A 458087-nucleotide genomic window follows, 5' to 3' on the forward strand; every position below is an offset into this window, starting at 1 on the left:
CGGCCGTCGGAGCGCCGAGGTCGACCGCGAGCCAGCTGTCGGCGCGGGGCCGGTCGGCGCGCGACACGGCCCAGCGCGTCGAGGAGTCCGCGTCGGTGGCGAAGGCCGCGCCCCGGCCGGTGTCGGCCGACGACGCCGTGGTGGGGTGCCGGGCCGCGAGGTCGGCGCCACCCGCGGCCGTGCGCACCTCGAAGGAGATGACCGAGTAGCCGTACGTCGGGTCGGGCGTGACGCCGAGCATCCGGACGTACCGCGCGGTGACCGAGCCGGGGACGTCGACGACGTCACGACGCGCGACCCCGCTCGGCAGGCCGCCCTGGGCGTCGGCGGCCTTCGCCTCGAGCGTGCCGTCGGCGGTGACGAAGGTGCGGCTGCCGTCGAGCCCGCGCACGCCCGGCATCGTCAGGTTGTGCAGGCCGAAGGTGCCCTCGCGGTCGGCGACGCCCGAGCTCGTCATGACGACCTCGCCGCCGGGGAGCGTCGCCAGCGCGACGCGACCGGCGGAGCCGAGCGTCAGCACGGTGACCGACGCGTCGTAGCCGTCGCGCGCGGCGACGTACGTGCGGGCGCTGCGGGCGGTGACGCCGAGGTCGGTGCGCGGGAGGTACATCGGCGAGGTGCCGCCGAGGTTGAAGAACCAGTCGTCGTGGTCGGGCTGCCACGCGAGCTTGACGAAGCCGGGCTTGCTGACGGCGCCGGCCCACGCCTTCGGGCTCTGGTGCGACACGATGCCCGGCCCCTCGCCGAGGTCGACCGCGCCGGTGCCGGCGGCGTACAGCTCGGCGGACGTCAGCGGCTCGGGAGCCCCGCCGCGGGCGGCGCGCCACTCGTGCAGCAGGAAGCTGATCGCGACCTCGGCCCGGGCCTCGGGCTCGTACTTCGGCTCACCGGAGAACTTCGTCAGCCGGTACTGCGGCGCGTAGTCGAGGTAGGGCAGCAGCCGGTCGGCGAGGTCGGCCTCGGACCGGGCCGCCGCGCGGTCGCCGAGGACCTGGGCGAGGAAGGCGAGCGGGATGACGTCGCGGCCGTAGAGGTGCTCGCGGTCGTCGACGAGCGGCATGAGCGGCTCGCCCGAGTCGCTCATGAAGCCGACGAGCCGGCTCCACAGGGCGTCGCCGTTCGGCTGCGCGGTGAGCACCTCGGGCAGCGGGCGGCCGGCCACGAGGAAGTGGACCGAGTTGCGGCCCGACGTGCGCCACATCTCCGACTGGTAGTGCGGGCCGAAGGAGCCGTGGTTCTCGACGACGAACGTGTCGTAGACGTTGTGGGCGGTGTTCATGAGCACCGGGATGCCGTCGACGACCGCGGGGTTGGCGGCGTCGGCCTGCGGCAGGCTGCCCTCGTTGCGGCTCCAGCGACCGTACGCCGCGAACCAGTCGTCCCAGCGGGCGTCGTCGGACGCCCACGCGAGACCGGGCGCGATCGACTGGGCGTACACGCCCATCTCCTCGAGCTTCGTGTCGCCGACCCAGCCGCCCTTGAGGCCATTGGGGGTCCACGAGCCCGAGGCCGGGTCGTTGCCGGTGCCGAGCGAGGTCGTGTACGCAGCCTGCCCGACCGCGATGGTCTGGTACGTGTCACGGGTCTGCTCGTCGAGCTCGTCCCAGAGCAGGCGTGCGGCCAGCTGGACGTAGAGCTGGAAGGTCGTGTCGAAGAACAGCGTCTTGCCCCATGCGGTCCCGCCGACGACGCGGTTGGCGCCGGCGAAGTACTTGAGGCTGGCGATCGTGCGGGAGCGGAGGGTGGCCTCGTCGATGCCGGCCTCGTCGGCGTCGAAGCCGCCCCGGGTCAGCAGGACCGCGTGCCCGAGCACGACGGCGAACCCGAAGTCGGTGGTGCGGTAGTGGCCGGCCGTCGCGTCCCACTGTGTCTCGGACCAACGGGTGTGGCGCAGCAGGGCGCGGTGGTAGGTCTGCGCCACGGCGTCGGCGTCGAGCCAGCCGGCGGGCGCGGCGAGGGGCGTGGGTGCGCCGAGGGCCGACGCGGGGGAGGCCTCGGCGAGGGGCAGGCAGACCGCGACACCTCCCGCTCCGAGGAGCCCGAGGAACCGGCGACGAGAGGTGACGACCGTTGTCATGGCGCGATCCTTCGGTCGTGTCCGACAGGCTGTCAACGGTCCGCCGCAGGGCTGTCCGGAGCGGACAACGATGCAGGACAACGCCGGACGAGACGGGATCAGTAGCCTCCGGCCGGCTCCGGTCGGCTCCGGCCGGCTCCGGCCGGCTCCGGCCGATGGCCCGGCCGAGGCCGAGGGCTTGTCTTCGGCGCACGGCTCCCGGAGCATTGCTGCATGGAGCGCGACGCCGAACACCGGGCCCTGGCCGAGGTGCAGGCACGCCTCGAGCAGCGGTTCCCCCACCTGCACCCTGACGTCGTCGCGGCAGCCGTCACCGTCGCGCACCAGAGCCTCGACGGACCGGTGCGCGACTTCGTGCCCGTGCTCGTCGAGCACGTCGCCCGCGACCGCCTCGCCTTCGCCGACCCCGAGGCGCCCGACCCCGCCCCGGCAGGCGGCGAGGACGGCGCGGACGGCCCGTCGGGCCCCGCCGACGCGTGAGCGCTGACGCCGCGGCCGAGGTCGTCCGGGCGGCCGTCGGCATCTGGTCGGTGGCGGTTCCCGCCGACGTGACCGCCTTGGGCGCGCACCTGGCGGCCCTCGACGCGGCCGAGCGTCGACGCGTGTCGGAGACGACGGTCGCGTCGGTGGCCGCGAGCCGTGCGGCCGGGTACCTGCTCGTGCGGCGGGTGGTCGGCGAGGTGCTCGGCGTGCCGCCCGCCGGCGTCGCGCTCGACCGCACCTGCCCGCGGTGCGGCGAGCCGCACGGCCGGGTGCGCGTGGCCACCGACACCGGTCTGCACGTCTCGGTCACCCACGTCGGACGCGCCGGGTGGCCCGAGGCGCCCGACGCGCCCGACGCGCCCGACGCGGTCCGGTCCCGGCCCCGTGTGGTCGCCGTGGCCGTGACGCGGCTCGCGCCGGTCGGCATCGACCTCGTCCGGACCGGGGAGGCCGACTTCCCCGGGTTCGACGCCGTGGCGCTGCACCCCGACGACGAGCCGGCCGGCGACGCGGTGGCCCGGGCCCGCGCGTGGGCCCGCAAGGAGGCGGCGCTCAAGGCCGTCGGCACCGGACTCGACGTCGACCCGGCGTCGTTCGCCGCGCCCCTGCCCGGTGTGCCGACGCCGGTGGGCCCGGACCGCGTCCCGGTCGCCGTCGCGGACCTCGACGACCTGCACGAGCCTGCCGTCCTGTCGGACCCGCCCGGGCTCGTCGGGGCCGTGGCACTGGCGCGGGCCGACGCGTCGGTGCCGGTCGTCGTGCTCGGCGGCTCCGCCAGCCTGGTGTGGCGGCCGTCAGGGCAGGCCGGGCGGCTCGCGTCGCCGGCGCAGTCTGGACAGCCCGGGCGGCCCTAGGGGCGCTGGCGGCTCGGGCAGCTCGGGCAGCTCGAGCAGCTCGGGCAGGGGTCGCTCGTCGAGCCAGGCGACGAGCAGCCCACGCACCGTTGACGATCCGGCCGTCTGGCCGCCGCTGCGAACCGCGTGCTCGACCGCGAGGTCGACGAACGCGTCGGTGCTGACGGTGCCGTCGGCATGGGTCGCGGTCCAGTCGCGGAGCAGGTCGAAGAACGTCGGGTCGCCGAGGTGGGTGCGCAGCGCGTGCAGGGCGAGGGCCCCTCTCTTGTAGACCCGGTCGTCGAAGAGGTCGCGCGGCCCGGGGTCGGAGAGGACGAGGTCCTGGGGCAGTGCCGCGAGCCGCGCGTGGTGCGCGCGGGCGTTGACCGAGGCCGGGACGCCGTCGGCGGCCTCGGCCCAGAGCCACTCGGCGTAGCAGGCGAACCCCTCGTGCAGCCAGATGTCGCTCCACGTGCCGAGGGTCAGGCTGTTGCCGAACCACTGGTGCGCCAGCTCGTGGGCGACCAGCCGCTCGTGGCGTCGGTCGCCGGGCAGCCAGTTGGCCCCGAAGGTCGCCATCCCCTGGGCCTCGAGCGGGATGTCGAGGTCGTCGGCGGTGACGACGACGGTGTAGTCGGGGAACGGGTAGGGCCCGAACCGCTCGGCCAGCACGGCCATCATCTGGGGCAGCCGGTCGAGGTCGTGCCGGGCCGCGGCGCCGTTGCCGACGGGCACGAGAAGGCGCACGTGCAGCGGCACGTCGGCGAGGACGTGCTCGGTGTAGCGGCCGACGTGCACGGCGGCGAGGTAGGTGGCCATCGGGTGCGTCTGCTCGAAGACGCGACGGGTGCGGCTGCCGCGTACCCGCATCTCGACGAGCACGCCGGTTGCGGTCACGGCGAAGGGGGAGTCGCACTCGATGGCGATGCGGTAGGTCGCCTTGCCGCTCGGGTGGTCGTTGCACGGGAACCACGTCGGCGCGCCCGTCGGCTGCGAGGCGACGAGCACCCCCTCGGCGAGCTCCTCCCAGCCGAGCGTGCCCCACCGGGTGCGGGTCGGGCCGGGGGTGCCGGAGTAGGTGATGGTGAGCTCGGCGGTCGTGCCGGCCTCGAGCGGACGCACCGGGCGGACCGTGACGGCGTTGCCGCGGTGGGTCCACTTGGCCGGTGAACCGTCGACCGTGACCTTGCCCGCACGCAGCCCCACCAGGTCGACCTTGAGCGCCTCGAGGTGCGCGAGCGCGCGGACCGTCAGCGTGGCCCGACCGGACAGCCGGTTGCTCGAGACGCGGTAGTCGAGGTCGAGGTCGTAGTGCTCGACGCGGTAGCCGGGGTCGCCGCGCTCGGGCGTGTACGCATCCAGCACGGGGTGGTCGGTGCGTCGGGTGCGGCGGGTGCGGTCGGGAACGCTCACCGTTCAGGCGCTCGGCTTCTCGTGCCAGGGGGCGATGGGGTTGCCGGTCCACCGGCTGCCGGCGGGCACGCTCTCCCCGCGGAGCACGAGCGAGCCGGGTCCGACCGTGGCCGTGCGGGCGATCGAGGCCGCCGGCAGGATGACCCCGTGCGGCCCGAGAGTGGCGCCCTCGTCGAGGGTGACGCTGTCCATGCTCATGATCCGATCATGGAACAGGTGGGTCTGCAGCACACAGCCCCGGTTGACCGTGGCGCCGTCGCCGAGGCTGACGAGGTCGGCCTCGGGCAGCCAGTACGTCTCGCACCACACGCCGTGGCCGATGCGGGCGCCCAGCGTGCGCAGCCAGACGTTGATCGCGGGTGTGCCGGTGGCGGTCCAGGCGAACCACGGGCCGGCGACCATCTCGACGAACGCGTCGACCACCTCGTTGCGCCACACGAACGAGCTCCAGAGCGGGTGCTCGACCGCCCTGATGCGACCGACGATGACCCACTTCGCCAGCGTCGTGACGGCGGCGGCCACGGCCCCGGTGGCGGCGAGGACGACCCCGCCGAGCAGGGCCGCGACGACCCACCCCCAGCGCAGCGCGAGGGCCTCGACGGCCATGAGCACGCCGAACCCGAGGGCGACGGTGACCATGACCGGCACGATACGGCACAGCTCCACGAGGCCGCGGAAGACCTTGAGCCGCAACGGAGGTCGGAAGGTCCGCTCGTCGTCGCTGCCCTGCGGTGGGCGTCGGAGCCGGACCGGCGGGCTGCCGAGCCAGCTCGACCCGGCCTTCGACTTCGGCGGTGCCGCCGAGAGCACCGCGACGAGCCCGAACTTCGGGACGCGTCGGCCCGGGGCTGTCATGCCGCTGTTGCCGAGGAAGGCGCGCTTGCCGATCTTGACCGGCGCGATGTGCACCCAGCCGTGCGCCAGCTCGTAGCTGCCGACCATGGTGTCGTCGGCGAGGAAAGCGCCGCTCGCGACGGTCGTCATCGACGGCAGCAGCAGCACCGTCGAGGCCTCGACGTCGCTGCCGACACGGGCCCCGAGCAGCCGGAGCCACACGGGGGTGAAGAGGCTGGCGTACAGGGGGAAGAGGTAGGTGCGGGCCTGGTCGAGGAGCCGCTCGGTGAGCCACACCTGCCAGCCGATGCGGCTGCGCACCGGGTGGAAGCCCTCACCGAGCCCCAGGGCGAGCAGCCGCACGAGCACGACGGTCAGCAGCGCCAGCCCGACCATCCCGATGACGGTGACGACGGGCACCCACGCGAGGACGGTCAGCGCGGCGTCGCCGGTGCCGGTGGTGCCCCGGAGCGCGCGGGCGAGCACGAGCAGCGCGGGTGTGAGCGCGACGAACGGCAGCAGCGACACCAAGGCGCCGGAGGCGCCGTAGGCCGCGACCCATGCCGGGCGCCGAGGCGGCCGCTCGGCGGGATGGCCGAGCTCCGCCGGGTCGTGGACGCGCGTGGCGGGCGAGCCCGCGACGACGCGTCCGGCGGGCACCGACGTCAGCACCGTCGAGCCGGCCTGGACGACGGCGCCGCGGCCGATGTGGACGTCCGGGCCGATGGTGCTACGGGCCCCGACGACGGCCTCGCGCCCGATGTGGACGGTGCCGACGTGGACGACGTCGCCGTCCATCCAGTAGCCCGACAGGTCGACCTCGGGCTCGATGCTGGCGCCCCCGCCGATGGTCAGCAGCCCGGTCACCGGCGGCACGGTGTGGAGGTCGACACCGGGGCCGATCGTCGCACCCAGCAGTCGCGCGTAGTGGACGATCCAGGGCGCGCCGGCCATGGTCACCGCGCCCATGGCGTCGGCGAACCGCTCGGCCGCCCAGAGGCGCATCTGCACCGACCCACCGCGGGTGTAGGAGCCGGGCTTGAGCCCGCGCAGCAGCAACCGGCAGGCGAGAGCGGTGATCCCCATGCGCCCGACGGGCGTCACGAACGCAAGGAGGCCGATGCCGAGCGCCCACCACGACACCGGTCGCGGCCACGTGGCGACGCCGGAGGCACGCAGCAGCTCGGTGACGATGCCGAGGCCGACGAGCCACTGGAGGCCCTTGATCGTCAGCAGCACGACCGACACCAGCGTCTGGAGCAGCTGCGTGCGCCGGGGGATGCGGTGCACGGTGCGCTCCGGTCCGCCGCCGGACGGGTCGACCGGCGCGAACGACTCGAGCAGCTCGACCTGGGCGCCGAGGCGCGGGTGCGCGTGGATGTCGGCGACCGTGACGGTCGGATAGCGCTCGCGGAGCAGCGACACGAGCCGGGCCGAGGACAGGCTGCCCCCGCCGAGGGCGAAGAAGTCGGCGTGGGGCGAGCCGACCGACGCGCCGAGAACGGCCGACCAGTGCCCGGCGACCCACGCCGCGGTGCCCTCGAGGTCCGACGCGTCCGCGTCCGCCCCGGCGCCGGGCAGCGGCCACGGCAGCGCGGCCCGGTCGACCTTGCCCGAGGTGCGCGTCGGGATCAACTCGACGATGGCGAGGATCGGCACGAGCGCGGCGGGCAGCTCCTCGCGCAGGCGCTCGCGCGAGGCGTCGAGGTCGAGGTACTCGGACGCGGGGACGAGGTAGCCGACGAGCAGCTGGCTGCCGACCGGGGTGGTCTGCACCGCGGCCGCGGCAGCGGTCACGTGGGGCAGCGCCTGGAGGGCGGCGTCGACCTCGCCGAGCTCGATCCGGCGGCCGCCGAGCTTGACCTGCTCGTCCGCGCGGCCGACGAAGAGCAGCCCCTCGGCATCGTTGACGACGAGATCGCCCGAGCGGTAGGCGCGCTCCCACCCGAGCGTCGGCATCGGCGCGTACTTCTCGGCGTCCTTGGCCGGGTCGAGGTAGCGGGCCAGCCCGACGCCGCCGATGATGAGCTGGCCGGTCTCACCCTCACCGACGGGCTGCTCGTCGGGTCCGACGACGGCGAGGTCCCAGCCGTCGAGCGGCAGGCCGATGCGCACCGGCCCCACGCCGTCGAGCGGGGCCGCGCACGCGACGACGGTCGCCTCGGTGGGGCCGTAGGTGTTCCACACCTCGCGGTCCGGCGTCGCGAGCCGCGCCGCGAGGTCGGGCGGGCACGCCTCGCCGCCGAAGATGAGCAGCCGCACGGGCTCGAGCGCCTCCGCGGGCCACAGGGCCGCGAGCGTCGGGACGGTCGAGACGATCGTGATGTCCTGCGCGACGAGCCACGGACCGAGGTCCTGGCCGGTGCGCACGAGCGAGCGTGGCGCCGGCACGAGGCATGCACCGTACCGCCACGCGAGCCACATCTCCTCGCACGACGCGTCGAACGCCACCGACAGGCCGGCGAGGACCCGGTCGCCGGGCCCGACCGGCCGCTCCTGCAAGAAGATCCGGGCCTCGGCGTCGACGAACGCCGCTGCCGAGCGGTGCGACACGGCCACGCCCTTCGGCACGCCGGTGGAGCCCGAGGTGAAGATGACCCACGCGTCGTGCTCGGTGGTGACCGTGACGGGTTCGGGCGGCGTCGGGTGCGCCTTGCTGGCCTTCGGGCCCCGCGGGGGTGGGGCCGCCCGGCCCACCGGGCGGATCCGGCGGCGCGGCCCGACGATCGCCGTGACCGCGGCCTCGCCGAAGACGAGATCGGCACGCTCCTGTGGGTCGTCGGCGTCGACGGGGACGTACGCGGCCCCCGCATGGAGGATGCCGAGCACCGCGACGTAGAGGTCGACGGTGCCCGACGGCGCACGGACCCCGACGCGGTCGCCGGGACGGACACCGGCGCGGGCCAGGTCGCGGGCGAGGGCGACCGCCGCGGCAGTCAGCTCGGCGTAGGTGAGCACGGTGGCCGTGTCGTCGACCGCCGGCACGTCGGGGTGGGCCGCCGTCGTCGCCGCGAGGACGTCGACGAGTGTCCGCGGTTCGGGGGCGCGTGCGGCCGCGCGGAGCCGGTCGGTCACCGGGCCAGCCTCCTGTCAGGGTTCGTCACCTCCGACGCTAGAGCCCCGAGGTGAACGGGAGGGGTCGTTCGACGGGGTCGGTCCCGGGCGAGGTGTAACGCCGGGGCGTCCGCAACGGATTCAGGGGGTAGGGAGGCGTCGTCGACCCCCGAGCGCCGGCGCCTCCCGCTCTCGCACCGTGTCCTTGACCGCTCGCGACCCCCCACCGGGGCCGCAGTCGTCGGCCCCGGTCGCGCCGGCCTCCGCCTGCCGCCGGCTACCACGGCCCCGCGGCCGCGCCCGCGTCGCGCCCACGGCCACGACGCCCGCACGCCTGCACGTCACGGCGTGTGACGTACGCCTCGGCGTGCCCTCGTCACAACGGCCTCGCCCGGGGTAGGGGGCACCCGTCGCCGGACCACCTGCCCCTCGGGTGCCCCTGCACCTGGCCCCTGGGGCTCACGGACGAGGTGCCGAGGAGGACGAATGACGCAGGTCGTGGCCATCACGGGAGCAAGCGGAGGTATCGGACGGGCCACCGCCCGCGAGTTCGCGCGGCGTGGGAACGACGTCGCGCTCCTCGCCCGCGGGGAGCGGGGGCTCGAGGCCGCGGCTGCCGAGGTCCGGGCGCAGGGGCGGCGCGCGCTGGTCGTGCCGCTCGACGTGTCCGACCCCGACGCCGTCGAGGCCGCGGTCGAGCGCGTCGAGAGCGAGCTCGGCCCGATCGCGGTGTGGGTCAACGACGCCTTCACCTCGGTCTTCGCGAGGTTCGAGGACATCACCCCGGAGGAGTTCAGGCGCGTCACCGAGGTCAGCTACCTCGGCTACGTCTACGCGACCCGCGCTGTGCTCCGGCGCATGCGGCAGCGGGACGCCGGCACGATCGTCCAGGTCGGGTCGGCCCTGGCCTACCGCGGCATCCCGCTCCAGAGCGCGTACTGCGGCGCCAAGCACGCGATCCAGGGCTTCCACGAGGCACTGAGAGTCGAGCTGCTCCACGAGAAGAGCGGCGTCCACGTGACGATGGTGCAGATGCCGGCGCTCAACACGCCACAGTTCTCGTGGGTGCTGTCCCGCCTGCCCCGGCAGGCCCAGCCGGTGCCCCCGATCTACCAGCCGGAGGTCGCGGCCCGCGCGATCGCGTTCGCCGCCGAGCACCCGAAGCGTCGTGAGTACTGGGTCGGGGCCACGACCACGGCGACGCTGATGGCCAACGCCGTCGTGCCCGGCCTGCTCGACCGCTACCTGGCGAGAACGGGGTTCGACTCACAGCAGACCGACCAGCGACGCCCCGACGACCAGCCGGCCAACCTCTGGGACCCGGCCGACGGCGACGACGGCCGCGACTTCGGGGCCCATGGCGCGTTCGACGGGAAGTCGAAGCCGACGAGCCGCCAGCAGTGGCTCGCGCACCGGTACCCGCAGCTGGCCGGCGCGGCAGGCGTCGCGGTGGCGGGCCTGGCGCTAGCGGTCGTGGGGCGGCGTCGTTGAGCGGCAACGGCAACGGCAACGGCAGCGGCAACGGCAGTGCGCGGGTCGCGGGTGCGGCCGGGACCGCCTGGGGCGCAGTGCTGTTCACCTGTCCCGACGAGGTGTGGCAGCGGGTGACGGGCCGCGGGTGCACCGCCGACGAACAGCTCGTCACCCAGCTGCTGGGCCTCCGTCACCTGGCCCAGGGGATCGCCGAGCTCGTGGCCCCCGGCGTGGTCCGGCGCCCGGCTGCCCTCGTCGACGTCTCCCACGCGCTGTCGATGGTGGGCCTGGCGGCGTGGCGACGCGAGTACGCGCGTCCGGCGCTCGCGTCGGCGGGCGTCGCCCTGGCCGGTGCCGCGCTCTCCCGCGGGGGACGGAGGCGGCGATGAAGCCGTCGCGCCCGTCGGTCACAGCCGACACGAGCCGGTCCACCGGACAGCCCTTCCACGTGCTGCGCGAGTACTCGTTCGTGGCCGATGGCCACCGCGGTGCGCTCATCGGGCCGCGCGGCGACGTCGTGTGGATGTGTGTGCCCCGCTGGGACTCGCCGGCCACGTTCGCGAGCCTCGTCGGCGGACGCGGCGGCTACACCGTGACGCCGGTCGAGCCCTACGTCTGGGGCGGGACCTACGAGCCCGGCAGCCTGGTCTGGCGCAGCCACTGGGTCACCAACGACACGACCGTCGAGTGTCGCGAGGCGCTCGCCGCTCCGGCGGACCCCCACCGGGCCGTGCTCCTGCGCCGCATCGAGATGCCCGACTCCGACGGGGCCCGCGTGGCCGTATCGCTCGACCTGCGCGGCGACTTCGGCAGCACACCGGCCGACGCGCGTCGCGACGACGCGGGCCGCTGGGTGCTCGACTGCGGCGACCTGCGGGCCCGGTGGAGCGGGCTGCCCGAGGCATCGCGGGGCGACGACGGCGTGCTGCGCGCCGAGCTGTACCTCGCTGCCGGGGAGCACCGCGACCTCGTGCTCGAGGTGTCCGACCGCCCCCTCGGCCCTCCGGTCGAGGCGCCCGACGCCTGGCGGGCGACCGAACGCTGGTGGAGCGAGCAGGTGCCGGCCTTCGAGGACGTCGTCGGGAGGCGCGATGCCCGGATGGCCTACGCCGTGCTGCGTGGCCTGACGACGTCGGGCGGTGGCATGGTCGCCGCGCCGACTCTGGGGCTGCCCGAGCGTGCCGAGGCCGGACGCAACTTCGACTACCGCTACGTGTGGCTGCGCGACCAGGCGTACGCCGGCCTCGCGGTCTCGGTCCACGAGCCGTTGCCGCTGCTGCCGGAGCTGGTCGACGTGACGACGGCCCGCATCCTCGAGCACGGCCACGACCTCGCGCCCGCCTACTCGGTGACCGGGGCCCTCCCTCCCGAGGAGTCGACCCTCGACCTACCCGCCTACCCCGGTGGCGCCGATGTCGTCGGCAACTGGGTGCGGGGGCAGTTCCAGCTCGACACCCCGGGCGAGCTGCTCCAGCTGTACGCGTCGGCCGCTCGGCACGACCTGCTCACCGCGGAGGACGCCACGGCCGCGGAGACCCTCGTCGATGTCATCGCCGCACGGTGGACGCAGCCCGACGCCGGCATCTGGGAGCTGGACCCGGACTGGTGGACGCACTCGCGCCTGGCCTGCGTCGGTGGCCTGCGCCGCATCGCGCAGCACGGCCCGGGCGCCCTCTCCGATCGCGCCGACAGCCTCGCCGACGCCGTCCTCGCCGAGACGAGCCGGCGCTGCCTGTCGCCCGGCGGGGCGTGGCTGCGCCGGCCGGGCCGCCCCGAGCTCGACGCGTCGCTGCTGCTTCCGGGTGTCCGCGGTGCCCTCGCACCCACCGACCCCCGCAGCCTGGCGACGATCGCCGCCGTCGAGAAGGACCTCTCCGCGGACGGCTACCTCTATCGCAACCGTCCCGACGACCGCCCGCTCGGCGAGGCCGAGGGCGCGTTCCTGCTGTGCGGCTTCGCGATGTGCCTGGCGCACTGGGGAGCCGGGCACGAGGTCGAGGCGTTCCGCTGGTTCGAGAGGCAGCGTGCGGCGGCCGGGCCGGCGGGCCTGTTCGCCGAGGAGTTCGACGTCGAGCAGCACCAGCTGCGCGGCAACCTGCCGCAGGGATTCGTGCACGCGCTCCTGCTCGAGTGCGCCCAGCGACTCGGCGGCGAGCCGGACCGCGACCCGTGCGGTGAGTCGAGCGGCGACCCGCGACACGCCGGAACTGATGGGAGAACGAGACAGCGATGACGACGACCGACCACTCACCCGCGCCCACCCCCGCGACCACCACGTCGACCGGTCCGGCGCGCCCCGGCACCGCCACGCCGACGCCGGAGGCACGCCTCGTCACCGCCTTGCGCGCCCGCGTGCGGGGCGAGGTGCGACCCGACCTCGGCAGCCGGGGCGCCTACGCGGTGGACTCCTCCAACTACCGGTACGTGCCCACGGTCGTGGTCAACCCCCTCGACCCGGACGACGCCGCCGCGGCCGTGGCCGTCTGCCGTGAGCACGACGCGTCGATCGTGTCGCGCGGTGGCGGTACGAGCCTCGCCGGCCAGACCACCGGGACCGGCGTCGTCATCGACTGGTCACGCCACTGCACGCGTGTGGAGTCCGTCGACGTGGAGCGACGCCGCTGCGTCGTCGAGCCCGGCATCGCCCTCGACGACCTGAACCGGGAGCTCGCCCCGCACGGGCTGATGTACGGGCCCAAGCCCTCGACGCACCGCACGTGCACCCTCGGCGGGATGATCGGCAACAACTCGTGCGGGTCGACGGCGCAGGCCTACGGCAAGGTCGTCGACAACGTCCACCGGCTCGAGGTGCTCACCTACGACGGCGAGCGGATGTGGGTCGGCCCGACGGGCGAGGACGAGTACGTGGAGGTCGTCGAGGCCGGCGGCCGGTGGGCCGAGATCTACCGGGCGCTGCGTGGCCTGCGCGACGACAACCTCGAGCTGCTGCGGACCCGCTACCCGAAGATCCCGCGTCGGGTCTCCGGCTACAACCTCGACTCCCTGCTGCCCGAGGCCCACTTCGACCTCGCCAAGGCGCTCGTCGGCTCCGAGAGCACCCTCGTGACCGTGCTGCGGGCCGAGCTCGCGCTCGTCGAGGTGCCCAGGGCCACCGCAATGGTCGTGCTCGGCTACCCCGACATCGCCGAGGCGGGCGACGCCGTGCCGCAGGTCGTCTCCCACGACCCGTCGATGCTCGAGGGTCTGGACGACGTGCTCATCGACCTCGAGCGCGAGATCGAGGCGGCCGGCGACGCCGTCGACGACCTGCCCAAGGGCCGCGGCTGGCTCGTCGTCCAGTTCTCCGCCGACACCCAGGAGGAGGCGGACGAGCGCGCCAAGGGCCTGCTGCGCGACGTCGAGGGCAACGAGCACCCGCCGACGACACGGTTCTACGACGACTCCGCCCACATCGAGGAGCTCGTCCGGGTGCGCGAGGCAGGCCTCGGCGCCACCGCCCACCCGTCGGCGCGGCACGACACGTGGCCGGGCTGGGAGGACTCCGCCGTCCCGCCGGGGCGGCTCGGCGACTACCTGCGCGACCTGCGCGAACTCTTCGACGAGTTCGGCTACCGCGAGGACGAGACGTCGATCTACGGCCACTTCGGCCAGGGCTGCGTGCACTGCAGCATCCCCTTCGAGCTGCGCACCGCCGACGGGATCGCCCACTACCACGAGTTCACCTCTCGGGCAGCGCACCTCGTCGTCCGGTACGGCGGTTCCCTCTCGGGCGAGCACGGCGACGGGCAGGCCCGCGGCGACCTGCTGCGGATCATGTTCGGCGACGAGGTCGTCGCGCTCTTCGAGCAGGTCAAGGACCTCTTCGACCCGGACGACCGGATGAACCCGGGCAAGGTCGTGCGCCCCAACCCGCGCGACGCCAACCTGCGCCTCGGCACCGAGTACGCGCACCCCGAGCCGCGCACCGAGTTCGGCTTCCCCAACGACGACGGACGCTTCTCGCAGGCGGTGCTGCGCTGCGCCGGGATCGGCAACTGCCGCACCTCCTCGAGCGAGGAGCAGGTGATGTGCCCGTCGTACATGGTGACCCGCGACGAGGTCCACTCGACGCGTGGCCGGTCCCGTCTGCTCTTCGAGATGATGCGCGGCGACGCCATCACCGACGGCTGGCGTTCCGCCGAGGTGCGCGACGCCCTCGACCTGTGCCTCGCGTGCAAGGGCTGCAAGTCGGACTGCCCGGTCGGCGTCGACATGGCCACCTACAAGGTCGAGTTCCTGTCGCACCACTACGAGCACCGGGTGCGACCGGCCGCCCACTACTCGATGGGCTGGCTGCCGTTGACGGCCCGAGCGGCGGCGCGGGCACCCCGTGCGGTCAACCGGCTGACGCAGTCGCGTCTCACCGCCCCGCTGCTCAAGCGGCTCGGCGGGATCGCGCCGGAACGCAGCCTCCCGGTCTTCGCCGAGGAGCCGTTCACGGCGTCGGACGGGGCCCGCTCGCGCGCACGTGCCCGTTCGGGAAGTGCTGCGGCCCAGACGAACCCGGGCGGACCGGGCCGCGTGATCCTCTGGCCCGACACCTTCTCCAACTACTTCCACCCGACGGTGCTGGCCTCCGCGGTCGCCGTGCTCGAGGACGCCGGCTTCACCGTGGTCGTGCCCAGCGAGCCGGTGTGCTGCGGGCTGACGTGGATCTCCACCGGCCAGCTGCGCACGGCCAAGCGCGTCCTGCGGCACACCGTGTCGCTGCTGCGCGACGACCTGCGCGCCGGCACCCCGGTCGTCGGCCTCGAGCCGTCGTGCACGGCGGTGTTCCGGTCCGACGCCCCCGAGCTGCTCACGGGCGACGAGGACGTCCGGCGCCTCGCCCACCAGACGACGACCCTCGCCGAGCTGCTGCGCGACCGGGCGCCCGACTGGCAGCCGCCGCGGCTCGACGTCGACGCGATCGTGCAAACCCACTGCCACCAGCACGCCGTGATGGGGACCAAGCCCGACGACGAGCTGATGAAGGCCGCCGGCATCGACGCCGACCGGCTCGGCTCGGGCTGCTGCGGCCTCGCCGGCAACTTCGGCTTCGAGCGCGGCCACTACGAGGTGTCCGTGGGCGCGGGCGAACGCGTGCTGCTCCCGCGGGTACGGGAGGCGGACGCGTCGACCGTCGTGCTCGCAGACGGCTTCTCCTGCCGCACGCAGGTGGAGCAGCAGACGGGACGCCACGCCGTGCACCTCGCCGAGCTGCTCGCAGGCGGCCTCCGGGACCGCCCGGCACCCACCGACCAGACCGACCAGACCGACCAGCCCCGATCCGAGGAGGACCAGAGATGACGACCACGACTGTCGGAGACCATGTCCTGGAGCGACTGCGCGAATGGGGCGTCGAGCAGGTGTTCGGCTACGCCGGCGACGGCATCAACGGTCTGTTGGCCTCGTGGGAGCGCGCCGAGGACAGGCCGCGCTTCATCCAGGCCCGCCACGAGGAGATGGCCGCCTTCCAAGCCTGCGGCTACGCCAAGCTGAGCGGCCGCGTCGGCGTCTGCACCGCCACGAGCGGGCCGGGCGCGATCCACCTGCTCAACGGCCTCTACGACGCCAAGCTCGACCACGTGCCGGTCGTCGCGATCGTCGGCCAGACGGCCCGGTCGGCGATGGGTGGCAACTACCAGCAGGAGGTCGACCTGCTCAGCCTCTTCAAGGACGTCGCGGGCGAGTACTGCCAGATGGTGACGGTCCCCGAGCAGCTGCCCAACGTCCTCGACCGGGCGATGCGCATCGCCGCCTCCCGGCGCACCGTCACCGCGGTCATCATCCCCAGCGACGTGCAGGAGCTCGAGTACGTACCGCCGCAGCACGCGTTCAAGATGGTGCCCTCGAGCCTCGACCAGACCTTCGCCTTGCCGGTGCCCTCCGACGCCGACCTGCAGCGGGCGGCCGACGTGCTCGACGCCGGGGAGAAGGTCGCCATGCTCGTCGGCCAGGGCGCCCGAGCCGCGGTCGTCGAGGTCACCGAGATGGCCGATGTCCTCGGGGCCGGCGTCGCCAAGGCACTCCTCGGCAAGGACGTCCTGTCCGACGAGCTGCCGTGGGTCACCGGCTCGATCGGGCTGCTCGGCACGCGGCCGTCCTACGAGCTGATGACCGACTGCGACACACTGCTCGTCGTCGGCTCGAATTTCCCGTACACGCAGTTCCTGCCCGGTTTCGAGGGCGGCGAGCCGAAGGTGCGGGCCGTGCAGATCGACGCCGATCCCACCATGGTCGGGCTGCGCTATCCCTTCGAGGTCAACCTCGTCGGCGACGCCGCCCGCACCCTCCGCGCGCTGCTGCCGCTCGTCACCGCGAAGGTCGACCGTTCCTGGCGCGAGACGGTGGAGTCGAACGTCGCTCGCTGGTGGGACGTCATGGCGGCCCGCGGCAAGGTCGAGGCCGACCCGATCAACCCCGAGCACGTCTTCGAGGAGCTGTCACCGCTGCTGCCCGACGACGCGATCATCACCGCCGACTCCGGCTCGGGTACCAACTGGTACGCCCGGCACGTCAAGATGCGCGGCACGATGCGCGGCACCCTTTCGGGCACCCTCGCGACGATGGGCTGCGGCGTGCCGTACGCCATCGGGGCGAAGTTCGCCCACCCCCATCGGCCGGTGCTCGCGACGGTCGGCGACGGCGCCATGCAGATGAACGGCATGGGCGAGCTGGTGACGATCGCCAAGTACTGGAAGGACTGGGCCGACCCGCGGCTCGTCGTCATGGTCCTGCAGAACGGCGACCTCAACCAGGTCACGTGGGAGCTGCGCGCCATGGGCGGCTCACCGCAGTTCCTGCCCTCCCAGCACCTGCCGACCGTCGACTACGCCGGGTTCGCGAGAAGCCTCGGGCTCGAGGGCATCCACGTCTCCGACCCCGGCGAGGTCAGCGCCTCGTGGATGCGGGCGCTCGCCTGCGACCGACCTGCCGTCATCGTCTTCGAGACCGACCCGGCCGTGCCGCCCATCCCGCCGCACGCCACGTGGGACCAGATGAAGAAGGCGGCCGAGTCCGTGCTTCGTGGCGACCCGGACCGCGTCGACGTCGTCAAGGAGGGCATCCGCAGCAAGCTCGCCGAGGTCCTCCCGGGCCGCGGGGACTGAGGCGAGCCGTGTACGAGGCGGACCCGACGACTCCCTCGCGGCTCGCCCACCGCACGCCCCGGGACTCCGGAGCCGGTCGCGGCACGGTCGAGCTGGTGCGGGCCACCGCGTTCACTGTGCCGACCGACGCGCCCGAGGCCGACGGCACCATCGCCTGGGACTCGACGACGTGCGTCGTCGTCGAGGTCGGGTGCGACGGGCTGACCGGCACTGGCTGGACCTACGGCGCCCCGGCCGTCGCGGAGCTCGTCCGTGAGCTGCTCGCGCCGGTCGTCGAGGGCCGTGATGCCCTCGCCGTGGCCGACCTGTGGAGCGACCAGGTGCGGGCGATGCGCAACGTCGGCACCCGAGGGCCCGGCGCGATGGCCGTGTCCGCCCTCGACACGGCGCTGTGGGACCTGCGCGCGCGCCTGCTCGGCGTGCCGCTGCACCAGCTGCTCGGGTCCGATCGCGTCTCCGTACCGGTCTACGGCTCAGGGGGATTCACCACCTACAGCCAGGAGCGCACGGTCGAGCAGCTGACCGGCTGGGCCGCGCTCGGCGCGCACTGGGTCAAGCTCAAGATCGGTGAGTCGTGGGGTACGTGCGTGGACCGCGACCTCGAGCGGACCGCGGCGGTCGTCGGCGCCGTCGGTCGCGGGGTCGAGGTGTTCGTCGACGCGAACGGGGGCTTCTCCGTCGGCCAGGCGGTCCGCGTCGGGCGGCGCCTCGACGAGCTGGGTGTGACGTGGTTCGAGGAGCCGGTGAGCAGCGACGATCCGGCCGGGCTGCGGCACGTTCGGGAGCGCGTCGTCGCCGACGTCGCTGCGGGGGAGTACGCCGACTCGCTCGACGCCGTGCGTGTCCTCTGCGCGTCGGGCGCCGTCGACTGCCTGCAGCTGGACGTCACCCGCATCGGGGGCATCACGGCGCTCTACCGGGCGGCGGCGATCGCGCAGGCACACCACCTCGACGTGTCGGCGCACTGCGCGCCGCACCTCAGCGCGGTCGCCTTCTCGGCCGTCCCGGGGCTTCGCCACCTCGAGTACTTCCACGACCACGTGCGCGTGGAGGAGCTGCTCTTCGACGGCGTCCCGAGGCTCGTGGCCGGGTGCCTGCCGCTCGACGCGGACGCGTCGGGCCACGGCATGCGACTGCGCCCCGATGCGTCCCGCTGGCTCGCGGGGCCTGCCTGAGCCGGCCGCCAGGGTCACCACGGACGACCGTTGGGCACCGAGCGGCCCGACGTACCGCAGCGACACGCCGGCTCGGGCGCCCGGGGCGCGACCAACGGTCGTCGGTCGGCGGGGCGTGCCGGCGGCCCGGGCGCCGAGGCCGTGCCGGCCCGGGCACCGACGCGTCAGGCCGGGTTGAGCGGCCCCGTCGGCGACGGCGGGTCAGCCGGGTCGGCAGACGCGCGGGGGACCGGGGCAGGACCGCCAGCCGGGTCGTCGTCGGACGACTCGGGCTCGAGGTCGGACATCGATGGGGCGTCCGCGGCTGCGGGCCGGACGTCCCGGCCCTCCGCCGAGCGAGTGGAGGGCCGGGACCTCGGGGCCTGCTCGCGGGACGGGCTCACGACGAGGCGCTGTCGCGGCGCCAGTCGCCGTACCGCGCGTCATGGCCGGCGATGGTGTGCGCCCCGGGGCGACGGCCGAGGACGACGCCGAGAGCGACCATGCCGAGGCCGAGGACGAGGTGCAGCCAGTCGTCGGCGCGGTTGAGCGGCACGAAGTTGGCCGCCGACGTCTTCTCGACGAACAGGCCGTACAGCCACAGGACGAGGTAGAGCGCGCCACCGCCGATGAGGTAGACCCGGGAGGCGGTCCAGCGTCGGGCGGCGAGGATCCCGACGACGCCGTAGAGCAGGTGGACGACGTTGTGCAGCACCGACACCTGGAAGACTCCGAGAAGCATGGCGCCCGAGTGGTGCCCGGCCATGCCGAGGTTCGAGTAATCGGCCGTGACGCCGGGGACGAAGCCGGCGATGCCGACGGCGAGGAACGCGAGGCCGACCACGAGCGCGGCGCCCTGGACCGCCGTCCGGCGCTCCGTCATTGACCGGTTGGTCGCGCCGCGAGTCGCAGGTTCTGGACGAGTGGTCATGGTGCTCCTCTCCGCCCGGGGATTCGCGGGCTGCGTGTACGACCCCGTGCCCACCGCCCGAGACTTCAAACCCGGCCGGGCCTTCCGGTTCCGGGTCGCCACGGAGAACGCATCACTGCCTCCGCGGCGGCGCGACCGACAAGGGAGGCCGCGCCCGGCCGCGCCGGCTCGCCTTGTGCCCGAGACGTTTCGGCGCGGCACCGCCGGGTAGTCGAAGCCCAACCGCCGGGGTCAAACGCCGTCGTCCGACCGGCCGACGCGCACCCCTCGACCATTGGAGAGCGGACGATGACGCAACCAACACACAACCCAGGGTTCGGTGAGGTGCCGCAGGAGCGGGAGGGCCCCGGCACGGGGTCGGGCGGCGCACGGGACGCCGGGTCGCCCTACAGCGACACCAGCGAGGTGCGCCTTTCCACGGCCGCCGACGCCGTCCCCTACGACACGACGCCCACGCCCACGCCCGGCGCGTCCGGTCCGTCCAGCACGTCCGGCTCATCGTCGGACGGCGGCCTGACCGACACCGCCAAGGACACGGCCAAGGAGGCGGCCGACCGCGGCCGCGACGTGGCCGGAACAGCGGCCGATGAGGCGAAAGCCATTGGCGCCGAGGCGAAGTCGCAGCTGACGGCCCTCCTCGAGCAGCTGCGGGGCGAGCTCGGCACGCAGGCCTCGGACCAGGGCCAGCGCGCCGCGCGTGGGCTCGGCTCGCTCGGTGACGAGCTGCGCCAGATGGCCGACGCGGCGCCCCAGGACGGTGTCGCCGGTGACCTCGTGCGCCGCATCGAGCAGCAGGTCCGCAGCGCCTCCCAGTGGTTGGAGAACCGTGAGCCCGGCGAGCTTCTGGAGGACGTCCGCAGCGTCGCTCGGCGGCGCCCGGGCGCGTTCCTCGCCGGCGCGGCCCTGCTCGGGCTCCTCGGCGGACGGCTGACGCGAGGCCTCACCGACAGCCCGACCTCGACGTCGGGCGGAGGCGAGGCGACGGGGTCCCCGACCACCGGCACGTACGGCGTCACCGGCGCAACCTACGGCACCACGGGCGGCACCGCCGGCACCACCAACGGCGCCGAGAGCGCCTACGGCAGCACCCGCGGACCGGCCACCGTCGTACCGACCGGCTCGACGCCTGCGACGGTGCCCGACGCCGGGGTCGGAGGCCTCGACACGGGCGAGGGCCTGCGATGAGCACGCCCTTCGACGCGACGACCCCGGCCCGCGCCGAGACCTTCGCCATTCCCACCACGACGAGTGCCGAGACGAAGGCGGAGAGCTCCTCCCTCGGCGAGATCATCGCCGACATCGGCGAGGACCTCTCGACGCTGCTGCGCCAGGAGGTCGAGCTGGCCAAGGCCGAGGTGAAGGAGTCGGCCCAGAAGGCCGGCCGCGGCGCCGGCATGTTCGGCGGTGCCGCCACCGCCGGCTGGTTCGCGCTGCTGTTCCTGTCCCTCGCGGTCTGGGAATGGCTCTCCGGCGCCATCGACAACCGCGGCTGGGCTGCCGTGATCGTCATGGCGGTGTGGGCCGTCGTCGCGGCGGTGCTGGCCGCCGCCGGCCGCAGCTCCTTCCGCAAGATCGACGGCCTGCCCCGCACGGTCGACACGAGCAAGAAGATCCCCGACGCGCTCAAGGGACACGAGGAGACACGATGAGCACCTACGAAACCGGCGCCCAGGGCGCCACGAACGACCCTGACCTCCAGTCGTACTCGCGGGCCGGCGCCAACGAGGCCTCGCGCCCCGAGCCCGGCAGCCCGGACGAGATCCGGCGCGACATCGAGCGGACGCGGGCGGGTCTGAGCCGCGACGTCAACGCGCTCGGTGACGCCGTCACCCCCAGCCACCTGGCGCGACGCGGCGCCGACCGGGCGAAGCAGCGTGCGGTCGGCCTGCGCGAGCGGGTCATGGGATCGGCCTCCCACGCGGCGCACTCCACGTCGAGCTCGACGCACTCGGCAGTGAGCAGCGCCGGAGACGCCGTGGGCGACACGCTGGGCACCGTCGGTGACAAAGCCGGGGACGCCGCGCACGCCGTCAGGCAGCAGGCCACCGGGTCGCCGTTGACAGCGGGCCTCGTCGCCCTCGGCGTCGGCTGGCTCGTCGGCTCCCTCCTGCCGGCCAGCCAGAAGGAGCAGCAGCTGGCCCAGACGGTGCAGGAGAAGGCGCAGCCCGTCGTCGAGGAGGCGAAGTCCACGGCCACGGACGTGGCCAAGGAGTCGGCCGAGCACCTCAAGGAGCCGGCTCGCCAGGCCGCCGAGTCGGTGAAGGACCAGGCTCAGTCCTCGGTCGAGCACGTCAAGGACGAGGGCAAGGACGCGGCGGCATCCGTGCAGGACACCGCACAGTCCGGCGCCTCCGGCTCGTCCCCCGGTTCCTCGGGGGGCATGGGCTGACCCGCGTCGAACACGTCCGGGGCGGGCGACCAGCCGCCCCGGACGTGCTGCTCCCGGCCGGTGGCTGCCCGACCGCGGCGCACCATCCATCGCACGGACAACGGAAGGACCTGACCATGAGGAGCTCGGCCAAGGCGCGTCGCGAGGCGGCGAAGCTGGACGAGGGTGACGTCATCGCGGTGCTCCTGCGCCAGCACGCCCGCGTCCGCGACCTGTTCGACGACGTCGCGAGCGCGGACGGTGGGCACAAGCAGCGGGCGTTCGACGAGCTGCGGGCCCTGCTCGCGGTGCACGAGACCGCCGAGGAGATGGTGCTGCGGCCGATCTCCGAGCGCCTGGCCGGCAGGGCCGTCGTCGATGCCCGCAACGCCGAGGAGGCCCGGGCCAACGAGGTGCTCGCCGCCCTCGAGGACCTCGACGTGGCCTCGCCCGACTTCGACGAACAGCTCGAGCAGTTCCGACAGGCCGTCGTCGCGCATGCCGAGGCCGAGGAGAGCGAGGAGTTCCCGGCCGTGCTCGAGGGGTGCGACGACACCGAGCGGCTCCAGCTCGGCCGGGCGCTGCAGGCGGCAGAGGCGGTCGCCCCGACGCACCCGCACCCGTCCACCGCGGGCTCGACGGTCAAGCAGTGGGCTGTCGGGCCCGCGGCCTCCCTCGTGGACCGCACCCGCGACGCCATCCGCTCCGCGCTGGGCTAGGCCGGCAACGCCCTGAACCCGTCCCGGGCCGTTCGTGACCCGCCTCCGCGGGTAGAACCCAGATGACCACGGGTGCACGACGACACGGAGGGCAGAGCATGATCCCGAACGAGGCGCCGCTCGTCCCGAGGACGAGGCGGAGCGGCCCCAGCGTCCACCGGAGTCCGGCCGTGGCCGGGCCCGGCCTCGGAAGAGTCGTGGCCGCGGGCCTGGCGCCGGCCGTCCTGCTCCTCGCCGCGTGCTCGGGCCAGGGCGGCGCCGAGCGCGAGAACGCCGTGGACGCCGCCCTGCGCTTCAGTGCCGCGGTCAGCGACCACGCGACGGTCGCGTGCGGGCTGCTCGCGCCCGCGACGCGTCAGCAGGTCGAGGACCAGGACGGACCCTGTGCCACCGCACTTCCCGACCAGAACCTCCCGAAGGCGTCGGGCCCGGGCACGGCGGAGGTGTACGGCAAGGACGCCATCGTCCGGTTGCGCGGCGACACCCTCTTCCTCGCCCGCTTCGATGACGGCTGGCACGTCACCGCCGCCGGTTGCCTCTTCACCGGTCAGGACAAGCCGTACACCTGCACCGTGAAGGGAGCCTGACTGTGCGCACCGTCTTCGTCGGCCTGCTGCTCTTCGTGGCGGCAGGCCTCGCCTACTGCATCAGCGTCGGGGTGATGAGCCGGTGAGGCGCTTCGGACGCGAGAGCTCGCTGACGCTCGTCTTCTTCGGGTTGCTCCTCGCCGCCCTGGTCGGGCAGGCCTTGACCGGCCAAGCGTTTTACAACGAGTCCGCCACCGCCGCAAGCCTGCCCACCCTGAGCATCGGCGAGTACGTCACGTCGTCGCAGTTCACCGTCGACGTGGCCGAGAACTGGCAGTCGGAGTACATGCAGTTCCTCCTGTTCATCCTGCTCACCGTGTGGCTCGTGCAGAGGGGGTCGCCGGAGTCCAAACCCCTCGACCGCGTCGGCCGCGAGAGCGACGTCGACCAGAAGGTCGGCCGCTACGCCACCGACGAGTCCCCGTCGTGGGCGAAGGCCGGTGGCTGGCGCACGGCTCTCTACTCCCGCTCCCTGGGACTGGTCATGGGCCTCATCTTCCTGCTGTCGTGGCTGGCCCAGCTCATCGCCGGTCGCAGCGCGTACGACGCCGACCAGCTGCAGAACCTCCAGGAGCCGCTCAGCCTCGGCGAGTACCTGGGGGCGCCGGACTTCTGGAACCGGACCTTCCAGAACTGGCAGTCCGAGCTGCTCGCCGTCGCCAGCATGGTGGTCCTGAGCATCTACCTGCGCGAGCGCGGGTCGCCCGAGTCCAAACCCGTGGGCGAGTCGCACGAGTCGACAGGGGTCGAGAACTGAGGCGCCGAGGCGTCGAGTGCGCGCCGGGTCTTCGACGCGCGCGGGGGTACGTTGATCGACGGCCGCGCCCGCCCCGTCGAACACCCCAGGGCCAGGCGCCGCCCCGACCGCTGCGAAATTCGCAGGGTGCCTCCGGTGACGTGGTGCCCTGCGGTGCGGGACGATGTGCAGGTGAGCACCTCGGCTGACGCGTCGGCCAGCGAGTTTGCGCGGGTGGCGCGTGACCTCGCGGAGACCCACGGGGTGCTCCCGACGGTGGAGGCGGTCGTGCACCGAGCCGTCGAGGTCGTACCCTGCGACTGGGCCGCGGTCGCCGTCACCGACCATCTGACGTGGCGACCGGCGCGGCTATCGGCGTCGAACGACCCCGCGCTGGCCGACGTCATCGCGAAGATCGCTGGTGGGTGCGGGGCGAGCCCGGGGATCGCGGCCTTCGAGTCGGGCGACGCGGTCGTCGTGCACGACCTCGCCGAGGACGGACGCTTCCCCGAGTACGCCGCGCAGATGCTCACCCGCACCGGGGTGCGGTCGGTGGTCTCGCACGGACTGCGGCTCGCGGGCGCGACCGTCGGCGTCATGACGTGCTACGCCCGGTGCCCCGAGCTGTTCGACGCGGCCGCTGTCGAACGGGCCCACCTGCTCGCGCAGCACGCAGTCATCGCCATCGAGGCGTCCCTCGCCGACGACCGCGCCGACAACCTCGAGGCCGCGCTCGCGCGCAGTCGTACGATCGGGGCCGCCGTCGGCATCCTCGTCGAGCGCTACCGGCTCACCGCCGACGGTGCGTTCGCGGTGCTGGCCCGCCTGAGCCAGAACCACAACCGCAAGGTCGCCGACGTCGCGGCCGAGCTGCTCGAGACTGGCACCGTCCCCGGGCTCGAACCGCTCGTCGGCTGACGGGGGCCCATCCCCGGTGAGGGGAGGGTGACGCACGTCGCGGGCGTCGACCGCTCCGGGCGGTCCCGCGTGGGTAGGGGCAGGGCGACAACGGGTCAGCGACCCACCACTCTGCCGCACGCCGACGGCCCCGCCTGCGAGGAGGACGGCCATGCCCACCCAGGACCGCATCGAGGACGTGTGGGGCGAGCGAACGCCGTACGCCCGGGGAACCCGGTGGCCCGAGCGCGTCGACACGCATCTCGCTGACGGGGTCCACGAGGACGACGTGGAGCGCTGGGTGCGCACGGCATCGACGCTGCACTCCAACGGCGACGCCTTCGACCTCGGCGTGCGCGACGGGAGCATCGTCGGCGTGCGTGGCCGGCCGGAGGACCGCGTCAACCACGGCCGACTCGGTCCCAAGGACCTCTTCGGCTGGCAGGCGATCGGCTCACCGGACCGGCTGACCCGCCCCCTGGTGCGTCGGGACGGACGGCTCGTCGAGTGCTCGTGGGACGAGGCGATGGAGCTGCTCGTCGGGCGGACGAAGCAGCTGCTCGACGAGCAGGGCCCGAGCGCCATCGGCTTCTACACGACCGGCCAGCTGTTCCTCGAGGAGTACTACACGCTGGCGCTCGTCGCCCACGGCGGCATCCGCACCAACCATGTCGACGGCAACACCCGCCTGTGCACCGCGACGTCGGCGGAGGCGCTCAAGGAGTCGTTCGGATCGGACGGCCAGCCCGGCTCCTACACCGACGTCGACCACGCCGACACCATCGCCCTGTTCGGGCACAACGTCGCCGAGACGCAGACGGTGCTGTGGATGCGGATCCTCGACCGGCTCGCGGGCGTGAACCCTCCGGCGCTCCTGTGCGTCGACCCGCGGCCGACGCCGGTGGCGAAGGCGGCCACCCTGCACCTCGCCCCGCGCCCCGGCACCAACGTCGCCCTCATGAACGCGCTGCTGCACGAGATGATCTCCCGCGGGCACGTCGACGACGCGTGGGTCGCGGCGAACACCGTCGGCTACGACGAGCTCGAGAAGACCGTCGGCCGGTACTCACCCGACGTCGTCAGCACGATCTGCGGCGTGCCGGCGGCCGACATCCGGGCTGCGGCGCGACTGCTCGGCGAGTCGAACGCGCTGCTGTCGACCGTGCTGCAGGGGTTCTACCAGTCGCACCAGGCCACGGCGGCCGCGGTGCAGGTCAACAACGTGCACCTGCTGCGAGGCATGATCGGGCGGCCCGGCTGCGGCATCCTCCAGATGAACGGCCAGCCCACCGCCCAGAACACCCGTGAGTGCGGCGCCGACGGTGACATGGCCGGGTTCCGCAACTGGAGCAACCCCGACCATGTCGCCGACCTGGCCCGGGTCTGGAACGTCGAGCCGAAGCAGATCCCGCACGCCACGCCGCCGACCCACGCCATGCAGATCATGCGCTACGTCGAGGACGGGTCGATCCGGATGCTGTGGGTGTCGGGCACCAACCCGGCGGTGTCGATGCCCGAGCTCGCACGCATCAGGTCGGTGCTCGCGCAGGACCGGCTGTTCCTCGTCGTCCAGGACATCTTCCTCAGCGAGACCGCGCAGCTGGCCGACCTGGTGCTGCCGGCCGCGACAGCGGGGGAGAAGACCGGCACCTTCACCAATGCCGACCGCACCGTGCACCTCTCCGAGAAGGCCGTTGAGCCGCCGGGTGAGGCTCGGCCGGACCTCGACATCTTCGTCGACTTCGCGACACGAATGGGCTTGCAGGACAAGGACGGCGAGCCGCTCGTCAAGTGGCAGACGCCGGAGCAGGCCTTCGATGCCTGGCGCGAGTGCAGCCGTGGCCGCCCGTGCGACTACAGCGGTCTCAGCTACGAGAAGCTGCGGGCCGGGGGCATCCAGTGGCCCTGCACGGACGACGCGCCCGACGGCACCGAGCGGCTCTACACCGACGGCATCTCCTGGGCCTCGCCCGAGCTGTGCGAGTCGTACGGGCGCGACCTCGAGACCGGGGCGCCGTTCGAGGCCACCGACTACCAGGCGATGAACCCGCACGGGCGCGCCGTCATCCGTGCCGCCGAGTACCGCGCGCCCCACGAGATGCCCGACGAGCAGCACCCGCTCCAGCTCATCACCGGCCGCACCGTCTACCACTTCCACACCCGCACGAGGACCGGCCGCGCGCCGGAGCTGCAGGCCGCCGCCCCGGAGGTGTGGGTGGAGGTCTCGACCGCCGACGCGGCGGCGTACGGCCTCGTCGAGGGTGACGTCGCCGAGATCGCGACGCCGCGTGGCGAGGTGCGGGCTCGCGTCCGCGTCTGCGACATCCGCCGTGGCGTCGTCTTCCTGCCGTTCCACTACGGCTACTGGGACACCGCGGGCGGCCACGCGCCCCAGGAGCACGGGCGCGCGGCCAACGAGCTGACGCTCACGGCCTGGGACCCCGTCTCCAAGCAACCGATCTTCAAGACGGCCGCGTGCGCGCTGCGCAAGGTGGCCGACGCGGCCGGGGTCGCGTCACCGGCCCCCGCCCTGCGCACGACAGCGGCCCACCTCACCGGGGGCGCCACAGGGGGCGCCACCGAAGGCGCCACCGAAGGCGCCACCGAAGGCGCCACCGAAGGCGCCACCGAGGAAGGAGCGGTCCGATGAGGATCGGGATCGTGCTGGCCGACCTGCACCACGACGAGAACGAGCTGGCGAGGGCGTTGCTGCGCCTGTCCGACGAGCATCGGGCCGACCACGAGGTGCACTACGTCGCGCGCGACCTGGCCGAGTGGTCGAGCGGTCACGTGCGCGAGATCGCCCGGATCGCAAGCCAGTTCGACCAACAGCTCGACCCTGTCCCGGACGAGTCGCCGACTCTCGTCGAGCACGCGCGGATGTGGATGTCCGAGCGCGCCGGGCGGTCCGACGCCACGGAGCTCGTCATGGTGCGGGCCCTGCGCGACGTGTACCTGCGCGCCTCGAGCGTGCTCGCCGACTGGGAGATGGTCGGGCAGGCCGCCCAGGCCATCGTCCACGACGAGCTCATGGACCTCGCCGCCCGGTGTGGCGGACAGGCCAAGCGGCAGGCGCACTGGGCCAACGCCAAGATCAAGGAGTCCTCGACCCAGGCGCTGGTCGTATGAGCAGCCCGGCCACCGACGGTGGCCGGGCGAGTGCTCGGCCGGGGCGGCGGACGTTTTCCGCCGGCCGCCACCGGGTAGTGGCGCTTCATACCCGTTGGCCTTCGACAGGAGGGAACACCGTGACGAGCCCCGACGCCGTCGTCATCGGCAGCGGCCCGAACGGCCTCGTGGCCGCCAACCTCCTCGCCGACGCCGGGTGGTCGGTCGTCGTCCTCGAGGAGCAGGACACCCCCGGCGGCGCTGTGCGCAGCGACGACGCGGTCCTGGCCGGCTACGTGCACGACACCTTCAGCTCGTTCTACCCCCTCGCGCTCGGTTCACCGACGATCCGCGACCTGCACCTCGAGGAGCACGGCCTGACGTGGGTGCACGCCCCGTCGGTCGTCGGGCACTCCTTCCCGGACGGTCGCTGGGCGGTGCTCCACCGGGACCGCGACGAGACCGCCGCGGGCCTCGAGGCCGACGCGCCGGGCGACGGCGAGGCCTGGCTGCGGCTGTGCAGCACGTGGGACCGCATCGGCGAGGACCTCGTGCGCTCGTTGCTGACGCCGTTCCCACCCGTGCGCGGCGGCCTCGGGCTCGGGGCCAAGGCCCTGCGCCACGGCGGCTTCGAGCTGCTGCGCCAGCTCGTCATGCCGGCCCGGGCGCTCACCGAGCAGCTGTTCCACGGCGACGCCGCGCGCCTGCTCGTCGCGGGCAACGCCACGCACGCCGACATCGGCATGGAGTCGCCGGGGTCGGCCGCGATGGGCCTGCTCCTCGTGCTCCTCGGCCAGACGGTGGGCTTCCCGGTGCCGGCGGGGGGCGCCGGGCAGCTGTCCGCGGCCATGGTCCGCCGGCTGGAGTCGCGGGGTGGCACCGTCTGTCTCGGCGAGCGCGCCGAGCGCATCCGCGTCGAGGGCGGGCGCGCCGTCGCCGTGCGGACCGCCTCGCGCGAGGTCGTCGCGCGCCGCGCCGTCGTCGCCGACGTGTCGGCGCCCGCGCTCTACGGCGGCCTCGTGCCCTGGGAGAACCTGCCCGGCAGGCTGCGCCACCGCATGGCCGGCTTCACGTGGGACCCCTCCACCGTCAAGGTCGACTGGGCCCTCGACGGCCCGGTGCCCTGGCTCGGCGCGCCCGAGACCGCGCCGGGCACCGTCCACGTCGCCGACTCCCTCGACGAGATCACGCTGACCGGGGCGCAGATCAGCGCCGGGCTCGTGCCCGACCGACCGTTCCTCCTCGTCGGCCAGATGGCGACGACCGACCCCTGCCGCGCTCCCGCCGGCGGGGAGTCACTGTGGGCGTACACCCATGTGCCGCAGCGGGTTCGGGCTGACGCGGCGGCGGAGGGGTCCGGCGTCCCCACCGTCCGGGGGACGTGGGACGCTGCCGACCTCGACGCGTTCGCCGACCGCGTCGAGTCACGCATGGAGGAGCGCGCGCCGGGGTTCCGCGAACGCATCCGCGCCCGACGCGTCCTCGGACCCCACGACCTCGAGTCCCGCGACCGCAACCTCGCCGGGGGCGCCCTCAACGGCGGCACCGCCTCGCTGCACCAGCAGCTCGTCTTCCGCCCCGTCGCCGGCTCGGGGCGCGCAGAGACCCCTGTCGCGGGTCTGTTCCTCGGATCCGCGTCTGCGCACCCCGGCGGCGGTGTCCACGGGGCCTGTGGTTCCAACGCCGCCCGGGCCGCGCTCTGGCACGACCGCATCCGGCGACCCGTCCGATCCCTCCGGAGGCAACCATGAGTACGACCACCCGCACCATCGACCGCCCGCCGGACGCCGTCTTCGACGTGCTCTCGCACGGGTGGAACTACAGCCAGTGGGTCGTCGGCGCGTCCCGCATCCGCGACGTCACCGAGTCGTGGCCCGAGGTGGGCTCGGAGATCCACCACTCGGTCGGTGCCTGGCCGCTGCTCATCGACGACGTCACCACCGTCCGGCGCTGCGAGCGACCGAACCTGCTCGAGCTGACGGTCCGGGCCTGGCCCACGGGGGAGGGCATCGTCCGGATCACCTGCGAGCCGGACGGCGACGGCACACTCGTCACGATGGAGGAGGACGCGACGCGCGGCATCGCCTCCTTCGTGCCCAAGCCCGTCCGCGACATCGCGCTCGACCTGCGCAACCGGGAGGCCCTGGACCGCCTTGCCCTGCTCGTCGAGAAGGCCAGGCAGAGCCCCTACGCCCGCTGACGTCGGTCCGCCGGACGCCTCCCGCCGTAACCGGCCGTCCTTCACCCCGGGTGGGTTCATCCGGCCGGCGCGGGGTAGTGGACCGCCGAGCGACCGAAAGGGACACCATGCGGTTCGACCAGACCATCGACCTCCTGCGGCGCGGCTACGTCTTCACCGCGTGGGCGCGGCGTCGAGGGGCCGCCATCGGCCAGCGGCACGCCCGCTACGGGACGGGGGTGCGCCTCCTCGGACGCCGCGCCACCGTCGTCGGCGGGGCGGCGGGGGTCCGCCTCTTCTACGACCAGTCCGTGATGCGGCGCAAGGGAGCGATGCCGGCAGCCGTCGCTCGTCCCCTCTTCGGCCGCGGCGCCGTCCACGGACTCGACGGCGAGGCGCACGAGCACCGCAAGGCGATGTTCGTCGGCCTGCTCATGGACCCGGCCCGCGTCGCCGAGCTGCACCGCATCGCCGACGACCTCCTCGTCGACGCGCTCGCCCGCTGGCGTGCCGCCGGCCGCGGCGTCGTCTACCCCGACCTCTCGCGCGTCTACGGCCGCGCCGTCGTCCGCTGGGCCGGCATCGAGGTGCCGGCCGAGGTCGAGGAACGGCGCGCCGACGACATGGCCACCATCGTCGAGGACTTCGCGACGCCGGTGCGCCCGTACCTGCGCGCCCGGCGGGCGCGGGTCGTCTGCGACCGCTGGGCGATGCGCCTGGTCCGTGAGGTCCGCGACGGGCGCCGACGCGTCGGTGAGGACAGCGTGCTCCACCGCATCGCGACGCACCGCGACGCGGACGGCAGGCTGCTCGATGCCCACACGGCCGCGGTCGAGCTGCTCAACGTGCTGCGTCCGACGGTGGCCGTGGCGCGCTTCGCCGCCTTCGCCGCCATCGCCCTCGACCTCAACCCGGCGTGGGCCGACCGCCTCGCCGAGGAGGTCGACGAGCGGGGGAGCGCGGTCGGCGGGCCCCTCGCGGTCGCCTTCGCCCAGGAGGTCCGGCGCCTCTACCCGTTCGTGCCGGCCCTGGCCGCGATCGCGACCCGCGACACGAGCTTCGAGGGACACACCATCCCGGCCGGCAGCCGGGTGCTGCTCGACATCATGGCCACCGACCACGACCCGGCCGAGTGGCCGGACCCCAACTCCTTCGACCCGGACCGGTTCGTCGACTCCGGTGCAGAGTGGAGCGACCCGTTCGTGCCGCAGGGCGGCGGACGGCCCGGGACCGGTCACCGCTGCCCGGGCGAGATGGTGGCCGTCGGGCTCCTCGCCCTGACGTGCGCCCGGCTGGCGTCGCAGGAGGCCTCGCTCGTTCCGGGGCAGGACGCCGGCTGGCGCTGGGGGCACGTGCCGGCCCGGCCGCGGTCCGGGCCGGTCGTCACGCTCGGTGCCGGCTCACGCCGGGTTCGGGCCGCTGTCCTCGCCGGGGGCCGCGACGACCGGGATGCCGACGAGGCCCAGGACCTGGTGGGCAACACTGCCGGCGTCGGCGTGCAACGTGACCGCGGCACCGGCGTCGACCGCTGCCCGGCACACGGTCTGCAGGACACGGACACCGGCGCTCGCCAGGTGGGTGACGCCGCTGAGATCGAGGGTGAGCGGGCGCGTCGCGGCGCGTGACCCGATCGCCAGGTTCGTCGCCAGCTGGTCGGCGGTCGCGGAGGTGACGGGTCCGACGACGGTCAGCGTGCCGGGCTGGTCCGGGGGCCCGTAGACGATGAGCTCGTCGACGAGGCTCGCGCCCGCCGGTCTGCCGCTCCCGCCACCGTTCCAGCCTGGCCCTCCGGTGAGCACGGCGGCTCGGCGGCTCAGCCTCCGGGTCGTCGTCACGGTCGTCCCCTCGGCAGCCTCGGCTCCCCCTCCCGTCGCGCTCACCCCGGTCGTGGCCAAGGGTGCCGTGGGGGCGCCGTGTGCGACTGTCACCGAGTCGGTCAGCTGGCCGACCAGGGCCAGACCCAGCCCTCGCAGCCGCATCCCGGCATCGAGCAGCGGGTGCTCCGGACGGGCGCCCGGTGCGACCTCCGGCTCACGCCACCGGCCGTCGTCGGCCACCGACACGGTCGCGACGCCGGACGCGTCGAGCCGCGCGGCGAGACGCACGGTGACGCCGCTGCCGTGGCTGCCGGGGCCGGCGTGCTCGACGCAGTTCGTGGCGAGCTCGAGGACGACGTGGCGAAGGTCGCTGCGGTCGTCGTCGCCGGCGCCGGTGTCTGCGAGCCACCGGTCGAGCCGGCCCGCGAGGGCGGTGACGTGCGGAAGGTCGGCGGGCACGGTGAGCGACAGGTCCTCGACCGCGTCGACCCGGCGCGCCGCGAGGACGGTGATGTCGTCGGTGAAGCCGGTCTCCCGGGTCATCATCTCGAGCGACTGCACGCAGACCCGATCGGCGCGGTTGGCCGGGGCGCGGGGCCGTAGCGGGCGCACGTTCACCGCGTCGGTGACCACCTGACCGAGCTCGACCGTGCTCTGTTCCCAGGACCGATCCGGTCGCTCGAGGATGCCGTCGCTGTAGAGCAGGAGCAGCGCCGAGTCGGCCAGCGAGGTGCGCGCCACGACGGACGGCGCCCCACCGCCGAGGGGGGTGGCTCCCGTGGGCGCCAGGTAGTGCCACTCCTCACCCGTCACGACGAGCGGGGGTGGGTGGCCGGCCGTGCAGTACTCGACCTCACCGGTGCGCGGGTCGAGGGCCGCCACGCACACGGTGGCGGCCACGGCGGCCGGGACGTGCGCCGCGACGGCCTCGAGAGCCGCGAGCGACGCGGCGACGCCGGCACCGGCACGGAGCCGCTCCTCCAGGACGGCGCGCAGCTGACCCATCGTCGCGGAGGCCACGACGCCGTGCCCGACCACGTCGCCGACGACGAGCGCCACCCGTCCGTCCTCGAGCGGCACCGCCCCGAACCAGTCGCCCCCCGCGGCCGTGTCGGACTCGGCCACGAGGTACCGGGCCCCGAGCTCGAGCCGGGGCAGCACCGGCACGCCCGTCGGCAGCATGGACTCCTGCAGCGCGGTCATCGCCTCACGGTTGCTGCGGAACCGTTCGTGCCAGTGCTCGGAGGTCCGCTCGGCCGCCTCGCGCCTCCGGACCTGCTCGGTGACCTCGGAGCCGACGGTCAGCACGCCCCGGACCGTGCCGTCGGGACCGCGGAGAGCGTCGAAGCGGAAGTTCCAGATCCGCTCCTCCAGCTCGCCGGACGGGCCGGGCAGGGTGAGTGGCCACTCGGTGCCGACGAACCCCTCGCCCGTCCTGAGCACCTCGAGGATCCGCTCCTCGATCCCGCTGCCACGCAGCCAGTCCGACCCGCGCAGCACCGACCCGAGCGGGCCGAAGGCCGGTTCGAGCACCTGGCGCGCCAGCGCGTTGAAGGCGACGACCCGCAGGTCGGGGCCCTCCATCGCCGATGCGGGCACACCGAGCTGGTCGAACGAGGCGACGACCGCCTCGAGGGAGGTCGCGATCGGGCCGAGCTCGATGGCGTCCCGCGGGTCCCGGCCCGGATGCCGCCGGGTCACCGGCCCAGCTCCTCACCACCGGCGGCGCTCGGCGGGACTCCTGCGGCGGCGGCCCCCTCGGCGGCCGCGGGCGCCGAAGGGAGCGAGCCGGTCTCCTCGACCTCGGCCGCGATGTCGCGCAGCTTGCGGTTGAGGTTCTGGCTCGCCTCGCGGAGCAGCTCGAACGCCTCCGAGGACGTGACGAGCCGCCGCGCCATGATGACGCCGATGGCCGTGCCGATCTGGCGGCTGCTCGTCAGCGCGGCATGGAGGTTGTCCGCGTCGTTGGCGCGGAGGCGCTGCTCGACGGCAAGGGCGGCGAAGGGCGCGATGACGGACGCGAGGTGGACGTCAGTCTCGGTGAAGGCGTCGGCCGCCGTGGAGTAGAAGTTGATGGCTGCCCGGTCCTCGCCCCCAAGGGCGAGCTGCACCGACAGCATGCTGCGCACGCCGGTCTCCTCGACGCACCGCGGTCCGAAGGCGGACCACCGCTCGTCGACCGCGAGATCTCCCGACGAGACGATGGAGTCTCCTTCCGAGGCATCGAGGCACGGGCCTTCACCCTCGGCGTACTGGAGGGCGTCGACGCGCTCGGGCAGCTCGTCGGTGGCACTCAGCGTGCGGGGCCGGGCGCCGGCCCGCAGGAGCGTCAGGGCGCAGTGGTGGGTGTGCGGCAGCGACCGCGCCGCGAAGCGCACGACACGGTCTGGGTCGAGGCCGGAGCCGTCGGCCGCCGTGAGCGCTGTGCCGAGGTCGCTGAACTGACGGCCCACCTGTGCGAGCCCGAGTTCGCTGTCGCCACTGGTCATCAGCACCGTCCGTCGACGTCTCCGGAGGCTCCGCGGGGTGGGCGCGGGATCCGGCCGTGGTCTCGACCCTAGTCGCGTCCCACCGCGGGTCAAGGTGGGCTGCCACGCGCGCGGCGGCCCGGTCACGGTCTCACTGCACGACCCAGACCCCGTCCGGCCGGCGTCGGGCCAGGCCGAGCCGGGCGAACTTCTCGAGCCACGACTCCATGGGCCACCACCCCCAGCGCCGGGCGAACCGGTTGGCGTTGGCGACGATGTCGGTGAGGTGCTGGGTGGGCGGGTCGGACGTCGGGTGGTGCTGGTGGTGGGCGCGAGCGCCGCCGACCCAGGTCAGCGTGCCCCCGGCGGCGGCCAGGCGCTGGCCGAAGTCCGTGTCCTCGGCGCCGTAGCCGACGTACGCGGGGTCGAAGCCCCCGATGGTCCGCCACGTGCGCACGGTGGTGGCGAACGACAGCGACCAGAAGAGCCGGACGTCGTCGGCGACGAGGGTCTCGTCGGCACCGAGGGTCGGGCGCCCCGGGTGCGGACTGCTCAGAGCGTCGAGGTCGAGCTCCCGGTAGTCGCGCCCGGTGGGCGGCGGTGGCAGGTAGGCGACCTCGCCGGCCAGCACCTGCAGCCGCGGCGCGTCCGGACGCGCGAGCAGCGTCGCGTAGCGCTCGACGAGGCCGGTGGAGGCGATGCAGTCGACGTCGAGGAGGACGAGGTGGGACGCCCCGGCCGCCTCGGCGGCGTGGACGCCGAGGTTGCGGGCGGCGGCGAGGGGCAGGCTCGAACCCACCCGGTCCATGGCGGGGACGAGCACCGGTGGCGTGCCGCCTCCGGCGGCCGGGCCGGGCCACCGGGCGCGCACGAGCTCTTCGATGTCCGGGTCGTCCATCGCCACGACGACGAGGAGGTCCGGGCGACGGGTCTGGCGGCGCAGGCCCCACAGGTGCCGCTCGAGGTGCTCGTGGCGTCGGTGCACGATGGTGACGACGGCGACCCGGTCACCGCCCACGGCCCGCCCCCACCGGCGTCCGTCCTGGTGGAGCCGCCCGGGTGGCGAGGGCGTCGAGGCGCGCGGCTGCCTCCGCGGCGCCGCCGCCGGCCGACCACCCGGACCACCCATGCCCACCGAGCTCCAGCGCGCGCCGCAGGATCGCGGGCCAGCGTGTTGCGTCACCCGGCCACGCGGACAGGCCCACGGCCGCGTGCAGCCGTTCGACCGCCTCCGCCGTGGCGACCTGCTCGCCGAAGGGCCGCTGCTGGGCCACGACGACCGCCGGACGGCGCAGCGCCGCGACGTCCGCGACCGCGTTCTGGCCGGCGTGCGTGACGACGACATCCGCTTCCGCGAGGTCGGCGGCGAGGTCGGGCGACGGGTTGAGCGGACTGCGCTCGACCCAGGTCCAGCCCGGTGTCACCGCCCGCGCAGCATCGAGCTGGGGCGCCCCGACGTCCGTGCCGCCCGCACCCCAAAGGACGAGGACGCGCCGCGGTCCGTCGGCGTCACGGGCCCGCATCCCGTCCGGCGCGGGGGCGACGCCGTCCCGGTGCGCCGCCGAGGCGTCGAGGCGCGTGATGCCGCCGACCGCCCAGAGCTTGCGCCGCCAGTGCTCCGGCCAGCCGGCGTCGTGCGTGCCCGCCGGCCACGGTGCGAGCAGCGCGTCCGCGAGGTCGTAGGCGAGCCGGTGCGCGCGGTCGCGACGCTGCCCGGGCATCGCCACGACCACGACCGGCACGCCCGCGAGGCGCGTCAGCACGGAGACCTCGACGGAGACGTCCACCACCACGAGCGACGGACGGGCCGTCGCGAGCCACGACGCCACCTGCGCCGTGCGGTCGGCCAGGCCGTCGTCGTGCAGGGGAGCCCAGTGCAGGACGCCGTTGCACGTCACGTCGAGCGCCGTGAGGTCGGCGTCCGCGGCGACGGCGGCGTCGTCCCGCTCGAGGCGCAGCCACGGGCCCTCCCAGCCGGCCGGCGCCGGCAGCGAGCTGAGCCCCGCGACGGGCGTCCGGAGGTGGGCAGCCACGGCCTGCAGCCGCGCCAGGTGGCCGTGTCCGTGGTGGTGGACGTACCAGCCGATCACGCGGCACCCACCCGTGGTTGCAGGCTCGCGTAGACCGTCAGGTACTCGTCCACCATGCGCTCGACCGAGCAGTGCGCCAGGCCATGGGCCCGGCAGCGCCCCCGGTCGAGGGCGGCGGCCCGCTCGACGGCGGCGGCAGCCGCGGCGTCGTCGGCCGCGGCCGGGAGCAGGACCCCGACGTCGGGGGCGACGAACTCGCCCAGGCCGCCGCGGTCGAGGGCGACCACAGGGGTGCCGCAGCTCAGCGACTCGGCGGCCACGAGGCCGTACGGCTCGTCCCAGTCGGGGGTGACGAGCGTGACCGCACTCGAACCGAACAGGGCCACGAGGCCGGGGCTGGCCAGGTGGCCGAGGTACTCGGCCCCGGGCCCGAGCAGCGGTCGTACCACGCTCTCGAAGTAGGTGCGGTCACCGATGGGCCCCGCCAGTCGCAGGCGCCGTCCGGCGGCCCGGGCCATCGCGACGGCCCGGTGCGGCGCCTTCTCCGGGACGATGCGACCGACCCACGCCAGGTCCGGACCGCCCGGTCCCGGCGTCCACCGCTGCGCATCGACGCCGTTGTGCACCACGCGCGCCGGGGTGACGTGCGACCACGCCCGCGCCGTGTGCCGGCTCACGGCCGCGAAGTGCGGGCGGCCGCCCTCGTGCCCGGTCGCGGAGGCGATGGCCACCGCGGGCTCGAGCCACGGGGTCGGGGGTGTGTGCAGGGTGGTGAGCACGGGTGCGGTCAGCAGGCCCGCCATCGCGACGGGCAGGTGGTGCAGGCTGTTGTTGTGCACCACGTCGACGTCCGTGCGCGCCCGCAGGGACAGCATGACCTGCAGGTAGGCGTGGTGGTCGCGCAACCAGGCCTCCGGCACCATGGCGACGTCCGCGCGCGCTGCGTCGCTGAGGCGGAGCGGGCTGACGTCGAGCTCGTGCACGTCGAGGGCCGGGTCGCTGCCCGGAGCCGCGAAGACCGTGACGTCGACACCTCGGGAGCGCAGCCCCCGCGCGAGGTGCCACGTCAGCGACTCGAGCCCGCCGGCGAACGGCTCGGCGATCGGGTAGGCCGACGCCGCGATGATCACGACGTGCATGCGGTCCTCGGATCATCCACAGCCGCAAGGACGTTGGCGTAGACCTGCTCGTGCAACGCGGCGATGCGCGCTCGCTCGCGCCGCCGCTCGAGAGGATCGGCGCGCCACCCGGGGCGGTCCCGGTGAGCCGCCCGCAGGACGTCGGCGAGGGGGAGCGCCCGCGAACCGGGCAGCCGGTCGGACGGCTGGGGCGCGGCGTAGGACAGGCAGGGCCGCTGCTCCGCGTAGTAGCCGCAGTCCGGGGCGGCGACGACGGTACCGAGGTCGTAGCACGCCTCGAGCCACCCGGAGTGGGTGCCGAACCTATACGGCAGCACCGACACGTCGAGCGACTGGAGGTAGTCCCAGAGCTGGTCGTCGGTGAAGTAGTCGTGCACGTGCAGCTCCACTGCGCCGCGACGCTCCAGGCAGCGTAGATGTCGCTCGACGTCGACGGCGTGGCGGTCGTACCCGGCGGTCATGACGTCGGTGTGGGCATCGACCCGTAGCCGCGCGTCGGGGAGGCCGGACAGGGCCTCGACTGCCGCGTCGATGACGGGCAACGGGTCCATCCCGGCACGCAGGCTCTTGGCGTGGACGCCGACGACGAAGCCGTCGTGGGTCGCCCGAGGTGCGCCGAGCCGCCCCTCGTCGACGACGTGCGGGTGCGGGACGACGAGCGCCTCACGGCCCCAACGGTGCCGGATCACCCCGGCCGCGCCCGGCGTCAGCGTGAGGACGGCGTCTGCCGCCTCCACCAGCACGCCGAGCTGTGCGTCGTGCAGAGCCGGGTCGAGGTGGTGCGGGTTGCGCAGGTCATGGACCGTGAGCACCAGCGGGCGCCCGTGCCGCCGCAGGGCCGCGACCAGCTCGGTCAGCGTCTGCGGGGAGACGGCGTCGAAGCCGAAGTGGACGTGCATGAGGTCGAACTCGTGCGCGTGCTGCTCGACCCATCCCGGCTCCAGCATCCGCGGCGGCCACCACTGGGCGTCGGGCACGTCGGCCCGTGGACGCGGGTCCGGCAGCCGTGTGACGGACGTGTCGCCGTCGGGGGCGGCGAGGTGGCGGACGTAGACGTGCCCGGAGGGGACGGAGGCGATGACGGGACTCAAGCTGGTGCCTTTCGCAGCAGGCACGCAGACGCACGGTGTGAGGGGGCGCCGGCGGGACGGGGGCCGCGTGGCTCGAGCTCCTGGTCGGGGTGTACCCACGGGCCGTGTTCTCACACGCTTCGCCCACCGTGACGGCGTCGGCACTGTCCGAGCCGGGCAAACCGCGGTGCCCGGGGGCGCTGGGACGGGCAGGCGCCGGGTACGCATCGGGCATGGCAACCAACGACCACGACACCGCACCCGTCGCAGAGCGCCGGGAACCCGAGGCGCCGACCGACCTGCCCAAGGAGTCGCTGCGGGCCGTCCTCGCTCGCGCCCGCAGGGAGTTCAAGCGCGACCGGCTCACCGACCTCGCGGCTGCCCTCACCTACTACGGGCTGCTCGCGCTCGCGCCGGCGCTCGTCGTCCTCGTCGCAGCCATGGGGCTGGCGGGGCCGGACGTCGCCGACCGTGTCGTGCAGCAGACGCAGTCGCTGGCCCCCGGCTCGAGCTCCCAGCTCGTCGCGCAGCTCGTGCACCAGGCGCAGTCGAACCGGACCGGCGCCGGCATCGGGGCCCTCGTCGGCATCCTCGTGGCCCTCTGGTCGGCGTCGGGCTACGTCTCCGCGTTCATGCGCGCCTCGAACGTCGTCTACGACGTCCCGGAGGGTCGGCCGATCTGGAAGACCGTGCCGATCCGCATCGGCGTGACGGTGCTGGCCGTCGTCGTGCTCGTCGTGGGCGCCGTGATCGTCGTCGTCTCCGGCCCGGTGGCCCACCAGGTCGGCGACCTCATCGGCGCCGGCGACACGACGGTGCTGGTGTGGAACATCGCCAAGTGGCCGGTGCTGCTCGTCCTGCTGTCGGTGCTGCTCGCTGTGCTCTTCTGGGCCAGCCCCAACGCCCGCCAGGGCGGCGTGCGCTGGGTGAGCCCGGGCGGTGTCATCGCCGTGATCGCGTGGCTCGTCGTCTCGGCGCTGTTCGCGCTCTACGTCACCTACTTCGCCTCGTACAACAAGACCTACGGCTCGCTGGCCGGGGTCGTGGTCTTCCTCGTCTGGTTGTGGCTGACGAACATCGCGCTCCTGCTCGGGGCCGAGGTCAACGCGGAGCTGGACCGCAGCCGGGCCATCGCCGGTGGCCTGCCCGAGCACGTCGAGCCCTTCGCCGAGCCGCGCGACACCCGCGCGATGGACGAGGACGAACGCGCCGCGGCCGAGCGCGCCGTCCGCTACCGCGAGGGTGGCCGGGCCGAGGACGGGACCGACCGGCGTGACGATTCCCGTGACGATTCCCGTGACGATTCCCGTGGCGATTCCCGTCGCGAGGGCCGTGGCGAGGCCCGTGGCGAGGCCCGTGACGAGGACCGCTACGGGGACCGCGTCGAGGGCCGGGGGTGACGGCGCGCGCGCCCGGGTCGGCAGACGCCCACGGCGCGCGGCTCATCGACACCCGGGTACCACGAGATCCGCAGGGCATCGCCCTGCTCCTGCACGGCGGCGGCAGCCGCCCCGGTGCGATGCGGGTCAGCCCGGCCCAGCTGTCGGTGCTGCGGCTCGTGCCGACCGCCTCGCGGATCGCTCGCTCGGCTCCACGCGTCGCGGTGCACCGGCTCCTCAACAGCTACCGCGGGTGGGACACCCGCCACACCCCCGTCCAGGACGTCGCGTGGGCGCTCGACGCGCTGCGGGCCCGGCACGGGAGCGTCCCGGTGTGCCTCGTGGGGCACTCGCTCGGCGGTCGCGCCGCCATCCTGTCGCTCGGCCACCGGGACGTGCGCAGTGTCGTGGCGCTCGCGCCCTGGGTGCACACGACCGACGCGCCGGGTGGCGACCTCGCGGACACGTCGCTGCTCGTCGTGCACGGCGACGACGACCGGGTCGCCAGCCCGGAGCGCGCCTTCCGGGTGGCGCGCGCTCTCGCCCCGCGGATGCCCGTCGGCTACATCGCGGTCCGCGGGGGCCGGCACTCGATGCTGCGGCGACACGAGGTCTTCGACGGCCTGGCCGCCGCGTTCGTGGCCGACACGCTCGGGCCCGGGCGCTCCCCGGACCCGCTGCGCCCCGTCGGTGGCGGGTACGCCGGTGTCGTCGCCCGGGCGCTGGCGGGCGAGGCGTTCATCGAGGTGTGAGGCCGTCTGCGTCCGGGCGACGAGGGTACGGAGCGGGCGACCCGCTGACCCTGGCAGCCGCGTCGGTGACGTGAGCAGCCCCATCCCCCAGGAGATCCCGTGCCTGATGTCGTCGACCTGATCCTGAGCGACCACCGCGAGGTGGAGCGGCTGTTCGCCCTGCTCCGTGACCCGGAGACCCGGGCGCAGAACGTGCCTGTCCTCGTCACCCTCCTCACCGCGCACAGCCGCGCCGAGGAGGCCGAGGTCTACCCTGCCGCCCGCGACGAGGCCGGCGCCGCCGACGACGTGGCCCACTCGCAGGCCGAGCATGCCGAGGCCGACGAGCTGCTCGCGCGGTTGCAGGCGTGCGACCCCGACTCGAGCGAGTTCGACGGCGTCCTGTCCGAGCTCGTCGACGCGGTGAGCCATCACGTCGAGGAGGAGGAGGAGACGGTGCTGCCGGCGATGCGCTCCGGTCTCGACGGGGCCCGACGTGTCGAGCTGGCGGAGGCGTTCCTCGCCAGCCGGGCCGAGCACCTGGGCGCCGGACCCGACGACATCACGCTCGAAGAGCGCCGCCAGCAGGCGGCCAACGCCGACATCGACGGTCGCGCGGGCATGGGCAAGGACGAGATCGAGAGCGAGCTCAAGGCCAAGGCCGAGGAGGAGGAGGAGTCCGAGGGCTGAGCCGTCGCCGGTCGGCACGAAGCGGAGCCGGTCGCGGACGCGCGGCCTCGCTCTCCGATCGAGGCGGCCCTGCGGGGGCGGCTCAGCCGAGGTCGACGACGGACTCCCAGGGTGTGGCCACTCGCAGCTCGCGCAGGTAGTGGGCGAAGCCCTCCGGGGCACGCCCGGTGTCGCGCGAGGAGGTGACGACGCGTCCGGCCGCAGTGGCCTCGACGCGCCCGCCGACCTGGCGCACCGCGTCCACCAAGGCGACGTCCTCGTGCGCGAGCAGCGAGCGGAAGCCTCCGGCGGCACGGTAGGTCGACAGGCGCACGCCGAGGTTGGCCCCGTGCACGTGCCGGTGGCCGTCGGCGAGGTCGTGGGCGCGCACCCAGCGCGCGAGAACGGCCGGCTCGAGCCCCTCGTCGGGCTCGACGGTGCCGACGACCGCGTCCGCGCCCGCCTCGGCCAGCCCCACGTGCACGGCCAGCCAGTCCTCGGGCACGCGGCTGTCCGCGTCGGTGCACGCCACCCAGACGCGATCGCCCGCCGCGGCGTCGCGGCAGCCGATGAGGCGGACCGCACCCTCGACGCCGGCGGCACGGGCAGGGCCGACACCGCCACTCGTCGTGACGACGCGGACCCAGGGGTAGCCCGCGGCCACCCGCGCCGACCGGTCGGTGCACGCGTCGAGCGCCACGACGACGGCGACCTCGAGGTCGGGGCGCTGCCGCTCCAACGCCGACGTCGCTCGGGCCAGGGCCGACAGGCAGGCGCCGAGGAGACGCTCCTCGTTCCGCGCCGGCACCACGACGGCGACGTGCGTCAGTGCCGTGGGGCGCGCGGTGGGGGCGGAGGTCCGCGTCACGAGCGGCTCCCTTCGGGGTCGGTGGCAGCAGCCGTGCCAAGGGTGCGGGCGGTGTCAGTGGGGGTCGCGCGGGTGAGGACGGTGAGGAGGAAGTCGGGCTCGACGTGCTCGACGAGCACGCTCAGGTCGGTGCTCGCCCGCCAGAGGTCGTGGACGGCGGAGCCGTCCAGGGGCCACCCGACGATCTCGTGCCGCCAGTGGCAGAGCACGACGGCGCCGTCGTCGGTCAGGCCGGCCGTCACGAGCCGGCACAGCTCACGCAACCGGTCGGGGCTGAGGAAGTAGCCGACCTCCGACACCACGACGAGGTCGAAGGGGCCCTCGGGGTGGTCGGTCACGGCGTCTGCGCGCCTCACCTTGACGTGGGGCAGGTGCCCGAGGCGGGCCCGGGCGTGCCCGACGGCGGCGGCGCTCGCGTCGATGGCGATGAGGGTCTCGCACCGGGGCGCGAGGTCGGCCGCGAGCGTCCCGACGGAACAGCCCACCTCGAGGGCGCGGGTGAAACGTCGACGCGGGAGCGCGGCGAGCGTCACGGCGCGCTTGCGCTCCTCGTACCAGTCGGTCTCGGTCCGCCACGGGTCGGCCTCGTCGCGGTGCAGCAGGTCCAGGGCCGCGTCGGGCTCGGCGGCTGGTTCCAGGAAGGTCTCGTGGTGGCGCAGGAAGTGCGAGACGAAGCCGGGCGAGAGGAGCTGCTCGTCACCGGGCTGGTCCGACAGGGGCGCGAGCTGGGTGCGATGGACGGCGAGCGCCTGGGACTTCGAACGGTGCGTCATCGTGTCGAGCGGCAGCACCAGGGCGTCGGCCCAGGGCGTTGCTTCGCGGGTTCCCCAGTGCCACAGCCAGATCGGATACTCCACGGCGCGCGCGTCGGTGCGTTGTGCGGCGATGCCGGCCGCGCGGCCGGCTGCCTCGTGGTCCGGGTGCCCGTCGCCGCGCCACGGTGCCGCCACGAGCGTCGCGGCACCCGCCGCGCCGATGGCGTCCACGACGGCGGCGACGATCGCGTCCAGGTGTTCGGCGAGGTGGCCGTCGGGGAGCCCGCAGGTGACGAGCCGCGCGTCCGCGGCGAGCATCCCCACCGCGGCGCGCGTCTCGGCCTCGCGCTGCACGGCCAGGGCCTCGGGCGTCCACGTCGGCGAGTTCGGATGGGACGCCTCGCCGTTGGACAGCAGCACCACCGTGACCGCCAGTCCCGACGCAGCCGCCAGGCGCAGCAGGCCCCCGGCGCCGAGCGTCTCGTCATCGGGGTGCGCGGCGACGACGACCAGCGCGTCGTGGGCTGACAGGTCGAGCTGGGGCAGGTCGCCCCACTCCGGGCAGGCGAGCCAGTTCTCCTCGCCGGTACCGGGCTCGTCGTGCCGGAACGTCACGGCATCCGCGCTCACGGGGTGACCCCCGACGCCTCGAGGAGGCTGCGTCCCAGCGCCGCGGCGTCGCGCTCGGCGTGCTCCTGGCGGACGTACAGGCGCAGGTCCGCGACCCGGGCCGCGTGCTCCTCCTCGAGGGCGAGGGGGCCCGGACCGAGCGCGTGGTCGACATGCCCGAGGACCTCGTCGACGGCGTCCGCGACGACACGTCGGACCCGGAGGGCGAGCCGGGCACCGTCGTCGCCGACCGCCTCGCCCGCGTCGACGGTCCGAGCCGCGTCGGCCAGCGTGGCCGAGGCGGCGTGGAGCGCGGCGTCGACGGCGCCGAGGTGCATGAGGGCGACCTGGTCCGGAGTCCGGCGCAGACACTGCTCGAAGAGCCGGGCCGCCACCGCGCAGGCGCCGCCGAACCACACCGCGGCCACGCCGATGCCGCCCCATGCGAAGCCGGGCCGTGCGAGGTACCAACCGGGTTCGCCGATCGGTACGGCCTCGGCCTCGTCGAAGGCCACAGGTCCGCTCGGGACGGCGGAGAGGCCCCGGGCGACCCACGGCACGGGTTCGACGTGGGTCGCGTCGGTGCGCAGGTCCACGGCGTAGAGGCGTCGGTGCTCGTCGTCGCACCACGCGGTGACGAGCGCGTGGCTCAGGGTGCCGGCCAGCGAGCACCACGGCTTGGTCCCGCTCAGCCGGGCCGGGCCGGGCTCTCCGGACGCGGGTGACGCCGCGGTGAGCCGGGTGCCAGGTCCCTCGGCCGCGAACACGCCCCACGTCTGGCCGTCGTGGACGCGAGGTACGTCGAGCCCCGACGCGCCCGCCTCGGCGAGGATGGCCGTGGCGTCGAGGTGCGGCTCCAGAGCGCGAGCCACGGTGAGGTCCCCCGCAGCGACGCTCGCCAGCGCCTCCCACAACATGGCCGTGGAGCCCGAGCCCGGGAGCGGGAACGCTTCGGGGACAAGGGATCCGATTTCGAGCCCGAAGTCGGGGTCGCCCGCCCGCTCGCGAGCGAGCCCGCGCAGGCGCACGGCCACGGGGCCGAGCGTCGAGCCGTGGATGGCCGGGGCGAAGGGTTCGGCGCGGTCGTCCGTGACGCCGTCGGAGCGGTGCGCCGCCCGGGATCCGCGCCGCTCTCCACGGGCGTGCGGCGCGGTCGCGGTCGGGGCCACGGCGTCCTCCATCGTCGGTGCAGAGGTCGACGACCCCCTGCGGTCGTGCCTCCCTTACCCGGGGGAGGCATGTTCGACGCGGCTGGTCGCGCGGGGGCGCGGCGCCTAGAGGACGACGCCGTCCCGACTGCGCTTCTGAATCTGGACGACGCCGCCGTTGTCGGCTTACCCCGGGCACCGGTGTCTGATTCATCCGGCGCAGATCATGGGCCGCGACGCGCGGGCGGGTGGTGGGCCCAGCGTGGGCACCACCGATGCGCCGGACGTCCCTGCTGCGACGACCCACGCAGGAGGTGCGCAGGAGGTACGCGCCGCGACGGCGACCCGCCGCGTCAGCGACGTGCCGACTGCTCGCCCCGGAGCGTCTCGTGCGGGGCCTCGCCGTACCGGCGGCGGTACGCGGACGCGAAGCGGCCCTGGTGGTAGAAGCCCCACCGCATGGCGACGTCGGTGACGGTGGTGCCGTCGTCGCGCTCGCCGGCGGCGAGGTCGTCGTGGGCCCGGTCGAGGCGCACCCGGCGCACGTACTCCGACGGCGTGGTCTCGAGGTACCGGCGGAACGCCTGCTGAAGGGCCCGTGGTGTCACACCGGCGGCGGCCGCGAGCTCGGGCAGCGTCAGGGGCTCGTCGGTGTGCGCCTCCACGAGGTCGAGCGCGCGCGACAGGGACGCCGAGGCCATGGCGTCGTCCCGGTCGGCCGAGGTCGGGCCCTGGTCGGCGGTCGTCGGGAACGTCCGCAGAACCGTCGCCGCGAGGTCACGGGCCGCAGCGTCGCGAGCCAGCGGCGTGACCCCCGGGGCCGACAAGGCCCGGGCCGCGTCGTCGATGGCGGTACGAAGCGCCTCCCCGCGGCGTCGGGTGACCGGCCGGTGGTCGAGCAGCCGCACGGGAATGGGGTTGTCCGACTGGCCGCCGGCGACCTCGGTGAGCAGGCCGGGGTCGAACATGGTGATGCTGTAGCGGGCCTCGTTGATGCGCCCGCGGTAGGCGCGGTCGGGTGGGGAGAAGCTGAACACCTCGCCCGGGCCGAACGAGGTCGCGTGACGCGAACCGGCGACGCGGTGGTCCTCGACCGAGCCGGACTCGATGCTGCAGAGGCAGATCTTGCCGAGCGCACTCACGTCGTAGAGCATCTCGAAGCCGAGGTCGATGTGGTCGACCGTCAGGTCGTCCGGGCCCTCGACGCGGTCGACGTGGGCGTGTGGTGAGGGGGCGGTGCTGCCGATACGCATCGGGGCGTACGCATCGCTGAGGAAGGTCTCGATGCGATCGAGGTCGGTGCTGTCGAAGACCACGGAGTCCATGGCTGGGTCCATTCGCTGCGGCCGTGTGGCCGGGAGGATCCCTCGAGGGAGGGGATGGGGCGGGCCGCGGTCTGACCCCACGCCATCTCCTCGACCGTACCGCTCCTCGCGGGCCCGGCGTGATTGCGAGGGCTGTGGATTGTCTGGGAGCACGACACGCGGCGCCGTGGGACGACACTCGTTTGCCTCGCTCGTCGGCCATCGTCTAGGTTCGGGCCGGGCGCACCCACCACGCGCCCAGTCAGTTCTGCCCGACCGCCTTGTGTCCGCGGTCCCGCTCCACGTGTCTGCGTGGTGCCCCGGATCGGAGACACACATGCCCAAGCGCGCCCTCGGTGCCCCTCGCAGCCTCACCGTGCGGTCGACCCGAGGATGAGCGCCCACGCCCAGCCGGTGGGTCTGCGGTGAGCGACGGCGTCAACTCCGCGGCCCTGGCCGCCAGCCTGCGACGCCTCGACCAGCGCGGAGACCCGAGTGCACTGCGGCCCTCGCTCCAGCGCGTCATCGAGGCGTGCGACCAGCTCTTCGACGTCGACGGCAGCGGCCTCATGCTCACCGACGAGCACGGTGACCTGCACTACACGGCGGCCTCCGACGGCCCGGGCACCCTGCTCGAGCAGGCGCAGATCGAGACCGGCCAGGGCCCGTGCATCGACACCTTCACCCACGAGATCGCCGTGGACACCCCCGACGTCACGAGGGACTCCCGCTGGCTCGACCTGGGTGGCCGGCTCCACGGGCTCGGGGTGGCAGCGGTGCTCGCCGTGCCGGTGCACCTGGCCGGAGTGTGCGTGGGCAGCCTCAACCTCTACCGGGCCCGTCCCGGAACGTGGGACCACGCCCAGCAGGCCGCGCTGGAGAAGTTCGCAGAGGTCGCCGAGACGATGATGTCGGCGGCGGTGGCCGCCGACCACGCGGGGGAGCTGGCGAGCCAGCTGTCCTACGCCCTCGACTACCGCGCGCCCATCGAGCGAGGCGTCGGTTACCTCATGGGCCGGGACGGGCTCTCGCAGCCCGCCGCGTTCAACCTGCTCCGTTCCACGGCGCGCAACAGCCGTCGCAAGATCGCCGACGTCGCCGAGCACCTGCTCGGCACCGGCCGGCTGCCCGGGGAGGAGAGGGCATGACCCCTGACGAACCGCCGGTGGCGGCGGGGTCCCTGCCCTCGGCCCCGTCGGCGCCGCCGACCGAGAAGGCAGCGTCCGGGCGGTACGTCGATCCGGCGGGCGCGTCGAGGCTGGGTCCGTCCCTCTCGCCGGCGGCGCTCGACGCCATCCAGCGCCTCGTGGACGCACTGGCTGCCGAGGAGCCAGACCCCCACGCCACCGCGGCGGGCCACGAGCCCCCGGCGGAGCTCGACGACGTGGTCCGGCACCTGCGCGACCCGGACCGGGCAGCCCGGCCCGTGGTCCGGCTCGCCCAGCTCGCCGTCCAGCTCCGACTGGAACGTGACAACCTGCACGTCGCCCTCGAGACCAACCGGACGATCGGCGTCGCCGTCGGGGTCCTGATGGCGCTCCGTCAGCTGACCCACGAGGACGCGTTCGAGCTGCTCGTGAGCATCAGCCAGAACCACAACCGCAAGCTGCGTGAGGTGGCTGAAGCGGTGGTGCGCACCGGCCTGCTGCCGGGGGCCGAGGACCTCGACTGAGGCGTCTGATCACTCCTTCGCTGGGTAGCGTCCCTGAGAACCCATCGACGAGCGAGGTCCCATGACGTCCCAGACCGAGCCCGCGCCACGCAGCGCGCCCGTCAACCCCGAGGCACTCGCGGCGCGGCTGTCCGTCCTCGGCACTGCCGACGGCGATGCGCTGCTGCAGTCCTCGCTGCGCAGCATCGCCGCGGCCTGCGACGACCTGCTCGTGGTGGACGGCACGGGCATCATGCTCGCCGACGAGTCGGGTGAGCTTCGCTACGTCGTCGCCACCGACGACGCCGGACGTCGCCTCGAGCACGCGCAGCTGCAGACCGCGGAGGGCCCGTGCATCGACGCGTACGTCCGCCGCGTACCGGTCACGGCTCGCGACGTCGCCGGCGACGGTCGGTGGCCCTGGCTGGCAGAAGCCCTGTCCGACAGCGGGATCCGGGGAGTGCTCGGGGTCCCGATCCAGCTCGACGGCGCGCCGGTCGGCACGTTGAACGTGTACCGGAAGGCCCCGATCGTCTGGGGTGACGACCTCGTCGGTGCCCTCACGCGCTTCGCCGACGTCGCCGAGCAGCTCATGCGAGCCGCCGTCGCGGCCGAGCGGGCCGGCGAGCTGGCGGCCCAGCTGACCTACGCGATCGAGCACCGTGCGCCCATCGAGCGCGCGGTCGGGTTCCTCATGGCACGCGCCGGGGTGGCCCAGGCGGACGCGTTCGAGCTGCTGCGGTCCACGGCGCGCAGCAGCCGCCGCCGCATCGGCGACGTCGCCGACGAGGTGCTCGCGTCGGGCGACAGGACGATGCCTGCCGTCGCGGCGCCTCTCCGCGCACCCGCTCGCCCGCGCCCTCCCGGCTCTGCCGGACGCCGCTGAGCCGCAGGCGCGCGGCACCGAGGGGTGTCCCCGGGGCCCGGCCTGGGGCCCCCCTTGAGCCCCGGGGACACGTTCGGGTCGCGACGTCAGCTCGCGAGGGGCTCCGGCTCGCCGAGATCGCCAACGAGCTCGGCGCGCAGCTGCCGGAAGGTCCGGCCGAGGAGCCGCGAGACCTGCATCTGGGTGGCGCCGAGCTCGTTGGCGATCTCGCGCTGGGTGCGCTCCTCGACGAAGCGCAGGTGCAGGACCCTGCGCGTCTGGGGTGGCAGCGTCTCCAGGGCGCGGCCGAGGTCGACGTGGTCGCACAGCCGCTCGAGGGCGGGGTCGTCCTCGTACACGGCGTCGGCGACGTGGTTCTGCTCGCCCGGCGTGGTCGGCAGGTCGATCGAGAGCGGGCGGAAGCTCGAGTCGGATCCTTCCGCCTCACCCATCGCGACGGTGTCGACTCCCAGGGCGTCGGCGAGCTCGTCGCGGGTCGGGGTGCGGCCCAGCTCGTGGGTGATGACCTCGCGCTTCTGGCGCAGGGTCAGACGCAGCTCCTGGACCCGGCGAGAGGGCCGCACCATCCACCCGTGGTCGCGGAAGTGGCGCTTGAGCTCGCCGGAGACCGTGGGCACGGCGAACCCGGCGAACGAGGCGCCGACGCGCGGGCGGTAGCGGTGGATCGCCTTGAGCAGGGCCAGGCGGGCCACCTGGAGCAGGTCGTCGCGCTCGATGCCGCGGTTGCAGTAGCGACGGGCGAGCCCGTCACAGAGGTCGGTGTGCAGGGCGAAGATCTGGTCGACGACACGGCGCCCGTCGGGGCTGTCGATGTCCTCGACGAGGTGCAGCTCGGCGAAGAGTGCGTCGGTGCGGGCGTCGCGCTCTGCGTGGACACGCGCGGACTCGCGCTGCAGGTCGTCGCGGGTGCGCACGGGGGTCCTCGCGCCCCGAGTCGGGGTGCGGGCGGGCGTGGGCGTACGGGTAGAAACGGTCATGCCGGTCCTCCGTCGTTTGCTACGACAAGAGTCGGCACGTGATTGGACCGCTCGGGTCTTCCTCGACCATCGCACCGCGCGGGACCGTGGAAAAGCCGAAATGCGAAGCCCTGGGCTCCTCCGCTCCGTTTGCGGCGCGTCTTCGCGGGTAGGTGCGGGGCGAGAGCACGTCGTGGGGGTCCACGCCGGCGCGCTGGTCCGGCCCTCGAGCAGCAGGAGGATGTCATGACGTCCGAGATCGGCGAGCGCGCCGCGGCCATGGTGCGCGACGACGCGAGCGGCGGCTTCCCGCCCCAGCAGCAGGACCCGCCCGGCCTCACGAGCCGGATGCAGCCGGTGCCCGACCACGGGGAGACGACCTACGTCGGGCACGGCCGCCTCACCGGCATGCGGGCGCTCGTCACGGGCGGCGACTCCGGCATCGGCCGCGCCGTGGCCATCGCCTTCGCCCGCGAGGGTGCCGACGTCGCGATCAGCTACCTCGAGCCGGAGCAGTCCGACGCCGAGGACACCCTGGAGTGGGTCCGTCGGGAGGGACGCAACGGCGTCCTGCTACCGGGAGACCTGACCCGGCGCCAGACCTGCCTGCAGGTCGTCGCCGACACGGTGCGCGACCTGGGGGGTCTCGACATCCTCGTCAACAACGCCGGCTTCCACTGGGACAAGGGCACCCAGGGACTCGAGGGCCTTCAGCCCGAGAACGTCCACCGCGTCCTCGGCACCAACCTCGAGGCGGTGCTCTGGCTCTGCCAGGCCGCCCTGCCGCACCTGGGGCCGGGCTCCTGCATCATCAACACCACCTCGATCCAGGCCTACGACCCGTCGCCGAGCCTGCTCGACTACGCCGCGACGAAGGCCGCCCTCAACAACCTCACCGTCAACCTCGCCGCGTCGCTCGGCCCGCGGGGCATCCGGGTCAACGCCGTGGCACCGGGGCCGATCTGGACGCCGCTCCAGCCCGCCACCCGGGAGGCGGACACGATCGAGACCTTCGGCGCGCAGACGCCGCTCGGCAGGGCCGGGCAGCCTGCCGAGGTGGCGCCGGCCTACGTCTTCCTCGCCTCCCCGCGCGACGCGAGCTACGTGTCGGGCACGGTGCTCGGCGTCACCGGTGGCGGCGCGGTGTTCTGATGCTTCGCCGGACGACTGGGGTCTCCCACGACGGGTAGGGACGGACGACCATCCCCGACCCGAAGGAGCACCATGCCGCTGCGCGCGACCGCCCTCAACTGCACGCTCAGTGCGTCACCGGCCCAGTCGAGCACCGAGCTGCTCGCCCAGCAGGTGCTCGACGAGCTGGCTCGGCACGACGTCACCGGCTCGGTCGTCCGCGTCGTCGACCACGACGTCCGCCCCGGCGTCGAGCTCGACATGGGCGACGGCGACGAGTGGCCCGGCATCAGGGAGACGATCATGGCCAGCGACATCCTCGTGCTCGCCACCCCGACGTGGCTCGGCCAGCACAGCAGCGTGTGCCAGCGCGTCCTCGAGCGCCTCGACGCCGAGCTGTCCGAGAAGGACGAGGAGGGCCGCCTGCGCACGTACGGCAAGGTGGCCGTCGGTGTCGTCGTCGGCAACGAGGACGGCGCGCACCACATCAGCGCGGTGCTCTTCCAGTCGCTCAACGACGTCGGCTTCACGATCCCCGCCGGCGGGGTGACGTACTGGAACGGCGAGGCCATGCACGGCACCGACTACAAGGACCTCGGCTCGACGCCGGACACCGTGGCGAGCACCACCGCCACCCTTGCGGCCAACGCGGCCCACCTGGCCAAGACCCTCGCGGCCGCGCCCTACCCGCCTTCGTGACCGCCGAGGTCCACGCGTCCGTGCACGAGTGAGCGCACGCTCTCGTCGTGGAGGCGCTCGAGGGTCTCGACGCGTCGGCGCGCCGACGCCACGAGCGCCGACAGGTCGAGGTCATCGGGCCGGGAGGTCAGGGGGCCGAGGCCCTCCAGCTGCTGCCAGGCGAGGAGCGTCTGCCAGAGGCGCAGCGTGCCGACTGCCGCGAGGCTCAGGGCCTCGAGCTCGACGACGTCGGTGAGCGGGGTCCGTCGCGACCACGAGCCGTTGGGCTTGAGCCGGCCGAGCCGCTCCGCGAGCAGCGTCGTCACCCGCTGCGCCCGGCTCGGCGGGATGCCGAGGGCAGCCATGAGCCGGCCGAGCGACGCGCGGTCGGCCTGCACCTCGTCCATGAGGTCGCCCAGGACGTGCCGCGCCGAGGCGTACAGGTGGCTGCGGGCCGTGAGCCCGAGCCGCTCGGCACCGGCCGCGAGGGCCGCGTCGTGGTTGCGCAGGTAGACGACCAGCTGGTCCCGGGTGGAGGGGCTCGTCGTCTCGGCGACCGAGGACGCGGGCGACGCGTGCGGGTCGGGGCTCGTCGGCGGGTTCACGGGTGCAGCACCACCTTGAGGCACTCGTCCTGCTTGTCGCGGAAGGTGCGGTAGAGGTCGGGGGCGTCCTCGAGGGCGCCGTGGTGGGTGGCGAACGACTCGAGCCCGAGGACGTCGTCGTCGGCATCGACGATGTCGAGCAGCTCGTCGGTCCACCGCCGCACGTGGCACTGCCCCATGCGGATCGTCAGCCCCTTGTCGAAGAGGTCCATCATCGGCATCGGGTCGGCGGTGCCGCCGTAGACGCCGCTGATGGACAGGGTCCCGCCACGCCGGACCGCGTCGACGGCCGTGTGCAGGGCCGCGAGCCGGTCGATGCCGCCGTGCTCGACGGCAGCGCGGGCGAGGGGCTTGGGCATCCGGGCGGCGGCCTTGATCGCCTTCTCGGACAAGGGGTTGCCGTGCGCCTCCATGCCGACGGCGTCGATGACGGCGTCGGGGCCGCGCCCGTCGGTGAGGTCGCGCAGCGCGCCCGCCACGTCGTCCACCGCGGAGAGATCGACCACCTCGGCGCCGCTGTCCCTCGCGAGGTCGAGCCGGTCACCGACGAGGTCGACGCCGATGACGCGTCCGACACCGCGGTGCACGGCGCTGCGTACCGCGAGCTGGCCGACCGGTCCGAGGCCGAGCACCGCCAGGGTGTCGTTGCCGTTGACGCCGCTGTACTCGACCGCCTGCCACGCCGTGGGCAGGATGTCGGACAGGAAGAGGTAGCGCTCGTCGGGCAGCCCGTGGCGCAGCTCGACGGGCCCGAAGTCGGCGTGCGGCACGCGCACGTACTCCGCCTGGCCGCCGGGCACCGACCCGTAGAGGCTCGTGTAGCCGAAGAGGCTCGCGCCCTTGCCCTGCTCGGTGTTCTGGGTCGTCTCGCACTGGGCGAAGAGCCCGCGCGCGCACATCCAGCAGCGCCCGCAGGAGATGTTGAACGGGACGACGACACGGTCGCCGGGCTGGAGCGTCCCCACGCCGGAGCCGACCTCCTCGACGATGCCCATGAACTCGTGGCCGAGCACGTCGCCCTGGCGCAGGTACGGCGCGAGCACGCCGTAGAGGTGCAGGTCGGAGCCACAGATGGCCGTCGAGGTGACGCGGACGATCGCGTCCGTCGTGTGTTCGATGGTCGGTTCGGGTACCTCGGCCACGCGGACGTCTTCCATGCCCCACCAGCAGACAGCCTTCATGGCGGGGACCTACCCGGCGTGTCGCGCTCGAAACAGCAGGTTGCCCGGACGGGGCACAGCCCTCCGGACGCCTCGAGAGGAGACTCATGGACACCGCACCGGCGACGACGGTGGAGAGCACGACCCAATTCGGCAGCACCGGAGCCCCGGTGGCGGTGGTGCTCGGTGCCTCCCGCGGCCTGGGCCTGCTCCTGGCTCGCGAGCTGCTCGGGCGCGGGCACCACGTCGTCATCGCCGCGCGGGACGAGGACGAGCTCGCCTCCGCCGTGGACCAGCTCGAACCCGAGGGTGAGGTCCAGGGCCGGGTGTGCGACGTCAGGGACGCGGCGGCCGTCGGCGCGCTCGTCGGTGACGTCGAGCAGGAGGTGGGTCCCATCGAGGTGCTCCTCACGGTGGCCGGGATCATCCAGGTCGGCCCGGCGCGGGCCATGGCCCTCGGCGACTTCGAGGACGCGATCGCGACGATGACGTGGGGCCCGATCCACGCCGCGATGTCGGTGCTGCCGCACATGCAGCGCCGTCGGCGGGGACACATCGGCACCGTGACCTCGATCGGCGGGATGGTGTCGCCACCGCACCTGCTGCCCTACGCCACGGCGAAGTTCGGCGCGGTGGGGTTCTCCGACGGACTGGCCGCGGCCCTGAGCGGGTCGGGCGTCACCGCCACGACCGTGGTGCCGGGGCTCATGCGCACCGGCTCGCACCAGCGCGCCTCCTTCTCCGGCGACGCTCCGGCGGAGTACGCGTGGTTCGCCCCCGCCGCGTCGCTGCCCCTGCTGTCGGTCGACGCCGAGCGCGCCGCCCGACGCATCGTCGACGGTGTCCTCGCCGGCCGACCGATGGTCGTGCTTACGCCGCTGGCCTGGGTCGGCATTCGCGTGCGCGGCCTTGCACCGGCCACGACGACGCGGGTGCTCGGGCTCGTCGGGCGGCTGCTGCCCGCGCGGCCCGAGCGGGGCAGCCGTCGCGCCGTCGCCGGCCTCGAGGCGGCTCGACGCCTGGCGTCCCCACTCGTCGACCGCCTCACGACCTTCGGAGACCGGGCGGCGACGCAGACGAACCAGTCGCAGCCGGCCCTGGAGTGACCGCGGCCCAGGTCCTCGGGTCGGCGCTCCTGTCGCGCGTTCAGGCTTCTCCCAGCGTCTCCTGACCGAGTCTTGACCCTCCCGGTCCGTAGCCCGCCCCGCCGCTCACTCGTTGTGCCGGGCGAGCGGGAGCCCGGTGCTCTCGCCCGATGGTGGTCAGTTCACACGCCTCGGGGGCGTCATCTCTTCGTGATCCAGGAGAACGCATGCTGTCAGCCTCGTCCCGCACGGTCCGCGCCCGCGGCCGTGTCCTGCCGCTCCTGGCGGCGGCCTCCCTCGTGGGTGGCCTCGTCGCCGCCGCACCAGCGCTCGCGGCGACGCCCGACTCCGGCTCGGTGTCCGACACGAGCACGAGCGTCCAGTGGACCGCCGGTCCGTTCGCCGCCCCCAACGTCACCGGCACCACGGGTGACGTGACGTGCGGGCCCCAGCTGTGCGACGACTTCGCCCTGCACGTGTCGACGCCGAGCACCTACGGCGACACCCACCAGCTGACGGTCAAGGTCGGCTGGGGCAACGCGGCCGCCGACTTCGACGTCTACCTGCTCGACCACAGCGGCGCGGTCGTCGCCTCCGCCGCGTCGAACTCGGACCCTGAGGTCGTCGTCGTGCCGCCGACGAGCGGCGACTACACGGTGCGTGTCGTGCCCTTCGCCCCGCTCGGCGAGTCGATCACCGGGACGGCGAGCCTGACCGATGTGCCGGCCAACCCCGCCCCCGGCACGGCCACGCCGCCGACCTTCAGCCAGTACGGCGCTCCCGAGTCGTTCGCGCGGGCGCACGACGCCGGTGAGCCGTCGATCGGCAGCAGCCACGGAACGACCTCGACCTTTTACCAGGCGCTCTACGACACGTACAAGGCCACGTGGGACGACAGCGTCTCCCCGTCGAAGGTCTCGTGGGCCGATGTCTCGGCCACGCCGGCCACGGGCTGCGCCACCGGCGGCTCCACGTCGCTCGACCCGATCGGGTTCACCGACCCGAAGACCGGTCGCGTCTTCGAGAGCCAGCTCGCCGGCAAGACCTCCCTCATGTGCTACTCCGACGACGAGGGCACGACGTGGTCGCCGAGCCAGGGCGGTGGCCTGAACTCCGGCGTCGACCACCAGACCGTCGGCGGAGGCCCCTACTCGCCGGGCGGGATCGGCGCGCTCCCGACGTCGACCTACCCGAACGCCGTCTACTACTGCAGCCAGGACATCGCCGACGCCAACTGTGCCTCGAGCCACGACGGCGGCGTGACCTTCGGGCCGGCCATCCCGATGTACTCGCTCCTCGACTGCGGTGGCCTGCACGGGCACGTCAAGGTCGCCCCGGACGACGGCACCGTCTACGTGCCGAACAAGTCGTGCGGCGGCAACCAGGCGGTCGCCGTCTCCGAGGACGGCGGCACGACGTGGTCGGTGCGCAAGGACCCGGCGAGCACCGCGGGCGACTCCGACCCGAGCGTCGGCATCGGCGCCAAGGGCACCGTCTACATGGGTTACCAGGCCGCCGACGGCACGCCCCGCGTCGCCGTGAGCCGCGACAAGGGCAAGACCTGGACCGACGACCAGAACGTCGGCGCGAGCGTCGGCGTCCACAACACCGTGTTCCCGGCCGTCGTCGCCGGTGACGACGACCGCGCCTCGTTCGCCTTCATCGGCAGCACGACGCCCGGCAACTACCAGGACGCGACGAACTTCAAGGGCGACTGGCACCTCTACGTGTCGACCACCTACGACGGCGGCAAGAGCTGGGTCACCGTCGACACGACACCGACCGACCCGGTGCAGCGCGGCTCGATCTGCACCGGCGGCACGACGTGCGGCAACGACCGCAACCTGCTCGACTTCATGGACGCCACGGTCGACCGCACCGGACGCGTCGAGGTGGGCTACGCCGACGGGTGCACCGGCGCGTGCGCCCAGCCCGGTGGTGCCCAGAACTTCGACGCGTACGCCACCATCGCCCGCCAGCAGGCCGGCAACACGCTCTACTCCGCCTACGACGCGCTGCCGAACCTGACGCCGACGGCGGTGTCCGTGGCCAAGGCCGGCGGTCTCTACGCGACGACCGCCACCGTGGCCAACACGGGCAAGGCGGCAGCCTCCGGCGTGACGACGCGCCTGTTCGTCGACGGCGTCAACGTCGCGACGTCGGCCCCGGCAGACCTCGCGGCAGGCCGGTCGACGGCCGTTGCCTTCCCGGGCGTGCGTCTGGCCAAGGGCACCCACGCGGTGGTCGTCGTCGCGGACCCCGACAACCGCATCCGCGAGTCGGACGAGGCCGACAACCGGCGCCAGACCCAGGTGAGCCGGTGACGAGGGCCGGCGTCGGCCTCGTCGTCGGCGCCCTCGCCGGCGCCCTGCTCCTGGCCGGGTGCGGTGACGAGATGGAGGACGCCATGGCCGCCACCGGCTCGGGCGCGACGCAGGCCGCGCTGGTCTGTGCCAAGGACGCCAAGCCGGTCGCACTGCCGGACGGGTTCCCCTCGCAGGCAACGCTGCCCGCGGGGTACGTCGTGACCGGAGTCGAGGCCCGCAGCGGCGGCCGCACCGTGGTGACGGCCGTCTCGCCGAAGGCGTTCGAGCAGACCCTCGCCGACATGCAAGGCGCCTACTCGGCGCGCGGCTGGACCCCGTCCGAGGGCGAGGTCGAGGAGCGCGACGCCGAGTCCAACTTCGACGGCAACGGGTTGCGTGGCCGCTGGGCGATCCGGCAGATCCCGGACTGCACCGGCAACACCTCGGTGAGCGTGCTCATCGGCAAGTGACCGCCCGGTGGCGGGGCGACCGACGCGCTCCGCCGCCGGGCTCACCTGCGCACCGGCCCACGGGCGGGCAACGTTTGCAGGACGCGGTGCCCGCCGCCGGAGCACGATGTGCACATGCGCGACGCGGCGTCCGGGGACGGCGGGCGGCGCCCGGCCCGCCACCGTCCGACGCCGGGCGATCTCGGCGTGCTCCTGGTGGTTGGGGCGGCGTACTACCTCGGCGCGCGCCTCGGGCTCGGACTCTCGCTGGTCGAGCACAACGTCACCCCGTTGTGGCCGCCGACGGGCATCGCCGTGGCCGCCTTCGTCCTGCTCGACCGCCGCCGTTGGGCCGCCGTCACGGTGGCCGTCGGCCTCGCGGCCCTGGCGGTCAACCTGCCGATCAGCACGGGACCGCTCGCGGCGGCCGTGACGGCGATGGGCAACGCCGCGGCTCCGCTCGTGGCGGCGTTGCTGCTGCGTCGGGTCGGGTTCCGCCGGCAGCTGGACCGGCTCCGCGACGCCCTCGCCATCGTCCTGCTTGGTGCCCTCGCGAGCATGACCGTCAGCGCGACCGTCGGCGCCTTCACCCTCGTGGCGTCGGGGGCGATCCCGATGAGCGAGCTGCCCACCGCGTGGGCGGTGTGGTGGACGGGTGATGCCATGGGCGTCCTCGTCGTGACGCCGTTCCTCCTCGCGCTGCCGCTGATCGCCGACGGCACGTGGGGCCCGCGGCAGTGGCTCGAGGGTGTCGCCGTGCTCGTCGCCACCGGGCTCGTCTCGGCGTGGGCGGCCTTCTCCACCATGGCGGTTCTCGTCCTCGTGCTGCCGGTCCTGGGGTGGGCGGCGTGGCGTCTGCAGCTGCGGGGGGCCGCTCCCGCCGCCCTCGTGGCGTCGGTCGTCACGACGTCGGCTGCGACCCACCAGAGTGGCCCCTTCGAGGGACTCACCCTCCTCGAGCAGATGGTGAGCCTGCAGGCGTTCAACGCGTGCGTCGCGCTGACCTCGTTCTTCCTGGCCTCCCTCGTCAGCGAGCGCCTCGACGCCGCAGCCGCCCTCGCGCGCTGGGCCGGCGAGCTCGAGGAGAGGGTGGAGCAGCGGACCGCCGACCTGTCCGCCGCGAACGAGCGGCTGCGCCGGGAGATCCGCTCGCGGTCGCGGGCGCAGCAGCAGCTGAGCCACGAGGAGGCCCGGGCCGAGCGCGAGCACGAGATCGCGGGGGTGCTGCAGCGCAGCATGCTGCCCGGCCGGCTCCCGGACCTGCCCGGCATCGCGGTGGCGGCCCGGTACGTGCCGGCCACGACCGACGTCCAGGTGGGCGGCGACTGGTACGACGTCATCCCGCTGGCGCACGGGCAGGTCGGCCTCGTCATCGGTGACGTCGCCGGCCACGGCGTGCGGGCCGCGGCGACGATGGGCCAGGTGCGGATGGCCGTGCGCGCGTACGCCGTCCAGGACCCGTCCCCGGTCCGGGTGCTGCGCCGCGTCCACCGGCTGCTGGCGCGCCTCACCAGCGACGAGATGGTCACGCTCGTGTACCTTCTCGCCGACCCGGCGGCAGGGACGGTGCGTCTGTCGAGCGCCGGACACCCGCCGCCCCTGCTCGTCCACGCCGGGGCGGTCCGGCAGCTCGACGGCGCGCTCTCCCCGCCCCTCGGGGTGACCCTGGACCGCAGCTACACCGAGGTCGTCCACGCCCTGCCGCCGGATGCCACCTTGCTGCTCTACACCGACGGCCTCGTCGAGCGACGCGGCGTCGCCATCACCGACGGGCTCGACCGGCTCGCGGCCAGTGCGGTCCGTCTCGTGAAGGAGGACGGCGGCGACCTCGGGGCCCTATGCGACGCCCTCCTGCTCGACGTCCTCGGCGACGCCGACCGCTCCGACGACGTCGCGCTCGTCGCTGTCCGTGCGACCCCCGCGCACGAGGGCCGGCCCTCGCCCGACGAGCCCACCGACGACGAGCCGGTGACGACGGAGCCCGTCGCGAGCGGGTCTCTGGCCCAGGCTCGTTCGAAGACCGCGACGCCGCGCGGAACTCGGCCGGGTCCCGGTCCGGCAGATCTAGACTGAAGACGCGTCGCTGCAGGGGATCGACAAGGGGTGGATGCTCATGCCGGCACGACGCACGACTCTCCTCGCGGCCTGTGCCGCAACTGCCCTCGCGGCGGCAGCCGCTCCCGGCCTCACGGCCCGAGCCGCGATGCCTGAGGCGTCAGCGGACACAGCGGCCATGGCCACCACGGTCCTGACCCCGGTCGACCAGGCGAGGGCCGTCCTCGCTCGGATGACGACGGCCCAGCGGGTCGGGCAGCTGTTCATGGTCGGCGGCCCCGCCACCGGGCTCGGCAGCGCGACCGAGTCGGCGATCACCCGCTACCACGTCGGCAACCTCGTGCTCACCGGTCGCACGACGAGCGGTACAGCCCCCGTGCGGGCCCTGACCGCCCACGCCGACGCGCTCACCACGTCGGCGGCCACGGCCGGCGTGCCGCTCTTCATCGCCGCCGACCAGGAGGGTGGCTACGTCCAGGTGCTCCAGGGGCCCGGCTTCTCGCGGATGCCCACGGCCCTGACCCAGGGCGGCTGGTCCGACGCCACCCTGACCGCGAACGCGACGACGTGGGGCTGGCAGGTGCTGCGGTCCGGCGTCGACCTCGACCTCGCCCCGGTCATGGACACCGTCGCGAAGAGCTTCGCCTCCGCCAACCTTCCGAACGGCTACTACCAGCGCGAGTACGGCTACACGCCCTCGGTGGTCGCCGACAAGGGCACGTCGTTCCAGCGCGGCCTGCAGGTCTCGGGCCTGGCGACGACGCCCAAGCACTTCCCGGGCCTGGGCCGCGTCACCGGCAACACCGACACGTCCGCGGGCGTCACCGACACGGTCACGACCCGCACCTCCGCCGACCTCGTCCCGTTCCGCGCGGCCCTGACGAACCACGCACGCGTCCTCATGGTGTCCTCCGCGTACTACCGACGCATCGACGCCGGGCACCCGGCCGTGTTCTCACCCACGGTCATCGGCGGGATGATCCGCCACGACCTCGGCTTCACCGGGATCGTCGTCAGCGACGACCTCGGCAACGCGCGTCAGGTCGCCGGATGGACGCCGGGGGCACGCGCGGTCGACTTCATCGGGGCCGGCGGCGACGTCGTGCTCACCGTGAACCCGACCGTGGTCCCGGCGATGGTCCAGGCCGTCATGTCGCGGGTCGCGACCGACAGCGCCTTCCGCGCCGAGGTCGACGCCGCGGCCCTCCGGGTGCTCACCGTCAAGGCGCAGGACGGGCTGCTCGCCCCGCGTCCGCCCGTGAACGGGGTGCTCGGCACCTCGACCGTCGTCGCGCTCCAGCGGTGGCTCGGGATCACCCGTTCGGGCGTCTTCGACACCGCGACGATCCGGGCGCTGCAGGCGCGCATCGGGATGTCCGTCGTTGGCGTCTGGGGCCCGCGCTCGACGGCGGCGATGCAGTCCTACCTCGGCATCTCGCGCGACGGCGCGACCTACTGGAACGCCCGCACGGTCGCCCAGCTCCAGCGCTATCTCGCCACCCAGCTCTGAGCGTCGCCGACGCGTCAGTCGATCGTCTCGCTCGGCACGTCGGTGCGCGGAGCCGGCACGTCGGTGACGCGTGCGGCGTGCGCGGACACGACGTAGGGGTTTCCCTGGGCGACCTCGTCGGCGACGGCCTCGACCCACGGGTCGGGCATCGGTCCGAGCCCCGCCGCGTCCACGGCCTCGGTGAGCGCCCGGACGACCTCCGGCTGGGTGCGGCTGCCCTCGCGGGCGAGGTCGTTGATGATCGTCTGCAGGCGCTCGTCGCGCCGGAGGGAGAGCTCCTCGCGCGCGGCGTCGTCCATCGGGTCCGTGGTCGGCTCCATGGCCGCCTCCTCGGGGCTGGGGGATCGGGTCCGTGAGCGCTCCTCCCGAGCGTGCCGTACCCGCTCGGTTCGACTCCTGCACGCGGTTTTCCTACACTCTCTGGGTCCATCTGCACGGATCCGGGCACAGGGGACCGGACGAAGACCGGAAGGCCGTCGTGGGTTCCCTCGTCCTCGAAGCCGTCCTATCGAGCGTGCTCGCCACGCTGGGATGCCTCCTCACCGCACCACGCCGCTCGTCGGGCCGCGTGCGTCGCGCCACCCCCGCCGCCTGGCCGGCGCGAGCGCTGTTCCCGCTCGTACCGCTCGGGCTCGTCGGAGCGGGCCTGCTCCCCGTCACCGACGCGCCGGACATCGCCCTCGCGGTCGGCGTGCTCTGGGTGGCCACGCTGCCCTGGCTCGGCAAGACGTCACGGTGGGGGGTGTGGGCCCACCCCGCCTGGTCGCTGACCGTCGCGGCAGGGCTGTCCTACGTCGTGGCGATGCTCTGGTGGACGCTGGACTCGGGCCTGAGCGGCGTGACCCTCGTCGGCGCCTGGCTGCTCCTCGGGCTCGAGGGCGCCGCCTACCTGCTGCTCCTCGCCCACGGCTGGGAGATCTTCGACGTGCTCGGCAGCCGGCAGTGGCGCCGCCGGGTCGCGCCCGGCACGACCGCCGTCGTCGCCACCCGCGCCGACGTCCCGTTCGTGTCGATCCACGTGCCGGCACACCACGAGCCGCCGGACATGCTCCTGGAGACCCTCCGCTCGCTCGCCGACCTCGACTACCCGGCGTACGAGGTGCTCGTCATCGACGAGAACACCGAGGACGACGCCCTCGTCGCCCCGGTGGCGGCCTTCTGCGCCGAGCACCCGGAGGTGTTCCGGTTCCACCGGCTCCTCGACTGGCCCGGCGACAAGGCGGGCGCGCTCAACTACGCCCTGACGGTCACCGACCCACGCGCGCTCGTCGTCGGTGTCGTCGACGCCGACTACCAGGTGGACGCGGACTGGCTGCGCCAGACCGTCGGCGCGTTCGACGACCCGCAGGTGGCCTTCGTCCAGAGCCCGCAGGACTATCGCGACTGGGAGGGGTCGGGCTACCTGCGGCGTCTGTACTTCAGCTACGGCTACTTCTTCTCCCTGTCCCAGCCCTCCCGTGACGAGCGTGGCGCGGCCGTCTTCGGCGGCACCATGGGCCTGCTCCGGCTCAAGGCGCTGCGCGACGTGGGCGGCTGGGACGAGCGGTGCGTCACGGAGGACGCCGAGCTGTCGCTGCGGCTGCTCGCGGCCGGCTTCAGCGGCCACCACCTCGACCGCTCCTACGGCCACGGCATCATGCCGCTGACCTTCGAGGCGCTCAAGAGCCAGCGGTTCCGGTGGTGCTTCGGCGGCATGCAGATCCTGCGCCGCCACTGGCGCACGCTGATGCCGTGGAGCCGGACGCCGATGGACCGCAGCCAGCGCCTCGCCTACGTCGTCGGCGGGCTCCAGTGGTTCGGCGACCTGCTCTCGCTCGTCTTCGCCGCGGTCGTCGTCGTCAGCCTCTTCGACGTGGCCGTCGGGAGCGGGCTCGTCGTGCAGCGTCTGAGCGGCCTCGTGCTCGTCGCGGTCCCGGCGGTCATCCTCTTCGGGATGCTGCGTGCCGTCGCCGTGGTCAAGGTCGTGACCCAGCGTGCGACGTGGCGGGACGCGCTCGGCGCCTTCGTCACGTGGCTCTCGCTCGGCTGGGTCGTGTCGCTCGCCGTGGTCCGAGGGCTCACGGCACCCGCGGGGGTCTCCCTCCGGACGCCGAAGGTCAGGGGCGACGCACCGCTGATGGACGCCGTCCGGTCCAACCGCGCCGAGCTCGCGTCGGCGGTCGTGGCCGGGGTCGCGATGCTCACGGCGGTGCTCGTGCGGCCCGGTCTGGTGACGCTCGGGCTGGCGGGGCTGCTCGTCGTGCCCGTCGTGGGGTGGCTCGCCGCTCCGGCCAGCACGCTCGCGGCGTTGCGGGCCGACCTGACGCCGGGCCTGCGGGCGCGGCGCGACTCCGAGCGCGCGCGTGCCCGTTGGGGACGCGCCGGGGGCGCCCGTGGCGCCTTCGCGACGGCGGCTGCGGTGGCGGCCGTGCTCGGTGCCGTCGTGCTCGTCGTCTCGCCCGCCTCCGAGCAGGCCCCGCGTGCCAGTGCGATGCCGGGGCTACCGCGGACGACGGTCTCCGTCCAGCCAGACCCGGCACTGGGCGACGGCGGCAGCACGTGGGCCCCGTCGTCGGGTGGCTCCGGCGGGACCGGCCCGGGGGACACCGGTACCCCGGCCCCGGGCTCGTCCGTCGCGAGCGGCGTCGGCTCGACGAGTGCGCCCGGTGCCACGAGCACCGCCGGTTCGACGAGCGCCGCTCGCGCGGTCCCGTCGACGGTGTCCCGGGGTTCCAGCCGCACGTCGGCGCCGCCGACGTCACCGCTCGCGGCGCAGCCGACGGGCACTACCGCGGCGTCACAGCCGTCGCAGCCGTCGCAGACCAAGACGGTCCCGGGCGCGACGAACAAGCCGACGAAGACCAAGACGCCGTCGTCGACCACGTCGTCGACGCCCTTCGCGACGCCCTTCTCGATCCCGCTGTCGGTCTCCGCGTCGGTCTCCGTGTCGTTGCCGGTCCCGTGACACACGTCGGCCCACCCAGCCGAGAGGCGGGTGGGCCGACGCGTGGCCGGACCGTGCCGCCGGACCGGCGGCCCTGCCCGTAGCAGGGGAGACGCGTCAGGGGCGGGGGCCGGTGACGGAGTCGAGCCAGGCGCCGAGAGCAGCGACGGCAGCCGGCGTCAGGCCGTGACCACCGGCGTCGAGGTGCGCCGTCAGGTCGGCGCCCGAATCCTCGTGCAGGTAGGCCCAGGTCCGGTCCAGCAGCTCATGGGGGATCACCGTGTCGGCGGCGCCCCGGGCCAGGAACACCGGCGTGCCCGCGAGGCGACCGGCGTGGAGCGGCACCCCGGCGTCGAAGGGGAGTGTTCCGTTGAGGACGGCAGCCCCGGCGTAGCGGTGCGGGTCGGACAGCACGAGACCGCCGGCGAACGCGGCCCCGCCGCTGAACCCGACGAGGACGACCGGCCGGCCCGCCGGCGCGGCAACGTCGAGCCAGTCGCGGAACCACGTCATCGTCGACTCGAGCGACTCGGCGACCGGGCGGCCGATCCCGCGGTTGGCGAACCACGCGTAGCCGCCGCCCTCGGAGATGGGGGCGCGGACGGCGGCGTAGGCCGGCCCGGCTGGCAGGTGCGGCACCAGCGAGAGGATCGAGCGCTCGTCGGCGCCGCGGCCGTGCAGGAGCACGACGAGCGGCGCGTCGGCGTCGGGGCGGGCGTCCGCCCCGGTCGTGAGCACGACCGGGGCGGCGAAGGTGTCGGAAGACATGTGTCGGTGGTCCGGCTCAGGCGACGACGCCGAAGCCGCCCGTCCAGGAGACCTTCTCGCCGGCGGCGAGGGAGATCTGGAGGAAGCCGAGGGCCTCGAGCTCGCGGGCACGGGCGAGCGAGCCGGCGTCGATGGCCTTGAGGCCACCGGCCGCGATCGCACCGGCGACCTCGGACTTCGCGTCGGCGTCGTCGCCGGCGAGCAGGACGGTCGTCGTGTTCGGTCCGACGCTGCCTGCGGCGAGCGTGCCCGCGAACGTCGTGTTGAAGCCCTTGACGAGGCGCGACTGCGGCAGGAGCTTGGCGATCTCGGCCGTGGCGGAGCTGTCCGCGGGCACGACGAGCGAGTCGAACGTCTCGAAGTTGACCGGGTTGGTGATGTCGACGACGACCTTGCCGGCGAGGCTGTCACCGCGCTCGGCGGCGATCGAGGAGACGGCGGCGTAGGGCACGGCCAGCACGACGATGTCGCCCGTCACGGCGGTCGCGGCGTCGGACTCGCCGAGCAGCTGCACCGAGTGCCCGCCCTTGCCGAAGACGCCGGCGATGGCCTGACCCATGTTGCCCGTGCCGATGATGCTGATGTGTGCCATGGTGACCTCCAGTAGAGTGGTTGATGCTTCAATCAATCTCTCATCGTTTACTTGATCTGTCAAGTAAGACGCTATGCTGATGCCATGGAACCCACGCCCCGCTGGCTCGACGCCGACGAGCTCGTCGCCTGGAAGCGGCTCGTCGCGGTCGTCGAGCTGCTCCCGGGAGTCCTCGACACGCAGCTGCGACGCGACTCCGGGCTGACCCACTTCGAGTACTTCGTCCTCGCGATGCTCTCCGAGGCCCCCGAGCGCACCCTGCGCATGACCTACCTCGCCCAGCGCACCAACGCCACCCTGACGCGGCTGTCCCACGTCGTCCGCCGCCTGGAGGACCGCTCCCTCGTCGAGCGGTTCCCCTGCCCCGAGGACGGCCGCGCGACCAACGCCCGCCTCACCGACGCGGGCCGGGACGCCGTCGTCGCGGCCGCGCCCGGCCACGTCGCCACCGTGCGTGCCGAGGTCATCGACGCGCTGACGCCCGAGCAGGTCGGCCATCTGTCGCAGATCACCGAGGCGCTCCTGCGCCGGCTCGACCCGCACGGCACCCTGCAGGTCCTCACCGACGTCGGCTGAGGCGTTCCCGACGCCCACGGGCCGACGACACCCGCGTCCGCTGGCAGGATGACGCCATGAGCTCGGACGTCCCCCTCAGCGTGCGCACCCCGTCCCCGCTCGGGGAGTTCCTCCGCGCCCGACGCAAGGCGCTCGCGCCCGAGGACGTCGGCATCAAGCGGGCCAAGGGGCGCCGACGCGTCGGCCTCAGCCGCACCGAGGTGGCCGAGCTCGCGAACATCTCGGTCGCCTACTACGACCTCATCGAGCGCGGCCGCGACCTGCGGCCCAGCGCGTCCGTCCTCGACGGCCTGGCCCGGGCCCTGCGCCTCGACGCCGACGGCCGCAGCCACCTGCACGACCTCGCCTCGGGCGGCCCCCGCCGGCGGCGCGTCGAGCCCGAGGAGCTGACCGACGAGCTCGCCGACCTGCTCGACGCCGTGCACCCGAACCCTGCCTACGTCGTCGGCGCCCGGTGGGACGTCATCGGCGCCAACCGGGCCGCGTGCCGCCTCTTCACCGACTGGGAGGGCCGCCGGGCCAAGCGCGAGCGCAACCTGCTGTGGTTCTACTGCTGCGACCCGGCCGCGCGCTCTCTCTTCGTCGACTGGCAGCAGGAGGCGGCCGACCAGCTCGCCCTGTTCCGCGAGGCCTACGCCCGACACCCCGACGACCCCGGCTACCAGCGCGTCCTCGACGAGGTGTTCCGCGGCAACCCCGACACCGTGGACTGGTGGGAGCGCCACGACAGCGACCCGACGCGCGGGCGCACCAAGCGCATCCGCCTCGACGACGGCCGGGTCGTGCGGCTGCGCCAGCTCGTGCTCCAGGTGCTCGACGAGCCCGACATCCGCGTCATCAGCTACTTCGCCGACACCGACGAGGACCTCGACGCCATCGACCTCGACGCCTGACCGGCAGGGGAGGGCGCCCCGACCCACGAACGGACGAGGCGCCCCCGGTCGGCGAGCCGGGGTGGGGTTAGCGCTTGCGGGTGCCGAAGATGCTGCGGGTGATCTCGCGGCCGATGACGGTGCCGGCCGAGCGGACCATGGACCGGAACGCCGAGGACTGCACCACCTGCTCGAGCACGTTCGGCTCCGGTTTCGGGGCCCGCGTCGATGCCGGGGCCGACGCCGGGGCAGATGCCGGGGCCGACGGTGCGGCCGGCGCAGGTGCGGCGGGCGTGGCGGGCGGAGCCGCCTGCAGGCGCTGGGCGAGCTTCTCGTAGGCGGACTCGCGGTCGAGCACCTCGGCGTACTTCGCCTTGAGCGGCGACGCGGCGACGGTGGCGTCGAGCGTCGCCTGGGGGGAGGGGTCCATGAGCGAGTTCGGCGCCTTCATCCGCGTCCACGCCACCGGCGTCGGTACCCCACGGTCCGACAGCACCGTGACGACGGCCTCGCCGATGCCGAGGCTCGTCAGGAGCTTCTCCATGTCGTAGGCCGTGTGCGGGTAGGTGGCGATCGCCTGCTTGAGCGCCTTGGCGTCGTCGGGGGTGAAGGCGCGCAGCGCGTGCTGGACGCGGTTGCCGAGCTGGGCCAGGACGCCCGACGGGACGTCCTTCGGCGACTGCGTCACGAAGAAGACGCCGACGCCCTTGGAGCGGATGAGCCGGACCGTCTGCTCGATGGCCTGCAGGAACGCCTTGCTTGCGTCCTGGAAGAGCAGGTGGGCCTCGTCGAAGAAGAAGACGAGCTTCGGCTTGTCGACGTCGCCCTCCTCCGGCAGGTCGTGGAAGAGGTCGGCGAGCAGCCACATGAGGAACGTCGAGAACAGCTGCGGCCGGTCCTGGACCTGGGGCAGCTCGAGGCACGACACGATGCCGCGGCCGTCGGAGCCGACGCGCAGCAGGTCGCTCGTGTCGAACTCGGGCTCGCCGAAGAAGTCGCCGGCGCCCTGGTCCTCGAAGGTGATGAGGTTGCGCAGGATGACCCCGGCCGTGGCGCTCGAGAGGCCGCCGAGGTCCTTGAGGTCGGCCTTGCCCTCGTCGGAGGTCAGGTGTGTGATGACCGCGCGCAGGTCCTTGAGGTCGAGCAGCGCCAGGCCGTTCTTGTCGGCGTAGTGGAAGATCAGCCCGAGGCTGCTCTCCTGGGTGTCGTTGAGGCCGAGGACCTTGCTCAGCAGGGTCGGGCCGAACCCGGTGATCGTGGCCCGGATGGGGATGCCGGTGCCCTTGCCGCCGAGCGTGTAGAACTCGCTCGGGTAGGCCCTCGGCTGCCACTCCATGCCGACGTCGGCGGCGCGCGCCGTGATCTTGTCGTTGCCCTCGCCGGGCGTCGCGATGCCGGACAGGTCACCCTTCATGTCGGCGAGGAACACCGGCACGCCGGCGTCGGACAGCTGCTCGGCCATGAGCTGGAGCGTCTTGGTCTTGCCGGTGCCGGTGGCGCCCGCGACCAGACCGTGCCGGTTGAGCACGCTGAGCGGGATCTGCACCGGCGCGTCCGCATGGGCCGTGCCGTCGACGACCGCGGCGCCGAGCTTGAGCACCCCGCCGTCGAACGCGTACCCCGCCCGGATCTCGTCGATCTGGGCGGTGTCGGGGGTGGCTTCGTCCGGTGCCTCGCTGGCTGACCCGCTCACGCGTCGAACTCTAGCCCGCGCGTCCACGGGTTCGCTGTCTATGCTGACCCGGTGATTTTCAAGGCCGTCGGCGACTCCCGCCCGTACCCGGACCACGGACTCGAGACGACGAAGGACTGGTCGAACGTCCCCCCGCGCGTCGTGCAGCTCGGTGAGCTCATCACGACGAAGAGCACGCTCGACCTGCGCGGGCTGCTCGCCGACGACTCGACGTTCTACGGGGACCTCTTCCCGCACTGCGTCGAGTGGAAGGGTGAGCTGTACCTCGAGGACGGACTGCACCGGGCCCTGCGCGCCGCGCTGCAGCAACGTCCTGTCCTTCACGCCCGAGTCCTCGTACTCTCCTGACACACGCGCACCACAGGGGGTGGTGCGGGCCGAGGAGGAGGAGACCCGATGTCGGACGTCGCAGGCGACGAGGGCGGCACCTACCGGGTGCGCCGCCAGCGTCGGTCGACCATCGTCATCGCGGTCGTGCTGCTGGCGCTCGCGGGGGCCTTCTACTACGCCTCGAGCTACTGGAACGCCTCGGAGCCCAAGCCGGGCCCGTGCAGCACCGAACCGGTCGTCGTGCCGCTCGAGCCGCGTGACGTCGCCCTCAACGTCTACAACGGCACGGACCGGCGCGGGCTGGCCAAGTCGGTGGCCCAGGAGGCGGGCAAGCGGGGCTTCACCGTGAAGGCCGTGGCCAACGACCCGTCCAAGGCCGCCGTCAAGGGCGTCGCCGTCATCCGGTTCGGCCCCGAGGGGGCGGAGTCGGCGGCCCTCGTGAAGAAGTACGTGCCGAAGGCGACGATGGTCAACGACAAGCGCAAGGGCGACGCCGTCGACCTCGTCATGGGCCCGTCCTGGAAGGCCTTCGGGCCCACCCCCGCCGCCCCCACCCCGACCTCGACGCTCCGGCCCTGCCCGACCGTGACGGTGACGGAGGGCTGACGCACTCCTGGCGGGACGCGTCGGGGACCTGCCCCGACGCGTCCGCGCCTCGTGCGTCGCCCGCTCAGGAGGCGTAGGGGATGCGCTCCCACGACAGGACGTGCTCGGCGCCCGGCCGCGTGACGGTGACCTTGAGGAAGTCCTTGTTGTTGTTCGAGCCGTCGACCGTGACCCGGGTCAGGTTGGGCGCCGAACCCTCGACGCCGTAGAAGTCGAGCCACTTCGAGCCGGCCGCGAGGGGCTTGTCGGAGTTGTAGACGTGGCTGTCGCCGTTGAAGAGGTAGACCTCCCCGTCGAAGTCGCGCGACTGGGCGACGAGCTCGCGCACGAGCGGTTGGAAGGCCGAGTCGTCGGCCCACGTGACGTCGTAGGTCGGGTCGAACATGTCGGCCTGCGTGAACAGGGCCACGGCGCGGTCATGGCGCTGGCGGGCCGACGCGAACGCCTGACGCACCTGGGCGACTGCGGCGTCCATGCGGGCCCGCTCCTCGGCGACCTGCTGAGGCGTCGGGCTGGTGAACCCGAGCTCGGGCCAGGGCAGCAGGCCGTTGTTGCTGCCGACGACGTGCAGCGTGGCGACCTCGACGCCCTGGCGGCGCAGTGACACGTTCTCCGGGAAGCCCTGTGCCGCCTGGGAGTCCACCGTCATCGGGTTGGCGCCGAGCGTCTGGCCGGCGGTCGGGAAGAACGTCTTGCGGACCGCGGCGAGGCGCTCGAGCGGGTCGTACGTGCCGTTGTTCGTGCGGTGACAGTCGGTCCACTCGTTGTCGCCCGGGGTGTAGACGAGCGGCAGGGTGAAGCGGTCGAACTGGGCGCGGATCATGTCGAAGTACTCGTTGGTGCACCTCGAGGAGCCGTTCTTGATGTCGCCGACGTGGATGGTGAACGACAGGCCCGGCGTGGCGTTGATCTGGTCGACCCAGCGCGGGAAGGCCGCGACCTGCGCGTCGCCGTAGGGAACGTCGCCGATGACTGCGAAGGAGAAGTGGCCGTCCTTCTGCTGGCCGGGCGGGACGTCCGGGCTCGAGGTGGACGCGGCGGGTTGGGCGGGCGCGGCGGCTGCGGCCACCGCGGGGATCGCGAGGAGGGCGGCGGCGACGGCCGCCACGACGGGGGTGCGGGAGATGTGCATGACAGCCGTTCTCCCGCAAGGCGGCCGGGGTGCACCACCAACCCCGCGTGAACGTCAGACGTCGAGACGGGCCAGCGTCGCCACCATGAGGGCCTTGATCGTGTGCATCCGGTTCTCGGCCTGGTCGAAGACGACCGACGCGGCGGACTCGAAGACGTCGTCGGTCACCTCGAGCTCCTTGAGCCCGAACTGCTCGTGGACGTCCTGGCCGACCTTCGTGTCGAGGTCGTGGAAGGCCGGAAGGCAGTGCATGAACCTGACCTGCGGGTTCCCTGTCGCCGCAAGCATCTCCGCGTTCACCTGGTACGGGCCCAGCTGCCCGATGCGCTCGGCCCACACCTCCTTCGGCTCACCCATCGACACCCACACGTCGGTGTGCACGAAGTCGACGCCGCGCACCCCCTCGGCGACGTCCTCGGTCAGTGTGACCCGGGCGCCGGTCTCCTCGGCGTACCGCCGGGCGATCGCGACGACGGCGTCCGAGGGCCACAGCGCCCTCGGTGCGACGATCCGCACGTCCATGCCGAGCATCGCGCCGGTGACGAGCAGCGAGTTGCCCATGTTGAACCGGGCGTCGCCGACGAACGCGAACGCGATCTCGCCGTCGGGCTTGCCGCCGCCGTGCTCGCGCATCGTCAGGGCGTCGCACAGCGACTGCGTCGGGTGCCAGTCGTCGGTGAGCCCGTTCCAGACCGGCACGCCCGCGTTGGCGGCGAGGGTCTCGACCACGTCGTGGCCGGCGCCCCGGTACTCGATGCCGTCGTAGAACCGGCCGAGGACGCGCGCGGTGTCCTTGGCCGACTCCTTGTGCCCGATCTGCGAGCCGCTCGGGTCGAGGTAGGTGGTGCTCGCGCCCTGGTCGGCGGCGGCGACCTCGAAGGCGCAACGGGTGCGCGTCGACGTCTTCTCGAAGACGAGCGCGATGTTGAGACCGGTGAGGTGGCGCGGCTCGCGTCGCTCGCGCTTGGCGGCCTTGAGGTTCGCCGCGAGGTCGAGCAGCGCCCGGAACTCGGCAGGCGTCAGGTCGGTCTCCTTGAGCAGGGAGCGTCCGTACAGGGCGTCGAGCGTCATGGACCGATGCTTCCAGCCCGAGGCCGCGCGCGGCAAAGCGGTCTCAGGTCAGCTGCCGAACGGCGTCGCGGACGCGCTCGATCGCGGCGCGCGCCAGGAGGGGGGCCGCGACACCCAGACCGCTGCCGACGCAGAGCACGACGTCGTCGAGCCGGTGCGTGCCCGGGCGGCCGGCGTGGGCCGCCCAGCCGTCGCGGACCCGGCGCAGCTGCTCGACCGTGAGGAACGGCGACGGCTCGTCCGGCTGGTAGCGCGCGCCGAGCGGGTAGTCGCGGCCGGGCCTGCGCGTCATCTCGACGTGGCAGCCGAGGACGTGCCGCACGTCGTGCTCCTCGGCGAAGGCGACGAGCCGGTCGAGCGAGGCCGCCATGGCCGCCGGGTCGTCGACGTAGAGCCGGCCCGGGTACACGGTGTCGCCGGTGTGCAGCAGCCCGGTCGCGCGGTCGTGGAAGGCGACCGACGCCGCGTGGTGGCCGGGAATGGCCAGCACGTCGACGACGCGTCCGCCGAGGTCGAAGGGCACCGACGCGTCAGGCGTGGGTGACGCGTCGGTGCTGGGTGCGTCGGGGGAAGGGGACGCGTCGGGCTGGGTCAGGCCGAAGAACGCGTGGACCGACGCGGCGTCGTGAGCGACGACGGTCGTGCGCGGCCGGTCGGCGAACGCGCCGTCACCCGCGACGTGGTCGCCGTGGGAGTGGCTGTGCGCGACGACGAGCTCGAGGCCGTCGAGACCCTCGGCCCGGGTCCATGCGTCGACCTGCTCGTCGACGACCGCGCGCAGGCCCTCGCCGGGGATCGCGCCGGTGTCGACGAGCAATGCCCGCTCACGCCCGAGGAGCAGCAGGACGAACGGCGCCTCGTAGGTGAGGTCCTTGGACTGGCGCACGAGAACCGTTCCGGCAGCGAGCTGCTCGACCTGGTGGTCGGGGTCGGTGCGGTGGCGGCGGGAGCGCGAGCCGTGGATCCAGCGGTGGCTCGTGTCGAGGGGGAGGGGTTCGGGCATGCGGCTGATTCTGGTGGGTGGCGCCGTGCTCGGCACGCCGATTTCGGCCCGGCTCTCAGGCTCGCGGGGTTGGGTCGGCGGTCCCGCGTGGTCGGGTTGGCAGACCTGTGTGGCTGGGTTCTCGGGCGCCTGAGGCCGCGTTCTCGAACCCGCGTGTCTGGGGACATTCTCGGCCGCGGGGATGGGGGAACCGTCGCCTCCGCTTCGCTCCGGCTCCTCCCAAATCCGGGAGACCTCCGCCAACGAGAACGGCCCCCATCGCGCTGGGCGCGATGGGGGCCGTTCTCGTTGGCGGAGGATGGGGGATTTGAACCCCCGAGGGTTTTATCCCAACACGATTTCCAATCGTGCGCACTAGGCCACTATGCGAATCCTCCGTGGGGGAGGCTACCGGAGGAGACCGGCCGGGATGAAATCGGCCGCCCGACCCGGCGTCCCGGCCGAAAACCGGGCGACCGCTGTCGGTGCCGGACGGCAGACTCGCGCGGTGACCACCCACGTGCCGACCGGCCGCCCGCGCCTGTCCTCGTTCTGGCACGACCTGCCGCGCGAGGGCCGCTGGCTCATCTCCACCGTCCTCGTCCAGTCGATCGGCACCGGGCTCGTCCTGCCGTTCCTCGTCGTCTACCTCCACGAGGTCCGCGGCTTCCCGCTCGAGACCGTCGGCCTCCTGCTCGCCTTCCAGGCCGTCGTCGGCATCGTCGTCGTCACGCCCGCCGGCGCGCTCATCGACCGCGTCGGGGCCCGCCTCGTCTACGCCAGCGCGCTGCTCGCCCTCCTCGTCGGCGATGTCTTCCTGGCCTTCGCCACGACGCTCCCGCAGGCCGTCCTCGCGCTGCTCTTCTTCGGCTACGGGTTCGGCGTCGTGTGGCCGGCCTCCAGCTCGCTCATCGGCTCGATCGTGCCGAGCGAGCAGCGCCAGCGGTACTTCGGCATCAACTTCACCCTCCTCAACCTCGGCATCGGCATCGGGGGCATCGTCGGCGGTCGCTTCGTCGACGTCGGGCGCCCCGGCACCTTCGTCACCATCTACCTGCTCGACGCCGTCAGCTACCTGCTGCCGCTCGCGATCCTCTTCGGCCCGCTGCGCCGCGCCGGCGGCCGGGCTCCCGCCTCGCCCGACCACGACTCCGAGGCTCGCGTCTCCTACCGGGCCCTGCTGCGCGACCCCCGGCTGCGGGCCCTGCTCGGACTCGGCGCCGTCGCCGCGATCGTCAGCTACCCGCAGCTCAACGTCGGCATGCCCGCGTACGCGCGTGCCGAGGGGCACGTGTCCACCGAGGCCCTCGGCTACGCCTTCGCCGCCAACACCGTCGTCATCGTGCTGCTCCAGCTGTTCGTCCTCCAGCGCATCGAGGGCAGGCGCCGCACCCGGGTCACCGTCGTCATGGCCATCACGTGGGCTGTTGCGTGGTCGCTGCTCGGGGCCACCTCGCTCGTGCCCGGAACCGTGGCGGCCACGGTGCTGCTGTGCGCCGTCGCGGGCATCTTCGGCCTCGGCGAGACGATGCTCCAGCCCACGAGCGCCGCCATGGTCAACGACCTCGCGCCCGACCACCTGCGCGGCCGGTACAACGCGCTCAGCTCGCTGATGTTCTCGCTCGCCTTCGCCGGCGGTCCGGTCGTGGCCTCGTTCCTCGTGGGCCGCGGCCTCGGCTGGGTCTACATCGGCTTCCTCGTCGGCGGCTGTGTCCTGCTCGCCGTCATGGCCCTGCGGGTCGAACGACGCATCCCGCCGCACGTCAACGGGGTTCGCGAGCCCGAACCGCTCGTCGCCGCGGCCACGTCGACGGGCACCCCGCCCGACCGGATTTCCGGCTGACCGACACCCCGGCATACACTGGCGCCCGGCACCCCGCGTGGTGGTACCTCTCCGAACTCCCCCAGGGCAGGAATGCAGCAAGGGTAGGAGAGCTCTTCCAGGTACGCGGGGTGTCCCTTTTCCCCCGCCGGCGCGCAAACCACGCCCGACGCCCCACGCTCTCCTGCCCGTCGAGTGAGCACTGCGTCCCACGCGTCACACGGGTTGCGTCCTCCTGCCCGTCGAGTGAGCACTGCGTCCCACGCGTCACACGGGTTGCGTCCTCCTGCCCGTCGAGTGAGCACTGCGTCCCACGCGTCACACGGGTTGCGTCCTCCTGCCCGTCGAGTGAGCACTGCGTCCCACGCGTCACACGGGTTGCGTCCTCCTGCCCGTCGAGTGAGCACTGCGTCCCACGCGTCACACGGGTTGCGTCCTCCTGCCCGTCGAGTGAGCACTGCGTCCCACGCGTCACACGGGTTGCGTCCTCCTGCCCGTCGAGTGAGCACTGCGTCCCACGCGTCACACGGGTTGCGTCCTCCTGCCCGTCGAGTGAGCACTGCGTCCCACGCGTCACACGGGTTGCGTCCTCCTGCCCGTCGAGTGAGCACTGCGTCCCACGCGTCACACGGGTTGCGTCCTCCTGCCCGTCGAGTGAGCACTGCGTCCCACGCGTCACACGGGTTGCGTCCTCCTGCCCGTCGAGTGAGCACTGCGTCCCACGCGTCACACGGGTTGCGTCCTCCTGCCCGTCGAGTGAGCACTGCGTCCCACGCGTCACACGGGTTGCGTCCTCCTGCCCGTCGAGTGAGCACTGCGTCCCACGCGTCACACGGGTTGCGTCCTCCTGCCCGTCGAGTGAGCACTGCGTCCCACGCGTCACACGGGTTGCGTCCTCCTGCCCGTCGAGTGAGCACTGCGTCCCACGCGTCACACGGGTTGCGTCCTCCTGCCCGTCGAGTGAGCACTGCGTCCCACGCGTCACGTGCGTGCGGCGGTCAGGGTGGGGGAGCGGTCGTCGTACCGATGCGGAGGGTCACCGGCTGCGTCACGTTGCGGACGCGTCGACCCTCGAGGCGTCGCCGGACGAGGTCGCCGAGCACCCGGCCCTTCTCGCGGCCCTGCTGGTCCATCGTCGTCAACCGGTGCGGGAGCCAGGGCAGGTCGACGCCGTCGAAGCCGGTCACCGACAGGTCGCCCGGCACGCTGAGATCGAGCTCCTCGGCCACGATGACGACGCCGGCGGCGATGACGTCGGACTGGCAGACGACGGCCGTCGGCCTGCTTCGCGCCGGCCGGTCGAGCAGCACCCGACCCATGGCGATGCCGCCCTCGACCGACGAGCCGTCACCGGTCTGGACGGCCTCGGCGCGGGGGCCGAACACGTCGCGGAACCCGATGAGCCGCCCCGTCGAAGGGATCGCGACGTCCCGTGGCGACACCTCGGCGTCGGGCACGGGACCGGCGACGCTACGGTGGGTCAACGGCATTGCGACGTGGGCGACGCGTCGGTGGCCGAGCTCGCGGACGTGCCGGGCCACCTCTGCCCCGGCCGCGCGCTCGTCGATGCGCACCTGGGTGACGCGCCGGTCGCCGGGAACACCGGTGCTGAACATCGGGATGCCGCGCGAGGCCAGATGCTCCACGGCGGGGTGCTCGCCGGGCCCGCAGAGAGAGAAGACGACGGCGTCGAGGGCCAGTCCCGACAGCTGCTGGACGACGGCCTCGAGGTCGTCGGTCGGCTGGCCCAGCAGCAGCATGCCGGTGGGGACGGACTCGAGGACCTCGGCGAGACCGTCGAGGACCGCGATGCCGAAGGGGTCGCGGAAGGCGGTGCGCAGCCGCCCCTCGACGAGGACCCCGACAGCGCCGGCCCGTCCCTGGCGGAGCGACGACGCGAGGGGGTTCGGCCCGGTGAAGCCCAGGCCGGCGGCGGCCTCGCGCACCCGGGCCGCGGTGGCCTCGGCGACCGGCCCCTTGCCGCTGAAGACGAGGGAGGCGGTGGAGACCGAGACGCCGGCGCGCTCGGCGACGTCGCGGAGCGTCGGGCGGGCTTGACCGGCGGGCGTCATGGGAGGCATGCTATCGAAACGATTCGAGTCGAATCGTTTCGACCATCACCACGACAGAGATGAGAGGCTGGGCCGATGGCCGGCGTCGCCACCCCCGAGCTGAGCGTCGTGCGCACCGCGCGCACCGCCGTGTTCACCGCCTTCGCGCTCAACGGCGCCGCCTTCGCCGCGTTCGCCTCACGCGTGCCCGACCTCAAGCACGAGCTCGGGCTGTCCGCGGGGCAGCTCGGCCTGACGCTGCTCGCGGCCTCGCTCGGGTCCGTCCTCGGCCTGCCGCTGTCCGGCTGGATCGTCCACCACCTCGGAGCCGCGCGGACCCTGTTCGGCGCGGCCCTCGTGCAGGCGGTCGGACTGGTCGGCGTCGGCCTCGGGGTCACGGTCTTCCACGAGCGGGCGGTCGTCATGGCCGGGCTCTTCCTCGTCGGCATCGGCACCGGCGTCTTCGACGTCAGCATGAACCTCGAGGGAGCCTCCGTGGAGCGGCTCCTCGGCCGGGCGATCATGCCGCACTTCCACGCGGCCTTCAGCGGCGGCACGGTCGTCAGCGCCCTCATCGGTGCCGGCCTGTCGGCACTGCACGTCTCGATCCTCGTGCACCTCGTCGGCATCGTCGTGCTCATGCTCGCCGTGACCCCGTGGTTCCTGCGCGCCTTCCTGCCCCGCTCGGTCGAGGTCGACGAGCACGGCGAGGAGGTCAAGGAGAAGGCCGGCATCGCCGCCGCCTGGCGCGAGCCGCGCACCCTGCTCATCGGCGTCGTCGTGCTCGCCGCCGCGTTCACCGAGGGGACCGCCAACGACTGGGTCGGCGTCGCACTCTCCGAGGGTTACGGCCTGCAGCGGTGGGTCGGCGTCATCGGCTTCGCCGTCTTCCTCAGCGCCATGACCGCCGGCCGGATCCTCGGCACGCGCTTCCTCGACTCCTACGGCCGGCTGCCCGTGCTCCGGGTCCTCTTCGTGTCGGCCGTCGTCGGCTGCGCCCTCGTCGTCTTCGGCGGCCCGGTGCTCGCCTTCGTCGGCGCCGCGATCTGGGGTGTCGGTGCGAGCCTCGGCTTCCCGGTCGGCATGAGCGCCGCCGCGGACGACCCGCGTCGCGCCGCGGCCCGGATGAGCGTCGTGTCGACGATCGGCTACACCGCGTTCCTCGCCGGCCCCCCGCTGCTCGGCTTCCTCGGCGACCACGTCGGGGTGCTGCACTCGCTGCTCGTCGTCGGGGTCCTGTGCGCGGTCGCGCTCCTCGCGCTGCCCGCCGTCCGCGAGCCCGGGACCGACGCCCGCACCTGACGCCTCGCACCCGACGCCCCGCACCTGACGCCACCGGCGCGGTCGAGGTATTCCGCCGCATCCTGCCGCGACGGAACACCTCGACTCGTGCTGAGTCCGGCTGGTTCGAGGTGATCCGTCGCGGACCCGCGCGAGAGATCACCTCGAACTGCCCTGCAGGTCAGAAGTACTCGGTGATGTACGGGGTCGAGGCGAAGACCGCGTCGAGGGCGGCGTCGGTGTCGGGGGAGCCACCCCGCAGCAGGCCGGCGAGCCGCAGCCGAGAGGCCGTCCACCCGCACCACAGCGCTGCGAGGCCGCGCGCGTCGACCGCGGGCACCGACGCGTCAGCCCCTGACGCGTCCGCTCCCGACGTGTCAGCCGGGCCTTCCGCGACGCGCGTGGCCGTGCCGGAGCCGCCGTCGACGGTGAGCCGCCAGCGGCCGGCGTTGGTCGGTGCGTCGGTGTCGGTGACGTCGAGCTCGACGGTCGTCGTCGTGTGCGGCGCGAAGCCGCGGCGGGCGAACGCGGCGGCGAGGTCGATGACGCGGGCCATCCACGGCACCTGGGCGACCTGCGCCTCGGGCAGGCCGGCGAGCGACAGGAGCACGGGGTCGCGCGGGTCGAGGTAGGTGTGCACGGTCGGGACGGCCGAGGAGCCGGAGCCGACGACGCCCCACAGCGCGGCGGCCGTGGCCGGGTCGGCGGCGACGAGGTGCTCGACGGTCGCGGCCTCACCGGACAGGTCGTAGACGACGAAGCCCGTCGGCTCGCCGGAGCCGGCGTCGTGACCGGCGACGTAGGTGATGAGCTCGCCCTGCTCGAGCATCCGGCGGAACACCTCGGCGCGCGGCACCATCGGCCCGCTCTGCGCGTGGCGTGCCTGGGCCGTGCGGGTGAGCGCGGTGAGCGCGTCGGCGTCCTCGGGCGTCGCGGGCCGGACGCGTCGGCCGTCGGCTGCCGAGCCGAGCGCGCGCACGAGGTGCGACGGGAAGGTCGTGCGCGACTGGACGCCGCCGATCTCGTAGCCGGAGCGTCGGTACAGGGTCGGCGCGGTGGGGAAGAGGCAGGACACGACGTCGCCGAGCTCGCCCATCCGGGTCACGAGGGCGCGGGTCAGGGTGGTCGCGACGCCACGGCCGCGCGCGCTCGGCTCGACGTAGACGCCGGCGACGCCGCCCATCTGCAGGTGCCGGCCGCCCCACGCCTGCTCGAACGGCCGGATGCGCCCGGAGCCGACGACGGTGCCGGCGTCGTCGGTGACGACGACCATCCGCCCGCCGAGCGTCTCTGCGGCCACGCGGTCCCACCAGTCGGCGCCGCCGCTGCCGAGCGGCCCGAAGGAGCGGCTGCGGATGCGGAGGATGGCCGGCAGGTCGTCGTGCATGGCGTCGCGGGTGCGCAGGTCGGTCATGCGCCCGAACCTAACGACTGGTCGCCGGCGCGGGCGACCGGGTTGTCGGGCACGAGGTAGGGGGAGGGCTCAGGCGCGATGTAGGTAGGTGAGACGCCGCACCTTCGAGACCGCCCAGGCGAGCACGATGTACACGAGCCAGCTGACGACCGAGAGCCACGTGTAGTTGCCGGCCTTGGTCAGCACGGCGATGAGCGAGCCGAGGAGGACGACCGTGAGCGCGGGCACGGCGTACCAGGCGAACACCATCTGCGGGCGCAGCACGAACGTCGGCGACCCGCGGAAGGCGGCCAAGACGTTCCCGGCCACGACGAGGACCAGCACCAGCCACAGCGACAGCACCGCGCTGGCCGGCAGCGAGCCGAACCCGGCCGCCACGGCGGCCCAGCCCCCGAGGACGAGGACCGTCAGCACCGTCGGGACGGTCACGTGCGCGACCGCCTCGGTGACCTCACCGGTGCCGAGCAGCGAAGGCGTGCCGACGTTGTCGGCCTGCAGGCGCAGGCCCTCGGCCCAGGCGCCGAACCCGAGGTAGAGCGGGAGCAGCCCGATCGTGGCGGCGATGCTCGGGGCGGCCGGCTGCGTGAAGGCCCACGTGACGATCGCCCCGCCGAGGAGCGTCAGGCCCAGGCCCGAGAGGAACGCGCCCGGCGTGCGGCGCAGCCCGAGCAGGTCACGGCGCACGAGCACCGTGAAAGGTCGTCCGGCGCGCAGCCGTGCCGTACGGCCGTGCCGCACCGGACGCGTCAGGGCAAGGCGCGCGGTGCGCAGGTTGCCGGTGAGGGCCGAGCCGGCCATCGTCGAGGTGTTGGCCGAGTGGACGCGCAGCGACTCGGCGTGCAGCTCGCGCAGGGCGTCGGGCACCCGCCACAGCAGGCTGAGGCCGCGGTCCGGGCCGGGCCAGGACGAGACCTGAGACCACAGCCACAGCCGCGAGGCGAGCACCCCGAGTGCGGTGCCCGCGAGGGTCGTGACGAGGATCGTCAGGGGCCCGGCGAGGTGGGCGAAGGCCAGGCCTCCGCCGACCGTGAGGCCGCTCAGGGCCCCGACGAACAGGCCACTGATCGCGGCGTAGCGCCACCAGCGGCGCAGCGCCAGGGCCCGGTCGAGCGGGGCCTGGAGCACGAGGTCGATCCACGGCATCGGCGGTACGACCGGTCCGCGGAACCGGCCCGCGAAGACGACCGCCCCGAGCAGCGCGGCCACCGACGCCACGAGCAGGCCGATGGCCTCCGGGGACCGCAGCTGCTGGCCGAGCGAGCTCGCGTCGGACGTGCGGAAGACCGTCTGGACGATCGGCAGACCGTAGACGAGCGCGCCGAGGAACAGGACGTAACCGGCGTAGAGCCCCTGCTGGCGCGCCTTGCGGGCGGCCTCGCCACCGATGACCCAGTCGGCCTGTCCGAGCAGGTCGTGGTCGTCGTAGTCGACCTCGGTGGGGGCCGGCTCCGGTGTCGTCGCGTCGGCGGCCGGTGGCGTGGCCCCGGAGGGATCGACGCCCGGGCGCGGCCCGTTCGGCGTCTCCGGCGTCTCCGGCGGCGCTGTCGTCGATGTCGGCTGCGGGGTCGACGCCGACGGGTGGGTCGAGCGTGTGGCGGCGCGCTTGCGCTTGCGTCTGCTCATCGATCCCTCCGTCAGCGGGCCGGGACGATGTCGACGACGCGGGTCGCGAGGGACTGCGTCAGCTCGGGGTCGTGGCAGGCCATGACGACGGTGGTGCCCGTGTCGATGCGGTCACGGATGAGGTCGGCGACGACCTGGCGCTTGGCCGTGTCGAGGCGCTGCTCGGGCTCGTCGAGCAGCACGATGCTCGACGGACGGGAGAACGTCAGTGCGAGCCGGAACAGCTGCTCCTGGCCGGACGACAGCTCGTGCGGGAACCGGTCGTCGAGGTGCGCGATGCCGAGGCGGTCGAGCAGGGCGAGGCTGCGCTCGTCGGAGGACGCGGGCTCGCCGCCCCACGTGGAGTCGATGAGGACGAGGTGGTCGATGAGGGTGAGGTCGCGGTAGGTCGTGGGGGCACCGAGGAGGGCGGCGACGGCGGCGCGCACGGCCCGGTCGCGCTCGTCGGCCTCGCGGCCGCCGATGGTCGCGGTGCCCGTGGTCGGCACGAGGAGCCCGCCGATGATCCGCAGCAGGGTCGTCTTGCCGGACCCGTTGGGCCCGCGCAGGACGATGCACTCGCCCGGGTCGGCGTGCACGTCGGTCGCCAGCAGGAGGGTCGTCTCGTCGATCGTCTTGCTGACACCCTCTGCCCGGACCTCGCCGGTCAGCACCGCGACCGCAGCCATCTGCACCCGTCCCTTCACCCGAACCTGTCGAGGCCACCGTATGCCGCCGCGCTGCGGACACGCTGGCCGGGCGGGCGCTGGAGGGGCGCCGGGTGGGCGCCGGGTGGGCGCCGTGTGGGCGCGGGCGGATGCTCCGGGCGTCCCGCTCAGCCCTGCTTCGGCACCGGCGGCCCCGCCACGAGCGCCACCGCGGTCAGGGCGACCACGGCGGCGATGCCGACCACGACGGCGACGGCCGGACGTGCGAGCAGCGTGGCGACGACGCGCTCGGCCGGCGTCACGGGCTTCTCGCCGTCACGGCCGAGGCGCCACCCGCCCTCGAGGCCTCCACGCCGCTCGAGGCGCCGCTCCCACCAGATCGTCAGGAACGGCGGCACCGCGCTGAGCAGGCCGAGGGCGGCCTCGCGCAGCGTCCAGCGCTGGTTGACCCAGAGCAGGAGGGTGACGAGGCAGAAGGCGATGAACACGACGCCATGGGCGAGGCCGAAGACGCGGACGCCGAGGTCGGTCGTGCGCGTCACGTACTTGAGGACCATGCCGAGCAGCAGCAGGGCCCACGTGACCACCTCCGCGGCGGCGATGCGTCGGTAGAGGGTGCGAGGGGTCATGCGGCGTCTCCTACGTCGTGTCGTACTCGAGCGCCCAGTGTCACAAACGACCGCCCGCGACCCGACGGCGACCCCCGTGACTCGCTCAGCCGGCGCGTCGGGCGAGGGTCAGTGCGAAGTCGCCTGCGGCGTCGGTCCACGTGCGCTCGACGTCGAAACCCGCGGCCCCGAGCTCGGCGGCGAGCCGCTCGGGCCGGAACTTCGTCGAGATCTCGACGCGGATCTCCTCGCCGTGCGCGAGGTCGAAGACGAGGTCGGCGCCCGGCACCGTGACCCGCTGCGGCATGTCGGCCCGCAGCCGCAGGTCCATGCGCTCCTGGCGTGGGTCCCAGAACGGGACGTAGGAGAACGCGTCGACGTCGAAGTCGGCGCCGAGCTCGCGGTTGAGCACGTGGAGGCAGTTGGTGACGAACGCCGCCGTGACGCCTTGGCTGTCGTCGTAGGCGGCGATGAGTCGGTCGGTGCTCTTGACGAGGTCGGTGCCCAGGAGGAACCAGTCGCCCGGCTCGAGGCTGTCGGCGAGGGCTCCGAGGAACGCGGCTCGCTCCTCGACGTAGAAGTTGCCGATGGTGCCGCCGAGGAACGCGACGAGGCGCCGCCCGCCGCGGGGCAGGTGGCCCAGGTGCAGCGTGAAGTCGCCGACGAGGGCCTCCACGCGCAGTCCCGGGTAGCGCTCGCTGAGCATCGCCGCGGCGTCACGGAGGGTCTGCTCGGACACGTCGACGGGCACGAACCGCTCGAGGTGCCCGACCGAGGTGAAGGCGTCGAGCAGGGTGCGCGTCTTGTCGCTGGTGCCGCTGCCGAGCTCGACGACGGTGGTGGCGTCGCAGGCCCGGACGATGTCGGCGGCGTGGTCGCGCAGGATCTCGCGCTCGCGCTCGGTGGGGTAGTACTCGGGCAGGCGCGTGATCTCGTCGAAGAGGTTCGACCCGGCGTCGTCGTAGAGCCACTTGGGCGGCAGGGTCCGCGGCTGCGAGCCGAGCCCGCGCCGCACGTCGGACACGAGCGAGCCGGCGGCCCAGTCGGGGTCGAGGGCCACGGTGACGACGGGCTCGTGCCCGCCCGACCCGTGCGGCGCGCTCACTGCACGCCCCCGTCGGCGAGCCGGACGCCGGACAGCGCCCAGCGCGACCCGGGCGGGAAGAAGTTGCGGTAGGTGGCGCGGGCATGGCCGGGTGGGGTCAGTGCGCAGCCACCGCGCAGCACCATCTGCCCGGACATGAACTTGCCGTTGTACTCGCCGATGGCCCCGGCCGGCGGGTGGTAGCCCGGGTAGGAGAGGTAGGCCGAGGACGTCCACTCCCAGCAGTCGCCGTACACCTGGCGCAGGTGTCCGGTGGCCGGGCCCGCCGGACGCGGGTGGAAGGTCACGATGTCGGCGAGGTTGGCGGACGCGTCGGCACCCGGTGCGTGCGCCTGGCCGTCGGCGACGACGGCGTGCTCCCACTCGACCTCGGTCGGCAGGCGCTTGCCCGCCCACGTGGCGTACGCGTCGGCCTCGTAGTGGCTGACGTGGCTGACCGGCAGGCCCGGGTTGACCGGCCACGTGCCGCTCAGGGTGTGCTCGAACCAGATGCCGTCGACCTCGGTCCAGTAGAACGGCGCCCGCCAGCCCTCGGCCCGCACCCGGCCCCAGCCGTCGGAGAGCCAGAGCTCGTGCCGGTCGTAACCGCCGTCGGCCATGAACCGCAGCCACTCGCCGTTGGTCACGAGGCGGTCGGCGAGCCGGTACGGCTCGAGCCAGGCCTGGTGCAGCGGGAGCTCGTTGTCGAAGGAGAAGCCGCCGCCGCGGTGGCCGATCTCGACGAGGCCGCCCTCGACGTCGACCCAGCCGAGCGCGTCGGGCTCGGACGGCGGGCTCGGGGTGCCGGCGTAGGCCGGCTGGAGCGGGTTGAGCGACAGGACGTGCTTGATGTCCATGAGGAGCAGCTCCTGGTGCTGCTGCTCGTGGTGGAACCCGAGCTCGATGGTGGAGGTGAGCTTCTCGAGGGCGCCGCCGTCGAGGGTCTGAACGAGGTCGCGCATGCGGGCGTCGACGTTGTCGCGGTAGAGGCCGACGTCGTGGGCTCCCGGGCGGCTGATGAGGCCGCGGTTCGGCCGCGCGTAGCGGGGGCCGACGCCCTCGTAGTAGCTGTTGAAGAGGAACCAGTAGCGGTCCTGGTAGGGCGTGAACGACGGCTCGTGGTCGGCGAGGACGAAGGTCTCGAAGAACCACGTGACGTGGGCCCGGTGCCACTTCGTCGGCGAGACGTCGGGCATGGACTGGACGGTCTGGTCCTCGGGGGACAGCGGAGCGGCCAGCGCCTCGGTGTGGGCGCGGACCTCGTCGTAGCGGGCGACGATCGTGTCGGCGTCCCACTCGTGCAGGGCTGTCGGGTCGGGTGTCGGATCGGACATCGTGACCTCCTCCAGCGGTCGCTGACGGCGCAGGTTGCACCCGGACCTGAGTGCCTTCGACCCTAGGTCGGCCCACCGACAGCCACCACCCCATCGGTGGGATGTCCGCGAGCCGTAAGGACCTGTTCACCGGGCAGACCGGCGTCGGTCCGGACGGTTAGGGTTCCGTGCATGGCCACCGCCCTGTACCGCCGCTACCGGCCCGAGAGCTTCGCCGACGTCATCGGCCAGGAGCACGTCACCGAGCCGCTCATGCAGGCGCTGCGCACGGGGCGGGTCAACCACGCCTACCTCTTCAGCGGCCCGCGCGGCTGCGGCAAGACGACGAGCGCCCGCATCCTCGCCCGCTGCCTCAACTGCGAGGAGGGCCCGACGCCGACCCCGTGCGGCACGTGCCAGTCGTGCGTGGCGCTCGCGCGCGGCGGCACCGGCAGCGTCGACGTCATCGAGATCGACGCGGCGAGCCACGGTGGTGTCGACGACGCCCGCGACCTGCGCGAGCGCGCCTCGTACGGTCCGGCGCAGAGCCGTTTCAAGATCTACATCATCGACGAGGCGCACATGGTGACGCCGCAGGGCTTCAACGCGCTGCTCAAGATCGTCGAGGAGCCGCCGGAGCACGTGAAGTTCGTCTTCGCGACGACCGAGCCCGAGAAGGTCATCGGCACGATCCGCTCGCGCACGCACCACTACCCGTTCCGGCTCGTGCCGCCCGCCAAGCTCACCGCCTACATGGAGAAACTGCTCGAGGCCGAGCACGTCGCGGCCCAGCCCGGCGTGCTCAGCTTCGTCACGCGGGCCGGTGGCGGCTCGGTCCGTGACTCGCTCTCGGTGCTCGACCAGCTCATCGCCGGCTCGGGCCCTGAGGGCCTGACCTACGACGGCGCGGTGTCGCTGCTCGGGTTCACCGACGGCGAGCTGCTCGACAGCACGATCGACGCGCTCGCTGCGGGCGACGGCGCGGCCACCTTCCGCCAGGTCGACAAGGTCATCGAGTCGGGCCACGACCCGCGGCGGTTCATCGAGGACCTCCTCGAGCGGCTGCGCGACCTCATCGTCGTGGCCGCGGTCCAGGAGGGCGCGGCCCAGGTCCTGCGCGGCGTTCCCGAGGACCAGCTCGAGCGGATGCGGGTGCAGCAGTCGGCCTTCGGCCCGGGCGCCCTGTCCCGCGCGGCCGACATCGTCAACGCCGGGCTCACCGAGATGACGGGCGCCACGGCGCCGCGCATGCAGCTCGAGCTCATCTGCGCGCGCATCCTGCTGCCGGCCTCGTCGGGCGAGCAGGGCTACGCCGCGCGGCTCGACCGCCTCGAGCGTCGCCTCGAGGTCGGTGGCGTGCCGACCGGCGCGCGTGGCGACGCCCCGGCCCCGCCTGCCCTTGCGGCCCCGCCGCGCACCGTCGCCGACTACACGCCCCCGTCGAGCGGCGCCCCGTCGGCCCCATCCCTCCCGGCCGGGGGGATGGGCGGTGGCGGGCGCAGCAGCGCCGTCGACCTCGGTGCCTCAGGTGCGGCCGCACCCGCGGGCCCCGGTGACGCCGGACGCGTCGACGCTGCCCGCGCCGAGGCCGGTGCGCCCCCGGTCATCGCGCCCACCGAGTCGGTAGGTGGGCCCTCGGCCGTCGAGGAGCCGCCCGTCGGTGCCGGGAGTGCCGCGTCGGGCTCACCGGGGTCGGGCGCGTCGGACGCGTCGGGCTCGTCGCGCTCGGAGGTCGTCCACGACGCGTCGCGTGGCGTCGCGCACGCCCACGCCGCGCAGGACCCGACCGGTCCGTCGTCGGCCGGTGACGCGTCCGGTGGTGACGCGTCGGGTGGCGGCGCCGCGCCGAGCGGCGGCATGGACACCGACGCGATCCGTCGCGCGTGGCCCAACGTCCTCGGTCGCATCTTCACGATGCGCCGCATCACGTGGACCTTCGTGTCCCAGAACGCCCAGGTGACGGCCTTCGACGGCCGCACCCTGACCCTCGGCATCGCCACCGCCGGCCTCACGACGACCTTCCGCGCGGGCAACCACGCCGAGATCGTCCGGCAGGCGCTCATCGACGAGCTCGGCGTCGACGCCCTCGTCGACGGCGTGCACGTGGCCGAGGTCTCTCAGCAGGCCCCGGTGGCCCCGCCCGCCGGCTCGGTCCCGCCGCCCGACGACGGCCCGGCGGGCGATGCTGGTGCAGGCCCCGACGGTCCGGGGGGTGCCGGCCCCGGCGGCTCCGGCGGCCACGACACCCCGGGCGGCGGGTCACGCGCGGGAGCGCCCGAAGCCGCTGCAGCGCAAGGCGGCCCGAGTGGGGGTCACGACTCCCCGTCCGGGCGCCCGTCGTGGGGCGACGCCGGTGCCGGGCACGACGCCGGAGGCGCGGGCGCTGCGTCGGGTGGGGGGCCGGGCGGCTCGTCCGGGGCCAGCGGTCCCGGAGCGAGTGGTCGTCTCGCCGATGCGGGGCTGAGCCCGGTGTCCGGGCGGTCCCTCGAGCAGAACGCCGGCTGGGGGAGCGCGTCGGGGCCTCCGCCGGACTGGGCCACGGGTCCGGCCGGTGAGCCGGCGCCGACCCCGTCAGGCGGAGGCGCATCTGCTGGTGCTGCCACGGCGGTGGCCGCGCCGCCGGCGACCCAGACCCAGGCCGCGGCGAACCCGTCGGCCGAGCCCGGCGTGGTCGCGCCGACGGCCACGGCCTTGCGGGGGGCCAGCGCGGCACGCGCCGCGTTCGCCGAGGCGAGGTCGGCCAGTGCCCGTCGGGCGACCAGCGGTACCGACGACGAGCCCGCTCCCGGGCCGGTCACCGACGACTCCGCGGTGAGCGACGACGACGAGGACATCGTCACCTCCGGTGACATCGGCCGGTCGGTCATCGAGAAGGTGCTCGGCGGCCGGGTCGTCCAGGAGATCGAGGACTAGCCCGACGCGTCGCGGCCTGCGGTCAGCGCGCCAGGCCCAGCTCCCGGGTGAGCCGGGGGACGACGGCGGCGATGGTCGGGTCGAGGGCGCCGCGCGAGATGAGCGACAGCCGCACCGGCAGGTCGATCCGTGCCGGGAGCACCCGGTCGCCCGCTCCCGCCGAGCGCCGGGCCGCGCTCGACGGCAGCACGGCGACCGTGCCGCGCTGCCTCGCCATGTCGACGGCCACCGGTGCCGTGGCCGCGTAGCGCGAGGTGCCTCCGAGCGAGGCGATCCGCTCGGCGATGAGGGGCCCGGAGCCGTCCCAGGCCGTGTACACGACGTCGAGGTCCCGGAACGGCCGAGCGCCGCGTCGGGGCCCGTCGACGTCGACCGGCACGAAGGTCGCCAGCCGGTCGGTGCCGAGGCGCGTAGCCACGACGTGTCGCGGCAGCTCCATCTGCTCGGCCACGCCCACGACGGCCACGTCGAGGCTGCCCTCGTCGACGTAGGCCACCATCTCGCGGCCGTGGTAGACGATCTGGCGCACCTGTACCTCGTCGCCGACGAGCGCGTCGATCAGCGGGAAGAGGTAGGCCGACAGACCGGCGAAGGTGCCGATGCGGAGTGTGCGGGCCCGTGCCGCCGACCGGACGTTCGCGAACACCTGCTCTAGGTGGCCGAGGATGTGCTCGGCCTGGTGCACCATCTCGATCCCGGCGGGTGTGGCCGTCGACCCGGTGGTGTCGCGTACGAAGAGCGCTGTGCCACAGCGTCGTTCGAGCCGTGAGAGCCGCTGCGACAGGGCTGGCTGGCTCACCAGCAGCTCACGGGCGGCGGAGCCGAGCGACCGTGTGCGGTGGAGCGTCACGACCAGGCGCAGGTCGTCGATGTCTGGAGTGCCAGCCAATGAGGCCATAGACGCACCTTATGACCCCTCCGGAACCGCGGCCGTCTACCGGCTCAGCGGAGTCCCCGGGAGGCTCGACGCATGGGTCCGAGACGTGCCATCGCCGTGGTCCTCGCCTCCAACGCGGTCGAGTACCTCGCCTTCCGGTTCACGCAGGTCGCCCTGCCGGTCGTCGTCGTCCAGCAGCTCGGGTCGGCGTCGACGGCGGGACTGGTCGCGGGCGCGTCCGGCGTGCCGGTGCTCCTGTCGCCGTGGTGGGCCCGGCGCCTGCGGCAGCGGGTGGGCGACGGGCGCGGCCTCGCCGTCGTGGCGCTCGGCCAGGCGGGTGCGCTCGCGGTCGTGCCGATCGCTGTGTGGCTGGGTCTGCTGCACCCGGTGCTGCTCGTCGCGGTCGGTCTCGTCGTCGGCGCCGGGGACGCCCTCGCAGCTCCGGGGCGCACCGCGCTGCTCGGCGACCTCGGTGACAAGCTGGGCGAAGCCACGGCGACGCGGGCCGTCACGTGGGACGACGCGTCGCGCCGGGCCACCATGGTCGCCGGTCCCGCACTGGCCGGTCTGGGCGTTCACGCCGGGCTCGTCGACGCGATGCTGTGGGTCGAGGCGGCCGGCCTCGTGGTCTCGGCCGTCGTCGTGCGTCGCGTCGTCCTCGACCACCCGGCGGACGCGCCGTCCCGACCCGTGGACCTCGCCCACGTGGCGCCAGGGACGGGCCGGGCGCCCGGCATCCTCGAGTCGGTGCGCGATCACCCCGACGTCGTCCGCGGCTGGGTGATGCGCGGCACGAGCTGTCTGCTGTGGTTCGCCTTCGTCCTCGGGCTCGCCGTCGCCGGTGAACGCTCCGGCGAGCCGGGCGTCCTCTACGCGTGGGGCCTGTCGGCGTACGGGATCGGCTCGCTCGTCACCACCGTCGTGCTCGCGCACCGCCCGCTCTCGGGGCGGCCGCTCCGGCTGGCGACGCTCGCGTGGGTCGGGCAGGGCGCCGCCTTCGCCGTCATGGGGCTGGTCCAGACGCCCCTCGGGGTGGCGGTCACCGCGGCGGCCGCCGGGCTCGTCACGGTGGTCGGCATCCGGGCCATCACCCAGGTGATCCTGACGCAGACCTCCGGGCCGGGTCGCCGCTCGGCGCTCGCCGGCCAGGCGGTCGTCGTCAACGCGGCGTCCGCGCTCGGGCTGCTCGTGGGAGGCGTCGTCATCGACCAGGCCGGCGTCGGCCCGACGCTCGTGGCAGCAGGTTTCGTCACGGCGCTCGCGGCCGTCGTGGCCGGCTCGTTCCGGGTGCGCGCGTCGGACACTTCGACGCATACGGGAGGAGCGGGATTCGGACGGCGCGGTGACCTGACCGGCGGTAGGTTCGGGGCGTGACCTTCGAGGTTGCGGCCGACGCCTACAACCGCTTCATGGGGCGCTACTCGGGGCCGCTCGCCACCCGCTTCGCGGACTGGGCCGGGGTCGGCACCGGGCCTGCCCGCGTCCTCGACGTCGGGTGTGGTCCGGGGGCGCTGACCCGGGTCCTCGTCGACCGTCTCGGCGTCGACGCCGTGTCCGCCGTCGACCCGTCGCAGCCCTTCCTCAGCTCGCTGCGCCAGCAGCTCCCGACCCTCGACGTGCAGCTCGGGGGCGCCGAGCACCTGCCCTACCCGGACGACCTGTTCGACGTCGTGCTCGCGCAGCTCGTCGTGCACTTCATGGCCGACCCGGTCGGCGGGCTGCGCGAGATGGCGCGGGTGACCCGCCCCGGCGGCACCGTGGCCGCCTGCGTCTGGGACCACGGCGGAGGTGGCGGACCACTGGCCCTGTTCTGGCAGGCGGTCGCCGACCTCGACCCGGGCGCCCACGGCGAGGGCGACCTGCCCGGCGCGTCCGAGGGCAGCCTCGCGCTCCTCTTCGACGCAGCGGGTCTCACCGGCATCGAGGACACCTCCCTCATGGTCCCGGTACGGCACGAGACGTTCGAGGAGTGGTGGGAGCCGTACACGCTCGGCGTCGGGCCGGCGGGCGACTACGTCCGCTCGCTGGCGCCCGACCGACGCGACGCCCTGCGCGAGCGGTGCCGTGAGCTCGCCCCCGCCGCGCCCTTCCACGTGCTCGCCAGCGCGTGGGCCGTGCGGGCCCGCGCCTGAGGCGTCCACGGGCTGGTCGCGCAGGGGTCGCGAGCGGTCGCAACCGACGGGTAGCCCTACAGTTGGCGCATGTTCTACAGCCTCGGGCGCAACCTGCTGTACCCGCTGTCCCACGCGCTGTACCGGCCCACCATCGAGGGCAAGGAGAACATCCCGCGCGAGGGCGGGGTCATCGTCGCGAGCAACCACCTGTCGTTCATCGACTCCTTCGCCATCCCGCTCGCCTCGCCCCGCCAGGTGCGCTTCCTCGCCAAGGAGGAGTACTGGACCGGGCCCGGTGTCGGCGGCTTCCTGCGCAAGGGCTTCTTCAGCGCTGTCGGCATGGTGCCGGTCAACCGGCACTCGCCCACGGCTGCGCAGGAGAGCCTCGACGCCGCCCTCGAGGTGCTCAAGAACGGCGACGCCTTCGGCATCTACCCCGAGGGCACCCGGTCGCGGGACGGCCGGCTCTACCGCGGGCGCACCGGCGTCGCCTGGCTCGCGCTGACGGCCCAGGTGCCGGTCGTGCCGGTCGGGCTCATCGGCACGGAGAACATCCAGCCCGTCGGGGCGAGCTTCCCGCGTCTGGCCAAGGTCACGGTGCGGTTCGGCGAGCCGATCCCGGTCGAGGAGTACCAGGGAATGCCGGCCGGCAAGGCCCGGCGCCTGCTCACCGACCGCGTCATGGAGGCGATCTCGGCGCTGTCCGGCCAGGAGCGCGCCGACACCTACAACGAGGTCCCGGGCGGCGAGCCGACCGTCTGAACGGGCCGGCCTGACCGGCGGGCCTCATGCAGGTGCTGTAGCCGGCCTACGGCATCTGCACGTTGCAGATGCGACCGAGTCGCATCTAGCGTGGCCCCGTGACCGCACCCACCACGACGCCCCGCCCCGTGCGCACCCGACTCGCCGCACGCATCGGGCCGCAGGAGCGTCGGAGCATCGCCGGCATGGCGATGTTCGTCGCCCTGCTGCACGTCGTCGGCTGGGGGCTGCTCGTCTTCCTCGTCGCGCCGGCCGAGTACCGCGTCGCCGGGCAGCTGTTCGGCGTCGGGCTCGGGGTCACCGCGTACACGCTGGGCATGCGGCACGCCTTCGACGCCGACCACATCGCCGCCATCGACAACACGACGCGCAAGCTCATGGCCGACGGCCAGCGCCCGGTGAGTGTCGGGTTCTGGTTCAGCCTCGGACACAGCTCGGTCGTCTTCGTCATGGTCATGCTGCTCGCGGCCGGCATCCGTGCCCTCGCCGGCGCCCTGACCGACGGCGGCTCGACGCTCCAGCAGGTCACCGGCATCTGGGGCACGACGGTGTCGGGCGTCTTCCTCGTGCTCATCGGCCTCGTCAACCTCGCCGCCCTCGTCGGGATCCTCAAGGTGTTCCGCCGGATGCGCGCCGGGCACTACGACGAGGCCGAGCTCGAGCGGCAGCTCGACAAGCGCGGCTTCCTCAACCGCGTCCTCGGCCGGGTGACGCGCACCGTGACCAAGCCGTGGCACATGTACCCGGTCGGGCTGCTCTTCGGCCTCGGCTTCGACACCGTCACCGAGGTGGGGCTGCTCGTCATCGCCGGTGGCGCCGCCGCGGCCGCCCTGCCCTGGTACGCGGTCCTCGTGCTGCCGGTGCTCTTCGCCGCCGGCATGTCGCTGCTCGACTCCGCCGACGGCACGTTCATGAACGTCGCCTACGGGTGGGCCTTCAGCCGCCCGGTCCGCAAGATCTACTACAACATCACCGTCACGGCGCTGTCGGTCGCGGTGGCCCTCGTCATCGGCGTCATCGAGCTCGTCGGGCTGCTCGCCGACAAGCTCGGCATCACCGAAGGACCGCTCGCCTGGGTGGCCTCGATCGACCTCGGCGACGTCGGCTTCTGGATCGTCGGCCTCTTCGTCGTCACGTGGCTCGTGGCGGTCGCGGTGTGGCGCTACGGACGCATCGAGGAGCGGTGGGAGGCCTCGCTCGCCGACTGACGCGTCTGCCCCGACACCCGCCCGACGCGCCAACTCAGCCCGGGCGCAGCTGGCGGGCGGCGGGGCCCCGGTTCCGACGCGCCAACTCAGCCGGGGCGCAGCTCGCGGGCGGCGGGGCCCCGGTTCCGACGCGCCAACTCAGCCCGGGTGCAGCTGGCGGGCGGCGGGGCCCCTGTTCCGACGCGCCAACTCAGCCCGGGCGCAGCTGGCGGGCGGCGAGGACCCGGTTCCGGCGTGCCAACTCAGCCCGGGCGCAGCTGGCGGGCGGCGCGGAGGTGGGGGAGGGCGGCCTCGAGGGAGTCGGCGGTCGCGGTGAGGCAGATGCGGAACCATCCCGGCGTCTCGAAGATCGCCCCCGGCATGACGAGGACGCCGCGCTCGGCCAGGCCCGCGACGAACGCCTCGTCGTCGGGCACGGGCGAGCGCACCCAGAGGTAGAAGGTGCCCTCCGGCGTCGCGACCTCGTACCCGGCCTCCCGGAGCCCCGTGAGGGTGCGGTCGCGCTTGGCTTCGAGGCCGGCCATGTCGTGCGACAGCTGCTCGAGCCGCGGCGTCGCGTGCTGCATGACGGCGTTCGGGAACAGCCACCCGGCGGCGATCTGCATCATGTCGACCGCCTCGAGCAGCTCGTCGCGGCCCGCGACCCCCGGCGGCACGGCGAGGTAGCCGAGGCGTTGGCCGGGCGCGAGCAGCGTCTTGCCGTACGAGTAGCAGATCAGTGTCTGCTCGTAGAACTCCGCCGGGCTGTGGAACTCGTTGCCGGAGAACACGATCCGGTTGTACGGCTCGTCCGACACGATCCAGATCCGGCGGCCGTGCCGCGCCGACGCCTCGTCGAGCAGACGCGCCAGGGCGCGCAGCGTGGCGGGGGAGTAGATGCGTCCGGTCGGGTTGTTCGGCGAGTTGACGATGACGATGCGGGTGCGCTCGGTGACGGCCGACGCGATGGCGTCGAGGTCGAGGTCGAAGGTGGGTTGCAGCGCCGCCACCTTGACCGGCACGAGCCCGGCCTCGAGGGCGAGCGGCTCGTAGAGGAACCACGGCGGCAGGGTGTAGACGACCTCCTCGCCCGCGTCGGCGAGCACCTTCATGGCCACGGTGATCGCGCCGAACCCGCCGGTCGTCATGCGCAGGTCGCCGGTGGTCCAGCCGAGTGGCACGACCCGTTCGAGCGAGGCCGCTGCCGCTTCCTGGGCGCCGGCCTCGCTCTGCTTGTAGGCGAACCACAGCTCGTCGCGGGGCACGGTCGCCTCGCGCAGCGCCTCGACGAACTCCGGTCTCTGGATCTCGTGCGGGTCGCCGAAGGTGAGGTCGACGACGCCGTTCTCGAGGCGTCGCTCGGCGTAGCCGGAGCGCATCCGGAAGTCGAACATCGCGCGGAACGGCACCGCGGCCTGCACCCGTGCGGCGCGTGCCGACGTCGTCGCCGGCGTGACCTGCCCGGTCCCCGGAGCGGGCCCGGCGGGGGTCGGTCCGGCGTCCACCACGTGCTCGTCCATCGCCCCTCCCGCTGACGTTCGATCGACGCGCCGATCGACGCGTCCACGCTACGCGCCCACCACGTCGCGCGTCCGCGGTTCGGTACCGGGGCTGACACCGGTCGGGCTTAGGGTTGCGGTGTGTACGAAGGCGCGGTTCAGGACCTCATCGACGAGCTCGGACGGCTCCCCGGCGTGGGGCCCAAGAGTGCCCAGCGCATCGCCTTCCACCTGCTCCAGGCCGACTCCGAGGACGTCACGCGACTCGTCACGGCGCTGACCGAGGTCAAGGCGCGCGTCCGGTTCTGCGAGGTGTGCGGCAACGTCGCGCAGGCCGAGCGCTGCCGCATCTGCGCCGACCCCCGCCGCGACCAGACCGCCATCTGCGTCGTCGAGGAGCCCAAGGACGTCGTCGCCATCGAGCGCACCCGCGAGTTCCGCGGCACCTACCACGTGCTCGGCGGCGCGATCAGTCCCATCGACGGCATCGGCCCCGACGACCTGCGCGTCCGCGAGCTCATGACCCGTCTCGCCTCGGGGGAGGTCGAGGAGGTCATCATCGCCACCGACCCCAACCTCGAGGGCGAGGCCACGGCCACCTACCTGTCCCGGCTGCTGCGCGACGTCGGCGTCACGGTCACCCGCCTCGCGTCCGGCCTGCCGGTCGGTGGCGATCTCGAGTACGCCGACGAGGTCACCCTCGGGCGGGCCTTCGAGGGTCGCCGACGCGTCGACGCGTGAGCGCCCGACGCGTCGACGCCTGACGCTGCCCCCGCCGCCCCCCGAAGCCCCGGTCCCGGGCCCCGACGCCGTGAGCGCATGCGGCATGCTGGTCCCCATGAGCACGGAGCCGGGGACCGACGCCACCGCCGACCAGCAGGAGATCGACGACCTCTCCGGCCTCGCCGACCTCACGGCGGCCGAGGCCAGCGCCTTCCTCACCTCGGTCACCGAGGTGGCCTCGGGCAGCTCGCCCGACACCGCCCTGCCGATCCTGACGCTGGCCCTGTCGCAGGTGCTCGTCGCGGGAGCGCGGCTCGGCGCGATCCAGGACGTCGTGCCCGAGGAGCGCTTCGAACCGGACGCCGGCGAGGACGACGCCGATCCGCTGCGCACCGGCCTGGCCAACGTCTTCGCGGGCATCGACGACTACGTCTACGTCATCGACCCCATCACGTCGTCCGAGCGGGCCGACGGCTCGATCACCAACGACCTCGTCGACATCGCGGTGGCGCTGAGCCACGGGCTCAAGCACTACGCGTCGGGGCGTCGCGTCGAGGCGCTGTGGTGGTGGCAGTTCAGCTACCTGTCCGAGTGGGGCGACCGCGCCATGGTGGCGCTGCGCGCGCTCCAGTCGATCCTGTCGCACCTGCGGCTCGACGTCGACGACGAGACCGTCGGCGAGGCCGAGTTCGACGCGCTGCACCCCTGACGCGTCCGCCACCGCACTCGGGACGAGCCCCGGAAAGCCGCAGATCCTCCGGCCGTCCGAGGCCGGCGACGGACGTCTCACCATGATGACCGGCCGGTCGCCGGACGGGGCCTCCCGCCTAGACTCGGGGTGCCCAGCCAGGGGCAGATCCCGAGCAGATCCGGAGCAACGAGTGAGCATCGTCGTCCAGAAGTACGGCGGGTCGTCCGTGTCCGACGCCGAGGCCATCAAGCGCGTGGCCCGCCGCATCGTCGAGACGCAGAAGGCCGGCCACTCGGTCTGCGTCGTCGTCTCGGCCATGGGCGACACGACGGACGAGCTCATGGACCTCGCCGAGCAGGTGACGCCGACGCCGCCGGCCCGCGAGCTCGACATGCTGCTCACCTCGGGCGAGCGCATCTCGATGGCCCTCGTCGCGATGGCCATCGCCCAGCTCGGCGCGGAGGCCCGTTCCTTCACCGGCAGCCAGGCCGGCGTCATCACCGACGACGCGCACGGCGCCGCCCGCATCATCGATGTGACGCCGGGCCGCATCCAGAGCGCCCTCGAGGCGGGCCACATCGCGATCGTCGCCGGCTTCCAGGGCGTCAGCCAGACGACGAAGGACATCACGACGCTCGGCCGTGGCGGCTCCGACACCACCGCCGTCGCGCTCGCCGCAGCCCTCGGCGCCGACGTCTGCGAGATCTACACCGACGTCGACGGCGTCTTCACCGCCGACCCGCGCATCCTGCCGAGTGCCCGCAAGCTCGACGTGCTGTCGATGGAGGAGATGCTCGACCTCGCCGCCAACGGCAGCAAGATCCTGCACCTGCGCTGCGTCGAGTACGCCCGCCGCTACGGCATCCCGATCCACGTCCGTTCCTCGTGGTCCCAGCGCGCAGGCACGTGGGTCAAGGACAACCCCTACGAAGGAGAAGGCGCTGTGGAAGCTCCGATCATCGCCGGCATCGCCCACGACCGCAGCGAGGCCAAGATCACCATCGTCGGGGTGCCCGACCGGGTCGGCGTCGCCGCCAAGATCTTCGGCGCGATCGCCGAGGCCGGCATCAACATCGACATGATCGTGCAGAACGTGTCGGCGGCCGAGACGGCCAAGACCGACATCTCCTTCACCCTGCCCCAGGCCGACGGCGCGCGGGGCATGCAGGTGCTCCAGTCGATCAAGCACGAGGTCGAGTACGAGGACCTGCGCCTCGACGACAAGATCGGCAAGATCGCCCTCGTCGGCGCCGGCATGAAGAGCCACCCGGGCGTCTCGGCGAAGTTCTTCGGCGCGCTCGCCGAGGCCGGCATCAACATCGAGATGATCTCGACCTCCGAGATCCGCGTCTCGGCGGTGACCCGCGCCGAGCAGCTCGACGACGCCGTCCGCGCCGTCCACACGGCCTTCGGCCTCGACTCGTCCGAGGACGCCATCGTCTACGGCGGCACCGGCCGCTGAGGTCTCCCACCCGGTCGAGGTGACCGGTCGCGCTCCGGCGCGCCGAACCACCTCGACCTGCGAGGTCTGTGCCGGGTCGAGGTGACCGGTCGCGCTCCGGCGCGCCGAACCACCTCGACCGGACTACGTTCGGCGGGTATGACCAGATCTGCGCGACTCGTCCTCGCGGCCCTCGCCGCGTCCGCCCTCCTCACGGGGACCGCCATGACCTCCTCCGCCGGATCCGCCCCGACGCCCGACGCCTCCCGCACAGCCCCGGACGCCGCCCGGCAGCAGGGCGCCGACGCGTCCGACTGGGCGTGGACCGCGACGCCGACCGGCACGACGGAGCGGTTCCGCGGCCTCGCGCCCGTCTCGCGCGACGTCGCCTGGGTCAGCGGCACGAACGGCACGGTGCTGCGCACGACCGACGGCGGCGCGTCGTGGCGTGACGTCAGCCCGGCCGGGCTCGGCACCGACGCGCTGCAGTTCCGCGACATCGAGGCCTTCGACGCCCGGCACGCCGTCGTGCTGTCGATCGGCGAGGGGACCGACTCGCGGATCCTCACCACCGCCGACGGGGGCGCGAGCTGGACCGAGACGTTCCGCAACACCGACCCGGCCGCCTTCTACGACTGCATGGCGTTCAGCTCGCCGCGCCGTGGCCTGGCCATGAGCGACCCCGTCGACGGGAGGTTCCGCCTCGTCGAGACACGCGACGGCGGACGCTCGTGGTCGCTCGTCGACCCCGCCGGGATGCCGGCGGCGCAGGCCGGCGAGTTCGGCTTCGCCGCCTCCGGCACGTGCCTGACCACCGGCGTCGGCGGCCGCACGTACCTCGCGAGCGGCGGCGTCGACCCGGCGCGCCTGTTCACCTCGACCGACCACGGTCACACGTGGACCGTCGCCGACACCCCCGTCGCGGGTGGCCCCTCGGCCGGCATCTTCTCGGTCACCTTCCGCGACGCCCGCCGCGGCGTCCTGCTCGGCGGCGACTTCGCCACCCCCACCGGCGCGACCCGCAACGCGGCGTGGACCGACGACGGTGGCCGCACCTGGCACGCCTCGACGTCCAACCCGTCCGGCTACCGGTCCGGTTCGGCCTGGGTGCCCCACACCGCGCGGACGGTGCTCGCGGTCGGCCCGACCGGCTCGGACGTCTCGACGGACGGCGGCCGCTCGTGGGCGACGTTCGACACCGGCAGCTTCGACTCGGTCGAGTGCACCAGCGACGGCGCCTGCTGGGCGTCCGGCGAGCAGGGCCGCGTCGGCGTCCTGCACCGCTGACCGGTGCCTCGCTCCCGACGCGTCGGTCCCGACGCGTCAGCGGGCGGCCGCTGGGACGGCCCGGGCAACGACCTCGGCGAGCTCGCCACGTGTCGGGCCCGGGTCGAAGGGGTGCCGCCAGCCCGTCGCGTACACGGCGCGGGCGCGGTCCTCGGCCGCCCGCAGGCTCGTGGGCAGGGCGGCCATCGCGGCGTACGGCCCGATGGCCTCGCCGATGGAGGGATCGCGGTCGGCGGCCATCATGATGACGTCGGAGGGCAGTGGCCCCGACAGGTCGACGTCGTCGCCGGCCCACCGCCGGGCCTGCGCGGAGTCCATCTGCACGTGGTCCTCCACCCAGGGCCGCATGCGCTCCTCGCCGAACGCGTCGAGCCCGCCCGCCACGGCCTCGACGTCGGTGCGGTGCTCGTCGACGAGCCGGAGCAGCTCGGCGACCTGGAGCAGGGAGGTGGTGATGCCGCGCCCGAAGTTCGGGGTCGTCGTGCACACGGAGTCGCCGACGAAGACGAGCCCGGGCAGCGCCGGCCGGCCGTCGGGGCCCTGCTGCCCCCGGTAGACGTTGAGCAGCGGACCGCCGGGCAGCACGTCGGTGAGGGGCGTCGCCACGGACGGGTCGGTCCACGCGGCGAGGCCCGGTACGGCGGCCGCGGCCGCCTCGAACGCAGCCGTGTGGCGCAGGTCGACGAGCGAGCGGTCGGACGTGTTGCGGATGAGCAGGGCCGAGAAGATGCCCTGCTCGTGGACGAAGACGAGCACGCCGAAGCCGTCGTAGCTGCCCTGCCAGGCGATGGGGTTGGTCAGCGGCGGCTGCTCCCCGGGCCGCAGCCGGTACTGGCGGTCGACGTAGGCGATGCCGCACTCGCCGCCGACGCCGGGCGCGCGCAGGTGCCGGTTGACCCGACCGGAGCGGCCCGACGCATCGACGACGAGGTCGGCGGGGAGGTCGTGGCCGTCGACGCTGATGCCGCCGACGCGTCCGCGCCGGGTCGTGAGGCCGTCGACGTGCCCGGTCTCGAGGGTGAGCCCGGGCTGCCGGGCGGCGGTCGACCGCACGGCGCGCTCGAAGGTCTCTCGGCGTGACCGCATGCCGCCGAGCACCTCGGTGCCGTCGGGCGTGGTCATCGTCACCGGTTCGGCGCCGGCGGCGAGCCACGCGTCCCAGGCGTCGGGCGCGATCTCGCGCAGCGTCTGTCCGACCTGCGGGCGGAAGGCGTGGGCGTGGTGGAACTGCATGACGCCGCGGCGGTCCCAGCGCCCGTTGGCGGGCGGCCCGGCGTCACGGTCGACGGCGACGACCTCGTGGCCACGACGGGCCAGGCCGATGCCGGTGACCAGCCCCGCTGGTCCGGCCCCGATGATCGCGACCCTCACGATCATCACCCCCATTGGTGTTACTGTCGGTGTATTGACTTAACCCAGAGTGAAAGCATGTGGCGATGACGTCAAGCGGTTTCCGGGAACCTCGGTGAGCTCGGGTCCGAAACGGGCCTATGTGTCCGGTTTGCGGGAGGCGCAGGCCCGCCGCACCCGCCGCGCCGTCGTCGAGGCAGCCAGTGAGCTCTTCGTCCAGCACGGCTACGCCGCGACGACGATCGACGCCGTGGCCGCGCGGGCCGGGGTCAGTCGCAAGACGGTCTTCGACGCCGTCGGCGGCAAGGTGGCCCTCCTCAAGGAGGCGTACGACTGGGCGATCGTCGGCGACGACGAGCCGGTCGCGTTCGCCGATCGCCCCGCCGTCCGCGCCCTGCAGGCCACGACCGACCCGGCGGACGCCCTCGACCGGTGGGTGCGGATCGTGCGCGACATCGCCCGCCGCGTCGCGCCCATCGGCACGGTCCTCGTGCTCGCCTCCGACACCGACGCGGAGGCCGCGGCTCTCAAGGGCGTCGCCGACGCCAACCGCCTCTTCGGCGCCCAGCAGTTCGTCCGGCACCTGGCGGCCGTCGGCGGTCTGCGACGGGGAGTCACGCGCGCGGCCGCCGCCGACGTGTGCTGGCTGTACATGGACCCGATGCTCTACAACCGGCTCGTCGTCGAGCGGAGATGGTCGGTGTCCCGTTATGAGGCCTTCCTCCGAAATGCCCTGGCCGCAGCGTTGCTCGCGTGACCGCCGGCCGCGACGTCGCCCGGACCGGGCGGGCCCCCCGGCCGATCCCGGCCCATGTTTTCGATCTGGCCACGCGGGTATGGTCGAAGAGGTAACCACCTGTCCGCATCCTCGGGGGATGAAGGCGATAACCGTGACCCCTCACGAATCCCACCTCAACAGCGACGGAACGGTCTTCCCGCCGGTCACGCCCGACCCGCCACTGCCGCCGGGGATGGAGGACATCCCGGTGCCGGACATCGTCCCGGTCCGCGCGCCCGACGGCCCCGACCGGGTGGCCGACACTCGTGATGCCTCGCGCAGTGCGCCTGTCCCGGAGAGCGACACCGCCTCCGCCTGAGCGGATCCCGCCGCTGCGTGGTGGGCCCGAGCGCCCCTCGCCGACGCCTGCCGACGCCTGACGCCCGCCGACCGACGCGTGCTGATGCGTGCCCCTCGGGGTACGTGTGGCCCATGAGACTGCGGCGCAGCACCATCGACGGCCCCGGCGTGCGCCGCGTCCGCCGTGGCACGGGCTTCGGATACGTCGACGCCGACGGCAGGGCGGTCGACGCCGACACCCGCGAGCGGGCCAAGGCGCTCGTCATCCCGCCGGCGTGGCAGGACGTCTGGATCAGCCCGCACCCCCACGGGCACATCCAGGCCGTCGGCACCGACGACGCCGGTCGGCGCCAGTACCTCTACCACGAGAAGTGGCACGAGGCCCGCGACCGCGAGAAGCACGACCGCGTGCTCACCCTCGCCAAGCGGCTGCCCGAGGCGCGCAAGCAGGTCGCCTCCGAGCTGCGCGCCACCGGACTGGGTCGCCGACGCGTCACCGCTGCGGCCCTTCGCATGCTCGACGCGGGCCTGTTCCGCACCGGCGGCGACGAGTACGAGGCCGAGCACGGCTCCCACGGTGTCGCGACGCTGCTGCGCCAGCACGTGTCGGTGAGCGGTGAGGACATCACCTTCGAGTTTCCGGCCAAGTCCGGGGTGCTGCGCGAGGCCGTCATGACCGACCAGCTCCTGGCGCGAACCGTGCTGTCGCTCAAGCGAAGCGGCTACCCGGGGGAGCGGCTGCTCGCCCACCGCGACCGCGACGGCTGGCACGAGCTGCACTCCGCCGACCTCAACGTCGCGTTCAAGGAGCTCGTCGGCGACGAGTACACGGTCAAGGACCTGCGCACGTGGGCCGCCACCGTCACGGCCGCCGTCACACTGGCCCGGACGGGCCCTGCGGAGACCGAACGTGAGCAGAAGCGCGCCGAGAAGGACGCCATGAAGGTCGTGTCGGAGCACCTCGGCAACACGCCCGCGGTGGCCCGGCGGTCCTACGTCGACCCGCGCGTCCTCGACGAGTACGCGGTCGGTCGCACCGTCGCCCGAAGCCTGGGCCGACTGACGAAGGCCGACCGGGCACGCCTGGAGGGCGGCGAGCTCGTCCGGGTGCGAGACCGCGACGCGCTCGAACGCGCCGTCATCCGCCTGGTCAAGGGCGCCGAGTAGCCCCGGCCACGAAATCCCCGCCGCGGCCGGGAGACGGTGGCAGCCCGTGCCCGACCACCACCACGGTCCAGCCACGGCGGGACGGCAGCAGGGCTCCACGCCCGGACGGCTGCCCGGCTCAGGCGGTGGCTTCCTCCGGCTCCCGGTCGGTGGCGGACGCCGCCTGCAGGTCGTCGGCGCGGGTGGCCGGCATGAGCAGCCCGGCCAGGACGCTGACCGCCGCCGCCACGAGCACCGCGAGGAACACCGCGCTCGAGCCCGCCCCGACGGCGTCGGGCGACGCGTCGCCGCCCGACCGCGCGATGACGGCGTTGGCGATGGCCCCGAAGACGGCGACGCCGACGGCGCTGCCGACCGAGCGCATGAACATGTTCGAGCCGGTCACGACGCCCCGTTCGTGCCACGGCACCGACGCCTGGGCCGCCACGAGCGTCGGGGTGGCGACGAGGCCGAGCCCGAGGCCGACGACGAAGCACGACAGCGCCGTGGTCCACACGTTCGGGTGGGCGCTGACGAGCCAGAGCACGAGCGTCCCGACCCCGGCGAGGACGAGGCCGATGAGGGCGGTCGGCCGGAACCCGATGCGCAGGTAGAGGCGGCCGGACTGGGCCGCGGAGATCGGCCAGCCGAGCGTCAGGGCGGCAACGGCGAGCCCGGCCACGAGCGGCGTCGCGCCCGTCGTGCGCTCGAGGAAGGTCGGGACGTAGGAGGTGAGTCCGATGAGGACGCTGCCCACGCCGATGGAGATGAGCGAGGTGGCCAGGATGAGGCGCCGGCCGAAGAGGTGCAGCGGCAGGACCGGCTCGGCGGCGCGGCGTTCGATGAGCACGAACGCGGCGAGCAGCAGGCCGCCGACGACGAACGCGCCGATGCTCTGCCACGAGGTCCACGCCCACGCCTGCCCGCCCTCGAGCACGGCGAGGATGAGCAGCGTCACGGACACGGTGAGGACGCTCGCCCCCGCGTAGTCGATGCGGTGCCGGCGCCGCTCGACCGACTCGTGGTAGCTGCGCCACAGCATCCAGGCGGCGAGGAGACAGAAGGGGATGTTGACGAGGAAGATCCAGCGCCACGAGACGAACTGGGAGAAGACGCCGCCGAGCGTCGGGCCGACGACCGAGGACATCGCCCAGACCGACGCGATGTAGCCCTGCGCCTTGGCGCGCTCGGCGACCGTGTAGATGTCGCCGGCGATGGTGATCGTCAGCGGCAGCACCGCACCGGCGCCGAGGCCCTGAACGGCGCGCATGACGATGAGCGAGCCCATGTCCCAGGCAAGTCCGCACATGACCGAGCCGAGCAGGAACAACCCGATGCCGAAGAGGATGACCGGCTTGCGGCCGAGGGTGTCGGCGAGCTTGGCGTACACCGGCACCGACACCGCCTGCGCGAGCAGGTAGACGGAGAAGAGCCACGGGAACTGCGCGAGGCCGCCGAGGTCGTCGACGATCGAGGGCACGGCCGTGGCGATGATCGTGGAGTCGAGGGCGATGAGGGCCGTCGAGAGCATGAGCGCGACGAGGATGGGCCCGCGCTCCGATCGGAACCCCACGCCGTCGCGTCGGTTCGCTGCGGCGTCGGTGCTGGTGGCCTGGGTCATGGCGCTCCTCGGGTCTCGTGGCGACACTGGAGGGACAAGCGGCTCGGCGGCCCGTGCATTCCCGTGCGGGCGGCGCTCGGTCGGCTCCAGACTGGTACGGGCCCGGCAGCAGTCGCGGGCCCCCGTCCCGTCCCCGGTGGCGCGGAAGGAACCCGATGGTCCGGACTCTCGGCATCGAGGAGGAGATGCTCCTCGTGGACGTCCGCAACGGTCGTCCCCGCCCCCTGTCGAGCCTGTTGCTCGTCCGTGCCGCGCACGACCCGCCCGAGGTGGCCGGTGTCGGGGTCCACGGGGCCGTCGAGGGCGAGTTCCAGCAGCAGCAGATCGAGACGCACACGGCTCCGGCCGCCGCGTTGCCGGCGCTGCGCGCGGAGGTGCGGCGATGGCGCGCCGAGGCGATCCGGGCCGCCGACGGCACGGGCTCCGGGGTCGCGGCGCTCGCGACCTCACCGCTGCCGGTGAACCCGGTCGTCGCCCAGTCGACGCGCTACGCGTGGATGGCGGACCGCTACGGGCTGCTCGCCCGCGAGCACCTCATCTGCGGGTGTCACGTGCACGTGTCGGTCGACGGCGACGAGGAGGGCGTGGGTGTCATCGACCGGATCCGCGTCTGGCTGCCGACCCTGCTCGCCATCAGCGCCAACTCGCCGTTCTGGCGCGGCGAGAGCACCGGGTACGCCAGCTTCCGTTCGCAGATGCTGGCCCGCTGGCCGTCGTGGGGGCCGCCCGACGTCTTCGGATCGGCCGAGGCCTACCACCGGCGGGTGCGCGAGATGGTGCTCAGCTCGGTCATCCTCGATGCGGGGATGGTGTACATGGACGCACGGCTGTCCGAGCACTATCCGACCGTCGAGGTGCGGGCCGCCGACGTCTGCGCCACCGTCGAGGAGGCCGTCGTGCTCGCGGCCCTGTGCCGGGGTCTCGTCGAGACGGCCGCGCAGGAGTGGCGGCGGGGGCAGAGCCCGCCGGACGTGCCGACGCAGCTGCTGCGGTTCGCGTCGTGGCAGGCCGGGCGTGACGGCGTCGAGGGCCAGCTCATCGACTGGCAGAGCGGGCTTCCGCGTCCGTGCTGGTTCGTCATCGCCTCGCTCCTCGACTACGTCGGACCGGCGCTGGAGTCCGCCGGCGACCTCGCGGCGGTGACAGCGGGCCTGGACCGGCTGCGCGAGGAGGGCAACGGCGCGGTGCGTCAGCGGGCCGTGCTGGCCCGGACCGGCCGGCTCTCCGACGTCGTGGCCGAGGCGGTGCGCGTCACCGCCTGCCAGGTCGACGCCTGAGGTGTCGGGCGGTCACCCGGCGCCGGTGGGGAAGCGCACGTCACGCTCGGTCGTGAAGGTGCGCCGGCCCATCTCGAGCTGGCTGAGGGCGTAGAGCAGGGCGGTGACGACGCCGACGACGACGGTGAGCGCTGTCCCGGCGCCCGACGCGTCGGCGACCAGCGCGCCCAGCGTGCCCGCGACGAGCGTGTTGACGGCCATGAGGAAGACGCCGGTGCTGCCGACGACGTGCAGCGCCGTGTTACGGCGGCGCCCCAGCGCATAGGTGTGCATGAGGCCGGCGTCGTCGTCGTGGGTCCCGGCGGTGAGATAGGGCGCGAGCTCCGGGACGAGGTCGACGTAGGCGTGCCTGATGCGGTTCATCGAGCGGACGAGGTCGGCGTCCTCGAGGCTCGCCGCGTTGACGCGGACCGCCGTGAGGGTCCCCATGACGAGGGCGGCCGACGCGAAACCGATCGCGAGCACCCGGAAGGGCGTGCCGAAGCCGGTGGCCTGCGCGGTCAGGGCGAGGACGACGAGGAACGCCGACAGCACGGTCAGGTGGATCTGGATGCGGCTCATGACCTCCGACCACGTCATCGACCGGGTGCCGAGCAGGCTCCAGTGCTCCGTCGAGAGGAACACCGGCAGCGCCGACGCGGCGGGTGCGGAGGCGGGGGAGGGTGCCGGGGGTGCGGGAGCCGGGACGGCAGGGGCGGTGCGAGCGGAACCGTCGGCACCGGGGAGGGGGTCAGGGCCGCTCGTCATGTCGACGCTCCTTCGGACGGACGTTGGCCTCCAGTGTGCGGCGCGGGACGTCCCGACGCGGCAGGTTCGGTGGCAGGGGGATGGGAGAGTGGGGCCATGCGTGAGCTGCCGGTGACCCTCGACCTGCCCCGTCCGTGGACCGCGCGGGTCCCCGACGCCGACGACGCGCCCGCGGTGGCCGCGCTGCTCGCCGACCACCAGCGTGCCGCGAAGGGGTCGTCGAGCGTCGACCCGGACGCCCTGCTCGGCCAGCTGGCCGGCATCGGGTCGTGGACGCGTCGGCAGGCCCTCGTGCACGACCCCGACGGGGCTCTCGTCGCGTGGCTGTCGGTGCACGACCGCGCGGCCGGACGCACCGTCGTCGAGGTGACGGTGACGCCCACGCTGCCCGACGCCGACGCGGCGGCGCTCGCCGGTGCGCTCTTCGCGTCGGGGCGCCGGCACGCCCTCGACATCGCCGCGATGCGCGGCCTGCGCTCGACGCTGCTCGACTCGGGCGCGTACGCCGACGACCCCCGTCAGCAGGGGTGGCTCGCGGCCGCCGGGTACGAGTGCACGCGCACGTGGCTGCAGATGACCCGACGCGTCGCGCCCGAGGAGGCCACGAGCCTCCCCGGTCCGCGCGAGGGCGTCACGGTGCGCCCGGTCGAGCAGCACGACGACGGTTTGCCGGTCGCCGCCGACCTGCAGGCCGTGCACCGCGTGCTCGAGGAGTCGTTCCAGGACCACTTCAGCAGCTACCGCGAGAGCTTCCCCGAGTTCGTCATGCGCCTGCGCGAGGACCCCGGCCACCGTTGGGACCACTGGTGGCTCGCGACGGTGCAGACCGACGACGGCGAGCTGCCCGCCGGCGCCGTCGTCTCCACGGTGCTGCCGCCCGACGCCGACGGTGTCGAGGGCAGCTACATCGACTACATCGGCGTGCACCGCCGGGCGCGCGGGCGCGGCGTCGCCAAGGCGCTGCTGAACCGGGTCATCGCCGAGGCAGCCGCGCAGGGGCGGGGCCGCGTCGGCCTCGAGGTGGACGCCGACTCCCCGACCGGCGCCGACGGGCTCTACACCGCGATGGGCTGGGTCACCGACTACCGCACCCAGTCCTGGCACCAGCACGTCGACGTCGAGCGCTGACCTCGAGCGCTGACCTCGAGCGCTGACCTCGAGCGCTGACCTCGAGCGCCGAGTCACGCCGCGTCGGCGCAGGCCCGACGCGTCTCGGCGACGAGCGCCTCCGCCTCCCGCAGCGTCGTGGCCAGGGCCTCCGGCGTCGTGCCGAGGGCGCCGAGGAGGCGCTGGGCTCGGGCGGCGAAGTCCGTCGGAGCGACCTCGAGGTCGCCCGCCTCGGCCACGACCCCCTTCTCGTTGACCACCCACTGCCCGGCCCGGGCGTGCAGGCCGTGGGCGCACAGCGTCACGGCGCGGAAGAGGCACCCGGCGACGTACGTGGCGTCGACGCGGCCGACCGCCTTCCGGGCACCCGCGAGCAGGAGCTCGGCCTCCCAGAGTCCGCCGACCACGGCCTCGGCCAGGGCCGGCGGGTACTCCCGCACCTGCTGCTGCAGGGCCGTGAGGGCGCCCGACGGGTCGGCGAGCACGACGCCGAGCGCCAGCTCACCGGCGTAGGCGAAGTCGGGCACGCCCAGCGGGTGGCCGGCCTGCGGGTGGAAGTCGAACCGGCCCTCCTGCGCGTCGGCCCACGAGCGGCGCACGCGGGCCACGTCGCGGTAGATCCAGTCGACGGCCGTGCCATCGAGGTGCAGCCAAGCGCCGCCGTCGACCCACGGGCCCCAGCCGCCGGGAGCGGTGACCTCGGCCTCGGCGTCACCGAGCCGGCGGGCGAGGCGCTGGAGGCCGGCGACGTCGAGCGGGGGCTCGTAGTACAGGCCGAGGTCGACGTCCGAGTCGGGGGTCTGCCGGCCACGGGCCCGGCTCCCGCCGAGCACCACCGCCACGACGCCGTGGACCTCGACGACGGACGCGGCCATCTCCTCCAGCTGGTGGCGCTCCATGCGCCCATCCTTTCCGGCACGCGCCGCCTTGTCCTCCGTGGGCCGGCCTGCCAGCGCCCCTCCCGGGGTCTCGTCGCGTGCGTCGTCACGATCCGACCGGGTGATGGCCGTCTCCGGTGAACTCGGCCTCAGTTTCCCGACCGGGCCCTCCGTGGCTGCCAACCTTGAGGTACCGACCGCGGTGCACGCTCTTCGGTCGCGGACACCCCGCGAGAGGGGAGCGCGGACGCGCGTATGGCCTGGTACCTCCTTCACCCAAGGGTTGCTGTGATGACTGCTCTGCCGTTTCTCGAGTCGCTGCCTCGGTTCGTCTTCTTCACGGGCAAGGGTGGTGTCGGCAAGACCTCGCTCGCCTGCGCGACGGCGGTCCGGTTGGCCGAGCAGGGTCGCACGGTGCTGCTGGCGAGCACCGACCCCGCGTCGAACGTCGGGCAGGTGTTCGGCGTCACCGTCGGCAACACCATCACCGCGGTGGCCGGTGTACCCGGACTGGACGCCCTGGAGATCGACCCGCAGCAGGCGGCGGACGCGTACCGCGCGACCGTCATCGACCCCGTGCGCGACGTGCTGCCCGCCGACGAGGTGTCCGCGATGGTCGAGCAGCTGTCCGGCGCGTGCACGACGGAGATCGCCTCGTTCAACGAGTTCACGACGCTCCTCGCCGACGAGGCCGCCACCGCTGCCTATGACCACGTCCTCTTCGACACGGCTCCGACGGGGCACACCATCCGCCTGCTCCAGCTGCCGGGCGAGTGGACGAGCTACCTGTCCGACGGCAAGGGCGACGTCTCGTGCCTGGGCCCGGTCGCCGGTCTGGACCGGCTCCGCCACGACTACGCCGGCGCGCTCGCCGCCCTGATCGACCCCGCCCGCACCCGACTCGTCCTCGTCACCAGGCCACAACGATCCGCCGTCGCCGAGGCCGCGCGCACCTTCGAGGAGCTGCAGGCGCTGGGCATGACGAACGCCCACCTCGTCGTGAACGGCGTCATGCCGGCGGACGAAACAGGTTCTGTCGCCGACGCGCTGACGGAGGCGATCCGTTCCCGCGAGCAGGCAGCGCTGGACGACCTTCCGCCCGCCATGTCGGTGCTGCCCAGGACCACGATCGCCCTCCTGCCGTTCAACACCGTGGGTGTCCCGGCGCTCAGGGCGCTCCTCGAGCCGGCGTCACCGTCGGCCGGCGCGACCACCGAGACCTCGTCGCTTCCCGCCGGTGTCGTCGGGCTGCGGGACCTCGTCGACGACCTCGAGGCGGGCGGTCACGGCCTGGTGATGTGCATGGGTAAGGGCGGGGTCGGCAAGACCACCGTCGCTGCCGCCGTCGCCCTCGAGCTCGCCGGCCGTGGCCACCAGGTGCTCCTCACGACGACCGACCCGGCGGCGCACCTGGGTCGGACGCTGCAGGCCGAGGTCGAGAACCTCACGGTCGAGCGGATCGACCCGCAGCAGGCGATCACCGAGTACCGGGCCCGGGTCATGGCCGGCAAGGGCAAGGCCCTCGACGACGCGGGCCGGGCGGCGCTGGCCGAGGACCTGAAGTCGCCGTGCACCGACGAGGTCGCGGTGTTCCAACAGTTCTCGCACGTGGTCTTCCGGGCCCGCAAGCAGTTCGTCGTGCTCGACACCGCGCCGACCGGACACACGCTGCTGCTGCTGGACGCCACCGGTTCCTACCATCGGGAGATCACGCGTCAGATGAGTGAAGGTGCCCGCTTCGTCACTCCGCTCATGCGGCTGCAGGACCCATCGCAGACCAAGGTCGTCATCCTCACGCTTCCCGAGACGACGCCCGTGCTCGAGGCCGAGGAGCTGGCGGACGACCTCGCGCGTGCCGGCATCACGCCGTGGGCCTGGGTCGTCAATGCCTGCCTCACCGCGGCGGCCCCGAGCTCGCCGTTCCTGCGGACCCGTGCCCTCGCCGAGGCGCCGTCGCTCGCGCGCGTTCGTAGCCGGTGCCATCGTGTCGCGGCGCTCCCGCTGCTGGCCGAGGAGCCGGTCGGCCCGTCCGCCCTGGCCGCTCTCATGGCACCCAGTGCGATCGGCGCCGACCAGGGGACGGCTCTGTCCGCCCTCCGATGATCTCGGTCCTGTGGCTCAGCCGGCCGCCGAGAACCTCGGTGCGAGGGCGCTGACGCGTCCGGCGATGAGCTCCAGCGCGCGGTCGAACGCGCGCGCGCCACCTGACGGGACCGGGTCGGGGATGGACCAGTGAGCCCAGTCGGCCCCGTGCAGTTCCTCGTGCGCGCGGTCGCAGACGGTGATGACGAGGTCGCCCTCACGCTCGATGTCCGCGAGCATCGCGGGGGCGACCTCCGGCAGGTCGAGGCCATGACGTGCCGCAGCTGCAGCGGCGCGTTCGTTGATCCGATCCCCCGGGTGGGTGCCGGCGGACGCTGCCACGATGGGGCTTGTTCGGCGCCACAGCGCGGCGGCGAGGTGCGAACGGGCCGTGTTGGCGGTGCACACGAACAGCACTCGCGACGGTTGCGCCAACGCACCGACGGGTGTCGACACGGCGCTCACGGCGGCGGGCACGAGGGTCACGTACGTCCGACGGCCGTCGCCTTCGGACCGGTGCCGGGTGATGAGGCCGGCGTCCTGCAGCACCTTGAGGTGGTGGGCGAGCAGGTTCGACGGGACGTCGAGGAGCGCGCCGAGCTCGGACGCCGCGGCGTCACTCACCGACAGGCGGTCCACGATCCGCAGCCGCGTGATGTCCGCCAGCGCCGCGTGCGCCCGGACGCGGCGCTCGAGCCCGCTCGTTTGCTCAGTGTTCATTGACTCAAGTTTGACTGAGCGAGTCTGACGCGTCAACATCGGGGTGTGACGACTCCCGCACCGCTGCCCCGCCGCCTCCTGGCCGAGCTCCTCGGTACCGCGCTGCTCGTGACGGTGGTGATCGGCTCGGGGATCGCCGCCCAGCAGCTGTCCCCGGACGACATCGGCCTGCAGCTGCTCGAGAACTCCCTCGCCACCACGCTGGGCCTCACGGTCCTGATCCTGCTGTTCGGGCCGGTGTCCGGGGCGCACTTCAACCCGGTTGTCTCGCTCGCGGACTGGTTCCTCGGGCGACGAGTGGGTCACGGCCTGGGCCTGCGCGACGTCGGTGCGTACACGGTCGCACAGGTGATCGGGGCTGTCGGTGGCGCCCTGCTCGCGAACGCGATGTTCGGCGTCGGTACCGCGATCTCGACGAAGGACCGCATGAGCGTCGGTCACGGCATCGGCGAGGTCGTCGCCACCGCCGGGCTCGTCGCCCTCATCTTCGCGCTGGCGCGCACCGGCCGCGCCGGCCTCGCCGCACCCGCCGTCGGGGCCTACATCGGTGCCGCGTACTGGTTCACCAGCTCCACCTCGTTCGCCAACCCCGCTGTCACGATCGGCCGCGTCTTCTCCGACACGTTCGCCGGCATCGCCCCCGCGTCGGTGCCCGGGTTCATCGTCGCCCAGCTCATCGGCCTGGCTGTCGGCCTGGCCCTGACCCTGGCGCTCTACCCGGACGCCGGTGAGAGCGCCGACGACGTCGTCGTCCCGCACGGCCACGACGACACCTCCGCCACCATCCCGGCAGCGCCCACCTCCTGACCGCCACCCCCTGATCGAGGAGAGAACACCATGGCCGACAAGCCGTCCGTCCTGTTCGTCTGCATCCACAACGCCGGCCGCTCCCAGATGGCTGCCGCCTACCTCACCCACCTCTCCGGTGGCGCCGTCGAGGTCCGCTCCGCGGGCTCCGAGCCGGCCGACCAGGTCAACCCCTCTGCCGTCGCGGCCATGGCCGAGGAGGGCATCGACATCACCGCCGAGACCCCGAAGATCCTCACCAGCGAGGCCGTCAAGGAGTCCGACGTGGTCATCACGATGGGCTGCGGCGACACCTGCCCGATCTTCCCGGGCAAGCGCTACGAGGACTGGGAGCTCGAGGACCCGGCCGGTAAGGGCGTCGAGTCGGTGCGCCCGATCCGCGACGACATCAGGCGTCGCATCGTCGACCTGCTGGTCTCGCTCGACGTCGCACCAGCGGGACGCTGACGCCGTCGGCGGCGGCGGGACGACTGGGCGCGTCGTCCATCCCGACTGTCGCCCGCGTGGCGGCACCCCTAGACGTCGTGCGCGTCGTGCAGGGTGAGCTGCCGTCGGTGGTGCTGGTAGTGGACGGTCGCGTAGTGCAGGACCTCCTGCACGGTCATGTAGTCCTGGAAGTAGGGATCCCACCCCGTCGGGAAGTGCATGCCGCGGGCCAGCAGTCGATCGTCCGCGCGTTCCAGGAATCGGATGAGGCTCGCCGTGACGGTGTCCATGACGCGTTCCATGCCTGAGCTGCCCAGCAGGTGCGGGCCACCCAGGGATCCGAGGTAGTTGACGACGTGGAACGGTCGCGTGGCGGCGTTCAGCAGCGCGGCGAAGCCCCGGGACGCGGCATCGGGTAGTCGACCGAACGCGCGCACGAGCCACAGCAGGTTTCGCACGAGCAGGTAGCCGAAGAGCATGTGGAACAGCAGCTGCTCGTTCGTCCACCTGGTCCCGTTGCTGCCACGTCGCAGCTCGGGACGGCCTGCGCTCTCCACCAGCGCATGGAAGTCAGCGCGGGCGGCTCGCATCTCGTGTGCTATCTCGACGCGTTCCATGAGCCGACCGACGTGGGCGCGCTCAGGCCGGCGCGAGCAGCTGCGCCATCACCGCAAGGACCCCGGGCGCCACCCGGTAGTAGACCCACGTGCCGCGACGCTCGGACTCCAGCAGGCCGGCCTCGCGCAGCTTCTTGAGGTGGTGGGACACCGTCGGCTGCGAGACGCCGACGTCCTGGATGTCGCACACGCACGCCTCGCCACCCTCGGAGGAGGCGATGTTGGAGAACAGTCGCAGCCGCACCGGGTCGCCGAGCGCCTTGAACATGCCGGCCGCGCGCTCCGCATCCTCGACGCCCAGCGGGCCGCGCGTCAGGGGTGTGCAGCACGCCGCATCTGCGGCCCCGCCCGAGGGTGCGCCGTCACGCGAGGTCACGTCCCGGATCTCCAACAGATTCGACATGTGTCTATCTTGACACTCATCGAAATGGGTATGCAAGATGGCGCCGTCATCACATTGACGAACATCGAAGCAACAGTCGCCGGTTGCACGCCGACGCCCGACCCGGAGGTTCAGCTCGTGACCACCCCCACCACCGCGCCCGACTCCACGGTCGCGGCGTCTCCTGTCGTCGTCATCGGCGCCGGCCCGATCGGCCTGGCTGCCGCCGTGCACCTGCTCGAGCAGGGCCTGGAGCCGGTCGTGCTCGAACGCGGCGGCCGTGCCGGGGCAGCCGTGACGGAGTGGGGCCACGTGCGCCTCTTCTCCCGGTGGTCCGAGCTCGTCGACCCGGCCGCGCGCCGGCTGCTCGAGCCCACCGGGTGGGCGGCCCCGGAGGCCGGCCGGTACCCCACCGGCGCCGAGTGGGTGCAGCTGTACCTGCAGCCGCTGGCCGACGCCCTCGGCGACCGAGTTCACTACGGCGAGACCGTCACCGGCGTGGCCAGGGCGGGTCGTGACCGCGTCGTGGACTCCGGCCGCGACACCCAGCCGTTCACGGTCCACGTCCGCGACAGGTCGGGACAGGCGTCCAGGCTTCACGCCCGTGCGGTCGTCGACGCGTCGGGCACCTGGACGCGTCCCAACCCCCTGGGCAGCGACGGTTACCCCGCCGACGGCGAGCACGACCCGGCCGTCGCCGAACACATCGCGTACCGCGTCCCGGCCACCACTGACCCGGCCGACGTGGCCCGGTACGGCGGCAAGCGCAGCGCCGTCGTCGGCTCCGGCCACTCGGCCCTCACCGCACTCGTGGCGCTGGCCGCCCTCGCCGAGCAGACCCCCGGCACCACGGCCGTCTGGGTGCTGCGCCGCGGTGTTGTCGGCAACGTCTACGGGGGCGGCGATGCCGACCAGCTTCCCGCACGTGGCGCCCTGGGGCTGCGGGCCAAGGAGGCCGTCGCTGCCGGGCACATCGAGGTGGTCACCGGGTTCCGCACCCAGGCGGTCGAGCACGCCGAGGCCGGCCCGGGAGCCTTGGCCCTCGTCGGCGAGGACGGCACCCGCATCGAGGGCCTCGACGAGGTCATCGGGCTCACCGGCTTCCGGCCCGACCACTCGATCCTGTCCGAGGTGCGCCTGCGGCTCGACAGCCGCCTCGAGGCGCCCGTCGGGCTGGCCCCGCTCATCGACCCGAACGTCCACTCGTGCGGCACCGTCTACCCGCACGGGGCCGCCGAGCTGGCCCACGACGAGCAGGACCTCTACGTCGTCGGGATGAAGGCGTACGGCCGCGCCCCGACGTTCCTGGCCCTCACCGGCTACGAGCAGGTGCGGTCGGTCGCCGCCGCCCTGGCCGGCGACCACGAGTCCGCCGCCCGCCTAGAGCTGACCCTCCCCGAGACCGGCGTCTGCGGTGGGGCCGGGCTGTTCGACGACGCCGAAGCCACCAAGGCCGGCGCCCAGGGCGGTGGGTGCTGTGACCCCGCTCCTGTCGCGACCGTACCCGCCGCGGCCAGCGGCCTTTCCCTCGCAGGAGTGTCGGTGCGGACCGCACCGCAGCTGATCCAGATCGGCACCCCCGCGGGCAGCTCGGGCGGCTGCGGATCCGACGGATGCTGAATCGCCCACCCGGGCACGACGAGCCGTCGACCGCGCCATCCACAGCGGTCGGCGGCCCGCCCATGGCCACCACGAGTGGTCACACGGACTCACCGGCGTCCGACACGGCGCGACCGCGCTTCGCGCTGCCGGCCCTGTGCGCGACCCAGGTCATCGGCTGGGGCGTGCTGTACTACGCGTTCCCGGTCATGCTCCCCAGCATCACTCGGGACACCGGCTGGTCCGCGCCGGCCGCGACCGCCTCGTTCTCGGCGGCTCTCGTCGTCTCCGCCCTGGCCGGTATTGCCGTTGGACACATCATCGACCGCACCGGGCCCCGCCGCGTCATGGCCATCGGCTCCGTGCTCGGCGCCCTGGCAATGACCCTCGTGGCGACCGCTCCGACTCTGCTGGCCTTCGCCGTCGGCTGGCTGCTCGCCGGTCCGGCCATGGCCGCCACCTTCTACCAGCCGGCGTTCGCGGCGATCACTCGCTGGTACGGCTCCCGACGCGTCCGCGCTCTCACCACGCTCACCCTGGCCGGCGGCCTGGCCAGCACCATCTTTGCCCCCATCACCGCCGCCCTCACCGAGCATCTCGGGTGGCGCCATGCCGCGCTGACCCTCGCCGTCATCGTCCTGCTCACCGCCACGCCGTTGCACGCCCTTGCCCTGCGCGGGCCTTGGCCGACGCACGCATCCGATCAGAGCGGCGATTCCGTTGCGGCACGCCCTGGCCCGGCGAGGCTGCCTGGGCCCCGACCTGACCCGCGGTCGGTCATCCGCAGTCGACCCTTCCTGACGTTGGCCTTCGCGCTGACCCTGTCCGGGTTCGCCATGTACGCGGTCGTCTTCGGACTCATCCCCTTGCTGACACACCGCGGCGCCACCACAGCCCAAGCAGCGTGGGCGCTCGGACTGGGTGGCCTGGGGCAGACCCTCGGCCGACTCGTCTACGCGCCACTGGCTGCCCGCAGCGCCCCTCGCACCCGAACCGCGGCCCTCATCGCGGCGGGCGGCCTCACGACTGCGCTACTCGCAGCCGTCCCAGGACCGCTCTGGCTGCTCACCCTCGTCGCCATGCTCGCCGGCACCGTCCGCGGCAACCTCACCCTCCTGCAAGCCACGGCGGTCACCGACCGTTGGGGTATCCGCGCGTACGGCCGTCTGACGGCCACGCTCGCCGCACCCGTCACCGTCGCCGGTGCTCTCGCCCCCTGGGCGGGGGCCGCGCTCATGGGGCCGTCGGGTGGGTACACGCAGCTGTTCTGGGTCCTGGCCACCCTGTCCGGACTGGCCGCGGTCGCTGCATCGCTCGATCGGCCGGCCCGCGCCTGAATCGTGGCTGCTCGCGCCCAGGCCCTCGTCCCTCGTGTCGCGCGCTCGTCGTCCGGATCTCCGGCCTCCGCGACGACGCCGAAGGGGGCCGGCCTGGATTCGACGTACGGCTACAACCGCTGCGTGCGCAGGCGCAGGGCGTTGCCGATGACGCTGACGGACGACAGCGCCATGGCGGCGGCGGCGATCATCGGGGAGAGCAGCAGGCCGAACGTCGGGTAGAGCACGCCGGCGGCCAGCGGGATGCCGGCGGCGTTGTACGCGAACGCGAACCAGAGGTTCTGGCGGATGTTCGACATGGTCGCCTCGGACAGCTGCCGGGTGCGGACGATGCCGGTCAGGTCGCCCTTGAGCAGGGTGACGCCGGCGCTCTCGATGGCGACGTCGGTGCCCGTGCTCATCGCGATGCCCACGTCGGCGGCGGTGAGGGCGGGTGCGTCGTTGACGCCGTCGCCGGCCATGGCCACGACGCGCCCTTCGGCACGCAGCGCCTTGACGACCTCGCTCTTGTGGTCGGGCAGCACCTCGGCCTCGACCCGGTCGATGCCCAGGCTGCGGGCGACGGCGTCGGCGGTGACGCGGTTGTCGCCGGTCAGCATGACGACCTCGATGCCGTCCTCGCGCAGGGCCTTCAGCGCGGCCGGTGTCGTCTCCTTGACCGGGTCGGCGATGGCGAGCACGCCCGCGACGGCCTCGTCGACGGCGACGTAGACGGCGCTGGCGCCGTCGGCGCGCAGCCGGTCGGCATCGGCGTCCATGCTCGAGGTGTCGACGCCCTGGGCGGTGAGGAAGTCGCTGCTGCCGACGAGGACGCGTCGTCCGTCGACGGTGCCGGTGACGCCCTTGCCGACCGGAGCGTCGAAGTCGGTGACTTGCGGGCCGGTCAGGCCCGCGTCGGTGGCGGCGCGGACGATCGCCAGTCCGAGGGGGTGCTCGCTGGCGCGTTCGACGGCGGCGGCCAGCCGCAGCACCGCGTCGTCGTCGACACCTCCAGCGGTGGCGACATGGGTCACCGACGGACGGCCCTGGGTCAGGGTGCCGGTCTTGTCGACGACGAGGGTGTCGACCTTCTCCATCAGCTCGAGGGCCTCGGCGTTCTTGATGAGGACGCCGAGGGACGCGCCGCGGCCGACGCCGACCATGATCGAGACGGGTGTGGCCAGCCCGAGCGCACAGGGGCAGGCGATGATGAGGACGCTCACGGCGACGACGAGCGCGTGCGCCAGGCGCGGCTCGGGCCCGACGGTGGCCCAGACGACGAACGCGACGACGGCCACGCCGATGACGGCGGGCACGAACACCGCCGAGACGCGGTCGGCCATGCGCTGGATGGGCGCGCGGGAACGTTGTGCCTCGGCGACCATCTGCACGATCCGGGCGAGCATCGTGTCGCGTCCGACCTTCTCTGCACGCATGACCAGGGACCCGGTCTGGTTGACCGTGCCGCCGATGACGCCGTCGCCGCTCGTCTTGGTCACCGGCATGGACTCCCCGGTCACCATCGACTCGTCGAGGGTGGAGCGTCCCTCGTGCACCGTGCCGTCGACGGGGACGGACTCGCCGGGGCGCACCCGCAGCAGGTCGCCGACCTGGGCGAGGTCGAGGGTGACGTCCTGCTCGGTGCCGTCCTGTTGGAGGCGGTGCGCAGTCTTCGGGGTGAGGTCGAGCAGGGCGCGGATGGCACCAGAGGTGCTCTCCCGGGCGCGCAGCTCGAGGACCTGCCCGAGCAGCACGAGTGCGGTGATGACGGAGGCGGCCTCGAAGTAGACCGCGACGGCTCCGTCCATCCGGAAGGCCTCGGGGAACAGCCCGGGCGCGACGGTCGCGACGACGCTGAACAGCCAGGCGACGCCGGTGCCCATCGCGATGAGCGTGAACATGTTCAGCTTCATCGTGCGCACCGAGGTCCACCCGCGCTGGAAGAACGGCCAGCCCGCCCACAGCACCACGGGTGTGGCCAGCACGAGCTGGGCCCAGTTGGCCGCGGTCGTGGAGATGGCGTCCTCGAGGGCGGGGATCAGGTCGCGCCCCATGGACAGGACGAGCACGGGGATGCTGAGAACGACGGCGACGACGAACCGGCGGGTCATGTCGGCCAGCTCGGGGTTGGGTCCGCTGTTCGCGGTCACGGTGACCGGTTCGAGCGCCATCCCGCAGATCGGGCAGGACCCCGGGCCAGGCCGGCGGATCTCCGGGTGCATCGGGCAGGTCCACTCGACCTCGTCGCCGGCGGAGGAAGCGGGCCGTGCGGCAGGGATGCCAGCGTCGGCGGCTGGGCCGCCCACGTACTCAGCGGGATTCGCGGCGAAGGTCGATCGGCAGCCGGCGGAGCAGAAATGGTACGTGCGCCCGTCCAGCTCGTGGTGGTGCTCGCTGGTGCCGGGGTCGACGTCCATGCCGCAGACGGGGTCCTGCACCAGCGAGCGCGTCGACGCGGTCGAGGTCTCGCGGTGGCTGTCCATACCTCCAAGATACCCCTATGGGGTATTGCGTCAAGAGGGTGCGCCTGAGCTCCGGGCAGCCCCGGGGGGCCCGCCGGCACCAGGAGATCACGACGACGTGTCGAGCAGGCCCTTCATCGTGGTGATCTCCGTGCTCTGCCCGTCGATGACGGCCTGCGCGAGGGTCTTGGCCTGTGCGCTCTGGCCCAGGGCCAGCTCGGTCCTGGCCATGTCGACCGCGCCTTCGTGGTGCCTGATCATCATCTGCAGCCACATCCGGTCGAACGCCGTGCCGGAGGCCTGCTTCAGGGCAACCATCTCCTGGGCGGTCATCATGCCGTCGCCGCCCATGCCGCCCATGCCGCCCATGGCGCCCATGTCGTGGTCGGAGGGCATCGGCGCGGAACCCCAGTCCGTGAGCCAGCCGGTCATGGTGGTGATCTCCGGGTCCTGGGCGGCCTCGATCCGGCGGGCCAGCTCCCTGACCTCGGGGCTGTCGGCCTGTGCGAGGGCCAGGTCGGCCATCTCGATGGCCTGCTGGTGATGCGGCACCATGCTCGCGGCAAAAGTGATGTCGGCCTGGTTGTGCGCCGTCGCGCTGCCGTCCGTCGGGCTCGCCGTCGCGCCGGTGCGCGCGGTGCCCATCCCGGTCATCGGACCGGCGGGCATGTCGTGGCTGCCCATCCTGCCGTCCGAGCTGCAGGCGCTGACGAGCAGGGTGGTGGCCAGGGTGGCGGTGGTGGCCAGGGTCTTCACGGTGCGGGTCACGCGTCGTCCTTCGTCGTCGGTTTCGAATTCTCTGGTTCGTTGGTCCATCGGCTCGCCGGGTCAGCGCCGGCGGGGGTCGAGGCTGGTCGAGCGACGCCGGGCAGCCGGACGTCCAGGCCGGCGAGGTCCTCCGACCGAGACTCGGGGACGCACGTTCAGGGCCGGCGTCGGTTTCCTGAAGGTTCGGTCAAGATCGAGGCAGCCGGGTGCGACGGGCCGACATCGCTGGGTCGCTGGCGTGACACTGGGCGCATGGATGGCACCTCGCGCACGTCCGCCGTGCGAACCGGGTGGGCGGCCCGGCCCCTGGGGACGCGTCTGATGCTCGCGCAGGGCGCGGTGGTCACCGCGGGAATCCTCACGGCCAGCGGCGTCGCCGCCCTCATCGGGCCACCCCTGTTCCACGACCACCTGGTCCGCGCCGGGATGTCCGCGACGGCCGCCGAGGTCGACCATGTCGAGCAGGCCTACCGGGAGGCGAGCTTCGTCTCCCTCGGCGTGGCCCTGGTCATCGCCGTCCTGTGCGCGCTGGCTGTGACCTGGTACGTGGCGGGTCGGCTCCAGCGTCCGCTGGCGTCGCTGACGCGGTCGGCAGAGCGGATGGGACGAGGCGACTACGAGGCGCGGGCGACAGCCACGGGTGCCGGACCGGAGCTGGCCAGCCTCGCCGAGGCCTTCAACGTCATGGCGGGTCGGCTCTCCGACACGGAGCGGACGCGACGTCGGCTGGTGGGTGACGTCGCCCACGAGATGCGCACCCCGGTGGCGACGATGGCGGCCTACCTCGACGGCCTCGACGACGGCGTCGCGGCGTGGGACGGTCCCACCTCGGCCCTCATGCGGGCCAACGTGGAACGGCTGGCGCGGCTGTGCGAGGACATGTCCGCAGTCTCCCGGGCCGAGGAAGGACACCTGCGGCTGCGGCGCAGCGCCGTCGACGTCGCCGACCTCCTGGAGGCGGCCGAGCACGAGGGGCGACCCGGATTCGAAGCCAAGGGCGTGCGCCTGCTCCTCGAGCCACCGCCCGACGTGTCCGTCGACGCCGACCCCGAGCGGTTGGCCCAGGTGCTGAGCAACGTGCTGACCAACGCGCTGCGCCACACGCCGGCCGGAGGCGCCGTCTCCCTCGCCGCGTCGGTGGACGGAGACGTCGTCCGCGTCGAGGTGCGCGACACCGGTGAGGGGCTCGACCCGGAGCAGCTCACCCACGTGTTCGAACGCTTCTACCGTGGCGACGCGGCCCGGACCCGCGATGCGCGCGGCAGTGGCGTCGGCCTCACGATTGCCAAGGCCATCGTCGAGGCCCACGGCGGACGCCTCACGGCGGCCAGCCCCGGCCACGGCCACGGATCCACGTTCACCGTGGCCCTGCCGGTGGTTCAGGATCGGTTCAGGACCGAGGCGTGAGCCTTGGCCGATGACCCGCCGCCCGACACGTGGCCGATTCGGGGACGATGACGGCATGGCTGTGTCCTCGGTCCTGTCCCGGTGGCGCGTGCGGTCGCTGCGGTTTCGCATCCTGGCCGTCACGGCGGCCGCGGCGTCGGTGGCGCTGGTCGTCGCGCTGGCCGCCTACGAGATGACGCTCGAAGCGGTCGTGAGCAGCACGACGACGAGCGCGGTGACCGAGCAGGCCAACCAGATCGCCTCGATCGTCGTGGCCGGCAAGGAGCCGGCCACGACCCTGCGCGAGGTCCCCGCACGAGGGTCGGTCCTTCAGCTCGTCGGGCGCGACGGGCGGGTGCTGTCCTACAACGACGTCGCTGCCGCCCGACGCCCCCTGGCCGACCTCAAGCCCGCCGCTGGCCAGGTCCTCAGCACGCGCGTCGACGGTCTTCCGACCGACGAGAACGTGTCCTACGTCGTCGTGGCCCGGGGCCTCGGCGGCACGGCCGGCGAGGGCGAGGTGGGCCTCGGCGGGACGACCCTGTTCGTGGCGACGCCCCTGCAGACCGAGTCCGTCCTGATCCAGGGGGCCACCACGGCCCTCGGGGTGCTGGCTCTGCTCCTGCTGGCGGGCCTGCTCTGGTTGATCAACCGGGTGCTGAGCAGCGCCTTGAACCGAGTCGAGCGGATCAGGTCCTCCGTCGCCGAGATCCGGGCCACCGGCTCCGAGGTGCGGCTGCCGGAGCCGACCGGTGACGACGAGATCACCCGTCTGGCCCAGACGATGAACGAGATGCTCGACCGGCTGCGCGAGGCCGACGCTGCGCAGCGGGCGTTCGTCAGCAACGCCTCGCACGAGCTGCGCAGCCCCCTCACGGCGATCCGCATGATCAGTGAGACCTCACCCGAGGGGATCGACCGGGCGGGCACCGCCGTCGTCACCACGGAGGCGCTGCGCATGCAGAGTCTCGTCGAAGACCTGCTGACGCTGGCCAAGGCGGACGACCAGGGAATCGTGTTGCAGCACAAGGATGTCGACCTGGACGACCTGCTCATCGACGAGATCCACAGGCTCGAGGCCACGACGGCCCTGGTCGTCGTGGGCGACATCCGTGCCGCACGGACCGTCGGTGACCCCGACCGCCTCGCGCAGGTCGTGCGCAACCTCGTCGACAACGCCGCACGGCATGCCCGCAGCTCCGTCCGCCTGTCCTGCGGACCTGGCCCGCAGGGGACCGTGATCGTCACCGTCGACAACGACGGCGACGTGGTGCCCGTGGACCAGCGCGAAGCCATCTTCGACCGCTTCACGCGCCTGCAGGACTCCCGCGACCGGGACAGCGGCGGCAGCGGCCTCGGCCTGGCCATCGTGCACGCCCTGGCGCAGGCCCACGGCGGGAGCGTCACCACCGGCGTGGCCCCGGACGGCTGGTGCCGCTTCGAGGTGAGGCTGCCCGAACCGGCCTGAGTCGAAACGTCCGCCGGCGGCCGGACAGGTGCCGCAACGACGCGTCAGCGGACCCGGCTAGGGTGCGCCGTGAGGAGGCCGAACCGGATGCGTGTGCTGGTCGTCGAGGACGAGGTCAACATCGCCGTGACGCTCAAGCGGGCGTTGGGCGGCGAGGGTTTCGTCGTGGACGTCGCCCACGACGGCGTCACCGGTCAGTGGCTGGCCACGGAGAACCCGTACGACGTCGTCGTCCTCGACATCATGCTGCCGGGCCGAAACGGCTACGACGTGCTGCGCAACCTCCGTGCGCAGAAGGTCTGGACGCCCGTGCTCATGCTGACCGCCAAGGACGGCGAGTACGACCAGACCGACGCCTTCGACCTGGGCGCCGACGACTACCTGTCCAAGCCGTTCAGCTTTCCCGTCCTCGTCGCGCGCCTCCGGGCCCTCGTGCGGCGCGGCGCTCCGGAGCGTCCGGTCACGCTGACTGCCGGCGACCTGCAGCTCGATCCGGCCCGGCACGTCGTCACCCGCGCGGGCACGCAGCTGCGGCTCACGGCGCGCGAGTTCGCGGTGCTGCACTTCCTCATGCGACGCGTCGGCGACGTCGTCTCCAAGGCGGAGATCCTCGACAACGTGTGGGACGCGGCCTACGAGGGTGGCGAGAACATCGTCGAGGTGTACATCGGGCACCTGCGCAAGCGCATCGACGCGCCCTTCGGGGTGGACTCGCTGGAAACGGTCCGAGGGCGGGGCTACCGCCTCCACGCAACGAGCGTCCCGCCGCCCTGAGACGTCGGGCATCGCGGACGCACGCCGTGTCGCCCGTGACGTCCGTGAGGCCCGTGACGCAGTGACGTTCAGGGACGCTTCAGCCACCCCGGGGGAGGGTGGACGAGCGCCACGACGTCTCGCCCACCGCGAACGCGTGTCCGCGGCAGGTACAGACGGCACCGACGAAGGACACCGGAGACCCCATCCCCATGGATCCCAACCAGCAGCTGTTCAGCCAGGTCAACGACCTCGCCCGCCACACGCCGTGGTTGCACGGCATCGTGGCCGGCTACGCCGGCTACGGCGTCCTCGTGTTCGCCGCCCTCGTCCTGCTCGTCGTGTGGCAGGCGCGGCATGCTCCCCACGCCAGGCTGGCGGCGGCCGTGTGGGCGGGGCTGGCGACCGTCCTCGCTGTCGGGGTCAACCAGCCCGCCGTGGCGCTCGCAGCAGAGCCGCGCCCGTACCAGACGCACCCGGGCATCCTGGTCCTCGTCGCGCGCAGCAGCGACTGGTCCTTCCCTTCTGACCACGCGGTCATGGCCGGAGCCTGTGCGGTCGGCCTTTTCATCGCCTCCCGGCGGATCGGCGCCGTCGCCATGGCCGCGGCCCTGCTCATGGCGGCTGCCCGGGTGTACGTGGGGGCCCACTACCCCCTCGACGTCGCCGCGGGCCTGCTGCTGGGGGCCCTCGTCGCGGGCGTCGGCTGGCTCGTCCTGCGCAAGCCCCTGGTGCTGGCCGTCTCGCGGCTGCGGCACGTGTCGCTCGTCCGCTCGTGGTGCGAGCCACGTCCGGGCGTCTGACCACTCGCCCTGGCCGAGGACAGGACGCCGTCAGCGTCGGGACTCGGCCGTCCGGTCCTCGCCGAGGGTCGGGTCGCTGTCGACCAGCGCCTTGCGGGAGCGTGCGTACTCGTCGACATCGATCTCGCCCCGAGCCAACCTGCCCTGCAGCACGTCCAGAGGAGCGGCGGTCCCGCCCCGCGCCGCGCAGGAACGGGCATCGGGTGCCTCCCGGGGGCGCGACGGACGCGGGGAGCGGTCGCTGAACGCCAGGCGCGCGACGTAGAGGACCGCCAGCCAGAAGGCCACCGTGCCGCCACCCATGACCAGCCACATCCAGGGCGCCGCGCCCATGCCCGTGTTCCACATCATGCGGACCACGATCCGCCGGAACCGTGATGGGCTGGCGCAGGGACCATGAAGATCTGACGAAGATCGGCGGCGAGCCCGGCACCTGAGGCGATCTCGCTCGGCAGGCCCCAGCAGACTGGGGCCATGAGCCTCGGCAGCACCTCCGGCGTCTCACGCGTCCTCGTCGTCGAGGACGAGCGGGATCTCGCGCGCATGGTGGCTGCCTATCTGGAGCGCGCCGGCCACGAGGTCCACGTCGCCCACGACGGCCGGGATGCCGTGGAGCAGGCTCGCGCGCTCGACCCCGACGTCATCGTCCTGGACCTCGGACTGCCGGGCCTCGACGGCGTCGAGGTGTGCCGGCAGATCCGCACCTTCTCCGACTGCTACGTCCTCATGCTGACGGCCAGGGCCGACGAGGTCGATCTGCTGGTGGGGCTGTCCGTGGGGGCCGATGACTACCTCACGAAGCCCTTCAGCCCCCGCGAGCTCGTCGCCCGCGTGCAGGTGGTGCTACGCCGGCCGCGCACCTCGGCGGGGGCACGCGATGAGGTGCCCGCCGAGCGCGTCTTCGGAGACCTGGCCATCGACACCGAGGCCCGACGGGTCAGCCGCGCCGGGTCGCCGGTCGAGCTGACCCGCACCGAGTTCGACCTGTTGGCCGCGCTCAGCGCACGGCCACGGCTGGCGCACACGCGCCGACAGCTCATCGACGCCGTCTGGGACCCCTCGTGGGTGGGCGACGAGCACATCGTCGACGTGCACATCGCCCACCTGCGCCGCAAGCTGGGCGACGACCCGGGCCGCCCTCGCTACATCGACACCGTGCGCGGCGTCGGCTACCGGATGGGACGCGGCTGAACGCCGAAGGGCCTGCTGGACTCGACATCGTCGATCCAGCAGGCCCTTCGGCGTTTGGTCGGGGTGACAGGATTTGAACCTGCGACCTCTTCGTCCCGAACGAAGCGCGCTACCAAGCTGCGCCACACCCCGGTGCTGCGGATCGGGTGTACCCGAGGCAGCAAGAGGAGACTCTAGCGCAGCCCCCGGCCCATCTCCGAATCGGGTCTCGGGGCCCCAGGTGACCCCGGTCGATGCCCGTCCTCGCGCCCGGCCGCGACGGTTCACCTCGACCCGGCGCGGGCTCTCGGGAGTCGAGGTAGACCGTCGCGCTCGGCCGCGACGGTTCACCTCGAACCGGTGCAAGCGGACTCAGGTGTGGGAGCGGGGGACGAGGGTCAGCAGCGTCGCCTCGGGGCGGCAGGCGAGGCGCACGGGCGCGGTCGGGGCGGTACCGAGACCGGCCGACACCTCGAGCCAGGCGGCGTCCGCCGGCGCCTGCGACGACGGCGTCGACCCGGCGCCTGGCCACCACCGCGACACCCCCTTGACGCGCGAGGTGTCGAGGTCGCAGTTCGTGACGAGGGCGCCGTAGCCGGGCACGCAGACCTGGCCGCCGTGGGTGTGGCCGGCCAGGAGGAGCCGCGCGCCGTCGGAGGTGAACGCGTCGAGCACCCGCTGGTAGGGCGCGTGGGTGACGCCGATCGTCAGGTCGGCTGACGGGTCGGCAGGGCCGCGGACGAGGTCGAGGCGGTCGTAGCCGAGGTGCGGGTCGTCGACGCCGACGAGCTCGAGCCGCAGGCCGCGCACCTCGAGCACCCGGCGGCGGTTCGTGAGGTCGGTCCAGCCGCGGTCGAGGCCACGGCGCAGGTCGTCGGTGGGCAGCCGTGGCGTCGAGCCGACGCCCTTGGCGTGGTGGCGCGTCAGGTACCGCAACGGGTTCTTCACCTTCGGCGCGAAGTAGTCGTTCGAGCCGAGCACGTAGGCGCCGGGGACGTCGAGGAGCAGCTCGAACGCGTCGAGGAGGGCCGGCACGGCGTCGGGCGCGGCGAGGTTGTCACCGGTGTTGACGACGAGGTCGGGGTCGAGCGAGGCGAGGCTGCGCACCCAGGCGGCCCTGGCGCGCTGGCGCGGCACGAGGTGGATGTCGGACACGTGCAGCACCCGCAGCGGCCCGCTGCCCTCCGGCAGCACCGGGACCTCGAAACGCCTGAGCACGAAGGCGTTCCGTTCGACGAGCGAGGCCCACCCGAGCACGGCAGCGCCCGCGGCACCGAGGCCCAGCACGGTCTTCGTCACGGCATGCATGGGCCTCATCCTCGCACCCCTGCCGGGCCCGGCGACAAACCCGGCGGGGGCGTGCGACGCGACCTGAGAGACTGACGCCATGAGCACCCTCAAGGAGCAGCTGAAGTCCGACCTCACCACCGCGATGCGTGAGCGCGACCAGGTGCGGGCCGGCTCGATCCGCATGGCCCTCACCGCCGTGACGAACGAGGAGGTCGCCGGCAAGGAGCACCGCGAGCTGTCCGACGACGACGTGCTCAAGGTGCTGACCAAGGAGGCGAAGAAGCGTCGCGAGGCTGCTGAGGCCTACACCGGCGCCGGCCGGGCCGAGCTGGCCGCCAAGGAGGAGGCCGAGCTCGCGATCCTCGAGACCTACCTGCCCCAGCAGCTCGGCGACGACGAGCTCGAGGCGATCGTCCGCGAGGTCGTCGCGGCGTCCGGCGCCACGGGGATGCCGCAGATGGGCCTCGCGATGAAGGCCGCGAACACCGCCGTCGCCGGACGCGCGGAGGGCGGTCGCGTCGCCGCGGTCGTCCGACGCCTCCTCGCCGGCTGAGCGAACTCCGCACGACGAAGGGCCCGACGCGTGATGCGTCGGGCCCTTCGTCATGGCGCTCGTGCGGGAGTCTCGTCAGCGCCCGGGTGGCGGCTTGGGTCCGCCCCGGCCGTTGCCGTTCCCGTTGCCGCCGCCTCCGCCTCCGCCTCCGCCGCCACCGCCACCGCCCCCGCCGGGGTTGACGACGGTCGGCTGGGGCGCCGGCTGACGCTGCCCTCCGCGCGAGGTGTAGATCGTGATGTAGCTGCCGGCCGGGGCCTGGCCGTACGGCGAGGTGCCGGCGACCATGCCCTGCGGGACGCCCGAGCTCATCGTGCCGCCGACACCGGCGGTGAAGCCCGCCGCCTGCAGGGTCGCGATGGCCTGGTCGACGCTCATGCCGGTGACACCCGGTACCGAGGTCTGGTCGCCCTTGGTGAACTTGTCGGTCGGCTCGCCGAACTTCACCTCCGGCTGGCCGTCGAGCGCCTTGTTCATGATCTGCTTCCAGATCGGTGCGGCGATCGCGGCACCGTGCATGACGGGGTAGAACTGGCCGCCGACGGTGATGTTCTTCATGACGCGGGTGATCGGGTCGTACGGCGTGCCGACCCAGACGGCCGTGACGAGCTGCGGCGTGTACCCGACGAACCACGACTCGTTGTTGCCGTTGGCGGTACCGGTCTTGCCGGCCGACTCGCGCTTGCCGTCGTCGAGCTGGTTGCGGATGCCCGAGCCGTGCGTCATGTTGAACTCGAGGAACTTGTCGGTGGCCCGCACGACGTCGGGCTCGACGACCTGCTGGCAGGCGGTCTTCGGCAGCGCGACGTTCTTGCCGCCGACGACGAGCTTGGTCACGGCGACCATCGGGCACTTCTTGCCGTCGGCCGCGAGCACGCCGTAGGCGTGGGCGACGCCCTGCGGCGACACGTCGGAGGCGCCGAGGATGTACTGCGGCGCGTACCGGCCGACCGGCTGGCCGTCGGCCTGGTGCAGGCCGAGGCGCAGCATCGTGTCGCGGACCTTGCAGCCGCCCAGCTGCTCGGCGAGCGCGACGAACGCGGTGTTCGTCGACTTCGCGGTGGCCTCCATGAGGCTGATCCGGCCGCCGGCGAAGGGCGAGTCGTTGTAGACGTTCCACTCACCGCCGGGGCCGCAGTTGGCCATGCCGCCCGGCCACTCCTTCGGCGTGTACCTGGCCTGGGAGTTGCCGCCGGCGCCCTTGGCGTTGACCGACGAGCTCGTCGTCATGCCGGACTCCATCGCGGTGACGAGCGCGAAGGCCTTGGCCGTCGAGCCGAACTGGAAGCCGCCCGAGCCGCCGTACTTCTTGTCGAGGGCCCAGTTGATGCCGGTCTTGCCGCGCGACTCCTTGTCGACCGTGTACACGGTGTTCTGGGCGAAGGCCTTGACCTCACCGGTGTTCGGGTCGGCGACGTAGGCGGCGGCACCGATGCGCTCGTCGTTGCCGATCGGGACCTTCTTGGTGACCTCGCGCTGGGCGACCTTCTGGATGCGCGGGTCGAGCGTCGTCTGGATGGTGATGCCACCGCGGTAGAGCGTGCGCTTGCGCTCCTCGACCGTCTTGCCGAGCTGCGGCATGAGCAGCGCATAGTTGACGATGAAGTCGCACCAGTACGGGTACGGCGAGGCGAGGCACGTGCTCTTCGGGTTGGACACCCGCAGGTCCTGCTTGATGGTGCGCTTCTTGGCCGCCGCATGCTGCTTGTCGTCGATGATCTTCAGCTCGTGCATGCGGTCGAGCACCACGTTGCGGCGGGCGAGGGCCCGCGCGGGGTTGTTGACCGGGTCGGTGGTGCCCGGGTTCTGCGTCAGGCCGGCGAGGAGGGCGGCCTGCGAGAGGCTCAGCTTGCTCGCGTGCACGCTGAAGTAGTGCATCGAGGCGGCCTCGACGCCGTACGCGCGGTCGCCGTAGTAGACGAGGTTGAGGTAGCGCTCGAGGATCTGGTCCTTGCTCAGCTGCTTCTCGAGGGTGATGGCGTACTTGAGCTCCTTGAGCTTGCGCATGTAGTCCTTGCGGACGGCGGCCTGGGCGGCGGCCTTGTCGCCCTCGGCGAGCGCGTTGTACTGCAGCGAGATCTTGACGTACTGCTGGGTCAGCGACGAGGCGCCGACCGAGCTGCCGTTGCGCAGGTTCGAGATGACCGCGCGCATCGTGCCCTGGATGTCGATGCCGCCGTGCTCGTAGAAGCGGTGGTCCTCGATCGCGACCTGCGCCTCACGCATGATCGGGGCGACCGCGCTCAGCGGCACGACGGTGCGGTTCTGCTCCTGCGGCGTCGCGATGACGCTGCCGTCGGCGGCGAGGATCTTCGAGGACTGGGCCAGCGGGTTCGTCGTGAAGTCGCTCGGCAGCTCGTTGAAGACGTCGACGCCGCTGCGTGCGAGTGCGCCCGTGGCGCCGACGGCGGGCATCGCCAGACCGGCCGCGAGCAGCCCCAGCACCAGGGCAGAGGCCAGGAAGGCACCGAGCAGGCTGACGACGCCACCGACCGAGGTTGTGCGTGAGGACATGGGCCCAAGGGTAACCGCTGAGGCCCTGGTCACCGGATCTTCGCACGTCAGGACAGGTCGGGACGCAAGAACCTCGAGTTCGGCGGGCCCGCCACGGAGGTTCGGCATGGTCCGGAGTGACTAGTCACCCGCGTCCGGAAATGGTCCGTGCGGCCTATGTCGCACTCATGCGACCGAGCCCTAATGTCTCGTTTGGGCCTAAGGGGAGGTCCACCACATCAGGACCGGTGGGACGGTCCGTTTGCCGGCTCGGTTACTGGGAGGTTCCGAGCGGGGAGGGGAAACTGATCATGAGTGCTGTCGCAATTGTCGACTCGTGGGTCGACGACTGGGCTAGCCAGGCTCGCTGTTCGAGCCAGGACCCGGACGCGCTGTTCGTCCGTGGCAAGGCCCAGCACGACGCCAAGGCCGTCTGCAAGGGGTGCCCGGTTCTGGCCCAGTGCCTGGCCGAGGCCCTCGACAACCGGACCGAGTTCGGTGTCTGGGGCGGGATGACGGAGCGGGAGCGCCGCGCGCTGCTGCGCAAGCGTCCCGACATCGCCTCGTGGAAGACCGCGCTGCGCGCCGGTATGGCCGCGCAGTCTCGTCAGGCCTGAGCCACACCAAACGCCCGCGCCGCGACGCGTCCGACTCGCCGGACGCGTCCGGCGCTCGCGTGTGTCACCGGCGCGCCTGAGCTCCGGGGCCGTTCGGAGCATCCGGGACGTCCGGGATGTCCGGGACGTCCGGGCCTTCGGGACCGTCCGAGGGCGGTGTCAGGACGCCGCGAGCGCTGCGCCGATCTCGCGCAGGCCGTCGAGGTCGTGCACGTCGCGCCCGAGGGCCGGCACGTGCACCACGGGGATTCCGGGGTGCGCGCGTGAGAAGCGGTCGGCCAGCTCGTGCTGTCGCTGTGCCGTCCGGACGAGGTCGGCGTGCAGGCGCAGCAGGCCGGCGGCGGTCGTGGCCGACTTCGGCCCGTTGCCGTCCTCGAGCGCCTCGGCGACCGCGAGGGCCTTCGACGGCGTCAGCCCGGTGGCCTCGACGCGTCCGATGCGGTTGACGACGAGCCCGGCCAGGGGCATGCCGTCGGCCTCGAGCCGGTCGACGAAGTAGGACGCCTCGCGCAGCGCGTCGCGTTCGGGGGCTGCGACGACGAGGAAGGCCGTGCCCTCCTCGGACAGCAGCCGGTAGGTCTCGTCGGCGCGCTCGCGGAACCCGCCGAACATCGTGTCGAGCGCGTTGACGAAGGTCTGGACGTCGGTGAGCATCTGCCCGCCGAGGATCTTGGTCATCGCCCCGGTGACCATCTGGACGCCGACGCCGAACATCTTGAGGCCGGCCCGACCGCCGGCCTTCGCCGGCGCCGTGAGCAGGCGGATGAAGCGGCCGTCGAGGAAGCTGCCGAGGCGGTTCGGGGCGTCGAGGAAGTCGAGCGCCGACCGCGACGGCGGGGTGTCGACGACGATGAGGTCCCACGGCGCGTCGGGGCCGCCCTCGGACGCCTTGAGCTGGCCGAGCTTCTCCATCGCCATGTACTCCTGCGTGCCTGCGAACGAGCTGGAGACGGCCAGGTAGAAGGGGTTGGCGAGGATCTGCTCGGCCTTGTCCGGGTCGGCGTGCGTCATGACGACCTCGTCGAAGGTCCGCTTCATGTCGAGCATCATCGCGTGGAGGCTGCCGCCGGCCGACGCGTCGATGTCGGTGACCGGGCGGGGCGTGTTGTCGAGCTCGGTGAGGCCGAGCGACTGCGCGAGCCGGCGGGCCGGGTCGATGGTGAGCACGACGACTCGGCGGCCGGCCTCGGCGGCCCGAAGCCCGAGCGCGGCGGCCGTCGTCGTCTTGCCGACGCCGCCCGAGCCGCAGCACACGACGATGCCGATCGACGCGTCGGCGACCAGGGTGTCGACGTCGAGCGCCGGTGCCGGCCGGGCGACCCTCGGCTGGGTGGTCGTCGTCATGCGGGCACCTGCTCGTGGGCGAAGTGGGGCACGAGGACGTCGGCGAGCTCGCGGACCGACCCGCTGTCGACGCCGTCGGGCAGCAGGGGCAGCTCGAGAATCGGCAGCCCGGCCTCCTCGAGGAGGGCGCGCTGCTCGCGCTCGAGGTCGACGCGTTGCGCGTGGTCGCGGGCCTCGGCGAGCAGCCCGTCGACGAGCTCGGGCGTCACGGTGACCCCGGCCTCGGTGAGCTGGGTGCGGATCGAGGGTTTGTGCAGCCGACCGGCGAGGGCCTGCCCGATGGCAGCGTCCTCGAGCAGCGGCCGGCGCACCATGTTGACGATGATCGAGCCCGGCCGGAACCCCTTGGACCGCAGCTCCTCGACGGCCTCGAGCGTCTCCTGCACGGGCATCTCCTCGAGGAGGGTGACGAGGTGCACGACGGTCTGCTCGGACTGGAGCAGGCGGGTGATCGACTCGGCCTGCGAGTGGATCGGCCCGACGCGGGCGAGGTCGGCCACTTCGGAGTTGACCGACAGGAAACGCCCGATGCGGCCGGTGGGTGGCGCGTCGAGGACGAGGGCGTCGTAGGTGGGCGGGGCGTCGCCGCGGTGCTTGCCGTCGCGGCGGCGGCGGTTCGCCTCGTAGACCTTGCCGATGAGCAGGACGTCGCGCACGCCCGGGGCGACGGTCGTCGCGAAGTCGATGGCGCCGAACTTCTCGAGCAGACGCCCGGCGCGACCGAGCTTGTAGAAGAGCTGGAGGTACTCGAGCAGGGCCGCCTTCGGGTCGACCGACAGCCCGTCCACCTCGCCGCCGCCGGGCAGGCGCACGACGCGCGTCTCCTCGGTGCCGAGCGGCGGCACGTCGAACGTCTGGCTGATGCCCTGGCGCCCCTCGACCTCGGTGAGCAGCACGCGGCCCGGCGTCGAGGCGAGGGCGAGGGACATCGCCGAGGCGACGGTGGTCTTGCCGGTGCCGCCCTTGCCCGTGACGACGTGCAGCCGCGCCTGGCCCCAGTCGGTCGTCACGGGCCCCAGCCTATGCGGGTGGTCAGCGGGTCAGGGCGGCGACGGTGGACAGCACGGTCGCGAAGGCCGGCTGGTCGGGGTCGATGAGGGAGAAGTGGCCGGCGTCCGGCACCACCGTCCGCTCCACGTCGCCCCCGGCCCGGTGCGCCGCCTCGAGGTAGGCGTCGCCGACGACCGTGGGCACGACGTCGTCCTCGGTGCCGGACAGCAGGCGCACCGGCACCCGCGGCGGCATCGCGGTCATGGGGTCGGCCGACCGCCAGGCCGGCGTGCCCGGGCCGGTGCCGACGAAGGCGCGGGCGGCGTCGGAGCCGAGGTGCAGCCGGTCGGCCGCGTCGAGGTCGACGACGCCCGCGAGCGAGACGACGCCGACGACGCCGAGGCCCTCGACCCACGGCTGGCCGGCCGCCCACGCGACGAGGTGCCCGCCGGCCGAGTGGCCGACGAGGACGATCCGGTGCGGCACCGACGCGTCACGGCCGACGGCCTCGATGAGGGCCCGGACGTCGTCGAGCGTGCCCGGCACGCCGCCGCCCGGCATGCCCGCGCGTCGGTACTCCCCGAGGGCGACCGTGTACCCGGCCGCCGCGAAGGCGTAGGCCTCGGGCAGCGCATGGGCGCGGTCGTACTCGGCCCGCCAGAACCCGCCGTGCACGACGAGGACGGTGACGTCACGAGGCGTCGCGCCCGCGTCCGGTGGGATGACGTCGTACACCTGCGCGGGGTCGGGGCCGTAGGTGCGCGTCGTCGGCGCGGCCGGCGCCGGACGCGTCAGGACGTCGTCGGAGCGGGGGTCGACGGGCGTGCTCATACCGGACATCGTGGCACCCGACGACGCGGGTCGGGACGGTGCTCCCGGGCGGGCGGCCGGGGCGCCGGCGCACGCGCTGAGCGCAGGTACACCAGTGAGTAGGGTGATCGCCATGACCACGTGGGAATACCTCACCGCACCGCTCCTGATCCACAACACCAAACAGATCCTCGACAACTTCGGGGCCGATGGGTGGGAGCTCGTCCAGATCGTCAACGGGCCCGACGGCACCAGCCTCGTCGCCTACTTCAAGCGTCCCAAGTCTGCGGGGAACTGAGCATGAGTGCTGTCGAAGACCGCCTGTCCGAGCTCGGGCTGACCGTACCCGAGGTCGTCCCGCCCGTCGCCGCCTACGTCCCCGTGGTCCGCGACGGCAACCTCGTCTTCACCTCCGGCCAGCTGCCGATGGTCGACGGCCGCCTGGCCGCCACCGGCAAGGTCGGCGCCGAGGTCGACGAGGCCACGGCCAAGGAGCTCGCCGCGACGTGCGCCCTCAACGCGATCGCGGCCATCAAGTCCGAGCTCGGTGACCTCGACAAGGTCGCCCGTGTCGTCAAGGTCGTCGGCTTCGTCGCCTCCGACCCGATCTTCACCGGCCAGCCCGGTGTCATCAACGGTGCGAGCGAGCTGCTCGTCAAGGCCTTCGGGGAGAAGGGCGTCCACGCCCGGTCCGCCGTCGGTGTCGCCGCCCTTCCCCTCGACGCCCCGGTCGAGGTCGAGGTCGTCGTCTCCGTCGAGGCCTGAACCGGTGATGGGTCGTCTCTTCCCGCTCACGACCACGCCCGGCATCTCCGATGCCGCGACCCGATGGCTGTCCGGCGACCGGTGGGAGATCGCCGAACCACGACGCGCCAGCACCGTCATGCTCGTGCGTGACGCGCCCGACCCGTCCGATGCCACCGCCGGTCCGGAGGTGTTCATGCTCCGGCGCGTCTCCGAGATGGAGTTCGCGCCGAGCATGCACGTCTTCCCCGGCGGCGGCGTCGACGACCGCGACGGCGAGGGTGACCTGCCCTGGAGCGGTCCCTCACCGCTCGAGTGGGGCGAGCGCCTCGGCTGCAGCCCGACCGAGGCGCAGCTCTATGTCGCCGCCGCCGTCCGCGAGCTCTTCGAGGAGTGCGGCGTGCTCCTCGCCTCACCCTCGGCGAGCGGACCGCTCGCGTGGGTGGGCGACGCCGAGTGGCGCCAGGTGCGCGCCGACCTCGTGTCGCGCGCCGTGTCGCTGCGTGAGGTCCTCGTCGACCGCGGCCTCGTGCTGCGCTCCGACCTCGTCGTGGCCAAGGCGCACTGGCTGACGCCGGAGTTCGAGCCGCGCCGCTACGACACGTGGTTCTTCGCCGCGGTCATGCCGCCCCTGCAGACCGCCGACGGCGACACCACCGAGGCCGACCTCGCCGAGTGGGTGCGCCCTGCGGACCTGCTGCGCGACTACGACGCCGGCTCGGCACTCATGCTGCCGCCGACCGTCATGTGCGTCGAGCAGGTGCGCGATGCCGCCTCGGCCGCGGACTTCGTGGCGCATGCCGACCTGACGCCGCTCGTCATGCCCGAAGTCGTCGACGCCCCTGGCGGCGCGGCGATGGAGGTCGTCGAACGCGTCTGAGCCGCAAGCCAATCCGACCGCCGTGTGGGGCGGTCGGCTCGAGGAGGCAGGCTCTCCAACGTTTTTCGTCACAGACTTTTGGACGCGAGGAGGTCGACGTGCAGGGTGCAGAGGTCGACCCGACGTGGGCCGGCGGCCGGTTCGGCGAGCGCGCCGAGTGCGTGCTGTGCCCCAACCCCTCGCCGATGACCCTCGACGGCACGAACACCTGGCTGCTCGCCGAGCCCGGCAGCGACGCGGTCGTCGTCGTCGATCCCGGCCCGCTCGACGAGGGCCACCTGCAGAACGTGCTGCGGCACGTCACCGACTCCGGCCGACGCGTCGCGCTGACGCTGCTGACGCACGGCCACGCCGACCACGCCGAGAGCGCCGACCGCTTCCACGCCCTCACCGGCGCCCCGGTGCGGGCCTTCGGCCGCGGCCACGACGACGTCCGCCCCGGCGAGACGATCCGCGTCGGCGGCCTCGAGGTGCTGGCCGTCGAGACGCCGGGACACACGAGCGACTCCTACTCCTTCGTCCTGCCGGCCGACGCCACCCTGCTGACCGGCGACACCGTCCTGGGCCGCGGCACCACGGTCGTCGCCTGGCCCGACGGCAGCCTCGAGTCCTACCTCGAGTCCCTCGACCGCATCGAGCGGCTCACCGCCTCGGGCACGGTGACGAGCCTGCTGCCCGGCCACGGCCCGTTCGTCCCCGACGCCGCCGCCACCGTGTCGTTCTACCTGAAGCACCGGGCCGAGCGGCTCGAGCAGGTACGGGCGGCGGTCGCCGCCGGCGCGGCGACGGCGCACGCGGTCGTCGAGACCGTCTACGCGGACGTGCCGCGCAGCGTCTGGCCCGCTGCCGAGCTGTCGGTGCAGGCCCAGCTCGAGTACCTGCGCGAGCACCCCTGAGCCCGCGCATGGACGCACCTCGAGGTGTCGCCGATCTCGCCGCCGCGGCGCTCGACCTCGTCGGGGACCGTCGCCGGGCCGTGCTCGGCATCGCGGGGGCGCCGGGCGCTGGCAAGTCGACGCTCGCCGAGGCGCTCGTGGCGGAGGTGGCCCGGATGCGCGGGGCCGGCTACGTCGCGCACGTGCCGATGGACGGCTTCCACCTGGCCGACGCCCAGCTCGAGCGGCTGGGCGCCCTGTCCCGAAAGGGGGCTCCCGACACGTTCGACGCCGACGGGTACGCCCATCTGCTGCGCCGGCTCGTCGACGAGCCCGACGCGTGGGTCTATGCGCCGGGCTTCGAGCGGACGCTCGAGCAGCCGATCGCTGCGGCCATGGTCGTGTCGCCGACCGCTCGGCTTGTCATCACCGAGGGCAACTACCTGCTCCTGCCGGAGGCGCGGTGGGAGGCGGCGCGCGCGGCGACCGACGCAGTCTGGTTCGTCACGGGCGACGACGACGTGCGGCGCTCCCGGCTCGTGACGCGGCATGTCGCGTTCGGCAAGGACCCGGACGTCGCGGCGGACTGGGTCGAGCACAGCGACGAGGCCAACGCCCGGCTCGTCGATGTGTCGGCGGAAGACGCCGACCGCCTCGTCGTCAACGCTCCCGACGGCTGGCACTTCGCCTGAGCGGGCTGGTCGGGGTCCGCCGGCTACATCAGTGCTCAGCGAGAGCGGGCAGTGACGTGGCGTACGGGGATGGTGGCGCCGGGAGCCCCTGAAAAGGGTGCTCGCCCCGGGTCAGCGGGCGCGGCGCTTGAGGCGCTCGACGTCCTGGAGCAGGACGGCGCGGGCCTCGAGGCGCAGCCAGCCACGCGTCGCGAAGTCGGCGAGGGCCTTGTTGACCGTCTCGCGGGAGGCGCCGACGAGCTGGGCGAGCTCCTCCTGGGTGAGGTCGTGGCTGACCATGATGCCGCCCTCGACGGGCCGGCCGAAGCGCTCGGAGAGGTCGAGCAGGGCCTTGGCGACGCGTCCGGGCACGTCGGTGAAGACGAGGTCGGCCAGGTGCGCGTTGGTGCGACGCAGCCGCTGGGCCAGCGCCGCCAGCAGGGCCTTGGACACCTCGGGCCGGCCGGACAGCAGGCCGGTCAGCGAGTCGTTGCCCAGGCCGAGCAGCTGCGTCTCGGCGACGGCGGTGGCCGTCATGGTGCGGGGGCCGGGGTCGAAGAGGCTGAGCTCGCCGAACATCTCGCCGGGGCCGAGGATCGCGACGAGGTTCTCGCGGCCGTCGGGGCTCGTGCGGCCGAGCTTGATCTTGCCCTCGGCGATGACGTAGAGCGTGTCGCCCCGGTCGCCCTCGTGGAAGAGCACGTCGCCGCGCTCCATGTGGGTGCGGCTCATCTGCGACTGCAGGGCCGATGAGGCCTCCTCGTCGAGAGCCTTGAAGAGGGGCGCGCGCTTCACCACGTCGAGATCCACGGGGTCAGTGTGCCATGCCGTCCCCGCACCCGCCGGACGGTCGGCGAGGGCGCGGAGTCGCGTCGTCGCGCGCGGCGCGACCCAGACTCGCGGCATACAGTGTGCTGCGTGTCCCCCCGAGCCGCCGTGACCGCCGACGAGACGCCCGTCGCCCGCACGCGACGGGCGCGAAAGATGTACCGCTCTCTGCACGAGCGCTACCCGTACGCGCACTGCGAGCTCGACTTCACGACGCCTCTCGAGCTGCTCGTCGCGACGATCCTGTCGGCGCAGACCACCGACGTCGGCGTGAACAAGGTCACCCCGATCGTCTTCGCGAAGTACCGCACCGCCGCTGACTACGCCGCGGCCGACCGCACCGAGCTCGAGACGATCATCCAGCCCACCGGCTTCTACCGGAACAAGGCCGACGCGCTCATCAAGCTCGGCATCGCCCTCGTCGAGAACTTCGACGGCGAGGTGCCGGGCCGGCTCAAGGACCTCGTGACGCTGCCCGGCGTCGGGCGCAAGACCGCGAACGTCGTGCTCGGCAACGCCTTCGACGTGCCGGGCATCACCGTCGACACCCACTTCGGCCGGCTCGTGCGCCGCTTCGGCTGGACCGAGGAGGAGGACCCGGTCAAGGTCGAGCACGAGATCGGGCGCCTCTTCATGCGCCGTGACTGGACGATGCTCAGCCACGTCGTCATCTTCCACGGCCGACGCACCTGCCACGCCAAGCGCCCCGCGTGCGGCGCGTGCCCGGTGGCGCGCTGGTGCCCGAGCTACGGCGTCGGTGAGACCGACCCCGACAAGGCCGCAAAGCTGCTCAAGTACGAGCTGGCGCCCAAGGCGCTCGAGGAGGCCGCCCGCGCGGCCGCTGCCGTGCAGGCCGCCGAGGCGGGGCAGGAGAGCGCGTGACGCAGGTCGCGAGCGGCATCGCGTACGCCGGCCGCACCGGGACGATCGAGCCCGCGCCGCTGCCCGAGGGCGGGATCGCGCGTCCGGGGTGGGTCGACCACCTGGCCGACCGCCTCGGCACCGTTCGCGCCGAGGACTTCTCGCTGTTCGTCCCGCCGGACGAGGGCGGCCGCGAGTCCGCCGTCCTCATCCTCTTCGGGCCCCCGCCCGCCGTGCTCGCCACGCCCGACGCATCCGCCCCCTCCGACGCGTCACCCCTGACGGGCGCGTCCGCCGGGCCCGACGTCGTCGAGGAGGACGTTCACGTCGTCCTCCTCGAGCGCTCGCACGACATGCGCTCGCACCCCGCCCAGATCGCCTTCCCCGGCGGCGCCCGCGACCCCGAGGACGCCGACGACGTCGCGACCGCCCTGCGGGAGGCGCAGGAGGAGACCGGTCTCGACCCCTCCGGCGTCGACGTCGTCGCGACGCTGCCCTCGCTGTTCATCCCGTTCTCCGGGTTCGTCGTCACGCCGGTCCTGGGCTGGTGGGCGCGGCCCTCGGCGCTGTCGGTCCGCGACCCCAACGAGGTTCACGACGTGCTGTCGGTGCCGGTGTCGCACCTCGTTGCGCCGGCCACCCGGTTCTCGGTGACCCACCCGTCGGGGTACGTCGGCCCGGGCTTCGGCCTCGACGACCTGCTCCTCTGGGGCTTCACCGCCGGCCTGCTCGGCCGGGTCCTCGACCTCGCCGGCCTCGAGCAGCCGTGGGACGCGTCGGTGCACCGTCCGCTGCCCGAGCGCTACGTCGGAGGGGGGCGGGGATGACCGGCAGCGTCGCGCTCGACATCGCCCTCGGGCTGCTCCTCGTCGCCTACGCCGTCTCCGGCTACCGGCAGGGGCTCATCCAGAGCGTCGCCTCGCTCGTCGGGTTCTTCCTCTTCGCGATGTTCGCCGTGTGGCAGCTGCCCGGCCTCCTGGCGCACTGGGACGCGATCTCCGGCAGCACCCGGAGCCGGGTTCTCGCGCTCGTCATCGGAGTGGTCGGCTTCGGCTGGCTCGGGCAGTTCCTCGGCAGCCTCCTCGGCAACCGGATCCGGGCCAAGGTCGGGCAGACGCCGTTCCGCCGGGTCGACTCGGTGCTCGGCGGCGTCGTCGTGCTGCTCGCTGCGAGCCTCATCGTCTGGTTCATCGGCGGCACGCTGCGCACGGCCGGCAACCCGGCGCTCGCCCGGGCCATGGCCGACTCCAAGGTGCTGCGCGTCGTCAACACCGTCGTGCCCGAGGACGCCGGCCGCATCTTCAGCGGGTTCCGCGGCTTCCTGTCGGCCCAGGGCTTCCCGCAGGTCTTCGGCTCCCTCGCGCCCGAGCCGATCACGCCCGTGCCGGCGCCCGACCCGTCGGTCGCGCGGTCCGAGCCGATCCGCGCCGCGGGCCGTTCGGTCGTCAAGGTGCTGACGCAGTCGCAGCGGTGCCAGCGGGGCCAGGAGGGCACCGGCTGGGTGCTGCGCGACAACCGCATCGTCACCAACGCGCACGTCGTGGCCGGCGCGTCCGACGTGCGGGTCGAGGCCGGGGACCGGACGCTCAGCGCGCAGGTCGTCGTGTTCGACCCCGAGCGCGACCTCGCCGTCCTCGACGTCGAGGGGCTCGACCTGCCGGCGCTGACGCTCGGCACCGACATCGCCCGCAGCGACTCGGCCGCGGTGCCGGGTTTCCCGCTCGACGGCCCGTACCGGGTGGTGTCGGCCCGCGTCCGCGGCATCCTCGATGCGCGTGGCTTCGACATCTACGGCCAGGACCGGGTCGTCCGCGAGATCTACTCGCTGGCCACGACGGTGCAGCCGGGCAACTCCGGCGGGCCGCTGCTCGACACCCAGGGCCGCGTCGTCGGGGTCATCTTCGCCAAGTCGCTCGAGGACGACTCGACCGGCTACGCCCTGACCCTCACGGAGGCCAAGCCGGTGCTCGACGAGGCCGCCTCCGCGCAGCGCGCCGTCGGCACCGGGGCCTGTGTGAGCGGCGGCTGATCGTCGACGACGCCCACGCGGGCGTGCGCGGTGCCAGAGTTGTGGCATGCAGGTGTCGTTCGTCAGCGCCGACGGGATCACCGACCACGCAGCGGGGGAGCTCGAGCCGCTGCTCGCCCGGACCGACGGGTTCGTCTGGGTCGACGTGCCTGACTACGACGCCGACGCCGAAGCCCTTCTCGCGGGTCCGCTGCACGCCCACCCGCTCGTCCGGCAGGCCTGTGCCGAGCGGAACTTCGTGCCGACGGTGCACGCCTACGAGCGCCACCTCTTCGTCATCCTCCACGCGCCGCTGACCGGCGAGGGCGGCCACGTGCACGTGCTCGAGCTCGACGAGGTCATCGGCGACCGGTACCTCGTCACGGTCCACGGCCCGCGCAACCCCGTCGTGACGCTCGAGGACGCGACGGCCGAGACGCGGGCGGTGCGGGCCCGCATCGAGGCGGGGCGGCTCGCGCCCGACAACCCGTACGAGCTGGCCTACGTCGTCAACTCGGCGATCGCCCGGCGGCAGAGCGCCGCGGTCCGTGAGGTGGCGGCGAGGTTGCCGGCTCTCGAGGCCGAGGTCATGGCGCCCGACTTCCGACGCCCCGAGGGCCTGCTCGAGCAGCTGTTCCTCCTGCGGCACGAGCTGAGCACCGCGCGCACCATGGCGGCGCAGGGCTACGACATCCAGGCCCGCATCCAGTCGCTCGAGCGCTTCGTACCGGGCGAGGCGCGTCGGCACGCCCGCGACCTCGCCGACCAGTTCGAGCGGGTGCGCAACCTCGCCGACGGCGAGATGGGCTTTCTCGTGGGAGTCATCGACCTCTACCAGACCCGCGTCACGACGAAGATGACCGTCGCGATGGAGCGCCTCGCCGTCATCGCCGCGATCACCCTGCCGATCACCGCGATCGCGAGCATCTACGGGATGAACCTCATCGGCAACGACGGGACCGACGTACCGCACCTGGCCCTCGTGCTGGCGATCATGGTCGGGATGAGCCTGTGGTTGCTGCGATGGGCCCGCCGTCAGGGCTGGTGGTGAGGCACCATCGGAGCATGATCGTCGACGCCCCCGGGCTGCGCACCGACCTCGCCCTCCTCGAGCTGCAGGGCTCGCAGGTGGTCGACCACGGCGACCTCGTCGTGGTGCGGACGCCGACGAACCCGGCGTACTACTGGGGCAACTTCCTGCTGCTGCCGGCCGACGTGCCCGCGGCCGACGTCGACCGGGTCGTCGCCCGGTTCGAGGCCGAGCACCCGAAGGCCAGGCATCGGGCCGTCGCCTTCGCCGACGCGCGTGGCGACCACTCTGCTTGGGAGGCAAAGGGGTTCGAGGTCGAGGTCGACGTCGACCTCGTGACCGACACCGTGCCTGCCGACGCCCCGACGCCGGAGGGCATCGACGTGCGTCCGCTTGTCTCGGACGACGACTGGGAGCAGTCGGCGTCGGTCGGGGCCAGCGACGCGCCCGCCGAGGGCAGCGACGAGCGGCACCTGTTCGAGCTGCGCCGGGCGGCCTCCCAGCGCGGGCTCGTCGACTCGGGGCGGGGGCGCTGGTTCGGCGCCTTCGACGGCGAGACGCTCGTGGCCTCGCTCGGCATCGTGCGCCTCGGCCGGCTGGCCCGCTACCAGGACGTCATGACCCTCGCGGACTACCGACGCCGTGGCATCGCCGGTGCGCTCGTGCGGGCCGCGGGGGAGTGGGCGTTCACCGACCCCGAGGTGGAGCGACTCGTCATCGTCGCCGAGGACGGCGGCCCGGCCATCGGCCTCTACCGGCGGGCCGGGTTCCGTGAGGTGGCCCGCCGCGTCCAGGTCTGCCGCACCCCGGTGTGACCTTCTGGGCCGCACTCGCGCCCCCCTCTCATCGAGTGAGCACTGAGTCCCACCCGCCCCACCAGCGTCCCGTCGGATTGTCCGCATCGAGTGAGCACTCGGTCCCACCAGTCCCATTCGCCGCCGGCGTCCCTCGGCGCACCCCATCGAGTGAGCACTCGGTCCCACCAGTCTCATCCGCCTCAGGCGCGCTGTGACGGATGGGATTTCGTGCTCACTCGATGAGATGGGGGGCCGCCGCCGGGCGGTGGGCCGGGTGTGATGGGCGGGGTTTGGTGCTCACTCGATGAAGGACGGGGAACGTCGAGTGCCCAGTCCCCGGCGTGGGGGACTGGGCACTCCGTCGTGTGGTCGTGCGGTGCGGTCGTGGCGGGTCAGCCGGCCTTGACGGCGAGCACCGGGCACGACGCGTCGAGCAGGAGCCGCTGGGCCGTCGACCCGAGGAGCAGCTTGCCGACGGGCGAGCGGTGCCGGATGCCGATGACGAGCATCCGCGGCGCCTCGGCGTCGATGATCGACAGGATCGCGTCGGCGGGGTCGGTGCCGTGCTCGACTCGGCGCACCTCGTGCTCGACACCGGACTCGGCGAGGTCGGCGTCGAGGCGGGTGAGGTCGCGGCCCTCGGCGCGGTGGGCGTCGACGAGCTTGTCGTCGCGGGACATGTTGACGACGAGGACGCGGTCGCCGTGGACCCTGGCCTGGGCGGTCGCGGCCGCGAGCGCGGCCTCGCCCTGCGGCGTCGGGATGTAGCCGACGAGGATCGTCATGCCGCCACCTCCTCGCGCACCTCGGCCAGGAGGCCCGAGCCCGGGCCACCCTTGCCGCCGCGGACCGTGCGGATAAGCCTCGCGATGAGCGGCCAGAGGATCGCCAGGGCGATGATGCCGTAGCAGGCCCAGGCCACCGGGCCGCCGACGAGGCCGCTGATGTCGCCGTGCGACAGCTGCAGCGAGCGCCGCAGGTGCAGCTCGGCGATCGGGGCCAGGATGACGCCGATGATGAGCGGCAGCACCGGCAGGCCGAAGCGGCGGATCGCGAACCCGACGAGGCCGATGCCGAGGAGCAGGTAGAGGTCGAAGGCCTGGCCGTTGACCGCCCACGCGCCCATCGTCGCGAAGAAGAGGATGCCGGCGTAGAGGTAGGGCCTCGGGATCTGGAGGAGCTTGGCCCACAAGGGCGCCAGTGGCAGGTTGAGCAGCAGCAGCAGCGTGTTGCCGACGAAGAGGCTGGCCACGAGCGTCCACACGAGGACAGGCTGCTTCTCGATGAGCAGCGGCCCGGGCTCGAGACCGCGACCCTGCAGGAACGTGAGGATGATCGCGGCCGTCGCGTTGGTCGGCAGGCCGATGGCGAGCAGCGGCACGAGCGTGCCCGCGGCGGACGCGTTGTTGGCGGCCTCGGGACCGGCGACGCCCTCGATGGCGCCGTGGCCGAACTGCTCGGGGTGCTTGGTCAGCTTGCGCTCGGCGACGTAGGACAGGAACGTCGGCACCTCTGCGCCGCCGGCGGGGATGGCGCCGAAGGGGAAGCCGAGGGCGGTGCCGCGCAGCCACGGCTTCCACGAGCGCTTCCAGTCCTCGCGCCCCATCCACGGCTGGCCGACGGGGATGACGCCGGCTGCCTTGCGCCGCAGGTGCGCGGCGACCCAGAGGGCCTCGCCGACGGCGAAGAGCCCGACGGCCACCACGACGATGTCGATGCCGTCGGCCAGCTGCGGGATGCCGAAGGTCATGCGCTGCTGGCCGGTGACCTTGTCGATGCCGATGATGCCGATGGACAGGCCGACGAGCAGCGCCGCGAAGCCGCGCAGGCGGGACGAGCCGAGCACCATGCTCGCGCCGACGAACGCCAGCATGATGATGGCGAAGTACTCGGGGGAGCCGAGCTCGATGGCGAAGGCGACGACCTGCGGCATGACGAGCACGAGCAGGACCGTGGCGATGGTGCCGGCGACGAACGAGCCGATGGCTGCCGTCGCGAGGGCCTGGGCGGCGCGTCCGACCTTGGCCATCTTGTTGCCCTCGAGCGCGGTGACCACGGAGGAGGACTCGCCGGGGGTGTTGAGCAGGATCGAGGTCGTCGACCCGCCGTACATGCCGCCGTAGAAGATGCCGGCGAACATGATGAGCGCCTGGGTCGTGTCGAGCGAGAACGTGATCGGCAGCAGCAGGGCGACCGTCATGGCCGGGCCGATGCCCGGCAGCACGCCGACCGCGGTGCCGACGATGACCCCGATGAACGCGAAGAGCAGGTTCAGCGGCGTCATGACGTGCGCGAAGCCGTCGATGAGGTGGTTGAGGTTGTCCATCAGAGGATTCCTTGGAGGATGCCGGCGGGCAGGTTGACGCCGAGCCCGATGGCGAACGCGTAGAAGGTGGCCAGCGAGATCGCGAGCCCGACGAGCAGGCCGCGCACGTGGTGCCGGTTGCCGAGCGCGAGGGCCGAGCCGGAGAAGAGGAGCGTGCCGGCGATGACCCAGCCGAGCGTCTCCATGAGGGCGGCGCTCACGCCGAAGACGACGACGAGCAGGCCGACGGTCTTCCAGTCGGCCTTGGCGCCGAGGTCGACGTCCTCGCCCTCGTCGGAGGCGCCCACGCCTCCGCGGTGGATGTCGATGGCGTAGAAGACCGAGACGATGAGCAGCAGGACGCCGAGGACCGTCGGGACGACCTTGGGGCCGAGCGAGTCGTTGCTGCTGGCGACGGGCTCGAGCTGGGCCGCGTTGACGAGCAGGAGGATGCCGAGCCCGACGAGGGCCGCGCACATTCCGTACTGTGCGCGGTCCCCGCCCTGCTTCTCGACGTCCTTCGCCTCGGCCGGGGCGCCGGTGCGGTCGGAGGTCGTGTCGGTCATCGTCAGCTCGTCAGCCCGAGGCCGGTGAGGATGTCGGCGACGTCCTGGTCCTGCGCCTTGAGGAAGGCGCCGAACTGGTCGCCGGTCTCGAAGGCGTCGGTCCAGCCGCGCTTCTCGAGCTCGGCCTTCCAGGCGTCGGAGCCGTGCATCTTGGTCAGGGCGTCGACCCAGACCTGCTTGTCGGCGGCCGAGATCTCCGGCGGTGCGACGATGCCGCGCCAGTTGGTGAAGGTGAAGTCGATGCCCGACTCCTTGACCGTCGGCACGTCGGGGAGGGCGTCGATGCGCTTGTCGCTCGTGACGGCGAGGACCCGGATCGAGCCGGACTTGACCTGCTCGAGGAACTCGCCGAAGCCGCTGGCGCCGAAGGCGATCTTGTTGCCGAGGATCGCCGGGAGCAGCTCGCCGCCGCCGTCGTAGGAGATGTACGAGACCTTGGTCGGGTCGATGCCGGCGGCCTTGGCCAGCTGCATCGGCAGGAGGTGGTCGGGGCCGCCGGGGCTGGAGCCGCCGCCGACGTTGATCTTCGAGGGGTCCTTCTTCCAGGCGTCGACGAGGCTCTTGAGGTCCTGGTAGGGCGAGTCCTTGGGCACGACGATCGCGCCGGCCTCCTCGATCAGCTTGGCGATCGGGGTCGTGTCGGCGAGGGTCGCCTTCGACTTCTGCGTGTAGGCCGCGCCGACGACGCCGAGGCCCATCTGCATGGCGAGCTTGCCGTTGCCCTTCTCGTTGACGACGCGCTGCAGGCCCACGGTGCCGCCGGCGCCGGGGAGGTTGAAGACCTGGATCGAGTTGGTGATCTTCTGGTTCTCCATGACCTGGGCCACGGTGCGGGCGGTGGTGTCGTAGCCGCCGCCGGGGCTGTTGGGGACCATGATCTGCAGGCTCGACGCGGGGCCGGCGGCGGCGCCGGTGGACGAGCCGTCCTTCTTGGCGGTGGCGCCGCAGGCGGAGAGGGCGAGGGCCCCGGCCGCGGTGAGGGCCACGAGGGCGGCGACGCGTCGGCCCCGGGTGCTCCGGGTGCTGTGGGTGCCGGGACGGGCAGTGCTGTGAGTGCTCATCGTTGAGATCTCTTTCGCGATCTTGGGCTGGAACGGCATGATCGTGCCCGCGTCCCGGACGGGTGTCGCCGTTGTGTCACCAATGAAGGTTGAGTTCGTTGTGGTCAAGCAGAGCACGGGCCGATGGTTCGGTCGGCTGACCCTCACGGGGCAGCTGCTCGCCGTGCAGATGCTCATTCTCGTCGGTGTGCTCGTGGCCGTCGGTCTCGTCTCACTGGCGCAGTCGGAGGCGACGTTCACCCGCACGGAGGGGCGCCGGGTGTCGGCCATCGCCGAGCAGCTGGCGAGCACGCCGATCGTGCGCACCGAGATGGCGCCCGGCGGGGTGCCCAACGTGCTGCCGAGCCTCGTGCAGTCGATCGTCACGCAGTACAACGTCACGTCGATGAGTGTCGCCGACGCCGACGAGATGGTGCGGGTGTCCTCGGACCCGACGCTCGAACGGTCGCCCATGCCGGTCGGTTCGCCGGCGGTCGCCAACGGGGCCAGCTGGACCGGGGTCATGGAGATCGGTGGCGAACGGATGCTCGTCGCCCAGAGCCCGCTGCTGTCGGTGCCCGACCCGTCGATCAAGGAGCCGCAGCTGCCGGTCGGGACGCAGCTGGGGACCGTGATGATCGCCGAGCACATGCCCTCGGCGCTCGACCGGCTCCAGGGCGCGTCGGCCTACCTGCCCACCTACCTCGGCATCGCGTTCGTCGTCGGCGGCCTCGGCTCGTGGCTGCTGGCGCGACGCCTCAAGCGCCAGACGCTCGGGCTCGAGCCGGCCGAGATCACCGGCCTCGCCGAGAGCCGTGAGGCGATGCTCTTCGGCCTCGCCGAGGGCGTCGTGGCGCTCGACACGAACGAGCGGATCACGTTGGTGAACAACGTCGCCCAGCGTCTGCTCGACCTCCCGGAGCACGTCGTCGGGATGCGCCTCGATGACCTGCCCATCGGTCCGCGCTTGCGCGACGTGCTGCGCGGCGTCCCCGACGCCGACGCGTCCGAGGGCGCCGACGCGTCGGTGGGTGACGCCTCCCGGCTGACGGGCGGTGACGCGTCCGACGCGACGGGTGACGACGCGTCGGGCCCCACGGTGCCGCGCGACCAGGTGGTGCTGCGGCGGGGGCGGGTCCTCGTCATGAACCGCATGGAGGTGAGCAAGGACGGGCGGCCGCTCGGGTCGGTGACGACTCTTCGCGACCGCACCGAGCTGGCCGACCTCGAGCGCGAGATCGGGTCGTTCCGCAGCACCACCGAGCTGCTCCGCGCGCAGGCGCACGAGTTCGCCAACCAGCTGCACACCATCTCGGGGCTCATCCAGCTCGGCGAGTACGACGAGGTTGTCGGCTACGTCGACTCGGTGAGCGAGCACCGGGCCCAGCTCGACGTCGCCGTGTCCCGACGCGTCCGCGACACCGCCATCGCAGCCCTGCTCATGGCCAAGGCCGCCCAGGCCACCGAGCGACGCGTCGAGCTGCGGGTGTCCGACGAGACGTCCGTCGGGCGCCTCGCCCAGCGCGACTCCGCCGACGTGTCCGCCGTCGTCGGCAACCTCGTCGACAACGCCATCGACGCCGCGGCCACCTCTGCCGGGCCGGACCGCTGGGTCGAGCTGACGATCCGCCAGGACGCGTCGGCCGTCGAGGTCAGCGTCGTCGACTCGGGCCCCGGGGTCGCGCCCGAGGTCGTCACCGAGGTGTTCACGCACGGGTTCACGACGAAGGCCGCGCAGGCCGGCGAGCGCGGCATCGGACTGGCGCTGACGCGTCTGATCTGTCAGCGTCGGGGCGGCGAGGTCGATGTCGAGAACACCCCCGACGGCGCCCGGTTCGTGGCCCGCCTCACCGTCGAGGCGGGCGCCCCGCAGGGCGAGGAGAAGCGATGATCAGCGTGCTCGTCGTCGACGACGACTTCATGGTGGCCCGGATCCACCGTGGGTTCGTCGAGCGGGTCGAGGGCTTCGAGGTCGTCGGCACCGCCCGCTCCGGCGACGAGGCGCTCGGCCTCGTCGGTGAGCTCGAGCCCGACCTCGTGCTGCTCGACCTGTACCTGCCCGACGCGTTCGGCCTCGACCTCGTGACGCGGATGCGGGCGTCGGGTGCGTCGTGCGACGTGCTCGTCATCACCGCGGCCAAGGAGGCCGACGCCGTGCGGCGCGCCGTGCGCGAGGGAGTCGTCGGCTACCTGCTCAAGCCGTTCGCCTTTCCCGACCTCGAGCAGCGGCTCCAGACGTACGCGTCGGAGCGGGCGCGCGGACTCGCCGACGACGACCTCACCCAAGCACGGATCGACGCGGCGTTCGCGTCGGCGCCGGGTGGCACGCGTCCGTCGGCGCCGCTGCCCAAGGGGCTGAGTGCCGAGACCGCGGAGGCCGTGGCCGTCGCGCTGCGCGGCGCCGGCGACACGCTGTCTGCCACGGAATGCGCTGAGGCCGTGGGGATCTCGCGGGTCAGCGCGCGCCGTTACCTCGAGCACTTCGCGTCGGGCGGGCAGGCCGACGTGTCGCTGCGCTACGGCGCGACCGGTCGCCCCGAGCGTCGCTACCGCTGGGCCTGAACGGCCGGCGGCGACGACGCCCGGGGCCCGCGTCAGCGGACGGTGACCCTGCGCAGGGCGCTGCTCGACCCGACGAGGGCCGACGAGCCGCGGTAGACCCACATGTAGTCGACCGACGCGGTGGGCTTGTGCGCGTAGGAGAACGCGCCCGTGGAGCTCGACGTGCGGGTCGTCGTGAGGGTCCACGTCGAGGTGCCGACCCGACGCCAGTAGAGCTGCATCGCCGCGCCGCCGACGCCCTTGCCGGTGTCCTTGCGCACGATCCGGCCGCTCAGCGTGACCGCGTAGCCCTTGCGGACCGTGGTGACGTTGGAGGTGATCGACTCCGCGGTGCCGACGACTCGGGCCCACGAGCCCGCGCTGTAGTGGCCGGTGCGGTCCTTGACCCAGATCCGGAAGGTGTACGTCGTGCCCTGGGCCAGGGAGACGGTCGCCTTCGTCGCGGTGCCGGAGTAGGCGCTCGTGCCCGCGTAGATGTTGGCGGGCGGTGTGGTGCCGGCGGCCATCCGCACGATGTAGCGGTCGAGGTCGTTGACGTGCGGCGCATTCCACGTCAGGGTCGCCGCGCGCAGGGCGCCGGTGGCCTTGAACGCGCCGACGGCCGGTGGAGCGGTGTCGGCGGTGCGGAACGTGCTCGAGTACGCCGTGGTCATCGACGCGCCCGACGTGTCCTTCACGCCGGAGACGTTGAGCCGGTAGGGCGCCCAGTCGTAGAGGGCTGTCGACGGCTTGACCGTGGCGGTCCGCTTGGCGGCGTCGTAGGACACCGTGGCGGGGACGGCCGCGCCGGTGCGGCCGTTGACGAGACGCACCGTGGAGGCGCTGACCGTCGACGGGACGGCGTCACGCACGAAGGTCACGGTCGGCGCCGTCGTGATCGGCAGCCCGCTGCCGAAGTCCGCCGGCCAGGTGCTCCGCACCCACAGGGGTGGCTGGACGGACGTGGTGGGAGCCGTCGCGTTGCGCAGCACGGCGACGCCGTTCGGTGTCATGGCCGCGGCGTCGGGCCGTCCGTCGCCGTCGAGGTCTCCGACGGACAGACCGCCACCGTCGATGTCGCCCGCATCGTTGAGGGTGGTGGTCACCGGGGCGTCCCACGTGCCGTCGCCCTTCCCGGCCAGCGTCGCCATCAGCGGGGCGCTTCCTGTGTGGAGGGTGACGAGGTCGGGCCGGCCGTCACCCGTCAGGTTCGCGGCTTCCAGCGACAGGGCGTTCGCCGGGAGCCCAGTCCTCGTCGGCGGCTCGAGCGTCCCGTCGGCTGCCTGCAGCCAGGTGTACACCGACGACGTGGGGTCCGTCGCCAGCCAACCCGGGTGCAGGCCGACGACGTCGTTGCGCCCGTCACCGTTGACGTCGACGACCTCGACGTCGCAGACCCCCTCCGTCGTCCCCGTGGCGCCACCGGGGAACGGGACGACGAGCTGCCAGCCCTCTGCGCCGTTGTGCATGACCCTGAGATCGCCACCGGCGGTACCGACGACGTCGACCCGTCCGTCACCGTCGACGTCGCCGATCGCCGTGTCGCAGTAGGCGGTCGTGCGGTCCCGGATGGCCTCCGTGTAGGTGCCGTCGGGGTTCCGGATGCGCACGGACAGCGTCGCGTTCATCGTCGCGGTAAGATCCGGCAGGCCGTCGCTATTTAGATCACCGGCAGCGACTAGGCCCACCTGGGTGCCGGCCAGCTGGGCGAGGTACTGCGCGGACTTCAGCGTCCCGTCGGCGCCCTGGCGCAGCACCTGGAGGCCCGCGAAGGTGGCGACGAGCAGGTCGAGGCGGCCGTCGCCGTCCTCGTCCACCGCAGCGAGCCTGCGCGGCTGGCCCTCGTCCCGGACGGAGTAGAACGTGCCGTCGTCGAGGTCGCCGGTCGGCGTCTGGGCGTAGACGATGACGCCGTGGGGAACGGCCCCGTCGTCGTTCACCGCGTCGACGATCGCGACGAGGTCGGCGCGCCCATCACTGGTGACGTCCGCGACGACCGTGCTGCCGTCCTGCGGGGTCGGCTGGTGCTTCCACGTCGGGGCCTCGAGGAGCGCCCCGGGCCTCGGCGTGACGGTCACCGTGTAGGGGCGCGCGTCGCGCGCGCCGTTGTAGTTGGTCACCTTGATGTACGAGGCGCCCATCTGCGGCGTGAAGCCTGCGACCTCGCTGACACCCGGCCCGCGATGGTCGTTCACGGTGACCTCTCGGAGGTTCTGGTCGTAGACGGTGACGACCGGGTCGAGGTTCGAGGACAGGTTGGTGTTGAGTCCGGCCGGCTTGACCGCGACGGTCACGGGCTGCGTCGTACTGGCGTCGTAGCGATACCAGTCGGCGTCACCCTCGACCCCGATCGATCCGCTCAGTGTGCCGGTGAGCGCGATGGCACGGGTGGGGGTGTCGTTCGGCTCGTCGGCGCCGGCAGACGGCTGTGCGAGATCGGCTGCCCAGCCACCTCCGAGCGCGTTCGTCGCATCGACGAGCCCCGCGCCGTAGTACGGGTCGATGCCTCGCGGACCGGCGTCCCGCGCCGTCGACCGCAGCCGCGCTAGCACCTGCGCCGGGGTCAGGGAAGGGGTCTGCGTCCGCATCAGTGCCACCACTCCGGCGGTGATCGGTGCGGAGAAGGACGTGCCGTCGGCGATGGCGTACCCACCGCCCATGGCGGTCGACTCGATGCCGAAGCCGGGCGCCGCCACGTCGACCCACGAACCGTGCGAGCTGAAGTCGGTGAGTGACCCTGCCGTGTCGGTGGCGGAAACCGCGATCGCCTCGCTGTAGGCGGCCGGGTACTGCGGCACGTCGTCGCCGTCGTTGCCCGCGGCCGCCACGACGACGGCGCCCTTGCCCACGGCGTAGCGCACGGCGTCATGGAGCGCCGGGCTGTCGCCGTCGCCACCGAGCGAGAGGTTGATGATCCGGGCGCCGTGGTCCACGGCCCAGGTCATTCCCTCGATGACGTCGGAGTCGTTTCCGCTGCCGAAGGAGTCGAGCACCTTCACCGGCATGACGCGGGCGTTCCACGCCACCCCGGCGATGCCGTCGCCGTTGTTCGTCTCGGCCGCGATGATGCCGGCCACCATGGTGCCGTGCCAGTAGTCGTCGCTTGACGCGCCTGCCGGGATCGCGGTATTGGTCAGGGCGTTCCAGCCGGCGACGGTGCGGCCGGTGAGGTCGCTGTGCCGGCCGTCGACGCCCGAGTCGACGACCGCGACGACGGTGTTGAGCGAGCCCTTCGACCGGTCCCAAGCCGTCGGCATCCGCAGGGTCCGCAGGTACGCCTGACCGCCGTAGGGGTACTCGGGATCGTTCGGCGTCGCCGAGGCCTTGCGCACGTAGTCCAAGCTCACGTCGGCGACCGACGGGTCGGCGGACAGGCTGCGGGCCAGAGCCTCGGCGGACCCGGTCGTGTGGACCTTCGTGAAGGACGTGCCCTTGAGGGTGTCGCGCAGGCTCGCACCGCGGCGCTTCACGGCGTGGTCGCGGATCGCCGTCGACGCCGTGGGCTTGAACCGCACGAGGACGGTGTGCGGGTCGTGCGCGCGCTGCGCTCCCTTGGCCGGCACCGGACGCGGCAGCCGCTTGGCCCCGCTCGACGATGTGGCCGGCGCGGCCGGCGCGACCGGTGCGGGGACTGCGGTGGCCGACGTGCTCGGGTGGGTGGGTGCCGCCGTGGCGGCGGACGCGGTGAGAGCCGAGACGGGCGCGACGAGCGCGAGCGTCAGGGCCGTCGCGAGAGGACGGCGACGTGACATGGATGAGCCCCTGTGAGAAGTGGTGGTGCGAGCGCATCATGACAGGTCGCCGACCCCTGCAGCCGTGCTTCGCGACAAGCACTGCATCAACGTGAAACGGGCGCACGAGCGGCCCGCCACCCACAGGGGGAGGTGACGGGCCGCGATCGTGGGGCCCGTGATCGAGAGCCGAGCCGCGCACTTGGGCATTTGCCAGACATACAGGTATATAGCCGGGCATCCTGAGCGCGTGCAGGGGACCCATAACCGCTGGCGGCTCGGCCGCCGCCCGGCGCTCGACGGCGTCCGCGGCGTGGCGATCCTGCTCGTACTGGCCCGACACGGCGGACTTCCCCTAGAGAGCGCGGGGTCCGTGGGTGTCGCGTTGTTCTTCGGGCTGTCCGGGTTCCTCATCACCGAGCTGCTGCTCGAGGAGTTCGAGAAGGACCGGACGATCAGGTTTCGGGCCTTCTACGCCCGCCGGGTGCGCCGGCTGCTGCCGGCACTCGTCGTGTCCATCGCGGCCGTTGCACTGGCCGGGGTCTTCCTCGGCCCGCGGTTCTTCACTTGGCACCACGCGGTGGCAGCGCTGTTCTACGTCGGCAACTGGGTGCTCGTTTCCGGCCTGAGCCTGTCGAGCCTCACGCACACGTGGTCGCTGGCCGTAGAAGAGCAGTTCTATCTCGTGTGGCCGCTGGTGGTGTGGTTCATGGCGCGTCGGGGAAGACGGGCCGTCATGCTCGCCGCGGGCCTCGGGGTGGCACTCGCCCTTGTCTGGTTCGTCTGGGCAGTCGCCACCGGCGTGCCCTGGTACCGGATCTACTTCTCGACGGAGGCTGCGTGCCTTTCGTTGCTCACGGGCGCCGCGACAGCCGCATGGATGGGCCGCCGGTCTGCGCCGATCGTCAAGAGCCGGCTGAGATATGCGGGATGGGTTCTCATCATTGTCGGCGCGGCCCTTCCGGAGATCGCCACCATCACCGTCACTCCTGTGACGACCGCAGTCGCTGTCGCTCTCGTGCTGCCGAGTGCTGCGGGGTCCAGCGACGCCCTTCTGGAGATGCCGATACTTCGCTGGTTCGGCGAACGGTCGTACAGCATCTACCTCTGGAACGGTCCCTCCGCGACCTGGCTGCGCGAGGAGTGGCATTGGCCGTGGTGGGCGCTCTTGCTCGTCGTGATTCCTTCTGGTGTCGCGCTGGGCGCTCTGTCCTATCGATGGGTCGAGGCTCCGTTCCGCCGTCGGCGTGGGGCACTCGGGGCGTCGCGAGACGGTTCTGCCCACGGCCCCGGCAACGGCGGCCCCGGCGCCGACACACGGGGAGTCCAGACCGGCGACGCCCACCCAGAACCCGCTCTCTAGCTCGATCCGCATCGGATGCGTTGCCAGGGTGCGGTCAGTGGCCCGGGAATGGTGAGACGGGCGCACGAACGGCCCGCCACCCACAGGGGGAGGTGACGGGCCGCGATCGTGGGGCGTCGGCCGGCGTGAGGGGTCGCGTGCCGACCGACGCGTTGGTGCGAGGGCGTCGGGCGCCCTCAGATGTGGGCGGCGTCGATCGCCGACTGGAGGCTCTGCTGGTAGGCCTCGCTCGTGTAGGTCGCGCCGCTGACCATGTCGATCTGCGCCGACTGCTTGGAGAGGGCCTCCTTGCGCAGGATGGGTGCCGCGTAGGCGCTGATCCGGGCGGAGTGCCCCGAGCTGTCGGTCAGGTGCAGCGCCGTGACGTCGGTGATGTTCGAGCCGGTCACGGTAATGGCGACCTGCACGTTGCCGTACTGGGTGTTCGCGACGCCGCCGTCGATGGTGCGTGGGCGGAGCGCGGCCGGCTTGGACGTGCTCTTGTTGCTGCTCTTGGACGCGCTCTTCGTGTGGGTCGACGTCGCCGAGCCGTGGGAGGCACCCGAGCCGCGTGACGCGCCGCTCGTCGAGCCGCTCGTCGACGCGGGTGGCGCTGGCGGCGCGGAGAGCGTGACGCCGCCGACGGCGTCGTGCTTCGGCGCCAGGCCTGCGGCCCAGGACGCTCCGATGGCCGTGGCGCTCGCGACGCCGACGATGACCGATGTCGTCTTCCTCACCAGCCGAACCTCTCGTCGTGAATGTGAGGGCCGGGGACGCCGGCCCGGCGGACTGCCTGGTGCACGAGGGACATCCACTGCGGCGGGCCGCAGAGGTACACCTCGTGCTGAGCAAGGTCGGGAACCAGACGTCGCAGGCGATCCGCGTCGGAGCCGTGGCCGCCGACGCCCTCGGGCAGCGACGACCCGGGCACGGGCGGCCCGACGAGCGTCGCGAGGTGGTGGTCGGCGAGCTCCACGAGTGTCTCCAGCTCGTCGTGCAGCGGCAGCTGGCTCGGGTCGTTCGCGCGGTAGACGACCGTGACGTCGCCGGGCAGCGCGTGCCGCTCGGTGACTAGCTCCTCGAGGAGCGCCCGCACCGGGGTGACGCCGATGCCGGCGGCGAGCAGCAGCACCTTGCGCCGCACGCGGGCCCGCGTCGTGAAGGCGCCGTAGGGGCCCTCGACGAGGACGAACGTGCCAGGCTTGAGGTCCGCGATCGCCGACGAGTGGTCGCCGAGGCCGCGGATCGTGATGCGCAGGGTGCGGCCGTCGGGTGCGGCCGACAGGGACCACGGGTGGGCCGCGAGCAGCAGCCGGGGCGTCACGAAGCGCCAGTTGAAGAACTGCCCGGCGCGCACCTGGAGGCGGTCGAGGTGCCGGCCGCGCATGACGACCGACCAGACGCCGTCGGACTCCTCGACGACCTCGGTGACGCGCAGGCCGTGACGGGCGCTGCGCACCACCGGCAGCAGGAGGCGCCACCAGAGCACGCTCGCCGCGACGACGACCCACAGCGTCCACCAGTAGGCGCGCGTCCAGGCCGACGCCGTGAAGTCCGAGCCGAGAGACAGCTCGTGGGGGATGGCGAGCACGGTCGCGGCGTACGCGGTCAGGTGCACGACGTGCCACCACTCGTACGACATGCGGCGCCGGGCGATCTGCACCGACGTCACGGCGATCGCGACGAGCGCGGCCGTGGAGAGGCCTGCCAGAAGCAGGTCGCCGCCACCGAGGACCATCGAGAGCAGCTCGCGCACCCAGCCGACGACGCCGGAGCGGCCGTCGCCGATGGCGGAGCCGACGACGATGGTGCCGACGTGCACGAGCACGAGCGGGACGGTGACCCGGCCGAGGATGCGGTGCGCCTTGAGGGCGCGGTCCATGCCGTAGACACGGTCCACCCACGGCACCCGCGCGGCGAGGACGAGCTGCAGGAGCAGCAGGTCCATCGCGACGAGGCCGGTGAGGCGCCCGACCGCGGTGAGGCGCGCTCCGGCGTCGCCGGACAGCAGGTCGTGGCTGCCGCCGCCGAGGAGGAACTGCGCCACGACGAGCATGAGGGTGGCGATCGCGAGGGCTTCGAGCAGGTCGGCGACGCGGTGGCGCCAGCGCCGGAACTCGGTGCCGCGACGTAGGGCGCCGCGGACACGCTCGTTCGGGCGGCGGCGGACCGCGCTCCGGGATGTCATGGTGTTGCTCACGCAGTCGATGGTCGGCCGCGGATCTCAGAAAGTTATGAGACGAGGAGATGATCGTGGGTCGCATGTCCGACGACCTGCCGGGAGACCTCACCCTGCCGCCGCTGCCCCCGGGGACGGACGGCGCGGGCGGCGGCCGGCGCCTGCTGCTCGTCGAGGACGACTCCGACCTGTCGACGATGCTCGAGCAGCTGCTGAGCGAGGAGGGCTACGCGGTCACCGCGGTGCGCGACGGCCAGGCCGGCCTGCACCAGGGCCTCGTGGGGGAGTGGGACGTGCTCGTCGTCGACCGGGGGCTGCCCGGCATCGAGGGCGTCGACCTCGTGTCGCGGCTGCGGACCAAGGGGCTCGCGGTCCCGGTCCTGTTCCTCACGGCGCGCGGCACCGTCGCGGACCGGGTCGAGGGGCTCGACGCCGGGGCCCAGGACTACGTCGTCAAGCCGTTCGACGTCGACGAGCTGCTGGCCCGGCTGCGCGCGCTGCTGCGGCCCCTCGGCGGCGGTGCGACCGAGCTCGCCGTGGGGTCCCGGCGTCTCGTCGTCGGCGAGCAGCGGGTCGTCGGGGAGGGCGAGGACGTCGTCCTGTCCCGGCGGGAGGCGGCGCTGCTCGAGGTGTTCGCGCGCCGACCCACGCGCGTCTTCACCCGCGACGAGCTGCTCGACCGCGCCTTCGACCGCGCCGACACCCTCGGCGCCGTCGACACCTACGTGCACTACCTGCGACGCAAGCTCGGCAAGCGCGTCGTCGAGACGGTCCACGGCGTCGGCTACCGGCTGGGGTCTCGGTGACGCGGGGTGCCGGGTCGGGTTCTGCCGTGCAGGGGGACCCGGTCGGTCGGGCGGCGCGGTCGATCGCGCTGCGCGTCGGCGCCACGACGGCCCTCGTCGTGCTCCTTGCGATCCTCGGCGCGGGGTTCCTCTTCGACCGGCAGCAGGCCACCGACATCCGCCGCCAGGTCGACGCGTCGGCCGCGACGGTCGACGACGTCGTCGACGCTCCTCCCGGCATCTGGCTCGTCGAGCTGGCGCCGGACGGCACGCGGACGACCACCGGGACGCCCCCCGCGGTGCGTGACGCCGCGGTGGCGGCGCTGCGCGCGGCCGGTACGAACCCCGATCCTGCGACTCCGCACCGCCCGTTCACCATCACCGTCGGTGCGGACGGCCGCGACTGGCCCGCCGCCGGCATCCAGCGCGAGGGGCACACCTTCGCGGCTGTCTACGACATCCGGCTGCACGCGACGCAGGAGCGCAGCCTCCTCACCGCGATGGCCGTGGCCGGCGTCATCGGCGTGGGGCTGTCGGCGCTGACCGGGTGGTTCGCCGGGCGGCGGGCCGTTCGCCCGCTCGCGGTGGCGCTCGACCTGCAACGGCAGTTCATCGCCGACGCCAGCCACGAGCTGCGAACCCCCTTGAGCGTCATCAGCATCCGGGCCCAGATGCTGCGCAGGCACCTGCGCGCGAAGGGGCGCGACGACCTGCTCCCCGAGGTCGACCAGCTCGTCGACGACACGAAGGTCATGAGCGACGTCGTGTCCGACCTGCTGCTGTCCGCGCAGCTCGACGCCGGTGAGGCGACGCGTGAACCGGTCAACCTCGTGCACGTGGCCGAGCAGGTGGGCCGGTCGCTCGAGCCCTACGCTGCCGCGTCGGGGGTGACGCTGACGTGGCCGGAGGCTGCGGTGCGTCGCCCAGTCGTCGTCGACGGGGTGTCGTCCAGCCTCCGGCGGGCGGTGCTGGCCCTCGTCGACAACGCGGTGGCGCACTCGCCCGCGGCGTCCTCGATCGAGGTGCTCGTGTCGGCCGACGAGACGTCGCGCTTCGCCCACGTCGACGTCGTCGACCATGGTGCGGGCGTCGACCCGGAGGACCTCCAGGTGCTGACGCGTCGGTTCGCGCGGGCGCGGGCCGACGAGGGCGCGGGGCGGCGGTTCGGGCTGGGCCTCGCGCTCGTGACCCAGATCGTGCGCTCGCACGGCGGGTCGCTCGATGTCGCCGAGACCGCGGGCGGCGGTGCAACCTTCCGGCTCACGCTGCCGCTCGCCCCCGACGACGACGCCGACCTCGACTGAGCCGCAACGGATCTCGTCCCTGGACACGGAAGAACGCGGGTGTCCCGCCCCGATCGGGTCACCCGCGTCCGTCTGTTCCCGCCTATCAGCGGAGTCGCGACGTCACTTGGTCTTGAAGTAGGCGCTGAGCGTGCTTCCGTCCTGGGTCGTCATGGTCACCTGGTAGCAGACGCCGGCCGTCTTCGGGGTCTGCCAGTTCTGGATGAACTGGCCGGCCGTCGAGTCGTAGCGCAGGCTCGTGCCGCCGGTCGTCGTCAGCTCGATGTCGTCCGTCAGAGCCGTCGTGACGGACGCGCAGTTGATCGTCTTCGTCATGAAGGACTTCACCGACGAGGTGCTCGTCAGCTCGGTGCTTCCGCTGAAGATCTCGAACTTGAGCGGCACCGTGGAACCGCCCTTGACCGTGTTGAGGACGTTGCCCATGTCGACCGGCTGGTAGAACCCGCCGAACCTCCAGGCGGCGATGGTGAACGTCGCCGCGTTGGTGCTCGACCTGTGGTTGATGTCACCGGCCCACGAGGCCGACACCGTCGCCGTGCCCACGTTGGTGTTGTTCGAGTACACCGGCGTGAGGGCGACGTCGGCCATGGCCACGCCCGACACCTTCGCGGTGCACGGGGTGAACGCCGCTCCCGTCCAGACGAACGGACCCGCCGCGCAGGCGATGGTGACCGCCGAGGCTGCCTTGTCGATGGTGAAGGCGCCCGTCCCGGAGGCCGGCTCGTAGTTCCCGCCGCCCGCGAAGGTCGCCGTCGCCGTGACATCACCGGCGTTGACGTTGCCCGGCCCGTAGGCGAGCACCGGGTTCACGCCGTCCAGCTCGGTACCGACACCCTTGACCGAAGCCGTGCACGCGTGTGCCGTGCCGTCGAAGACCACCGTGTTCGGGCAGGTCACCGTGACGACCGGTGTGGCCTTCGCGATGGTGAAGGACCCGGAGCCCGTGGTGCCGGTGTGGTTGTCGTCGCCGGCCCAGGCCGCGGAGGCGTGGGCGGTGCCCGCGTTGACGTTGTCGGTGTACTGGACCGGCAGCCGGCTCGACGACAGTCCGGCCCCGGTGAGGGTCGCGGTGCACGGCTGGAGGGCCGACCCGTCGTAGGTCACCGACGCGGGGCAGCTGACCTCGAGGTTGCTCGGGGCCCGGGTGATCGCGAACGACTGGCTGTCGCTCGCGCCGACGTGGTTGCTGTCACCAGCCCACGTCGCCGAGGCAGACGCGCTGCCCGCACCGGTGTTGTTCGAGTACGAGACGGTGAGGCCGGTTGCCTGCAGACCCGGCCCGGTCAGCGTCGCGGAGCACGGCGTCAGCGCCGAACCCGTGTAGACCATGCTCGCCGGGCAGCTTACCGCGACCGTGCTGGCGGCCTTGGTGATCGAGAAGGTCGCCCCACCCGTCGAACCGTTGTGGTTGGCGTCGCCCGCGAAGTCGGCACGAGCCGATGCGGTGCCGACGTCGACGTTGTCGGTGTGGACGACGGGCGTGATCCCCCCGGTGAGTCCGCCGGCGCCGCTCACGGCGGCCGTGCACGGGGTCAGCGCCAGACCGGTGTAGACCCGCGACTCCGGGCAGCTCACCGTTACGGTGCTGCCCGCCTTGGCGATCGTGAACGATGCGCCACCGAGCGAGGCCTCGTGGTTGGTGTCCCCGGCGTACGAGGCCGACGCCGCAGCGGTGCCGGTGTTGACGTTGTTCGTGTACGTGACCGGGCTGACCGCCTTGTTGAGGCCCCCGACGCCGGTGACCGTGGCCGAGCACGGCTCGATGGCCGCGCCGGTGTAGACGGGGGCATCGGTCGGACACGTCACCGTGACCTCGCTCTTGGCCTTCGAGATCGTGAACGCCTTGTCGCCCGACGAGCCCGCGTGGTTCGCGTCTCCGTCGAAGGTGGCCCAGGCGGTGGCCGTCCCCGCGTTGACGTTGTCGGTGTAGGTGACGTCGACGGGGCTGTTCAGGCCACCGACGCCGGTGACGCTCGCGGAGCAGACGGCGACGGGCGAGCCCGTGTACGTCACCGGCTGGGTGCAGGTGACCGCCACCGCGGACTTGGCCTTGTCGATCGTGAACGACGCACTGTTGGACGCCGGTGCGTGGTTTGCGTCCCCGGCGAAGGAGCCGGTGGCCGTCACGTCCCCGGCGTCCACGTTGCCGTGCGTGCCGTAGTCCAGTGCCACGTCGGCGCCGTCGAGCTCGGTGCTGACACCCTTGACCGTGGCGGTGCAGAGGTGGGCCGAGGCGTCGTACGTGGCAGACGTCGGGCACTGGACGTCGACCGTCGGCTGGAAGCGCGCGATGGCGTACGTCTTCGAGGTCGTCGCGTCGGTGTAGTTGCCGCCACCGGTGAACGTCGCCGTGGCCGTCACCTCGCCGGCGTTGACGTTGCCGTGAGCGCCGTAGGTGATGGCGGCCGTGGCCGAGGCGAGCTCGTCGCCGACACCCTTCACAGTGGCGGTGCACGGGTGGTCGGCGGCGTCGTACGTCGCGTCGTCCGGGCAGGTCAGGGTGACCACGGGGGTCGCCTGCGCGATGGTGAACTCGCCGCGGCCCTCGCCGTCGGAGTAGTTGCCCGACGCCGGAGCGGTGTACGTCGCGATGACGGAGACGTCCCCCGCGTCGACGTTGCCCGTGGTGCCGTAGTCGATGGACGCCGTGGCGCCGTCGAGCTCGGTGCCGACGCCCGTGACGGTCGCCGTGCAGGTGTGGGGGGTGCCGTCGTACGTCGCGGCGTCCGGGCAGTCGACGGTGACGACGGGGGTGGCGCGGCCGATGGCGAAGGTGGCGCTGCCGGAGTCTCCGACGTGGTTGTCGTCACCCGTGTACGTCGCCCACGCGGTGGCGGTACCGGCGTTGACGTTGTCGGTGTACGTGACTCCCGGCACGTCGGCGTCGAGTCCTCCAGCCCCGGTTGCACGCGCGGTGCATGGCGTCTGGGCCGCGCCCGAGTACGTCAGCTGGGTGGTCGGGCAGGTGACCTTGACGCTCGACGCGGCGGGCTGGATGACGAAGCTCGAGCTCGCGGCGTTGCCGGTGTGGTTGTCGTCGCCGTCCCAGGCCGCCGTCACACCGGCCGTGCCGGCGTTGGTGTTGTCGGTGTAGCCGGGGGTGAGCGTGACGGGCGTGTCGATCCCCGCCCCGGTGGCCTCCGCTGAGCAGGGCTGCTGGGCAGCGCCGGTGAAGACGACCGGGGTGGTGTCGCAGGTGATGGTCACCGTCGACGCGGCCTTGGTGATATCGAACGTCGCGGATGCGCTGTCGCCCGTGTGGTTGGCGTCTCCGGCCCAGCCGGCCGACGCGCGCGCCGTCCCGACGAGGATGTTGTGGTCGTAGCTCGGGTCGAGAGCGAGCTGGGTGGTGAACCCCGCGCCGTCCACCGAGGCGGAGCACGGCGTGATTGCAGCTCCGGTGTAGACGTGGGACGCCGGGCAGACCAGCGAGACCGTCGAGGGAGCCTGCGCGATCGTGAAGGTCGTCGTGGCGTCGCTCGGCGTGTGGTTCGCGTCGCCGGCCCACCGCGCGGTGACCGTGGCGGTGCCCGCGTCGGTGTTGTCGGCGTAGGCGACCGTGAGGGCGACCGGGGTCGTGATCCCGGCGCCCGTCGCCGTGGCCGTGCACGGCGTCTGCGCCTGGCCGGTGTAGGTGACGGTGGTCGGCGTGCAGCTGAGGTCGACGCTGGACGGCGCCTTGGCGATGGCGAAGGTGGCCGAGTCGCCGGCCGCGGCGTGGGCGTCGTCACCCGCGAACGCCGCGGAGGCCGTGGCGGTCCCCGCGCCGACGTTGTCCGAGTACGTCACGGGCAGCGTCTGCTCGAAGCCTCCGATGGACGAGACCTTCGCCGTGCACGGGGTGAGCGCCGCGCCGGAGTAGACCTGGCCAGTCGGGCACGTGACCGAGACGACGCTCGCGGCGCGCTGGATCGAGAAGGACTTCGAGTCGCTGCTGGCCGTGTGGTTGGCGTCGCCGGCGAACGTCGCTGCGGCCTTTGCCGTTCCGACTGCGGTGTTCGAGCTGTACGTCGGCGTCAGGGCCGAGTCGAGGCTGCCGGCACCGGTGACGCGGGCCGTGCAGGGGGTGAGGGCGGAGCCGGTCCAGGAGACCGCGCTCGGGCAGGTCACCGTGGTGGACGAGCCGGCCTTGGCGATGACGAAGGTCGCGCTGCCGTTGCTGGCCGAGTGGGTGACGCTACCGGCGAAGGAGGCCGAGGCCGTGGCCGTCCCAGCGGCCGTGTTCGCGCCGTAGGTGACGGGAAGGCTGGTGCTCAGGCCACCGGTGCCGGTGACCGTCGCCGTGCACGGCGTGAGGGCCGAGCCGGTGTAGGTGGTGGCGGTGGAGGGGCACGTGACGGTGGTCGTCGACGACGCCTGGACGATGGAGTACGTCGCGGTCGCGGTGGCGGTCAGCCCGCCGCGGTCGGTGTAGGAGCATGTCGCGGTCTGGCTGCCGATGCCCGACGCCGCGTTCGGCCCGCTGATGGCCGACAGGCTGGGGGCGACGCTCTGGGTCCCGTCCTCGGCGTCGGACACGTCACAGGCCGCGGAGGGGACGGTGCCGAACGCGTAGGCCTGACCGCTCGTGACACCGGTGACCTTCACCGTGGGCGCCGAGTTGGCAGGCGGGTTCACGGTGACGTCGAAGGTGGCCGGAGCGAGGTCGATCGTGTAGCCGGTCGTGTTGCCCGTCTGCGTGAGCGAGATGCGCGTGGTGCCGAGTGCGACGGGGGTGACGGTCACGGGCTTCACGTCACCGCAGCTGGTGAAGGTCACCGAGGAAGGCGAGACGGTCGCCACGCTCGTGTTCGACGACTTGACGGTCGCAGAGAACGTCGACTGGCCGGTCAGGTCACAGCCCGACTTGCCATCGCTGTTCGTGACCCAGACGAGCGTGGTACTGCCCGTTGGGCCGCCGATGTTCAGCGGCATGGCCTCGACGGTCGAGTCGACCGTCGCATCGATGGTGTTCGCGATTCCATCAGCGAGCGCGTTCTGCGCTCCCGCGCCCATCAAGGCGATGGCAGCGGCCAGTGCGGCCAGTCGGCGGCGTGCAGACATACGGGTTCCCCTCCCCAGACGACCATCGACCATTCGCCCCCGAGGGTCGATGTGAGGCTCAAGGTAGGTGGTGGGAAGAGGCGCGTCCCGAGAACAACCGAAATCCGGCAGTTCGGTTGTGCCGCATCATGATTCGCATGTCCGTAATGTCCGATTAAGCCGCATTTCGAACTGAACGCGGGCCCTACTTGCTCATCGTCATCGTGCCGGCGTTCGTCTGCGGAACGCCGCCCACGTTGCCCGTGCTATCCACGTACACCGTCCCCTGGTTGCCGTTGCCGGTGCCCGTCTTGACGACGATGGGTCCGCCGACGAAGTGGAAGTCGGAGGTGCCGTTGAACTCGATCGTGGCCGACTTGCCGTAGATGGCCCCGGTGATTGTCGTGTTGCCGTTGCCCTGGGCCGAGAAGACGTTGGTGTTGTCGCGGTCGTAGATGATCGCGAACCCGGACGGCCAGCCGGCGGGGGCGCCGGCGGGCGCCCCGGTGGGCGCCTTGAGACCGGCGATGACGCCGTTCTTCGCGTCGAGCATGCCGTTCGCACTCTTGAAGTAGAGCGTGACGCCGCCGCTGCTCGTCAGCGTCGTGTTGTTCTTCATCGTCCAGGCGCCGGTGATGGCGTAGGCACCGGCGCTCAACGAGCACGTGCCCTTGAGCTCGACTGCGCCGTAGATGCCGGGGCCGTCGGTGCACGGGTCCGACTTTGCCGACAGGCCCGTGGTCGACAACGGCAGCGACATCGACGCCAACGGGTCCGGGATGACCGGTTCGGTGACGTAGGCAGGGGAGAACTGGCCACCGCTGACCGTTCCGGTGACGCCGATCTTCTGGGAACCCGTCGGGCTGACAGTCCACATGCCGTTGGGGCCGGCGGACAGGTTGCCGTTGAGGTGGATGCTGCCGTTGGTGACGCTGTAGTCGGCGTTGCCCGTGTCCGTCGTGCCGTTGCCGAGGAAGCACAGGGAGCAGGCGCCGACGATCGTGGTGACGACCTTCAGGCTGGACTGGGCCTCTCGGTCGACCGTGAGGTGATCGGAGCCCGACACCATCTGCCCGAGGCCGAGAGGTGAGTTGATGCTGACGTGGTAGTCGAGCGTCAGCGTCCCTGTGGCACAGGACGGCACGAGGTCGACGTTCGGTGAGTTGGGAAGGTTGGCCAGCCGCAGCTGGTCCGCCGCCGTCTCCGCGCTACTCATCAGCGTCATGTCGCCGATGAGGCTGGCACACGTGCCTGACTTGCCGGAGAACACCTTGCCGGCGGCCATGACGGCAGCGTCGGCGGCGGTCTGGGCCTGGCGCTTGTTGACGTACGCCATCCCGAAGTCGGTCACGATGGCGGCGCAGATGCACAACGCGACCATGCAGAACGTAACGATCAGGGTGACGGCGCCGCGTTCGTTGCGATCGATTGGCAGACGCCTCAGGAGAACTCGCACCGGAACACCCCGTCCGCGGTGAGGCGCTTCGTGTTTCCGAGGCCCGGTACGGGGAGCATGACGTTCGCGTCGAAGGCGACGGTGACATAGATGTTGTCGGTGGCTGCCGAGCCTGCGCACGGCTTGGTCGCCGCGCTGCTGCAGACGTTGGTGGCACCAGCCGCAGTGGATCCGCGCTTCACGGTGACTCCCGCCGAAGGGAGCGTGACCAGGGGCTGGGCGGAGTTGACCGCTTCCGTCACGACGTCGCCGCAGGTCCGGTTGCTGTTGTCGACCACGGCGTACCGCGCGGCCTGCCGAGCGGCGTTGCTGAGCGCGAGGTTCTGCGCGAACAGGAACCCGAAGACGATGATGCCGAACAGCAAAAGGAAGAGTACGGGCGCCAGCATGGCGAACTCGACCGCTGTGGCGCCCTGTTCCGGCTGACGCGTGGAGTCGTCTTCGTCTGAATGTGCGGTCGTTCTGATGGCGCCCCGAAGGCGCGCCAACGATCTGATGCCCATAACTCCCCCGAGAAGTATGGTGATGCGCCTCGTCTGGCAACGAGCACGGTATCCGCATTCGACGTATTTGTCTGCAAAACCCCTGAGCGCCGAGTGCCGCTTACCTCGTCGCGGCAGACTTAACCCTTCGCCGCAGGTTCGGGCATGACGACCGATCTTGGTTCTTCGACCGAACCCGCGAAGCCGGCATCACGGCCGGCGAGGTCACGGACGGCCATGACCAGCAACGTGACCGCGAGTGCGGCGTAGACGCACGAGGCCACGGCCATCGCCGTCGAGTACTGCAGCTTTGCGTACTCGAGCGGGTTCAGTAGCCACACGGTCGGGAACCACACGAGCACTGTGGCGATCGAGGCCCGGACCGCCTTGCCGCGAGCTAGCAAGACAGCGATGACGACGATCATCCACAGCCAGTGGTGGGTCCAGGAGACGGGGGATGCGAGCAGCGCCCCCAAGGCGAGCCACGCCATCGACGCGACCTCGTGTCCGGGTCGCTGCACCCGGATCTCCAGCCAGGCGGCGGTCACTCCTAAGCCGAGGCCGACGACGAAGCACACGACAGTGACCCAGGTAGGGGCCTCGAGGGATCGTGTGAGGCGCATCCAGCACGCGACCAACGACTGGTTGTCCGAGCCGATGAGCGCGACGTTCCCGAACCGGTCGAGGCCGAGGAAGGCGCCGCCCCAATAGGTGGCTGAGGCTGCCGGAGCCACCAGCCAGCCCACGAGTCCCGTCGCGAGAAAACCGACGGCGGACCGTGCCACGGTGGCCCAGTCGCGTCGGAGCACTGCGAGCAGTACGAAAGCCGCGGGAGTGACCTTGATGCCAGCGGCGATGCCCGTCAGGAAACCCCGGTACTTCGGGGGAACCACGAGCCAGTCCACGACGACCAGGGCCATGAGCACGAGGTTGATCTGGCCCAGCAGAAGGTCCCGGAGCATGGGCTCCATGGCGAAGCCGACTGCGACGACGGCCGTCGTCTGCCACGCGCTGAGCCGGAGACGTCTCGCCACCACGAACACGATCAACGCGAAGCAGGCGAGCGAGAGCGCGGTGAAGAGGTACCGGCCGGCGTTGACGTCGACGAACGAGAAGGGCACGAACACCGCTCCCGCGAACGGGGAGTAGGTGAAAGGCAGGTTGACGTTCGACGCGGCCGAGTAGAGGTCGCCACCCTCGCGGATCAGCTGTCCACCCATCCGGTAGACGTCGGTGTCGACCCAGATGCCCTTGCGGATGCCGCCCCACGTCTGCCACAGCATGACGGCGACGAGGGCCGCGACCACTGAGCGTGTCAGTAGAGCCCGCATGGGGCGCGCCTCGCTCACGTGTCCACCTGCCTCTCGCACCGACCGACGGCCCATTCTCGCCGAGAGCGCCGGGGATGTCCCCCATTTGCCCCCCTTGATGCGGCAGGGCGGCCGCGCGGTCAGCCCACGGCGTCGAGGACGAGTTCGCCGACATGGCGCATGCCGCGGAGCACAGCCCACACGGTGAGGTGGTCGAGGGAGGTGCCGACGGCCGGGTCCCAGTTGGCGACGGCCGCCCAGGCGACCGTGCGCCCACCAGTCGTGACCGCGCCGACGTCGGCCCGCACGCCGGCATCGGTCCCGGTCTTGTTCCAGACGACGCGGTCCTCGCCGAGGGACAGGTGGTGTGCGATGGGGTCGAGGCCGGCTTGGTCGACGAGGACAGAGCCGACCATCGACTGGTCGACGTTGGCCGAGAGCCATTGCCGGACAAGGCGATCCGGCTCCGGCCCGATGGCGGTGCCGTTCGCGACCCTGACCATGAGCGCGCTCAGCTCGTCGGCACTGCCGGTCGAGAGCGTCGCCGGGTGCTCGTCGGAGCGGACATCGCGGACGCGGTCGTGCAGCGCCGTCGACCTCAGCCCGAGCGCCGTGGCGCGTGCGGCCACCTCGGCCAGGCCCACGCGTCGGAGCAGGACGTTGGTGGCGAGGTTGTCGGACACGGCGCCGATGAGCGCGGCGACGTCGATGAGGGGGAGAGTCTCCACGGAAAGCGTGTGCCAGAGGCCGGAGTCTCCGACCCAGAGGTCGACGGACCGGGTGAGCGGCTCGTCGGGGGAGAGCTCGCCCGATGCGAGTCCGCGCGCCGTCTCGAGCAGGAGCAGCACCTTGCCGACGGACGCCGTCCGCAGCGGCACGTCGGCGTGCTCGGCCGCGAGCATCGTGCCCTCGGCGTCGCGGATGCACACCGACCACGTCACCCCGCCGGCGTCGGGAAGCTCGAGCTGCATCAGTCCAGCGACCTCAGCCACGACAGCAGCGCGGCGTTGACCTGCCCGGGTGCCTCCTCGGTGAGGAAGTGCCCGGCGCCCTCGACCTTGACGTGGCGGTAGTCGCCGGGGACGAACGCACCCGAGCCGTGCGTGGCGTTTGGCAGCACGCACCCGTCGCCGAGGCCCTGCAGCTGCAGCACCGGCACGCGGATCGCGTGGCGCACGCGGCGCATGAACAGCGGCCCGTCGGGGCGGACCGACGAACGTCCGAGCCAGCGGTAGTGCTCAGCCGCCGAATGTGCGACGAACGGGATCATCATGGCGTCGCCGTAGCGCTCCACGTCTGCGTCCGAGGGGAACTCGCCGAACGGCGAGGCCCACGAACGCATCAGCTCTCCGACGTACTCGTGCGACTCGCCCATCTCCCGCTCGGGGACGAACGGACGCTGGAGGCCGACGATCCAGCTCGAGGCGCGGCGCTGCTTGCGGTCGGTCCACGTGGCGTGGCGCATGATCCGCGGGTGCGGCATCGACAGCGACGCGACGGCACGGGTCACGTCGGGCCGGAACGTGGGCATCGACCACGAGATCCAGCCGCCGAGGCCTTGGCCGACGACGACGGCGTGCTTCTCGCCGAGCGCGCGGATGACGCTCGCGGTGTCGAGCGTCGACATGTACGTGTCGTAACCGCGGGGCGGCTTGTCGCTGCCGCCGTAGCCGCGCAGGTCCATCGCCGCAGCACGGAAGCCGGCCTCGGCGAGCGCGACCATCTGGTGGCGCCACGTGTACCAGAACTGCGGGAAGCCGTGCAGGAGGATGACGAGCGGTCCGTCACCCATCTCAGCGACGTGGAAGCGCGCACCGTTGGCCGAGACGTAACGGTGCTCCCACGGTCCCTCGACGTTGACGAACGCAGCGTCGACGGGCATGGGAGGGTGCGGTTCGGCGTCAGGCGTCGCGCGAGGCGTCGACGGCAGGGGAGGAGGGGGCGGCCGGCGCGGCCGGGAGATCCTTGCGGTCCCACTCCGGCCGGGGTGCGGGCACGACGGTGCCGGGGTTGGCCAGTGCAGCCTTGACCCCCTCGACGGTCTGCTGGGCGTTGGCGATCGCCTTGTCGGGCGAAGGTTTGACGGTCTGCATCTTGCGCACGCCGAGGTAACCGAGCACGCCCGCCACCAGGAGCATGAACACCGTGACGATGAGGTAGCTGAGCCAGCGCGGCAGGCCAAGCGCCACGAGACCCTCGGCGATCGTCGTGAAGATGAAGTAGACCGAGTAGAAGAGGATGACCGCGGCGCCTGCGAGCAGGCCTCCACCGACACCGGCCTTCTTGAACTGGACCGACACCTCGGCCTTGGCCAGGGCGATCTCGCTGCGGATGAGCGCCGAGATGTCCTGGGTCGCGGACGCGACCAGCTGGCCCAGGGTCCGCTCCTGCCGCGGGTCCGTGCTCATCGGCTGTCTTCCTCGCTCTCGCTCGGGGTGCGCACGGGACGCGCGCCTACCGGTTGTCACCCTACTGCCAGGGCCCGTACCCATCACGCAGGTGGAGTCTCCGAGGTCCTGTGGCCGTAGATGTCCGGGATGCCGTCGCGGTCGAGGTCCTCGGTCTCTCGCAGTTCGACGAGGCGGTAGTGGCGATTGCGCAGTCGCAGCACGACCGTGGCCATCAGGGCCGCCAGCAGGCTGCCGGTCAAGACGGCGAGCTTGACGTGATCGTCGCGGGGCGTGCCGGCGCCGAAGGCGAGCTCGCTGACGAGCAGGCTCACGGTGAACCCGACGCCGGCGAGAACGGACAGCCCGAGCACGTCGGTCCAGGACAGGTCCGGGTCCAGCTCGGCGCGGGTGAAGCGGGCCACCGCCCAGGTGCCTCCGAGGACGCCGGCGGTCTTGCCCACCACGAGGCCAACTACGACGCCGATGGCCGCAGCGTCGGTCAGGGCCGCGCCCAAACCACCTCCGACGACGGTGACGCCGGCGGCGAAGAAGGCGAACACCGGTACCGCGAAACCTGCCGAGAAGGGCCGCAGACGGTGCTCCATCCGCTCGGCGAGGGTGTGGACCTCCGGGTCCTCCTCGCGCTCGCGGCTGACCGGTACGAGCAGCCCGAGCAGGACGCCGGCCACCGTCGCGTGCACGCCGCTCGCGTGGACGAAGGTCCATGCCACGAGCGCCGGGACGGCCAAGAGGAGCGGGTTGGTCAGGTTGCGGCGCAACAGGATTCGCCACAATGCCAGCGGTGCCGCAGCGGCGAGCAGCCAGAGCAAGTGAACGGACTCGGTGTAGAACAACGCGATGATGGTGATGGCGATGAGGTCGTCCACCACTGCCAGCGTCAGCAGGAACGAGCGCAGGGCGCTCGGAAGGTGCGTGCCGATCACGGCCAGGACGGCGAGGGCGAAGGCGATGTCCGTCGCCGTCGGGACGGCCCATCCCCTCAGTGCCTCGGAAAGGTCCGCTGCTCCTCTATCTACCAGCAGGACCGACGCGGCATAGAGCAGGGCGGGGAGTGCGACTCCGCATGCGGCGGCGGCGATCGGTAGGGCGGCCTTGCGGCGCTCCGACAGGTCGCCGGCGACGAACTCCCGTTTGAGCTCGATCCCCGCGACGAGGAAGAACACGGCGAGCAGCCCGTCGGCGGCCCACGACCCGAGGCTGAGGTCCAGGTGCAAGGCGCTCGGGCCCACGACGGTGTCGCGCAGGCTCGCGTAAGACTCACGCCACGGTGAGTTCGCCCAGATCAACGCGGCAACCGCGGCCGACAGCAGGATGGCGCCGCCCACGGTCTCCTGCCGCAGCACTTCCGCCACATACCGAGCGTCGCGCCAGGTGCCTCGGCCGAGGATGCGGCCCAGGGGGGTGCGAACGCTCTGCGTGTTGGACGCTTCGCGGTCCTTGGTCAAGGCGATACCTCCGGGGTCGTCAGGGAGAGACACCGACCAGACTTCCCGGCACACCATGGTCGTTCACAACGGCGGGCGACCGGTAGTCATCCTAGCGTCGCAGGTCGTGGTCTCGGCGGTGGCGCAGGATGGCACGGTGCGACTCTTAGGACTGGCCCTATTGGGAATGGTTTGTCCGTTTCGCGAATTGTCCTGGGACAGCGGCAAATAGGACTATTGGGGCATGGGGCCTGATAGGTGGAAGTGACCGCTATCTTGTGCTCAGGGGGCAAGAGAATCCATCGGCATGGGCTTGGGGGAGCACATGAATGAGAAGCCTGCAGGCTGGTACTACGTCGGTGACGGCCAGCTCCGCTACCGAGACGACTACGGGTGGACCGAGTTCGTCATGGACACGAACGACCCGCGCGCCCTGAAATGGCCCCCGCCGACGCCGCGCACCATGCTCCAGCAGGTGCGCGACCACGAGGCGCAACTAGCAATGCTCGCCGCTCACAATCGGCACCGCCGCGCGCGCTGGTTTCGCCGGCGCACTGGAGGCAGGCATCCTGCAACCTGAGCGTCCGCCCCGGGGGCTCACGTCGCGGAGCTCGGCAGAATGCGGCGATTTGTGCGCCTTGGGCAGGCCGGCGAACCGATAATGCCGTATGCCAGTGACCCGCATCCGTCGACTCAGCGGCTGGCCGGATGTGCTCATCCCCCTGGCAATCTGGCTCGTGTTCACCGCGATCGGCTCAGCCATCCTGACTATCGCCTCTGCCCACCAGGTGGCGCTCGAGCGCTCGGTTCCGGGTTACGGGGTGACTGAGCCCATACCGGCGTCCCCCGGGTACTTCGGTGTCCTCACCAACTGGGATGCCAACTGGTACAGATCGATTGCGGCCAACGGGTATCCGACGGCCCTGCCGCTCGACGCCAAAGGTGTCGTTCAGCAGAACGAGTGGGCCTTCTACCCCGCCTATCCGATGATCGTCCGTGCAGTCCTCTCACTGACTGGCCTGGACTTCGCCCATGGTGCCTGGGTGGTCAGCCTCGTCTTCGGCGCAGCGGCGATGGTGGCGCTCTTCCGCCTCGTCCGACCCCGGATGGGGCGCTTCGGCGCCGGCGCGATGGTGTCGTGCGTGATGGCGTACGTGACGGCGCCCGTGCTCCAGGTGGCGTATACCGAGGGCTTGGCACTGCTGCTCGTCGTTGTCTTCATCAGTGCGGTCAGCCGTCGACGTCTCGCCGCGGCGGTCGCCGTGGCTGTCGTGCTGTCGTTGAGCCGACCCATCGCGCTGCCTTTGGGGCTGGTGATGGCGACGATGGTGCTGCGCGACTGGATCTCGAGCAGGCATGAGCTTTCCCGGTCTCGCATTCCCACGGGAGGGCTCGTCGCCACGGCGTTGGTTTTCGCAACGGTAGGGCTCTGGCCGTTGGTGGCATGGGTCGCGACGGGCCGCCGCAGTGCATTCTTCGAGACCCAGGCCGCGTGGCCGGTGAACCACAACGGGCTCGGAGGGTGGCTCAGTGACATGGTGCATCTGACCCCTCTCGGCCTCGTAGGCATCGCGATCGTCCTGTTCGTGGGACTGGTGGGTCTGCGGCCGGGGGCTCGACTGTGGGGGCCAGAGCTCCGGGTCTGGGCGGTCGTCTACCCGCTGTACCTGATCCTGGCCAGCCGGCCGAGCCCGAGCATTCTTCGGTACCTGATGCTGGCCATAGCGCCCCTGTGGCCGTTTCCCGCTGTGGGGGTCAGCTACCTGCGCAACGTGCGGTGGGCCGCGCCGGCGATCCTGGCCGCGGTGGTGCTGATGGGTCTGGCGTCGCAGTACGTGTGGGTGACGACCGTGTTCACGGTGCCGCATGACCCGAGCCAACAGCCGTTTCCCTAGACATTTGTCTATTTTTCGCCACGGGAGCGCGTCCCCAGCCGTACCGTGCCGACAGGACGCATAGTCAGGGGGAGGCGCCCGTGATCTCCATGGGGACCATTGGTCGATTTCTTGTCGCAGGGGGCGGCAACACGCTGCTGACGGCGGGCGTCACGAGCTTGGTGGCCTTGATGGCGCCGGTCGGACTCGCCTACAGCATCGGATATGCCGCCGGATTGGCACTTTCCGTTGTCACTGCGAGTCGGTTCGTGTTTCGGCGTCGTCTGACGATGCGTCGAGCAGCGGGCGTGTGCGCCGTGAACCTGCTGGCCTTCATGTGCGGGTTCGCGGCCCTGACGTTGGCTCATGGCCTTGGGCTGCCGGAAGGTTTGTCGGGCCTGACGGTCCTCGTCACCGCTCCCGTCAGCTTCCTCGGCGCGGCGGCGGTCTTCAGAGACGCCCCAGAGGCCGGCGATTCCCCCGGGCCGGCAATTCCTGCCAATTTGACTGAAATGAGCGGGCTCCAGCCCTAGAGTCGACCGGGGACACAACCCGCTCGCAGCACCTGTTGCGAGCAGTCGGACGGGCTGGGGGGCCATGTACGGCAAGGCAGATTCGGCGCACCTTCGCTCCTTGACGAGCCTGAGGTTCGTCGCGGCCATGCTCGTTGTCGTCTTCCATCTGTCCGTGTACCTCTCACCACTCCCGTTCCTCGGGCAGTTGATGCGAGCAGGGTACGTCGGTGTCACCTTCTTCTTCGTGTTGAGCGGATTCGTTCTGACCTACTCGTGGGACTCGGAGGCCAGGGCGACTCGCTTCTACCGGCGTCGGTTCGCACGCGTCTACCCCGTGCACCTCTTCTTTGTCGTTGTCGCGATGCTTCCCTTCAACCCAACGCCGAACTGGGCCGCCCTGCCGGCGAACGTTCTCCTGGTGCAGTCGTGGTCGCCGGATGATGCGGTCGCCCGCTCCTTCACAGGTGTGTCCTGGTCGTTGTCCTGCGAGCTGTTCTTCTATGCAGTCTTCCCGCTGCTTGTCAGGTGGCTCATGCGCGTACGTGGCCCCTTGGCGATGTCGGCGCTACTCGTCGTGCTTGCGGGGGCGACTGGTGTGGCGTTGCAGACCAGCGGCTCGGAGTGGGGTCTGTGGCTCTTCCATCTCCCGGCTTTTCGCATCGTCGAGTTCATCTGCGGCGCGCTCGCGGCGACGGCCGTGATGAGAGGCACCGCGCCAAGAGTGCGGGTGCGGTGGGCGTCGTCGTCGGTGGCCATCTCCTACCTCGGGATCCTGATTCTCCCGGTGCTCATCGGCTACCGACTGGAGGACCAGTGGGGGCTGTCGTTGGCCATGGTCCCGGGCTTTGTCGCGCTGATCGTGGCGTGCGCCCACCTCGACCTGGCCCGTGCTCCCTCGCCGCTGCGGTCTCGCACGGCAGTGAGCCTTGGGCAGTGGTCGTTCTGTATCTACATGGCTCATCCAGCCGCCATCGCGGTGACCAGACCGCTGCTCACGTCACCGTCGCCACTTGGCGCCGTGCTGGGATGCCTGCTGGTGGCCATGACAGTGATCGGCGTGTCCTACCTCGTGTACACCACCTACGAGCGGCCGCTCGAGCGTTGGCTCCGCGGATCGGATGACGTGCGAGTCTCAGACGAGCCAACGCCGCAGGCCGGAGCGGCGCCCCCATGGCAGCCGCAACTGGCGCGCTCTGGCCGGAGCAGCACCTGGTGGCCCGGATGGGCTTGGGCCAGAGGTGGGATCATGGGCCTGCGACCCGAGGCTGTCGAGAGCGGCGGGTCGACACCTGAAGTGGAGGGGCCGTCAGCGAGTTAGGACGAGCAGCGAACCCACGTGCCGCCTCGTGTGAAAGCCCTGCTGTCCATAGAGCGCGAGGTCGGTGGACGCTGTCGTGGTGATGATGGCATCGGCTGCTGCGAAGGCCCGCGACGCCGCTTGGCCGTCGCCTCGCAGGAACGCCAGGTAGGCCGCCTGGTCGACGCTGTGGAAAGCATCGAGTGGGTTGCTGACCCAGATCCGTGCGCCGGCAGCCGCGAGCCGTTCCGAGAGCGGCTCGGGGGCCAGCACGACGCGCCCAGCGGCGGCCTCCGTAGCGTCCATCACGTCGCGGTCGTTGGCTTGGAGCGACGGCGTTCGAAGAAGGAGCAGGGTCCCGGCGACGAGGGCAGCAGCTCCGATCGCCAGCGCAGGGCCGACATTTCGGCCTGCGTTCGCGGCAGGGGTCGGCTCGACCGCGTCACTGCGCGCTGGAGCGGAGGCGACCCCGACGAGGAACCCCAGGAGCCAGACGCCGTTTCGCGAGGCGACGAGAGTGCCTGCGGTGAGCCCGGCGACGGCCACCCATTCCCACAGCGATACGCGTCGACGAAGGGCCATCAGCAGCAGTCCGAGCGTGCAGGCCAGCATGACCAGGTCGAACGGGTTGCTGAGCTCGGGACGGCCCCACATGCCGGACGGATCAGAGGTGGCCTCGCCGCCGAGCACCCCGAGGTAGTACGAGGGAGCGCGAAGGAGTCCGGGGTTGGCGCAGGTGGCGAGGAGGCAGGCCGTTCCGACGAGGGCGGCGCGAAAAGGCGCGACACGCAGCCGGGAGAACACGACGTAGCAGCCACTCACCGCAACGCCTATCAGCACCGCTCCGTGCAGGTTTGCCCATGCGGCCAGAAGGAGGGGAACGAGCCAGATTCTGGCAGAGGGGCTTTCGTGCTCCCGTCGCAACAAGACCAGAAGCAGAGCGAAGGGCATGAGTGACAACAGCTGCATCCGGGTGATCAGAAGCGCCGGGGCTGCGCCCACGACGAACAGGGCGAGCACGACGCAGGTTCGCAGAGGCGAGTCCCCACGTCGAAGCGTGTCCCACGCGAGGAGACAGAGCGTCACGATGACTGAAAAACACTGTGCCGCAAGCATTCCGGCGCTTCCGGCGCTCCCTATGAGCGAGAACATGAGCTGTCCGACCACGGTGGTGTTGACCCAGTCCTGTGTCGGCGCGGCGGCAAACGGTACGCCCTCTGGAACGGCACCGCCGGCCCGGATGTCATCACCCAAGGCGACCGGCCACCAAGCGTCGGAACCCACAGTGCCCCAGGCTGCGACGGCTGCGCCAACCAGGACGATGAAGGCGACGCAGGCGACGGCGCCAAGGCTGGCTCCCCGGCCGCCCCCGGGCAAGGTAGTCGTCGTACTCCTACGCATGGCGACTCCTCGGCTGTGTCCTGGCGGCCGTCCGAACCGACCGCTGCTCACACCCTGCCAGCGCCGGCGGCGTGGGGCCCGGATATGACCGTGATGGGAAGTTCAATCATTTTCAGGACACGGCCCTACCACGCACCTACTCTCTGTTGCAGCGGGGGGCACATCGGGTGGCCCTGCACCAATCGGGAGGAACCGAATCATGACGAAGCTTGCTGCCAAGCTCCAGACGCTGACCAACCGCGACAAGGGCGCGACCGCCGTCGAGTACGGCCTCATGGTCGCCCTCATCGCCGTCATCATCATCGCCGCCGTGTCGCTCCTCGGCAACAACCTGTCCACGACGTTCAACAACGTCGCCGGCAAGATCTGACCGACCTGGCGGGCGTCTGCGGTAACCAGCGGACGCCCGCGTTCGGCTCGTCGTCGGGGGACGGGCTGCCCTGCAGCACGCACATCTGGCAATGAGCCCTACGGACAAAGGATCACGAACGACATGACGAAGCTTGCATCGAAGCTCCAGGCTCGCCTCAATGGCGAACGGGGCGCGACGGCCGTCGAGTACGGCCTCATGGTTGCCCTGATCGCCGTCATCATCATCGCGGCGGTCTCGCTTCTGGGCAACAACCTGTCCACGACGTTCAACAACATCGCCGGCCAGGTCTGACGAGAACAACGTCCACGCCGGGGGGCCGTGGTCGGAAACCATTGAGCAGCACGGGGAGGGCGGTCTGGCATGTCCAGAAGGGAACGCGGCGCAGCCGCCGTTGAGTTCGCCATCGTCCTCCCCGTGCTGTTTCTCGTGATCGCCGGGATCGTCGACTTCGGTCGGGCGTTCTACGCCCAGATCGAGCTGTCGAACGCCGCCCGGGAAGGCGCCCGCACTGCGGTCGTGCTCCCGTTGGGATCGACGCCAGCGCCGACCACCGAAGTCGCCGCGCGCGTGTCCGCCGCCCTGCCGGGCATCTCCGACGCCACCGTGACACCGACCTACTGCCCGGCGACGAGCGCCGCCTCGAGCAAGGCCACGGTCGTGGTCTCCCGCCCGTTCCAGTGGATCGTCCTCGGTCCGGCGATGCGAATCGTCGGTGGCAGCCTGGCCAACGGAACCATCAGCGCGACGGGAGTCATGCAATGCGGTGGCTGAACCGACTCCAGTACAGCTCGCGCAGCGACCGTGGGGCAGTGGCGACGATCGTCACCATCCTGTGCACCATGGGGGTCGTCGTCGGGATGCTCGCGATCAGCGCCGACATCGGCTCGGTCACCTCGCAGCGCCGTTCCGTGCAGAACTCCGCAGACGCGGCGGCCTTCGCGCTGGCTGATGCGTGTGCCCGGCAGGACACCTCCGTCTGCGGTACCTCGAGCATCGCCAAGACTGCGCTCACCCCACTGGCGACGTCCAACTCCTCTGGTGCCACGGTCACCTCCGCGTGCACCAACGCCCTCGGCACCTCGGCCGGGGTTCCCCTCGACCCCTGCACCTCGACCGGCACGAGCAGTGACCTCGGGTCGTGCGTGCCGCTCACCACGGCCGCAGCACTGCTGAGCTATGTCGAGGTGCGGACGCTCAACACGGCGACCACGCCCTTCGGCGGCGCACTCAACGCCGGTACGTCACGCCCGGTTCCGGCTTGCGCTCGCGCTGCGTGGGGACCCGGAGGTCCCTCGCAGATCTCGGTGCTGCCGCTCGCGATCTCAGAGTGCGACTGGGCCAGCCAGGTGGGGTGGCCCGGGTCGACGAACTACCCCGCCGCCCCATCCGGAGCGTCGCCCGGGTATTCGGACACGGATTCCCGGCCCGACTGGCCCACGCACGAGGACAGCATCTACGCCAAGGGCAACCCCACGACCTGCGACACCTCGTCACCCGGCGGTACGGCCCCTGGTGGGTTCGCCTGGCTCGACGGCCTGACCGGCCCGTGCAGTGGCGTCGTCACCGACAACTCGTGGATCCACGGTGACACCGGTGCGAATGGTTGCGGCGCCTCGACGTTCGACGCGCTCCAGGGAACCGTGGTCTACGTGCCCGTGTTCGACTGCATGTTGAGCAGCAACCCCGGCCGGGATCCCATCTCCACCGACGACTGCAACTCCGGCAATGGAAGCAACACCTACTACCACATCTCAGGTTTCGCAGCCTTCTACCTCAGTGGCTGGCGTCTCACCAACACCAGCAAGAACAGCGTGCGCCCGCCCAACTCCCTGTGCGGAACGTCCAGCTCTCAGCGCTGCGTCTCGGGCTGGTTCCTCAGGGACCTGATTCCTGCCGGCGACATCATCCCGCCGACGCCCACCAACCCCAACTACGGCATCACCGTCATCAAGCCAGCGGGCTGACCGCAACACATCTTTCGAGCACCACACTCCTTGGGGGATCCAGCATGAACCGTCGCATCCTTGTCATTCTCGTGGCCGTCGTCCTGGCCATCGGTGGCGGCGCGCTCGTCATCAGCTATGCACGCAACGCGGACGCGCGGGCTGTGGCGGAGCAGACCCCCTCGCCGGTCTGGGTCGCGCAGAAGCTCATCCCCGCCGGCACGACGCTCAAGGACGCCGAGCGCACGGGGCTCATCGCGCAGACGAACGTGGCGGCAAAGGCGGTTCCGGTCGGGGCTCTCCAGGAGATCAACGCCGACAACAACGCGCTCCTTGCCGTGAACGACATCCAGGCGGGCGAGTACCTACTCGCGGCCCGCTTCGGCACCCAGCCGGCCGGCACCAAGGCCATCGAGGTGCCGAGCGGCATGCTTGCGGTCTCGGTGGCACTGTCCGACCCCCAGCGCGTCGGCAAGTTCGTGACGCCGGGTTCGCACATCGCGATCTACCAGTCGTACAAGATCAAGGACCTCTCGGACACGCCGCAGGCCAAGATCATCAACGAGAACGACATCAAGGGCACGAGCCTCCTACTTCCTGACGTCACGGTCATCGGTATGGGTGACTCACCGCTCTCGGGGGCCGCAGCCCAGCCTGCGCAGGACGGTCAGTCCCCGACGGCGCAGGGTGCGAGCGGCAACTTCCTCGTCACCGTCGCGATCAAGCCGGCCGACGCCCCCGTGCTCGTCCACGGCATCAACAACCGCACGCTCTACGCTGCTCTTCGAGGCTCCGATGTCCAGATCGACCCGAAGCAGGAGGTCACCGACCTCCAGTTGAGAGATGCGGTGACGCCATGACGATCCTGTGGGACTTCGACCCCAACGCCGTCGACACGTACCGGTTCGCCCTCGGGGGTGACGCGCTCCTGCTGACCTCTGGCCCGCGCGTCAGCCGCGCCCTCGAGGAGGACCGCAGCCACGGCCTCGTCGTCATCGGGCCCGACATCGACCTCGACCTGGCGTGCGAGCTCGCCGAGCGGGAGCGCATCGACCGGCCCGAGCTCGGCGTCATCCTGCTCCGGCACCGCCTCGACGTGACGGCGCTGGCGCAGGCGCTGCGCAGCGGCGTCCGCGAGGTCGTCCAGGCGGACGACCAGACGGCCCTCGCCGAAGCCGTCCGTCGCTCGATGTCGCTCACGCAGCAGCTCTCGGGCCACAGCACGCAGGTGGGGGGACGCGACGGCAAGGTCATCACGGTCTTCTCTGCAAAGGGTGGCGTCGGCAAGACGACGATGTCGACGAACCTCGCGACGTACCTGGCCTCGACCGGAGCCAAGACCCTGCTCGTCGACCTCGACCTCATGTTCGGTGACGTCGCGATCAGCCTCCAGCTGCAGCCGCGCGGGTCGGTCCGGGATGTCGTTGCGATGAGTGGGCACCTCGACGAGGCCGGCATCCAGTCGGTCGTCACGACGCACCCGGAGAGCAGCCTCGACGTCATCGCCGCGCCCGCTGATCCGGCCGACGCCGACCGCGTACCCTCGCATGTCATCGTCGAGCTGCTCCGCGTCGCCCGCGGTCTCTACGACTACGTCCTCGTCGACACGCCGCCGTCGTTCACCGAGCACGTTCTCGCGTCCTTCGACGTCAGCGACCTCACGGTCCTCATCGCGACCCTGGACATCCCCGCGGTGAAGAACCTCCGCATCGCCATCAACACGCTCGACACGCTCGGCGCCTCGAAGGAGTCCCGCACGATCGTGCTCAACCGTTCGGACGCGAAGGTCGGCCTCAAGCCCGACGACGTCGAGGCGGCTCTCAAGACTCCCATCTCGGCCAACGTGCCGAACAGCCTCACGGTCCCGGCGTCGGTCAACCGCGGCGTTGCGCTCGTCATCGACGAGCCGCGCAACCCGGTGTCGATGGCGATCCGTGACCTCGCCGACAACGAGATCCGGCGTCGGTTCGGCGAAGAGATGACGAACGGCGCCAAGCGAGGCAGCTTCAGCATCCTGAGGAGCAAGCGATGAGCAACCTGGCAGACCGTCTCGACCGCGCCCGCGCCGCACAGGTCGTTGACCACTCGGCGAACGGCTACGGCGCGGAGTCGCCCGCCAAGCGCCGCAACGTCGACCCGTTCGCGACCGTCAAGGAGCGCGTGCACGCCGCGCTCGTCGACTCCCTCGGCCCGCGTCTCTATGACCCGCACCTGGCCGAGAGCGAGCTCGCCGCTCAGGTGCGCCAGACGCTGCAGGACGTCATCGACTCCGAGCAGACGCCGCTGTCGCACTCCGACCGTACACGCATCGCCCAGGACGTCAGCGACGACATCCTCGGCCACGGCCCCCTCGAGCCCTACCTCCGCGACGCCGAGGTCAGCGAGATCATGGTCAACGGCCCGGACGACATCTACATCGAGCGCGACGGCAAGCTCTTCCCCGTAGAGGCGCGCTTCTCGGACGAAGCGCACCTGCGGCGCACCATCGACAAGATCGTCGGACGTGTCGGCCGCCGCGTCGACGAGTCGAGCCCGATGGTCGACGCCCGCCTGCCCGACGGTTCGCGTGTCAACGCCGTCGTGCCGCCCATCGCCCTCGACGGCTCCATGCTGACGATCAGAAAGTTCGCTGCCGATCCGTTCAACGACCGCGACCTCATCTCCTTCGGCACGTTCACGCCCATGGTGCGTGACTTCCTCGAGGCGTGCGTCCGTGGCCGCCGCAACATCATCATCAGCGGCGGTACCGGCTCCGGTAAGACGACGACGCTCAACGTCATCAGCTCCTTCCTGCCGCACGACGAGCGCATCGTCACCATCGAGGACGCCGCCGAGCTCCAGCTGCAGCAGGACCACGTCCTGCGCCTCGAGGCGCGCCCGGCCAACATCGAGGGCCGCGGCCAGATCTCGATCCGCGAGCTCGTCAAGAACACCCTGCGCATGCGCCCCGACCGCATCATCGTCGGTGAGATCCGTGACGGCGCCGCGCTCGACATGCTCCAGGCCATGAACACCGGCCACGACGGGTCGATCACCACCGTCCACGCCAACACCCCGCGCGACAGCCTCTCCCGTCTCGAGACGATGGTGCTCATGGCCGGCGTCGACCTGCCCGTCCGCGCCATCCGCGAGCAGGTCGCCGGTGCCGTCGACCTCATCGTGCAGCAATCGCGCCTCAAGGACGGCTCGCGCAAGATCACCGCGATCTCCGAGGTCGTCGGCATGGAGTCCGACGTCATCACGCTGCAGGACATCTTCACGTTCAACTACAGCGCCGGGCGCGACGAGAACGGCCGCTTCCTCGGCACCCTCGTGCCCACCGGCATCCGCCCGAAGTTCGCGCAGGACCTCGCCGACGTCGGCGTCGAGCTGCCCATCTCGCTGTTCGCCCGGACCGGACTGTGAACACCGTCCGTCGTCGTCTGGCACTCGTCCTGGCTGCCGCCGCGGCCGGGCTGCTCGCGCTGCCCTCGGGGGCGCGCGCCGACGACCCGGTCACCGTGGGCCTGAGCAGCGTCACGGGCACGAGCCAGGGAAGCGCGTCGACGCTGAACGGCGTGCTGACGATCCGCAGCAAGTCGGACGTGCAGGTCGACCCGTCGAGCCTCAAGGTGACCATCGACGGCGTCGACTACCCGGTGACCATCAAGCAGGCGCCGAAGCGCGACCGTCGCTCCATCATCCTCATCGACACGAGCGGTTCGATGGGGATCGCCGGCATGCTCACCGTGCGCAAGGCCACCGAGGCCTACCTCACGACCGTGCCGGCCGACGTCAAGGTCGGAGTCGGCTCCTTCGCCGACACCGCCGGCGTCGACCTGCCACCGACGCTCGACCGTGGCGGCGCCCAGCGGGTCGTCAACGGTCTGGCCTCGCGGGGCTCCACAAGCCTGTACGAGGGCGTCCAGGATGCCGTCGCCGGGCTCGGCACGAGCGGTGACCGCAGCATCATGCTGCTCAGCGACGGTGCCGACACGATGGCGAAGGACCCTGCCAAGGCACTGGCCGCAACGGTCGCCAAGCTCAAGGCCGCTGACATTCGGGTCGACGTCGTGCGTTTCAACACCAACGACCCCAAGGCGAGCGCGGCGCTCCAGCAGCTGGCCTCTGCCAGTGGCGGTTCCGTCGTCGCCGCGGCCAACTCCGCGGCGGTGGCGTCGGCCTTCAAGTCCGCAGCCCAGGCGCTCAACAAGCAGGTGCAGGTGACGATCACCGTCCCCAAGGGACTGGACGGCCTGCACGACTACACGATCACCGGCACCGCGGGTGGTCAGCCTTTCACCTTCGCCAAGCAGGCCACCTTCACTGCTCCGGCAGCGACGCCCGCCAAGCCCGCTCCCGCGCCGAGTGGCGCAGGTGTGCCTGCGGCGGCCGCCGGGAACACTGACGCCTCCCTGGCGACCGTGACGAACAGCGACCGCACCCCGCTCATCGCCGCGGGCCTGCTCGGGCTGGCCCTGCTGGTCGGCATCGGTGCCGCTGTGACTCCGACGCTCCAGACGAAGCGCGAACAGCGCGTCGCGGCCATCGAGACCTACGTCGCGGGCACGGACACCACGTACTCCCGCCAGGACATGAAGGCCGCACAGAGCAACATCACCGCGCAGCTGCTCGACATCGGCGACCGCGTCATGAAGGACCGCAAGTCGACGAGCAAGACCATGGCGCTCATCGAGAAGGCCGACCTGCCTTTCCGCGCAGGGGAATGGCTCATTCTTCGCGTGGTCGCCGTCGTCGTGGCTGCGGCGGTCGGCTTCGTCCTCGCCGGCGAGGCGAAGATCCTCGGCCTCGTCATCGGAGCCGTCTTCGGGATCATCGTGATGCCGGCCGGCCTGCGGTTCGCAGCGAGCCGCCGAGCCGCGAAGTTCGAGGCCCAGCTGCCCGGGATCCTCCTGCTCGTGTCGACCAGTCTCCGTAGCGGTTTCGGCCTGCCGCAGGCCCTCGAGGCCGTCGCGCGCGACGCGGCCGAGCCAGCCGGCAAGGAGTTCAGCCGCGCGCTCGCCGAGACCCGCATCGGGACCGACCTGCCCGACGCGATGGAGCGTGTCGCTCTTCGGCTCGACAGTGACTCGATGCACTGGACCGTCATGGCGATCCGCATCCAGCGAGAGGTCGGTGGCAACCTCGCCGACACGCTGCGCACGACGGCCAACACACTCCGTGAGCGCGAGGCGCTCTACCGGCAGGTCAAGACCCTCTCGGCCGAGGGGCGGCTGTCGGCCTACATCCTCATCGCGCTGCCCATCTGCATCTTCTTCTACATGATGAACGTCAACTACAGCTACGTCAGCCAGCTGTGGACCACGACCCTCGGGCTCTTCATGCTCGTCGGCGGGCTCATCTCGCTCGGCATCGGAGTCGTGTGGATGCGCAACGTCGTCAAGATCGAGGTGTGACGTGAGCCTGAACCCCATCTACGTCGGCGCGGCACTCGTCGGTCTCGGCCTGCTGGTCGCCGTGATGTCGATGTCCTTCGGCTCGAGCGAGCCACGTGGCGTCGCGAAGTCTCTCCTCCTCATCGAGAACAGCGTCACGAGCCGGTCGGCGGTCACGACGGACCTGGCGGCCAAGGACCGCCTGGTTACGCCCCTCTTCGAGAAGACCAAGGGACTGGCGCGCGCACTCTCCCCGAGCGGCACGGACGAACGCTTCACCAAGATGCTCGATCGGGCTGGCAACCCGTCTCCGTGGACCGTCGAACGCATCCTCGGCGCCAAGGGCGTTGCCCTTCTCGTCGGCGTCCTTCTCGGCGTCCTCTACGGAGACTTCCAGCTCAAAAGCCTCCTCTACGGCCTCCTGCTCGGGGCGGTGCTGTTCTTTCTGCCCGACCTGCTGCTCTGGAACGCTGGCATGCGCCGCCAGGAGCAGACGAGCAAGAGTCTCGCCGACGCTCTGGACATGCTCACCGTGTGCGTCGAGGCCGGCCAGGGCTTCGACGCGGCGCTCCTTCAGGTCGCGCGCAACGTGCAGGGACCGATCTCCGGTGAGTTCGCCCGTGTCATCTCCGAGATCCAGATCGGCAAGTCGCGTGGCGAGGCCTTCTCGGCGATGGGCGACCGCGTCACGCTTCCCGAGGTCAAGAACTTCGTCACGGCCCTCGTTCAGGCTGACCGGCTTGGACTCCCGATCGCCGCCGTCCTGCGCGAGCAGACAGCGAACATGCGCCTCGTCCGCCGGCAGAAGGCGGAGGAGAAGGCCCAAAAGGTCACCATCAAGATCCTGTTCCCCCTGATGTTCTGCATCCTGCCGGCGCTCTTCATCGTCATCATCGGTCCGGGTGCGATCAGGATGGTCGACGCGTTCTCACACATGTGACCACGCAGTGACCGCCGCCCCCGTTCGCTCCTTGTCCCGCTGGCCTCAGGCGCCCGGTGGGCAGCGTACGCTCGTCGTTGCGCGCATCGGGTGGCTCCTACCTGGCGCCCTCCTCGCTCTGTTCGCCGTCAAGGCTCTGGGCCCGGTCCGTGACCCGGACACCTTCTGGCACCTGCGCGCCGGCGAACACCTCCTGAGCACAGGCCAGTTCGTCCTCGACGACCCGTTCGGTGCCGGTGCTCAACGGCCGTGGATCCTCAACCAGTGGCTGCCCGAGGTGCTGCTCCACGGTGCCGATGCGGCATTCGGGCTGCCGGGCGTGGCCTGGCTGCTGTGCCTCGCGACGGTCCTCGTCGGCGTCTGCCTGTGGGTGGCGTGCCGACGTCGGTCGTCGGCGCTACTGACTGCATTGGTCCTTGCCGTCGCGTTCGTCGCCATGGGGGGGAGCCTCTCCCCGCGCCCTCAACTGGTCACCTTCGGCCTCGCAGCCCTGACGGTCGATGCCTGGTGGCGCACCCTCGCCGACGGCCGGTCCCGCTGGTGGCTCGTGCCGGTCACGTGGCTGTGGGCATGCTCGCACGGGATGTGGTTCGTCGGCCCCGGAATCGGGGCCCTCGCGATCGTGGGTGGCCTGCTCGACGGGCGCTGGCGTCCGCGCGAGGCGATGCGGCTCGGCCTCGTCCCGCTCCTGTCGGTCGCTGCCGCCGCCGTGACGCCGGTCGGCCCGCGCCTGTTCACCTCGCCGTTCCAGGTGGCCGACGTGACGCCGTTCGTCACCGAGTGGCAGGCCACCTCGCTCGGCGACCCAGGCCTGTGGGCCACGATCGCGTTGCTCGTGCCCGTCGTCGTGGCGATCGTGCGGCGACGTGAGCTGCGCTGGACGACAACGCTGTTCGCCTCCGTCGCCGTGTACCTCGCGTTCGCGCACGCGCGGACCGTCGCGTTGGCCGCGGTTCTCGTGGCGCCCCTGGCGGCCTCGGCGCTGCAGTCGCTGCTGCCGGTCGCCAACGCGCCTCTCGGACGCCGTGAGCGGGTGGCGACGCTGGCCCTACCGGCCTCTGCGCTCGCGCTTGTCGCGGCGCTTGCGCCGTCGGTCGCGTCACGTCCGGCACTCGGGGCTCCGACGCTTGACGGCCCGCTCGCGGCGTTGCCCGCAGGCACCCGCGTCTGCAGCGACGAGGCCGCCGGCGGGTGGCTCGAGTGGGCGCACCCGGGGCTGCGTCCGACGATGGACACCCGGGTCGAGATCCGCACTGCCAGCCGCATCGATGCCTATCACCTGTTCGTCGCCGGCGCTGAGGGCTGGCAGGCCTATCCGACCGAGATGCACTGTGGTGCAGCGCTGCTCACCGACCGCGCGCCAGTGGTGAAGCGGCTGGTCGGCGCCGGATGGACCCGCTCTTCAACCGGTGACGGCTACGTCTTCCTCAGGGCTCCACGATGACGCGGCCCGGTGACCACGCCGAGGTCGAGACTGCCTCAACGGGCCCGGAGGTACCGGAAGCAGCAGGCGGCCGACGACAGCGGCGCAGCGAGGAGCTCGGCCGCGTCGTTCGCCTCGCCCTCTGGGTCAGTCTTCCCGTCGCCCTGTGGGTGCTGGCGCTCAGCCGCCTCGACACGTTCGGCACGGACTCGGCGCACGCATACTGGTCGGTCTGGCGCGTATCCCCTTACGGCGTCCCGCCCGGCACGCCCGACGCCTACAACTACTCGCCGGCATTCGCGCAGCTGATCTGGCCCCTGACCCTGCTGCCGTGGCCTGCGTTCCTCTTGGTCTGGTCGGGCCTGCTCGCCGCAGCCCTCGTCTGGCTCCTCTGGCCGCTGCCGCAGCGGTGGCGCTGGCTCACGCTGCTCTACGTCGTGCCTCCGGCGCTCGTCATCGGCAACATCGAGGCGTTCCTCGCCGTCTCGTGCGCCCTCGGTCTGCGGCGTCGAGGTGCCTGGGCCTGGGCGCTCCCGCTGCTGACGAAGGTGACGCCCGGGTTGGGCCCGGTGTGGTTCGCCGTCCGGCGCGAGTGGCGCTCCCTCGGACTGAGCCTAGGCGTCACCGGCGCGATTGTGCTCGTGTCGTACCTTGCGGCGCCCGACCTGTGGAGCCGGTGGGTTGCGTTCCTGCTGGACTCACCTACGCCCCCGACGCAAGAGTTCTACCCACCGCTGCTCGTGCGCCTGCCGGTCGCCGTCGTGTTGGCTGCGTGGGCGGCGCGACGGTCTCGACCCGCCTGGCTTGCCGCGGCGATGGTCATCGCGATGCCGTTGTGGTCGAGCGGCGTCCTCATCCTTCTCGCCGCGATCCCACGAACGGTTCGTCAACGCACTGACTGAGGTCATCGTCGTCGCGCGCGAGCCCCGCCGTCCTGCCGGTGCTGGTCTGTGCCAACCCGATGACGTGGCGGACCTCGAGCAGGGCCGGGATCGTCGCGGCCTGGATCGGCGAGGGGTGCTCGTAGCCGACGTCGCGCATGGCCCACGATCGATCCCGAAGGGGAAAGCGAAACAGAGATATGCCAGCTGACCGGCCACCCCGAGAATTGAAGTCGCCGGCCAGCAGGCCTCCTGCTGTCCTTAGCTCAGCTCGAGTAGCTACCTGCGAGGTCCGCTATGACGTCAACGTTCCCGGAGGAGTTGAAGAAGGTCACCCTTCCGCCTGCACCCACCTTCACGACCACCATGTTCGCGATCGTTTGTCCTGCAACGAAGTTGAGGTTGGAGGCCGTCGGGCGGGCCGCGCCAGAGGGGTAGACGGTGAGCACGCCTGCATTGGTCGGTCCGGTGACCGTCACGTTGAGAGCAACCGCTGTCGCCCCGGCAGGAAGCCCCGGAATGGTCAGGGTCTTGCTGGTGCCGCCCGCGATCTTGCCCTTGCTCACACCCAGCCCGCTGCGCGTGTCCATGACCCGCTTCGGGGTGATGCCGGCGTACCCGACTCCTCTTCCTGTCGAGTAGTAGCCGGCGAGGTCGGCGACCACCTGGCTCGTGCCAGCAGAGTTGTAGATGGTGACGCGGCCGGAACCGTCGACAGCGGTGGTGACGAGGTTGGGCACGGTCTGCCCCTTGACGAAGTTCAGGCTCATGACGTTGGGCCGAGTGACCCCATAGGGATAGATCGAGAGGTAGCCGGGGGCGGTGGGCTGCGTCACCGTCAGGTTGAGGATCACGGCCTTGGTGCCCGACGGCACGTTGGGAACCGTGAGTGTGATCGCCTGGCCGGGACCGACTGCTCCCGAATGCCCCACCCCGGTGCGCGTGTCGAGAACCCGCACCGGAGTGACGGACGTGAACCCGGAGCCGAGGTCCGGCGCGTAGTAGCCGGAGATGTAGGCGATGAGGTCCGTGGTGCCGGCGGAGTTGTACAGACTGATGTTTCCACCTGGTCCCACCGCCACCATGACCATGTTTGCGACCGTCTTGCCGGGGGTGAAGTTGAGGCTCGAGGTGCTGGGCCGCGTGGCCCCGGCAGGCCAGACTGTGACGAATCCCGACGCGGTCGTGTTCGACGCCGTGACGTTGAGGGCAACGGAGCTCACGCCGGCAGGCAGCCCGGGCACTGTGACCGTGATGGATTGCCCTGACCCAATCTTCGACTTGCCGGCTCCAAGGCCACTTCTCGTGTCCAGGAACGGGCGTGGCGTAATCGGTGTGAAAGAGCCACGGTTGTTGTCCACCGTGAAGGCTCGCCACTCGCTCGAGCCGCTCTCGGCGCCCGTGACGTCGACGGCAACGATCCTCCACTCCCACGCCCCAGACGGGATGACGGAGGTGGGCGCGTACGACTGCGCGGTCGTCCAGACCGACTCCACGACGTTGCCACCTGCCGGACGGCGCTCGAAGCGGTAGCTGGTGGCGCCCGGCGCCGCGTTCCACGCCATCAGCGGGCCGTAGCCGTTGACTCGGGCGTTGAGCGCTGGAGTCGTCAGCGTTGGAGCTGCACCCAGTGAGAAGAAGCGACCCGTCGTCGACCACTGACCCGGCCGGTTGTCTGCGTCGAGACGAGCGACTCGCCACACGTAGGCCGACGTGCTGGCGGGGAGGGGAACGGAGTTGGCGTAGGCCGTCTGCTTCGTCGACACGCTGATGACGCGGTTGGCGGGCGACCAGTTGGAATCGTCGTTCTTGTAGACCTCGAGCTGGTACCCACCGGCGTAGTCGCTGGGCGCCCACACGAACGGAGAAGTGCCACTCGTGCACGAGGCGGTGACCGTCGGCGTCGGGCAGGCGGTCGTGATCGCGCCGGCGGCTCCCTTGGGGCTGGTGATGGCAGGCGCAGGACTCGACTTGGTGACCTTCCACGTCTGCGACCACTGAAGCCCGTTGCTCTGCGCGTCCATGGCCTGCACCCGCCAGTAGAGAGTGCCCTCCGGGTAGGTGCGGTCGTATGCCGTGTACGTCGTCTGGTCGACGTACTGTTCGTCGAGCAGGGTGGCGAAGCTGTTCGTCGTGGACACCTGCACGTGGTAGCGCTGAGCGGCTTGGTTTCCGACCTCGCTCGTCGGACCCCACGTGGTCTTCTGGCTCGTGGCGAGGTAGTCCTCCCAGCTGAAGGTCACGGCGTTGCCCACCGTCGCGCCGTCCGCCGGAGCGAGCTGGGCCACGCGAGGAGACAGCTTGCTGAACGCGTTGGTGGCCGCCTTGAGGGTCGACACCGGATCCGGGGCACAGACGCTGTCGGCCTTGCACGGGCGGACGAACCAGTAGTAGGCCGTGCCGGCCTGGCTGTCGGGCAGCGCGCTGGGATACACGTCGCTCGTGGGCGTCCAACGTGTGGCCGTCGTGCGAGGCGGCGAGGTGTAGACGAGGTTCGTGAGCTCTCGGTCTCGAGCGACGTAGATCATGTAGTACGAGGCCTCGGGAACGGGGTTCCAGTCGAGCACCGGCGTCGTGGTGACGTTCTCGCACACCTGCGGGAGCGTTGGCGAGTCGAGGTAGGCGGTGCAGGCCGGGGAAGTGTCGAGCCGCTTCCCGTCGATGGCGATCTGTCGCCCACCTGTCGCCTGGAGATTGGAGATGGCGAAGCTGCCCAGCGTGCCCCTACCCAACGACACGTTCTGGTTCGTGAACGCCTCGACCTGGTAGTCGTAGCTGCCCGGGGTGAGCAGGGCCTTCCCCGTGTCAGTGGCTGCGGCGTACGGATAGTTGGTGCTCAGGATCGGCGAGTAGGAGCTGTCGAAGAAGAAGCCACTGCCGTGAACGCCGATGCTCACGCGGTAGTAGGCAGCACTCGTGACTGGTGTCCACGTCAATGAGGGGAAGCGGACCGTCGGGCCACCCATGTAGGTCGCGTCCGGCGAGGTGCTGCCCCCGTTGGTCGCCGAGAGGTTGAACGTCCAGGTGGCGTACTTGGGGGACACGGAGTTGTTGAGGTTGATGGACTGCACGGTCCAGCCGTACGGGCTCTTCAGCGGGTCGAGAGCGAAGTTGGGAGTCCAGCTCAGCGAGTACGTGTCGACGCTGGTCACTGTCGATCCGGACTTGTCGACGAGGGTGACGCGGTACCGCTCCGCGTTGCGCGCCGCCTGCCACTGGAGCGTGGGCACCGTCACGGTGGAGCCGTTCGTGGGGCTGACTCGCTGAACCTGTCCGGACGAATACACGAAGGTGCTGATGGCCGAGTAGATGCCCTGCACTCCTGCCGGCTCGTCCAGTGCCCGCACCCGCCAGTAGGTCACGGCGCCTTGGGACGGCATGCAGCGGTCCGAGACATAGCCGGCCGCGTACGTCGTCTGGGGCGTGTAGCAGCTCTGGAACTGCCCGGGAGTGAAGTTCGGGTCGTTGCCCACGTCGAGCTGGTAGCGGCTCGCGTGCGGGACCGGAGTCCACTGGTAGTAGAAGTCGTCGGAGACCGTCGGGGACATGGCGTTCGGCGGGTAGCTGAGCGTCGGCTTGCTCAGCCAGCTCCGCTGGAACGTGTGCGCCGGTTGCGGAAGGACAGACACCCAGTCGACGGTCTCGCCCAGGTTGTTCCGCGCTCGAACACGCCAGTAGTACTGGTCGTTGAGATAGGTCGTCGGCGGGCTGAAGCTGGTGCCCTTGAGGTCCGTCCTGCTGTCGATGATCGTGTTGAAGTCCTGGTCGGTGCTGACCTGGAGCTCGTACGTCCTGGCGCCTTTCACGGGCTGCCACTGCAGGGTGACGTCTTCCACGGACTGGTTCTCGGCCGGCGCGATCGTCTGCACCTGTGCCAGTGCACCGATGGTGAACTGCCACGGGTTTGAGAAGGCCGTGTAGAGGTTGTTGGACAGCTGCGCCCGCACCCGCCAGTAGTAACTCCCGTTGGCCGCCGGGTCCGGGACGACCAGCGAGGGAATTCTGGTGGTGTACGACGTGGCTCCGATGAAGTCGCCGTCCGGGTCCACCTGGACCTCGTAGTTCGTCGCGCCCTGTACCGCGGTCCACGACAGCAGAGGCGGGTTCGACGGCTGCTGCAGCGCCGGTCCGTTGTTCGCCGGCCCGAGGGGAGTGGGGGCCTGGGCGGCTCTGACGTTGATGGTCGTCGTCGTCCAGGCGCTCTGGCCGGAGGAGGCGTTGGCCCGCACTCGCCAGTAGGCAGGGCCGTCAGGCAGCAGCGACGTCGGGACGACCTGCCGGTTCGTCGTCGTCGTGTTGAAGATCGTCGGGTTGAAGGCAGAGTTGTTCGCGACCTGTACGTCGTAGCTGTAGGCATCGACGACCCGGCTCCAGCCGAGGACCGGTGACGGAGAAGCCGCGGTTCCCCCGGCAGGCGTCAGTCCTGTGGGGGCACTGGCGGCATCTGCGGCCGTGGACAGCGCCGGCAGCCCCGCCGCCACGACGAGCACGGCCAGAACGGCCCTGACAACCCACGAACCCCTGTGTCGTACCTTGACACCGGACATGTTTACCCTCCCCTGACGCAGTTCCGCGGTCAGGTTATGGGCCGAAGTCGTCCTTTGTTCGCGATTCGAGCAAATGCCGACAGGTGCGCTGTGCCGCGAGGGTTCAGGCGCGGTTGCCCTTGGTGCGGGGCTTCTTCTGGAAGCCTCCGTGACGTGGACCGTCGTCGCGAGTCAGCTCGATGAGCTGGCCCGAGATGCGGGTCGAGCGCAGCTTCTCCCACGTGCCGGGCGGAAGCGTCGCCGGCAGCTCGACGATCGAGTGGTCCGCGCGGATGTCGATGTGGCCGAAGTCCTGTCGTCCCAGGCCGCCCTCGTTGGCGAGAGCACCGACGATCTGTCGAGGCTCCACCTTCTGCCGGCGTCCCACCGAGATGCGGTAGCCGACCAGTGGCCCGGACGACGGGCCGCGCCGCCCGCGCCCGTCACGGTCACCACGAGCGCCGCCCCCGCCATCGCGGCGGTCGCCACGCCCGCGCGAGTCGCGGTCGTCCCGACGTTCACGAGGGCTGCGGTCGTCGAACGTCCTTGCAGGACGGACGGGTTCGGGCTCGAGCAGCATCGGCTCGTCGCCCTGCAGCACGACCGCCAAGGCGGCGGCGACATCGACTTCCGGCACGTCGTACTCGTTGACGTAGTGACTGATGACGTCGCGGAAGGCGTCGATCCTGCTGGTCGCGGACAGTGCCTGGGTGATCGCGTCGTCGAAGCGGCTCAGGCGGCTGGCGTTGATGTCCTCGACGCTGGGCATCGTCATCGGCACGAGCGACTGTCGGGTCGCCTTCTCGATCGCCTTGAGCAGGTGGCGCTCTCGCGGCGTGACGAACGAGATCGCGTCGCCACTGCGTCCGGCGCGACCGGTGCGGCCGATGCGGTGCACGTAGGACTCGGTGTCGGTCGGGATGTCGTAGTTGACGACGTGGCTGATCCGCTCGACGTCGAGCCCGCGGGCGGCGACGTCGGTGGCGACGAGGATGTCGAGCTTGCCCGACTTCAGCTGGTCGACCGTGCGCTCACGCTGGTTCTGGGCGATGTCGCCGTTGATGGCCATCGAGGAGAACCCCCGCGCACGGAGCTTCTCCGCCAGCGTCTCGGTCTCGTTCTTGGTGCGGACGAAGACGATCATCCCCTCGAAGTTCTCGACCTCGAGGATGCGGGTCAGAGCATCGACCTTCTGCGGATAGGACACCGTGAGGAAGCGCTGGGTGATGTTGGGCGCGGTCGACGTCTTGGACTTGACGGTGATCTCGACCGGGTCGTGGAGGTACTTCTTCGAGATGCGCCGGATCTGCGAGGGCATCGTCGCGGAGAAGAGAGCGACGTGCTTGTCGTCCGGGGTGTCGGCCAAGATCGTCTCGACGTCGTCGGCGAAGCCCATCTTGAGCATCTCGTCGGCTTCGTCGAGCACAAGGAAGCGCAGCTCGCTGAGGTCCAGCGTGCCCTTCTCGAGGTGGTCCATGATGCGGCCGGGCGTGCCGACGACGATGTGCACCCCCCGGCGCAGCGCGCTCAGTTGCACGCCGTAGGCCTGCCCGCCGTAGACCGGCAGCACGTGTACGCCCTTGAGGTGGGCGGCATACCGTTCGAACGCCTCGCACACCTGCAGCGCCAGCTCACGCGTCGGCGCGAGGATGAGCGCCTGCGGCGACTTCTGCTTCAGGTCGAGCCGGCTGAGGATCGGAAGGGCGAACGCCGCCGTCTTGCCGGTGCCGGTCTGTGCCAACCCGACGACGTGGCGGCCCTCGAGGAGGGCCGGGATCGTCGCGGCCTGGATCGGCGATGGGTGCTCGTAGCCCACGTCGCGCAGCGCCTTGAGCACCTTGTCGTCCAGCCCGAGGTCCGCGAAGCTCGTCTCCGCCTCGACGGCCGCACCCGCCGTCCGGCCGGGCTCCGAAGAAGGGGTATCGGCTTCGGGCTCGGCGGTCATGGTCTCAGGGCTGTGCTGGCTCACCCCCTGACGGTAGTGCGTCGACAGGGGTGTGCGACACACGTCGCCCAGCCGCAGCCCCAGCGACCTCCGCGCGGCGCGACCAGCCACGTGGGCATACGCCACCGGGGACTGCGTGCGGTCAGGCGCTGGCGCCGACGGGCTCGTCGACCTTGGCCGCGAGCGCCTCGAGCAGGGCGGTCAGCTCGGCGCGGCGCTCGTCGGTCACGGAGAACTCGCCGGCGGGGGAGACGTCCTGGGTGAAGACGAGGCCGGTCGAGCCGACGACGTCGGCCTTGACGTGGCCGAGGACCTTCGTGAGGTCGGCCGTGGCGTCGGACGCGCCCGTCCAGCCGTAGCCGACGAGGGCGACGGGCTTGGCGTGCCACTCGGCGAACAGGTAGTCGACGGCGTTCTTGATCGGGGCCGGGAAGCTGCGGTTGTACTGCGGCGTCACGACGACGACGGCGTCGGCCTCGAAGACCTGCTGGGCCCACGCCTTGGTGTGGGGCTTCGCGTAGTTGCCGTTCTTCGGCATGTCCTCCTCGTCGAAGAACGGGAGGGTCGCGAGGTCGACGAGCTCGACCTGCCACTCGTCCGCGGGAGCCTGGGCGGCGACCCACTCGGCCACGACGGGGCCGATGCGGCCGGGACGGGTGCTGGACACGACGACTCGAAGCTGCTTCACGCTTCAACGAATACCATGCAACCGGACCTCGGTCCGAATCGAGACCACGCCTGAGGCGGTCGCGAGAACCCTGACTGCAGGCCGCACACGCAGGAACCGCCCAGCCCCAAGAGGGGCCGGGCGGTTCCGTGCGATCACCGGTGCGACACGCGTCAGCGCACGACGTAGGCCGCCTGTGTCACCTGGGTGACCGTCGCGCCGTTGGCATCGGTGACCGTGACGCGCAGGGCGACGGTCTTGCCCGACGCCCCGGTGTGGTCGACGACCGCGCTCCACGCGTCACCCGTGTGCCGCACCGACGCGTCGGTCCACGTCGTGCCTCCGTCGTACGACGTCGCCGCCTCGACCGACGCGATGGCACCCGGCGTGTAGCCGGCGTGGCCGGTGACGCGCACTGGCAGCACCTGCCCGGCGGCAGCGGGCAGCGTCTTCAGCCCGTCCTCGGGCAGCGTGACCCGGGGGAAGAGCAGCGGCAGGCCGCGCGAGTAGACGTCGGGCTCGAGGTGGGAGCGGAAGCCCCACGTCGTCGTCACCTGCATCGAGCGACGCCAGGCCGGGGCCGATGACGGGAACTTCGACTGGCGCAGCGTCAGCTCGTAGAGCGAGTCGCCCGCCGGCACCTCGAAGACACCGGACGGCCAGGCGCTCGTGCCGATGACCTCACCGTCGCGACGCATCTCCAGCGAGCCGCCGTCACCGAAGCTGCCCGGCTGCGCCACGTGGCCCCAGTCGTCGCCGTAGAGCTGCGGCGCGAAGCCCATGAGGTCGCCTTGCCGCTCGGCGGTCAGCTGCTCGACGCCGTCCTCGTCCTGGATCGCGGTCGGACCCACGACGCCGCCGTGCCACGCCTCGGTGCGGACGCTGCCGGCCGGGTAGCCGTGCCAGGTGCCGAGCATCGCCTCGCCGAACGGCAGGCTCGACAGCACGACCTGCTGGAACTGCGAGCCGTCGTCGGTGTAGAGCTCGGTGCGCTTGCCCGGGACCGGCACGCTGCTGAAGCTCGAGACTCCGAAGCCGAACCCGCTCGGGCGACGGACGCCGACGAGGTCGACGAACGCGGTGTCGACGCCCATGGCCGTGTACGTCGCGTCGGTGCGGCCGAGGCTCTTGTCGTGCACGACGTACGTCTTGTCGCTCGTGAACGGCGTCGACTCGGTGAAGCCGAGGGTGTAGACGTACGGGCTGCGGGCCGTGGCCTGCCACGCCAGCGTGAGCGTGTTGCCGGGCGCCGACGCCAGGGCTGCGCGAAGCGCGTCGCCCTCGGCCATCGGGAGGCTGTAGGCCGCGACCGCGACGGCCGGGAAGCCCAGCGCCGGAGCCCACCGGCCGGTGGCCGGGCGGTAGAGGAGCAGGCCCTTGGCGCCGGACGCCTTGACGGCGTTGACCATGGCGGAGCTGAGGTTGGCCGTCGGCGACGCGAGCCGCACGAGCGCCACCTTGCCGCCGACCTTCTCGGCGGTCAGGTCGGACGCCGTGCCGGCACCGGCGTCGACGAGCGGCGCGGTGGCGGTGCCGTCGAGACCAGCGGCCGTCACCTCGGGAGCGGTGGGGTGCAGCGTCGTGGTGCCCGCGGTCATGGAGGTCACCGCGGGGGCGTAGCGACGCTGGTTGACGCCGAACTCCCACGTGCCGTCCTTCGGCTTGCCCTGGACGTCTGCGTAGAGGGCCGTGACGGTGGACCCGGCCAGCATCGAGCCGGCGTGCATCCACAGGTCGTCCCACTGGCGGGTGAAGGAGAGCACCGACGCGCGGGCCACGCTCGGCCGGTCGGTCTTCACCGACACGAGGTGCGCCTTGCGGGCGTCGAAGTCGATCGTCGTGTCGCGCGTGATCTCGATCTCGGGGCGGGCGAAGTACGCCATCGAGTCGAGCGTCGGCGCGGCGGCGTCACCGTCGGGGGACTGGACGAACGCCGACAGCAGGTACGTGCCCGGACGGACCGCGTACGTCTGCTCGGCCGCGCTGTCGTTGTATCGGCGCTCGCCTCGGGGCGAGTCGGTGTTGACGACGTCGACGCTCGAGGCGCCCGCGGCCGCGTGGCCGAGGCGGTCGGTGAGACGCAGCGTGAGCGTCACCGTCTCGGGCTGGACGTACAGGGCGAACGGCGTCGACACGGTGCGGCCGTCAGCCGTCGTGGCGAGGACGCGCCCGGTGACGTCGCCGTACTGCGCGGCGGCCAGCGTGACCGACGGGTCGACCGCCAGCGGGACCGACGCGGTGCCGCCCGCCGGGACGGTCAGCGTCGACGCGTTGAGCTTCGCCGGAGCCGTCTTCAGCGCGCTCCCGTCGTCACCGGTGAGGCCGGCAACCCTGAGCGACAACGTGATCGGAGCGTCGCCGAGGTTGGTGAACGGGATGCCGACGCTGGTGCGCTGCGCTGCCGTGTGCGGCCAGTCGAAGCTGCCAGCCTGGACCACGCCGCTCGTGACGGTCGCCTTCGTGGCGGCGAGGACGTCGAGGCGACCGGCGCCGACCTCGCGCACGTCGCCCGGCACGGCCGACTGCGCCGTCGACACGAGGGCGGCCTTGAGCTGCGCACCGGTCCACGACGGGTGGGCCTGCTTGACGACGGCCGCGGCGCCTGCGACGTGCGGGGTCGCCATCGACGTGCCCGACATCGCCACGTACGCGTCGTCACCCCGACCACCCGAGCGGGCGGCCAGGACCGCGACCCCGGGAGCCGCGATCTCGGGCTTGAGGGTGTGCGTGAACGCGGCCGGCCCGCGGCTGGAGAACCACGCCGTCTTGTCCGCGCTGTCGACGGCGCCGACCGACAGGACCGCGGGCGCGCACGCCGGGGCCGAGACCGTGTTGGTGCCCGGGCCGGTGTTGCCCGCCGCGATGACGAAGAGGCTCGAGCTCGACGTCGACAGGTCCTGCGCGGCCGTCGACAGCGGGTCGGTGCAGTCGCCCACGGGACCGGTGCTGCCGAGGCTCATCGACACGACGTCGGCGTGCTGGCCCACGGCCCACTCCATGCCGGCGATGATCCCGGAGTAGGAGCCCGAGCCGTAGTCGTCGAGGACCTTGCCGATGAGCAGGTCGGTGCCGGGCGCGACGCCCTTCTCCCGGCCACCGCTCGCGGCGCCGGAGCCGCCGACGGTCGACGCGGTGTGCGTGCCATGGCCGTCGGGGTCGGAAAGAGCGCCGCCGTAGGAGCCGGTGAAGTCCTGCGAGGCCTTGACGCGTCCGGCGAGGTCGGCGTGTCCGCCGTCGACGCCGGTGTCGAGGACGGCGACCGTCGTGCCGGTGCCGGTGAACCCGGCCGCCCAGGCCTGCGGCGCGTTGACCTGCTTCGTCGACTCCTCGAGGCTCTTGCTCACCTTGCGGTCGAGCCACACCTTGGCGACGCGGGCGCCGGCCGGGGTGGAGCGGCTCGACGCGTCGGCCCAGAAGTCCTTGGCCCTGGACTTGTCCGCGGCCATCGCGACGGCGTCGATCGAGCGGAGGGTGCGGCCCGTGGCGGCTCCGCGCGGGGTGGCGGGCGCGCTGCGCGTGACGTCGACGGCGCCGGTGTAGCTGACGATGACGGGCAGTGTGCGCGTCGACGCGTCGTCGTAGCCCTGCGCCACGAGGCCCGTCACGTTGAAGAGCTCGTCGTCGACGCGTCCGGCGGCGAGGGCCGCGGCGGCACTCTCTGGGTACACGTACAGGTCACGCCCGACGCGTCGGGTCTCGACCGTCGAAACGCTGCCGTCTGTGTTGGGCAGGACCGTGGCAGAAGGGGATTCGGTGCCCGCACCGGAGACGACGACGCGGTCGCCGGTGACGAGCGTGACGGTCTTGGGCGTGCGGGCCGTGATGCTCTGGGCGGCGGGTCCGGGGGAGGCCGGGTTGGGGGAGCTGTTGCCGGGGTTGCCGGCCGACCATGCGGCCGAGCCGACGATCGGCCGGCCGCGGTCACCCGCGGTGCTGGTTCCCTGGCCGAGGGCCTGGGTCGGGGACGCAGCCGTCGCGGCGAGTACCGCCGCGGTGGCTGCTCCCAGGGTGGTACGCCAGTTGGGGCGCATGAGTCCTCCGAAGGGGGTGGGTGCGCGGGCCCGCCTGATCGGGCCCGCGCGGCTCGGGGCGCCGGACGGGGAGAGTCCGGCGTGCGCCCCAATGTGCCGATGTGACCCGGTCTGCGGAACAATGGCGAGCGGCGGTTGTGCGCCATGGCGGGGGTCCGCCACCGGCGGGGTGACCCGCCCCTCGAGAGGCGCGGGTCTACTGACGTCGTGGTCGCGAGTCCAGGTCCCCGAGGTGTCGCCACCGTGCTCACGGCATGGAGACGCGGAGACGCGGCCGCGCGCGGCCGGTGGGGAGGCAGCGACGTGGAGGTGCTCGGCGCCCTGGGGTTCTCGCCGGAGGAGGCGACGGTCTACCGCACCCTCGTGGGGCTCGGTGCGACCGAGCTGGCCGACCTCGCGCGTCGGTGCACGATGCCCGACGCCGACGTGGAGCAGGCCGTGCTGGGGCTCCGGGCGCGGGGTCTCGTCGCCGAGTCGGCGGTCGCGCCGGGCCGGTGGGTCGCCGCGCCACCCGGCGTCGCGCTGCGGGCGATCGTCAACGACCGGCGTCACGAGCTCGAGCAGGCCGAGCTCGCCGCAGCCCGGCTCGCCGAGGCCCACCGCACCGAGGCCTCCGTCGACGTCCACGACCTCGTCGAGGTCGTCATCGGCGCCGGCACCGTCGGTCAGCGCTTCCACCAGCTGCAGCTCGGTGCGGTGTCGGAGGTCTGCGCGTTCGTCACCGACCGGCCCGCGGTCGTCACCGCCGACGAGAACTCCGCCGAGGACATCGCCACAGCGCGCGGCGTCCGGTACCGGGTCGTCCTCGAGCGCGACGTCCTCGAGCACGAGCCGCAGGCCAACGTCGCGGCCGTCCTGCGCCGCGAGGAGGAGGTGCGCGTCGTCGAACGCGTCCCGACCAAGCTCGTCATCGCCGACGGACGAACCGCCCTCGTGCCACTCGACGTCGAAGGTGCCGAGCCGTCCGCCCTCGTCATCCATGCCGCTGGCCTCGTGGGGTCGCTGGTGGCGCTCTTCGAGTCGGTGTGGCGCGACGCCTGGCCGCTCGTCCTGTCGACGCCCGACGCCGACGACATCGTCGAGATGCATTCCGGGCCGGACGAGTTCGACCTCCAGGTGCTGTCGCTGCTGCTCGCCGGCGCGTCCGACGCTCGGGTGGCGCGTCAGCTGGACGTCGGCCTTCGGACCGTGCAGCGACGCGTCCGTTCCCTCATGGACGCGACCGGGGCCACGACGCGCATCCAGCTGGGGTGGGCTGCCCACGAGCGCGGCTGGGTGGCGCGGGCGACGACGGATGCTGCGAGCGATGTTGCGGAGGCTGACGTGCCGGAGACGGACGCGTCGGTCGAGGTGACGCCGGCGCCAGCCGGCCTCCGCTGACGGCACAGCGGCCCGGATCCTCTGTGGGAGTGGGCAGTTCGCTCGTTCGCCGAGGGACTCGGTGGCGTCACGCTGCGCGCGAGGGTCTCAGGGCGCGACGTGGGACGACGAGCCCGTCGGTGGGCCCCTCAGTGGGGCCGTCGCTGGGCCGCTGATCGTTCGGCGACCCAGCGTTCGAGCGCCTCCACCCGGGCCGTGAGGTCTGGGTCGAGCGAGGCCTGCAGGTGGGCCTCGATGCGCGACTCGAGCGCCGATGGGGTGGGGGAGGGTTCGGCCAGTCCGCGACGGATGAGGGTCCGGGCCAGGGTGGACGGCCCGATGCCGAGCGTGCTCGCCTCGGCAGAGAGCGCCTCGAACTCGTCCGTCGTGAGCCGGACCGAGATCATCTTGGACCGGTCGGCCCGTTCGGCCCGTTCGGAGTGGTCGGGCAGGTCCGTGCGTTCGACGCGCTCGCGGGGGTGCACGGTGTCGACGACATGGCGACGTCGCGCGGTCTTGGGGTTGTCCGGCATCGGACCTCCTGAGATGTCATCGTCATGCATTGTCAGTGGTCGAGTCTAGGGTGAAACCATGCTCCTCGACACGCGGCTCGCCAACCCCGGCACCGCGTCGGCGCCCGCAGTGCCGACGCGGACGGTTCGTGCGCGCGCCGCCTCCGGCGAGGCACCAAGCCGTTGCGGCACCGGCCAGTCGGGCGGTACGGAGGGCGCCACCTTCGCCCCTGACGCAGGCGACCGTGCGCCGCTCGATGCCGGCACGGCTGACCCGGTTGGCACGGCTGACTCGGTTGGCACGGCTCACCCGACTGGCGCGGCCGCCTCGGCTGACCCTGCTGACTCGGGTGGCGCGGCTGAACCGGCTGACTCAGGTGACTCGGGTGGCGCAGTTGGCGCGGATGTGAGGGCCGAGCCCGTCGAGGACGCAGCGGGAATCGGTGCGACGGACCTGTCGGGACGCCTTGCGGCGATGGTCGAGGCGGTGCGAGGGCTGGCCGGCGAGTTCCCCTTCTGGACCTTGGGCGATGGCGCGGTCGGTGTCTCATTCGGCCACGCGCAGGCGCTTCGGGAAGCAGCGCAGACCTTGAGCGTCATGCTCGCGCGGGAGGCCGACGAACGCGGCCTGGCCGGCGCGGCCCGGCTGTCGGGGCCTGACTGGCTCCGCGCCGTCGCCGGGGCCGGCGGCGGCCGACCCGACGGTGACCAAGCGACGGACAGCGGCGCGGCAGAAGCCGGTGCGCTGGGTGGACTGGTGGATGGCGGGGCAGGTGCGGGCGCGGCGACGAGTGCAGCTGGCGGCGCGGTCGTGGCGATCGACGGTGGCGACGCGGCGACGTTGAGTCTGCTGGGTTCGGCGTTGCGGGAGCCGCGTTGGGCGGTGCTGGCGGCTCGGGTGGCGGCGTGCGAGGTGTCGGCGCAGCAAGCCGGGGTCATCGTGCGGTTCCAGCGTGACCTGGCGCCGGTGGCCGACCGCGACCACCTCGATGACGTGGTGGCCTCGCTGGTGGATCACGCGCCGGCATTGACCGTGCGAGAGCTGCGCCGGCTGGTCGGTCATGCGCGCGCGAGCTTGCGCCCGCCGGCGGAGGCCGAGGCGTTGGAGCGTGGGCTGCGGGCCGGTCGGTCGTTGAGGCGGGTCGGGTCGTGTGCCGGGTTCGTCGACTTCCTGCTGCGGCTCGACCCCGAGGGCGCGGCGGTGCTCGAGGCGGCGATCGACCCGCTGGCCAGGCCACGACCCGATCTGGACTGGTCCGGCCTGCGGGCGGCAACCGACGCAGGCACCGATGCACCGGCCGTCGACGTCGACCCACGGACTCCGGCAGCGCGTCGGGCTGATGCGTTGCTGGAGCTGATCGGTCGGGCGGTCGGAGCGCCGGAGGGTGTGGCACGGACCCCGCGGACGACGCTGGTGGTGACGATGAGCCTCGAGGCGCTGCTGGAGCAGGTCCGCGGTGCCGGGATCGCCGACGACGACGCGGTGCTGAGTCCGGGAGCGGTGCGGCGGTTGGCCTGTGAGGCCGGGATCGTGCCGATGGTCCTGGGCGGCCCCTCGGAGGTGCTGGATGTGGGGCGCACGCAACGGTTCTTCACCCCCGCCCAGCGGCGCGCTCTGGCCCGGCGGGACGGCGGGTGCACCTATCCGGGGTGCACGATCCCACCGCAGTGGTGCGAGGCCCACCATGTCGTCCACTGGCTGCACGGTGGCCTGACCGACCTCGACAACGGGGCGCTGCTGTGCGGACGGCACCACACCGTGGTGCACGAGCGGGGCCTGGCCGCGACGGTCACCGCGTCCGGGGTCATCTGGCACCGGTAGCTGCGTCGCCCCGCTCCCCGGCCGACCCGGCCGGGGAGCGTCAGCGTGCGCTGCCGGTGCCGGTGCCGGTGACGCGGTGACGCGGGGCCTGGGTGACGCGGGCCTGGGTTGCGCGGTGCCGCGGTTGCCGCGGTTGCCGGGGTGCCGGAGTTCCCGGGTGACGCAGTGTCGCGGTGTCCTGGTGGCGCGGTGTCCGGGTGCCGGAGTGCCGCAGTTCCCGAGTGACGCGGTGGCGCGAGGAAACAGGCGGGAAGCGTCAGAGGAGGCGCTTGACTCCCGGCACGCGTCGCAGGAGCAGCACGATGACGTACGTCAGCGCGAGCACGGCCGCGATGCGCAGCAGCAGGACGGACGTGCTCCCCGCCGCGCGCTCGCCACCGATGACCGGCCACTCGAAGACCCACAGCAGGATCGTGAGGTGGAGCGCGAAGACTCCCATCGTCGCGTCACCGAGGGTTCGCGCCAGCGAGCTCATCTGGGGCGACGCGAGGCGGTGCAGCGGTCCGTCGCGCCGGATCAGCCCTTGGAAGAGGAGGAACAGCGCCGCCGAGTAGACCATCGCCGTGATGCTGTAGTACCAGGCCGGGCTCATCGTCTCGAGCCACCGCGGGGCGTCGGGGTTGCGCCACTGCCACGGCATGAGCGCTCCCAGTGCGACCACCACGACGAGGGACCCGACCAGGGCCCGGCCTCGCAGGACGACCCCGCGCAGCGCCCAGCCGAGCAGGAAGTAGCCGAGGTAGGGGACCCACCACGTCCACGCCGTCTCGATGAACACGTCGGGGGTGTCACGCCACTGCGCCGTCGCCTGGCTCACGGCCGTCATCAGGCACCCGAGCGTGCCCACGACCAGCATCTGGCGGCGCGTGGCCTGTGCCACGAAGGGAATGAGGAAGGGCGTGAGCACGGCCAGGCCGAGCACGATCCAGAAGAAGTAGAGAGCGCCGTAGAGCTTGCCGCTCAACGCCTGGGCCGCGGCGTCGCCCACCCCCAGGTCCTGGTCGAGGAGGAGCACGCGCACGAGGAAGTACCAGGCGTGCCAGAAGACGATGGCCGGCAGCAGCCGGAGGGCGCGCTTGCGGAGGAACTCCCGCGGGCCCTGGTATCGAGCCGGGTCGAGCAGCAGCGCGCCGCTCAGCATCACGAACACCGGGACCGCGAACACGCCCAGCACGTCGAGGTAGATGGCCGTGGTGCCGCGCAGGGTGTCCCGCGCCCGAGGCTCCAGGGCGTTGTAGCCGACCGTGTGGATCGTGACCACCGCGGCGATGCCCACGAACCGCAGCCACGAGATCCAGGCCAGGTCCGGGCGGTGCCGCGCCGGCGTCCGGTCCGTCTCGGCGTCAGGGCGTGCACCCTCGGCGACCGGGTCGGCGCCCCGCCCCGAGCCCCCGACGAGGATGTCGTCGTCAGGTCGGGGAGGGTCGACGAGCTCGGCCGGACCACCGAGCGGCGGAGTGCTCATCAGGAGGCCCAGACGTCGACGCGTGCGCGGCAGGCGCAATTGACGGGCTGTGGGTGCGTGGGGCGCACGGGACTCCCTGGACGAGGTGCTCTGTGGAGGGTGAGGGCTCGGACCCGGCGCGGCGGTCGACGGCTGGGCCCGGAGTGTGGCGCTGGATGCATCAGGGGACCACGGGAACGCAGGCTACAGGCCCACGGCCTCTCGGGCCTCTTCACGCCGGCTCGCAGACCGCGTCAGGCCGACGCCCCGGCGATGTGGCGTCGGCGCTCAGGCCCTCGGCGGACCTTGCTCGGCGAGGGCGCAGACGGAGGGACGCGTCAGAGCAGGCGCTTGACGCCCGGCACGCGTCGCAGGAGAAGGACGATGACGCATGTGAGGGTCAGCACTGCAGCGATGCGCAGCAGCAGAACCGACGTGCTCCCCGCCGAGCGCTCGCCACCGACGACGGGCCACTCGACGACCCACAGCAGGATCGTGAGGTGGAGCGCGAAGACCCCCATCGTTGCGTCGCCGAGGGTTCGCGCCAGCGAGCTCATCCGAGGGGAGGCGAGGCGGTGCAGCGGTCCGTTGCGCCGGATCAGTCCCTGGAAGAGCAGGAACAATGCCACCGCGTAGAGCATCGCGGTGAGGCTGTAGTACCCGGCCGGGCTCATCGTCTCCAGCCACTTCGGTGCCTCAGGGTTGCGCCACTGCCACGGCATCAGGGCTCCAAGTGCGACCACCACGACAAGAGCACCGACCAGGGTGCGGCCCCGCAGGACGACGCCGCGCAGTGCCCAGCCGAGCAGGAAGTAGCCGAGGTAGGGGATCCACCAGGTCCACGCCGTCTCGACGAACGCGTCCGGGGTGTCACGCCACAGAGCCGTCGCCTGGCTCACTGCCATCATCAGGCACCCGAGCGTGCCCACGACCAGCACCTGGCGGCGCGTCGCCTGGGCCACGAAGGGGATGAGGAACGGCGTCAACGCCGCAAGGCCGAGCACGATCCAGAAGAAGTAGAGGGCTGTGTAGAGCTTGCCGCTCAAAGCCAGGGCTGCGGCCTCGCCCAGCCCCAGGTCCTGGTCGAGGAGGAGTCTGCGCACGAGGAAGTACCACACGTGCCAGAAGACGACGGCCGGCACGAGCCGGAGGGCGCGCTTGCGGAGGAACTCACGCGGCCCCTGGTAGCGGGTCGGGTCGAGCAGCAGCGCGCCGCTCAGCATGACGAACACCGGGACCGCGAAGACTCCCAGGACGTCGAGGTAGATGGCCGTGGTTCCGCGCAGGGTGTCCCGCGCTCCGGGCTCCACCGCGTTGGAGCTGACCGTGTGGATCGTGACCACCGCGGCGATGGCCACGAACCGCAGCCACGAGATCCAGGCCAGGTCCGGCCGGGTCCGCGCCGGTGTCCGGTTCCTCGGGGCGCCATGGCGCGGACCCGCCTCGGCGGCGCGTCCCGAGTCGTCGACGGCGACGGCGTCGTCAGGGCAGGCCGGGTCAACGAGCGGGGCCGGACCACCGAACGGCGAGGTGCTCATCGGGAGGCCCAGGGGTCGACCCACGCGGGGCAGGCGGTGGGGACGGGCTGTGGGTGCGTGGGGCGCACGGGACTCCCTGGACGAGGTGCTCGGTGGAGGGCGAGGACTCGGACCCCGACGCAGCGCTCGACGGCCGGACCCGACAGGTGGCGCCAAGGTTCATGCCGGGGGCCACGCGACCGCAGGCTACCGGCACGAGGAGGGCACGTCGGAACCTTCGTGCCGTCGCTCAGACCGCGTGTGTGCGGACGTTCGGACTGCGTTGTATGGACGTTCGGACTGCGTTGGCTCGACGTTCAGACTGCGTGGTGACGGCGCTCAGGCGGTGGGCGGACCTTGCTCGGCGAGGACGCAGACGAGGCCGGCGTCGACCGGGCCGATCTCGAGGCGACCGCCCCCGACGTGGAAGGCCTGCCAGCCCTCGAGCGCCTTCAGGAACCGCTTCTCCTGGTCCATCGCCTCGGGCGGCCCGGCCTTCCGGGTCATTCCGGTGCCCTCGACCTTGACCAGCTCGTTCTCGGCCTTGTAGGTGCCGACGATGCGGTTGACGCCGGTGGTCCCGGTGAGCAGCCCGTCCTCGCTCAGCGACAGGGCGGGCCGCGGCTCGACGGTCGGCACTCCGCCGATCGACGCGACGACCCAGGTGTGCGACTCCCGCTCGGCGTTGCTCATGGCCCGAGTCAACCACGCGCCGCCGTCGACGCTCCTGCCGATCCACAGCGTCGATCCACGACGGACGGGCGTGGCGGGGGCTGGGGACGACGACGCCGCCCACCCCGCAGGTGCGTGGGAGGGGCGGCGTCGGGCGTCGGCGTCGGCGTCGGTGGACGGCGCCGGTGGTCGACGCGTCAGTCGGAGGAGTCCGCCGACATGCCGGTCTTGATGAGGTCCATGACCGAGCTGTCGGCCAGCGTCGTGACGTCGCCGACCTCACGGCCCTCGGCGACGTCGCGCAGCAGCCGCCGCATGATCTTGCCGGAGCGCGTCTTCGGCAGCTCGCTGACGATCATGATCGAGCGCGGCTTGGCGATCGGGCCGATCTCCTTGGCCACGTGGTTGCGCAGCTCCTGCACGAGGTCCTTGCCCTCGCCCGGCTCGTCGGCCTCCTCGACCGCCTCCTGGCGCAGGATGACGAACGCGCACACGGCCTGCCCCGTGGTCTCGTCGTTCGCGCCGACGACGGCCGCCTCGGCGACCTTCGGGTGCGACACGAGCGCCGACTCGATCTCGGCGGTCGACAGGCGGTGGCCGGAGACGTTCATGACGTCGTCGACGCGTCCGAGCAGCCAGATGTTGCCGTCCGCGTCGTACTTCGCGCCGTCGCCGGCGAAGTAGTACTTCTCGCCGAACCGCGACCAGTACGTCTCCTTGTAGCGCTCCGGGTCGCCCCAGATGCCGCGCAGCATCGACGGCCACGGCTTGGTGAGCACGAGGTAGCCGACCTGCTCGGGCGTCGTGAACGGCTGGCCCTCGTCGTCGAGGATCTCGGCGCTGATGCCGGGGATCGGCTTCTGCGCCGAGCCCGGCTCGAGCGTCGTGACGCCCGGCAGCGGGCTGATCATGATGGCGCCGGTCTCGGTCTGCCACCACGTGTCGACGATCGGGGCGCGGCCGCCGCCGATGTGCTTGTGGTACCAGAGCCACGCCTCGGGGTTGATCGGCTCGCCGACCGAACCGAGCAGCCGCAGCGAGCTCATGTCGAACTTCGCCGGGATGTCGGTGCCCCACTTCATGAAGGTGCGCACCGCCGTCGGGGCCGTGTAGAGGACCGTCACCTTGTAGTCCTGCACGATCTCCCACCAGCGGCCCTGGTGCGGGGTGTCGGGCGTGCCCTCGTACATGACCTGCGTGACGCCGTTGGTCAGCGGCCCGTAGACGATGTACGAGTGCCCGGTGACCCAGCCGATGTCGGCGGTGCACCAGTACACGTCGGTGTCGCGGTGGACGTCGTGGACGACGGCGTTGGTGTACGCCGCCTGGGTCAGGTAGCCGCCGGTCGTGTGGAAGATGCCCTTCGGCTTACCCGTTGTGCCCGAGGTGTAGAGGATGAAGAGCGGGTGCTCGGCCTCGAACGCCTGCGCCTCGTGCGTCGTCGCGGCCGTCTCGAGCGCCTCGTGCCACCACAGGTCGCGGTCGTTCCACGCGGTGTCCTGGCCGGTGCGCTTGACGACGAGCACGTGCTCGACCGACGTGTCGCCGTGGTCGAGGGCAGCGTCGACGGCCGGCTTGAGGGCCGAGGGGGCGCCACGTCGGTAGCCGCCGTCGGCCGTGATGACGACCTTGGCCTGGGCGTCGTCGATGCGCGAGTGCAGCGCCTCGGCCGAGAAGCCGCCGAAGACGACCGAGTGCGGGGCGCCGAGGCGGGCGCAGGCGAGCATCGCGACGGCGGCCTCCGGGATCATCGGCAGGTAGATCGCGACGGTGTCGCCCTTGCCGACGCCGAGGTCGGCGAGGGCGTTCGCGGCGCGCTGCACCTGCTCGTGCAGGTCGGCGTAGGTGATGTCGCGGGTGTCACCCTCGGGCTCGCCGACGAAGTGGATCGCGACCTTGTCGCCGCGGCCGGCCTCGACGTGCCGGTCGACGGCGTTGACGCACGCGTTGAGCTCGCCGTCGGCGAACCACTTGGCGAAGGGCGGGTTGCTCCAGTCGAGCGACTGCGTGAAGGGCGTGCTCCACGTCAGGTAGGTGCGGGCCTGCTCGGCCCAGAAGCCCTCGTGGTCGGCGCTCGCCTGCTCGTAGAGGTCGGCGGTGCCGTTGGCCTGCGCGGCGAAGTCGGCCGGGGGCGGGAAGGTCAGTCCCTCGTGGACGAGGTTCTCGAGCGGCTTGTCGCTCACGGTGTCACCCTTTCGCATCGACGGTGGTGCGGTGGCGTCGACCCGGCGGGCGTGGGGCGCGCGGGCATCGACGATCGGCACAACTCAAACGCAGGCTAGTTCGCCCAGCAAGGCCCGCGTGACAGGGGTCTCATCGCTACCGGCGAGTAGCCCGCCGAGCGGTCCCGACTGCCGGACGAGCGGTCGCGCTCCTCGAGGTGGTTCGGCGGTGACGCGGCGCGCTCCCCAGGGCCGGGACGCGTCGTGGGGGAGGGTGGTCGGGTGACCGACGTTCGCCCGTTCCGACCCACCGACGCCGACGGCGTGGCCGCGCTGTGCCGCGAGCTCGGCTGGCCGTCCTTCTCCGACCCGGCCGTAGCCGCCCGCGCGTGCACGGCGCCCGGCGTCGTCGCCTGGGTCGCGGTCGAGCGGGACGGGCCGGTCGAGCGGGACGGGCGGGTCGACCGGGACGAGTCGGTCGAGCGCGTCGTCGCCTTCGCGCAGGCTTTCGGCGACGGCGTCGTGCAGTCCTACCTCGCGCAGCTCGGCGTCGCCGCCACGCACCGACGCCACGGCGTCGGGCGGCGCCTCGTCGAGGCGGTGTTCGCGGCGTCCGGCACCCAGCGCATCGACCTCGTCACCGACGACGCCCAGGACTTCTACCGCTCCTTCGCGCACCGCGAGAAGCCCGGCTTCCGGCTCTACCCCGACGCGCCGCGGCCGAGGGCTTGAACCGGCCGACGTTCACGAGGGTTCCGCCGCGCGGCGGGAGGCCCGCCATCCGCCGGCGCGGGTGGCGCCGAAGACGAGGTGTGGCCCGTGACCTGACCTACCGCGTCGTCATCCGCTCGGCCCGAGTGCTCTTCGCCGCGCTCGGACTGCGCATCGAGGTGCGTGGCGCCCAGCACGTGCCGGCGTGCGGGGGAGCGGTGCTCGCCAGCAACCACGTCAGCTTCCTCGACTTCCTCTTCGTCGGGCGCGTCGGCATCGGACGCGGCCGGCTCGTCCGGTTCCTCGCCAAGCAGGGCGTGTTCGCGCCACCGGTTGTGGGGCACGCGATGCGGGCCATGCGCCACGTCCCGGTCGACCGGGCGCACGGGGAGGTGGCGCTCCGGCCCGCCGTGCGACTCGCGGCGTCCGGGGAGGTCGTCGGCGTCTTCCCGGAGGCGACGATCTCCCACTCATGGGAGCTGCGGCCGCTGCGCCCCGGTGCCGCCGCGGTCGCCGCGTGGTGCAGCGTCCCGCTCGTGCCGGTGGTCGTGTGGGGCAGCCAGCGCGTGCTCACCGTCGGCGGACGCTGGAGCCTGCGGCGCGGACGCGCCGTGACCATCAGCGTCGGGGAGCCGCTGCACCCAGGGCCCGACGCCGACCCGTACGTCGTCACCGAGGCGCTGCGCGAGCGGCTGGCTCTGATGCTCGCTGACGCCGTCGACGCCTATCCCGACCAGCCGCGCGACGACGCCGACCGCTGGTGGCTGCCGGCGTCGCGCGGTGGCACGGCGCCCGGCATCGAGGAGGGCCTGCGCCTCGACGACGAAGGCGTCGCTCGTGCCGATCTCGCGCTCCTGAAGACGGACTCACGCCGACAGCGTCGCTGACCGGCGCGCTACCGGCCTGGGTCGCCCCACACGGACTGGAGGGACTCGAGATCCGCGCGGTCCTTGCTGCCTTCCGCCGGGTCGGCTCGCGCCCTCTCCTTGTCGGCGAGCATGCGTCCGAGCGGGACGATACGAGCGCAGACGCCGCCCAGCACCTTGGTCTCGTTCCCGAACGGTTCGGCGCTCCACAGCGCCGGCTCCGGCTCGAACGGGATGAACACCTCTCCCTCGTCGCCGTCGACGAGGAAGGTCAGCTCGAGCCTCACGCCGTCGCGGGCGTACCTCGTGCCTTCGATCTCGCCTTCCAGCGGAGTGTGCTGCCAGCCGGCGCTGACGAGGCAGCCGTGGATGCGGGGCCGGTCTCGGCGCCACACCGCCAGATCGACGTCGTCGTGGGGCCGGGTTCGGCGGCCGACGAGGAAGTCGACGGCCCAGCCCCCGAAGAGCCAGTGGTCGAGCCCGGAGGCGTCGAAGGCCGTGCCGAGCTCGCCGATCGCCGCGAGCTGCCGCGCATCGGTGGCGACCCCGTCGTCGCCGCTGTCCATCCCCTCAGGCTAGGACCGAGCGAGGTCGCGCGCTGCGGGATCGTGCACCACCACGATCGCCACGTCCGCCATGGCGCAGTTCCGGCGGCGTACGGGCCGGTCCGAGCACGCCAAGTCCGCCATGGCGCAGTTCCCGTGGCATGTCAGTAGGCCATGCCCATGACGGCGCGGACCGTGGCCAGGGTGCGGTCGGCGACGGCGTTGGCCCGCTCGTTGCCCTCGCGCAGCACCGCGGCCACGTGGCCGGGGTCGCGCTCGAGCTCGGCGCGTCGCGCCCGATGCGCCGCGAGTGAGCCGTTCACGGCGTCGGTGACGACCTCCTTGAGCCGTTGCGCACCACCGTTCCCGATGCCGTCGGCGACGGACTCGGGCGACTCCTCGAGGAACAGTCCAGCGATGGTCAGCAGATTCGCGACGGCGGGACGACCCTTGGGGTCGAACGTGATCCGCCGTTCGGAGTCGGTGCGAGCCGCACGGATCCGGGCCGCCGTCTCGTCCGCCGAGTCGCGCAGGTTGACGACGTTGCCCCTGCTCTTGCTCATCTTCGTGCCGTCGGTGCCGAGCAGCAGCGGCACGTCGGAGAGCAGCGCCTCCGGCTCGGCGAACACGGGCTGGCCGCCCGCGTACCGGGCGTTGAAGCGTCGGGCGATGGCCCGCGTCTGTTCCAGGTGGGGCAGCTGGTCGCGGCCGACCGGCACGATCCGGCTGTGGCAGAACAGGATGTCGGCCGCCTGGTGCACCGGGTAGGTGAGCAGCAGGCCCGACAACGGGCGGCCCTCGGACAGGCTCAGCTCGTCCTTGACGGTCGGGTTGCGCCGCAGCTCGGCGTCGGTGACGAGCGACAGGAACGGCAGCATCAGCTGGTTGAGGGCGGGCACGGCGCTGTGGGTGAAGATCGTCGTACGCGTCGGGTCGAGGCCCGCGGCGAGGTAGTCGAGCACGAGGCCGTGGACGTTGTCACCGATCGCGCCCACCGAGTCGCGGTCGGTGATGACCTGGTAGTCGGCGATGAGGACGAAAGTCTCGACTCCCTTGTCCTGCAGTCGAACCCGGTTGCGCAGGCTCGCCAGGTAGTGGCCGATGTGCAGGGGGCCGGTCGGCCTGTCGCCCGAGAGCATGCGGAACCGCGTCGGGTCGCTCGAGGCGTGCTCGTCGATGAGCGCGTCGAGGACACGGCTGCGGTCGCGGGCGGCGGCGTAGGTGACGCTCTCGTCGGACTCGAACGGCGCCGTCGCGGGGACGGCCGTGGGGACGGTTGCGGGGATGGACGTGGTCAGGGGGGACGTGCTGGACATGGGTGCTCCTCGCGGACGAGGCCCACGGGCGGCACGCCGTCCACATCTGGCGCACATGGCAAGAGCCGCCCGTGGGCGGCTCTGGATGGGTTGGTTCGACAGGCCGCCTCAGCTGGGCAGCCACCACGCGCGGATCGGTGCGACGGTCGAACTCATGTCGTCAGGGTACGCCTTGTCGCCGCGTCCTCGCCCGCGGAGGCGAACTCGATGAACCGTCAGAACTCTATGAACAGAACATCGACGCCCTGCACGTGCCTGCAAGAACGTGTCCCCCAGGCCACGGGGCGTCCCGGGCCTCTCACAGTGAGGTGGAACTATCAATGACGATAAGTCCTTCCGTGACCGGATCGGATCGGGCCTCGGCGGTGGTCCGCGCCGCCTGCACCACTGCCTTCTGGGCCAGCCTGCTGTTCTTCGTCTATCTCTGGGTCGCCGACGGGTCGGTCGACAAGATGTTCGCCAAGCCCGAGGGGCCGCTGAGCTACCCGGGCAAGCTCGCCGGGCTGGTCTCGGCCGACCTGATGATCGTGCAGGTCGTCCTCATGGCGCGGTTGCCGTGGATCGAGCGCTCCTTCGGCCGTGACCGACTCGTGCGGATCCACCGGTGGACCGGGTTCACGTCGCTGAACCTCATGCTCGCGCACATCGTCCTGCTGACGCTCGGCTACATGGTCCGTGACCGCCGAACCGTCCTCGGGTCCCTGTGGTGGATGGTCGCCGACTGGCGAGGCATGATGCTCGCCGCCCTCGGCACCGCGTTGCTGGTCATGGTGGGCATCACCTCCAGCCGGGCCGCCCGCAGGCGCCTGCGCTACCACACGTGGCACCTGCTGCACCTCTACACGCTCCTCGGCATCGCCCTCGTCGTGCCGCACATGATCTGGACGGGCAGCGAGTTCCGTCCGCAGTGGGCCCAGGTGCTCCTCGTGTCCCTGTACGCCCTGGCGGTCGGGTGCCTCCTCGCCTTCCGGCTGCTCGTGCCCCTGCTGCGGTCGGCGCGCCACCGCGTCGTGGTCGACCGCGTGGTCGAGGACGCCCCCGGCAACGTCTCCGTGCACCTGCGCGGCGACGGCCTCGAGCGGCTCGGCGCCCAGGCGGGGCAGTTCTTCATATGGCGCTTCCGAGACGGACGCGGCTGGACGCGCGGCAACCCGTACGCCCTCTCCGCCGCCCCGCAGGGCGACGCCTTCCGTATCACGGCCAAGGAGGTCGGCACCAACAGCAAGCGGCTGCGGGGGCTGCGCCCGGGCACGCGCGTCCTCTTCGAGGGGCCGTACGGGCGGTTCACCCGCACCTCGAGGCACGGCGGCACGGTCACGGCCATCGCCTCCGGGATCGGCATCACACCGGTGCGGGCGCTGTTGGAGGACCTCGACTACGCGCCGGGCGAGGCGGTCCTCCTCTACCGGGGCTCGAGCGAGGACGACTTCGTGTTCCGCCACGAGCTCGACGAGCTGGCGAAGGAACGCGGCGTCCGGGTGGTCTACCTGCCCGGGCACCGGCCGAGCGGGCGCACCTCGTGGCAGCCGGAACCCGCGACGGAAGAGGACCACGTCGCGATCCGGCGACTGGTGCCGGACATCGGTGCCGGCGACGTGTACATCTGCGGTCCCGACGCGTGGGCGCAGTCCGCCGCCGACGCCGCCCGACGCGCCGGCGTCCCGAACACCCACATCCACGTCGAGCGCTTCGCGTTCTGACCAGCCACGCCAGTGAGAGAGGCAACCACCATGATCCGCAACACCCTATGGGTGGCGGCGACGGGCATCGCGCTCGCGCTCACCCTCGCCTACCCGACCAGCGCGAACCAGGGAGTCCCGTACGGGCGGACCGCGGGAGCGACCGTCAAGAGCAAGCCGTCTCCGGCCAAGCCGGTGTCCGTCACACCTGCGCCCGCGGCCTCCTCACGGTCGCCCAAGTAGTCGGGCCGGTGCGGGCGGCGGTGAGCCACGGGCGTTCGAGCAGAACGAAGCTCGCGGTCACGACCGGCACGAGGACGACGAGCGCGCCCGCGCACACCAGCAGCGGCGACGCGCCCGGCCAGGCCGCGCGCACCGCCCACACGACCGGCAGGTGCCAGAGGTAGAGGCTGTAGCTCGCGACGCCGATGCCTGACAGTGCGTGCGAGCCGAGCAGGCGGACAGCCATGCCCGAGCGGTCGCGGCGGTGGTCGATGACGACGAACGCGATCACCGCCGCCGCCGGGAACACGGTGTAGCGGTACGCCGGGTGCCCGTTGAGCGAGCTCGGCAGGAGCGTCGCCACGACGAGCAGCACGACTCCGAGCGTCACGACAAGCGGCTCGCGGCCGGCGTCGTCACGACGTCCGGGGTGCGCGTGGTGGAGCGCGAGGCCCGCGCCGAGCAGCATCGCCGACCAGTTCGCCGGCGCGAGGAAGTAGAAGACACGGGGTGACAGCGCGAGCGAGGCCACGTAGAGCACGGCGGCCGCGACGAGGACGAGCGTGCGTAGCCGGCCCCCGTCGAGGCGGCGGCGGGCAGCGAGCAGCAGCAGCGGCCACGCGAGGTAGAACACCCACTCGACGGTGAGGCTCCACGTGTGCTGCCACGGCTCCACCGCGATCGGTCCCGCGGCGACGAACGGCGCGGTCGCCTGCGCGAGCACGACCGGCGCCGAACGGATCACGTCGGCGAGCGGGGGAGCGTCGAGCGCCGCGAAGACCGCGCCGCTGACCACGACCATCCCGAGCAGCGCCGGGTAGAGCCGCACGACGCGTCGACGGACGAACCGTGCGTACGTGGCCCGCAGCGGCGGACCGGCCGGACGGCGCCACAGCTGACGCGTCACGAGGTAGCCGGACAGCACGAAGAAGACGACGACCCCTGCATGACCGCCGCCGTCCAGCTCGGACAGGCCGCTGTAGAAGACGAAGTGCACGTGGACGACCGCGAGCGCGGCGAGACCCCGCAGGCCGTCGAGCACGCGCTCGCGGTGCGCGGGGCTCGTCGCGGCGGGCTCGGCGGTCACCCTCGGATTGTGACGGGCAGGACGCGTCCTGTCCCCCGATCGGCCCACCCCGCCACGGGCGTGGGTGACGCGCGTCGGGTGGCGTGACGCGTCGGGTGGCGTGACGCGTCGGTGGGGTGACGCGTCGGGCGTGGGGCTGCTCACGCGGCGCGTGTGGCGGCGACGCGTCCTCCTAGGCTGGGCCGGTGCCCGACCCGATCCCCGCCCAGACCGCGCTGCTCGACCACCTCGCCGCCCTCGTCGACCTGCCCGACGTGCGCGAGCGCGCCGAGGCCGCCCGCGAGGCGAGCACCAGGCTGCGGTTCCACGAGGCGCTGCGCCGGCGCATCCCCGAGGCCGCGGCCGAGTCGCGGGTCCGCGGCGCGCAGGCGAGCGCCGCGCTCGACGGCGCGGACTTCCCCGTCGAGGTCGTGCGCGCCTTCATGAGCGGCACGCGCGAGTGGCCCGAGGACCCCGACCCGGGTCTGTCGACGCTGCAGGGCGCCATCGCCGCGACGGCCGAGAGCGAGCACGTCGTCGGCCTCGTGCGCACGGCGCCGCTGCAGGCCCTGGCGCGGCTCCACGTCGCCGCGGCCTCGCCGGTCGTGCGGTCCGAGGCGCTCGGCCGTCCCCGCGTCGGCGACGAGTCGTGCTCCGAGCTGATCGACCTCGGGGCGGCGCCGTCGGCGTCGGCCGCCGCCACCCGGCTCTCGGCGCTGAGCGAGCTCGTCGTCGCCGCGGCAGGGTCGACACGGATCCCCGCCGCCGTCACCGCGGCTCTCGTGCACGCCGAGGTCGCGGCGATCCGGCCCTTCGTCCACGGCAACGGGCTCGTGGCTCGGGCCATGGAGCGCGCCCTCGTCCAGGCGCTCGGCCTCGACCCGACCGGCGTCGCCGTGCCCGAGGCGGGTCACCTCGCGCAAGGGGGACCCGCCTACCTCGGGTCGCTCGCCGCCTACGCCACCGGTGGTGCACGCGGCGTCGGGCTGTGGCTCGCACAGGCCGGCGCCGCCTACGCCGAGGCGGCCGCGGCCGGTGAGCGGATCAGCGACGCCGTCCGCGTCGGACGGCTCGGCCCCGGCATCTGACGCTCGCGGTCCCGCCGGCCGGACGCGTCAGGCCGCTCTCACGTGCGTGGTGTCCGAGATGGTGGACAGTTCCGGGCTCCGGCGACGCGTCGGGTCTGTCGCCACGCCGACGCAGTGGGGTAGAACGGACGCAGGAACCACATCGCCGAGAGGCGTAGATCCGGATCCGCGTAGAACCCTTTTCCGAGAAGTATCGAGTACCCACGCGAGAGCAGTTCCTTTTGGAACCGTCCACCCCCGGGATCACCACCGGGGCGACACTACGGAGATTGCACGCCTGGTAGCCCGATACGTCTCCGGAGGCCCTCGACCGTCACGGTCGGGGGCCTCCACTCGTGTGGGGCGTCGATCGGCTCGCGTGGACCGGGGCGAGGCCCCGGCATGGGTCGGGCGTTGCAGCGTGACCGTTTTGGCCCGAGCGGTCACCGCGTGCGATCATTCGAGCCGGTTGCGCCCTAGGCCCGATTCGTGAAAATTCGCTGCGTGTCGTGACAAGTCGGTTTGCAATCGGGTGGAATGGGGTCCACGATTATGGCGGCGCTCCCCTTCGGGGTCGAGCGCTGCGCGATCTGGCTCCTCCCCCCCGGTGCCAGTCTCGTGAAGGTGGCCTCCGTCTTCCCCCGGACGGAGGCCACCTGTCTTTTCCGGCCGGGTTCACGGACCGGTCCGTGAACCCCTTGGCGATTCGGACGGAGGGGTGGTCGCCCGGGGCAGTCCGTGGAGGCTGCCGGGTTGCGCGGGCGATCCCGACGCTGGCGGCCGACGTTTGTCCACACCCCGTCGCACGCGGGCGTGACCGTCCACAGCCAGAACGCCGGGGCTGGGCCCACCGGCGACGGACGGCGACGGTGTCGTCATGGGAAACGTCATCGCCGTCCTGTCCGCCTCGGGCGGCGTCGGGGCCTCGTGCCTCGCCGCAGCCCTCGCCGTCCGGGCCGCAGCCGCCGGGCGCTCAGCCGTCGCCGTCGACCTCGACCGAGGGGCCGGGCGCCTCGACGTCGTGCTGGGCGTCGAGCAGGAGCCCGGATGGCGCTGGCCCGACCTCGCCGACGTCCGTGGGGTCGTCGACGGCTCAGGGCTCGCCGACCGGCTGCCGACCACGGCGGGCGTCGCCGTCCTGTCGGGTGTTCCGGCGTGGACGGCGGGCCAGGACCCGCTCGACTTCCTCGACACCATCCCGGACATCGTCACCGGGCTGGCCGACGCCCACTCGGTCACGGTGCTCGACCTGCCCCGCTCGGCCGGCATCGTCGAGACCGTCGCGCCGCTCGTCGACGCCGTGGTCGTCGTGGTCGGCACGGAGGTGGTCCAGCTCGCCGCGGCGACGCTCGTCGTGCCGGGCGTGCGCCATGTCGTCGACGCCGCGCGTCGGGAGGCCGACGACTGGTCCGGTCCGCCCGTGCCGCCCATCGAGCCCTGGGTCGTGCTCCGTGGTGCGCGCGTCGAGCCCGAGCTCGAGGACCTCGTCACCGACGAGCTCGACGTGGCGGTCGTGGCCGCGGTGGGTGACGATCGCCGCGTCGTCACCGAGATCGCCGATGGCCTCCCGCCCGGGGTGCGTGGTCGCGGTCCGCTGGTGCGTGCCGCCGACGAGCTGCTCCTTCGGCTCGTGTCGGCCTCGGAGGCGGCGTGAGCCTCAGCGGGGCCGTCTGGGAACGGGTTCGCGACGGTGTCGCCCCCGATCCCGACGCCGTCGCCGCCGTGGCAGCGCAGGAGCAGGGAGCGCTCGGAGCGACTCGGGTCGCGGCGACCCGCTCCGCGCTCGGTGCGCGGGTGCTGGGCGCCGGGCCGCTCGACGCGTGGCTCGCCGAGCCGGGCGTCACCGACGTCGCCGTCAACGGAGACGGGTCGGTGTGGGTCGACCGCGGCGTCGGCATGGAGCGGACGCCCGACCGCCTCGAGCCTGCCGACGCGCGAACCCTCGCGGTACGGCTCGCCGGCCTCGCCGGCCGGCGGCTCGACGAGGCCAGCCCGTGGGTCGACGGGCAGCTGCCCTCCGGCGCGCGCCTGCACGCGATGCTCCCGCCGCTCGTCGAGGGCGGGGCCCACGTGACCATCCGCGTCCCGCCGTCGCGGTCCCTGTCGCTGTCCGCCCTTGCGGCCCGCGGCATGGTGCCGCCGGGCTGGGAGGCGGTGCTCGAGGCGCTCGTCCGCCGCCGGCTCGCGTTCGTCGTCTCGGGCGGCACCGGTGCCGGCAAGACGACCCTGCTCGCAGCCCTCCTGTCCGTCTGTGACCCGCTCGAGCGGGTGCTCCTCGTCGAGGACGTCCGCGAGCTGCGGGTCGAGCACCCCCACGTCGTGCGGCTCGAGGCGCGGCCCGCCAACGTCGAAGGCGTCGGCGAGGTGACCCTCTCGACCCTCGTGCGCCAGGCGCTGCGGATGCGGCCCGACCGCATCGTCGTCGGCGAGGTCCGCGGAGGCGAGGTTCGAGAGCTGCTGACCGCCCTCAACACCGGGCACGAGGGCGGCTGCGGCACGGTCCACGCCAACGAGCCGGCCGACGTCCTGGCCCGCTTCGAGGCCCTGGGGGCGCTCGCCGGGCTGTCGCCCTCGGCCGTCCGTTCGCAGGTGTCCGCCGCGCTCGACGTCGTGGTCCACGTGGCCCGCTCGCAGGGGGTGCGCCACGTGCGCGCCGTGGCCCTGCTCCGACGCGGCGAGCGCGGTCCCCGCGTCGAGCCGGCGCTCGCGTGGGCCGGCCCGGGCAGCGAGCCGCAGGTCGGTACCGGGTGGCCCGGTCTTGCCGCACGTCTGGGGCTGCCCGCCGGCGAGCCGACCAGCTGTCGTCATGGATCGCCTGGGCCCGAGGGCGCGGCGGGTGCGGCGTGAATCTCGTTGGCGTCGAGCCGTTCTGGAGCTCGGTCACACTCGGCCCCGTGGGTGCAGCTGTCGGCGTGCTCGTCGCGCTGACCGTTCTCGCCTGGCCCCGACGCAGGTCGGCGCGGGCAGCCCTCTCGAGAGACGTCCTCGCCTCCGGGTCGGGCGCCTCCCCGTCTGCTGCAGCGAGCGAGCCCGGTGGTGCTCGGGCGACCGTGGCGCGGCTCTGGCGGGCCGACCCTGTCGAGCTGGCCCGGCAGTGGCGGCTGCGGCGGCGTCCCGACGACCTGCTCGCCGGTGCCCTCGACCTCCTCTCCGGCATCGGCGCGGGGCTCGAGGCCGGCCTTCCCCCGGGCCGGGCCATCGAACTGGCGGCGACCTCCGTGGTCGGCGCCGACCGGGTGGCGCTCGCGACCGGTGTGGGGCCTCGCGACACGCAGCCATCTGCCGCGACCTCGGTGCCGGCCGTCGCCGGGCTGGCCGGCGACCTCGTGCGCGCCGGTCGGCTGGTTCGTCCGGTCTCGGTGGTGTGGGACGACTGGGCGGGGCGGAGCGGCTCGGACGAGCTGGCCTTCGTCGCCGCGGCCTGGCGCCTGTCCGAACGCACCGGAGCACCGTTGGCCGCTGCTGTCGAGCGTGCCGCTCGCGGGCTGCGCGACGTGCGCCGCCGCCGCGGTCGGGTGTCCGCCGCGGTGGCCGGCCCTCGCGCGACCGTCACCGTGCTCACGGCGCTGCCCCTGGCCGGTCCGCTCCTCGGGCTCGCGTGCGGTGTCGACCCGGGGACGCTCTACCTCGGATCACCACTGTCCTCGGCGGCCGTCGTCGCCGGCGCCGGCCTCGCAGTGCTCGGCCGCTGGTGGTGCAGCCGGATGGTGCGGGCGGTGCTGACCTCATGACCGTCGGGGTGCTCCCGAAACTGGCTGCGTCCGGCCTGGAGACCGTGGTGGGCGTCGATGTCGGAGGCGTCGACGGCGTCGGCGTCGGTCTTGCCGTCGGTGCCGGTCCGGGTGTCGGTGCCGTCGTCGCGGGCGTCCTGGTCGTGCTCGCCGTGCTCGTCCTGCCCCCGCGTCGCGAGGCCCTGGAACGACACGCTGCCCCGCGTCCGGGCGGTGAGGCCGGCACGACCCCGGACGACGACGAGGCCGCGGGTGGTGGCGCGCGCCGGGGAGAGCCCGCGTCGGGCGAGGTGGCGTCGGCCCTGGCTCTCCTCGCCCTCGGGTACCGCTCCGGGCTGCCCACGTGGGACGTCCTCGACGCGGTGGGCGACGGGCTGGCGGCCGACCCCGCCGCCGATCTGAGACAGGTGGGTGCGGCCCTGCGCTGGGGTGCCTCCGACGCCGAGGCCTGGGGCTCGGTCGGTGCGGCCTGGTCACCGGCAGCGCGGGCCGTCGAGGTGGCGCACCTGGCCGGCGTGCCACCGGCACCGCTGCTCCTCGCGGCGGCCGACGACCTGCGCGAGGCGGAGCTCGAGCGCGTCGAGGTCGCTGCCGCTCGCGTCGGCGTCCGGCTCGTCGCGCCGCTCGGACTCGTCCTGCTCCCAGCCTTCTGCCTGACGACTGTCGTGCCGCTCGTCATCGCCCTGGCCCGAGACCTCGTGTCGTCGTGACCAGCCACTCCTCGGCGCGCGAATCCCGCCGCGCACACCGAACCGACCACCAAGCCGCCGAGCGCCGCTCGGTCCAGAGAAAGGAAAACTCATGTCCCACAGACTGATCCGCATCTACCGCCGCGCAAGGCAGCGTGTCCGCGCCAGCGGCGACGACCGAGGCATGACCACGGCCGAGTACGCCGTCGGCATCATGGCGGCCTGCACCTTTGCGCTCGTGCTGCTGGGTGTCGTCAAGTCCGACGCGGTCCGCTCGGCGCTCGCCGGCATCGTCCAGAGCGCCCTGGGGATCGCCGGGTGACCGCGCCCCACCACCGCGAGCGCGGGATGGTGACGGCCGAGCTCGCCGTCGCCGTCCCGGCGGTGGTGCTCGTCCTCGCCCTGTGCCTCGCCGCCGTGCGGGTGGCCGTCGACCAGGTCCGCTGCGTCGACGCCGCGCGGATCGCCGCGCGCGCAGCCGCCCGGGGCGACCCGATCGAGCAGGTGACCGGTCTCGGCCGGTCTGCCGCGCCGGAGGGGGCTCGGGTCGAGGTGCACGCCGCGCCGCTCGGGGCCGCCGTCACGGTGAGCGCCGATGCCGGAGGCTGGGCGGGCCTGCCCAGCTGGACCCTGCGCGCCGTCGCCGTCACCCCGACCGAGACACCGCCATGAGTCGCGGCACGAGCGGGCAGTCGAGCGGAGGGCGCCGTCTCGCGGCGGCGTTCGGCCGGGCGGTCGACCGCGGGTCAGCGAGTGTTCTCGTCCTCGCGGCCACCGGCGTGCTGCTCGCGGCGGGAGTCGCGGCGCTGATCCTCGGGTCGGTGGCGGTGGCAGGCCAGCGCGCCCGGCTCGCCGCCGACCTCTCCGCCATCGCCGGGGCGACACGCCAGCGCGCCGCCGACGTTCAGGCCTGTGCCGCCGCGGCTGCGGTGGCTCGCGCCAACGGGGCCCGGCTGGAGGGCTGTTCGCTCCGGGACGCAGACGTCACCGTCGTCGTCAGCATCGAGGTGCCGGTGTGGCCGGACCCTGCGCGGGCGCGGTCCCGAGCCGGGCCGGCGCGGCCGGGCTGAGGGCCGGGCTGGGGGTGTCCGAACCCGATGCCTGCGAGTGAACGGACGCCTGGGGTGTCGGTGGGCGGGCGCAGCCCGGTGCGGCCTTGCGGAGAGGAATGCCGAAACGGCGTCAGCGGTTCTGCCAGGCGTCGGGGGCGGTGAGCAGCTGGCGGACCCGGCCGGAGAGGTCACCCGTGCGCAGCGCCTCGAGCGACGTGCCGTCGAGCACCTCGCGCAGGCTGGCCCGGACGGCGACCCACAGGCTCGGCAGGTGGGCAGCCACGCCCTGGTACTCGGTCTCGTGCGGTCGCAGTCCGCGCACCTCGGCCAGGGGGCCGTCCACGGCCCGGAAGACGTCGCCCACGCTGATCTCCTCGCCCGGACGGCCGAGCACGTAGCCGCCGCGGGCTCCGCGGCGGCTCAGCACGAGGCCGGCCCGGCGCAGGTCGGCGAAGATCGCCTCGAGGAACTTGCGGGGCAGGTCCTGCCGGGTGGCCAAGCTGTCGATGCTGACGGGTCCGGAGCCCTCGGCCTCCGCGTCGCTGAGGATGAGCATCGCCCTGACGGCGTAGTCGACCCGGGCAGAGATGTCCACTGGCCCAGTCTGCCGCAGCGGTCGGCGCCGCCGGTGGACGCGGGGCCGGGCCAGCCGCCGGTGCAGGACTTGGACGCGCCCTCGAGGACGCCGGCGGGAGTACGCGTGGCGACCTACGCGTGGTGACCCCGGCACGGGAGGCGCCCGGGTGGACATGTGCGGGACGACATGCGCGAGAGGAGCGGAACGGGGCGGCGAGGTGTCGTCCCCTCGCCGCCCCGGCTGCTCCGGTGGAGCCGGTCGTCCGTCGCCGCCCGGCAGGCCGGCGAGGGACTCGGACCACCGTATGCCGCCGCCCCCGCGGACGCGCAGCCGCGTCTCAGTCCCCGACCCGCGCAGCGGTTCGCACAGGCCAGGCGGCCGCCCGCCATCCACCCGCGGCGGCGTCCACCGGCGCGCCCGCACGGGCGTCGGACTCCCGGGTCAGATGGCGAGCGCGGGGTCGAGCTCGATGACGCTGGAGCGCTGAGCCGCCCGGGCGAAGACCGTCTCGCCCGGCTCGAGCGCGAGCTCACCGGCGTCGCGTCGGGTCAGCTGGGCGGCGAACCGCTCGCCCGACTCGGCCCGCAGGTCCACCCGCACCTCGAAGCCGAGCGGCACGACGCGCTCCACGACGGCCGCGACGATCCCGGGCGAGCCGCTGACCTTGTCGTCGAGGGCCAAGGCGACCGTCCGGTCGCGCTCGAGGGCGATGTCGTGCGGCCGCACGAGCTGCCCTCCGAGGCGCGCCACCGAGCCGAGGAAGCCCATGACGAAGTCGTTGGCCGGGCGTTCGTAGAGCGTCACCGGGTCGCCGACCTGCTCGATGCGGCCGTGGTTGAGCACCGCGATCCGGTCGGCGACGTCGAGCGCCTCCTCCTGGTCGTGCGTCACGAGGACCGTCGTCACGTGCACCTCGTCGTGCAGCCGCCGCAGCCACGTGCGCAGGTCGGCGCGCACCTTGGCGTCGAGCGCGCCGAACGGCTCGTCGAGCAGGAGCACCTCGGGGTCGACGGCGAGCGCCCGCGCCAGGGCCATCCGCTGCCGCTGGCCGCCGGACAGCTGCGCCGGGTAGCGGTCACGGAAGCCCTCGAGGCCGACGATCTCGAGCAGCTCGCCGACGCGTCGGTCGATGTCGGCCTTGGGGCGCTTGCGGATCGAGAGGCCGAAGGCGACGTTGTCGCGCACCGTCATGTGCTTGAAGGCCGCGTAGTGCTGGAAGACGAACCCGATGCCGCGCCGCTGCGGCGGCTCGGTGGTCACGTCGCGCCCGGCGATCGTCACGACGCCGGCGTCGAGGGCCTCGAGCCCGGCGATCGAGCGCAGCAGCGTCGACTTGCCCGACCCGCTCGGCCCGAGCAGTGCAGTGAGCGAGCCGCTCGGGATCTCGATGCTGACGTCGTCGAGCGCGAGGAAGGACCCGTAGCTCTTGCGGGCGTCGGTCACGGTGATCATCGGGTGCTCCTCTTGCGGTCGAGCAGGGTCATGAGCAGCAGCACGACGAGCGCCATGCCCATGAGGACGGTCGCGGCGGCGTACGCGCCGTAGGTGTTGTGGTCGTCGATGTAGCGCGAGTGCACGAGCAGCGTCAGCGTCTGGGACACCCCCGGGAACCCGGACGACACCATGATCACGGCGCCGAACTCGCCGAGGGCGCGGGCGACGGTGAGGACGATGCCGTAGGTGAGGCCCCACCGGATGGCCGGGACGGTGATGCGCCAGAAGGTCTGCCAGCCGTTCGCGCCGAGGGTGGCGGCGGCCTGCTCCTGCTCCTGGCCGATCTCGTGCAGCACCGGCTCGACCTCGCGCACGACGAACGGCAGCGTCACGAAGATCGTTGCGAGCACCATGCCGGGCAGGCCGAAGATGACGCGGAAGCCGCCACGGTCCAGCGCGCCGAACCAGCCGTCGATGCCCCACAGCATGATGAGCGCGACGCCGACGACGATGGGCGACACCGCGAAGGGCAGGTCGACGACCGCTTGGAGCACCCCGCGGCCGCGGAAGCGTCCGCGCACGAGGGCCAGCGCCGTCGTGACGCCGAAGACGACGTTGAGCGGCACGACGATCGCCACGATGAGCACCGACAGGTTGAACGCGGCGATGGCGGCCGGGGTGGTCACCGACGCCCAGAACGTCCCGATGCCGGGGGAGAAGGTGCGCCAGAGGATGACGCCGACCGGCACGGCGACCAGCGCGAAGAGGTAGCCGAGCGCGACGACGCGCAGCGTGATCCGCGACGTGGTCGAGGTCCTCATGCGGCACGCTCCTCGCGTCGCTGGGCCCGCGCCCCGAGGACCCGCAGGACCAGCAGCGACACGAACGCGATGGCCAGCAGCGCCACCGAGATCGCGGCGGCGTTGACCGGCCGGTCGATCTCGATCTGCTGCTGGATGTACTGCGAGGCCACCTGGGTCTCGCGTGGGATGTTGCCGCCGATGAGCACGACCGAGCCGTACTCGCCGATCGAGCGGGCGAAGGCCAGGCCGGCGCCGCTGAGGATCGCCGGCCCGAGGGTCGGCAGCACGACGCGTCGGAACGTCGTCCAGCTCGACGCGCCGAGCGAGGCGGCCGCCTCCTCGACCTCGCGGTCGGACTCGATGAGCACCGGCTGCACCGACCGGACCACGAACGGCAGCGTCACGAAGAGCAGCGCGACCGCGAGCCCCCACCGGGTGGCGTTGAGGTGGATGCCGACCGGGCTGTTGGGTCCGTAGAGGGACAGCAGCACGATGCTCGCGACGATGGTCGGCAGGGCGAACGGCAGGTCGATGAGGGTGTTGACGATGCGCTTGCCGGGGAAGTCGTCGCGGACGAGGACCCACGCGACGAGGGTGCCGAACACCGCGTTGACGAGGGCGACCCCGGCCGAGACGAGCACTGTCACCCAGAGCGCGGCGACGGCGGCCGGCGCGGTGATCGCCTCCCAGAACCCGGCCCAGCCCTCGCCGAACGCGGCGACGGTGAGCGCCGCGAGCGGCAGCAGGACGATCAGGCTGAGCCACAGGGTCACGACGCCGATGCCGAGGGGGCGTCCGAGGCGGCGGCGCAGCTCGTCCACCCGGCGGGCTCCGGGGGACGGTGCCCCGGACGCGGCGAGGGCGGGAGCCGCCGGAGCGGCCCCCGCCTCTTCGGTCGCGGGCGACCGGGTGACGGCTTCGGTCGTCACTTCGTCGCCTCGTCGTAGATCGTGGCGATCTCGCCGACGTCCTTCTTGAAGAGCGTGCCGTCGACGTTCTTCCACCCACCGAGGTCGGCGATGGTCCACAGCTTCGAGGGCTGCGGGAACTTCGAGGCGTAGTCCTTCGCGACGGCCGCGTCGACCGGCCGGAAGCCGGCCTCGGCCAGCAGCTTCTGCGCCTCGGGCGTGTAGAGGTAGTCGTCGAAGGCCTGCGCGGCCGCCTTGTTCGGGCTGTTCTTGAGCACTGCGGCGGGGTTCTCGATCTTGAAGGTCTGCGGCGGCGTCACGTGCTCGACGGGCTCGCCGCCCTTCTCGACGAAGAGGGCCTCGTTCTCGTAGCTGAGGAGCGCGTCGCCGCTGCCCTGCAGGAACGACTCGGTGGCCTCGCGGCCGGACTTCGGCTGGATCTTGACGTGGTCGGTGACGAGGCTGCGGATGTAGGCAAGGCCTGCCGTCTTGTTCGTGCCGCCGGCGCTCTTCGCGGCGTACGGGGCCAAGAGGTTCCACTTCGCCGAGCCCGACGAGAACGGGTTCGGCGTGACCACTTCGACGCCCGGCTTGAGCAGGTCGTCCCAGTCCTTGATGTGCTTCGGGTTGCCCTTGCGCACGACGATGGTCACGACGGAGCCGAAGGGGATTCCCTTGTGCTCGTTGGCATTCCACGACGGGTCGACCAGACCGGCGTCGACGAGGCGCGTGATGTCGGGCTCGACCGAGAAGTTGACGAAGTCGGCCGGGGCGCCGGCCGCGACCTTGCGGCTCTGGTCGCCGGAGGCGCCGTAGCTCTGCTGGAACTGCACGCCCTTGCCCGCGGTGGTCTTCTGGAACGCCGGGATGACGGCGTCGAAGCCGACCTTCGGTACGGCGTAGGCGTAGAGGTTGACCGTGCTCGTGGCGCCGGCGCCGGCCGCGGTGGAACCGGGCTGCGCGACGACGTCGCTCGCCCCGCCACCGGCACAGGCCGTCAGGCCGATCGTCGCGCTGGCGGCGATGACGGCGAGGAGGATCTGAGGGCGTCGCACGGTTGCTCCTTGGAACTGAGGGGCGAATCTGACGGGCGTCTGGGGTGACCGCGGTCGAAGGTCGGCCGGGTCTGATTCCCATTCGTTGAGTGGGAGTTTGGATAGCAAACCGTTACAGGTCAAATAACGTCTACTTATGTCTCAGGGTGTGGAACCGCCACGCCCGAGGTCGCGCCCTCAGGCCGTCGCGATGCGCCGGACGCGCAGCGTCCCCTCGCTCGTCAACTCGCCGGACACGACGACGCGGGCTCCAGCCTCGGCATCGACGCTCCAGCCGGGCGGCAGCTCCAGGGCGTAGGTGCGGCCGTCCTCGGCGACGAGCAGTACCGACGCAGCCGCAGCGCCGGCAGGGAACGAATCGCCCGCGTCCGCCTGGCGCAGGGTGCCCGCGACCGTCACCGACGCCCGGGCGGCGGCGTCGCCGGAGGGTGTCGACGAGCGTGCGGCCAGGTCCGAGAACGACTGCGGCACAGGCGTTTCCGGGCGACCGCGTCGCGGGGAGGGGCGTCGACGCGCCGGCCCACGCGTCACGGCGTCGGCTCCCCAGTCGTGGCAGAGGTGTCGGGACCCGCGTGGCGCAGCGTCAGGTCGAGCAGCGCGATGGCGCCGGCCTTGTCGAGCGGCTCGTTGCCGTTGCCGCACTTGGGCGACTGGATGCACGAGGGGCATCCCGACGGGCACTCGCAGGCGGCGACGGCGTCACGCGTCGCGCGGAGCCACGCGCGGACGCGTCGGTACCCCCGCTCGGCGAAGCCCGCACCGCCGGGGTGGCCGTCGTAGACGAGGATCGTCGGCAGCCCGGTGTCGGGATGCAGGGCCGTGGACACCCCGCCGATGTCCCAGCGGTCGGCCGTCGCGAAGAGCGGCAGCATGCCGATGGCCGCGTGCTCGGCGGCGTGGGCGGCGCCGGGGATCGTCGCCTCGTCGACGCCCGCCGCGGCGAGCTCGTCGACCGGCATCGTCCACCACACGGCCTTGGTCGCGAGGCTGCGCGGCGGCAGGTCGAGCGGGTGCTCACCGATGACCTCGCCGCCCGGCAGCCGGCGCAGGAACGAGACCACCTGGTTGCGCACCGTCACGTGCCCGAACGAGCACCGCAGCGGCCCCCACTCCTCGTGCTCGACCGCGTGGACGATGTCGAACTCGCTCACCGACCGCGCGTGCGTCGTCCACCCGGGGTCGCCGCGCACCGCGAACGCCGCGCGGTCCTCGAGGTCGAGCTCGGTGACGACCCACGTCTGGCCCTGGTGCACGTGGACCGCGCCGGTGTGCACTTGGGCGTGCGCCGACGCCTCGTCGACGGTCCCCACGACGCGCCCGGTGCGCGCCTCGATGACCCGGACCGGCTCGCTGGCGCCACGCAGCGACAGGTGGTCGGCCGGTCGGTCCTCGCGGGCCCAGAACCAGCCGCGCGGCCGCTTGCGCAGGATCCCGCGCTCGACGAGCGCGTCGAGGAGCGGACGCGTCATCGGCCCGAACACCTCGACGTCGGCCTCCGTGACGGGCAGCTCGGCAGCCGCCGCCGCGAGGTGCGGTCCGAGGACGTGCGGGTTGTCGGGGTCGACCACGGTCGCCTCGACGCCCCGGCCGAAGATCGACTCCGGGTGGTGCACGACGAAGGTGTCGAGGGGGTCGTCGGCCGCCACGAGCACGGCGAGCGAGCGGCGTCCGGTGCGCCCTGCGCGTCCGGCCTGCTGCCACAGCGACGACAGCGTGCCCGGCCAGCCCGCGAGCAGCACCGCGTCGAGGCCCGACACGTCGACGCCGAGCTCGAGGGCGTTGGTCGCCGCCAGGCCGAGAAGGTGCCGGCTGCGCAGGTCGCGCTCGAGCTCGCGCCGCTCCTCGGGAAGGTAGCCGCCGCGGTAGGCCGCGACGCGGTCCTCGTCGGTGACGGAGACGCGCTCTTTGGCGATGCGGGCCACCACCTCGACGCCGGCGCGCGACCGGGCGAAGGCGACCGTCTGTACGTCGGCCCCGACGCACCCGGCGAGCAGCTCGCCCGTCTCGGTGATGGTGCTGACGCGCTGCGCCGTGCCGTCGGCCGAGGTGACGACCGGCGGCTCCCAGAGGGCGAACGTCATCGCGGCGCGGGGCGACCCGTCCTCGGTCACCGCCTCGACCGGCAGCCCGAGCAGGCGCGACGCGTGGTCCTGCGGGTCGGCGACCGTGGCCGACGCCAGGACGAACGTCGGCTCGGCGCGATACCGGGCAGCGACGCGTCGCAGCCGGCGCAGCACGGCCGCGAGGTGCGCGCCGAAGACGCCCTTGTACACGTGGCACTCGTCGACGACGACGTAGCGCAGCGCCCGCAGGAACGAGGACCAGCGCTCGTGGCCCGGCAGCAGCGAGTGGTGCAGCAGGTCGGGGTTGGTGAGCACGAGGTTGGCGTGGTCGCGGATCCAGCGCCGCTCGTCGGTCGGGGTGTCGCCGTCGTACGTGGCAGGACGCACGCCCGGCAGCGCGAGCCCGGAAATCCGCGTCAGCTGGTCGGCCGCGAGGGCCTTGGTCGGCGAGAGGTAGATCGCCGTGGCGCCGCGACCGTTCGGGGCCGACGCGCCCGACGTGAGGTCGGACAGGATCGGCAGCAGGTAGCCGAGGCTCTTGCCCGACGCGGTGCCCGTGCTGACGACGACGTGCCGCCCCGCGTGGGCGTGCTCGGCCACCGCGACCTGGTGCGACCACGGCGCCGCCACGCCGGCACCCGTCAGCGCGCCGAGGAGCGTCGGGTCGGTCCACTCCGGCCAGTCAGCGGTGCGCGCCGTGCGGGCCGGTACCTCGTGAACGTGCACGAGCCGCTCCGGGTGGTCCCCGACGAGGCGGGCCAGCAGCGTCTCGGGATCGGGCCCCTGCCCGCGCCCCTGCCCGCGCCCCTGCCCGCCCTCCTGCCCGCGCTCCGGCGTCCGGGCACCGGCGCCCACCCGCTGTCCGGCGGTGGCCGGAGCGGTCGAGATGGGCGACAGGTCCCGGTTCATGTAGAGCAACGGTAGGAGGTGGGGGTACGGTAACCGACGAGCGGGGCATGTTACTCCGCGGTCGGTCACGCAGGGGCAACGTGGCTGACCCTGTTCGACCAAGTGTGGGCAAGGGAAGGGGCACCGGTGGATCTCTCGATCACCCGCGCCGACCACGGTGACCAGACCGTGGTGCACCTAGGCGGCGAGATCGACGTGTACACCGCGCCGCTCGTGCGCGAGAAGCTCGACGAGCAGATCCACGGCGGCCGGACTCGGCTCGTCGTCGACCTGTCCGATGTCACGTTCCTCGACTCCACGGGGCTCGGCGTTCTCGTCGGCCGGCTGAAGCTGGCGCGGACCCGCGGCGGGTCGTTGCGCCTCGTCGGCAAGGACGACCGCGTTCTCAAGGTGTTCTCGATCACCGGACTCGACAAGGTCTTCGACATCCACCCCGACCTCGAGACCGCGCTCGCGGCGGAGGACGGCACGCCTCCGAGCGAGCCGTCCTGACCGTCCCACCGCAGTCCTCGGCGTCCGGCGTGCCCGCCGACGCGGCCCCTGACGTGCCCGCGGAGGAGCCCGTTGTGCCTGCCGACGTGCCGGTCGTCGACGCGACGCTCCTGCCGCTGCTGCGCGCCGACCTCGCCGCCGCGGGCTTCACCGTCGACGGCGTCGCCGAGCGGCTCGGCCCGGTCGCCTCCGCCGCCCTGCACCGCGAGCAGCCGCTACCCGCCCTCCTCGCCACCGCCGACGCCGCCCGTCCCGGCCCAGCGGCCACCCCCACCTCCGCATCGAGTGAGCACTCCGCCCCACGCGTCACGCCCGACGCGTGCGGCACGCTCGTGCGCCTCTTCACCCTCGGGCGTCCGGTCGGCACCCACCGCCTGGCCGACGCGCTGCCCTCCCTCGGCGTCGACGGCGCCGCCGCGCTCGGGCTCGTCCGGGTCGACGCGGCAGCCGGCGTCGCGCACGCCACGTGCGACCTGCGCCCGTACGGCGACGACGCCCACGACTGGTGGGTCGCCTCCGACCTGTCCGAGCTCGCCACCGGCGGGCCGCTGCGCCCCGACCACGTGCTCGGCATCGGCGGCGCCTCGACCACCCTCGCGTCGTGGACCGTCCGCCGCCCGGTCGACCGCGCCCTCGACCTCGGCACCGGCTGCGGCGTCCAGTCGCTGCACCTCACGGCACACGCCGCCTCGATCACGGCCACCGACATCTCCGAGCGAGCGCTGGCCTATGCCCGGTTCAACGCCGCGCTGGCCGAGGCGCACCTCGACACCGTCGCCGGCGACCTGCTCGACCCCGTTGCGGGACAGTCGTTCTCGCTCGTCGTGAGCAACCCGCCCTTCGTCATCACGCCGCGCACCGATGATGTGCCGCTCTACGAGTACCGCGACGGCGGACGCGCCGGCGACGCCGTCGTGCGGACGCTCGTGCGCGAGGTCGGCCGGGTGCTCGAGCCCGGCGGCGTCGCCCAGTTCCTCGGCAACTGGGAGGTGCCCGAGGGGCGCACGTGGCGCGACGTCTGGGGTGAGTGGCTCGACGAGCAGGCCCGCAGCGGCGTCGCGCTCGACGCCTGGGTCGTGCAGCGTGAGTCGCAGGACCCGGCCGAGTACGCCGAGCTGTGGTCGCGCGACGGGGGAGCGGTGCCCGGTAGCGAGGCGCACTCGCGCATGTACGCCGCGTGGCTGCGCGACTTCGCGGCCCGACGCGTCGAGGCCGTCGGCTTCGGCGTCGTGACCCTCCAGCGTCCCGCCACCGACCGGCCGACATGGCGCTCGCTCGACGAGGCCGCCGGTCCGGTGGCGGCGCCGATGGGGCCGCCCGTCGATGCCGGGCTGCAGGCGCGCACGTGGCTGGCCGAGCACTCCGACGACGACGTGCTCGACGTCGCGTGGTCGTGCGCGCCGGACGTCACCGAGGAGCGCCACGGCCGGCCGGGCGCGTCCGACCCGGCCGTCATCCTCGTGCGCCAGGGCGGCGGCCTGCGACGCGTCGTACGCGCCGGCACGCTCCTGGCCGCCTACCTCGGCGTCGCCGACGGCGAGCTCACGGCCCGCGTCGCCCTCGAGGCGATCGCCTCGCTCCTCGACGCCGACCCCGCCGCCGTCCGCGCCGAGGTCGTCCCCGCCATCCGCGACCTCGTCGCCGACGGCTTGCTCGTCTGACCCGTCTGACCCTCGCCGCCCGCGCCTCCTCTGCCCGACCCCGCGCCTCCGCGACAAGTCCGCCATGGCGCAGTTCCGGTGCGCTGCGGCCCGGATGCGCCGCGCGACGTCCGCCAGGGCGCAGTACCGGTGCGCTGCGGCCCGGATGCGCCGCGCGACGTCCGCCAGGGCGCAGTACCGGTGCGCTGCGGCCCGGATGCGCCGCGCGACGTCCGCCAGGGCGCAGTACCGGTGCGCTGCGGCCCGGATGCGCCGCGCGACGTCCGCCATGGCGCAGTTCCGGTGCGCTGCGGCCCGGATGCGCCGCGCGAAGTCCGCCACGGCGCAGTTCCGGCGCGCTGCGGCCCGGATGTGACGCGCGAAGTCCGCCACGGCGCAGTTCCGGTGCGCTCAGGCCCAGATGTGCCGCGCGAAGTCCGCCACGGCGCAGTCCCCGCGTCGGCCGGCCCGACGGGCGAGGGGCGCAGTCGGGGAGGACACGGCACGCTCTGGGCGGAAATGACTTGTGAGTGAGTGCTCACTCATTCATGATGGTCCGGTGCGACAGCGAACGGGGCGCGCCGCGCCCATGCACCCGGACGACCGCCGGGAGGCCCTCATCGAGGTCTTCATCGACCTCGCGCACCGGGAGGGTCGCACGCCGACGACGAGCGAGATCGCTCGTGAGGCCGGCGTCGCCGAGGGCACGATCTTCCGGGTCTTCGCCACCAAGGACGCGCTGCTCGACGAGGCGGTGCAGACGGCGTTCTGCCCCGCGCCGGTGCGCCGCTCCATCGCCGCCATCGGCACCGACCTGCCCGTTCGCGACCGCCTCGTCGCGTTCACGACGATCATGCAGCGCCGGTTCACCGAGGTCTTCGGCCTCATGGGCGCGCTCGGCCTGACCGAGCCGCCGAACCGCGGCCCGCACCTGGCCTGCTACGCCGCCGGCCACCACCTGCGGGGCGCGTCCGACGAGGGCGCCGAGGACTGCGAGCCCCACCAGCCGCTCCTCGACACCGTGCACGAGCTCGTCCTCGGCGAGGCCGACACCTTCGTCGTGCCGGCCCGCGACGTCGTGCACCGCATCCGCCTGCTCTGCTTCTCCGGCAGCCACCCCGGCATCGCCGACGGCCTGACCCTGTCGCCCGAGGAGATCGTCGACACGGTCCTCTACGGCCTCGTCGTGCGCCCCGCCGCGTCGGGCAGCGGTCTGGCGATCGTCGAGCTGTACGAGCAGCTCGGGGGCGACCCCGACGCCCTCGCCGACGACGACCTCGAGGGCGACCGCGACGACGGGAAGGGGGCGCGCCGGCATGGAAAAGCCGTTGACCCTCACCCGGCGTGAGGTCGTAGCGTCCACGACCGGCCGACACCCTCAGGCGCGGGCCTACCCGAACGCGCGCCCGAACCCGCGCCGACGCCAGCACCCCACGAACCTCTCCACCGACCGCACCCACCGAAAGGCACACGCATGTTGATGCGACTGCTCCGCAGCCATCTGCGGCCCTACGGGGGCGAGATCACGCTCATCGTGCTGCTCCAGCTCGTCAGCACCCTCGCCTCCCTCTACCTGCCCAGCCTCAACGGCGAGATCATCGACGAGGGCGTTGCGGTCGGTGACACCGGCTTCATCTTGCGCCACGGCGCGCTGATGCTCGGTGTCAGCGTCGTGCAGATCGCCGCGGCCGTCGGCGCCACCTACCTCGCAGCGAAGGTCGCCATGGGCATGGGTCGCGACCTGCGCGCCACCATCTTCGGCACCGTCGTCGACTACTCGGCCCAGGAGGTCGCGAAGTTCGGCGCTCCGACGCTGATCTCCCGCAACACCAACGACGTCACCCAGGTGCAGATGGTGACGTTCATGTCGTTCGCCCTCCTCGTCACGACGCCGATCATGATGGTCGGCGGCGTCATCATGGCGCTGCGCGAGGACGTCGGGTTGTCGTGGCTCGTCGCCGTTGCGGTGCCGCTGCTCGGTGCCTGCGTCGGTCTCGTCATCTGGCGGATGGTGCCGTGGTTCGGGCGGATGCAGAAGTCCCTCGACGGCGTGAACCGCGTTCTGCGAGAGCAGATCACCGGCATCCGCGTCGTGCGCGCGTTCGTCCGCGAGGGCCATGAGGAGGAGCGCTTCGCCGAGGCCAACGGCACGCTGACCGAGGCCGGCCTGCGCGTCGGGCGACTCATGGCGCTCGTCTTCCCGATCGTCATGTTCATCTTCAACATCTCGTCGGTCGCGGTGCTCTGGTTCGGTGCGCACCGCATCGCCACGGGCGACATGCAGATCGGCGCGCTGACGGCGTTCCTGTCCTACCTGATCCAGATCCTCATGGGCGTCATGATGGCGACCTTCATGGCCACGATGATCCCGCGTGCGGCGGTCTCGGCCGGCCGCATCCAGGAGGTCCTCGGCACGAGCTCCTCGGTCGGCGAGTCGGTCCAGCCGCTGCCGATCAAGGCCGCACGGGCCGGCGTCGAGCTCGTCGACGTCGACTTCCACTACCCGGGCGCCGAGAACGCCGTGCTGCACGACGTCAGCCTCGTCGCCGAGCCCGGCCGCACCACGGCCATCATCGGCTCGACCGGCGCCGGCAAGACGACCCTCATCGGTCTCATCCCGCGCCTGTTCGACGTCTCGTCCGGCCGGGTCAAGGTCGGCGGCGTCGACGTGCGCGACCTGTCGCTCGAGGAGCTGTGGTCGCGCATCGGGCTGGTGCCGCAGAAGCCCTACCTCTTCAGCGGCACCGTCGCCTCGAACCTGCGCTACGGCAACCCCGACGCCACCGACGAGGAGCTGTGGGACGCGCTGCGGATCGCGCAGGCCGCCGACTTCGTCGAGCGCATGGAGGGCGGGCTCGACGCGCCGATCGCCCAGGGCGGCACCAACGTCTCGGGCGGTCAGCGCCAGCGCCTCGCCATCGCGCGGGCCGTCGTCAAGCGGCCCGACGTGTACCTGTTCGACGACTCGTTCTCGGCCCTCGACCTGTCGACCGACGCGCGGCTGCGGCAGGCGCTCCGGCCGGTGACCCGCGACAGCGCCGTCATCATCGTGGCCCAGCGCGTGTCGACGATCGTCGACGCCGACCACATCGTCGTGCTCGAGGACGGCCGCGTCGTCGGCACGGGCACCCATGACCAGCTCCTCGACTCCTGTGAGACCTACCAGGAGATCGTCGAGTCCCAGCGCAGCGCGGAGGAGGCGGCCTGATGGCCGAGGGAGTCAAGAGCGCGGAGGAGAAGGCCGCCGAGGCGCGTCGAGGACCGGCCCGTCGCGGCGGACCGCCGCACATGCAGATGGGCCAGCCGGCCGAGAAGTCGCTCGACTTCGGGCCGTCGGCCAAGCGCCTGCTCGGCCTGCTGCGGCCCGAGCGCGCCAAGCTCGTCGTCGTCGTGGCGCTCGCCGTCGTCAGCGTGACGCTCAGCTCGATCGGGCCCAAGATCCTCGGTCGGGCCACCGACATCATCTTCGCCGGGTCGATCGGCGCGTTCGTCGGGGAGAAGTTCCCGCCGGGCACCACGAAGGACCAGGCGGTCGCAGCGGTCCGGGCGTCGGGCAACACGACCCAGGCCGAGCTGCTGTCCAACGTCGACTTCACGCCCGGCGTCGGCATCGACTTCGAGGCGCTCAAGAGCGTCCTGCTGCTCGTCGTGGCCCTCTTCGCGATCGCCTCGTTCCTCATGTGGGTCCAGGGCTGGATCCTGCAGGGGCTGCTGCAGCGCACGATGTTCCGGCTGCGCCAGGACGTCGAGGCCAAGCTCAACCGCCTGCCGCTGCCCTACTTCGACCGGCAGCCGCGCGGCGAGGTGCTCTCGCGCGTCACCAACGACATCGACAACATCGCGATGTCGCTGCAGCAGACGCTCTCGCAGCTGCTCACCTCGCTGCTCACCGTCGTCGCGGTGCTCGCGATGATGTTCTGGATCTCGTGGCTGCTCGCCCTTATCGCGCTCGTCACGATCCCGATCTCGGTCATGGTCACGGCGGCCATCGGCAAGCGCTCGCAGAAGCTGTTCATCCAGCAGTGGCGCAACACCGGCGAGCTCAACGGCATCATCGAGGAGACCTTCACCGGCCACGGCGTCGTCAAGGTCTTCGGCCGCCAGAAGGAAGCTCAGGCCTCGTTCCGGACCAAGAACGACGAGCTGTTCCAGGCATCTTTCGGCGCGCAGTTCATCAGCGGCATCATCATGCCGACGATGATGTTCATCGGGAACCTCAACTACGTGCTCGTCGCCGTCGTCGGCGGCCTGCGCGTGGCGAGCGGCTCGATGAGCCTGGGCGACGTCCAGGCGTTCATCCAGTACTCGCGCCAGTTCACCCAGCCCCTGACGCAGGTGGCCTCGATGGCCAACGTGCTCCAGTCGGGCGTCGCCTCGGCCGAGCGCGTCTTCGAGGTGATCGACGCCGAGGAGCAGGAGCCCGACGCCGGCAGCCCGGTGACGATCGAGGACCCGCACGGCGCGGTGGCCTTCGAGGACGTCTCGTTCAGCTACGTCCCCGACCAGCCGCTCATCGAGAACCTCGACCTGTCGGTGAGCCCCGGCCAGACCGTCGCCATCGTCGGCCCGACCGGTGCCGGCAAGACGACGCTCGTCAACCTCATCATGCGGTTCTACGAGCTCGACGGCGGACGCATCACCCTCGACGGCGTCGACATCCGCGACCTGACGCGTCACGGCCTGCGCTCGCGCATCGGCATGGTGCTGCAGGACACATGGCTCTTCGGCGGCACCATCCGCGACAACATCGCCTACGGCCGGCCCGGGGCGAGCCAGGAGGAGGTGCTCGAAGCGGCGCGCGCCACGTACGTCGACCGGTTCGTGCACTCGCTGCCCGACGGCTACGACACCGTCCTCGACGACGAGGCGAGCAACATCTCCGCCGGCGAGAAGCAGCTCGTGACGATCGCGCGGGCGTTCCTGTCCGACCCGGCGCTGCTCATCCTCGACGAGGCGACGAGCTCGGTGGACACCCGCACCGAGCTGCTCGTGCAGCAGGCCATGGCGGCGCTGCGCTCGGACCGCACCAGCTTCGTCATCGCGCACCGCCTCTCGACGATCCGCGACGCCGACCTCATCCTCGTCATGGAGGACGGCCGGATCGTCGAGCAGGGTTCGCACGCCGAGCTGCTCGCCCGCGACGGCGCGTACGCGCGGCTCTACCAGGCGCAGTTCTCCGGTGCGGCAGCCGACCTCGACGCCGAGGAGGGCGCCCCCGCGGGTGGACCGCCCGAGCTGGCCGGCGTCGGTGCGGCAGTCCCCGGTCCCGGCGGCGGCCCTGGGGTCCCGGCCCCCGACGACGCCGTCCCGGCCGACCCGAGCCACGACTGACGGCAGGCCGGACCGACCGCCTGAGCAGAGACCGGAGGCCCCGGCGTCCCACACGGACGCCGGGGCCTCCCGGCGTCCCACACGGACGCCGGGGCCTCCCGGCGTGGGGCCCGTGGGACGGGCTGCTCACTCGACGGGTAGGGGGCGCGGACGGTCGTTGTTAGCGGGCGGTTAGGGGCCCTCGTGAACCTAGGAGCACGCCCTCACGGGGCGAGGCCGGCGGCGCCGGCCGCACCACGACGTCACCCTAGGAGCCCCACCATGAACGTCCGCGTCCGGAAGAACGCCTTCCGCACCCTCGTCACCTCCCTCGCCGTCGCGGCCGCGACCGCCGGCGTCGTCCCGATCGGCCCGGGGGTCTCCTCGGCCGACGCGGCCAGCGCGATGGTCAACCACGCCCGCAACTACCTGGGCACCTACCAGGGCCAGTGCAAGGTCTTCGTCCAGAAGATCTACGCCGAGGTCTACCCGAACACCCTCGGCACCGGCTACTACCAGGCCTACATCAACGCCGGCTACCACCGCGTCAACAAGGCCGACGTCGTGCCGGGCGACATCATCCAGGAGACCGACTCCGGCTCGCACACGACCGGCATCCACACGGCCATCGTCACCGGCGACCCGGCCGGAGCGGACATCCGCGTCATCGACTCGAACTTCGTGGCCCCGAACAAGGTCGGCGAGCACACGTACAACCCGACGACGCACGCGCAGTCGCACGGCGGCGTCGCCTACTACTGGCACAAGGGCTGAGGTCGGTCCACGTGCGAGACGGGTGTGCCCCGGAGGACGCGTCCTCCGGGGCACACCCGTCTGCGGCGTCAGAGACGCCGTCCCCAGACGTCAGCAGGCGTCAGTACGTGCAGGTGCCGTCGACGGACTGGGGTCCGAGGACACACCAGCTCGGCGGGATGGAGCGGGCCTGCGCGCCGGTGCCCGACAGGAGCAGCCCGGAGGCGACGGCGGTGACGGCCAGGACGCGGATGATCAGCTTCATGGTGGTTCGATCCCCTTCGACGTTCGGCTGCACAACCCCTGATGACTGGCAGCCGAGGCAGAAGGTACTCCCGTCCCGGGCGTTGCGGAAGGGTATCGGACCTCTGGTTTTCTGAGTTTGCCGATACAGCGAATTCCGTTCAGGCAGAGCCGGATCGGGAGCCTTCGCCTACCCCGGGCCGAGGCGGAGGGCGCGCCGGTCGAGCCCGAGGTCGGTGAGGATGGCCGCGACCTCCCCGGACCTCTTCCCGGGGGCGTGGGGAGCAGGGTGTTCGGTGGTCGGCGCGGCGGGGCCGAGCTGGTCGAGCGCGTCGAGCTGGTCGAGCGCGTCGAGACGGGCCAGGTCGCGCGCCAGCTCGATGCGGGCGCCGCGCGCCCGCCACCGCGACACCCCGTCGAGGAGCGCGGCCCGGGCGCCGGGCGTGTCACCGGCGACGGTGAGGGCGTCCGCGCGGACGCGCAGCACCTCGGGGTCGACGCCGTCCGGTGCGTGCGCGTCGAGCACCTCGGCTGCCGGCGCGAGGGCGTCCTCGGCGGCTCGTGCGTCGCCGCGTCGGGCGAATGCGGCAGCCTGCGCCAGGGCGCAGTGCGCCACCCCGAGCTCGTCGCCGAGGCCTTCCGCGATGTCGCGGGCCTCCGCGAGCAGGGCGTCGGCCTCGTCGTGACGCCCGAGGTCGATGAGGCCCTCGGCGCGGGTGACCAGCCAGATGCAGGTGCTCCGTGGCGAGCCGTGGACCCGGACGTGCTCGACCATGTCGGCGAGCATCGGGTCGGCCTCCTCGGCCCGGCCCGCGTTGCGCAGCACGACGCCGGTCTGGGCGCGGGCCGTGACGCGCAGCCGGTCGTCGGACCGTTCCTCCGCGAGGGCTGCCGCCTGGTCGAACCACTCCGCAGCCTCGGCGAACCGGTCGAGCGCCTGTGCCGCCCATCCCGCCTGGGTCAGGGCACCAGCCTCGCCGGCCGGCGCAGCATCGTCGGGCAGCCGACGTGCGGCGGCGAGCTGCCGCGCCGCGAGGTCGGGCAGCTCGGCCAGGGCCCTCCGCTGGGCGAGCGCGGCGAAGAGGGCGTGCAGCAGCGCGACCTCCAGGGCGGGGTCCGGCTCGGGGGGCAGGACGGCGAGGGCGTGGCGCAGCACCCGCTCGCGGTCGTCGTCGTGGGCCCGCGTCGCGAGGAAGCCGCTCGAGTGCAGGGCCAGGCGCGCGGCGAGCGCGCCGACGGCGACGGGCGGCGCACCGGGCTCGGACCCGGGTACGCCCGACGCGTGGGCTGCGTCGGGCACCCCATCACCCGAGGCGCCCGACGCGTCCGGCGCGTCCGACGCGTCCGGGGCGTCCGGCGCGTCCGGCGCGTCCGACGGGTTCGGGCGCACCGCGACGCCGGTCACCGCGGCGACGAGGTGCGGGCGCTCGATCTCGAACCAGTCGCGCGGCGCTGTGGCGGCCGGAGCCTCGCGCGGGTCCGACTCGGCGTCGGGGTCGGCCGCGCCGCCCCCACCGGGTGCCTCGGACGAAGGGGTTGGGCGGGCGGGCGCCGACGCGCCGTCGCGCATCGCCGCGTCGGCGACGTCGGCCATCCGCTCCCAGCCGGCGAGCAGGCGTGAGCGGAGCGCGGCGTCTGAAGTGCCCGTGCCGCGGGCCGGTGGGGCGGAGGCAGCGTGCAGCTCGGCCGCGAGCTCGCGGATGGGGGCGAGCACCCGGAAGCGGGGCTGGCCGGCGGCGTCCCGGCCGATCGGCTCGACGAGGTGCAGGTCGATGAGCTCGTCGAGGTCGCGCTGCCAGGCCGGGGTGCCGGCGAGGTCCTGGGCGACCCAGCCCGGCCACGAGCCGGCCGGCGCCAGCGACAGCCGGCCGAACAGCGTCATCGCGCCGGGGCCGAGCGCCTCGACGGAGGTCATGATGCTCGTGCGCACGTCGATGTCGCCGGCCGCCAGCTCGTCGAGCTGGGCGCGCTCGCGGCCGAGGCGTCGACGCAGGTCGGTGAGGTCGAGGTGCTCGTTGGCGGCGAGCCTGGCCCCGACGACGCACAGTGCGAGCGGCAGGTGGCCGCACAGCGTGGCGATGCGCCCTAGCTCGGTCGGCGCGGCGGCCACGCGCTCGGCGCCGGCGAGAGCGGTGAGCAGGGCGGCCGAGGCCTCCGCGTCGAGGGGCGACAGGGTGCGCCGCGTCGCACCGACGAGACCGGCCAGCTTGCGCCGGGAGGTGACGATCGCCGAGCTGCCGGGGCTCGTCGGGAGCAGCGGTCGCACCTGCGCCTCGGACGTCGCACCGTCGAGGACGACGAGCACGCGGCGCTCCGACAGGAGGCTGCGGTAGAGGGACGTGCGCCCCTCCACATCGCCGGGCACGTCCGACGCGTCGACGCCGAGCGAGCGCAGAGCGCGCGTAAGAGCATCGGCCGGAGCCGCGAACGCCTTCTCGCCCAAGGGGATCCACAATGTCCCGTCCGGGTGGTCGTCGGCGAGTCGGTGACCCGCGTTCACCGCCACGGCGGTCTTGCCGACCCCTCCGACGCCGGCGACGACGACGGTCACGGGTGCCGAACCGCGACCGCCGGGAGGCGCCGGAGCCGGCCGCGAGCCCGGCACGGCGGCGTCGCCCGTCGAGGTCGCGTCGGTCGGTGGGAGCGATGCGAGCGACGCGACGACGGCCCCGACGGTCTCGTCCCGACCGAAGAGGTGCCACGACGCCGGGGGCAGCTCACGCGGCACCCGCCGCGGCGCGGGCGTGGCGCGCGAGAGGTCGTCGCTGCCCTCGAGCACCTGCTCGTTGAGCTCGACGAGCACCTGGCCGGGCGTGACCCCGAGCTCGTCGATGAGCTCGCGGCGCAGGGCGAGGAAGGCCTCGATGGCCTCCGACCGCCGGCCCGCCGAGGCGAGTGCTCGGATGCGGTGGGCGTGCAGGCGCTCGTTCCAGGGGTCGGCCGCGAGCGGCTCGGCGACCCGTGCGAGCACGTCGTCGGGCCGGCCGAGCCGGTGCAGCACGTCGAGGAGCGCGTCGAGCGCGGCCCGTCGCTCCTCGGCCAGCGCGAGCCGGGTGTCGGACTCGACGCCGTCGGGGACGTCGGCGAGGACGTCGCCCCGCCAGAGGGCGAGGGCCGAACCGAGGTGGCGGCGGGCCGGCTCGAGGTCGCCCCGCGCCTGCAGCCCGTCGGCGTCGCGGACGAGGCGGCGGAAGTCGGTGACGTCGAGAGCGTGCTCGCCGAGGCGCAGCTCGTAGCCGAGGGGACGGGTGACGACCAGTCCGGGGTCGTGGCTCACGAGACGCCGGCGCAGCCCCGCGATGAGGTTCTGAAGCTGCTGGCGGCCGGTGCGGGGCGGCTCGCCCCACATCGCGTCGATGATGCGGTCGGTGGGCACGAGCCGGTCCGCGCCCAGCACGAGCATCGAGAGCACGAGCCGCTCGCGGGAGCCGCCGAGCCGCACCACGGCGCCGGCGTCACCGACGACCTCGAGGGGGCCGAGCACACGAAACAGCACAGGCCATTGATACCGGACACCTGCGGCCCGGTGCAGGTCGCGCGCCGCGCGGACGGCATGCGGACGCCGCCGGCCTGCGTCACACCCACCCCTGTGGGGTGTGACGCGGGCCGGCGGCCAGGAGGTGCCGCCGGGAGGAGCGGCAGGAGCGACCTGCGGGGAGGAACCTCAGGTCAGCTGTAGAACTTCTCCGTCGTGCTGTAGGCGCCGCTCGGGGTGGTCGAGTGGATCGACGCCTTGTAGTACGTGTCCTCGTAGGCGGTGGCGAGGCTGACGCAGTGGCCGCCGGCGTCCTCCCACGAGTCGCTGACGGTCTTCGTCGGGCCGGCGGGGCTGATCGCCGTCAGGGTGACGCTGATCGTGGCCTTGTTGCCGGCCGTGACGCAGAACGAGTCGCCGCCGTCGTTGTAGCTGTAGGTGGCGCCCGGGAGGCTGCCGCTGAACGAGTTGGCCGAGGCGGGCATGGCCGTCAGGGCAACGGCGGTGAGGGCGATGGCGGCGGCGCCGCCGAGCTTCGTCAGGGTCTTCACTGCGTCTCCTTCGTGTGGCCGACGTCTCGGACCCGGGTGGGGGACTCCGACGAGGGCGTCTTGGGGTGCGTCGACCACGCTCGCCGACGGCCCTAACAAGCCGCTAACAGCGCGGGCGTCGTCGTCGGGCTGCAGCCGCTCGGCGTGTTAGCCGCGTGTTAGGGCGCGGGCGCATCGTCGGCGCCACCCCCCCGTCCGGGCCGCGAGCCGCTCGCACCCGGCAGCCCGAAGGAGAACGCCCATGACGCCCGACACCGCCCTCACCGAGGACTCGCCGCGCCCGGCCCGCCGCCCGATGACCCGCCGCACGGTGCTGCGCTCGGCCCTCGCCTCGACGATGATCGCCGCCGCCGCGGTGACGGTCGCCCCGGCGTCGCCGGCCAGCGCGGCCCCCAACGACCCGATCTCGCGCGCCGACGTCATCGACCGCGCCCAGAACTGGATGGACCGCAACATCCAGTACAGCCAGTCCGGCACGGCGACCGGTCCGGCCGGCACCTACAGCTGGCGGCGGGACTGCTCCGGCTTCGTCTCGATGGCCCTCAAGCTCGGCCCCACGGGCCTCAGCGCGCCGAACACCAACGCGCTCGCCACGTCGACGTACAGCTTCGGCATCTCCAGGGCCAACCTCAAGGCGGGCGACTACCTCGTCGACCCGGGCAGCCACGTCGTGCTCTTCCAGAAGTGGGCCAACGCCGACCACACGCAGTTCTGGCTCTACGAGGAGTCGAACCCGACGACCGACATGGAGCACCGGGTCGCCAACCTCAGCAGCTACTCCGGCTACCTGGCCCGTCGCGCCAACAACATCCGCGACTGACGCCTCCGTGTCCCGGCGCCGGTCGCCCCCTGGTCCGTCGTGGCCCGGGGGTGGCCGGCGCCTATGGCGTCGACGCGTCGCGGCGTGCGCTCCGACGCGTCAGGGCTCCCGACGCGTCAGGGCTCGAGGAGCACCGGGCCGGGGCCGTGCTCGGCGAGCACGTCCGAGGGGTTGTTGAGGGCGCACGTGCGCAGCGAGAGGCAGCCGCAGCCGATGCACGAGTCGAGCTGGTCGCGCAGCTTCTCGATGCGCCGGATCTGCTCGTCGAGACGCGGGCGCCACGAGCGCGACAGGCGGGCCCAGTCGCTGGCCGTCGGCGTCCGGCCGTCGGGCAGCGTCGACAGGGAGGTCGCGATCTCCTCGAGGGACAGGCCCACCCGCTGTGCGGCCCGGATGAAGGAGACGCGTCGGATCGTCGCGCGCTCGTACCGGCGCTGGTTGCCGGTGGTGCGCTCCGACGACACGAGCCCGAGCTCCTCCCAGTAGCGCAGGGCGGAGGTGGCGACGCCGGTGCGCTCGGCCACCTGCCCGATGGTGAGGCCGGACATCTCAGGCGATCCTCGCCTCGGGCAGCCGCGACACGATCTCCTCGACGGTCTCCTCGGGGGTCTGCTGCGAGCTGTCGAGCCAGAGCCCGATGTGAGGCGTCTCGGTGCGCACCTTGGCGTCGAAGTCGCGGATCGACCAGAGGTCGCCGTAGCCGACCTTGACGCGCTCGGCCTCGCGCTGCATGACCGTGCCGACGTCCGGCGCCAGCATGACGAGGCTGAGCGGACGGGCGCTCACCTGCTCGAGGAAGGGCATGAGGCTCGTGCCGACGAAGAGGTCCTGCACGACGACGGTGAACCCGGCGTCGGCATAGGTGTCCGCGGTGCGCGCCGTGATGCGGTGGCGCAGGGCCAGCTGTCGCTCGGCCTCGGGGTCGCCGTGCGGTGACATGTCGACCCGGCCGCGCACGACCACACGCCGGAACTCGTCGCCGCGCAGGTGCACGGCGCGGCTGAACCGCTCCGAGAGCAGCTGTGACACGGTCGACTTGCCCGCAGCCATGACACCGGTGACGACGATGACCTGCGGGGTGTCGACGGCGCCGTGGAGGAAGGCCCGTTCGCTCACATCGGACACCTTAGGCCGCGGATGCCGGGTATGTCGCCGGACTTCAGGTGACGTTCAAGTTGACGCCGGGTGGCCGGCGGCGCCTGCCGGGGCCGCGGACACCGAAACCGGTTGACGCGACGGGGAGGATGGCGACCGTGCGCACCTACGAAGAGCTCGTCGGCGAGGCCGGAGCCGCCGACGTCACCGGCTGGGGCTTCGGCTGGCTCGAGGGCCGCGCCACGGAGGAGCGGCCCCCGTGGGGCTACGTCCGGATCCTCACGGAGCGGTTGCCCACGGCGACTTCGGCACTCGACCTCGACACGGGCGGCGGCGAGGTGCTCGGTGAGGCGCTCGCGGCGGCCGGTTCGCTGCCGCCCCGCCTCGCCGCGACGGAGGGCTGGGCGCCCAACGCGGCCGTGGCCCGACGCGCGCTGGCGCGCTTCGGCGTCGACGTGCTCGACGCGGCGCCGGGGGAGCCGCTGCCGGTGCCGGACGCGTCGGTCGACCTCCTGACGAGCCGGCACCCGGTCCGTCCGGCCTGGGAGGAGGTGGCGCGGGTCCTCGTCGACGGCGGCACCTACCTGGCCCAGCACGTGGGCCCGGCGTCGGCGTTCGAGCTCGTCGAGGCCTTCCTCGGCCCGCAGCTCGAGGCCCGACGCGGCCGCGACCCGCACGCCGAGGCGGCCGCTGCCGACGCGGCCGGTCTCGACGTGGTGGAGCTGCGAACAGCCATCTGCCGCATGGAGTTCCACGACATCGGCGCAGTCGTGTGGACGCTGCGCAAGTGCGTCTGGTGGGTGCCCGACTTCAGCGTCGAGCGCTACGAGGACGTGCTGCGCGGCATCGACGCCCAGCTGCGCCGCGGCGAGCCGTTCGTCGCGCACTCGACCCGCACGCTCTTCGACGCACGACGCCGCCCCCGCTGACGAGCGGGGACGGCGTCGAGGTGAGGCGTCGAGGTGAGGGTGCCTCAGGCGTAGGTGTCGACCTCGTCGGGCGTCGCGCGGCGCACGACGACGCGCGTCCACGCCCCGACGTACAGGCGGTCGTCGTCGCCGAGCTCGGTCTTGGGGCCGACCGGGATCGCGTGGTCGGGCAGCGGCCCCGAGGCCGGCCCGACGTACGTGCCGTTCGAGCTGCCGAGGTCCTCGACGAACCAGCGCGTGCCGTCGGTGGTCAGCTGCGCGTGGCGGCGGCTGACGCCCGGGTCGGACGACAGGTCGATCTCGGGGTGGGTGTTGCGGCTCGTGGACACCCGGCCGAGCAGGACGCTCTTGTGCCGCAGGGGCATGATGACCGGCAGGCCCGGTGACGGGCAGGGGTCCTCGGCCTCCTGGGTCTGGTACCAGTCGGGGTCGACCCACACCTCGGCGAGCCACTCGAACGGCTCGGCCCCGGTGCCTGCGGTGCCGCCCGCGCCCGTCGCGCCCGTAGATGCTCCCGTCGCTTCGCCGGCGGTCTGGCCGGCGACCGAGGCCGCGGAGGCCGACGCGTCGCCGCCACCGGCGTCGCGCGGCATCGCGCCGGTCGTGAAGTCGTAGCCGCACGCCTCGCAGAAGAGCGCGCCGTCGGCGTTCTCGGTGCCGCAGTTCGGGCACGCGAGGGCGGTGGGGGCGGCCGGCTCGGCGGGCGCCGCCGGCGCCGCCTCCTCGGTCGCGCCCGGCGCGTCGAGATCGAGCGAGGATCGGCCCCCGGCCGCCGGGGCAGCGGTCGAACCGCCGTGCGACGCAGCCGAACCCGCACCCGACGCAGCGGCGCCGGCCGAACCGGCAGCAGCGGCAGGTGCGGCCGACGCGGCCGGCTGGGCCGACGCGTCGATCGGCGACCCGCACGTGTCGCAGTAGTCGTCGGCCTCGGACGTGTGACCGTTGGGGCAGACCGCGCTCATCGGCGCACCCGGCTCGTCTTCGTCGAGGCGGTGTCGAGCGACATCTCGTCGATCTTGCTCGCGCCCTTCTTGAGGCGGACGGTGCCGGTGTCGGCGTCGTCGATCTCGACGACCTTGCGCAGCCGCGAGGTCATCTCGTCGTTGCCGGTGAGGCCGGCCAGCTGCACGGCGCGGCCGAGCTTGGAGGTGGCGACATCGTCCTGGCCGGCGGCCTTGGCGGCGAGGCCCTCCTGGATGACCGTCGCGAGCTCGGCCTGACCGGTGTAGGCAGCGACAGCGGGGTCGATGCGGGTGGTCAGCGAGTCGTCGTTGCTCCACTTGGCCTTGACGAGGCCCTGTGCGAGCGGGTCGGACCCGAGCGAGATCTGCACGCGCGCGGCGAGCTGCTCCTGACCGAGCGTGCGCGCCGGGAGCCGGACGGCGACGTGGTAGTCGCGGCTCTCGTCGCTCCACGCGCCGGTGGGGTAGGCGTTGGTCAGCGGGTTGATCGCCTGGCGCCGCGGCGTGAGGTCCTCGAGCGTGGGGGACACCTGCTTGACGAAGAGCAGCTCGGCGCCCTGCGGCACCCACACCCGCAGCTCGGCGTTGGCGACGCCGCGCGACATCGAGGCACGCATCATGGCCTCGAACTCGGCGGCCATCTCCTCGGGCGCCGGGATGAGGTCGACGGTGCCGAGCAGGGCCGAGGCGATGCCGCGGACCTCGTCGACGCGCCACTGGTCGCCGACGCCGCGGCAGTCGCACTGGAAGGCGCCGAGGCAGCCGCGGACCGCCGCCTGCAGCGAGGCCGGGGTCTCACCCTCGTTGACGCCGTCGGTGAGCAGGATCGCGTGGCGCTTCGTCACGTGCGGGACGGTCTCGAAGATCTGCCGGGCGAGGGTCAGCCACGTGCCCATGGCCGTGCCGCCGTTGGCGCGCAGGCCGTCGATGGCCCGCCCCGCCTCGGCGCGCGTCTGCGCCGACATCGGCACGAGCGCGCCCTGGTGGCTGTACGGGTAGACGATCTGGGCCGTGCCGTTGCCGGCGACGACGGAGAACAGCGTGCCGTCGACGATCTCGGCGAGGGCGGCCTTGGCGGCCTCGCCGGCCGCCGAGACGCCGCGCCGGCCCATCGAGCCCGACGTGTCGATGAGGATGACCTCCGCCGCCGATCCCGGGTCGGCGAGCCCGGCGGAGGCCCCGGCCGACGCACCCGTCGACGTGATGCGCACGATCGCGTGCACATCGGTGCCGCCGTCGGGCAGGAACTCGTTCTGGAACACCTCTGCGGTGAAGTCAGCCATCGATCGGGTCCCCTTCCTCGGGCGCGCCGGTCGCCGCGCCGTCGTTCGCTGTCGATCCTTGCCCAGCCAGTCTGGCGAGGGCAACCGTGATGTTGTCGCGTCCGCCCTGCTCGTTCGCGAAGTCGACGAGGGCACGCGAGAGGTCGGCCGGCGCGTCACCGACGCGGGCCAGGCTCTCGCGCAGCAGGGCACGCAGGCCCTCGGCCTCGGAGCAGTAGTTCCACAGGCCGTCGGAACAGACGAGCAACCAGCCCGGGGTGGCCGTCAGCGTCGTCAGGTGCGGCGTGAGGTCGTCCGGGGCGTCGCGGCCGAGCCAGCGGGTGATGGAGTGGGCATGCGGGCCGGTCTCGGCCTCCGCGCGCGGCACGCCGGCGGCCATCTGCTCCTGGGCGAAGGAGTCGTCCTGGCCGAGCTGTCGGGCCGGCTCGGCGTCGACGTCGGGCAGCCAGTAGGCCCGGCTGTCGCCGACGTTGCCGGCCACGACGACGCCGTCCTCGACGACGGCTGCGACGAAGGTGCACGACGGCGGGTTCGGCACGTCGTCGACGACGGCCTCCGTGACCGCCTCGTTGGCTCGGGTCACCGCGGCCGTGAGGGCCCGGGCCGCGGTCGCCGCCCACGCCTCGGGGGTGCCGGCCCCGCGCGGGAACGGCTGGTCGAGCACGGCCCGGGCGGCCTGGGCCGCGGCGAGCGAGGCGATGTGCGAGTCGGTGGCCATCGAGACGCCGTCGCACACGACGATCACGGCGCGGGATCCGGGGACCTCGTCGGCGCTCAGCGACATGGCGTCCTCGTTGCGCGCGTGGCGCCGGCCGATGTCGCACAGGCCGGCCACCCACGTGGCGGGCGCCTCGGCGAAGTGGTCGCGGGGGTTGGGCGGCGGGGACCCGCAGCGGTCGCACCAGCCGTCGACGATGCGCCCCTGGTGGCAGGTCGGGCACGTGTCGTCGGGCTCGGCGGCCGGCCCACCCACGGCGGCGGAGGGCACCGCGCCGGTCCACCCGACGTCGAGCGGCGACTCCTCGCCGGCCGGGGCGGTCTGCGGTGTGGCCGAGACCGCGACCGCGGGCTCGGGCGCGCTGGCCTGCGGCAGCCCGCTGCCGAGGACCGACGCGGCCAGCTCGGTGCCGCACGCCTCGCAGAAGGTCGCGTCGCTGGGGTTGGCCGTGCCGCACGCGGGGCAGTACCGCTCGCCGGTCGGAGGCGCGGCACCATCCGAGGCGCCGACGCCTGCGGCGGAGGGTCCCGCCTCGGGGGCGGCAGGGGCGGGGACGCCGGGCGCACTCGGCGCGGTCGGGGGCAGGTCGGTCACCAGAGGCTCCAGGGTCGGATCGTGTTCGCCTCGTCGACGAGTGGGACGCGCTCGGCGAGGTCGGGGGTGCGACGCGCCAGCTCGCGCAGCGACTCCTCGAGCCCGAGCCGCAGCCCCGTCGGTGTGGTCTTGTGCTCGCCGAGGAGCAGGTCGGCCTTGGTGCCGGTCTTCTCGACCTTGGCGAGCGCCTCACGGTAGATGAGCGTCGTCAGCTCGGCCTTGCGCCGCGCCGACAGCGAGGTGTCCTCGAGGGTGCGCAGCGCCTCGGCGAGGTCGGGCAGGCCGCGGTTGGCCCGCGCGAGCAGCTCGGCCAGGCCGGCACGGGCGGTGCGGAAGGCGCTCGACTGCGGCGGCACGAGCCGGTACGCGCCGACGGCGCCGTCGACGTCGCGTCGCTGGGCGCGGATGCGGGCCAGGCCGAAGGCCGCCATCGGCACGTACGTCGAGTCGGTGCGGGCGCACGCGGTGTAGAGGTTCTCGGCGACGGCGTCGTCGCCGGCCTGCTCGGACGCCTGGGCGAGCGCGAGCTTGGGCGCGAGCTCACCCGGCACCTGGCCGTACACGGCGTTGAACGCGGCCTGCGCCGCGCGGGAGTCGCCGCGCTCGAGGGCGGCCAGGCCCTGGATCCACACGGCGCGCCACTCCCACGGGTCGGCGGCGAGCAGCTCGGTGGCCGTGGACTCGGCGACGTCACGCTTGCCGGCGTCGAGCGCGGTGCGGGCGATGTCGAGCAGCACCTCGGTGGTGCGGGCGGCCGCGCGCTCGAGGACGGTGAGCCGTTCGGCGGGCGATCCGGTGACGGTGCTGAGCCAGCCGGTCTGTGGGTCGTGCGGGTCGCGGCGCAGCGCCGGCAGGTTGCGCCAGTCGTCGGGCTCGGTGCCCGGCGTCGGCACGTCGAAGAGCAGCGAGCTGACGGTCGTCGACGCGGCGCCGGCACCCTGGTCGAGGGCGACGACCTCGCGCAGCACACCGACCATCTGCGAGCGCATCTCGTCGGCCGACACGAACCGGTCGTCGCGGTTGGGCGCACAGGCCTTGGCGACGAGCCGGTAGAACGCGTCGTACCTCTGGAAGACCGGCACCGAGTCCTGCGGCGGCAGGGTGTTGAGGAAGGTGGTCTGGTAGCCGCGGAACTCCATCGTCAGCACGACGAGCGTGCGCCCGATCGTGTAGATGTCGCTCGCCACCGAGACGCCGAGATCGGCCACCTCGGGCGCCTGGTAGCCGACGGTGCCGAAGATCGCGGAGTCCTCGTCGTCGGCCCGACGCACGCCGCCGAGGTCGATGAGCTTGACCTCGTCGCCGACCTGGATGATGTTGTCGGGCTTGAAGTCGCAGAAGACGAGCCCGAGGTCGTGCAGGTACTGGAACGCCGGCAGGATCTCGAGCAGGTAGGCGAGCGCCTGGTCGACGGGCAGCGGGTCGTACCGGCCCGCTGCCTGCAGCCGCTGCTTGAGGATCGACTTGAGCGAGGTGCCGCCGACGTACTCCATGACGATGTAGCCGGCGTCGTCGTGGGTGACGAAGTTGTAGATCTCGACGATGCTCGGGTGCGAGACCTGGGCGAGGAAGCGCTGCTCGGCGATGGCCGCGGCGAGGGCGTCGGGGTCGGCCGAGTTGAGCAGGCCCTTGAGCACGACCCAGCGGTCGGAGACGTTCTTGTCGCGGGCGAGGTAGATCCAGCCGAGGCCGCCGTGGGCCAGGCAGCCGGCGACCTCGTACTGGCCGGCGACGAGGTCGCCCGCCTTGAGCTTGGGGTCGAAGGAGAACGGCTGCCGGCACTTGGCGCAGAAGCCGGTGGTGCGCCCGGGCTTGCCGTCGCGGCTGCGCCCGACGGGCTCGCCGCACTTGGGGCAGAACCGCTTGTTCTCGGGGACGGTGGGGTCGGTGAGCAGCGCCTTGGACGCGTCGATCGTCGGCGCCGGGCGCACCGTCGTGATGCCGCCTCCGAGGCGGGCCGAGCGCAGGCGCTGCGAGCCGCTCGTGCGCCGTGTCGCGATGCTGCCGCCCTGCCGGGCTCGCTTGGAGCCCAGGGCCGTCGAGGCGAGGTTGCTCGAGGCCGCCGACCGCGTCGACAGCTCCGGGCCGGCCGGGGTCTCGTCGCCCCCGGTGGGCGCCGTCGCCGAGCTGCCCGTGCCGGTGGGGCCGCCGGTGCGCCCGCTGCCGCCGACCGGTGCGAGCGAGGCGACCTCCTCCTGCGCGGCAGGGGTGCCGCAGACGTCGCAGTAGCCGGCGTCGATCGTGCCGGAGCATCCCGGCTGGCGGCACGGCGTGCCGTCGGGGACGGTTCCACCCGACACGCCGCCCGACGCACCGGCCGACATGCCACCAGACGCGGGCCCCGACGCGGACGCCGAGGAGGTGGAGGGGGCGCTGACCGGCAGCGACGTGCCGGCGGCCATGCCGCACACGTCGCAGTAGCCGTCGACGATCTGCCCGGAGCACCCGGGCTGCATGCACTTCATGGACGCTGCCTCTGCGGTCTGGGGGTGGGACGGGGACGCGTCGCGGCGTCGACGTAGGCCTGGTAGGCCGCGGCGAGGGCCCGGGCGCGGGCCACCGGCAGCGGTGTCGTCGCGAGCACGGCGTCGAGACGCGCGCGCAGGTCGGCGACGTCGACGGCGACCTCGGGGTCGAGTGGCACCGACGCGGCCATGGCGCCGACGGCACCGGCGAGGCCGACGACCTCGTCGCGCTCGGCCAGGCCCGCGGCGTACGTCTCGTGCGCGAGGTCGAGGGCCCGGCCGACCCGGTCGAGCTTGTCGCGGAAGGCGGCCAGCTCGGCGGCGCCCTGCGGCACCGGCCCCAGGGCGCGGACGTTCGGGATGGCCAGGTGCGGCGCCGGGCTGATGGCGGCGAGGCAGGCCCGCTCGAGGGCCCGGATGGCCTCGGCGCGGGCGTCGAGCTCCTCGACCTGCTGCTGGGTGCGGATCCGGCTCTTGGCGGCCGAGGCCCGCTCGGCGGCGGCGACGATGAGGTCGCGCTCGAGCACGGCGATGTCGATCTCGAGCGGCGCGATGAGCCCACCAGTGTCGGCGCCGCGCCGGGCCCGCTCGACGACGTCCTCCATGCGGCGGTCGAGCCGCGCGAGCTTCGCGCCCGCCTCGTCTCGTTCGGCGCCGGCCGGCACGAGCGGGACCTGGTCGCGGACCCGCTCGAGGCCCGCCCGGGCCACGGTGATGCGCTGGCTCGCCTCGGCGGCGCCGGGCGCGAGCGAGGCCCGCGCCTGCAGCGTCCGCGTCAGGGAGTCGAGCAGGCGGCACGCCTCGGGCAGGCTCACCGCGAGCGACCCGCTCGAGGGCAGCGACAGCTGCTCGGAGGTGTTCGAGTCGAGGCGCCCGTGGATGAGCGTCGAGAGCCGCTCGGCCTCCGCCGGCCCGACGCGTCCGCCGTCGAAGGTCGTCTCGAGCAGGACGAGACGGTCGCTGACGGCCTTCCAGAACGTCAGGGCGACGGTGAGGTCGGTGGTGATCGACGCCTGCTCGGCGGGCGTCAGCCGCAGGACGGCACGGTCGACCTCGCCGAGGTCGGCACGCCGCTGGGCGACCCAGTCGCGCAGCGCGAAGAGGTAGGTCTGGGCCTCGGCCGCCTGTACGGGCACGCCGAGGCGGCCCGGGGCGGTGGGGGCGACGGCGCCGACCCCGGGGTCGGGGCCCGGGGCGGGCACGGGCGCGGGGACGGCCGTCATGCGCGTCCGTACACCGGGGTCGGGGGCTTGGGGGCCGGGCCGAGCGGGCCCCGCAGCCAGCGGTCGTACATCGAGGTCCACTCGCCGCTCGCCTCGAGGTCGGCGATGACGCGGTTGACGTACCGGGCGAGGTAGACGTCGGCCTTGTTCATGCCGAGGCCGTACGGCTCGACGGTGATGGCCGGGGCCTTGGTGACGACGGTGTTCGGGTCCTGCGCGGCGAGGCCGGCCAGGACGGTGTCGTCGCCGGTGATGGCGTCGGCCTTGCCCTGCTGGAAGAGCACGAGGCAGGCCGTGTGCGTCGGGGCCGTGACGACGACCGGGCCCTGCACCTGCTGCAGCTTGGTCAGCGAGGTGGTGCCGGTGGGGGCGCAGACCCGCTTGCCCTTGAGGTCCTGCAGCGACAGCGTCGCGGCGTTCGGCAGGTTGCGGCCGACGAGGACCTTCTGGCCGGAGCGGTAGTACTCGGCCGAGAAGCCGATCTTCTGCCAGCGGTCGCACGTCATCGACATGTTGCGGGCCACGAGGTCGAGCTCGCCGGCCTCGAGCAGCGGCAGGCGGTCGGCGGCCGTGATGACGCGCAGCTGCACCTTGTTCGGGTCGCCGAAGAGCGCCTTGGCCATCGCGCGGGCCATGTCGATGTCGAAGCCCTGCAGCTTGCCGCTCGCGGGGTCGTTGGCGCCGAAGAGGTAGGTGTCGGCCGAGACGCCGACCCGCAGGAAGCCGCGGGTGAGGATGTCGCGCATCCTCGCGTCGGTGATCTCGGCCCGGCTCGGCAGGCTCGGCAGCGGGCTGTAGGACTGGGTCGCGTTGTCGCACGCCTGCGGCGTGACCGCGGGGGCGGACGAGCTCTTCGCGGGGGTCTTGACCGGCACGGGCGTCGCCTCGTACGTGACGCTCGAGCAGGCGCCGAGCGCCCCGAGCGTCGCGACGGCGACGGCCGTCGTCAGGGCGCGGGTGATGCCGCGTCTGGTGCCGCGCCTGGTGCCGCGCCTGGTGCCGTGGCGCCTTGTGGCGTTCATCGGTACTCCTCGATCCGCTGGCCGAAGCCGCGCACGACGAGCCACGCGGCGATGAGTGCGGCGATGGCGAGGGCGGCGGCGTAGTAGGGGGCCGAGCCGCCCAGCGCGGCCAGGTCGTTGCCGGCGCTCTTGCTCGCCGCGTCGCGCTGCTTGGTCGCGGCGGTGTCGAAGTCGGCGAAGGCCGTTGCGGCCCCGTCGGCGCCGGTGCTCGTCGACAGCGCCACGGCCTGGTCCCACTGGCCGTTGTCGTCGAGTGACCGGACCTTGGTGTGGACCTCGCGGTAGGCGTTCCAGTCGGACAGGAGCGTCGCGCCGTTCGTGACGTCCTGGAGCGCGGTGCGCACGGCGGTGTCGTCGGTCTTCCACTTCTTCTCGTACGCCGCCCCGGAGCCGCGCTTGATGAGCGTCAGGCTCTCGTTGGCGCGGGCGTCGTTGGCCGCGGTCGTGACGCCGGCGAGCTGCACGGCGGTCTTGAAGTTGCCCTGCTGGACGTTGCGCGTCGCGTTGCCGATGCCGCCGATCGTCGAGGCGGCGACGAACAGGCCGACGACGAGGATGACGATGGCGGCCGACAGCGACGGGTTGAGGTAGCGGTGGGTGCGCTTGGCGAGCCAGACGGCGATGAGGACGAGGGCGATGAGCGACACGAGCCCGACGAGCAGCTGCAGGCTCGAGTTGCTGCGGTCGAACTCGGCGGAGGCCCGCTGCTCGTTGGCCGAGACGACCGCCTCGATGATCGGGATGGCGTCGGAGCGCAGGCCGTCGCTGGCCTGGGTCAGGTACGTCGCGCCGATCGGCAGGTTGAGGCGGTTGTTGGCGCGGGCCTGCTCGACGAGCCCCACGTACGTCTGGACCTGCTGCGACAGGGCTCCGAGCGCCACGCCGTCGGCCGGCTGGGCGGCCGCGGCCTCGGACAGGGACTTGGCGACCGCGCCCATCGCCTCCTCGTACCGGGCCCGCGAGTCGGCCGACTCGACGCCGCCGACGAGGAACGCGTTGGTCGCGAGAGCATCGGCGCGCAGCAGGTCGACGTGGATCGACTGCGCACGGACCACCTGGGCGGTGTTGTTCGCGGCGCGCTCGACGGCCGCCTGCGAGGCGAGCAGGGCGTTGGCGCTGATGGCCCCGAGCAGCAGCGCCGCGATGACGCCGATGAGACCGTAGAGCCGCATCCGGCCGGGGGTGCCGTGCAGCAGCCGGTCCGCGACGCCGCGCGCCCCGGGCAGACTGCCGGCGATGGTGCGAGCGGGACCCCCGGCGGTTCCCGGGGTGCTGCCTCGGCCCGCGGGCGCGCCGGCCGGCACGGCGACGGGGATGTTCGTCCTCGGGGCGCTCATGCGGTGTCCTCGCTCGGGTCCGGGCTCTGGGGGGTCTGGTGGTCGTCGTGCTCGTGCGGGTCCTGCGGGTCCTGCGGGTCCTGGTCCGAGACTGCCTCGCCGGCCGGGTCGGTTCCATCAGGGTCTGCCCTGAGCGGTTCCGGATCCGACGCGTCCGGTGCCGGGGTGACGTGGTCGTCGGCGCCACCGGTGGCGTCGGGGTCGTCCGGTCGGTCGGGCTCGTCGGGCTGGTCGGTGAAGTCGTCTGCAGTGAGTAGACGCAGCTCGTCGCGCGTCGGCTCCTTCGCGTCGCGCAGCCGCCACGCGTGGCGGGCGACCGCGGCCTCGAAGAGGTTGCGCGAGAAGCGTCCGTTGCCGAAGGCCGACGAGCGCACCGTCGCCAGCAGGATGGCCCGGACGGTGTCGCGGGCCTCGGGCACCAGCTCGTAGTCGCTGCCCTCGGCGATGGAGTCGAGGATGCGCATCAGCTCGTCGTCGGAGTAGTCGTCGAACTCGATCGTCGTGGTGAACCGGCTCGCGAGTCCCGGGTTCTGGGAGATGAAGGCGACCATCGGGTCGGGGTAGCCCGCGACGATGACGACGAGGCGCTCGCGGCGGTCCTCCATCTCCTTGACGAGGGTGTTGACGGCCTCCTGCGCGTACTGGTCGCCGGTGAGGGAGTAGGCCTCGTCGACGAAGAGCACCCCGCCGTCGGCCTTCTCGCACACCTCGGCGGTCTTGATCGCGGTCTGCCCGACGTAGCCGGCGACGAGCTCGCTGCGGTCGACCTCGACGAGCTGTCCTTCGGGCAGCAGCGCCAGGGCACGGTAGATGCCCCCGATGAGGCGCGCGACGGTGGTCTTGCCGGTGCCGGGGTTGCCGACGAAGACGAGGTGCCGGCTCATCCGGGGCGCCTTGAGACCGGCCTCGGTGCGCAGCTTCTCGACGCTGAGCAGCGCGACCTGGCGGTGCACCTCGCGCTTGACGCGGTCGAGGCCGATCATGTCGTCGAGCTCGGCGAGCAGCTCCTCGACCGTCTTCTCCGGCTCGGCGGGCGGCTGCTTCTGCTGCGGCTCGGCGGCGGCCGCGCCCGCGACGGCCTGGCCGGCCGGTGCGAGGGTGGCCGGGTCGCCCGGTGCGCCAGCGGGACCCGTGAGGCCCGTGTCGCCCAGGGGCCCGGGGATCGACGGACGCAGCACGTCGGGCGACGCGGCGCCGAGCCCCGGGATGCCGGCCGGCCACGCAGCAGGCGCCTGCGGCACCGGCACCGACGCGCCCCGTGCGGCCGCGAGGTAGACGCCCGAGGCCGCCGACGCGTTGGCGATGACCCAGATCGGGGCGGTGCCGAGCATGACGGCGGCCGAGGCCACCTCGGTCAGCGCCTCGGCGTACTCGTCGGCGAGGGAGTGCCGCGCCGCGACGAGCGCCTCGAGCAGGTCGGTCGGGGCAGCCCGCCACCGGCGCCCACGCGAGGCGGCGTCGAAGAAGGCGGCGTTGATGCTCGCGAGGTCGGTCAGGCCGGGCTGGGCCACCTCGGCCCAGCCGTGCGCGGCCTCGGGCACCGCCTCGGCGAGGGCGGCGGCGACGCGCAGCCCCTCGTCGCGCGCGTCGGCCGGGTCGAGGCCGGCCTCGGCGGCGACGTCGGTCAGCTGCGCGAGGGCCTCGGCGAGGCGCGAGTCGTTGCCGTCGGTGCGGCGGTCGCGGGGGTCACGGGGTGCATCAGGCATGCGTCACTCCGGCGGGGCCAGGGGAGAGGGAGACGAGGGCGACGAGGGCGAGGGCGGGGCCGTGGGTGCCGAAGGCGGCGGGGACGCAACGGGGGAGACCCTGCCCGGGGCCGGGTCGGGTGCGCCGAGGCCGAGCGAGCCGCCCGTCGAGGCCCGCCCGAACTTCTCCTCGAGGAACTGCCCGTGCACGATGATCGCCTCGGCGTCGGCCCGGTTCACGGCGTCGGCGACCTTGTCCATCGTCGTGCCGAGCAGGTCGAGCTGGTCGACGAGCAGCATGACCGAGCTCTTGCCGCCGGCGATCGGCCGTGTGTCGGCCCAGTCGCGCGGCAGGCGCAGGTAGTTGCCGATGGCCACGGGCAGGTAGTCGGTGGCCGTGGCCATGACGCTGAACCCTTGGGCGCTGCCGAGGCCGAGCTGGTCGAGGCGGGGGAGCGTCTCGCGCACGACACGCGTCACGCGGAGCAGCCGTGAGAGCACGACGCCGGGCACGCGTCCGGCCCGCGCCTGAGCCTCGACGGTGTCGAGCGCGCCGAGCAGCTGGTCGGTGGTCGGGGGACCCGGACGCACCGGTTCGGGCGCCTCGGGCCGCTCCAACCCGAACCACGACCGGATACCCACTGCGAGACCCCTCTTCATCGTCCCCGTCTTCGACGGGGGCCAGTGTCGGGGGCCGGCCCGCTCGTCCTACGCGCCCGGCCCCGCTCGTCCTGCCCTGCCCCACCCGCGCGTCGGTGCGCGGGTGGCGGCCTGTCTTCCTCAGCGCTCCCTCAGCGCTCCCTCGGCGTCCCCTAGGCGTCCCGGCGGGTCGGCCGCGCGTCGATGCTCATCGGCTGCTGCTCATCGCGTCGGGCCGCTGAGGTCGAAGACGCCGGGGGCCGCGTTGGTGGACTGGCGAGCGTCGTGCGAGGCGACACGCTCGAGGTAGCTGCGAGACTTGGCGACCTCGGTCTCGAGGGTGCCGATCGTCGCGGCCATGTTGTCGAGCGCGCGGACCTTGAACTGGTCGATGGTGTCCATCGTCTCGTAGATGTTGGCGAAGGCCTTCTGGAGCGACTCGATCGACAGGGTCGAGCTGGCGGCCTGCTCCTGGATGCGCGCGGAGTTCTGCTTGAGCGCCTCGGACGTGCGCTCGATGATCCCCGACGTCGTCGTGTTGAGCGCCGTGATCTGGTCGAGGACGAGCTGCTGGTTGTTGAGGGCCTGGGCCACGATGACGGCCGTGCGCAGCGCCGACACCGTCGTGGTGGTGGCGCGGTCGACGCCCTTGATGAGCTCGATGTTGTTCTTGATGATGATGTCGATGGCCAGGTAGTTCTGGATCGACACGGCGAGCTGGGTCAGCAGGTCCTGGTGCTTCTGGCGCACGTAGAACAGGACGTCCTCGCGCAGGGCCTTGGCCTTCTCGGGGTCGGTGGCCTCGAGGGTCGCCACCTGCGCGGCGAGCCTGGCGTCGAGCCGCTCGGCGACGTAGACGTACTGGTTGAGCCGGCCCATCGACTCCCAGAGGTTCTTCTTCTCCAGGTTGAGGGCGACGTTGTCCTTGGTCAGCTCGTCCTGGCCGGACTGGAGCGAGTGCAGGATGCCGTTGAGGTGGCTCTGGGCCGACTGGTACTTGCGGAAGTAGTCGGTGACGCGGTCGCCGAACGGGATCATGCCGAGGAACTTCTTGGCGCCCTGGGCCTGGCCCGGGTCGAGGTCCTCGACGGTGCGGCGCAGGTCGAGGAGCGTCGTGCCGACCTTGGAGTTGCCCGACAGGCCGCCCTCGTTGAGCGCCTTGACGGGCATCTGGAGCATCCGGTTGCTGCTCTCGGCGGCGAAGCGGATCTCGTCGGTGCCCATGCTGCGCACGTCGGCGGCCTTGGTCTCCCACTCGGGGGACTTCACGGTCGTGCGCATCAGGCCGTCGAGGTAGGTGTCGACCTTGGAGTCGAGGCCGGGCAGGGCCGCCTCGGGCACGGCCGGGGCCATCCTCGGGGCCGTGGTCTCGGCGACGGGCTGGGTCGGGGCCGGCGCGGTGAGGACGAACGCCTCGCTCGGCGGCGGTGCCAGGGGCGTGACCTGCTGGGCCTGCGCCTGCTGGGCGGAAGCGGCCTGGGCGGCTGGCTGGTCGGTCATCGTCGAACGGGTCCCTTCCCCTCGGTGCCGGACGCGTCGGCGACGCGTCCGAAGTCCCTCGCCCACGGGCCGGCGCCCGGCCTGGAGCCGGAGGCGTCGCCCCGTCTCGGGCGTACGGCCACTCTACGTGCCGCGCGCCTGCGACGGGCAGACGTTTCCGGGGGTTCCCCGCCCGTCGCACCGGGCCTCGCGGGGGAGGATCCGCGGGGCCCGCGCGACCCCGCGGACGGGGGCGACCGCGGCCCGGCGCCAGGGGAAACACCGAGCCGCGGTCGCGTTTCGTGGGGTACCCCACGCCTCTCGAACGAGACGGGCCCCCGGGGAGTTCCGCCGGCGTCAGCCGATCTGCCAGGAGCGCTTGCTCAGGCCGAACCAGAAGCCGTCGATGACGCTCTCCGAGGAGAGGCCGCCCGACGCGTACGCCGCGCCGAGCGTCACGAACAGCGGCGCGAAGTGCTCGGTGCGCGGGTGGGCCTCACGGGCGGCCGGGGCCTTGGCGAGGAAGTCGAGCAACCCGTCGACGTCCTGGGCGGCCATGGCCTCCTGGGCCCAGTGGTCGAACTCGGCGCTGGCCTGCGGCGGGGTGCCGTCGGCGCCGGCCGCCGGGTTGAACCAGCGCAGGTTGTGGGTCGTGAAGCCCGAGCCGACGATGAGGGTGCCCTGCTCGCGCAGCGGCGCGAGGCGTCGGCCGATCTCGAAGAGGCCGCGCGGGTCGAGCGTCGGCATCGACATCTGCAGGACTGGCACGTCGGCGTCGGGGAACATCTCCTTGAGGGGGACGTACGCGCCGTGGTCGAGGCCTCGGGCCTCGTCGCGGTGCACCTCGTGGCCGGGGGAGGTGAGCAGGCGCGTCACCTCGTCGGCGAGGCCGGGCGCGGCGGGCGCGTCGTAGGTGACGTCGTAGTACTTCTGCGGGAAGCCCCAGAAGTCGTAGGTGAGCGGGGCGCCGGTCGTCGAGCCGAGGGTCGTCGGGGCGTCCTCCCAGTGGGCCGAGACGATGAGGACGTCCTTGGGCTTGGGCAGGTCGGCCGACCATGCGGCGAGCTCCGCCGTCCAGCGCCGGTCGTCGGCGAGCGGCGGGGCGCCGTGACTCAGGTAGAGGACGGGTGCGGTGGACATGGGGCAGCTCCTATAGAAAGTTGAAACATAAACTATCACGGCAACGCCATCGTGGTGCCTTTTCTTCCGGACGCGTCCCGGGACGTTGTGCCCTGCTCCCCGCCCGCCCGGCGGCGGGAGGGTGTGGCATGAGCGACATCCACGTGATCCACACGGCCGCGCAGCACACGGCCGTCGTCCGCGCCCAGGTCCCCGTGCAGGACCTGCCCGCGTTCTTCGAGCGCGCGTACGGTCAGGTGCTCGCTGCCGTCCGGGCCCAGCGGGCCGCTCCCGTCGGACCGCCGTTCGCGCTCTACCACGGTATGCCCGGGGCGACCGTCGACGTCGAGGCCGGCTTTCCCGTCTCGGCCGCCGTGCCCGCCTCGGGCGACGTCGTGCCCGGCACGCTGCCGGCCGGCGAGGCGGTCGAGGCCGTCCACGTCGGGCCCTACGACCGCCTCCCGGACACCTACGCGGACGTGCAGGCGTGGATGGCCGAGCACGAGCTGAGCTCCGGCCCGCAGATGTGGGAGAGCTACCTCTCCGACCCGCAGAGCGAGCCGGACTCGTCCCGGTGGCGCACGCTCGTGGTCGTCCCGACGGCGTGACGACGGCGTCCTGACGGGGTCCCGACGGCGTCCCGACGGCGCCGGCGGCGAGCGCCGGAGCCGAGCCCGCCGCGTCGCGTCGGGCGTCGCGGTGTGGCGGACCGGGGTGGCGCACCTGTTACGGTCGGGGCGGTTCCGCGTCGGAGCAGCGACGAATCCGCTGCACGTGAGAACGGGAAGTCGTAGGTGAGTCATGGCTGCAGGCAAGGGCCGCAAGCTCGTCATCGTCGAGTCGCCCGCGAAGGCGAAGACGATCGCGGGGTACCTGGGTGGGGACTTCGAGGTGGAGGCGTCGGTCGGGCACATCCGCGACCTGCCGAACCCCTCCGAGCTGCCCGCCGACATGAAGAAGGGCCCGTTCGGCAAGTTCGCCGTCGACGTCGACAACGGCTTCGAGCCGTACTACGTCGTCGACCCGGACAAGAAGAAGAAGGTCGCCGAGCTCAAGCGGCTCCTCAAGGACGCCAGCGAGCTCTACCTCGCCACCGATGAGGACCGCGAGGGCGAGGCCATCGCGTGGCACCTGCTCGAGGCCCTCAAACCGCGGGTTCCCGTCAAGCGCATGGTGTTCCACGAGATCACCCGCGAGGCCATCCAGCGCGCCGTCAACGACACCCGCGAGCTCGACACCCGCCTCGTCGACGCCCAGGAGACCCGCCGCATCCTCGACCGCCTCTACGGCTACGAGGTCAGCCCGGTCCTGTGGCGCAAGGTCCGCCAGGGCCTCTCGGCGGGGCGCGTCCAGTCGGTCGCGACGCGCATGGTCGTCGAGCGCGAGCGCGAGCGGATGGCGTTCGTCAAGGCGTCGTACTGGGACGTCGAGGGCGAGTTCACCCCCGGTGGCGAGCAGCAGCGCTTCGCCGCGCGCCTCGCCTCCGTCGACGGCGCCCGTGTGGCCACCGGCCGCGACTTCGCCGACACCGGCGAGCTGACCGGCAAGGGCGTCGTCCACCTCGAGGAGGGCCTGGCCCGCCGCATCGCCGAGGCGTGCACGGGTGCCGACGCCCGGGTCAGCGACGTGCAGGAGAAGCCCTACACGCGTCGGCCGTCGGCCCCCTTCACCACCTCGACGCTGCAGCAGGAGGCGTCGCGCAAGCTGCGCCTGAGCAGCAAGAACGCGATGCGCGTCGCCCAGCGCCTCTACGAGAACGGCTACATCACCTACATGCGTACCGACAGCACGACGCTGTCGGACGCCGCCCTGACCGCCGCCCGCAGCCAGGCCCGCGACATGTACGGCGCCGAGTACGTGCCCGAGTCGCCGCGGCGGTACGAGAAGAAGGTCAAGAACGCGCAGGAGGCCCACGAGGCCATCCGCCCCGCCGGTGACCGCTTCCGCAGCCCGGCCCAGGTGGCCGGCGAGCTGCGCGGCGACGAGTTCGCGCTCTACGAGCTGATCTGGAAGCGCACCGTCGCCTCGCAGATGGCCGACGCCCGGGGCTCGACCGCCACGGTGCGGCTGTCGGTCGACACCGCGGTCGAGGGCGCCCGGCAGGTCGAGTTCTCGGCCTCCGGCACCGTCATCACCTTCAAGGGCTTCCTCGCCGCCTACGAGGAGGGCCGCGACGACGAGGCCGTGGCGCGCGCCGACGCCGCCGCCGAGGAGCGCCGCCTGCCCAAGCTGTCGACCGGCGTCACCATCGAGGTGCTGAGCGCCGAGGCCGACGGGCACGAGACGAGCCCGCCGGCCCGCTACACCGAGGCCACGCTCGTCAAGGCGATGGAGGAGCGCGGCATCGGCCGCCCGTCCACGTACGCCGCGACGATCGGCACGATCCAGGACCGCGGCTACGTCTTCACCAAGGGCCAGGCCCTCGTGCCGACGTGGCTCGCCTTCGCCGTGACGCGCCTGCTCGAGGAGCACTTCGGCTCGCTCGTCGACTACGAGTTCACCGCCTCCATGGAGGAGGACCTCGACCGCATCGCCAACGGCGACGAGGGTCGGGTGCACTGGCTCGAGCAGTTCTACTTCGGCAACGAGCCCACCTCCGGCGCCGGCCTCAGGCAGCTCGTCGAGGACCTCGGCGAGATCGATGCCAAGGAGATCAGCACGATCCCCCTCGGCGACGGCATGGTGGTGCGCGTCGGTCGTTACGGCCCGTACGTCGAGGAGGTGACGCCCCGCGGGGTCGACCTCGAGACCGGCGAGGTGGCCGAGGGCGCCGACCCGTCGGCGACGCCGCGACGCGCGACGATCACCGACGACGTGGCCCCCGACGAGATGACGCCCGAGAAGGCCCGCGAGCTGCTCGAGGTCGCCGCCGACGACGGCAAGGTGCTCGGCCAGGACCCCGAGACCGGCCGCGACATCATCGCCCGCGCCGGCCGCTACGGCCCGTACGTCACCGAGGTCATCGACGACGACGAGGCGCCGGCGGGTGAGAAGCCCAAGGGCCGCAAGGCCGCCAAGGTCAAGCCGCGCACCGCGTCGCTCTTCAAGGACATGGACCTCGCGACCATCGACCTCGACGCCGCGCTCAAGCTGCTCAGCCTGCCGCGCGTCGTCGGCGCCGACGCCGAGGGTGTCGAGATCACCGCCCAGAACGGCCGCTACGGCCCGTACCTGAAGAAGGGCACCGACTCGCGCTCGCTGCAGACCGAGCAGCAGCTCTTCGACATCACGCTCGAGGAGGCGCTGGCGATCTACGCCCAGCCCAAGCAGCGTGGACGCGCCGCGGCCGCCCCGCTCAAGGAGCTCGGCGCCGACCCGGTCAGCGGCAAGCCGGTGGTCGTCAAGGACGGCCGCTTCGGCCCGTACGTCACCGACGGCGACACCAACGCGACGCTGCGCAAGGACGACGACCCGGCCTCGATCACGCCCGAGCGCGGGTACGAGCTGCTCGCCGAGAAGCGCGCCAAGGGCCCGACGACCCGCAAGCGCGCGGTGAAGAAGACGGCGAAGAAGACGACCCGCAAGACGGCCAAGAAGAGCACGACGAAGAAGGCCGCCACCAAGAAGGCCTGACCCATCTCGGTCGAGAGCCGCCCGTCCCGCTGTGCAGGGGACGGGCGGCTCTTTCGATCACGGCGGATCGGGGGTCGCGCTAGCGTCGCGGTGTGATCGAGATCCGACGCCCCGAACCGGCCGACCGGCCGCGGTGGGAGGCGCTGTTCCGTGCGTACATCGCGTTCTACGAGCGCACGCTCGACGACGCGGCCTACGACCGGGCGTGGCGCGAGATCGCCTCCGACGCAAGGCTGCACGGCCTGGGCGCGTGGCTCGACGACGAGCTGGTCGGGATCACGCACTTCCTCGTGCACCCGAGCTCGAGCGAGTCCGACCTCTGCTACCTCGAGGACCTCTTCACCGTGCCCGAGGCGCGGGGGAACGGCGTCGCCAGCGCCCTGGTCGCTGCGGTCGGGGAGTGGGCGCGCGCGCAGGGGTGCGGCAGCGTCTACTGGCAGACCCACGAGACGAACACGACAGCACGCCGCCTCTACGACCGGCTCGCGAGGTACGAGGGTTTCGTCGTGTACACGATGCCGCTCGGGTGACCGGGCGGATCGGCCGTGGGGGTGGCGTCGGTGTCGCCGACGGGTGAGAGGCTGCTCCCATGGCAACCGTCGTGTTCGTCCACGCCCATCCCGACGACGAGGCGTCCCAGACCTCCGGCTCGATGGCCCGTGCGGTGTCCGAGGGGCACCGCGTCGTCCTCGTCGTCGCCACCAACGGCGACCACGGCGACGCTCCCGACGACCTCGCCGAGGGAGAGACCGTCGTGCACCGCCGGCGCATCGAGGCCGAGGCCGCGGGCGCCGTCATCGGCACGCACCGCGTCGTCTTCCTCGGCTACGCCGACTCCGGCATGACCGGCTGGGCGCAGAACGACCACGAGGCGAGCTTCATGCGGGTCGACACCGAGGAGGCGGCGGGCCGTGTCGCCGACGTGCTGCGCGAGGAGCAGGCCGACGTCGTCGTCGGCTACGACTGGCACGGCGGCTACGGCCACCCCGACCACGTCAAGGTTCACGCCGTCACCAGGCGGGCCGCCGAGCTCGCCGGCACGACCCGCTACCTCGAGTCCTCGATGAACCGCAGTGCCATGATCCGCTCGTTCGAGGCGGCCACGGCCGCCGGCCACGACGTCGGCGAGTGGGACCCGAGCGCGCCGATGGACGACGGCAACCCGCTCGGCAGCCTCGAGGAGGAGCTGCACTGGGCGTGCGACGTCAGCGACTTCCTCGAGGTCAAGCGCTCGGCGCTCAAGGCCCACGCGAGCCAGTCCGATGCCCGGGGCATGCTCGAGATGCCGGAGCAGATGTTCGCCATGGCCTTCGGGTGGGAGCACTTCATCGAGCCGGGGCGTCCGGACGGGATGGTCGCGGGGTGGTTCCTCGCCGACGGAGCCGTCGGGTAGGTTACTGCCGGTAACCTCCACCGCGTCCTGAACCGTCTCCCGAAAGGGGCCACCATGTCCGACATGGACTTCGCGACCGCCACGCCCGAGCAGCTCGCGGCCGTCGAGCCGGCCGAGTTCATCCAGATCGTCAAGAAGATGTCCGACAAGGACGTCACGGCGCTCATGGTGACGGACAACCGGGAGGCGATCCTGAGCGCGATCTTCTCGCGCATGCCCGAGCTCTTCCGCGCCGACCGCGCCGGCTCCACGACGGCCACGACGCACTGGAGCATCACGGGTCGCCCCGACGGCGGCGCCGACGAGTGGACCGTCCGCTTCGCCGACGGCACGTGCACCGCGCTGCCCGGCCACGACGGCGACGCCACGCTCACGCTGGCCATGTCGCCCGTCGACTTCACCAAGGTCATCACCAAGAGCGGCAACCCCGTCATGATGTTCATGACCGGCAAGATCAAGGCCAAGGGCGACCTCGGCCTCGCCGCCAACATCGCGAACTTCTTCGACATCCCCAAGGGCTGAGCCCGGGTGGTCGAGTTCTCGCTGGCCCTCGACGACGACCAGCGCGAGCTGCGCGACTGGGTGCACGGCTTCGCTCGCGACGTCGTGCGCCCGGCCGCGGCCGAGTGGGACGCGCGCGAGGAGACGCCGTGGCCGGTCATCCAGGAGGCGGCGCGCGCCGGGCTCTACGGGTTCGAGTTCCTCGCCCAGGCGTGGGCCGACCCCACCGGCATCGCCATCAACCTCGCCAACGAGGAGCTCTTCTGGGGTGACGCCGGCATCGGCATGTCGATCTTCGGCACGACCCTCGCCGTCGCCGCGATCTACGGCTCCGGCACGCCCGACCAGATGGTCGAGTGGCTGCCGCAGTGCTACGGCGACGCCGACGAGCCGAAGCTGGCCGCCTTCGCGACCACCGAGCCGCAGGCCGGCTCGGACGTCGCGGGGATGCGCACGCGGGCCCGCTACGACGAGGCCGCGGACGAGTGGGTGCTGAACGGGCAGAAGGCCTACATCACCAACGGCGGCATCGCTGCCGTCCATGTCGTGACGGCCGTCGTCGACCCCGACCTCGGCTCCCGCGGGCAGGCGGCCTTCGTCGTGCCGCCGGGCACCCCGGGGCTCGAGGGCGGCCGCAAGCTGCGCAAGCTCGGCCTGCGCGCCTCGCACACGGCCGACGTCTTCCTCGACGACGTCCGCGTGCCCGGCTCGTGCCTGCTCGGCGGCAAGGAGCGGCTCGACGAGCGCCTGGCCCGGGCCCGTGAGGGCGCCGGGGCCGGCAGCGGACGCGGCCCGGGCAGCCAGGCCGCCATGCGCACCTTCGAACTGACCCGCCCGACGGTCGGTGCGCAGGCCATCGGCATCGCCCGCGCGGCCTACGAGCACGCCCTCGACTACGCCAAGGACCGCGTCGCCTTCGGCCGGCCGATCATCGAGAACCAGTCGATCGCCTTCGCCCTCGCCGACATGCGCACGGAGATCGACGCCGCCCGGCTGCTCGTGTGGCGTGCGGCGTGGATGGGCAAGACGAACCAGCCATTCGACGCGGCGGAGGGCTCGATGAGCAAGCTCAAGGCCGGCGAGGTGGCGGTGGCCGTCACCGACAAGGCCGTCCAGATCCTCGGCGGCGCCGGCTACGTGTCCGACCACCCGGTCGAGCGGTGGTCGCGCGACGCGAAGATCTACACGATCTTCGAGGGCACGAGCGAGATCCAGCGGCTCGTCATCGCGCGCGCCATCAGCGGCGTCCGCATCCGCTGACCCCCGACTCCTTCACCCGTCGAGAGGCCACGTTCGGTCGCCTCCCACCCGTCGAGTGGCCACGTTCGGTCGCCTCCGGCGCGTCGAAAGGCCAGCTCTCGTGACGAGAGCTGGCCTTTCGACTGTCGTGGAGCGACCACTCGTGGCCTCTCGACGGTTTGGGGGAGGGCTAGACGACGAGGTTGAGGAGCAGGACGAGGACGAGTCCGGTGACCGACAGGACGGTCTCCATGAGCGACCACGTCTTGATCGTCTGGCCGACCTTCATCCCGAAGTACTCCTTGACGAGCCAGAAGCCGGCATCGTTGACATGGGAGAAGAACACCGAGCCGGCGCCGATGGCCAGGACCATGAGCGAGACCTGGGTGGCCGGCATGCCCGCCGCCAGCGGGGCGAGGATGCCCGACGCCGTGACGGTGGCGACGGTGGCCGAGCCGGTGGCGAGGCGGATGAGGACCGCGACGAGCCAGGCGAGCAGGAGCACCGACAGGCCGCTGCCGGCGATCCAGTCGGCGACGAGCTGGCCGATGCCGGTGTCGACGAGCGTCTGCTTGAAACCACCACCGGCGGCGACGATGAGGATGATGCCGGCGATCGGCGCGAGCGAGGTCTCGAGCGAGGCGCTGACCTCCTTGATGCCCATGCCGGCACCGCGGCCGAGCGTGAACATCGCGAGGATGACGGCGATGAGCAGGGCGACGAGCGGCGTGCCGAGCACGTCGAGCGCGGCGCGGGCCGGGGTGCCCTTGCCGGCGAGGATGTCGGCCAGCGCCTTGGCCATCATGAGCACGACCGGCGTCAGGACGGTGAACAGCGTGATGCCGAACGACGGGCGACGGGTGGCGGCCTCGGCGCGGGGCTCGAAGAGGTCCGGGGCGGGCACGTCGACCCAGCGGGACGCGAGGCGCGCGAACCACGGACCGGCCACGGCGACCGTCGGGATCGCGACGAGGATGCCGAGGCCGAGGGTGATGCCGAGGTCGGCCTTGAGGGCGTCGACCGCCACGAGCGGACCGGGGTGCGGCGGCACGAGGCCGTGCATCGCGGACAGGCCGGCCAGGGCCGGGATGCCGACGCGCACGAGCGACAGGCCCGAGCGACGGGCGACGAGGAAGATCACCGGCATGAGCAGCACGAGGCCGATCTCGAAGAACATCGGCAGGCCGATGATGGCGCCGACGCCGGCCATGGCCCAGGGAAGGGCCTTCGTCGAGCTGCGCCCGACGATGGTGTCGACGATCTCGTCGGCGCCGCCGGAGTCGGCGAGCAGCTTGCCGAACATCGCGCCGAGCGCGATGAGGATGCCGACGCCGGCCGCGGTGCTGCCGAAGCCCTTGGTGTAGCTGTCGATGACGTCGCTCATCGCGACGCCGGCGACGGCGCCGACGGTGAGCGAGCCCAGGGTCAGGGCGAGGAACGGGTGCAGCCTGAAGCGCACGATGAGCAGGACGAGCACGGCGATGCCGATCAGCGCGGCGGGCACGAGGCGCCCGGCGGGGATGGCCGGCGCGGCGTCGGCGGCGACGACCGACGCGGACAGCAGGGTGGTGGTCATGAGTGGATCGCTTCCGGCTCGCTGGAGATGGTGCGGGAGGACAGGAGGTCGAGGGACTGCGTGACGAGGTCGTCGACGGGCTGGTCGACCTCGAGGACGGCGCCGTGCTCGGCGGAGCCGAGGGGCTCGAGCGTCGCGAACTGCGACTCGACGAGGGCGGCGGGCATGAAGTGCCCGGGGCGGCCTGCGACGCGAGCCGCGATGACCTCCGGGGCGCCGTGCAGGTGCAGGAAGTACACGTGCGGGGCGGCCGCGGCGAGCACGTCGCGGTAGTCGTGCTTCAGGGCCGAGCAGCTGGTGACGCCACCGGTCGCGGCGTGCTCGGCGAGCCACCGGGCGATCGTGGCCAGCCACGGGCCGCGGTCGTCGTCGGTGAGCGGGATGCCCGCCGACATCTTGGCGATGTTGGCCTGCGGGTGGAAGTCGTCGGCGTCGGCGAAGGGGACGCGCAGGCGCTGGGCCAGGGCGGCGCCGACCGTCGTCTTGCCCGAGCCGGACACCCCCATGACGACGACCAGGGGTGGTGGGTGGTGCTGGCTGTTCGCTGTCGTCCAGTGCGACATGCTCCGTGACTCCTTCGTCCGGCTCGATCGCTCTCTTCGTCGAGTCGCTCGACCTAGAGTGGAGCAACAAGAGCGTCTTATCAAGTCGTTGGAGCAAATAAAACAGATTTAAAGACGCAAGATGTCGAGCGCGTGTGCCGTGTGACAGGCTGACGCCATGCCCGCCGAACGCCGCCCCGCGCTCCACGCGAGCGTCCTCGACGCACTCGGCCGGCAGGTCGTGTCGGGTGAGCTGGCCACGGGCACGGTCCTGCGCATCGACCAGCTCGACGAGCGGTACGGGGTGTCGCGCTCGGTGGTGCGCGAGGCGGTGCGGGTGCTCGACTCGATGGGCCTGGTCGAGGCGCGCAAGCGCCTCGGGGTGCGGGTGCTGCCGAGCGCGTCGTGGAACGTGTTCGACCCGCGGGTGATCCGGTGGCGTCTGGACGGTCCGGGCCGGGAGGGGCAGCTGCTGTCACTGGGGGAGCTGCGTCGAGGCGTCGAGCCGGTGGCGGCCGAGCTGGCGGCCGCGCACGCGACGCCGGAGCAGTGCGGGGCGATGACCGGCGCCGTGGTGGCGATGGCGGTGCATGCCAAGTCCGGTGACCTGGAGGCCTACCTGCAGGCCGACCAGCTGTTCCACGCGACGCTGCTCGCGGCGTCGGGCAACGAGATGCTCGCGGCGCTGGCGGGGGTGGTCGGTGAGGTGCTGGCCGGTCGCACGCACCACGACCTGATGCCGGCCACGCCGAACCCGGTCGCGGTGCGGCTGCACGGTGACGTGGCCGAGGCCGTCCAGTCCGGCGACGGCGCGGCCGCCTCGGCCGCGATGCAGGCCATCATCGCCGAGGCCAGCGACGCCCTCCGCGACGGCTGATCACCCGTCGAGAGGCCACCTTCGGCCGCTCCCCAACCGTCGAGTGGCCACGATCGGTCGCTTCCCAACCGTCGAGAGGCCACGATCGGCTGCGGTGGACATGTCGAAAGGCCACGTTCCGAGGACGGAACGTGGCCTTTCGACGGTTCAGGGTCAGCCGAACGTGGCCTTTCGACGGTTCAGGGTCAGCCGAACGTGGCCTTTCGACGGTTCAGGCGAGGGCGTCGACGATGCCGTTCAGCGTCGCGGACGGGCGCATGACCTCTGTGACCTTGGCCGGGTCGGGGCGGTAGTAGCCGCCGATCTCGACCGCGTGGCCCTGGGCGCCGATGAGCTCGGCGTCGATGGCCTCGGCGTTGTCGGCGAGGGCCTTGGCCGTGTCGGCGAAGGCCGCCGCGAGCTCGGCGTCGTCGGTCTGCTGTGCCAGCTCCTGGGCCCAGTAGAGGGCCAGGTAGAAGTGGCTGCCGCGGTTGTCGATCTGGCCGACCTTGCGCGCCGGTGACTTGTTCTCGTCGAGGAGGCGGCCGGTGGCCCGGTCGAGCGTCTCGCCGAGCAGCTTGGCGCGGGCGTTGCCGGTGGACTCGGCGAGGTGCTCGAGGCTGACGGCGAGGGCGAGGAACTCCCCGAGGCTGTCCCAGCGCAGGTAGTCCTCCTGGACGAGCTGCTGCACGTGCTTCGGGGCCGAACCGCCGGCGCCGGTCTCGAAGAGGCCACCGCCGTTGATGAGCGGGACGATCGAGAGCATCTTGGCCGACGTGCCGAGCTCGAGGATCGGGAAGAGGTCGGTGAGGTAGTCGCGCAGGACGTTGCCGGTGACCGAGATCGTGTCCTCGCCCTTGCGGATGCGCTCGAGCGAGTATGCGATGGCCTCGGCCGGCGCGAGGATCTCGATGGTCAGGCCCTCGGTGTCGTGCTCGCCGAGGTACTCCTTGACCTTGGTGATGAGGTTGGCGTCGTGCGCGCGGTCGGCGTCGAGCCAGAACACCGCGGGCGTGCCGGTGGCGCGGGCCCGGTTGACGGCCAGCTTGACCCAGTCGCGGATCGGCACGTCCTTGGTCTGGCAGGCGCGCCAGATGTCGCCGGCCGAGACGCTGTGCTCGAGGAGCGTGGCGCCCGAACCGTCGACGACGCGCACGGTGCCGGCCTCGGCGATCTCGAACGTCTTGTCGTGGCTGCCGTACTCCTCGGCCTTCTGCGCCATGAGGCCGACGTTGGGCACCGAGCCCATCGTGGCCGGGTCGAAGGCGCCGTGGGCGCGGCAGTCGTCGAGAACGACCTGGTAGATCGGGGCGTACGAGCTGTCCGGCAGCACGGCGAGGGTGTCCTGCTCGTCGCCCGCGGCATTCCACATGTGACCCGAGGTGCGGATCATCGCCGGCATCGACGCGTCGACGATGACGTCGCTCGGCACGTGCAGGTTGGTGATGCCGCGGTTGCTGTCGACCATGGCGAGCGCCGGGCCGTCGGCCAGGCCCGCCTTGACCGCGTCCTCGACGGCCGCGCGCTGCTCGGCCGGCAGCGACTCGACGGCCTTGAGCATCGCGCCGAGGCCGTCGTTCGGCGAGGCGCCCGCGGCGGTGAGCTCGGCGGCGTGCCCGGAGAACAGCGCGGGGAAGAAGGCGCGGATGACGTGGCCGAAGATGATCGGGTCCGAGACCTTCATCATCGTGGCCTTGAGGTGCACCGAGAAGAGGACGCCCTCCTCCTTGGCCCGCGCGACCTGCGCCGCGAGGAAGCGCTCGAGGGCGGCGACGTCGAGGTAGGTGGCGTCGACGACCTCGCCGGCGAGCACCGGGAAGTCGGGCTTGAGGACCGTGACGGTGCCGTCGGCCGCGACGTGCTCGATGCGGATCGTGCTGTCGCCGTCGATGACGACCGACTTCTCGTTGTGGCGGAAGTCGTCGGCGTCCATCGTCGCGACGTTCGTCTTCGAGTCGGCGCTCCAGGCACCCATCGAGTGCGGGTGCTTGCGTGCGTAGCTCTTGACCGAGGCGGGAGCCCGGCGGTCGGAGTTGCCCTCGCGCAGAACGGGGTTGACGGCCGATCCCTTGATCTTGTCGTACGCCGCACGGGCCGCCTTCTCGGCGTCGGTGCTCGGGTTGTCCGGATAGTCGGGCAGCGCGTAGCCCTGCGCCTGCAGCTCGGCGATCGCGGCCTTGAGCTGCGGGATCGAGGCCGAGATGTTCGGCAGCTTGATGATGTTCGCCTCGGGCGTCTGCGCGAGCTCGCCGAGCTCGGCGAGCGCGTCGTGCCCGACGCCGGTGGCGGCCTGCTCGGGCGTCAAGGCGTCGGGGAAGGCGGCGAGGAGGCGGCCCGACAGGGAGATGTCGCGCGTCTCGACGTCGACACCGGCCTGCTTGGCGAAGGCCGAGACGATGGGCAGCAGCGAGGCCGTCGCCAGCGCGGGGGCCTCGTCGGTGTGCGTGTAGATGATGGTCGAGTCCAACGCGGGTGCTCCGTTCGGTGTGCTCTGGTCGTGCCGGCAGGCTGTTCGGGTGTTTCGGACGAGTCGTCCGATCCCGACGGGCCGGCCGCGGCGACAGGACGCCACGGTCCACCGGCAAGAAATCTTGACATCAAGATATCTGATGCGTCGCGGCCGTGGGGCCGCCGTCCCATCCTGCCGGGGTGGCCTGCGCCACGCCAGACGCGTCGAGCGCCTCGGACGCGTCGCGTGCCGGCGTCCACCCGGGCCGGGCGGCGGGGCACGACCACCGCCCCTAGGCTCGGGCGGGTGAGCCCGTACCGCCCCGACGCCGCGACCGCCCGCCACCTGACCCACCTGCTCGCGACCGAGCAGCGCACGCACCGCCTGCCCTCCGTGGCGGCCGGCGTCGTCCGTGGCGGGGACCTCGTGTGGTCCGACGCGGTGGGCACCCTCGACGGGCGCAGCGACGGTGCGCCCGCCGACGCCGACACCCAGTACCGGATGGGCTCGATCACCAAGACGTTCGTCGCGGTCGCGGTGCTGCGCCTGCGCGACGCCGGCCGCCTCGGCCTCGAGGACCGCTTCGAGCAGCACGTGCCGGGCACGCCGTTCGGGCACGTGACGATCGCCCAGCTGCTCTCGCACGGCGCCGGCCTGCAGGCCGAGACGAACGGCCCGTGGTGGGAGCGCACCCCCGGCGGCTCGTGGGACGAGCTGGTCGCCTCGCCCGTCGGCCAGCGGTTCGCGGAGGGTCGGCGCTTCCACTACACGAACGTCGGCTACGCGGCCCTCGGCGAGCTCGTGGCGCGCGCCCACGGGGCCCCGTGGTCCGAGGTCGTGCGCCGCCAGCTGCTCGAGCCGCTCGGCATGGACCGCACGACCACCCGCCCCACCGGCAAGGCGGCACAAGGCCTGGCCGTCCACCCCTTCGCCGACGTCCTGCTGCCCGAGCCGGAGCACGACGCCGGCGCGATGGGGCCGGCCGGCCAGCTGTGGTCGACGACGACGGACCTCGCCCGCTGGGCCGCCTTCCTCGGCGGCGACACGGCCGGCGTGCTCTCGCGCGACACGCTCGCGGAGATGTGCGAGCCACGCACCGTCAACGACCTGCCGGGGCAGGCCTGGACCGTGGCGCACGGCCTCGGCTGGCAGGTGTGGAACCTCGACGGCGTGCGCTACGCCGGACACGGCGGCTCGATGCCGGGCTTCCTCGCGGGCCTGCGCGTGCGCCTCGACTCCGGCGACGGCGTCGTCGTGGCCGCCAACGCGACCACCGGCATGGGGCCGGTCGCCCAGACGCTGCTCGAGGCGTTCGCCGAGCGCGAGCCGAAGCCGGTGGCGCCCTGGCACGCCGACGCCGCCGGCGCGTCGGGGCACCGAGCAGCGGTGGACCTCGGCGGCACGTGGCACTGGGGGCCGGCGGTCGCGACGGCCCGGCTCGAGGGCGAGCACCTCGTCCTCGGCGAGCCCGGACAGGCGCGCGGGTCGCGGTTCGCCCGCGTCGAGGCCGACGGCCCCGACGCGTGGGTGGGGCTCGACGGCTACTACACGGGCGAGCCATTGCGTGTCGTGCGCCGGCCCGACGGCACGGCCTCCCACCTCGACCTGGCCTCGTTCCGCTTCACCCGCACGCCCTACGACCCGGCCGCGGACGTGCCGGGCGGCGTCGCCGAGCACGGCTGGCGCTGATGCCCCGACCCGACCTCGCGACCCTCGTCTGGCCGCGGCGCACCGACCGGCTGCTGCTGCGCCCGCTGCGCGTCGAGGACATCGAGCCGATCCACGCCTTCCGCAGCCTGCCGGAGGTCGTCGTGCACCTGAGCCACGACGTGCTCACCCTCGCGGAGGTGCGCGAGCGGGTCGTGACGCGGATCGCCCGCGGGCGCCCCGACGCGCTCGAGCCGCTGCTGGGGCTCGCCGTCGAGGAGCAGCGCACCGGACGCGTCATCGGCGACGTCATGCTGCGGCTCGAGCCGTGCCACTCCATCTCGCGCACGCCGACCGACGCGTGGGAGGGCACGATCGGCTACGCGCTGCACCCCGACGTCCACGGGCGAGGCCTCGCCGCCGAGGCCGCCTCCGAGCTGCTGCGCATCGGCTTCCACGACCTCGGCCTGCGCCGCATCACCGCCGACGCGTACGCCGACAACATCGCCTCCAACCGCGTGCTGCACCGGATCGGGATGCGGCTGGAGGCCACGATCCACGCGAAGTCGCTCGGCAAGGACGGCACCTGGCTCGACGACAACGAGTGGGCCGTGCTGCGCGAGGAGTGGATGGGCTGAGACGCGCGCCCGGGCCGTGCGGGCCCGGGCCGTGCGGGCCCGGGCGCCGGGTGCGGCTGCCTGACGCGGGGCCTCAGTGGGCGCCGTGGTGCTCCGCCTGGCGGGGGAGCAGGAAGGTGAGCAGCCACGCGGCGGCGACCATCGCGACGGCCACCCACATGCACGTCTGGACCGCCGAGGTGAACCCGTCGATCGTCGGTGCGGCCGCCCCGCCCTCGATGTGGCCGAAAAACACCGTGCCGAGCACCGCGATGCCGAGCGCGCCGCCGATCTGCTGGACCGCCGTCAGGGTGCCGGACGCCGAGCCGGACTCCTCGGGCGAGACCCCGGCCAGGACGATGTCGAAGAACGGCGCCATGACCATCCCCATGCCGATGCCCATGGGCACGAGCGCCGGGGCCAGCGCGAGGATCGTGACCGACGCGCCGGACGAGCCGACGATGATGCCGAGCAGCACGAGGCCGCCCGCGAGGACGATGCCGCCGAGGTGCATGAGGCGGCGGCCGAGCCGCTCGTTGAGGCCTTGGGCGATGCCGAACCCGGCCATCATGCCGAGCGCCTGCGGCAGGCCCGCGAGACCGGCGTGGAGCGGGTCGAAGCCGAGCCCGAGCTGCACGAAGAGCGTCAGGACGAGCGAGGTGCCCATCAGCGACCCGAAGAGCGCGAGCCCGGTGAGCAGGCCGGAGGTGAAGGCGCGCTTCGTGAACAGCGAGGGCACGACGAGCGTCGCGAGACCGGCGCGGTCGCGGCGTCGCTCGAGCACGGCGAACGCTGCGAAGGCGGCGACGGACAGGGCCAGGAGTGCGAAACACCATGCAGGCCAGTGCTGCTCGCGGCCCTGGATGAGCGGGACGATGAGCGCGACCATGCCGGTGGTGGCGAGCAGTGCGCCGGGCACGTCGATGCGCAGCGACCGGTCGGGACGCGACCCCGGCAGGTAGCGCAGCCCGGCGAGGAAGCCGGCCACGCCGATCGGGATGTTGATGGCGAAGATCGCCCGCCACCCGAGCCCGAGGACATCGGCGTCGACGAGCCACCCCGCGAGCACCGGCCCACCGACCGACGAAAGGCCCATGATCGGGCCGAAAGCGCCGAAGGCCTTGCCCATCTCGGCCGGCGGGAACATCTCCTTGATCATGCCGAGGCCCTGGGGGATCATCGCCGCCCCGAAGAAGCCCTGGACGACACGGGTCACGACGAGCATCTCGGGCGACACCGCGGCGGCGCACGCGATCGAGGCGAGGGTGAAGCCGGCCATGCCGACGAGGAACATCCGGCGCCGGCCGAAGAGGTCACCGAGCCGGCCGCCGAGCAGCAGGCCGGACGCCATCGCGACGGTGTAGGACGCGGTGAACCACTGCACGAGCGTCGCGCTGCCGCCGAGGTCGCGCACGACCGACGGCCCGGCGATGACGGTGACGAGCGCGTCGAGCAGGTCCATCACCTCGGCCGCGAGGACGACGAACAGGGCGGCCCAGCGGTAGGGGTGGGGCGTGAAGGACGCGTCGACGGTGTCCGCGGTTTCGACGGTTTCTACGGTGGGTTCGGGGACCGCGGGTGGCGGTGAGGTGGTGGACGGGGTGCTCATGGCGTCTCCTCGGCTGTCGCGGTTGGCGAACGTTGTTCGTAACGAACAGTGTTCTACTCACGAACAGCGTTCGCGTCAAGTACGATGTTCGTCAGAAGGTCCGACCGGGGCCGCGGCAGCGAGGGGAGCAGCATGGCGGGCAGCGTCACGACGGGCTCGGGAACGCCCGAGCGCCCCGACCTCCCCGACCTCCCCGACGTCCCCTGGCGTCCGCGTCCGCGGGCCACCCGCGCCCGCACCCCGATCTCGCTCGAGAGGATCGTCGACACCGCCCTGCGCATCGTCGACGCCGAGGGCACCGAGGGTGTCACCATGCGACGCGTCGCCACCGAGCTCGGCACCGGACCCGCCTCGCTCTATGCCTATGTCGAGTCGCGCGAGGAGCTGCTCGTGCGCGTCCACGAGCGGGTCATCGAGGAGGTCGACTTCCCCGACTTCCGGGAGGTCGGCTGGCAGGACGGGCTGCGCCGTTTCGCCGCGAGCGTCCATGAGGTGTACCGCCGGCACGCCGACATCGCCCTGCTCAGCTTCGCCGACATCCCGACGACCGAGGCCTCGCTGCGCGGCGCCGAGGACCTCCTCGCGGCGATGCGCGACGGCGGGGTGCCGATGAACGTCGCGGCCTGGGCGATGGACCGGATCTCGCTGTACATCGGGGCCGACGCGTACGAGGGCTGGCTCATGCAGCGGCGCTTCGGCGGGGCCACGCCGGAGGAGTCCGAGGAGCGGGGCAGGGCCTACTTCGCGCAGGTGGGGGAGTTCTTCGCCGCCCTGCCGCGCGACCGCTTCCCGGTCATGACCTCCCACCTCGGCGAGCTGATGGACGGCGACGGCGAACAGCGGTTCGCGTTCGGCGTCGACATGTTCATAGCCGGCATCGCCAGCACCGTGCCCGCGAAGGACGGCGGGGGATCGAAGGCACGGAGCCGCGGAAAGCGCTGAGCCTCAACGTGATCGGGCGATGAGTGCCTCGATGCCGTCGAGCAGGAGCGTCAGACCGTGGTCGAACTCCTCGTCGAAGAAGTCCTCCTCGTCGTCATCGAGCGCTCCCGGCCCGGCGGCGATGAGCAGCGGGAAGCGCTCCGGGTCGACGAGCATGCCGATCTGCTCGAGGTAGTCCGACTGGGGTCCGTCGGGGTCGGGGATGCCGACGAGACCCATCTGCACCGACTGGCGCACGTGGTTGTGGTTCCAGCCGTCGATCGCGAGCATCGAGGACAGGCGCTGCTGTGACGTGAGGTCCGCGCCCTCCAGTGCCTCGAGCCCGCGCTCCATCCAGGTGATCGCGTTCGGGGTCAGGGGTGGGGCCGCCTGGCGCACCTCGACGGTCCACGGGTGGGCCATGCGGCGCTCGGACAGTTGCCGGGTCCAGGCCGTGATGCGCTCGCGCCAGCCCTGGCCCGCAGTGAAGTGGAGGTCGGGCGCGCCGAGGGCGACGTCGAGCATGACGGCGCCGAGCTCGTCGCGGCTGTCGACGTACCGGTAGAGCGACATCGTGGTGAACCCGACCGCGCTCGCGACGCTCTTCATCGACACCGCGTCGAGGCCGTCGCGGTCGGCGATGGCGGCGGCGGCGGCGCCGATCTCCTCGATGGTCCGCGCCGGGCGCGGGCCGCGCCGACCCTCGGGCTCGCGCCCCCAGAGCAGCTGGAGGTAGCGCGGCAGGGCCGGTTGCCGTCGGGCCGTGTTCTCGTCGGTCACGAGCCGATCCTAGCCAACTGCTTGCGCGATACGCAGTTACGTCCTACCTTCTGTGTAGCACCTAAACACTATGCGACATACACAGATAGGAAGTCCCGCCATGACGGACCCGATCTCCGCCGCCCCACCGTCCTCGGCTCCCCGTGCCGGCAGGCGCGAGTGGACCGCCCTCGCCGTGCTGTGCCTCCCGTTGCTCATCGTGTCGATGGACGTCTCCGTCCTCTTCTTCGCGGTGCCGCACATCGCCGAGGCCCTCGCACCGTCGGCGACCCAGGTGCTGTGGATGTTCGACGTCTACGGCTTCGTGCTGGCCGGGCTGCTCCTGACGATGGGCAACGTCGCCGACCGGATCGGCCGGCGACGCCTGCTCCTCCTCGGTGCCATGGCCTTCGGGCTCGCCTCGCTGCTCGCCGCGTGGGCCCCGAGCGCCGAGTGGCTCATCGCTGCGCGCGCCCTCATGGGCGTCGGCGGAGCCACCCTGATGCCGAGCACCCTGGCGCTCATCCGCAACCTCTTCGCCGACCCCGGCGAGCGCGCCAAGGCCGTCGGGGTCTGGTCGGCCGTGATGGCCGGCGGCGTCGGTATCGGGCCGGTCATCTCCGGCGTCCTGCTCGCGCACTTCTGGTGGGGCTCGGTGTTCCTCGTCAACGTCCCGGTCATGCTCGCGCTGCTCGCCGTCGCCCCGTTCCTGCTCCCGGAGTCCAAGGCGCCCTCGGCGCGCATCGACGCGCTCGGCTCGGCCCTCTCGCTGCTCGCGATCCTGCCGCTCGTCCACGTGCTCAAGGAGGTCGCGGCCGACGGGTGGTCGATGCCGCTGGCCGGGTTCCTCGTCGTCGGGGTGGCCTCGGGGGTGGCGTTCGTGCGGCGCCAGTCGCGGATCGCCTTCCCGATGGTCGACCTCACGCTCTTCCGCCGCCGCGGCTTCGGCGGCTCGGTCGCCGTGCAGGTCATCGGGATGTTCGGCGTCATGGGCAACGCCGTGCTCGTGACGCTGTACCTCCAGTCGGTGCTCGGCTACAGCGCGCTCGCGGCGGCGCTGTGGAGCCTGCTGCCCTCGGTCTTCGTCGGCGCCGCGGCGCCCGCCGCCGCCGCATGGGCCGGACGCGTCGGGCGCCCGGTCGTCATGGCGGCCGGATTCCTCACCGCGGCAGGGGGCTTCATGGGAATGCGCCTCGCGGGGGTCGACTCGTCGATCCTCGTGACGCTCGTGGCAGCCTCGCTCGTGGCGGCGGGCCTGGTGTCGGTCGCGACGCTCGTCACGGAGTATGCGATCGGCGTGGCCCCGGCCGAGCGGGCCGGGTCGGTGTCGGCGCTCGTCGAGACCGCGGGCGAGCTCGGCGGTGCGCTCGGGATGGCGGTGCTCGGCAGCGTCCTCGGCGCGACGTACGCCTCACGCGTCGTCGAGCTGCTGCCGGCCGGCCTGCCGGCCTCGGTCGTCGACGCCGCGAGCCAGACGCTGGGGGAGGCGTCGGTCGTCGCTGCGCGTGTCGGGGGTGCGACGGGCGACGGCGTGCTCGCCGCGGCCCGCGAGGCCTACGTGCACGGCATGCACGTCACCGACGTCGTCGCGGCGGCCGTCCTCGTCGTCGGCGCCGTCGTGGCGCTCGCGTTCCTACCCCGTCACGAGGCCCGCCGCGCCGACGTGGAGGGCGAGGTGGGCGCGGCCGCCCGCGTCGGCTGAGCGTCCCCGGGGCGTCGCGAGCGTGGACCACGAGCCGGGAAGGTCGTTCTCGTGGTCCACGCCGCACCCCGCCGGGCGGGAGCGCAGCACGCCCGGCGGGTGTCGAGGTGGGGGCGGGGGGTCGGATCGGGTGGGGTCGCGGCGGCCCCGAACTCCGCCGCGACCCGCCGGCCCCCGCGCCCGGGTCAGCCGGTCGGGTCAGGGGTGGTCATGGGCTCAGCCGCACTCACGAACACCAGGGGTAGACGAACAGGCTGTGGCTGCCGGCGCGGTGGTCGGCGAGCAGGAGGCTCAGCGGGATCGGGTCGGGCACGCCGCTGATGTCGGCGCCGGGCCTCGGGGTCACCCCGACCGCCAGCGCGGTCGAGATCGGCAGCCCCTTGGCTGCCACGTGCGGGAAGACCCCGAGCGACTTGAGCGTGTTCATGCCGGCGCGCATGCAGGCGGTGTCCTGCCGACCCGAGGCCGATGCCGATCCGGCGCTGGTCAGAGCGGCGGTGGCGACGAGGGCCAGGGCAGCGGTGGCGGTGGCGATCTTCATCGATGACTCCTGTGTCTCCCCGAGCGTCCACGGTTTGTCAAAGGTTTGACGACTCAGAGTGACCGTGGCCACCCTGAGTCGTCAAGCGTTTGTCGAGGGTTTGTCGAAGACCGGTGAAACGGCTCAGACGCGCTGCAGCTCGGAGGCCGGGGCCTCGACGGCCTCGACCCTGCGGATGCGCCGCGGCCACCAGAACCGGTCGCCGAGGACGATGGCGATGGCCGGCACGAGCAGCGTCCGCACGACGAGGGTGTCGAGCAGCACGCCGACGCAGATGATGACGCCGATCTGGGCCAGCACGACCAGCGGCAGCACGCCCAGCACCGCGAAGACAGCGGCGAGCAGGATGCCGGCGCTCGTGATGACCCCGCCGGTGGCCGCGAGCCCGCGGAGCATGCCGAGGCGCGGACCGTGCCGGCGCGTCTCCTCCTGCGCCCGCGTGACGAGGAAGATGTTGTAGTCGACCCCGAGCGCCACGAGGAAGACGAACGCGTAGAGCGGCGCGCTGTCGTCGAGGGCCTCGAAGCCGAAGACCTTGGTGAAGATCCACCACGACGCCCCGACGCTGGCCAGGTAGGTCGCGACGACGGTCGACACGAGGACGAGCGGCGCCACCACCGAGCGCAGCAGCAGCCCGAGCGCTACGAGCACGAGGCCCAGGACGATCGGCAGGATGACGAACCGGTCGCGCGAGGACGCCTCGGCCTGGTCGAGCGCCACGGCCTCGGTGCCGCCGACGTGCGTCTGCGCGATGGGTGCCACGGCGTCGCGCAGGGCGCGGACGGTGCCCGTGGCCTCGGGGGTGCTCGGGGCGGCCGCGATGACGGCGTCCACCTCGGCGACGCCGTCGCCGCGTGCCGTGACGCGGGCGCTCGCCACGCCGTCGACGCCGGCGGCGGCCGCACGGACGGCCTCGGCGTCGCCCGTCGTGACGATGACGGCCGGGTCCGCGCTGCCGGCCGGGAACGACTGGGCCAGGCGCTCGCCGGCGGCGATGGCCTCGGGCTTGGTGAGGAACTGGTCGGACTGCTTGAGGCCGGTGTCGACGGCGAGCAGGCCGCTCGCCATGGTGGCGAGAACGACGAGCGTCACCGCGATGACGCGGCCCGGGTGAGCGGCGACGCGGTCGCCGATGCGGCGCCAGAGGGTGTGTCCGTCGGCGAGCGACTCCTGGCCGACGTGCGGCACGCGCGGCCAGAAGACCCAGCGCCCGAAGCAGACGAGCGTCGCCGGCAGCACGAGCAGTACGAAGGCGGCCGCGACGACCACGCCCACGGCACAGGCGAGCCCGAGCCCGCGCGTCGCCGGGAAGAGTGAGAGCAGCAGCGTGAGGAGACCCACGACGACGGTCACCGCACTCGACAGGACGGCTTCGGACGTGCGGTGCAGGGCGAGCGACATCGCCTCGCGGCGGTCCTCGTGGTGGCGCAGCTCGTCGCGGTAGCGGGAGATGAGCAGGAGGGCGTAGTCGGTGCCGGCGCCGAACACGAGGACCGACAGGATGCCGATCGTCGACTCGTCCCAGGCCTGCCCGAACGCCGACAGCACGTGCGTGGCCACGACCGCCGCGACGCGGTCGGCCACGCCGACGACGACGAGCGGCACGATCCAGAGGATCGGGCTGCGGTAGGTCAGCACGAGCAGCAGGGCGACGACCGACGCCGTCGCGACGAGCAGCCGCGTGTTGGCGCCGTCGAAGACCTTGGCGAGGTCGGCTTCCACGGCGGCCGGTCCGGTGACCTGCGCGGTGAGGCCCTCGGGCAGCCCCTCGCGAGCCGTGCTCCGGATGTCGGCGACGGCCTTGCCCGTGCCGGTGGCGTCGGTGGCGGCCACGGGCACGACGACGAGCGCGGCCGTGCCGTCGTCGCTGCGCTGCGTCGGGATGCGTCCGCCGCCGGGCAGTGCGGCCGCCCGAGCCTCGACGGCGGCGAGGTCGGCGGCGTCGAGGCGCCCGCCCTCGCGTGAGAAGAGCACGACAGCGCTCGAGCCCTTGACCTCGGGCAGGCGGTCGCGCAGCTGCTCGGCCGCGGCGCTGTCGGAGCCGACGGGCAGTGCGTCGGTGGTCGCGGCGGTCCGCGTCGCCTCGCCGACCGCGCCGACGACGCCCATGGCCCCTGCAAGGGCGAGAATGACGATGGCGACGGCCCACCATCGCCGCGTGATCCTGTCGGTCAGAACCCGCACGACACACCTCCGGTTAGGATGAGTAACTGGGTTACTCAGAAGATTACTAAGTTGGTGAGTGACATTAGCACGAAGCGACGCGACGCGTCAGCGACCCCCGCCGCCCCTGCAGGTCCCGCCGGTCCTGTCGGACCGGTCGGCTCGGACCTGCCCGAGGTCGGCCTGGTCCCCGGGGTGCCGGAGTGGCGCACGACGCCGACTCTCGCCGCCCTCCAGGAGCTCGTCGAGGTCTCCGAGTCGGTGCCCGGGATCGTCGCCCGCCGGGCCGGCCTGTCCACCTCCGAGCTGCACTCGCTGCGCCACCTCATGCGCGGTCCGGTCGGGCCCGTCGAGCTGTCCCGGCTGCTCGGCGTCACCTCGGCCGCATCCTCGGGCGTCGTCGACCGCCTCGTCTCCCACGGGCACGCCGAACGGCGCTCGCACCCCGGCGACGGCCGGCGCACCGAGGTCGTCATCACCGACAGCGGCCGCGCCGAGGTGCTCGCGCGGATGCGCCCGATGTTCGAGTCGCTGGCCGCGCTCGACGCGTCGCTCGCCGACGACGAGCGGGAGGTCGTCGAGCGCTACCTCCGGGGCGCCATCGACGCCATGACCGCGCTGACCCGCTGAGGGCCCGGACGCGTCACGGCAGGTGGGCGTTGACCGCCTCGGCCGCGCGCTGCCCCGACACGAGCGCGCCCTGGATCGAGGCGGTGTCGCGGTGGTCGCCGCACACGAACAGGCCGTCGCCGAGGTGCACCGGTGAGCGCACCTCGAGCGGGGGAGCCATGAGCGGCAGGGCCGAGTCGATCCGGTGCCGGGTCACGGTGCGCCAGCCGCTCGTGTCGCAGCCGTAGATCTCGCCGACGTGGCGCAGCACGTCGGCCTCCGCGGCGTCGCCGTCGGGCCGGTCGAGCAGGCAGGTGGCCTCGACGAGGTGACGCGTCGGCGGGGCGTAGCTCGGGGCCGCGGCCGACAGGACGGCGGTGTTCCACACCGGCCCGGGGGAGGTGTGGTCGTGACGGCGGCCGTCGATGGCGACGAGCGGCAGCTCGGTCGGCGGCTCGGGCGCCTCGAACCACCACGTGACCAGGCCCCGTGTGGCCGGCTCGCTCAGCGGCGTCAGGTCGGCGACGCCACCCGGGTCGGTGGCGACGACGGCCGCGCGGGCGCTGATCCGGGTGCCGTCGACGCGCACGTCGACGCCCTCGCCCGACGCGTCGATCGCCTCGACGTGGCTGTGCAGGCGGACGCGGTCTCCGAGCGGCGCCGCGATCTGCTCGGGCAGTGCCTGCATGCCCGTCGCCGGCACGGCCGGGCGGCCGAGGGCGAACATCCGCACGAGCAGCTTGGTGAAGTTCGCCGAGCTCGTGCCGTGGCTGTCGACGAGGACGCCCGCGAGGAACGGGTCGATGACCTCGTGGCGCAGGCGCCCGGTGACCCCGGCCTCGTCGAAGGACTCGGCGAGCGTCGTGTCGGGCTGGCGGATGACGGTCTTCGGGTCGGCCATGACGCGGGCGGTCCACCGGGTGACGCCGGCGAGCTCGCGCGGGTGCAGGTAGCCCGAGCGGATGGTGCGGGCCAGCAGCCTCGGCTCGCGGACCGGGTCGGCGACGACCTGCAGGCCGTCGGTGCGTCGCACGAGGACCCCGGAGCCGAACGGCTTGAGGTCGAGGGCGCCGACGTCGACCCACCGGCGCACCGCCGGGTAGGCGGGGTTGAGTACCTGGAAGCCGCGGTCGCAACGGAACCCGTCGACGACGTCGGTGCGGATGCGGCCCCCCACCGCGTCGCTCGACTCGAGGACGACGACGTCGCGACCCAGCTCGGTCAGCCTTCGTGCGCACCTCAGACCTGCGAGCCCAGCACCCACGACGACGACGTCTGCGTCCACTGAAGGATCACCCCACTGCTCGAGTCCGGCCCCCGCTGCTGCACTCTAGACCCGCGATACCCGCCAACGGTGGGCTGGGCCGGGTGCCCTTCGTTCAGCCCCTGAGGCGCACCGACAGGCAGGTGACGCAGCCCTCGAGCTTCTCGAACTCGGAGATGTCGACGACGGTGACGTCGAGGCCCCGCCCCTCGAGCAGGTGGGCCGTGCGCGGGGCCGCCGCCGACATCAGCACCGACTGGCCCCCGAGGAGCACGACGTGCGCGCCGGCCTCCTCCGGGACGGGGACGAAGGCGTCCCACACCGACGGGTCGTCGACGAGCGGCGGGTAGCCGATGACGCTGCCGTCGGGCAGCGCGGTGACGGCCGACTTGAGGTGAAGGACGCGCGAGAGCGGCACCGGCACGACCTCGACGCGGTTGTGGGAGAAGGCTGCCGCCAGCTGCCGGACGCCCTCGGCGTTGGTGCGGCCCCCGGTGCCGACCCACACGTGGCGGCCGTGCTTGAGGACGTCGCCGCCGTCGAGGGTGCCGGGCGCGGTCACCTCGACGACGCGGTAGCCGTGGGCCTCGACGGCCTCGCGGACCCCGGCGCGCTCGCCCCGCCGCTCGGGCGCGCCGCTGCGGCACAGCACCGCGACCGCGCCGTGCACGACGACCTGGTCCTCGACGAAGACGCCGTCGGGGCACGCGTCGACCGGGGCCACCTCCTCGAGCTGCCACCCGCGTCGGCGAAGCACGTCGCAGTACTCCTGCCACTGCCGCAGCGCCAGCACGGCGTCGACGCGTGCGGCGCGCTCGAGGTGCGTCACGATCCCGTCCGCGAGCTGGGGCGAGGGTCGGCGGACGAGCGCGAGGCGACGGTGCACGCGCTCACCCTAGGGGCCCGACGCGTCGACGCCCGTGGGCGCTCAGGGGGCGAGGGTCGGCTTCTCCTCCGACAGCGCGGTACGCCACCAGTCCTGGGTCTGCGCGGTGTGGGTCAGCTGCTCACGGTAGGCCGAGCCGGCCGCGCGGGCGCACCGTTCGACGTCCGGCTCGTCGAGCGCCCCACGGCGCCAACGGAGTACACGTCGCGCCGTGATCGGCTGCCCGGTGAGCGGACGCAGCACGCCGCCCGGCGGGGCCGACGCGGTCGGCACGGCGAACGACACCGCCCGCCCGGCGACGACCGAGGGCCACAGCGGCCCGAGGTCGTGCGGGCCGTACGTCGACCGGAGCGTCACGCCGAGGCGGGCCAGGACCGCCGCCGTCGCCTCGCTGCCGGGGTCGATCTCCGACGGCGGCAGGATCCAGTCCTCGCCGGCGAGGTCGGTGATGTCGACGCAGCGACGCGAGGCGAGCGGGTGCCTGGCCGACAGCGCGACGAGCAGCGGCTCCCGCTCGACGATGCCGCGCTCGCCGATCATCGGCCGGTCGACCGGCGTCGCGGCCGTCAGGACGATGACGACGGCGACGTCGATGCGCCCGTCGACGAGGGCCGCGGTCGTCGTCGTGCCCGGCAGTGGCGGCACCGGCATGAGCGGGCGACGCATGTCGGTGGCGTAGGCCTGCCCGACGAAGGAGCTGAAGAAGCGCATCGAGTCCGAGGAGAGGCGCAGCGGGCCCCGGCCGGCGGCGTCGGAACGGATGTCCTCGCGCAGCCCGGCGAGCTCGTCGAGGACGGCCCGGGCCCGCGCGACGACCCGCTCGCCGATTGCGGTGCACTCCACGCCGGCGCCGGAGGGGCGGAACACCGTGCAGCCGAGGGCCCGGTCGATGCGCAGCACCTCCGAGCCGAGCGCCGCCTCGGTGACACCGAGCGCTGCCGCCGCCACCGGCACGCTGCCGTGCTGGGCGACCGCCGCGACGACGCGCAGGTGACGGACCTCGAGCTCCACGTCCCCGAGAGTAGGGCGCGCGCAGCTCTCGTGCTCCCGGACGCCGTGCTCTTGAATGGGCTTGACCCTCACGTCACGTGAGGCGTCACGCTCGACCCATGACCACGGATGCGACCCCGAACGTGAGGCAGGTGCCGCAGATGGCCACCTGGACGGTGGGGCAGGTCGCCGACGTCTTCGGCGTGACGGTGCGGACCCTGCACCACTACGACGAGATCGGCCTGCTCACCCCGAGCGAGCGCTCGGGAGCCGGCTACCGGCTCTACACCGACGCAGACCTGACGCGCCTGCAGCAGGTCGTCGTGTACCGCCGGCTCGAGCTGCCGCTCGAGGAGATCGCGGCGCTGCTCGACGGCGGCGAGGACGCCGCCACCCACCTACGGCGGCAGCGCGACACGGTCATGACCCGGCTCGACGAGCTCAGCGGGATCGTCGCGGCCATCGACCGAGCACTGGAGAGAGAGATGAGCAACCAGCCCGCCACGCCCGAGGAGATGAAGGAGCTCTTCGGCGACGGCTTCAGGGACGAGTACCAGCAGGAGGCCCAGGAGCGCTGGGGCGAGACCGACGCGTGGAAGCAGTCGGCGGCCCGGACCCAGCGCTACACCAAGGCCGACTGGGAGCAGGTCAAGACCGAGATGGACGCCGTCAACGCGGCCTTCGTCGCGGCGATGACCGCCGGCGAGCCCGCGACGGGCGAGGCGGCGATGGACGCCGCCGAGCAGCACCGCCGGCACATCGCCGACCGCTTCTACGACCTCGACCACGACTTCCACCGCGGCCTCGCCGACATGTACGTCGCCGACCCGCGGTTCACGAAGACGTACGAGGACCTCGCGCCCGGGCTCGCGCAGTACGTCCACGACGCGATCCACGCCAACGCCGACCGGCACGCGTCGAGCGACCGACCGGCGTGACCGAGGAGTGAACGCGGCCCGGGCCCCGACGGCCCGGGCCGTAGCCTTGGGACATGCGAGTCGGTGTCTTCGGTGCTACGGGTCAGGTCGGCGGGGTCATGCGGGCCCTCCTCGAGGAGCGGGAGTTCCCGCTCGACGACGTGCGGTTCTTCGCGTCCGCGCGCTCGGCCGGCACGACGCTGCCGTTCAAGGGCCGCGACGTCACCGTCGAGGACTCGGCCACCGCCGACTTCTCCGGCATCGACATCGCCCTGTTCTCCAACGGTGGCGCCGCGAGCCGCGAGCTCGCCCCGAAGGTCGCCGCAGCCGGCGCCGTCGTCGTCGACAACTCGAGCGCCTGGCGCAAGGACCCCGAGGTGCCGCTCGTCGTCTCCGAGGTCAACGCGGTCGACCTCGACACGATCCCCAAGGGCATCGTCGCCAACCCGAACTGCACGACGATGGCCGCGATGCCGGCCCTCAAGCCGCTCCACGACGCCGCGGGCCTCGTGCGCCTGCACGTCAGCAGCTACCAGGCCGTGAGCGGCTCCGGTGGCAAGGGCGTCCAGGAGCTCGACCGCCAGCTGCGCGGCGCCTACGACGCCGGCGACCCGGCCGACCTCGCGCTCGACGGCCGCGCCGTCGAGGTGCCCGAGGCGCAGGTCTACGCGGTGCCGGTCGGCTTCAACGTCGTGCCGCTCGCCGGCTCGATCGTCGACGACGGGTCGCTCGAGACCGACGAGGAGCAGAAGCTGCGCAACGAGTCGCGCAAGATCCTCCACGCCCCTGACCTGCGCGTGTCCGGCACGTGCGTCCGGGTTCCTGTCTTCACCGGGCACAGCCTCGCGATCCACGCCGAGTTCGAGCGTGACATCACGCCCGAGGAGGCCCTCGACCTGCTCAAGAACGCGCCCGGCGTCGTCGTCACCGACGTGCCCAACCCGCTCGAGGCGGCCGGTCGCGACGAGGTCTTCGTCGGCCGCGTCCGCGTCGACCAGGCCGCGCCCGAGGGCAAGGGCCTGGTCCTCTTCGTCGTCGGCGACAACCTGCGCAAGGGTGCGGCCCTCAACGCGGTCCAGATCGCCGAGGCGCTCCTCGCCCGACGCTGACCGGGGCGTCGCCGGCATCGTCGCCGGGATCGCGGGGCCGGCGGGCGGTGACGGTGCCATCGCCTAGGCTCGGGGCCGTGACGGAGACGCCCACCGCCAGCACCACGCGAGCCAGCACGGCACCCGGACTCTTCGTCTGCTTCGAGGGCGGCGACGGCGCCGGCAAGTCGACGCAGGTGCGGCTGCTCACCGAGGCCCTCGAGCGCCGTGGGCGACGCGTCGTCGTCACGCGCCAGCCCGGGGGCACCCCCCTCGGCCAGCAGATCCGCGACCTCGTGCTGCACGGCGACCACATGGCCGCACGGGCCGAGGCCCTGCTCTTCGCCGCCGACAAGGCCCACCACGTCGAGACCCTCATCCGTCCGGCACTGGCCGCGGGCGACGTCGTCATCACCGACCGCTACGTCGACAGCTCGATCACGTACCAGGGCGCGGGTCGCGACCTCGGTGCCGACGAGATCCGCGACCTGCAGCACTGGGCCGTCGGCGGAGTCCTGCCCGACCTCACGATCGTCCTCGACGTCGCGCCCGAGGTTGGCCGGGCCCGCCGGGGCGACGTCCACGACCGGCTCGAGTCGGAGGCCGACGCCTTCCACGCAGCGGTCCGCCAGGGCTATCTCGACCTCGCCGCCGCCGACCCGGGCCGCTACCTCGTCCTCGACGCGTCCGAGCCCGTCGAGTCGCTGCACGCGGACGTCCTGGCCCGCGTCGACCACCTCCTCGCGAGCCGCTCATGACCGTCTGGCGCGACCTCGTCGGCCAGGAGCCGACCATCGAGACCCTCTCGCGGGCCGTCCGCGACGAGGCGGCCATGACGCACGCGTGGCTCTTCACGGGCCCGCCGGGGTCCGGGCGGTCCACGGCCGCACGGGCTTTCGCTGCAGCCCTGCAGTGCCCGAAGGGCGGCTGCGGCGAGTGCGTCGAGTGCCGCACTGCCCTCGACGGCACCCACGCCGACGTCAAGGTCGTGGCCACCGAGGGCCTGTCGATCAAGGTCGCCGAGGCGCGCGCCCTCGTCCAGGAGGCGGCGATGCGACCGTCGGTCGGGCGCTGGCGCATCATCATCATCGAGGACGCCGACCGCCTCACCGCCTACACCGACGCCCCCGCCGACGCCCTGCTCAAGGCGCTCGAGGAACCGACGCCGCGCACGGTGTGGATGCTCTGCGCGCCGAGCCTCGAGGACGTCATCGTCACGATCCGCTCGCGCTCGCGCCACGTGCGCCTGCGCACGCCGCCGGTCGAGGCCGTCGCCGAGCTGCTCCAGCGCCGCGACGGCGTCGAGCCGACCATGGCCCTCTACGCCGCGCGAGCGGCCCAGAGCCACATCGGGCTGGCCCGCCGCCTGGCCCGCGACGAGCAGGCCCGCATCCGCCGCCGTGACGTCATCGCCATGTCCACGAAGATCGTCGGCGTCGGTGATGCCATCGACGCGGCGGCCGACCTCGCCCAGATCGCCGAGGAGGAGTCCTCGGCGTCGAGCACCGAGCGCGACGCGGCCGAGCGCGCGCGGCTCATGGAGACCCTCGGTGCCGATCCCGGCGCCCGCGCCCAGCCTCCGCACATCCGCTCGCAGCTGGGCGCGCTCGAGAAGGAGCAGAAGACCCGCGCCAAGCGGCACGAGCGCGACGTCATCGACCGCGCCCTCGTCGACCTCACCTCGATCTACCGCGACGCGCTCGTCACCCGGCTCGGATCCGACGTCGGCCTCGTCAACCCCGACGCCGTCGACCGGGTTCGCGGGCTGGCCGGCGTCTTCACGGCCGAGCAGCTGCTCGGGGCGATGGACGCCATCAGCGAGGCCCGCGACCGCATCAACGCCAACGTCCAGCCGCTCCTGGCTCTCGAGTCGATGGCGCTGCGGCTGAGGCTCCCGCGCGATCTCGGCATGTGAGGAGTCCCACGGGCCCCGCGCAGCGCCGGCTCGCGCGCCCAGCCGGAGCGGTTACCGTTTCGGACATGACGACACGCCCTGCCGCCATCGCCCGCGCCCTCCTCGCGACGACGGTGACCGCGGCGCTCGTCCTCGCCTCGGCCGCGTGCGACCAGTCCGAGGCTCCGGTGCCGAGCACGAGCCGCTCCGGGCTGCCCGAGGCCACGGCCGCTCCGTCGCCGCAGCTCGCGCGCTACTACGCGCAGAAGCTCGACTGGAAGACCTGCGGCACCGCCGAGTGCGCCGACCTCACCGTCCCGCTCGACTACGCGGCCCCGGACCCCTCCAGCGACATCACGATGAAGGTCGTCCGGGTCAAGGCCCGCGACCAGGCCCACCGTCTCGGCTCGCTGCTGGCCAACCCCGGCGGGCCGGGCGCGTCCGGTGTCGACTACGTGCAGCAGGGCGCCGACACCATCGTCGGCAGCCAGGTGCGCAAGTACTTCGACCTCGTCGGCTTCGACCCGCGCGGCGTCGCCCGCTCCGAGCCGATCGACTGCCTCAGCGACTCCGACATGGACACCTACCTCGGCACCGACACGACGCCCGACGACCCCGCCGAGGAGCAGGCCCTCCTCGAGCAGAACAAGAAGCTCGCCGCCGGCTGCGTCAAGGACAAGCCCCAGCTCGTCAAGCACATGTCGACGGCCGAGGTGGCCCGCGACATGGACGTGCTGCGCGCGGCGGTCGGCGACCGGCAGCTGAACTACCTCGGCAAGTCCTACGGCACCTTCATCGGCTCGACCTACGCCGACCTGTTCCCGCAGCGGGTGGGTCGCGTCGTCCTCGACGGCGTGGTGCCGCCCGACCTCACGAGCAAGGAGCTCGCGGCCGGCCAGGCCAAGGGCTTCCAGATCGCGACGAACGCCTACCTCGCCTCGTGCGTGCAGGAGGGCGACTGCCCGCTCGGCGACACGGTCCCGGCCGCGGCCAAGGGCCTCGACGACTTCTTCGCTCGGCTGGACCACGACCCGCTGCCGACCGGCGACGCCACGATCCCGCGGATGGACGAGGCGTGGGCCCGGCTCGGCGTCGCCTACGCCCTCTACGACCAGGGTGCGTGGGGCATCCTCACCCAGGCCCTCCAGGAGGCGAAGTCGGGCTCGGCGCAGACGCTCATGCAGCTGGCCGACGGCTATGCCAGCCGGCACCCGGGCGGCGGCTACGACGGCAACCTCCTCGAGGCGATCAACGCCGTCAACTGCCTCGACCGTCCGGACAGCCCCGACCTCTCGGCCTACGAGGGCTACGCCAAGGAGTTCGCCAAGACCGCCCCGACGTGGGGTGCGACGCTCGCGTGGGGCGCCCTGCCGTGCGGCATCTGGCCGGCGAAGTCCACCGACCAGCCGCACGAGGTGCGCGCGCCCGGGGCCGACCCGATCGTCGTCATCGGCACGACGCGCGACCCGGCCACGATCTACGAGTGGAGCAAGCGCCTCGCCGACCAGCTCGAGAACGCGTCCCTCATCACCTTCGACGGTGACGGCCACACCGCTTACCGTCGGAGCAACGCGTGCGTCGACTCGGCCGTCGACGCCTACTTCGTGCAGGGCCGCGTGCCCAAGGACGGACTGACATGCTGAGCGACACCCCGAGCGGCGACCCCGCGCAGCCCGACCAGCCCGAGCAGCCCGAGCGGCCGTCGGCCCCCGGCGGCGCGGGTGCGCCCGCGCGCGAGGACCTGCCGGAGGCGCCGTCGCAGCCCTACGCGTCGCTGCCGGGTGCCTACGTCGCGCCCGGCGCGTCGGGCGTCCCGGACGCCGCCGGCGGTTGGGGCGGGTCGGCCGGGTACGGCGACGCTGCCCCGCCGCCGTCCGACGCTCCTCGCTCGCGGGGCCGGGTCGTCGTCGCCGGCGTGGCCGTGGCCGCGCTCGTCGCGGTCGTCGGCCTCGTCGCGTGGCGCGCCGCCAACCCGGTGACGCCGACGGCAGCGCGGGTCACGCCCTCCGCGGCCCCCATGTCGCCCCCGAGCCCCTCGGGCAGCCCCACACCCGGCGCCACCTCGACGCGTCCGGCAGCGGGCGGCTACCCGGCCGAGCTGGCCGCGTACTACACGCAGAAGGTCGCCTGGAAGGGCTGCAGCGACAACCCGCGCCAGCAGTGCGGCACCATCGAGGTGCCCGTCGACTACACGAAGCCGCAGGGGGAGCGCTTCACGCTGGCCCTGCGCAAGGCGCCGGCCACCGACCCGTCCCGACGCGTCGGCTCCCTCCTCATCAACCCGGGCGGGCCGGGCGGGTCGGGTGTCGAGTACGCGCAGTACTCCTCGTTCGTCTTCTCCCCGGCGGTCCGGTCCGTGTACGACATCGTCGGCTTCGACCCCCGCGGCATCGGGGGCTCCGACGCGGTCTCGTGCCTCACCGACACCGACATGGACCGGCTCTTCAGCACCGACCCCACGCCTGACACCCCGGAGGAGAAGACCGCGGTGCGCGCGACCGCCGACTCCGTGGCCCGCAGCTGCGCGGCGCGCGGCGGGCAGCGCGTCATGCACATGAGCAGCACCGAGGTGGCCCGCGACATGGACGTCATGCGGGTCGTCTTCGGCGACAGCAGGCTCAACTTCTTCGGCGGCTCCTACGGCACCTTCCTCGGCGCGATCTACGCCGACACCTTCCCCGGCAAGGTCGGCCGGATGGTCCTCGACTCGGCGATGTCGCCGAACCAGACCGACGCCCAGGAGACGACCTACGACATCCAGGGCTTCGAGGCCTCGATCGACGCGTTCATCGACTGGTGCGTCGCCCGGCCCGACTGCGCGCTCGGCTCGGACAAGGCGGCGGCCCGCGGCAAGATCGCCGGCCTGCTCGACGCCGTCGAGAAGCGCGGCCTGACGACGACCAAGCCGGGCCTGACCCGCATCGGCGAGGGTTGGGTCGGCTTCTCCATCTTCATGTGCCTCTACAGCGACAGCTCGTGGCCGACCCTGAACCGCGGTCTGGCACAGGCGTTCTCGGGCCGCGGCGACATCCTCCTGGCCAAGGGCATGTCGGTGGTCGAGCGCAGCGCCACGGGCAAGTACGCGACGAGCAGCTACCTGCAGGCCATGCTGCCGGTGCGGTGCGCCGACTGGCCTCGATCGAAGGACACCCCTGCGACGCTCGCCGAGCAGGCCCGCCTGAAGAAGGCGCACCCGCTCTGGGCGAAGATGACCGGCGAGCTCTACGACAGCTGTGCCGCGTGGCCGACGCCGGGTCGCACCCCGAAGGGCACGACGCTGGCCGTCGGCGCCGCCCCGATCCTCGTCATCGGCAACGAGCGCGACCCCGCCACGCCGATCGGCGGCACGAAGCAGCTGGCAAAGGACCTCGCATCGGGCGTTCTTCTCACTTCCGACCATGACGGACACGGCACCTACTACGCTGGCAACTCGTGCGTGGACCAGGCCGTGGACGGCTATCTCGTGCAGGGGAAGGTGCCCACGGACGGCACGACCTGCTGAACCGACTCGTCGTGCCCGTCACCGCTCTCGCGGTGCTGGGAACGATGTTCTGGCTGGCCACCGGCCCGCAGCCGGTCCACCGCCCGTCGGGCGTCAAGGCCTCCGGCCCGGTCGTCTCGACGAGTGCGCCCGACGGCCCGGGACCCGCGGCCGGGTCGGACGTGTCGCTCGGGGTGGGAACGCACCCGACGAGCACGCCGATCATCTTCACCGGCCCGGTCGACCCCGAGCCCTCCGAGCTCTCCGCCTACTACGGCAAACCGGTCGCATGGACGCCGTGCGACGACGACGAGACGTTCGACTGCGGCAGCGTGCGCGTGCCCGTGGACTACCGCAAGCCGACCGGTGCCACGGCGACCATCGCACTGCGCCGGCTCCCGGCGTCCGAGCCCGCCCGACGCATCGGCTCGCTCTTCATCAACCCCGGCGGCCCCGGCGGCTCCGGCCTGGACTTCGCCACGGAGGCTCCCGACTACTTCGGCGAGGCGGTCCGGCAGCGGTACGACGTCGTCGGGTTCGACCCGCGGGGCATGGGCAGGTCCGACCCCGTCGACTGCCTGAGCGACGCGGATCTCGACGTCATGTACGGCGCCGACCCGACGCCGGACACCGAGGCCGAGCGGCGTGCGTGGCAGCGCGGCCCGGCCGAGCGCAACGCCCGGTGCCTGGCCCGCGGTGGTGCCCTGGCGGCGAACATGGGCACCGAGGCCGTGGCGCGTGACCTCGACGTGCTGCGCTCCGCGGTCGGCGACGAGCGGCTCAACTACTACGGCATCAGCTACGGCACGATGATCGGCGCCGTGTACGCGGACTTCTTCACCAGCCGCGTCGGCTACATGGTCCTCGACTCCGCGGTGCTGCCCGACGCCCTCGCCGACCCGGCGCCGACACAGGACCAGGTCGACGACGCGGCGCGGTCGTGGGCCTTCGACTTCGAGGACATGGTCGACGCCTTCGTCACCGACTGCGGCGCGAGTGTCACGTGCCCGCTCGGCGCCGACAAGGGCGTCGTGACCGACCGGCTCGTTCGGTTCCTCGACGGCCTGGACGCCTCGCCGCTCGACACCGACAGCCCCTCGCTGCCGCACCTGACGGAGGGGTGGGCCGTCACGGCCCTCGGGTTCGGGCTGCGGCACCGCGACTCGTGGCCCGACCTCGTCGACGCGCTCGACTCGGCGATGGCCGACGGCGACGGCACCGACCTCGCGTGGCTCGCCATGCAGTACGTCGAGCGCGACGAGGACGGTTCGTACGCGTCGGCCACCTTCAGCCGGTCGCACCTGCTCGTCACGTGTGCCGACTGGCCGGTGTCCCCGTGGGACTCGGTGGTGCCGAGCCGCAGCGTCCTGGCCAACCACCCGCTGTGGGCACGGGTCGAGCCGCCGGGCCCGGCACAGTGCGCGGGGTGGAACGGCCAGAAGCGCCAGACGCTCCTCGTGGGGGCCGACGTCGCGACGCCGGTGCTCGTCATCGGCAACGACATCGACCGCACGACCCCGATCGAGGACACCGAGGCACTGGCCTCGGAGATCGTCCGGTCGCGGTACGTGCGCGTCGACGCCGAGGGCCACGGTGCCTACGGCTCCGGCAACGCCTGCGCGGCGCGCGTCGTCGACGAGTACCTGACCGAGGCCAAGGCGCCCGAGGACGACTACTACTGCACGAAGTCCTGACGAGTGGCCGGACCGCCCGCCCCGCGCCTCGGGCTCAGCCCTCCGAGACGCGGACGACGACCTTGCCGGCAGCGTGCCCCTCGGCGCTGAACCGGAAGGCGTCGGCCAGCTCCTCGAGCGGGAACGTCCGCGCCACGGGCACGGTCAGGGCGCCGGCGTCGGCGAGGTCACCGAGCTCGGCCAGCTCGACGCCGTCGGGGCGGACCCACACGTACGAGCCGCCCGCCTGCGCCACCGACGCGTCGGCGACCGACGCGTGCCGGCCACCGTCGGCGAGCACGGCGAGCGTCGCGTCGAGGACGCCTCCGACGAAGTCGGCGACGGCGTCGACGCCGTCGGGCGCCAGGGCCTGGACCCGGTCGGCGAGCCCATCGCCGTACGTGACGGGCTCGGCTCCGAGCTCGCGGAGCCGGTCGTGGTTGCGCTCGGACGCCGTGCCGATGACGCGGGCCCCGAGCGAGCGGGCCAGCTGGACGCCGAGCGAGCCGACGCCGCCGGCCGCGCCGTGCACGAGCACGGTGTCGCCCTCGGTGACCCCGAGGCGCTTGAGCACCCGCCAGGCGGTGAGGCCCGCGAGCGGGAGGCCCGCCGCCTCGTCCCACGACAGGCTGCGCGGCCGAGGCGCGACGGCCCGCGCCGGCACGGTGACGAGCTCGGCGAACGTGCCACCGTGCACGTAGTCCTTGCGGGCGTACGCGACGACCTCGTCGCCCGGTGCGAACTCCGGGGTGTCGAAGCCGACGGCCTCGACGACACCTGCGACGTCCCAGCCGGGCACGACGGGGAACCGGATGTCCATGACGGCGTCGAGCCCACCGGACATCAGCTTCCAGTCGACGGGGTTGACCGATGCCGAGCGGACCCGCACGAGGACCTCGCCCGGCCCGGGCTTCGGGCGTGGCTGCTGCGTCAGGCGCAGCACGCCCGGGTCGCCGTACGCGTCGTAGGTCATGGCGCGCATCGTGCTGTCGCTCGTATCCCTCGTGGCGTTCGTGGTGTCGCCCGTGCGGCTGCTCTGGTTGGTCGTCGTCTCGCTCACGAAGGCGACAAGCACGACCCTCCGGCGTGTCATTCCCGGTGCCCGGGTGAGGGTCGTCACGAGGCCTCCGGAGCGGGCCGGCCTCGGCCCACCGGTCGATTTCTCTCGGACCGGGGCGATGCGTATACTCAACCACCGTGCCGGGCCACCCCGTGTGGGCCGTCGCGACCTGCCGCTTTAGCTCAGTCGGCCAGAGCGATTCACTCGTAATGAATAGGTCGTCGGTTCGATTCCGACAAGCGGCTCAGACAAGGCCCCGGTCCTCGCGACCGGGGCCTTTCTGCGTGTCCGGCAGCCGACGGCTGAGTACAGCAGATGACGTAGGCCTCGCTCGTCCGGCTGCGGGACGTGCCTCGCCACGGTTCTTCCCAGACTGGGTCGCTGAAGAGAGAAAGCACGAGAGGCGCAAGGGGAGCCGACATGGCACGGACGAGCACTCGCGAACACCGACGCACTCGGAGGGGCCGGGCGGCCTTCGCCGCCGGCGTCCTGGGGCTGGGCCTGGGGCTGGCCCCACTAGGGGCCGCCGACGGGGCGCAGATCTACGTCTTCGTCCGCAAGACCGGCTGCTCCGATGCGGGGCACGGCAGCTCGACCCTGCCGTACTGCACCATCGTCAAGGCGGCCACAGCCGCGACGGCCGGACAGATCGTCGTCGTCTACGCGGGCACCTACACCGGCGAGGTGTTCCCGTGGCACTCCGGCACCAGCACCGCACGGATCACGTTCCGCCCGGTGACGGGGAACGCCGTCGTCATCACGGGGGCGCGGCACGGGTTCACCATCTCCAACCACAGCTGGATCACCGTGACGGGCTTCAAGATCCAGAACACCACGAGCAACGGCATCTACGTCTACAACGCCACCGGACTGAACCTCACGGCCAACACCGTGCAGACCTCGGGCCGGCGCGTGTCCGGTGCGGCGGCGTACGGGATGTACCTCAACGCGATGAAGAGCTCGGTCGTCAAGTCCAACAAGGTCCTCAACAACTCCGCGTCCGGGGTCTTCGTCACCAACGGGTCGACCGGCAACCAGTTCGTCGGCAACGAGATCGCCTACAACGCCTACGGATACGTGCGCAACGCCGTGGGCATGGACCTCCGCGCGCCGGGCAACCTCATCAGCGGCAACCGGGTCCACCACAACGAGGACTCGGGGATCCAGCTGTTCCCCGGCGGTGACCGCAACAGGATCGTCAACAACGTCGTCTACGCCAACAAGGGCTTCACGACCGCTGCGCAAACCAACTGCACCCACCCGCCCACGGGCAACACCGCAGGCTGCATCACCGGCGACCACGGCATCGACAGCTCCGGCACGACGGGCGGCTGGATCATCGGCAACACCGTGTACGGCAACGCCACCGCGGGGATCAACCTCGAGGGCCTAGCCGCCGGGACCAACAGCGGGTACCGGATCGTCAACAACATCGCCGTCGACAACGCGGTCAACTGCCCCGACGGGGCCGGCGGCGTCGTCAAGTGCCCGCGCAACGCCGGCAACGTCCGCGTGGACAAGAACTCGGTGCTCGGCACCGTCCTCGACTACGACCTCGTCAGCCTCAGCACGGCCGGCACGATGATGGTCTGGGGCTCGACGTCGTACTCGTCGTTGGCAGCGATGAAGACAGCCAGCGGTCAGGACGCGCACGGACACCAGGCGAACCCGCGCTTCGTCAATGCGGCCGGAGGCGTCTTCACCCTCCAGGCCGGTTCGCCTGCCATCGACTCGGCGAACTCGAGCGCGCCCGGACAGTCGACGACCGACGCCGCATCCCACCGCCGGGTCGACGACCCGGCGACGGCCAACACCGGGGCCGGCGTGCGTCTCTACGACGACCGGGGTGCATACGAGTTCCAGCCGTAGCAGGGGAGGGCGACGGCGGGTCGCGGCGTCGCCGCGACCCGCCGTGGCGCGCAGAGGCACCTGAGGCCCGACGGCACCAGGGGCACCGCACGCACCGGGGGTCACGGCATCAGGTCGGTCAGGTCAGGACGCCGGCGGAGCCGGGACGGAGCCAGGACGAGTGGCCCGACGGACGGCCCGGTGCGGGTCGAGGCGGTCCAGCTCGGCGGCGAACGACGCCTCGAACTCTGCCAGCACCAGCCCGAGCGACTCGGCGCCGGGCCGCACCTCCCGGTGCCGGCGGCCGTCCCGGACGTGGCGCCACGTGCCGTCGCCGCGCACGACGAGCTCGAGCCGCAGCTCGGGGGGCCGTCCGGGCGGCGTGAACGACGTGACGGTGACCGGCCACGACCGGCGCCAGCGGGTGCGCCACCGGACGCGTCGGCGCGGCACCCCCGGTGGGGCGTCGCGGGTGCGTCGGCGGGCGAGCTGGGCGAAGCGGGGGGCGAGCACGTCGAGCCAGGCCGCGTACTGCGCGGCGTTCTCGCGGCGTCGGTACGCGGCATCGATCATCCGGTCCCGGTCCCAGGACACGTGGACCCCCGTCCGAGCTCGCTCCGCCCCGGGCGGTCGGCGCCGGGCCACACCATGGTGACAGACCCCCGGACGTGCCTACGTCGATGTATCGACGCGTCGACGCATCGGGTTCGGAGGGTGCGGGGCTTCCGCACGTGGGAAGCGGCGGAAGCCCCGCGCGCCTGGGAGGGGCGCAGCACGGAGGGCCGCCGCCGAGCAGGGGTTCCCGGCGTGACCCTCCGTGACGCACATCGTGCCAAACGGGCGGCAAACGCGTGGCGAAATCGACAAACCCCTGGCCGTATCCGCGCCGGATCCGTTCCCTTTCGGGCGGTTGCGCCCAGGACCAGCCCGAGGCCGCCGCAGCCGCGGCCCCGCGGGCCGCGGAAGTGCTGAGAAAAAGTTCCGGGAGAGGCGCAAAACCCTGTCATGATCCGCGATCTCAGCCGTCTCACAGATGACGGCAGCGGTGCGCCCCCGAACGCACCGCAGTCGCCCGGGGCTTCGGACGGCCGTGGAGGGAACGTCCGAAGCCCCACCCCCGGTCGACGGGACCGGGGTGACGGTGGAGCCGTCGCCCGCCGCAGGGCGAGCGACGGACCACCTCCCAGGGGCGGGATGACGTCGGGGACGCAACAGCCGGTCAGGGCCTGATGCGTCCCCGACGCCACGCCCCGGCATCCGCCGCCCCCCGAAGGTCACGCGTCGAGGCCGCGGGGTGCGAGGGTGGACGCGTGCGCCCGTTCCGCTTCCAGCACTCCTGGCTCGTGCCGGCCGGTACCGCCGCGACGTTCGCGGCGCTCGCCGATGTCGATGCCTACCCGCAGTGGTGGCCCCAGGTGCGACAGGTCCGCCGGATCGACGCCGACAGCGGGCACGCGTACGTGCGCAGCCTCCTGCCGTACACCCTCGACCTCGTCCTGACGCGTGAGGTGGAGGACGCCGACGGGGGCGTGCTGCGCGTCAGGATCGGCGGCGACCTCGAGGGCTGGAGCGAGTTCCGGCTCGAGCCCGCGACCTCGGACCGGCGCGCGCGTGCCGGGGCCGTGACCCTCGCGCGCTACTCCCAGGAGGCCGTCGTGACGGCCCGCGGCCTCGACCGCCTCACCCCGGTCGCCGCCCCGGTGCTCCGGCTCAACCACGCCTGGATGATGCGGGCGGGGGAGCGGGGCCTGGCGGCCTGGCTGGGGCGGTCGGCCGGACCGGGGGAGTCGGACGGCTCTGGCACAGTGTCCCGGTGACCGAGGCGAGCGACACGACCGACAGGCCCGACGCGTCCGGCTCGGCCGGCTCAGCCGGCTCAGCGGCACCGACCACCGGCAGGGACGACCCCGGGGACGAGCGCGTGCGCGACCTCGTGGCCGAGACCCTCGGGGTGGCCGGTCGTCTCCTCGGCGCGGACCTCGAGCCCGTCGGTGACGCGTTCCCCGGCAGCCGTCGCACCCTCGTGATGAGGGCGCGCGACGCGTCGGGCGGCTCGGTCGTCGTCAAGCGCTACCTCACCGAGGAGCCCGAGGCGCCGTACGCCCGTGAGGCCTCGGCGCTCGCAGTCCTCTCGACGGTGCCCGGCGCGCCGGCGCCGCGGCTGCTCGCCGAGAGCGCGGATCCGAGGGTCGTCGTGCTGTCCGACCTCGGCGACGCGCCGCACCTGGCCTCCCGCCTCCTCGGGCTCGATCCCGTCGCGGCCGCCGGGTCGCTCGCCGACTGGGCGGAGGGCCTGGGCCACCTCCATGTCGCCGGTCGCGGGCTGCAGGACGCCTTCGTCGACGGCGTCCGGGCGCGGGCGGGCGAGGAGCTCGTCGTCGACTACACACCGGCGCACCTCGACGAGGCGGCCGGTGAGTGGTCCCGCCTTGCTCGGGCGCTCGGTGTCGACGTGCCGGACGCCGCGTGGGACGTGCTGCGGCAGGTGCCGGACCGCTTCCGCGTCGATGCCTCGAGCCTGTCCGCGGCCGACATGTGCCCCGACAACAACCTGCTCACCGACGACGGCGTGCGCCTGCTCGACTTCGAGTTCGCGCTCTGGCGGCCCGTCGCCTGGGACGTCGCCTACCTGCACGTCCCGTGGCCGACGTGCTGGTGCGCGTGGTCGCTGGAGGTGTCGGCCGCCCGGGCCGCGCTCGAGCGGTGGCGCGGCGTCGCGGCGCAGGCGTGGCCCGGAGTCGCCACGGCCGACTTCGACGACGACCTGGCCCTCGCCCGCGAGGCCTGGGCGTGGCTCGCCGGGTCGTGGTGCGTCGCCGAGCTCGTCGACGGCCGCGACCGGACGCCGAACCCGGTCAAGCCGATGCCCCGGATGCCCGACCGCAGCCTCCGCTTCCTCCGCTCCGCCGCCGACGGGGTGGCCCTGCCCGAGCTCGCCGACGTGGCGAGGCGGCTCGCGGACGCCGTGGCCCGAGCGCACGGCGCGGTCGAGGTGCCGCTGGCCCCGGCCTTCGCGGGGGCGCCGTCGTGACCGGGCTCGCCGACGGCTGGTCGACGCGCCGTGCCGGCGCGGCTGACATCGAGGCGGTGCTCGACCTGCGGGCCCTGATGTTCTCGGCGATGGGCGTCCCGGGCGTCGACGACCCGGCGTGGCGTGCGGCCGCCCGCGCGTGGTTCGAGGCCGAGATCGACGGACCCCGCTGCTGCGTCGTGCTCGCGGTCGACGCCGCCGGACGCGTCGGTGCCGGCGCGATGGGTGGGCTGCGGTTCGAGACGCCGTCGCCGGTCAACCCGAACGGCGTCTGGGGCCTGCTCAACAACGTCGCCACGCACCCCGACGCCCGACGCCGGGGCCTGGCGCGGGCCTGCGTCGAGGGCGTGCTCACGTGGTTCCGCGACGAGACGCAGGCGTACGTCGTCGAGCTCTTCGCGACGGGCGAGGGTGCCGGCATCTACACCGACCTCGGGTTCGCTCCGACGGCGTGGCCGGCGATGCGCCTGCGCCTCGACCGCGTCTGACCCGACTGATCCCGACGACCGGCCGGGCCCAACGCGCCGACCGCCGAAACCGCGCCGTGGCGCACTTTCCGCGTCAGGCAGGCGGTCTCGACCGCGGAAAGTGCGCCACGGCGGAGTTGGCGGGCCCGGATGGGCGAGGACCACGCGCCAACTCAGCCGCGGCGGGGTTGGCGCGGGCGGCGTCGCCTACGGGTGCGAAGGGGCGGGCGTCGCGCTGGGGGTCGGCGTCTGCAAAGGGTCCAGGGCCCGGGTCAGGACGCGGTGGGCCGCGACGGCGAGCACGACCGCGAGGGCGCCGGCGACGACGGTCACGGCGTAGGCGGGCGTGTGACCGCCCCAGTCGGCGAGCCGCCCCGCGACGGCCGCGCCGAGGGCGTAGCCGAGCCCGGTCGCGGCGGCGAGCGCGGTCATCGCGGCCCCGGTGCGCGATGGCGGGGTGACGCGCTCGGCGAGGGTGAAGGTCGTGATCATGTACGGCGCGACGGTGAAACCGAGGACGAGCAGGACGGGCACCAGCCCACCGATCGAGCCGACGAGCAGCAGCGGCGCCGACAGGGCGAGCAGGCCGAGCGCGAACCACCGCAGTCGCCGGGGCAGGCCGATGCTCGGCGGCAGCATCGCCACGGCGAGCCCGGCGACGACGCTGCCGACGCCGAGCAGGGCGTGGAGGTAGCCGGTCAGGCCCGGCGAGCCGGCGGCGGTCGCGAGGACCGACGTGCCGGTCTGGACGGAGCCGAACACCGAGCCGATGAGCAGCTGGGCGAGGCCGAGCACGACGAGGGCGGGCGTCAGGAGACGGCCGGTCGCGGCGCCGGTGCTGGCCGTGGTGCGGTGGGTGACCTCGGCGGTCTCGTGGAGGGCGAACCACGTGCCGAAGACGGCGAGGGTGGCGGCCGCGAACGCCAGCGCAGCCGTCGGGCTCGCGACCGAGACGCCGAGCCCGACGATGGCCGGGCCGAGGACGAACGACGCCTCGTCGGCGGCGCCCTCGTAGGAGAAGGCGGCGTCGACGAGCCGGGGCTGGTGCCGACCGGTCGTCGCCGTGATGGGCCGCCAACGCACCCGCGCGAGCGGGCCGACCTGCGGCAGAAGGAGACCCGCGACCGCGCTCGCGACCGCCGCGACGCCCCAGGGCAGCCCGGCGCTGACGACGACGAGGACGCCTGCCACCGCCGCGGCGCCCGCGAGCGACTGGAGGGCGACGACCCGGCGCTGGCCGAGCCGGTCGGCCCGGGCGCCCCAGAACGGTGCGCCGAGGGCGTTGGCGACGGCGAGTGCGCCGGCGCAGAACCCGCCCGCTCCGTAGCTGCCGGTGGCTCCGGCCACGAGCAGCAGCGTGCCGAGCTGGGCCATGGCGAGCGGCAGGCGCGCGAGGAACGCGACGACGATGTACGTCGCGCCGGTGAGGCCGAAGAGGCGGCGGTACGAGTCGATGGGTGACACGGGGGCTCCGGGGGTCGGCGCGCGGGGTAGCGCGCAGCGGGTGCGTGACCTACCCGCCCAACAGGTCACGCGGAGTCCCTGAGCAGCCTCCAGTGTACGCCCGCCGCCCGGGGCGCCCGGACCGTTGTGGGCGGGGTGCCCCGGCCCGCCGAGCGGGGACCGACGACGCGTCAGTCGCGCACGTGGTGGGCGGCCGACACGCTGGGGGCCGTGCGGTAGATGACCTCGACGGCGGCGGCGCCGACCAGGCCGATCCCCAGCGACTGCCACGCGAGGGCGGGCGGGGCGTCGAAGGTGAAGAACGTGCGCGCGAAGGGCACGACGAACGCGAGCACGGCCACCCCGACGAGCGAGGCGACGAGCGCCGCCTTCCACAGTCGGAACGGCCGGGCCAGCACGACGAGGATCCAGAAGAACACGACGAGCAGGGTGATCGTCGCCCCCGTGCCGGCCTGCCAGCAGGCGACGTCGGTGGTGCCGCCGGCGCCCACCTCGGGCGCGCACCGGGTGACGAAGTCGGCGCGCGGCACCCCGTAGTGGCTGCCGGCGAGCAGGTAGGAGGTGATGACGGCGATGCCGGCGACGGCTCCCGAGGGGACGGCGAAGCGCAGGATGCGCCGCAGGAAACCCGGCAGGTAGCGACGCTTGTTCGGCCCGAGCGCGAGGAAGAAGGCGGGGATCCCGATCGTCACCGCCGACACCAGCGTCAGGTGCCGCGGCAGGAACGGGAACGGCACGGCGATGACGGCCGCCGCGAGGATCGCGACGAGGCTCATGGCGTTCTTGGCGACGAAGAGGTTGGCGACGCGCTCGACGTTGCCGATGACGCGGCGCCCCTCGCCGAGCACGTCGGGCAGGTGCGAGAACCGGCCGTCGAGCAGGACCAGCTCGGCGACGGCCTTGGTGGCCTGGGCGCCGTTGCCCATCGCGACGCCGATGTCGGCGTCCTTGAGGGCGAGGGCGTCGTTGACGCCGTCGCCGGTCATCGCGACGACGTGTCCGTCGGCCTGCAGGGCATGGACGAACGCGCGCTTCTGCTCCGGCGTGACACGCCCGAAGACCGTGGTGCGGGAGAGGACCTCGCGCAGCGCGTCGGGGTCCTCGGGCAGCGTCCGGGCGTCGACCGGCACGCCCGCGTCGAGGCCGACCGCGCGGGCCACGGCGGCCACGGTGACCGGGTTGTCGCCGGAGACGACCTTGACGGCGACGCCCTGCTCGCGGAAGTAGTCGAGGGTGGCCGCGGCGTCGGGGCGCACCTGCTCGGTGAGGGTCACGAGGGCCGCGGGCTCGAGGTCGGCGGGGAGGCCCGCGCCGTCGAGCGGCGTGGCGCTGCGGCACAGGAGCACGACGCGTCGGCCGGAGTCGGCGAGGCCGGCGACGCGCTCGCGCAGGCCGGCGGGGTCCGCTCCGAGCAGCACCTCCGGGGCGCCCAGCAGCCACGTGCCGTGGCCCTCGAACGTCGCGCCGCTCCACTTGCGGGCCGAGCTGAACGGCACCGCCGCCGTCCGGGTCCACCCCGGCGCGGCGATCGACGCCCCGACCGCGGCCAGTGTGCCGTTGGCGTTCGGGTCGTCGGCCAGGGCTCCGAGTGCGAGCCGTACGTCGTCCGCCGTGTGCCCGCCGAGCGGTTCGACGTCCTCGAAGGCGATCTCGCCGGACGTCAGCGTGCCCGTCTTGTCGAGGCACACGACGTCGACACGGGCCAGGCCCTCGACCGCCGGCAGCTGCTGCACGAGGACGTTGCGCCGGGTCAGCTGCACGGCCGAGAGCAGGAACGCCACCGACGTCAGGAGCACGAGGCCCTCGGGCACGAGACCGACGACCCCGGCGGCCGAGCGGATGACGACCTCGCGCCAGCCCTGGTCGCCGACGGCACGCCACTGCGACCAGATCGTGACCGGCAGCGCGACGGCGATGACCCACGTGATGTAGCGCAGCAGCGTGTTGATCGACGCCTGGATCTCCGAGTGGGTCCGGGTGAAGCGCCGCGCGTCGGCCGCGATCCGGTTGACGTAGGCGTCCGCCCCGACGGCCTGCGCGACGTAGCGCCCCGACCCGGCCACGACGCTCGTGCCCGACCGGATCGCCTCGCCGGCGTCGTGGGCCACGGGGTCGGACTCGCCCGTCAGGTTGGCCTCGTTGAGCTCGAGCCCGGCGCTGATCGTCAGGACGCCGTCGGCGGGCACCTCGTCGCCGGTGCGCAGCTCGATGAGGTCGTCGCGCACGACGTCAGCGGTCGGCACGACGACGACGGCGCCGTCGCGCACCACCCGCGTCGTGGGGGCGTTGAGCAGCGCCAGCCGGTCGAGCTTCCGCTTGGCCAGGTACTCCTGGACGATGCCGATGGCCGAGTTGACCACGAGCACGACGCCGAAGAGGGCGTCGGCGAAGGAGCCCGTGACGAGGACGAGGACGAAGAGGGCGCCGAGGATCGCGTTGAACCGCGTCAGAACGTTGGCCCGGACGATCTCGCCGACGGAGCGTGACGTGCGCTCGGCGAGCCGGTTCACCTCGCCCCGTGCGACGCGTTCGGCGGCCTCGGCGCTCGTCAGGCCGCGCGCGGCGTCGGTCGTCAGGTCGGTCACCCGCCCATTGTCGCGTCCCGGTCCGCGCCCGTCCGTCCCGCGCGCGCCGCGCGTCCGCGTGGGTTCCCGCGTGGTTACTGGCCGGTCCGCGGACGCGTTCAGGGTGGTTTCTCGGATCGTGGGACGATTGGTCCGTGACTGAGTCGATCCAACGTGCCCGCGCCACCACCGCCTCCTACTCGATCACGATGCGAATCCACACCGGCACCGACCCGGCCGTCATCGGGACGCTGGCGGTCAAGGTGGCCGAGAGCGGCGGCATCACCACGGCGCTCGACATCGTCGACTCCCACCCCGACCGGCTCGTCATCGACCTGACCTGCTCGGCGAGCAACGCCGAGCACTCGACCGAGATCGTCGCCGCCGTCGAGACGCTCGAGGGCGTGCGCGTCCACAAGGTCTCCGACCGCGTCTTCCTGCTCCACCTCGGCGGCAAGATCAGCGTCCAGAGCAAGGTCAACCTGCGCAACCGCCAGGACCTCGCGATGGCCTACACGCCCGGCGTCGGCCGCGTCAGCCAGGCCCTGGCCGACCACCCGGAGGACGTGCCGAAGCTGACGATCAAGGGCAACTCGGTCGCCGTCGTCACCGACGGCTCGGCCGTCCTCGGCCTCGGCAACATCGGCCCCGAGGCGGCGCTGCCGGTCATGGAGGGCAAGGCGGCCCTCTTCAAGCGGTTCGCCGACATCGACGCGTGGCCGATCTGCGTCGACACCACCGACGTCGACGAGATCGTGCGCACCGTCGAGCTCATCGCCCCCGGCTTCGGCGGCATCAACCTCGAGGACATCGCGGCGCCGCGGTGCTTCGAGATCGAGGCCAAGCTGCGCGAGCGCCTCAAGATCCCGGTCTTCCACGACGACCAGCACGGCACCGCCATCGTCGTGCTCGCCGCGCTGAAGAACGCCCTGCGCATCATCGACAAGAAGCTGCCCGACGCCCGGATCGTCGTGTCCGGCGGTGGCGCGGCCGGCTCGGCCATCGTCCAGCTGCTCCTCGCCGCCGGCGCCACCGACGTCACGGTGAGCGACCGGCCGGGCCTGCTCAACAAGGCCGACGAGTCCCTGACGCCCGCGTGGCGCAGCCTCGCCGAGAAGACCAACCCGCGCGGCCTCACCGGCACCCTGCGCGACGGCCTCCAGGGCGCCGACGTCTTCATCGGCGTCAGCGCCCCGCGGATCCTCGACCCCGAGTGGATCGACGAGATGGCCGACCAGCGCATCGTCTTTGCGCTCGCCAACCCCGACCCCGAGGTCGACATCCACGAGGCCACGCAGCGCGCCACCGTCGTCGCGTCCGGACGCAGCGACTACCCGAACCAGATCAACAACGTGCTCGCGTTCCCGGGCGTCTTCCGCGGCCTGCTCGACGCCCGCGCCACCGACGTCACCACCGAGATGCTCATCAAGGCCGCCGACGCCATCGCCTCGGTCGTCACCGACGAGCAGCTCAACCCGAACTACATCATCCCGAGCGTCTTCCAGCCGGACATGAGCAAGACCGTCGCCAAGGCGATCGTCGACTGCGTGCCCAAGGCACCCGCGGCGTCGATCCCCATGACGGGAGCCAACTGAGGGCATGACGAGCACGACCCCACCCGCCCTCCGGTACCCGCTCGACGGGCGTCGCGCCTGGGCGGTGTGGGCGGCCGCCATCGCGGTCTACGTCCTCGCCGTCTTCCACCGCACGTCCCTCGGCGTCGCCGGCCTGCAGGCCGCCGAGCGGTTCGGCATCAGCAGCGCGCAGCTGTCGACGTTCACCATCCTGCAGCTGCTCGTCTACGCGGCGATGCAGCTGCCCGTCGGGGCGCTGCTCGACCGGTTCGGCTCCAAGCGCCTGCTCGGCATCGGGCTCACGCTGCTCACCGCGGCCCAGCTCGGCTTCGCCTTCGTGCATTCCTACCCGGCGGCGCTCGCGTGCCGGGTGCTGCTCGGGATGGGCGACGCCATGGTGTTCATCTCGGTGCTGCGCCTCGTCGCCGTGTGGTTCTCGCCGCGGCGCACGCCGATGGTCACCCAGATCACCGGCGTCCTCGGCCAGATCGGGGCGCTCGCCGCCGCCGGCCCGCTCGCGGCGGCGCTCGCGCACTTCGGGTGGACGCCGTCGTACACCGTGGCAGCCCTGGCCGGCGTGCTCACCGGGATCGCGCTCGTCCTCGTCGTGCGTGACACCCCCTACGCCGACCACCACCGCGAGGAGCTGCGGATGCGGGCCCTCGCCCGCGCCCTGCGTGACGCGTGGCTCGTACCCGGCACGCGCCTCGGGCTCTGGTCGCACTTCACGTCGCAGTTCGCGGCCAACATGTTCACGATGCTGTGGGGCTTCCCGTTCCTCGTCGCCGGTCAGGGTCTGTCGACCTCGACGGCGAGCGCCCTGCTCATGGTCATGGTCGTCACGACGGTCGTCACGAGCCCCCTCATCGGCACGCTGACGATGCGCTTCCCGTTCTCGCGCAGCACCCTCGTGCTGTGGATCGTCGCCGGAGCGGTGGCCGCGTGGACCGTCGTGCTGCTCTGGCCCGGGCGGGCGCCGCTGTGGCTGCTCGTGCTCCTCGTCGTGCTCATCGCCATCGGCGGGCCCGGCTCGATGATCGGCTTCGACCTCGCCCGCACCTTCAACCCGCCGACGCGCATCGGCAGCGCGTCGGGCATCGTCAACACCGGCGGTTTCGTCGCGACGCTGACGGCGGTGGCCCTCGTCGGCGTCGTCCTCGACCACGTGGCGCCGGCCGGGCCCTCGACATGGAACGTCGACGCCTTCCGGGCGGCGATGACGGTCCAGTACCCGGTGTGGGCGCTCGGCATCGTGCAGATCCTGCGCTACCGGCGCCGGGCGCGTCGGGCAGCTCTCGAGTCCGACCCGGAGGCCTACGCCGCGATGCGCGCGGGGGAGTCCGTCACCTTCCACTAGGCCGCCTCCGCCCGGTCGCGCGGTACGTTCCGGGCATGGCGACGTGGGCCGACGTGGAGGCGCTGTGCAGCCGGCTGCCCGGCGCCGAGCGGGGCGAGGCGCACGAGGGGTCGCCGGCGTGGTTCGCCGGCCGGCACCCGTTCGCCCGCCTGCGGTGGGACGACGCGGGCCGTGAGCTGGTGCAGGTGTGGACCGGCGAGATGGACACCGGGCCGGCCCTCGCCGACCGGCGCGACACCTTCGTGCGCATCGACACCTTCCGCTACCGGGTCACGATGTGGGCCCGCCTCGACCGGCTCGACCGGCGCGAGCTGGCCGAGCTGCTCCTCGACTCCTACGACGTGCGCGGCGGACCGCGCCGCCGCGGCGACACCGGCCTGGCCGACCTGCTCGGTTGACGCGTCCGGTGTCCGTCGCCTCCCACCGGCCGACGCGTGCGGCGTCCTCCCGGCGTCGCTTCCCAGCCTTTTCCCAGCAATGGGGTATCTGGTCGATTGCGGGCACGCCGGACATTCCGACGGCCCATGACGACAGGGAGGTCGCATGGCAGCGCCGACAGCAGCCCGCACGAAACTGACCGCAGACCAGCGCAACTCGTTCGCCGCCGCCTACCTCGGCTGGGCCATGGACGCCTTCGACTACTTCCTCGTCGTGCTCATCTACGCCGACATCGCCAAGGACTTCGGCAAGTCGCTGCCGGAGATGGCCTTCATCACGACGATGACCCTCGTCATGCGTCCGGTCGGCGCGTTCATCTTCGGCCTCTGGGCCGACCGCCGCGGCCGCCGCGTCCCGCTCATGACGTGCGTCGCCTTCTACAGCGTCGTCGGCTTCCTCTGCGCGTTCGCCCCGAACTTCGGCGTGCTCATGGTGCTGCGGATGCTCTACGGCATCGGCATGGGCGGCGAGTGGGGCCTCGGTGCGGCGCTCGCGATGGAGAAGCTGCCGACCGAGCGACGCGGGTTCTTCTCCGGCATCCTGCAGGGCGGCTACTCGATGGGCTACCTGCTCGCCTCGCTCGCCTTCCTCGTCGTCAACTCGTGGCTCGGGCTGTCGTGGCGATGGATGTTCGCGCTGTCGATCATCCCGGCCGCCATCACCTTCATCATCCGCTCGCGGGTCGTCGAGTCGGAGGTGTGGGAGAACGCCAGCGAGCGGGTCCGCCAGACGAGCACGTCGGTGCGCCAGCTGCTCGCCAACCCGGCCATCTGGCGCCGGTTCGTCTTCCTCGTGCTGCTCATGACGGCGTTCAACTGGATGAGCCACGGCACCCAGGACGTCTACCCGACCTTCCTCAAGTCGGCCGACGAGGGCGGGGCCGGGCTCGCCAAGAGCACCGCCACGTGGATCGCCGTCATCTACAACATCGGCGCCATCACCGGCGGCGCCGTCGCCGGGGCGCTCTCGGAGCGGTACGGGCGCAAGGTCGTCATCATCACCTGCGCCGTGCTGGCCCTGCCGATCGTGCCGCTGTTCGCGTTCTCGCAGACCGCCGGCATGCTCGCGCTCGGCTCGTTCCTCATGCAGGTCATGGTCCAGGGCGCGTGGGGCGTGATCCCGGCCCACCTCACCGAGCTCTCGCCCGACGAGATCCGCGGGTTCTACCCGGGTGTCACCTACCAGCTCGGCAACTGCCTCGCCGCCTTCAACCTGCCGATCCAGGAGGCGCTCGCGACCTCGCACGGGTACCCGTTCGCCCTCACCGTGACGATCGTGCCGGTGTTCGTCGCCGTCATCGTGCTCACCGCGTTCGGCAAGGAACGGCGCGGCATCCGGTTCGGCACCGCCGAGGCGAGCCTCATCGAGTCCGGCACCGGCAGCCTCGCCCCGACGCGCTAGCGCCGATCGTCGTCGGGCCCGGTCGCGGACGCGGCCGGGCCCCAGCGCTGCGCCGTCGCGTCAGCCCGTCAGCCGCTCAGCCGGTCAGCCCCTCAGCTCGGCGGCAGCGGCGTCGGGAGGTTCGCGGGGTCGATGCCGAGGTCGTCGAAGAACCCGTTCGGGCTTCCGAGCGCCGCGTCGACGAGGTCGGGCGGGAACATCCGGCGCACGTCCTGCTCGGCGGTGGTGTCGCCGGGGTAGGTCACCTGATCGCCGTCGACGCGGAACGGCACGGCGTAGGTCGCCGGCGAGGTGTCGCTGACGCAGACGGTCCAGCCCCACGACGTCGGCGGCGCGGATCGCAGCAGCCGCACCCGGCAGTCGATGCCGGCGCCCAGGTCGGTGAACAGCGGAGTCCCCTCGACGAGACCCTCGAGGCGGCGCTCCTCGGCGAGCACGGCCGGGTCGGACCGGTCGGCGAGGTCGGTCGGCGAGAGCCACCGGATCACCCCGACGAACATCGGCAGCACCAGCGCGGCGACGAGAAGCCCGACGACGACGAGCGCGACGCGTCGGCGGCCGAGGGCGAGGGTCATGGCGCCGAGTATGCCCGCCCGTGCTTCCCGGCACCGGCGGCGCGGTCCGGACACGCGGCGGACGCTCGGGCGGCACGTTCGGGCTGCGGCGCCGGAACGACCGGACGCCGCGCCCCTGAGCAGGGGCACGGCGCCGGTCGGAGGGGCTTCGCCCCGACCACCTCGTCGAGTGAGCACTCCGTCACTCCAGCCCCAGGTGTCGGTGCGCGTCGGGGAACGTGTCGGTCAGGCGTCGCCGACGGTGAGCGCCTCGGCCTCGGTGCGGGAGGTGACCTCCTCGGCGCCGTGGCCGGGGGCCTCGTCGAGGGCGCCGATGATGCGGCGGGCCGTCGACAGCACGAGGACGGCGAGCACGACGGCGACCGAGCCGACCCAGAACGGCAGGTGGATCGACTTCTCGCCGAGGTTGCCGGCCAGCCACGGGGCGATGGCGCCGCCGCTGAAGCGCACGAAGCTGTAGGCCGCGGAGGCGACCCCGCGCTCGACCGGCGCGACCTTCATGACGGTCTCGGTGATGAGCGTGTTGTTCACGCCGAGGAACGCGCCGGCGAGGATGACGCCGACGACGAGGACGGTCTTGTTCTCGGTCCAGATCGCCATGGCGGCGAGGATGAGGGCGAAGCCGAGCAGGGCCCCGACGATGCCGGCCATGGTGCCGAACCGCCGCTGGACCATCGGAGCGACGAAGACCGACGTGATGGCGAGCAGCAGGCCCCAGCCGAAGAAGATGAAGCCGATCTCGTGCGCGCCCATGGCGAGGGGGAAGGGCGTGAAGGCCAGCAGCGTGAAGAAGCCGAAGTTGTACAGCAGCGCGGTGATGCCGACGGTGAGCAGGCCGCGGTGGCCGAGGGCCTTGAGCGGCGCGGTGATCGAGGTGGGGCGCGCGGCCGGCGGGGTGGCCGGCAGAGTCGTCACGGTCGCGATGAAGGCGACGGCCATGAGGATGGCGACGCCGTAGAACGGCCAGCGCCACGAGATGCCGCCGAGCCAGCCACCGAGGAGGGGGCCGGTCGCGATGCCGACGCCGAGCGCGGCCTCGTAGAGGATGATCGCCTGCTTCACGGAGCCGGACGCCGCGTTGACGATTGTCGCGAGGGCGGTGGCGATGAACAGCGCGTTGCCGAGGCCCCACAGGGCGCGGAAGGCGACGATGCCGCCGACGGTGTCCTGGCTGCCGGCGAGGGCGGAGCCGACGATGATGAGCGCGAGGCCGAGCAGCAGCGTCCGCTTGGCGCCGACGCGGCTGCTGACCCAGCCGGTGCCGAGCATCGCGACGCCCATGACGGCGAGGTAGCTCGTGAAGAGCAGGGACACCTGCGACGGGCCCGCGCCGAGCTCGTCGGCGATCGGCTTGAGGATGGGGTCGACGAGGCCGATGCCCATGAAGGAGATCACGCAGGCGAAGGCGATCGACCAGACGGTCTTGGGTTGACGCCACATGGGGTGGTCATCCGTCCTTTCGGGTGTGGTGCGGGGTGGGGGCGTCCGCCGCGGCGGCCAGCAGCTCGTTCATGACGTCGATGGCGACCTGGACGCGCGCGAGCGCCGGGTCGTCGAGCTGGTCGAGGACGGGGGACAGGACGGCCAGTCGGGCCCGGCGCACGCTCTCGAGCGCGGCGTGGCCCTCGTCGCTGAGGGAGACCACCGTGGCGCGCGCGTCGTCGGGGTCGGACGCGCGGTGCACCCAGCCGGACGCCTCGAGGCGCTGCAGCTGGGTGGTGATCGTCGGCTGGCTGCTGTGATCGGCGGTCGCGAGGGCGCTGACGCGGGAGGGGCCGAGTTCGTCGAGGAGGGCGAGCAGGCGGGCCTGCGCGAAGGGCACGTCGAACGACGCGTGTCGGCTGGCCCAGCGCGAGAGGCGCGCGGCCGAGCGCAGCAGGTCGTTGCCCAGAGTGGTCGGAACGGTCACCCGTTCCAAGTTACATAGATAACCTATGCATATCAAGTCGACGAACGCACGTCGCGCGGGAGGGGCTCAGGTGAGCTGGGGGAGGACCTTCGTCGCGACGTCGGACAGGTGGTCGAGGTCGGCGAGGTCGAGCACCTGGAGGTAGACGCGCTCGGTGCCCGACTCGGCGAACGTGCCGAGCCTGTCGACGACCTCGGCGGCCGAGCCGGCCAGGCCGTTCTCGCGCAGCTCGGCGACGTCACGGCCGATGGCGTCGGCCCGACGCCGGAGCGTCGCGTCGTCGTCGCCGAGGCACAGCACCTGGGCGGCGGAGTACGTGAGCGAGTCCGCGTTCCGGTCGATCGCCGCGCAGGCCGCACGGACGCCGTCGAACAGGCGCCTGGAGTCGGCGGCCGACACGAACGCGGCGTTGAACTCCGACGCGTACCGCGCGGCGAGGGCGGGCGTGCGTCGCTTGCCGCCGCCGCCGACGATGATCGGCACGCCGCCCTCCTGGACCGGCTTGGTCAGCGCAGGGGAGTCGGTGAGGGGGTAGTGCTTCCCCGCGTGGGTGTAGGTCGCCCCGACTGGCGTCGACCAGAGGCCGGTGACGACCTCGAGCTGCTCCTCGAGGCGGTCGAAGCGCTCGCCGAGGGGCGGGAAGGGGATGCCGTAGGCGGTGTGCTCCTCCTCGAACCAGCCGGCGCCGAGGCCCAGCTCGACGCGGCCGCCGCTCATCTGGTCGACGCCGGCGACCTGGACCGACAGCGGCCCGGGCAGGCGGAAGGTGGCCGAGGTGACGAGCGTGCCGAGGCGGATCGTGCTCGTGTCACGAGCGAGGCCGGCGAGCGTCGTCCACGCGTCGGTGGGGCCGGGGCCGCCGTCGCCGCCCATGGCCAGGTAGTGGTCGGAGCGGAAGAAGCCGGAGAAGCCGAGCTCCTCGGCCGCTCGGGCGACCGCGAGGAGGTCGTCGTACGTCGCGCCCTGCTGGGGCTCGGTGAAGATGCGCAGGTCAACGGTCATGCCCGTGCAACCGCAGGTGGGTCGCGAACAATCCCGTCAGCCGGGGACGATCCCGTCAGTCGCGGACGATCCCGTCGACGATGACCTCGAGCATCGGGCGGACGTCGAGGTCGGCGTGGCTGGTGTCGGCGACGCTCGCGACGCCGCTGACGAGGCGCATGACGTTGGCGGCGTCGACGCCGGGGCGCAGCTCGCCGCGACCGTCGAGGTGGGACACGACGCGTCCGTTGGCCTCGCCCATGACGCGGCACTTGCGGTACATCGGCGACTGGGGGTCGTCCATCGCGGCGCAGATCTTCGTCGCGGCGCCGCGGTGCAGCGTGATGTGGTCGATGAAGTTCTCGAACCAGCCCATGAGCATCTCGCGGGCCGGAGCGCCGGTGGCGATGGCGGCGTCGGCGTCGGAGGCGACGCGGTCGGTCCAGTCCTGCATGAGGGCGTCGACGAGCGCCTCGCGGTTGGGGAAGTGCCGGTAGAGGGTGCCGGGGCCGACCTCGGCCCGCTTGGCGATCTCGTCGAGGGAGCAGTCCGTGCCGCGTTCGGTGAAGACGATCCGGGCCGTCGCGAGGATCTTGTCGTAGTTGCGACGGGCGTCGGCACGCATCGGGCGGGCCGGCTTCTCACGAATTTCGGACGGGGTCGCGGTGGCCGAATCGTGCTGGGCCGCAACAAAACCCGGCGACGAAGCGAGCGTCGCCTTGCCGGTGCCGGCAGGCGTCACGGGAAAACCCCCTTGCGAAAACGGAGAGTGTCTCCGTATTGTGGGTCGAGCAGAACCGGAGTGGTTCTCCGCTAATAGTAGCGCCGACTGTCGTTCCAGAGGAGTCCGGCCGCATGACGACCACGATCCGCCCCACCCGCCAGGCCCAGCGCCTGCACCAGTCCCACCTCGCGACGACGCACCGAGCCCCGCTCGTGAAGCGCGGCGAGGTCACAGCCGCCCACGACGCCCGCGACGGCGTCGTCCGCACCCGCACCCGCGCCACGGCGTTCACGCCGCTGCGTCGCGACCCGCTCAGCGCCGAGCGGCACCTGACCTTCCAGCCGTCCGTCCAGCCGTCGATCCGGCGTGACCCGCCCGATGAAGCCTGAGGCCCTGATGTCGACCACCACCACCACATCACCCAGCACGCCGTCCACCACGTCCACACCGGCAACGCCTTCGCGTGACCGTGCCGCCCGCCGCGCCTCCATCGGCATCGGCATCGTGCTCGTCGCGCAGCTGATGCTCGTGCTCGACGCCACGGTCGTGAACGTCGCCCTGCCGCACATCGCGACCGACCTCGGCTTCACGCCGGCCGGCCTGTCGTGGGTGCTCAACGCCTACACGCTGGCCTTCGGCGGCCTGCTCCTGCTCGGCGGACGCCTCGGCGACGTGTTCGGGCGCCTGCGCACCTTCGAGATCGGCCTCGCCGTCTTCACCGTCGCGAGCCTGCTCGGTGGCCTCGCCACGACGCCCGGCCAGCTCATCGCCGCCCGGACGCTCCAGGGCGTCGGTGCCGCCTTCGCGGCTCCCGGCGTGCTCGCGCTCGTCACGACGAGCGCCCCCGACGAGGCCGCCCGCAACCGCGGCCTGGCCCTGTTCACCGCCGTGTCGTCGGCCGGCGCGTCGATCGGCCTGCTCCTCGGCGGGGTCCTCACCGACTTCGTCAGCTGGCACTGGACGCTCTTCGTCAACGTGCCGATCGGCGCCGTCGTGCTCGTCCTCGCCCGCCGGTTCGTCACCGAGACCCCGCGCGTCCGCGGCCGCTTCGACGTCGTCGGCGCGATCACCGCGACGCTCGGCTCGGTGGCCGTCGTCAACGGGTTCATCTCCGCGCCCGATCACGGCTGGACCTCGCCGCTCACGATCGGCTCGTTCGCGGTCGGCTTCGCCCTGCTGGCGCTGTTCGTCCGCACCGAGGGGCGCGTCGCCAACCCGCTGCTGCCGCTCGGCCTGGTCCGGGCCCGGTCGCGGGCCGGGGCGCTCGTTCTGATGGCGCTCGTCGTCGGGGCCCAGTTCTCGACGTTCTTCCTCGTGACGCAGTACCTCCAGCTCGTCCTCGGGTTCAGCCCGGTGGCCACGGGTGCCGCGTTCCTGCCGCTCAGCCTCGCGATCTTCGCGACGTCGCGGGTCAGCGCCCGGCTCGTGGCCAAGGTCGGACCGCGCCCGCTCATGATCGTCGGCACGATCGGCCTGACGGCCAGCTTCCTCTGGCTGAGCGGCATCTCGGAGTCGAGCACCTATGCCGCGCACCTGCTCGGGGCGCTCGTGCTCAACGGCGTCTCCGCCGCCCTGGTGTTCATGCCGGTGACGGTCGTCGTCCTCGGCGGCGTCGACCGCGCCCAGGCGGGCACCGTCTCGGGCCTGCTCCAGACGGCGCAGCAGCTCGGTGGCGCCGTCGGGCTCGCGGCCATCGTCAGCGTCTACGCCTCGCAGGCGGTGCCCGGACGCTTCGTTCCGGGAGTCGAGCCGGCCTTCCTCACCTCGGCGACGTTCACGCTCGTCGCGCTCCTCGTGGCCGCGGTCGTGCTGCGGCCGCGCCGGGGCCGCGCGCCGGAGCCGTCCCGCGAGACGGTCGCCGTCGCGGCGGCCGACGGGGCCGAGGCCGCCTGACCCACCCCGCCTTTCAACCGTCGAAAGGCTACGAAGGGCTGGCTGTCCGCAGTCGAGAGGCCACGCCGCGTCACGCGGCGTGGCCTCTCGACGTGTCCGACACCACCGGACGTGGCCTCTCGACGGGTGGGGCAGGCGCGTCGGGGTGGCCTCAGGCGTGGACCGTGGCCGCGACCGAGAGCCCGACGGCGACGAGCGACGCGGCGCCGACGCCGTCGACGACGCGTCGGGCGGTGGGCCGGGACAGCAGGGCGCGGCCCCGGTGGACCAGGGCGATGTACGCGAGGTTCCAGACGCCGGCGAGCGTCGTCCAGAGCACTCCCAGCGCCAGCACCGTCACGGTAGCTGTCGGGCCCGGTACGACGAACTGCGGCAGCACCGACACCGCCGTGACGGGGCAGCGCGGGTTCGCCAGCGACGTCACGGCCGCGGCTCGGAAGCTCGTGCTCGCGGTCATGGTCGTGGCGCGTTCGCCACGGTGCCCGACGCGCGCCGCGGTGTCGCCGCCCGGGGTCCTCTGCCGTGCAGGTGACGAGGCCTCCACGGCGACAAGGTGATCCGCGCGCCGACGCAAGCGCACCAGCCCGTGCAGCCCTCCGACCACGAGCACCGCTGCTCCTGCTGCGCGGAGCCCCGCGAACGCCGTCGGGTGCCCCGCGACCAGCGCTCCGAGTCCTACCGCCACCGCCGCCGACCACACGAGGATGCCGACGCTCGTGCCGGCCACGGCCGCCAGGCCGCCGGCGATGCCCCGCGCGACGGTCTCGCGCAGCACGACGAGGTTGTTGACGCCGGGGACGAGCACGAGCGTCACGGCGACGGGGAAGAAGGCGGCGAGGGCGGCGGTCGTGGTCACGCCCTCGAGTCTTCGCGCCGGCGCTCCTTCAGTGAAGTCACATGAGTGAGCGTCGGCGTTAAGATCAGTTGATGCGGATCGACCCCGAGCAGCTGCGGATGTTCGCCCTCATCGAGGCGCACGGCTCGCTCGCCGGCGCCGCGGCCGAGCTCGGCGTCACGCCGGCAGCCGTCACCGGACGCGTCGCCCGGGCCGAGCTGCACTGGGGTGTGCCGCTCGTGCTGCGCGACTCGCGCGGTGCCCGGCTCACCGAGGCAGGCCAGCAGCTCGCCGTGCACGGCCGGGAGGTCGACGCCGTGTGCGAGCTCGCCGAGTCGGCGATGTCCGGCGCGCTGACGCTCGTCTCCCGCCGGCTGCGCGTCGGCACCTTCATGTCCGCTGCCCTCGGCGTGCTGCCCGACGCCGTCACCGCCCTACGCCACCGCTTCCCCGACAGCGACCTGTCGATCGTCGAGGGCACCAGCCCGACGCTGCGCGAGCAGGTGGCGGCCGGCGAGGTCGACGTCGCCGTCGTGGGCACCTACGGCGAGGAGCCGCCACTGCCGGGCTGGCTCGTCGCGACGCCGCTGCTCCGCGACCCGCTCGTGCTCTGCCTGCCGAGCGACCACCGCCTGGCCGCGACACCGCCGAGCCGACGCGTCCGCCTGGCCCAGCTGCGCGACGAGCGGTGGATCGCCATCCTCGCCGGCGAGGCCGCCCGGGCCCAGTTCGACGCCGCGGCCGCCGGGGCCGGGATCGAGCCGAGCATCTCCTTCGAGACCGAGAGCTACGACGTCGCCCAGGCCCTCGTGGCCACCGGGCTCGGGGTGGCCGTCATCTCGCAGATGGCCGCCCGGACCGTGACGGGCGTGACGCACCGCGAGCTCGAGCGTCCCCGCCTGCACCGCGAGCTGTGGGCCGTGCACGCCCGCGACACCCGTCTGACGCCCCTCGCCCCGGAGTTCGTCACCCTCGTGCGGCGGGTGTGCGACGACCTGACCGACCGCTGGGCGGGCGCCCCACTGGCCGACGTCGTGCGCGCCCAGTCCTGAGCCGCGGCCGGCCGGTCGTCAGCCGAGGCGGGTGGCGGCCCGGTCGGCGAACGTGGTCGCGTCCACGCCCTTCACGACCGACGGCGGCGCCGACACGACGGCCACCGAGACGCGCGTGCCTGCCCGGACGACCTCGACGAGCTGACGCAGCGTGTGCCCGTCCTGCTCGAAGTCCATCGTCCAGCGCTGCCCCTCCGAGCCGTCCGGGAGCGCCAGCTGCACCGGGTCGCTCGCGTGAAAGGTGAAGCCCTTCATCGCCTCGTTCGAGGGGTCGGTGCACTCGGTGCGCCACAGGCCGACGTCCTCGGCCATCTGCTGGGCGTCGGCCCGCTCGCGGAAGTCGAGGACCCACTGGTCGGCGTAGAGGTCGCTGCCGTCGACCGACGCCGAGTACATCCGCGTCAGCCCGTACTGCGACTCGGGGTTCTCGCGCTGGCACGCAGACACCGCGGCCTGGCCGGCGCCCTTGCCGCTGCGGATCGAGACGGTCTTCCAGCCGGCCGCGGTGTAGTCGTTGGCCTGCATGAGGTCGTCCTCGGACAGCGGCGCCCGCGCCGACGGCAGTGAGGTCGACGTCGTCGCCGGCCGTGTCGCGGACGTCGTCACCGGACGCGTGCCGGTCGAGGCGGGCGGCGTCGTCGCGCCGCCGACCGGGGTCTCGGACGCGTCGGGCGTGCCCGTGTTCGACGACGCCGCCGACGCCGTGGGGCGGTCGACGGTGCGGTGCAGGACGATGCCGCCCCCGACGCCGGCGACGGCGGCCGAGGCGAGGACTGCAGCGACGGTGGTGCGCGTGATGGTCATGCTGTCTCCTGGGGCTCTGGTGCCGCTGCCCGATGGCGTGGGCGGTCACCGGGGGAGATGCGCACCGGAGCGCAGAAGTTGTGGGGAGGACTCCCCATGTCAGCCGAGGCGCTCGACGAGCCGCTCGCGCAGGAAGACCCGGGCGTCGTGGATGCGCGCCTTGGCGGTGCCGAGCGGCACGCCGGTCTGCTGGGCCACCTCGTCGTAGGGCAGGCCGCCGAGGTCGCGCAGGACGAACGCGTCGACGAGGTGCGGCTTGGCCGCCTCGAGTGCCTCGAGGGCCTCGAGCAGGTCGACGCGCGAGCCGGCGATGACGCTCGTGGTGCGCGGGTCGCCGCGCTCGGGGAGCACCTCGACCGGGTGCTCGGTGCCCCGACGCTTGAGCGAGCGGTACGTCGTGCGCGCGCTGTTCGAGGCGACGACGGTCACCCAGCCGAGGAACGAGCCCGAGCCGGAGAACGTGTGCAGCTTGCCCGCGACCGAGACCAGGGCGTCCTGGCACGCCTCCTCCGCGTCGGCGCGGTGCGGCAGGAAGCGGGCGCAGCGGCGCATGACGAGCGGTTCGAGAAGGCGCAGGAGGTCCTCCATCGCGCGGGTGTCGCCCCCGGCCGCGGCCACCCGCAGCCGATCCAGCTCGTCGGGAGCGAGCTCCCTGGTCATCGACGCGTCGAGCGACATGCTCGTCCTTCCCCTGAACGGCCCTTGGACGGACCCCTGGACAGCCCTTGACCGGCCCCGCTGCGAGGCATGGACCATGATGGACCGCGATGGAGGCTATCGGGCGGTACCAGCTGCGTCATCGGTTGGGATCAGGGGCGTTCGCGACGGTGTGGCTCGCGCACGACCCCGACCTGTCCGTCCCCGTCGCGATCAAGGTGCTCGCCGACAACTGGACCACCGACCTCGACATCCACCGTCGCTTCCTCGCCGAGGCCCGGCTGCTGCGGCGCATCGGCGACGACCGCGTCGTGCGCGTCCACGACATCGGTGAGCTGCCCGACGGCCGGCCCTTCTTCGTCATGGACCTCGTCGACGGCGGCACCGTCGCCGACGTCGTCCGCGCCGGCTGCCCGCCCGAGGTGGCGCTGCGCCTCGCCGCCGAGGCGGCCCGCGGCCTGCAGGTGCTGCACGACCACGGTGTCGTGCACCGCGACGTCAAGCCCGGCAACCTCCTGCTCGACGAGCGCACCGGCGAGCCGCACGTCGTCATCGCCGACCTCGGCATGGCCAAGGCGCTGGCCGAGTCCTCCGGGCTCACGGTCACTGCGGGGACCCCCGCGTACATGGCGCCCGAACAGGCCCACGGCACAGGCGGTTTCGACCAACGTGCGGACGTCTACGCCCTGGCCGCGGTGGCCTACGCCCTGCTCGTGCAGCGGCCGCCGTTCAACGTCGAGACGGGCCTGGCCGGCATCGCCGGACGCGACCCGAAGCAGACGCCGACGCCGGTCGCCGCAGAGGTCGGCGCCCCGGCCGACCTCGACGTCCTCCTGCGCTCGGCGCTCGCCCACGACCCGGCCCGCCGCCCGTCGTCGGCCACCGAGCTCGCCGACCGCCTCGACGCGCTGCGCGAGCGCATCGAGGCGGGGGAGCGGCCGGCCCGCCCGACGCGTCCGGGCCGCGACTGGACGACCGGCTCGGTGGCGGCGCTGGCCACGGCCGCCTTCGGCGTCTTCACGCTCGCGACATGGCTGACCCTCCGCCTCCTCGGGTGAGGTGACGGAGGGTCGGACAGCCGAACGTGGCCTCTCGACGGTTGAGGGGCAGCCGAACGTGGCCTCTCGACGGTTGAGGGACAGCCGAACGTGGCCTCTCGACGGTTAAAGGACGGGAGGGGCCGGGTGGGTCAGTGGCCCTGCGGCATGGCCCAGCGGGCCGTCGAGACGCCCTGCTCCTTGGCGCGCTCGATCGCCTCGGCGATGATCTTCTCGGCCGCCTCGCGGTTGCCCCAGTCGGAGGCCTCGACGTGCTTTCCGGGCTCGAGGTCCTTGTAGCGCTCGAAGAAGTGCTGGATCTCCTTGAGCGTGAACTCGTTGATGTCGGAGATGTCCTGGATGTGCGCGTTGCGCGGGTCGACCGGCACGCACAGCACCTTGTCGTCGCCGCCGGCCTCGTCGGTCATGTGGAAGACGCCGATCGGGCGCGACTCGACGACGACACCCGGGAAGAGCGGCTCGGGCAGCAGCACGAGCGCGTCGAGCGGGTCGCCGTCCTCGCCGAGGGAGTCCTCGATGTAGCCGTAGTCGGCCGGGTAGGCCATGGGCGTGAAGAGGTACCGGTCGAGGCGGATGCGGCCCGTCTCGTGGTCGATCTCGTACTTGTTGCGCTGTCCGCGCGGGATCTCGATGGTGACGTCGAACTCCACGTCTTCCCCTTCACACGGTGGTGGGCGGCCGGGCTCGCGCCGGGTGACGCGGGGGCCGCGATGCCGGCGAAAGGGCCGGCGGCTGACAGAATCTTCCGCGACAGTCTGGCAGCAACGACCACCGTTGCGCGAAACCGGCCGCGCACGAGGCGGCCGTGAGAAGGGGTGAGCGCGTGATCCGCGGGATGACGTACACGATGGCCGCGATCTGCTCGGCCGTCGTCGTCCTGCTCGGGTACGCGGTGCTCGACGTCGCCGGGGCCGCACCCGGCGTGCTCACCACGGCGCCCCTGCCGCCGCCCCCGCCCACCGAGACGACAGGCACCCGGACCCTGCCCCTCGTGGCGCAGCCGACGCCGTCGACGTCGGTGCCGCCACCGCTGCCCGCGCTCGCCGGCGAGACCGCCGCGCCCTCGGCGTCCGGAGTCGAGGCCGCGCTCGCCGAGGTGCGCGGGCTCGCGGCCCTGCGCGACTCGGCGCTCGTCGTGCGCGACGGCCAGAGCGGCCAGGTGCTCCTCGACCAGGACGGCGCCAACCTGCGCATCCCCGCCTCGACGACCAAGCTCCTCTCCGCGGCCGCCATCGGGCAGGTCTTCCACGCCGACGAGACCCTCTCGACCGTCGTGCGTGCCGGGGCCGCGGCCGACGAGATCGTCCTCGTCGCCGGCGGCGACTCGCTCATCAACCCCGGCAAGGGCGACCCCGACGCCGTCGCCGGGCGCGCCGGCCTGCGCGACCTCGCCGACGAGGTGGCCCGGGCGCTCAGGGCCCGCGGCCGCACCGCGGTGCGCCTGTCCGTCGACGAGTCGTACGCGGACGGGCCCCTGCTCGCCACGAACTGGGGCAGCGACTACCGCCGCATCGCCATCACCGGGCCGGTGTCCATGCTGGGCCTCAGCACCCAGCGCGCCACGTCGGGCCACCCCGCGCTGAACGACCCCGTCGCCTCGGTGCGCGACCGGCTCGCCGAGCTGCTCGACGGCCGCGGCATCGACGTCACCGTCGAGCCGCGCCCGGAGTCGCTGGCCCGCCGCGCCACCACCGACAACACCGCGATCGTCCCCGCCCCCACGCCGTCGCCGTCCCTCGACGCCGCAGCCGGGACCGGCACCCCGGCGCCGTCGGGCACCGGCGCGCAGGGCGGCTACGCGCCCGGCACCGTCCTCGGCAGCATCGAGTCCGCCCCCGTGCGCGACCAGCTGGCGCTCGCCCTCACCGACAGCGACAACGCGCTGACCGAGATCCTCGCCCGCCAGGCCGCCTTCCGGGCCGGCGCCGGTACGTCGTTCCCCGAGGTGGGGGCGTGGGTCGTGCAGCAGGTCGGGGCGCTCGGGCTCGACACGACGGGCGTCACGCTCTCCGACGCGTCGGGCCTCTCCAGGGAGAACCGGGTGCGGGCCGACCTGCTCGCCGACGTGCTCGTCCTCGGCTACGACGGCCACCACCCGGTGCTGCGGCGGGCCCTCGACGGCATGCCGATCAGCGGGCTCACCGGCACGCTGGAGGAGCGCTTCACCGGCGCGAACCACGACGCGGCCGGCCGGGCCCGCGCCAAGACGGGCACGCTGACCGGCGCGAACGCGCTCGCCGGATCGGTCGTCGACGACGACGGCCGGCTGCTCGTCTTCGTCGGTATGGTCGCCGGGGCGGGAACCAACGACGCCCGGGCCGCGTTGGACCGTTTCGTAGCGACCGTCGCCGCGTGCGGCTGTCGCTGACGGGCCGGTGGGCCGCCCGGGACGTGTCATCGACTGCGTCGAGCACCGACGACCGCACCCGCGCGGCCCGACTGGGCCGGTGACCGAGACGTCACGAGAGCCGTCACGAACCGGAAGGGCCGCGATGACCGACACGACCGTCAACAGCGCCACGGGCGGAGCGACGAACGGGGGTCCCGGCGTCCCAGGGGGTGGCACCGACGCGTCCGCCACCCAGTACGTCGACTACGAGTTCGCCAAGCGCACCGGACGCGCCGTCGTCGCCGCGGGCCCGCAGGTCACGCCCGCCGAGGCGGCGACCATCGTCGCCGACCTGCGCGCGGCCGCCGCGTCGGCCGTGGAGCCCGTTGCCTCGACGAGCGGCCTCGTCGCACCCGACGACGCGCCCCCGCCCCTCGTCGTCGACCGCATCGGCTGGATCAGCGCGAACGTCGACTCCTTCCGGGCCATGCTCGAGCCGGTCGTCGACAAGCTCGTGGCGAAGAAGAAGATGCCCGCGGCGACCGCCGCGATCGGCGGCAAGGTCACCGGCGCCGAGATGGGCGGCCTGCTCGCCTTCCTCGCCACCAAGGTGCTCGGCCAGTACGACCTCGCGCCCGGCGGCACGCCGCGCCTGTTGCTCGTGGCCCCGAACATCGTCGCCACGGAGCGACGCCTCGGCGTCGACCCCACCGACTTCCGCCGCTGGGTCGCCATGCACGAGGAGACCCACCGGGTGCAGTTCACCGCCGTCCCGTGGCTGCGCGAGCACCTCGTGCGCGAGTCGCAGGGCCTCGCCGTCGACCTCGCCCCGACGCCGGAGGACCTCAGCCGCCGCCTCGAGGCGCTGACGAAGAACCTCCCCGACGTGCTGAGCTCGGGGGAGGGCATCGCCCAGATCCTCGCCACGCCCGAGCAGCGCGCCAGGATCGCCGAGCTGACCGCGGTCATGTCGCTGCTCGAGGGCCACGCCGACGTCGTCATGGACGACGTGGGACCGAAGGTCATCCCGAGCGTCGGCGACATCCGCCGCAAGTTCGACGAGCGCCGCCAGGGATCGGTCGGCATCGACCGCATCCTGCGGCGCCTGCTCGGCCTCGAGGCGAAGATGCGGCAGTACCGCGACGGCGCCGTGTTCGTCCGGGCCGTCACCGACCAGGTGGGCCGCGACGGCTTCAACGCCGTGTGGTCCTCGCCCGACACGCTGCCTCGCGCCGCCGAGATCGTCGACCCCGCCGCCTGGGTGCGGCGGGTCCACGGCTGAGGAATGGGAGCCGCCACCGACATGCCCGGTCCCGACCCCGCCGTCGCCGCCACCCGCCTCGCCGTGCGCGAGCACCTGCTCGACCTCCCGCCCGGCGCCCTCGTGCTCGTCGCCTGCTCGGGCGGAACCGACTCCGTCGCGCTCGCCGGCGCCCTCGCATTCGAGGCGCCGCGGGCGGGGATGCGGGCCGGTGCCGTCGTCGTCGACCACGGCCTGCAGGACGGCTCCGACGGCGTCGCCGACGGCGCCGCCGAGCTGTGCCTCGGGATGGGCCTGGACCCCGTGGAGGTCGTGCGCGTCGACGTGCGTACCTCCGGGTCGGGCCTCGAGGCCGACGCCCGCACCGCGCGCTACGCCGCCTTCGAGCAGGTCGCCGGGCGCGTCGGTGCCGACGTCGTGCTCATCGGCCACACCCGCGACGACCAGGCCGAGCAGGTCCTGCTGGGCCTGTCCCGCGGGTCGGGTGCGCGCTCGCTCAGCGGCATGCCGACGCGTCGCGGACGCTTCGTGCGACCGCTGCTGTCGCTGCCGCGCGCCACGACGCTCGCCGCGTGCGCCGCGTACGGCATCGAGCCGTGGGACGACCCCCAGAACGCCGACGACACCTTCCGCCGCGTCCGCGCCCGGCGCCTGCTCGCCACCCTCGAGGCCGAGCTCGGGCCCGGTTTCGGCGCGGCCCTGGCCCGCAGTGCCGACCTGCTGCGCGAGGACGCCGACTACCTCGAGACGCTCGCCCGCCAAGCCCGCGCGGGGCTGCCCGAGGCGCCCGGGGGAGGCGTCGACCTCGAAGCGCTCTCGGCCCTGCCGCGGGCCCTGCGCACCCGCGTCTGGCGGCTGCTCGCCGCCGAGGCCGGTGCCCCGCTCGCCGACGTCAGCGCCGCCCACGTCGAGTCCCTCGACGCGCTGCTCACCTCCTGGCACGGCCAGGGCCCGCTCCACGTGCCCGGCGGCATCGCCGTGGCGCGCGAGCGCGGCGCCATCCGCTTCACCGTCCTCGACCCCACCGGCTGAGCCGGCTGGTCGGTCGCAGCGGCCGAGCCTGCCGAGCTTCCCGAGCCGCCGCCGGGGTGGGGGGCGACGCATCGGCCCCGCTGCTGTTGAATGGGTCCGCACGTCCGTGCGCCCACCGCACCACCCCGCGAAGGAGCCCCCGTGGACCACGAGCACATGGGCGACGACCTGGCCCAGGTCCTCTACACCGAGGAGCAGATCCAGGCCCGTCTCGCCGAGCTCGCAGCCGAGATCTGGAAGGACTACGAGGGCAAGGAGTTCCTGCTCGTCGGCGTCCTCAAGGGTGCGGTCGTCGTCATGGCCGACCTCATGCGCGCCCTGCCCGGCACCGCGCCGATGGACTGGATGGCCGTGTCGTCGTACGGCTCCGGCACCAAGTCCTCGGGCGTCGTGCGGATCCTCAAGGACCTCGACACCGACATCACCGGCCGGCACGTGCTCATCGTCGAGGACATCATCGACTCGGGCCTGACGCTCTCGTGGATCAAGTCGAACCTCGAGTCGCGCAACCCGGCCTCGGTCGAGATCTGCACGCTGCTGCGCAAGCCCGACGTCGTCAAGGTCGACATCCCGGTCAAGTACGTCGGCTTCGACATCCCCAACGAGTTCGTCGTCGGCTACGGCCTCGACTACGCCGAGAGGTACCGCAACCTGCGCTGCGTCGGCACCCTGGCCCCGCACGTCTACGCCTGAGCGCACCCGAGACCGCCCGAGACCTGCGGAGGCCCGACGCCATGACCTTCTCGATCGTCGCCCGGCAGGGTGAGGCCTACGGCGTCGCCGTCGCGAGCAAGTTCCTCGCGGTCGGCGCCGTCGTGCCCGGTGCGCGCCTCGGTACCGGAGCCGTCGCCACCCAGTCCTACGCCCGCGTCGCCTACCTCGGCGAGCTGCTCGCGCGCCTCGGCGCCGGGGAGGACGCCGCGTCGGCGCTCGACGAGGCCACCGCGCTCGACGAGGGCCGCGAGACGCGTCAGGTCGGGGTCGTCGGGGTCGCGAGCGCCGCGACGTTCACCGGCCGCGAGTGCAACCCGTGGGCCGGCGGCGTTGCCCGCGACGACGGCGACACCGCGTACGCGATCCAGGGCAACATCCTCACCGGGCCGGAGGTCGTCGCCGCGATGGAGCAGGCCTGGCACGACTCGGCCGGGCAGGGACTGGCCCGGCGCCTCCTCGCGGCGCTCGTCGCCGGCGACGCCGCGGGCGGCGACTCCCGCGGCCGGCAGAGCGCCGCGATGTACGCCGTCGAGCCCGGCACCGGCTACGACGCGTCCGGCGTCCTCGCCGACCTGCGCGTCGACGACCACGCCGACCCCGTCACCGAGCTCGGCCGGCTCCTCGACGAGTGGGAGATGTACTTCGGCCGGCCCGAGGACGTCCAGGCGCTCACCGGGCCCCTCGCCGACGAGGTCGCCGACCGGCTCGCCCGGGCCGGGCACCCCGTCGGCGACGGCGGCGCGCCCGACCTGCCCACCGCCCTCGCCGACTGGGCCGGCAACGCCAACTACGAGGCCCGGCTCAGCCCCGACGGGATCGACCGCCGGGTTCTCGAGGCCCTGCGCGCCGCCACCGCCTGACCCGTTCGACCTGACGCCCGCTCACAGCTTGCCGGCGACGCGGAGCAGGTACTCGCGCCGGTGCAGCGGGTCGTGGTCGGTGCGGGAGCGCCCGGGTGGGGCGCCGGTCACCGGGCGGTAGCCGTCGAAGACCGTCGCGAGATCTCCGAGCCCGCTCGTGAGGCCCGGCACCCGCTGCTGCAGCTCGTGCAGGCTCTCGGCCGGCACCTCGCCCCGCAGCCGGGTCACGGGCCCGAGCACCGTCGTCTCGTCCGGCGTCGCCCGCACGTGCGCGAACATCGTCAGCGTCGCGCCGATCACCTCGCTCGGCACCTCGAGGTCGAAGCGGTGGAACGGCTCCTCGACCGTCGTGCCCGCCCGGCGCAGCGCGACCATGAGCACGAGCGGGGTCAGGGTGCGGAAGTCGCCCGCGGTGCTGCTCATCGACTTGTCGAACTTCTGGTGCATGTGGCTCTGCCGCGGCCAGTATCCCGAGTGCGTCATCGTCACGACGCAGTCGGTGACCGGCCAGCCGCGCAGGCCCTGACCGAGCGTCGCGTGCACCGTCTCCTCGACCGCGGTGAAGAACGCGGGCGGCATCGACCCGAGCTCGACCTCGAGGGCGAACCGGACGCCGGTGCCGGCCGGGGCCGGGTCGATGCGCAGTCCGACGGTGGCGAGGAACGGGTTGGGCGCGACGCCGATGAGCTCGTGCGCGGCGCCCGACCCCACGACGCGCTCGCGGCAGATGACGCTCGTCGTGCTGAACGTCGCCACGACGCCGTGCTCGGCCTCGAGCGTCGCGCCGATGACCTCCTTCTGCACCTCGCCGTAGAGCGAGACGTGGGTCTCGCCGCGCAGCTCGTCGTGGCGCAGGTCGATGAGCGGGTCCTGCTCGGCCAGACGCGTCAGCGCGGTGTGCAGCGCCGAGCGAGCGCCGGGGTCCGACGCGTCGGCCGGCTCGACGACGGTCTCGAGCGTCGGCGGCGAGAACTCGTGCACGAGCGGGCGGGCGATACGGGCGTCGCCCACGAGGTCGCCGATGCGAGCGCGTTCGAGGCCGACGACACGGGCGATGCGGCCCGCCGGCACGCGTCCGGTGCGCCGGACGCCGCCGTCGACGTGCACGTCAAGACCGGTGACCCGCTGCTCGGCCGGCGCGACGCTCCGGCCGGCCTCGAGCGCCCGCCCGTCGTGGACGAGGACGCGGTCGCGGACGGCGAGCGAGCCCGACGTCACGTCGACGAGCGCCACCTTCTCGCCCGCCGGGCCGCGCTGGACGGCGAACACGGTGCCGGCCAGGGCAGCATCGGCGTCCGGCGTGCTCGCCGGGAGGAGCCGCGGCAGGGCTGCCGCGAGGTCCTCGACGCCGGCCCCGGTGATCGCCGACCCGACCAGCAGGGGGCATGCGCGTCCCGCCGCGGTCTGGGCGTCGAGGGCTGCGCGGAGCCGGGCGGCGTCGACCGCGCCCGGGCGGTCCAGCCAGTCGGCGACGAGGGCGTCGTCGACGTCGGAGAGGGCCTCGACGAGCCGCTCGGTGAGGCTGCGGTCGCCGGGGGCGCCCGAGCGGTCGTCGCGGGCGAGGCCGAGGGCCGCCAACCCGTCCGGCACGACCGACGCGACCCGCGTGCCCTCGTCGACGGCCCGCGACAGTGGCACGGGTGTCACGCCGAGCCGGTCGGTCACCTGGCGCAGCACGGCGTCGGTGCACGCTCCCGCGCGGTCGATCTTGTTGACGAACAGGACCGTGGGGATGCGCAGGCGCCGCAGCGCCCGCCAGAGGACGCGCGTCTGGGCCTGCACGCCCTCGACCGCCGACACGACGAGGACGGCGCCGTCGAGGACCGCGAGCGAGCGCTCGACCTCGGCGATGAAGTCCGAGTGGCCGGGCGTGTCGACGAGGTTGACCGTCAGGGACGCACCCGGCGCGAGCGGGTCGGCCAGCTCGAAGGAGACGACCGCGGCCTTGATGGTGATGCCGCGGGCGCGCTCGAGCGCGAGGGTGTCGGTGCGGGTGCTGCCGGCGTCGACGCTGCCGAGCTCGGCGATGACGCCGGCGTGCAGCAGGAGGCGTTCGGTCAGGCTCGTCTTGCCCGCGTCAACGTGGGCGAGGATCCCGAGGTTGGTGGTGCGCGTGCGCACCCGTGAGGTGGGTGGGGTGTCCAAGGTGCTCCATGTCCGGTGCGTAGGTGTGGGTGACCTGCTCGGGTGACATGAAGCAGCGGCGCATCCCGCTCTCCTCCCTGCTCGTGGTGCATGGCTCGTGGTGCATGGCTCGTGGTGCTCGTGGTGCGTCCCGCCCGTCGGGCGGCCCCACCAGTGGAGCAAGCCGCGGGGGCGGCCGGCAACCGGTTTTGCCCGTGCGGCGCGAACGGGTACGGGCTGGTTGGTCAGGCACCGGCCGGATGCGGAACACTGGTAGTTCGCCGGACGTTGTGCCGGAGGACGAACTCACCGGACGAGCAGGAGGACCGGGGCTGCCCAGCCCCGCACGTACATGGACGCTAAGCGGATTCTGCGCACCCCACTGTTGTGGATCTTGGTCCTCGTCAGCGCGCTCGTCTTCGGCATGATGTTCTCGCAGTCCGGCCCGCCGCGGATCGACACCTCCGAGGCGATGAAGCAGATCACGAGTGGCAACGTCACGTCGGCCAAGCTCATCAACAACGAGCGGATGGAGCTGACGCTCGCCAAGCCGTACACGTCGCCCGACGGGTCGGTGAAGGACGCCACGTCGGTCTACGCCTACTACGTCGACGCTCGCGCGACCGACGTCGTCAAGGCGCTCGACGCCAAGGCCCCGCCCCAGGGCACCGACGACTACATCGAGCAGCAGAGCTGGTTCGGCTCGCTGCTGTTCTCGATCCTGCCGATCATCGTGATCCTCGCGATCTTCTGGTTCCTCATGGGCCAGATGCAGGGCGGCGGCAACCGCGTCATGCAGTTCGGCAAGTCGCGCGCCAAGCTCGCCACGAAGGACACCCCGAAGGTCACCTTCGCCGACGTCGCCGGCTGCGACGAGGCCATCGAGGAGCTCCAGGAGATCAAGGAGTTCCTCCAGGAGCCGGCCAAGTTCCTCGCCGTCGGCGCCAAGATCCCCAAGGGCGTCCTGCTCTACGGCCAGCCCGGTACGGGCAAGACGCTCCTCGCGCGCGCCGTCGCCGGCGAGGCCGGGGTGCCGTTCTACTCGATCTCCGGCTCGGACTTCGTCGAGATGTTCGTCGGTGTCGGTGCGAGCCGCGTCCGCGACCTCTTCGAGCAGGCCAAGGCCAACGCCCCGGCCATCGTCTTCGTCGACGAGATCGACGCCGTCGGTCGCCACCGCGGCGCCGGCCTCGGCGGTGGTCACGACGAGCGTGAGCAGACCCTCAACCAGCTGCTCGTCGAGATGGACGGCTTCGACGTCAAGACCAACGTCATCCTCATCGCGGCGACCAACCGCCCCGACATCCTCGACCCGGCCCTGCTGCGTCCCGGCCGCTTCGACCGCCAGATCGCCGTCGACTCGCCCGACATGATCGGCCGCCACCGCATCCTCGAGGTGCACGGCCAGGGCAAGCCGATGGCCTCCGACGTCGACCTGCTCGCCGTCGCCCGCCGCACGCCCGGCTTCACCGGTGCCGACCTCGCCAACGTCCTCAACGAGGCCGCGCTGCTCACCGCGCGCAGCGACAAGAAGGTCATCGACAACTCGTCCCTCGACGAGGCCATCGACCGCGTCATCGCCGGCCCGCAGAAGCGCACCCGCATCATGTCGGCCAAGGAGCGCAAGATCACGGCCTACCACGAGGGCGGCCACGCCCTCGTCGCCGCGTCGCTCAACCACACCGACCCGGTCACGAAGGTGACGATCCTGCCGCGCGGCCGTGCGCTCGGCTACACGATGGTCATGCCCGTCGACGACAAGTACTCGACGACCCGCAACGAGATCCTCGACCAGCTCTCGTACGCGCTGGGCGGCCGCGTCGCCGAGGAGATCGTCTTCCACGAGCCGACGACCGGCGCGAGCAACGACATCGAGAAGGCCACCGGCATGGCCCGCAAGATGGTCACCGAGTTCGGCATGAGCGAGCGCGTCGGCGCCATCAAGCTCGGCCAGTCCAACGGCGAGGTCTTCCTCGGCCGCGACATGGGCCACGAGCGCGACTACTCCGAGCGTGTCGCCAGCGTCGTCGACGAGGAGGTCCGCAAGCTCATCGAGGCGGCCCACGACGAGGCCTACGAGGCGATCAACCAGAACCGTGACGTCCTCGACCACCTCGTCCTCGAGCTGCTCGAGAAGGAGACGCTCAACCAGGCCGAGCTCGCCGAGATGTTCAAGGCGGTCGTGCGGGTGCCCGAGCGTCCGACGTGGCTGTCCTCGCAGACGCGCGTGCCGGGTGACCGTCCGCCGGTCCTCACGCCCGCCGAGATCGCTGCCTCGCAGAACGGCTCGGGCCAGAACGGCCACCTCCCGCCGCCGGTCGCCCCCGACCGCGCGCTCGAGGAGAAGATCGACGAGGCCGCGTCCGTCGGTGCGCACCCGCTCGCCGAGGAGCACCCGGCCCAGGAGGTCATCGAGGTGCCGGACGACCGTCCGGTCAACCCCCACGAGAAGGGCTGACGGGTGGCGGTCGACCACGCGCGCGCCGAGGCGGCGGTTCGCGAGCTGCTCATCGCCGTCGGTGAGGACCCGGAGCGGGAGGGCCTGCGCGACACGCCGGGCCGTGTCGCCCGGGCCTACGCCGAGATCTTCGCCGGCCTCGACCAGACGGCCGAGGGGGTCTTGGGCACGACGTTCTCCATCGACCACGAAGAGCTCGTCATCGTCCGCGACATCGAGCTCTACAGCACGTGCGAGCACCACCTCGTGCCGTTCCACGGCGTCGCGCACGTCGGGTACATCCCCGACAAGGACGGGCGGGTGACCGGGCTGTCGAAGCTGGCCCGGCTCGTCGAGGTCTTCGCCCGGCGCCCCCAGGTGCAGGAGCGGCTGACCTCGCAGATCGCCGACTCCCTCGTCGAGCACCTCTCGGTGCGCGGCGTCATCGTCGTCATCCAGGCCGAGCACCTCTGCATGTCGATGCGCGGCATCCGCAAGCCGGGTGCCTCGACGATCACCTCGGCCGTCCGCGGCCAGCTGCGCAACCCGGCCACTCGAGCAGAGGCCATGGCGCTCATGCTCGAGGGCAACAAGTGACCGGCACCTTCTCCCGCCCGGGCGAGGGCAGTCCCGCCGAGGAGCTGCTGGCCGTCACCGACCGCACCCTCGTCATGGGGGTCGTCAACGTCACGCCCGACTCCTTCTCCGACGGCGGCGAGTGGTTCGAGCCCGACGCGGCGATCGCGCACGGGCTCGAGGTGCTCGCGGCCGGCGCCGATGTCGTCGACGTCGGGGGCGAGTCGACGCGTCCCGGCGCCGAGCGTCCGTCGGTGGCCGAGGAGCTGCGACGCGTCGTGCCCGTCATCGAGGCGCTGAGCAGCCGCGGTGCCGTCGTGTCCGTCGACACGATGCGTGCCCAGGTGGCCGCCGCGGCCGTCGACGCCGGGGCCACCATCGTCAACGACGTGTCCGGCGGGCTCGCCGACCCCGACATGGTGCCGCTCGTGGCAGGGGCAGGCTGGCCGTTCGTCGCGATGCACTGGCGTGGCCACAGCACCCAGATGCAGTCGCGGGCCGTGTACACCAACGTCGTCGGTGAGGTGCTCGACGAGCTCTCGGCCCGACGCGACGAGCTGCTCGAGGCCGGCATCGCGCCCGAACGGCTCGTGCTCGACCCGGGTCTCGGGTTCGCCAAGACCGCCGAGCACAACTGGGCCCTCATGGCGGCGCTGCCGGTGCTGCACGGCCTGGGCCATCCGGTGCTGCTCGGCGCGTCGCGCAAGACGTTCCTCGGCCGGCTCGGACGCGGCGCCGACGAGGCCCCGCGCCCGGCGGCCGAACGTGATGTCGAGACCACCGCCACGTCCGTCATGGCCGCCATGGCCGGGCTCTGGTGCGTGCGCGTGCACGACGTCGCCTCGACGGTGCGCGCCCTGGCCGTCGTGCAGGCGGCGCTCGACCACGCCCCCGCCGACCCCGAGGACGTCGACTGATGCCCGACCGGATCGTGCTGCAGGGCGTCACGGCCCGCGGGAACCACGGAGTCCTGGACTTCGAGAAGCGCGACGGACAGACGTTCGTCGTCGACGTGACGATGACGCTCGACCTCGAACGTGCCGGACGCACCGACGAGCTCACCGCCACCGTCAACTACGCCGAGGTGGCCGGCGACGTCATGGCCCGCGTCACCGGGCCCTCCTTCGACCTCATCGAGCGGCTGGCCGAGGTCATCGCCGACGACGCGCTGCGCCACGACCTCGTCGACTCCGTCGAGGTCGTGGTGCACAAGCCGGAGGCGCCGGTCGGGCACCCGTTCACCGACGTCCAGGTGCGCCTCGAGCGCGCGAACGCCGCGCACGTGGTCGTCGCGCTCGGCACGAACCTCGGCGACCGTGGGCAGACGCTCGCCGACGCCGTCGCCGCCCTGCGAGCCCTGCCGGGTCTGACGCTGACCGCCGTGTCGGGCATCGTGGCCACCGACCCCGTCGGCGGGCCGGAGCAGCCCGAGTACCTCAACGCCGTGGCCGTCGGGCGCTCGACGCTCGCCCCCGCCGACCTGCTCGCAGAGCTCCACCGCATCGAGGCCGACCACGGGCGCACCCGCGAGGTCCGTTGGGGCGCAAGGACCCTCGACCTCGACCTCGTCCAGTACGGCACGCCCGGCGGGCGCCGCGAGGTCATCATCGACGTTCCCGCGCTGACGCTGCCGCACCCCCGCGCGCACGAGCGCGCCTTCGTCCTCGTGCCCTGGCTCGACGCCGACCCCCGCGCGACGCTGCGCGTGGCCGACGGCTCCGACGGGCAGGGCGGCGTCGGCGTCGGCGTCCGGAGCGTCGCCGACCTCGTCCACGACCTCGACCGGTCCGGCGTACGTCCCGGGCCCGGATGGGAGCACCAGTGAGACCTCACGCCGGCATCCGCGCCACCGCCCTCGTGCTGACCGGGCTCGTCGTCACGGTCCTGGCCTGGCTCGGGCTGCGCTCGGTCGCCGGCGGGGGCCACGGGCTGCCGGACCCCGGGTGGTTCGGCCTCGCAGCGATGCTCTTCCTCGCGGGCGGTCTCGTCGTGGCCGGCTGGCAGGTGCGCAAGGTCCGCGACGGCCTCGCCCAGCCGCACGTGACGCCGTTGCGCGCGGCCCGCACCCTCGTGCTCGGACAGGCGGGCGCGCTCACCGGAGCCGCCCTCGTCGGCTGGTACGTCGCCAACGTGCTCGTGCTGCTGCCCGACGCCGACGTCCAGTCCCAGCGCGACCGCATCTGGCCGTTCGTCGCGCACGTCGTCGTCGCCCTGCTCCTGTGCGCCGCCGGGATGCTGGTGCAGCGTTGGTGCCGACTGCGTCCGGGTGACGAGGACGACGAGCCCCGCAACGGCCGCGACCCGCGCAACGGCCGCGACCCCGGCGCCTGACCCGCTCGGCCACGCACCCTGCGTCACTGCTCACTCTCACTGAGCAGTGACACAGCGGCGACGGGTGGGCGCTGCACGATCGAGGGATTCGGTGCGTCGGGGTGCAACGATGCCGGCTTCCGTGGTGTCCTTCGGTCATGGGAGCACCCCGGACCGTGTGCGGCGCCGTCTCCGTCGTGACTGCGCTGGTCCTCGCCGCGTGCGGTTCGCCGACGGTGTCGGGCGTCGGCCCTGGCGACCTTTCGGTAGACGGACCCACGACCCTGTCGGTGGCCCCGGCGCCGGAGCGGTTCCGGGAGCGCGCGAACGACGTCGCCGCGGCCGTCCGACAGGCCGGGCTGCCCTCGAGGCCGACGGGGCTGCTCCTCGTGTCGCCGTGGGACGCGGAGGCGGCCTTCGACACCGTGGACCAGAAGGAGGCCTGGGGAGCAGGGCGCGTCGAGGTGGCCGACTCGGTGGCGCCGGACCGCGAGCCGGCCGCGACGATGACGCTGCCCGGAGGTGGGACCCGGCGAGTCGGAACCATCGGCGTCCGGGCCGCCCTGGAGCGGGCGTTCGCGGATGCCAGCGGCACGTGCGGAGACTCGGTGCCCGCCGACCGCTGCCGGCTCGAGGTGACCGCCGCGCGCCTGTCCCAGGCGCAGGTCACGACCGACGGCGGCGCCGCGACGGTCCCCGCCTGGGAGCTGACGGTGCGCGGACTGGCGCGGCACCCGCTCGTCGTGGCGACCGCACCGGACGTCCTCGCTCCCGCGCCACGGCCGTCCGCACCTCCCGGCCTCGGCGACCCGCCCGGCGGGCTGCTGAGCGTCAGTCTCCTCAGGGCGGTCGACGGGGAGACCCTCGAGGTGACGATCTTCCACGGGGAGTGCGAGGTCGACCCGCACGTCAACGTGGTCGAGGGCCATGACCTCGTGGTCGTCGGCGGATCCTACGACGAGCCGCCCGCGGGTAGCGTCTGCACCGGGGTCGGCCTGATGACACCGGCTACGGTCCGGCTCTCGAGCCCGCTCGGGGACCGACCGGTCATCGACGCCGTGACCGGGACACCCCGGTACGTCGGGGTCCCGTCGTACTGACGCCGCCGCGTCAGCGGGCCGTCGACAGGACGGGCGGCCGCGTCGTCGTGGGGGAGACGGGCGTGATCGTCGAGGTCGTCGTCGCGCTCGTGCGTGGGGGCCCGGGCGGCCCGTCGGGCGTCGTCGTGCGTGCCGGCCACGGCGGCGGGATGGTGTCGACGGTGTCCTCGTCGGAGCATGCGGCCGCGAGCGTCACCGACGCCGTGATGACGGCCACGGCAGCGGCGCGTAGCCACGTGTCACGCCCGACGCGTCGACCCGTCCTGCCGCCCACGCGTCCCCTCACTTGTCCACGTCGCCGACGACGAAGAACATCGAGCCGAGGATGGCGACCATGTCGGCGATGAGCTGGCCCGGCAGCATCTCGGCCAGCACCGAGACGTTGTTGAACGAGGCCGAGCGCAGCTTGAGCCGCCACGGCGTCTTCTCGCCGCGGGACACGAGGTAGTAGCCGTTGAACCCGAGCGGGTTCTCGGTGGCGCAGTAGACCTGCCCCTCCGGCACCTTGAGCACCTTGGGCAGCTTGACGTTGATCGGCCCCTGCGGCAGTGCGACGAGCCGGTCGAGGCAGGCCTCGGCGAGGTCGAGCGACACGTGCACCTGCTCGAGGAGCACCTCGAGCCGGGCCAGGCAGTCGCCCGCGGTGCGGGTGACGACGCGGCCGGGGCCGCCCTCGCCGAAGAGCTCGCCGTAGGCGAGGTAGGGGGTGTCGCGGCGCAGGTCGACGTCGACGCCGCTCGCGCGGGCGATCGGCCCGGAGACCCCGTAGGCGAGGGCCGTCTCCCGCGGCAGCACCCCGACACCGCGGGTGCGGCCCTCGAGGATCTCGTTGCCGACGACGAGCCGCTCGAGCGCGGGCAGCCGGCGGCGGACGCTGTCGACGGCGTGACCGGCGCGGCCGAGCCAGCCTGCAGGGAGGTCCTCCTTGAGGCCGCCGACGCGGTTGAACATGAAGTGCATCCGCCCGCCCGACACCTCCTCCATGACCGCCTGCAGCTCCTCGCGCTCGCGGAACGCGTGGAAGACCGGCGTGATGGCGCCGAGCTCGAGGGGGTAGGAGCCGAGGAACATCAGGTGGTTGAGCACCCGGTTCAGCTCGGCGAGGAGGGTGCGGGCCCAGACGGCACGCTCGGGCACCTCCATGCCGAGCATGTGCTCGACGCCGAGCACGACGCCCAGCTCGTTGGAGAACGCCGAGAGCCAGTCGTGGCGGTTGGCCAGCACGATGATCTGGCGGTAGTCGCGCACCTCGAAGAGCTTCTCGGCGCCGCGGTGCATGTAGCCGATGATCGGCTCGGCCGTGACGATCCGCTCGCCGTCGACGACGATGCGCAGCCGCAGGACGCCGTGCGTGGCAGGGTGCTGCGGGCCGATGTTGAGGACCATGTCGGCGGTCGCGAGGCCACCGGCCCCGACACCGACGGTCAGGGCCTGGCGGCGCGTCGGGGCCGTGGTCGTGCCGGGGGCGTCGGACGCGGGGGCCATGTGCCCGAGTATGCCGTGCCGGGCGGGACCGGCGGCCGTGGGGGCGGCGCCGGCCGTGCGTCGACCCCGCACCGAAGTCGGGCGAAAAGGACGCGCCCACCGTCGGCGCCCTGTGGTCTGATGCTCCGGTGCGCGACCGCCTTGCACGACTTCTCCCGCCGAGCCCGCTGGCCCGCCGCCTCAGCGCGCAGTCGATCCTCTTCGCGGTCGGCGAGGGAGTCTTCCTCACCGGCAACGCCGTCTTCTTCACCCACATCGTCGGGCTGAGCGCCGCGCAGGTCGGCCTCGGTCTCACCATCGCGGGGGTCATCACCTTCTGCCTCGCGCTGCCCCTCGGCCGGGCCGCCGACCGGTTCGGCCCCAAGCGGGTCTGGGCGCTCGGTGCCCTGCTCGAGGCGCTCGTCTACCTCGCCTACCCGGTCATCCACGGGTTCGCCGCCTACGTCGCCGTCATCACCGTCATCGAGCTGATCGGCGCCGCCGCGGGAGCCGGCCGCGGCGCGTACACGCTCGACGTGTTCACGCGTGAGGAGCGGGTCCGCTCGCTCGCCTTCATGCGCAGCGCCCTCAACATCGGCTTCACGCTCGGGGCCCTGCTCGGCGGGGTGGCGCTCGCCACGGGCAGCGACGCCGTCATCACGGCCGTGCCCCTGCTCACGGCGGCCATCCTGGGCGTCAACGCGCTGCTCATCACCCGGCTGCCCGACGCCGTCCAGGGCGGCGCCGGCACGGTCCCGCTCGAGGTCGAGGAGGCGCTCGAGCAGCCCGGGGCCGCCGAGGTCGCGGGGGTGCCGGGCACCGGCGACGCCGCCGGCGTCGCCGACACCTCCGACGCGCCGGACGCGTCGGGGCGTGGTGGAGCGCTGCGCAACGTCGGGTTCCTGCTGACGAAGCTGTGCCAGGGCGTCCTGTCGACCAACCAGGTGCTGCTCAACGTCGTCATCCCGCTGTGGCTCGTCGAGGAGACCGACGCCCCGCGGGTGCTGCTCGCGTGGCTCTTCGGCACCAACACCGTCCTCGCCGTGCTGCTGCAGGTCGCGGCCGCGCGCGGGGCCGACACCGTGCCCGGCGCCCTGCGGGCGAGCCGCGTGTCAGGAGTGTTCTTCGTCGCGTCGTGCGCCATCGTCGCCGTCACCCACGACACCGTCGGCTGGGTCACCGTCGTGCTCGTCTGGGTCGGGCACGTCACCGTCACCGGCGCCGAGCTGTTCCAGTCCGCCTCCGACTGGGGCCTGACTGCCGAGCTGTCCGACCCCGAGCGCCGTGGCGAGTACCAGGGCGCCGGCCGGCTCGGGCAGACCGTCGGCAACGTGTGGGCGCCCGCGGCCTACACCTACCTGGCCATGGAGTGGGGCGGTCCGGGGTGGGCCGTCATCGGCGGCGTCGTCGTGCTCGCCGTCGTCGGGATCCACCCGGCCGCGCGACTGGCTCAGCGCCACCTGATGACCCCCACCTCCCGCGAGGCGCTGCCGTCAGGCACAGTGGCTTCGTGAGCCAGTCCCTCGACCTGTCCGACGAGGCGTTCGTCGCCGACCCGTACCCGACGCTCGCGCAGCTGCGGACCGAGGCGCCGATCGTCCGGCACGAGGGCCTGGGCCTGTGGCTGACCACGACCCACGCCGCCGCCAACGACGTGCTGCGCGACCGACGTCTCGGGCGCATCTTCCGCCCGCGCGCCGTCGCCGACGACGACCCGTGGACGGTGTTCGACTGGTTGCACGCCGACTCCATCCTCGACTCGGAGCCGCCGAAGCACACCCGGCTTCGGCGACTCGTGGCCGGCGCCTTCAACCGCGGGCACATCGAGCGGCTGCGGCCGCGCGTCGAGCAGATCGCGGGCGAGCTGCTCGACGGGCTGGAGGCACGGCTCGACGCCGACGGTCGCGTCGACGTCATCGAGTCCTACGCCGAGCCGCTGCCGGTTCTCGTCATCTGCGAGCTGCTCGGGGCGCCGACGTCCGACTGGAAGCGGCTGCGCGACTGGTCGCAGGCCATCGTCCGGATGTACGAGGTGGCGCCGTCGGCCGAGGCGCAGGCCGAAGCGCAACGGGCCTGCACCGAGTTCGCCGCGTACGTCGAGGCGCTCGCGGCCGAGCGGGCCGAGCACCCGGGCGACGACCTGCTCACGGCGCTCGTCGAGGAGCGCGACGGCGGCGACCGGCTCTCGCGCCGCGAGCTCGTCGCCACGGTCGTCCTTCTGCTCAACGCCGGCCACGAGGCCAGCGTCAACGGCTTCGGCAACGGCCTCGCGTCCCTGCTGGCCGACCCCGAGCAGGTGGCGGCGGCCATCGGCTCGCTCGACGACGACGCGTCGGTCGCCCAGCTCGTCGAGGAGATGCTGCGCCACGACTCCCCGCTGCACCTGTTCGAGCGCACCGCAACCGCCGACGTCGAGCTGCACGGCGTGACGATCCGCGAGGGTCAGAAGGTCGCGGCGCTGCTCGGTGCGGCGAACCGGGACCCCGCCGTCTTCGCCGACCCCGACCGTTTCGACGCCTCGCGCGACCCCAACCCGCATCTGGCCTTCGGCGCCGGCATCCACTTCTGCCTCGGCGCCCCGCTGGCCCGGATGGAGCTGCAGATCTCGGTGCGCGCCCTGCTCCGACGCCTGGGCCCGGTCCGCGTCGTCGAGGAGCACCGGCGTCCGACGTTCGTGCTGCGCGGCTACGAGCGGCTCGTCGTCGAACGCGCCGGTCAGGGCTGATCGACGCTCGCCGGTGATCGGTCGGGTGCTCGGCCCCCGATCCCGAGGCCCACGTGGTCGACTGGGGGGACCGACCGAGGAGGAGCCCCTGTGAGCGAGCTGACCCCGTACATCTGCGTCGAGGACTCCCGCGCGGCGATCGAGTGGTACGGCCGCGTGCTCGGTGCACGCGTCAGCGTCGACCCGATCGTCATGGACGACGGTCACGTCGGACACTGCGAGCTCGAGGTCGACGGCGCGCGCTGGATGATGTCCGACGCCTTCGAGTCGGCGGGCGTCGCGCCCCCGGACCGCACGCGGGGCAACGCGGTGTCGCTGCACCTGACCGTGGCCGACTGCGACGCGGTGGCCGCATCGGCTCGCGACGCCGGGGCGACGATCGACCGGGGGCCCGAGGACAATCCGGGGCTCGGCCGGGTCGCCGTCTTCCACGACCCGTTCGGGCACCGGTGGTTCGTGCACCAGCCCGAGGCCTGAGGGCTGCTACGGGCGGTCGGCGTCCTTCGTCGGCCGGCTGCGCAGCACGAGGAAGCCGGCGACCCCGAGCAGCACGCACGTGCCGACGATGGTGAGCAGCACCGGCACGAACACCGACGAGCCCGCATCCTCGGCAGCCGGATCGGCCTGTCGCACATGGACGCTCGGGCCGGCCGTGGCTGTGGAGCCGTCGAGCCCCACGGTCGCGTGGAAGGAGAAGCTGCCGCTCACCGGGTGCCCGTCGTCGGACGTGACGCGGTAGGTGACGGTGTAGTCGCCGCCGGGGGCGCTCGCCGCGAGCTTCTGGCGCACGATCGAGCCCTCGATCGTCGGGCTGCCCTCGGAGACGGGGCCCGAGGGGCCGGTGACGACGATCTGCGTGCCGACGGCGAGCGGCGCCTCGGCGAAGGTCAGCTCGACGGTGTCCGGGAGGGTGTTGACGACGGCCCCGTCGGAGGGGTTGCTGCGCTCGAGCACGTCGTGGGCGGAGGCGAGGGTCGGCGTGCCGACGACGCCGAGGACGACCCCGGCAGCGACGCCGAGGGCGAGCAGGAAGGAGGGCACGCGACGCATGGCGTTCAGCGTACGTCGCGGGCGTGGAGCCGTTTCACCGCCCACCGAAACCCACCGAACCCAGCAGGGTCGACGAGCCGCGCCTCGGCACTGGTGCGCTCGAGGGCCGCGAGGTAGCCGAGCGGGTCCTGGGACGCGAGGGCGTGGGGCGGGACCGTCGCCGTCAAGCCGAGGCGGCGCAGGGCCTCGCGCTGGGTGGGCGTCTCGTCGGCATCGAGCGTGTCGACGGCGACGTGCGCCGTGACGTCGCACGAGCCGTCAGGAACGGGCGCCGTCAGGTGGCCCGACGCGTACCCGACGAGGGTGCCGTGCGCTGGCCGGGAGTCGCGGGTGTGGGCGTAGTCGACGGCTACGAGCGTGCCGGACCGGACCCGGCGGACCAGGTCCGCCCAGGCGCGGTCGCGGTCGAGACCCACCTCGACGCGGTCACCGGGGGTCGAGGCCGGCCAGTGCTCGCGCGCCCATTCGAGGTCGGACCCGGCGAGCGGTTCTCCGAGGTGCTCCTGCCCGGTCGCGGGGTCGACGAGGACGACGCGCAGCACGCCCGACGCGTCGACCTGTGCCACGGTGCAGGGCACCACGTCGAGCCACTCGTGCGCGACGACGAGGCAGTCCTCGAGGCCGTCGTCATCGACGAGGTCGACGAGGTCAGGCGGCAGCGCGGCGCCGCCGGGGGAGCGGACCCACTCGATGCGCCCGTCGAGGGTCTCGGGTCGCTCGACGACGTCCACGGCCACGACGCGGACCGACGCCCCGGCGGGCGTCTCGTCGAGCGCGGTGCGCAGGTGCGCCGCGAGCTCGCCGCGACCGGCGCCGACGTCGACGACGAGCCGCACGGGGTGCTCCGGGAGGGCGAGCAGGGCCCGCGCGAGCGCGGCCCCCGGCGGCCCGTGCGTCGCGGTTGTGAAGTGCTCGGCGGGGCCGCCGCCGGACACGTAGAACCCGCGTCCGGGCGCGTAGAGCGCCGCGTGCCACGCCTCGCGCCAGGGAAGGGCATCCACGGCGCCCGACTGTAGGCGATACCGTGCGCGGGTGAGCAGCCCCACCGGCGACCCCCACGAGCGTCCCGCCCGCTTCGACGTCGGCATCGTCGGGGCCGGACGCGTCGGCGCCGTGCTCGGCGCGGCCCTCGTGCGGGCCGGCCACCACGTCACCGGCGTCTCGGCCGTCAGCGAGGCGAGCCTCGAACGCGCCGAGCGGATGCTGCCGGGTGTGCCGGTCAAGCCGATCCAGGACGTCGTCGCCGGCGCGCATCTCGTCGTGCTCGCCGTGCCCGACGACGCACTCGCCGACCTCGTCGCGGGCCTCAGCGCCACGGGCACCTTCACGCCCGGGCAGCTCGTCGTGCACACCTCGGGCGCGCACGGCATCGGCGTCTTCGAGACCGCCCTCGACAGCGAGATCGTGCCGCTCGCGCTGCACCCGGCGATGACGTTCACGGGCACACCCGTCGACCTCGAACGCCTCCACGACTGCTGCTTCGGCGTCACGACCGTCGACGTCGCGCGTCCGGTCGGCGAGGCGCTCGTCATCGAGATGGGCGGCGACCCGGTCTGGGTGCCCGAGCACGAGCGCGTCACCTACCACGCGGCCCTCGCCCACGGGGCCAACCACCTCGTCACCCTCGTGGCCCAGTCGATGCAGCTGCTCGCCGAGGCCGGCATCGAGGACCCGGCCCGCGTGCTCGAGCCGCTCCTGTCGGCGGCGCTCGGCAACACCCTCCAGCTGGGTGATGCTGCCCTCACCGGCCCGGTGGCCCGCGGCGATGCCGGTACCGTGGCCGGGCACGTCGCGATGCTGCGCACGGTGGCCCCGGACATCCGGCCGACCTACCTGGCGCTGGCGCGCGCGACGGCGCAGCGGGCCCTGCTCAGCGGCCGCCTCCGGGCGGACGTCGCCGACCCGCTGCTCCAGCTGCTGGCCCGCGAGGAGGACCGACCGTGACCCAGACCCCCACCGTTGCGCGCACGCGTGACGAGCTGCGCGAGGCCCGGGCCCGTCTCGACGACGGTGACGTCGCCGTCGTCATGACGATGGGCGCGCTCCACGACGGCCACGCGACCCTGATCCGGCGCGCCCGCGAGACCCACGCGCACGTCGTCGTCACGATCTTCCTCAACCCGCTGCAGTTCGGGCCGAAGGAGGACCTCTCGCGCTACCCGCGCACGTTCGACACCGACCTGCAGATCTGCACCGACGCCGGCGTCGACCTCGTCTTCGCACCGACGCCCGACGTCATCTACCCCGACGGCGACCCCGGCGTGCGGATGTCGGCCGGGCCGCTCGGCGACGTCCTCGAGGGCCAGGCCCGACCCGGCCACTTCGACGGCATGCTGACCGTCGTCGCCAAGCTCATGCATCTGACGCGTTGCACCTCGGCGTACTTCGGGCAGAAGGACGCCCAGCAGCTGCTGCTGATCCGCCGGATGGTCCGCGACCTCGACTTCCCGGTCAACGTCGTGTCGGTGCCCACGGTGCGCGAGGGCGACGGCCTGGCGATGTCGAGCCGCAACACCTACCTGACGCCGTCCGACCGCGAGACGGCGCTGTGCCTCTCGGCCGCGTTGCGTGCCGGGGCCGACGCCGCCACCGAGGGGCCCTCTGCCGTCAGGCGCGCCGCCCGGGCCGTGCTCGTGCGCGAGCCGCTCGCCCTCGTCGACTACCTCGTGCTCGTCCACCCGGACACCCTCGAGGACGTGCCCGAGTGGTACCGCGGCGAGGCCCTGCTCGCCGTCGCCGGCCGCGTCGGCACGACGCGTCTCATCGACAACCTCCCCGTGCTCGTGGGCCCCGGCGGCGGCGCGCTCGAGGTGTTCTCCCAGCCCTGACGCGTCGGGCCTCCCGCGAGACGTCGCCGAGCGTCCGACCGAATCCCCCTCTCCCAAGGACAGATCCACCGTGCAGCGCTTCATGCTCCACTCGAAGATCCACCGCGCCACCGTGACCCAGGCCGACCTGCACTACGTCGGCTCGCTCACCATCGACCGCGACCTCCTGGACGCCGCCGACCTGTGGCCCGGCCAGCAGGTCGACGTCGTCGACGTCGACAACGGCAACCGGCTCACGACCTACGCCATCGAGGGCGAACGCGGCAGCGGCATCGTCTGCATCAACGGCGCTGCGGCGCGGCTCATCTCGCCCGGCGACACCGTCATCATCATCGCCTACGCCGCGATGGACGACGCCGAGGCGCGGACGTTCGAGCCCAACGTCGTCTTCGTCGACCGCGACAACCGCATCGTCGAGACCGGTCACGACCCCGGTGACGTGCCCGACGGGTTCGGCCTGATGACCTCCGCGGTCACGGAACGGGACCACGCCCACCAGGGCTGAGCGGGCGGCATACGGTATGGGGCACGACCCCATGGCCGGTGACCCCGGCAGCGTCCCATCGAGAAGGTGCTCATGAACGACAGCGGCATCACGCTCCCGCGGCGGCTGCGCGCGCCCGAGCCGGGCTGGACGGCCACGGCCGACGTCATCGTCGTCGGCAGCGGCATCGCCGGCCTGACGACGGCGCTGCGGCTGCGGCGTCGCGTCGACCGCGTCCTGCTCGTGACCAAGACCGTCCTCGACGAGGGGTCGACGGCGTGGGCCCAGGGCGGCATCGCTGCCGTCATGTCGCCCGAGGACAGCCCGGCCGAGCACATCCACGACACCCTCGTGGCCGGCGTCGGCCTGTGCGACGTCGACGCCGTGCGCACCCTCGTCACCGAGGGCACGGACGCCGTGTGGGACCTCATCGCCCTCGGCGCCGACTTCGACCGCGGCGACGCCGGTGACCTCAGCCTGACCCGCGAGGGCGGCCACCACCGCGACCGCATCCTGCACGCCGGCGGCGACGCGACCGGCCGCGAGATCAGCCGCGCCCTCATCGCCGCCCTCGACCGGGTCCGCGACGATCCCGGCATCGAGGTGATCGAGCACGCCCTCGTCGTCGACCTGCTCACCGACGCCGACCGGCGCGTGTGCGGCGTGACGCTCCACGTCATCGGCGCGGGCCAGGTCGACGGCGTCGGGGCGGCGCACGCCCGGGCCGTCGTGCTCGCGACGGGTGGCCTCGGCCAGATCTACGCCTCGACGACCAACCCGTCGGTGGCGACCGGCGACGGCATGGCGGCCGCCCTGCGCGCGGGCGCGGTGCTGGCCGACCTCGAGTTCGTGCAGTTCCACCCGACCGTGCTGTGGCTCGGCGAGGGCTCGCGCGGCCAGCAGCCGCTCATCTCCGAGGCGGTCCGCGGCGAGGGCGCGTTCCTCGTCGACGAGGCGGGGGAACGGTTCATGCAGGGCCAGCACCCGCTCGCCGACCTCGCGCCGCGCGACGTCGTGGCCCGGGCCATCATCCGCCGGATGCGCGAGACCGGCACCGACCACGTGTACCTCGACTGCCGACACCTGGGCGCCGACTTCCTCGAGCAGCGCTTCCCCTCGATCGTCGCGCGCTGCCGCGAGCTCGGCTTCGACCCTGCCACGCAGCTGCTGCCGGTCGCGCCCGCCCAGCACTACGCGTCCGGCGGCGTGCGCACCGACCTGCGCGGGCGCACCTCGCTCGAGGGGCTCTACGCCTGCGGCGAGACCTCGTGCACCGGCGTCCACGGCGCCAACCGCCTCGCGTCGAACTCCCTGCTCGAGGGCCTCGTCTTCGCCCGCCGCATCGCCGACGACCTCACCGCGCGCCTCGGCGCGGGCGAGCTGCCGGCGACCGTGCCGGTGCAGGGCGAGGACGGCGACGGCACAGTGCCGCCCGAGCTCGTCCGCGGCAAGCGCCGCCTCGACGTGCAGCGGGCCATGACGGCCGGGGCGGGCACCGTGCGCTCGGCCGCGTCGCTCGCGGCCACCGAGGAGGCTCTCGCCGCCGTGACGGCGAAGGCGGCTGACGACGCCGACCGGCAGGGCGGGCCCAAGAGCTGGGAGACGACCAACCTCGTGCACCTCGGCCGGGCCCTGACGCACGCGGCGGCGCTGCGCGAGGAGACCCGCGGCGGCCACGTGCGCGAGGACTACCCGACCCGCGACGACGAGCGGTTCCTGCACCACGTGCACCTGACCCGGCAGGCGTCCGGTCGGCTCGGCGCGAGCGTCGTGCCGGTGCCGCGCGCGAACCTCGACGGCCTCGACCTCGACGCCGGTGTTCCCGACCGTGGCGCCGAAGGGGTTGCGGCACAGACCGATCCACGACACGAGGAGACCCGGTGACCGACCAGCACGACTCCGCCGACAACGGCCTGAGCGGCTTTCCCCTGGAGTGGGCCCGACGCGTGGTCGCCGTCGCCCTCGAGGAGGACCTGGGCCCGAAGGGTCTCGACGTCACGACGCTGGCCACGATCCCGGCCGAGCAGGAGCGGGTCGCCGAGGTCGTGGCCCGTGCGCCCGGCGTCGTGGCCGGCATCCCCGCGGTCGGTCTCGTGCTCGCGGCGGTGGCCGAGCGGCTCGGCCTGCCGACCCCGACCGTCGAGGTGCTCACCGACGACGGCACCCGCGTCGTGCGCGGCGACGTCATCGCTCGCGTCTCCGGCCGCACCCAGGTGGTCCTCGTGGCCGAGCGCACCCTGCTCAACATCGTCAGCCGGCTCTCCGGCGTCGCGACCCACACGCGTCGGTGGGCCGACGCCCTCGAGGGCACGTCGACGATGGTCCTGGACACCCGCAAGACGACGCCGGGGCTGCGCTGGCTCGAGAAGCACGCCGTGCGGTGCGGCGGCGGCACGAACAAGCGCATGGGCCTGTACGACGTCGCGATGATCAAGGACAACCACAAGCTGGCGGCGGGCTCGGTGGCCGCGGCCTACGCCCTCGTGCGCGAGCGGTTCCCGGACGTCGACGTGCAGGTCGAGGTGACGACGCCGGACGAGGCGCAGGAGGCCTACGACGCGGGTGCCCGGTTCGTCATGTGCGACAACATGACCGTGCCGGTCCTCGCCGAGACGGTCGCCCTGCTGCGAGCGGCGGGCGAGCCGGTCGAGATCGAGGCGACCGGCGGGATGACTCTCGATGTGGCTCGCGACTACGCAGAGACCGGCGTCGACTTCATCTCGGTCGGCGGCCTGACCCACTCCTCGCCGATCGTCGACATCGCCCTCGACCTCGTCGACTGACCGAACGTCCGCTGTGTGCACGAGGTGGGGCCTGGACCCCAGCGCCTGCACACGGGGACGGCGCCGGGCATCGGAACCGGTGGGTCGTCAGGGGGCGTGGTCGCCGGGGCGCACGAGGCCGGTCTCGTAGGCGGCGACGACGGCCTGCACCCGGTCGCGCAGCCCGAGCTTGGCCAGCAGGCTCGACACGTGCGTCTTCACCGTGGCCTCGCCGAGGTACAGCTCGGCGGCGACCTCGGCGTTCGACAGGCCGCGGGCGAGCAGGCCGAGCACGTCGCGCTCCCGCTGGGTCAGCAGCTCGAGGTCGCGCGACCGCGCCGTGCGCGGGCTCGGCGCCGTGGCGAACGACTCGATGACCCGCAGCGTCACCGCCGGGTCGAGCAGGCCGCCTCCCGCGGCGACGGTGCGCACCGCGGCGACGAGCTGCTCCGGCGGCGAGACCTTGAGCAGGAAGCCGCTGACGCCCGCCCGCAAGGCGCCCTCGACGTACTCGTCCTCGCCGAAGGTGGTCAGCACGACGACCCGCGACTCGGGGCTGGCCTCGAGAACGCGTCGGGCCCCCTCGATCCCGTCGACGTGCGGCATCCGGACGTCCATGAGCACGACGTCCGGCCGCAGCCCGGCCGCCATGGTGCCGGCCGTCGCACCGTCGGCCGCTTCGCCGACGACCTCGACGTCGGGCTCTGCGGTGAGCACCATTCGCAGCCCGACGCGGACCATGGCCTCGTCGTCGACGAGGAGCACCCGGATCGTCACTGCCATCCCCTCCCGATCGGGAACCGGGCCCGGACCTCGAACCCGCCGCCGGCCACGGGGCCGGCCGCCAGCGTGCCGCCGAACATGCCGGTACGTTCACGCATCCCGACGAGGCCGTGGCCGCCGGTGGCTCGTGCGGTGCTGTCGTCGTGCGTGTCGGTGCTGGCGGACGCGGCGCCGTCGACGCGTCGGGGCCCGTCGTCGCGAACGGCCACCTCGACGGCGTCGTGCTCGTGCCGCAGGCGCAGCACGGTGCGGGCTCCGGGGGCGTGCCTCAGGACGTTGCTCAGCGCCTCCTGGGCGACGCGGTACGCGGCGACGTCGACCGCCCGCGGCACGGTGGTCAGGTCGCCGTGGGTCTCGAGGGCGACGTCGAGGCCGGCCGCGCGCACGTCGGCCACGAGGTCGCCGGCGCGGGACAGGGAGACCGGGCTCAGGTCGGCCTCGCCGTCGCGTGGGGTGCGGAGGATGCCGACGGTGGCCCGCAGCTCCTCGACCGACTGGCGACCGAGGCGTTCCAGGCCCAGCATGACGTCGCGCTCGGCGGGCCGGTCGTCGAGGAGCGGTCCGAGCTGGCGGCGCAGGCCGCCGAGCTGGAGCGTCATGACGCTGAGCGAGTGGGCGACGGAGTCGTGGACCTCGCGGGCGATCCGGGCGCGCTCCTCGACCACCGCGGCGTGCGCGGCGGCCTCCCGCTGGGCGTCGAGCTGTGCTGCGAGAGAGGCGATCTCGCGCGCCCGTGCCTGCTCGCGACGCACGAGGGTGCCGGTCCACCACGCGGGTACGAAGATGGCCGGGAAGAAGATCGAGTCCCAGCTGATCCCCGCCCGGACCACGTCGGTGACGACGAAGGTCAGGATGCACGCGGCCACGGCGAGCCGGGAGCGTCTCGGCGTCGCCGCGTAGCCTGCCCAGGCGACCGCGACGAGCACGGCGATGAGGCCGGCGCCGCCGGGGCCCGGCGCTCCGAGCACCTCGCCGAGCGGGAACGACGCCGCGACCGCGACCGCACCCGCCGCCGGCCAGCGCGTCTGGCTCGCAAGGCTGCCCGCGATCCAGACCGCGACCCACGCGAGCGCGGTGAAGGAGGGTCGGAAGGTCGGGTCCGTCCACGCCTCGACCAGTGCCAGCGCGCCGAGCAGGACGGCGGCGCCGACGGGCAGGAGTCCCGGCCGTGGCACGAGGCGAAGGGGCGACATGGCGGCAAGGGTAGGGCTCGGCAGCGGGGCGCGTATCCGTCTTGTGGGGGACCCGGGGAGGCCGCCGCTCCGCACCACGGCGGAGGGCGGGTCGGTGCCTCTCGGCCGAGGCCCGACGAGCCGGCGCGGAGACACCGTTGGTTCGTCGCCGACACCGGCGGCACCGGACCCTCCGGACCAGCCCCGAAAGGAAACCCATGTCCCACGTCTCGCCCCACGCGTCCGTCGAGCCGGCCACGGCCGTCGAGGAGCGTCCTGCCCGCCTCGCCCACCCGATGCGGGTCGCGGCGGGTGCCGCGCTCGTGGCCGGGCCCGTCCTGTGGGCGCTCGGCATGGTGACGTCGCCGGAGCAGGCCTCGATGGCCGATGCCGACTACATCTCGTCCCTGACCCGCGACACGACGATGACCCAGGTGTCGGCCCTGCTGCTCCACTACGGCAACCTCGCCATCGGCCTCGGCATCCTCGCGGCACCCTCGCTCGTGCGAGGGCGTCGCGGCCGCATCGCGACGGTCGTCGGGGCCCTGCTCGCGGCCATCGGTTTCGTCAACGTGTCCGGCATGGTGCTCTCGGACTGGTGGAACGCCTCCGCGGGCACGCTGCTCACCGCCGACCAGGCGGTCGCCGTGTTCCGCGGCTTCAAGGAGGGCTCGCTCCTGCCGTTCTGGGACGGCACCGAGCCGTTCAGCCTGCTCGGGCCGGTGCTCGTGCTCGTCGGTCTCGCCCGGGCCGGCGTGCTCGGCTGGTGGACGATCCTCCTGCTCGTCGGTGGCGTCGCCGGCCTCATGGTGTTCGGTGCGACGACGCCCCTCGTGGCGGCCGCGACCGTCCTCGTCGGCTTCGCGCCCTTCGCCCTCATCGGCCGGCGACTGCTCCAGCGCCGCCACCTCGACGCCTGACACCCCCTCGGTGGCACCCCGGTGGCACCCCGGTGGCACCCCGGTGGCACCCCGGTGGGCCCTGTCCCGCACCCGTCCGGTGCGGTGACGGGGCCTTAGGCGTGCGGCACCGGCGTACCCTTCGAGGCAGGAGGGTGGGCCCATGGGCGTCGTCGACGAGCTTCTCCGTGCCAGAGCCGAGTTCGAGCGCGGCGACTGGCGGGCGGCCTACGACGCGTGGGCCGCGTTCGACCTCGCTGGGCTGTCGGCGCAGGACCTCGAGCGCTCCGCCGCCGCCGCCCACCTCCTCGGGCGCGTCGACGACGCCGTCGAGCGGTACACGGCCGCCTACGAGGCCCGCGTGGCGGCAGGCGAGCACGCCGAGGCCGCGGTGTGCGCCTTCCACGTGTCGATGGCCCTGCGCACCACCGGAGGGCGCTCGGCCGTCTCCGCGTGGCTGGCCCGCGGCGAGCGGCACGTCGCGGACCTGCCGGAGGAGGCGGCGGCGAGGGGGTGGATCACCTTCTCCCGCATGTTCACCCACCTCGGAGCCGGCCGCATCGACGACGCCCTGGCCTGCGCCCGGTCCGCCACCGACATCGGTCGCCGGAGCGGTGACGCCGACCTGCTCGCCACGGGGCTGTGCGCGCAGGGCCGGATGTCGATCTACGGCGGGCACGTGCCTGACGGCGTCGGGCTCCTCGACGAGTCGATGCTGGAGGCGGAGCGCGGCGCCCGCGAGCCGATCACGGTCGGCCACGTCTACTGCACCGCGATCGAGGGCTGCCAGGAGGTGTCCGACCTCGTCCGGGTCGCGGAGTGGACCGCCCGCCTCACCACGTGGTGCGCCGCACAGCCCGGGCTCGTCCTGTTCACAGGGCAGAGTGCGCTGCACCGGGCGCAGGTCATGCGGGCCCGCGGCGCCTGGGACGAGGCGCTCGACGAGCTCGATCTGGCGGTTGCCCGCTACTCCGAGGCCGGCGCCGTCGACGCGGTGGGCCAGGCCTCGTGCGAGCGCGGCGACCTGCTTCGGCTGCGCGGCGATCTCGCCGGCGCCGACGTGGCCTACGCACGTGGCAGCGAGCACGGGTACGAGCCGCAGCCGGGGCTGGCGCTGCTCGCGGCGGCGCGGGGGCAGGGCGCAGCGGCCGCCGCGACGGCCCGGCGACTGCTCGCCGAGCCCGGACCGTCCGTGACGCGCAGCCGGCTCCTGCCCGGTGTCGTCGAGGTGCTCGCGGCCGCCGGCGACGTGGAGGCGGCCCGGGCGGCGGCTGTCGAGCTCGAGCACGTGGCGGACGCGTTCGGGTCGGAGGCGCTGGAGGCCGGCTCGGCCCTGGCGTGGGGGCGGGTGCAGCTCGCGAGCCAGGACGCCGCGGGTGCCCTTCCCTACCTTCGCCGGGCCCGCCAGGGGGCTGTGGCGCTCGACCTGCCGTACGAGACCGCGCTGGCCGAGGTCGCGACCGGCCGCGCGCTCATCGCCCTCGGCGACCACGACGCGGCCCACCGTGCCCTGGCCGCCGCGCGAGTCGTGCTCGACCGGCTCGGCGCCCGCCCAGCGGTCGGGGAGATCGACGCGATGACCGGGCGCCGGTCCCTGCCGGCGGGCCTCAGTGCCCGGGAGGTGCAGGTGCTGCGGCTCGTGGCCGCCGGACGCAGCAACGCCGACATCGCCGCAGAGCTGGTGCTGAGCGACCGCACCGTCGCACGGCACCTGTCCAACATCTTCGGCAAGCTCGGCGTCGGCAGCCGCACGGCCGCCGCCGCCTTCGCCTTCGAGCGTGGGCTGGCCGGCGGCTCAGGCGACGCGCTCGGCGGGTAGCCCGCCCGGCTGCCCGGTCGGCCGCCCGGTCGGCCGCCCGGCCGGTGACGCGTCGGATCTCGTTGCCGCAGGACGGTGCCGGGCGATGTGGGTGGCCACGAAGGCGGCATCACGCCCGACGCCCGGCAGCACCATCGAGCTGAACGAGTACTGGAACGACAGGCCGCAGAAGTAGAGACCCGGCACCTCGTGCGCCACGCCGCGGTACTCGCGCGGCCAGCCGTCGTCACCGACGACCGGCAGGTCGAGCCAGCCAAAGCGCTGCTCGAAGCCGGTGGCCCACACGACGTTGCGCACGTCGATCACCGTGCCGTCGGCCAGGGTGGAGCGGCCCCCGGTGACGCCGGTGACGCGCTCGGTCCGGCGGTCCACGCCGGCGGCCGCGAGGTCCTCGCGCTTGACCCGCAGCATCGGGCCTCCGTGGTGGCGGATTCCGGCCATGGCCCGGCGGCCCATCGGCGTGCGGCGCGTCAGCACGTGCCGCCACGCGAAGAGCAGGACGGGGAAGAGGGCGTGCACGGCGGGGGAGTCCCACCGGACCCCGAGCTGCCCGCAGTCGCGGCCGGCCAGCGTCGTCGGCCGGTCCTGGGCCAGCTCGAGGGCGATGTCGCAGCCCGAGTGCGAGGCGCCGACGACGAGGACGGGGCCGTCCTGCAGCTGCGACGGGCGCCGGTACTGGCTCGAGTGCAGCTGCAGGATGGCGGGGTCGAGGTCGGCGGCGAACGCGGGCACCCGTGGGGCGCGACCGAAGGTCCCGGTGGCGACGACGACGCTGCGGCACTCGATGACCCCGTGGTCGGTCGAGACGAGGAACCCGTCGGAACCCACTGCGGCAACGACCTTCTCGACGCGGACGCCGAGCCTGACCGGCAGGTCGAAGTGCTCTGCGTACCCCGCGAGGTAGTCGGCGACATCGTCCTTGCCGGGGAAGGCACGGGGGTCGCCGGGGAAGCGGAGCCCGGGCAGGGCGTCGTGTCCCGCGGGCGTGTAGAGCCGCAGCGAGTCGTACTGTTGGCGCCAGCCGTCGCCGACGGCGCTGTTGCGCTCGAGCACGACGCAGTCACGCCCGCGGGCGAGCAGCTCACGTGCCGTGGCGAGCCCGGCCTGCCCAGCTCCCACGACGACCGTGTCGACGATCTCGGTGACGGGTGCGGGTGCGGGGGTGGTGGTCCGGTTGGCGTCCATGGTGTTCCTCCTGTGCTCCGTGCAGCCTCGGTAGGAACGACGGTAGGAACGATGGTGGGGGCGCCGCGTCGGCCGTGCTGCCCATCCGTCCGGGCGCGACGATGGGCAGGAATGACCACGACGGCACGACGGCACGAGCGCCGGCGACGACCGAGTCAGTAGCGGCGGAACCAGAGGTTGACGGCGTAGTCGACGCCGGTGGCATCGGGGTGTTCGGCGAGGATCAGGTCGGCGTGCTCGGGCGCGAACTCGATGCCGACGACCGCCTCGAAGTCCTCGCGCGAGTCGAAGTCCCACCGGATGTCGAGTCGCTCGCGCGACCAGCCCTGGCGCTCCCAGAACCGCTCGACGGCCCGGGGGTCGTAGCTCGGCAGGGCGCGCCGGAACCACGTGCCGAACGTCGAGCGGGTCGCGTCGTTGTCGATGACGAACGCCGCGCCACCCGGCCGCACGACGCGGTCGAGCTCGGCGAGGCCGGGCTCGCAGCCCGGTCCGAAGAAGTAGGACCACCGCGCGTGCGCGACGTCGAACGAGGAGTCCGGCACGCCGATCGCGGCCGCGCCTTCCTCACGGACCGACGCGTTCGTCAGGTCCGAGACCCGTTGGCCCGCAAGGTCGGCCAGCGGCGGGTGCGGCTCGACTCCGACGACGGAGCGCGCTGTGGCGGCGAACATCGGCAGGTGGAAGCCCGTGCCGCAGCCGATGTCGACGACGTCGCGGTCGGACCAGTCGAGGACCGAGCGCATCGCGGCCTCGATGACGTGGTCGCGGTCGACGCCGCGGTTCTCGACCTCGTAGACGTCGGGGCTCTCCCAGATGTTGGGGGAGGGGATGACCTCGCCCATCACGGGCCCTCGGTGCCCGACGCGGACGGCCGCGGGGCCGGGCGCAGCCGCCCGCCCTGGGCGTCGAGCGTCGCCGGGTGGACGAGCAGCGGGAGCAGCTTGCGGACGCCGCGGGCGCGGACGGCCTTGACCTGGGCGAGGTGCGCCTCGGCCCGGATGACGAGCTCGGCGTAGGCCTCCGGGCCCATGAGCTCGACGAGCTCGGCCTCGTTGGAGCGGTAGACCGGCTCGCGGCCGACGTGCGCCTCGGGGTTGCCCGAGCAGTACCAGTCGAGCTCGTGGCCGCCGGGGCCCCAGCCGCGGCGGTCGTACTCGGTGATCGTCACCTCGAGGTAGCTGCTGTCGTCGGGCAGCTCGACGGTGCGGAAGGTGCGGCGGATCGGCAGCTGCCAGCACACGTCGGGCTTGAGCGTGTGCGGCTGGACGCCGGTGAGGACCGCGTGCTGGTGGAGCGCGCAGCCGGCACCGGCGGGGAAGCCCGGGCGGTTGAGGAAGATGCAGGCGCCGTCGACGACCTTCGTCTTGCGGGCCCCGTCCTCCTTCTCGGTCCAGTCGTCCTTGTTGCCGCTGGCGGTGCCCACCGAGTGGTACTGCCACTCGTCCTCGCCGAGCTCCTCGACGGCGCGCTCGACGCGCTTCCAGTCGTCCTTCTCGGTGAAGTGGGCTCCGAGGGTGCAGCAGCCGTCGTCGGGCCGGTCGGCATAGATGCCGTGGCACCCGGAGCCGAAGATGCACGTCCAGCTGCTGGTGAGCCACGTGAGGTCCAGACGGAAGCGTTGGTTGGCGTCCGCCGGATCGGTGAACTCCACCCAGACGCGAGGCAGGTCAAGGGGTGCTTCGGCCACCGGCACACCTTATGCCGCGCGACCGGAGTTGCCCACGGCTAGTCTGGCCAGTGGGCGTCCAGGTCGCCCCCGGTGCGCGGGAAGGGGCTCAGCCTCCCTGGTGGTGGTACCTGCTCCGCACCGCCGACCTCCTTTCGGCCCGACGCGCACCTCGGGCGCACGAGAGGAGGCCGTCATGGCCCTGTCCCTGCCCGCCAACCCCGACCTCGAGCGGTTCCGCCGAGACGCGCGTCGCCTCCAGAAGGCTGTCCGCTCCGCCCGGCCCGACGCGCTCGAGCACGCCGCGCGGCACCGTCCCGGGGGAGCGCCGGACGATCCGGCGGCCTTCGCCCTCGCCGACGCCCAGCTGGTCCTGGCCCGCACGTACGGGTTCGCGAGCTGGCCCCGGCTGCGCGCCTACCTCAGCGCTGCCGCGCCATTGAGCCGCGACCCGGGGGCCCTCGACCCGACCCTGGCCGAGGCGGCCTCCCAGGACGGGTCCCCTTCTGCCGTGGCCGCGCTCGCGTGCCTGACCTACACCGAGCACGACGAGCCGGCGCGGTGGGCCCGAGCGGCACGCCTGCTCGACGCCGACCCGACGCTGGTGGCCCGTGACGTGGTCGTCGCGGCGGTCGCCGGTGACCCGGACGCGCTGCGCGCGCACCTCTTGGCGGACCCCGAGGCGGCCACCCGCGAGGGTGGTCCCTTCCGCTGGCCGCCGCTGCTCTACCTCGTGTACTCCCGTGTGCCGCAACGTGATCCGGTGCCTGCCGCGCGGCTGCTGCTCGACGCCGGCGCCGACCCCGACAGCGGCTACCTGTGGCAGGGGCTGCCGACGGCGTTCACCGCCCTCACCGGGGTCTTCGGCGAGGGCGAGTCGGGGCCGGCACGCCAGCCGCGCCACCCGAGCTGGCGCGCGCTCGCCGAGCTGCTGCTCGAGCGTGGCGCCGACCCGAACGACCGCCAGGCCCTCTACAACCGGATGTTCAACCGCGACGACTCCCACCTCGAGCTGCTCCTGCAGCACGGTCTCGGCCGCCCGGGGTCGGAGGTCTGGTCGCGTCGCACGGGCGAGCCGGCCGAGACGCTCGAGGAGATGCTCGCCCGGCAGGTCGACTGGGCCCGCGGCCACGGCTTCGAGCACCGGCTCGCCCTGCTCGTCGAGAACGGCCTCGCCGACCCCTCGGTGACGGCCAATTTGCCTCCGGTGCAGGTGCCGGACGGGCGGACCGCCCTGCACGACGCCGCCTTCATGGACGACGTCGAGCAGGTGCAGGTGCTCCTCGACGCCGGCGCCGACCCGGAGGCGCATGACGCCGTGCACGGCACGCGTCCGTACGAGTGGGCTGTGTGGGCCCGCGCCGACGACGCGGCGGCGGTGCTGCGCGAGGTCACGACCGGAGCCGCGGACGCGGACTAGCGTGGACGCATGACACCGAGGGCCGAGGGCGCGGCGTCCTCGCGGGGCCGCGGGCGGCGTCCGGGTGGCGTCGACACGCGGGCCGCCATCGTCGACGCGGCGCGTCGGTCGTTCGCGACCCACGGCTACGACAAGGCGAGCCTGCGCGGGATCGCCCGCGACGCAGGCGTCGACCCGGCCCTCGTGCACCACTACTTCGACGGGAAGCCGGCGCTGTTCGCCGAGACCCTGTCGATGCCGGTCGACCCCTCGCGGCTCGTCGAGCGCATCGTCGCCGGCGGGCCGGAGGGAGTCGGCCGGCGGCTCGTCGAGACGTTCCTGGCGGTGTGGGAGCCGGGCGACCGGCGCGACGCCCTCGTGGCGCTCGTGCGCTCGGCCATGACGAGCGAGGACGCGGCCCGGGTGCTGCGCGAGTTCCTCGGCCGGGAGGTCTTCGGTCGGGTCGCCGGGGCCTTCGGCTCGCCCGACGTCCAGCTGCGGGGCGGTCTCGTGGCCTCGCAGGTCATCGGGCTCGTCGTCATGCGGTACGTGCTGCGGATGCCCGGGATCGCCGACGCGAGCCCCGAGGAGCTCGTCGAGCGGCTCGCCCCGGTCATCGAGCACCACCTGCTCGCGCCCGCCCCGGAGGTCGGCGCGACGGCGGGCGCGACGGTGGGTCCGACGCCCGGTGCGAGGCCTGGTGCGATGCCCGGTGCGACGAAAAGCGTTTACACGACGGGCGCCACGGAGTAGATTTCATCACATGGTGAATAACTCGACGAGTACCGCGGTCGTCATCGACGGCCTGCGGGTCGTGCGCGGCAAGCGCCTCGTGATCCCCGACCTCGACCTCGAGGTCCCGGCCGGCGAGGTCGTCGGTCTCCTCGGCCCGTCGGGGTCGGGCAAGTCCACGCTCATCCGGTGCATCGTCGGCGTCCAGATCATCGAGTCGGGCACCGTCACGGTCCTCGGCCACCCGGCCGGCTCCGCGCCGCTGCGCGACGACGTCGGCTACGTCACCCAGGACCCCAGCGTCTACGCCGACCTCACGGTGCGCGAGAACGTCGCCTACTTCGCCCGGGCCGTGGGCCTGCGCGGCACCGAGCTGCGCGACGCCGTCGACCGCACCCTGGTCGAGGTCGACCTCACCTCGTACGCCGACCAGCTCGTCCGCGACCTCTCCGGCGGGCAGGAGTCGCGGGTGTCCCTCGCCGCCGCGCTCGTCGGACGCCCGACGCTCCTCGTCCTCGACGAGCCCACCGTGGGCCTCGACCCCGTCCTGCGTCGCGACCTCTGGAACCTCTTCCGCCGACTGGCCGCGGCCGGGCACTCGCTCATCGTCTCGAGCCACGTCATGGACGAGGCGACCCGCTGCGACCGCCTCGTCCTGCTCCGCGAGGGCCGCGTGCTCGCCGACGTCACCCCCGACGAGCTGCTCGCCCGTACCGGAGCCCCCGACGCCGACGCCGCCTTCCTCGCGCTCATCGATGCCGAGGCCGCGCGGGAGAGGAGCGCATCGTGAACCCCGCACTGTCCCTCGTCACGGCCGGCCGAGTGCTGCGCCAGGTGCGGACCGACCACCGCACCGTCGCGATGATCCTCGTCGTGCCCTGCGTGCTGCTCGGCCTGCTCGCGTGGATCTACAACGGCACCCCGGTCTTCGACAACGTCGGGCCGGCCCTGCTCGGCATCTTCCCGATGATCGTCATGTTCATCGTCACCTCGATCGCGACGCTGCGCGAGCGGCAGTCCGGCACGCTCGAGCGGCTGCTCACCACGCCCCTGGGCAAGGGCGACTTCATGCTCGGCTACGGGCTCGCGTTCGGTGCGCTCGCCGTCGTGCAGGGCGTCGTCGCGACGGCGTTCGCCGTGTGGGTCTGCGGGCTCGACGTCGCCGGGTCGGTGGGGCTGCTGCTCGTCGTCGCCCTCGCCGACGCCGTGCTCGGCACCGCGCTCGGGCTGCTCGCGAGCGGGTTCGCCCGCACCGAGTTCCAGGCGGTCCAGTTCATGCCGGCGTTCGTGCTGCCGCAGATCCTCCTGTGCGGGCTCCTCGTGCCGCGCGACGAGCTGCCGACGGTGCTGTCGTGGATCTCCGACCTCCTGCCGCTGTCGTACGCCGTCGACGCGATGAACGCCATCACCGCCAGCGCGGACGGCACGGCCGACGCGCTCCGGGCCCTCGGCGTCGTCGTCGCCTTCATCGTCGGCGCGCTCGCGCTCGGCTCGCTCACGCTGAGCCGCCGCACCCCCTGACGCGTCGACCGGTGGCCGGACGGCGCCGGGTCGGGCGGCTCCGACGCCGTTAGGGTGAGGTCATGCGTCTGGGCGTCGTCGACATCGGGTCGAACACGGTCCACCTCCTCGTGGTCGACGCGCACCCCGGCGCCCACCCGCTGCCGGCCTTCTCGCACAAGACCGAGCTGCGGCTGTCCGAGAGCCTCGACCCCGAGGGACGCGTCGAGGACGCCGTCGCCGACCGGCTCGTCGCGTTCCTGCGCGAGTGCCTCCAGGTGGCCGAGGACCAGGGCGTCACCGACCTCTTCGCCTTCGCCACGTCGGCGCTACGGGAGGCACCGAACGGCGAGGCCGTCATCGAGCGGGTCCGCGCCGAGACCGGCATCGACCTCGACGTCCTCAGCGGGGTCGACGAGGCCCGCATGACCTTCCTGGCCGTGCGCCGGTGGTTCGGCTGGTCGAGCGGCCGCGTGCTGCTCGTCGACATCGGCGGCGGCTCCCTCGAGCTCGCGGCCGGGCTCGACGAGGAGCCCGACGTCGCGCTCAGCCTCCCCCTCGGGGCCGGACGCGTCACGCGCGAGCAGCTGCCCGGTGACCCTCCTGAGCCCGATCTCGTCCGACGCGTCCGCTCGGGCATCCGCGCGACGCTCGGCGAGCACGTGCGCCCGCTGCTGACCGGCGGCGACCCCGACCGGGTCGTCGGCACGTCGAAGACGATGCGCTCGCTGGCCCGGATCGCCGGTGCCGCGCCGCGCGGCGACGGTCCGTTCGTGCCGCGGTCGATGACCCGCGAGGACCTCCACGGCATCGTGGCGCAGCTCACCGGCCTGACCGCCGCGGAGCGAGCCGAGCTGCCGGGTGTGTCGGTCGGTCGGGCGCAGCAGCTCCTCGCCGGCGCGCTCGTCGCGGAGGCCGCCCTCGACCTGCTCCAGGTCGACCGCGTCGACATCTGCCCGTGGGCGCTGCGCGAGGGGCTCATCCTTCGCCGCCTCGACCACCTCGTCGGGTGACGCCGGGTATGGCCGCATGAGCATCCGCATCGGGCTGTCGACGTCGTCGGTGTACCCCGGCAACGCCGCCACCGCCTTCGCCACCGCCGACCGTCTCGGCTACGACTCGGTCGAGGTCATGGTGTGGACTGACCCGGTGACCCGCGAGCCCGGTGCGCTGCGGGCCCTGTCCGAGCTGCACGGGCTGCCGATCGCCTCGGTGCACGCGCCGACCCTTCTTCTGACACAACGGGTCTGGGGCCCTGACCCGTGGACGAAGATCGACCGCTCCATCGACCTCGCCCTCGAGGTCGGCGCGCCGGTCGTCGTGCTCCACCCGCCGTTCCGGTGGCAGAAGGACTATGCCGAGCAGTTCGTCGAAGGCATCGCCGAGCGCGAGGCGGCGAGCGGCGTCCGGCTCGCCGTCGAGAACATGTACCCGTGGCGCACCGCCGGCCGCGAGGTGCTCGCCTACCTGCCGCACTGGGACCCCGTCGAGCAGCCGTACGACAGCGTCACTATCGACCTGTCGCACACGGCCACCGCAGGGTCGGATGCCGTCGCCATGGTGAGCGCGCTCGGCGAACGGCTCGCGCACCTGCACCTCGCCGACGGCCTCGGCTCGTTCAAGGACGAGCACCTCGTGCCGGGCCGCGGCGGCCAGCCGTGTGCCGACGTCCTCGAGCTGCTCGCCGACTCCGGCTGGTCCGGCGACGTCGTCGTGGAGGTGTCGACGCGCAAGCTGTCGCAGGACGCGCGTGAGGTCGACCTCGCCGAGGCGCTCGCCTTCGCCCGCCTCGCCACGGCGCCGACGCGGGGTGCGAGCCGCATCTGACGCCCGACGCGTCGGGGCCGGTTGCGCTGCAACGGTGCCCGGATCTTGTCGCCCGAGCGGCCCGCGTCAGGAGCCGGAGTACCCGCGCGGTCGCACGCTGATGCTGTCGACGTTGGCGCGCGGGCCCGCCTCGAGCGCGAGGCGCACCGCCGCCACGACCGACTCGACGTCGAGGTAGCGGGCTGCCTCGTACTCGCCACGCTCGAATGACACGAGCTCGTGCTGCATGTCGGTGTCGACGCGTCCCGGGTGCACCGACGTGACGCGCACGCCCTTGCCGCGCTCCTCCTCGCGCAACGCGTCGGTCAGCGCCCGCAGCGCGAACTTCGATGCGGCGTAGGCGCCCCCGCCGGCGTAGCTGCTGAAGCCCGACCCGGAGTTGACGGCCACGACGCGGCCCTGCGCGGCCCGCAGGGCCGGCAGCAACGCCTGCGTGACGGCCGCGACGGCGACGACGTTGACCGTCAGCGACTCCATCCACTCCTCGACCGACGTGTGGGCGACGGTGCCGCTGCGCAGGACGCCGGCCGAGTGCACCAGGACGTCGACGCGCGGGTGGCGTGCCGCGAGGTCGGTCAGCGCCGCTGCGAGAGAGCCGCCGGACGCGCAGTCCGCGAGGTCGGCGACCAGCCCCTCGGCAGAGGGGAGCCCGTCGACCACACGAGCCACCGACGCCGCGCTGCGACCGCCCACGACGACGTGGTGCGTCGGTGCGAGGTCGCGGACGACGGCGAGGCCGATGCCTCGGGTGCCACCGGTGACGACGGCGACGGGGCGGGATGCGTCGGGCTGGCTCATTCGGCCACCCTAGGCCGACCCCCGGAGGGCCGCGGCTCAGGCCAGCCCGAGCGCGTGCGCCTCCTCCCAGAGGTCGTCGCGGACGCGGGGGTGGGCGCAGTTCTCGATGATGTCGTGGCACTGCTCGCGCTCGCTGCGCCCCCACAGGGACGCGACGCCGTGCTCGGTGACGAACGCACTCTGCTGGAAGCTCGTCACCGGCTCGTCGACGAGCGGCACGACGGTCGAGCAGTCGGCCTTGGGGTGCCAGGACCGCAGCGCGATGAACGACTGCCCGCCGGGGGAGTGCAGCGCCCCGACGATGAAGTCGGTCTGCCCGCCGAACCCGGAGTGGATGCGGGCGTTGATCCGCGAGGCGTTGGCCTGCCCGAAGAGGTCGACCTCCAGCGCCGTGTTGACCGACGTCATCTGCCGCTGCTGGGCGATGAGGCCGGGGTCGTTGGTCTTCTCGGTGCGCAGCATCCGCACGCGGGGGTTGCGGTCGAGCCAGTCGTAGAGGTCCTGGCTGCCGAAGACGAACGAGGACACGAGCGGGTGGTCGGGGTCGAGCGCGCCCGCGGCGTCGAGGGCGAGGACGCCGTCGGAGAACATCTCGGTCCACACCCGCAGGCCGCGCCGGCCGACGAGGGCCTCGAGGGTCGCGTCGGGCACGGCGCCGATGCCGAGCTGCATCGTCGCGCCGTCGAGCACCATGGAGGCCACGATCTGTCCGATGGCGGCGCTGTCGGCGTCGGGCGGCACCGGCAGGTGCGAGGCCAGCGGGGCGTCCACCTCGACGGCGAGGTCGACGTGCTCGACCGGCACCTGCGCGTCGCCGAACGTGTACGGCATCCGCGGGTTGAGCACCGCGACGACGAGCCCGCCCCGCGCCCGGCACGCCTCGATGGCCGCCGGCAGCACGTTGACCTCGAGGCCGAGGCTCACCTGGCCGTCGACGGGGGGCGCACAGTGCACGAGCACGACGTCGGGCGGCAGCGAGCGCTTGTAGAGCAGCGGCACGAGCGAGAGCCGCGACGGCACGTAGCGCAGGCGCGGGTGGTGCCGCATCCCCGGACCGACGAAGCACGTCTCGACCGTGACGCCGTCGCGGTCGGGGAGGCCCTTCGGCGCGTTGAGCGCGTGGAGGACGTAGGCCGGCACGGCCTCGTCCACCGCGGCCACGGCCTCGAGCGGGATGGCCATGTTGCCGCTCGTGACGATGCGCGGGTTGTCCGGCAGGCCACGGAGCCGCTTCTGGAGCTCTTCGACGGTGACGATCTGCACAGTTCCATCCTGCCGCCGAGTTCGCAGGGGCAGGCGGCGAACCGCGCAGCGGCACCGTGAGATCGGTCTCGTGCGGACGCGACGGGACGGACAGCCGGCCGGAACGGCGGACCGAACGGTCAGCTGGCCTTGCGCGACGCCTTCTTCGCCGCGGCCTTCTTCGTCGTGGACGTCTTCTTGGCGGCCGTCTCCTTCGCCGCGCTCTTGCCGGCGGTCTTCGCAGCGGCCTTCTTCGTCGGCTTGCCGGACGCGTCGGCGCCCTCCCCGGCGTCGGTGTCGTCGGCTGCGCCCGACCCGCCGCGCGCCGCCTTGGCCTTGTCGACGCTGCGCTGCAGGGCCGCGAGCAGGTCGACGACCTCGGTCTCCTCCTCGGCGCGCTCCGGCGTCTCGGTGAGCTCGCCGCCCTCGATCTTGGACGACACGAGCGCCTCGACGGCCTCGGAGTAGTCGTCCTCGAACTCGTCGGGCTCGTAGTCGCCGGACAGCGAGTCGACGAGCGAGGCGGCCATGGCCAGCTCCTTGGTCGTCGCGTGCGTCTCCTCGGAGAGCGACTCGAACTCGGGTGCGCGCACCTCGTCGGCCCACAGGAGGGTCTGGAGCACGATGACGCCCTCGCGCACCCGCAGCACGGCGAGCGTCATACGGGTGCGGATCGACACGGTGACCAGGGCCATCCGGTCGGCCTTCTCCAGGGCGTCGCGGAGCAGGACGTAGGGCTTGAGGCCGGTCTTGTCGGGCTCGAGGTAGTAGCTCTTGTCGAACAGCAGCGGGTCGATCTGCTCGGACGGCACGAACTTCTCGATCGAGATCTCCTTGGAGGAGCGCGACGGGAGGCTCTTCATGTCCTGGTCCGAGAGCACGACCATCTGGCCGTCGGAGGTCTCGTATCCCTTGGCGATGTCCGAGTACGGCACTTCCTCGCCGTCGATCGCGCAGACGCGCTGGTACCTGATTCGTCCACCGTCCTTCTCGTGGACCTGACGGAACTGCACGTCGTGGTTCTCCGTGGCCGAGAAGAGCCGGACCGGCACATTCACCAGTCCGAACGACACGGCGCCCTTCCAGATGGCTCGCATGGGAACAAGAATGCACCCATGCGCCCCATGCTCGCGACGCCCGCGTCGGTCATTCCGACCGGGGAGCAGTGGCGGCACGAGGTGAAGTGGGACGGAATGCGCGTTCTCGCCGACGTCAAGGACGGGGCGGTGCGGCTCTTCTCGCGCACCGAGCGCGACGTCACCGTCGCCTTTCCCGAGCTGCACGGCCTGCACGCCGAGTACGCCGACATGCTCCTCGACGGCGAGATCGTCTCCCTCCGAGACGGCCTGCCCTCGTTCGCCGCGATGGCGGAGCGTTTCCACGTGACCGATGCCCGACGCGCCGCCCGGCTGGCCGAGGAGGCGCCGGTGACCCTCATGGCCTTCGACCTGCTCCGCCTCTACGGCGTCGACCTCATGGCCCGACGGTGGAGCGACCGCCGGGCCACGCTCGAGCGGCTCGAGCTGTCGACGCCGCGCTGGCAGACCCCGCCCACCTTCACCGACGGTCCCGCCCTCCACGCCGCGACGCGCGAGCAGGGCCTCGAGGGCATCGTGTCAAAACGTGTCGACTCCCCGTACGTGCCCGGCGTCCGCTCGCCGTACTGGCTCAAGTCGCCCCACCGCGGAACGGTGTCGGTCGTCATCGGCGGCTGGCGCCCGGAGATCGGCGGCGCCGGGGCGCGCCGGCTCGGGGCGGTGCTTGTCGGCGTACCCGGCCCGGGCGGGCTGCGCTACCTCGGACGCGTCGGCTCGGGCCTGGCCGGACGCGTCGGCCAGACCCTGCTGCACGACCTGACGCCGCTGGCGTCGGGCGAGTCCCCGTTCCTGACCGAGGTGCCGCGCGAGGACGCCGACGGCGCCACGTGGGTGCACCCGGTCCTCGTCGCCGACGTCCAGTCGCTCGGGCTGAGCAGCCAGGGCCGGCTGCGCCAGCCGGCGTTCAAGGGCCTGCGCGCCGACCTGACGCCGGGTGACGTCGACGACCACGCCGAGGGGGAGTGATGGCCTACGTGCCGCCGAAGGTCACCGTCGAGGTCGACGGGCGCCGGATGCGACTGTCGAGCCTCGAGAAGGTCATGTACCCGGCCACCGGCACGACCAAGGCCCAGGTGCTCGACTACTACGCGCGCGTCGCGTCGGTGATCCTGCCGCACCTGCGCGACCGGGCCGTCACCCGGATCCGCTTCCCGCACGGCGTCGGTGACATGCAGTTCTTCGAGAAGAACATCCCCGCGGGCACCCCGTCGTGGATCCGCCGCGCGGGCCGCGACCCGGTCTTCCCGCTCATCGACGACCTCGCCGGCCTCACGTTCTTCGCCAACCTCAACTCCCTCGAGCTGCACGTGCACCAGTGGCGCTACGAGGGGGAGGGCCGCGACGCCGTGGCCCTGAACCCCGACCGGCTCGTCATCGACCTCGACCCCGGTCCGGGCACGGGCCTGCGCGAGTGCGCCACCGTCGCGCTGCTCGTGCGCGAGCGGCTCGGTGCCATCGGCTTGGACACGGTGCCCGTGACGAGCGGCAGCAAGGGGCTGCAGCTCTACGCGGTGCTGCCCGGCGAGCACACGAGCGACGCCATCCGCGACACCGTGCAGCAGCTGGCCCAGGAGCTGAGCAAGAAGCACCCCGACCTCGTCGTGTGGAAGATGGCCAAGGAGCTGCGCCCCGGCAAGGTCTTCCTCGACTGGAGCCAGAACGTCGCGGCCAAGACGACCGTCTGCCCGTACTCGCTGCGCGGGCGCGAGGCCCCCACGGCAGCCTGCCCCCGCTCGTGGGCGGAGGTCGAGGCCGGTGCCGAGGGCGGCACCTTCGAGCAGCTGCGGATGGAGGAGGTCGTCGACCGGGTGGCCTCCGACGGCGACCTCGCGGCCTCGATCACCGGCGCCTGACGCGTCGGGCGGGGGACGCGTAGGGCGTGGAGCGTTCGGGACGCACGAGGGCCCGGCACCGTGCGGTGCCGGGCCCTGCTGGTGCGACCGGTGTCAGTGCGCCTTGTCGTAGGCGTCCTGGACCTCGGCCGAGATGCGGCCGCGGTCCGAGACCTGGTGCCCGTTGGCCCGGGCCCACTCGCGCACGGCGGCGAGGTCGCGCTTGGCGCCACCGCCGCTGCTGCGGCGCTTCGTCGTCGAGCGCGCGCCGCCGCTGCGGCGGGCGTGGCCGACCCACGAGGCGAAGTCGTCGCGCAGCTTCTTGGCGTTCTTGTCGGACAGGTCGATCTCGTACGTCACGCCGTCGAGGGCGAACGTCACCGTCTCGTCGGCGTCACCCTGGTCGATGTCGTCGATGAGTCTCACTTCGACACGCTGAGCCATGTTTCTCCGTCTGCAGAAGGGGTGGTGATGGAGGGGAAAAGCGCGCCCATCGGACAGATCATCGGATGGGCGGGATCAATTTACCGCTCTTTCCTCGGAAAAGCATTTCCCTCGGAGAATTGGCGGTCACGCCGGAGAGAAATTGTCCGGGCGTGACCTTTTCGGTGTCCCCGTCGTTCTGTGCGGGGGACGTGTGCCCGAATGCGATTCGGGCCGCCGACGTTCTCGGGGCATTCGCCCGTCAAAGGGCATCAGCGCCCGGCGGTGTCGCTTCCCGAAGCATCGCTTCCGCGTGAACCATTCACGGCGCGGGAGGCGTCGGCGGAAATGTCCGTCGTGGCCGTCTCGACGGCGTCGGCCTTTTGTGCCTGTTCGCGGCGGTCGTGCTCGGCCTCCCATTTCGCCTGGGCCAGACGCTCGCGGCGGTCGCCCTCGAGAATGGTCTTGATGACGAAATAGAACAGCGCGGCCACTCCGACCGTCGGCACGATCGCGAGCACGTAGGGCATGACCGACTCCATGCCTCCAGTCTCGCACGCACGTGGGCGGGCCTTCCGGGCGCCGTTTCCGGGCGCCGTCGGCGGGGGCTGCGCGGCGTTGTCGGCCCCGGGCCCTACGGTCGTCGCCATGGCTTCGAGGACCGCGACGAGATCGTCCGCGTCGGGGCGGCGCGCCCCCGGCTACCGCTGCGCCGAGTGCGGCTGGACCACCGTCAAGTGGGTCGGCCGCTGCGGCGAGTGCCAGGCGTGGGGCACCGTCGGGGAGGTCGGCGCCACCACGGCCCGCACCGCCCCCGCCTCCGTCGTCGAGCCCGCGCCGCGCATCGGCGACGTCGACGTCACGCAGGCGCAGGCGCGTCCCACCGGCGTCGCGGAGTTCGACCGGGTGCTCGGTGGCGGTCTCGTGCCCGGGGCCGTCGTCCTCGTCGCCGGCGAGCCGGGCGTCGGCAAGTCGACGCTGCTGCTCGACGTCGCCGCCCGCGCGGCCCGCACCGGTGCCGACGTCCTCTACATCAGCGGCGAGGAGTCGGCCGCCCAGGTCCGCGCGCGGGCCGGGCGCATCGAGGCCCTGGCCGAAACCCTCTACCTCGCCTCCGAGACCGACCTCGGCACCGTCCTCGGCCACGTCGAGGCGCGCGCTCCCCAGCTGCTCGTCGTCGACTCCGTCCAGACCGTCGCCAGCGCCGACGTCGAGGGACAGCCCGGCAACGTCTCGCAGGTCCGCGAGGTCGCGGCCAGCCTCATCCAATCGGCCAAGTCGCGCGGCATGGCGGTGCTGCTCGTCGGCCACGTCACCAAGGACGGCTCGATCGCCGGTCCGCGCGTCCTCGAGCACCTCGTCGACGTCGTCGTCCAGTTCGAGGGCGACCGGCACTCGCGGCTGCGCCTCGTCCGGGCGGTCAAGAACAGGTATGGCCCCACCGACGAGGTCGGCTGCTTCGACCTGTCCGACGTCGGCATCGTCGGCCTGCCCGACCCGAGCGGGCTGTTCCTGTCCAGCCGCGACCACGCGGTCGCAGGCACCTGCGTCACCGTCACGCTCGAGGGCCGCCGCCCGCTGGTGGCCGAGGTGCAGGCGCTCGTCGCGCCCTCGCCGCTGCCCTCGCCGCGTCGCACCTCGAGCGGCCTCGACGCATCCCGGCTCGCCATGATCATCGCCGTCCTCGACAAGCGCGCCGGCGCGCCGGTCGGCTCCCGCGACATCTTCGCCGCCACCGTCGGCGGCGTCCGCATCACCGAACCGGCCGCCGACCTCGCCATCGTGTGCGCCGTCGCGTCCTCGGTCGTCGACCAGCCACTGGCCCCCGACGTCATCGCCCTCGGGGAGGTCGGGCTGGCCGGAGAGGTCCGCCGCGTCACCGGGCTCGACCGTCGGCTGTCCGAGGCAGCGCGCCTCGGGTTCCGGCACGCCCTCGTGCCCGCGGGCAGCCTGGCCGACACCACGGTGCCGCAGGGCATCCGGGCGGTCGAGGTGTCCGACGTCCCCCGCGCCATCGAAGCCATCGGACGCCTCGCCGGAGCCCGGACATCCGGCACGCATGCCCTCGGCACCGTCTAGACTGCGACCGACCGGGGTCGACGCGCTGGGCTCGCCCCCTGCTGACAGGGACGTGATGGACCGGAACGACGAGCTGCTGCTCCGCGCGGCCCTCGCCGCCGTGGCCCCGGGCACCGAGCTGCGGGACAGCCTCGAACGGATCCTCCGCGGTCGCACCGGCGCGCTCATCGTCCTCGGCTTCGACAGGGTCGTCGAGTCCATCTGCACCGGCGGCTTCGCCCTCGAGGTCGAGTTCTCCGCCACCCGCCTGCGCGAGCTGTGCAAGATGGACGGCGCCGTCGTCCTCGACCGCGAGGGCGGCCGGATCCTCCGGGCCGCCACGCAGCTGGTGCCCGACTCCAGCATCGAGACCACCGAGTCCGGCACCCGGCACCGCACCGCCGAGCGGGTCGCCAAGCAGACCGGCTTCCCGGTCATCTCGGTGAGCCAGTCGATGGGCGTCGTCGCCCTCTACGTCGGCGACCTGCGCCACGTCATCGAGGGGTCGCCCACGACGCTCTCGCGCGCCGACCAGGCCCTGCAGACCCTCGAGCGCTACAAGGCCCGCCTCGACGAGGTCACCGGCACGCTGTCGGCGCTCGAGATCGAGGACCTCGTCACGATCCGCGACGTCACCGCGGTGCTCCAGCGCCTCGAGATGGTCCGGCGCATCTCGGCCGAGATCCAGGACTACGTCGTCGAGCTCGGCACCGACGGCCGCCTGCTCAGCCTCCAGCTCGAGGAGCTCGTCGGCGGCCTCGGCAACGACCGCGAGCTCGTCATCCGCGACTACCTTCCGGCCACGAAGTCCGGTCTGACCCTCGACGAGGCCCTGGCCAACCTCGAGGCGCTCAACTCCGTCGAGCTGCTCGACCTTCCCGCGGGCGCCCGCGCCGTCGGGTTCTCCGTCGTCGGCGACAGCCTCGACGCGCCGGTCAGCCCGCTCGGCTACCGCCTGCTCACCAAGGTGCCGCGGCTGCCGAGCGCGATCGTCGAGCGCCTCGTCACGCACTTCGAGTCGCTCCAGCGCCTCCTGGCCGCCGGCATCGAGGACCTCATGCTCGTCGAGGGCGTCGGCGAGGGCCGGGCACGCGCGGTCCGCGAGGGCCTCTCGCGCCTCGCCGAGTCGAGCATCCTCGAGCGCTACGTCTGACCGGCGCGTCCGGCGTCCGTGGCGGCGCCTACGATGCCGCCGTGCCCACCCCGCCGTCCCCGTCCTCCTCAGCCGTCGCCACGCCGCTGCTCCACGAGCGCATCAACGCCTGGTACGCCGAGGCCGGGCGGCAGCAGCTGCCGTGGCGGTCGCCTGACTGCAGCCCTTGGGGCGTGTTCCTGTCCGAGGTGATGTCGCAGCAGACGCCGCTCGCCCGGGTCGAGCCGATCTGGCGTGAGTGGATGGAGCGCTGGCCGACGCCCGGCGCCCTCGCGGCGGCCGCGCCCGGTGACGCCGTGCGCGCGTGGGGCCGGCTCGGCTACCCGCGTCGGGCGCTGCGGCTGCACGAGGCCGCGACGGCGATGGTCGACCGGCACGGCGGCGAGGTGCCCGGCACCCCGGCCGAGCTGCTCGCCCTCCCGGGCGTCGGGGCCTACACGGCTGCGGCCGTGTCGTGCTTCGCGTTCGGCCTGCCCGAGGTCGTCGTCGACACCAACGTGCGACGCGTGCTGGCCCGGGCTGTCGAGGGCAAGGCCTTCCCGAACCTCACGCTCAACCGGGCCGAGGCGCGCCTCGCCGCCGACTCGATGCCGGCCGACCGCGACACCGCCAACACGTGGAACGTCGCCGTGATGGAGCTCGGGGCCCTCGTGTGCGTGGCTCGCGGGCCGCGCTGTGAGGAGTGCCCGGTGGCCGACCTCTGCGCGTGGAACCTCGACGGGCGCCCGGCCTACGACGGCCCGCCGCGGCGCGGGCAGGCCTGGCACGGCACCGACCGCCAGGTGCGCGGCGAGCTGCTGCGCCGGCTGCGCGACCGGCACACCGACCTGCCCCTGGCCGACCTCGCCGACAGCGGTCCCGACGCCGGCCAGGTCATGCGCTGCCTCGACTCGCTCGTCTCCGACGGCCTCGTCGAGCCGCTCGGAGGTGACCGCTACCGCCTCCCCGCGTGAGGGCGGGCCGCCTCAGAGGTTGCCGAGCACGCGGTCGACGGCGATCTCGACGACGACCCGCTGCGGGTTGGCGCGAGGCTCGCGGTAGCGCGCGGCGTAGCGGCGCTCCGCGTCGGCCACGGCCGCCGCGCCGTCGAGGACGCGGGTGCTCCCCTCGAGGGTCAGCCAGTGGCGTCCCTCCACCTGGCAGACGGCGGCCCTGCCGCCACGGGCGGCGTTGACTGCCTTCTGGCTCGTCCGGCTCGTGATGACTCGGGCAACGAGTTCCTCTGTGTCCCAAGTGAACCCGACCGGTGTCACGTGCGGCGAGCCATCGCGCCGCTGGGTCGTCAGCGTGGCCAGGTGCCTGACCCTGAGGAACTCGAGGGCCTCGGGGGAAAGATCGCGCGGTGACCGGGACATGAGCACACCTCACCACATAGGGGCGCAGGCGAAGGCGTCCTCGCATGCGCGTCGGGCGTCCCCGTTGCCGAGTCGGGGCCCGACTTGTAACGTGGCCCCTCGTGCCTCCGGCCGGGGCGCAGGGGCACGAGAGGGGGGAGCGGCGACGATGGCGACCTTCTGGCTGCTCGTCCGCGCAGGCTTCCGGCGCCACTCGACCTACCGGCTCGCGCTCCTCGCCGGCATGACGACGAACTCGGTCTTCGGGCTGATCCGCGCCTCGATCGTGCTCGCGGCCGTCGCGTCGGCCGGCCAGGCCATCGGCGGGTACGACGCCCCGACGGCCGTCGCGTTCGTGTGGTGGGGCCAGGCCCTGCTCGGCACCGTCAACCTCTGGGGCTTCCAGGAGGTCGGCCAGCGGGTGCGCACCGGCGACATCGCCATCGACTTCCTGCGCCCGCTCGACCCGCAGTACGCCTATCTGGCAGCCGATCTCGGGCGTGCCGGCATCAACCTCGTCGCGCGCGGCGCCCCTGCCCTTCTCGTCGGTGCGCTCCTGTTCGACATGGCGTGGCCGCCGGGGTGGGTGGGGTGGGTCGCCGGCATGGTGTCGGTGGCGCTCGCCGTCGTCGTCGCCTTCGCGGGCAGCTTCGTCGTCAACCTCCTCGCGTTCTGGCTCGTCGAGGTGCGGGGCATCCGGCTGCTCTACATGATCTTCGGCGGGCTGCTCTGCGGCCTCTACGTGCCCGTGCCGTGGTTCCCGGACTGGCTGCGGACCGTCGCGCAGTGGTCGCCGTTCCCGTCGATGCTCCAGAACCCCATCGACATCCTCGCCGGGCGCGTCACGGGCGCAGAGGTGCTGCCGACGATCGCGAGCCAGGTGTTCTGGGCGGTCGCCCTCGTCGCCCTCGGACAGGTGGTCATGCGGGCCGGCAGACGCAGGCTGGAGGTGCAGGGTGGCTGACCCGACGACCGTGCCCGGGCCCGTGCGACGCCCGGAGGCGACGAGCCTCACGAGCGTTCGCGCGCGGCTGCGCCCGTACCGCGTCCTGCTCGCCTCGCGTGCCCGCGCCCAGATGCAGTACCGCACCTCGTTCGTCACCGACGTGCTCGGGACGCTCGGGGCGGGCCTGGCCGAGTTCGCCGAGGTCTGGGTCATCTTCCACAACGTCGACGTGCTCGGCGGGCTCGACTTCACGGCGGCGCTGCTCGTCTTCGCGCTGTCGAACCTCGCGTTCGCGCTGGCCGACATGGTCGTGGGTCACCTCGACCAGCTGCCCACCTACATCCGGGCCGGGCAGGTCGACGCGTTCTACGTGCGACCGCTGCCGCTGCTGGCCCAGCTCGTGACGAGCGACCTGTCGCTGCGCCGGGTCGGGCGCATGTCGGTCGCCGTCGTGGCGCTCGTCGTCGCCCTGACGACGGCGTCGGTCGCGTGGTCGTGGGCCACCGTCGCGCTGCTCGTGCTCACCGTCGTCAGTGGCACGGCGATCTTCTCGGCGCTCTTCACGGCCGCGGGCGGGCTGCAGTTCTTCCTCGTCGACGGCTCGGAGTTCACCAACGCGTTCACCTACGGCGGCTCCTACGCCGCGCAGCAGAGCCAGCAGGTGTTCCCGAACCTGCTGCGGATCTTCTGGATGTTCGTCGTGCCCACGGCATTCGTCGCCTACGTGCCGGCCGTGGCGATCCTCGACCTGCCGGGCGACCCCCTCGTGCCGACGTGGCTCGCCTGGTGCACGCCGCTGGCCGCGGTGTTCGCGTGGGCCCTCGCGGCGCTCTGCTGGCGCGTCGGCACCCGACACTACGAAGGAGCAGGCGGATGAGCATCATCGAGACGCGCGACCTCGTGCGCGACTTCAAGAAGACTCGTGCGGTCGACCGCATGTCGTTCACCGTCGAGGCCGGCGAGTCGGTCGGCTACATCGGTGCCAACGGCGCCGGCAAGTCGACGACGATCAAGATGCTGACCGGCATCCTCAAACCGACCTCCGGGCACGTGCGGACATGCGGCTTCGACCCCATGCGCCAGCGCGTCGAGGTGGCCCGACGCGTCGGCGTCGTCTTCGGCCAGCGCTCCCAGCTGTGGTGGGACCTCCCGCTGCGCGAGTCGTTCACGATCCTCGCCGCGATCCACCGGCTCGAGGACGCGCACGCCCGGGCCCGCACCGACCTGCTCGTCGAGCAGCTCGAGATGGGCCCGCAGCTCGGTACCCCGGTGCGCTCCCTGTCGCTCGGCCAGCGGATGCGGGCGGAGATCGCCGCCGCCCTGCTGCATTCGCCGGACCTGCTCGTGCTCGACGAGCCGACCATCGGCCTCGACGTGCTCTCGAAGCAGCGGCTGCGCGAGTTCCTCGTCGGGGAGCGGCGCGAGCGCGGCACGACCCTGCTGCTGACGACCCACGACATGGGCGACATCGAGCGGCTCTGCGACCGCGTGCTCGTCGTCGACCACGGCCGGCTCGCCTTCGACGGCGACCTGCCCGGCCTCGCCGCGACTGTCGGCGCCCAGCGGCTGCTCGTGCTCGACCTCGCCGAGCCGACGCCCGAGCTCACCGACGTGCCCGGCGCGACGCTGGTGGCCAGCGAGTCCGAGGGTCTGCGCCAGCGGCTGTCCTTCGACCCGGCCACGACGACGGCGGCCGCGGTGCTCGCGCACGTGTCGGCGCGCCACGACGTGCGCGACCTTGCGATCGAGGAGCCGGACATCGAGGACGTCGTCCGTCGCCTCTACGCCGCCTCCGGCCGAGTCTGAACACGCGTCGGGGCAGCGTTCCGACCGTCGTCCCGAGGGTGGGGTCAGGCGCAGGGCCGGGTGTGGCCGAGCATCCGCGTCGTCGAGGTGAGCACGGCCACCAGCACGATCGCCGCGAACACGACGAGCACGCCGGGCGCCGGGAACCACGTCAGCGCGACACCTGCCGCGATGACGGGCACCGTGATCCCGGCGTACGCCGCGAGAAACATCCCGGCGAGGGTCTCGCCGCGCCGCCCGGCCGAGGCCAGCGATCCGGCTGTGGTCAGCGCGACGTTGAAGACGAGCCCGACGCCCGCCCCGGCCAGGACGCCCGAGACGACGAAGACGGCGAGGGTGGTCGTCCATGCACCGAGACCCACGAGCACGAGGCCGGCGGTCATGAGCACCATCCCGGCGCGCAGTCGCACGCGCACGTCCCGACGGCCGAGGACGACCTGCGACACGGCCGAGGCGCCGATGACGCCGAAGACGATGGAACCGGTGACGAGTCGCGAGTGCACGCCGAGCGTCCCACCGACGAAGCTCGCCGTGAGCGAGGTGAACAGCCCGAGCACCGAGAAGGCCGCGGCGGCGGCCACGGCGGCCGCCGAGAACTCGGCCCGAACCTGCGGTTCGACCGTGACGCGCTGGGGGCGATAGGCCGGTCGCGGACCGCGACGCTGCACCGTCTCGGGTGCGAGCAGGAGGGCGCCGAGAGCCACGAACAGCAGCACGACCCACACGGCGTAGGGCAGCACGAGCGGGGCGGGCAGCCACTGCGTCAGCAGCCCTGCCACGAGCGGCCCGAGGGCGAGGCCGCCGGTGTTGACGGCGCCGGCCACGACCGAGGCGAAGCCGGAGTCGCTGCCCGGGCGCCCGACGGCGTGCAGCTCGGCCAGGTGGGCGGTGGCCGTGGCGGTGACCGCCCCGATGCCGAGGCCGCACAGGAAGCGGGCGACGAGCAGGCTCGTCGTGTCGTGGAGGAGCACGAACAGCACGGCGCTCACGAGCTCGACCCCGGTGGCGGCGAGCAGCACCCGGCGCCGGCCGAGGTAGTCGCTGACGTGCCCGGCGAGGTAGAGGCCGGCCATCACGCCGAAGCCGTACGCCGCGAAGACGACGGTGATGACGAAGGTGGGGAAGCCGTCGAGGCGCTGGTAGAGCGGGTAGAGCGGCGTCGGCAGGGTCGTGAAGGCCATGAGCACGAGGAAGGCGCCGACGACGACCCAGAAGCCGCGGCGGTGCCGTGCCTCGTGGCTCGCGTCGGTCGACGACATGGCGGACGACGCGGCGGGCGAGGAGGGTGCATGGGACGCGTGCGGCGCCAGGGATGTCGACGACAGGGCCATGCGTCCAGCGTGCTCCTGGGGCATTCATCGTGTCCAACGACGAATGGTGGTCACACTCATCGTCAGTTTCGATGGATGATGGGCGGGTGGAGACGCGTCACCTCGAGTTCTTCGTCGCCGTGGCCGACGAGCTGAGCTTCACCCGCGCCGCCGAGCGCGTCCAGGCCGTGCAGTCGACGGTGTCGGCCGGGATCCGCGCCCTCGAACGCGAGGTGGGCTCGGCCCTCTTCGACCGGTCGACGCGCCACGTGTCGTTGACGCCCACCGGCCGGGCGTTGCTGGCGCAGGCCCGGACGGCGGTGGCCGCCGTCGAGGAGATGCGCGAGGTCGGTGCGCGCTCACGCGGCCAGGTGCGTGGAACGCTGCGGATCGGCATGATCACCAACCTCGAGTCCCTGGGGCTGCCGGCCGTCGTCGGTGAGTTCCACCGCGCCTACCCCGACGTGGAGCTGTCGCTGAGGACGTCGCCCCGTGGGTCGACCGGCCTGCTCGACGACGTGCGGCGCGGGCGGTCCGATGTCGCGTTCTGCGGTCTCGCAGTCGCCGAGCTCGTCGGCGTGCACGTCCGGGTGCTGCGCCGCCAGCCGTTCGTGGCCCTGCTGCCACCCGGTCACTCGCTCGAGGGCGCGGACCGGGTGTCGGTCCGGGACCTGCTCGGCGACGACTTCGTCGAGATGCCGAAGGGATTCGGCAACCGACGCATCGTCGACGACTGGCTGGCGGAGCAGGCCCTGACCCGCCGAGTCACCATGGAGGTGCCCGACCTGACCACCGTTCCCGACTACGTCTCGGCGGGTCTCGGCGTCGCCGTCGTGCCGGCACAGGCCGCACCGCCCGCGCCCGCTGCGCACACCGGTACGGCGCCGACCATCGTGCCGCTCGTCGAGCCGCTCGTGTGGGAGCTGAGCGTCATCGCGCGCGAGCAGGGCCGGTCACCGGCCGTCGACGCCCTGCTCGAGCACCTCGGGAGACGGTTGCCGGGAGGCGAGGCCTCCTGAGGCTCAGAGGGTTCGGAGCATCCGGGTGTTGCCGAGGGTGTTCGGCTTGACCCGCTCGAGGTCGAGGAACTCGGCGACGCCCTCGTCGTAGGAGCGCAGCAGCTCGGCGTAGACGGCGTGCGACACGGCCTGACCCTCGATCGCGGCGAACCCGTGCCGCTCGAAGAAGTGCGTCTCGAAGGTGAGGCAGAAGAGGCGCCGCACCCCGATGTCGCGGGCGACCTCGACGAGCTCCTCGAGGATCCGGCCGCCGAGCCCCGTGCCGAGCTGGTCGTCGGCGACGGCGAGGGTGCGGATCTCGGCGAGGTCCTCCCACATGACGTGCAGCGCGCCGCAGCCGACGACGCGGCCGTCGACCTCGGCCACCCGGAACTCCTGCACCGACTCGTAGTAGGTGACCGCCTCCTTGCTCACGAGGACGCGTCGCTCGGCGAGGGGGGCGACGAGCGCGCGGATGGCCCGGATGTCGGCGGTTCGCGCGCGCCGGAGAACGGGCGCGTCGCTCACGAGAGGTTCCCGTCGCGGAACTGCGCGAAGAGGCGTCGGGCCTCGGCGCCGAGCACGACGATGGACTGCTGGCCGGCCCACCCGAAGGCGCCCTTGGCGACACCGCGGCCGACCTTGAGCGGGTTGAGCGTGTGCAGGCCGGCGGTGAAGGTGAGGATCTGCTCGGCGTCGAGGTTGCTCCTGCCGACCTTGCTGAAGCTCGTCAAGGCCTTGGGGATGGCGATGGGCCCGGCCAGCTTGGCCTTGATGGCCGCCGCGAGGATCACCTCGCCCTGGTGGCGCGAGCGGCCGAAGTCGCCGTCGGGGAGGGTCTTGCGCTCGCGGGCGTAGGCGAGAGCCTCGGCGCCGCTGAGTGTCTGGGCGCCGGCCTTGATGACCATGTTCTTGGCGTGCGAGGCGACGACGGTCTTCGGGATGACGATGGGGATGCCGCCCTGCTCGTCGACGACCTTCTTGAAGCCGGAGAACCCGATGACCACGTAGCCCTGCACGGGAAGGCCGGTGACGCGTCGGACGGTGGCCACCTGCGCGGACGGACCGCCGAACACCATGGCGGAGTTGATCTTTCCCTTGCCGCCGGTCGACAGCGGCACCCAGAGGTCGCGGGCCATGCCCATGACACCGCCTCCGCCGGAGCCGTCCTGGCCGATGACCTGGAGCACGTCGGCCCGGGTGCGCTCGAGCGGCTGCCCCTTGCGCGCGTCCGACCCGATGGCGAGCACCCAGCGGGGGCCCTTGGGGCCCAGGGACGGGCGGTCGACGCCGAGGCCGGGCCACCAGCCGCCGACGACCTTCCACGTGGGCCCGACGGCGAGCGTCACGTCGTGGCCCGCGGTGACGACGGCGACGGGGGTGCCCATCCACGAGCCGACGGACGCCGTGGCACCGGCAGGCAGCGCGGCGGGCTTGCGCGCGGCGAGAGCGGCCTTCGCGCTGGGGCTCGCGCCGGCGCCGAGGTCGCCACCGGAGTAGATGCGCTGGACCAGCGTGGCCAGCGGCGCCGGTGCCCCGGCGATGCCGCCGCTCCGGGTGGGGGTCGACGACGCGCCGCCCGAGCCCGACGCCGACGCGGAGCCCGGCGTCGAGGCCGGTGACGACGCAGGGGAGCCGGTCGGCGTCGAGGTGCACGACGCCAGCAGCGCCACGGTCGCGGCGGCCACGACGGCGACGCGCGTGCTGGTGCGGCGGCGCGCGGCGGGGCGGTGCACGGAGGTCACCGCCCCACCGTAGACGACCGGTTCACGCGGCGCGGGAGGCCGTCCGCACGAGGGAACGCGACGCCAGCACGGAGGCCAGCACGACGCCTCCGGCGAGCACCGACGTCACGACGAACCGCACGACGAGCGCGCCGTCGAGGTGGCTGGAGAACGGCAGGATGAGGACGAGGACGAACCCCGCCGACAGGGCGATCGTCACCGCGAGCGGCAGCGCCACCTCGAGGGCGCGTGCCCGGTGCAGCACCTGCTGCCCCGTTCCGGCGAGGGCGAGCGCACGGTACTGGTCGCGCTGGTCGAGCACGCGCGCCGCCTGGACGACACCGGTCGAGGTGGCTCCGACGACGGTGATGATCGCCAGGGTGACGAACGCGCCGGTGCCGAGGTCGGCCGCGAGGTACTGCTCGAGCCCGGGCGTCGGGTCGTCGACCACGGTGAGGCTCGTGAACCCGGTGACGACGACGGCGAGGCCCAGCGCCCCGACGGCCCGCCACGTGCTCTTCGGGTCGTCGGCGATGCGCCGGGCCGCGAGCAGCGTCGTTGCCGTGGGCGCCACCCGGGCGGCGAGGCGCCCGGCGACCATGACGACCCACGGGCCGACGGCGTTGACCGCCAGGATCATCGCGCCGAGCACGAGGACGATGACGACGCGGTCCGGCTCCTTCATCGGGGTGATGACGAGCACCCAGGCGGCACCGGCCGCGGCCGCCACGAGCAGCCGCAGCAGGCTGAGCCGTTTCGGGCTCGTGCGCGCCGCCACGCCGAGCGGGCTGACGGCCACGCGGGCCAGGCTCGACGCACCCGACAGCACCGCCACGACGACCACGGCGGCCACGACGAGCCCCGTCTTCCACAGCGGCAGCAGCAGCTCGCCGAGGTCGAAGGCGCGGCCCTGGAAGGTCAGCCGGGCCACGAGCGGCAGCACCGCGACGTAGAGGACGACGCCGACCAACGCACCGACGAGTGCCTGGGCCGCCGCCTCGGCCAGCGTCATGAGGGTCACCTGCCCGGTCGTGCCACCCGCGAGCCGCAGCGCCGCGAGCCGCTGGTCGCGCCGCGCGATGGCGAGGCGCGCCGCCACGCCACCGAGGGTGAGGATCGGGATGACCATGCACGTCGTCGCGATCCACGCCAGCGTGACGTAGAGGTCGCCGATCGTGGCCGCGTCGACGGCCAAGCCGCCCACGCCGGCGCCCGGCGGCGTCGTGTTGCGGGCTTCGAAGGCGGTCAGACCGGCGACGCAGACGAGCAGCGAGGCGGACGCGACGGCGAACGACACGATGGCGAGGACTCCCGGCACGCGGTCCTCCCCGGCGCCGGCCCGGCGCAGCCGCCACCACAACGACAGCGCGGCCCTCACCGGGCCACCCCCGCCCGACGCGTCGTCCGCTCGACGACGCGCCCGTCCCGCACCCGCACCACGGTGCCGCACCACGCCGCGACGTTCTCGTCGTGGGTCACGACCACGAGGGCCGCACCGGTGTGGGCCGCCAGGTCGGTGAGGTGGCGCATCACGTCTGCGCTCGTGTGCTGGTCGAGGGCGCCCGTCGGCTCGTCGGCGAACACGACGCCGGGGCGCGCCACCATGGCCCGGGCGATGGCGACCCGCTGGGCCTGCCCGCCCGACAGCTCGCCGGGGCGTCGCTTCTCGAGGCCGGCGAGCCCGAGCGGCGCGAAGAGCGGCATCGCCTGGCGCGTCGCGGCTCTTCGCGAGATCCCGTCGAGCATGAGCGGCAGGGCGACGTTCTCGACCGCGGGCAGTTCGGGCAGCAGCATGCCCTGCTGGAACACGAAGCCGAAGTCCTTGCGGCGCAACGTGGTCCGCTCGCGATCCGACATCCTCGCGATGTCGCTGCCGTGCCACAGCACCTGACCGCCGGTCGGGCGCAGGATGCCGGCGAGCACGTGGAGCAGCGTCGTCTTGCCGGAGCCCGACGGGCCCATGACGGCCACGCTCTCGCCGGGGCGCACGGTCAGGTCGACGCCGCCGAGGGCGGGCGGTGTCTGGCCGGGGCTGCGGCCGTACGTCATGACGAGGTCCCGGGCGACGAGGCCCTGGGACGCGTTCGGGTCGGTGCTCCTGGCGTCGTCCGGGGCGTTGCCGACGACGTTGCTCATGCGATTGCTCATGCTCCAACCCTCGCCGCGGGGGGTGGTGCGCGTCGTCGGCCGACGGGCCCGACGCGTCCGCCCCGGCTACGACCCCGGTCTGACCCCCGCGGGCCCGGGCGTCCACCCCCGGTCGAAGGGCGCCGACGCATCGGGGTCGGGACGCGTCGGGCCGGGGACGGCGAAGGGGCCGGGGAACGTGTCCCCGGCCCCTTCGGCCGTGTTGTCCTACCGCGTCAGCGGGGTCAGCGCTCGCCGCCGGCCACCCCGTGGTCGGGGTAGACGGTGTCGTCGGGCACCGACGGGCCGGCCGTCACGTTGACGCCCAGCGCCTCGTCGAGGGCCGCGCCCTCGGGCAGCGCCGGGAGGTCGTCGGCCGGGCGGTGCGACGCGTCGGGGTGGGCCATGTCGGAGAAGGTGAACGTCTCCTCCTTGCCCTCGCCCTCGGTGTCGACCTTGATGTACTGCCCGGACGTGAACTCGGCGTAGAGGATCTTCTCCGAGAGGGCGTCCTCGATCTCGCGCTGGATGGTGCGACGCAGCGGTCGCGCACCGAGCACGGGGTCGTAGCCCTTCTTGGCGAGCAGGTCCTTGGCCGCCTGCGTGAGCTCGATGCCCATGTCCTTGTCCTTGAGCCGCTTGTCGAGCTTGGCGATCTCGAGGTCGACGATCTGCGTGATCTCGTCCTTGTTGAGGTGCGGGAACACGATGGTGTCGTCGACGCGGTTGAGGAACTCGGGTCGGAAGTGCTGCTTGAGCTCGTCGGTGACCTTCGCCTTCATCCGCTCGTAGTCCGAACGGCTGTCGGGCCCGGCCGAGAAGCCCATGTTGGCCTTGGAGATGTCCCTCGTGCCGAGGTTGGTCGTCATGATGATGACGGTGTTCTTGAAGTCGACCATCCGACCCTGCGAGTCGGTGAGGCGGCCGTCCTCGAGCACCTGCAGCAGCGAGTTGAAGATCTCCGGGTGGGCCTTCTCGACCTCGTCGAAGAGCACGACGGAGAACGGCTTGCGGCGCACCTTCTCGGTGAGCTGGCCGCCCTCCTCGTAGCCGACGTAGCCGGGGGGCGAGCCGAACAGGCGGCTCACCGTGTGCTTCTCCGAGTACTCGGACATGTCGAGCTGGATCAGGGCGTCCTCGCTGCCGAAGAGGAACTCGGCGAGCGTCTTGGCCAGCTCGGTCTTACCGACGCCGGTGGGGCCGGCGAAGATGAACGAGCCACCGGGACGACGCGGGTCCTTCAGGCCCGCACGCGTGCGGCGGATCGCCTGGGACAGCGCCTTGACGGCGTCGTCCATGCCGACGATGCGCTTGTGCAGCTCGTCCTCCATGTGGAGCAGTCGGCTCGACTCCTCCTCGGTCAGCTTGAAGACCGGGATGCCGGTGCTGGCGGCCAGGACCTCGGCGATGAGCTCCTCGTCGACCTCGGCCACGACGTCCATGTCGCCGGACTTCCACTGCGCCTCGCGCTCGGCCTTCTCCTGGCGCAGGCGCTTCTCGTCGTCGCGGACACGGGCCGCGCGCTCGAAGTCCTGGCCGTCGATGGCCGACTCCTTCTCGCGGACCAGCGCGGCGATCTTCTCGTCGAAGTCACGCAGGTCCGGCGGCGCCGTCATCCGGCGGATGCGCAGTCGCGCGCCCGCCTCGTCGATGAGGTCGATCGCCTTGTCCGGGAGGAAGCGGTCGTTGATGTACCGGTCGGCCATGTTGGCCGCGGCGACGAGGGCGCCGTCGGTGATCGTGACCCGGTGGTGGGCCTCGTAGCGGTCGCGCAGACCCTTGAGGATCTCGATGGCGTGCGGCAGCGTCGGCTCCTGCACCTGGATCGGCTGGAAGCGCCGCTCGAGGGCCGAGTCCTTCTCGATGTGCTTGCGGTACTCGTCGAGCGTCGTCGCGCCGATCGTCTGCAGCTCGCCGCGGGCCAGCATCGGCTTGAGGATGCTCGCCGCGTCGATCGCGCCCTCGGCGGCACCCGCACCGACGAGCGTGTGGATCTCGTCGATGAAGATGATGATGTCGCCGCGAGTGCGGATCTCCTTGAGGACCTTCTTCAGCCGCTCCTCGAAGTCACCGCGGTAGCGGCTGCCGGCCACGAGCGAGCCGAGGTCGAGGGTGTAGAGCTGCTTGTCCTTGAGCGTCTCGGGCACCTCGCCCTTGACGATGTCCTGGGCCAGACCCTCGACGACGGCGGTTTTGCCGACGCCGGGCTCGCCGATGAGGACGGGGTTGTTCTTGGTGCGGCGGGACAGCACCTGCATGACCCGCTCGATCTCCTTCTCGCGCCCGATGACCGGGTCGAGCTTGCCCTCGCGGGCGGCCTGCGTGAGGTTGCGGCCGAACTGGTCGAGCACGAGCGACCCCGCCGGGGTGCCCTCGCCCTGGGCCTGGCCGACGCCGGCTCCGGCCTTCTCGCTGCCCTGGCCACCCTGGTAGCCCGACAGGAGCTGGATGACCTGCTGGCGCACCTTGTTCAGCTCGGCACCGAGCTTGACGAGCACCTGCGCGGCAACGCCCTCGCCCTCACGGATGAGGCCGAGGAGGATGTGCTCGGTGCCGATGTAGCTGTGGCCGAGCTGGAGGGCCTCGCGCAGCGAGTACTCGAGGACCTTCTTGGCGCGGGGCGTGAAGGGGATGTGGCCGGTGGGGGCCTGCTGCCCCTGGCCGATGATCTCCTGGACCTGGGCCCGGACCGCTTCGAGCGAGATGTCGAGCGACTCGAGGGCCTTCGCGGCGACGCCTTCGCCTTCGTGGATCAGACCCAGGAGGATGTGCTCGGTCCCGATGTAGTTGTGGTTGAGCAGGCGTGCTTCCTCCTGCGCGAGGACAACCACCCTCCGGGCCCTGTCGGTGAACCGTTCGAACATGTTCTTCTCCTGACTGATCGAGAGACATCTCGATGCTATCCGTGCCCGCTGTCGGCGAGCACAACCCGACCAACGCGGCGGCGTCGGGTCCTGTTCCCCATCCTGAGTCGGTTGCGCTCAGGTTCGGCCTCTGTTCGCCGTGGGCGAAACGCTGTCCACCCCTCGGCGCCTTGCCTCCGTCCTTCCCGGCTTCTTCTCGCCGTCAACAGCGCAACCGCGCCACGGCGCAGTTTCGACCGGATACGGAACCGATCCGATGCTGCAACCGCGCCATGGCGCACTTTCCCTCGCTGGCGGTCAGGCAGGAACGGCGAGATCACCGGGCCGGCTCGGGAAGTGCCGACGCCACTCGTCGCGAAGTGGAGGCACCGGCATCCCCACCGACCGCATCGCCTTCACCACGCGCACCAACGTCTGTGCGGGGGTTGAGTAGATGTCCCTCGAGATGATGACGAGACGACGGATCCGCTCGTCATCGAGGACCTCATCGCGGCCGATGTCACCCAGCCACTGCTCATCCGACTCCGCATGCTGCCGACCGTCGTACTCGATGATGAGCCGATAGGGCAGATACGAGAGGTCGTAGCGCCGCAGGAGCCGGCCGTCGGCGTCGTGCACCCGGTGGTCCACTTCGGGCTCCGGCAGCCCGGCGAAAACGATGAGCAGACGAACCCGGCTCTCCATGGGCGAGTCCACGCGAGCCCGCACGAGGGACGCGGCCCGTCGAGCCAGCCGCGAGTACGGCCCGCTGTGGTGGCGGGCGCTCTCGACCAGCTCGGCCTCGGTGGTTCGGCCGGCCCGGACCAGCGAGTCTCCGAGCACGACAAGGTCGACGAGATCGAGAAGCTGCGCCAGGTCGAGGAATGTCTGTACCGGGCTCGTCAGCCGCAGGCCGCGAAGAGCCACGACGCGCTGTCCGGCCTTCGTCCGGTGAGCGGCGATGCCGACGCGTCGGGTGCGGTTGCGCGGACTGCACACGTGGACGTCGGGGTCGTCGGGCACGACGCCGCCCCACAGCAATGCAGCGGTGTGGTGCGATACGAAGCTGGCCGGGGTGACGACCGAGAGGGCAGCCGCGGCTCGCGCCTTCACGGTGGGCACCGACCCACGCTCGAGGTGCACACCCCGGAAGACGGCCCGGTGGCTGCGCCTCAGGGACGCGTCGGTGAGGCCTGCCTCCAGCGCGTCGGCCCGTCGGATGGGAGCCGGTTGCTCGTGTGAGTTCGTCATGACCCCGACCCTGCATGCGCTTGCCATGCGTCTGCCGACGCTCTCCACAGGCGCCCAGGCAGCGCGCCGTGGCGCGGTTCCGACGTGGAGCGGTCCCCGAGCCGGTCGGCAACCGCGCCATGGCGCACTTACCGCGCGGATCGCATCCGATCAGACGCAGGAAGTGCGCCATGGCGCAGTTGCTGCCGCCGCACGAGTGGGGTGGGCGGACGCGTCAGGCGGGTGGGCGGCGGCGGGCAAACCGCTGGTGCAGGTTGCGCACCTCGTCCTCGAGCTCGGGCGCGGGGCCGGCGACGACGGCGTCCGGCACGACGTCGATGATGGCGAGGGCGCGCACCGGCGAGGGCGGCACGCCCCACGACGCCCGCCAGCGGCCCAGCCGATCGCTGCTGACGGCATAGACGATCCGACCCAGGCCCACCCAGCCGTGCGCGGCCGAGCACATCGCGCAGTGCTCGCCCGAGGTGTAGACCGTGGCCGCGGCGCGTTCCGACGCGGTGAGCCGGGCGCCGGCCCAGCGGGCGATGGCGAGCTCGGGGTGCTGCGTCTCGTCCATCTCGATGACGTGGTTGTGGTCCTCGAAGAGCACCCCGCCGTCCGCCGACACGAGCACCGAGCCGAACGGCTCGTCGCCGCGCTCGAGGGCCAGCCGCGCCAGCTCGACCGCCCGGCGCAGGTGGACGAGGTCGGCCTCGGTGACGCGTGTGGCGTCGGTGCTGCTCATGCGACCCTCCCGGTGACTAGTGCGAACGTGACGAAGGCGCCGCCGTCGGCCTCGAGCATCTGCTGCACCGGCGAGGTGGCCTGGCCCTTGAGCTCGTTGACCGCCCGCTCCCAGAGCAGCCAGTTCGCGCAGCCCTCCGGCTGGCTCCGCGCCGTGACGGAGGCGAAGGCGCGGCTGAAGTCCCACTGGCTGCGCAGCCACTCGGCGGTGTGCCAGGCGGCCGTCTCGGCGCCGACGACCTTGTCGACGTGGTCGGGGATCTCGCCGAGCTCGCGCACCTCGGTGGTCAGCGCCGGCGTCGCCACGCCGAGCTGGCCGCCCGGGCGCAGGAACTTGGCGACGTAGGGCGGGTAGTGGTCGCCGGTGCCGAAGTACTCCCACGCGTCGATGCTGATGATCGCGTCGAAGGCGCCCCGGCCGAAGGGCAGCTGGTGGGCGTCGACCCGCACCGGCAGGACGCGGTCGGCCACGCCCTCCTTGTCGAAGACGGCGGCGGCCTCGCTCGGGTCGACCCAGAGGTCGGCGGCCACGACCTGGACCCCGTACTCCTTGGCGAGGAACACCGACGTCGCCCCGAGACCGGACCCGAGGTCGAGCACGCGCATGCCGGGGCGCAGGTCGAGGTCGGCCGCGAGGTCCTCGAGCAGCCAGAGCGGGTGCGGGCCCATGTCGAGGTCGACGAGCCACATGGCGTCGTACTTCGACGACTTGGGGAAGGCGTCCTTCGTGAGGTGGTCCAGCGCAGGCATGCCCCGATCCTCCCTGTCGCGGGTCGCGGCGTCGACCGAGATCCACTGTGCGAGCGGGCGACGCGAGGTCAGGTGACGCGCACGAGGTCGTCGGGCGTCAGCGCGGCGACCGACGTCCGCCCCGTGAGCGCCAGCTGGAGGTCGAGCTCCGCGCGCAAGTTGCGGAGCACCTCGGCGACGCCGGTCGCGCCGGCCAGTGCCAGCCCGTACACGTGCGGACGGCCGACGCCGACCGCGCTGGCTCCCAGGGCGAGGGCGACGAAAGCATCTGCGCCGCAACGGATCCCGCTGTCGAAAACGATCGGTATCGCGGACCCTGCACCTCGGACGGCGTCGACGACACCCGGCAGCGCGTCGAGCGCCGCCACCGACCGGTCGACCTGCCGCCCGCCGTGGTTGGAGACCCAGAGGCCGTCGACGCCCTCGTCGACCGCGCGCAGGGCGTCCTCGGGGTGCAGCACGCCCTTGAGCACGACGGGCATCGTCGTCAGTGCGCGCAGCCGGGGCAGGTCCTCCCACGTCAGGGACGCCCGGCTGAAGACGTCGAGGAACACCTCGACCGCGGCCCGCGGCTCGGCCGAGGTGAGGTTGCGACGCGTGTCGCCGGGGTGGTTGCGGCTCATCGACACCAGCGTCGACACCGCCGCCGGTGTGGGGCGCGGGCGCTCCTGTGCGCCAGCGGATTCCGCGGCCGCGATGCGCTCCGCGACGAGCCGACGGAAGACCGGGTCGGACGTGTACTGCGCGATCCCCTCGCCGCGTGCGAACGGCAGGTGCCCGAGGTCGAGGTCGCGCGGGCGCCAGCCGAGGTAGGCGGTGTCGAGGGTGACGACGAGCGCCTCGCTGCCGCAGGCCTCGGCGCGTGACACGAGGCTCTCGACGAGGTCGTCGTCGCTGCTCCAGTACAGCTGGTACCAGTGGCCCGTGCCGCCGAGCTCGCGCGCGACGTCCTCCATCGGCACCGACGCCTGGGTGCTCAGCACCGGCGTCACGCCTTGGGCCCGCGCACCTCGGGCGACGGCGAGGTCGGCGTCGGCGTGCGCCATCGACAGCACGCCGATGGGGGAGACGACGAAGGGCGACGGGTGGCGGCGTCCGAACAGCTCGACGGACTGGTCGCGCTCGCGGGTGTCGACGAGCATGCGGGGCACCACCTGCCAACGGTCGAAGGCCTCACGGTTGGCGCGCGCGGTGGCCTCGGACCCGGCCGACCCTGCGACGTAGGCGAACCCGCGCCTCGACATGACGCGTCGGGCGGCCTCCTCCAGCTGCGTGCCGTCGGTGGTGACCTCGGGCCGTCGCCCGAAGGCGCCTGCCCGGTAGATCGCCGACTGCACCCCTCGGCCGAGCCCTGTCTCAGGCATCGGGCGTCCTCCTCACGTTCACCACGCCACCGAAACCGTGTCACGCCACCAGCGCTCGAGCGCGTCGACGGGCTCGGCGTCGGTGCGGCTCCACAGCCGCAGGAACAGCTCGACGGCGCCTCCGATCCAGGCCACGTCGGCGCCCGCGTCCAGCGCCTCGACGTCGGTGAGGCGGGTCGTCGTCGCCGGGCGGTCGGGGGCGAGGTCGAGCAGCCAGGCGAGCGACGCGTCGTCGGGCCGCACGAGCACGCGCGCGGCCCGTTGCGGCTGGGCGCCCTGCTTGCGCCGCGGCACGAAGCCGGCGAGCAGCTCGTCGATGCCGTCCGCGGCCAGGCGCGGGCGCAGCCACGTCTCGTCGGCGCGGGGCGCCCGGCCGAGGCGGGCCGCCATGGCGTCGACGGCGTGCACCGACGTCTCGAAGCACTGCCGCCGCGTCCAGAAGAGGCGGGGTGCGGGCGCGTCGTGCAGGAAGGTGAGCGCGTCGAGGTCGTCGGGTGCGTCGGCCAGGGCCTGCAGCAGGCCGGTGGCGCCCTCGTCGAACCACTCGAGCACGTCGACCGCGGCCCGCCCCTCGGCCTCGAACCGCTCAGGGTCCTGCTCCGGGGCGCCGCGCACGTGGCTCGTGGCCCAGCGGTGCACCATCCCCTGGTGGGTCACGAGGTCGAGCACCGTCCAGCCGGGGCACGTGGGCACCGACGCGTCGAGGCCGGCCGAGCCGGCGTTGCCGCGCAGCACGGTCGAGGCCGTGCCGAGGCCCTCGCCGAGGTCCTCGAGGGTCAGCCCGGAGGCCAGCGCGGAGGCGTGGCTCGACGGGCCGGACGCGTCGGGGGAGTGCTCGCTCACGGCCCCGAGTCTGCCGCACCGGACCGTCCCGCGGCCGGTGGCGACCGCCGGTCGACGGCGGGCGTGGACGGAGCACCCGGCCTGCGGCGGTAGATTTCGCCCGAGGGACGGCCACCGCCGCCCGTCCGTACCGCCCGAGAAACCCCGGAGGCCCGCCGTGGACGCCAGCGACCTGCTGCGCAACTCCCTCCTGCAGCTGTCCAAGCAGGAGAAGATCCGAGACGTCATCGAAAAGGCGCCCGTGTCGCGCTCGGTCGTCAAGCGCTTCGTCCCCGGTGTCGACCGCGCCGACGTCGTCGGTGCCGCCGCCGAGATCACCGCCTCCGGGCGGCTCGCGACGATCGACTACCTCGGCGAGGACTGCCTCGAGCTCGCCCAGGCCGAGCACACCCGTGACGCGTACGTCGGGCTCCTCACGGGCCTGTCGGACCAGGGGCTGACCCAGGGCGGCGCCGTCGAGGTCTCGCTCAAGCTGAGCGCCCTCGGCCAGGCCCTGCCCGGCGACGGCGACAAGATCGCCCTCGACCACGCCCGCGAGATCTGCACGGCGGCCGAGCAGGCCGGCACGACGGTCACCCTCGACATGGAGGACCACACGACCACCGACCGCACCCTCGAGTCGCTGCGCGAGCTGCGCGCCGACTTCCCGAGCGTCGGTGCGGTGCTGCAGGCCTACCTCTACCGGACCGAGGCCGACTGCCGCGACCTCGCCACCGCCGGCTCCCGCGTCCGGCTCTGCAAGGGCGCGTACAAGGAGCCCGAGTCGGTCGCCTTCCAGTCCAGCGCGGACGTCGACAAGTCGTACGTGCGCTGCCTCAAGGTGCTCATGAAGGGCGAGGGCTACCCGATGGTCGCCTCGCACGACCCGCGCCTCATCGAGATCGCCGGGGCGCTCGCGGGCCAGGCCGGCCGCGACCCGAAGTCGTTCGAGTACCAGATGCTCTACGGGATCCGGCCGGAGGAGCAGCGCCGCATCGCCGACCGCGGCGACCAGATGCGCGTCTACATCCCGTACGGCCAGGAGTGGTACGGCTACCTCATGCGGCGGATGGCCGAGCGCCCCGCCAACGTCATGTTCTTCCTGCGCGGCGTCGCCACCAAGGGCTGACGGCTCCGGCGCCACCGCACCGATCCCACCCGACCCGCCCCCACCGGCCGAGGAGGCCACGATGACGACGACCGCGATCTTCGGAGCCGGAGTCATGGGCGAGACGCTCGTGTCCGGGCTCATCCGCTCCGGTCGCCCGGCCGCCGACCTCGTCGTCACCGGCCGCACGCCGGAGAAGGTCGACGCGCTCGCCGGCCGCTACGGCGTCCGGGCGCTCTCGAACGCCGACGCCGCCGACGCCGCGGACACCCTCGTGCTCTGCGTCAAGCCGCAGGACATGGCGGGGCTGCTCGACGAGATCCACGACCACGTGGTGCCCGGCAACGTCGTCGTGTCGCTCGCGGCCGGCATCACGACCGAGTACCTCGAGTCGCGGCTGCCCGAGGGCACGTCGGTCGTGCGCGTCATGCCGAACACGCCGGCGCTCGTCGACGAGGGGATGGCCGGCATCGCGCCGGGCAGCCACTGCACCGACGACCACCTGGCTGAGGCCGAGGCGCTGCTGTCCTCGTGCGGCAAGGTGGTGCGGCTCGCGGAGAAGCACCTCGACGCCGTCACCGCGATCTCGGGGTCGGGCCCGGCGTACATCTTCTATGTCGTCGAGGCGATGATCGAGGCCGGCGTCGTTCTCGGTCTGCCCCGGGCCACCTCGACCGACCTCGTCGTCCAGACGCTCTACGGCGCCGCGACGATGCTCAAGGAGACCCGCGAGCACCCGACGGTGCTGCGCGAGCAGGTCAGCTCGCCCGGTGGCACAACCGTCGCGGCGCTGCGCCAGCTCGACGACCACAAGGTGCGCGCCGCGTTCGTGACGGCGATGGAGGCCGCCGCGGCCCGCAGCAAGGAGCTGGCCTCCGGCCAGGGCTGAGAGGACGCTGGTCGCATGGACGGCACGAGCGGCCCGGGCGAACCGGGCGGAACGGGCGGCGCCGGCAGCCCGGCGGGCCAGGGCGCCGGCCACCCGGCGATGCACCTGCACACCGTCGGCCCCGACGACTGGGAGAGCCACCGCGACATCCGTCTCGAGATGCTGGTCGCCGCGCCCGACGCCTTCTGGTTCACCCACGCCGACGAGGCCGTCTACGACGAGGCCGACTGGCGCGATCGGATCGAGGGTGCGTGGCTCGTGCAGGCCCGCGACGCGTCGGGGGTGCTCGGCAGCGCGGGGCTCGGATCGCACTGGGAGCCCGAAAGAGCTACCGTCGCAACGCTTTTCGGCATGTACGTCGCACCACGTGCCCGAGGGCGCGGTGTGGGCGAGGCCCTCGTGCGCGCCGTGCTCGACGAGGCCAGGAGGCGCGGCAAGTCCGAGGTGGTCCTCGAGGTGACGAGCAACAACCCGGCCGCGCAGGCGCTCTACGAGCGGTGCGGCTTCGCGGTCACGGGCGCGACGCACCCGCACCCGCGCCGCGGGGAGCTGCACGAGGTCGAGATGGTCGCCCGGCTCACCGACGCCTGAGGGGGGTCGCCCCGCCCCGAGCCGATGCAGGTGGCCACCGGGATCGTCGCCGCCGGCCGACGCGTCGGAGAGGGTGTGCTGACCCGGGCGGCAAATGTTCACGCCCCCGCGGGTGCGCGCCGTCGGGGCTTCGTGCGAAGGTTGCTCCATGACCGAGATCACCGTGCGCCCGCTGGGCGAGGACGACTGGCAGGACTACCGATCGGTCCGGCTCGCCGCCCTGCGCGAGTCGCCCGAGGCGTTCGCGGCCTCGATCGGCCAGGAGGAGTCCTACGGCGAGGATCTCTGGCGCGAGCGCATGCGACGCTCGGCGCGCCTCGTCGCCGAACGCGAGGGCGACGCCGTCGGTGTCGTCAGCGTCGGCACCGCCAAGAGCGACGAGGAGGGCTCCGCCGGAGAGCTGTTCGGCCTGTGGGTGCACCCCGAGGCGCGTGGCTCGGGCGTCGCCACGACGCTCGTCAAGGAGGGCGCGCGCCTCGCCACCGAGCGCGGGCAGACCCACCTCGTGTACTGGGTCGGCACCGAGAACGGCCGCGCCGTCGCCTTCGCGAGTGGCATGGGGTTCCGCCCCACCGACTACCGCCGGCCGATGGGCGTCGTCAGCGAGGAGGACGGCGAGGAGGAGATCGCCATGGTCCTTCCGCTCGGGGCCGACCGCAGCCCCGCCCTGCACCTCTGAGCCCGTCGATCAGCTGACGTCGCCCCAGCCGGGGCGGCGACGGTGCCGGATGACGGCGTGGGGTCAGGACGGCATCGACCGGCGCCCGAACGGGGCCGTCGCCGCCCACAGCAGCGCGAGGGCCAGCGCCCAGCCGGGGTGCCCCGCGCGCACCAGGCCGCCCGCGGCCGCCGCGAACAGCACGACCTCGACGCCCAGGCGGGCCGGGTCCTCGAGCCGGTGCCCCGCCCGCGGGGCCACCCACCGGCCCCACACCACGGCGGCCAGCACCGGCAGCGCGACTGCGACGACCACACCGACCGCCGCCCCGGCCCTCGCGCCCGCCGTCCAGCCGCCCACCCCGAGGGCCGCGAGCATCCCCAGCTCGGCGGCGAACCGTCCGGCGCCGACGAGCAGCCACGGACCGGTCGGCGTCGGAGGCACCGACGAGCCCTCGCCCGACGCCCCGCCGACGCGGCGGGTGCTCACGGCCGCGCGGCGAAGCGCTCGATGAGCTCGGTCGGGCCGCTGACGATGAGCATGTGGTGCGCCGAGATCTTCGTCTGCGGCACCGCGTAGGTGAAGTCCTCGCCCGGAGCCTTGACCCCGACGATCGTCACGCCGTACTTGCGTCGCACCGCGCTCTGCTCGAGCGTGAAGCCGATGGTCTCGCTCGGCGGCTTGAGCTTGACGATGGCGAACCCGTCGTCGAACTCGATGTAGTCGAGCATCTTGCCGTTGACGAGGTGCGCGACGCGTCGGCCCGAGTCGGCCTCGGGCGAGATGACGTGGTGCACCCCGATGCGGCTGAGGATCCGCTTGTGCTCGGGGGAGAGCGCCTTGGCCCAGATCGAGGGCACCCCGGCGTCGACGAGGTTGGCCGCCGCGAGCACCGAGGACTCGACCGAGGAGCCGATGCCGACGATGGCGATCTTCGGGCTGGCGTCGCGGATCATCTCCAGGGCCGAGGAGTGCGCCATGTCGGCGTGCACGACCTTGGCCACCTTGTTGACGTAGGACTCGGCGATGCCGTTGTCGCGCTCGACGGCGATGACCCGGTGCCCGAGACGCGTCAGCTCGAGGGCGACGGCGGAGCCGAAGCGTCCGAGTCCGATGACGATGACGTCGTCGTCGAACAGGCGGTTGCGGGCCATGTGAGATACCTCTTTCGCGGGGCTCGCGCCTCCTCGGACGCGATAGCGTCTCAATCATGCCAAGTCAGGCTCGGGTCGTCTGGGACTCCTCCTTCACGCGGTACGACTTCGGGCCGACCCACCCCATGGCGCCCGTCCGCCTCGACCTCACGGCGCGCCTCTGCGACGCCCTCGGGGTGCTCGACGCACCGGGCGTCGAGGTCGTCGGTGCCGACCCGGCGCCCGACGCCCTCCTCGAGACGGTCCACGACGCCGACTACGTCGCAGCCGTGAAGGCGGCATCGCAGGACCCCGCCTCGGCCGACGGGTCCTACGGCCTCGGCACCGACGACGACCCCGCCTTCCGTGGCATGCACGAAGCGAGCGCCCGCGTCGTGTCCGGCACCGTCGACAGCGTCCGGGCCGTCTGGGAGGGCGCCGCCGAGCACGCCGTGAACTTCACCGGCGGCCTGCACCACGCGATGCCCGGCGCCGCCAGCGGCTTCTGCGTGTACAACGACATCGCCGTCGGCATCCAGTGGCTGCTCGACCACGGGGCTGAGCGCGTCGCGTACATCGACGTCGACGTGCACCACGGCGACGGCGTCGAGAGGATCTTCTGGGACGACCCTCGGGTGTTGACGATCTCGGTGCACGAGTCCGGCCGGGCGCTCTTTCCCGGCACCGGCTGGCCGAGCGACATCGGCGGCAAGGGTGCCGAGGGCACCGCGGTGAACGTGGCGCTGCCCCCGGGCCTCACCGACGCCGGCTGGCTGCGCGCCATCCACGCCGTCGTCCCCGCGGTCGTGCGGTCCTTCAAGCCCGACGTCCTCGTCACCCAGCACGGCTGCGACACCCACGCCGAGGACCCCCTCGCGCACTTCGCCGTCACCGTCGACGCCCAGCGCGCCACGGCCGACGCGTTCCACCGCCTCGCGCACGACGTGTGCGACGGGCGCTGGGTGGCGCTCGGCGGCGGGGGCTACGAGGTCGTCGACGTCGTGCCGCGCACGTGGACGCACCTGACGGCGATCGCGGCGCACGCCCCGATCAAGACCTCCGTCGAGGTTCCGCAGGACTGGCGCGACCACGTCGAGCGGGTGTTCGGCCGGCCCGGTCCGCGGCGGATGGGCGACCTCACGGCAGAGGACGGCCCGCTGTGGTGGCGGTCCTGGGAGATGGGCTACGACCCGGCCAGCGAGGTCGACCGCGCCGTCATGGCCACGAGGTCGGCCGTCTTCCCGCACCACGGCCTCGACATCCACTTCGACTGAGCCTTCTGCGCTCCGCTTCGCTTCGCGCGTGCCGCGGCGCCCTCCAGGCGTCGCCTTCCTCCGCTCCGCTCGCTCGTTCCTCGCTCGCTCCGCTGCGTCCAGGCGACGCCGGCGCCGCGGCTGAGCCATCTGCCCTCGCTTCGCTCGCGCGTGCCGCGGCGCCCTTGAGCCGTCGCCTTCCTCCGCTCCGCTCGCTCGTTCCTCGCTCGCTCCGCTGCGTCCAGGCGACGCCGGCGCCGCGGCTGAGCCATCTGCCCTCGCTTCGCTCGCGCGTGCCGCGGCGCCCTTGAGCCGTCGCCTTCCTCCGCTCCGCTCGCTCCTGCTTTCGGCGCTCGCTTCGCTCCGCGCGTGCCGCGGCGCCCTTTAGGCGTCGCCTTCCTCCGCTCCGCTCGCTCGTTCCTCGCTCGCTGCGCTGCGTCCAGGCGACGCCGGCGCCGCGGCGGAGCCATCTGCCCTCGCTTCGCGCGCGCGTGCCGCGGCGCCCTTTAGGCGTCGCCTTCCTCCGCTCCGCTCGCTCGTTCCTCGCTCGCTGCGCTGCGTCCAGGCGACGCCGGCGCCGCGGCGGGCTGTCCGGCCCTAGGATCGCGCGAGTGTCCGACGTCGACTCCTCCACGAGCCCCGCGTCCTTCCCGGACCGTCCGATCCGTGCGATCCGTACCGGGACCACCCCGCCCACGGCGCAGCTGGTGCTCGTCGCGTTCTTCGTGGCCCTCGCCGTGGGGTGCACGGGGTGGCTGTGGTCGACGATCGCGCCCGACCTGGCGATCAGGGCCAACCCCGTCACCGTCACTGACGCCGATGTCGAGGGCTCCTGCCACGTCAAGAAGTTCGCGCTCGCCGACTGCTCGGTGACGCTGACCTACGTCGTCGACGGCCAGACCCACGTGGTCGCGCGTGACTACTTCTGGGTCGACTTCAGCAAGCACGACTACACGACCGACGTCGTCGTGGCCGCCGACGACCCGGCGAGCGCCACGGCGTCCGTCGCGCTAGAGAAGCTGCCGAACCGGATCCTCACGGCCGTCGGACTCCTGCTGCTCTTCCTGGGGTGCGCCGTGGTGCCGCTGCGCCACTTCCGTCGGTCGCGCCGCGCCCGTGCCAGTTACGCGACCGAGCAGCCGCTCCGCTTCGTGCCGGTGCCGGTCGTCGGCGTGCAGGAGGTGTTCCTCCGCGGCAAGGCCTACCGGTTCACGGCGCCGGACGGCAGCGGGTCGAAGCACACGAGTCTCATCACCGACAAGGAGGTGGCTCCCTACCGCCTCGCCGACGGGCGTCTGCTCGCGGCGGTGGCCGAGGGGGAGGACCCGATCCTGCTCGACCAGGGACTCACGCGACTCGACCTCACCGACGAGGAGCGAGCCCGGATCGCCACAGCCGCAAGCGCGCTCGTCGCGGCACCGGCGGCCCAGCACTGAATACCGGCTGGCCACCCGGTGTGTCGTCGTCGTACCCTTTCCAGCACGGCGACGACGGGCCTGACGATCCTGAGCCGAGCACGACAAGAGGTCACCGCACTTCCGCGGTGGCGAAGGTGTGGTGGCACAGCGACATTCCCCATCGCCCACACCTCCGGGGCACGAACCCACCGGAGGTGAACGGAATGCAACCAACCCCAGCGACCGTCACGACGCACGTGACACCCACCCCTGAAGGATCTGCCGGCGCCGGCGGCCCGGCCCGCGTCCTCGCGCGCGACCTCGCTACCGTCGGTGACGGCGGCGCAGCCGTGCTCATGGGCTGGGTGCACCGACGGCGCGTCCTCGCCAGCGTCAGCTTCCTCGTCGTGCGCGACCGCTCGGGCCTGGCCCAGGTCGTCGTGCGCGAGCCCGAGGCCCTCGCAGCCCTCGCGTCCGTGCCCGAGGAGACGACGGTCCGGGTCACCGGCCGCGTCAGTCTCAACCCATCGGCACCCGGCGGCGCAGAGCTCGTCGAGCCGGTGCTGGAGGCCCTGACCGAGCCGGCCGAGGCGCCGCCCGTCGAGCTGTGGCGCCCGACGTTCGGGGCCGGGCTGCCGACCCTCCTGGACCACGCGGCCGTGACGCTGCGTCACCAGCGCCACCGTGCCGCCTGGGCCATCGCCGCGGCGTCGATGCGCGGGTTCCGTTCTGCGCTGGGCGAACTCGAGTTCACCGAGATCGCCACTCCGAAGCTCGTCGGCACCGCCACCGAGTCCGGGGCCAACGTCTTCACCGTCGACTACTTCGGGCGCACGGCCTACCTGGCGCAGAGCCCGCAGCTCTACAAGCAGATGCTCGTCGGGGTGTTCGAGCGCGTCTTCGAGGTGGGCCCGGTGTTCCGCGCCGAGCCGCACGACACGGTGCGCCACCTCGCGCAGTACACCTCGCTCGACGCCGAGCTCGGATTCGTCCGCGACCACCGCGACGTGCTCGCGGTGCTCCGCGAGGCGGTCGCCGGCATGGTCGAGGCGGTCCGGCTCGACGCCTCCGACGCCGTCGCGACGCTCGGCATCGAGCTGCCCGTCGTGCCGGAGCAGATCCCGGTGGTCCATTTCAGCGACGCGCTGGCACTCGTCGGCGCCGACCCGGACGAGCCCGACCTCAGCCCCGCCCACGAGCGTGCCCTGGGGGAGTGGGCGATGGCCGAGCACGGTTCGGACTTCCTTGCCGTGGAGGGCTATCCCATGGCCAAGCGGCCGTTCTACACGCACCCGCAGCCGGGCGACGAGCGGTGGAGCAACAGCTTCGACCTGCTCTTCCGCGGCCTCGAGCTGACGACCGGCGGGCAGCGGCTGCACCGGCCGTCGGACTACGCGGCGGCGCTCGCTCGCACCGGCAACGACGCCTCGCTCCTCGCCGGCTACCTCGACGCCTTCGCGCACGGGATGCCTCCGCACGGCGGCTTCGCGATCGGTCTCGAGCGCTGGGTCGCGCGCCTGACCGGGGCCGAGAACGTCCGCGAGGTGACGCTGTTCCCGCGCGACCTGAACCGTCTGGAGCCCTGACGCACCGGTCGATCGACGTACCGATCGGGCCTCCGGAATCACAGGAGTCTCTCGGCGCGCCTCCTTGCCTTCCCGTGCCGGATTTCCCCGTCCACTTCCCCTCCAGTCACATCTGCCCCTAGTGTTGCTTCTTGCACCTGCGTGCAGTTTCGCCGGAGGGGAAGCCGGCGACGCGCGGATGCACCCAACAGAAGATCGGGGTATCACATGTCGAATGAGCGCCAGCTCGCCGAGGTGCGGTTCCTGACCGTCGCCGAGGTCGCCTCGATCATGCGCGTGTCCAAGATGACGGTCTACCGGCTCGTCCACGGCGGGGAGCTCCCTGCCGTCCGGGTCGGCCGCTCCTTCCGGGTTCCGGAAGACGCGGTGCACAAGTACCTGCAGACGTCGTACATCGACACCGCGTGACATCAGCGTCACACCGCACCAGAGGGCGGTCCGGGCCACACGGCCCGGACCGCCCTCTTGTCGTCCCAGCCAGGTGTGGTCGGGGCTCGCGTCGAGGTCGCGTCGCGCGTCACGTCCAGTCCGTCAGGCACTGCTTTTGGGTTCGACGCCGCGCACACGCTAGGCTGTGAAGCCTGTTCGGCTCGTGACACATCGACTGCACTGCCTTTGGCGGTGTGTCGACGCAGGTCGGCACGTTCGTCAGCAATCCAGTCGCACGACAAGGACAACCATGGGCTCTGTCATCAAGAAGCGCCGCAAGCGGATGGCGAAGAAGAAGCACCGCAAGCTGCTGCGCAAGACGCGTCACCAGCGTCGCAACAAGAAGTGACCTGACTCCTCCCGGAGTCATCCGTCGCGGGCCCGGCCCGGGACACCGTCGACCCTCGCCCGACCTCGGGTGGGGGTCGTTCGCGTCTCCGGGGGCGGATGACGGTCACGAGGGCCCGCATCCCGGGGCCTGTGCGACGAGACGCACACCGCGTCGCGCGGCGCGGACGGGGGAGTGCTGGGTAGGCTTTCCAAGGACGAGGGAGCCGGCGCTCCGGCGCCCGGGCCCGACCGTCGCACCCTGCTGACCGCCGAACCCGAGGACTGGAGGAGCCGATGGCCAAGGTCGTTCTGGTGACCGGAGTCTCCCGGTACCTCGGCGGCCTCTACGCGCGGCGTCTGTCGGCCGACCCGGCCATCGAACGCATCCTCGGCGTCGACGTCGTGCCCCCGCGGCACTCGATCGGCCGCGCCGAGTTCGTCCGGGCCGACATCCGCAACCCGATGATCGGCCGGATCATGGCGCAGGCGAAGGTCGACACCGTCGTGCACATGAACGTCATCGCCACCCCGAAGGACACCGGTGGCCGGATGACGCAGAAGGAGATCAACGTCATCGGCACGATGCAGCTGCTCGCCGCGTGCCAGAAGTCGGAGTCGGTGAGCCGCCTCGTCGTCAAGTCCTCGGCCGCCGTGTACGGCTCGTCGCCGCGTGACCCCGCGGTGTTCAGCGAGGACATGAGCCCCAAGGCCATGCCGCGCGCCGGCTTCGGCAAGGACTCCGTCGAGGTCGAGGGCTACGTGCGGGGCTTCTCCCGGCGACGCCCCGACGTCGAGATCACGATGCTGCGCCTGGCCAACGTCGTCGGCCCGAGCATCCACACCGCGCTCACCGACTACTTCGCCCTGCCGGTCGTGCCGGTGCCCCTCGGCTTCGACGCGCGCTTCCAGTTCCTCCACGAGGACGACGCGACGGCCGCCATGATCCTCGCGACCACGGGCCCGGCGGTCGGCATCGTCAACGTCGCGGCTGACGGCTTCCTCACCGTCACCCAGTGCACCGCCATCGCGCGCCGTCCCATCCTGCCGGTGCCGCTCGCCGCCGCAGGCATCTTCGGCAGCGTCGTCCGCCGTAGCGGCCTGGCCGACTTCTCCCGCGACCAGCTGACCTTCCTCGCCTTCGGCCGGGGCCTCGACACCCACCGGATGCGCGAGGTCCTCGGGTTCGAGCCGCAGTACACGACGCGGTCGGCCTTCGAGCACTACGCCCACCACCTGCGTCCGGCCGTTCCGGGGGTCGACGGCGTGTCCGACGCCGTCACCGACGCCGCCGGAGGCACGGCCGCCGCCATCGCCCGCGTCTTCGACAGGATCCAGCCGTGAGCCCCGCCCGCCAGGAACCGGACACCCCGACCGGCCCGACCGACGTGACGGGCGCGACCGGCGCCGCCGACGGCACTGACGGCACGTCCGCGGCGCGCCCGCCCGCGAAGAAGACCGCGAAGCAGTCGGCGCCGAAGAAGTCGGCGGCGAAGAAGCCCCCCGCGACGAGGGCCGCGAAGAAGGCCTCGTCGAAGGGGAAGAAAGCGAACGCATCGGCGGGCGCGGCGACAGAGCCCCAGGACGCCGCGGCCCCGGCGACGGCGGCACCCGCGAAGAAGGCCGCGACGGCAGCGTCGAGGCCGCCCCGGGGCGCGTTCGCCGCCGGGGCCGCGCGGGCGTCGGGGGAGCGGCTGCGCCGGTCCGGCACGCCGCTGCTGTCCGCAGACACCGTCGAGCTGAGTGCTGCGCGGCGTCGGCGCGTCGAGCAGGGCGGCCAGGAGCAGGCCGCACCCGTCGAGCCCATCGAGCCCGTCGACCCGGCCGAGCCGGTCACGTCGGCGGCCGAGGACCTCCTCGAGCCGACCGACGCGCCCCCGTCCACCGCGGGCGACGCCCGGACCGACGACGACGCGTCGGCCCCGACGCCGCGGTCCCGACCGAGCCGCGCGGCGATCCGTGCCGGCCGCACCGACCGCACCGAGTCGGCCTCCCGGGCCGCGCACCCGACGGCGGTTCCCACCGACGAGCCCGGTCCGGGCGGACGCCCCCGCAAGCCCGTCGCCGACACGTCCGACCCACCCGGCACGCCCGACGGCACGGCCGATCGTGACACCGCCGCGTCGGTCGAGCCCCCGAGGACGCCGCCCGTGCGGACGCGTCCGCCGCGGCGGGTGCCCCTGCCTCCGGCGTCGACTCCAGCGTCGCCCTCGGTGGAGGAGGTGCGCGAGCGGGCCCGGCTGCGGGCCGTGCCGCCGATCGAGGAGTCCGAGACCGGCGACGTCACCTCCGAGGGTTCCGACCTCGCCAGCGCCCTCGGCCTCACCGGGCTGCAGTCCAAGGCGGAGCGCCTCGTCGGCGCCGTCCTCGAGGCCGCCGAGTTCAGCAGCGAGTCCCGCCCCGGCCCGGCCGAGCTCGTCGAGCTCGCCGTCAACGTCTTCCGCGCGGCGGCGACGTCGGCCGGGCTGCCCGCCGAGGACGTCGAGCGGCAGGTCGCCGAGACCCTCGCCTACCTCCGGCGCCGGCTCACGGGCGACTACACCGTCGACGAGTTCGGCTTCGACGAGGACTACACCGTCCACGTCCACCTGCCGCTGCTGCGCCCGTTCTACCGGTCGTGGTTCCGCGTCGAGGTGCGTGGCATCGAGAACATCCCGGCCGAGAGCGGCGCGCTCGTCGTCGGCAACCACTCCGGCACCGTGGCGATGGACTCGCTCATGACCCAGGTGGCGGTCTACGACGAGCACCCGCAGCACCGGCACCTGCGCATGCTCGGAGCCGACCTCGTCTTCCAGCTGCCGTTCATCGGCACGATGGCGCGCCGGTCCGGCTCGACGCTCGCGGCCAACACCGACGCCGAACGGCTGCTGCGCGGCGGCGAGCTCGTCGGCGTGTGGCCCGAGGGCTTCAAGGGCGTCGGCAAGCCGTTCAGCGAGCGCTACAAGCTCCAGCGGTTCGGCCGCGGCGGCTTCGTGTCGGCCGCCCTGCGTGCCGGGGTGCCGATCGTGCCGGTGTCGATCGTCGGTGCCGAGGAGATCTACCCGATCCTCGGCAACATGCCCGCCGTCGCGCGGCTGCTGGGCCTGCCGTACGCGCCGATCACGCCGACGTTCCCGCTGCTCGGCCCGCTCGGCATGATCCCGCTGCCGAGCAAGTGGCTCATCGAGTTCGGGCCGCCCATCGACACGACGTCCTTCGGTCCCGACGCGGCCGACGACCCGATGCTCGTCTTCGACCTCACCGACCAGGTGCGCGAGACGATCCAGCAGACGCTCTACAGCCTGCTCATGCAGCGCAAGTCCGTCTTCCTCTGACCGTCGCCCGACGCGTCCGTCGCCCGACGCGTCCGCCACCCGACGCGTCCGCCACCCGACGCATCCGCCACCCGACGCGTCCGGCCCCCTCTGCCCACCGCGACGGGCCGAGTGGCCGGATCGACGGGCCGAAACGACGCTGGGGAGGCGTTCGGCCGGTTCGATCCGGCCACTCGACCCATAGGGAGGCGGCAGGAGGCAGCCCCCGGGTGCGCCGGGCACCCAGGCGTTCGCGCCTCAGTGGGTCAGGGCAGGAGCGTCTTGAGCGGGAGGCTCGGGACGGTGACCTTCACCGAAGGCAGCGGGATGGACGGCAGACCGGTGACCGAGACGCCCCCGCCGCCGACGCCGATCGTGCCGCCCGTCGCGCTGACGCTCGGCAGGTGGACCGTGCTGCCCGGCAGGGTGACGCCGCCACCGCCGACCCCGACCGAGGACGAGGACACGCCGACGCCCGGCAGCTGGATGGTGCTGCCGGGCAGGGTCACGCCGCCGGTGACGCCGAGGCCGGGAAGAGGGACTCCGCCGACCCCTGGCACGGTCACCGTGCTGCCGGGTTGTCGCGGGACGGTGGCGCGTGGCGGCGCCGGCGCGGTCGGGCGACTCGCCGACGGCTGGGGGAGCGTGGAGGGGCCGGACGAGGACGACGTGGGCGTGACGACCGCCGACAGCAGCTGGCGCGCCTGGGTGGCGCGGTCGCCGCAGGCCGAGCAGGCGGCGAGCTCGCGCAGCACGGTGACGCGGTTCTGGGTCAGCAGGTCGTGCAGTCGCTGCCAGGACGGGAGGGCCGCGGCGGGCACCTGGTCACGGAGCGCGTCGACCTGCGGGAGCGCCCGGGCGTAGAAGTCGGCGAGCTCGGTCAGCGCGTCGGCCCGGTTCTCGCTGCGGTACGCGTCGAGCAGGAGGGTCTGGGCGCGCGTCGTGGAGTCGGAGGCGAGGTCGAGCGCGGTCTCGACGTCGCCGGCCGCCGGGGTGCCGCGGTCGACGAGGTCGCGGGCCTCACCGATGTGCTGCTCGGCCTGCGCGAGGTAGGTCAGGCCCTGGTCGAACCGCGACCCGGACAGCTGCACGGCCGCCCGGTCGAGCACCTGCTTGACGCCGTACAGGGCGTCGCCCGGCAGCGCCGAGCGCGACGCCCAGCCGAGGGCGCCGCCGACGACGAGCAGCGCCGCGGCGGCCGCGGCGACGTAGCGCAGCGGGCGGGCGGCGACGCGCAGCACCGACACCGTGCCGCCCGTCGGACCGCGGCCGTCGCCCGAGCCGTCACCCGAGCCGTCGGGCTCGGTGTCGACGCCGGACGCGTCGCTGCGGGACTCGGGGCCGCCAGTGCTGGGGGCGCTCGTCGGCGTCAGCGGCTGGGTGGGGGAGTCGCCGGACGGGCCACCGAGGGGGACGACCGGGGCGGCGATGCCGCCGTCGTCCTCGAGGAGCCGGGCCCGCAGGTCGGTGACGAACTCGCGGCGCGGGGCCAGGCCCGCCTGGTCGACCGCGGTGACGGCGTGCACGACCGCGACGAGCTCGAGGATGCCCGGCTCGGTGACCCGCTCGCTCTCGAGGGCACGCTGGAGGAGGTCGGCGTCGGACGTGGGGCCGAGGTCCATCTCTCTCCTCCTTCGGTGCTCGGGTCGTGCGGTCGGTGTCGGTGCGGTGGGCCGGTGGTGCAGGCGGTGTGCTCGGGTCGTGCGTCAGGCGTGGAGCTCAGGCGGCGGACCGCCTCGACCGGCGCGCGTCGGTGCCCTGAAGGGGACCGGCGCCGGAGCCGGCGTCCGCGGCGGCGCCACGAAGGCGCGGCGGACCGGCCGCTGCAGCGTCGGCGTCAGGGGTGCGCGGCGGTGCGCGGTGGCTGCGGGGTGCGGGTGGTGCGTCGTGTCGTGCCCTGCCCTCGGTGTCGTCGGAGTCGAAGTCTCGGTCATGCGCCCCGGGGTGCCGGGGAGCGAGAGGGGCTGCGGTGCGGCCCCACACGAACCGTCCCGCTGTCGTGAGAACGACGCAGGTGCCCCAGGCGTTACGGGGTTCACAGCTCGACCCCCTCGAGGGTCTTGCGCAGGGCCCTCGTGGCCCGCAGCTGCAGCTGCTTGACGGCGCCCTCCGACTTGCCGATGACCTTGGCGGTGTCGGCGAGGCTGAGGCCCTGCAGGAAGCGCAGCGTGATGCACTCGGCCTGGTCCGGGCCCAGGCCGCGGATGGCCTCGACGAGCCGCTCGTCGCGCAGCCGGGCGAGGACCTCGGCGTCGGGGGCGTCGACGCGCTCGTCGGCGTCGCGCATGTCGGCGGTCGTGACCTCGAAGCGGAACTTCGCCGACTTCACGTGGTCGGCGATGAGGTTGCGCGCGATGGTGACGAACCATGCGGCGATGTCGCGGCCCTGCCACGTGAAGGTGTCGATGCGCCGCATCGCCCGCAGGAACGTCTCGGACGTGAGGTCCTCGGCCAGCTGCCGGCTCGCGACGCGCACGAGGACGTAGCGGAAGACGGTGTCGACGTACGCGTCGTAGAGCTGGGCGAAGGCCTCGCGGTCGCCGCCCTGGGCAAGCTCGACGAGCGCCGTGATGCGGGCCTGCTCGGCGACGTCGCGCTCGAGGGTGCGGGTGCCGCGGCCTCCCGGTCCGGTCGCGCGGCCGGCACCGCCCTGGCCGCCGAGGGTGAAGCGCTCGGTGGCACCGTCCTCGAGGGCGGCCCAGATGGCATCGAGCGCCGAGCGCCACGACGGCAGGACCGGGACGAGGGGCCCGGTGCCGAGCGTGGCAGCACCGAGGGAGCCGGTCGCGAGGGCAGGGGAGGACAGGGCCGCGGCCGGGACCGTCCCCGGTGCGGCACCACGTGGCTGCCGGCGTGCCGGCGTCCTCCTCGTGCGCATCCGTCACAGTCTGGCCCAACATGCGCCCGGATCACAGTGCGTTCGCCCGATGTGACCGATCTGCTACCGATCGGTAGCGCGCGGCGTCCGCCCCGGGGCCCCGAGGCAGGCGACCTACAGTGGGTCCATGAGCACGACCGACGGTCCCGGCACCAGCCCGACGGACGCCGGGGGCAGCGCTCCGCCGCCCCGCGTCGTGCTGCTCGGGCGCGAGGGCTGCCACCTGTGCGACGAGGCCCGGGCCGTCGTCGAACGGGTCACGGCCGACCTCGGTGTGACCTGGCAGGAGCGCTCCGTCGACGAGGACCCGGACCTCGTGCGGCGGTACGGGGAACAGATCCCGGTGACGTTCGTCGACGGTCGCCGGCACGACTTCTGGCGGGTGGACGAGGCGCGCCTGCGACGCGCCCTGGCGGAGGGGTGAGGGGGACCGGTGCCCGGGGGCGTCTCTACGTCTGATAGGCCCGTCACGTCAACTTTGTGCATGGCTTCACAAACGTCTAGCCTGAACAGGTCCTTACGTGCTCCGCGTTCGCCTCGAACGCCTCTGCGAGAGGAGCCGGTGAGCAAGCGTGTCCGCCGACCCTGTTCTGCGTCGAGAGATCCCCGACGCAACCGTCGCGCGGCTTCCTGAGTACCTGCGGACGCTGTCCCGGCTCGCTGAGGACGGCGTGCTGTCGGTGTCGTCCGAAGAGCTCGCGGCCGAGGTCGGCGTGCGTTCGGCCCAGCTGCGCAAGGATCTGAGCCACCTCGGCTCCTACGGTGTGCGCGGCGTCGGCTACGACGTCGAGACGCTCGCCCTCGAGATCTCCCGGGCCCTCGGTCTGACCCAGGACTGGCCCGTGGCCATCGTCGGGATGGGCAACCTGGGCCACGCGCTCGCGTCCTACTCCGGCTTCGTCACCAAGGGCTTCCGCATCGTCGGGCTCTACGACGACGACCCGGCGCTCGCCGACGAGCTCGTCGTGGGCGTCCGCATCCGGCCGCTGTCGGAGATCGCCGCCCACCACGCCGTCGACCCCATCGCGATCGGGGTCATCGCGACGCCGGCCCCGGCCGCGCAGGCCGTGTGCGACGCGCTCGTGGGCACCGGCATCTCCTCGATCCTCAACTTCGCGCCGGCGGTGCTCTCCGTCCCCGCGGGCGTCGACGTGCGCCGCGTGGACCTCTCCACCGAGCTGCAGATCCTCGCCTTCCACGCGCAGCGCAAGGCGCTCGCGGCCGGCGAGCTGCGATCGGCGGTGGCGCGATGAGCCTGCTCGTCATCGGACTGTCCCACCACACCGCGCCCCTTTCGGTGCTCGAGGCGCTGTCCGAGCGGCCCGACCGCGCCGAGGCCATCGCCGGCTCGGTGCTCGGCTCGGCCACGGCGTCGGAGGCCGTCGTGCTCTCCACGTGCAACCGGCTCGAGGTCTACGCCGAGGTCGCCGCCTTCCACCCGGCCGTCGCCGCCATCGGCGAGGCGCTCGCGCTCGCCGCGGGCATCGAGCAGGGCGAGGTCGTCACCACCTCGCACGCGGTGCCGACCGACCCGGCCGAGGCCCTGGCCGCCCGCGCCGAGTCGCTGGCCGACCACCTCTACGTGCGCTTCGACGACGCCGCGGTCGCCCACACCTTCACCGTCGCGTGCGGCCTCGACTCGATGGCCGTCGGCGAGGCGCAGGTGCTCGGCCAGATGCGTGACGCGCTCTCCGGCGCCCAGCAGCGCGGCCAGGCCGGCGAGTCGCTGAACTCCCTGTTCCAGCAGGCCCTCCGGGTCGGCAAGCGGGCCCACTCCGAGACCGACATCGACCGGCACAGCGTCTCGCTCGTGCAGATCGCCCTCGAGCAGGCCGCCCAGGTGCTCGGGTCGCTCGAACGCCGCAGCGCCGCCGTCGTCGGTGCCGGCGCCATGAGCGGACTCGCCGCGGCCACCACCCAGCGCGGCGGCATCGGCGAGCTGACCGTCGTCAACCGCACGCCCGAGCGCGCCGAGCGCCTCGCCGCGGCCACCCAGGGCACGGCCCGGCCGTGGTCCGAGCTGCCCGACGTCCTCGCCGAGGCCGACCTCGTCATCACGTGCACCGGCGCGGTCGGGCACGTCGTCACCGGGGCCGACCTCGCCACGGCGGCGGCCCGCCGCGACGGCCGCCCGCAGGTCGTCGTCGACCTCGCACTCCCGCGCGACGTCGAGCCCGCCGACACGTGGTCGACGCCGGTCGACTCGGTCGCGCTGCTCGACCTCCAGCACCTCGGGCGGCTCCTCGAGGGCCGCGCCGACACCACCCAGGTCGTCCGCGTCCGCGAGCTCGTCACGGGCGAGGTCGCCGACTACCTGACCCGACGCGTCGAGAAGACCGTCGCGCCGACCGTCGCAGCGCTGCGCTCCCGGGCCGCCGAGCTCGTCGCCGGCGAGATGGATCGGCTCGACCAGCGCCTGCCCGGCCTCGACGAGGGCACCCGCGCCGAGATCGGCCTCGCCGTGCACCGCATCGTCGAGAAGCTGCTCCACACCCCGACCCGACGCGTCAAGGAGTTCGCGATGGAGGGCAGCGGCGACGACTACGCCGCCGCCCTGCGCGAGCTGTTCGACCTCGAGCCCAAGGACGTCGCCAACGTGTCGACCCCTCCGAAGCGGGGAGGTGGCGCATGACCACGCTGCGCCTCGGCACCCGCCGCTCCGCCCTCGCCACGACCCAGTCCGCCTGGGTCGCCGACCGGCTCCGCGCGCTCGGCCACGCCGTCGAGCTCGTCGAGATCACGACCGAGGGCGACACCTCCGGCGAGCTGCTCACCGCGATCGGCGGCACGGGCGTCTTCGCCGCCGCGATCCGCAGGGCCCTGCTCGACGGCCGCATCGACGTCGCCGTCCACTCGCTCAAGGACCTCCCGACGACGCCCGAGCCCGGTCTCGTCGTCGCCGCGGTCCCGCAGCGCGAGGACAGCCGCGACGTGCTCGTGGCCCGCGACGGCCTGACCCTCGGCGAGCTGCCTGCCGGGTCGGTCGTCGGCACCGGCTCGCCGCGTCGCACCGCCCAGCTCGCCGCGCTCGGTCTCGGCATCGAGGTCCGCCCGATCCGCGGCAACGTCGACACCCGCATCGGCCTCGTCACGTCGGGCACCCTCGACGCCGTCGTCCTCGCGCGAGCGGGCCTGGCCCGCCTCGGCCGCCTCGACGAGGTCACCGAGGTGCTCGACCCGATCCAGGTGCTCCCGGCGCCGGGCCAGGGTGCCCTCGCCGTCGAGTGCCGGTCCGACCGCGCCGACGTGCTCGCCGCGGTCACCCCGCTCGACGACCCCGACACCCGTACCTGCGTCCTCGCCGAGCGGTCGCTGCTGCGCACCCTCGAGGCCGGCTGCACCGCCCCCGTCGGGGCGCTGGCCGAGGTCGTCGAGGACGACGACGGCCCGGTGCTGTCGCTGCGTGCCTTCGTCGGCACGGAGGACGGCGCCGTCGAGCTGCGTCGCTCGCTCGTCGGCGGGTACGACGAGCCCGAGGACCTCGGGCGCCGGCTCGCGCACGTCTGCCTCGAGGACGGCGCCGCCGAGATCACCGGCACCCCGGTCGGGGCCCCCGCCCCGGTCGGAGCAACGACCGACAGCGATCCACCGAACGACCCGTACGGCAGTCCGCACGACGCCCCGTACGACACCGACTCACCGCACGCCTCACACCGACCGGAGCAAGTTTCGTGACCCAGTCTCGCCAGCCGTCGGAGCAGACGGCGTCGACCCCCACGCTCTCGACCTCTCCCGCCCGCGTCGCCTTCGTCGGGTCGGGTCCGGGTGACCCGGGCCTGCTGACGCTGCGCGCCCGCGACCTGCTCGCGGCCGCTGACGCCGTCGTGCTCGACCGCGTCGCCCGCGAGGACGTCGTCCTGGCTCACGCGCGTCCCGACGTCGAGGTCATCGACGCCGGCCACGGCGAGCAGGGCCAGGAGCTGACCCACGCGGTCCGCGCCAAGCTCGTCGTCAAGGCCGCCAAGGCGGTCGGCCCGTCCGGCCTCGTCGTGCGCCTCATGGACGGCGACCCCGCCACCTTCAACGGCCTCGCCGAGGAGGTCCGCGCCTGCCGCAGGGCCGGGCTGACCTTCGACGTCGTGCCGGGCGTCTCGGCCGTCACCGCCGGGCCGACGTACGCCGGCGTGCCGCTGACGTCCAAGGCCACCGGCGCCGTCCACGTCCTCGCCACCGAGCACGCCGGGCTCGACCTCGCGCCGTACACGGCCGACGCCGACACCCTCGTCCTGCTCGGCAACACCGAGACCATCCGCAAGGCGCTGGCCGCTCTGCTCGCGGCGGGTCGCCCCGGCGAGTCGCTCGTGGCCCTGACGACCAACCCGACGACGGTCCGCCAGACGTCGGTCACGTCCTCGCTCGAGGCCGTCGACCGCCTCTTCTCCGGCAAGGAGCCGCTCGAGGTCTCGCTCGCCGTCGTCTCCCCCAACGTCGACCTGCGCGAGGAGTTCGCGTGGTTCGAGACCAAGCCGCTCTTCGGCTGGAAGGTCCTCGTGCCGCGCACCCAGGCTCAGGCCGGCCCGATGGTCGACCGCCTCGCCGGCTACGGCGCCACGGCCGACGTCGTCCCGACGATCTCCGTCGAGCCGCCGCGCACGCCGCAGCAGATGGAGAAGGCCGTCAAGGGCCTCGTCACCGGGCGCTACGAGTGGATCGGCTTCACGTCGGTCAACGCCGTGCGCGCGGTCCGCGAGCGGTTCGAGGAGTTCGGTCTCGACGCGCGCGCCTTCGCCGGTCTCAAGGTGGCGGCCGTCGGTGGCGTCACCGCCGACGCGCTGCGCGAGTGGGGCATCAACCCCGACCTCGTGCCCGCCGGCGAGCAGTCGGCCGCCGGCCTGCTCGAGGAGTGGCCCGAGTTCGACGAGGTGCTCGACCCGATCAACCGCGTCCTGCTGCCGCGTGCCGACATCGCCACCGAGACCCTCGTCGCCGGCCTGCGCGACATGGGCTGGGAGGTCGACGACGTCACCGCCTACCGCACGGTCCGCGCCGCCCCTCCGGCCGCGTCGATCCGCGACGCCATCAAGGGCGGCGACTACGACGCGGTGCTCTTCACGTCGAGCTCGACGGTGCGCAACCTCGTCGGCATCGCCGGAAAGCCCCACGCCGCAACGGTCGTCGCGTGCATCGGCCCGGCCACGGCCAAGACGGCCCAGGAGCACGGACTGCGCGTCGACGTCCTGGCGCAGGAGGCCTCGGCCCTCGCGCTCGTCGACGCCCTGGCCGGTCACGGCGTCGGCCTGCAGGTCGCGGCCCGCGAGGCCGGCCAGCCGGTGCAGCGCCCGAGCGACAAGCGTCCGGCCTCGCGCCGCCGCGCCCGCTGAGGAGCGTCGGGTGATCGAACGTCCTCGTCGCCTGCGGCAGAACCCGGTGCTGCGGTCCCTCGTGGCCGAGACCCGGGTGCACCCGCGTGACCTCGTGCTGCCCGTCTTCGTCGCCGAGGGCCTGCGCGAGCCACGCCCGATCGAGAGCATGCCGGGGGTCCAGCAGCACACCCTCGACAGCGTCGTCGACGTGGCGCGGCGCTGCGTGGCCGCCGGCGTCGGCGGGATCATGCTCTTCGGCGTCCCGGAGACCAAGGACGCCACCGGGTCCGGCGGCATCGCCCCCGACGGCATCCTCAACCTCGCGCTCCGCGCCGTGCGCGACGCGGTGGGCGACGACCTCGTGATCATGGCCGACACGTGCCTCGACGAGTTCACCGACCACGGCCACTGCGGCGTGCTCGACGAGCAGGGCCGCGTCGACAACGACGCGACGAACGAGCTTTACGCCGAGATGGCCGTGGCGCAGGCGCGCGCCGGTGCCCACGTCGTGGCCCCCTCCGGGATGATGGACGGCCAGGTCGCCGTCATCCGCGAGGCGCTCGACGCCGAGGGGCTCACCGACACCGTCATCCTCGCCTACTCCGCGAAGTACGCCTCGGCCTTCTTCGGGCCGTTCCGCGAGGCCGTGCAGTCGAGCCTGCAGGGCGACCGGCGCACCTACCAGCAGGACCCCGCGAACATCGTCGAGTCGCTGCGCGAGATCGACCTCGACATCGCCGAGGGCGCCGACATGGTCATGGTCAAGCCGGCCATGAGCTACCTCGACGTCGTCGCCGCCGCGGCCGAGCGCTCCTCGGTGCCGGTGGCGGCCTACCAGGTGTCGGGTGAGTACTCGATGATCCACGCGGCCGCCGCGAACGGCTGGATCGACCTGCGGGCCACCGCGCTGGAGTCGCTGACCTCGATCCGCCGCGCCGGCGCGCAGGTCGTCCTGACGTATTTCGCCCTCGACGCGGCCGACTGGCTCGCCTGACGCCTTACGATCAGGGGGCGCAGGAGGTGCACATGGCCGGTGGTTCAGGGGACGACGGCGTGAGGTGGCTCGACGACGGCGAGCAGCGGTCGTGGCGTGCCGTGCTGCGCGGCACGCGTCTGCTCGAGCGGGCGCTCGACGAGGCGCTCGGCGACGCCGGCATCGCGCTGAGCGAGTACGAGATCATCTCGATGCTCTCGGAGAGCCCGCAGCACCGGCTGCGGATGAGCGAGCTCGCCTCGATGGTCGTGCAGTCGCGCAGCCGGCTCACCCACACGGCCAAGCGCCTCGAGGAGCGCGGCTGGGTCGCGCGCGAGTCGTGCCTGGAGGACAAGCGCGGCGTCGAGCTCGTGCTGACACCGGGCGGTCTCGCGGCAACCCAGGACATCTCGAGGGTCCACGTGCAGAGCGTGCGCGACAACCTCGTCGACATCATGACCCGCGAGCAGTTCCAGGCGATCGGCGACGCCATGGCGATCGTCCGCGACCACCTCGACCCCGAGGGCGCGAGCGGCCGCTGACCGGCTGCGTCACGGCGGTTGCGACAATGGGGGCATGAGCTCCCAGCCCACGACCGCCCCCGACACGACCGACGCCCCCGCCTCGGCGGCCCTCCTCGAGCGGGCCGGACGCGTCATCCCCGGCGGCGTCAACTCACCGGTGCGCGCCTTCCGGGCCGTCGGCGGCACGCCGCGCTTCATGCGCAGCGGCCAGGGCGCGTGGCTCACCGACGCCGACGGCAAGAAGTACGTCGACCTCATCTGCTCGTGGGGCCCGATGATCCTCGGCCACGCGCACCCCGACGTGCTGCGCGCGGTCACCGAGGCTGCGGCGCAAGGCTTCTCGTTCGGCACGCCCTCGGAGAACGAGGTGCTCCTCGCCGAGGAGATCGTCGCGCGGATGGAGCCCGTCGAGCAGGTGCGCCTCGTCAACTCGGGCACCGAGGCGACGATGTCGGCGATCCGCCTGGCCCGCGGCTTCACCGGCCGTGACGTCGTCGTGAAGTTCGCCGGCTGCTACCACGGCCACGTCGACGCCCTGCTCGCCTCGGCCGGCTCCGGCGTCGCGACGTTCGCGCTGCCCGACTCCGCCGGCGTGCCGCGCTCGAGCGCGGGGGAGACGATCGTGCTGCCCTACAACGACGTCCCGGCCCTCGAGGCGGCGTTCGCGGAGCGCGGGGAGGAGATCGCGGCCGTCATCACCGAGGCGGCGCCCGGAAACATGGGGGTCGTGCCGCCGGCCCCCGGCTTCACGGAGGCGCTGCGCCGGGTGACGAAGGCCCACGGCGCGCTGCTCGTGTCGGACGAGGTCATGACCGGCTTCCGCGCCTCGGCCTCGGGGTACTACGGCTGCGAGGAGCACCCGTCGGGTGCCGCCGAACTGTACACGTTCGGCAAGGTCATGGGCGGCGGGTTCCCCACCGCGGCCTTCGGCGGGCGGGCCGACGTCATGGCACTGCTCGCGCCGCAGGGCCCGGTCTACCAGGCCGGGACGCTGTCGGGTAACCCCGTCGCCTCGGCCGCCGGTCTCGCCACCCTCCGCGGCTGCACTCCTGCGGTGTACGAGCGCCTCGGCGTCGCGGCCCGCACGATCGCCGACGCCGTGAGCGCCGAGCTGTCGGCGGCGTCGGTGCCGCACACCGTCCAGTGGGCCGGGTCGATGTTCTCGGTGTTCTTCCGCGACGGCGCGGTGATCAGCTACGACGACGCCAAGGCGCAGGACACCGACGCCTTCCGCCGCTTCTTCCACGCGATGCTCGCCCAGGGCGTCCACCTGCCGCCGAGCGCCTTCGAGTCGTGGTTCGTGTCGGCGGCCCACGACGACGAGGCGGTCGGCCACGTGCTCGCCGCGCTGCCCGCTGCGGCGCGCGCGGCGGCGACGCCGGACTGACGCCGGACTGACGCGGCCCGCTCGACCCGGCGTCCCTGCGGTCTCCGCGGGGGCCCGGGACCTTGTCGGCGGCCGGGCGGGGGAGGACGCTGGAGGGCGACGGCGGCGCCGTCGGGGCGCAGCCTCGAGGCAAGGGAGGTGGGCCGTGTACGCACGTTCCACGACGGTCACGGGCCAAGCGGGCATGGTCGAGTCGGGCATCGCGCACGTCAAGGACTCGGTGATGCCGCAGGTCAGAGCGATGGACGGCTGCGTCGGGCTCTCCCTCATCGCCGACCGCGCGAGCGGACGGTGCATCGTCACGACCGCCTGGCGCGACGAGGCCGCGATGCGCGCGACGGCCGACGCCGTCATGCCGCTGCGCGAGCGCGCCGCGAGCATGTTCGGCGGCGAGACGAGCGTGGACGAGTGGGAGGTCGCCTACCTGCACCGTGACCACCGGTCCGCCGACGGCGCGTGCACCCGCGTCACGTGGACCGAGGGCGACCCGGCCACGATGGACCGGGCCATCGACATGTTCAAGAGCTCGATCATGCCCAGGGTCGAGATGCTCGACGGCTTCTGCAGCGCGAGCATGCTCGTGGACCGGATGTCCGGTCGCTGCTGCGTGACGGCGTCCTACGACTCCACCGAGGCGATGGACAGGGCCCGCGACGCCGCGATGGGCCTGCGTGCCGACCTGGCCCAGGAGACCGGCATGCGGATCACCGCGGTGGCCGAGTTCGAGCTGGTCCTCGCCCACCTCGACGTGCCCGAGCTCGTCTGAGGTTCCCCACGACGCCGGGACCGTGCCCGCTCGACCATGGACCGGTCGGGTGGGCACCGTCCCGCGTGGGGCCGCCCGCGTGCCGCCGGGGGCGTCAGTGGACGGTGGCGAGCAGGACGCCGGCGCCGACGAAGAGGCTGCCGAAGACGCGTCCGAGCGTGCGACGCCCCGACTCGCGGGCCGTGAGGCGCCGCAGCCCTCGCGCCGCGAGCGCGAAGACGAACCACATGACGACGACGTCGATGACCACGACGGTCGCGGCGAGCAGCGCGTACTGCGGGACGAGCGGCCGGTTGGGGTCGATGAACTGCGGGGTGAAGGCGAGGAAGAACACGACGGCCTTCGGGTTGGTGAGGTTGACGAGCAGGCCTCGCCGGAACATCGACCAGCCCGACTCGCGCACGACCTCGCCCTCGTTCCCGGCCTTGCCGCGGGCCCGGAGCTGCCGGACGCCGAGGAGCACGAGGTAGGCGGCGCCGGCGTAGCGCACGATGCTGAACAGCACCGGCGAGCCGGCGACGACGACGCCGACGCCGGCGGCGACGACGGCGATGTGCACGAGCAGGGCCGCCTGCTGCCCGAGGATGCCCCAGATGGCGCGGGCCCAGCCCGATCCGATCGAGTTGGCCATGGTGTTGACCGCGCCGGCGCCCGGCGTCAGGGAGATGAGCACGCCCGCGGCGCAGAGGGCGAGCCAGACCGAGAGGGACACGCCGGGAGTGTAGGGCGCACGCGTCGGGCGGCGCCGGGAATCTCATCTACCGTCTCCCGACGCGGCGCGCAACCCGGGGGTCGACCGCGGATTCGGTCGTTCGCGGACCGTTTGAGACACTGGGGCACATGACGCAGAGCACGGACGGAGGCAGCGGGGGACCCGCCGACACCACCGCCGACACGACCGTCGTGCACCTCATGCGCCACGGCGAGGTCCACAACCCCGACGGCGTGCTCTACGGGCGCCTCGAGGGCTACCACCTCAGCGACCTCGGCCGCGAGATGGCCGACGTCGTCGCCGCGCACCTGGCGACCAACGACGTCACGTACGTCGTCGCCTCCCCGCTCGAGCGGGCCCAGGAGACCGCGGCGCCGATCGCGAGCAGCCACGGCCTCGCCATCGCGACCGACGCCCGCCTCATCGAGTCGGCCAACCACTTCGAGGGCGGCCGCACCAGCAAGAAGGACCTCCTGCACCCGCGGCACTGGCACGTCCTCGCCAACCCGACCAAGCCGTCGTGGGGCGAGCCGTACGAGGCCATCGCCGCCCGGATGCTGTCCGCCGTCGACGCCGCGCGCGAGGCCGCCCGCGGCCACGAGGCCGTCGTCGTCTCGCACCAGCTGCCGGTGTGGACGGTCCGCAACAAGCTCGAGGGCCGGCGCCTGTGGCACGACCCGCGCAAGCGCGTCTGCACCCTGGCCTCGCTGACGTCGTTGACCTACGTCGGCGACGAGCTCGCCTCGATCACCTACTCCGAGCCTGCCTTCGCGCTGCTCGCCGGGGCCAGCAGGAGCGTGGGCGCCTGATGGCCGAGCTCGACCGACGCACCGCGCTGCGCTGGGGCGCCGTCGCCATGGCCTGCGGCCTGGCCCTCTTCACCGCGGCCTGCACGTCCGACCCGAACTCCGTGGAGTCCCAGGCCCGCTCCGGCGACCGCAAGGGCTACGTGGCCGGCGACGGTTCGATCGAGCAGCTGGCTCCCGGCCAGCGCGGCGAGCCCGTCGAGCTGCTCGGCACCACGCTCGAGGGCGAGCCGTGGTCGCTCAAGGACAAGGACGGCGCGGTCGTCGTCGTCAACGTCTGGGGCTCGTGGTGCCCGCCGTGCATCGAGGAGACGCCCGCCCTGCAAAAGGCCTGGGAGAAGGTCCAGGCCGACCGCAAGGACGTCGTCTTCATCGGCATGGACAAGCTCGAGGGCCCCGAGACCGGCCTCGCGTTCCAGAAGGCCAAGGGCGTCACCTACCCCTCGCTCGCCTACGACGGCGGGGTGCCGCTGCTCGCCCTCCAGGGCAAGGCGTCGGCCACCCCGACGACGCTCGTGCTCGACGGGGACGGGCGGATCGCCGCGCGCGTCTCGGGCCCCGTGACCACCTCGACCTTGCTGGGCCTCGTCGACGACGTCCTCGCCGAGCAGGGCTGAGGCTCCCGCGTGACGCCCGACATCACCACCGGATCGCTGCTCGTCGCGGCGGTGGTCGCGCTCGCCGCGGGGTTCGTCTCCTTCGCCTCGCCGTGCGTCCTGCCGCTCGTGCCCGGCTTCCTCGGCTACGTCACCGGCCTGTCCGACGTGTCGCTCCGGGAGCGGTCGCGCGGGCGGCTCGTGCTCGGGGCGCTGCTGTTCGTCCTCGGGTTCTCCGTCGTCTTCCTCCTCGGGGCCGCGACCCTGTCGGGCCTCGGGGTGGCGCTGCGCGAGCACCAGGCGCTGCTGCTGCGTGTCGGCGGTGTCCTCGTCATCGTCGCGGCGCTGATGTTCCTCGGCCTCGGCGACCGGTTCTCGGCCCAGCTGAGCTGGCGCCCCCGCGCCGGCCTGGCCGGTGCACCCCTGCTCGGTGCGGTCTTCGGCCTCGGCTGGGCGCCGTGCATGGGCCCGACGCTCGGGGCGATCCTCGCCATGGCGGCGCCGCTGTCGGCGGAGTCCGGAACCGTCGGGCGCGGGGTGCTCCTCGCCGTCTTCTACTGCGTCGGCCTCGGCGTCCCGTTCGTGCTCATGGCGGCGCTGTGGGAGCGGGCCGGACGCGCGAGCGGCTGGCTGCGCGGGCACCGACGCCCCATCCAGCTCGTCGGCGGCGGCCTGCTGCTCGCCGTCGGCGTCCTCATGGTGACGGGCCTGTGGGAGGACGTCATCGTGTGGGTCCAGACCCACTTCGTCGCGACGTTCCAGGTGGCCCTGTGATGACGACCGGTACCCCGACGAAGAAGGCCGCGAAGGCCCTCAAGGAGCAGGAGCGGCAGGAGCGCCGCGACCGCGAGCCGGTGCTGCCGGAGCTCGGCGTCCTCGGCATGCTGCGATGGGGCTGGCGGCAGCTGACGAGCATGCGCACCGCGCTCTTCCTGCTCCTGCTGCTGGCCATCGCGGCCGTGCCCGGCTCGATCTTCCCGCAGCGCAACATCGACGCCGGACGCGTCGCCGACTACCTCGCCCAGAACCCGACGTCCTCGCCGTGGCTCGACCGGTTCGGGTTCTTCGACGTGTACTCCTCGCCGTGGTTCTCGGCGATCTACCTGCTGCTGTTCATCTCCCTCGTCGGCTGCATCGTGCCGCGCAGCAAGGTGCACCTCGCCGCCCTGCGCGCGAAGCCGCCCAAGGCGCCCGCGCGCCTGCGCCGCCTCGACGAGAGCGCCGAGCTGACGACGGGCCTGACCTCCGAGGAAGCCCTGCAGGTCGCGCGGGAGGTGCTGCGCGGCAAGCGGTTCCGCGTCCACTCCCACGACACGACGTCGGTCAGCGCCGAGTCGGGCTACCTGCGCGAGACCGGGAACCTGCTCTTCCACCTCGCGCTCACCGGCATCATCATCGGCATGGCCGTCGGCCACCTGTTCGGCTGGCGCGGCGACGTCATCCTGCCCGAGGGCGAGAAGATCGCGGCCTCGGCCGGCACCTTCAACACGTGGTCGCCGGGCCCGTGGGTCAGCGAGGAGTCGCTGCCGCCGTTCGTCCTGTCGCTGACCAAGCTGCACGTCGCCTTCGAGGAGACGCCCGGCAAGGACTTCGGCAAGCCGCGCGACTTCACCGCCGAGACGAGGCTCTCGCCCGAGCCGGGGGCACCGGCCGCCGACGAGTCGATCAGCGTCAACCACCCGGCCAGCGTCGACGGCGCCGACATCTTCCTGCTCGGCAACGGCTACACGCCGGTCATCACGGTTCGCGACGCCAAGGGCGCCGTCCTCTACCGCGAGGCCACCCCGTTCCTGCCGCAGGACCCGAACTACCGCTCGGTCGGCGTCGTCAAGGTGCCCTCGGCCTCGCCGAGGCAGCTCGGTTTCACCGGCTTCTTCCTGCCCACGGCCGAGCCGACCTTCAAGAACGGTCCCGTGTCGCTGTTCCCCGACGCGCAGAACCCCGAGCTCGCGCTGTCCGTGTGGGAGGGCAACCTCTTCCCCGGCAACCGGCCGCAGTCGGTGTACACGCTCAACACCGACGAGATGAAGCAGGTGACGGGCACCGACGGCTCGCCCGAGCTCGTCCGGCTGGGGCTCGGCGAGACCAAGCAGCTCCCGGGCGGCCGCGGCTCGATCTCGTTCGACTCGGTCAAGCGCTTCGCCGGCCTGTCGGTGCGGACCGACCCCGGCGCCCCGATCAGCCTCGTCAGCGCCCTGCTGGCCACGGGTGGTCTGATCCTCGGCCTCACCATCAAGCGCCGACGCGTCTTCGTCCGTGTCCGCCCGGCCGTCGATGCCGCCGCAGGGCCAGGCGGGCCAGGCGGGCCCGGTGGGCCCGGTGGGCCCGGTGGCTCCGGTGGGCCGGACCCCGAGGCTGGGGCCGCCGCGGGCGCACCGACTACCGTGGTCACCATCGGTGGCCTCTCCAAGGACTCCGACCCCGGGCTCGCCGCGATCGTCGCGGCCGTGCACGACCGACTGGCAGAACGGAACGACCACCCGTGAACCTCCCAGGCAACGCGAACGCCGCGCTCTACGCGTCGATGATCGTCTACACGCTGGCCATGCTCGCCTTCACGTGGCACCTCGCGGCGCGCGCGCCGAAGGTCGCCGACTCGCGGGTGGCCGACCGTGAGGGGGTGCTCGTCGGAGCGGCCTCAGGCACGGGCACGGGCTCCGGCGCCGACGAGCGACCGCGGCCGGTGTCGCCGTACGCCGCCGGGTCCGGCTACGAGGAGAGCCTGAAGAGCCGCCAGCGCGGCAGCATCGCGCTGATGCTCACCTACCTCGCCTCGGCGCTGCTCGCCGCGTCGGTGCTCATGCGCGGGCTCGCGGTGTCGCGGCCGCCGTGGGGCAACATGTTCGAGTTCGCCACGGCGGCGGCGGCGGCCGTCGGCGTCGTGTACTCGCTGCTGGCCCGCCGCAAGCGGTGGGAGTGGCTCGGCGTCTTCATCGTCACGCCGATCCTGCTCGTCCTCGGCCTCTCGCTCACCGTGCTCTACACCGGGGCCGGCGAGCTCATGCCGGCGCTCAAGTCGTACTGGCTCGGCATCCACGTGACCGTGGCCTTCATCGCCGTGGCGTTCTTCACCATCGCGGCCGCGATCGGCGCGCTCTACCTCGTGCGCCGCCACCGCGAGGACAAGCCGGTGAAGCCGACCTTCATCGAGTCGCTGCCGTCGTCGGCGGCCCTCGAGCGGGCGGCCTACAGCATCAACATGGTCGGCTTCATCCTCTGGACCTTCACCCTCATCGCCGGTGCCATCTGGGCCAAGCAGGCGTGGGGCGCCTACTGGCAGTGGGATCCCAAGGAGGTGTGGACGTTCGTCATCTGGGTCGTCTACGCCGCCTACATGCACGGGCGGGCCACGGCCGGCGTCGACCACCGTCGCTCGATGTACATCGCGCTCGGCGGCTACGTCTGCGTCATCGTCAACTTCACCCTGGTCAACCTCGTGTCGACCTTCGTCGGCATGCACAACTACTCGGGCATGTGAGGGAGGTCTGACATGGTCCGGTACGGCCTGCTGCGCCTGCTCATCTTCTTCGGGTTCCTGTTCCTCTTCTGGCTCATCGGGATCCGCAACAACCCCGTCCTGCTGATCGGGGCGGCCGCCCTCGCGTCGGCCGCGGCGTCCTACGTCCTGCTGCGCGGGATGCGAGACGAGATCACCGCGAACCTCGTCGAGCGCCACGACGCCCGCGTCCAGGCCAAGCAGGAGGCCGCGGCGTCGGGTCCCGAGCCGTCGAGTGACGAAGCCGCCGAGGACGCCGAGGTCGACGGCGCCGAGCACGACGTCGAGCAGGCCGACCACGGGGACACCCGCGAGCGCTGACGCGCGCCGGAACGGACCGGCCGGGCTCAGGCGACGCCGAGCCGCGACGCGACGCGGTCGGCTGTGAAGGCGGCGTCGGCGCCGACCCCGAAGAGCAGCGCCGAGCTGCGACGGCGCAGGAAGTGGACGCCGACGAAGTGCAGGTCGGGCGCCGCGGTGCTCTCGCCGTCCTCGTGCACCGGGAAGCCGAGGTCGTCGACGAGTCCGGGCACCTCGATCCACGAGGTGTAGTCGGGGCGGAACCCGGCCGCGACGAGGACCGACCCGAGCCGGGCCACCGGCACCGACTCGACGGGCGTGCCGGCGAGCGGCGCCGGGTCGGGCAGGTCGGGGCGCTCGAGGGCCTGGCGGGCGCACACCGCGAAGACGAGGTCGCGCAGGCTGCGGTAGGCCTCGTCACCGAAGGCGACCGACGCGTCGAGGTCGGGGGCAAGACGCACGACGCCGTCCCGTGCACCGAGCAGGTGGCCACCGAGCCGCACGCCGAGGGCCGCGAGGGTCCGGTAGTGCAGGTCGTGGCCGCCGTGGGCCCCGCTGACCTGCGGGTTCGCGCCGAGCCGGGCGGCGGGCGTCGGCAGGTCCTCGACCCGCTGGTCGAAGAACGGGGTGTCGAGGAGCCACTCGAAGACGTCGCGGCCGCCGGCCCGGCGCGGGAACCATGGCGCGCGTCCGCACGCCATGACGACCTCGCGGCCCGCCATCACGAGCTCCTCGGCGACCTGGCAGGCGCTCTGACCGCTGCCGACGACGAGCACCGGGCCCGCGGGCAGCGAGCCCGGGTTGGCGTAGTCGGTGAGGTCGAGGACGGGCAAGGATGCGGGGAGCGTGGCGCAGGCCGCGGGACGGTGCGGCCGCTGGTAAGCGCCGGTGGCCACGACGACGACCCGGCTCACCAGCGTCCCGGAGTCGGTCACCAGGGTGAAGCCGCCGGCGTCACGCGGCTGCAGGCTGCGCACGGCGCAGCCGCTGCGGACCGGGGCGCGGAGGCGACCCGCCCAGGCCTCGAGGTGACCCGCGATCTCGTCGCGGCCCATGAAGCCGAAGGGGTCGTCGCCGCGGTAGGGCGCGCCCGGGAGGCGGACGGTGTGGTTCTGGCCGACGAGCGTGAAGGAGTCCCAGCGGTGGCGCCACGACGATCCCGGCGTCTCGGCCTCCAGCACGACATGGTCGATCCCACGCTGCTCGAGCTCGTGGCTCGTCGCGAGCCCCGCCTGGCCGGCCCCGATGACGACGACGTCGGCGTCCTCCGACATGCCTCCACGGTGGCACCGGGGTCGGCGCCTGTCCGGCGAACCGGGGAAGAGAGGGCGGCGGGGTCGGTCAGACCCGGCCGAGGGCGAGCCCGACGGCGAGCAGCACCGACCACACGAGCTGGAACCGGCCCGTGCCGGCGAGGGCCGGGATGAGGCCCGGGCCCGTCGCCCCGCCGAGCACGGCCTGCATCGGCCGCACGACGAGCGGCGCGGCCAGGAGCGCGAGCAGGGCCCACGGCGAGGTGAACGACACGATGCCGGCGACGACGAAGGCGACGGCGACGAGCGCGACGTAGAAGGCGCGGGTGCCGCGCTCACCCATCCGCACCGCGAGCGTCCGCTTGCCGTGCTCGCGGTCGGTGGGGATGTCGCGCAGGTTGTTGGCCACGAGGATCGCCGAGGCGAGGGACCCGACGCCGACCGCACCCCACCAGCAGGCGGCGGTGGGCGGCGTCATCGTCGCCATGGTGCCGACCGTGGCCACGAGCCCGAAGAAGACGAAGACGAACACCTCGCCGAGCCCGAGGTAGCCGTAGGGCCGTGAGCCGCCCGTGTAGTACCAGGCCGCGAGTACGGCCGCGGCGCCGATGGGGATCATGACCCACAGGCCGGACAGGCCGACGAGGGCCAGGCCCACGACGGCCGCGAACCCGAACGAGGCGAACGCCGCGAACTTGACGGACGACGGCTGGGCGAGCCGCTGCCCGACGAGCCGGACCGGTCCGACGCGCACCTCGTCGGTGCCACGGATGCCGTCGGAGTAGTCGTTGGCGTAGTTGACGCCGACCTGCAGGGCGAGGGCGACGACGAGGGCGAGCACCGCGTACGCCCAGACGACGTGACCGGTCTGGTAGGCGGCTCCGGTGCCGACGAGGATCGGGGAGACGGCGGCGGGCAGCGTGCGGGGGCGGGCGCCCTCGATCCACTGGGACAGGGTGGCCATGAGGTCAGGCGGTCCTTCTACAGCTTGCGGAGGAAGTCAGGATCGTCGTCGGGGCCCTTGGGGCCGGTCGGCCCGGACGGGCGTCGTGGCCCCGGTCGGCGCGACCCGCGCGGGGAGGGTCCGCCGCGGGCGTCCGTGCGCCCCGCCACGAGCCACACGAGCGGTCCGAGGACCGGCACGAGCACCGCGATCAGCCACACCGGCTTGGGCATGACCCGGATGAGGCGGCGGTCGGTCATGAGGCAGTCGACGAGCGCGTAGATCGTCGCGAAGACCACGAGGGCGATGAGCGCGACGCGCAGCACGATGACCTCCGGGGCGACGAGAGGGGCGGGGACCCCTCCATCTTGCCACCGCCTCAGACGGCGCCGGTCGCCGACTCGGTGGTGGGATCGGCGGCGGGGTCGGTCGCCGTGGCGCGCAGGGCCGCCCGGATCGCGGCCCGGTCGGGCTTGCCCGGCCCGCGCAGGGGGATGGCGGGCAGCACGAGGACGCGGTGCGGCAGGGCGGCGTCGGGCAGGATGCCCCGCAGCCGCTCGCGCACCTGCGGCGTCGTGACGCGTCGGCTCGGGTCGACGAGCGTCACTGCGGCGCAGACGGACTCGCCCCACCGCGCGTCGGGGATGCCGAGCACGACGACGTCGGTGACGTCCTCGAGATGGCGCGCCATGGCGTCCTCGACGACCCCCGGGTTGATCTTGAGTCCGCCGGTGTTGATGACGTCGTCGGCGCGGCCGTCGACGACGAGGAGGCCGTCCTCGTCGAAGTGGCCGAGATCGTCGGTGCGGAACCAGCGGACGCCGTCGGGATCGGTGCTGAAGGCGTCGGCGCTCAGGGTGGGCTCGCCGAGGTAGCCGTGGGCCACGGTGTCGCCGCCGAGCACGACGTGGCGGTCGTTGTCGACGTGGACCCGGCTGACCGGCAGCGGCAGGCCGTCGTAGACGCAGCCGCCCGCGGTCTCGCTCATGCCGTAGGTGAGGCTGAGGGCGACGTCGAGCGAGCGGGCGCGCTCGACCATCGCCGCCGGTGTCGCCGCGCCGCCGACGAGCACGCCGTCGAAGCGGCGCAGGGCGGCGACGCCGGCCGGGTCGTCGAGGAGCCGACCCAGCTGCGTCGGGACGAGGGCCGTGTACCGCCGGCGGGCGGCGGGGGTCGTGGCGACGCGGGCGGTGGCCTCGGCGAACCCGTCGACGGTGAACCCGCCGCGCAGGTCGAGTACGGCCGGCGTCGTGCCCGCGGCGAGCGAGCGCAGCAGCACCTGCAGGCCCGCGATGTGGTGGGCGGGCATCGCGAGCAGCCACGCGCCGCTGCCGCCGAGGACGCGGTGGGTGGCCCAGGCGGAGCGCTCCAGGGCGTCGGCGGTCAACAGGGCGCGCTTGGGCCGGCCGGTCGAGCCGGACGTGCCGACCGCGAGCGCAAGGTCCTCCGGCAGGGTGGCGGGGTCGTGGGATGGCACGACGGGCTCCGGGTCGGCGGCCGCGTACGGCAGGACGGGGGAGCGTCCGGCGAGGGCGGCCTCGAGGTCCGGCAGGACGTCGAGGACCTGCGGACCCGCGGGGATCGGCAGCGGCCTCGGCGCGGACATGGCTGCCATTCTGCCTCCCGGCGGTTCGGGCCCGGGCGGGGGAGTCGCCGGGCGGCCCCCCGTGTTCCTCGCGCGCTGCTCCCACCACGGGAGCAGTGCGCGAGGGATCGGGGATCAGTCGCGCCGTGGCCCCCACTCGGTGAGCCTGCCGCCCGGACCGCACACGATGATCTCGCCCCGCGGCCCGTTGAGCTGCCAGGATTCGTAGTCGACACCGACGGGGCACTCGATCACGATGTCGTCGAGCGAGAGCGTGAGGTCCCCTCGATCCGAGACCGAGAGCCCTGTGATCTTCCGGCCGATCAGCGCCCGAACGCTCTCGGGCGGCTGATCCTCCTGCGCCGTGGTGTCGACACGTTCGGCGACGTGATCGGGACGCCGGATGACCGCGTCGCCGGCCAAGGTGATCTGCCAGTTGTCTTCGGTCCACAGCATGAGCGCGAAGTCCAACTTGGCAATCTCCAGCACCTTGTCACTGAGGCTCGGAATCATGGAGCCCATCCTCTCGGCACGTCGTAGGTCCCGTCCGGACGAATCGGTATGTGCGTCTCGGGTTCCTTTCTGGGCCCGGGCTTGCCATCGAGCTTCAGCACTTGGCCGTGGTCGTTGTAGAACCGCACGTAGCCGTCGGGGTTGAGATCGTCGGGATCCATGATGCGTATCGAGCTCGCGTCGTCGGGCTGACCCTTCGGAGCATTCATCTTCGACGGGTCCTGCCAGACTTCACCCTTGCCGCTGTCGGCGACGCGTCCTTTCCAGGTGGGGCCGGCCGTGTCCGGGCGCAAGGAGTCCGGCAACAGGTCGCCGGGGTTGCCCCGCGTCGGGGCCGGCCCGCTCGCCTCCTGCAGCAGGGTCGCCCCGTTCTCGGCGGCGTGCGCGCCCAGCTCCGCCGCCCCGTGGGCGGTCGTGACGGCTCCGGCGGTCACGAGGCCGGCGGCCGCCAGGTTGATGGGCACGCCGGCCACCGCTCCGACGCCCGTCAGGTCGAGGCCGACGCCGGCGACCTCACCGCCGGCCCCGACGACGAGCATCGCGGCCCCGGCCGCCATCTCGACGACGTCGCCCGGGTTCTGTGCCATGGCCTCGAGGACCCCAGCGGAACCGTTGACGACCGGCACCACAGCGCCGTTGTACGCGCCGGTCGCACTCGCGGCGACGGTGGCACCAGCCGTCTCCCACCACCGCTCGTCGCGCACGGTCGTGAACCCGAACCGTGGTCGCTGGGACGCAGCCACCCGTTCGTGGACGAACGGCAGGTCCCGCAGCATCGCGGCTCGGGCGCCCGGCGCACATCCCGGACCGGCGCCCGGGACCGACCGGGTCACGACGTCGAGCGCCCGTGCGGCCCGGTCGGCCGCCGCCGACAGGTCCTCGAGGGCAACCCCGTGCGCCCGGCCGACGTCACGCAGCCGCTCGTCCAGCCGATGCGTCGCCCTGGCCTCCAGCGCTCGGCCGGATGACAGGTCCGTGCTGGCCCTGGCAGCAGCCACGGTGCGCGCATGGTCCGCTCGCGCGGTTTCAGCGCGACGTCCGAGCGCTCGCACCACGCCTTGGGCGTGCTCGAGCGAGGTCGCATACGTGCAGAGCGCACCAGCGGCCGTGGCAAGGCCGGGTGCGAGGGCGCGCGCCCGAGCCGTCACGACCAGCGCATCCCTCGTAGCGAGTCGGGCGTCTGCACCCTGCCAGACGAGCCAGAGCTCCTCGGCGGCGTCGGTCGAGAGCGCACCCACCCGGTGGCACACGGTGGCGGCGCCCCGCAGACGAGCCGCGGCGGCCCGCAGGGCCCCTGGATCGCCCGGGGGAGGGACGACGGGTCCGTCAGCCGGTGCGGGCCGACGGGTCACGGTCCGGGACGGACGGTCGGCGTGGCAGGGGCACCGGTGAACGCAGCGGTGGCTCGCAGCTCGGCGTTCTCGGCCGACCCCGCCGTTGCCGCGGCGGCAGTCCCCAGCGCCTCGAAGGCGACGGCGAGGCCGTCGAGGGCCGCTCCATGCGTGTCGACGAAGTCGGCGAGGCTGCGCGCCAGCCCGACCGGGGGCTGTGCGCCCAGGGCGGCCAGCGCGGATCGACCTGCCCCGCGCACGGAAACGACGCAGTCGGTCGCCGCCGTTCCGGAGGTGAGGAGGGTGGCGCCAGCTCGTCGGGTGCCGCCCGTGTCGATCGCGTAGGCCATGACGCGACCGTAGGAGAGCTGCTCCGACGCGCGTGGGCGTCATCCACAAGCGTCAGGCGCGGTGGGGACGAGGCGTGCGCGGTGCGGGGGCGTAGCGGGCTGCGACTCGCTTCTGGCGGGCCGCGACGACGACGGTCCAGGCGACGGCGGCCGCACAGACCGGGAAGCCGATGCGCGGGTCGAGCGGCAGGACGATGCCGAGCGCGCCACCGAGGACCCACAGCATCTGCAGCATCGTCTCGGACCAGCCGAACACCGACGTGCGGACGTGCTCGGGGACGTCACGCTGCACGAGCGCGTCGAAGCACAGCTTGGACAGCTGGGCCGAGAGGCCCTGGGCGAGGCCGAGCAGCGCGAGCGTCCAGGGGCCGTACCAGATCCCGACGAGCACGCAGCACACCGTCGCGACGAGCACCGAGACCATCGCGACGCGCTCCGGACGCTGGTCGCGCACCCGGTCGCCGAGGACCGTGCCGAGGACGTTGCCGATGCCGATGGCCGCGGCGAGGACGCCGAGGACGACCGGACCCGACACGTCGCCGACCGGATGCTCCTTGGTGAGAAAGGCCATGAAGAGGATGAGGAAGCCGGTGAGCACCCGTGTGCCCCCGGTCGTCCACAGCGCGTCCATGACCGGCCACGGGATGGCGCGCTTGCGCCGGCGGAACCGCCCGAGCGGACCGGAGGAGTCGACGGTGAGGACCCCCGACGCGTCCGACGCGCCCGTCGCGCCCGAGTGGAGCCGGCCGGCGCGGATCGGCACGGTGTCCTCCGGGTCGGCCTCCCCGGCGGCGGAGTCGACGCGCGCGGGTAGTCGGATGGCCTGCACGGTGCCGAAGACGAACACCGCGAACGCCACCCGCAACGCCCAGGCGGGCCCGGCCAGCATCGCGATCCCGCCGAGGGCCCCACCGGCCAGCGCACCAGCCACACCGGCCATCGAGACCCGCGAGTTCGCCCGCACGAGAGTCGTGCCCGAGGGCAGCAGTCGCGGCACGGCCGCCGCCCGGGTGATCGTGTAGGCGCGTGAGGCGACGAGGCAGCCGAGCGCGGCCGGGAACAGCCACACGCTGCCGGAGGTCACGGCGTCGGCGAGCACCCAGCACAGGAAGGCCCGCAGCGCGGTCGTCGTGCCGATGGCCCAGCGGCGCCCGTGACGGAACCGGTCGAGCAGCGGCCCGATGAGCGGCGCCACGAGGGCGAACGGGACCATCGTGACGAGGAGGAACATCGCCACCTGGCTGCGTGCCTGGGCGGTCGCCGGGTTGAAGAAGAGGATGCCGGCGAGCGCGAGGGTCATGATCGTGTCGCCGGCGGTGTGGCTCGCGTGCAGCTCGGTCAGGCGCGCGAGGCCCGACTCGCCCGCACCGCCGGAGTGCGTGTAGGCGTGCGCCTTGGCGGCGGCGAACCGGCCGCCGCGCGCCGTGAACCGGGCGGTGCCACCGGCGGCTCGTCCGATGCCCCGCCCGATGCCTCGTGTGACGGCACGTGGGCCCGTCGCGGCGCGACGGGGACGGCCCCCGGCGTCCGGGGCGCCGTCGACGGGCCGGTCGCCGTTGCGCTCCACCCCTTCATCCTGCCCTGTCGGATGACGGCCCGTGGGCGTCCCACTCCGCGGACCACCCGGTGTCGGCGGTGCCGTCGGCCCCCTCGCGTCGTTACCCTCGTGCCGTGGTCACGGGGTCCGACGAGGGGATCGGGGAGGGGGCGGGCGCGCCCCGACGCCGGCGCGCCCCGCGACTCGCGGTCGTCCTCGGCGTCGCGTGGCTCGTCGTGCCGCTCGTGCTCTTCCTCCTCGCCCACGACACGCTGCTCGCCGGCCACCCCGCGCACCTCGTCGCTCTCGCGGTCGCAGGCTTCGTCGGCGTCGTGCTGCTCGTCCTGTCACGAGGTCACGACGACGAGCACGCGTCGCACCGGCGTCGGTGGGGGATCGTGCTCGGGGGCGTCGCGGGCGTCCTCGTCAGCGCCGCGGTGCTCGGCGGGCTCGTCTGGCTCCAGCCGTTCCCGGCCACCGCCGCAGCAACCTCGGCCATGGCCGGCGGATCCGACGTCCAGGTGGTCGACGTGCCGTCCGGGATCGTGCTGTCGCCGCGCGACGAGCGCCCGACGCGCGGGCTCGTCTTCCAGCCCGGCGCCCGCGTCGACCCGCGCGCCTACGTGCGAATCCTCACGGACGTCAGCCGGGCCGGCTACCTCGTGGTCGTCGTCAAGCAGCCCTTCGAGATCGCGCTGCTCGCTACGGGCGCGCCGGCGAACGTCATGGCCCGCCATCCCGAGGTGACCCGGTGGGCGGTCGGGGGCCACAGCCTCGGCGGCGTCGCCGCGGCCGACTACGCGGCATCCGACCCGGGACGCGTCAACGGCCTCGTGCTCTGGGCGTCCTACCCGGTGGGCTCCCTCGCGGCCCGCACCGACCTCGCCGTGGCGTCGGTCAGCGGCAGCCGCGACGGGTTCACGACGCCCGACGACGTCGCCGCGAGCCGCGCCCTGCTGCCGGCCTCGACGGCGTTCACCGTCGTCGACGGTGCGGTGCACTCCTCGTTCGGCGACTACGGCACCCAGCCGGGCGACGGCACACCGACCGTCGACCACGCCGAGGCCCAGCGCCAGATCGTCGCGGCGACGGTCGCCCTGCTCGCCCGGATGTGACCGTCCGTCCCCGGCGGCGGGGGCAGGCCGGGCTCAGAAGTACCAGGGGAACGGGGTCCAGTCGGGCTCGCGCTTCTCGAGGAACTGGTCGCGGCCCTCGACGGCCTCGTCGGTCATGTAGGCGAGGCGCGTGGCCTCACCGGCGAAGACCTGCTGGCCCATGAGCCCGTCGTCGGTGAGGTTGAAGGCGAACTTCAGCATCCGCTGGGCCTGCGGGCTCTTGCCCATGATCTCGCTCGCCACCTGCAGGGCCTCGGCCTCGAGGTCGGCGTGGTCGGCGACGATGTTGACGGCGCCCATCCGGTGCATGTCCTCGGCGGAGTAGGTGCGGCCGAGGAAGAAGATCTCGCGGGCGAACTTCTGGCCGACCATCTTGGCGAGGTAGGCGCTGCCGTAGCCGGCGTCGAAGCTGCCCACGTCGGCGTCGGTCTGCTTGAACCGGGCGTGCTCGCGGCTCGCGATGGTGAGGTCGCAGACGACGTGCAGGGAGTGGCCCCCGCCGGCCGCCCAGCCGTTCACGACCGCGATGACGACCTTGGGCATGGTGCGGATGAGCCGCTGCACCTCGAGGATGTGCAGTCGCCCGCCCTGGGCCTTGACGCGCGCCTCGTCGACGGTGTCAGCGGTGTCGCCCTCGGCGTACTGGTAGCCCGAGCGGCCGCGGATGCGCTGGTCGCCGCCGGAGCAGAAGGCCCACTTGCCGTCCTTGGGGCTCGGGCCGTTGCCGGTCAGGAGCACGACGCCGACGTCGGGGGTCATCCGGGCGTGGTCGAGGGCGCGGTAGAGCTCGTCGACGGTGTGCGGACGGAACGCGTTGAGCACCTCCGGGCGGTCGAAGGCGATGCGCACGACACCGGACTCGGGTCGCGGCCGCCCGTCGACGTGCCGGCGCCGGTGGTAGGTGACGTCGGTGAGGTCGAAGCCCGGCACGACCTCCCACTCGGCGGGGTCGAAGGTCTCGGACACGCTCTCGGGGCTCGGGCTGCTCACGGGGCGACTGTAACGGGGTGGCTGTCGACGGGTGGCTAGGGTCGGTCCCATGCCGATCCCCCCGTACGTGGCCCACCTCCGCACGATGATCGGCACCGAGCTGATGTGGATGCCGGGCGTCACCGCCGTCGTGCTGCGCGACGCCCCGGGCGGGGGCGAGCAGGAGGTGCTGCTCGTGCGTCGGTCCGACAATGGCGAGTGGACGCCGGTGACCGGCATCGTCGACCCGGGGGAGGACCCGCATGTCACGGCGGCGCGCGAGGTGCTCGAGGAGGCCTGCGTCGTCGCCGAGGTCGAGCGGCTCGTATGGGTGTCGGTGTCGGGCCTCGTGACGCACGTCAACGGCGACCTCGCCCAGTACCTCGACCACACCTTCCGGTGCCGCTGGGTGTCCGGTGACCCGCGTCCGGGCGACGACGAGTCCACCGACGCGGGCTGGTTCGGCCTCGACGCCCTGCCGGAGATGCGCCCGGTGCACCGTGAGCGGATCGCGACCGCCCTCGAGAACCCCCGCGACGTGCGGCTCGGGCGCTCCTGACGCGGACGGGGCGGACCGGGCGGACCGGGCGGACCGGGCGGACCGGGCGGACCGTGGTCGGTGGCCGGCGACGGTACCCGTGACACCTGTCAGGGGCAGGACCTGACAGAGGACGCAGAGGCCCGGCGCAGGCCCGGCCTACCGTCGAGGTGTCAGGTCGCGGCGCCCGCCACGACCGGTCCCCAGGGAGGCAGTCGTGTTCGCACCGCGTTGGCTCATCGCCGCCGGCATCGCCCTCATCGCCGTGTCGCTCGGCGCCGCCGGGCACGGTCTGTGGTGGCTCGTCGGCCTCGTGTTCGTGCTCGGCCACCGCGGCCGCCGCTGGGACGCGTGCGCCCACCAGGGCCGACGGGACCACCGAGACCTCCGGGACCTCGGGGATCGCCACGACCGCGGACAGGACGCCGGAACCCCTCCGGTCGCGCAGCCCGACCCGACGCACGACCGGCACGAGGCCTTCCCGCAGCGCTGACGGCCCCGAGCCGGTCGGCGATGATGGGGGCATGACGCCACTGCCTCCGGTCGACGCGCTCCTCGTTGCCGCCCACGTCGTCGCGCTGCCGATGCGGGTGCGCTTCCGCGGCGTCGACGTGCGCGAGGCGGTCGTGTTCGAGGGGCCTTCGGGTTGGGGGGAGTTCGCGCCGTTCGCGGAGTACGACGATGCCGAGGCGTCTCGCTGGCTCACTGCCGGCGTCGAGGCCGCGTACGGGTCGTGGCCTGCCGCGCTGCGTCAGGCCGTGCCGGTCAACGCGACGGTGCCGGCGGTCGGGCCCGAGCGGGTCGGCGAGGTGCTCGCCCGGTTCGACGGCTGCACGACGGCCAAGGTCAAGGTGGCCGAGCGCGGGCAGCGTCTCGACGACGACATCGCCCGCGTGGCCGCGGTCCGTGACGCGATGGGCGCCGGGGCGCGGGTGCGGGTCGACGCCAACGGCGCCTGGGACCTCGACACCGCGGTCGAGGCCCTGACGCGTCTGTCGCCGTACGACCTCGAGTACGCCGAGCAGCCGTGTGCGTCGGTCGAGGACCTCGCTCGCCTGCGGGTCGCCTTGGCACGCAACGGGATCGCCGTCCCGGTGGCCGCCGACGAGTCGATCCGCAAGGCCGAGGACCCGCTGCGGGTGGCCCGGCTGGAGGCGGCCGACGTCGTGGTCGTCAAGGTGGCGCCGCTCGGCGGCGTGGCCCGGGCGCTCGAGGTCGTCGACGCGTGCGGCCTGCCTGCCGTCGTCAGCTCGGCGCTCGACACGAGCGTCGGCATCGCGGCCGGGGTCGCGCTCGCACGCGCCCTCCCCGCGCTCGACCACGCGTGCGGCCTCGGGACCGTCGGCCTCTTCGAGCGCGACGTCACGGCCGACCCGCTCCGGCCACGGGCCGGCCTGCTCGACGGCTCGCGCCCGGCTCCCGACGACGCGACGCTCGCAGCCCTCGCGGCTCCCGCCGACCGTCGCGCCTGGTGGCTCGACCGGCTCCGACGTTGCCACGCCCTGCTCGACCGCGAGGTGGCCGCATGATCAAGGCCTGCCTCAACGGAGACCGCCACCCACAGGCCAGGCCCCGGGTGCCGGTGACGCCCGACGAGCTCGCGCAGGCCGCGGCCGACGCGGTCGAGGCCGGCGCGTTCATGGTGCACCTGCACCCGCGCGGCGACGACGGCCTCGAGACCCTCGAGACGCGTCACGTCGTCGACGCCGTGACGGCGATCCGCGCCCGCACGCCCGGGCTGCGGGTCGGTGTCTCGACGCGCGCGGGCATCCTCAACGCGCAGCGGCGAACCCTGGCGCACGTGTCGGAGTGGCCCTCGCCCGACCTCGGCGGCCCCGACTGCGCGAGCGTCAACTGGCACGAGCCCGGCGCCGTCGAGCTCGCAGAGGCGTTGCGCGAGAAGGCGATCGGCGTCGAGGCAGGCATCTGGACGCCCCGCGCGGCCACGGCGTTCGTCTCGACCAACTGGCCGTGGCAGGTGGAGCGCGTCCTCGTGGAGACGATCCCCGGCGTCACGCCCGGCTCCGACGGCGCCTGGGCGGCCGAGCGCATCCTTGCCGCGCTCGGGATGTCGGCCGCGCCGGTGCTCGTCCACGGCGAGGGACGCTGGGCCTGGCCGGTGCTGAGGTGGGCCCAGGCGTCCGGCTACGACGTGCGCATCGGACTCGAGGACACCTCGGTGCTGCCCGACGGCAGCGCCCCGCGCGACAACGCCGACCTCGTAGCGGCGGCACTGCGCTCCGAGCCCGGCACGCCCTCGCAGTGGCCGGTGCCCGACCCCGGCTGACGGGTCCGGTGGTGGGCCTCAGCCGCGCCGAGGCACGACGGTCTGCGCGAGCTCGCGCAGCCAGCGGGCCTCCTCGCGCCGGCCGTCGCGCGGCACCGGTACCTCGAGCACGCGGAGTCCGGCGGGTCGCTCGGCGAGAGCGGCAGTGAGCCGGTCGAGGGTCGTGACGCGCTCGTGCGCGACGTGGTGCGCCGCGCAGAGCGCGCCGAGGTCGGTGCCGTGCGGCGTGCCGAAGACCCGTTCGAAGGCGCTCGCGTACCGGCGGTCGCCCTGCTCGAGCGTCGTGAAGATCGCGCCGCCGTCGTCGCTGAGCACGACGAGCGTGAGGTCGGGGCGCGGCTCGTCCGGCCCGATGAGCAGGCCGTTGGCGTCGTGGAGGAAGGTGAGGTCGCCGAGGTAGGCGATGGTGCGCGACGCGCGGGGCCGCCCGAGCGCGACGCCGACCGCGGTCGACACGACGCCGTCGATGCCGGCCAGGCCCCGGTTGCCCACGACGAACCGGTGCTCGAGCGGCGGCCAGGGCACGCCCATGACGTCGAGGTCGCGGACCGGGTTGGACGAGCCGACGACGAGCGAGGTGTCCGCGGCCACTGCCGCGGCGACGACGGAGGCAACCTCGAGCGGTGAGATCGCTGGTCCGGCAGGGCGGCCCGGCACGCGCTCGGAACCGCGGAGGCCCGCGTCGATGGCCGAGCCGAGGGTGTCGTCGGCCGACTTCCACGCCTCGAACCACGTGGTGTCGTCGGGCCCCTCGACGCGGGGCACGGCGTCGACGACGCGGGCGACGCGTCCGGGGTCGGTGGCCACGCCGTCGCGCCCCCGCACGGCGATGACCTCGAGCGAGGGGTCGCTGAGCAGCGACGTGACCGGCCGCGACAGGGTCGGGTGGCCGACGACGACGACGCGCTCGATGTCGCGGCGCAGGTCGGTGGTCAGCAGCAGGCGGCCGCAGCGCAGGGCCTGCCGGCCGATGCGGGCCCCGCTCGTCGGCTCGGCGATCATCGGCCACCCGGCCGACTCGGCGAGCAACCGTGCGGCGGGCCCGGCGTCGTCACCCGCGACGACGACGGTGCGCGGGCCGAGCGGCAGCACCTCGCCGTCGTCGCGCAGCCGGACCGAGGGTTCGCGCCCCGGCTCCGCGCCGCGCGGGAACTGCGCCGTGGCGGAGTTGCCGCGGGTTCCGGAGGCATCTGGACGCGGGAACTGCGCCGTGGCGGAGTTGGCGAGGTCGGGCGAGCCGACCGCGACCGCGGGCGCCAGCGGCTCCGGGCGCTCCCACCACGTGTCGCGCTCGGCCCCCACCGGCAGCAGGTCGCCGTCGAGCTGGACGTTCAAGTGCGCCGGTCCCGGCCCCGCGCAGGACGCGGCCACCGCCGCCGCGAGGTCGGCGTCGGGCGTCGCGGCGGTGAGGTCGTGGCACGGCGCGAACCCGCCGAAGATCCCGGCCTGCTGGGTGGTCTGGTTGGCACCGGTGCCGCGCAGCCGGTCAGGCCGGTCCGCGCTGACGACGACGAGCCGCCGCCCGGTGTGGTGCGCCTCCATGACGGCCGGCAGCAGGTTGCCGACCGCCGTGCCCGACGTCGTGACAATCGGCACCGGGCGCCGCGAACCGGTGGCGAGCCCGAGGGCGAGGAAGGCCGCCGAGCGCTCGTCGACGCGCACGTGCAGGCGCAGGTCGCCGCACTCGTCGGCGGCGTCGAGCGCGAGGGCGAGCGGGGCGTTGCGCGAGCCGGGCGCGAGGACGACGTCGCGCACACCCGCGCGCCACAGCTCCTGGAGCACGCGCAGCGACAGCTGCGGCGCGCTGCGGTGGCCCTCCACGATCGGCACTCCCCGTCAGTCGCCCGCGAGCGCGTCGCGCATCGGGATGAGCTTGGCGATCGACTCGGCCACCTCGGACTCGGGGTCCGAGCCCGCCACGATGCCGCAGCCGGCGTACAGCGTCAGCTGCGAGGAGTCGCCCGGGGCGTAGGCGCCGCTGCGCAGGGCGATGCCCCACGCCCCGTCACCGTCGGCGTCCATCCAGCCGACCGGCCCGGCGTAGCGACCGCGGTCCATGTGCTCGAGCTCACCGATCAGCGAGACAGCGCGAGCCGTGGGCGTGCCGCCGACCGCGGCCGACGGGTGCAGCGAGGCCGCGAGCGTCAGCGACGACGCGTTGTCGGCGCTCACCGCGGCGACGTCGGTGGCCAGGTGCATGACGTTGGGCAGGTGCAGGACGAACGGCGCCTCGGGCACGTTCATCGACGAGCAGTGCGGGGCCAGGGCCTCGGCCACCGACCGCACGGCGTACTCGTGCTCCTCGAGGTCCTTGCTCGAGCGGGCGAGCGACGCGGCGAGCGCGAGGTCCTTGGCGTCGTCGCCGGTGCGGCGGATCGTGCCGGCGAGCACCCGCGAGGTGATGAGCCCCTGGTCCCGGCGCACGAGCAGCTCGGGCGTCGCGCCGAGGAGGCCGGCCACCGAGAACACCCACGTGTTCTCGTAGCGGTCGGCGAGGCGGCGCAGGATCCACCGCGCGTCGATCGGCCCCGACGCCGTGGCGACGAGGTCGCGGGCGAGCACGACCTTGTCGACCTCGCCCCCGTTGATCCGCTGCACGGCCTCGGCGACCGAGTGCGCGTAGTCGGCCGGCGACACCGCGCCGTCGGCGAAGGCGATGCCGGTGGGTGGTTCGGGCTCGGCCGCGGGCTCGGGCACCTCGATGGCCGGCAGCTGCGGGCCCGTCGAGATCGTCGTCAACCACGTGACGCCGTCGCGCCGGCCGACGATGGTCGAGGGCACGACGAGGCGCGCCGACTCGGCGGAGTCGTCGGCGAAGGGGAACGAGCCGAAGCACACGAGTCCGGAGCCGGGCAGGGCGACGTCGTCGCGCACGACCGCGTGACGCGTCACCTCGCGCCACCAGGACTCGGCGTCGCGGAAGCGCTCGGTGCCGCGCGCCTCGAACGACAGGGCGACGCCCCAGCCGACGAGGCCGTCGCCGCGGCGGACCCACGACACGAGCTCGTCGTGCGGGACCTCGGCGGGCAGGTGCTGCAGCAGCGGGGCGTCCGAGGTGAGCGGCACCGACCGGACGACGACCGTCGGGCCCGCGGCGGGGGAGGCCGCGTCGGCGGCCGGGAGCGTGGACATCGCCTCAAACTCTACGACCGCCGGACCCGTGCCCTCACCACACCGCCGTCAGGTGCGCCGACGGTCACACCGACGCCGCCCGCGGCACGGCCGGTCGGGCCGGTGGTGCGAGGATGACCGCATGACCCGTGCCCAGCTCGACAAGAAGCCGGTCGACGTCGCGTCGATGTTCGACACCGTCGCCGAGAAGTACGACGTGACCAACGACGTGCTCTCCCTCGGGCAGGACCGGCTGTGGCGCCGGGCCGTCGTCAAGGCCGTCGACGCCAAGCGGGGGGAGCGGATCCTCGACATCGCCGCCGGCACGGGCACCTCGAGCGAGCCGTGGGCCGACCAGGAGATCGAGGTCGTGCCCGCCGACTTCTCGCTCGGCATGCTGCGCGTCGGGCGACGCCGCCGCCCCGACATGGCGTTCACGGCCGCCGACGCGATGAGCCTGCCCTTCGCCGACGAGAGCTTCGACGTCGTGACGATGAGCTTCGGACTGCGCAACGTCGCCGACACCGGGACCGCGCTGCGCGAGTTCCTCCGGGTCACCAAGCCCGGGGGACGCCTGCTCGTCTGCGAGTTCAGCCAGCCGGTCAACAAGACGTTCCGCACCGTCTACTCCAACTACCTCATGCGCGCGCTGCCGCCGGTGGCCCGCCGCACCTCGAGCAACCCCGAGTCCTACGTCTACCTCGCCGAGTCGATCCGCGCGTGGCCTCCGCAGGGCGAGCTCGCTGCCGTCATCGAGCAGGCCGGCTGGACCACCGTGCGCTGGACGAACCTCACCGGCGGCATCGTCGCGCTCCACAGCGCGACCAAGCGCTGACATCGTTCCGACGCCGTGCTGACGTGGTGCCGACGCGCGGTCACGGCCCCCGAGTTAGGCATGCCTTATCTGACAAGGCGGAAATCGCGGGCATAGACTCCGCAGAGTTCGTGAAGATCTTCACAAGCAGGTCGGAAACACCGTGGTAGAGATGAGCAGCACCGGCTCGGCGACGAGCCCTGCAGCGCATGCCGGCGCCCTCTCGGACGCCAGTGCCGACGTCATCGTCGTCGGCGCCGGGCCGGGCGGATCGGCCACTGCCGCCTACCTCGCCGACCACGGCCTCGACGTCCTCCTCCTCGAGAAGTCGGCCTTCCCCCGCGACAAGATCTGCGGCGACGGGCTGACCCCGCGGGCCACCAAGGAGCTCATCTCCCTCGGCGTGGACACGACCGGCTGGCAGCGCACCAAGGGCCTGCGGATCAAGGGCGGCGGCCACACCCTCCAGCTCGACTGGCCCGAGAACGACGCCTTCCCGTCCTTCGGCATGGTCCGCACCCGCGCCCAGCTCGACGAGACCCTCGCCCGCCACGCGCAGTCGCGCGGCGCGAAGCTCGAGGAGCGCACGAGCGTCACGGCCCCGGTGCACGACGCGTCCGGACGCGTCGTCGGCGTCACGGCCAAGAAGGTCGACGACCGCGGCCGGGCCACCGGCGAGACCGTCACCTACCGCGCCCCCGTCGTCGTCGCGAGCGACGGCGTCTCGAGCCGCCTCGCCACCGCCGTCGGCCGGCACAAGCGCGAGGACCGCGTCATGGGCGTCGCCGTCCGCGCGTACTACACGACGCCGAAGCGCGACGACTACCTCGAGAGCCACCTCGAGCTGTGGACCCGCGACGACGCCGGCAACCGCATCCTCATGCCGGGCTACGGCTGGCTCTTCCCGCTCGAGGACGGCCGCACCAACGTCGGCCTGGGCACCCTCGACACGACGGCCGCCTTCCAGAAGACGGACTACAAGGACGTCATGCACAAGTGGGTGCAGGACATCTCGCCCGAGTGGCAGCTCGAGCACGACGAGTCCGCCGGACCGATCCGCGGCGCAGCGCTGCCGATGGGTTTCAACCGCAGCCCGCTCTACGCCGACGGCCTCGTGCTGGTCGGCGACGCCGGCGGCATGGTCAACCCGTTCAACGGCGAGGGCATCGACTACGCGCTCGAGGCCGCCCGCCTCGGCGCCGAGCTCATCGCCCAGGCGCACGCGCGTCCCGACGACGCCGGCCGCGAACGCGTCCTCGCCAGCTACCCCAAGGTCATGAAGGACGAGCTCGGTGGGTACTTCACCCTCGGTCGCTGGTTCGCCCACGCCATCGGCAACCCCGAGGTGATGCGGCTCGCGACGAAGTACGGCCTGCCGCGCACCAAGCTCATGCCGTTCCTGCTCAAGATCATGGCCAACCTCGCCGACCCGAGGGCCAAGGCCCCGAGCGACCGCATCATCACCGCCCTGTCACGACTGGCGCCGGACGCATGAGCCACCCCGCTGTCGGGCGCCTTGTGACGCCGAGCACAATCGTTCCCGACGCCCCTAGGATGGGTGCGCCGCGCATCTGCCGTGACGCCCTCCTCGACGGATCACCCGGTCACCACGACCGCCGCCCCGTCGACACGCACGACCGAAAGGCAAGTGACCTCGGATGAACTCGTACGTCCCGATCCTGTTCATGCTGGGTCTCGGCTTCGCGTTCGCGGCCCTGTCGGTGTTCACGTCACTCGTCGTGGGCCCGAAGCGCTACAACCGCGCCAAGCTCGAGGCCTACGAGTGCGGCATCCAGCCCACGCCGCATGCGGCCGGCGGCGGACGCGTGCCGATCAAGTACTACCTGACGGCGATGCTCTTCATCATCTTCGACATCGAGTCGATCTTCCTCTACCCGTTCGCGGTGGCCTTCAACAAGCTCGGCCTCTTCGCGCTGGTCGAGATGGTCCTGTTCATCCTCACGGTGTTCGTCGCGTACGCGTACGTGTGGCGCCGCGGCGGCCTCGAGTGGGACTGACCGCACGGTCGGGTCACCCGGGACGACAGCAGCAGCAAGGTAAGGAGTAAGCAATGGGTCTGGAAGAGAAGCTGCCCGCAGGGTTCCTGCTCTCCACCGTCGAGGGCCTCGCCGGCTACATGCGCAAGGCCTCGATCTGGCCCGCGACGTTCGGCCTGGCCTGCTGCGCCATCGAGATGATGGCCGTCGGCACGCCCGACTACGACATCGCCCGGTTCGGCATGGAGCGCTTCTCGGCGACGCCGCGTCAGGCCGACCTCATGATCGTGGCCGGCCGCGTCAGCCAGAAGATGGCCCCGGTCGTGCGCCAGGTCTACGACCAGATGCCGAACCCCAAGTGGGTCATCTCGATGGGCGTCTGCGCCAGCTCGGGCGGCATGTTCAACAACTACGCGATCGTCCAGGGCGTCGACCACGTCATCCCGGTCGACATCTACCTGCCGGGCTGCCCGCCGCGGCCGCAGATGCTGCTCAACGCGATCATCGAGCTGCACCACCAGATCGAGACCTCGCCGCTGGGCGTCAACCGGGAGGAGGCGGCCCGCGCCGCCGAGCAGGCCGCCCTGTCCGCCACCCCGACGCACCAGATGAAGGGGCTGCTCGCATGAGCGAGGAGAACAAGGACGGCGTCAACGCCGACACCACCAAGGACCAGACCTCCGGCATCACGCCGGGCGAGGTCGAGCTGGCTCAGGAGGGCACGGCGAGCGGTCCGCAGGTCGTCGGCATGCGCAAGGGCATGTTCGGCCCGACGCAGGGCGCCGACACCACCGGCTACGGCGGCCTGCGCCGCCCGATCCTCGTCGCCGGCGCCTCCGAGCGCCCGTACGGCGGCTACTTCGACGAGATCGCCGACAACCTCGAGCGCGGCCTCGTCGGCGGCACCGCCTCCTACGGCGAGGCCGTCGCGAGCGTCGTCATCGACCGCGGCGAGATGACGATCCACGTGCGCCGCGAGCACCTGCTCGCCGTCGCCCGCGTGCTGCGCGACGACGCGTCGCTGCGCTTCGAGATCGTCACCGGCGTCTCCGGCGTGCACTACCCCGACCGCACCGGCGAGGAGCTGCACGCGGTCTACCACTTCCTGTCGATCACCCACGGCGGCAGGCGGATCCGCGTCGAGGTCTCGTGCCCCGACGACGACCGGCACATCCCGTCCATCGTCTCGGTCTACCCGGCCAACGACTGGCACGAGCGCGAGACGTGGGACATGTTCGGGATCGAGTTCGACGGCCACCCGGCCCTGACCCGCATCCTCATGCCCGACGACTGGCCGGGCCACCCCCAGCGCAAGGACTACCCCCTCGGCGGCATCCCCGTCGAGTACAAGGGCGCCACAGTCCCGCCGCCGGACCAGCGGAGGTCGTACAACTGATGAGCACGCACACCGAGTTCACCCAGACGGACGTGCCCGACGAGGGCACCAACGACGTCTACGCGACGTCGGTCGCCGACGAGCAGGCCGCCGAGGGCGCGCACGTCTTCAACGCCGCGGGCGGTGACTGGAACGACCTCGTCGACGAGGCCACCTCGCTCGGCGAGGAGCGCATCGTCGTCAACATGGGGCCGCAGCACCCGTCGACGCACGGCGTGCTCCGCCTCATCCTCGAGATCGACGGCGAGACGGTCACCGAGGCCCGCGCGGGCATCGGCTACCTGCACACCGGCATCGAGAAGAACATGGAGTACCGCACCTGGGTGCAGGGCGTCACGTTCTGCACGCGCATGGACTACCTGACGTCCATGTTCCAGGAGACCGCGTACTGCCTCGCGATGGAGAAGCTGCTCGGCATCACCGACCAGATCCCCGAGCGCGCCAACGTCATCCGCGTGCTCATGATGGAGCTGTCGCGGATCAACTCCCACACCGTGTGCCTCGGCACCGGCGGCATGGAGATGGGCGCCACGACGGTCATGACCGTCGCGTTCCGCGAGCGCGAGCGCGTCCTGCGCATCTTCGAGATGGTCACCGGCCTGCGGATGAACAACGCCTACATCCGCCCGGGCGGCGTCGCCCAGGACCTCCCGCCCGGCGCCATCGACGCGCTGCGCGAGATGGTCCCGCAGGTGCGTCGCGGCCTCGGCGAGCTCGAGGCCCTGATGAACGAGAACCCGATCCTCAAGGGCCGCACCGTCGACGTCGGCATCCTCGACCTCGCCGGCTGCATGGCGCTCGGCATCACCGGCCCGGTGCTTCGCTCGACCGGCCTGCCGCACGACCTGCGCAAGCTCGACCCGTACTGCGGCTACGAGACGTACGACTTCGACGTCATCACCCGCACGAGCCAGGACGCCTACGGTCGCCTCCGCATCCGCATCGACGAGATGTACGAGTCGCTCAAGATCGTCGAGCAGTGCATCGACCGGCTCCAGGCGGACGAGGGCGGCAACAACGCGGTCATGGTCGAGGACAAGAAGATCGCCTGGCCGGCGCAGCTCGCGCTCGGCAGCGACGGCCTCGGCAACAGCCTCGACCACATCCGCGAGATCATGGGCACCTCGATGGAGTCCCTGATCCACCACTTCAAGCTCGTCACCGAGGGCTTCCGGGTGCCGCCGGGACAGGCCTACCAGGCCATCGAGTCGCCCAAGGGCGAGCTCGGCTGCCACCTCGTCTCCGAGGGCGGCACGCGTCCCTACCGCGCGCACTTCCGCGACCCCAGCTTCAACAACCTGCAGGCCGTGGCCGCCATGTGCGAGGGCAGCCAGATCGCCGACGTCATCGTCGCCGTGGCCTCGATCGACCCCGTCATGGGAGGTGTGGACCGTTGAGCGGTCACGACGCTTCAGGCCACCTGCACGTCAGCCCCGAGTCCAAGGCGCCGTACGCCGCCGACGTCCTCGAGCAGCTGCACGCCGACGCGGCCGAGGTCATCGCGCGCTACCCGCAGAAGCGCTCGGCGCTGCTGCCGCTGCTGCACCTCGTGCAGTCCGTCGACGGCTACGTCACGGGTCGCGGCGTCACCTTCTGCGCCGAGGTCCTCGACCTCACCGAGGCCGAGGTGAGCGGCGTCGCGACGTTCTACACCCAGTACAAGCGCCACCCCAACGGCGAGTACACGGTCGGCGTCTGCACCAACACGCTCTGCGCGGTCATGGGCGGCGACCTCATCTTCGAGCGCCTCTCCGACCACCTCGGCGTCGGGCACGACGAGACCACCGAGGACGGCAAGATCACCCTCGAGCGCGTCGAGTGCAACGCGGCGTGCGACTACGCGCCCGTCGTCATGGCCAACTGGGAGTTCTTCGACAACCAGACGCCCGAGAGCACGATCGAGCTCGTCGAGGACCTGCGCTCCGGCAAGGAAGTCGCCCCGACGCGCGGCGCCGCGAAGGTGTGCAGCTTCAAGGAGGTCTCGCGCGTGCTCGCGGGCTTCCACGACGGACGCGGCGACGAGGGCGTCGGCGCCGGCCCGGCCTCGCTGCTCGGCCTCACAATCGCCAACGAGCGCGGCTGGGTCGCGCCTGGTGCCAACGGTGCCAACGGCTCGAGCACCTCGAAGCCCGACGGGAAGGACGGATCGAAGTGACCGACACCCTGACCCCGATCCTCACGAAGTTCTGGGACGACCCGCAGTCCTGGACCCTCGAGACCTACCGGCGCCACGACGGCTACAAGGCCCTCGACAAGGCGCTGGCCATGGAGCCCCAGGCCATCATCGACGCCGTCAAGGACTCCAGCATCCGCGGCCGCGGCGGCGCCGGCTTCCCGACCGGCATGAAGTGGTCGTTCATGAGCCCGCCCGACGGCGGCCCGCGCTACCTCGTCGTCAACGCCGACGAGTCCGAGCCGGGCACGTGCAAGGACGTGCCGCTCATGATGGCCAACCCGCACTCGCTCATCGAGGGCGTCATCATCTCCTCGTACGCCATCGGCTGCGAGCACGCGTTCATCTACCTGCGCGGCGAGGTCGTGCACGTCTACCGCCGCCTGCTGCGCGCCGTCGAGGAGGCCCGGGCCGCCGGGTATCTCGGCGACAACGTCGGTGGCAAGGGCGTCAAGGTCGACATCACCGTCCACGCCGGCGCCGGCGCGTACATCTGTGGTGAGGAGACCGCGCTGCTCGACTCGCTCGAGGGCCGCCGCGGCCAGCCGCGCCTCAAGCCGCCGTTCCCCGGAGCCGCGGGCCTCTACGCGCGCCCCACATCGGTGAACAACGTCGAGTCCATCGCCTCGGTTCCCGGGATCATCCTCGAGGGCGCCGACTGGTTCAAGGGCATGGGCACCGAGAAGTCCACGGGCTTCGGCATCTTCAGCCTCTCGGGCCACGTCGCCAACCCGGGCCAGTTCGAGGCGCCGCTCGGCATCACGATGCGTGAGCTCATCGAGCTCGCCGGCGGGATGCGCGAGGGCCGCAAGCTGAAGTTCTGGACGCCGGGCGGCAGCTCGACGCCGATCTTCACCGACGAGCACCTCGACGTGCCGCTCGACTTCGACTCGGTCGCCGCGGCCGGCTCGATGCTCGGCACCCGCGCGCTGCAGGTGTTCGACGAGACCGTCTCGGTCGTGCGGGCCGTCGCCCGCTGGACCGACTTCTACGCCCACGAGTCCTGTGGCAAGTGCACGCCGTGCCGCGAGGGCACGTGGTGGCTGCGCCAGATCATGGACCGCATCGAGAACGGTGAGGGCACGAAGGACGACATCGACAAGCTCGTCGACATCTGCGACAACATCCTCGGCCGCAGCTTCTGCGCCCTCGGCGACGCCGCGACGAGCCCGATCACCTCTGCCGTCCAGTACTTCCGCGAGGAGTTCGAGGCCGGCATGCACACCCCGGCGCGCGAGCTCTTCCCGCCGGAGAAGTCGGTGCTCTTCCCGGTCCAGCCGGCTACCAACAAGTCCAAGGAGTCCAGCGGGATGGTGTCCGCATGACCGCCACCACCGAGAGCAAGGCGCCCGCCGCGCCCGACCTCGTCAGCCTCACCGTCGACGGCGTCCCGGTGAGCGTGCCCAAGGGCACGCTCGTCATCCGCGCCGCCGAGGAGGTGGGCATCGAGATCCCGCGCTTCTGCGACCACCCGCTGCTCGAGCCGGTCGGCGCCTGCCGCCAGTGCCTCGTCGACGTCGCGATGCCCGACCGCGAGGGCAACGTCCGCCCGATGCCGAAGCCGCAGGCCTCGTGCACGATGGCGGTGTCCGAGGGCATGGTCGTCAACACGCAGAACACCTCGCCGGTCGCCGACAAGGCGCAGCAGGGTGTCATGGAGCTGCTGCTCATCAACCACCCGCTCGACTGCCCGGTCTGCGACAAGGGCGGCGAGTGCCCGCTGCAGAACCAGGCGATGAGCGCCGGTCGCCCGGTGTCGCGCTTCGAGGACGTCAAGCGCACCTACCCCAAGCCGGTCAACATCTCCTCGCAGGTCCTGCTCGACCGCGAGCGGTGCGTGCTCTGCGCGCGGTGCACGCGCTTCTCCGACCAGGTCGCCGGTGACCCGTTCATCGCCCTCGTCGAGCGCGGCGCGCTCCAGCAGATCGGCATCTACGAGGAGCAGCCCTTCGAGAGCTACTTCTCCGGCAACACCGTGCAGATCTGCCCGGTCGGCGCGCTGACCGGCGCGGCCTACCGCTTCCGCAGCCGCCCGTTCGACCTCGTGTCGACGCCGTCGGTCTGCGAGCACTGCGCCGCCGGCTGCGCCACCCGCACCGACCACCGCCGCGGCGTCGTGCTGCGCCGGATGGCCCTCGACGACCCCGCCGTCAACGAGGAGTGGAACTGCGACAAGGGCCGCTGGGCCTTCACGTACGCGACGCTTCCCGACCGCATCGAGCTGCCGATGGTCCGGGGCGCCGACGGTGAGCTGGCGGTCGTCGGCTGGCCCGAGGCCCTCGCGGCCGCAGCCGCCGGCCTCGCCGGCAAGCGCGCGGGCGTGCTCAGCGGTGGCCGCGTGTCGGCCGAGGACGCCTACGCCTACGGCAAGTTCGCGCGTCTGGTGCTCGGCACCAACGACGTCGACTTCCGCGCCCGGCCGCACTCCGACGAGGAGGTCGCGTTCCTGTCCGAGCACGTCGCGGCCACCGGCCCCGAGGGCGGCGCGGTCACCTACGCCGACCTCGAGAAGGCGCCGGCCGTCCTGCTCGTCGGGTTCGAGCCCGAGGACGAGAGCCCGATCGTCTTCCTGCGCCTGCGCAAGGCCTTCCGCCGCAACAAGACCCGTGTCTTCGCCGTCGCTTCGCACGCCACGCGCGGCCTGACGAAGATGGGCGGCACGCTGCTGCCGACCGTCCCCGGCGACGAGGCCCTGGCCCTGGCCGACCTCGGCACCACCGAGCTCGGCGCGCAGGCCCGCGAGGCCCTCGCCTCCGGCGGCATCGTCCTCGTCGGCGAGCGGCTCGCCACCTCCCGCGGCGCCCTGCGCGCCGCGGCCGACCTCGCCGCCACGACCGGCGCCCGCCTCGCGTGGGTGCCGCGCCGGGCGGGGGAGCGCGGTGCGCTCGAGGCCGGTGCGCTCGGTGCGCTGCTGCCCGGTGGCCGTCCGGTCACCGATGCCGCGGCCCGCGCCGAGGTCGCTCGCGCCTGGGACGTCGACACGCTGCCCGACGCCGCACCGCGCGACACTGCGGGCATCCTCGCGGCCGCTGCGGCCGGCGAGCTGGGTGCCCTCGTCGTCGGTGGTCTCGACCCCGCCGACCTGCCCGGTGACGTCCAGGCTGACGCGGCCGCCGCCCTCGAGAAGGCGTTCGTCGTCTCGCTCGAGCTGCGCGAGTCCGCGGTCACGGCCCTCGCCGACGTCGTCCTGCCGGTCGCCCCGCAGGCCGAGAAGGTCGGCTCGTACGTCAACTGGGAGGGACGCGTCCGTCCCTTCGAGGAGGCACTGACGAGCAACGCCGTCAGCGACCACCGCGCCCTCGACATGCTCGCGAGCGAGATGGGCTTCTTCCTCGAGACCCGCACGCAGCGCGAGGTGCACGCCCAGTTCGAGGCGCTCGGCCCCTGGGGCGGTGCGCGCGGCACGACCGCGCCGGCCGGCCACCGGGCCGCCGGGTCCGCCTCGGGCAGCGGCGAGCTCGTCCTGTCCACGTGGGCCACGCTCCTCGACGCCGGCCGGATGCAGGACGGCGAGCCGTTCCTCGCCGGCACGGCGCCCCGGCCCGTCGCCCGCCTGTCGGCCGCCACGGCAGCCGGTCTCGGCGTCGTCGACGGCGAGACCGTCACCGTGTCCGGCCCGGCCGGCAGCGTCACGCTGCCCGCGTTCGTCGTCGACGGCATGGTCGACGGCGTCGTGTGGCTGCCGACCAACTCGCGCTCCGGCGACACGTCCTGTTCCGTGCGCGCCGGCCTCGGTACCGACGCCGGTGGCCGCGTCTCCGTCACGAAGGGTGGTGCCGCATGAGCCTCAGCCTCGCGGCAGCAGGGGTGGCCGCGGTCGCCCCGATGACCGAGAACCCGACCGCCGACTTCAGCGACACCCCGCTGTGGGTCGCACTCATCAAGGCCGTCGGCATCTTCGTCTACCTGCTCCTGTCGACGCTGCTCGTCATCTGGTTCGAGCGCCGCGTCATCGGCCGGATGCAGCAGCGACCGGGCCCGAACCGCAACGGTCCCTTCGGCCTGCTGCAGACCCTCGCCGACGGCATGAAGGCGATGCTGAAGGAGGACATCACCCCGGCGAACGCCGAGAAGCTCATCTACACGCTCGCCCCGCTCATCGCGGCGACGATGGCCTTCGTGTCGTTCGCGATCATCCCGCTCGGCGGCATGGTCTGGATGTTCGGCCACCACACGCCGCTGCAGGTCACCGACGTCCCCGTCGCCGTCCTGCTCGTGCTGGCGGTGGCGTCGGTCGGCGTCTACGGCATCATCCTGGCCGGCTGGTCCTCCGGCTCGACCTACCCGCTGCTCGGCGGCCTGCGCTCGACGGCCCAGGTCATCAGCTACGAGATCGCCATGGGCCTCTCGCTCGTCGCGATCTTCCTCTACAGCGGCTCGATGTCGACCTCCTCGATCGTGTCGGCGCAGAGCTCGCTCTGGTACATCCTGCCGGCGTTCTTCTCCTTCGCCGTCTACCTCATCACCATGGTCGGCGAGACCAACCGTCTGCCCTTCGACCTCGCCGAGGGCGAGGGCGAGCTCACCGGTGGCTTCCACACCGAGTACTCCTCGATGCGCTTCGCGATGTTCTTCCTCGGTGAGTACGTCAACATGTTCACCGTCTCGGCGCTGGCCACGACGCTCTTCCTCGGTGGCTGGCAGGCCCCGCCGTTCATCTCGATGATCGGCGACGGCGCGCTGGCCGGCGGCTGGTGGGGCCTGCTGTGGTTCACGATCAAGCTGTGGATGTTCATGTTCGTCTTCGTCTGGCTGCGCGGCTCGCTGCCCCGCGTCCGGTACGACCAGTTCATGCGCTTCGGCTGGAAGTTCCTCATCCCGATCACGCTCGCGTGGGTCGTGGCCGTCGCCTTCATCCGCGGTGCCCAGCTCGGCTTCCTCGGTGACAGCAAGCTGACCATCGCCGGCCGCGAGCTGTCCGTGGCGACCGTCGTCATCGTCAGCGTCGTCGCCGTCATCGCCCTCGCCGGGGCGTGGATCTGGGACGACAAGCGTGCCGCCCGCCTCGCCGCCGAGGAGGAGCGCCCGCCGGAGGAGATCGACCCGTTCGCCGGTGGCTACCCCGTCCCGCCGCTGCCGGGCCAGCGCCTCGTCGAGCCGGGCAACCGCATCGGCTCCGAGCCGGTGCTGTCCTCGGCGAGCAGCACGACCACCTCGACTCCCGCCAAGGAGGAGACCCATGGCTGACGACACCGTCGGCAAGGACGTCACCGGGCCCGCACAGGGCTCCGGTGCCGTCGGCAGGCCCACCGGCTCGAACGAGGGCGCCCGGGCGGGCGACGAGCGCGAGAAGGGGTTCCTCTCCGAGCTCCTCGCGCCGGTCGCCGGCTTCGGGGTGTCATTCTCGACGATGTTCCGCAAGGTCGCGACCGAGGAGTACCCGGAGAAGCCGCGCCCGACGGCGCCGCGCTTCCACGGCCGCCACCAGCTCAACCGTCACCCCGACGGCCTCGAGAAGTGCGTCGGCTGCGAGCTGTGCGCGTGGGCCTGCCCGGCCGACGCCATCCTCGTCGAGGGCGCGGACAACGACGACACCCCCGGTGGTGCCGGCCGGTTCAGCCCGGGCGAGCGCTACGGCCGCGTCTACCAGATCAACTACCTGCGCTGCATCTTCTGCGGCCTGTGCATCGAGGCGTGCCCGACCCGCGCGCTGACGATGACGAACTTCTACGAGCTGGCCGACAACGACCGCGGCAAGCTCATCTTCACCAAGGACCAGCTCCTCGCCCCGCTGCAGGGCGGCATGCTCCCGCCGCCGTTCCCGATGGCCGAGGGCATGGAGGAGCGCGACTACTACCAGGGCAAGGTCACCGCGGCCACCGACGGGCAGCGCGAGTACGTCGACACGCGCGACGCCGCCGAGGACACCGACGACCTCGACCTGCCGGAGTACGCCGAGGCGCCCGGCAACGTCGGAGCGTCCGGCCCCGGCCAGCACGACCTCGTCCACACGGTCAACCCGACCGCGGCGAACACCCGGGAAGGGGCGAACCCGTGACCTCCTCCGCCGAAGCCGTCGGCTTCTGGCTGCTGGCCCCGATCGCGGTCATCGCGGCGCTGGGCCTGCTCTTCGCCAGGAAGGCCGTGCACGCCGCACTCGGCATGGCGCTCGTCATGTCGGTCCTCGGCGTCTTCTACATCATGGAGAAGGCCGACTTCCTCGGCATCGTGCAGGTGTTCGTCTACACCGGCGCCGTCATGATGCTCTTCCTGTTCGTCCTCATGCTCGTCGGCGTCGACTCCTCGGACTCGATCGTCGAGACGATCAAGGGCCAGAAGTGGGCCTCGTTCCTGCTCGTCATCGGCCTCGCCGGCGTCCTCTTCTTCGCCATCGGGTCGGCCACCTTCGACCAGGCCACGGTCCAGGCCGGGCTCGACAAGCTCGAGGAGACCAACCGCGACCCGGGCAACATCACGAGCCTGGCCGAGCTGATCTTCGGCCAGTACGTGTGGATCTTCGAGGTCACCTCGGCCCTGCTCATCACGGCCGCGCTCGGCGCCATGGTCCTGGCCCACCGCGAGCGGCTGACGCCGCGCCGCACGCAGGCCGAGTGGGCCGCCAAGCGCGTGCGCGACAACGAGCACGTCGCCGGCCTGCCGGCCCCCGGCGTCTACGCCCGCCACAACGCCGTCGACACCCCGGCGCTGCTGCCCGACGGCACGCCGAGCGACCTGTCCGTGTCGCGCGTCCTCGTCGCCCGAGACCAGGTCGCCACGACCGACGGGTTCCGCGACGTCGAGCGCCACATGGAGCACGAGATCGAGGAGGGTCGGTCCAAGTGAGCCCGATGCACTACGTCTACCTGGCGGTGCTGCTCTTCGCCATCGGCGCGGCCACCGTGCTGACGCGTCGCAACGCGATCATCGTGTTCATGGGCGTCGAGCTCATGCTCAACGCGACGAACCTCGCCCTCGTCACCTTCTCGCGGATGCACGGCAGCCTCGACGGTCAGGTCATGGCCCTGTTCGTCATGGTCGTCGCCGCCGCGGAGGTCGTCGTCGGACTCGCCATCATCATGGCGATCTTCCGTGCCCGCCGGTCGGCCTCGGTCGACGACGCCAACCTGCTGAAGCTGTAAGGAGCGCCGGACAGCATGGGAACACTCGTCCAGACGCTGACGGGCCACACGAGCTCGTTGGGGACCTACGCGGGGCTCGCCGCCCACGAGGGAGAGGCGCACGCCGCCACCGGCGTGACGTCGGCTGCGTGGCTGCTCGTCGCGCTGCCGATGCTCGGCGCCGCGATCCTCCTGCTCGGCGGACGCCGCACCGACAAGTTCGGCCCGATCCTGGGAACGGCCCTGTCGTGGGGCTCGTTCGTCGTCGGCGCCGTCATCTTCTTCTCGATGCTCGGCCGTGGCGCCGAGGACCGCGCCCAGACCGTCGACCTCTTCGACTGGATCTCGGCCGGCAGCTTCCACGTCAACGCGGGCCTGCTCGTCGACCAGCTCTCGATGGTCTTCGTCCTGCTCATCACGTTCGTCGGGTCGCTCATCCACGTGTACTCGATCGGGTACATGGAGCACGACCCCGACAAGCGGCGCTTCTTCGCCTACCTCAACCTCTTCGTGGCGTCGATGCTCCTGCTCGTCCTCGCGAACAGCTACCTGCTGCTCTACGTCGGCTGGGAGGGTGTCGGTCTCGCGTCCTACCTGCTCATCGGCTTCTGGAACCACAACCCGGCGTACGCCACCGCGGCCAACAAGGCGTTCATCGCCAACCGCGTCGGTGACTTCGGCCTGTCGGTCGCCATCATGCTGATGTTCTTCCACTTCGGAGCGGTCGACTTCACGACCGTCCTCGGGGCAGCCGGCAGCAACGCCAACCAGGGCTTCATGACGGCGATGGGCCTCATGCTCCTGCTCGGTGCCTGCGGCAAGTCGGCGCAGTTCCCGCTGCAGAGCTGGCTGGGCGACGCCATGGCCGGCCCGACGCCGGTGTCGGCGCTCATCCACGCGGCGACGATGGTCACCGCGGGCGTCTACCTCGTCGTGCGCTCCGCGCCGATCTTCGAGGCCGCCCCGACCGCCCAGCTCGTCGTCGTCATCGTCGGTGCGATCACGCTGCTCTTCGGGGCGATCGTCGGCTGCGCCAAGGACGACATCAAGAAGGCCCTCGCGGCCTCGACGATGAGCCAGATCGGCTACATGATGCTGGCCGCGGGCCTCGGCCCGGTCGGCTATGCCTTCGCGATCTTCCACCTGCTCATGCACGGCTTCTTCAAGGCCGGGATGTTCCTCGGCGCCGGCTCGGTGATGCACGGCATGAACGACCAGGTCGACATGCGCCGCTTCGGTGGCCTGTCGGGCGCCATGAAGATCACGTGGGCGACGTTCGGCATCGGCTGGCTCGCGATCCTCGGTGTGCCTCCGTTCTCGGGCTTCTGGTCCAAGGACAAGATCATCGAGGCCGCCTTCGTCGGCGAGGGCTGGCGCCCGTGGGTCTTCGGTGGCGCCGCCCTCATCGGCGCCGCCATCACGGCCTTCTACATGTCGCGCCTGTTCTTCATGACCTTCCACGGCAAGAAGCGCTGGACCGACGACGTGCACCCGCACGAGTCGGGCAAGCTCATGACGGTGCCGATGATCGTGCTCGCCTTCGGCTCGGCCTTCCTCGGACTCATCCTCGGTCCGACGGGGCTGTTCAACAGCTGGCTCGAGCCGGTCACCGGCGCCGAACCGGCGGATGCCCACCCCGTCATCCCCGTCCCGGTCCTGCTCGTGCTGACGCTCGTGCTCGTCGCCGCCGGCGGTGCCCTCGCCTGGCTGCGCTACTGGCGTGAGGAGGTCCCGGTCACGGCTCCGGTCGGCAACCTGCTGACGCAGGGGGCCCGCAAGGACCTCTACCAGGACCAGGTCAACGAGGCCCTCCTCATGCGACCCGGCATCCACCTGACACGCTCGCTCGTCTTCTTCGACAGCAAGGGTGTCGACGGTGCGGCCGGTGGCCTCGCCGCGCTCGTCGGCGGGACCAGCGCCCGCCTGCGCAAGCTGCAGAACGGCTTCGCACGCTCCTATGCCCTGACGATGCTCGCGGGCGTCGTCGCCATCCTCGGTGCCCTGTGGGTGATCTCCTGATGACGACCGTCACGACCGTCTCGACGGTGACGACCAGCATGTCCAGCGTCCCGTGGCTGACGATCCTCGGGGTCGTGCCGCTCGTCGGCGCGCTCCTCGTCGCGTTCCTGCCCGGCGGCGCCGAGACCGCCAAGCGCGTCGCGCTCGGCACGTCGGTGCTGACGCTGGTGCTCGGCGTCGTCGCCGCGCTCCAGTTCGACCGGCACAGCACGGCCCAGTTCCAGCTCGGTGAGCTGCACCCGTGGATCCCGCAGTTCGGGGTCAGCTACGCCCTCGGCGTCGACGGCATCGCGCTCGTGCTCATCCTCATGGCCCTCGTCCTCACGCCGGTGTGCATCCTCGCCGCGTGGCACGACGTGGCCGAGGAGCCCGGCCCGCGCGGGGCCCAGCGCGTCAAGACCTACTTCGCACTGCTGCTCGTCCTCGAGACGTTCATGGTCGGGGTCTTCGCGGCCACCGACGTGTTCCTCTTCTACGTCTTCTTCGAGGCGATGCTCATCCCGGTGTACTTCCTCATCGGGCGCTTCGGCGGCCCGCGCCGGCAGTACGCCGCGATGAAGTTCCTCCTCTTCTCGCTCGCCGGCGGTCTCGTCATGCTCGTGGCCGTCATCGGCCTCGGTGTCCAGGGCCCGGGCGGCGCCGAGGGCTTCCTCGTCGAGCGCCTCACGGGCCTGCAGATGGACCCGACCACCGAGCGCCTGCTCTTCGTCGGCTTCTTCCTCGCCTTCGCGGTCAAGGCCCCGATGGTGCCGGTTCACACGTGGCTGCCCGACGCCGCCACCGAGTCGACGCCGGCCACGGCGACGCTCCTCGTCGGCGTCCTCGACAAGGTCGGCACGTTCGGGATGATCCGGTTCTGCCTCCAGCTGTTCCCGGAGGCGAGCCGGTGGGCGACGCCCGTCGTCATCGTCCTCGCGGTCGTGTCGATCATCTACGGGGCGCTGCTCGCCATCGGCCAGACCGACATGATGCGACTCATCTCGTACACGTCGATCAGCCACTTCGGCTTCATCGTGCTCGGCATCTTCGCCTTCACCTCGACCGGCAACGCCGGCTCGAACCTCTACATGGTCAACCACGGCTTCTCGACGGCGGCGCTGTTCCTCTTCGCCGCGATGCTCGTGCGGCGCCGGGGCAGCAAGCGCATCCCCGACTTCGGTGGGTGGCAGCGGGTCACGCCGGGCCTCGCGGGGATCTTCCTCGTCGCCGGCCTGTCGGGTCTGGCGCTGCCGGGCCTGAGCAGCTTCGTCTCCGAGTTCCTCGTGCTCGTCGGCAGCTTCCCGACGCAGCCGGTGGCGGCCGTCATCGCGACGACCGGCATCATCCTCGCGGCGCTCTACATCCTGCTCATGTACAAGCGGGTCATGACGGGCCCGAAGCCCGAGGGCATCGTCGGCGAGCGTGAGCACGCCGGCCTCGACGAGCAGGGCCGGCGCGGCCTGTCGCTCGTCCGCGACCTGACGACCCGCGAGAAGGTCGTCGCGGTCCCGATCATCGCGGCCTTCCTCGTGCTCGGCTTCTACCCGAACCTGGCGCTCAACGTCATCAACCCGGCCGTCGACAAGACGCTCACCGTCGTCAAGACCGCCGATCCCTCCGTCAACCCGGCCGGCACGCTGGCCGAAGGGAGCTCGAAGTGACCGCCGCCGCACCGCTGGCGCTGACCACGCTTCCCGCCGCGTTCCAGCAGTCGAACGTCGACTACCTGGCCGTCCTGCCGATGCTCATCGTGTTCGGCACGGGCCTGGTCGGCGTGCTCGTCGAGGCGTTCGCGCCGCGTTCGAGCCGCCACGTCACGCAGGTGTCGCTCGCGGTCGCCGGCCTCGTCGCCTCGGCGGTCGCCGTCGTCGCGGCCTCGAGCCACGAGGGCCTGACGATGGGCCTGACCGACGGTGCGACGAACCGCCAGCTCTTCGCGCTGGCCATCGACGGTCCGGCCCTGTTCATGCAGGGCGCGATCGTCCTCATGGGCATCCTGGGCGTCCTGACGATGGCCGAGCGCTTCGGTGGCGCCGGTCCCGACGCGTTCACCCCGAGCGGCGCGTCGACGCCGGGCTCGCCCTACGAGACGGCCGCGGCCCGCGCGGGCGCGCTGACCTCCGAGGTCTTCCCGCTGACGATGTTCGCCATCGGCGGCATGATGCTCTTCCCAGCGACGAACGACCTCATCGGGATGTTCGTCGCGCTCGAGGTGCTCTCGCTGCCGCTCTACATCCTCTCGGGCCTGGCCCGACGCCGTCGCCTGCTCTCGCAGGAGGCCTCGCTGAAGTACTTCCTCCTCGGCGCATTCAGCTCGGCGTTCTTCCTCTTCGGCACGGCGCTGCTCTACGGCTACGCCGGCTCGGTGTACTTCGGCGACCTCTCCAAGGCCGTGGCCACCGGCCCGATCGAGATGAACGGCCTGCTCCTGCCGGGCGCGTTCCTCGTCTTCGTCGGTCTGCTCTTCAAGGTGGGCGCGGTGCCGTTCCACGCGTGGACGCCCGACGTCTACCAGGGCGCCCCGACGCCGGTCACCGGTTTCATGGCCGCGTGCACCAAGGCGGCGGCCTTCGGCGCGATCCTGCGCCTGGCCTACACCGGCCTCGACACCGCGCGGTGGGAGTGGCAGAACGCCATCGTCGTCGTCGCGCTGCTGACGATGGTCGTCGGCTCGGTGCTGTCGGTCACCCAGACCGACGTCAAGCGCCTGCTCGCCTACTCCTCGATCGCGCACGCCGGCTTCATCCTCGTCGGTGTCCTCGCCTTCGGCCGTGCGGGCGTCGGCTCGGTGCTCTTCTACCTCGTCGCCTACGGGTTCTCGACGATCGCGGCCTTCGCCATCGTGTCGCTCGTGCGCCAGAACGGCACCGAGGCCACGCACCTGTCGCAGTGGGCCGGCATCGGCCGTCGCCACCCGGTCGTCGGCTCGGCGTTCGCCTTCCTCATGCTCGCCTTCGCCGGCATCCCGCTGACGAGCGGCTTCGTGTCGAAGTTCGGCGTCTTCGCGGCCGCCATCGCGACGGGCGGCGCGACCGGAACGGTCCTGGCCGTCGTCGGTGTGCTGTGCAGCGCCATCACGGTGTTCGTCTACGCCCGTGTCATCGTGCTCATGTTCTTCAGCGAGTCGCCCGACGACTCGGTGGAGGTCGTGACGCCGTCGGTCACCACGACGTTCTCCATCGCGGTCGGCACGCTCGTGACCCTCGCGCTCGGCGTCCTGCCCTCGGCACTGCTCGACCTCGCCGACCGCGCGTCGCAGTTCGTGCGGTGAGCGCGAGCCGATGACAACGCACGCCACGCCGCCGGTCCTCGGGATCCCGGGGGCCACGCCCGAGCTCGCCGCCACGCTGCGCGACGGGCTCGAGCGGGTCGACGCCCTCCTGCGCGAGGTCGTCGACCACGACGACCCGTTCATCGCGCAGGCCTCCGGCCACCTGCTCGAGGCCGGAGGCAAGCGGTTCCGGCCGCTGCTGACGCTCCTGGCGGCCGAGCTGGGCGAGGGCATCAACGACGACGTCGTGCGGGCCGCGGCCGGGGTCGAGCTGACCCACCTCGCCTCGCTCTACCACGACGACGTCATGGACGACGGGCGCATGCGCCGGGGCGTCACGTCGGCGAACGTCGCCTTCGGCAACTCGACGGCGATCCTCGTCGGCGACCTGCTCTTCGGCAAGGCCTCCGAGCTGGTCGCCGGGCTCGGGGCGGAGGCGGTGCTCATCCAGGCGCAGACCTTCGTGCGGCTGTGCGCGGGGCAGATCCGCGACGACCGCGCTTGCCCCGAGGGCGTCGACCCGGTCGACTACTACCTCGGCGTCCTCGCCGACAAGACCGGCGTGCTCATCGCGACGGCCGGGCGCTACGGCGTCATGTTCAGCGGCGGCTCGGCCGAGACAGCAGAGACGCTGCGCCTGTACGGCGAGAAGGTCGGCATCGCCTTCCAGCTGGCCGACGACCTCATCGACATCGAGTCCGAGTCGGGGGAGTCCGGCAAGGTGCCCGGCACCGACCTGCGCGAGGGCGTCGACACGCTCGCGGTGCTGCGGGCCCGGTCGCTCGCCGACCCGTCCCGGCCGCAGGACACCCGGCTGATCGAGCTGCTCGACACCGACCTGTCCGAGGACGAGGCCGGCGTCGCCGAGGCTCTCGAGCTGCTGCGGAGCCACCCCGGGCTCGAGCGGGCCCGCGAGGAGACCTTCGCCGTGGCGCGCGACGCCCAGCGGCTGCTCGACCCGCTGCCCGACAGCGACGCCAAGGCGGCGCTGCAGGCCCTGGCCCTCTCGGTCGTCGAGCGCGCGGGGTGACGTCACGGGCCGGTGGTGAGGTGACGCTCGGTAGGGTGCGCTCATGAGCGGCCACCCCTCCACGCCCGCCTCGACGCCCGCCGCGGCGCCCCGCGGCCGGCTCACCGCCCCGCGGCTGTCGGCCGCGACCGTCGGGCTGCCCTACCCGCTCGCCGTCGTCGACGTCGACGCGTTCGACGCCAACGCGTCGGCGCTCGTCCGCCTGGCCGGCGGGCTGCCGATCCGCGTCGCGACGAAGTCGCTGCGCTGCCGCTCGCTCATCGAGCGGGCTCTGGCGCGGGAGGGCTTCGCCGGTCTCATGTGTTACTCGGCCTGCGAGGCGATCTGGTGGGCGCGCTCCGGGCAGCGCGATGTGCTGCTCGCCTACCCGAGCGTCGACGTCGAGGCGCTGGCCGAGATCGCCGCCGACGCCGAGGTGCGCGCGTCCGTCGCCGTCATGGTCGACAGCGTCGAGCACGTCGACCTGCTGGCCCGCGACGTGCCGGGGCACGTCGGCCTGCGGGTGGCCGTCGACGTCGACGCCTCGCTGCGGGTCGGTCCCGCACACATGGGCGTCCGGCGCTCCCCGACGCGCACGCCCGCTGACGTCGAGGCGGTCATCCGCCGTGCGCAGGCCCACGGCCTCGTCGTCGTCGGCCTCATGTTCTACGACGCCCAGATCGCCGGGCTGCCCGACACCGGGCCCGCGGTGCGCCGGATGAAGAAGGCGTCGGCCAAGGAGCTGCTGGCCCGGCGCGGCGAGGTCGTCGCGGCGGCCCGGGCCCTGGCCGACCTCGAGATCGTCAACGGCGGTGGCACCGGCAGCCTGCACGTCACCGGGCGCGACGCCTCGCTCACCGAGCTCGCCGCCGGGTCGGGCCTCTACGCGCCGACGCTCTTCGACGACTACGACGCCCTCGACCTGACACCGGCGGCCTTCTTCGGCACCGCCGTCGTGCGACGCCCCGCCGACGGCGTCGTCACGGCGTACGGCGGCGGCTACGTCGCGTCGGGCCCGCCGGGCTGGTCGCGGGTGCCCGAGCCGCTCGAGGAGCAGGGCCTGCGGCTCGAGCGGCGCGAGGGCACGGGCGAGGTGCAGACGCCGCTGCGCGGACCCGGGGCCGACCGGCTCGCGCTCGGCGACCGAGTATGGTTCCGACACGCCAAGGCAGGGGAGCTGGCCGAGCGGTTCACCGAGTTCGTGCTCGTGGCCGGTGCCGGTGGCGACGAGGTCGTCGGACGTGCCGCGACCTACCGCGGGGAAGGGCAGTGCTTTGGCTGAGAAGGCGACACGCGTCGTGCGGAGCGTCGAGTGGTCCAACTGGGCCGGCACCGAGTCGACGAAGCTGGCCCGCGTCGCGACGCCGCGCAGCGAGGCCGAGGTGGCCGACGAGCTGCGCCGGGCGGCCGACCGCGACCTGCGGGTCAAGGCGATCGGCGCCGGGCACTCGTTCACCGGCGTCGCCGTCACCGACGGCGTCCAGCTGCGCCTCGGCGCGCTGACGGGCATCACCTCGATCGACGCGACGCGCGGCGAGGCCACGGTGCGCGCCGGTACGCCGCTGCACGTGCTCAACGAGGAGCTCGCCGCCTTCGGCTACGCGCTGCCGAACCTCGGTGACGTCGACCGCCAGAGCATCGCCGGCGCCACCGGTACGGGCACCCACGGCACCGGCCTTCGCCTGCAGGGGCTGTCCGCCGGCATCCGCGGCCTGCGCCTCGTGCTCGCCGACCGCTCGGTCGTCGACTGCTCGCCGCGGCGCGAGCCCGAGCTGTTCCAGGCCGCACGCCTGGGCCTCGGCGCCCTCGGCGTCGTCACCGAGATCACGCTCGCGGTCGTGCCGGCCTTCCTGCTGCACGCCGTCGAGAAGCCCGAGCCGCTCCTCGACGTGCTCGACCACCTCGACGTCGTGGCCGAGACCAACGACCACTTCGAGTTCTACTGGTTCCCGCACACCGACCGCACCCAGACCAAGCGCAACAACCGGGTGCCCGCGGGCACGACCGCCAAGCCGCTGCCGGCCTGGCGCGAGCGGCTCGACGACGACCTGCTGGCCAACCGGTTCTTCGAGCTGACCAACCGCGTCGCCACCCGGATGCCACGCACGACCCGCGGCATCAACGCCGTCGCCTCGCGGGCGCTGTCGGAGCGGCAGTACACCGACTGGTCGTACAAGGTCTTCGTCACGGAGCGCGACGTGCGCTTCATGGAGTCCGAGTGGGCCTTCCCGCGCGCCTCGCTCGCCGACGTTCTCCTCGAGCTGCGGCAGTGGGTCGACACCCACGACGAGCAGATCTCCTTCCCGGTCGAGTGCCGGGTGGCCGCCGCCGACGACGTCTGGCTCTCGACGGCCTACGAGCGGGAGAGCTGCTACGTCGCGATCCACAAGTACCACCGCCAGCAGCCCGGCGCCTACTTCCAGGCGTTCGAGGCGATCGCGGTCAACCACGGCGGTCGGCCGCACTGGGGCAAGATGCACACCCGCGACGCCGCCTACCTGCGCGGGATGTACCCACGGTTCGACGACTTCCTCGCCGTGCGCGACCGCGTCGACCCGAAGCGTCGGTTCGCCAACCCCTACCTCGAGCGGGTGCTCGGCTCCTGACGTCGCCCCGCGCAGCGCTGACCGCGACGCAGCCGCCCGCCGCGCCCGCTCTGCGTTGCTCCACGAACCGTGCCAGCCGACAGGCTCCTACGGACTGGCCCACCCTGCGGAGCAATGCAGAGCGAACGACGATGCACCCGTCGTCCGAGCCCGACGCCCGAGGCGGCGCCGTCGAGCAGGCGATCCGGCTCCTTCTCGACGTGGGGGGGGCTCAGGTGGAGCGTGCGGTGCGCTGGCGCTCCCAGGCGAGATGCAGGGCCTCCTCGAGCACGGCCCGGTTCCCGGCGAGGTCGGCCTGCACCTTGGTGTGCGCCTCCCAGGCGGGTGGCACGCCGAAGGTGTCCGGGTGCTGGGCCACGAGCCGTTCCCGGTCCGCGCCGCCGAGGCGCACGAGCAGCGTTCCGGGGGCGTCGGCCCGCGCCACGAGCAGGCCGTCCACGTACCAGGCTCGCCGGCCGTCGACGCGCCGGGCGCGGCAGCCCTCGAGCGTCGCGAGGTAGGCCTCGACGTCGTCCAGCGTCATCGGCCGAGCGTAGCCGCGGTGGTGGGGTCAGGGGGCGAAGGGCGTGATGCAGAACGGGTGCCCGGCCGGGTCGAGCAGCACGCGCCACCGGTGGTCCGGCTGGCGGTCGGCGAGGCGCGCGCCCAGGGACACGGCGCGGTCGGCGAGCGCGTCGAGGGAGCCGGCGTCCTCGGCCGTCAGGTCGAGGTGCAGCACCGAGGTGCCGGGCCAGACCGGCTCGACATGGCCCGCGACCTGCTGGGCCACGAACACGAGCCCGCCGACGTCGACCGCAGACGCGTGCTCGTTCGACCACAGCAGGCGGCCTGCGAGCAGGTCGGCCCAGAACCGTGCCAGCGTCCGGTGGTCGGCGCAGTCGAGCGACACGGCACCGACGCGCAGGGCTGGTCGAGGTGGCTCCACGCGCCGATGCTAGCGAGCCGGGTCCGCGCCGACGGCAGCCGCGCGCTCGGTACTCGTGCCGGGGCAGCCCTGGGTGCCCGAGCAGGACCAGCCTGCGGGGCTCCGCGTACCGGCGCCGACGGCGGCGACGGGCTCCTCGGACACCTCGCGGGCATCGCTCTCGGGCTCCGGCACGTCGTTGCGGATGAGCAGCCACGACACGGCGGCACCGGCGAGGAGCATCACGGCGCAGACGAGCATGGCGGTGCGGTAGGCCGACGAGAACGCCTCAGGCCGGGCGTAGTCCGCGCCGGACAGGCCGACGGCGGCGGGGAGCGCGGCCACGGCCAGCAGGCTGCCCGAGCGGGCCACGGCGTTGTTGACGCCGCTGGCCACGCCGGCGAAGCGGTCCGGCGCCGCGGCGAGCACCGTGGCGGTGAGCGGGGCGACGAGCAGCACGAGCCCGATGCCGAAGACCGTGACGCCGGGCAGCACCCCGGTCCAGTAGGACGTCGACGCGTTGACGCCGGCGAGCAGCAGCGTCCCGAGCCCGCAGAACACGGGACCGACCGTCATGGGCACGCGCGGCCCGATGCGGGCCGCGAGCTCACCGCCGCGGGCCGCGAACAGCAGCATGAGCACGGTGATCGGCAGGGTGGCGACGCCGGCCGGCAGCGGCCCCCAGCCGAGCACGGTCTGCAGCTGCAGGGTGAGGAAGAAGAAGACGGCCCCGAGCGCCGCGTAGACGAGCAGGGTCATGCCGTTGGCGGCGCTGAACTGTCGCGAGGCGAACAGCGACGGCGGCACCATCGGGTGGTGGGTGCGGCGCTCGACGACGACGAAGGCCACCCCGAGCAGGACCCCCAGGCCCGCGACGGCCACGGTGCCGCCGGCGCCGAGCGCGTCGTGCTCGATGAGGGCGAAGGTCGTGACGCCGAGCGCGAGCGTGGCGAGGACCGCGCCGGCGACGTCGAAGGTGTGGTCGGCCTCGGCGTCGCGCGTCTCGGGCACGGCGGTCACCGCGATGACCACCGTGAGGATGCCGAGGGGCACGTTGAGCAGGAACGCCCAGCGCCAGCTCGCGTACTCGACGAGCCAGCCGCCGACGAACGGGCCGATGGCGACCGCGATGCCGCCGAGGCCGGACCAGGCGCCGATGGCGCGGCCGCGGTCGTCGTGGCGGAAGGTCGACTGGATCATCGCGAGGCTGCCCGGGGTGAGCAGGGCCCCGCCGATGCCCTGGAGCACGCGGGCCGCGATGAGCTGCCCGGGCGACTGGGCCAGCCCGCACGCCGCCGAGGCGAGGGTGAACCACACGACACCGATGACGAACACGCGTCGGCGGCCGTAGCGGTCGCCGAGCGAGCCGCCGAGCAGGATGAGTGAGGCCAGCGCGAGGAGGTAGCCGTTCGAGATCCACTGCAGCCCAGCCAGATCGGCGGACAGCTCGCGGCCGATGCGCACGAGGGCGACGTTGACGACGGTGCCGTCGAGCATCGCCATCCCGGAGCCGAGCACGGCTGCCGTGACGACGAGCCGCCCAGCCCGTGTCCTCAGAGCCAGCCCCTCGACCTGCTCGCCGGTGGTCACGAGCGGCTCGGCGGACGCGTCATGGCGAGCACGTCGAGGGCGGCGTCCAGCTGCTCCTCGGTGAGGCGTCCGTCGGCGACGTGGCCCTGCTCGATGACGACCTCCCGGATCGTCTTCCGCTCGCGGACGGCCTGCTTGACGACGGCCGCAGCGGTCTCGTAGCCGAGGTAGCGGTTGAGCGGGGTGACGACCGACGGGGACCCCTCGGCGAGGGTGCGGGCGTGCTCGACCTCGGCCGTGATCCCGTCGATGCAGCGGTCGGCGAGCAGGCGTGCCGACGCGGCGAGCAGCGTCAGCGACTCGAGGACGTTGCGGGCCAGCACCGGCAGCATGACGTTGAGCTCGAAGTTGCCGGCGGCGCCCGCGGTGGTCACCGTGACGTCGTTGCCGATGACCTGCGCGCACACCATGAGGGTGGCCTCCGGCACGACGGGGTTGACCTTGCCGGGCATGATGCTCGAGCCGGGCTGGAGGTCGGGCAGGTGGATCTCGCCGAGGCCGGTGCGCGGACCCGATGACATCCACCGCAGGTCGTTGCAGATCTTCGTCAGGCCGACGGCCACGACCTTGAGCGCGCCCGACAGTTCGACCACGGCGTCCTGGGTCGACTGCGCCTCGAAGTGGTCCTGCGCCTCGCGGAAGGCGATACCGGTGTCGCCCGACACCCGTTCGATGACGGCGGCCGCGAAGCCGGGAGCCGCGTTGAGGCCCGTGCCGGCCGCGGTGCCGCCGAGGGGCAGCTCGGCCGTCGCGCCGGCCGCGTGGCGCACCCGCTCGACGCCGAGCTCGACCTGCCGGCGGTAGCCCCCGAACTCCTGGCCGAGGGTGACGGGCACGGCGTCCATGAGGTGGGTCCGACCGGCCTTGACGACGTCGGCGAACTCGATCTCCTTGCGCCCCAAGGCTTTCGCGAGGTGCTCGAGCGCCGGGGCGAGGGTGGTCATGGCGGCCACGGTGGCGGCCACACGCAGGGCGCTGGGGAACGTGTCGTTGCTCGACTGGCCGGCGTTGACGTGGTCGTTGGGGTGTACGGCCAGGCCCGAGGAGAGGTGGGCCAGGCGCGCCACGACCTCGTTGACGTTCATGTTCGTCGAGGTGCCCGAACCGGTCTGGAAGACGTCGACGGGGAACTGGTCGTCGTGCTCTCCCCGCGCGACGGCGTCGGCCGCGGCGGCGACGGCCTGCGCCATGTCAGGCTCGAGCACGCCGAGGTCGGCGTTGACCCGGGCGGCGGCGGCCTTGAGCCGGGCCAGGGCGTGCACGACGCCGGGCGGGACCGGCTGGCCGCTGATCGGGAAGTTCTCGACGGCGCGGGCCGTCTGCGCGCCCCAGAGGGCGTCGGCCGGCACCTGTACCTCGCCCATCGAGTCGTGCTCGGTCCGGGTCGGGGCGCCGTCGACCCCGGCGGCGCTCCCGGTGCTTCCCCTGCTCGGCGTCACTGCGCTCATGACCTCATCCTGCCCCCTCGGAGGCTGGTCCCGGCGGGTCAGGACCTCGGTCAGCGGGGGCAGTCGTCGGCGGGCACGGGGCGCGGCTCGAGCGCCGCGAGCCGGGTGGCCCGCCGGTTGGCCCGCACGCTGAGGAGCGAGTCGGTCGTCAGGACGAGCAGCGCCACCCAGACGATGCCGAAGCCGACCCACCGCTCGGCGGGCAGGTGCTCGCCGAGGAGCAGCACCGCGCACAGCAGCTGCATGACCGGGGTGATGAACTGGATGAGGCCGATCGTCACGAGCGGGACGCGTCGGGCCGCGGCGGCGAAGCACAGCAGCGGCACCGCGGTGACGACGCCCGAGAGCACGAGCAGCGTCGTGTGCGCTGCGCCGTGGTGGCCGAACGCGAGCTCGCCCTGTGAGCCGACGACGAGGAGGGTCACGGCCGCGACCGGAGCCAGGATGACGGTCTCGACGGTGAGCCCGTGCATCGCCTCGAGGCTCGCCCCGAGCTTCTTCTTGGTCAGCCCGTAGAGGGCGAACGACACGGCGAGGGAGAGCGCGACCCAGGGCACGCGTCCGCCCGCGACGCCGAGGTACACCCCGGCCGCGGCGCCGATGCCGACGGCGACCCACTGGAGCAGTCGGAGCCGCTCGCGCAGCACGACGACGCCGAGGGCGACGGTGACGAGCGGGTTGAGGAAGTAGCCGAGGGCCGCCTCGCTCGTGTTGCCCGACACGACGGCGGCGACGTACACGACCCAGTTGACGGCGATGAGCACGGCCGCGACGGTGAGCCCGACGAGCAGCCGGGGCCGGCGCAGCAGCGGTGCGATCCACGCGAAGTCGCGGCGCACGAGCAGGACGAGCGCGCAGAAGAGCAGCGTCCAGAGGATCCGGTTGGCGAGGATCTCCCAGGCGCCGGCCGGGCGCAGCGCGTCGAAGTAGAGCGGGAACAGCCCCCACATGCCGTACGCGGCGAAGCCGAGCAGCGTGCCGCGCCCGACCTCGCCCTCGGGTGAGCCGAGCGTCAGGCCGCCGGTGCGCGACGAGGGGCGCGACCCTGGACGGAGGCTCGGACGGGAGGCCGTCACGCGTCGGGCGTCTCGCCGACGGTCCACGTGTCGCGACCGGCGAGGAGGGCGTCGATGTCGGCGTCGGTGATCTCGGTGGTGCGCGCCGAGGCCACCTGCTCGCGGAGCAGGTCGTCGTAGGTCGGGCGCGACACGTTGCGGAAGATCCCCATCGGCACGTGGCCGAGGTCGGGGGAGTCGAGGCGCGAGAGGGCGAAGGCGGCCGACGGGTCGGTCGCGACGGCGTCGTGGACGACGACCCGGGCCGGGTCGGCCTCGGCGCGCGGCACGACGGCGAGCGAGCCGCGGTCGTCGCGCACGACGACGGTCTCGGCCGTGCCGACCTCCTCGCCGTCGGCGAGGTGCAGGATGCGGGCGGCCGCCTCGGTGCGGTCCTTGAGGACGTCGAAGACGCCGTCGTTGAAGATCGGGCAGTTCTGGTAGATCTCGACGAAGGCCGACCCGCGGTGCTCGGCCGCGGCCCGCAGCACCGAGGTCAGGTGCTGGCGGTCGGAGTCCATGGTCCGCGCCACGAAGCTGGCCTCGGCGCCGAGCGCGAGCGACACCGGGTTGAACGGGGTGTCGAGCGAGCCGAGCGGCGTCGACTTGGTGACCTGGCCGATCTGAGAGGTGGGGGAGTACTGGCCCTTGGTCAGGCCGTAGATCTCGTTGTTGAACAGCAGGATCTTGAGGTTGACGTTGCGGCGCAGCGCGTGGATGAGGTGGTTGCCGCCGATCGACAGCGCGTCGCCGTCGCCGGTGACGACCCACACCGAGAGGTCTTCACGCGTGGCGGCCAGGCCGGTGGCGATGGCCGGCGCGCGACCGTGGATCGAGTGCATGCCGTAGGTGTCGAGGTAGTACGGGAAGCGCGAGCTGCAGCCGATGCCGGAGACGAAGACGATGTTCTCGCGGCGCAGGCCGAGCTCGGGCAGGAAGCCCTGGACGGCGGCGAGGATCGCGTAGTCACCGCAGCCGGGGCACCAGCGCACCTCCTGGTCGGAGGTGAAGTCCTTCTTCGTCAGCGCGACGCCCTCGTCGAGGCGCGGGACGCCGGTGGTGCCGATGGCGGGCATGCCGAGGTCGGTGCTCACTTCGCGGTCTCCTTCACGCGCCCGTCGGTGGCGCTGCCGTTCGTCCTGCCGTTCGCGGCCCGGGGCGCCGGGGCGCTCGACGTGGACGCCGTGGACGACGTGGACGACGTTGACGCCGCGGCGATGACGTCGGCGAGGTCGCCGGCCTGGAACGGCAGGCCGCGCACCGAGGTGTGCGACTCGACGTCGACGAGGTACTTCGCCCGCAGCAGCAGGGCCAGCTGGCCGAGGTTCATCTCCGGGACGATGACACGGTCGTAGGCGCGCAGCATCTCGCCGGTGTTGGCGGGGAACGGGTTGAGGTGGCGCAGGTGGGCCTGCGCGACGCGGGCGCCCCGGGCGCGGGCCTGGCGCACGCCGGCCGCGATCGGCCCGTACGTCGAGCCCCAGCCGAGGACGAGGACGTCGGCGTCGCCGGTCGGGTCGTCGACCTCGAGCGGGTCGATGGTGTCGGCGATCCCGTCGATCTTGGCCTGGCGCAGCCGCGTCATGTGGTCGTGGTTGTCGGGGTCGTAGGAGATGTTGCCGGTGACGTCGGCCTTCTCGATGCCGCCGACGCGGTGCTCGAGGCCCGGCGTGCCCGGCACGGCCCACGGCCGGGCGAGGGTCTCGGGGTCGCGCAGGTACGGGTGGAACACCGGGTTGCCGTCGGCGTCGGTGGCGTTGGGCTCGGTGGCGTGCTCGACGGTGAGGTCGGGCAGCTCGGCGGTGCGGGGCAGGCGCCACGGCTCGGACCCGTTGGCGAGGTAGCCGTCGGAGAGCACGATGACCGGGGTGCGGTAGGTCGTGGCGATGCGGACGGCCTCGATGGCGGTGTCGAAGCAGTCGGCCGGCGTGGCCGGGGCCACGACGGCGACCGGCGACTCGCCGTTGCGGCCGAACATCGCCTGGAGCAGGTCGGCCTGCTCGGTCTTGGTGGGCAGGCCCGTGGAGGGGCCCCCGCGCTGGATGTCGCAGACGATCAGCGGCAGCTCGAGCGAGACCGCGAGGCCGATCGTCTCTGCCTTCAGCGCCAGGCCCGGGCCGGAGGTCGTCGTGACGCCGAGCGCCCCGCCGAAGCTGGCCCCGAGGGCGGCGCCGACGCCGGCGATCTCGTCCTCGGCCTGCATCGTGGCGACGCCGTAGCGCTTGAGGCCGGCGAGCGTGTGGAGGATGTCGGAGGCAGGGGTGATCGGGTAGGAGCCGAGGAAGAGCGGCAGGCCGGCCCGGTGGGCGGCGGCGACGAGCCCGAGCGAGAGTGCGACGTTGCCCGTGACGTTGCGGTAGGCGCCCGAACGCATCGGGGCCGGGGCCACCTCGTAGGCGACGGCGAAGTCCTCGGTGGTCTCGCCGTAGTTGAACCCGGCGTGCAGGGCGGCGAGGTTGGCCTCGAGGATGTCCGGCTTGCTCGCGAACTTGCCCTTGAGGAACGCCTCGGTGCCCTCCATGGGGCGGGTGTAGAGCCACGACAGGAGGCCGAGCGCGAACATGTTCTTCGCGCGCTCCTTCTCCTTGCGGGTCAGGTCGCCGAACGAGGCGAGGGCCTCGACGGTGATCGAGGTGAGGGCCACGGGGTGCACGTGCCACGAGTCGAGGGAGCCGTCCTCGAGCGGGCTCTGGGCGTAGCCGACCTTCGAGAGGTTCCGCTTGGAGAACTCGTCGGTGTTGACGATGAGCGTGGCGCCGCGGGGCAGGTCGCGCAGGTTGGCCTTGAGCGCGGCCGGGTTCATCGCGACGAGGACGTCGGGAGCGTCGCCCGGCGTCAGGACGTTGTGGTCGGCGAAGTGCAGCTGGAAGCTGGAGACGCCGGGCAGGGTGCCCTGGGGTGCGCGGATCTCGGCGGGGAAGTTCGGCAGCGTGGACAGGTCGTTGCCGAGCAGTGCCGTCTGAGAGGTGAAGCGGTCACCGGTCAGCTGCATGCCGTCGCCGGAGTCCCCGGCGAACCGTATGACCACGCGATCGAGCTGCTGGACCTTCTTGGTGCTCATGCTCTGCGACGTCCTCGAATTCCTACGATTCACGGCCCGGGGCAGCACGCTGCGGGCTTCTTCCATGCTATGACGCACATCGGCCCACTTTGTGCAGGTGCCACAACGTGGACGACGTCGATTCGTGCGCCGGGGTTCGGGTGGTCGGGCACCGGACGGACGCGGACGGACGCGGGAGCGAGCGTCGGCCTCAGCGTGCGGGCGCCGGCCGGGCCCCGACCATGACGCCGCGCCGCCCCAGCAGGTGGCGGCCGAGGCCGCCGAGCCCGCCGGCGAGCACGAGCGCCACGGCGACGTGCGCGACGCCGAGGGCGAGACCCGACGCGTCGTCGACGACGTGTGCCGCGGCGAGGCACCACACGAGCAGCGGCGTCAGACCCGTCGTGGCGAGATACACGGCGCCCCAGAAC

The 458087-nt window shown here is 72.8% G+C and carries 410 protein-coding genes, 3 tRNA genes, 1 other RNA gene and 1 pseudogene (2 of these 415 only partly in view); 239 read left to right on the forward strand and 176 right to left on the reverse strand.

Going from position 1 to position 458087, the window contains the following annotated elements; translation table 11 throughout:
- Window positions 1–2077: the 5' portion of a discoidin domain-containing protein gene (locus RY076_RS09590; protein WP_323097432.1), read on the reverse strand. Its footprint begins 1094 nt before the window's first position; only the first 2077 of its 3171 coding nucleotides appear in the window; the start codon lies at window positions 2075–2077; its stop codon lies off the left edge, out of view.
- A gap of 213 nt (window positions 2078–2290) precedes the next feature.
- Between RY076_RS09590 and RY076_RS09595 the strand changes: the two genes are divergently transcribed.
- Both RY076_RS09595 and RY076_RS09600 read left to right on the forward strand, forming a co-directional pair.
- Window positions 2291–2557 carry a three-helix bundle dimerization domain-containing protein gene (locus RY076_RS09595; protein ID WP_323097433.1) on the forward strand — a complete coding sequence of 89 codons (267 nt, stop codon included), beginning with the start codon at window positions 2291–2293 and terminating at the stop codon, window positions 2555–2557.
- A complete protein-coding gene (locus RY076_RS09600; protein WP_323097434.1) occupies window positions 2554–3414 on the forward strand; it encodes a 4'-phosphopantetheinyl transferase family protein in 861 nt (286 codons plus the stop codon). The genes RY076_RS09595 and RY076_RS09600 overlap by 4 nt, the downstream gene beginning before the upstream one ends.
- Here the strand turns inward: RY076_RS09600 and RY076_RS09605 are convergent.
- Together RY076_RS09605 and RY076_RS09610 are read right to left on the reverse strand one after the other, a co-directional pair.
- Window positions 3355–4806 (reverse strand): M1 family metallopeptidase, encoded by a 1452-nt coding sequence (locus RY076_RS09605; RefSeq protein WP_323097435.1) that lies wholly within the window; start codon window positions 4804–4806, stop codon window positions 3355–3357. The two genes, RY076_RS09600 and RY076_RS09605, sit on opposite strands and share 60 nt — an antisense overlap.
- A gap of 3 nt (window positions 4807–4809) precedes the next feature.
- Window positions 4810–8715 (reverse strand): Pls/PosA family non-ribosomal peptide synthetase, encoded by a 3906-nt coding sequence (locus RY076_RS09610; RefSeq protein ID WP_323097436.1) that lies wholly within the window; start codon window positions 8713–8715, stop codon window positions 4810–4812.
- A 465-nt stretch (window positions 8716–9180) separates the two neighbouring features.
- On the opposite strand from RY076_RS09610, the gene RY076_RS09615 reads away from it, so the two are divergent.
- From RY076_RS09615 to RY076_RS09640, 6 genes are read left to right on the forward strand one after another with little or no spacing between them, the layout of a single operon-like run.
- On the forward strand, window positions 9181–10185 hold the full coding sequence (locus RY076_RS09615; protein WP_323097437.1) for an SDR family oxidoreductase: 1005 nt from the start codon (window positions 9181–9183) through the stop codon (window positions 10183–10185).
- The gene (locus RY076_RS09620) at window positions 10182–10556 is read left to right on the forward strand and encodes a hypothetical protein (RefSeq protein ID WP_323097438.1); all 375 of its coding nucleotides are present in this window, start codon (window positions 10182–10184) and stop codon (window positions 10554–10556) included. The genes RY076_RS09615 and RY076_RS09620 overlap by 4 nt, the downstream gene beginning before the upstream one ends.
- Window positions 10553–12400, forward strand: coding sequence for a glycoside hydrolase family 15 protein (locus tag RY076_RS09625; RefSeq protein ID WP_323097439.1), 1848 nt, complete (start codon window positions 10553–10555; stop codon window positions 12398–12400). Before RY076_RS09620 ends, RY076_RS09625 begins: the two co-directional genes overlap by 4 nt.
- Complete coding sequence (locus RY076_RS09630; protein WP_323097440.1) at window positions 12397–15456, forward strand: FAD-binding and (Fe-S)-binding domain-containing protein; 3060 nt, start codon at window positions 12397–12399, stop codon at window positions 15454–15456. The genes RY076_RS09625 and RY076_RS09630 overlap by 4 nt, the downstream gene beginning before the upstream one ends.
- A complete protein-coding gene (locus tag RY076_RS09635) occupies window positions 15453–17258 on the forward strand; it encodes a thiamine pyrophosphate-requiring protein (protein WP_323097441.1) in 1806 nt (601 codons plus the stop codon). The genes RY076_RS09630 and RY076_RS09635 overlap by 4 nt, the downstream gene beginning before the upstream one ends.
- Window positions 17259–17266: 8 nt before the next feature.
- Window positions 17267–18433 carry an enolase C-terminal domain-like protein gene (locus RY076_RS09640; RefSeq protein ID WP_323097442.1) on the forward strand — a complete coding sequence of 389 codons (1167 nt, stop codon included), beginning with the start codon at window positions 17267–17269 and terminating at the stop codon, window positions 18431–18433.
- A gap of 379 nt (window positions 18434–18812) precedes the next feature.
- Here RY076_RS09640 and RY076_RS09645 read toward each other — a convergent pair whose 3' ends face one another.
- Window positions 18813–19295 (reverse strand): DUF4383 domain-containing protein, encoded by a 483-nt coding sequence (locus RY076_RS09645; RefSeq protein WP_323097443.1) that lies wholly within the window; start codon window positions 19293–19295, stop codon window positions 18813–18815.
- 336 nt (window positions 19296–19631) lie between these two features.
- Here RY076_RS09645 and RY076_RS09650 point away from each other — a divergent pair, with 336 nt between their 5' ends.
- The 12 genes and pseudogenes from RY076_RS09650 to RY076_RS09705 all read left to right on the forward strand — a co-directional run.
- Complete coding sequence (locus tag RY076_RS09650; RefSeq protein ID WP_323097444.1) at window positions 19632–20528, forward strand: hypothetical protein; 897 nt, start codon at window positions 19632–19634, stop codon at window positions 20526–20528.
- The gene (locus RY076_RS09655; protein WP_323097445.1) at window positions 20525–20992 is read left to right on the forward strand and encodes a phage holin family protein; all 468 of its coding nucleotides are present in this window, start codon (window positions 20525–20527) and stop codon (window positions 20990–20992) included. Before RY076_RS09650 ends, RY076_RS09655 begins: the two co-directional genes overlap by 4 nt.
- The gene (locus RY076_RS09660) at window positions 20989–21732 is read left to right on the forward strand and encodes a DUF3618 domain-containing protein (protein WP_323097446.1); all 744 of its coding nucleotides are present in this window, start codon (window positions 20989–20991) and stop codon (window positions 21730–21732) included. Before RY076_RS09655 ends, RY076_RS09660 begins: the two co-directional genes overlap by 4 nt.
- 116 nt (window positions 21733–21848) lie before the next feature.
- Window positions 21849–22430 (forward strand): hemerythrin domain-containing protein, encoded by a 582-nt coding sequence (locus tag RY076_RS09665; protein WP_323097447.1) that lies wholly within the window; start codon window positions 21849–21851, stop codon window positions 22428–22430.
- Window positions 22431–22627: 197 nt separating this feature from the next.
- Window positions 22628–23017, forward strand: coding sequence for a hypothetical protein (locus tag RY076_RS09670; RefSeq protein WP_323097448.1), 390 nt, complete (start codon window positions 22628–22630; stop codon window positions 23015–23017).
- A gap of 82 nt (window positions 23018–23099) precedes the next feature.
- A complete protein-coding gene (locus RY076_RS09675; RefSeq protein WP_323097449.1) occupies window positions 23100–23774 on the forward strand; it encodes a DUF6766 family protein in 675 nt (224 codons plus the stop codon).
- Window positions 23775–23945: 171 nt separating this feature from the next.
- Window positions 23946–24671, forward strand: coding sequence for a GAF and ANTAR domain-containing protein (locus tag RY076_RS09680; RefSeq protein WP_323097450.1), 726 nt, complete (start codon window positions 23946–23948; stop codon window positions 24669–24671).
- Between the two features lie 151 nt (window positions 24672–24822).
- A complete protein-coding gene (locus tag RY076_RS09685; protein ID WP_323097451.1) occupies window positions 24823–27300 on the forward strand; it encodes a molybdopterin oxidoreductase family protein in 2478 nt (825 codons plus the stop codon).
- Window positions 27297–27779: a hypothetical protein gene (locus RY076_RS09690; RefSeq protein ID WP_323097452.1), complete on the forward strand. Its 483-nt coding sequence runs from the start codon at window positions 27297–27299 to the stop codon at window positions 27777–27779. The genes RY076_RS09685 and RY076_RS09690 overlap by 4 nt, the downstream gene beginning before the upstream one ends.
- A 119-nt stretch (window positions 27780–27898) precedes the next feature.
- On the forward strand, window positions 27899–29509 hold the full coding sequence (locus RY076_RS09695) for a phytoene desaturase family protein (RefSeq protein WP_323097453.1): 1611 nt from the start codon (window positions 27899–27901) through the stop codon (window positions 29507–29509).
- The gene (locus RY076_RS09700; protein ID WP_323097454.1) at window positions 29506–29958 is read left to right on the forward strand and encodes an SRPBCC family protein; all 453 of its coding nucleotides are present in this window, start codon (window positions 29506–29508) and stop codon (window positions 29956–29958) included. The genes RY076_RS09695 and RY076_RS09700 overlap by 4 nt, the downstream gene beginning before the upstream one ends.
- Before the next feature lie 689 nt (window positions 29959–30647).
- Window positions 30648–31211, forward strand: a pseudogene (locus RY076_RS09705) (cytochrome P450); the annotation flags it as partial.
- 126 nt (window positions 31212–31337) lie between these two features.
- Here RY076_RS09705 and RY076_RS09710 read toward each other — a convergent pair.
- The 6 genes from RY076_RS09710 to RY076_RS09735 all read right to left on the reverse strand — a co-directional run bounded on the left by RY076_RS09710 (window position 31338) and on the right by RY076_RS09735 (window position 38482).
- Window positions 31338–33455, reverse strand: coding sequence for a SpoIIE family protein phosphatase (locus tag RY076_RS09710; RefSeq protein WP_323097455.1), 2118 nt, complete (start codon window positions 33453–33455; stop codon window positions 31338–31340).
- Entirely contained in the window at window positions 33452–34243 is a 792-nt protein-coding gene (locus RY076_RS09715; RefSeq protein WP_323097456.1) for a GAF and ANTAR domain-containing protein, read from the reverse strand. Before RY076_RS09715 ends, RY076_RS09710 begins: the two co-directional genes overlap by 4 nt.
- 130 nt (window positions 34244–34373) lie before the next feature.
- Window positions 34374–35240: a glycosyltransferase family 2 protein gene (locus RY076_RS09720; RefSeq protein ID WP_323097457.1), complete on the reverse strand. Its 867-nt coding sequence runs from the start codon at window positions 35238–35240 to the stop codon at window positions 34374–34376.
- Window positions 35230–36312 carry a glycosyltransferase gene (locus RY076_RS09725; protein WP_323097458.1) on the reverse strand — a complete coding sequence of 361 codons (1083 nt, stop codon included), beginning with the start codon at window positions 36310–36312 and terminating at the stop codon, window positions 35230–35232. The genes RY076_RS09720 and RY076_RS09725 overlap by 11 nt, the downstream gene beginning before the upstream one ends.
- Entirely contained in the window at window positions 36309–37391 is a 1083-nt protein-coding gene (locus tag RY076_RS09730) for a glycosyltransferase (protein ID WP_323097459.1), read from the reverse strand. The genes RY076_RS09725 and RY076_RS09730 overlap by 4 nt, the downstream gene beginning before the upstream one ends.
- On the reverse strand, window positions 37379–38482 hold the full coding sequence (locus tag RY076_RS09735; RefSeq protein WP_323097460.1) for a glycosyltransferase family protein: 1104 nt from the start codon (window positions 38480–38482) through the stop codon (window positions 37379–37381). Before RY076_RS09735 ends, RY076_RS09730 begins: the two co-directional genes overlap by 13 nt.
- Before the next feature lie 212 nt (window positions 38483–38694).
- Between RY076_RS09735 and RY076_RS09740 the strand changes: the two genes are divergently transcribed.
- From RY076_RS09740 to RY076_RS09750, 3 genes are all read left to right on the forward strand, one after another.
- The gene (locus tag RY076_RS09740) at window positions 38695–39861 is read left to right on the forward strand and encodes a YihY/virulence factor BrkB family protein (RefSeq protein WP_323097461.1); all 1167 of its coding nucleotides are present in this window, start codon (window positions 38695–38697) and stop codon (window positions 39859–39861) included.
- Window positions 39858–40592 (forward strand): alpha/beta hydrolase, encoded by a 735-nt coding sequence (locus RY076_RS09745; protein ID WP_323097462.1) that lies wholly within the window; start codon window positions 39858–39860, stop codon window positions 40590–40592. Before RY076_RS09740 ends, RY076_RS09745 begins: the two co-directional genes overlap by 4 nt.
- Window positions 40593–40691: 99 nt before the next feature.
- Window positions 40692–41261 carry a hemerythrin domain-containing protein gene (locus RY076_RS09750; RefSeq protein WP_323097463.1) on the forward strand — a complete coding sequence of 190 codons (570 nt, stop codon included), beginning with the start codon at window positions 40692–40694 and terminating at the stop codon, window positions 41259–41261.
- A gap of 82 nt (window positions 41262–41343) precedes the next feature.
- On the opposite strand, the gene RY076_RS09755 is transcribed toward RY076_RS09750, so the two are convergent.
- The 4 genes from RY076_RS09755 to RY076_RS09770 all read right to left on the reverse strand — a co-directional run bounded on the left by RY076_RS09755 (window position 41344) and on the right by RY076_RS09770 (window position 45945).
- On the reverse strand, window positions 41344–42108 hold the full coding sequence (locus RY076_RS09755; RefSeq protein ID WP_323097464.1) for a glycosyltransferase family 2 protein: 765 nt from the start codon (window positions 42106–42108) through the stop codon (window positions 41344–41346).
- Window positions 42105–43493: a bifunctional PIG-L family deacetylase/class I SAM-dependent methyltransferase gene (locus RY076_RS09760; protein WP_323097465.1), complete on the reverse strand. Its 1389-nt coding sequence runs from the start codon at window positions 43491–43493 to the stop codon at window positions 42105–42107. The genes RY076_RS09755 and RY076_RS09760 overlap by 4 nt, the downstream gene beginning before the upstream one ends.
- Entirely contained in the window at window positions 43490–44641 is a 1152-nt protein-coding gene (locus tag RY076_RS09765) for an acyl-CoA dehydrogenase (RefSeq protein ID WP_323097466.1), read from the reverse strand. The genes RY076_RS09760 and RY076_RS09765 overlap by 4 nt, the downstream gene beginning before the upstream one ends.
- Before the next feature lie 332 nt (window positions 44642–44973).
- Window positions 44974–45945 (reverse strand): helix-turn-helix transcriptional regulator, encoded by a 972-nt coding sequence (locus RY076_RS09770; RefSeq protein ID WP_323097467.1) that lies wholly within the window; start codon window positions 45943–45945, stop codon window positions 44974–44976.
- Window positions 45946–46349: 404 nt separating this feature from the next.
- Here RY076_RS09770 and RY076_RS09775 point away from each other — a divergent pair, with 404 nt between their 5' ends.
- The 3 genes from RY076_RS09775 to RY076_RS09785 all read left to right on the forward strand — a co-directional run bounded on the left by RY076_RS09775 (window position 46350) and on the right by RY076_RS09785 (window position 48461).
- Window positions 46350–47072, forward strand: coding sequence for a GAF and ANTAR domain-containing protein (locus tag RY076_RS09775; RefSeq protein WP_323097468.1), 723 nt, complete (start codon window positions 46350–46352; stop codon window positions 47070–47072).
- The gene (locus RY076_RS09780; protein ID WP_323097469.1) at window positions 47069–47596 is read left to right on the forward strand and encodes an ANTAR domain-containing protein; all 528 of its coding nucleotides are present in this window, start codon (window positions 47069–47071) and stop codon (window positions 47594–47596) included. The genes RY076_RS09775 and RY076_RS09780 overlap by 4 nt, the downstream gene beginning before the upstream one ends.
- A gap of 61 nt (window positions 47597–47657) precedes the next feature.
- On the forward strand, window positions 47658–48461 hold the full coding sequence (locus RY076_RS09785) for a GAF and ANTAR domain-containing protein (protein ID WP_323097470.1): 804 nt from the start codon (window positions 47658–47660) through the stop codon (window positions 48459–48461).
- A gap of 86 nt (window positions 48462–48547) precedes the next feature.
- On the opposite strand, the gene RY076_RS09790 is transcribed toward RY076_RS09785, so the two are convergent.
- On the reverse strand, window positions 48548–49375 hold the full coding sequence (locus tag RY076_RS09790) for a sigma-70 family RNA polymerase sigma factor (RefSeq protein ID WP_323097471.1): 828 nt from the start codon (window positions 49373–49375) through the stop codon (window positions 48548–48550).
- 288 nt (window positions 49376–49663) lie between these two features.
- Between RY076_RS09790 and RY076_RS09795 the strand changes: the two genes are divergently transcribed.
- The gene (locus RY076_RS09795; RefSeq protein WP_323097472.1) at window positions 49664–50569 is read left to right on the forward strand and encodes an SDR family oxidoreductase; all 906 of its coding nucleotides are present in this window, start codon (window positions 49664–49666) and stop codon (window positions 50567–50569) included.
- A gap of 72 nt (window positions 50570–50641) precedes the next feature.
- Entirely contained in the window at window positions 50642–51247 is a 606-nt protein-coding gene (locus tag RY076_RS09800; protein ID WP_323097473.1) for an NAD(P)H-dependent oxidoreductase, read from the forward strand.
- On the opposite strand, the gene RY076_RS09805 is transcribed toward RY076_RS09800, so the two are convergent.
- Together RY076_RS09805 and RY076_RS09810 are read right to left on the reverse strand one after the other, a co-directional pair.
- Window positions 51232–51831, reverse strand: coding sequence for a hypothetical protein (locus RY076_RS09805; RefSeq protein WP_323097474.1), 600 nt, complete (start codon window positions 51829–51831; stop codon window positions 51232–51234). The two genes, RY076_RS09800 and RY076_RS09805, sit on opposite strands and share 16 nt — an antisense overlap.
- The gene (locus tag RY076_RS09810; protein ID WP_323097475.1) at window positions 51828–53012 is read right to left on the reverse strand and encodes a zinc-dependent alcohol dehydrogenase; all 1185 of its coding nucleotides are present in this window, start codon (window positions 53010–53012) and stop codon (window positions 51828–51830) included. Before RY076_RS09810 ends, RY076_RS09805 begins: the two co-directional genes overlap by 4 nt.
- A gap of 86 nt (window positions 53013–53098) precedes the next feature.
- Between RY076_RS09810 and RY076_RS09815 the strand changes: the two genes are divergently transcribed.
- The 5 genes from RY076_RS09815 (at window position 53099) to RY076_RS09835 (ending at window position 60396) form a co-directional block, all read left to right on the forward strand.
- Window positions 53099–54097, forward strand: a complete 999-nt coding sequence (locus RY076_RS09815; RefSeq protein ID WP_323097476.1) for an SDR family NAD(P)-dependent oxidoreductase — start codon at window positions 53099–53101, stop codon at window positions 54095–54097.
- A 206-nt stretch (window positions 54098–54303) separates the two neighbouring features.
- The gene (locus tag RY076_RS09820) at window positions 54304–56400 is read left to right on the forward strand and encodes a CARDB domain-containing protein (RefSeq protein ID WP_323097477.1); all 2097 of its coding nucleotides are present in this window, start codon (window positions 54304–54306) and stop codon (window positions 56398–56400) included.
- Entirely contained in the window at window positions 56397–56852 is a 456-nt protein-coding gene (locus RY076_RS09825) for a hypothetical protein (RefSeq protein WP_323097478.1), read from the forward strand. The genes RY076_RS09820 and RY076_RS09825 overlap by 4 nt, the downstream gene beginning before the upstream one ends.
- 114 nt (window positions 56853–56966) lie before the next feature.
- Window positions 56967–58904: a PP2C family protein-serine/threonine phosphatase gene (locus RY076_RS09830; RefSeq protein ID WP_323097479.1), complete on the forward strand. Its 1938-nt coding sequence runs from the start codon at window positions 56967–56969 to the stop codon at window positions 58902–58904.
- A gap of 160 nt (window positions 58905–59064) precedes the next feature.
- Window positions 59065–60396 carry a glycoside hydrolase family 3 N-terminal domain-containing protein gene (locus RY076_RS09835; protein WP_323097480.1) on the forward strand — a complete coding sequence of 444 codons (1332 nt, stop codon included), beginning with the start codon at window positions 59065–59067 and terminating at the stop codon, window positions 60394–60396.
- 14 nt (window positions 60397–60410) lie between these two features.
- On the opposite strand, the gene RY076_RS09840 is transcribed toward RY076_RS09835, so the two are convergent.
- Window positions 60411–60716 (reverse strand): hypothetical protein, encoded by a 306-nt coding sequence (locus RY076_RS09840; protein WP_323097482.1) that lies wholly within the window; start codon window positions 60714–60716, stop codon window positions 60411–60413.
- A gap of 194 nt (window positions 60717–60910) precedes the next feature.
- On the opposite strand from RY076_RS09840, the gene RY076_RS09845 reads away from it, so the two are divergent.
- Window positions 60911–63340 (forward strand): glycosyltransferase family 2 protein, encoded by a 2430-nt coding sequence (locus RY076_RS09845; protein WP_323097483.1) that lies wholly within the window; start codon window positions 60911–60913, stop codon window positions 63338–63340.
- Window positions 63341–63436: 96 nt separating this feature from the next.
- Here the strand turns inward: RY076_RS09845 and RY076_RS09850 are convergent, their stop codons facing one another.
- Both RY076_RS09850 and RY076_RS09855 read right to left on the reverse strand, forming a co-directional pair.
- Entirely contained in the window at window positions 63437–64087 is a 651-nt protein-coding gene (locus RY076_RS09850; protein ID WP_323097484.1) for an alpha/beta hydrolase, read from the reverse strand.
- 16 nt (window positions 64088–64103) lie between these two features.
- Window positions 64104–64679 carry an NADPH-dependent F420 reductase gene (locus tag RY076_RS09855; RefSeq protein WP_323097485.1) on the reverse strand — a complete coding sequence of 192 codons (576 nt, stop codon included), beginning with the start codon at window positions 64677–64679 and terminating at the stop codon, window positions 64104–64106.
- An 84-nt stretch (window positions 64680–64763) separates the two neighbouring features.
- Between RY076_RS09855 and RY076_RS09860 the strand changes: the two genes are divergently transcribed.
- A complete protein-coding gene (locus RY076_RS09860) occupies window positions 64764–65255 on the forward strand; it encodes a MarR family winged helix-turn-helix transcriptional regulator (protein ID WP_323097486.1) in 492 nt (163 codons plus the stop codon).
- A 56-nt stretch (window positions 65256–65311) separates the two neighbouring features.
- A complete protein-coding gene (locus RY076_RS09865) occupies window positions 65312–66148 on the forward strand; it encodes a helix-turn-helix domain-containing protein (protein WP_323097487.1) in 837 nt (278 codons plus the stop codon).
- 67 nt (window positions 66149–66215) lie between these two features.
- On the opposite strand, the gene RY076_RS09870 is transcribed toward RY076_RS09865, so the two are convergent.
- Window positions 66216–67820, reverse strand: coding sequence for a helicase HerA-like domain-containing protein (locus tag RY076_RS09870; RefSeq protein WP_323097488.1), 1605 nt, complete (start codon window positions 67818–67820; stop codon window positions 66216–66218).
- A gap of 51 nt (window positions 67821–67871) precedes the next feature.
- Between RY076_RS09870 and RY076_RS09875 the strand changes: the two genes are divergently transcribed.
- Both RY076_RS09875 and RY076_RS09880 read left to right on the forward strand, forming a co-directional pair.
- On the forward strand, window positions 67872–68168 hold the full coding sequence (locus RY076_RS09875; RefSeq protein ID WP_076258677.1) for a type II toxin-antitoxin system VapB family antitoxin: 297 nt from the start codon (window positions 67872–67874) through the stop codon (window positions 68166–68168).
- 48 nt (window positions 68169–68216) lie between these two features.
- Complete coding sequence (locus RY076_RS09880) at window positions 68217–68756, forward strand: LytR C-terminal domain-containing protein (RefSeq protein ID WP_323097489.1); 540 nt, start codon at window positions 68217–68219, stop codon at window positions 68754–68756.
- A 64-nt stretch (window positions 68757–68820) separates the two neighbouring features.
- On the opposite strand, the gene RY076_RS09885 is transcribed toward RY076_RS09880, so the two are convergent.
- The 4 genes from RY076_RS09885 to RY076_RS09900 form a co-directional block, all read right to left on the reverse strand.
- Entirely contained in the window at window positions 68821–69888 is a 1068-nt protein-coding gene (locus RY076_RS09885) for a metallophosphoesterase (protein WP_323097490.1), read from the reverse strand.
- A 54-nt stretch (window positions 69889–69942) separates the two neighbouring features.
- On the reverse strand, window positions 69943–70959 hold the full coding sequence (gene argF / locus RY076_RS09890) for an ornithine carbamoyltransferase (RefSeq protein WP_323097491.1): 1017 nt from the start codon (window positions 70957–70959) through the stop codon (window positions 69943–69945).
- A gap of 43 nt (window positions 70960–71002) precedes the next feature.
- A complete protein-coding gene (locus RY076_RS09895; protein ID WP_323097492.1) occupies window positions 71003–71962 on the reverse strand; it encodes an MBL fold metallo-hydrolase in 960 nt (319 codons plus the stop codon).
- Between the two features lie 289 nt (window positions 71963–72251).
- Window positions 72252–72339, reverse strand: a tRNA-Ser gene (locus RY076_RS09900).
- 110 nt (window positions 72340–72449) lie between these two features.
- On the opposite strand from RY076_RS09900, the gene RY076_RS09905 reads away from it, so the two are divergent.
- Both RY076_RS09905 and ffs read left to right on the forward strand, forming a co-directional pair.
- Window positions 72450–73784, forward strand: coding sequence for an MFS transporter (locus tag RY076_RS09905; RefSeq protein WP_323097493.1), 1335 nt, complete (start codon window positions 72450–72452; stop codon window positions 73782–73784).
- 24 nt (window positions 73785–73808) lie between these two features.
- An RNA gene (gene ffs / locus RY076_RS09910) (signal recognition particle sRNA small type) lies at window positions 73809–73905 on the forward strand.
- 856 nt (window positions 73906–74761) lie between these two features.
- On the opposite strand, the gene RY076_RS09915 is transcribed toward ffs, so the two are convergent.
- The gene (locus RY076_RS09915; protein WP_323097494.1) at window positions 74762–75835 is read right to left on the reverse strand and encodes a LacI family DNA-binding transcriptional regulator; all 1074 of its coding nucleotides are present in this window, start codon (window positions 75833–75835) and stop codon (window positions 74762–74764) included.
- A 75-nt stretch (window positions 75836–75910) separates the two neighbouring features.
- Here RY076_RS09915 and RY076_RS09920 point away from each other — a divergent pair, with 75 nt between their 5' ends.
- Entirely contained in the window at window positions 75911–77116 is a 1206-nt protein-coding gene (locus RY076_RS09920; protein ID WP_323097495.1) for an MFS transporter, read from the forward strand.
- 160 nt (window positions 77117–77276) lie between these two features.
- Here RY076_RS09920 and RY076_RS09925 read toward each other — a convergent pair whose 3' ends face one another.
- From RY076_RS09925 to egtB, 6 genes are all read right to left on the reverse strand, one after another.
- The gene (locus tag RY076_RS09925) at window positions 77277–78509 is read right to left on the reverse strand and encodes a GNAT family N-acetyltransferase (RefSeq protein ID WP_323097496.1); all 1233 of its coding nucleotides are present in this window, start codon (window positions 78507–78509) and stop codon (window positions 77277–77279) included.
- 69 nt (window positions 78510–78578) lie between these two features.
- Window positions 78579–80132, reverse strand: a complete 1554-nt coding sequence (locus tag RY076_RS09930) for a hypothetical protein (protein ID WP_323097497.1) — start codon at window positions 80130–80132, stop codon at window positions 78579–78581.
- Between the two features lie 11 nt (window positions 80133–80143).
- Window positions 80144–80800 carry an ABC transporter ATP-binding protein gene (locus RY076_RS09935; protein ID WP_323097498.1) on the reverse strand — a complete coding sequence of 219 codons (657 nt, stop codon included), beginning with the start codon at window positions 80798–80800 and terminating at the stop codon, window positions 80144–80146.
- A gap of 146 nt (window positions 80801–80946) precedes the next feature.
- Complete coding sequence (locus RY076_RS09940) at window positions 80947–81408, reverse strand: DUF3817 domain-containing protein (RefSeq protein ID WP_323097499.1); 462 nt, start codon at window positions 81406–81408, stop codon at window positions 80947–80949.
- 85 nt (window positions 81409–81493) lie between these two features.
- Window positions 81494–82492 carry an L-histidine N(alpha)-methyltransferase gene (gene egtD, locus RY076_RS09945; RefSeq protein WP_323097500.1) on the reverse strand — a complete coding sequence of 333 codons (999 nt, stop codon included), beginning with the start codon at window positions 82490–82492 and terminating at the stop codon, window positions 81494–81496.
- A complete protein-coding gene (gene egtB, locus RY076_RS09950; RefSeq protein ID WP_323097501.1) occupies window positions 82489–83805 on the reverse strand; it encodes an ergothioneine biosynthesis protein EgtB in 1317 nt (438 codons plus the stop codon). Before egtB ends, egtD begins: the two co-directional genes overlap by 4 nt.
- 171 nt (window positions 83806–83976) lie before the next feature.
- Here egtB and RY076_RS09955 point away from each other — a divergent pair, with 171 nt between their 5' ends.
- Window positions 83977–86697, forward strand: a complete 2721-nt coding sequence (locus RY076_RS09955) for a DNA polymerase III subunit gamma and tau (protein WP_323097502.1) — start codon at window positions 83977–83979, stop codon at window positions 86695–86697.
- A gap of 22 nt (window positions 86698–86719) precedes the next feature.
- On the opposite strand, the gene RY076_RS09960 is transcribed toward RY076_RS09955, so the two are convergent.
- Entirely contained in the window at window positions 86720–87595 is an 876-nt protein-coding gene (locus tag RY076_RS09960) for a LysR family transcriptional regulator (protein WP_323097503.1), read from the reverse strand.
- 72 nt (window positions 87596–87667) lie between these two features.
- Between RY076_RS09960 and RY076_RS09965 the strand changes: the two genes are divergently transcribed.
- The 4 genes from RY076_RS09965 to nicT all read left to right on the forward strand — a co-directional run bounded on the left by RY076_RS09965 (window position 87668) and on the right by nicT (window position 91658).
- The gene (locus RY076_RS09965) at window positions 87668–88948 is read left to right on the forward strand and encodes an MFS transporter (protein WP_323097505.1); all 1281 of its coding nucleotides are present in this window, start codon (window positions 87668–87670) and stop codon (window positions 88946–88948) included.
- Window positions 88945–89706 (forward strand): class I SAM-dependent methyltransferase, encoded by a 762-nt coding sequence (locus RY076_RS09970; RefSeq protein ID WP_323097506.1) that lies wholly within the window; start codon window positions 88945–88947, stop codon window positions 89704–89706. Before RY076_RS09965 ends, RY076_RS09970 begins: the two co-directional genes overlap by 4 nt.
- Window positions 89707–89775: 69 nt before the next feature.
- Window positions 89776–90450: a lysophospholipid acyltransferase family protein gene (locus RY076_RS09975; RefSeq protein WP_323097507.1), complete on the forward strand. Its 675-nt coding sequence runs from the start codon at window positions 89776–89778 to the stop codon at window positions 90448–90450.
- A 98-nt stretch (window positions 90451–90548) separates the two neighbouring features.
- Window positions 90549–91658 (forward strand): Nickel transporter NicT, encoded by a 1110-nt coding sequence (gene nicT / locus RY076_RS09980; RefSeq protein WP_323097508.1) that lies wholly within the window; start codon window positions 90549–90551, stop codon window positions 91656–91658.
- A gap of 242 nt (window positions 91659–91900) precedes the next feature.
- Here nicT and RY076_RS09985 read toward each other — a convergent pair whose 3' ends face one another.
- Entirely contained in the window at window positions 91901–93157 is a 1257-nt protein-coding gene (locus tag RY076_RS09985; RefSeq protein ID WP_323097509.1) for an aminotransferase class I/II-fold pyridoxal phosphate-dependent enzyme, read from the reverse strand.
- A gap of 120 nt (window positions 93158–93277) precedes the next feature.
- Here RY076_RS09985 and recR point away from each other — a divergent pair, with 120 nt between their 5' ends.
- The 4 genes from recR to RY076_RS10005 all read left to right on the forward strand — a co-directional run bounded on the left by recR (window position 93278) and on the right by RY076_RS10005 (window position 97278).
- Window positions 93278–93877: a recombination mediator RecR gene (gene recR / locus RY076_RS09990; RefSeq protein ID WP_323097510.1), complete on the forward strand. Its 600-nt coding sequence runs from the start codon at window positions 93278–93280 to the stop codon at window positions 93875–93877.
- Between the two features lie 97 nt (window positions 93878–93974).
- On the forward strand, window positions 93975–94568 hold the full coding sequence (locus RY076_RS09995) for a DUF5063 domain-containing protein (RefSeq protein ID WP_323097511.1): 594 nt from the start codon (window positions 93975–93977) through the stop codon (window positions 94566–94568).
- A 172-nt stretch (window positions 94569–94740) separates the two neighbouring features.
- A complete protein-coding gene (locus RY076_RS10000; RefSeq protein ID WP_323097512.1) occupies window positions 94741–96012 on the forward strand; it encodes an aspartate kinase in 1272 nt (423 codons plus the stop codon).
- Between the two features lie 138 nt (window positions 96013–96150).
- Window positions 96151–97278: a WD40/YVTN/BNR-like repeat-containing protein gene (locus tag RY076_RS10005; RefSeq protein ID WP_323097513.1), complete on the forward strand. Its 1128-nt coding sequence runs from the start codon at window positions 96151–96153 to the stop codon at window positions 97276–97278.
- Between the two features lie 36 nt (window positions 97279–97314).
- Here the strand turns inward: RY076_RS10005 and RY076_RS10010 are convergent, their stop codons facing one another.
- Window positions 97315–98664 (reverse strand): FAD-dependent oxidoreductase, encoded by a 1350-nt coding sequence (locus RY076_RS10010; protein ID WP_323097514.1) that lies wholly within the window; start codon window positions 98662–98664, stop codon window positions 97315–97317.
- Window positions 98665–98770: 106 nt separating this feature from the next.
- Here RY076_RS10010 and RY076_RS10015 point away from each other — a divergent pair, with 106 nt between their 5' ends.
- The 3 genes from RY076_RS10015 (at window position 98771) to RY076_RS10025 (ending at window position 100873) form a co-directional block, all read left to right on the forward strand.
- Window positions 98771–99385 (forward strand): TetR/AcrR family transcriptional regulator, encoded by a 615-nt coding sequence (locus RY076_RS10015; protein WP_323097515.1) that lies wholly within the window; start codon window positions 98771–98773, stop codon window positions 99383–99385.
- Window positions 99386–99518: 133 nt separating this feature from the next.
- Window positions 99519–99725, forward strand: a complete 207-nt coding sequence (locus tag RY076_RS10020) for a hypothetical protein (protein ID WP_323097516.1) — start codon at window positions 99519–99521, stop codon at window positions 99723–99725.
- 113 nt (window positions 99726–99838) lie between these two features.
- A complete protein-coding gene (locus RY076_RS10025) occupies window positions 99839–100873 on the forward strand; it encodes a DNA topoisomerase IB (protein ID WP_323097517.1) in 1035 nt (344 codons plus the stop codon).
- Between the two features lie 118 nt (window positions 100874–100991).
- On the opposite strand, the gene RY076_RS10030 is transcribed toward RY076_RS10025, so the two are convergent.
- A complete protein-coding gene (locus tag RY076_RS10030) occupies window positions 100992–102473 on the reverse strand; it encodes an MDR family MFS transporter (protein ID WP_323097518.1) in 1482 nt (493 codons plus the stop codon).
- A gap of 155 nt (window positions 102474–102628) precedes the next feature.
- Between RY076_RS10030 and RY076_RS10035 the strand changes: the two genes are divergently transcribed.
- Window positions 102629–103750 (forward strand): glutamate--cysteine ligase, encoded by a 1122-nt coding sequence (locus RY076_RS10035; protein WP_323097519.1) that lies wholly within the window; start codon window positions 102629–102631, stop codon window positions 103748–103750.
- Between the two features lie 12 nt (window positions 103751–103762).
- Here RY076_RS10035 and RY076_RS10040 read toward each other — a convergent pair whose 3' ends face one another.
- Window positions 103763–104497, reverse strand: a complete 735-nt coding sequence (locus tag RY076_RS10040) for a hypothetical protein (RefSeq protein ID WP_323097520.1) — start codon at window positions 104495–104497, stop codon at window positions 103763–103765.
- Between the two features lie 96 nt (window positions 104498–104593).
- Between RY076_RS10040 and RY076_RS10045 the strand changes: the two genes are divergently transcribed.
- A complete protein-coding gene (locus RY076_RS10045; protein WP_323097521.1) occupies window positions 104594–105625 on the forward strand; it encodes a GNAT family N-acetyltransferase in 1032 nt (343 codons plus the stop codon).
- A gap of 53 nt (window positions 105626–105678) precedes the next feature.
- Here the strand turns inward: RY076_RS10045 and RY076_RS10050 are convergent, their stop codons facing one another.
- The gene (locus tag RY076_RS10050) at window positions 105679–106503 is read right to left on the reverse strand and encodes a nucleotidyltransferase family protein (RefSeq protein WP_323097522.1); all 825 of its coding nucleotides are present in this window, start codon (window positions 106501–106503) and stop codon (window positions 105679–105681) included.
- A 270-nt stretch (window positions 106504–106773) separates the two neighbouring features.
- On the opposite strand from RY076_RS10050, the gene arsA reads away from it, so the two are divergent.
- Window positions 106774–108585, forward strand: a complete 1812-nt coding sequence (gene arsA / locus RY076_RS10055) for an arsenical pump-driving ATPase (protein ID WP_323097523.1) — start codon at window positions 106774–106776, stop codon at window positions 108583–108585.
- Between the two features lie 15 nt (window positions 108586–108600).
- On the opposite strand, the gene RY076_RS10060 is transcribed toward arsA, so the two are convergent.
- Window positions 108601–109284 (reverse strand): arsenate reductase/protein-tyrosine-phosphatase family protein, encoded by a 684-nt coding sequence (locus RY076_RS10060; protein WP_323097524.1) that lies wholly within the window; start codon window positions 109282–109284, stop codon window positions 108601–108603.
- A gap of 45 nt (window positions 109285–109329) precedes the next feature.
- Here RY076_RS10060 and RY076_RS10065 point away from each other — a divergent pair, with 45 nt between their 5' ends.
- Both RY076_RS10065 and RY076_RS10070 read left to right on the forward strand, forming a co-directional pair.
- Complete coding sequence (locus tag RY076_RS10065; RefSeq protein ID WP_323097525.1) at window positions 109330–110091, forward strand: MIP/aquaporin family protein; 762 nt, start codon at window positions 109330–109332, stop codon at window positions 110089–110091.
- A 30-nt stretch (window positions 110092–110121) separates the two neighbouring features.
- Window positions 110122–110538: an arsenate reductase ArsC gene (locus RY076_RS10070; RefSeq protein WP_323097526.1), complete on the forward strand. Its 417-nt coding sequence runs from the start codon at window positions 110122–110124 to the stop codon at window positions 110536–110538.
- 68 nt (window positions 110539–110606) lie between these two features.
- On the opposite strand, the gene RY076_RS10075 is transcribed toward RY076_RS10070, so the two are convergent.
- Window positions 110607–111074, reverse strand: coding sequence for a DinB family protein (locus RY076_RS10075; RefSeq protein WP_413785757.1), 468 nt, complete (start codon window positions 111072–111074; stop codon window positions 110607–110609).
- Between the two features lie 82 nt (window positions 111075–111156).
- On the reverse strand, window positions 111157–111537 hold the full coding sequence (locus RY076_RS10080; protein WP_323097528.1) for an ArsR/SmtB family transcription factor: 381 nt from the start codon (window positions 111535–111537) through the stop codon (window positions 111157–111159).
- Between the two features lie 117 nt (window positions 111538–111654).
- On the opposite strand from RY076_RS10080, the gene RY076_RS10085 reads away from it, so the two are divergent.
- Together RY076_RS10085 and RY076_RS10090 are read left to right on the forward strand one after the other, a co-directional pair.
- Complete coding sequence (locus RY076_RS10085; protein ID WP_323097529.1) at window positions 111655–113136, forward strand: NAD(P)-binding domain-containing protein; 1482 nt, start codon at window positions 111655–111657, stop codon at window positions 113134–113136.
- Between the two features lie 62 nt (window positions 113137–113198).
- Complete coding sequence (locus RY076_RS10090; protein ID WP_323097530.1) at window positions 113199–114452, forward strand: MFS transporter; 1254 nt, start codon at window positions 113199–113201, stop codon at window positions 114450–114452.
- Between the two features lie 110 nt (window positions 114453–114562).
- Here RY076_RS10090 and RY076_RS10095 read toward each other — a convergent pair whose 3' ends face one another.
- The gene (locus RY076_RS10095; RefSeq protein ID WP_323097531.1) at window positions 114563–116914 is read right to left on the reverse strand and encodes a heavy metal translocating P-type ATPase; all 2352 of its coding nucleotides are present in this window, start codon (window positions 116912–116914) and stop codon (window positions 114563–114565) included.
- A gap of 87 nt (window positions 116915–117001) precedes the next feature.
- On the reverse strand, window positions 117002–117709 hold the full coding sequence (locus RY076_RS10100) for a DUF305 domain-containing protein (RefSeq protein WP_323097532.1): 708 nt from the start codon (window positions 117707–117709) through the stop codon (window positions 117002–117004).
- A 204-nt stretch (window positions 117710–117913) separates the two neighbouring features.
- Here RY076_RS10100 and RY076_RS10105 point away from each other — a divergent pair, with 204 nt between their 5' ends.
- The 4 genes from RY076_RS10105 (at window position 117914) to RY076_RS10120 (ending at window position 122071) form a co-directional block, all read left to right on the forward strand.
- Window positions 117914–119068: a sensor histidine kinase gene (locus RY076_RS10105; RefSeq protein WP_323097533.1), complete on the forward strand. Its 1155-nt coding sequence runs from the start codon at window positions 117914–117916 to the stop codon at window positions 119066–119068.
- Between the two features lie 55 nt (window positions 119069–119123).
- On the forward strand, window positions 119124–120515 hold the full coding sequence (locus RY076_RS10110) for a sensor histidine kinase (RefSeq protein WP_323097534.1): 1392 nt from the start codon (window positions 119124–119126) through the stop codon (window positions 120513–120515).
- 87 nt (window positions 120516–120602) lie between these two features.
- Window positions 120603–121289, forward strand: a complete 687-nt coding sequence (locus tag RY076_RS10115) for a response regulator transcription factor (RefSeq protein WP_323098256.1) — start codon at window positions 120603–120605, stop codon at window positions 121287–121289.
- Between the two features lie 191 nt (window positions 121290–121480).
- Entirely contained in the window at window positions 121481–122071 is a 591-nt protein-coding gene (locus tag RY076_RS10120; protein ID WP_323097535.1) for a phosphatase PAP2 family protein, read from the forward strand.
- Window positions 122072–122101: 30 nt separating this feature from the next.
- Here the strand turns inward: RY076_RS10120 and RY076_RS10125 are convergent, their stop codons facing one another.
- Complete coding sequence (locus tag RY076_RS10125) at window positions 122102–122422, reverse strand: SHOCT domain-containing protein (protein ID WP_323097536.1); 321 nt, start codon at window positions 122420–122422, stop codon at window positions 122102–122104.
- A 123-nt stretch (window positions 122423–122545) separates the two neighbouring features.
- On the opposite strand from RY076_RS10125, the gene RY076_RS10130 reads away from it, so the two are divergent.
- Entirely contained in the window at window positions 122546–123262 is a 717-nt protein-coding gene (locus tag RY076_RS10130; protein ID WP_323097537.1) for a response regulator transcription factor, read from the forward strand.
- A gap of 55 nt (window positions 123263–123317) precedes the next feature.
- On the opposite strand, the gene RY076_RS10135 is transcribed toward RY076_RS10130, so the two are convergent.
- Both RY076_RS10135 and RY076_RS10140 read right to left on the reverse strand, forming a co-directional pair.
- A tRNA-Pro gene (locus RY076_RS10135) sits at window positions 123318–123394 on the reverse strand.
- A 219-nt stretch (window positions 123395–123613) separates the two neighbouring features.
- The gene (locus tag RY076_RS10140) at window positions 123614–124549 is read right to left on the reverse strand and encodes a metallophosphoesterase (protein ID WP_323097538.1); all 936 of its coding nucleotides are present in this window, start codon (window positions 124547–124549) and stop codon (window positions 123614–123616) included.
- A 79-nt stretch (window positions 124550–124628) separates the two neighbouring features.
- Here RY076_RS10140 and RY076_RS10145 point away from each other — a divergent pair, with 79 nt between their 5' ends.
- Entirely contained in the window at window positions 124629–125084 is a 456-nt protein-coding gene (locus RY076_RS10145) for a GatB/YqeY domain-containing protein (RefSeq protein WP_323097539.1), read from the forward strand.
- A gap of 75 nt (window positions 125085–125159) precedes the next feature.
- Here the strand turns inward: RY076_RS10145 and RY076_RS10150 are convergent, their stop codons facing one another.
- Window positions 125160–127598, reverse strand: coding sequence for a penicillin-binding protein (locus RY076_RS10150; protein WP_323097540.1), 2439 nt, complete (start codon window positions 127596–127598; stop codon window positions 125160–125162).
- Window positions 127599–127888: 290 nt separating this feature from the next.
- Here RY076_RS10150 and RY076_RS10155 point away from each other — a divergent pair, with 290 nt between their 5' ends.
- A complete protein-coding gene (locus RY076_RS10155) occupies window positions 127889–128194 on the forward strand; it encodes a WhiB family transcriptional regulator (protein ID WP_323097541.1) in 306 nt (101 codons plus the stop codon).
- Window positions 128195–128353: 159 nt separating this feature from the next.
- On the opposite strand, the gene RY076_RS10160 is transcribed toward RY076_RS10155, so the two are convergent.
- From RY076_RS10160 to RY076_RS10170, 3 genes are read right to left on the reverse strand one after another with little or no spacing between them, the layout of a single operon-like run.
- Window positions 128354–129538 carry an ArsA family ATPase gene (locus RY076_RS10160; protein WP_323097542.1) on the reverse strand — a complete coding sequence of 395 codons (1185 nt, stop codon included), beginning with the start codon at window positions 129536–129538 and terminating at the stop codon, window positions 128354–128356.
- Window positions 129535–130548, reverse strand: a complete 1014-nt coding sequence (locus tag RY076_RS10165) for an ArsA-related P-loop ATPase (RefSeq protein WP_323097543.1) — start codon at window positions 130546–130548, stop codon at window positions 129535–129537. Before RY076_RS10165 ends, RY076_RS10160 begins: the two co-directional genes overlap by 4 nt.
- Window positions 130549–130570: 22 nt before the next feature.
- Window positions 130571–131359, reverse strand: a complete 789-nt coding sequence (locus RY076_RS10170) for an alpha/beta hydrolase (RefSeq protein ID WP_323097544.1) — start codon at window positions 131357–131359, stop codon at window positions 130571–130573.
- 112 nt (window positions 131360–131471) lie between these two features.
- Between RY076_RS10170 and RY076_RS10175 the strand changes: the two genes are divergently transcribed.
- The 5 genes from RY076_RS10175 to RY076_RS10195 all read left to right on the forward strand — a co-directional run bounded on the left by RY076_RS10175 (window position 131472) and on the right by RY076_RS10195 (window position 134529).
- The gene (locus tag RY076_RS10175; protein WP_207555819.1) at window positions 131472–131636 is read left to right on the forward strand and encodes a DUF4177 domain-containing protein; all 165 of its coding nucleotides are present in this window, start codon (window positions 131472–131474) and stop codon (window positions 131634–131636) included.
- 2 nt (window positions 131637–131638) lie between these two features.
- Entirely contained in the window at window positions 131639–132103 is a 465-nt protein-coding gene (locus RY076_RS10180) for a RidA family protein (RefSeq protein WP_323097545.1), read from the forward strand.
- A gap of 7 nt (window positions 132104–132110) precedes the next feature.
- Window positions 132111–132962 carry an NUDIX hydrolase gene (locus RY076_RS10185; protein WP_323097546.1) on the forward strand — a complete coding sequence of 284 codons (852 nt, stop codon included), beginning with the start codon at window positions 132111–132113 and terminating at the stop codon, window positions 132960–132962.
- 98 nt (window positions 132963–133060) lie between these two features.
- Entirely contained in the window at window positions 133061–133858 is a 798-nt protein-coding gene (locus RY076_RS10190) for an MBL fold metallo-hydrolase (protein WP_413785758.1), read from the forward strand.
- 8 nt (window positions 133859–133866) lie between these two features.
- On the forward strand, window positions 133867–134529 hold the full coding sequence (locus RY076_RS10195) for a nucleoside/nucleotide kinase family protein (RefSeq protein ID WP_323097548.1): 663 nt from the start codon (window positions 133867–133869) through the stop codon (window positions 134527–134529).
- Window positions 134530–134640: 111 nt separating this feature from the next.
- Here RY076_RS10195 and RY076_RS10200 read toward each other — a convergent pair whose 3' ends face one another.
- On the reverse strand, window positions 134641–135318 hold the full coding sequence (locus RY076_RS10200) for a Crp/Fnr family transcriptional regulator (protein WP_323097549.1): 678 nt from the start codon (window positions 135316–135318) through the stop codon (window positions 134641–134643).
- Between the two features lie 174 nt (window positions 135319–135492).
- Here RY076_RS10200 and nth point away from each other — a divergent pair, with 174 nt between their 5' ends.
- The 5 genes from nth to RY076_RS10225 are packed head-to-tail and all read left to right on the forward strand — an operon-like array spanning window position 135493 to window position 140050.
- Window positions 135493–136218, forward strand: a complete 726-nt coding sequence (nth, locus tag RY076_RS10205; RefSeq protein ID WP_323098259.1) for an endonuclease III — start codon at window positions 135493–135495, stop codon at window positions 136216–136218.
- On the forward strand, window positions 136215–137024 hold the full coding sequence (locus RY076_RS10210) for an NUDIX hydrolase (RefSeq protein WP_323097550.1): 810 nt from the start codon (window positions 136215–136217) through the stop codon (window positions 137022–137024). The genes nth and RY076_RS10210 overlap by 4 nt, the downstream gene beginning before the upstream one ends.
- Window positions 137021–138226: a MarP family serine protease gene (locus tag RY076_RS10215; RefSeq protein WP_323097551.1), complete on the forward strand. Its 1206-nt coding sequence runs from the start codon at window positions 137021–137023 to the stop codon at window positions 138224–138226. Before RY076_RS10210 ends, RY076_RS10215 begins: the two co-directional genes overlap by 4 nt.
- A gap of 46 nt (window positions 138227–138272) precedes the next feature.
- Window positions 138273–139256, forward strand: a complete 984-nt coding sequence (locus RY076_RS10220; protein ID WP_323097552.1) for a magnesium transporter CorA family protein — start codon at window positions 138273–138275, stop codon at window positions 139254–139256.
- A gap of 14 nt (window positions 139257–139270) precedes the next feature.
- Window positions 139271–140050, forward strand: a complete 780-nt coding sequence (locus RY076_RS10225) for a GNAT family N-acetyltransferase (protein ID WP_323097553.1) — start codon at window positions 139271–139273, stop codon at window positions 140048–140050.
- 374 nt (window positions 140051–140424) lie between these two features.
- On the opposite strand, the gene RY076_RS10230 is transcribed toward RY076_RS10225, so the two are convergent.
- From RY076_RS10230 to RY076_RS10245, 4 genes are read right to left on the reverse strand one after another with little or no spacing between them, the layout of a single operon-like run.
- On the reverse strand, window positions 140425–140817 hold the full coding sequence (locus tag RY076_RS10230) for a universal stress protein (protein ID WP_323097554.1): 393 nt from the start codon (window positions 140815–140817) through the stop codon (window positions 140425–140427).
- Entirely contained in the window at window positions 140814–142358 is a 1545-nt protein-coding gene (locus tag RY076_RS10235) for a tripartite tricarboxylate transporter permease (RefSeq protein WP_323097555.1), read from the reverse strand. The genes RY076_RS10230 and RY076_RS10235 overlap by 4 nt, the downstream gene beginning before the upstream one ends.
- The gene (locus RY076_RS10240) at window positions 142358–142903 is read right to left on the reverse strand and encodes a tripartite tricarboxylate transporter TctB family protein (protein WP_323097556.1); all 546 of its coding nucleotides are present in this window, start codon (window positions 142901–142903) and stop codon (window positions 142358–142360) included. Before RY076_RS10240 ends, RY076_RS10235 begins: the two co-directional genes overlap by 1 nt.
- A gap of 2 nt (window positions 142904–142905) precedes the next feature.
- On the reverse strand, window positions 142906–143964 hold the full coding sequence (locus RY076_RS10245) for a Bug family tripartite tricarboxylate transporter substrate binding protein (protein WP_323097558.1): 1059 nt from the start codon (window positions 143962–143964) through the stop codon (window positions 142906–142908).
- Between the two features lie 82 nt (window positions 143965–144046).
- Between RY076_RS10245 and RY076_RS10250 the strand changes: the two genes are divergently transcribed.
- Complete coding sequence (locus RY076_RS10250; RefSeq protein ID WP_413785759.1) at window positions 144047–145834, forward strand: sensor histidine kinase; 1788 nt, start codon at window positions 144047–144049, stop codon at window positions 145832–145834.
- Window positions 145831–146505: a response regulator gene (locus RY076_RS10255; RefSeq protein ID WP_323097560.1), complete on the forward strand. Its 675-nt coding sequence runs from the start codon at window positions 145831–145833 to the stop codon at window positions 146503–146505. The genes RY076_RS10250 and RY076_RS10255 overlap by 4 nt, the downstream gene beginning before the upstream one ends.
- Window positions 146506–146537: 32 nt before the next feature.
- On the opposite strand, the gene RY076_RS10260 is transcribed toward RY076_RS10255, so the two are convergent.
- Entirely contained in the window at window positions 146538–150236 is a 3699-nt protein-coding gene (locus tag RY076_RS10260; RefSeq protein ID WP_323097561.1) for a S8 family serine peptidase, read from the reverse strand.
- A 157-nt stretch (window positions 150237–150393) separates the two neighbouring features.
- Between RY076_RS10260 and RY076_RS10265 the strand changes: the two genes are divergently transcribed.
- A complete protein-coding gene (locus RY076_RS10265; protein WP_323097562.1) occupies window positions 150394–151578 on the forward strand; it encodes an acyltransferase family protein in 1185 nt (394 codons plus the stop codon).
- 176 nt (window positions 151579–151754) lie between these two features.
- On the opposite strand, the gene RY076_RS10270 is transcribed toward RY076_RS10265, so the two are convergent.
- Together RY076_RS10270 and RY076_RS10275 are read right to left on the reverse strand one after the other, a co-directional pair.
- The gene (locus RY076_RS10270) at window positions 151755–152294 is read right to left on the reverse strand and encodes an FMN-binding protein (protein WP_323097563.1); all 540 of its coding nucleotides are present in this window, start codon (window positions 152292–152294) and stop codon (window positions 151755–151757) included.
- A complete protein-coding gene (locus RY076_RS10275) occupies window positions 152291–153757 on the reverse strand; it encodes a ferredoxin reductase family protein (RefSeq protein ID WP_323097564.1) in 1467 nt (488 codons plus the stop codon). Before RY076_RS10275 ends, RY076_RS10270 begins: the two co-directional genes overlap by 4 nt.
- 62 nt (window positions 153758–153819) lie before the next feature.
- On the opposite strand from RY076_RS10275, the gene RY076_RS10280 reads away from it, so the two are divergent.
- A complete protein-coding gene (locus RY076_RS10280; RefSeq protein WP_413785767.1) occupies window positions 153820–154542 on the forward strand; it encodes a response regulator transcription factor in 723 nt (240 codons plus the stop codon).
- Between the two features lie 26 nt (window positions 154543–154568).
- On the forward strand, window positions 154569–155825 hold the full coding sequence (locus RY076_RS10285; RefSeq protein WP_323097566.1) for a sensor histidine kinase: 1257 nt from the start codon (window positions 154569–154571) through the stop codon (window positions 155823–155825).
- A gap of 102 nt (window positions 155826–155927) precedes the next feature.
- Here the strand turns inward: RY076_RS10285 and RY076_RS10290 are convergent, their stop codons facing one another.
- Window positions 155928–160550, reverse strand: a complete 4623-nt coding sequence (locus tag RY076_RS10290) for a PxKF domain-containing protein (RefSeq protein ID WP_323097567.1) — start codon at window positions 160548–160550, stop codon at window positions 155928–155930.
- On the opposite strand from RY076_RS10290, the gene RY076_RS10295 reads away from it, so the two are divergent.
- On the forward strand, window positions 160504–160923 hold the full coding sequence (locus RY076_RS10295; RefSeq protein ID WP_323097568.1) for a hypothetical protein: 420 nt from the start codon (window positions 160504–160506) through the stop codon (window positions 160921–160923). The two genes, RY076_RS10290 and RY076_RS10295, sit on opposite strands and share 47 nt — an antisense overlap.
- A gap of 129 nt (window positions 160924–161052) precedes the next feature.
- On the opposite strand, the gene RY076_RS10300 is transcribed toward RY076_RS10295, so the two are convergent.
- The 7 genes from RY076_RS10300 to nhaA all read right to left on the reverse strand — a co-directional run bounded on the left by RY076_RS10300 (window position 161053) and on the right by nhaA (window position 167858).
- Complete coding sequence (locus tag RY076_RS10300) at window positions 161053–162303, reverse strand: pilus assembly protein TadG-related protein (protein WP_323097569.1); 1251 nt, start codon at window positions 162301–162303, stop codon at window positions 161053–161055.
- Window positions 162288–162806, reverse strand: a complete 519-nt coding sequence (locus tag RY076_RS10305; RefSeq protein WP_323097570.1) for a TadE/TadG family type IV pilus assembly protein — start codon at window positions 162804–162806, stop codon at window positions 162288–162290. Before RY076_RS10305 ends, RY076_RS10300 begins: the two co-directional genes overlap by 16 nt.
- A 119-nt stretch (window positions 162807–162925) precedes the next feature.
- The gene (locus RY076_RS10310; protein WP_323097571.1) at window positions 162926–164116 is read right to left on the reverse strand and encodes a glycosyltransferase 87 family protein; all 1191 of its coding nucleotides are present in this window, start codon (window positions 164114–164116) and stop codon (window positions 162926–162928) included.
- Window positions 164117–164235: 119 nt separating this feature from the next.
- A complete protein-coding gene (locus RY076_RS10315; protein ID WP_323097572.1) occupies window positions 164236–165087 on the reverse strand; it encodes a serine hydrolase in 852 nt (283 codons plus the stop codon).
- Window positions 165066–165977: an alpha/beta fold hydrolase gene (locus tag RY076_RS10320; protein ID WP_323097573.1), complete on the reverse strand. Its 912-nt coding sequence runs from the start codon at window positions 165975–165977 to the stop codon at window positions 165066–165068. Before RY076_RS10320 ends, RY076_RS10315 begins: the two co-directional genes overlap by 22 nt.
- A gap of 19 nt (window positions 165978–165996) precedes the next feature.
- A complete protein-coding gene (locus RY076_RS10325) occupies window positions 165997–166503 on the reverse strand; it encodes a phage holin family protein (protein ID WP_323097574.1) in 507 nt (168 codons plus the stop codon).
- 83 nt (window positions 166504–166586) lie between these two features.
- Entirely contained in the window at window positions 166587–167858 is a 1272-nt protein-coding gene (nhaA, locus tag RY076_RS10330) for a Na+/H+ antiporter NhaA (protein ID WP_323097575.1), read from the reverse strand.
- Between the two features lie 397 nt (window positions 167859–168255).
- On the opposite strand from nhaA, the gene RY076_RS10335 reads away from it, so the two are divergent.
- From RY076_RS10335 to RY076_RS10350, 4 genes are all read left to right on the forward strand, one after another.
- Window positions 168256–168510, forward strand: coding sequence for a hypothetical protein (locus RY076_RS10335; protein ID WP_323097576.1), 255 nt, complete (start codon window positions 168256–168258; stop codon window positions 168508–168510).
- 94 nt (window positions 168511–168604) lie between these two features.
- On the forward strand, window positions 168605–169825 hold the full coding sequence (locus RY076_RS10340) for a hypothetical protein (protein WP_323097578.1): 1221 nt from the start codon (window positions 168605–168607) through the stop codon (window positions 169823–169825).
- An 89-nt stretch (window positions 169826–169914) separates the two neighbouring features.
- A complete protein-coding gene (locus tag RY076_RS10345; protein ID WP_323098261.1) occupies window positions 169915–170337 on the forward strand; it encodes a GtrA family protein in 423 nt (140 codons plus the stop codon).
- A 100-nt stretch (window positions 170338–170437) separates the two neighbouring features.
- Window positions 170438–171637, forward strand: coding sequence for an acyltransferase family protein (locus RY076_RS10350; protein WP_323097579.1), 1200 nt, complete (start codon window positions 170438–170440; stop codon window positions 171635–171637).
- Here the strand turns inward: RY076_RS10350 and RY076_RS10355 are convergent.
- Window positions 171626–172900 (reverse strand): hypothetical protein, encoded by a 1275-nt coding sequence (locus RY076_RS10355; RefSeq protein WP_323097580.1) that lies wholly within the window; start codon window positions 172898–172900, stop codon window positions 171626–171628. The genes RY076_RS10350 and RY076_RS10355 overlap by 12 nt on opposite strands.
- A 316-nt stretch (window positions 172901–173216) precedes the next feature.
- On the opposite strand from RY076_RS10355, the gene RY076_RS10360 reads away from it, so the two are divergent.
- The 11 genes from RY076_RS10360 (at window position 173217) to RY076_RS10410 (ending at window position 183973) form a co-directional block, all read left to right on the forward strand.
- Window positions 173217–173387, forward strand: coding sequence for a Flp family type IVb pilin (locus RY076_RS10360; RefSeq protein ID WP_323097581.1), 171 nt, complete (start codon window positions 173217–173219; stop codon window positions 173385–173387).
- A 123-nt stretch (window positions 173388–173510) separates the two neighbouring features.
- Window positions 173511–173681, forward strand: coding sequence for a Flp family type IVb pilin (locus tag RY076_RS10365; RefSeq protein WP_323097582.1), 171 nt, complete (start codon window positions 173511–173513; stop codon window positions 173679–173681).
- 69 nt (window positions 173682–173750) lie between these two features.
- On the forward strand, window positions 173751–174161 hold the full coding sequence (locus RY076_RS10370) for a TadE/TadG family type IV pilus assembly protein (RefSeq protein ID WP_323097583.1): 411 nt from the start codon (window positions 173751–173753) through the stop codon (window positions 174159–174161).
- Window positions 174162–174199: 38 nt separating this feature from the next.
- Window positions 174200–175354, forward strand: a complete 1155-nt coding sequence (locus tag RY076_RS10375) for a pilus assembly protein TadG-related protein (protein WP_323097584.1) — start codon at window positions 174200–174202, stop codon at window positions 175352–175354.
- A gap of 44 nt (window positions 175355–175398) precedes the next feature.
- Entirely contained in the window at window positions 175399–176193 is a 795-nt protein-coding gene (cpaB, locus tag RY076_RS10380) for a Flp pilus assembly protein CpaB (protein ID WP_323097585.1), read from the forward strand.
- Window positions 176190–177365, forward strand: coding sequence for an AAA family ATPase (locus RY076_RS10385; RefSeq protein WP_323097586.1), 1176 nt, complete (start codon window positions 176190–176192; stop codon window positions 177363–177365). Before cpaB ends, RY076_RS10385 begins: the two co-directional genes overlap by 4 nt.
- The gene (locus RY076_RS10390) at window positions 177362–178738 is read left to right on the forward strand and encodes a CpaF family protein (protein ID WP_323097587.1); all 1377 of its coding nucleotides are present in this window, start codon (window positions 177362–177364) and stop codon (window positions 178736–178738) included. Before RY076_RS10385 ends, RY076_RS10390 begins: the two co-directional genes overlap by 4 nt.
- On the forward strand, window positions 178735–180729 hold the full coding sequence (locus tag RY076_RS10395) for a type II secretion system F family protein (RefSeq protein ID WP_323097588.1): 1995 nt from the start codon (window positions 178735–178737) through the stop codon (window positions 180727–180729). The genes RY076_RS10390 and RY076_RS10395 overlap by 4 nt, the downstream gene beginning before the upstream one ends.
- 1 nt (window position 180730) lies before the next feature.
- On the forward strand, window positions 180731–181648 hold the full coding sequence (locus tag RY076_RS10400) for a type II secretion system F family protein (protein WP_323097589.1): 918 nt from the start codon (window positions 180731–180733) through the stop codon (window positions 181646–181648).
- A 31-nt stretch (window positions 181649–181679) separates the two neighbouring features.
- On the forward strand, window positions 181680–183092 hold the full coding sequence (locus RY076_RS10405) for a hypothetical protein (RefSeq protein WP_323097590.1): 1413 nt from the start codon (window positions 181680–181682) through the stop codon (window positions 183090–183092).
- Window positions 183089–183973, forward strand: coding sequence for a glycosyltransferase family 87 protein (locus tag RY076_RS10410; protein ID WP_323097591.1), 885 nt, complete (start codon window positions 183089–183091; stop codon window positions 183971–183973). The genes RY076_RS10405 and RY076_RS10410 overlap by 4 nt, the downstream gene beginning before the upstream one ends.
- Window positions 183974–184218: 245 nt before the next feature.
- On the opposite strand, the gene RY076_RS10415 is transcribed toward RY076_RS10410, so the two are convergent.
- From RY076_RS10415 to RY076_RS10430, 4 genes are all read right to left on the reverse strand, one after another.
- Window positions 184219–188442 (reverse strand): phage tail protein, encoded by a 4224-nt coding sequence (locus RY076_RS10415; protein WP_323097593.1) that lies wholly within the window; start codon window positions 188440–188442, stop codon window positions 184219–184221.
- A gap of 160 nt (window positions 188443–188602) precedes the next feature.
- Window positions 188603–190423, reverse strand: coding sequence for a DEAD/DEAH box helicase (locus tag RY076_RS10420; protein WP_323098264.1), 1821 nt, complete (start codon window positions 190421–190423; stop codon window positions 188603–188605).
- Window positions 190424–190565: 142 nt separating this feature from the next.
- A complete protein-coding gene (locus RY076_RS10425; protein WP_323097594.1) occupies window positions 190566–191111 on the reverse strand; it encodes an NADPH-dependent FMN reductase in 546 nt (181 codons plus the stop codon).
- 152 nt (window positions 191112–191263) lie between these two features.
- A complete protein-coding gene (locus RY076_RS10430; RefSeq protein WP_323097595.1) occupies window positions 191264–195121 on the reverse strand; it encodes a S8 family peptidase in 3858 nt (1285 codons plus the stop codon).
- A 303-nt stretch (window positions 195122–195424) separates the two neighbouring features.
- Between RY076_RS10430 and RY076_RS10435 the strand changes: the two genes are divergently transcribed.
- The gene (locus tag RY076_RS10435) at window positions 195425–196501 is read left to right on the forward strand and encodes a helix-turn-helix domain-containing protein (RefSeq protein WP_323097596.1); all 1077 of its coding nucleotides are present in this window, start codon (window positions 195425–195427) and stop codon (window positions 196499–196501) included.
- 128 nt (window positions 196502–196629) lie between these two features.
- Here the strand turns inward: RY076_RS10435 and RY076_RS10440 are convergent, their stop codons facing one another.
- Window positions 196630–197013, reverse strand: a complete 384-nt coding sequence (locus tag RY076_RS10440; RefSeq protein WP_323097597.1) for a hypothetical protein — start codon at window positions 197011–197013, stop codon at window positions 196630–196632.
- Between the two features lie 58 nt (window positions 197014–197071).
- Between RY076_RS10440 and RY076_RS10445 the strand changes: the two genes are divergently transcribed.
- The gene (locus tag RY076_RS10445; protein ID WP_323097598.1) at window positions 197072–198814 is read left to right on the forward strand and encodes a DUF222 domain-containing protein; all 1743 of its coding nucleotides are present in this window, start codon (window positions 197072–197074) and stop codon (window positions 198812–198814) included.
- Between the two features lie 256 nt (window positions 198815–199070).
- Here the strand turns inward: RY076_RS10445 and RY076_RS10450 are convergent, their stop codons facing one another.
- The 4 genes from RY076_RS10450 to acs all read right to left on the reverse strand — a co-directional run bounded on the left by RY076_RS10450 (window position 199071) and on the right by acs (window position 204648).
- The gene (locus RY076_RS10450) at window positions 199071–200279 is read right to left on the reverse strand and encodes an acyltransferase (protein WP_323097599.1); all 1209 of its coding nucleotides are present in this window, start codon (window positions 200277–200279) and stop codon (window positions 199071–199073) included.
- A 317-nt stretch (window positions 200280–200596) separates the two neighbouring features.
- Window positions 200597–201796 (reverse strand): acyltransferase, encoded by a 1200-nt coding sequence (locus tag RY076_RS10455; RefSeq protein WP_323097600.1) that lies wholly within the window; start codon window positions 201794–201796, stop codon window positions 200597–200599.
- 318 nt (window positions 201797–202114) lie between these two features.
- Window positions 202115–202468, reverse strand: coding sequence for an META domain-containing protein (locus RY076_RS10460; protein ID WP_323097601.1), 354 nt, complete (start codon window positions 202466–202468; stop codon window positions 202115–202117).
- Between the two features lie 176 nt (window positions 202469–202644).
- Window positions 202645–204648: an acetate--CoA ligase gene (acs, locus tag RY076_RS10465; RefSeq protein WP_323098267.1), complete on the reverse strand. Its 2004-nt coding sequence runs from the start codon at window positions 204646–204648 to the stop codon at window positions 202645–202647.
- A 243-nt stretch (window positions 204649–204891) separates the two neighbouring features.
- Between acs and RY076_RS10470 the strand changes: the two genes are divergently transcribed.
- Together RY076_RS10470 and RY076_RS10475 are read left to right on the forward strand one after the other, a co-directional pair.
- The gene (locus RY076_RS10470; RefSeq protein WP_323097602.1) at window positions 204892–205341 is read left to right on the forward strand and encodes a GNAT family N-acetyltransferase; all 450 of its coding nucleotides are present in this window, start codon (window positions 204892–204894) and stop codon (window positions 205339–205341) included.
- Window positions 205342–205421: 80 nt separating this feature from the next.
- Window positions 205422–206207: a lysophospholipid acyltransferase family protein gene (locus RY076_RS10475; RefSeq protein WP_323097603.1), complete on the forward strand. Its 786-nt coding sequence runs from the start codon at window positions 205422–205424 to the stop codon at window positions 206205–206207.
- Between the two features lie 8 nt (window positions 206208–206215).
- Here RY076_RS10475 and RY076_RS10480 read toward each other — a convergent pair whose 3' ends face one another.
- On the reverse strand, window positions 206216–206752 hold the full coding sequence (locus RY076_RS10480; protein WP_323097604.1) for a nucleotidyltransferase domain-containing protein: 537 nt from the start codon (window positions 206750–206752) through the stop codon (window positions 206216–206218).
- 143 nt (window positions 206753–206895) lie between these two features.
- Window positions 206896–208047, reverse strand: a complete 1152-nt coding sequence (trpS, locus tag RY076_RS10485) for a tryptophan--tRNA ligase (protein ID WP_323097605.1) — start codon at window positions 208045–208047, stop codon at window positions 206896–206898.
- A 338-nt stretch (window positions 208048–208385) separates the two neighbouring features.
- Here trpS and RY076_RS10490 point away from each other — a divergent pair, with 338 nt between their 5' ends.
- Complete coding sequence (locus tag RY076_RS10490; protein WP_323097606.1) at window positions 208386–209747, forward strand: ferredoxin reductase family protein; 1362 nt, start codon at window positions 208386–208388, stop codon at window positions 209745–209747.
- Window positions 209748–209777: 30 nt separating this feature from the next.
- The gene (locus tag RY076_RS10495; protein ID WP_323097607.1) at window positions 209778–209969 is read left to right on the forward strand and encodes a hypothetical protein; all 192 of its coding nucleotides are present in this window, start codon (window positions 209778–209780) and stop codon (window positions 209967–209969) included.
- On the opposite strand, the gene RY076_RS10500 is transcribed toward RY076_RS10495, so the two are convergent.
- The gene (locus RY076_RS10500) at window positions 209929–211035 is read right to left on the reverse strand and encodes an acyltransferase family protein (RefSeq protein WP_323097608.1); all 1107 of its coding nucleotides are present in this window, start codon (window positions 211033–211035) and stop codon (window positions 209929–209931) included. The genes RY076_RS10495 and RY076_RS10500 overlap by 41 nt on opposite strands.
- Window positions 211036–211220: 185 nt before the next feature.
- Here RY076_RS10500 and RY076_RS10505 point away from each other — a divergent pair, with 185 nt between their 5' ends.
- From RY076_RS10505 to RY076_RS10540, 8 genes are all read left to right on the forward strand, one after another.
- Entirely contained in the window at window positions 211221–212102 is an 882-nt protein-coding gene (locus RY076_RS10505) for a Fic family protein (RefSeq protein ID WP_323097609.1), read from the forward strand.
- Between the two features lie 856 nt (window positions 212103–212958).
- Window positions 212959–213735, forward strand: coding sequence for a CpaE-like family protein (locus RY076_RS10510; RefSeq protein ID WP_323097610.1), 777 nt, complete (start codon window positions 212959–212961; stop codon window positions 213733–213735).
- The gene (locus RY076_RS10515; protein ID WP_323097611.1) at window positions 213732–214928 is read left to right on the forward strand and encodes a TadA family conjugal transfer-associated ATPase; all 1197 of its coding nucleotides are present in this window, start codon (window positions 213732–213734) and stop codon (window positions 214926–214928) included. The genes RY076_RS10510 and RY076_RS10515 overlap by 4 nt, the downstream gene beginning before the upstream one ends.
- Before the next feature lie 47 nt (window positions 214929–214975).
- On the forward strand, window positions 214976–215812 hold the full coding sequence (locus RY076_RS10520) for a type II secretion system F family protein (RefSeq protein ID WP_323097612.1): 837 nt from the start codon (window positions 214976–214978) through the stop codon (window positions 215810–215812).
- A gap of 47 nt (window positions 215813–215859) precedes the next feature.
- Entirely contained in the window at window positions 215860–216522 is a 663-nt protein-coding gene (locus RY076_RS10525; RefSeq protein ID WP_323097613.1) for a type II secretion system F family protein, read from the forward strand.
- A gap of 91 nt (window positions 216523–216613) precedes the next feature.
- Complete coding sequence (locus RY076_RS10530) at window positions 216614–216823, forward strand: DUF4244 domain-containing protein (RefSeq protein WP_323097614.1); 210 nt, start codon at window positions 216614–216616, stop codon at window positions 216821–216823.
- Window positions 216820–217173 (forward strand): TadE family type IV pilus minor pilin, encoded by a 354-nt coding sequence (locus RY076_RS10535; RefSeq protein WP_323097615.1) that lies wholly within the window; start codon window positions 216820–216822, stop codon window positions 217171–217173. The genes RY076_RS10530 and RY076_RS10535 overlap by 4 nt, the downstream gene beginning before the upstream one ends.
- Window positions 217170–217571: an Rv3654c family TadE-like protein gene (locus RY076_RS10540; RefSeq protein ID WP_323097616.1), complete on the forward strand. Its 402-nt coding sequence runs from the start codon at window positions 217170–217172 to the stop codon at window positions 217569–217571. Before RY076_RS10535 ends, RY076_RS10540 begins: the two co-directional genes overlap by 4 nt.
- Before the next feature lie 112 nt (window positions 217572–217683).
- Here the strand turns inward: RY076_RS10540 and RY076_RS10545 are convergent, their stop codons facing one another.
- From RY076_RS10545 to RY076_RS10575, 7 genes are all read right to left on the reverse strand, one after another.
- Window positions 217684–218148 (reverse strand): RrF2 family transcriptional regulator, encoded by a 465-nt coding sequence (locus RY076_RS10545; RefSeq protein WP_323097618.1) that lies wholly within the window; start codon window positions 218146–218148, stop codon window positions 217684–217686.
- 423 nt (window positions 218149–218571) lie between these two features.
- Entirely contained in the window at window positions 218572–219582 is a 1011-nt protein-coding gene (locus tag RY076_RS10550) for a sulfate/molybdate ABC transporter ATP-binding protein (RefSeq protein WP_323097619.1), read from the reverse strand.
- Complete coding sequence (gene cysW / locus RY076_RS10555; protein ID WP_323097620.1) at window positions 219579–220385, reverse strand: sulfate ABC transporter permease subunit CysW; 807 nt, start codon at window positions 220383–220385, stop codon at window positions 219579–219581. Before cysW ends, RY076_RS10550 begins: the two co-directional genes overlap by 4 nt.
- Window positions 220382–221296: a sulfate ABC transporter permease subunit CysT gene (gene cysT, locus RY076_RS10560; RefSeq protein ID WP_323097621.1), complete on the reverse strand. Its 915-nt coding sequence runs from the start codon at window positions 221294–221296 to the stop codon at window positions 220382–220384. The genes cysW and cysT overlap by 4 nt, the downstream gene beginning before the upstream one ends.
- Window positions 221293–222330: a sulfate ABC transporter substrate-binding protein gene (locus tag RY076_RS10565; RefSeq protein ID WP_323097622.1), complete on the reverse strand. Its 1038-nt coding sequence runs from the start codon at window positions 222328–222330 to the stop codon at window positions 221293–221295. Before RY076_RS10565 ends, cysT begins: the two co-directional genes overlap by 4 nt.
- A 177-nt stretch (window positions 222331–222507) precedes the next feature.
- Window positions 222508–222801 (reverse strand): DUF5818 domain-containing protein, encoded by a 294-nt coding sequence (locus tag RY076_RS10570; protein WP_323097623.1) that lies wholly within the window; start codon window positions 222799–222801, stop codon window positions 222508–222510.
- 56 nt (window positions 222802–222857) lie between these two features.
- On the reverse strand, window positions 222858–225302 hold the full coding sequence (locus RY076_RS10575) for a DEAD/DEAH box helicase (protein WP_323097624.1): 2445 nt from the start codon (window positions 225300–225302) through the stop codon (window positions 222858–222860).
- Window positions 225303–225428: 126 nt separating this feature from the next.
- Here RY076_RS10575 and RY076_RS10580 point away from each other — a divergent pair, with 126 nt between their 5' ends.
- The 7 genes from RY076_RS10580 to RY076_RS10610 all read left to right on the forward strand — a co-directional run bounded on the left by RY076_RS10580 (window position 225429) and on the right by RY076_RS10610 (window position 233518).
- A complete protein-coding gene (locus RY076_RS10580) occupies window positions 225429–225794 on the forward strand; it encodes an STAS domain-containing protein (protein WP_323097625.1) in 366 nt (121 codons plus the stop codon).
- 74 nt (window positions 225795–225868) lie between these two features.
- Window positions 225869–227455: a DUF7059 domain-containing protein gene (locus RY076_RS10585; protein WP_323097626.1), complete on the forward strand. Its 1587-nt coding sequence runs from the start codon at window positions 225869–225871 to the stop codon at window positions 227453–227455.
- A 64-nt stretch (window positions 227456–227519) separates the two neighbouring features.
- Window positions 227520–227810: a hypothetical protein gene (locus RY076_RS10590; RefSeq protein WP_323097627.1), complete on the forward strand. Its 291-nt coding sequence runs from the start codon at window positions 227520–227522 to the stop codon at window positions 227808–227810.
- Between the two features lie 183 nt (window positions 227811–227993).
- Window positions 227994–228782 (forward strand): TetR/AcrR family transcriptional regulator, encoded by a 789-nt coding sequence (locus RY076_RS10595; protein ID WP_323097628.1) that lies wholly within the window; start codon window positions 227994–227996, stop codon window positions 228780–228782.
- Between the two features lie 126 nt (window positions 228783–228908).
- Entirely contained in the window at window positions 228909–230642 is a 1734-nt protein-coding gene (locus tag RY076_RS10600; RefSeq protein WP_323097629.1) for an ABC transporter ATP-binding protein, read from the forward strand.
- Window positions 230642–232765, forward strand: a complete 2124-nt coding sequence (locus RY076_RS10605) for an ABC transporter ATP-binding protein (protein ID WP_323097630.1) — start codon at window positions 230642–230644, stop codon at window positions 232763–232765. The genes RY076_RS10600 and RY076_RS10605 overlap by 1 nt, the downstream gene beginning before the upstream one ends.
- 261 nt (window positions 232766–233026) lie before the next feature.
- Window positions 233027–233518 carry a CHAP domain-containing protein gene (locus RY076_RS10610; protein ID WP_323097632.1) on the forward strand — a complete coding sequence of 164 codons (492 nt, stop codon included), beginning with the start codon at window positions 233027–233029 and terminating at the stop codon, window positions 233516–233518.
- Between the two features lie 100 nt (window positions 233519–233618).
- On the opposite strand, the gene RY076_RS10615 is transcribed toward RY076_RS10610, so the two are convergent.
- The 3 genes from RY076_RS10615 to RY076_RS10625 all read right to left on the reverse strand — a co-directional run bounded on the left by RY076_RS10615 (window position 233619) and on the right by RY076_RS10625 (window position 237766).
- Window positions 233619–233762 (reverse strand): hypothetical protein, encoded by a 144-nt coding sequence (locus tag RY076_RS10615; protein ID WP_323097633.1) that lies wholly within the window; start codon window positions 233760–233762, stop codon window positions 233619–233621.
- A 168-nt stretch (window positions 233763–233930) separates the two neighbouring features.
- Window positions 233931–237236 (reverse strand): AfsR/SARP family transcriptional regulator, encoded by a 3306-nt coding sequence (locus tag RY076_RS10620; RefSeq protein ID WP_323097634.1) that lies wholly within the window; start codon window positions 237234–237236, stop codon window positions 233931–233933.
- Between the two features lie 173 nt (window positions 237237–237409).
- Entirely contained in the window at window positions 237410–237766 is a 357-nt protein-coding gene (locus tag RY076_RS10625; protein ID WP_323097635.1) for a hypothetical protein, read from the reverse strand.
- Between the two features lie 241 nt (window positions 237767–238007).
- Here RY076_RS10625 and RY076_RS10630 point away from each other — a divergent pair, with 241 nt between their 5' ends.
- The gene (locus tag RY076_RS10630) at window positions 238008–238586 is read left to right on the forward strand and encodes an NlpC/P60 family protein (RefSeq protein WP_323097636.1); all 579 of its coding nucleotides are present in this window, start codon (window positions 238008–238010) and stop codon (window positions 238584–238586) included.
- Window positions 238587–238702: 116 nt separating this feature from the next.
- On the opposite strand, the gene soxR is transcribed toward RY076_RS10630, so the two are convergent.
- Together soxR and RY076_RS10640 are read right to left on the reverse strand one after the other, a co-directional pair.
- Window positions 238703–239134, reverse strand: coding sequence for a redox-sensitive transcriptional activator SoxR (gene soxR, locus RY076_RS10635; protein ID WP_323097637.1), 432 nt, complete (start codon window positions 239132–239134; stop codon window positions 238703–238705).
- Window position 239135: 1 nt separating this feature from the next.
- On the reverse strand, window positions 239136–239702 hold the full coding sequence (locus RY076_RS10640) for an AAA family ATPase (RefSeq protein WP_323097638.1): 567 nt from the start codon (window positions 239700–239702) through the stop codon (window positions 239136–239138).
- Between the two features lie 137 nt (window positions 239703–239839).
- On the opposite strand from RY076_RS10640, the gene RY076_RS10645 reads away from it, so the two are divergent.
- Entirely contained in the window at window positions 239840–240610 is a 771-nt protein-coding gene (locus RY076_RS10645; protein WP_323097640.1) for a methyltransferase domain-containing protein, read from the forward strand.
- Between the two features lie 44 nt (window positions 240611–240654).
- Here RY076_RS10645 and RY076_RS10650 read toward each other — a convergent pair whose 3' ends face one another.
- The 11 genes from RY076_RS10650 to RY076_RS10700 form a co-directional block, all read right to left on the reverse strand.
- The gene (locus RY076_RS10650; protein ID WP_323097641.1) at window positions 240655–241572 is read right to left on the reverse strand and encodes an FHA domain-containing protein; all 918 of its coding nucleotides are present in this window, start codon (window positions 241570–241572) and stop codon (window positions 240655–240657) included.
- A complete protein-coding gene (locus RY076_RS10655) occupies window positions 241569–242855 on the reverse strand; it encodes a VWA domain-containing protein (RefSeq protein WP_323097643.1) in 1287 nt (428 codons plus the stop codon). Before RY076_RS10655 ends, RY076_RS10650 begins: the two co-directional genes overlap by 4 nt.
- Window positions 242848–244167 (reverse strand): PP2C family serine/threonine-protein phosphatase, encoded by a 1320-nt coding sequence (locus RY076_RS10660; protein ID WP_323097644.1) that lies wholly within the window; start codon window positions 244165–244167, stop codon window positions 242848–242850. The genes RY076_RS10655 and RY076_RS10660 overlap by 8 nt, the downstream gene beginning before the upstream one ends.
- Window positions 244164–246632 carry a serine/threonine-protein kinase gene (locus RY076_RS10665; protein ID WP_323097645.1) on the reverse strand — a complete coding sequence of 823 codons (2469 nt, stop codon included), beginning with the start codon at window positions 246630–246632 and terminating at the stop codon, window positions 244164–244166. The genes RY076_RS10660 and RY076_RS10665 overlap by 4 nt, the downstream gene beginning before the upstream one ends.
- On the reverse strand, window positions 246629–247855 hold the full coding sequence (locus RY076_RS10670) for a hypothetical protein (protein ID WP_323097646.1): 1227 nt from the start codon (window positions 247853–247855) through the stop codon (window positions 246629–246631). The genes RY076_RS10665 and RY076_RS10670 overlap by 4 nt, the downstream gene beginning before the upstream one ends.
- Window positions 247852–248877, reverse strand: a complete 1026-nt coding sequence (locus RY076_RS10675) for a glutamate ABC transporter substrate-binding protein (RefSeq protein WP_323097647.1) — start codon at window positions 248875–248877, stop codon at window positions 247852–247854. The genes RY076_RS10670 and RY076_RS10675 overlap by 4 nt, the downstream gene beginning before the upstream one ends.
- Window positions 248874–250214, reverse strand: a complete 1341-nt coding sequence (locus RY076_RS10680) for a hypothetical protein (RefSeq protein ID WP_323097648.1) — start codon at window positions 250212–250214, stop codon at window positions 248874–248876. Before RY076_RS10680 ends, RY076_RS10675 begins: the two co-directional genes overlap by 4 nt.
- Complete coding sequence (locus tag RY076_RS10685; RefSeq protein WP_323097649.1) at window positions 250211–251920, reverse strand: AAA family ATPase; 1710 nt, start codon at window positions 251918–251920, stop codon at window positions 250211–250213. Before RY076_RS10685 ends, RY076_RS10680 begins: the two co-directional genes overlap by 4 nt.
- A gap of 3 nt (window positions 251921–251923) precedes the next feature.
- Complete coding sequence (locus RY076_RS10690) at window positions 251924–252541, reverse strand: hypothetical protein (protein ID WP_323097650.1); 618 nt, start codon at window positions 252539–252541, stop codon at window positions 251924–251926.
- Between the two features lie 219 nt (window positions 252542–252760).
- Window positions 252761–254038 carry a toxic anion resistance protein gene (locus tag RY076_RS10695; RefSeq protein ID WP_323097652.1) on the reverse strand — a complete coding sequence of 426 codons (1278 nt, stop codon included), beginning with the start codon at window positions 254036–254038 and terminating at the stop codon, window positions 252761–252763.
- A gap of 336 nt (window positions 254039–254374) precedes the next feature.
- A complete protein-coding gene (locus RY076_RS10700) occupies window positions 254375–255157 on the reverse strand; it encodes a dioxygenase family protein (RefSeq protein WP_323097653.1) in 783 nt (260 codons plus the stop codon).
- A gap of 128 nt (window positions 255158–255285) precedes the next feature.
- On the opposite strand from RY076_RS10700, the gene RY076_RS10705 reads away from it, so the two are divergent.
- From RY076_RS10705 to RY076_RS10730, 6 genes are all read left to right on the forward strand, one after another.
- On the forward strand, window positions 255286–255744 hold the full coding sequence (locus tag RY076_RS10705; protein WP_323097654.1) for a GyrI-like domain-containing protein: 459 nt from the start codon (window positions 255286–255288) through the stop codon (window positions 255742–255744).
- A 193-nt stretch (window positions 255745–255937) separates the two neighbouring features.
- Window positions 255938–258709: a type I DNA topoisomerase gene (topA, locus tag RY076_RS10710; protein ID WP_323097655.1), complete on the forward strand. Its 2772-nt coding sequence runs from the start codon at window positions 255938–255940 to the stop codon at window positions 258707–258709.
- 92 nt (window positions 258710–258801) lie between these two features.
- Window positions 258802–259239 carry a GNAT family N-acetyltransferase gene (locus tag RY076_RS10715; protein ID WP_323097656.1) on the forward strand — a complete coding sequence of 146 codons (438 nt, stop codon included), beginning with the start codon at window positions 258802–258804 and terminating at the stop codon, window positions 259237–259239.
- A 59-nt stretch (window positions 259240–259298) separates the two neighbouring features.
- Window positions 259299–260102 carry a PIG-L deacetylase family protein gene (locus RY076_RS10720; protein WP_323097657.1) on the forward strand — a complete coding sequence of 268 codons (804 nt, stop codon included), beginning with the start codon at window positions 259299–259301 and terminating at the stop codon, window positions 260100–260102.
- 63 nt (window positions 260103–260165) lie between these two features.
- On the forward strand, window positions 260166–260624 hold the full coding sequence (locus RY076_RS10725) for an SCP2 sterol-binding domain-containing protein (RefSeq protein WP_323097658.1): 459 nt from the start codon (window positions 260166–260168) through the stop codon (window positions 260622–260624).
- Window positions 260625–260630: 6 nt separating this feature from the next.
- Entirely contained in the window at window positions 260631–261863 is a 1233-nt protein-coding gene (locus RY076_RS10730) for an acyl-CoA dehydrogenase family protein (RefSeq protein ID WP_323097659.1), read from the forward strand.
- 169 nt (window positions 261864–262032) lie between these two features.
- On the opposite strand, the gene RY076_RS10735 is transcribed toward RY076_RS10730, so the two are convergent.
- Together RY076_RS10735 and RY076_RS10740 are read right to left on the reverse strand one after the other, a co-directional pair.
- On the reverse strand, window positions 262033–263418 hold the full coding sequence (locus tag RY076_RS10735) for a GntP family permease (protein ID WP_323097660.1): 1386 nt from the start codon (window positions 263416–263418) through the stop codon (window positions 262033–262035).
- Complete coding sequence (locus tag RY076_RS10740) at window positions 263415–263981, reverse strand: gluconokinase (RefSeq protein ID WP_323097661.1); 567 nt, start codon at window positions 263979–263981, stop codon at window positions 263415–263417. Before RY076_RS10740 ends, RY076_RS10735 begins: the two co-directional genes overlap by 4 nt.
- Window positions 263982–264138: 157 nt before the next feature.
- Between RY076_RS10740 and RY076_RS10745 the strand changes: the two genes are divergently transcribed.
- The gene (locus RY076_RS10745; RefSeq protein WP_323097663.1) at window positions 264139–264837 is read left to right on the forward strand and encodes a FadR/GntR family transcriptional regulator; all 699 of its coding nucleotides are present in this window, start codon (window positions 264139–264141) and stop codon (window positions 264835–264837) included.
- Between the two features lie 211 nt (window positions 264838–265048).
- On the opposite strand, the gene RY076_RS10750 is transcribed toward RY076_RS10745, so the two are convergent.
- Window positions 265049–267283, reverse strand: a complete 2235-nt coding sequence (locus tag RY076_RS10750) for an NADP-dependent isocitrate dehydrogenase (protein ID WP_323097664.1) — start codon at window positions 267281–267283, stop codon at window positions 265049–265051.
- Between the two features lie 288 nt (window positions 267284–267571).
- Between RY076_RS10750 and RY076_RS10755 the strand changes: the two genes are divergently transcribed.
- The gene (locus RY076_RS10755; RefSeq protein WP_323097665.1) at window positions 267572–268954 is read left to right on the forward strand and encodes a serine hydrolase domain-containing protein; all 1383 of its coding nucleotides are present in this window, start codon (window positions 267572–267574) and stop codon (window positions 268952–268954) included.
- Window positions 268954–269550 carry a GNAT family N-acetyltransferase gene (locus RY076_RS10760; RefSeq protein ID WP_323097666.1) on the forward strand — a complete coding sequence of 199 codons (597 nt, stop codon included), beginning with the start codon at window positions 268954–268956 and terminating at the stop codon, window positions 269548–269550. Before RY076_RS10755 ends, RY076_RS10760 begins: the two co-directional genes overlap by 1 nt.
- A gap of 73 nt (window positions 269551–269623) precedes the next feature.
- Here the strand turns inward: RY076_RS10760 and RY076_RS10765 are convergent, their stop codons facing one another.
- The gene (locus tag RY076_RS10765; protein ID WP_323097667.1) at window positions 269624–271138 is read right to left on the reverse strand and encodes an MFS transporter; all 1515 of its coding nucleotides are present in this window, start codon (window positions 271136–271138) and stop codon (window positions 269624–269626) included.
- Window positions 271139–271270: 132 nt separating this feature from the next.
- On the opposite strand from RY076_RS10765, the gene RY076_RS10770 reads away from it, so the two are divergent.
- Window positions 271271–272080, forward strand: a complete 810-nt coding sequence (locus tag RY076_RS10770; RefSeq protein WP_323097668.1) for a TetR/AcrR family transcriptional regulator — start codon at window positions 271271–271273, stop codon at window positions 272078–272080.
- Window positions 272081–272083: 3 nt separating this feature from the next.
- Here RY076_RS10770 and RY076_RS10775 read toward each other — a convergent pair whose 3' ends face one another.
- On the reverse strand, window positions 272084–272839 hold the full coding sequence (locus RY076_RS10775) for a TetR/AcrR family transcriptional regulator (protein WP_323097669.1): 756 nt from the start codon (window positions 272837–272839) through the stop codon (window positions 272084–272086).
- A gap of 100 nt (window positions 272840–272939) precedes the next feature.
- On the opposite strand from RY076_RS10775, the gene RY076_RS10780 reads away from it, so the two are divergent.
- Entirely contained in the window at window positions 272940–274520 is a 1581-nt protein-coding gene (locus RY076_RS10780; RefSeq protein ID WP_323097671.1) for an MFS transporter, read from the forward strand.
- Between the two features lie 226 nt (window positions 274521–274746).
- Here the strand turns inward: RY076_RS10780 and RY076_RS10785 are convergent, their stop codons facing one another.
- Both RY076_RS10785 and RY076_RS10790 read right to left on the reverse strand, forming a co-directional pair.
- Window positions 274747–275061 carry a hypothetical protein gene (locus tag RY076_RS10785; RefSeq protein WP_323097672.1) on the reverse strand — a complete coding sequence of 105 codons (315 nt, stop codon included), beginning with the start codon at window positions 275059–275061 and terminating at the stop codon, window positions 274747–274749.
- Window positions 275062–275184: 123 nt separating this feature from the next.
- Window positions 275185–277245, reverse strand: a complete 2061-nt coding sequence (locus RY076_RS10790) for an MMPL family transporter (RefSeq protein WP_323097673.1) — start codon at window positions 277243–277245, stop codon at window positions 275185–275187.
- Window positions 277246–277299: 54 nt separating this feature from the next.
- Here RY076_RS10790 and RY076_RS10795 point away from each other — a divergent pair, with 54 nt between their 5' ends.
- Window positions 277300–277854 carry a MarR family winged helix-turn-helix transcriptional regulator gene (locus RY076_RS10795; protein ID WP_323097674.1) on the forward strand — a complete coding sequence of 185 codons (555 nt, stop codon included), beginning with the start codon at window positions 277300–277302 and terminating at the stop codon, window positions 277852–277854.
- Between the two features lie 13 nt (window positions 277855–277867).
- Here the strand turns inward: RY076_RS10795 and RY076_RS10800 are convergent, their stop codons facing one another.
- From RY076_RS10800 to RY076_RS10810, 3 genes are all read right to left on the reverse strand, one after another.
- Window positions 277868–279118 carry an NAD(P)/FAD-dependent oxidoreductase gene (locus tag RY076_RS10800; RefSeq protein WP_323097675.1) on the reverse strand — a complete coding sequence of 417 codons (1251 nt, stop codon included), beginning with the start codon at window positions 279116–279118 and terminating at the stop codon, window positions 277868–277870.
- A 94-nt stretch (window positions 279119–279212) separates the two neighbouring features.
- Window positions 279213–279983 (reverse strand): dimethylargininase, encoded by a 771-nt coding sequence (gene ddaH, locus RY076_RS10805; protein ID WP_323097676.1) that lies wholly within the window; start codon window positions 279981–279983, stop codon window positions 279213–279215.
- 42 nt (window positions 279984–280025) lie between these two features.
- On the reverse strand, window positions 280026–280994 hold the full coding sequence (locus RY076_RS10810) for a LysR family transcriptional regulator (RefSeq protein ID WP_323097677.1): 969 nt from the start codon (window positions 280992–280994) through the stop codon (window positions 280026–280028).
- A 98-nt stretch (window positions 280995–281092) separates the two neighbouring features.
- On the opposite strand from RY076_RS10810, the gene RY076_RS10815 reads away from it, so the two are divergent.
- The 7 genes from RY076_RS10815 to RY076_RS10845 all read left to right on the forward strand — a co-directional run bounded on the left by RY076_RS10815 (window position 281093) and on the right by RY076_RS10845 (window position 290047).
- Window positions 281093–281911 (forward strand): MerR family transcriptional regulator, encoded by an 819-nt coding sequence (locus tag RY076_RS10815; protein WP_323097678.1) that lies wholly within the window; start codon window positions 281093–281095, stop codon window positions 281909–281911.
- 53 nt (window positions 281912–281964) lie between these two features.
- Window positions 281965–282999, forward strand: coding sequence for an aspartate-semialdehyde dehydrogenase (locus RY076_RS10820; protein ID WP_323097679.1), 1035 nt, complete (start codon window positions 281965–281967; stop codon window positions 282997–282999).
- Window positions 283000–283076: 77 nt separating this feature from the next.
- A complete protein-coding gene (tmk, locus tag RY076_RS10825; RefSeq protein ID WP_323097680.1) occupies window positions 283077–283736 on the forward strand; it encodes a dTMP kinase in 660 nt (219 codons plus the stop codon).
- Window positions 283733–284893: a DNA polymerase III subunit delta' gene (locus tag RY076_RS10830; RefSeq protein ID WP_323097681.1), complete on the forward strand. Its 1161-nt coding sequence runs from the start codon at window positions 283733–283735 to the stop codon at window positions 284891–284893. The genes tmk and RY076_RS10830 overlap by 4 nt, the downstream gene beginning before the upstream one ends.
- A 65-nt stretch (window positions 284894–284958) precedes the next feature.
- Window positions 284959–286515, forward strand: coding sequence for an alpha/beta hydrolase (locus RY076_RS10835; protein ID WP_323097682.1), 1557 nt, complete (start codon window positions 284959–284961; stop codon window positions 286513–286515).
- Complete coding sequence (locus tag RY076_RS10840) at window positions 286509–288374, forward strand: alpha/beta hydrolase (RefSeq protein WP_323097683.1); 1866 nt, start codon at window positions 286509–286511, stop codon at window positions 288372–288374. The genes RY076_RS10835 and RY076_RS10840 overlap by 7 nt, the downstream gene beginning before the upstream one ends.
- An 11-nt stretch (window positions 288375–288385) precedes the next feature.
- Window positions 288386–290047 (forward strand): alpha/beta hydrolase, encoded by a 1662-nt coding sequence (locus RY076_RS10845; protein ID WP_323097684.1) that lies wholly within the window; start codon window positions 288386–288388, stop codon window positions 290045–290047.
- Window positions 290048–290081: 34 nt separating this feature from the next.
- Here the strand turns inward: RY076_RS10845 and RY076_RS10850 are convergent, their stop codons facing one another.
- Complete coding sequence (locus RY076_RS10850) at window positions 290082–291008, reverse strand: NADP-dependent oxidoreductase (protein ID WP_323098269.1); 927 nt, start codon at window positions 291006–291008, stop codon at window positions 290082–290084.
- A 249-nt stretch (window positions 291009–291257) separates the two neighbouring features.
- On the opposite strand from RY076_RS10850, the gene RY076_RS10855 reads away from it, so the two are divergent.
- Both RY076_RS10855 and RY076_RS10860 read left to right on the forward strand, forming a co-directional pair.
- A tRNA-Thr gene (locus RY076_RS10855) sits at window positions 291258–291331 on the forward strand.
- 175 nt (window positions 291332–291506) lie between these two features.
- Window positions 291507–292955 carry a right-handed parallel beta-helix repeat-containing protein gene (locus RY076_RS10860; protein WP_323097685.1) on the forward strand — a complete coding sequence of 483 codons (1449 nt, stop codon included), beginning with the start codon at window positions 291507–291509 and terminating at the stop codon, window positions 292953–292955.
- A 123-nt stretch (window positions 292956–293078) separates the two neighbouring features.
- Here RY076_RS10860 and RY076_RS10865 read toward each other — a convergent pair whose 3' ends face one another.
- A complete protein-coding gene (locus RY076_RS10865) occupies window positions 293079–293507 on the reverse strand; it encodes a hypothetical protein (protein WP_323097686.1) in 429 nt (142 codons plus the stop codon).
- Window positions 293508–294244: 737 nt separating this feature from the next.
- Here RY076_RS10865 and RY076_RS10870 point away from each other — a divergent pair.
- Genes RY076_RS10870 through RY076_RS10880 form a run of 3 tightly spaced genes read left to right on the forward strand, consistent with a single transcriptional unit; the run spans window position 294245 to window position 296453 of the window.
- The gene (locus RY076_RS10870) at window positions 294245–294751 is read left to right on the forward strand and encodes an SRPBCC family protein (RefSeq protein ID WP_323097687.1); all 507 of its coding nucleotides are present in this window, start codon (window positions 294245–294247) and stop codon (window positions 294749–294751) included.
- A complete protein-coding gene (locus tag RY076_RS10875; protein ID WP_323097688.1) occupies window positions 294748–295965 on the forward strand; it encodes a phosphotransferase in 1218 nt (405 codons plus the stop codon). The genes RY076_RS10870 and RY076_RS10875 overlap by 4 nt, the downstream gene beginning before the upstream one ends.
- Window positions 295962–296453, forward strand: coding sequence for a GNAT family N-acetyltransferase (locus tag RY076_RS10880; RefSeq protein ID WP_323097689.1), 492 nt, complete (start codon window positions 295962–295964; stop codon window positions 296451–296453). The genes RY076_RS10875 and RY076_RS10880 overlap by 4 nt, the downstream gene beginning before the upstream one ends.
- Before the next feature lie 186 nt (window positions 296454–296639).
- On the opposite strand, the gene RY076_RS10885 is transcribed toward RY076_RS10880, so the two are convergent.
- Together RY076_RS10885 and RY076_RS10890 are read right to left on the reverse strand one after the other, a co-directional pair.
- Window positions 296640–297896: an MFS transporter gene (locus RY076_RS10885; protein ID WP_323097690.1), complete on the reverse strand. Its 1257-nt coding sequence runs from the start codon at window positions 297894–297896 to the stop codon at window positions 296640–296642.
- A 170-nt stretch (window positions 297897–298066) separates the two neighbouring features.
- The gene (locus RY076_RS10890; protein WP_323097691.1) at window positions 298067–300481 is read right to left on the reverse strand and encodes an HAD-IC family P-type ATPase; all 2415 of its coding nucleotides are present in this window, start codon (window positions 300479–300481) and stop codon (window positions 298067–298069) included.
- 134 nt (window positions 300482–300615) lie between these two features.
- Between RY076_RS10890 and RY076_RS10895 the strand changes: the two genes are divergently transcribed.
- From RY076_RS10895 to RY076_RS10910, 4 genes are all read left to right on the forward strand, one after another.
- Window positions 300616–302055: an NAD-dependent malic enzyme gene (locus RY076_RS10895; protein WP_323097693.1), complete on the forward strand. Its 1440-nt coding sequence runs from the start codon at window positions 300616–300618 to the stop codon at window positions 302053–302055.
- A 4-nt stretch (window positions 302056–302059) separates the two neighbouring features.
- Window positions 302060–303391 (forward strand): MFS transporter, encoded by a 1332-nt coding sequence (locus RY076_RS10900; protein WP_323097695.1) that lies wholly within the window; start codon window positions 302060–302062, stop codon window positions 303389–303391.
- Window positions 303392–303426: 35 nt separating this feature from the next.
- Window positions 303427–303789 carry a hypothetical protein gene (locus tag RY076_RS10905; RefSeq protein ID WP_323097697.1) on the forward strand — a complete coding sequence of 121 codons (363 nt, stop codon included), beginning with the start codon at window positions 303427–303429 and terminating at the stop codon, window positions 303787–303789.
- A gap of 145 nt (window positions 303790–303934) precedes the next feature.
- On the forward strand, window positions 303935–305230 hold the full coding sequence (locus tag RY076_RS10910; RefSeq protein WP_323097698.1) for an MFS transporter: 1296 nt from the start codon (window positions 303935–303937) through the stop codon (window positions 305228–305230).
- A 92-nt stretch (window positions 305231–305322) separates the two neighbouring features.
- Here RY076_RS10910 and RY076_RS10915 read toward each other — a convergent pair whose 3' ends face one another.
- The 5 genes from RY076_RS10915 to RY076_RS10935 all read right to left on the reverse strand — a co-directional run bounded on the left by RY076_RS10915 (window position 305323) and on the right by RY076_RS10935 (window position 309320).
- Window positions 305323–305805, reverse strand: coding sequence for a hypothetical protein (locus RY076_RS10915; protein WP_323097699.1), 483 nt, complete (start codon window positions 305803–305805; stop codon window positions 305323–305325).
- Window positions 305806–306030: 225 nt separating this feature from the next.
- Window positions 306031–307245 carry an MFS transporter gene (locus RY076_RS10920; RefSeq protein WP_323097700.1) on the reverse strand — a complete coding sequence of 405 codons (1215 nt, stop codon included), beginning with the start codon at window positions 307243–307245 and terminating at the stop codon, window positions 306031–306033.
- Window positions 307246–307252: 7 nt separating this feature from the next.
- On the reverse strand, window positions 307253–307714 hold the full coding sequence (locus tag RY076_RS10925) for a MarR family winged helix-turn-helix transcriptional regulator (protein ID WP_323097701.1): 462 nt from the start codon (window positions 307712–307714) through the stop codon (window positions 307253–307255).
- Window positions 307715–307780: 66 nt separating this feature from the next.
- Window positions 307781–308716: an LLM class F420-dependent oxidoreductase gene (locus tag RY076_RS10930; protein WP_323097702.1), complete on the reverse strand. Its 936-nt coding sequence runs from the start codon at window positions 308714–308716 to the stop codon at window positions 307781–307783.
- Window positions 308717–308771: 55 nt separating this feature from the next.
- Window positions 308772–309320, reverse strand: coding sequence for a TetR/AcrR family transcriptional regulator (locus tag RY076_RS10935; protein ID WP_323097703.1), 549 nt, complete (start codon window positions 309318–309320; stop codon window positions 308772–308774).
- 230 nt (window positions 309321–309550) lie between these two features.
- Here RY076_RS10935 and RY076_RS10940 point away from each other — a divergent pair, with 230 nt between their 5' ends.
- A complete protein-coding gene (locus RY076_RS10940; RefSeq protein ID WP_323097704.1) occupies window positions 309551–309808 on the forward strand; it encodes a hypothetical protein in 258 nt (85 codons plus the stop codon).
- Window positions 309809–309815: 7 nt separating this feature from the next.
- Window positions 309816–311312, forward strand: a complete 1497-nt coding sequence (locus RY076_RS10945) for an MFS transporter (RefSeq protein ID WP_323097705.1) — start codon at window positions 309816–309818, stop codon at window positions 311310–311312.
- Between the two features lie 151 nt (window positions 311313–311463).
- Here RY076_RS10945 and RY076_RS10950 read toward each other — a convergent pair whose 3' ends face one another.
- A complete protein-coding gene (locus tag RY076_RS10950) occupies window positions 311464–312168 on the reverse strand; it encodes a LysE family translocator (protein WP_323097706.1) in 705 nt (234 codons plus the stop codon).
- Window positions 312169–312239: 71 nt separating this feature from the next.
- Here RY076_RS10950 and RY076_RS10955 point away from each other — a divergent pair, with 71 nt between their 5' ends.
- Window positions 312240–313199 (forward strand): LysR family transcriptional regulator, encoded by a 960-nt coding sequence (locus tag RY076_RS10955; RefSeq protein WP_323097707.1) that lies wholly within the window; start codon window positions 312240–312242, stop codon window positions 313197–313199.
- Between the two features lie 18 nt (window positions 313200–313217).
- Here the strand turns inward: RY076_RS10955 and RY076_RS10960 are convergent, their stop codons facing one another.
- Both RY076_RS10960 and RY076_RS10965 read right to left on the reverse strand, forming a co-directional pair.
- Window positions 313218–314003 (reverse strand): hypothetical protein, encoded by a 786-nt coding sequence (locus RY076_RS10960; protein WP_323097708.1) that lies wholly within the window; start codon window positions 314001–314003, stop codon window positions 313218–313220.
- A gap of 99 nt (window positions 314004–314102) precedes the next feature.
- The gene (locus tag RY076_RS10965; protein WP_323097709.1) at window positions 314103–314681 is read right to left on the reverse strand and encodes an RNA polymerase sigma factor; all 579 of its coding nucleotides are present in this window, start codon (window positions 314679–314681) and stop codon (window positions 314103–314105) included.
- An 89-nt stretch (window positions 314682–314770) separates the two neighbouring features.
- Between RY076_RS10965 and RY076_RS10970 the strand changes: the two genes are divergently transcribed.
- Window positions 314771–315718: a serine/threonine-protein kinase gene (locus tag RY076_RS10970; protein WP_323097710.1), complete on the forward strand. Its 948-nt coding sequence runs from the start codon at window positions 314771–314773 to the stop codon at window positions 315716–315718.
- Window positions 315719–315849: 131 nt separating this feature from the next.
- Here RY076_RS10970 and RY076_RS10975 read toward each other — a convergent pair whose 3' ends face one another.
- Window positions 315850–316368 (reverse strand): inorganic diphosphatase, encoded by a 519-nt coding sequence (locus RY076_RS10975; protein ID WP_323097711.1) that lies wholly within the window; start codon window positions 316366–316368, stop codon window positions 315850–315852.
- 173 nt (window positions 316369–316541) lie between these two features.
- Here RY076_RS10975 and RY076_RS10980 point away from each other — a divergent pair, with 173 nt between their 5' ends.
- From RY076_RS10980 to RY076_RS11000, 5 genes are all read left to right on the forward strand, one after another.
- Complete coding sequence (locus tag RY076_RS10980) at window positions 316542–318086, forward strand: D-alanyl-D-alanine carboxypeptidase/D-alanyl-D-alanine-endopeptidase (protein ID WP_323097712.1); 1545 nt, start codon at window positions 316542–316544, stop codon at window positions 318084–318086.
- Between the two features lie 124 nt (window positions 318087–318210).
- Window positions 318211–319329 carry a zinc-dependent metalloprotease gene (locus RY076_RS10985; RefSeq protein WP_323097714.1) on the forward strand — a complete coding sequence of 373 codons (1119 nt, stop codon included), beginning with the start codon at window positions 318211–318213 and terminating at the stop codon, window positions 319327–319329.
- A gap of 21 nt (window positions 319330–319350) precedes the next feature.
- Window positions 319351–320340, forward strand: a complete 990-nt coding sequence (gene tilS, locus RY076_RS10990; RefSeq protein WP_413785768.1) for a tRNA lysidine(34) synthetase TilS — start codon at window positions 319351–319353, stop codon at window positions 320338–320340.
- Window positions 320341–320481: 141 nt separating this feature from the next.
- Entirely contained in the window at window positions 320482–321033 is a 552-nt protein-coding gene (hpt, locus tag RY076_RS10995; protein WP_323097716.1) for a hypoxanthine phosphoribosyltransferase, read from the forward strand.
- A 41-nt stretch (window positions 321034–321074) separates the two neighbouring features.
- A complete protein-coding gene (locus tag RY076_RS11000; RefSeq protein WP_323097717.1) occupies window positions 321075–321914 on the forward strand; it encodes a DUF1028 domain-containing protein in 840 nt (279 codons plus the stop codon).
- A gap of 21 nt (window positions 321915–321935) precedes the next feature.
- On the opposite strand, the gene RY076_RS11005 is transcribed toward RY076_RS11000, so the two are convergent.
- Window positions 321936–324035, reverse strand: a complete 2100-nt coding sequence (locus tag RY076_RS11005) for a translation factor GTPase family protein (protein WP_323097718.1) — start codon at window positions 324033–324035, stop codon at window positions 321936–321938.
- Between the two features lie 355 nt (window positions 324036–324390).
- On the opposite strand from RY076_RS11005, the gene ftsH reads away from it, so the two are divergent.
- From ftsH to RY076_RS11035, 6 genes are all read left to right on the forward strand, one after another.
- Window positions 324391–326496: an ATP-dependent zinc metalloprotease FtsH gene (gene ftsH, locus RY076_RS11010; RefSeq protein ID WP_323097719.1), complete on the forward strand. Its 2106-nt coding sequence runs from the start codon at window positions 324391–324393 to the stop codon at window positions 326494–326496.
- Window positions 326497–326499: 3 nt separating this feature from the next.
- A complete protein-coding gene (gene folE / locus RY076_RS11015) occupies window positions 326500–327072 on the forward strand; it encodes a GTP cyclohydrolase I FolE (protein WP_323097720.1) in 573 nt (190 codons plus the stop codon).
- A gap of 74 nt (window positions 327073–327146) precedes the next feature.
- Entirely contained in the window at window positions 327147–327968 is an 822-nt protein-coding gene (gene folP, locus RY076_RS11020) for a dihydropteroate synthase (RefSeq protein WP_323098276.1), read from the forward strand.
- A complete protein-coding gene (gene folK / locus RY076_RS11025) occupies window positions 327968–328876 on the forward strand; it encodes a 2-amino-4-hydroxy-6-hydroxymethyldihydropteridine diphosphokinase (RefSeq protein WP_323097722.1) in 909 nt (302 codons plus the stop codon). Before folP ends, folK begins: the two co-directional genes overlap by 1 nt.
- Window positions 328873–329382, forward strand: coding sequence for a DUF3180 domain-containing protein (locus tag RY076_RS11030; RefSeq protein ID WP_323097723.1), 510 nt, complete (start codon window positions 328873–328875; stop codon window positions 329380–329382). The genes folK and RY076_RS11030 overlap by 4 nt, the downstream gene beginning before the upstream one ends.
- 137 nt (window positions 329383–329519) lie before the next feature.
- Window positions 329520–330461, forward strand: coding sequence for a hypothetical protein (locus tag RY076_RS11035; protein ID WP_323097724.1), 942 nt, complete (start codon window positions 329520–329522; stop codon window positions 330459–330461).
- 10 nt (window positions 330462–330471) lie between these two features.
- Here RY076_RS11035 and RY076_RS11040 read toward each other — a convergent pair whose 3' ends face one another.
- Window positions 330472–330735 (reverse strand): hypothetical protein, encoded by a 264-nt coding sequence (locus tag RY076_RS11040; RefSeq protein WP_323097725.1) that lies wholly within the window; start codon window positions 330733–330735, stop codon window positions 330472–330474.
- A gap of 8 nt (window positions 330736–330743) precedes the next feature.
- The gene (locus RY076_RS11045; protein ID WP_323097726.1) at window positions 330744–331946 is read right to left on the reverse strand and encodes an NADH-quinone oxidoreductase subunit D; all 1203 of its coding nucleotides are present in this window, start codon (window positions 331944–331946) and stop codon (window positions 330744–330746) included.
- Between the two features lie 128 nt (window positions 331947–332074).
- On the opposite strand from RY076_RS11045, the gene RY076_RS11050 reads away from it, so the two are divergent.
- The 3 genes from RY076_RS11050 (at window position 332075) to RY076_RS11060 (ending at window position 335127) form a co-directional block, all read left to right on the forward strand.
- Window positions 332075–333439: an MFS transporter gene (locus tag RY076_RS11050; protein WP_323097727.1), complete on the forward strand. Its 1365-nt coding sequence runs from the start codon at window positions 332075–332077 to the stop codon at window positions 333437–333439.
- Window positions 333436–334650: a cytochrome P450 gene (locus tag RY076_RS11055; protein ID WP_323097728.1), complete on the forward strand. Its 1215-nt coding sequence runs from the start codon at window positions 333436–333438 to the stop codon at window positions 334648–334650. The genes RY076_RS11050 and RY076_RS11055 overlap by 4 nt, the downstream gene beginning before the upstream one ends.
- 90 nt (window positions 334651–334740) lie before the next feature.
- Entirely contained in the window at window positions 334741–335127 is a 387-nt protein-coding gene (locus tag RY076_RS11060) for a VOC family protein (RefSeq protein WP_323097730.1), read from the forward strand.
- Between the two features lie 6 nt (window positions 335128–335133).
- Here RY076_RS11060 and RY076_RS11065 read toward each other — a convergent pair whose 3' ends face one another.
- The gene (locus RY076_RS11065; RefSeq protein ID WP_323097731.1) at window positions 335134–335700 is read right to left on the reverse strand and encodes a copper resistance CopC family protein; all 567 of its coding nucleotides are present in this window, start codon (window positions 335698–335700) and stop codon (window positions 335134–335136) included.
- Window positions 335701–335705: 5 nt separating this feature from the next.
- Complete coding sequence (locus RY076_RS11070; RefSeq protein ID WP_323097733.1) at window positions 335706–336701, reverse strand: SAM-dependent methyltransferase; 996 nt, start codon at window positions 336699–336701, stop codon at window positions 335706–335708.
- Window positions 336702–336732: 31 nt separating this feature from the next.
- Here RY076_RS11070 and RY076_RS11075 point away from each other — a divergent pair, with 31 nt between their 5' ends.
- The 5 genes from RY076_RS11075 (at window position 336733) to nadC (ending at window position 341795) form a co-directional block, all read left to right on the forward strand.
- Entirely contained in the window at window positions 336733–337644 is a 912-nt protein-coding gene (locus RY076_RS11075; protein WP_323097735.1) for a Rossmann-like and DUF2520 domain-containing protein, read from the forward strand.
- A complete protein-coding gene (gene panC / locus RY076_RS11080) occupies window positions 337641–338528 on the forward strand; it encodes a pantoate--beta-alanine ligase (RefSeq protein ID WP_323097737.1) in 888 nt (295 codons plus the stop codon). Before RY076_RS11075 ends, panC begins: the two co-directional genes overlap by 4 nt.
- Before the next feature lie 70 nt (window positions 338529–338598).
- A complete protein-coding gene (gene panD / locus RY076_RS11085) occupies window positions 338599–339033 on the forward strand; it encodes an aspartate 1-decarboxylase (RefSeq protein WP_323097739.1) in 435 nt (144 codons plus the stop codon).
- 72 nt (window positions 339034–339105) lie between these two features.
- A complete protein-coding gene (locus tag RY076_RS11090) occupies window positions 339106–340896 on the forward strand; it encodes an L-aspartate oxidase (RefSeq protein WP_323097741.1) in 1791 nt (596 codons plus the stop codon).
- Window positions 340893–341795 carry a carboxylating nicotinate-nucleotide diphosphorylase gene (gene nadC, locus RY076_RS11095; RefSeq protein WP_323097742.1) on the forward strand — a complete coding sequence of 301 codons (903 nt, stop codon included), beginning with the start codon at window positions 340893–340895 and terminating at the stop codon, window positions 341793–341795. Before RY076_RS11090 ends, nadC begins: the two co-directional genes overlap by 4 nt.
- A gap of 87 nt (window positions 341796–341882) precedes the next feature.
- Here nadC and RY076_RS11100 read toward each other — a convergent pair whose 3' ends face one another.
- Both RY076_RS11100 and RY076_RS11105 read right to left on the reverse strand, forming a co-directional pair.
- The gene (locus RY076_RS11100) at window positions 341883–342557 is read right to left on the reverse strand and encodes a response regulator transcription factor (protein ID WP_323097744.1); all 675 of its coding nucleotides are present in this window, start codon (window positions 342555–342557) and stop codon (window positions 341883–341885) included.
- Window positions 342548–343750, reverse strand: a complete 1203-nt coding sequence (locus RY076_RS11105) for a sensor histidine kinase (RefSeq protein WP_323097745.1) — start codon at window positions 343748–343750, stop codon at window positions 342548–342550. The genes RY076_RS11100 and RY076_RS11105 overlap by 10 nt, the downstream gene beginning before the upstream one ends.
- A gap of 197 nt (window positions 343751–343947) precedes the next feature.
- Here RY076_RS11105 and RY076_RS11110 point away from each other — a divergent pair, with 197 nt between their 5' ends.
- Both RY076_RS11110 and RY076_RS11115 read left to right on the forward strand, forming a co-directional pair.
- Complete coding sequence (locus RY076_RS11110) at window positions 343948–344649, forward strand: hypothetical protein (RefSeq protein ID WP_323097746.1); 702 nt, start codon at window positions 343948–343950, stop codon at window positions 344647–344649.
- 142 nt (window positions 344650–344791) lie between these two features.
- Window positions 344792–346447 (forward strand): helix-turn-helix transcriptional regulator, encoded by a 1656-nt coding sequence (locus RY076_RS11115; RefSeq protein WP_323097748.1) that lies wholly within the window; start codon window positions 344792–344794, stop codon window positions 346445–346447.
- On the opposite strand, the gene RY076_RS11120 is transcribed toward RY076_RS11115, so the two are convergent.
- From RY076_RS11120 to RY076_RS11130, 3 genes are all read right to left on the reverse strand, one after another.
- Window positions 346424–347632, reverse strand: coding sequence for a flavin-containing monooxygenase (locus tag RY076_RS11120; RefSeq protein ID WP_323097750.1), 1209 nt, complete (start codon window positions 347630–347632; stop codon window positions 346424–346426). The genes RY076_RS11115 and RY076_RS11120 overlap by 24 nt on opposite strands.
- A 155-nt stretch (window positions 347633–347787) precedes the next feature.
- On the reverse strand, window positions 347788–348477 hold the full coding sequence (locus tag RY076_RS11125; RefSeq protein WP_323097752.1) for a class I SAM-dependent methyltransferase: 690 nt from the start codon (window positions 348475–348477) through the stop codon (window positions 347788–347790).
- Entirely contained in the window at window positions 348477–349322 is an 846-nt protein-coding gene (locus RY076_RS11130) for a hypothetical protein (RefSeq protein ID WP_323097754.1), read from the reverse strand. Before RY076_RS11130 ends, RY076_RS11125 begins: the two co-directional genes overlap by 1 nt.
- A gap of 175 nt (window positions 349323–349497) precedes the next feature.
- Between RY076_RS11130 and RY076_RS11135 the strand changes: the two genes are divergently transcribed.
- The 6 genes from RY076_RS11135 (at window position 349498) to RY076_RS11160 (ending at window position 354759) form a co-directional block, all read left to right on the forward strand.
- Complete coding sequence (locus tag RY076_RS11135; protein WP_323097755.1) at window positions 349498–350721, forward strand: ankyrin repeat domain-containing protein; 1224 nt, start codon at window positions 349498–349500, stop codon at window positions 350719–350721.
- Between the two features lie 9 nt (window positions 350722–350730).
- Window positions 350731–351453 (forward strand): TetR/AcrR family transcriptional regulator, encoded by a 723-nt coding sequence (locus RY076_RS11140; RefSeq protein ID WP_323097757.1) that lies wholly within the window; start codon window positions 350731–350733, stop codon window positions 351451–351453.
- Window positions 351454–351463: 10 nt separating this feature from the next.
- Window positions 351464–352222 (forward strand): ABC transporter ATP-binding protein, encoded by a 759-nt coding sequence (locus RY076_RS11145; protein ID WP_323097758.1) that lies wholly within the window; start codon window positions 351464–351466, stop codon window positions 352220–352222.
- Window positions 352219–352953 (forward strand): ABC transporter permease, encoded by a 735-nt coding sequence (locus tag RY076_RS11150; protein WP_323097760.1) that lies wholly within the window; start codon window positions 352219–352221, stop codon window positions 352951–352953. Before RY076_RS11145 ends, RY076_RS11150 begins: the two co-directional genes overlap by 4 nt.
- Window positions 352954–353015: 62 nt before the next feature.
- Complete coding sequence (locus RY076_RS11155; RefSeq protein ID WP_323097763.1) at window positions 353016–353945, forward strand: Ppx/GppA phosphatase family protein; 930 nt, start codon at window positions 353016–353018, stop codon at window positions 353943–353945.
- A 16-nt stretch (window positions 353946–353961) separates the two neighbouring features.
- Window positions 353962–354759 carry a sugar phosphate isomerase/epimerase family protein gene (locus RY076_RS11160; RefSeq protein WP_323097766.1) on the forward strand — a complete coding sequence of 266 codons (798 nt, stop codon included), beginning with the start codon at window positions 353962–353964 and terminating at the stop codon, window positions 354757–354759.
- Between the two features lie 66 nt (window positions 354760–354825).
- Here the strand turns inward: RY076_RS11160 and RY076_RS11165 are convergent, their stop codons facing one another.
- The 3 genes from RY076_RS11165 to ku all read right to left on the reverse strand — a co-directional run bounded on the left by RY076_RS11165 (window position 354826) and on the right by ku (window position 357896).
- The gene (locus RY076_RS11165; protein ID WP_323097768.1) at window positions 354826–355557 is read right to left on the reverse strand and encodes an SDR family oxidoreductase; all 732 of its coding nucleotides are present in this window, start codon (window positions 355555–355557) and stop codon (window positions 354826–354828) included.
- 36 nt (window positions 355558–355593) lie between these two features.
- Window positions 355594–356820: an acetyl-CoA hydrolase/transferase family protein gene (locus RY076_RS11170; protein WP_323097770.1), complete on the reverse strand. Its 1227-nt coding sequence runs from the start codon at window positions 356818–356820 to the stop codon at window positions 355594–355596.
- Between the two features lie 119 nt (window positions 356821–356939).
- Window positions 356940–357896, reverse strand: a complete 957-nt coding sequence (gene ku, locus RY076_RS11175; protein ID WP_323097772.1) for a non-homologous end joining protein Ku — start codon at window positions 357894–357896, stop codon at window positions 356940–356942.
- Window positions 357897–357914: 18 nt separating this feature from the next.
- Between ku and ligD (RY076_RS11180) the strand changes: the two genes are divergently transcribed.
- Window positions 357915–358862 carry a non-homologous end-joining DNA ligase gene (ligD, locus tag RY076_RS11180; protein WP_323097775.1) on the forward strand — a complete coding sequence of 316 codons (948 nt, stop codon included), beginning with the start codon at window positions 357915–357917 and terminating at the stop codon, window positions 358860–358862.
- A complete protein-coding gene (ligD, locus tag RY076_RS11185; RefSeq protein WP_323097777.1) occupies window positions 358862–359749 on the forward strand; it encodes a non-homologous end-joining DNA ligase in 888 nt (295 codons plus the stop codon). Before ligD (RY076_RS11180) ends, ligD (RY076_RS11185) begins: the two co-directional genes overlap by 1 nt.
- 93 nt (window positions 359750–359842) lie before the next feature.
- Here ligD (RY076_RS11185) and RY076_RS11190 read toward each other — a convergent pair whose 3' ends face one another.
- Both RY076_RS11190 and RY076_RS11195 read right to left on the reverse strand, forming a co-directional pair.
- Window positions 359843–360172, reverse strand: a complete 330-nt coding sequence (locus tag RY076_RS11190) for a histone-like nucleoid-structuring protein Lsr2 (protein WP_323097780.1) — start codon at window positions 360170–360172, stop codon at window positions 359843–359845.
- 251 nt (window positions 360173–360423) lie between these two features.
- Entirely contained in the window at window positions 360424–360693 is a 270-nt protein-coding gene (locus RY076_RS11195; protein WP_323097782.1) for a hypothetical protein, read from the reverse strand.
- A gap of 106 nt (window positions 360694–360799) precedes the next feature.
- Between RY076_RS11195 and radA the strand changes: the two genes are divergently transcribed.
- The 3 genes from radA to RY076_RS11210 are packed head-to-tail and all read left to right on the forward strand — an operon-like array spanning window position 360800 to window position 364315.
- Window positions 360800–362230 (forward strand): DNA repair protein RadA, encoded by a 1431-nt coding sequence (gene radA, locus RY076_RS11200; RefSeq protein ID WP_323097784.1) that lies wholly within the window; start codon window positions 360800–360802, stop codon window positions 362228–362230.
- A 55-nt stretch (window positions 362231–362285) separates the two neighbouring features.
- Entirely contained in the window at window positions 362286–363362 is a 1077-nt protein-coding gene (gene disA, locus RY076_RS11205) for a DNA integrity scanning diadenylate cyclase DisA (RefSeq protein ID WP_323097787.1), read from the forward strand.
- A gap of 41 nt (window positions 363363–363403) precedes the next feature.
- A complete protein-coding gene (locus RY076_RS11210; protein ID WP_323097790.1) occupies window positions 363404–364315 on the forward strand; it encodes an HhH-GPD family protein in 912 nt (303 codons plus the stop codon).
- A gap of 12 nt (window positions 364316–364327) precedes the next feature.
- Here the strand turns inward: RY076_RS11210 and RY076_RS11215 are convergent, their stop codons facing one another.
- The gene (locus RY076_RS11215; RefSeq protein ID WP_323097793.1) at window positions 364328–364717 is read right to left on the reverse strand and encodes a PPOX class F420-dependent oxidoreductase; all 390 of its coding nucleotides are present in this window, start codon (window positions 364715–364717) and stop codon (window positions 364328–364330) included.
- A gap of 148 nt (window positions 364718–364865) precedes the next feature.
- Between RY076_RS11215 and RY076_RS11220 the strand changes: the two genes are divergently transcribed.
- From RY076_RS11220 to RY076_RS11230, 3 genes are read left to right on the forward strand one after another with little or no spacing between them, the layout of a single operon-like run.
- Window positions 364866–365660, forward strand: coding sequence for an ABC transporter permease (locus RY076_RS11220; protein WP_323097796.1), 795 nt, complete (start codon window positions 364866–364868; stop codon window positions 365658–365660).
- Window positions 365653–366519 (forward strand): ABC transporter permease, encoded by an 867-nt coding sequence (locus tag RY076_RS11225; RefSeq protein WP_323097798.1) that lies wholly within the window; start codon window positions 365653–365655, stop codon window positions 366517–366519. The genes RY076_RS11220 and RY076_RS11225 overlap by 8 nt, the downstream gene beginning before the upstream one ends.
- Window positions 366516–367448 (forward strand): ABC transporter ATP-binding protein, encoded by a 933-nt coding sequence (locus tag RY076_RS11230; RefSeq protein WP_323097800.1) that lies wholly within the window; start codon window positions 366516–366518, stop codon window positions 367446–367448. The genes RY076_RS11225 and RY076_RS11230 overlap by 4 nt, the downstream gene beginning before the upstream one ends.
- A gap of 44 nt (window positions 367449–367492) precedes the next feature.
- Here the strand turns inward: RY076_RS11230 and RY076_RS11235 are convergent, their stop codons facing one another.
- Window positions 367493–368779, reverse strand: a complete 1287-nt coding sequence (locus tag RY076_RS11235; protein WP_323097801.1) for an MFS transporter — start codon at window positions 368777–368779, stop codon at window positions 367493–367495.
- Window positions 368780–368865: 86 nt separating this feature from the next.
- On the opposite strand from RY076_RS11235, the gene RY076_RS11240 reads away from it, so the two are divergent.
- On the forward strand, window positions 368866–369777 hold the full coding sequence (locus RY076_RS11240) for a LysR family transcriptional regulator (protein ID WP_323097804.1): 912 nt from the start codon (window positions 368866–368868) through the stop codon (window positions 369775–369777).
- A gap of 3 nt (window positions 369778–369780) precedes the next feature.
- On the opposite strand, the gene RY076_RS11245 is transcribed toward RY076_RS11240, so the two are convergent.
- The 10 genes from RY076_RS11245 to RY076_RS11290 form a co-directional block, all read right to left on the reverse strand.
- Window positions 369781–370284, reverse strand: coding sequence for an amino-acid N-acetyltransferase (locus RY076_RS11245; protein WP_323097807.1), 504 nt, complete (start codon window positions 370282–370284; stop codon window positions 369781–369783).
- Window positions 370281–371501, reverse strand: a complete 1221-nt coding sequence (locus RY076_RS11250) for an LCP family protein (protein WP_323097811.1) — start codon at window positions 371499–371501, stop codon at window positions 370281–370283. The genes RY076_RS11245 and RY076_RS11250 overlap by 4 nt, the downstream gene beginning before the upstream one ends.
- 22 nt (window positions 371502–371523) lie before the next feature.
- Window positions 371524–372858, reverse strand: a complete 1335-nt coding sequence (locus RY076_RS11255; RefSeq protein WP_323097814.1) for an FtsX-like permease family protein — start codon at window positions 372856–372858, stop codon at window positions 371524–371526.
- Window positions 372855–373628 (reverse strand): ABC transporter ATP-binding protein, encoded by a 774-nt coding sequence (locus RY076_RS11260; RefSeq protein ID WP_323097817.1) that lies wholly within the window; start codon window positions 373626–373628, stop codon window positions 372855–372857. The genes RY076_RS11255 and RY076_RS11260 overlap by 4 nt, the downstream gene beginning before the upstream one ends.
- A gap of 224 nt (window positions 373629–373852) precedes the next feature.
- A complete protein-coding gene (locus RY076_RS11265) occupies window positions 373853–376471 on the reverse strand; it encodes an ATP-dependent Clp protease ATP-binding subunit (protein WP_323097819.1) in 2619 nt (872 codons plus the stop codon).
- Between the two features lie 297 nt (window positions 376472–376768).
- On the reverse strand, window positions 376769–377572 hold the full coding sequence (locus tag RY076_RS11270) for a hypothetical protein (RefSeq protein WP_323097821.1): 804 nt from the start codon (window positions 377570–377572) through the stop codon (window positions 376769–376771).
- A 343-nt stretch (window positions 377573–377915) separates the two neighbouring features.
- Window positions 377916–378425 (reverse strand): nucleoside deaminase, encoded by a 510-nt coding sequence (locus RY076_RS11275; RefSeq protein WP_323097823.1) that lies wholly within the window; start codon window positions 378423–378425, stop codon window positions 377916–377918.
- Window positions 378422–379174 (reverse strand): SAM-dependent methyltransferase, encoded by a 753-nt coding sequence (locus tag RY076_RS11280; RefSeq protein WP_323097826.1) that lies wholly within the window; start codon window positions 379172–379174, stop codon window positions 378422–378424. The genes RY076_RS11275 and RY076_RS11280 overlap by 4 nt, the downstream gene beginning before the upstream one ends.
- A 68-nt stretch (window positions 379175–379242) precedes the next feature.
- The gene (locus tag RY076_RS11285; protein ID WP_323097829.1) at window positions 379243–380538 is read right to left on the reverse strand and encodes an alpha-hydroxy-acid oxidizing protein; all 1296 of its coding nucleotides are present in this window, start codon (window positions 380536–380538) and stop codon (window positions 379243–379245) included.
- An 18-nt stretch (window positions 380539–380556) separates the two neighbouring features.
- Window positions 380557–381381, reverse strand: coding sequence for a maleylpyruvate isomerase N-terminal domain-containing protein (locus tag RY076_RS11290; protein ID WP_323097831.1), 825 nt, complete (start codon window positions 381379–381381; stop codon window positions 380557–380559).
- A 157-nt stretch (window positions 381382–381538) separates the two neighbouring features.
- Here RY076_RS11290 and RY076_RS11295 point away from each other — a divergent pair, with 157 nt between their 5' ends.
- From RY076_RS11295 to RY076_RS11310, 4 genes are all read left to right on the forward strand, one after another.
- On the forward strand, window positions 381539–382489 hold the full coding sequence (locus RY076_RS11295) for a proline dehydrogenase family protein (RefSeq protein ID WP_323097834.1): 951 nt from the start codon (window positions 381539–381541) through the stop codon (window positions 382487–382489).
- Between the two features lie 61 nt (window positions 382490–382550).
- Entirely contained in the window at window positions 382551–383357 is an 807-nt protein-coding gene (gene proC / locus RY076_RS11300; RefSeq protein ID WP_323097836.1) for a pyrroline-5-carboxylate reductase, read from the forward strand.
- A 15-nt stretch (window positions 383358–383372) separates the two neighbouring features.
- A complete protein-coding gene (locus tag RY076_RS11305; protein WP_323097838.1) occupies window positions 383373–383948 on the forward strand; it encodes a GNAT family N-acetyltransferase in 576 nt (191 codons plus the stop codon).
- Window positions 383949–384096: 148 nt separating this feature from the next.
- Entirely contained in the window at window positions 384097–384627 is a 531-nt protein-coding gene (locus RY076_RS11310) for a GNAT family N-acetyltransferase (RefSeq protein ID WP_323097840.1), read from the forward strand.
- Window positions 384628–384690: 63 nt separating this feature from the next.
- Here the strand turns inward: RY076_RS11310 and RY076_RS11315 are convergent, their stop codons facing one another.
- Together RY076_RS11315 and RY076_RS11320 are read right to left on the reverse strand one after the other, a co-directional pair.
- A complete protein-coding gene (locus tag RY076_RS11315; protein ID WP_323097843.1) occupies window positions 384691–385095 on the reverse strand; it encodes a YrdB family protein in 405 nt (134 codons plus the stop codon).
- Complete coding sequence (locus tag RY076_RS11320) at window positions 385092–385760, reverse strand: potassium channel family protein (RefSeq protein ID WP_323097845.1); 669 nt, start codon at window positions 385758–385760, stop codon at window positions 385092–385094. The genes RY076_RS11315 and RY076_RS11320 overlap by 4 nt, the downstream gene beginning before the upstream one ends.
- A gap of 56 nt (window positions 385761–385816) precedes the next feature.
- Here RY076_RS11320 and RY076_RS11325 point away from each other — a divergent pair, with 56 nt between their 5' ends.
- The 7 genes from RY076_RS11325 to RY076_RS11355 all read left to right on the forward strand — a co-directional run bounded on the left by RY076_RS11325 (window position 385817) and on the right by RY076_RS11355 (window position 394045).
- On the forward strand, window positions 385817–387013 hold the full coding sequence (locus RY076_RS11325) for an acetoin utilization protein AcuC (RefSeq protein ID WP_323097848.1): 1197 nt from the start codon (window positions 385817–385819) through the stop codon (window positions 387011–387013).
- A gap of 590 nt (window positions 387014–387603) precedes the next feature.
- On the forward strand, window positions 387604–388428 hold the full coding sequence (locus RY076_RS11330; RefSeq protein WP_323097850.1) for a hypothetical protein: 825 nt from the start codon (window positions 387604–387606) through the stop codon (window positions 388426–388428).
- A 185-nt stretch (window positions 388429–388613) separates the two neighbouring features.
- Window positions 388614–389975, forward strand: a complete 1362-nt coding sequence (gene aspS / locus RY076_RS11335; protein ID WP_323097854.1) for an aspartate--tRNA(Asn) ligase — start codon at window positions 388614–388616, stop codon at window positions 389973–389975.
- A gap of 207 nt (window positions 389976–390182) precedes the next feature.
- Window positions 390183–390383 carry a helix-turn-helix domain-containing protein gene (locus RY076_RS11340; protein ID WP_013491514.1) on the forward strand — a complete coding sequence of 67 codons (201 nt, stop codon included), beginning with the start codon at window positions 390183–390185 and terminating at the stop codon, window positions 390381–390383.
- A gap of 271 nt (window positions 390384–390654) precedes the next feature.
- Window positions 390655–390753, forward strand: a complete 99-nt coding sequence (locus tag RY076_RS11345) for a 30S ribosomal protein bS22 (protein WP_003792170.1) — start codon at window positions 390655–390657, stop codon at window positions 390751–390753.
- A 293-nt stretch (window positions 390754–391046) separates the two neighbouring features.
- Window positions 391047–392075 (forward strand): NAD-dependent epimerase/dehydratase family protein, encoded by a 1029-nt coding sequence (locus RY076_RS11350; RefSeq protein ID WP_323097856.1) that lies wholly within the window; start codon window positions 391047–391049, stop codon window positions 392073–392075.
- On the forward strand, window positions 392072–394045 hold the full coding sequence (locus tag RY076_RS11355) for a 1-acyl-sn-glycerol-3-phosphate acyltransferase (RefSeq protein WP_323097859.1): 1974 nt from the start codon (window positions 392072–392074) through the stop codon (window positions 394043–394045). The genes RY076_RS11350 and RY076_RS11355 overlap by 4 nt, the downstream gene beginning before the upstream one ends.
- 245 nt (window positions 394046–394290) lie before the next feature.
- Here the strand turns inward: RY076_RS11355 and RY076_RS11360 are convergent, their stop codons facing one another.
- Both RY076_RS11360 and RY076_RS11365 read right to left on the reverse strand, forming a co-directional pair.
- A complete protein-coding gene (locus RY076_RS11360) occupies window positions 394291–395646 on the reverse strand; it encodes a DUF5667 domain-containing protein (protein ID WP_323097861.1) in 1356 nt (451 codons plus the stop codon).
- A 413-nt stretch (window positions 395647–396059) separates the two neighbouring features.
- The gene (locus RY076_RS11365; RefSeq protein WP_323097864.1) at window positions 396060–396902 is read right to left on the reverse strand and encodes an RNA polymerase sigma factor; all 843 of its coding nucleotides are present in this window, start codon (window positions 396900–396902) and stop codon (window positions 396060–396062) included.
- Window positions 396903–397029: 127 nt separating this feature from the next.
- Here RY076_RS11365 and RY076_RS11370 point away from each other — a divergent pair, with 127 nt between their 5' ends.
- The 9 genes from RY076_RS11370 to RY076_RS11410 all read left to right on the forward strand — a co-directional run bounded on the left by RY076_RS11370 (window position 397030) and on the right by RY076_RS11410 (window position 405855).
- A complete protein-coding gene (locus RY076_RS11370) occupies window positions 397030–397326 on the forward strand; it encodes a glutaredoxin family protein (protein WP_323097866.1) in 297 nt (98 codons plus the stop codon).
- 148 nt (window positions 397327–397474) lie between these two features.
- A complete protein-coding gene (locus RY076_RS11375) occupies window positions 397475–398155 on the forward strand; it encodes a redox-sensing transcriptional repressor Rex (RefSeq protein WP_323097869.1) in 681 nt (226 codons plus the stop codon).
- Entirely contained in the window at window positions 398152–399534 is a 1383-nt protein-coding gene (gene hemA, locus RY076_RS11380) for a glutamyl-tRNA reductase (RefSeq protein WP_323097872.1), read from the forward strand. The genes RY076_RS11375 and hemA overlap by 4 nt, the downstream gene beginning before the upstream one ends.
- A complete protein-coding gene (gene hemC / locus RY076_RS11385; protein WP_323097875.1) occupies window positions 399531–400577 on the forward strand; it encodes a hydroxymethylbilane synthase in 1047 nt (348 codons plus the stop codon). Before hemA ends, hemC begins: the two co-directional genes overlap by 4 nt.
- The gene (locus tag RY076_RS11390; protein WP_323097877.1) at window positions 400574–402223 is read left to right on the forward strand and encodes a bifunctional uroporphyrinogen-III C-methyltransferase/uroporphyrinogen-III synthase; all 1650 of its coding nucleotides are present in this window, start codon (window positions 400574–400576) and stop codon (window positions 402221–402223) included. The genes hemC and RY076_RS11390 overlap by 4 nt, the downstream gene beginning before the upstream one ends.
- Window positions 402224–402233: 10 nt before the next feature.
- The gene (gene hemB, locus RY076_RS11395) at window positions 402234–403199 is read left to right on the forward strand and encodes a porphobilinogen synthase (protein WP_323097880.1); all 966 of its coding nucleotides are present in this window, start codon (window positions 402234–402236) and stop codon (window positions 403197–403199) included.
- Window positions 403200–403231: 32 nt separating this feature from the next.
- Window positions 403232–403720, forward strand: coding sequence for a MarR family winged helix-turn-helix transcriptional regulator (locus RY076_RS11400; RefSeq protein ID WP_323097882.1), 489 nt, complete (start codon window positions 403232–403234; stop codon window positions 403718–403720).
- A 34-nt stretch (window positions 403721–403754) separates the two neighbouring features.
- The gene (hemL, locus tag RY076_RS11405) at window positions 403755–405089 is read left to right on the forward strand and encodes a glutamate-1-semialdehyde 2,1-aminomutase (protein ID WP_323097884.1); all 1335 of its coding nucleotides are present in this window, start codon (window positions 403755–403757) and stop codon (window positions 405087–405089) included.
- A 145-nt stretch (window positions 405090–405234) separates the two neighbouring features.
- Window positions 405235–405855: a hypothetical protein gene (locus RY076_RS11410; RefSeq protein ID WP_323097886.1), complete on the forward strand. Its 621-nt coding sequence runs from the start codon at window positions 405235–405237 to the stop codon at window positions 405853–405855.
- Window positions 405856–405949: 94 nt separating this feature from the next.
- On the opposite strand, the gene RY076_RS11415 is transcribed toward RY076_RS11410, so the two are convergent.
- Complete coding sequence (locus RY076_RS11415) at window positions 405950–406567, reverse strand: LysE family transporter (RefSeq protein ID WP_323097888.1); 618 nt, start codon at window positions 406565–406567, stop codon at window positions 405950–405952.
- A gap of 128 nt (window positions 406568–406695) precedes the next feature.
- Here RY076_RS11415 and RY076_RS11420 point away from each other — a divergent pair, with 128 nt between their 5' ends.
- From RY076_RS11420 to RY076_RS11445, 6 genes are read left to right on the forward strand one after another with little or no spacing between them, the layout of a single operon-like run.
- Window positions 406696–407376, forward strand: coding sequence for a histidine phosphatase family protein (locus tag RY076_RS11420; RefSeq protein ID WP_323097891.1), 681 nt, complete (start codon window positions 406696–406698; stop codon window positions 407374–407376).
- Window positions 407376–407990 carry a TlpA family protein disulfide reductase gene (locus tag RY076_RS11425; protein ID WP_323097894.1) on the forward strand — a complete coding sequence of 205 codons (615 nt, stop codon included), beginning with the start codon at window positions 407376–407378 and terminating at the stop codon, window positions 407988–407990. The genes RY076_RS11420 and RY076_RS11425 overlap by 1 nt, the downstream gene beginning before the upstream one ends.
- Window positions 407991–407999: 9 nt before the next feature.
- Window positions 408000–408743, forward strand: coding sequence for a cytochrome c biogenesis CcdA family protein (locus RY076_RS11430; protein ID WP_323097896.1), 744 nt, complete (start codon window positions 408000–408002; stop codon window positions 408741–408743).
- On the forward strand, window positions 408743–410455 hold the full coding sequence (gene resB / locus RY076_RS11435) for a cytochrome c biogenesis protein ResB (RefSeq protein WP_323097897.1): 1713 nt from the start codon (window positions 408743–408745) through the stop codon (window positions 410453–410455). Before RY076_RS11430 ends, resB begins: the two co-directional genes overlap by 1 nt.
- Window positions 410452–411447 carry a c-type cytochrome biogenesis protein CcsB gene (ccsB, locus tag RY076_RS11440; protein ID WP_323097899.1) on the forward strand — a complete coding sequence of 332 codons (996 nt, stop codon included), beginning with the start codon at window positions 410452–410454 and terminating at the stop codon, window positions 411445–411447. Before resB ends, ccsB begins: the two co-directional genes overlap by 4 nt.
- Before the next feature lie 12 nt (window positions 411448–411459).
- Entirely contained in the window at window positions 411460–411786 is a 327-nt protein-coding gene (locus RY076_RS11445) for a DUF4229 domain-containing protein (protein ID WP_323097901.1), read from the forward strand.
- A 26-nt stretch (window positions 411787–411812) separates the two neighbouring features.
- On the opposite strand, the gene RY076_RS11450 is transcribed toward RY076_RS11445, so the two are convergent.
- From RY076_RS11450 to RY076_RS11485, 8 genes are all read right to left on the reverse strand, one after another.
- A complete protein-coding gene (locus tag RY076_RS11450; RefSeq protein ID WP_323097903.1) occupies window positions 411813–413039 on the reverse strand; it encodes a flavin-containing monooxygenase in 1227 nt (408 codons plus the stop codon).
- 67 nt (window positions 413040–413106) lie between these two features.
- A complete protein-coding gene (locus RY076_RS11455; protein WP_323097905.1) occupies window positions 413107–413982 on the reverse strand; it encodes a 1,4-dihydroxy-2-naphthoate polyprenyltransferase in 876 nt (291 codons plus the stop codon).
- A 17-nt stretch (window positions 413983–413999) separates the two neighbouring features.
- Complete coding sequence (locus tag RY076_RS11460) at window positions 414000–414287, reverse strand: PLD nuclease N-terminal domain-containing protein (protein WP_323097908.1); 288 nt, start codon at window positions 414285–414287, stop codon at window positions 414000–414002.
- Between the two features lie 53 nt (window positions 414288–414340).
- On the reverse strand, window positions 414341–415567 hold the full coding sequence (gene menE, locus RY076_RS11465; protein WP_323097911.1) for an o-succinylbenzoate--CoA ligase: 1227 nt from the start codon (window positions 415565–415567) through the stop codon (window positions 414341–414343).
- 114 nt (window positions 415568–415681) lie between these two features.
- On the reverse strand, window positions 415682–416059 hold the full coding sequence (locus RY076_RS11470; RefSeq protein ID WP_323097913.1) for a DUF6188 family protein: 378 nt from the start codon (window positions 416057–416059) through the stop codon (window positions 415682–415684).
- Entirely contained in the window at window positions 416056–416763 is a 708-nt protein-coding gene (locus RY076_RS11475) for a hypothetical protein (protein WP_323097915.1), read from the reverse strand. The genes RY076_RS11470 and RY076_RS11475 overlap by 4 nt, the downstream gene beginning before the upstream one ends.
- 644 nt (window positions 416764–417407) lie before the next feature.
- Window positions 417408–417740 (reverse strand): hypothetical protein, encoded by a 333-nt coding sequence (locus tag RY076_RS11480; protein ID WP_323097917.1) that lies wholly within the window; start codon window positions 417738–417740, stop codon window positions 417408–417410.
- A 52-nt stretch (window positions 417741–417792) separates the two neighbouring features.
- Window positions 417793–419307 carry an MFS transporter gene (locus RY076_RS11485; RefSeq protein ID WP_323097919.1) on the reverse strand — a complete coding sequence of 505 codons (1515 nt, stop codon included), beginning with the start codon at window positions 419305–419307 and terminating at the stop codon, window positions 417793–417795.
- Window positions 419308–419411: 104 nt separating this feature from the next.
- On the opposite strand from RY076_RS11485, the gene RY076_RS11490 reads away from it, so the two are divergent.
- On the forward strand, window positions 419412–420392 hold the full coding sequence (locus tag RY076_RS11490; RefSeq protein ID WP_323097921.1) for an alpha/beta hydrolase: 981 nt from the start codon (window positions 419412–419414) through the stop codon (window positions 420390–420392).
- 33 nt (window positions 420393–420425) lie between these two features.
- Here RY076_RS11490 and RY076_RS11495 read toward each other — a convergent pair whose 3' ends face one another.
- Window positions 420426–421382, reverse strand: a complete 957-nt coding sequence (locus RY076_RS11495; RefSeq protein WP_323097923.1) for a 1,4-dihydroxy-2-naphthoyl-CoA synthase — start codon at window positions 421380–421382, stop codon at window positions 420426–420428.
- A 49-nt stretch (window positions 421383–421431) separates the two neighbouring features.
- Here RY076_RS11495 and RY076_RS11500 point away from each other — a divergent pair, with 49 nt between their 5' ends.
- From RY076_RS11500 to RY076_RS11515, 4 genes are all read left to right on the forward strand, one after another.
- Window positions 421432–421920, forward strand: coding sequence for an NUDIX hydrolase (locus RY076_RS11500; RefSeq protein WP_323097925.1), 489 nt, complete (start codon window positions 421432–421434; stop codon window positions 421918–421920).
- A gap of 196 nt (window positions 421921–422116) precedes the next feature.
- Entirely contained in the window at window positions 422117–422392 is a 276-nt protein-coding gene (locus RY076_RS11505) for a hypothetical protein (RefSeq protein ID WP_323097927.1), read from the forward strand.
- Between the two features lie 31 nt (window positions 422393–422423).
- Window positions 422424–423428 (forward strand): o-succinylbenzoate synthase, encoded by a 1005-nt coding sequence (locus RY076_RS11510; protein WP_323097930.1) that lies wholly within the window; start codon window positions 422424–422426, stop codon window positions 423426–423428.
- On the forward strand, window positions 423425–424186 hold the full coding sequence (locus RY076_RS11515; RefSeq protein ID WP_323097933.1) for a 3-keto-5-aminohexanoate cleavage protein: 762 nt from the start codon (window positions 423425–423427) through the stop codon (window positions 424184–424186). The genes RY076_RS11510 and RY076_RS11515 overlap by 4 nt, the downstream gene beginning before the upstream one ends.
- An 18-nt stretch (window positions 424187–424204) precedes the next feature.
- Here the strand turns inward: RY076_RS11515 and menD are convergent, their stop codons facing one another.
- Entirely contained in the window at window positions 424205–426016 is a 1812-nt protein-coding gene (gene menD, locus RY076_RS11520) for a 2-succinyl-5-enolpyruvyl-6-hydroxy-3-cyclohexene-1-carboxylic-acid synthase (RefSeq protein ID WP_323097934.1), read from the reverse strand.
- Between the two features lie 6 nt (window positions 426017–426022).
- Window positions 426023–427318 carry an isochorismate synthase gene (locus tag RY076_RS11525; RefSeq protein WP_323097936.1) on the reverse strand — a complete coding sequence of 432 codons (1296 nt, stop codon included), beginning with the start codon at window positions 427316–427318 and terminating at the stop codon, window positions 426023–426025.
- 121 nt (window positions 427319–427439) lie between these two features.
- On the opposite strand from RY076_RS11525, the gene RY076_RS11530 reads away from it, so the two are divergent.
- The 19 genes from RY076_RS11530 to RY076_RS11620 all read left to right on the forward strand — a co-directional run bounded on the left by RY076_RS11530 (window position 427440) and on the right by RY076_RS11620 (window position 449619).
- Window positions 427440–428132, forward strand: coding sequence for a demethylmenaquinone methyltransferase (locus RY076_RS11530; RefSeq protein ID WP_323097938.1), 693 nt, complete (start codon window positions 427440–427442; stop codon window positions 428130–428132).
- Between the two features lie 151 nt (window positions 428133–428283).
- Window positions 428284–429606, forward strand: coding sequence for a geranylgeranyl reductase family protein (locus RY076_RS11535; protein ID WP_323097940.1), 1323 nt, complete (start codon window positions 428284–428286; stop codon window positions 429604–429606).
- Window positions 429607–429769: 163 nt separating this feature from the next.
- On the forward strand, window positions 429770–430129 hold the full coding sequence (locus RY076_RS11540) for an NADH-quinone oxidoreductase subunit A (RefSeq protein WP_076260411.1): 360 nt from the start codon (window positions 429770–429772) through the stop codon (window positions 430127–430129).
- 53 nt (window positions 430130–430182) lie between these two features.
- A complete protein-coding gene (locus RY076_RS11545; protein ID WP_076260409.1) occupies window positions 430183–430737 on the forward strand; it encodes a NuoB/complex I 20 kDa subunit family protein in 555 nt (184 codons plus the stop codon).
- The gene (locus RY076_RS11550) at window positions 430734–431504 is read left to right on the forward strand and encodes an NADH-quinone oxidoreductase subunit C (RefSeq protein ID WP_323097946.1); all 771 of its coding nucleotides are present in this window, start codon (window positions 430734–430736) and stop codon (window positions 431502–431504) included. The genes RY076_RS11545 and RY076_RS11550 overlap by 4 nt, the downstream gene beginning before the upstream one ends.
- Window positions 431504–432901, forward strand: a complete 1398-nt coding sequence (locus RY076_RS11555) for an NADH-quinone oxidoreductase subunit D (protein ID WP_323097948.1) — start codon at window positions 431504–431506, stop codon at window positions 432899–432901. Before RY076_RS11550 ends, RY076_RS11555 begins: the two co-directional genes overlap by 1 nt.
- Window positions 432898–433659 (forward strand): NADH-quinone oxidoreductase subunit NuoE, encoded by a 762-nt coding sequence (gene nuoE, locus RY076_RS11560; RefSeq protein ID WP_323097949.1) that lies wholly within the window; start codon window positions 432898–432900, stop codon window positions 433657–433659. Before RY076_RS11555 ends, nuoE begins: the two co-directional genes overlap by 4 nt.
- Window positions 433656–435002: an NADH-quinone oxidoreductase subunit NuoF gene (gene nuoF / locus RY076_RS11565; RefSeq protein ID WP_323097951.1), complete on the forward strand. Its 1347-nt coding sequence runs from the start codon at window positions 433656–433658 to the stop codon at window positions 435000–435002. Before nuoE ends, nuoF begins: the two co-directional genes overlap by 4 nt.
- The gene (locus RY076_RS11570; protein ID WP_323097952.1) at window positions 434999–437461 is read left to right on the forward strand and encodes an NADH-quinone oxidoreductase subunit G; all 2463 of its coding nucleotides are present in this window, start codon (window positions 434999–435001) and stop codon (window positions 437459–437461) included. Before nuoF ends, RY076_RS11570 begins: the two co-directional genes overlap by 4 nt.
- Window positions 437458–438864 carry an NADH-quinone oxidoreductase subunit NuoH gene (gene nuoH / locus RY076_RS11575; protein ID WP_323097954.1) on the forward strand — a complete coding sequence of 469 codons (1407 nt, stop codon included), beginning with the start codon at window positions 437458–437460 and terminating at the stop codon, window positions 438862–438864. The genes RY076_RS11570 and nuoH overlap by 4 nt, the downstream gene beginning before the upstream one ends.
- Window positions 438857–439675, forward strand: coding sequence for an NADH-quinone oxidoreductase subunit NuoI (nuoI, locus tag RY076_RS11580; RefSeq protein WP_323097956.1), 819 nt, complete (start codon window positions 438857–438859; stop codon window positions 439673–439675). The genes nuoH and nuoI overlap by 8 nt, the downstream gene beginning before the upstream one ends.
- On the forward strand, window positions 439672–440460 hold the full coding sequence (locus tag RY076_RS11585) for an NADH-quinone oxidoreductase subunit J (protein WP_323097958.1): 789 nt from the start codon (window positions 439672–439674) through the stop codon (window positions 440458–440460). Before nuoI ends, RY076_RS11585 begins: the two co-directional genes overlap by 4 nt.
- Before the next feature lie 5 nt (window positions 440461–440465).
- On the forward strand, window positions 440466–440756 hold the full coding sequence (gene nuoK / locus RY076_RS11590) for an NADH-quinone oxidoreductase subunit NuoK (protein WP_413785769.1): 291 nt from the start codon (window positions 440466–440468) through the stop codon (window positions 440754–440756).
- Window positions 440757–440771: 15 nt separating this feature from the next.
- On the forward strand, window positions 440772–442754 hold the full coding sequence (gene nuoL, locus RY076_RS11595) for an NADH-quinone oxidoreductase subunit L (RefSeq protein WP_323097962.1): 1983 nt from the start codon (window positions 440772–440774) through the stop codon (window positions 442752–442754).
- 38 nt (window positions 442755–442792) lie between these two features.
- Window positions 442793–444394 carry an NADH-quinone oxidoreductase subunit M gene (locus tag RY076_RS11600; protein ID WP_323098282.1) on the forward strand — a complete coding sequence of 534 codons (1602 nt, stop codon included), beginning with the start codon at window positions 442793–442795 and terminating at the stop codon, window positions 444392–444394.
- The gene (gene nuoN / locus RY076_RS11605; RefSeq protein ID WP_323097964.1) at window positions 444391–446004 is read left to right on the forward strand and encodes an NADH-quinone oxidoreductase subunit NuoN; all 1614 of its coding nucleotides are present in this window, start codon (window positions 444391–444393) and stop codon (window positions 446002–446004) included. The genes RY076_RS11600 and nuoN overlap by 4 nt, the downstream gene beginning before the upstream one ends.
- 10 nt (window positions 446005–446014) lie before the next feature.
- Entirely contained in the window at window positions 446015–447034 is a 1020-nt protein-coding gene (locus RY076_RS11610) for a polyprenyl synthetase family protein (protein ID WP_323097966.1), read from the forward strand.
- Window positions 447035–447077: 43 nt separating this feature from the next.
- Complete coding sequence (locus RY076_RS11615; protein ID WP_323097968.1) at window positions 447078–448295, forward strand: type III PLP-dependent enzyme domain-containing protein; 1218 nt, start codon at window positions 447078–447080, stop codon at window positions 448293–448295.
- Complete coding sequence (locus RY076_RS11620) at window positions 448288–449619, forward strand: D-arabinono-1,4-lactone oxidase (RefSeq protein WP_323097972.1); 1332 nt, start codon at window positions 448288–448290, stop codon at window positions 449617–449619. Before RY076_RS11615 ends, RY076_RS11620 begins: the two co-directional genes overlap by 8 nt.
- A gap of 211 nt (window positions 449620–449830) precedes the next feature.
- On the opposite strand, the gene RY076_RS11625 is transcribed toward RY076_RS11620, so the two are convergent.
- The 8 genes from RY076_RS11625 to RY076_RS11660 all read right to left on the reverse strand — a co-directional run.
- Window positions 449831–450142 carry a hypothetical protein gene (locus RY076_RS11625; protein ID WP_323097974.1) on the reverse strand — a complete coding sequence of 104 codons (312 nt, stop codon included), beginning with the start codon at window positions 450140–450142 and terminating at the stop codon, window positions 449831–449833.
- A 27-nt stretch (window positions 450143–450169) separates the two neighbouring features.
- Complete coding sequence (locus RY076_RS11630) at window positions 450170–450544, reverse strand: VOC family protein (RefSeq protein ID WP_323097977.1); 375 nt, start codon at window positions 450542–450544, stop codon at window positions 450170–450172.
- 9 nt (window positions 450545–450553) lie between these two features.
- Window positions 450554–452113 carry an MFS transporter gene (locus RY076_RS11635; protein WP_323097981.1) on the reverse strand — a complete coding sequence of 520 codons (1560 nt, stop codon included), beginning with the start codon at window positions 452111–452113 and terminating at the stop codon, window positions 450554–450556.
- Window positions 452110–453477, reverse strand: coding sequence for a class II fumarate hydratase (locus RY076_RS11640; RefSeq protein WP_413785770.1), 1368 nt, complete (start codon window positions 453475–453477; stop codon window positions 452110–452112). The genes RY076_RS11635 and RY076_RS11640 overlap by 4 nt, the downstream gene beginning before the upstream one ends.
- Window positions 453478–453611: 134 nt before the next feature.
- Complete coding sequence (rarD, locus tag RY076_RS11645) at window positions 453612–454637, reverse strand: EamA family transporter RarD (RefSeq protein WP_413785760.1); 1026 nt, start codon at window positions 454635–454637, stop codon at window positions 453612–453614.
- Window positions 454634–455710, reverse strand: a complete 1077-nt coding sequence (locus RY076_RS11650) for a 2-oxoacid:ferredoxin oxidoreductase subunit beta (protein ID WP_323097986.1) — start codon at window positions 455708–455710, stop codon at window positions 454634–454636. Before RY076_RS11650 ends, rarD begins: the two co-directional genes overlap by 4 nt.
- A complete protein-coding gene (locus RY076_RS11655) occupies window positions 455707–457677 on the reverse strand; it encodes a 2-oxoacid:acceptor oxidoreductase subunit alpha (RefSeq protein ID WP_323097988.1) in 1971 nt (656 codons plus the stop codon). Before RY076_RS11655 ends, RY076_RS11650 begins: the two co-directional genes overlap by 4 nt.
- Before the next feature lie 190 nt (window positions 457678–457867).
- Window positions 457868–458087: the final stretch of a hypothetical protein gene (locus RY076_RS11660; protein WP_323097990.1), read on the reverse strand. 1289 nt of this gene lie beyond the right edge of the window; 220 of the gene's 1509 nt are visible here — the last part of the coding sequence; its start codon lies beyond the right edge, outside the window — the gene reads right to left on this strand; the stop codon is at window positions 457868–457870.

The organism is Intrasporangium zincisolvens, from assembly GCF_034724055.1.
GTDB classification, from domain to species: domain Bacteria; phylum Actinomycetota; class Actinomycetes; order Actinomycetales; family Dermatophilaceae; genus Monashia; species Monashia zincisolvens.

Bases quoted from the DNA above. Each gene is read 5' to 3' on its own strand.
- RY076_RS10530 (WP_323097614.1), top strand. From the start codon at position 216,614: ATGTCCCACAGACTGATCCGCATCTACCGCCGCGCAAGGCAGCGTGTC.
- RY076_RS10030 (WP_323097518.1), bottom strand. From the start codon at position 102,473: ATGACCCAGGCCACCAGCACCGACGCCGCAGCGAACCGACGCGACGGC.
- RY076_RS10955 (WP_323097707.1), top strand. From the start codon at position 312,240: ATGCGGATCGACCCCGAGCAGCTGCGGATGTTCGCCCTCATCGAGGCG.
- acs (WP_323098267.1), bottom strand. From the start codon at position 204,648: ATGCGAAAGGGTGACACCGTGAGCGACAAGCCGCTCGAGAACCTCGTC.
- topA (WP_323097655.1), top strand. From the start codon at position 255,938: ATGGCTGCAGGCAAGGGCCGCAAGCTCGTCATCGTCGAGTCGCCCGCG.
- RY076_RS10120 (WP_323097535.1), top strand. From the start codon at position 121,481: ATGGATCCCAACCAGCAGCTGTTCAGCCAGGTCAACGACCTCGCCCGC.
- RY076_RS10935 (WP_323097703.1), bottom strand. From the start codon at position 309,320: ATGCGTGCCGACGCCCGTCGCAACTACGACAAGATCCTCGCGACGGCC.
- RY076_RS09840 (WP_323097482.1), bottom strand. From the start codon at position 60,716: ATGGAGCCGACCACGGACCCGATGGACGACGCCGCGCGCGAGGAGCTC.
- RY076_RS10370 (WP_323097583.1), top strand. From the start codon at position 173,751: ATGTCCAGAAGGGAACGCGGCGCAGCCGCCGTTGAGTTCGCCATCGTC.
- RY076_RS09630 (WP_323097440.1), top strand. From the start codon at position 12,397: ATGACGACGACCGACCACTCACCCGCGCCCACCCCCGCGACCACCACG.
- RY076_RS10945 (WP_323097705.1), top strand. From the start codon at position 309,816: ATGTCGACCACCACCACCACATCACCCAGCACGCCGTCCACCACGTCC.
- RY076_RS11265 (WP_323097819.1), bottom strand. From the start codon at position 376,471: ATGTTCGAACGGTTCACCGACAGGGCCCGGAGGGTGGTTGTCCTCGCG.
- RY076_RS10480 (WP_323097604.1), bottom strand. From the start codon at position 206,752: ATGGACAGCGGCGACGACGGGGTCGCCACCGATGCGCGGCAGCTCGCG.
- RY076_RS11280 (WP_323097826.1), bottom strand. From the start codon at position 379,174: ATGCCTGCGCTGGACCACCTCACGAAGGACGCCTTCCCCAAGTCGTCG.
- RY076_RS09740 (WP_323097461.1), top strand. From the start codon at position 38,695: ATGGCAACCAACGACCACGACACCGCACCCGTCGCAGAGCGCCGGGAA.
- RY076_RS10820 (WP_323097679.1), top strand. From the start codon at position 281,965: ATGCGAGTCGGTGTCTTCGGTGCTACGGGTCAGGTCGGCGGGGTCATG.
- RY076_RS10610 (WP_323097632.1), top strand. From the start codon at position 233,027: ATGAACGTCCGCGTCCGGAAGAACGCCTTCCGCACCCTCGTCACCTCC.
- RY076_RS10025 (WP_323097517.1), top strand. From the start codon at position 99,839: ATGAGACTGCGGCGCAGCACCATCGACGGCCCCGGCGTGCGCCGCGTC.
- RY076_RS09700 (WP_323097454.1), top strand. From the start codon at position 29,506: ATGAGTACGACCACCCGCACCATCGACCGCCCGCCGGACGCCGTCTTC.
- RY076_RS10910 (WP_323097698.1), top strand. From the start codon at position 303,935: ATGGCAGCGCCGACAGCAGCCCGCACGAAACTGACCGCAGACCAGCGC.
- RY076_RS10410 (WP_323097591.1), top strand. From the start codon at position 183,089: ATGACGCGGCCCGGTGACCACGCCGAGGTCGAGACTGCCTCAACGGGC.
- arsA (WP_323097523.1), top strand. From the start codon at position 106,774: ATGACTGCTCTGCCGTTTCTCGAGTCGCTGCCTCGGTTCGTCTTCTTC.
- RY076_RS11420 (WP_323097891.1), top strand. From the start codon at position 406,696: ATGACGCAGAGCACGGACGGAGGCAGCGGGGGACCCGCCGACACCACC.
- RY076_RS10785 (WP_323097672.1), bottom strand. From the start codon at position 275,061: ATGAAGATCGCCACCGCCACCGCTGCCCTGGCCCTCGTCGCCACCGCC.
- RY076_RS10215 (WP_323097551.1), top strand. From the start codon at position 137,021: ATGACCGGCAGCGTCGCGCTCGACATCGCCCTCGGGCTGCTCCTCGTC.
- RY076_RS10830 (WP_323097681.1), top strand. From the start codon at position 283,733: ATGACCGTCTGGCGCGACCTCGTCGGCCAGGAGCCGACCATCGAGACC.
- RY076_RS10390 (WP_323097587.1), top strand. From the start codon at position 177,362: ATGAGCAACCTGGCAGACCGTCTCGACCGCGCCCGCGCCGCACAGGTC.
- RY076_RS10035 (WP_323097519.1), top strand. From the start codon at position 102,629: ATGGTCCGGACTCTCGGCATCGAGGAGGAGATGCTCCTCGTGGACGTC.
- RY076_RS11125 (WP_323097752.1), bottom strand. From the start codon at position 348,477: ATGGGCGAGGTCATCCCCTCCCCCAACATCTGGGAGAGCCCCGACGTC.
- RY076_RS09715 (WP_323097456.1), bottom strand. From the start codon at position 34,243: ATGACCAGTGGCGACAGCGAACTCGGGCTCGCACAGGTGGGCCGTCAG.
- RY076_RS10630 (WP_323097636.1), top strand. From the start codon at position 238,008: ATGACGCCCGACACCGCCCTCACCGAGGACTCGCCGCGCCCGGCCCGC.
- RY076_RS10760 (WP_323097666.1), top strand. From the start codon at position 268,954: ATGCCCCGACCCGACCTCGCGACCCTCGTCTGGCCGCGGCGCACCGAC.
- RY076_RS09770 (WP_323097467.1), bottom strand. From the start codon at position 45,945: ATGGACTCCGTGGTCTTCGACAGCACCGACCTCGATCGCATCGAGACC.
- RY076_RS10970 (WP_323097710.1), top strand. From the start codon at position 314,771: ATGGAGGCTATCGGGCGGTACCAGCTGCGTCATCGGTTGGGATCAGGG.
- RY076_RS10080 (WP_323097528.1), bottom strand. From the start codon at position 111,537: ATGTCGAATCTGTTGGAGATCCGGGACGTGACCTCGCGTGACGGCGCA.
- RY076_RS11540 (WP_076260411.1), top strand. From the start codon at position 429,770: ATGAACTCGTACGTCCCGATCCTGTTCATGCTGGGTCTCGGCTTCGCG.
- RY076_RS09650 (WP_323097444.1), top strand. From the start codon at position 19,632: ATGACGCAACCAACACACAACCCAGGGTTCGGTGAGGTGCCGCAGGAG.
- RY076_RS10455 (WP_323097600.1), bottom strand. From the start codon at position 201,796: ATGAGCACCTCGCCGTTCGGTGGTCCGGCCCCGCTCGTTGACCCGGCC.
- RY076_RS09865 (WP_323097487.1), top strand. From the start codon at position 65,312: ATGAGCTCGGACGTCCCCCTCAGCGTGCGCACCCCGTCCCCGCTCGGG.
- RY076_RS10510 (WP_323097610.1), top strand. From the start codon at position 212,959: ATGGGAAACGTCATCGCCGTCCTGTCCGCCTCGGGCGGCGTCGGGGCC.
- RY076_RS10140 (WP_323097538.1), bottom strand. From the start codon at position 124,549: ATGCATGCCGTGACGAAGACCGTGCTGGGCCTCGGTGCCGCGGGCGCT.
- RY076_RS10705 (WP_323097654.1), top strand. From the start codon at position 255,286: ATGAGCGACATCCACGTGATCCACACGGCCGCGCAGCACACGGCCGTC.
- RY076_RS10835 (WP_323097682.1), top strand. From the start codon at position 284,959: ATGACGACACGCCCTGCCGCCATCGCCCGCGCCCTCCTCGCGACGACG.
- RY076_RS10765 (WP_323097667.1), bottom strand. From the start codon at position 271,138: ATGAGCACCCCGTCCACCACCTCACCGCCACCCGCGGTCCCCGAACCC.
- folK (WP_323097722.1), top strand. From the start codon at position 327,968: ATGCCCGACCGGATCGTGCTGCAGGGCGTCACGGCCCGCGGGAACCAC.
- nth (WP_323098259.1), top strand. From the start codon at position 135,493: ATGTACCGCTCTCTGCACGAGCGCTACCCGTACGCGCACTGCGAGCTC.
- RY076_RS11655 (WP_323097988.1), bottom strand. From the start codon at position 457,677: ATGAGCACCAAGAAGGTCCAGCAGCTCGATCGCGTGGTCATACGGTTC.
- soxR (WP_323097637.1), bottom strand. From the start codon at position 239,134: ATGTCCGGCCTCACCATCGGGCAGGTGGCCGAGCGCACCGGCGTCGCC.
- RY076_RS10860 (WP_323097685.1), top strand. From the start codon at position 291,507: ATGGCACGGACGAGCACTCGCGAACACCGACGCACTCGGAGGGGCCGG.
- RY076_RS09810 (WP_323097475.1), bottom strand. From the start codon at position 53,012: ATGAAGGCTGTCTGCTGGTGGGGCATGGAAGACGTCCGCGTGGCCGAG.
- RY076_RS10495 (WP_323097607.1), top strand. From the start codon at position 209,778: ATGATCCGCAACACCCTATGGGTGGCGGCGACGGGCATCGCGCTCGCG.
- nuoL (WP_323097962.1), top strand. From the start codon at position 440,772: ATGGGAACACTCGTCCAGACGCTGACGGGCCACACGAGCTCGTTGGGG.
- RY076_RS10965 (WP_323097709.1), bottom strand. From the start codon at position 314,681: ATGTCGCTCGACGCGTCGATGACCAGGGAGCTCGCTCCCGACGAGCTG.
- RY076_RS10770 (WP_323097668.1), top strand. From the start codon at position 271,271: ATGGCGGGCAGCGTCACGACGGGCTCGGGAACGCCCGAGCGCCCCGAC.
- RY076_RS10460 (WP_323097601.1), bottom strand. From the start codon at position 202,468: ATGAGCAACGCCGAGCGGGAGTCGCACACCTGGGTCGTCGCGTCGATC.
- nuoI (WP_323097956.1), top strand. From the start codon at position 438,857: ATGGCTGACGACACCGTCGGCAAGGACGTCACCGGGCCCGCACAGGGC.
- RY076_RS11455 (WP_323097905.1), bottom strand. From the start codon at position 413,982: ATGGCCACCCTGTCCCAGTGGATCGAGGGCGCCCGCCCCCGCACGCTG.
- RY076_RS10225 (WP_323097553.1), top strand. From the start codon at position 139,271: ATGATCGTCGACGCCCCCGGGCTGCGCACCGACCTCGCCCTCCTCGAG.
- RY076_RS10220 (WP_323097552.1), top strand. From the start codon at position 138,273: ATGCAGGTGTCGTTCGTCAGCGCCGACGGGATCACCGACCACGCAGCG.
- RY076_RS09915 (WP_323097494.1), bottom strand. From the start codon at position 75,835: ATGACGCCCGCCGGTCAAGCCCGCCCGACGCTCCGCGACGTCGCCGAG.
- RY076_RS11615 (WP_323097968.1), top strand. From the start codon at position 447,078: ATGAGCGGCCACCCCTCCACGCCCGCCTCGACGCCCGCCGCGGCGCCC.
- RY076_RS10385 (WP_323097586.1), top strand. From the start codon at position 176,190: ATGACGATCCTGTGGGACTTCGACCCCAACGCCGTCGACACGTACCGG.
- RY076_RS10160 (WP_323097542.1), bottom strand. From the start codon at position 129,538: ATGACGACGACCACCCAGCCGAGGGTCGCCCGGCCGGCACCGGCGCTC.
- RY076_RS10920 (WP_323097700.1), bottom strand. From the start codon at position 307,245: ATGTGGCGTCAACCCAAGACCGTCTGGTCGATCGCCTTCGCCTGCGTG.
- RY076_RS11115 (WP_323097748.1), top strand. From the start codon at position 344,792: ATGGGCGTCGTCGACGAGCTTCTCCGTGCCAGAGCCGAGTTCGAGCGC.
- folP (WP_323098276.1), top strand. From the start codon at position 327,147: ATGGGGGTCGTCAACGTCACGCCCGACTCCTTCTCCGACGGCGGCGAG.
- RY076_RS11065 (WP_323097731.1), bottom strand. From the start codon at position 335,700: ATGCGTCGCGTGCCCTCCTTCCTGCTCGCCCTCGGCGTCGCTGCCGGG.
- RY076_RS11135 (WP_323097755.1), top strand. From the start codon at position 349,498: ATGGCCCTGTCCCTGCCCGCCAACCCCGACCTCGAGCGGTTCCGCCGA.
- ligD (WP_323097777.1), top strand. From the start codon at position 358,862: ATGGCCTACGTGCCGCCGAAGGTCACCGTCGAGGTCGACGGGCGCCGG.
- RY076_RS10170 (WP_323097544.1), bottom strand. From the start codon at position 131,359: ATGAGCACGCCCGTCGACCCCCGCTCCGACGACGTCCTGACGCGTCCG.
- RY076_RS11445 (WP_323097901.1), top strand. From the start codon at position 411,460: ATGGTCCGGTACGGCCTGCTGCGCCTGCTCATCTTCTTCGGGTTCCTG.
- RY076_RS10180 (WP_323097545.1), top strand. From the start codon at position 131,639: ATGAGTGCTGTCGAAGACCGCCTGTCCGAGCTCGGGCTGACCGTACCC.
- RY076_RS10145 (WP_323097539.1), top strand. From the start codon at position 124,629: ATGAGCACCCTCAAGGAGCAGCTGAAGTCCGACCTCACCACCGCGATG.
- RY076_RS09960 (WP_323097503.1), bottom strand. From the start codon at position 87,595: ATGGCCTCATTGGCTGGCACTCCAGACATCGACGACCTGCGCCTGGTC.
- RY076_RS10050 (WP_323097522.1), bottom strand. From the start codon at position 106,503: ATGGAGCGCCACCAGCTGGAGGAGATGGCCGCGTCCGTCGTCGAGGTC.
- RY076_RS11140 (WP_323097757.1), top strand. From the start codon at position 350,731: ATGACACCGAGGGCCGAGGGCGCGGCGTCCTCGCGGGGCCGCGGGCGG.
- RY076_RS10440 (WP_323097597.1), bottom strand. From the start codon at position 197,013: ATGCCGGACAACCCCAAGACCGCGCGACGTCGCCATGTCGTCGACACC.
- RY076_RS11285 (WP_323097829.1), bottom strand. From the start codon at position 380,538: ATGCCTGAGACAGGGCTCGGCCGAGGGGTGCAGTCGGCGATCTACCGG.
- radA (WP_323097784.1), top strand. From the start codon at position 360,800: ATGGCTTCGAGGACCGCGACGAGATCGTCCGCGTCGGGGCGGCGCGCC.
- RY076_RS10725 (WP_323097658.1), top strand. From the start codon at position 260,166: ATGGACTTCGCGACCGCCACGCCCGAGCAGCTCGCGGCCGTCGAGCCG.
- RY076_RS11230 (WP_323097800.1), top strand. From the start codon at position 366,516: ATGAGCATCATCGAGACGCGCGACCTCGTGCGCGACTTCAAGAAGACT.
- RY076_RS10100 (WP_323097532.1), bottom strand. From the start codon at position 117,709: ATGGACCAACGAACCAGAGAATTCGAAACCGACGACGAAGGACGACGC.
- RY076_RS09615 (WP_323097437.1), top strand. From the start codon at position 9,181: ATGACGCAGGTCGTGGCCATCACGGGAGCAAGCGGAGGTATCGGACGG.
- ligD (WP_323097775.1), top strand. From the start codon at position 357,915: ATGCGCCCCATGCTCGCGACGCCCGCGTCGGTCATTCCGACCGGGGAG.
- RY076_RS10335 (WP_323097576.1), top strand. From the start codon at position 168,256: ATGAATGAGAAGCCTGCAGGCTGGTACTACGTCGGTGACGGCCAGCTC.
- RY076_RS11625 (WP_323097974.1), bottom strand. From the start codon at position 450,142: ATGACGCTGGACGACGTCGAGGCCTACCTCGCGACGCTCGAGGGCTGC.
- RY076_RS11570 (WP_323097952.1), top strand. From the start codon at position 434,999: ATGACCGCCACCACCGAGAGCAAGGCGCCCGCCGCGCCCGACCTCGTC.
- RY076_RS10155 (WP_323097541.1), top strand. From the start codon at position 127,889: ATGAGTGCTGTCGCAATTGTCGACTCGTGGGTCGACGACTGGGCTAGC.
- RY076_RS10430 (WP_323097595.1), bottom strand. From the start codon at position 195,121: ATGCGCCCCAACTGGCGTACCACCCTGGGAGCAGCCACCGCGGCGGTA.
- RY076_RS09995 (WP_323097511.1), top strand. From the start codon at position 93,975: ATGAGCACGGAGCCGGGGACCGACGCCACCGCCGACCAGCAGGAGATC.
- RY076_RS10040 (WP_323097520.1), bottom strand. From the start codon at position 104,497: ATGACGAGCGGCCCTGACCCCCTCCCCGGTGCCGACGGTTCCGCTCGC.
- RY076_RS11155 (WP_323097763.1), top strand. From the start codon at position 353,016: ATGCGTCTGGGCGTCGTCGACATCGGGTCGAACACGGTCCACCTCCTC.
- RY076_RS11345 (WP_003792170.1), top strand. From the start codon at position 390,655: ATGGGCTCTGTCATCAAGAAGCGCCGCAAGCGGATGGCGAAGAAGAAG.
- RY076_RS10960 (WP_323097708.1), bottom strand. From the start codon at position 314,003: ATGACCATCACGCGCACCACCGTCGCTGCAGTCCTCGCCTCGGCCGCC.
- aspS (WP_323097854.1), top strand. From the start codon at position 388,614: ATGCAACCAACCCCAGCGACCGTCACGACGCACGTGACACCCACCCCT.
- RY076_RS10900 (WP_323097695.1), top strand. From the start codon at position 302,060: ATGACGAGCACGACCCCACCCGCCCTCCGGTACCCGCTCGACGGGCGT.
- RY076_RS11275 (WP_323097823.1), bottom strand. From the start codon at position 378,425: ATGAGCAGCACCGACGCCACACGCGTCACCGAGGCCGACCTCGTCCAC.
- RY076_RS09985 (WP_323097509.1), bottom strand. From the start codon at position 93,157: ATGGACGAGCACGTGGTGGACGCCGGACCGACCCCCGCCGGGCCCGCT.
- RY076_RS09815 (WP_323097476.1), top strand. From the start codon at position 53,099: ATGGACACCGCACCGGCGACGACGGTGGAGAGCACGACCCAATTCGGC.
- RY076_RS10700 (WP_323097653.1), bottom strand. From the start codon at position 255,157: ATGTCCACCGCACCCGTCCTCTACCTGAGTCACGGCGCCCCGCCGCTC.
- RY076_RS09645 (WP_323097443.1), bottom strand. From the start codon at position 19,295: ATGACGGAGCGCCGGACGGCGGTCCAGGGCGCCGCGCTCGTGGTCGGC.
- RY076_RS09850 (WP_323097484.1), bottom strand. From the start codon at position 64,087: ATGTCTTCCGACACCTTCGCCGCCCCGGTCGTGCTCACGACCGGGGCG.
- cysW (WP_323097620.1), bottom strand. From the start codon at position 220,385: ATGAGGACCTCGACCACGTCGCGGATCACGCTGCGCGTCGTCGCGCTC.
- RY076_RS09880 (WP_323097489.1), top strand. From the start codon at position 68,217: ATGTCGGACGTCGCAGGCGACGAGGGCGGCACCTACCGGGTGCGCCGC.
- RY076_RS10695 (WP_323097652.1), bottom strand. From the start codon at position 254,038: ATGACCGACCAGCCAGCCGCCCAGGCCGCTTCCGCCCAGCAGGCGCAG.
- RY076_RS10010 (WP_323097514.1), bottom strand. From the start codon at position 98,664: ATGGGGGTGATGATCGTGAGGGTCGCGATCATCGGGGCCGGACCAGCG.
- RY076_RS10235 (WP_323097555.1), bottom strand. From the start codon at position 142,358: ATGGACAACCTCAACCACCTCATCGACGGCTTCGCGCACGTCATGACG.
- RY076_RS10840 (WP_323097683.1), top strand. From the start codon at position 286,509: ATGCTGAGCGACACCCCGAGCGGCGACCCCGCGCAGCCCGACCAGCCC.
- RY076_RS10780 (WP_323097671.1), top strand. From the start codon at position 272,940: ATGACGGACCCGATCTCCGCCGCCCCACCGTCCTCGGCTCCCCGTGCC.
- hemA (WP_323097872.1), top strand. From the start codon at position 398,152: ATGAGCCTGCTCGTCATCGGACTGTCCCACCACACCGCGCCCCTTTCG.
- RY076_RS11535 (WP_323097940.1), top strand. From the start codon at position 428,284: ATGAGCAGCACCGGCTCGGCGACGAGCCCTGCAGCGCATGCCGGCGCC.
- RY076_RS09955 (WP_323097502.1), top strand. From the start codon at position 83,977: ATGGCCACCGCCCTGTACCGCCGCTACCGGCCCGAGAGCTTCGCCGAC.
- nuoK (WP_413785769.1), top strand. From the start codon at position 440,466: ATGCACTACGTCTACCTGGCGGTGCTGCTCTTCGCCATCGGCGCGGCC.
- RY076_RS11640 (WP_413785770.1), bottom strand. From the start codon at position 453,477: ATGGGCGAGGTACAGGTGCCGGCCGACGCCCTCTGGGGCGCGCAGACG.
- RY076_RS11195 (WP_323097782.1), bottom strand. From the start codon at position 360,693: ATGGAGTCGGTCATGCCCTACGTGCTCGCGATCGTGCCGACGGTCGGA.
- RY076_RS10280 (WP_413785767.1), top strand. From the start codon at position 153,820: ATGTCCGACGACCTGCCGGGAGACCTCACCCTGCCGCCGCTGCCCCCG.
- RY076_RS11235 (WP_323097801.1), bottom strand. From the start codon at position 368,779: ATGGCCCTGTCGTCGACATCCCTGGCGCCGCACGCGTCCCATGCACCC.
- RY076_RS10175 (WP_207555819.1), top strand. From the start codon at position 131,472: ATGACCACGTGGGAATACCTCACCGCACCGCTCCTGATCCACAACACC.
- RY076_RS11545 (WP_076260409.1), top strand. From the start codon at position 430,183: ATGGGTCTGGAAGAGAAGCTGCCCGCAGGGTTCCTGCTCTCCACCGTC.
- RY076_RS10685 (WP_323097649.1), bottom strand. From the start codon at position 251,920: ATGCCTGATGCACCCCGTGACCCCCGCGACCGCCGCACCGACGGCAAC.
- menE (WP_323097911.1), bottom strand. From the start codon at position 415,567: ATGTCCGCGCCGAGGCCGCTGCCGATCCCCGCGGGTCCGCAGGTCCTC.
- RY076_RS11310 (WP_323097840.1), top strand. From the start codon at position 384,097: ATGACCGAGATCACCGTGCGCCCGCTGGGCGAGGACGACTGGCAGGAC.
- resB (WP_323097897.1), top strand. From the start codon at position 408,743: ATGACGACCGGTACCCCGACGAAGAAGGCCGCGAAGGCCCTCAAGGAG.
- RY076_RS11090 (WP_323097741.1), top strand. From the start codon at position 339,106: ATGAACGACAGCGGCATCACGCTCCCGCGGCGGCTGCGCGCGCCCGAG.
- RY076_RS11450 (WP_323097903.1), bottom strand. From the start codon at position 413,039: ATGTCGGAGGACGCCGACGTCGTCGTCATCGGGGCCGGCCAGGCGGGG.
- RY076_RS10735 (WP_323097660.1), bottom strand. From the start codon at position 263,418: ATGACCACCACCCTGCTGTCCGCGTCGGTCGTCGCCGCCGACGCCGCG.
- RY076_RS11550 (WP_323097946.1), top strand. From the start codon at position 430,734: ATGAGCGAGGAGAACAAGGACGGCGTCAACGCCGACACCACCAAGGAC.
- RY076_RS10540 (WP_323097616.1), top strand. From the start codon at position 217,170: ATGAGTCGCGGCACGAGCGGGCAGTCGAGCGGAGGGCGCCGTCTCGCG.
- RY076_RS09625 (WP_323097439.1), top strand. From the start codon at position 10,553: ATGAAGCCGTCGCGCCCGTCGGTCACAGCCGACACGAGCCGGTCCACC.
- RY076_RS09940 (WP_323097499.1), bottom strand. From the start codon at position 81,408: ATGACCCCTCGCACCCTCTACCGACGCATCGCCGCCGCGGAGGTGGTC.
- RY076_RS10720 (WP_323097657.1), top strand. From the start codon at position 259,299: ATGGCAACCGTCGTGTTCGTCCACGCCCATCCCGACGACGAGGCGTCC.
- RY076_RS11555 (WP_323097948.1), top strand. From the start codon at position 431,504: ATGAGCACGCACACCGAGTTCACCCAGACGGACGTGCCCGACGAGGGC.
- RY076_RS09730 (WP_323097459.1), bottom strand. From the start codon at position 37,391: ATGCACGTCGTGATCATCGCGGCGTCGGCCTACCCGATCGCCGAGCCG.
- RY076_RS10905 (WP_323097697.1), top strand. From the start codon at position 303,427: ATGGCGACGTGGGCCGACGTGGAGGCGCTGTGCAGCCGGCTGCCCGGC.
- RY076_RS10325 (WP_323097574.1), bottom strand. From the start codon at position 166,503: ATGAGCACGGACCCGCGGCAGGAGCGGACCCTGGGCCAGCTGGTCGCG.
- RY076_RS10550 (WP_323097619.1), bottom strand. From the start codon at position 219,582: ATGATCACCGTGACCGACGCCCGCAAGAGCTACGGGTCCTTCCTCGCG.
- hemC (WP_323097875.1), top strand. From the start codon at position 399,531: ATGACCACGCTGCGCCTCGGCACCCGCCGCTCCGCCCTCGCCACGACC.
- RY076_RS10150 (WP_323097540.1), bottom strand. From the start codon at position 127,598: ATGTCCTCACGCACAACCTCGGTCGGTGGCGTCGTCAGCCTGCTCGGT.
- RY076_RS11500 (WP_323097925.1), top strand. From the start codon at position 421,432: ATGCCGATCCCCCCGTACGTGGCCCACCTCCGCACGATGATCGGCACC.
- RY076_RS11515 (WP_323097933.1), top strand. From the start codon at position 423,425: ATGATCAAGGCCTGCCTCAACGGAGACCGCCACCCACAGGCCAGGCCC.
- tilS (WP_413785768.1), top strand. From the start codon at position 319,351: ATGCCCGGTCCCGACCCCGCCGTCGCCGCCACCCGCCTCGCCGTGCGC.
- RY076_RS10090 (WP_323097530.1), top strand. From the start codon at position 113,199: ATGGCCACCACGAGTGGTCACACGGACTCACCGGCGTCCGACACGGCG.
- RY076_RS10655 (WP_323097643.1), bottom strand. From the start codon at position 242,855: ATGGCTGACTTCACCGCAGAGGTGTTCCAGAACGAGTTCCTGCCCGAC.
- RY076_RS09835 (WP_323097480.1), top strand. From the start codon at position 59,065: ATGGCCACCACGGTCCTGACCCCGGTCGACCAGGCGAGGGCCGTCCTC.
- RY076_RS09860 (WP_323097486.1), top strand. From the start codon at position 64,764: ATGGAACCCACGCCCCGCTGGCTCGACGCCGACGAGCTCGTCGCCTGG.
- RY076_RS11325 (WP_323097848.1), top strand. From the start codon at position 385,817: ATGCCAAGTCAGGCTCGGGTCGTCTGGGACTCCTCCTTCACGCGGTAC.
- ku (WP_323097772.1), bottom strand. From the start codon at position 357,896: ATGCGAGCCATCTGGAAGGGCGCCGTGTCGTTCGGACTGGTGAATGTG.
- RY076_RS10665 (WP_323097645.1), bottom strand. From the start codon at position 246,632: ATGAAGTGCATGCAGCCCGGGTGCTCCGGGCAGATCGTCGACGGCTAC.
- RY076_RS11000 (WP_323097717.1), top strand. From the start codon at position 321,075: ATGACCTTCTCGATCGTCGCCCGGCAGGGTGAGGCCTACGGCGTCGCC.
- RY076_RS11165 (WP_323097768.1), bottom strand. From the start codon at position 355,557: ATGAGCCAGCCCGACGCATCCCGCCCCGTCGCCGTCGTCACCGGTGGC.
- RY076_RS09895 (WP_323097492.1), bottom strand. From the start codon at position 71,962: ATGCCCGAACCCCTCCCCCTCGACACGAGCCACCGCTGGATCCACGGC.
- RY076_RS11525 (WP_323097936.1), bottom strand. From the start codon at position 427,318: ATGTCCACGCTCCCGGCCGCCGACGCGGCCTCCCCCGCCGCGGGCCCG.
- RY076_RS11110 (WP_323097746.1), top strand. From the start codon at position 343,948: ATGTCCCACGTCTCGCCCCACGCGTCCGTCGAGCCGGCCACGGCCGTC.
- RY076_RS09975 (WP_323097507.1), top strand. From the start codon at position 89,776: ATGTTCTACAGCCTCGGGCGCAACCTGCTGTACCCGCTGTCCCACGCG.
- RY076_RS09930 (WP_323097497.1), bottom strand. From the start codon at position 80,132: ATGAGCAGACGCAAGCGCAAGCGCGCCGCCACACGCTCGACCCACCCG.
- RY076_RS09935 (WP_323097498.1), bottom strand. From the start codon at position 80,800: ATGGCTGCGGTCGCGGTGCTGACCGGCGAGGTCCGGGCAGAGGGTGTC.
- trpS (WP_323097605.1), bottom strand. From the start codon at position 208,047: ATGTCCAGCACGTCCCCCCTGACCACGTCCATCCCCGCAACCGTCCCC.
- RY076_RS09685 (WP_323097451.1), top strand. From the start codon at position 24,823: ATGCCCACCCAGGACCGCATCGAGGACGTGTGGGGCGAGCGAACGCCG.
- RY076_RS09660 (WP_323097446.1), top strand. From the start codon at position 20,989: ATGAGCACCTACGAAACCGGCGCCCAGGGCGCCACGAACGACCCTGAC.
- RY076_RS10185 (WP_323097546.1), top strand. From the start codon at position 132,111: ATGGGTCGTCTCTTCCCGCTCACGACCACGCCCGGCATCTCCGATGCC.
- RY076_RS10940 (WP_323097704.1), top strand. From the start codon at position 309,551: ATGACGACCACGATCCGCCCCACCCGCCAGGCCCAGCGCCTGCACCAG.
- RY076_RS10110 (WP_323097534.1), top strand. From the start codon at position 119,124: ATGGCTGTGTCCTCGGTCCTGTCCCGGTGGCGCGTGCGGTCGCTGCGG.
- RY076_RS10985 (WP_323097714.1), top strand. From the start codon at position 318,211: ATGACCGACACGACCGTCAACAGCGCCACGGGCGGAGCGACGAACGGG.
- RY076_RS10615 (WP_323097633.1), bottom strand. From the start codon at position 233,762: ATGAAGCTGATCATCCGCGTCCTGGCCGTCACCGCCGTCGCCTCCGGG.
- RY076_RS10125 (WP_323097536.1), bottom strand. From the start codon at position 122,422: ATGATGTGGAACACGGGCATGGGCGCGGCGCCCTGGATGTGGCTGGTC.
- RY076_RS10310 (WP_323097571.1), bottom strand. From the start codon at position 164,116: ATGCGGGCTCTACTGACACGCTCAGTGGTCGCGGCCCTCGTCGCCGTC.
- RY076_RS10445 (WP_323097598.1), top strand. From the start codon at position 197,072: ATGCTCCTCGACACGCGGCTCGCCAACCCCGGCACCGCGTCGGCGCCC.
- RY076_RS10345 (WP_323098261.1), top strand. From the start codon at position 169,915: ATGGGGACCATTGGTCGATTTCTTGTCGCAGGGGGCGGCAACACGCTG.
- RY076_RS11320 (WP_323097845.1), bottom strand. From the start codon at position 385,760: ATGGCCCGCAACCGCCTGTTCGACGACGACGTCATCGTCATCGGACTC.
- RY076_RS11610 (WP_323097966.1), top strand. From the start codon at position 446,015: ATGACAACGCACGCCACGCCGCCGGTCCTCGGGATCCCGGGGGCCACG.
- RY076_RS10930 (WP_323097702.1), bottom strand. From the start codon at position 308,716: ATGACCGTTGACCTGCGCATCTTCACCGAGCCCCAGCAGGGCGCGACG.
- RY076_RS09925 (WP_323097496.1), bottom strand. From the start codon at position 78,509: ATGACCGACCTGCGCACCCGCGACGCCATGCACGACGACCTGCCGGCC.
- RY076_RS10250 (WP_413785759.1), top strand. From the start codon at position 144,047: ATGAAGGTTGAGTTCGTTGTGGTCAAGCAGAGCACGGGCCGATGGTTC.
- RY076_RS09780 (WP_323097469.1), top strand. From the start codon at position 47,069: ATGACCCCTGACGAACCGCCGGTGGCGGCGGGGTCCCTGCCCTCGGCC.
- RY076_RS11100 (WP_323097744.1), bottom strand. From the start codon at position 342,557: ATGGCAGTGACGATCCGGGTGCTCCTCGTCGACGACGAGGCCATGGTC.
- RY076_RS09665 (WP_323097447.1), top strand. From the start codon at position 21,849: ATGAGGAGCTCGGCCAAGGCGCGTCGCGAGGCGGCGAAGCTGGACGAG.
- RY076_RS11365 (WP_323097864.1), bottom strand. From the start codon at position 396,902: ATGCGCACGAGGAGGACGCCGGCACGCCGGCAGCCACGTGGTGCCGCA.
- RY076_RS11035 (WP_323097724.1), top strand. From the start codon at position 329,520: ATGGGAGCACCCCGGACCGTGTGCGGCGCCGTCTCCGTCGTGACTGCG.
- RY076_RS11220 (WP_323097796.1), top strand. From the start codon at position 364,866: ATGGCGACCTTCTGGCTGCTCGTCCGCGCAGGCTTCCGGCGCCACTCG.
- RY076_RS10240 (WP_323097556.1), bottom strand. From the start codon at position 142,903: ATGACCGACACGACCTCCGACCGCACCGGCGCCCCGGCCGAGGCGAAG.
- nuoH (WP_323097954.1), top strand. From the start codon at position 437,458: ATGAGCCTCAGCCTCGCGGCAGCAGGGGTGGCCGCGGTCGCCCCGATG.
- RY076_RS11105 (WP_323097745.1), bottom strand. From the start codon at position 343,750: ATGTCGCCCCTTCGCCTCGTGCCACGGCCGGGACTCCTGCCCGTCGGC.
- RY076_RS10865 (WP_323097686.1), bottom strand. From the start codon at position 293,507: ATGATCGATGCCGCGTACCGACGCCGCGAGAACGCCGCGCAGTACGCG.
- RY076_RS10745 (WP_323097663.1), top strand. From the start codon at position 264,139: ATGCCCGCCGAACGCCGCCCCGCGCTCCACGCGAGCGTCCTCGACGCA.
- RY076_RS11510 (WP_323097930.1), top strand. From the start codon at position 422,424: ATGACGCCACTGCCTCCGGTCGACGCGCTCCTCGTTGCCGCCCACGTC.
- RY076_RS10320 (WP_323097573.1), bottom strand. From the start codon at position 165,977: ATGCCCGTCGACGCTGCGTTCGTCAACGTCGAGGGACCGTGGGAGCAC.
- RY076_RS09855 (WP_323097485.1), bottom strand. From the start codon at position 64,679: ATGGCACACATCAGCATCATCGGCACGGGCAACATGGGTCAGGCCATC.
- RY076_RS11215 (WP_323097793.1), bottom strand. From the start codon at position 364,717: ATGTCCCGGTCACCGCGCGATCTTTCCCCCGAGGCCCTCGAGTTCCTC.
- RY076_RS10675 (WP_323097647.1), bottom strand. From the start codon at position 248,877: ATGAACGCCACAAGGCGCCACGGCACCAGGCGCGGCACCAGGCGCGGC.
- proC (WP_323097836.1), top strand. From the start codon at position 382,551: ATGACGACGACCGCGATCTTCGGAGCCGGAGTCATGGGCGAGACGCTC.
- RY076_RS09885 (WP_323097490.1), bottom strand. From the start codon at position 69,888: ATGCACATCTCCCGCACCCCCGTCGTGGCGGCCGTCGCCGCCGCCCTC.
- RY076_RS09595 (WP_323097433.1), top strand. From the start codon at position 2,291: ATGGAGCGCGACGCCGAACACCGGGCCCTGGCCGAGGTGCAGGCACGC.
- RY076_RS10450 (WP_323097599.1), bottom strand. From the start codon at position 200,279: ATGAGCACTCCGCCGCTCGGTGGTCCGGCCGAGCTCGTCGACCCTCCC.
- RY076_RS11145 (WP_323097758.1), top strand. From the start codon at position 351,464: ATGGTGAATAACTCGACGAGTACCGCGGTCGTCATCGACGGCCTGCGG.
- RY076_RS10070 (WP_323097526.1), top strand. From the start codon at position 110,122: ATGGCCGACAAGCCGTCCGTCCTGTTCGTCTGCATCCACAACGCCGGC.
- RY076_RS11260 (WP_323097817.1), bottom strand. From the start codon at position 373,628: ATGAGCAATCGCATGAGCAACGTCGTCGGCAACGCCCCGGACGACGCC.
- egtB (WP_323097501.1), bottom strand. From the start codon at position 83,805: ATGTCCGATCCGACACCCGACCCGACAGCCCTGCACGAGTGGGACGCC.
- RY076_RS11340 (WP_013491514.1), top strand. From the start codon at position 390,183: ATGTCGAATGAGCGCCAGCTCGCCGAGGTGCGGTTCCTGACCGTCGCC.
- RY076_RS10590 (WP_323097627.1), top strand. From the start codon at position 227,520: ATGGCGCAGTTCCGGTGCGCTGCGGCCCGGATGCGCCGCGCGACGTCC.
- RY076_RS09795 (WP_323097472.1), top strand. From the start codon at position 49,664: ATGACGTCCGAGATCGGCGAGCGCGCCGCGGCCATGGTGCGCGACGAC.
- RY076_RS10915 (WP_323097699.1), bottom strand. From the start codon at position 305,805: ATGACCCTCGCCCTCGGCCGCCGACGCGTCGCGCTCGTCGTCGTCGGG.
- cpaB (WP_323097585.1), top strand. From the start codon at position 175,399: ATGAACCGTCGCATCCTTGTCATTCTCGTGGCCGTCGTCCTGGCCATC.
- RY076_RS11400 (WP_323097882.1), top strand. From the start codon at position 403,232: ATGGCCGGTGGTTCAGGGGACGACGGCGTGAGGTGGCTCGACGACGGC.
- RY076_RS11190 (WP_323097780.1), bottom strand. From the start codon at position 360,172: ATGGCTCAGCGTGTCGAAGTGAGACTCATCGACGACATCGACCAGGGT.
- RY076_RS10255 (WP_323097560.1), top strand. From the start codon at position 145,831: ATGATCAGCGTGCTCGTCGTCGACGACGACTTCATGGTGGCCCGGATC.
- RY076_RS09690 (WP_323097452.1), top strand. From the start codon at position 27,297: ATGAGGATCGGGATCGTGCTGGCCGACCTGCACCACGACGAGAACGAG.
- RY076_RS11360 (WP_323097861.1), bottom strand. From the start codon at position 395,646: ATGGACCTCGGCCCCACGTCCGACGCCGACCTCCTCCAGCGTGCCCTC.
- RY076_RS11470 (WP_323097913.1), bottom strand. From the start codon at position 416,059: ATGATTCCGAGCCTCAGTGACAAGGTGCTGGAGATTGCCAAGTTGGAC.
- RY076_RS11480 (WP_323097917.1), bottom strand. From the start codon at position 417,740: ATGGCCTACGCGATCGACACGGGCGGCACCCGACGAGCTGGCGCCACC.
- hemL (WP_323097884.1), top strand. From the start codon at position 403,755: ATGAGCTCCCAGCCCACGACCGCCCCCGACACGACCGACGCCCCCGCC.
- RY076_RS11160 (WP_323097766.1), top strand. From the start codon at position 353,962: ATGAGCATCCGCATCGGGCTGTCGACGTCGTCGGTGTACCCCGGCAAC.
- RY076_RS10115 (WP_323098256.1), top strand. From the start codon at position 120,603: ATGCGTGTGCTGGTCGTCGAGGACGAGGTCAACATCGCCGTGACGCTC.
- RY076_RS10605 (WP_323097630.1), top strand. From the start codon at position 230,642: ATGGCCGAGGGAGTCAAGAGCGCGGAGGAGAAGGCCGCCGAGGCGCGT.
- disA (WP_323097787.1), top strand. From the start codon at position 362,286: ATGGACCGGAACGACGAGCTGCTGCTCCGCGCGGCCCTCGCCGCCGTG.
- RY076_RS10815 (WP_323097678.1), top strand. From the start codon at position 281,093: ATGACCACGGATGCGACCCCGAACGTGAGGCAGGTGCCGCAGATGGCC.
- RY076_RS11600 (WP_323098282.1), top strand. From the start codon at position 442,793: ATGTCCAGCGTCCCGTGGCTGACGATCCTCGGGGTCGTGCCGCTCGTC.
- RY076_RS09965 (WP_323097505.1), top strand. From the start codon at position 87,668: ATGGGTCCGAGACGTGCCATCGCCGTGGTCCTCGCCTCCAACGCGGTC.
- RY076_RS09655 (WP_323097445.1), top strand. From the start codon at position 20,525: ATGAGCACGCCCTTCGACGCGACGACCCCGGCCCGCGCCGAGACCTTC.
- RY076_RS09800 (WP_323097473.1), top strand. From the start codon at position 50,642: ATGCCGCTGCGCGCGACCGCCCTCAACTGCACGCTCAGTGCGTCACCG.
- RY076_RS10245 (WP_323097558.1), bottom strand. From the start codon at position 143,964: ATGAGCACTCACAGCACTGCCCGTCCCGGCACCCACAGCACCCGGAGC.
- RY076_RS10365 (WP_323097582.1), top strand. From the start codon at position 173,511: ATGACGAAGCTTGCATCGAAGCTCCAGGCTCGCCTCAATGGCGAACGG.
- argF (WP_323097491.1), bottom strand. From the start codon at position 70,959: ATGACGCTCGACGCCCTGTACGGACGCTCCCTGCTCAAGGAGACCGAC.
- RY076_RS09830 (WP_323097479.1), top strand. From the start codon at position 56,967: ATGCGCGACGCGGCGTCCGGGGACGGCGGGCGGCGCCCGGCCCGCCAC.
- RY076_RS09920 (WP_323097495.1), top strand. From the start codon at position 75,911: ATGGCCGGCGTCGCCACCCCCGAGCTGAGCGTCGTGCGCACCGCGCGC.
- RY076_RS11045 (WP_323097726.1), bottom strand. From the start codon at position 331,946: ATGGCCCCCGCGTCCGACGCCCCCGGCACGACCACGGCCCCGACGCGC.
- RY076_RS10130 (WP_323097537.1), top strand. From the start codon at position 122,546: ATGAGCCTCGGCAGCACCTCCGGCGTCTCACGCGTCCTCGTCGTCGAG.
- RY076_RS11120 (WP_323097750.1), bottom strand. From the start codon at position 347,632: ATGGACGCCAACCGGACCACCACCCCCGCACCCGCACCCGTCACCGAG.
- RY076_RS11530 (WP_323097938.1), top strand. From the start codon at position 427,440: ATGACCCGTGCCCAGCTCGACAAGAAGCCGGTCGACGTCGCGTCGATG.
- RY076_RS10600 (WP_323097629.1), top strand. From the start codon at position 228,909: ATGTTGATGCGACTGCTCCGCAGCCATCTGCGGCCCTACGGGGGCGAG.
- RY076_RS10670 (WP_323097646.1), bottom strand. From the start codon at position 247,855: ATGACGGCCGTCCCCGCGCCCGTGCCCGCCCCGGGCCCCGACCCCGGG.
- RY076_RS10740 (WP_323097661.1), bottom strand. From the start codon at position 263,981: ATGTCGCACTGGACGACAGCGAACAGCCAGCACCACCCACCACCCCTG.
- RY076_RS10230 (WP_323097554.1), bottom strand. From the start codon at position 140,817: ATGACGATCCTCGTCGGCTACATCCCGACGCCGCAGGGCGAGGCCGCG.
- RY076_RS10060 (WP_323097524.1), bottom strand. From the start codon at position 109,284: ATGAACACTGAGCAAACGAGCGGGCTCGAGCGCCGCGTCCGGGCGCAC.
- RY076_RS10260 (WP_323097561.1), bottom strand. From the start codon at position 150,236: ATGTCACGTCGCCGTCCTCTCGCGACGGCCCTGACGCTCGCGCTCGTC.
- RY076_RS10650 (WP_323097641.1), bottom strand. From the start codon at position 241,572: ATGAGCGCGGTCTGCCCCAACGGTCACACGTCCGAGGCCGACGACTAC.
- ftsH (WP_323097719.1), top strand. From the start codon at position 324,391: ATGGACGCTAAGCGGATTCTGCGCACCCCACTGTTGTGGATCTTGGTC.
- RY076_RS11370 (WP_323097866.1), top strand. From the start codon at position 397,030: ATGAGCACGACCGACGGTCCCGGCACCAGCCCGACGGACGCCGGGGGC.
- RY076_RS10005 (WP_323097513.1), top strand. From the start codon at position 96,151: ATGACCAGATCTGCGCGACTCGTCCTCGCGGCCCTCGCCGCGTCCGCC.
- RY076_RS10420 (WP_323098264.1), bottom strand. From the start codon at position 190,423: ATGACCGCCGAGCCCGAAGCCGATACCCCTTCTTCGGAGCCCGGCCGG.
- RY076_RS10680 (WP_323097648.1), bottom strand. From the start codon at position 250,214: ATGAGCGCCCCGAGGACGAACATCCCCGTCGCCGTGCCGGCCGGCGCG.
- RY076_RS11305 (WP_323097838.1), top strand. From the start codon at position 383,373: ATGGACGGCACGAGCGGCCCGGGCGAACCGGGCGGAACGGGCGGCGCC.
- RY076_RS09785 (WP_323097470.1), top strand. From the start codon at position 47,658: ATGACGTCCCAGACCGAGCCCGCGCCACGCAGCGCGCCCGTCAACCCC.
- RY076_RS10195 (WP_323097548.1), top strand. From the start codon at position 133,867: ATGGACGCACCTCGAGGTGTCGCCGATCTCGCCGCCGCGGCGCTCGAC.
- RY076_RS10095 (WP_323097531.1), bottom strand. From the start codon at position 116,914: ATGGACAGCCACCGCGAGACCTCGACCGCGTCGACGCGCTCGCTGGTG.
- RY076_RS11425 (WP_323097894.1), top strand. From the start codon at position 407,376: ATGGCCGAGCTCGACCGACGCACCGCGCTGCGCTGGGGCGCCGTCGCC.
- RY076_RS10575 (WP_323097624.1), bottom strand. From the start codon at position 225,302: ATGAACCGGGACCTGTCGCCCATCTCGACCGCTCCGGCCACCGCCGGA.
- RY076_RS09820 (WP_323097477.1), top strand. From the start codon at position 54,304: ATGCTGTCAGCCTCGTCCCGCACGGTCCGCGCCCGCGGCCGTGTCCTG.
- RY076_RS10305 (WP_323097570.1), bottom strand. From the start codon at position 162,806: ATGGGCATCAGATCGTTGGCGCGCCTTCGGGGCGCCATCAGAACGACC.
- RY076_RS10045 (WP_323097521.1), top strand. From the start codon at position 104,594: ATGCGTGAGCTGCCGGTGACCCTCGACCTGCCCCGTCCGTGGACCGCG.
- RY076_RS10105 (WP_323097533.1), top strand. From the start codon at position 117,914: ATGGATGGCACCTCGCGCACGTCCGCCGTGCGAACCGGGTGGGCGGCC.
- RY076_RS10360 (WP_323097581.1), top strand. From the start codon at position 173,217: ATGACGAAGCTTGCTGCCAAGCTCCAGACGCTGACCAACCGCGACAAG.
- RY076_RS10850 (WP_323098269.1), bottom strand. From the start codon at position 291,008: ATGCGCGCCATGACCTACGACGCGTACGGCGACCCGGGCGTGCTGCGC.
- RY076_RS09635 (WP_323097441.1), top strand. From the start codon at position 15,453: ATGACGACCACGACTGTCGGAGACCATGTCCTGGAGCGACTGCGCGAA.